At 69.9% G+C, this 447,680-nt stretch carries 442 protein-coding genes, 4 tRNA genes, 1 pseudogene and 1 riboswitch (2 of these 448 running past the window's edge); of the genes and pseudogenes, 270 read left to right on the forward strand and 177 right to left on the reverse strand.

Annotated features, from left to right (window positions below; all coding sequences use genetic code 11):
• On the forward strand, positions 1-759 hold the 3' portion of the coding sequence (locus tag BWI15_RS15105) for a hypothetical protein (protein WP_077015054.1). It extends 105 nt beyond the left edge of the window; only the last 759 of its 864 coding nucleotides appear in the window; its start codon lies off the left edge, out of view; its stop codon occupies positions 757-759.
• A gap of 69 nt (positions 760-828) precedes the next feature.
• On the opposite strand, the gene BWI15_RS15110 is transcribed toward BWI15_RS15105, so the two are convergent.
• The 4 genes from BWI15_RS15110 to BWI15_RS15125 form a co-directional block, all read right to left on the reverse strand.
• The gene (locus tag BWI15_RS15110; RefSeq protein ID WP_077015055.1) at positions 829-1,668 is read right to left on the reverse strand and encodes a carbohydrate ABC transporter permease; all 840 of its coding nucleotides are present in this window, start codon (positions 1,666-1,668) and stop codon (positions 829-831) included.
• On the reverse strand, positions 1,661-2,644 hold the full coding sequence (locus BWI15_RS15115) for a carbohydrate ABC transporter permease (RefSeq protein ID WP_077015056.1): 984 nt from the start codon (positions 2,642-2,644) through the stop codon (positions 1,661-1,663). Before BWI15_RS15115 ends, BWI15_RS15110 begins: the two co-directional genes overlap by 8 nt.
• Before the next feature lie 83 nt (positions 2,645-2,727).
• Positions 2,728-4,014, reverse strand: coding sequence for an ABC transporter substrate-binding protein (locus BWI15_RS15120; RefSeq protein ID WP_237771369.1), 1,287 nt, complete (start codon positions 4,012-4,014; stop codon positions 2,728-2,730).
• Between the two features lie 245 nt (positions 4,015-4,259).
• The gene (locus BWI15_RS15125; protein WP_083750783.1) at positions 4,260-5,345 is read right to left on the reverse strand and encodes a LacI family DNA-binding transcriptional regulator; all 1,086 of its coding nucleotides are present in this window, start codon (positions 5,343-5,345) and stop codon (positions 4,260-4,262) included.
• A 97-nt stretch (positions 5,346-5,442) separates the two neighbouring features.
• Here BWI15_RS15125 and BWI15_RS15130 point away from each other — a divergent pair, with 97 nt between their 5' ends.
• Positions 5,443-7,218 (forward strand): acyltransferase, encoded by a 1,776-nt coding sequence (locus BWI15_RS15130; protein WP_077015058.1) that lies wholly within the window; start codon positions 5,443-5,445, stop codon positions 7,216-7,218.
• A 110-nt stretch (positions 7,219-7,328) separates the two neighbouring features.
• On the forward strand, positions 7,329-8,441 hold the full coding sequence (locus BWI15_RS15135) for a hypothetical protein (RefSeq protein WP_077015059.1): 1,113 nt from the start codon (positions 7,329-7,331) through the stop codon (positions 8,439-8,441).
• On the opposite strand, the gene BWI15_RS15140 is transcribed toward BWI15_RS15135, so the two are convergent.
• Both BWI15_RS15140 and BWI15_RS15145 read right to left on the reverse strand, forming a co-directional pair.
• Positions 8,362-9,681, reverse strand: coding sequence for an MFS transporter (locus BWI15_RS15140; protein WP_077015060.1), 1,320 nt, complete (start codon positions 9,679-9,681; stop codon positions 8,362-8,364). The two genes, BWI15_RS15135 and BWI15_RS15140, sit on opposite strands and share 80 nt — an antisense overlap.
• Entirely contained in the window at positions 9,678-10,244 is a 567-nt protein-coding gene (locus BWI15_RS15145) for an ArsR/SmtB family transcription factor (protein WP_077015061.1), read from the reverse strand. Before BWI15_RS15145 ends, BWI15_RS15140 begins: the two co-directional genes overlap by 4 nt.
• Before the next feature lie 187 nt (positions 10,245-10,431).
• Between BWI15_RS15145 and BWI15_RS15150 the strand changes: the two genes are divergently transcribed.
• The 3 genes from BWI15_RS15150 (at position 10,432) to BWI15_RS15160 (ending at position 13,335) form a co-directional block, all read left to right on the forward strand.
• Positions 10,432-10,797, forward strand: coding sequence for a hypothetical protein (locus BWI15_RS15150; RefSeq protein WP_077015062.1), 366 nt, complete (start codon positions 10,432-10,434; stop codon positions 10,795-10,797).
• Between the two features lie 151 nt (positions 10,798-10,948).
• Positions 10,949-12,214: a class I SAM-dependent methyltransferase gene (locus BWI15_RS15155; protein ID WP_330359532.1), complete on the forward strand. Its 1,266-nt coding sequence runs from the start codon at positions 10,949-10,951 to the stop codon at positions 12,212-12,214.
• Positions 12,211-13,335 carry a hypothetical protein gene (locus tag BWI15_RS15160; RefSeq protein ID WP_077015063.1) on the forward strand — a complete coding sequence of 375 codons (1,125 nt, stop codon included), beginning with the start codon at positions 12,211-12,213 and terminating at the stop codon, positions 13,333-13,335. The genes BWI15_RS15155 and BWI15_RS15160 overlap by 4 nt, the downstream gene beginning before the upstream one ends.
• A 173-nt stretch (positions 13,336-13,508) precedes the next feature.
• Here BWI15_RS15160 and BWI15_RS15165 read toward each other — a convergent pair whose 3' ends face one another.
• The 3 genes from BWI15_RS15165 to serC form a co-directional block, all read right to left on the reverse strand.
• Entirely contained in the window at positions 13,509-13,889 is a 381-nt protein-coding gene (locus BWI15_RS15165) for a tautomerase family protein (RefSeq protein ID WP_077015064.1), read from the reverse strand.
• A gap of 124 nt (positions 13,890-14,013) precedes the next feature.
• The gene (locus BWI15_RS15170) at positions 14,014-14,517 is read right to left on the reverse strand and encodes a YybH family protein (RefSeq protein ID WP_077015065.1); all 504 of its coding nucleotides are present in this window, start codon (positions 14,515-14,517) and stop codon (positions 14,014-14,016) included.
• Positions 14,518-14,720: 203 nt separating this feature from the next.
• Positions 14,721-15,845, reverse strand: coding sequence for a phosphoserine transaminase (serC, locus tag BWI15_RS15175; RefSeq protein WP_077015066.1), 1,125 nt, complete (start codon positions 15,843-15,845; stop codon positions 14,721-14,723).
• 192 nt (positions 15,846-16,037) lie between these two features.
• Here serC and BWI15_RS15180 point away from each other — a divergent pair, with 192 nt between their 5' ends.
• Positions 16,038-16,508 (forward strand): YkvA family protein, encoded by a 471-nt coding sequence (locus BWI15_RS15180; RefSeq protein WP_077015067.1) that lies wholly within the window; start codon positions 16,038-16,040, stop codon positions 16,506-16,508.
• Between the two features lies 1 nt (position 16,509).
• Here the strand turns inward: BWI15_RS15180 and BWI15_RS15185 are convergent, their stop codons facing one another.
• Positions 16,510-17,343: a phytanoyl-CoA dioxygenase family protein gene (locus tag BWI15_RS15185; RefSeq protein WP_077015068.1), complete on the reverse strand. Its 834-nt coding sequence runs from the start codon at positions 17,341-17,343 to the stop codon at positions 16,510-16,512.
• Positions 17,344-17,506: 163 nt separating this feature from the next.
• Between BWI15_RS15185 and BWI15_RS15190 the strand changes: the two genes are divergently transcribed.
• A complete protein-coding gene (locus BWI15_RS15190) occupies positions 17,507-18,217 on the forward strand; it encodes a helix-turn-helix domain-containing protein (RefSeq protein ID WP_237771293.1) in 711 nt (236 codons plus the stop codon).
• Positions 18,218-18,227: 10 nt separating this feature from the next.
• Here BWI15_RS15190 and BWI15_RS15195 read toward each other — a convergent pair whose 3' ends face one another.
• Complete coding sequence (locus BWI15_RS15195) at positions 18,228-19,340, reverse strand: citrate synthase 2 (protein WP_077015070.1); 1,113 nt, start codon at positions 19,338-19,340, stop codon at positions 18,228-18,230.
• Between the two features lie 102 nt (positions 19,341-19,442).
• On the opposite strand from BWI15_RS15195, the gene BWI15_RS15200 reads away from it, so the two are divergent.
• Both BWI15_RS15200 and pdxH read left to right on the forward strand, forming a co-directional pair.
• Positions 19,443-20,036: a hypothetical protein gene (locus BWI15_RS15200; RefSeq protein WP_143465615.1), complete on the forward strand. Its 594-nt coding sequence runs from the start codon at positions 19,443-19,445 to the stop codon at positions 20,034-20,036.
• Positions 20,037-20,061: 25 nt separating this feature from the next.
• Entirely contained in the window at positions 20,062-20,685 is a 624-nt protein-coding gene (gene pdxH, locus BWI15_RS15205) for a pyridoxamine 5'-phosphate oxidase (protein ID WP_143465719.1), read from the forward strand.
• A 1-nt stretch (position 20,686) separates the two neighbouring features.
• Here the strand turns inward: pdxH and BWI15_RS15210 are convergent, their stop codons facing one another.
• Positions 20,687-22,858, reverse strand: coding sequence for an MMPL family transporter (locus BWI15_RS15210; RefSeq protein WP_077015073.1), 2,172 nt, complete (start codon positions 22,856-22,858; stop codon positions 20,687-20,689).
• Positions 22,859-22,970: 112 nt separating this feature from the next.
• Between BWI15_RS15210 and BWI15_RS15215 the strand changes: the two genes are divergently transcribed.
• The 4 genes from BWI15_RS15215 to BWI15_RS15230 all read left to right on the forward strand — a co-directional run bounded on the left by BWI15_RS15215 (position 22,971) and on the right by BWI15_RS15230 (position 25,874).
• Positions 22,971-23,678 carry a TetR/AcrR family transcriptional regulator gene (locus tag BWI15_RS15215; protein WP_083750785.1) on the forward strand — a complete coding sequence of 236 codons (708 nt, stop codon included), beginning with the start codon at positions 22,971-22,973 and terminating at the stop codon, positions 23,676-23,678.
• 300 nt (positions 23,679-23,978) lie between these two features.
• Positions 23,979-24,272: a hypothetical protein gene (locus BWI15_RS15220; RefSeq protein ID WP_237771294.1), complete on the forward strand. Its 294-nt coding sequence runs from the start codon at positions 23,979-23,981 to the stop codon at positions 24,270-24,272.
• Positions 24,272-25,246, forward strand: a complete 975-nt coding sequence (locus BWI15_RS15225; RefSeq protein WP_077015076.1) for an SPFH domain-containing protein — start codon at positions 24,272-24,274, stop codon at positions 25,244-25,246. The genes BWI15_RS15220 and BWI15_RS15225 overlap by 1 nt, the downstream gene beginning before the upstream one ends.
• Before the next feature lie 4 nt (positions 25,247-25,250).
• Positions 25,251-25,874, forward strand: coding sequence for a CGNR zinc finger domain-containing protein (locus BWI15_RS15230; protein WP_077015077.1), 624 nt, complete (start codon positions 25,251-25,253; stop codon positions 25,872-25,874).
• A gap of 16 nt (positions 25,875-25,890) precedes the next feature.
• Here the strand turns inward: BWI15_RS15230 and BWI15_RS15235 are convergent, their stop codons facing one another.
• Positions 25,891-27,309: a dihydrolipoyl dehydrogenase family protein gene (locus BWI15_RS15235; protein ID WP_077015078.1), complete on the reverse strand. Its 1,419-nt coding sequence runs from the start codon at positions 27,307-27,309 to the stop codon at positions 25,891-25,893.
• A 97-nt stretch (positions 27,310-27,406) separates the two neighbouring features.
• Here BWI15_RS15235 and BWI15_RS15240 point away from each other — a divergent pair, with 97 nt between their 5' ends.
• Complete coding sequence (locus BWI15_RS15240; protein WP_077015079.1) at positions 27,407-28,693, forward strand: hypothetical protein; 1,287 nt, start codon at positions 27,407-27,409, stop codon at positions 28,691-28,693.
• Here BWI15_RS15240 and BWI15_RS15245 read toward each other — a convergent pair.
• Positions 28,686-29,417, reverse strand: coding sequence for a hypothetical protein (locus BWI15_RS15245; RefSeq protein WP_077015080.1), 732 nt, complete (start codon positions 29,415-29,417; stop codon positions 28,686-28,688). The genes BWI15_RS15240 and BWI15_RS15245 overlap by 8 nt on opposite strands.
• A 275-nt stretch (positions 29,418-29,692) precedes the next feature.
• Here BWI15_RS15245 and BWI15_RS15250 point away from each other — a divergent pair, with 275 nt between their 5' ends.
• The 5 genes from BWI15_RS15250 to BWI15_RS15270 all read left to right on the forward strand — a co-directional run bounded on the left by BWI15_RS15250 (position 29,693) and on the right by BWI15_RS15270 (position 34,343).
• The gene (locus tag BWI15_RS15250) at positions 29,693-30,322 is read left to right on the forward strand and encodes a TetR family transcriptional regulator (protein ID WP_077015081.1); all 630 of its coding nucleotides are present in this window, start codon (positions 29,693-29,695) and stop codon (positions 30,320-30,322) included.
• Positions 30,323-30,455: 133 nt separating this feature from the next.
• Positions 30,456-31,424: an ROK family protein gene (locus BWI15_RS15255; RefSeq protein WP_237771295.1), complete on the forward strand. Its 969-nt coding sequence runs from the start codon at positions 30,456-30,458 to the stop codon at positions 31,422-31,424.
• Positions 31,421-32,593, forward strand: a complete 1,173-nt coding sequence (gene nagA, locus BWI15_RS15260; RefSeq protein ID WP_077015083.1) for an N-acetylglucosamine-6-phosphate deacetylase — start codon at positions 31,421-31,423, stop codon at positions 32,591-32,593. The genes BWI15_RS15255 and nagA overlap by 4 nt, the downstream gene beginning before the upstream one ends.
• Positions 32,590-33,498 carry a 1-phosphofructokinase family hexose kinase gene (locus BWI15_RS15265; RefSeq protein WP_077015084.1) on the forward strand — a complete coding sequence of 303 codons (909 nt, stop codon included), beginning with the start codon at positions 32,590-32,592 and terminating at the stop codon, positions 33,496-33,498. Before nagA ends, BWI15_RS15265 begins: the two co-directional genes overlap by 4 nt.
• A gap of 8 nt (positions 33,499-33,506) precedes the next feature.
• A complete protein-coding gene (locus tag BWI15_RS15270) occupies positions 33,507-34,343 on the forward strand; it encodes a class II fructose-bisphosphate aldolase (protein ID WP_077015085.1) in 837 nt (278 codons plus the stop codon).
• Here the strand turns inward: BWI15_RS15270 and BWI15_RS15275 are convergent.
• The 4 genes from BWI15_RS15275 to BWI15_RS15290 all read right to left on the reverse strand — a co-directional run bounded on the left by BWI15_RS15275 (position 34,340) and on the right by BWI15_RS15290 (position 38,061).
• On the reverse strand, positions 34,340-35,392 hold the full coding sequence (locus BWI15_RS15275) for an ABC transporter permease (protein WP_077015086.1): 1,053 nt from the start codon (positions 35,390-35,392) through the stop codon (positions 34,340-34,342). The two genes, BWI15_RS15270 and BWI15_RS15275, sit on opposite strands and share 4 nt — an antisense overlap.
• Entirely contained in the window at positions 35,389-36,279 is an 891-nt protein-coding gene (locus BWI15_RS15280; protein ID WP_077015087.1) for an ABC transporter ATP-binding protein, read from the reverse strand. The genes BWI15_RS15275 and BWI15_RS15280 overlap by 4 nt, the downstream gene beginning before the upstream one ends.
• Positions 36,276-36,668 (reverse strand): GntR family transcriptional regulator, encoded by a 393-nt coding sequence (locus tag BWI15_RS15285; RefSeq protein ID WP_077015088.1) that lies wholly within the window; start codon positions 36,666-36,668, stop codon positions 36,276-36,278. The genes BWI15_RS15280 and BWI15_RS15285 overlap by 4 nt, the downstream gene beginning before the upstream one ends.
• A 79-nt stretch (positions 36,669-36,747) precedes the next feature.
• Positions 36,748-38,061, reverse strand: coding sequence for a cryptochrome/photolyase family protein (locus BWI15_RS15290; RefSeq protein WP_083750786.1), 1,314 nt, complete (start codon positions 38,059-38,061; stop codon positions 36,748-36,750).
• Between the two features lie 98 nt (positions 38,062-38,159).
• Here BWI15_RS15290 and BWI15_RS15295 point away from each other — a divergent pair, with 98 nt between their 5' ends.
• Complete coding sequence (locus BWI15_RS15295) at positions 38,160-38,873, forward strand: metal-dependent transcriptional regulator (protein ID WP_143465617.1); 714 nt, start codon at positions 38,160-38,162, stop codon at positions 38,871-38,873.
• A gap of 93 nt (positions 38,874-38,966) precedes the next feature.
• Positions 38,967-39,740 carry a class I SAM-dependent methyltransferase gene (locus BWI15_RS15300; RefSeq protein WP_077015090.1) on the forward strand — a complete coding sequence of 258 codons (774 nt, stop codon included), beginning with the start codon at positions 38,967-38,969 and terminating at the stop codon, positions 39,738-39,740.
• Between the two features lie 21 nt (positions 39,741-39,761).
• Here BWI15_RS15300 and BWI15_RS15305 read toward each other — a convergent pair whose 3' ends face one another.
• Positions 39,762-40,139: a DUF4267 domain-containing protein gene (locus BWI15_RS15305; protein WP_077015091.1), complete on the reverse strand. Its 378-nt coding sequence runs from the start codon at positions 40,137-40,139 to the stop codon at positions 39,762-39,764.
• Positions 40,140-40,251: 112 nt separating this feature from the next.
• Here BWI15_RS15305 and BWI15_RS15310 point away from each other — a divergent pair, with 112 nt between their 5' ends.
• The 11 genes from BWI15_RS15310 to BWI15_RS15360 all read left to right on the forward strand — a co-directional run bounded on the left by BWI15_RS15310 (position 40,252) and on the right by BWI15_RS15360 (position 48,736).
• Positions 40,252-40,818: a TetR/AcrR family transcriptional regulator gene (locus BWI15_RS15310; protein ID WP_077015092.1), complete on the forward strand. Its 567-nt coding sequence runs from the start codon at positions 40,252-40,254 to the stop codon at positions 40,816-40,818.
• Positions 40,819-40,833: 15 nt separating this feature from the next.
• Positions 40,834-42,192, forward strand: coding sequence for an aminodeoxychorismate synthase component I (gene pabB / locus BWI15_RS15315; RefSeq protein ID WP_077015093.1), 1,359 nt, complete (start codon positions 40,834-40,836; stop codon positions 42,190-42,192).
• A complete protein-coding gene (locus BWI15_RS15320; RefSeq protein WP_077015094.1) occupies positions 42,189-42,890 on the forward strand; it encodes an aminotransferase class IV in 702 nt (233 codons plus the stop codon). Before pabB ends, BWI15_RS15320 begins: the two co-directional genes overlap by 4 nt.
• Before the next feature lie 95 nt (positions 42,891-42,985).
• On the forward strand, positions 42,986-43,900 hold the full coding sequence (locus tag BWI15_RS15325) for an SPFH domain-containing protein (protein ID WP_077015095.1): 915 nt from the start codon (positions 42,986-42,988) through the stop codon (positions 43,898-43,900).
• A gap of 13 nt (positions 43,901-43,913) precedes the next feature.
• Positions 43,914-44,117, forward strand: coding sequence for a hypothetical protein (locus BWI15_RS15330; RefSeq protein WP_077015096.1), 204 nt, complete (start codon positions 43,914-43,916; stop codon positions 44,115-44,117).
• Positions 44,114-44,866: a GOLPH3/VPS74 family protein gene (locus BWI15_RS15335; protein ID WP_083750787.1), complete on the forward strand. Its 753-nt coding sequence runs from the start codon at positions 44,114-44,116 to the stop codon at positions 44,864-44,866. The genes BWI15_RS15330 and BWI15_RS15335 overlap by 4 nt, the downstream gene beginning before the upstream one ends.
• Before the next feature lie 128 nt (positions 44,867-44,994).
• Positions 44,995-45,351, forward strand: coding sequence for a GntR family transcriptional regulator (locus tag BWI15_RS15340; RefSeq protein ID WP_077015097.1), 357 nt, complete (start codon positions 44,995-44,997; stop codon positions 45,349-45,351).
• Positions 45,348-46,259, forward strand: coding sequence for an ATP-binding cassette domain-containing protein (locus tag BWI15_RS15345; protein WP_077015098.1), 912 nt, complete (start codon positions 45,348-45,350; stop codon positions 46,257-46,259). Before BWI15_RS15340 ends, BWI15_RS15345 begins: the two co-directional genes overlap by 4 nt.
• Positions 46,256-47,020 carry a hypothetical protein gene (locus tag BWI15_RS15350; RefSeq protein WP_077015099.1) on the forward strand — a complete coding sequence of 255 codons (765 nt, stop codon included), beginning with the start codon at positions 46,256-46,258 and terminating at the stop codon, positions 47,018-47,020. The genes BWI15_RS15345 and BWI15_RS15350 overlap by 4 nt, the downstream gene beginning before the upstream one ends.
• A 52-nt stretch (positions 47,021-47,072) precedes the next feature.
• On the forward strand, positions 47,073-48,011 hold the full coding sequence (locus tag BWI15_RS15355; RefSeq protein WP_077015100.1) for an ABC transporter ATP-binding protein: 939 nt from the start codon (positions 47,073-47,075) through the stop codon (positions 48,009-48,011).
• On the forward strand, positions 48,011-48,736 hold the full coding sequence (locus BWI15_RS15360; RefSeq protein WP_077015101.1) for an ABC transporter permease: 726 nt from the start codon (positions 48,011-48,013) through the stop codon (positions 48,734-48,736). The genes BWI15_RS15355 and BWI15_RS15360 overlap by 1 nt, the downstream gene beginning before the upstream one ends.
• Positions 48,737-49,089: 353 nt before the next feature.
• On the opposite strand, the gene BWI15_RS15365 is transcribed toward BWI15_RS15360, so the two are convergent.
• The 3 genes from BWI15_RS15365 to BWI15_RS15375 form a co-directional block, all read right to left on the reverse strand.
• Positions 49,090-51,801 carry a glycogen debranching protein gene (locus BWI15_RS15365; RefSeq protein ID WP_077015102.1) on the reverse strand — a complete coding sequence of 904 codons (2,712 nt, stop codon included), beginning with the start codon at positions 51,799-51,801 and terminating at the stop codon, positions 49,090-49,092.
• 43 nt (positions 51,802-51,844) lie between these two features.
• Positions 51,845-52,852, reverse strand: coding sequence for a LacI family DNA-binding transcriptional regulator (locus BWI15_RS15370; RefSeq protein WP_077015995.1), 1,008 nt, complete (start codon positions 52,850-52,852; stop codon positions 51,845-51,847).
• A gap of 91 nt (positions 52,853-52,943) precedes the next feature.
• Entirely contained in the window at positions 52,944-53,321 is a 378-nt protein-coding gene (locus BWI15_RS15375) for a winged helix-turn-helix transcriptional regulator (protein ID WP_077015103.1), read from the reverse strand.
• Positions 53,322-53,398: 77 nt separating this feature from the next.
• Here BWI15_RS15375 and BWI15_RS15380 point away from each other — a divergent pair, with 77 nt between their 5' ends.
• The gene (locus BWI15_RS15380) at positions 53,399-54,103 is read left to right on the forward strand and encodes an SDR family oxidoreductase (protein ID WP_083750788.1); all 705 of its coding nucleotides are present in this window, start codon (positions 53,399-53,401) and stop codon (positions 54,101-54,103) included.
• Positions 54,104-54,117: 14 nt separating this feature from the next.
• Here the strand turns inward: BWI15_RS15380 and BWI15_RS15385 are convergent, their stop codons facing one another.
• Together BWI15_RS15385 and BWI15_RS15390 are read right to left on the reverse strand one after the other, a co-directional pair.
• Positions 54,118-54,903, reverse strand: a complete 786-nt coding sequence (locus BWI15_RS15385) for an LLM class flavin-dependent oxidoreductase (protein ID WP_077015105.1) — start codon at positions 54,901-54,903, stop codon at positions 54,118-54,120.
• 173 nt (positions 54,904-55,076) lie between these two features.
• The gene (locus BWI15_RS15390) at positions 55,077-55,817 is read right to left on the reverse strand and encodes an SDR family NAD(P)-dependent oxidoreductase (RefSeq protein ID WP_077015106.1); all 741 of its coding nucleotides are present in this window, start codon (positions 55,815-55,817) and stop codon (positions 55,077-55,079) included.
• 115 nt (positions 55,818-55,932) lie between these two features.
• Here BWI15_RS15390 and BWI15_RS15395 point away from each other — a divergent pair, with 115 nt between their 5' ends.
• From BWI15_RS15395 to BWI15_RS15405, 3 genes are read left to right on the forward strand one after another with little or no spacing between them, the layout of a single operon-like run.
• Positions 55,933-57,456: an AlkA N-terminal domain-containing protein gene (locus tag BWI15_RS15395; RefSeq protein ID WP_330359533.1), complete on the forward strand. Its 1,524-nt coding sequence runs from the start codon at positions 55,933-55,935 to the stop codon at positions 57,454-57,456.
• A 1-nt stretch (position 57,457) separates the two neighbouring features.
• A complete protein-coding gene (locus BWI15_RS15400) occupies positions 57,458-57,994 on the forward strand; it encodes a GNAT family N-acetyltransferase (protein ID WP_077015107.1) in 537 nt (178 codons plus the stop codon).
• Position 57,995: 1 nt separating this feature from the next.
• Positions 57,996-58,481 carry a methylated-DNA--[protein]-cysteine S-methyltransferase gene (locus tag BWI15_RS15405; RefSeq protein WP_077015108.1) on the forward strand — a complete coding sequence of 162 codons (486 nt, stop codon included), beginning with the start codon at positions 57,996-57,998 and terminating at the stop codon, positions 58,479-58,481.
• Here BWI15_RS15405 and BWI15_RS15410 read toward each other — a convergent pair.
• Positions 58,478-59,107, reverse strand: a complete 630-nt coding sequence (locus tag BWI15_RS15410) for a hypothetical protein (protein WP_077015109.1) — start codon at positions 59,105-59,107, stop codon at positions 58,478-58,480. The two genes, BWI15_RS15405 and BWI15_RS15410, sit on opposite strands and share 4 nt — an antisense overlap.
• Positions 59,108-59,205: 98 nt before the next feature.
• Between BWI15_RS15410 and BWI15_RS15415 the strand changes: the two genes are divergently transcribed.
• Positions 59,206-59,808: a YdeI/OmpD-associated family protein gene (locus tag BWI15_RS15415; RefSeq protein ID WP_083750789.1), complete on the forward strand. Its 603-nt coding sequence runs from the start codon at positions 59,206-59,208 to the stop codon at positions 59,806-59,808.
• A gap of 96 nt (positions 59,809-59,904) precedes the next feature.
• Here BWI15_RS15415 and BWI15_RS15420 read toward each other — a convergent pair whose 3' ends face one another.
• Together BWI15_RS15420 and BWI15_RS15425 are read right to left on the reverse strand one after the other, a co-directional pair.
• Positions 59,905-61,125 carry a cation:proton antiporter gene (locus BWI15_RS15420; protein WP_237771296.1) on the reverse strand — a complete coding sequence of 407 codons (1,221 nt, stop codon included), beginning with the start codon at positions 61,123-61,125 and terminating at the stop codon, positions 59,905-59,907.
• Between the two features lie 10 nt (positions 61,126-61,135).
• Positions 61,136-61,618 carry a cation:proton antiporter regulatory subunit gene (locus BWI15_RS15425; RefSeq protein WP_077015111.1) on the reverse strand — a complete coding sequence of 161 codons (483 nt, stop codon included), beginning with the start codon at positions 61,616-61,618 and terminating at the stop codon, positions 61,136-61,138.
• 141 nt (positions 61,619-61,759) lie between these two features.
• Here BWI15_RS15425 and BWI15_RS15430 point away from each other — a divergent pair, with 141 nt between their 5' ends.
• A complete protein-coding gene (locus BWI15_RS15430; RefSeq protein WP_077015112.1) occupies positions 61,760-62,305 on the forward strand; it encodes a PadR family transcriptional regulator in 546 nt (181 codons plus the stop codon).
• Positions 62,302-64,323, forward strand: a complete 2,022-nt coding sequence (locus tag BWI15_RS15435) for an NADPH-dependent 2,4-dienoyl-CoA reductase (protein WP_077015113.1) — start codon at positions 62,302-62,304, stop codon at positions 64,321-64,323. The genes BWI15_RS15430 and BWI15_RS15435 overlap by 4 nt, the downstream gene beginning before the upstream one ends.
• 460 nt (positions 64,324-64,783) lie before the next feature.
• Here the strand turns inward: BWI15_RS15435 and BWI15_RS15440 are convergent, their stop codons facing one another.
• Positions 64,784-65,326 carry a GNAT family N-acetyltransferase gene (locus tag BWI15_RS15440; RefSeq protein WP_083750898.1) on the reverse strand — a complete coding sequence of 181 codons (543 nt, stop codon included), beginning with the start codon at positions 65,324-65,326 and terminating at the stop codon, positions 64,784-64,786.
• An 83-nt stretch (positions 65,327-65,409) separates the two neighbouring features.
• Here BWI15_RS15440 and BWI15_RS15445 point away from each other — a divergent pair, with 83 nt between their 5' ends.
• The 3 genes from BWI15_RS15445 to BWI15_RS15455 are packed head-to-tail and all read left to right on the forward strand — an operon-like array spanning position 65,410 to position 69,302.
• Positions 65,410-66,231, forward strand: a complete 822-nt coding sequence (locus BWI15_RS15445; protein WP_077015114.1) for an ABC transporter ATP-binding protein — start codon at positions 65,410-65,412, stop codon at positions 66,229-66,231.
• A 9-nt stretch (positions 66,232-66,240) separates the two neighbouring features.
• Positions 66,241-67,215 carry an ABC transporter substrate-binding protein gene (locus BWI15_RS15450; protein WP_077015115.1) on the forward strand — a complete coding sequence of 325 codons (975 nt, stop codon included), beginning with the start codon at positions 66,241-66,243 and terminating at the stop codon, positions 67,213-67,215.
• Positions 67,212-69,302: an iron ABC transporter permease gene (locus BWI15_RS15455; protein ID WP_077015116.1), complete on the forward strand. Its 2,091-nt coding sequence runs from the start codon at positions 67,212-67,214 to the stop codon at positions 69,300-69,302. The genes BWI15_RS15450 and BWI15_RS15455 overlap by 4 nt, the downstream gene beginning before the upstream one ends.
• 264 nt (positions 69,303-69,566) lie before the next feature.
• Here the strand turns inward: BWI15_RS15455 and BWI15_RS15460 are convergent, their stop codons facing one another.
• On the reverse strand, positions 69,567-70,133 hold the full coding sequence (locus BWI15_RS15460) for an HhH-GPD-type base excision DNA repair protein (protein ID WP_077015117.1): 567 nt from the start codon (positions 70,131-70,133) through the stop codon (positions 69,567-69,569).
• Between the two features lie 80 nt (positions 70,134-70,213).
• On the opposite strand from BWI15_RS15460, the gene BWI15_RS39395 reads away from it, so the two are divergent.
• On the forward strand, positions 70,214-70,366 hold the full coding sequence (locus BWI15_RS39395) for a hypothetical protein (protein ID WP_168197317.1): 153 nt from the start codon (positions 70,214-70,216) through the stop codon (positions 70,364-70,366).
• Positions 70,367-70,504: 138 nt separating this feature from the next.
• The gene (locus BWI15_RS15465) at positions 70,505-71,095 is read left to right on the forward strand and encodes a TIGR03086 family metal-binding protein (protein WP_077015118.1); all 591 of its coding nucleotides are present in this window, start codon (positions 70,505-70,507) and stop codon (positions 71,093-71,095) included.
• A gap of 77 nt (positions 71,096-71,172) precedes the next feature.
• Here BWI15_RS15465 and BWI15_RS15470 read toward each other — a convergent pair whose 3' ends face one another.
• The gene (locus BWI15_RS15470) at positions 71,173-72,384 is read right to left on the reverse strand and encodes an FAD-dependent monooxygenase (RefSeq protein WP_077015119.1); all 1,212 of its coding nucleotides are present in this window, start codon (positions 72,382-72,384) and stop codon (positions 71,173-71,175) included.
• A 110-nt stretch (positions 72,385-72,494) separates the two neighbouring features.
• On the opposite strand from BWI15_RS15470, the gene BWI15_RS15475 reads away from it, so the two are divergent.
• Genes BWI15_RS15475 through BWI15_RS15485 form a run of 3 tightly spaced genes read left to right on the forward strand, consistent with a single transcriptional unit; the run spans position 72,495 to position 74,989 of the window.
• Positions 72,495-73,400 carry a GntR family transcriptional regulator gene (locus BWI15_RS15475; protein WP_077015120.1) on the forward strand — a complete coding sequence of 302 codons (906 nt, stop codon included), beginning with the start codon at positions 72,495-72,497 and terminating at the stop codon, positions 73,398-73,400.
• A 29-nt stretch (positions 73,401-73,429) separates the two neighbouring features.
• Positions 73,430-74,305, forward strand: a complete 876-nt coding sequence (locus BWI15_RS15480; protein ID WP_077015121.1) for a hypothetical protein — start codon at positions 73,430-73,432, stop codon at positions 74,303-74,305.
• 9 nt (positions 74,306-74,314) lie between these two features.
• Positions 74,315-74,989, forward strand: coding sequence for an SDR family NAD(P)-dependent oxidoreductase (locus BWI15_RS15485; RefSeq protein WP_077015122.1), 675 nt, complete (start codon positions 74,315-74,317; stop codon positions 74,987-74,989).
• Here BWI15_RS15485 and BWI15_RS15490 read toward each other — a convergent pair.
• Positions 74,986-75,753 carry a TetR/AcrR family transcriptional regulator gene (locus BWI15_RS15490; RefSeq protein ID WP_077015999.1) on the reverse strand — a complete coding sequence of 256 codons (768 nt, stop codon included), beginning with the start codon at positions 75,751-75,753 and terminating at the stop codon, positions 74,986-74,988. The two genes, BWI15_RS15485 and BWI15_RS15490, sit on opposite strands and share 4 nt — an antisense overlap.
• 101 nt (positions 75,754-75,854) lie before the next feature.
• Between BWI15_RS15490 and BWI15_RS15495 the strand changes: the two genes are divergently transcribed.
• The 3 genes from BWI15_RS15495 (at position 75,855) to BWI15_RS15505 (ending at position 79,273) form a co-directional block, all read left to right on the forward strand.
• Complete coding sequence (locus BWI15_RS15495; RefSeq protein WP_143465619.1) at positions 75,855-76,808, forward strand: ATP-binding cassette domain-containing protein; 954 nt, start codon at positions 75,855-75,857, stop codon at positions 76,806-76,808.
• Positions 76,805-77,587: an ABC transporter permease gene (locus BWI15_RS15500; protein ID WP_077015123.1), complete on the forward strand. Its 783-nt coding sequence runs from the start codon at positions 76,805-76,807 to the stop codon at positions 77,585-77,587. The genes BWI15_RS15495 and BWI15_RS15500 overlap by 4 nt, the downstream gene beginning before the upstream one ends.
• A gap of 129 nt (positions 77,588-77,716) precedes the next feature.
• A complete protein-coding gene (locus BWI15_RS15505; protein WP_083750790.1) occupies positions 77,717-79,273 on the forward strand; it encodes an LCP family protein in 1,557 nt (518 codons plus the stop codon).
• A 126-nt stretch (positions 79,274-79,399) separates the two neighbouring features.
• On the opposite strand, the gene BWI15_RS15510 is transcribed toward BWI15_RS15505, so the two are convergent.
• Entirely contained in the window at positions 79,400-79,774 is a 375-nt protein-coding gene (locus tag BWI15_RS15510) for a YciI family protein (protein WP_077015125.1), read from the reverse strand.
• 136 nt (positions 79,775-79,910) lie between these two features.
• Here BWI15_RS15510 and BWI15_RS15515 point away from each other — a divergent pair, with 136 nt between their 5' ends.
• From BWI15_RS15515 to BWI15_RS15525, 3 genes are all read left to right on the forward strand, one after another.
• A complete protein-coding gene (locus tag BWI15_RS15515; RefSeq protein ID WP_077015126.1) occupies positions 79,911-81,167 on the forward strand; it encodes an RNA polymerase sigma factor in 1,257 nt (418 codons plus the stop codon).
• A gap of 91 nt (positions 81,168-81,258) precedes the next feature.
• A complete protein-coding gene (locus BWI15_RS15520) occupies positions 81,259-82,044 on the forward strand; it encodes an alpha/beta fold hydrolase (RefSeq protein ID WP_077015127.1) in 786 nt (261 codons plus the stop codon).
• Positions 82,041-82,487, forward strand: coding sequence for a YdeI/OmpD-associated family protein (locus BWI15_RS15525; RefSeq protein ID WP_077015128.1), 447 nt, complete (start codon positions 82,041-82,043; stop codon positions 82,485-82,487). Before BWI15_RS15520 ends, BWI15_RS15525 begins: the two co-directional genes overlap by 4 nt.
• Before the next feature lie 129 nt (positions 82,488-82,616).
• Here BWI15_RS15525 and BWI15_RS15530 read toward each other — a convergent pair whose 3' ends face one another.
• The 3 genes from BWI15_RS15530 to BWI15_RS15540 all read right to left on the reverse strand — a co-directional run bounded on the left by BWI15_RS15530 (position 82,617) and on the right by BWI15_RS15540 (position 85,742).
• Positions 82,617-83,243: a superoxide dismutase gene (locus tag BWI15_RS15530; RefSeq protein ID WP_077015129.1), complete on the reverse strand. Its 627-nt coding sequence runs from the start codon at positions 83,241-83,243 to the stop codon at positions 82,617-82,619.
• Between the two features lie 289 nt (positions 83,244-83,532).
• On the reverse strand, positions 83,533-84,480 hold the full coding sequence (locus BWI15_RS15535) for an NADP-dependent oxidoreductase (protein ID WP_077015130.1): 948 nt from the start codon (positions 84,478-84,480) through the stop codon (positions 83,533-83,535).
• A gap of 242 nt (positions 84,481-84,722) precedes the next feature.
• On the reverse strand, positions 84,723-85,742 hold the full coding sequence (locus BWI15_RS15540; RefSeq protein ID WP_083750791.1) for a methyltransferase: 1,020 nt from the start codon (positions 85,740-85,742) through the stop codon (positions 84,723-84,725).
• A gap of 314 nt (positions 85,743-86,056) precedes the next feature.
• Here BWI15_RS15540 and BWI15_RS15545 point away from each other — a divergent pair, with 314 nt between their 5' ends.
• The 3 genes from BWI15_RS15545 to BWI15_RS15550 are packed head-to-tail and all read left to right on the forward strand — an operon-like array spanning position 86,057 to position 90,399.
• On the forward strand, positions 86,057-89,035 hold the full coding sequence (locus BWI15_RS15545) for a glycine--tRNA ligase (RefSeq protein WP_237771370.1): 2,979 nt from the start codon (positions 86,057-86,059) through the stop codon (positions 89,033-89,035).
• A gap of 55 nt (positions 89,036-89,090) precedes the next feature.
• Positions 89,091-89,528 carry a hypothetical protein gene (locus BWI15_RS39400; RefSeq protein ID WP_168197318.1) on the forward strand — a complete coding sequence of 146 codons (438 nt, stop codon included), beginning with the start codon at positions 89,091-89,093 and terminating at the stop codon, positions 89,526-89,528.
• Positions 89,529-89,541: 13 nt separating this feature from the next.
• Positions 89,542-90,399 (forward strand): alpha/beta fold hydrolase, encoded by an 858-nt coding sequence (locus tag BWI15_RS15550; RefSeq protein ID WP_202817664.1) that lies wholly within the window; start codon positions 89,542-89,544, stop codon positions 90,397-90,399.
• Here BWI15_RS15550 and BWI15_RS15555 read toward each other — a convergent pair.
• Positions 90,383-91,381: a GDSL-type esterase/lipase family protein gene (locus BWI15_RS15555; RefSeq protein WP_077015134.1), complete on the reverse strand. Its 999-nt coding sequence runs from the start codon at positions 91,379-91,381 to the stop codon at positions 90,383-90,385. The two genes, BWI15_RS15550 and BWI15_RS15555, sit on opposite strands and share 17 nt — an antisense overlap.
• 80 nt (positions 91,382-91,461) lie before the next feature.
• Positions 91,462-92,160, reverse strand: a complete 699-nt coding sequence (locus BWI15_RS15560) for a GntR family transcriptional regulator (RefSeq protein ID WP_077015135.1) — start codon at positions 92,158-92,160, stop codon at positions 91,462-91,464.
• A 177-nt stretch (positions 92,161-92,337) separates the two neighbouring features.
• Between BWI15_RS15560 and BWI15_RS15565 the strand changes: the two genes are divergently transcribed.
• From BWI15_RS15565 to BWI15_RS15595, 6 genes are all read left to right on the forward strand, one after another.
• Complete coding sequence (locus tag BWI15_RS15565; RefSeq protein WP_077015136.1) at positions 92,338-93,450, forward strand: isocitrate/isopropylmalate dehydrogenase family protein; 1,113 nt, start codon at positions 92,338-92,340, stop codon at positions 93,448-93,450.
• On the forward strand, positions 93,450-95,894 hold the full coding sequence (acnA, locus tag BWI15_RS15570; protein ID WP_077015137.1) for an aconitate hydratase AcnA: 2,445 nt from the start codon (positions 93,450-93,452) through the stop codon (positions 95,892-95,894). The genes BWI15_RS15565 and acnA overlap by 1 nt, the downstream gene beginning before the upstream one ends.
• Before the next feature lies 1 nt (position 95,895).
• Positions 95,896-97,695 carry an aldehyde dehydrogenase family protein gene (locus BWI15_RS15575; RefSeq protein WP_193432166.1) on the forward strand — a complete coding sequence of 600 codons (1,800 nt, stop codon included), beginning with the start codon at positions 95,896-95,898 and terminating at the stop codon, positions 97,693-97,695.
• A gap of 78 nt (positions 97,696-97,773) precedes the next feature.
• Positions 97,774-98,493, forward strand: coding sequence for a VIT1/CCC1 transporter family protein (locus tag BWI15_RS15585; RefSeq protein WP_077015138.1), 720 nt, complete (start codon positions 97,774-97,776; stop codon positions 98,491-98,493).
• On the forward strand, positions 98,490-100,262 hold the full coding sequence (locus BWI15_RS15590) for an FAD-binding protein (protein WP_077015139.1): 1,773 nt from the start codon (positions 98,490-98,492) through the stop codon (positions 100,260-100,262). Before BWI15_RS15585 ends, BWI15_RS15590 begins: the two co-directional genes overlap by 4 nt.
• 55 nt (positions 100,263-100,317) lie before the next feature.
• Positions 100,318-100,899, forward strand: coding sequence for a Chromate resistance protein ChrB (locus BWI15_RS15595; RefSeq protein ID WP_077015140.1), 582 nt, complete (start codon positions 100,318-100,320; stop codon positions 100,897-100,899).
• A 28-nt stretch (positions 100,900-100,927) separates the two neighbouring features.
• Here the strand turns inward: BWI15_RS15595 and BWI15_RS15600 are convergent, their stop codons facing one another.
• Positions 100,928-101,845: a MurR/RpiR family transcriptional regulator gene (locus BWI15_RS15600; protein WP_077015141.1), complete on the reverse strand. Its 918-nt coding sequence runs from the start codon at positions 101,843-101,845 to the stop codon at positions 100,928-100,930.
• Positions 101,846-102,036: 191 nt separating this feature from the next.
• Between BWI15_RS15600 and BWI15_RS15605 the strand changes: the two genes are divergently transcribed.
• From BWI15_RS15605 to BWI15_RS15670, 14 genes are all read left to right on the forward strand, one after another.
• Positions 102,037-103,230: a C45 family autoproteolytic acyltransferase/hydolase gene (locus tag BWI15_RS15605; RefSeq protein WP_202817665.1), complete on the forward strand. Its 1,194-nt coding sequence runs from the start codon at positions 102,037-102,039 to the stop codon at positions 103,228-103,230.
• A gap of 43 nt (positions 103,231-103,273) precedes the next feature.
• Entirely contained in the window at positions 103,274-104,296 is a 1,023-nt protein-coding gene (locus tag BWI15_RS15610) for an ABC transporter substrate-binding protein (RefSeq protein WP_168197319.1), read from the forward strand.
• Between the two features lies 1 nt (position 104,297).
• Entirely contained in the window at positions 104,298-105,359 is a 1,062-nt protein-coding gene (locus BWI15_RS15615) for a FecCD family ABC transporter permease (RefSeq protein WP_083750796.1), read from the forward strand.
• Positions 105,356-106,381, forward strand: coding sequence for a FecCD family ABC transporter permease (locus BWI15_RS15620; protein WP_077015142.1), 1,026 nt, complete (start codon positions 105,356-105,358; stop codon positions 106,379-106,381). The genes BWI15_RS15615 and BWI15_RS15620 overlap by 4 nt, the downstream gene beginning before the upstream one ends.
• Positions 106,382-106,390: 9 nt before the next feature.
• Positions 106,391-107,200 carry an ABC transporter ATP-binding protein gene (locus tag BWI15_RS15625; RefSeq protein WP_077015143.1) on the forward strand — a complete coding sequence of 270 codons (810 nt, stop codon included), beginning with the start codon at positions 106,391-106,393 and terminating at the stop codon, positions 107,198-107,200.
• Positions 107,201-107,209: 9 nt separating this feature from the next.
• Positions 107,210-108,205, forward strand: coding sequence for a threonine/serine dehydratase (locus BWI15_RS15630; RefSeq protein WP_083750797.1), 996 nt, complete (start codon positions 107,210-107,212; stop codon positions 108,203-108,205).
• 176 nt (positions 108,206-108,381) lie between these two features.
• Positions 108,382-109,176 carry a COG4280 domain-containing protein gene (locus BWI15_RS15635; protein WP_077015144.1) on the forward strand — a complete coding sequence of 265 codons (795 nt, stop codon included), beginning with the start codon at positions 108,382-108,384 and terminating at the stop codon, positions 109,174-109,176.
• The gene (locus BWI15_RS15640) at positions 109,173-109,391 is read left to right on the forward strand and encodes a hypothetical protein (RefSeq protein ID WP_077015145.1); all 219 of its coding nucleotides are present in this window, start codon (positions 109,173-109,175) and stop codon (positions 109,389-109,391) included. Before BWI15_RS15635 ends, BWI15_RS15640 begins: the two co-directional genes overlap by 4 nt.
• A 96-nt stretch (positions 109,392-109,487) precedes the next feature.
• Complete coding sequence (locus BWI15_RS15645; protein WP_077015146.1) at positions 109,488-110,939, forward strand: TldD/PmbA family protein; 1,452 nt, start codon at positions 109,488-109,490, stop codon at positions 110,937-110,939.
• Positions 110,936-112,267 (forward strand): metallopeptidase TldD-related protein, encoded by a 1,332-nt coding sequence (locus BWI15_RS15650; protein ID WP_077015147.1) that lies wholly within the window; start codon positions 110,936-110,938, stop codon positions 112,265-112,267. Before BWI15_RS15645 ends, BWI15_RS15650 begins: the two co-directional genes overlap by 4 nt.
• Positions 112,268-112,352: 85 nt before the next feature.
• Entirely contained in the window at positions 112,353-113,042 is a 690-nt protein-coding gene (locus tag BWI15_RS15655) for an MBL fold metallo-hydrolase (RefSeq protein WP_077015148.1), read from the forward strand.
• Positions 113,043-113,056: 14 nt separating this feature from the next.
• Positions 113,057-115,357: an aminotransferase class III-fold pyridoxal phosphate-dependent enzyme gene (locus BWI15_RS15660; RefSeq protein ID WP_143465621.1), complete on the forward strand. Its 2,301-nt coding sequence runs from the start codon at positions 113,057-113,059 to the stop codon at positions 115,355-115,357.
• A 4-nt stretch (positions 115,358-115,361) separates the two neighbouring features.
• Complete coding sequence (locus tag BWI15_RS15665; protein WP_077015150.1) at positions 115,362-116,270, forward strand: ribonuclease Z; 909 nt, start codon at positions 115,362-115,364, stop codon at positions 116,268-116,270.
• Positions 116,271-116,337: 67 nt separating this feature from the next.
• Positions 116,338-116,754, forward strand: a complete 417-nt coding sequence (locus tag BWI15_RS15670; RefSeq protein ID WP_077015151.1) for a nitroreductase family deazaflavin-dependent oxidoreductase — start codon at positions 116,338-116,340, stop codon at positions 116,752-116,754.
• 43 nt (positions 116,755-116,797) lie between these two features.
• On the opposite strand, the gene BWI15_RS15675 is transcribed toward BWI15_RS15670, so the two are convergent.
• Positions 116,798-117,943 (reverse strand): epoxide hydrolase family protein, encoded by a 1,146-nt coding sequence (locus tag BWI15_RS15675; RefSeq protein WP_077015152.1) that lies wholly within the window; start codon positions 117,941-117,943, stop codon positions 116,798-116,800.
• A 63-nt stretch (positions 117,944-118,006) separates the two neighbouring features.
• On the opposite strand from BWI15_RS15675, the gene BWI15_RS15680 reads away from it, so the two are divergent.
• Genes BWI15_RS15680 through BWI15_RS15690 form a run of 3 tightly spaced genes read left to right on the forward strand, consistent with a single transcriptional unit; the run spans position 118,007 to position 120,740 of the window.
• The gene (locus tag BWI15_RS15680; RefSeq protein WP_077015153.1) at positions 118,007-118,939 is read left to right on the forward strand and encodes a helix-turn-helix transcriptional regulator; all 933 of its coding nucleotides are present in this window, start codon (positions 118,007-118,009) and stop codon (positions 118,937-118,939) included.
• Positions 118,940-118,997: 58 nt separating this feature from the next.
• On the forward strand, positions 118,998-119,885 hold the full coding sequence (locus BWI15_RS15685; RefSeq protein ID WP_077015154.1) for an aminoglycoside phosphotransferase family protein: 888 nt from the start codon (positions 118,998-119,000) through the stop codon (positions 119,883-119,885).
• Positions 119,886-119,933: 48 nt separating this feature from the next.
• Positions 119,934-120,740 (forward strand): alpha/beta fold hydrolase, encoded by an 807-nt coding sequence (locus BWI15_RS15690; RefSeq protein ID WP_077015155.1) that lies wholly within the window; start codon positions 119,934-119,936, stop codon positions 120,738-120,740.
• Here BWI15_RS15690 and BWI15_RS15695 read toward each other — a convergent pair.
• On the reverse strand, positions 120,734-121,636 hold the full coding sequence (locus tag BWI15_RS15695) for an oxidoreductase (RefSeq protein ID WP_202817666.1): 903 nt from the start codon (positions 121,634-121,636) through the stop codon (positions 120,734-120,736). The two genes, BWI15_RS15690 and BWI15_RS15695, sit on opposite strands and share 7 nt — an antisense overlap.
• 107 nt (positions 121,637-121,743) lie before the next feature.
• On the opposite strand from BWI15_RS15695, the gene BWI15_RS15700 reads away from it, so the two are divergent.
• Both BWI15_RS15700 and BWI15_RS15705 read left to right on the forward strand, forming a co-directional pair.
• Entirely contained in the window at positions 121,744-122,634 is an 891-nt protein-coding gene (locus BWI15_RS15700; RefSeq protein ID WP_237771297.1) for a TetR family transcriptional regulator, read from the forward strand.
• A gap of 141 nt (positions 122,635-122,775) precedes the next feature.
• Positions 122,776-124,212, forward strand: a complete 1,437-nt coding sequence (locus BWI15_RS15705) for a S1C family serine protease (protein ID WP_077015157.1) — start codon at positions 122,776-122,778, stop codon at positions 124,210-124,212.
• 54 nt (positions 124,213-124,266) lie between these two features.
• Here the strand turns inward: BWI15_RS15705 and BWI15_RS15710 are convergent, their stop codons facing one another.
• The gene (locus BWI15_RS15710; protein ID WP_077015158.1) at positions 124,267-125,145 is read right to left on the reverse strand and encodes an NAD-dependent epimerase/dehydratase family protein; all 879 of its coding nucleotides are present in this window, start codon (positions 125,143-125,145) and stop codon (positions 124,267-124,269) included.
• A 250-nt stretch (positions 125,146-125,395) separates the two neighbouring features.
• On the opposite strand from BWI15_RS15710, the gene BWI15_RS15715 reads away from it, so the two are divergent.
• From BWI15_RS15715 to BWI15_RS15730, 4 genes are all read left to right on the forward strand, one after another.
• Entirely contained in the window at positions 125,396-125,929 is a 534-nt protein-coding gene (locus tag BWI15_RS15715) for a TetR/AcrR family transcriptional regulator (RefSeq protein WP_077015159.1), read from the forward strand.
• Between the two features lie 89 nt (positions 125,930-126,018).
• A riboswitch (S-adenosyl-L-homocysteine riboswitch) is annotated at positions 126,019-126,099 on the forward strand.
• 18 nt (positions 126,100-126,117) lie between these two features.
• Positions 126,118-129,720: a methionine synthase gene (metH, locus tag BWI15_RS15720; protein WP_077015160.1), complete on the forward strand. Its 3,603-nt coding sequence runs from the start codon at positions 126,118-126,120 to the stop codon at positions 129,718-129,720.
• Positions 129,721-129,737: 17 nt separating this feature from the next.
• Positions 129,738-130,208 (forward strand): GNAT family N-acetyltransferase, encoded by a 471-nt coding sequence (locus BWI15_RS15725; RefSeq protein WP_077015161.1) that lies wholly within the window; start codon positions 129,738-129,740, stop codon positions 130,206-130,208.
• Positions 130,209-130,213: 5 nt separating this feature from the next.
• Positions 130,214-132,763: a helix-turn-helix transcriptional regulator gene (locus tag BWI15_RS15730; RefSeq protein WP_143465623.1), complete on the forward strand. Its 2,550-nt coding sequence runs from the start codon at positions 130,214-130,216 to the stop codon at positions 132,761-132,763.
• Here BWI15_RS15730 and BWI15_RS15735 read toward each other — a convergent pair.
• The gene (locus tag BWI15_RS15735; RefSeq protein WP_077015163.1) at positions 132,753-133,970 is read right to left on the reverse strand and encodes an MFS transporter; all 1,218 of its coding nucleotides are present in this window, start codon (positions 133,968-133,970) and stop codon (positions 132,753-132,755) included. The two genes, BWI15_RS15730 and BWI15_RS15735, sit on opposite strands and share 11 nt — an antisense overlap.
• A 198-nt stretch (positions 133,971-134,168) precedes the next feature.
• Here BWI15_RS15735 and BWI15_RS15740 point away from each other — a divergent pair, with 198 nt between their 5' ends.
• Entirely contained in the window at positions 134,169-134,441 is a 273-nt protein-coding gene (locus BWI15_RS15740) for a DUF4242 domain-containing protein (RefSeq protein WP_077015164.1), read from the forward strand.
• A gap of 55 nt (positions 134,442-134,496) precedes the next feature.
• Positions 134,497-134,625 (forward strand): HAD family acid phosphatase, encoded by a 129-nt coding sequence (locus BWI15_RS40595; RefSeq protein ID WP_202817686.1) that lies wholly within the window; start codon positions 134,497-134,499, stop codon positions 134,623-134,625.
• Here the strand turns inward: BWI15_RS40595 and BWI15_RS15750 are convergent.
• Positions 134,622-135,284 (reverse strand): TetR/AcrR family transcriptional regulator, encoded by a 663-nt coding sequence (locus tag BWI15_RS15750; protein ID WP_077015165.1) that lies wholly within the window; start codon positions 135,282-135,284, stop codon positions 134,622-134,624. The two genes, BWI15_RS40595 and BWI15_RS15750, sit on opposite strands and share 4 nt — an antisense overlap.
• A gap of 94 nt (positions 135,285-135,378) precedes the next feature.
• Between BWI15_RS15750 and BWI15_RS15755 the strand changes: the two genes are divergently transcribed.
• Positions 135,379-136,308 carry an SDR family oxidoreductase gene (locus BWI15_RS15755; protein WP_077015166.1) on the forward strand — a complete coding sequence of 310 codons (930 nt, stop codon included), beginning with the start codon at positions 135,379-135,381 and terminating at the stop codon, positions 136,306-136,308.
• Positions 136,309-136,324: 16 nt separating this feature from the next.
• Positions 136,325-137,089, forward strand: coding sequence for a class I SAM-dependent methyltransferase (locus BWI15_RS15760; RefSeq protein WP_077015167.1), 765 nt, complete (start codon positions 136,325-136,327; stop codon positions 137,087-137,089).
• Here the strand turns inward: BWI15_RS15760 and BWI15_RS15765 are convergent.
• Positions 137,079-137,609, reverse strand: coding sequence for a GNAT family N-acetyltransferase (locus BWI15_RS15765; protein ID WP_077015168.1), 531 nt, complete (start codon positions 137,607-137,609; stop codon positions 137,079-137,081). The genes BWI15_RS15760 and BWI15_RS15765 overlap by 11 nt on opposite strands.
• Before the next feature lie 73 nt (positions 137,610-137,682).
• Between BWI15_RS15765 and BWI15_RS15770 the strand changes: the two genes are divergently transcribed.
• From BWI15_RS15770 to BWI15_RS15780, 3 genes are all read left to right on the forward strand, one after another.
• Complete coding sequence (locus BWI15_RS15770; protein ID WP_077015169.1) at positions 137,683-137,976, forward strand: YciI family protein; 294 nt, start codon at positions 137,683-137,685, stop codon at positions 137,974-137,976.
• Between the two features lie 75 nt (positions 137,977-138,051).
• Positions 138,052-138,642, forward strand: a complete 591-nt coding sequence (locus BWI15_RS15775) for an AMIN-like domain-containing (lipo)protein (protein ID WP_077015170.1) — start codon at positions 138,052-138,054, stop codon at positions 138,640-138,642.
• A gap of 168 nt (positions 138,643-138,810) precedes the next feature.
• Complete coding sequence (locus tag BWI15_RS15780) at positions 138,811-139,671, forward strand: GNAT family N-acetyltransferase (RefSeq protein ID WP_168197320.1); 861 nt, start codon at positions 138,811-138,813, stop codon at positions 139,669-139,671.
• Here the strand turns inward: BWI15_RS15780 and BWI15_RS15785 are convergent.
• Positions 139,664-140,203, reverse strand: a complete 540-nt coding sequence (locus BWI15_RS15785) for a dihydrofolate reductase family protein (RefSeq protein ID WP_077015172.1) — start codon at positions 140,201-140,203, stop codon at positions 139,664-139,666. The genes BWI15_RS15780 and BWI15_RS15785 overlap by 8 nt on opposite strands.
• Before the next feature lie 237 nt (positions 140,204-140,440).
• Between BWI15_RS15785 and BWI15_RS15790 the strand changes: the two genes are divergently transcribed.
• A complete protein-coding gene (locus tag BWI15_RS15790; RefSeq protein ID WP_077015173.1) occupies positions 140,441-144,094 on the forward strand; it encodes a CARDB domain-containing protein in 3,654 nt (1,217 codons plus the stop codon).
• A 51-nt stretch (positions 144,095-144,145) separates the two neighbouring features.
• Here BWI15_RS15790 and BWI15_RS15795 read toward each other — a convergent pair whose 3' ends face one another.
• Together BWI15_RS15795 and BWI15_RS15800 are read right to left on the reverse strand one after the other, a co-directional pair.
• Complete coding sequence (locus BWI15_RS15795; protein ID WP_077015174.1) at positions 144,146-144,826, reverse strand: GAF and ANTAR domain-containing protein; 681 nt, start codon at positions 144,824-144,826, stop codon at positions 144,146-144,148.
• Positions 144,819-145,826 (reverse strand): GlxA family transcriptional regulator, encoded by a 1,008-nt coding sequence (locus tag BWI15_RS15800; RefSeq protein WP_083750799.1) that lies wholly within the window; start codon positions 145,824-145,826, stop codon positions 144,819-144,821. Before BWI15_RS15800 ends, BWI15_RS15795 begins: the two co-directional genes overlap by 8 nt.
• Positions 145,827-145,967: 141 nt before the next feature.
• Between BWI15_RS15800 and BWI15_RS15805 the strand changes: the two genes are divergently transcribed.
• Both BWI15_RS15805 and BWI15_RS15810 read left to right on the forward strand, forming a co-directional pair.
• Entirely contained in the window at positions 145,968-146,492 is a 525-nt protein-coding gene (locus BWI15_RS15805) for a hypothetical protein (RefSeq protein ID WP_077015175.1), read from the forward strand.
• 2 nt (positions 146,493-146,494) lie between these two features.
• Positions 146,495-146,767 carry a DUF3817 domain-containing protein gene (locus BWI15_RS15810; protein ID WP_077015176.1) on the forward strand — a complete coding sequence of 91 codons (273 nt, stop codon included), beginning with the start codon at positions 146,495-146,497 and terminating at the stop codon, positions 146,765-146,767.
• Between the two features lie 9 nt (positions 146,768-146,776).
• On the opposite strand, the gene BWI15_RS15815 is transcribed toward BWI15_RS15810, so the two are convergent.
• Positions 146,777-147,496: an LmeA family phospholipid-binding protein gene (locus tag BWI15_RS15815; RefSeq protein WP_077015177.1), complete on the reverse strand. Its 720-nt coding sequence runs from the start codon at positions 147,494-147,496 to the stop codon at positions 146,777-146,779.
• Between the two features lie 77 nt (positions 147,497-147,573).
• Here BWI15_RS15815 and BWI15_RS15820 point away from each other — a divergent pair, with 77 nt between their 5' ends.
• Complete coding sequence (locus BWI15_RS15820) at positions 147,574-147,963, forward strand: VOC family protein (RefSeq protein WP_077015178.1); 390 nt, start codon at positions 147,574-147,576, stop codon at positions 147,961-147,963.
• A gap of 9 nt (positions 147,964-147,972) precedes the next feature.
• On the opposite strand, the gene BWI15_RS15825 is transcribed toward BWI15_RS15820, so the two are convergent.
• Both BWI15_RS15825 and BWI15_RS15830 read right to left on the reverse strand, forming a co-directional pair.
• On the reverse strand, positions 147,973-148,374 hold the full coding sequence (locus BWI15_RS15825) for a DUF1707 SHOCT-like domain-containing protein (protein ID WP_077015179.1): 402 nt from the start codon (positions 148,372-148,374) through the stop codon (positions 147,973-147,975).
• Positions 148,371-149,048: a PadR family transcriptional regulator gene (locus tag BWI15_RS15830; protein ID WP_077015180.1), complete on the reverse strand. Its 678-nt coding sequence runs from the start codon at positions 149,046-149,048 to the stop codon at positions 148,371-148,373. Before BWI15_RS15830 ends, BWI15_RS15825 begins: the two co-directional genes overlap by 4 nt.
• Positions 149,049-149,188: 140 nt before the next feature.
• Between BWI15_RS15830 and BWI15_RS15835 the strand changes: the two genes are divergently transcribed.
• The 3 genes from BWI15_RS15835 (at position 149,189) to BWI15_RS15845 (ending at position 150,335) form a co-directional block, all read left to right on the forward strand.
• A complete protein-coding gene (locus tag BWI15_RS15835; protein WP_077015181.1) occupies positions 149,189-149,404 on the forward strand; it encodes a hypothetical protein in 216 nt (71 codons plus the stop codon).
• Positions 149,405-149,494: 90 nt separating this feature from the next.
• Positions 149,495-149,905 carry a hypothetical protein gene (locus tag BWI15_RS15840; protein WP_077015182.1) on the forward strand — a complete coding sequence of 137 codons (411 nt, stop codon included), beginning with the start codon at positions 149,495-149,497 and terminating at the stop codon, positions 149,903-149,905.
• Between the two features lie 13 nt (positions 149,906-149,918).
• On the forward strand, positions 149,919-150,335 hold the full coding sequence (locus BWI15_RS15845; protein ID WP_077015183.1) for a YchJ family protein: 417 nt from the start codon (positions 149,919-149,921) through the stop codon (positions 150,333-150,335).
• Here BWI15_RS15845 and BWI15_RS15850 read toward each other — a convergent pair.
• Positions 150,301-151,125: an alpha/beta fold hydrolase gene (locus BWI15_RS15850; protein WP_077015184.1), complete on the reverse strand. Its 825-nt coding sequence runs from the start codon at positions 151,123-151,125 to the stop codon at positions 150,301-150,303. The genes BWI15_RS15845 and BWI15_RS15850 overlap by 35 nt on opposite strands.
• A gap of 208 nt (positions 151,126-151,333) precedes the next feature.
• Entirely contained in the window at positions 151,334-152,245 is a 912-nt protein-coding gene (locus tag BWI15_RS15855) for an NADP-dependent oxidoreductase (protein WP_077015185.1), read from the reverse strand.
• A 278-nt stretch (positions 152,246-152,523) separates the two neighbouring features.
• On the opposite strand from BWI15_RS15855, the gene BWI15_RS15860 reads away from it, so the two are divergent.
• On the forward strand, positions 152,524-153,327 hold the full coding sequence (locus BWI15_RS15860; RefSeq protein WP_077016006.1) for a DUF2382 domain-containing protein: 804 nt from the start codon (positions 152,524-152,526) through the stop codon (positions 153,325-153,327).
• A 71-nt stretch (positions 153,328-153,398) separates the two neighbouring features.
• Here BWI15_RS15860 and BWI15_RS15865 read toward each other — a convergent pair whose 3' ends face one another.
• Both BWI15_RS15865 and BWI15_RS15870 read right to left on the reverse strand, forming a co-directional pair.
• Positions 153,399-153,743 (reverse strand): hypothetical protein, encoded by a 345-nt coding sequence (locus BWI15_RS15865; RefSeq protein WP_077015186.1) that lies wholly within the window; start codon positions 153,741-153,743, stop codon positions 153,399-153,401.
• 80 nt (positions 153,744-153,823) lie between these two features.
• Positions 153,824-156,832, reverse strand: coding sequence for an ATP-binding protein (locus BWI15_RS15870; protein ID WP_083750800.1), 3,009 nt, complete (start codon positions 156,830-156,832; stop codon positions 153,824-153,826).
• A gap of 81 nt (positions 156,833-156,913) precedes the next feature.
• Between BWI15_RS15870 and BWI15_RS15875 the strand changes: the two genes are divergently transcribed.
• Positions 156,914-158,782 (forward strand): LamG-like jellyroll fold domain-containing protein, encoded by a 1,869-nt coding sequence (locus tag BWI15_RS15875; RefSeq protein ID WP_077015188.1) that lies wholly within the window; start codon positions 156,914-156,916, stop codon positions 158,780-158,782.
• A gap of 97 nt (positions 158,783-158,879) precedes the next feature.
• Here BWI15_RS15875 and BWI15_RS15880 read toward each other — a convergent pair.
• Positions 158,880-158,955, reverse strand: a tRNA-Arg gene (locus BWI15_RS15880).
• Positions 158,956-159,025: 70 nt separating this feature from the next.
• Between BWI15_RS15880 and BWI15_RS15885 the strand changes: the two genes are divergently transcribed.
• Positions 159,026-159,532 carry a DUF1990 family protein gene (locus BWI15_RS15885; RefSeq protein ID WP_202817667.1) on the forward strand — a complete coding sequence of 169 codons (507 nt, stop codon included), beginning with the start codon at positions 159,026-159,028 and terminating at the stop codon, positions 159,530-159,532.
• Between the two features lie 8 nt (positions 159,533-159,540).
• Here the strand turns inward: BWI15_RS15885 and BWI15_RS15890 are convergent, their stop codons facing one another.
• The 5 genes from BWI15_RS15890 to BWI15_RS15910 all read right to left on the reverse strand — a co-directional run bounded on the left by BWI15_RS15890 (position 159,541) and on the right by BWI15_RS15910 (position 164,318).
• Positions 159,541-160,848, reverse strand: a complete 1,308-nt coding sequence (locus BWI15_RS15890) for a S1 family peptidase (protein ID WP_237771298.1) — start codon at positions 160,846-160,848, stop codon at positions 159,541-159,543.
• 94 nt (positions 160,849-160,942) lie between these two features.
• A complete protein-coding gene (locus BWI15_RS15895) occupies positions 160,943-161,542 on the reverse strand; it encodes an META domain-containing protein (protein WP_077015189.1) in 600 nt (199 codons plus the stop codon).
• 84 nt (positions 161,543-161,626) lie between these two features.
• A complete protein-coding gene (locus BWI15_RS15900) occupies positions 161,627-162,121 on the reverse strand; it encodes a SigE family RNA polymerase sigma factor (RefSeq protein WP_077015190.1) in 495 nt (164 codons plus the stop codon).
• Between the two features lie 92 nt (positions 162,122-162,213).
• Entirely contained in the window at positions 162,214-163,584 is a 1,371-nt protein-coding gene (locus BWI15_RS15905; RefSeq protein ID WP_077015191.1) for an alpha/beta hydrolase, read from the reverse strand.
• 155 nt (positions 163,585-163,739) lie between these two features.
• Entirely contained in the window at positions 163,740-164,318 is a 579-nt protein-coding gene (locus BWI15_RS15910; RefSeq protein ID WP_077015192.1) for a hypothetical protein, read from the reverse strand.
• 241 nt (positions 164,319-164,559) lie between these two features.
• Between BWI15_RS15910 and BWI15_RS15915 the strand changes: the two genes are divergently transcribed.
• The 4 genes from BWI15_RS15915 (at position 164,560) to BWI15_RS15925 (ending at position 166,687) form a co-directional block, all read left to right on the forward strand.
• Positions 164,560-165,252: a hypothetical protein gene (locus BWI15_RS15915; RefSeq protein ID WP_077015193.1), complete on the forward strand. Its 693-nt coding sequence runs from the start codon at positions 164,560-164,562 to the stop codon at positions 165,250-165,252.
• 39 nt (positions 165,253-165,291) lie between these two features.
• Positions 165,292-165,432: a hypothetical protein gene (locus BWI15_RS39405; RefSeq protein WP_168197322.1), complete on the forward strand. Its 141-nt coding sequence runs from the start codon at positions 165,292-165,294 to the stop codon at positions 165,430-165,432.
• A gap of 57 nt (positions 165,433-165,489) precedes the next feature.
• The gene (locus BWI15_RS15920; protein WP_077015194.1) at positions 165,490-166,131 is read left to right on the forward strand and encodes an alpha/beta fold hydrolase; all 642 of its coding nucleotides are present in this window, start codon (positions 165,490-165,492) and stop codon (positions 166,129-166,131) included.
• Between the two features lie 70 nt (positions 166,132-166,201).
• Positions 166,202-166,687, forward strand: a complete 486-nt coding sequence (locus BWI15_RS15925; protein ID WP_077015195.1) for a GNAT family N-acetyltransferase — start codon at positions 166,202-166,204, stop codon at positions 166,685-166,687.
• Positions 166,688-166,801: 114 nt separating this feature from the next.
• Here the strand turns inward: BWI15_RS15925 and mscL are convergent, their stop codons facing one another.
• From mscL to BWI15_RS40600, 3 genes are all read right to left on the reverse strand, one after another.
• Positions 166,802-167,215: a large conductance mechanosensitive channel protein MscL gene (mscL, locus tag BWI15_RS15930; protein ID WP_077015196.1), complete on the reverse strand. Its 414-nt coding sequence runs from the start codon at positions 167,213-167,215 to the stop codon at positions 166,802-166,804.
• A 184-nt stretch (positions 167,216-167,399) separates the two neighbouring features.
• On the reverse strand, positions 167,400-168,011 hold the full coding sequence (gene cpaB / locus BWI15_RS15935; protein ID WP_077015197.1) for a Flp pilus assembly protein CpaB: 612 nt from the start codon (positions 168,009-168,011) through the stop codon (positions 167,400-167,402).
• 68 nt (positions 168,012-168,079) lie between these two features.
• On the reverse strand, positions 168,080-168,424 hold the full coding sequence (locus BWI15_RS40600) for an FmdB family zinc ribbon protein (protein ID WP_077015198.1): 345 nt from the start codon (positions 168,422-168,424) through the stop codon (positions 168,080-168,082).
• Positions 168,425-168,587: 163 nt separating this feature from the next.
• Here BWI15_RS40600 and BWI15_RS15945 point away from each other — a divergent pair, with 163 nt between their 5' ends.
• A complete protein-coding gene (locus BWI15_RS15945; RefSeq protein WP_143465625.1) occupies positions 168,588-170,915 on the forward strand; it encodes a hypothetical protein in 2,328 nt (775 codons plus the stop codon).
• A gap of 52 nt (positions 170,916-170,967) precedes the next feature.
• Positions 170,968-173,499 carry a penicillin acylase family protein gene (locus BWI15_RS15950; RefSeq protein WP_077015200.1) on the forward strand — a complete coding sequence of 844 codons (2,532 nt, stop codon included), beginning with the start codon at positions 170,968-170,970 and terminating at the stop codon, positions 173,497-173,499.
• A 3-nt stretch (positions 173,500-173,502) separates the two neighbouring features.
• Here BWI15_RS15950 and BWI15_RS15955 read toward each other — a convergent pair whose 3' ends face one another.
• Together BWI15_RS15955 and BWI15_RS15960 are read right to left on the reverse strand one after the other, a co-directional pair.
• Entirely contained in the window at positions 173,503-174,429 is a 927-nt protein-coding gene (locus BWI15_RS15955) for a phosphotransferase (protein ID WP_077015201.1), read from the reverse strand.
• A gap of 26 nt (positions 174,430-174,455) precedes the next feature.
• The gene (locus BWI15_RS15960) at positions 174,456-175,007 is read right to left on the reverse strand and encodes a 5-formyltetrahydrofolate cyclo-ligase (RefSeq protein WP_077015202.1); all 552 of its coding nucleotides are present in this window, start codon (positions 175,005-175,007) and stop codon (positions 174,456-174,458) included.
• A gap of 171 nt (positions 175,008-175,178) precedes the next feature.
• Between BWI15_RS15960 and BWI15_RS15965 the strand changes: the two genes are divergently transcribed.
• The 8 genes from BWI15_RS15965 to BWI15_RS16000 all read left to right on the forward strand — a co-directional run bounded on the left by BWI15_RS15965 (position 175,179) and on the right by BWI15_RS16000 (position 181,062).
• A complete protein-coding gene (locus BWI15_RS15965) occupies positions 175,179-176,567 on the forward strand; it encodes a UTP--glucose-1-phosphate uridylyltransferase (RefSeq protein ID WP_077015203.1) in 1,389 nt (462 codons plus the stop codon).
• 7 nt (positions 176,568-176,574) lie between these two features.
• Positions 176,575-177,054, forward strand: coding sequence for a GNAT family N-acetyltransferase (locus BWI15_RS15970; RefSeq protein ID WP_077015204.1), 480 nt, complete (start codon positions 176,575-176,577; stop codon positions 177,052-177,054).
• Positions 177,051-178,277 carry a molybdotransferase-like divisome protein Glp gene (gene glp, locus BWI15_RS15975; protein ID WP_077015205.1) on the forward strand — a complete coding sequence of 409 codons (1,227 nt, stop codon included), beginning with the start codon at positions 177,051-177,053 and terminating at the stop codon, positions 178,275-178,277. Before BWI15_RS15970 ends, glp begins: the two co-directional genes overlap by 4 nt.
• Positions 178,274-178,762 (forward strand): cyclic pyranopterin monophosphate synthase MoaC, encoded by a 489-nt coding sequence (gene moaC / locus BWI15_RS15980; RefSeq protein ID WP_077015206.1) that lies wholly within the window; start codon positions 178,274-178,276, stop codon positions 178,760-178,762. Before glp ends, moaC begins: the two co-directional genes overlap by 4 nt.
• Complete coding sequence (locus BWI15_RS15985; protein ID WP_077015207.1) at positions 178,759-179,247, forward strand: MogA/MoaB family molybdenum cofactor biosynthesis protein; 489 nt, start codon at positions 178,759-178,761, stop codon at positions 179,245-179,247. The genes moaC and BWI15_RS15985 overlap by 4 nt, the downstream gene beginning before the upstream one ends.
• Positions 179,247-179,864 carry a GNAT family N-acetyltransferase gene (locus BWI15_RS15990; protein WP_077015208.1) on the forward strand — a complete coding sequence of 206 codons (618 nt, stop codon included), beginning with the start codon at positions 179,247-179,249 and terminating at the stop codon, positions 179,862-179,864. The genes BWI15_RS15985 and BWI15_RS15990 overlap by 1 nt, the downstream gene beginning before the upstream one ends.
• A gap of 98 nt (positions 179,865-179,962) precedes the next feature.
• Positions 179,963-180,835 (forward strand): divisome protein SepX/GlpR, encoded by an 873-nt coding sequence (gene sepX / locus BWI15_RS15995; protein ID WP_077015209.1) that lies wholly within the window; start codon positions 179,963-179,965, stop codon positions 180,833-180,835.
• Positions 180,836-180,986: 151 nt separating this feature from the next.
• Positions 180,987-181,062: transfer RNA gene (locus BWI15_RS16000), tRNA-Ala, on the forward strand.
• A 218-nt stretch (positions 181,063-181,280) separates the two neighbouring features.
• Here BWI15_RS16000 and BWI15_RS16005 read toward each other — a convergent pair.
• The 4 genes from BWI15_RS16005 to BWI15_RS16020 form a co-directional block, all read right to left on the reverse strand.
• Positions 181,281-181,922 carry a response regulator gene (locus tag BWI15_RS16005; RefSeq protein ID WP_077015210.1) on the reverse strand — a complete coding sequence of 214 codons (642 nt, stop codon included), beginning with the start codon at positions 181,920-181,922 and terminating at the stop codon, positions 181,281-181,283.
• Entirely contained in the window at positions 181,919-183,094 is a 1,176-nt protein-coding gene (locus BWI15_RS16010) for a sensor histidine kinase (protein WP_237771299.1), read from the reverse strand. Before BWI15_RS16010 ends, BWI15_RS16005 begins: the two co-directional genes overlap by 4 nt.
• A 3-nt stretch (positions 183,095-183,097) precedes the next feature.
• Complete coding sequence (locus BWI15_RS16015) at positions 183,098-185,212, reverse strand: MMPL family transporter (protein WP_077015211.1); 2,115 nt, start codon at positions 185,210-185,212, stop codon at positions 183,098-183,100.
• 183 nt (positions 185,213-185,395) lie between these two features.
• On the reverse strand, positions 185,396-186,040 hold the full coding sequence (locus tag BWI15_RS16020) for a TetR/AcrR family transcriptional regulator (protein ID WP_077015212.1): 645 nt from the start codon (positions 186,038-186,040) through the stop codon (positions 185,396-185,398).
• A 104-nt stretch (positions 186,041-186,144) separates the two neighbouring features.
• Between BWI15_RS16020 and BWI15_RS16025 the strand changes: the two genes are divergently transcribed.
• Both BWI15_RS16025 and BWI15_RS16030 read left to right on the forward strand, forming a co-directional pair.
• Complete coding sequence (locus BWI15_RS16025) at positions 186,145-186,924, forward strand: SDR family NAD(P)-dependent oxidoreductase (RefSeq protein ID WP_077015213.1); 780 nt, start codon at positions 186,145-186,147, stop codon at positions 186,922-186,924.
• Entirely contained in the window at positions 186,921-187,397 is a 477-nt protein-coding gene (locus tag BWI15_RS16030; protein ID WP_077015214.1) for a nitroreductase/quinone reductase family protein, read from the forward strand. The genes BWI15_RS16025 and BWI15_RS16030 overlap by 4 nt, the downstream gene beginning before the upstream one ends.
• Before the next feature lie 216 nt (positions 187,398-187,613).
• Here the strand turns inward: BWI15_RS16030 and BWI15_RS38835 are convergent, their stop codons facing one another.
• Positions 187,614-187,979 (reverse strand): AAA family ATPase, encoded by a 366-nt coding sequence (locus BWI15_RS38835; protein WP_143465627.1) that lies wholly within the window; start codon positions 187,977-187,979, stop codon positions 187,614-187,616.
• 41 nt (positions 187,980-188,020) lie between these two features.
• Entirely contained in the window at positions 188,021-188,872 is an 852-nt protein-coding gene (locus BWI15_RS16035; protein ID WP_077015215.1) for a hypothetical protein, read from the reverse strand.
• 183 nt (positions 188,873-189,055) lie between these two features.
• Between BWI15_RS16035 and BWI15_RS16040 the strand changes: the two genes are divergently transcribed.
• Complete coding sequence (locus BWI15_RS16040) at positions 189,056-189,784, forward strand: hypothetical protein (protein WP_143465629.1); 729 nt, start codon at positions 189,056-189,058, stop codon at positions 189,782-189,784.
• A gap of 15 nt (positions 189,785-189,799) precedes the next feature.
• Here the strand turns inward: BWI15_RS16040 and BWI15_RS16045 are convergent, their stop codons facing one another.
• Positions 189,800-190,483, reverse strand: coding sequence for a pentapeptide repeat-containing protein (locus BWI15_RS16045; RefSeq protein WP_077015217.1), 684 nt, complete (start codon positions 190,481-190,483; stop codon positions 189,800-189,802).
• 54 nt (positions 190,484-190,537) lie between these two features.
• Complete coding sequence (locus BWI15_RS16050) at positions 190,538-191,365, reverse strand: ROK family protein (protein WP_077015218.1); 828 nt, start codon at positions 191,363-191,365, stop codon at positions 190,538-190,540.
• Between the two features lie 146 nt (positions 191,366-191,511).
• On the opposite strand from BWI15_RS16050, the gene BWI15_RS16055 reads away from it, so the two are divergent.
• The 15 genes from BWI15_RS16055 to BWI15_RS16125 all read left to right on the forward strand — a co-directional run bounded on the left by BWI15_RS16055 (position 191,512) and on the right by BWI15_RS16125 (position 205,715).
• Positions 191,512-192,096 (forward strand): hypothetical protein, encoded by a 585-nt coding sequence (locus BWI15_RS16055; RefSeq protein WP_077015219.1) that lies wholly within the window; start codon positions 191,512-191,514, stop codon positions 192,094-192,096.
• 52 nt (positions 192,097-192,148) lie between these two features.
• Positions 192,149-192,898: a YcnI family copper-binding membrane protein gene (locus tag BWI15_RS16060; protein WP_077015220.1), complete on the forward strand. Its 750-nt coding sequence runs from the start codon at positions 192,149-192,151 to the stop codon at positions 192,896-192,898.
• 2 nt (positions 192,899-192,900) lie between these two features.
• Positions 192,901-193,443 (forward strand): copper resistance CopC family protein, encoded by a 543-nt coding sequence (locus BWI15_RS16065; RefSeq protein ID WP_237771300.1) that lies wholly within the window; start codon positions 192,901-192,903, stop codon positions 193,441-193,443.
• Entirely contained in the window at positions 193,440-194,489 is a 1,050-nt protein-coding gene (locus BWI15_RS16070; RefSeq protein ID WP_237771301.1) for a copper resistance D family protein, read from the forward strand. Before BWI15_RS16065 ends, BWI15_RS16070 begins: the two co-directional genes overlap by 4 nt.
• A gap of 49 nt (positions 194,490-194,538) precedes the next feature.
• Positions 194,539-195,036, forward strand: a complete 498-nt coding sequence (locus BWI15_RS16075; RefSeq protein WP_077015221.1) for a MarR family winged helix-turn-helix transcriptional regulator — start codon at positions 194,539-194,541, stop codon at positions 195,034-195,036.
• Positions 195,037-195,210: 174 nt separating this feature from the next.
• The gene (locus tag BWI15_RS16080; protein WP_077015222.1) at positions 195,211-195,780 is read left to right on the forward strand and encodes an NADPH-dependent FMN reductase; all 570 of its coding nucleotides are present in this window, start codon (positions 195,211-195,213) and stop codon (positions 195,778-195,780) included.
• Between the two features lie 291 nt (positions 195,781-196,071).
• Positions 196,072-197,610 (forward strand): ABC transporter substrate-binding protein, encoded by a 1,539-nt coding sequence (locus tag BWI15_RS16085; protein ID WP_077015223.1) that lies wholly within the window; start codon positions 196,072-196,074, stop codon positions 197,608-197,610.
• Entirely contained in the window at positions 197,611-198,549 is a 939-nt protein-coding gene (locus BWI15_RS16090) for an ABC transporter permease (protein ID WP_077015224.1), read from the forward strand.
• Positions 198,546-199,349 carry an ABC transporter permease gene (locus BWI15_RS16095; RefSeq protein ID WP_077015225.1) on the forward strand — a complete coding sequence of 268 codons (804 nt, stop codon included), beginning with the start codon at positions 198,546-198,548 and terminating at the stop codon, positions 199,347-199,349. The genes BWI15_RS16090 and BWI15_RS16095 overlap by 4 nt, the downstream gene beginning before the upstream one ends.
• Entirely contained in the window at positions 199,346-200,908 is a 1,563-nt protein-coding gene (locus BWI15_RS16100) for an ABC transporter ATP-binding protein (protein WP_077015226.1), read from the forward strand. The genes BWI15_RS16095 and BWI15_RS16100 overlap by 4 nt, the downstream gene beginning before the upstream one ends.
• On the forward strand, positions 200,908-201,981 hold the full coding sequence (locus tag BWI15_RS16105) for a pyridoxal-phosphate dependent enzyme (RefSeq protein ID WP_202817668.1): 1,074 nt from the start codon (positions 200,908-200,910) through the stop codon (positions 201,979-201,981). The genes BWI15_RS16100 and BWI15_RS16105 overlap by 1 nt, the downstream gene beginning before the upstream one ends.
• A 10-nt stretch (positions 201,982-201,991) precedes the next feature.
• Entirely contained in the window at positions 201,992-202,783 is a 792-nt protein-coding gene (locus BWI15_RS16110) for a phytanoyl-CoA dioxygenase family protein (protein ID WP_237771302.1), read from the forward strand.
• Positions 202,780-203,601, forward strand: a complete 822-nt coding sequence (locus tag BWI15_RS16115) for a Rossmann-like domain-containing protein (protein WP_077015228.1) — start codon at positions 202,780-202,782, stop codon at positions 203,599-203,601. The genes BWI15_RS16110 and BWI15_RS16115 overlap by 4 nt, the downstream gene beginning before the upstream one ends.
• The gene (locus tag BWI15_RS16120) at positions 203,598-204,890 is read left to right on the forward strand and encodes an MFS transporter (RefSeq protein WP_237771303.1); all 1,293 of its coding nucleotides are present in this window, start codon (positions 203,598-203,600) and stop codon (positions 204,888-204,890) included. Before BWI15_RS16115 ends, BWI15_RS16120 begins: the two co-directional genes overlap by 4 nt.
• Before the next feature lie 147 nt (positions 204,891-205,037).
• Positions 205,038-205,715, forward strand: coding sequence for a DUF1707 SHOCT-like domain-containing protein (locus tag BWI15_RS16125; RefSeq protein WP_077015230.1), 678 nt, complete (start codon positions 205,038-205,040; stop codon positions 205,713-205,715).
• Positions 205,716-205,727: 12 nt separating this feature from the next.
• Here BWI15_RS16125 and BWI15_RS16130 read toward each other — a convergent pair whose 3' ends face one another.
• Positions 205,728-207,401: a dolichyl-phosphate-mannose--protein mannosyltransferase gene (locus BWI15_RS16130; RefSeq protein ID WP_083750801.1), complete on the reverse strand. Its 1,674-nt coding sequence runs from the start codon at positions 207,399-207,401 to the stop codon at positions 205,728-205,730.
• 55 nt (positions 207,402-207,456) lie between these two features.
• Here BWI15_RS16130 and rsmI point away from each other — a divergent pair, with 55 nt between their 5' ends.
• Together rsmI and metG (BWI15_RS16140) are read left to right on the forward strand one after the other, a co-directional pair.
• Positions 207,457-208,308, forward strand: coding sequence for a 16S rRNA (cytidine(1402)-2'-O)-methyltransferase (gene rsmI / locus BWI15_RS16135; protein ID WP_077016014.1), 852 nt, complete (start codon positions 207,457-207,459; stop codon positions 208,306-208,308).
• 32 nt (positions 208,309-208,340) lie between these two features.
• On the forward strand, positions 208,341-209,912 hold the full coding sequence (metG, locus tag BWI15_RS16140; protein WP_077015231.1) for a methionine--tRNA ligase: 1,572 nt from the start codon (positions 208,341-208,343) through the stop codon (positions 209,910-209,912).
• A 4-nt stretch (positions 209,913-209,916) separates the two neighbouring features.
• Here the strand turns inward: metG (BWI15_RS16140) and BWI15_RS40605 are convergent, their stop codons facing one another.
• Positions 209,917-211,230 (reverse strand): LuxR C-terminal-related transcriptional regulator, encoded by a 1,314-nt coding sequence (locus BWI15_RS40605; RefSeq protein ID WP_077015232.1) that lies wholly within the window; start codon positions 211,228-211,230, stop codon positions 209,917-209,919.
• A gap of 151 nt (positions 211,231-211,381) precedes the next feature.
• On the opposite strand from BWI15_RS40605, the gene BWI15_RS16150 reads away from it, so the two are divergent.
• On the forward strand, positions 211,382-212,287 hold the full coding sequence (locus tag BWI15_RS16150; protein WP_077015233.1) for an NADP-dependent oxidoreductase: 906 nt from the start codon (positions 211,382-211,384) through the stop codon (positions 212,285-212,287).
• A gap of 113 nt (positions 212,288-212,400) precedes the next feature.
• Here the strand turns inward: BWI15_RS16150 and BWI15_RS16155 are convergent, their stop codons facing one another.
• A complete protein-coding gene (locus BWI15_RS16155) occupies positions 212,401-213,576 on the reverse strand; it encodes an NAD(P)/FAD-dependent oxidoreductase (RefSeq protein ID WP_077015234.1) in 1,176 nt (391 codons plus the stop codon).
• Between the two features lie 97 nt (positions 213,577-213,673).
• Positions 213,674-214,618, reverse strand: a complete 945-nt coding sequence (locus BWI15_RS16160; protein ID WP_077015235.1) for an RNA polymerase sigma-70 factor — start codon at positions 214,616-214,618, stop codon at positions 213,674-213,676.
• A gap of 62 nt (positions 214,619-214,680) precedes the next feature.
• On the opposite strand from BWI15_RS16160, the gene metG (BWI15_RS16165) reads away from it, so the two are divergent.
• The 9 genes from metG (BWI15_RS16165) to BWI15_RS16205 all read left to right on the forward strand — a co-directional run bounded on the left by metG (BWI15_RS16165) (position 214,681) and on the right by BWI15_RS16205 (position 226,349).
• Positions 214,681-216,453: a methionine--tRNA ligase gene (metG, locus tag BWI15_RS16165; protein WP_077015236.1), complete on the forward strand. Its 1,773-nt coding sequence runs from the start codon at positions 214,681-214,683 to the stop codon at positions 216,451-216,453.
• 63 nt (positions 216,454-216,516) lie between these two features.
• Entirely contained in the window at positions 216,517-216,945 is a 429-nt protein-coding gene (locus tag BWI15_RS16170) for an SRPBCC domain-containing protein (protein WP_077015237.1), read from the forward strand.
• 70 nt (positions 216,946-217,015) lie between these two features.
• Positions 217,016-219,259, forward strand: a complete 2,244-nt coding sequence (locus BWI15_RS16175; protein WP_077015238.1) for a hypothetical protein — start codon at positions 217,016-217,018, stop codon at positions 219,257-219,259.
• Between the two features lie 84 nt (positions 219,260-219,343).
• Positions 219,344-221,602, forward strand: coding sequence for a hypothetical protein (locus BWI15_RS16180; RefSeq protein WP_077015239.1), 2,259 nt, complete (start codon positions 219,344-219,346; stop codon positions 221,600-221,602).
• 13 nt (positions 221,603-221,615) lie between these two features.
• On the forward strand, positions 221,616-222,530 hold the full coding sequence (locus tag BWI15_RS16185; protein ID WP_077015240.1) for a TatD family hydrolase: 915 nt from the start codon (positions 221,616-221,618) through the stop codon (positions 222,528-222,530).
• Entirely contained in the window at positions 222,530-223,144 is a 615-nt protein-coding gene (locus tag BWI15_RS16190) for a nitroreductase family protein (protein WP_077015241.1), read from the forward strand. Before BWI15_RS16185 ends, BWI15_RS16190 begins: the two co-directional genes overlap by 1 nt.
• A gap of 219 nt (positions 223,145-223,363) precedes the next feature.
• Positions 223,364-224,488, forward strand: coding sequence for a resuscitation-promoting factor (locus BWI15_RS40095; RefSeq protein ID WP_077015242.1), 1,125 nt, complete (start codon positions 223,364-223,366; stop codon positions 224,486-224,488).
• A gap of 34 nt (positions 224,489-224,522) precedes the next feature.
• Positions 224,523-225,410 (forward strand): 16S rRNA (adenine(1518)-N(6)/adenine(1519)-N(6))-dimethyltransferase RsmA, encoded by an 888-nt coding sequence (gene rsmA / locus BWI15_RS16200; protein WP_077015243.1) that lies wholly within the window; start codon positions 224,523-224,525, stop codon positions 225,408-225,410.
• Between the two features lie 3 nt (positions 225,411-225,413).
• Entirely contained in the window at positions 225,414-226,349 is a 936-nt protein-coding gene (locus BWI15_RS16205; protein ID WP_077015244.1) for a 4-(cytidine 5'-diphospho)-2-C-methyl-D-erythritol kinase, read from the forward strand.
• A gap of 613 nt (positions 226,350-226,962) precedes the next feature.
• Here BWI15_RS16205 and BWI15_RS16210 read toward each other — a convergent pair.
• The gene (locus tag BWI15_RS16210) at positions 226,963-228,285 is read right to left on the reverse strand and encodes a hypothetical protein (RefSeq protein ID WP_077015245.1); all 1,323 of its coding nucleotides are present in this window, start codon (positions 228,283-228,285) and stop codon (positions 226,963-226,965) included.
• Positions 228,286-228,544: 259 nt separating this feature from the next.
• Here BWI15_RS16210 and BWI15_RS16215 point away from each other — a divergent pair, with 259 nt between their 5' ends.
• Positions 228,545-230,524, forward strand: coding sequence for a GTP-binding protein (locus BWI15_RS16215; protein ID WP_143465631.1), 1,980 nt, complete (start codon positions 228,545-228,547; stop codon positions 230,522-230,524).
• 84 nt (positions 230,525-230,608) lie between these two features.
• Complete coding sequence (locus BWI15_RS16220) at positions 230,609-232,444, forward strand: ABC-F family ATP-binding cassette domain-containing protein (protein WP_077015247.1); 1,836 nt, start codon at positions 230,609-230,611, stop codon at positions 232,442-232,444.
• An 876-nt stretch (positions 232,445-233,320) separates the two neighbouring features.
• Here the strand turns inward: BWI15_RS16220 and BWI15_RS16225 are convergent.
• Positions 233,321-233,818 carry a MarR family winged helix-turn-helix transcriptional regulator gene (locus BWI15_RS16225; RefSeq protein ID WP_077015248.1) on the reverse strand — a complete coding sequence of 166 codons (498 nt, stop codon included), beginning with the start codon at positions 233,816-233,818 and terminating at the stop codon, positions 233,321-233,323.
• A gap of 106 nt (positions 233,819-233,924) precedes the next feature.
• Between BWI15_RS16225 and BWI15_RS16230 the strand changes: the two genes are divergently transcribed.
• Both BWI15_RS16230 and BWI15_RS16235 read left to right on the forward strand, forming a co-directional pair.
• Entirely contained in the window at positions 233,925-234,845 is a 921-nt protein-coding gene (locus BWI15_RS16230) for a methyltransferase domain-containing protein (protein ID WP_077015249.1), read from the forward strand.
• Positions 234,845-235,192, forward strand: a complete 348-nt coding sequence (locus BWI15_RS16235; protein ID WP_077015250.1) for a VOC family protein — start codon at positions 234,845-234,847, stop codon at positions 235,190-235,192. Before BWI15_RS16230 ends, BWI15_RS16235 begins: the two co-directional genes overlap by 1 nt.
• 63 nt (positions 235,193-235,255) lie before the next feature.
• Here BWI15_RS16235 and BWI15_RS16240 read toward each other — a convergent pair whose 3' ends face one another.
• On the reverse strand, positions 235,256-237,712 hold the full coding sequence (locus BWI15_RS16240) for an ABC transporter permease (protein WP_077015251.1): 2,457 nt from the start codon (positions 237,710-237,712) through the stop codon (positions 235,256-235,258).
• A 2-nt stretch (positions 237,713-237,714) separates the two neighbouring features.
• A complete protein-coding gene (locus BWI15_RS16245; RefSeq protein ID WP_077015252.1) occupies positions 237,715-238,494 on the reverse strand; it encodes an ABC transporter ATP-binding protein in 780 nt (259 codons plus the stop codon).
• Positions 238,495-238,775: 281 nt separating this feature from the next.
• On the opposite strand from BWI15_RS16245, the gene BWI15_RS16250 reads away from it, so the two are divergent.
• From BWI15_RS16250 to BWI15_RS16265, 4 genes are all read left to right on the forward strand, one after another.
• Positions 238,776-239,906 (forward strand): carboxylate-amine ligase, encoded by a 1,131-nt coding sequence (locus BWI15_RS16250; protein ID WP_237771304.1) that lies wholly within the window; start codon positions 238,776-238,778, stop codon positions 239,904-239,906.
• The gene (locus BWI15_RS16255) at positions 239,903-240,544 is read left to right on the forward strand and encodes a HemK2/MTQ2 family protein methyltransferase (protein ID WP_077015254.1); all 642 of its coding nucleotides are present in this window, start codon (positions 239,903-239,905) and stop codon (positions 240,542-240,544) included. Before BWI15_RS16250 ends, BWI15_RS16255 begins: the two co-directional genes overlap by 4 nt.
• A 66-nt stretch (positions 240,545-240,610) precedes the next feature.
• The gene (locus BWI15_RS16260; protein WP_143465634.1) at positions 240,611-240,967 is read left to right on the forward strand and encodes a hypothetical protein; all 357 of its coding nucleotides are present in this window, start codon (positions 240,611-240,613) and stop codon (positions 240,965-240,967) included.
• Entirely contained in the window at positions 240,958-241,287 is a 330-nt protein-coding gene (locus BWI15_RS16265) for a nucleoside triphosphate pyrophosphohydrolase family protein (protein ID WP_077015256.1), read from the forward strand. The genes BWI15_RS16260 and BWI15_RS16265 overlap by 10 nt, the downstream gene beginning before the upstream one ends.
• Before the next feature lie 18 nt (positions 241,288-241,305).
• Here the strand turns inward: BWI15_RS16265 and BWI15_RS16270 are convergent, their stop codons facing one another.
• Entirely contained in the window at positions 241,306-241,800 is a 495-nt protein-coding gene (locus tag BWI15_RS16270; protein ID WP_143465636.1) for a hypothetical protein, read from the reverse strand.
• A 149-nt stretch (positions 241,801-241,949) separates the two neighbouring features.
• On the opposite strand from BWI15_RS16270, the gene BWI15_RS16275 reads away from it, so the two are divergent.
• From BWI15_RS16275 to BWI15_RS16295, 5 genes are all read left to right on the forward strand, one after another.
• Complete coding sequence (locus BWI15_RS16275; protein ID WP_077015258.1) at positions 241,950-242,279, forward strand: hypothetical protein; 330 nt, start codon at positions 241,950-241,952, stop codon at positions 242,277-242,279.
• Positions 242,280-242,294: 15 nt separating this feature from the next.
• On the forward strand, positions 242,295-242,552 hold the full coding sequence (locus BWI15_RS40725; RefSeq protein ID WP_077015259.1) for a VOC family protein: 258 nt from the start codon (positions 242,295-242,297) through the stop codon (positions 242,550-242,552).
• A 60-nt stretch (positions 242,553-242,612) separates the two neighbouring features.
• Positions 242,613-242,948 carry a hypothetical protein gene (locus tag BWI15_RS16285; RefSeq protein ID WP_143465638.1) on the forward strand — a complete coding sequence of 112 codons (336 nt, stop codon included), beginning with the start codon at positions 242,613-242,615 and terminating at the stop codon, positions 242,946-242,948.
• Between the two features lie 1,009 nt (positions 242,949-243,957).
• A complete protein-coding gene (locus tag BWI15_RS16290) occupies positions 243,958-244,179 on the forward strand; it encodes a hypothetical protein (RefSeq protein WP_077015261.1) in 222 nt (73 codons plus the stop codon).
• Between the two features lie 120 nt (positions 244,180-244,299).
• A complete protein-coding gene (locus BWI15_RS16295) occupies positions 244,300-244,632 on the forward strand; it encodes a hypothetical protein (protein WP_077015262.1) in 333 nt (110 codons plus the stop codon).
• 124 nt (positions 244,633-244,756) lie between these two features.
• Here the strand turns inward: BWI15_RS16295 and BWI15_RS16300 are convergent, their stop codons facing one another.
• Positions 244,757-245,359 (reverse strand): T6SS immunity protein Tdi1 domain-containing protein, encoded by a 603-nt coding sequence (locus tag BWI15_RS16300; protein ID WP_083750804.1) that lies wholly within the window; start codon positions 245,357-245,359, stop codon positions 244,757-244,759.
• A 455-nt stretch (positions 245,360-245,814) separates the two neighbouring features.
• Positions 245,815-245,886: transfer RNA gene (locus BWI15_RS39410), tRNA-Gln, on the reverse strand.
• A 122-nt stretch (positions 245,887-246,008) separates the two neighbouring features.
• On the opposite strand from BWI15_RS39410, the gene BWI15_RS16305 reads away from it, so the two are divergent.
• From BWI15_RS16305 to BWI15_RS16340, 8 genes are all read left to right on the forward strand, one after another.
• Positions 246,009-247,052 carry an acyl-CoA desaturase gene (locus BWI15_RS16305; protein WP_077015264.1) on the forward strand — a complete coding sequence of 348 codons (1,044 nt, stop codon included), beginning with the start codon at positions 246,009-246,011 and terminating at the stop codon, positions 247,050-247,052.
• Positions 247,053-247,160: 108 nt separating this feature from the next.
• A complete protein-coding gene (locus tag BWI15_RS16310) occupies positions 247,161-247,802 on the forward strand; it encodes a TetR/AcrR family transcriptional regulator (protein WP_077015265.1) in 642 nt (213 codons plus the stop codon).
• An 82-nt stretch (positions 247,803-247,884) separates the two neighbouring features.
• On the forward strand, positions 247,885-249,063 hold the full coding sequence (locus BWI15_RS16315; RefSeq protein ID WP_077015266.1) for a sensor histidine kinase: 1,179 nt from the start codon (positions 247,885-247,887) through the stop codon (positions 249,061-249,063).
• A gap of 27 nt (positions 249,064-249,090) precedes the next feature.
• Complete coding sequence (locus BWI15_RS16320) at positions 249,091-249,768, forward strand: response regulator transcription factor (protein ID WP_083750806.1); 678 nt, start codon at positions 249,091-249,093, stop codon at positions 249,766-249,768.
• Positions 249,769-249,838: 70 nt separating this feature from the next.
• Entirely contained in the window at positions 249,839-251,146 is a 1,308-nt protein-coding gene (locus tag BWI15_RS16325; protein ID WP_077015267.1) for a hypothetical protein, read from the forward strand.
• 84 nt (positions 251,147-251,230) lie between these two features.
• Positions 251,231-252,688, forward strand: coding sequence for a bifunctional UDP-N-acetylglucosamine diphosphorylase/glucosamine-1-phosphate N-acetyltransferase GlmU (gene glmU / locus BWI15_RS16330; protein WP_077015268.1), 1,458 nt, complete (start codon positions 251,231-251,233; stop codon positions 252,686-252,688).
• 15 nt (positions 252,689-252,703) lie between these two features.
• The gene (locus tag BWI15_RS16335) at positions 252,704-253,684 is read left to right on the forward strand and encodes a ribose-phosphate diphosphokinase (protein ID WP_077015269.1); all 981 of its coding nucleotides are present in this window, start codon (positions 252,704-252,706) and stop codon (positions 253,682-253,684) included.
• Between the two features lie 23 nt (positions 253,685-253,707).
• A complete protein-coding gene (locus tag BWI15_RS16340; RefSeq protein ID WP_077015270.1) occupies positions 253,708-254,469 on the forward strand; it encodes a DUF1932 domain-containing protein in 762 nt (253 codons plus the stop codon).
• Here BWI15_RS16340 and BWI15_RS16345 read toward each other — a convergent pair.
• From BWI15_RS16345 to BWI15_RS16380, 8 genes and pseudogenes are all read right to left on the reverse strand, one after another.
• Positions 254,462-255,109: a hypothetical protein gene (locus tag BWI15_RS16345; RefSeq protein ID WP_143465640.1), complete on the reverse strand. Its 648-nt coding sequence runs from the start codon at positions 255,107-255,109 to the stop codon at positions 254,462-254,464. The genes BWI15_RS16340 and BWI15_RS16345 overlap by 8 nt on opposite strands.
• 98 nt (positions 255,110-255,207) lie before the next feature.
• Entirely contained in the window at positions 255,208-255,846 is a 639-nt protein-coding gene (locus tag BWI15_RS16350; RefSeq protein WP_083750807.1) for a choice-of-anchor M domain-containing protein, read from the reverse strand.
• Positions 255,843-256,487, reverse strand: coding sequence for a choice-of-anchor M domain-containing protein (locus BWI15_RS16355; RefSeq protein ID WP_077015272.1), 645 nt, complete (start codon positions 256,485-256,487; stop codon positions 255,843-255,845). The genes BWI15_RS16350 and BWI15_RS16355 overlap by 4 nt, the downstream gene beginning before the upstream one ends.
• An 11-nt stretch (positions 256,488-256,498) precedes the next feature.
• A complete protein-coding gene (locus tag BWI15_RS16360; protein ID WP_077016017.1) occupies positions 256,499-257,329 on the reverse strand; it encodes an anchored repeat-type ABC transporter permease subunit in 831 nt (276 codons plus the stop codon).
• A 35-nt stretch (positions 257,330-257,364) separates the two neighbouring features.
• Complete coding sequence (locus tag BWI15_RS16365) at positions 257,365-258,111, reverse strand: anchored repeat-type ABC transporter ATP-binding subunit (protein ID WP_077015273.1); 747 nt, start codon at positions 258,109-258,111, stop codon at positions 257,365-257,367.
• Positions 258,108-258,926: a choice-of-anchor M domain-containing protein gene (locus tag BWI15_RS16370; RefSeq protein WP_077015274.1), complete on the reverse strand. Its 819-nt coding sequence runs from the start codon at positions 258,924-258,926 to the stop codon at positions 258,108-258,110. Before BWI15_RS16370 ends, BWI15_RS16365 begins: the two co-directional genes overlap by 4 nt.
• Positions 258,923-260,477 (reverse strand): annotated as a pseudogene (locus tag BWI15_RS16375) (anchored repeat ABC transporter, substrate-binding protein). Before BWI15_RS16375 ends, BWI15_RS16370 begins: the two are co-directional and overlap by 4 nt.
• Positions 260,478-260,480: 3 nt before the next feature.
• Positions 260,481-262,967 (reverse strand): TIGR03773 family transporter-associated surface protein, encoded by a 2,487-nt coding sequence (locus tag BWI15_RS16380; RefSeq protein ID WP_077015275.1) that lies wholly within the window; start codon positions 262,965-262,967, stop codon positions 260,481-260,483.
• A gap of 358 nt (positions 262,968-263,325) precedes the next feature.
• On the opposite strand from BWI15_RS16380, the gene BWI15_RS16385 reads away from it, so the two are divergent.
• The 7 genes from BWI15_RS16385 (at position 263,326) to BWI15_RS16415 (ending at position 270,686) form a co-directional block, all read left to right on the forward strand.
• Positions 263,326-263,970 carry a 50S ribosomal protein L25/general stress protein Ctc gene (locus tag BWI15_RS16385; protein WP_077015276.1) on the forward strand — a complete coding sequence of 215 codons (645 nt, stop codon included), beginning with the start codon at positions 263,326-263,328 and terminating at the stop codon, positions 263,968-263,970.
• Positions 263,971-264,017: 47 nt separating this feature from the next.
• Positions 264,018-264,593, forward strand: coding sequence for an aminoacyl-tRNA hydrolase (gene pth / locus BWI15_RS16390; protein WP_077015277.1), 576 nt, complete (start codon positions 264,018-264,020; stop codon positions 264,591-264,593).
• Positions 264,590-268,231, forward strand: coding sequence for a transcription-repair coupling factor (gene mfd, locus BWI15_RS16395; protein WP_077015278.1), 3,642 nt, complete (start codon positions 264,590-264,592; stop codon positions 268,229-268,231). Before pth ends, mfd begins: the two co-directional genes overlap by 4 nt.
• A gap of 37 nt (positions 268,232-268,268) precedes the next feature.
• Positions 268,269-268,904, forward strand: coding sequence for a SurA N-terminal domain-containing protein (locus BWI15_RS16400; RefSeq protein ID WP_077015279.1), 636 nt, complete (start codon positions 268,269-268,271; stop codon positions 268,902-268,904).
• Between the two features lie 11 nt (positions 268,905-268,915).
• Positions 268,916-269,890 carry a MazG family protein gene (locus BWI15_RS16405; RefSeq protein ID WP_083750809.1) on the forward strand — a complete coding sequence of 325 codons (975 nt, stop codon included), beginning with the start codon at positions 268,916-268,918 and terminating at the stop codon, positions 269,888-269,890.
• A 63-nt stretch (positions 269,891-269,953) separates the two neighbouring features.
• Positions 269,954-270,367, forward strand: coding sequence for an SRPBCC domain-containing protein (locus tag BWI15_RS16410; protein WP_077015280.1), 414 nt, complete (start codon positions 269,954-269,956; stop codon positions 270,365-270,367).
• The gene (locus BWI15_RS16415) at positions 270,357-270,686 is read left to right on the forward strand and encodes an ArsR/SmtB family transcription factor (protein ID WP_077015281.1); all 330 of its coding nucleotides are present in this window, start codon (positions 270,357-270,359) and stop codon (positions 270,684-270,686) included. Before BWI15_RS16410 ends, BWI15_RS16415 begins: the two co-directional genes overlap by 11 nt.
• 37 nt (positions 270,687-270,723) lie before the next feature.
• Here BWI15_RS16415 and BWI15_RS39415 read toward each other — a convergent pair whose 3' ends face one another.
• Positions 270,724-270,882 (reverse strand): hypothetical protein, encoded by a 159-nt coding sequence (locus BWI15_RS39415; protein WP_168197325.1) that lies wholly within the window; start codon positions 270,880-270,882, stop codon positions 270,724-270,726.
• A 54-nt stretch (positions 270,883-270,936) separates the two neighbouring features.
• Here BWI15_RS39415 and BWI15_RS16420 point away from each other — a divergent pair, with 54 nt between their 5' ends.
• Entirely contained in the window at positions 270,937-271,461 is a 525-nt protein-coding gene (locus BWI15_RS16420) for an RNA 2'-phosphotransferase (RefSeq protein ID WP_077016019.1), read from the forward strand.
• A 219-nt stretch (positions 271,462-271,680) separates the two neighbouring features.
• Here the strand turns inward: BWI15_RS16420 and BWI15_RS16425 are convergent, their stop codons facing one another.
• Positions 271,681-272,103, reverse strand: a complete 423-nt coding sequence (locus BWI15_RS16425) for a MarR family winged helix-turn-helix transcriptional regulator (RefSeq protein WP_077015282.1) — start codon at positions 272,101-272,103, stop codon at positions 271,681-271,683.
• A gap of 55 nt (positions 272,104-272,158) precedes the next feature.
• Here BWI15_RS16425 and BWI15_RS16430 point away from each other — a divergent pair, with 55 nt between their 5' ends.
• From BWI15_RS16430 to BWI15_RS16455, 6 genes are all read left to right on the forward strand, one after another.
• Entirely contained in the window at positions 272,159-273,175 is a 1,017-nt protein-coding gene (locus BWI15_RS16430) for an NAD-dependent epimerase/dehydratase family protein (protein ID WP_077015283.1), read from the forward strand.
• Between the two features lie 74 nt (positions 273,176-273,249).
• Complete coding sequence (locus tag BWI15_RS16435; RefSeq protein WP_077015284.1) at positions 273,250-273,657, forward strand: NUDIX domain-containing protein; 408 nt, start codon at positions 273,250-273,252, stop codon at positions 273,655-273,657.
• A 279-nt stretch (positions 273,658-273,936) separates the two neighbouring features.
• Positions 273,937-275,217, forward strand: a complete 1,281-nt coding sequence (gene eno / locus BWI15_RS16440; RefSeq protein ID WP_077015285.1) for a phosphopyruvate hydratase — start codon at positions 273,937-273,939, stop codon at positions 275,215-275,217.
• 4 nt (positions 275,218-275,221) lie between these two features.
• The gene (locus tag BWI15_RS16445) at positions 275,222-275,830 is read left to right on the forward strand and encodes an FtsB family cell division protein (RefSeq protein WP_077015286.1); all 609 of its coding nucleotides are present in this window, start codon (positions 275,222-275,224) and stop codon (positions 275,828-275,830) included.
• Complete coding sequence (locus tag BWI15_RS16450) at positions 275,827-276,309, forward strand: DUF501 domain-containing protein (RefSeq protein ID WP_077015287.1); 483 nt, start codon at positions 275,827-275,829, stop codon at positions 276,307-276,309. The genes BWI15_RS16445 and BWI15_RS16450 overlap by 4 nt, the downstream gene beginning before the upstream one ends.
• A gap of 22 nt (positions 276,310-276,331) precedes the next feature.
• Complete coding sequence (locus BWI15_RS16455; RefSeq protein WP_237771306.1) at positions 276,332-277,522, forward strand: Ppx/GppA phosphatase family protein; 1,191 nt, start codon at positions 276,332-276,334, stop codon at positions 277,520-277,522.
• Here BWI15_RS16455 and BWI15_RS16460 read toward each other — a convergent pair.
• Positions 277,496-278,254, reverse strand: coding sequence for a class I SAM-dependent methyltransferase (locus BWI15_RS16460; RefSeq protein ID WP_083750810.1), 759 nt, complete (start codon positions 278,252-278,254; stop codon positions 277,496-277,498). The genes BWI15_RS16455 and BWI15_RS16460 overlap by 27 nt on opposite strands.
• A gap of 44 nt (positions 278,255-278,298) precedes the next feature.
• On the reverse strand, positions 278,299-278,868 hold the full coding sequence (locus BWI15_RS16465; protein WP_193432167.1) for a TetR/AcrR family transcriptional regulator: 570 nt from the start codon (positions 278,866-278,868) through the stop codon (positions 278,299-278,301).
• A gap of 55 nt (positions 278,869-278,923) precedes the next feature.
• On the opposite strand from BWI15_RS16465, the gene BWI15_RS16470 reads away from it, so the two are divergent.
• From BWI15_RS16470 to BWI15_RS16485, 4 genes are all read left to right on the forward strand, one after another.
• The gene (locus BWI15_RS16470) at positions 278,924-280,357 is read left to right on the forward strand and encodes an MFS transporter (RefSeq protein ID WP_077015289.1); all 1,434 of its coding nucleotides are present in this window, start codon (positions 278,924-278,926) and stop codon (positions 280,355-280,357) included.
• A gap of 4 nt (positions 280,358-280,361) precedes the next feature.
• Positions 280,362-280,910 (forward strand): hypothetical protein, encoded by a 549-nt coding sequence (locus BWI15_RS16475; RefSeq protein WP_077015290.1) that lies wholly within the window; start codon positions 280,362-280,364, stop codon positions 280,908-280,910.
• Between the two features lie 18 nt (positions 280,911-280,928).
• A complete protein-coding gene (locus BWI15_RS16480; RefSeq protein WP_077015291.1) occupies positions 280,929-281,771 on the forward strand; it encodes a uracil-DNA glycosylase in 843 nt (280 codons plus the stop codon).
• A gap of 133 nt (positions 281,772-281,904) precedes the next feature.
• Positions 281,905-283,212 (forward strand): NAD(P)/FAD-dependent oxidoreductase, encoded by a 1,308-nt coding sequence (locus BWI15_RS16485; protein WP_077015292.1) that lies wholly within the window; start codon positions 281,905-281,907, stop codon positions 283,210-283,212.
• Between the two features lie 70 nt (positions 283,213-283,282).
• Here BWI15_RS16485 and BWI15_RS16490 read toward each other — a convergent pair whose 3' ends face one another.
• From BWI15_RS16490 to BWI15_RS16500, 3 genes are all read right to left on the reverse strand, one after another.
• Positions 283,283-285,676 (reverse strand): GH92 family glycosyl hydrolase, encoded by a 2,394-nt coding sequence (locus BWI15_RS16490; RefSeq protein WP_077015293.1) that lies wholly within the window; start codon positions 285,674-285,676, stop codon positions 283,283-283,285.
• Positions 285,677-285,740: 64 nt separating this feature from the next.
• Positions 285,741-286,406, reverse strand: a complete 666-nt coding sequence (locus BWI15_RS16495; RefSeq protein WP_077015294.1) for a response regulator — start codon at positions 286,404-286,406, stop codon at positions 285,741-285,743.
• 43 nt (positions 286,407-286,449) lie between these two features.
• Complete coding sequence (locus tag BWI15_RS16500; RefSeq protein WP_077016022.1) at positions 286,450-287,577, reverse strand: sensor histidine kinase; 1,128 nt, start codon at positions 287,575-287,577, stop codon at positions 286,450-286,452.
• Positions 287,578-287,680: 103 nt separating this feature from the next.
• Between BWI15_RS16500 and BWI15_RS16505 the strand changes: the two genes are divergently transcribed.
• Genes BWI15_RS16505 through BWI15_RS16515 form a run of 3 tightly spaced genes read left to right on the forward strand, consistent with a single transcriptional unit; the run spans position 287,681 to position 289,556 of the window.
• Positions 287,681-288,187, forward strand: coding sequence for a glycine cleavage system protein R (locus BWI15_RS16505; RefSeq protein WP_077015295.1), 507 nt, complete (start codon positions 287,681-287,683; stop codon positions 288,185-288,187).
• Complete coding sequence (locus BWI15_RS16510) at positions 288,184-288,753, forward strand: peptide deformylase (RefSeq protein ID WP_237771307.1); 570 nt, start codon at positions 288,184-288,186, stop codon at positions 288,751-288,753. The genes BWI15_RS16505 and BWI15_RS16510 overlap by 4 nt, the downstream gene beginning before the upstream one ends.
• 26 nt (positions 288,754-288,779) lie before the next feature.
• Entirely contained in the window at positions 288,780-289,556 is a 777-nt protein-coding gene (locus BWI15_RS16515; protein WP_077015296.1) for a DinB family protein, read from the forward strand.
• 54 nt (positions 289,557-289,610) lie between these two features.
• Here BWI15_RS16515 and BWI15_RS38845 read toward each other — a convergent pair whose 3' ends face one another.
• A complete protein-coding gene (locus tag BWI15_RS38845) occupies positions 289,611-289,940 on the reverse strand; it encodes a hypothetical protein (RefSeq protein ID WP_143465642.1) in 330 nt (109 codons plus the stop codon).
• 62 nt (positions 289,941-290,002) lie between these two features.
• Positions 290,003-290,476, reverse strand: a complete 474-nt coding sequence (locus BWI15_RS16525; RefSeq protein WP_077015298.1) for a hypothetical protein — start codon at positions 290,474-290,476, stop codon at positions 290,003-290,005.
• A 904-nt stretch (positions 290,477-291,380) separates the two neighbouring features.
• Here BWI15_RS16525 and BWI15_RS16530 point away from each other — a divergent pair.
• Positions 291,381-291,683 (forward strand): hypothetical protein, encoded by a 303-nt coding sequence (locus tag BWI15_RS16530; RefSeq protein ID WP_077015299.1) that lies wholly within the window; start codon positions 291,381-291,383, stop codon positions 291,681-291,683.
• Positions 291,684-292,147: 464 nt separating this feature from the next.
• On the opposite strand, the gene BWI15_RS16535 is transcribed toward BWI15_RS16530, so the two are convergent.
• Positions 292,148-292,228: transfer RNA gene (locus tag BWI15_RS16535), tRNA-Leu, on the reverse strand.
• Positions 292,229-292,313: 85 nt separating this feature from the next.
• On the opposite strand from BWI15_RS16535, the gene BWI15_RS16540 reads away from it, so the two are divergent.
• The 8 genes from BWI15_RS16540 (at position 292,314) to BWI15_RS16570 (ending at position 296,600) form a co-directional block, all read left to right on the forward strand.
• Positions 292,314-292,586: a hypothetical protein gene (locus tag BWI15_RS16540; protein WP_077015300.1), complete on the forward strand. Its 273-nt coding sequence runs from the start codon at positions 292,314-292,316 to the stop codon at positions 292,584-292,586.
• A gap of 94 nt (positions 292,587-292,680) precedes the next feature.
• Positions 292,681-293,151: an AAA family ATPase gene (locus BWI15_RS16545; RefSeq protein WP_077016024.1), complete on the forward strand. Its 471-nt coding sequence runs from the start codon at positions 292,681-292,683 to the stop codon at positions 293,149-293,151.
• Positions 293,152-293,207: 56 nt separating this feature from the next.
• Complete coding sequence (locus BWI15_RS16550; RefSeq protein ID WP_077015301.1) at positions 293,208-293,780, forward strand: dienelactone hydrolase family protein; 573 nt, start codon at positions 293,208-293,210, stop codon at positions 293,778-293,780.
• Positions 293,781-293,855: 75 nt separating this feature from the next.
• Complete coding sequence (locus tag BWI15_RS16555; protein WP_237771308.1) at positions 293,856-294,479, forward strand: SDR family oxidoreductase; 624 nt, start codon at positions 293,856-293,858, stop codon at positions 294,477-294,479.
• Positions 294,476-294,640, forward strand: a complete 165-nt coding sequence (locus BWI15_RS40110; protein ID WP_237771309.1) for a hypothetical protein — start codon at positions 294,476-294,478, stop codon at positions 294,638-294,640. Before BWI15_RS16555 ends, BWI15_RS40110 begins: the two co-directional genes overlap by 4 nt.
• Before the next feature lie 43 nt (positions 294,641-294,683).
• Complete coding sequence (locus BWI15_RS16560) at positions 294,684-295,040, forward strand: cupin domain-containing protein (RefSeq protein WP_083750812.1); 357 nt, start codon at positions 294,684-294,686, stop codon at positions 295,038-295,040.
• A gap of 190 nt (positions 295,041-295,230) precedes the next feature.
• Positions 295,231-296,070, forward strand: coding sequence for a Bax inhibitor-1/YccA family protein (locus BWI15_RS16565; RefSeq protein ID WP_077015302.1), 840 nt, complete (start codon positions 295,231-295,233; stop codon positions 296,068-296,070).
• Positions 296,071-296,216: 146 nt separating this feature from the next.
• A complete protein-coding gene (locus tag BWI15_RS16570) occupies positions 296,217-296,600 on the forward strand; it encodes an ester cyclase (protein ID WP_077015303.1) in 384 nt (127 codons plus the stop codon).
• Positions 296,601-296,680: 80 nt separating this feature from the next.
• Here the strand turns inward: BWI15_RS16570 and BWI15_RS16575 are convergent, their stop codons facing one another.
• On the reverse strand, positions 296,681-296,911 hold the full coding sequence (locus tag BWI15_RS16575; protein ID WP_077015304.1) for a DUF4287 domain-containing protein: 231 nt from the start codon (positions 296,909-296,911) through the stop codon (positions 296,681-296,683).
• 164 nt (positions 296,912-297,075) lie between these two features.
• Positions 297,076-298,146 carry an SGNH/GDSL hydrolase family protein gene (locus BWI15_RS16580; RefSeq protein ID WP_077015305.1) on the reverse strand — a complete coding sequence of 357 codons (1,071 nt, stop codon included), beginning with the start codon at positions 298,144-298,146 and terminating at the stop codon, positions 297,076-297,078.
• 78 nt (positions 298,147-298,224) lie between these two features.
• Between BWI15_RS16580 and BWI15_RS16585 the strand changes: the two genes are divergently transcribed.
• Positions 298,225-299,595 carry a cystathionine beta-synthase gene (locus BWI15_RS16585; RefSeq protein ID WP_077015306.1) on the forward strand — a complete coding sequence of 457 codons (1,371 nt, stop codon included), beginning with the start codon at positions 298,225-298,227 and terminating at the stop codon, positions 299,593-299,595.
• A gap of 304 nt (positions 299,596-299,899) precedes the next feature.
• Here the strand turns inward: BWI15_RS16585 and BWI15_RS40460 are convergent, their stop codons facing one another.
• A complete protein-coding gene (locus BWI15_RS40460; protein WP_269087178.1) occupies positions 299,900-300,031 on the reverse strand; it encodes a hypothetical protein in 132 nt (43 codons plus the stop codon).
• Positions 300,032-300,102: 71 nt separating this feature from the next.
• Positions 300,103-301,554, reverse strand: a complete 1,452-nt coding sequence (locus BWI15_RS16590; protein WP_077015307.1) for a flavin-containing monooxygenase — start codon at positions 301,552-301,554, stop codon at positions 300,103-300,105.
• A gap of 233 nt (positions 301,555-301,787) precedes the next feature.
• On the opposite strand from BWI15_RS16590, the gene BWI15_RS16595 reads away from it, so the two are divergent.
• Positions 301,788-302,735 (forward strand): GTP-binding protein LepA, encoded by a 948-nt coding sequence (locus BWI15_RS16595; protein WP_237771310.1) that lies wholly within the window; start codon positions 301,788-301,790, stop codon positions 302,733-302,735.
• A 56-nt stretch (positions 302,736-302,791) separates the two neighbouring features.
• On the opposite strand, the gene BWI15_RS16600 is transcribed toward BWI15_RS16595, so the two are convergent.
• On the reverse strand, positions 302,792-304,024 hold the full coding sequence (locus BWI15_RS16600; RefSeq protein ID WP_077015308.1) for a lactate racemase domain-containing protein: 1,233 nt from the start codon (positions 304,022-304,024) through the stop codon (positions 302,792-302,794).
• A gap of 274 nt (positions 304,025-304,298) precedes the next feature.
• On the opposite strand from BWI15_RS16600, the gene BWI15_RS16605 reads away from it, so the two are divergent.
• Positions 304,299-305,666 carry an FAD-binding oxidoreductase gene (locus BWI15_RS16605; protein WP_077015309.1) on the forward strand — a complete coding sequence of 456 codons (1,368 nt, stop codon included), beginning with the start codon at positions 304,299-304,301 and terminating at the stop codon, positions 305,664-305,666.
• A 66-nt stretch (positions 305,667-305,732) separates the two neighbouring features.
• Positions 305,733-306,767: a LacI family DNA-binding transcriptional regulator gene (locus BWI15_RS16610; protein WP_077015310.1), complete on the forward strand. Its 1,035-nt coding sequence runs from the start codon at positions 305,733-305,735 to the stop codon at positions 306,765-306,767.
• Here the strand turns inward: BWI15_RS16610 and BWI15_RS38850 are convergent.
• Complete coding sequence (locus BWI15_RS38850; protein ID WP_143465644.1) at positions 306,670-307,440, reverse strand: hypothetical protein; 771 nt, start codon at positions 307,438-307,440, stop codon at positions 306,670-306,672. The two genes, BWI15_RS16610 and BWI15_RS38850, sit on opposite strands and share 98 nt — an antisense overlap.
• A gap of 47 nt (positions 307,441-307,487) precedes the next feature.
• On the opposite strand from BWI15_RS38850, the gene BWI15_RS16620 reads away from it, so the two are divergent.
• Positions 307,488-308,999, forward strand: coding sequence for a phospholipase D-like domain-containing protein (locus tag BWI15_RS16620; RefSeq protein ID WP_077015312.1), 1,512 nt, complete (start codon positions 307,488-307,490; stop codon positions 308,997-308,999).
• A 149-nt stretch (positions 309,000-309,148) separates the two neighbouring features.
• A complete protein-coding gene (locus BWI15_RS16625) occupies positions 309,149-309,523 on the forward strand; it encodes a PH domain-containing protein (protein WP_077015313.1) in 375 nt (124 codons plus the stop codon).
• Between the two features lie 17 nt (positions 309,524-309,540).
• Here BWI15_RS16625 and BWI15_RS16630 read toward each other — a convergent pair whose 3' ends face one another.
• On the reverse strand, positions 309,541-309,999 hold the full coding sequence (locus tag BWI15_RS16630; protein ID WP_077015314.1) for an HIT family protein: 459 nt from the start codon (positions 309,997-309,999) through the stop codon (positions 309,541-309,543).
• 52 nt (positions 310,000-310,051) lie between these two features.
• On the opposite strand from BWI15_RS16630, the gene BWI15_RS16635 reads away from it, so the two are divergent.
• On the forward strand, positions 310,052-311,074 hold the full coding sequence (locus BWI15_RS16635; RefSeq protein WP_077015315.1) for a GNAT family N-acetyltransferase: 1,023 nt from the start codon (positions 310,052-310,054) through the stop codon (positions 311,072-311,074).
• Positions 311,075-311,105: 31 nt separating this feature from the next.
• Here BWI15_RS16635 and BWI15_RS16640 read toward each other — a convergent pair whose 3' ends face one another.
• Both BWI15_RS16640 and BWI15_RS39420 read right to left on the reverse strand, forming a co-directional pair.
• Entirely contained in the window at positions 311,106-311,507 is a 402-nt protein-coding gene (locus BWI15_RS16640; protein ID WP_077015316.1) for a VOC family protein, read from the reverse strand.
• Positions 311,508-311,543: 36 nt separating this feature from the next.
• Positions 311,544-312,347 (reverse strand): mycothiol transferase, encoded by an 804-nt coding sequence (locus BWI15_RS39420; protein WP_168197327.1) that lies wholly within the window; start codon positions 312,345-312,347, stop codon positions 311,544-311,546.
• 69 nt (positions 312,348-312,416) lie between these two features.
• On the opposite strand from BWI15_RS39420, the gene BWI15_RS39425 reads away from it, so the two are divergent.
• Together BWI15_RS39425 and BWI15_RS39430 are read left to right on the forward strand one after the other, a co-directional pair.
• Complete coding sequence (locus BWI15_RS39425; protein ID WP_077015317.1) at positions 312,417-312,878, forward strand: hypothetical protein; 462 nt, start codon at positions 312,417-312,419, stop codon at positions 312,876-312,878.
• A 100-nt stretch (positions 312,879-312,978) separates the two neighbouring features.
• Positions 312,979-313,140 carry a hypothetical protein gene (locus tag BWI15_RS39430; RefSeq protein WP_168197328.1) on the forward strand — a complete coding sequence of 54 codons (162 nt, stop codon included), beginning with the start codon at positions 312,979-312,981 and terminating at the stop codon, positions 313,138-313,140.
• 3 nt (positions 313,141-313,143) lie between these two features.
• On the opposite strand, the gene BWI15_RS16660 is transcribed toward BWI15_RS39430, so the two are convergent.
• On the reverse strand, positions 313,144-313,449 hold the full coding sequence (locus BWI15_RS16660) for a nucleoside triphosphate pyrophosphohydrolase (RefSeq protein ID WP_077015318.1): 306 nt from the start codon (positions 313,447-313,449) through the stop codon (positions 313,144-313,146).
• A 5-nt stretch (positions 313,450-313,454) separates the two neighbouring features.
• On the reverse strand, positions 313,455-314,249 hold the full coding sequence (locus tag BWI15_RS16665; protein WP_077015319.1) for a hypothetical protein: 795 nt from the start codon (positions 314,247-314,249) through the stop codon (positions 313,455-313,457).
• Between the two features lie 73 nt (positions 314,250-314,322).
• Here BWI15_RS16665 and BWI15_RS16670 point away from each other — a divergent pair, with 73 nt between their 5' ends.
• A complete protein-coding gene (locus tag BWI15_RS16670) occupies positions 314,323-314,853 on the forward strand; it encodes a DinB family protein (RefSeq protein ID WP_077015320.1) in 531 nt (176 codons plus the stop codon).
• Between the two features lie 12 nt (positions 314,854-314,865).
• Here the strand turns inward: BWI15_RS16670 and BWI15_RS16675 are convergent, their stop codons facing one another.
• The 6 genes from BWI15_RS16675 to yczR all read right to left on the reverse strand — a co-directional run bounded on the left by BWI15_RS16675 (position 314,866) and on the right by yczR (position 321,555).
• On the reverse strand, positions 314,866-315,696 hold the full coding sequence (locus BWI15_RS16675; RefSeq protein ID WP_077015321.1) for a DUF427 domain-containing protein: 831 nt from the start codon (positions 315,694-315,696) through the stop codon (positions 314,866-314,868).
• 1,086 nt (positions 315,697-316,782) lie between these two features.
• Positions 316,783-317,268 carry a hypothetical protein gene (locus BWI15_RS16680; RefSeq protein WP_077015322.1) on the reverse strand — a complete coding sequence of 162 codons (486 nt, stop codon included), beginning with the start codon at positions 317,266-317,268 and terminating at the stop codon, positions 316,783-316,785.
• On the reverse strand, positions 317,265-317,852 hold the full coding sequence (locus tag BWI15_RS16685; protein WP_202817670.1) for an RNA polymerase sigma factor: 588 nt from the start codon (positions 317,850-317,852) through the stop codon (positions 317,265-317,267). Before BWI15_RS16685 ends, BWI15_RS16680 begins: the two co-directional genes overlap by 4 nt.
• Before the next feature lie 518 nt (positions 317,853-318,370).
• The gene (locus BWI15_RS16690) at positions 318,371-319,198 is read right to left on the reverse strand and encodes an alpha/beta fold hydrolase (protein ID WP_077016028.1); all 828 of its coding nucleotides are present in this window, start codon (positions 319,196-319,198) and stop codon (positions 318,371-318,373) included.
• Between the two features lie 182 nt (positions 319,199-319,380).
• Positions 319,381-320,025, reverse strand: coding sequence for a peptide-methionine (S)-S-oxide reductase MsrA (msrA, locus tag BWI15_RS16695; protein ID WP_077015324.1), 645 nt, complete (start codon positions 320,023-320,025; stop codon positions 319,381-319,383).
• An 87-nt stretch (positions 320,026-320,112) separates the two neighbouring features.
• Positions 320,113-321,555 carry a MocR-like transcription factor YczR gene (yczR, locus tag BWI15_RS16700; RefSeq protein WP_077015325.1) on the reverse strand — a complete coding sequence of 481 codons (1,443 nt, stop codon included), beginning with the start codon at positions 321,553-321,555 and terminating at the stop codon, positions 320,113-320,115.
• Positions 321,556-321,617: 62 nt separating this feature from the next.
• Between yczR and yczE the strand changes: the two genes are divergently transcribed.
• The gene (gene yczE / locus BWI15_RS16705) at positions 321,618-322,295 is read left to right on the forward strand and encodes a membrane protein YczE (RefSeq protein WP_077015326.1); all 678 of its coding nucleotides are present in this window, start codon (positions 321,618-321,620) and stop codon (positions 322,293-322,295) included.
• 20 nt (positions 322,296-322,315) lie between these two features.
• Here the strand turns inward: yczE and BWI15_RS16710 are convergent, their stop codons facing one another.
• Both BWI15_RS16710 and BWI15_RS16715 read right to left on the reverse strand, forming a co-directional pair.
• A complete protein-coding gene (locus BWI15_RS16710; protein WP_077015327.1) occupies positions 322,316-323,341 on the reverse strand; it encodes an NAD(P)/FAD-dependent oxidoreductase in 1,026 nt (341 codons plus the stop codon).
• Between the two features lie 126 nt (positions 323,342-323,467).
• On the reverse strand, positions 323,468-325,627 hold the full coding sequence (locus BWI15_RS16715) for an MMPL family transporter (protein ID WP_077015328.1): 2,160 nt from the start codon (positions 325,625-325,627) through the stop codon (positions 323,468-323,470).
• Positions 325,628-325,718: 91 nt separating this feature from the next.
• Between BWI15_RS16715 and BWI15_RS16720 the strand changes: the two genes are divergently transcribed.
• Positions 325,719-326,336, forward strand: coding sequence for a TetR/AcrR family transcriptional regulator (locus BWI15_RS16720; protein WP_083750815.1), 618 nt, complete (start codon positions 325,719-325,721; stop codon positions 326,334-326,336).
• Positions 326,337-326,391: 55 nt separating this feature from the next.
• On the opposite strand, the gene BWI15_RS16725 is transcribed toward BWI15_RS16720, so the two are convergent.
• On the reverse strand, positions 326,392-327,474 hold the full coding sequence (locus tag BWI15_RS16725; protein WP_077015329.1) for a hypothetical protein: 1,083 nt from the start codon (positions 327,472-327,474) through the stop codon (positions 326,392-326,394).
• Positions 327,475-327,482: 8 nt separating this feature from the next.
• The gene (locus BWI15_RS16730; protein ID WP_077016030.1) at positions 327,483-328,064 is read right to left on the reverse strand and encodes a hypothetical protein; all 582 of its coding nucleotides are present in this window, start codon (positions 328,062-328,064) and stop codon (positions 327,483-327,485) included.
• A gap of 301 nt (positions 328,065-328,365) precedes the next feature.
• On the opposite strand from BWI15_RS16730, the gene BWI15_RS16735 reads away from it, so the two are divergent.
• The 3 genes from BWI15_RS16735 to BWI15_RS16745 all read left to right on the forward strand — a co-directional run bounded on the left by BWI15_RS16735 (position 328,366) and on the right by BWI15_RS16745 (position 332,659).
• Positions 328,366-329,514 carry a cystathionine gamma-synthase gene (locus BWI15_RS16735; RefSeq protein ID WP_077015330.1) on the forward strand — a complete coding sequence of 383 codons (1,149 nt, stop codon included), beginning with the start codon at positions 328,366-328,368 and terminating at the stop codon, positions 329,512-329,514.
• A 442-nt stretch (positions 329,515-329,956) separates the two neighbouring features.
• Positions 329,957-331,339 carry a glutamate mutase L gene (locus BWI15_RS16740; RefSeq protein ID WP_077015331.1) on the forward strand — a complete coding sequence of 461 codons (1,383 nt, stop codon included), beginning with the start codon at positions 329,957-329,959 and terminating at the stop codon, positions 331,337-331,339.
• A gap of 30 nt (positions 331,340-331,369) precedes the next feature.
• Positions 331,370-332,659, forward strand: coding sequence for an AI-2E family transporter (locus BWI15_RS16745; RefSeq protein WP_077015332.1), 1,290 nt, complete (start codon positions 331,370-331,372; stop codon positions 332,657-332,659).
• An 86-nt stretch (positions 332,660-332,745) separates the two neighbouring features.
• Here the strand turns inward: BWI15_RS16745 and BWI15_RS16750 are convergent, their stop codons facing one another.
• Both BWI15_RS16750 and BWI15_RS16755 read right to left on the reverse strand, forming a co-directional pair.
• Positions 332,746-334,356 (reverse strand): MDR family MFS transporter, encoded by a 1,611-nt coding sequence (locus tag BWI15_RS16750; protein WP_077015333.1) that lies wholly within the window; start codon positions 334,354-334,356, stop codon positions 332,746-332,748.
• Positions 334,353-334,883 carry a MarR family winged helix-turn-helix transcriptional regulator gene (locus tag BWI15_RS16755; RefSeq protein WP_077015334.1) on the reverse strand — a complete coding sequence of 177 codons (531 nt, stop codon included), beginning with the start codon at positions 334,881-334,883 and terminating at the stop codon, positions 334,353-334,355. The genes BWI15_RS16750 and BWI15_RS16755 overlap by 4 nt, the downstream gene beginning before the upstream one ends.
• A 123-nt stretch (positions 334,884-335,006) precedes the next feature.
• On the opposite strand from BWI15_RS16755, the gene BWI15_RS16760 reads away from it, so the two are divergent.
• Entirely contained in the window at positions 335,007-335,765 is a 759-nt protein-coding gene (locus tag BWI15_RS16760) for an SDR family oxidoreductase (RefSeq protein WP_077015335.1), read from the forward strand.
• Between the two features lie 42 nt (positions 335,766-335,807).
• On the opposite strand, the gene BWI15_RS16765 is transcribed toward BWI15_RS16760, so the two are convergent.
• Complete coding sequence (locus BWI15_RS16765) at positions 335,808-336,410, reverse strand: DUF642 domain-containing protein (RefSeq protein WP_077015336.1); 603 nt, start codon at positions 336,408-336,410, stop codon at positions 335,808-335,810.
• A 136-nt stretch (positions 336,411-336,546) separates the two neighbouring features.
• Between BWI15_RS16765 and BWI15_RS16770 the strand changes: the two genes are divergently transcribed.
• Genes BWI15_RS16770 through BWI15_RS16780 form a run of 3 tightly spaced genes read left to right on the forward strand, consistent with a single transcriptional unit; the run spans position 336,547 to position 339,073 of the window.
• A complete protein-coding gene (locus BWI15_RS16770) occupies positions 336,547-337,494 on the forward strand; it encodes an ABC transporter ATP-binding protein (protein WP_077015337.1) in 948 nt (315 codons plus the stop codon).
• Positions 337,494-338,276 carry an ABC transporter permease gene (locus tag BWI15_RS16775; RefSeq protein ID WP_077015338.1) on the forward strand — a complete coding sequence of 261 codons (783 nt, stop codon included), beginning with the start codon at positions 337,494-337,496 and terminating at the stop codon, positions 338,274-338,276. Before BWI15_RS16770 ends, BWI15_RS16775 begins: the two co-directional genes overlap by 1 nt.
• Positions 338,276-339,073 (forward strand): ABC transporter permease, encoded by a 798-nt coding sequence (locus tag BWI15_RS16780; RefSeq protein WP_077015339.1) that lies wholly within the window; start codon positions 338,276-338,278, stop codon positions 339,071-339,073. The genes BWI15_RS16775 and BWI15_RS16780 overlap by 1 nt, the downstream gene beginning before the upstream one ends.
• Before the next feature lie 3 nt (positions 339,074-339,076).
• Here the strand turns inward: BWI15_RS16780 and BWI15_RS16785 are convergent, their stop codons facing one another.
• Positions 339,077-340,021 (reverse strand): aldo/keto reductase, encoded by a 945-nt coding sequence (locus BWI15_RS16785; RefSeq protein WP_237771311.1) that lies wholly within the window; start codon positions 340,019-340,021, stop codon positions 339,077-339,079.
• Positions 340,022-340,093: 72 nt separating this feature from the next.
• Complete coding sequence (locus BWI15_RS16790; RefSeq protein WP_083750817.1) at positions 340,094-341,347, reverse strand: phosphotransferase; 1,254 nt, start codon at positions 341,345-341,347, stop codon at positions 340,094-340,096.
• A 112-nt stretch (positions 341,348-341,459) separates the two neighbouring features.
• On the opposite strand from BWI15_RS16790, the gene ilvA reads away from it, so the two are divergent.
• The 4 genes from ilvA to BWI15_RS16810 are packed head-to-tail and all read left to right on the forward strand — an operon-like array spanning position 341,460 to position 345,707.
• Positions 341,460-342,665 (forward strand): threonine ammonia-lyase, encoded by a 1,206-nt coding sequence (ilvA, locus tag BWI15_RS16795; RefSeq protein WP_077015341.1) that lies wholly within the window; start codon positions 341,460-341,462, stop codon positions 342,663-342,665.
• 26 nt (positions 342,666-342,691) lie between these two features.
• Positions 342,692-344,029 (forward strand): extracellular solute-binding protein, encoded by a 1,338-nt coding sequence (locus tag BWI15_RS16800; protein ID WP_077015342.1) that lies wholly within the window; start codon positions 342,692-342,694, stop codon positions 344,027-344,029.
• Positions 344,026-344,904: a carbohydrate ABC transporter permease gene (locus tag BWI15_RS16805; RefSeq protein ID WP_077015343.1), complete on the forward strand. Its 879-nt coding sequence runs from the start codon at positions 344,026-344,028 to the stop codon at positions 344,902-344,904. The genes BWI15_RS16800 and BWI15_RS16805 overlap by 4 nt, the downstream gene beginning before the upstream one ends.
• On the forward strand, positions 344,901-345,707 hold the full coding sequence (locus BWI15_RS16810; protein WP_077015344.1) for a carbohydrate ABC transporter permease: 807 nt from the start codon (positions 344,901-344,903) through the stop codon (positions 345,705-345,707). Before BWI15_RS16805 ends, BWI15_RS16810 begins: the two co-directional genes overlap by 4 nt.
• A gap of 4 nt (positions 345,708-345,711) precedes the next feature.
• Here BWI15_RS16810 and BWI15_RS16815 read toward each other — a convergent pair whose 3' ends face one another.
• Positions 345,712-346,134: a MarR family winged helix-turn-helix transcriptional regulator gene (locus BWI15_RS16815; protein WP_077015345.1), complete on the reverse strand. Its 423-nt coding sequence runs from the start codon at positions 346,132-346,134 to the stop codon at positions 345,712-345,714.
• A gap of 88 nt (positions 346,135-346,222) precedes the next feature.
• Between BWI15_RS16815 and BWI15_RS16820 the strand changes: the two genes are divergently transcribed.
• The 3 genes from BWI15_RS16820 (at position 346,223) to BWI15_RS16830 (ending at position 351,146) form a co-directional block, all read left to right on the forward strand.
• Positions 346,223-347,722 carry an MFS transporter gene (locus BWI15_RS16820; protein ID WP_143465646.1) on the forward strand — a complete coding sequence of 500 codons (1,500 nt, stop codon included), beginning with the start codon at positions 346,223-346,225 and terminating at the stop codon, positions 347,720-347,722.
• A gap of 218 nt (positions 347,723-347,940) precedes the next feature.
• The gene (locus BWI15_RS16825; protein WP_077015347.1) at positions 347,941-349,833 is read left to right on the forward strand and encodes a serine/threonine-protein kinase; all 1,893 of its coding nucleotides are present in this window, start codon (positions 347,941-347,943) and stop codon (positions 349,831-349,833) included.
• Positions 349,834-349,910: 77 nt separating this feature from the next.
• The gene (locus BWI15_RS16830) at positions 349,911-351,146 is read left to right on the forward strand and encodes a hypothetical protein (RefSeq protein ID WP_077015348.1); all 1,236 of its coding nucleotides are present in this window, start codon (positions 349,911-349,913) and stop codon (positions 351,144-351,146) included.
• Between the two features lie 184 nt (positions 351,147-351,330).
• On the opposite strand, the gene BWI15_RS16835 is transcribed toward BWI15_RS16830, so the two are convergent.
• Positions 351,331-352,572 carry an MFS transporter gene (locus tag BWI15_RS16835; RefSeq protein ID WP_077015349.1) on the reverse strand — a complete coding sequence of 414 codons (1,242 nt, stop codon included), beginning with the start codon at positions 352,570-352,572 and terminating at the stop codon, positions 351,331-351,333.
• Between the two features lie 204 nt (positions 352,573-352,776).
• On the opposite strand from BWI15_RS16835, the gene BWI15_RS16840 reads away from it, so the two are divergent.
• Together BWI15_RS16840 and BWI15_RS16845 are read left to right on the forward strand one after the other, a co-directional pair.
• On the forward strand, positions 352,777-353,793 hold the full coding sequence (locus tag BWI15_RS16840; protein WP_077015350.1) for an ATP-binding cassette domain-containing protein: 1,017 nt from the start codon (positions 352,777-352,779) through the stop codon (positions 353,791-353,793).
• A 40-nt stretch (positions 353,794-353,833) separates the two neighbouring features.
• A complete protein-coding gene (locus BWI15_RS16845; protein WP_077015351.1) occupies positions 353,834-354,691 on the forward strand; it encodes an ABC transporter permease in 858 nt (285 codons plus the stop codon).
• Positions 354,692-354,778: 87 nt separating this feature from the next.
• Here the strand turns inward: BWI15_RS16845 and greA are convergent, their stop codons facing one another.
• On the reverse strand, positions 354,779-355,288 hold the full coding sequence (greA, locus tag BWI15_RS16850; RefSeq protein ID WP_077015352.1) for a transcription elongation factor GreA: 510 nt from the start codon (positions 355,286-355,288) through the stop codon (positions 354,779-354,781).
• A gap of 231 nt (positions 355,289-355,519) precedes the next feature.
• A complete protein-coding gene (locus tag BWI15_RS16855) occupies positions 355,520-355,939 on the reverse strand; it encodes a DUF4307 domain-containing protein (protein WP_077015353.1) in 420 nt (139 codons plus the stop codon).
• 35 nt (positions 355,940-355,974) lie between these two features.
• Here BWI15_RS16855 and mca point away from each other — a divergent pair, with 35 nt between their 5' ends.
• The 3 genes from mca to BWI15_RS16870 all read left to right on the forward strand — a co-directional run bounded on the left by mca (position 355,975) and on the right by BWI15_RS16870 (position 358,408).
• On the forward strand, positions 355,975-356,838 hold the full coding sequence (gene mca, locus BWI15_RS16860; protein WP_077015354.1) for a mycothiol conjugate amidase Mca: 864 nt from the start codon (positions 355,975-355,977) through the stop codon (positions 356,836-356,838).
• Positions 356,839-356,869: 31 nt separating this feature from the next.
• A complete protein-coding gene (locus BWI15_RS16865) occupies positions 356,870-357,193 on the forward strand; it encodes a hypothetical protein (protein ID WP_077015355.1) in 324 nt (107 codons plus the stop codon).
• 186 nt (positions 357,194-357,379) lie between these two features.
• Entirely contained in the window at positions 357,380-358,408 is a 1,029-nt protein-coding gene (locus BWI15_RS16870) for a copper resistance D family protein (RefSeq protein ID WP_237771312.1), read from the forward strand.
• Positions 358,409-358,444: 36 nt separating this feature from the next.
• On the opposite strand, the gene BWI15_RS16875 is transcribed toward BWI15_RS16870, so the two are convergent.
• Complete coding sequence (locus tag BWI15_RS16875; protein ID WP_077015356.1) at positions 358,445-359,440, reverse strand: aldo/keto reductase; 996 nt, start codon at positions 359,438-359,440, stop codon at positions 358,445-358,447.
• Between the two features lie 127 nt (positions 359,441-359,567).
• Between BWI15_RS16875 and BWI15_RS16880 the strand changes: the two genes are divergently transcribed.
• The gene (locus BWI15_RS16880) at positions 359,568-360,416 is read left to right on the forward strand and encodes a helix-turn-helix transcriptional regulator (RefSeq protein ID WP_077015357.1); all 849 of its coding nucleotides are present in this window, start codon (positions 359,568-359,570) and stop codon (positions 360,414-360,416) included.
• Positions 360,417-360,479: 63 nt separating this feature from the next.
• Here the strand turns inward: BWI15_RS16880 and BWI15_RS16885 are convergent, their stop codons facing one another.
• Positions 360,480-364,277 (reverse strand): S8 family serine peptidase, encoded by a 3,798-nt coding sequence (locus BWI15_RS16885; protein ID WP_202817671.1) that lies wholly within the window; start codon positions 364,275-364,277, stop codon positions 360,480-360,482.
• A 143-nt stretch (positions 364,278-364,420) separates the two neighbouring features.
• Between BWI15_RS16885 and BWI15_RS16890 the strand changes: the two genes are divergently transcribed.
• The 3 genes from BWI15_RS16890 to BWI15_RS16900 all read left to right on the forward strand — a co-directional run bounded on the left by BWI15_RS16890 (position 364,421) and on the right by BWI15_RS16900 (position 370,304).
• Positions 364,421-366,454 (forward strand): thioredoxin domain-containing protein, encoded by a 2,034-nt coding sequence (locus tag BWI15_RS16890; RefSeq protein ID WP_077015358.1) that lies wholly within the window; start codon positions 364,421-364,423, stop codon positions 366,452-366,454.
• A gap of 226 nt (positions 366,455-366,680) precedes the next feature.
• Positions 366,681-368,753: a M4 family metallopeptidase gene (locus BWI15_RS16895; protein ID WP_237771313.1), complete on the forward strand. Its 2,073-nt coding sequence runs from the start codon at positions 366,681-366,683 to the stop codon at positions 368,751-368,753.
• Between the two features lie 96 nt (positions 368,754-368,849).
• On the forward strand, positions 368,850-370,304 hold the full coding sequence (locus BWI15_RS16900) for a M28 family metallopeptidase (protein ID WP_077015360.1): 1,455 nt from the start codon (positions 368,850-368,852) through the stop codon (positions 370,302-370,304).
• Here BWI15_RS16900 and BWI15_RS16905 read toward each other — a convergent pair.
• On the reverse strand, positions 370,301-370,789 hold the full coding sequence (locus tag BWI15_RS16905; RefSeq protein WP_083750821.1) for a hypothetical protein: 489 nt from the start codon (positions 370,787-370,789) through the stop codon (positions 370,301-370,303). The two genes, BWI15_RS16900 and BWI15_RS16905, sit on opposite strands and share 4 nt — an antisense overlap.
• A gap of 43 nt (positions 370,790-370,832) precedes the next feature.
• Here BWI15_RS16905 and BWI15_RS16910 point away from each other — a divergent pair, with 43 nt between their 5' ends.
• Entirely contained in the window at positions 370,833-371,303 is a 471-nt protein-coding gene (locus BWI15_RS16910) for a nitroreductase/quinone reductase family protein (protein WP_077015361.1), read from the forward strand.
• On the opposite strand, the gene BWI15_RS16915 is transcribed toward BWI15_RS16910, so the two are convergent.
• On the reverse strand, positions 371,296-372,471 hold the full coding sequence (locus BWI15_RS16915; protein ID WP_077015362.1) for a phosphotransferase: 1,176 nt from the start codon (positions 372,469-372,471) through the stop codon (positions 371,296-371,298). The two genes, BWI15_RS16910 and BWI15_RS16915, sit on opposite strands and share 8 nt — an antisense overlap.
• Before the next feature lie 55 nt (positions 372,472-372,526).
• Here BWI15_RS16915 and BWI15_RS16920 point away from each other — a divergent pair, with 55 nt between their 5' ends.
• Positions 372,527-372,982 (forward strand): MarR family winged helix-turn-helix transcriptional regulator, encoded by a 456-nt coding sequence (locus BWI15_RS16920; RefSeq protein ID WP_083750822.1) that lies wholly within the window; start codon positions 372,527-372,529, stop codon positions 372,980-372,982.
• Here the strand turns inward: BWI15_RS16920 and trhA are convergent.
• Positions 372,967-373,680: a PAQR family membrane homeostasis protein TrhA gene (gene trhA / locus BWI15_RS16925; RefSeq protein ID WP_077015363.1), complete on the reverse strand. Its 714-nt coding sequence runs from the start codon at positions 373,678-373,680 to the stop codon at positions 372,967-372,969. The two genes, BWI15_RS16920 and trhA, sit on opposite strands and share 16 nt — an antisense overlap.
• A 294-nt stretch (positions 373,681-373,974) precedes the next feature.
• On the opposite strand from trhA, the gene BWI15_RS16930 reads away from it, so the two are divergent.
• Positions 373,975-374,754: an isoprenyl transferase gene (locus BWI15_RS16930; protein ID WP_077015364.1), complete on the forward strand. Its 780-nt coding sequence runs from the start codon at positions 373,975-373,977 to the stop codon at positions 374,752-374,754.
• Between the two features lie 3 nt (positions 374,755-374,757).
• Here the strand turns inward: BWI15_RS16930 and BWI15_RS16935 are convergent, their stop codons facing one another.
• Positions 374,758-375,834, reverse strand: coding sequence for a hypothetical protein (locus tag BWI15_RS16935; protein WP_077015365.1), 1,077 nt, complete (start codon positions 375,832-375,834; stop codon positions 374,758-374,760).
• 407 nt (positions 375,835-376,241) lie between these two features.
• On the opposite strand from BWI15_RS16935, the gene BWI15_RS16940 reads away from it, so the two are divergent.
• From BWI15_RS16940 to BWI15_RS16950, 3 genes are all read left to right on the forward strand, one after another.
• Positions 376,242-377,576 carry a PhoH family protein gene (locus tag BWI15_RS16940; RefSeq protein ID WP_077015366.1) on the forward strand — a complete coding sequence of 445 codons (1,335 nt, stop codon included), beginning with the start codon at positions 376,242-376,244 and terminating at the stop codon, positions 377,574-377,576.
• Between the two features lie 162 nt (positions 377,577-377,738).
• Complete coding sequence (locus tag BWI15_RS16945) at positions 377,739-378,437, forward strand: hypothetical protein (RefSeq protein ID WP_077015367.1); 699 nt, start codon at positions 377,739-377,741, stop codon at positions 378,435-378,437.
• A 7-nt stretch (positions 378,438-378,444) separates the two neighbouring features.
• Positions 378,445-379,101, forward strand: coding sequence for a spermidine synthase (locus BWI15_RS16950; RefSeq protein WP_077015368.1), 657 nt, complete (start codon positions 378,445-378,447; stop codon positions 379,099-379,101).
• On the opposite strand, the gene BWI15_RS16955 is transcribed toward BWI15_RS16950, so the two are convergent.
• A complete protein-coding gene (locus tag BWI15_RS16955) occupies positions 379,086-379,463 on the reverse strand; it encodes a DUF3224 domain-containing protein (protein WP_077015369.1) in 378 nt (125 codons plus the stop codon). The two genes, BWI15_RS16950 and BWI15_RS16955, sit on opposite strands and share 16 nt — an antisense overlap.
• A 98-nt stretch (positions 379,464-379,561) precedes the next feature.
• On the opposite strand from BWI15_RS16955, the gene BWI15_RS16960 reads away from it, so the two are divergent.
• Together BWI15_RS16960 and BWI15_RS16965 are read left to right on the forward strand one after the other, a co-directional pair.
• A complete protein-coding gene (locus BWI15_RS16960) occupies positions 379,562-380,965 on the forward strand; it encodes a class II fumarate hydratase (RefSeq protein ID WP_077015370.1) in 1,404 nt (467 codons plus the stop codon).
• Entirely contained in the window at positions 380,962-381,651 is a 690-nt protein-coding gene (locus tag BWI15_RS16965) for a DUF402 domain-containing protein (protein WP_077015371.1), read from the forward strand. The genes BWI15_RS16960 and BWI15_RS16965 overlap by 4 nt, the downstream gene beginning before the upstream one ends.
• On the opposite strand, the gene BWI15_RS16970 is transcribed toward BWI15_RS16965, so the two are convergent.
• The 3 genes from BWI15_RS16970 to BWI15_RS16980 form a co-directional block, all read right to left on the reverse strand.
• Entirely contained in the window at positions 381,629-382,453 is an 825-nt protein-coding gene (locus BWI15_RS16970) for a dienelactone hydrolase family protein (protein WP_202817672.1), read from the reverse strand. The two genes, BWI15_RS16965 and BWI15_RS16970, sit on opposite strands and share 23 nt — an antisense overlap.
• Before the next feature lie 284 nt (positions 382,454-382,737).
• A complete protein-coding gene (locus BWI15_RS16975; RefSeq protein ID WP_077015372.1) occupies positions 382,738-383,187 on the reverse strand; it encodes a VOC family protein in 450 nt (149 codons plus the stop codon).
• A 31-nt stretch (positions 383,188-383,218) separates the two neighbouring features.
• Positions 383,219-384,883: a fumarate hydratase gene (locus tag BWI15_RS16980; protein WP_077015373.1), complete on the reverse strand. Its 1,665-nt coding sequence runs from the start codon at positions 384,881-384,883 to the stop codon at positions 383,219-383,221.
• Positions 384,884-385,189: 306 nt separating this feature from the next.
• Here BWI15_RS16980 and BWI15_RS16985 point away from each other — a divergent pair, with 306 nt between their 5' ends.
• Entirely contained in the window at positions 385,190-385,882 is a 693-nt protein-coding gene (locus tag BWI15_RS16985) for a DUF1707 SHOCT-like domain-containing protein (RefSeq protein WP_077015374.1), read from the forward strand.
• Here the strand turns inward: BWI15_RS16985 and BWI15_RS16990 are convergent.
• The 3 genes from BWI15_RS16990 to glpX are packed head-to-tail and all read right to left on the reverse strand — an operon-like array spanning position 385,857 to position 388,765.
• Positions 385,857-386,696 (reverse strand): ABC transporter ATP-binding protein, encoded by an 840-nt coding sequence (locus BWI15_RS16990; protein ID WP_168197329.1) that lies wholly within the window; start codon positions 386,694-386,696, stop codon positions 385,857-385,859. The two genes, BWI15_RS16985 and BWI15_RS16990, sit on opposite strands and share 26 nt — an antisense overlap.
• 58 nt (positions 386,697-386,754) lie before the next feature.
• Positions 386,755-387,696 carry a carbohydrate kinase family protein gene (locus BWI15_RS16995; protein ID WP_077015376.1) on the reverse strand — a complete coding sequence of 314 codons (942 nt, stop codon included), beginning with the start codon at positions 387,694-387,696 and terminating at the stop codon, positions 386,755-386,757.
• A gap of 34 nt (positions 387,697-387,730) precedes the next feature.
• Positions 387,731-388,765 (reverse strand): class II fructose-bisphosphatase, encoded by a 1,035-nt coding sequence (glpX, locus tag BWI15_RS17000; RefSeq protein WP_077015377.1) that lies wholly within the window; start codon positions 388,763-388,765, stop codon positions 387,731-387,733.
• A gap of 68 nt (positions 388,766-388,833) precedes the next feature.
• On the opposite strand from glpX, the gene BWI15_RS17005 reads away from it, so the two are divergent.
• Both BWI15_RS17005 and BWI15_RS17010 read left to right on the forward strand, forming a co-directional pair.
• Entirely contained in the window at positions 388,834-389,520 is a 687-nt protein-coding gene (locus BWI15_RS17005; protein WP_077015378.1) for a DUF4245 domain-containing protein, read from the forward strand.
• A gap of 152 nt (positions 389,521-389,672) precedes the next feature.
• A complete protein-coding gene (locus tag BWI15_RS17010) occupies positions 389,673-390,329 on the forward strand; it encodes a nucleotidyltransferase family protein (RefSeq protein ID WP_077015379.1) in 657 nt (218 codons plus the stop codon).
• Between the two features lie 15 nt (positions 390,330-390,344).
• Here the strand turns inward: BWI15_RS17010 and BWI15_RS17015 are convergent, their stop codons facing one another.
• Together BWI15_RS17015 and BWI15_RS17020 are read right to left on the reverse strand one after the other, a co-directional pair.
• On the reverse strand, positions 390,345-390,665 hold the full coding sequence (locus BWI15_RS17015; RefSeq protein ID WP_077015380.1) for a DMT family transporter: 321 nt from the start codon (positions 390,663-390,665) through the stop codon (positions 390,345-390,347).
• Positions 390,665-391,276, reverse strand: a complete 612-nt coding sequence (locus tag BWI15_RS17020; protein ID WP_077015381.1) for a flavodoxin family protein — start codon at positions 391,274-391,276, stop codon at positions 390,665-390,667. Before BWI15_RS17020 ends, BWI15_RS17015 begins: the two co-directional genes overlap by 1 nt.
• A gap of 41 nt (positions 391,277-391,317) precedes the next feature.
• On the opposite strand from BWI15_RS17020, the gene BWI15_RS17025 reads away from it, so the two are divergent.
• Positions 391,318-391,959, forward strand: coding sequence for a TetR/AcrR family transcriptional regulator (locus BWI15_RS17025; RefSeq protein ID WP_077015382.1), 642 nt, complete (start codon positions 391,318-391,320; stop codon positions 391,957-391,959).
• Here the strand turns inward: BWI15_RS17025 and BWI15_RS17030 are convergent.
• Positions 391,948-392,178: an exodeoxyribonuclease VII small subunit gene (locus BWI15_RS17030; RefSeq protein WP_077015383.1), complete on the reverse strand. Its 231-nt coding sequence runs from the start codon at positions 392,176-392,178 to the stop codon at positions 391,948-391,950. The two genes, BWI15_RS17025 and BWI15_RS17030, sit on opposite strands and share 12 nt — an antisense overlap.
• A complete protein-coding gene (gene xseA / locus BWI15_RS17035) occupies positions 392,175-393,410 on the reverse strand; it encodes an exodeoxyribonuclease VII large subunit (RefSeq protein WP_077015384.1) in 1,236 nt (411 codons plus the stop codon). Before xseA ends, BWI15_RS17030 begins: the two co-directional genes overlap by 4 nt.
• Positions 393,411-393,668: 258 nt before the next feature.
• Here xseA and BWI15_RS39825 point away from each other — a divergent pair, with 258 nt between their 5' ends.
• Together BWI15_RS39825 and BWI15_RS17040 are read left to right on the forward strand one after the other, a co-directional pair.
• Positions 393,669-393,872, forward strand: coding sequence for a hypothetical protein (locus BWI15_RS39825; protein ID WP_202817673.1), 204 nt, complete (start codon positions 393,669-393,671; stop codon positions 393,870-393,872).
• 214 nt (positions 393,873-394,086) lie between these two features.
• Positions 394,087-395,106, forward strand: coding sequence for a 4-hydroxy-3-methylbut-2-enyl diphosphate reductase (locus tag BWI15_RS17040; protein ID WP_077015385.1), 1,020 nt, complete (start codon positions 394,087-394,089; stop codon positions 395,104-395,106).
• Positions 395,107-395,112: 6 nt separating this feature from the next.
• Here BWI15_RS17040 and BWI15_RS17045 read toward each other — a convergent pair whose 3' ends face one another.
• From BWI15_RS17045 to BWI15_RS17075, 7 genes are all read right to left on the reverse strand, one after another.
• A complete protein-coding gene (locus BWI15_RS17045) occupies positions 395,113-395,973 on the reverse strand; it encodes a hypothetical protein (protein WP_077015386.1) in 861 nt (286 codons plus the stop codon).
• Positions 395,963-396,508 carry a SigE family RNA polymerase sigma factor gene (locus BWI15_RS17050; protein ID WP_077015387.1) on the reverse strand — a complete coding sequence of 182 codons (546 nt, stop codon included), beginning with the start codon at positions 396,506-396,508 and terminating at the stop codon, positions 395,963-395,965. The genes BWI15_RS17045 and BWI15_RS17050 overlap by 11 nt, the downstream gene beginning before the upstream one ends.
• An 89-nt stretch (positions 396,509-396,597) precedes the next feature.
• Entirely contained in the window at positions 396,598-397,044 is a 447-nt protein-coding gene (locus BWI15_RS17055) for an SRPBCC domain-containing protein (protein ID WP_077015388.1), read from the reverse strand.
• The gene (locus BWI15_RS17060; RefSeq protein WP_077015389.1) at positions 397,041-397,388 is read right to left on the reverse strand and encodes an ArsR/SmtB family transcription factor; all 348 of its coding nucleotides are present in this window, start codon (positions 397,386-397,388) and stop codon (positions 397,041-397,043) included. The genes BWI15_RS17055 and BWI15_RS17060 overlap by 4 nt, the downstream gene beginning before the upstream one ends.
• Positions 397,389-397,615: 227 nt before the next feature.
• A complete protein-coding gene (locus BWI15_RS17065) occupies positions 397,616-398,803 on the reverse strand; it encodes a glycoside hydrolase family 64 protein (RefSeq protein WP_077015390.1) in 1,188 nt (395 codons plus the stop codon).
• Between the two features lie 326 nt (positions 398,804-399,129).
• Positions 399,130-400,365, reverse strand: coding sequence for a DNA recombination protein RmuC (locus tag BWI15_RS17070; RefSeq protein WP_077015391.1), 1,236 nt, complete (start codon positions 400,363-400,365; stop codon positions 399,130-399,132).
• 36 nt (positions 400,366-400,401) lie between these two features.
• Complete coding sequence (locus BWI15_RS17075) at positions 400,402-401,172, reverse strand: polysaccharide deacetylase family protein (RefSeq protein WP_077015392.1); 771 nt, start codon at positions 401,170-401,172, stop codon at positions 400,402-400,404.
• A gap of 222 nt (positions 401,173-401,394) precedes the next feature.
• On the opposite strand from BWI15_RS17075, the gene BWI15_RS17080 reads away from it, so the two are divergent.
• The 3 genes from BWI15_RS17080 to BWI15_RS17095 all read left to right on the forward strand — a co-directional run bounded on the left by BWI15_RS17080 (position 401,395) and on the right by BWI15_RS17095 (position 404,004).
• Positions 401,395-401,925: a GNAT family N-acetyltransferase gene (locus tag BWI15_RS17080; protein WP_077015393.1), complete on the forward strand. Its 531-nt coding sequence runs from the start codon at positions 401,395-401,397 to the stop codon at positions 401,923-401,925.
• A 162-nt stretch (positions 401,926-402,087) separates the two neighbouring features.
• A complete protein-coding gene (gene ychF, locus BWI15_RS17085; RefSeq protein WP_077016036.1) occupies positions 402,088-403,164 on the forward strand; it encodes a redox-regulated ATPase YchF in 1,077 nt (358 codons plus the stop codon).
• Positions 403,165-403,656: 492 nt separating this feature from the next.
• Complete coding sequence (locus tag BWI15_RS17095) at positions 403,657-404,004, forward strand: hypothetical protein (protein WP_077015394.1); 348 nt, start codon at positions 403,657-403,659, stop codon at positions 404,002-404,004.
• 142 nt (positions 404,005-404,146) lie between these two features.
• On the opposite strand, the gene BWI15_RS17100 is transcribed toward BWI15_RS17095, so the two are convergent.
• Genes BWI15_RS17100 through BWI15_RS17115 form a run of 4 tightly spaced genes read right to left on the reverse strand, consistent with a single transcriptional unit; the run spans position 404,147 to position 406,038 of the window.
• Positions 404,147-404,539, reverse strand: a complete 393-nt coding sequence (locus BWI15_RS17100) for a type II toxin-antitoxin system VapC family toxin (protein ID WP_077015395.1) — start codon at positions 404,537-404,539, stop codon at positions 404,147-404,149.
• Positions 404,536-404,772: a hypothetical protein gene (locus BWI15_RS17105; protein WP_077015396.1), complete on the reverse strand. Its 237-nt coding sequence runs from the start codon at positions 404,770-404,772 to the stop codon at positions 404,536-404,538. Before BWI15_RS17105 ends, BWI15_RS17100 begins: the two co-directional genes overlap by 4 nt.
• Before the next feature lie 46 nt (positions 404,773-404,818).
• Positions 404,819-405,499: a DNA alkylation repair protein gene (locus BWI15_RS17110; RefSeq protein WP_202817674.1), complete on the reverse strand. Its 681-nt coding sequence runs from the start codon at positions 405,497-405,499 to the stop codon at positions 404,819-404,821.
• A gap of 47 nt (positions 405,500-405,546) precedes the next feature.
• Positions 405,547-406,038, reverse strand: a complete 492-nt coding sequence (locus BWI15_RS17115; protein WP_077015397.1) for an SMI1/KNR4 family protein — start codon at positions 406,036-406,038, stop codon at positions 405,547-405,549.
• A gap of 152 nt (positions 406,039-406,190) precedes the next feature.
• Between BWI15_RS17115 and BWI15_RS17120 the strand changes: the two genes are divergently transcribed.
• Positions 406,191-406,370, forward strand: coding sequence for a DUF5302 domain-containing protein (locus BWI15_RS17120; protein ID WP_077015398.1), 180 nt, complete (start codon positions 406,191-406,193; stop codon positions 406,368-406,370).
• A gap of 771 nt (positions 406,371-407,141) precedes the next feature.
• Here the strand turns inward: BWI15_RS17120 and BWI15_RS17125 are convergent.
• Both BWI15_RS17125 and BWI15_RS17130 read right to left on the reverse strand, forming a co-directional pair.
• Positions 407,142-409,187: an alpha/beta fold hydrolase gene (locus tag BWI15_RS17125; RefSeq protein WP_077015399.1), complete on the reverse strand. Its 2,046-nt coding sequence runs from the start codon at positions 409,185-409,187 to the stop codon at positions 407,142-407,144.
• Positions 409,188-409,200: 13 nt separating this feature from the next.
• A complete protein-coding gene (locus BWI15_RS17130) occupies positions 409,201-410,274 on the reverse strand; it encodes a class I SAM-dependent methyltransferase (RefSeq protein ID WP_077015400.1) in 1,074 nt (357 codons plus the stop codon).
• 102 nt (positions 410,275-410,376) lie between these two features.
• Between BWI15_RS17130 and BWI15_RS17135 the strand changes: the two genes are divergently transcribed.
• From BWI15_RS17135 to BWI15_RS17150, 4 genes are all read left to right on the forward strand, one after another.
• On the forward strand, positions 410,377-413,067 hold the full coding sequence (locus BWI15_RS17135; protein ID WP_077015401.1) for an ATP-binding protein: 2,691 nt from the start codon (positions 410,377-410,379) through the stop codon (positions 413,065-413,067).
• Between the two features lie 110 nt (positions 413,068-413,177).
• Positions 413,178-414,362: a cytochrome P450 family protein gene (locus BWI15_RS17140; RefSeq protein ID WP_077016038.1), complete on the forward strand. Its 1,185-nt coding sequence runs from the start codon at positions 413,178-413,180 to the stop codon at positions 414,360-414,362.
• An 85-nt stretch (positions 414,363-414,447) separates the two neighbouring features.
• On the forward strand, positions 414,448-415,077 hold the full coding sequence (locus BWI15_RS17145; protein ID WP_237771314.1) for a DedA family protein: 630 nt from the start codon (positions 414,448-414,450) through the stop codon (positions 415,075-415,077).
• 128 nt (positions 415,078-415,205) lie between these two features.
• Positions 415,206-416,342, forward strand: a complete 1,137-nt coding sequence (locus BWI15_RS17150; RefSeq protein ID WP_077015403.1) for a hypothetical protein — start codon at positions 415,206-415,208, stop codon at positions 416,340-416,342.
• Here BWI15_RS17150 and BWI15_RS17155 read toward each other — a convergent pair.
• From BWI15_RS17155 to BWI15_RS17195, 9 genes are all read right to left on the reverse strand, one after another.
• Complete coding sequence (locus BWI15_RS17155; protein ID WP_077015404.1) at positions 416,332-417,156, reverse strand: acyltransferase domain-containing protein; 825 nt, start codon at positions 417,154-417,156, stop codon at positions 416,332-416,334. The two genes, BWI15_RS17150 and BWI15_RS17155, sit on opposite strands and share 11 nt — an antisense overlap.
• A gap of 72 nt (positions 417,157-417,228) precedes the next feature.
• Positions 417,229-418,500 (reverse strand): phosphodiester glycosidase family protein, encoded by a 1,272-nt coding sequence (locus BWI15_RS17160; RefSeq protein ID WP_077015405.1) that lies wholly within the window; start codon positions 418,498-418,500, stop codon positions 417,229-417,231.
• An 83-nt stretch (positions 418,501-418,583) separates the two neighbouring features.
• Positions 418,584-418,871 (reverse strand): 4a-hydroxytetrahydrobiopterin dehydratase, encoded by a 288-nt coding sequence (locus BWI15_RS17165; protein ID WP_077015406.1) that lies wholly within the window; start codon positions 418,869-418,871, stop codon positions 418,584-418,586.
• 10 nt (positions 418,872-418,881) lie between these two features.
• Positions 418,882-420,309 (reverse strand): MFS transporter, encoded by a 1,428-nt coding sequence (locus tag BWI15_RS17170; RefSeq protein WP_077015407.1) that lies wholly within the window; start codon positions 420,307-420,309, stop codon positions 418,882-418,884.
• Positions 420,310-420,343: 34 nt separating this feature from the next.
• The gene (locus BWI15_RS17175) at positions 420,344-422,323 is read right to left on the reverse strand and encodes an ABC1 kinase family protein (RefSeq protein WP_077015408.1); all 1,980 of its coding nucleotides are present in this window, start codon (positions 422,321-422,323) and stop codon (positions 420,344-420,346) included.
• 244 nt (positions 422,324-422,567) lie between these two features.
• On the reverse strand, positions 422,568-423,317 hold the full coding sequence (locus BWI15_RS17180) for a succinate dehydrogenase/fumarate reductase iron-sulfur subunit (RefSeq protein ID WP_077015409.1): 750 nt from the start codon (positions 423,315-423,317) through the stop codon (positions 422,568-422,570).
• The gene (locus BWI15_RS17185) at positions 423,314-425,191 is read right to left on the reverse strand and encodes a fumarate reductase/succinate dehydrogenase flavoprotein subunit (protein ID WP_077015410.1); all 1,878 of its coding nucleotides are present in this window, start codon (positions 425,189-425,191) and stop codon (positions 423,314-423,316) included. The genes BWI15_RS17180 and BWI15_RS17185 overlap by 4 nt, the downstream gene beginning before the upstream one ends.
• Before the next feature lie 34 nt (positions 425,192-425,225).
• A complete protein-coding gene (locus BWI15_RS17190; RefSeq protein WP_237771315.1) occupies positions 425,226-426,014 on the reverse strand; it encodes a hypothetical protein in 789 nt (262 codons plus the stop codon).
• A gap of 11 nt (positions 426,015-426,025) precedes the next feature.
• Positions 426,026-426,319 carry a hypothetical protein gene (locus BWI15_RS17195; protein WP_077015412.1) on the reverse strand — a complete coding sequence of 98 codons (294 nt, stop codon included), beginning with the start codon at positions 426,317-426,319 and terminating at the stop codon, positions 426,026-426,028.
• Positions 426,320-426,558: 239 nt separating this feature from the next.
• Between BWI15_RS17195 and BWI15_RS17200 the strand changes: the two genes are divergently transcribed.
• From BWI15_RS17200 to BWI15_RS17225, 6 genes are all read left to right on the forward strand, one after another.
• Positions 426,559-426,951, forward strand: a complete 393-nt coding sequence (locus BWI15_RS17200) for a (deoxy)nucleoside triphosphate pyrophosphohydrolase (protein ID WP_077015413.1) — start codon at positions 426,559-426,561, stop codon at positions 426,949-426,951.
• A gap of 118 nt (positions 426,952-427,069) precedes the next feature.
• The gene (locus tag BWI15_RS17205; RefSeq protein WP_083750823.1) at positions 427,070-428,116 is read left to right on the forward strand and encodes an ABC transporter permease; all 1,047 of its coding nucleotides are present in this window, start codon (positions 427,070-427,072) and stop codon (positions 428,114-428,116) included.
• 8 nt (positions 428,117-428,124) lie between these two features.
• Complete coding sequence (locus BWI15_RS17210; RefSeq protein WP_193432168.1) at positions 428,125-429,126, forward strand: ABC transporter permease; 1,002 nt, start codon at positions 428,125-428,127, stop codon at positions 429,124-429,126.
• Positions 429,127-429,184: 58 nt separating this feature from the next.
• Entirely contained in the window at positions 429,185-430,258 is a 1,074-nt protein-coding gene (locus tag BWI15_RS17215; RefSeq protein WP_077015414.1) for an ABC transporter ATP-binding protein, read from the forward strand.
• Positions 430,259-430,281: 23 nt separating this feature from the next.
• On the forward strand, positions 430,282-431,346 hold the full coding sequence (locus BWI15_RS17220; protein WP_168197330.1) for a dipeptide ABC transporter ATP-binding protein: 1,065 nt from the start codon (positions 430,282-430,284) through the stop codon (positions 431,344-431,346).
• A 174-nt stretch (positions 431,347-431,520) separates the two neighbouring features.
• Positions 431,521-433,227 (forward strand): ABC transporter substrate-binding protein, encoded by a 1,707-nt coding sequence (locus tag BWI15_RS17225; RefSeq protein ID WP_077015415.1) that lies wholly within the window; start codon positions 431,521-431,523, stop codon positions 433,225-433,227.
• Between the two features lie 84 nt (positions 433,228-433,311).
• Here BWI15_RS17225 and BWI15_RS17230 read toward each other — a convergent pair whose 3' ends face one another.
• Positions 433,312-435,696 (reverse strand): XRE family transcriptional regulator, encoded by a 2,385-nt coding sequence (locus tag BWI15_RS17230; RefSeq protein ID WP_237771316.1) that lies wholly within the window; start codon positions 435,694-435,696, stop codon positions 433,312-433,314.
• A 103-nt stretch (positions 435,697-435,799) separates the two neighbouring features.
• Here BWI15_RS17230 and BWI15_RS17235 point away from each other — a divergent pair, with 103 nt between their 5' ends.
• From BWI15_RS17235 to BWI15_RS17250, 4 genes are all read left to right on the forward strand, one after another.
• Positions 435,800-436,096, forward strand: a complete 297-nt coding sequence (locus BWI15_RS17235; protein WP_083750826.1) for a response regulator transcription factor — start codon at positions 435,800-435,802, stop codon at positions 436,094-436,096.
• 101 nt (positions 436,097-436,197) lie between these two features.
• Positions 436,198-437,109: an N-acetyl-1-D-myo-inositol-2-amino-2-deoxy-alpha-D-glucopyranoside deacetylase gene (gene mshB, locus BWI15_RS17240; RefSeq protein WP_077015418.1), complete on the forward strand. Its 912-nt coding sequence runs from the start codon at positions 436,198-436,200 to the stop codon at positions 437,107-437,109.
• Positions 437,110-437,169: 60 nt separating this feature from the next.
• Entirely contained in the window at positions 437,170-437,679 is a 510-nt protein-coding gene (locus BWI15_RS17245) for a flavin reductase family protein (protein WP_077016042.1), read from the forward strand.
• A 95-nt stretch (positions 437,680-437,774) separates the two neighbouring features.
• The gene (locus BWI15_RS17250) at positions 437,775-439,553 is read left to right on the forward strand and encodes a VanW family protein (protein ID WP_077015419.1); all 1,779 of its coding nucleotides are present in this window, start codon (positions 437,775-437,777) and stop codon (positions 439,551-439,553) included.
• 64 nt (positions 439,554-439,617) lie between these two features.
• Here BWI15_RS17250 and BWI15_RS17255 read toward each other — a convergent pair whose 3' ends face one another.
• Complete coding sequence (locus BWI15_RS17255) at positions 439,618-440,055, reverse strand: type II toxin-antitoxin system PemK/MazF family toxin (RefSeq protein ID WP_077015420.1); 438 nt, start codon at positions 440,053-440,055, stop codon at positions 439,618-439,620.
• Between the two features lie 91 nt (positions 440,056-440,146).
• Between BWI15_RS17255 and BWI15_RS17260 the strand changes: the two genes are divergently transcribed.
• Positions 440,147-441,514: an MFS transporter gene (locus BWI15_RS17260; protein WP_237771317.1), complete on the forward strand. Its 1,368-nt coding sequence runs from the start codon at positions 440,147-440,149 to the stop codon at positions 441,512-441,514.
• On the opposite strand, the gene BWI15_RS17265 is transcribed toward BWI15_RS17260, so the two are convergent.
• Positions 441,496-442,425 carry a GNAT family N-acetyltransferase gene (locus BWI15_RS17265; protein WP_083750827.1) on the reverse strand — a complete coding sequence of 310 codons (930 nt, stop codon included), beginning with the start codon at positions 442,423-442,425 and terminating at the stop codon, positions 441,496-441,498. The two genes, BWI15_RS17260 and BWI15_RS17265, sit on opposite strands and share 19 nt — an antisense overlap.
• Positions 442,426-442,541: 116 nt before the next feature.
• On the opposite strand from BWI15_RS17265, the gene fdxA reads away from it, so the two are divergent.
• Entirely contained in the window at positions 442,542-442,868 is a 327-nt protein-coding gene (gene fdxA, locus BWI15_RS17270; protein WP_012923087.1) for a ferredoxin, read from the forward strand.
• A 117-nt stretch (positions 442,869-442,985) separates the two neighbouring features.
• On the opposite strand, the gene BWI15_RS17275 is transcribed toward fdxA, so the two are convergent.
• The 3 genes from BWI15_RS17275 to dapD all read right to left on the reverse strand — a co-directional run bounded on the left by BWI15_RS17275 (position 442,986) and on the right by dapD (position 445,415).
• The gene (locus BWI15_RS17275; RefSeq protein ID WP_143465652.1) at positions 442,986-443,297 is read right to left on the reverse strand and encodes a hypothetical protein; all 312 of its coding nucleotides are present in this window, start codon (positions 443,295-443,297) and stop codon (positions 442,986-442,988) included.
• Positions 443,298-443,359: 62 nt separating this feature from the next.
• Complete coding sequence (locus tag BWI15_RS17280) at positions 443,360-444,337, reverse strand: hypothetical protein (RefSeq protein WP_077015423.1); 978 nt, start codon at positions 444,335-444,337, stop codon at positions 443,360-443,362.
• Between the two features lie 139 nt (positions 444,338-444,476).
• Positions 444,477-445,415: a 2,3,4,5-tetrahydropyridine-2,6-dicarboxylate N-succinyltransferase gene (gene dapD, locus BWI15_RS17285; RefSeq protein WP_077015424.1), complete on the reverse strand. Its 939-nt coding sequence runs from the start codon at positions 445,413-445,415 to the stop codon at positions 444,477-444,479.
• 98 nt (positions 445,416-445,513) lie between these two features.
• Between dapD and BWI15_RS17290 the strand changes: the two genes are divergently transcribed.
• The 3 genes in view from BWI15_RS17290 to BWI15_RS17300 are tightly spaced (at most 52 nt apart) and all read left to right on the forward strand, a layout consistent with a single transcriptional unit that may run on beyond the window.
• Positions 445,514-446,380 (forward strand): phosphotransferase family protein, encoded by an 867-nt coding sequence (locus BWI15_RS17290; RefSeq protein WP_077016044.1) that lies wholly within the window; start codon positions 445,514-445,516, stop codon positions 446,378-446,380.
• Positions 446,377-447,270 carry an NAD-dependent dehydratase gene (locus BWI15_RS17295; protein ID WP_077015425.1) on the forward strand — a complete coding sequence of 298 codons (894 nt, stop codon included), beginning with the start codon at positions 446,377-446,379 and terminating at the stop codon, positions 447,268-447,270. The genes BWI15_RS17290 and BWI15_RS17295 overlap by 4 nt, the downstream gene beginning before the upstream one ends.
• Before the next feature lie 52 nt (positions 447,271-447,322).
• Positions 447,323-447,680 carry the beginning of an MFS transporter gene (locus BWI15_RS17300; RefSeq protein WP_077015426.1) on the forward strand. Its footprint extends 857 nt past the window's final position, so only the first 358 of its 1,215 coding nucleotides appear in the window; the start codon lies at positions 447,323-447,325; its stop codon lies off the right edge, out of view.

Consider the following 447,680-nt stretch of genomic DNA (forward strand, 5'->3'; position numbering starts at 1 on the left):
CCGCAGTACGGCGGCTACCCGCCGCCTCCGCGCCGCTCGAGCAAGGCCGGCGTGATCGTGCTCAGCATCGTCGGCGCCTTGGTCCTCGTTGCCGGTGGCCTCTTCGCGGTCATCAGCTTCACCGGCGGCTCCGACGACAGCGCCGGCGACTCGACCCGGCCGGCCGCGCCCCAGCCCTCGAACGACGCGCCGACGTTGCCCACCGACAGCCCCACGACCGGCACGAGCCCCGACGCGCCGCCCAGCTCGCCGGCCGTCCCTCCGGCACGGACCGTCTGCAACGGCTGCTTTCCCGGCATCACGGTCAGCGGCCTCGTCGGCACGCTGAAGTCCAAGGGGTACGTCTGCACGGAGGACCGGGTCCTCGGCATCGAGTGCACCAAGGGCAAGCTCGAGGTCGGCATCGATCGCGACTACACCCAGAAGAACTTCGTTGAGAGCGTCGACGTCGGCGGCCGCGCGGGCGGTGCCGGCGAGTTCCCCCAGGGCCCAGGCCTGGCGTTCGCCACGCTGAAAGCCGGCCTGCCCGGCGTCCTGCCGCTGGTCATCAAGGACGCGGCGGTGCGGCAGCAGATCACCTCCTTCACCGCGCAGCACGCCGGCCAGGCCGACGGCGGTCCGGCGACGGTGAAGGACGCCAGGTTCGGCGGCTACCGGGTCTCGATCCACGGCGTGAGCGGCGCGACGATCCGCAAGAACGGCCGGTCGGCGTCCAGCTTCTCGACGTCGGTGAACATCTACGGCCCGTCCGACTACTGAGCTCTTCTACGTCGAAGCGCCCGGCCCCGGGGAGATCCGGGACCAGGCGCTTCGTCGTACGGGGTACTGCTACTTCACGGCACCCGCGGTGACGCCGGCGACGAAGTGGCGCTGGGCCAGCAGGAAGCCGATCACGACCGGGATGCTGACCACGAGGGCCGCGGCCATGATCTGGTTCCAGTAGACGTTGGTCTGCGTCGAGTACTGGCGCAGACCGACCGACAACGTCCGGTTGGCCTCGGTCGTCATCACCGACGCGAACAGCACCTCACCCCACGCGGTCATGAAGGAGTAGATGGCGACCGCGATCACCCCCGGCCGGGCGGCGGGCAGGACGACGCGCCACAGCGCGCCCATCGGGCCGCAGCCGTCGACCAGCGCGGCCTCGTCGAGCTCGCGCGGGATGCTGTCGAAGTACCCGGCCAGCATCCAGATCGAGAACGGCAGGCTGAAGGTCAGGTAGGTGATGATCAGCCCGAGCCGGGTGCCGACCAGCTGGACCCCGGTGGAGTTGTTGATGTTCACGAAGATCAGGAACAGCGGCAGCAGGAACAGCACGCCGGGGAACATCTGCGTCGACAGCACGGTGGTGCTGAACACCGTCCGGCCGCGGAAACGGAACCGCGACACCGCGAACGCGGCCAGGATCGCGATCGCGACCGAGAACGCCGTCGCGGCCACCGACACGATCGTGGAGTTCACGAAGTACCGGGCCAGCGGCACCGTGCGCCACATGTCCACGAACGGGTCGAGGGTGAGGTTCGACGGCCACCAGGTGAAGGCGCCCTGGACGTCGCTCAGCGGCTTCATCGACGACGTCACCATCACGTACAGCGGGACCAGTACGAACAGGCCGAGCACGGCCAGCACGACCGCCCGGTAGATCTTGAATCCCTTGGTGTCACGCACGACGCGACCTCCTTCCGGTGACGAGCAGGTAGGCGCCGGTGACGATCATCAGGAAGATCAGCAGCAGTACCGACATCGCGGCACCGGAGCCGAAGTTCCAGGTCAGGAACGACGCGTTGTAGATGTGGAAGGTGATCAGGTCACCCGCGGGCGGCTGCGCCGTACCGAACAGCACGTACGGGGTGTTGAAGTCGCTGAACGTCCACAGGAACAGCACCAGGACCAGCACCAGGTTGACCGGTCGCAGCGACGGCAGCGTGATGTGGCGCCACTGCCGGACCAAGCCCGCGCCGTCCACCGAGGCGGCCTCGTAGACGTCGTTCGGGATGCTCTGCAGTCCGGCCATCAGGGTCAGGAACGCGAACGTCCACAGCTTCCAGACCGCGACCGTGATCAGCGAGATCAAGGCGTTGCCGCCGATCAGCCAGAACGGCCGGTCCGAGGTCAGCCCGAGGTTGTCGACCAGGACGTGGTTCACCGCGCCGGTGTCGCGCTGGAGCATGAAATTCCAGGTCAGGATGCCGGCGTACGCGGGCAGCGCGTACGGGACCAGGAACAGGGTCCGGACGATGCTGCGGCCCTTGAACGCCGGCTGCAACGCGACCGCCGCGGCCATGCCCAGCGCCCAGGACAGGGCCAGTGTGACCGCGGAGAAGATGATGGTGACGCCGAACGACTTGAGCAGGCCCTCACCGACGGCGTTGTTGATGTCGACAGCCACCTTGTAGTTGTCGAACCCGGCCCAGGGGGCCGCCGACCAGTTGGCGATGAAGAACTTGGTCAGCTTGACGAAACTCATCCAGATGCCGACCAGCATCGGGATGATGTGGATCAGCAGTTCGAGCAGGACCGCGGGGGCGAGCAGCAGGTACGGCAGGCTCCGGCTCAGCCCGGGCCGGCGGTCCGGTCCACGCTTCTTCTTCGGGCGTGGGGTCGCGCCCGCGGTGACGGGCGTTTCGTGTGTGGCGACGGACATCCGGCGCCTCCTGTCTGTGGATCGCGGGGTCGACGGCGACGAAAGGTGGCCCGGGCAACGTTGCCCGGGCCACCGTTCGCGGGTCAGCTACTCGCCGCGACCTGGTCCTCGGCGGTCTTCAGGGCCGCCTTGACCTCGTCGGCGGTGACCGTGCCACCGGTCGCGATCTTGGCGAACATCGAGTTCATCGCCTTGCCGACGGTGCTCTCGTACTGGTCCTCGGCCGGCACCAGCGGCAGCGGCTTGGACTTGGTGTTGTAGATGTCGGAGAAGGTCGCCGCCTCGGCCGCGTCGGAGGTGAAGGCCGGCTTGGCGTCCTTCAGCACCGGCAGCGACGCGAACGGCTTGCCCAGCGTGGTCTGGGTCGGCGCGTCGGTCATGTACTTGACGAACTTCAGCGCCGCGTCCTTGTTCTTGGTGGTCTTGAAGATCGACAGGTTGATGCCGGCCACGTGGCTGGCCACCTGCTCGCCGCCGGCCGGCGCCGGGAACGGCACGACGCCGTACTCGCCGGGCTTCATGCCGTTGGCAACGATCGAGGAGTTGGCGTTGTTCTGGTTGATCACCATCGCGACCTTCTTGGTCGCGAAGTCGTTCACCGCCTTGGTGCCGTTGTCGTACTGCGCGTTCGACGGGTTGGCGACCTTGTCCTTCTGCATCAGGTCGAGGTACCGCAGCACACCCTGCACGTTGCCGTCACTGGTGAAGGTCGGCTTGCCCTCGGCGTTGAACCACTCGGACTTGTTCTGCGCGGCGTTGATGAACGCGAAGTGCACGTTCTCGGTGTAGCTGCCGGCCGCCAGCGCCATGCCCCACTGGTTCTTGGCCGGGTTGGTCAGCTTCTTGGCCGCGGCGACCATCTCTTCCCAGGTCTTCGGCGGCTGCAGGCCGGCCTGCTGGAACATCGCCTTGTTGTAGTACAGGCCGTAGGCCAGACCGTAGAGCGGGACCGAGGTCGGGTCGGTGCCTTCCTTGCCGCCGGTCGCCAGAGCCGTCGGCACGAACTTGTCCTTGCCTCCGATCGCGGTCATCGCGTCGCCGTCGAACGGCAGGAACGCGTCGGTCGCCTGCAGCGAGGCGGCCCACGTGTTGCCGATGTTGACGACGTCGGGCGCCTGGCCGGAGGTGATCGCGGTCTGGATCCGGGTCTGCAGGTCGTTCCAGCCGATCACCTCCAGGTTGACCTTCACGCCGGTCTCCTGGGTGAACTTCTCCAGTACCGGGGTCAGGACCTGCTTGTCGTTGTCCAGGCTGGTGCCCTGGTTGCTGGCCCAGTAGGTCAGCGTGGCGTCTCCACCGCCACCACCGCCGGAGGAATCACCGGAGTCGCTGCCACCACAGGCGGCCAAGCTGATTCCCAAGGCGGACACCGCTACTGCGGCTACAAGCGAACGCAGTCTCACGTCGGACTCCCTCGTCCCATCGAGCCTCCGGCAGGGAAGCAGAGGCTGGTCCGGCCCATAGTGGCCTAACCGGTTAAGTTCGTAAACCCGAACCGGTTCAGTCAAGCCTGCTTCGTTACTGCTATGTGACCTGAGCGGAACCGTGTGCGGGTAATTGGCAGCTTCGCGCACGAGTGCGCACACCGCGGTTGCGGCGGTGTTGCGGTTTCGAACTAGTGCGGGGCTCGGGCGCTGGACTCCCGCGGCCGCAGTACCCCGGCCGGTGCCTGCACATGCAGCTCGGAGCCACCGGCCGCGATCCGGAAGAGCAGGTCGGCCGCGGCCCGGCCGCGTTCCATCGTCTGCTGGTCGACCGCGGTGATGCCCGGCCGGGCAAGCTCGCACAGCGGCGAGTCGTCCCACGCCACGATCGACAGCTCGTCCGGTACGACGGTGCCGAGCTCGGTGGCGACCCGGAGCGCCGCGACGGCCATCAGGTCGTTGCCGAGGACCAGTGCGGTCGGCCGGTCGCTGTCGGTGAGTATCTGGCGGGTGATGTCCGCGCCGTCCTCGTACCGGTAGCTGCCCTCGTAGTGCCGGACGCGGACGCCACGGCGTACGGCGTGCTCCTGGAACAGCTGGACCCGCAGCTGCTCGTGCACGAAGTGGAACGGGCCGCTGACGTGGGCGATGTCCCGATGGCCCAGCGCGACCAGGTGGTCCAGCAGCAGAGTCACGGTCTCGTCCGGCGAGCTGATCAGCCGGCCGACGCCGTCCGTCGGCGCGTTGGAACTGACCACGACGCTGGGAACGCCGAGCTCCTTCAGCAGCGCGATGCGCGGGTCCTGCTGGTGCTCGTCGAACAGGATGAACCCGTCCACCCGGCCCTGCCGGCTCCAGCGCCGCAGGACGTCCAGGTCCTCGCCGTGCTCGCCGGTGAGCCGCAGCAGCAGGGAGGAGTCGACCTCGTTCAGGTACTGCTCGATGCCGACCAGCGTGCGCATGTAGAACGCTTCGGTGGAGATCAGCGCGGGGTCGCGTGCGATCACGATGCCGATCGTCCGGGTCCGGCTCGCGGACAGCGCGACGGCGGCCGAGTTCGGGTGGAAGCCGAGCTCCTCGGCGAGCTCGAGCACGCGCCGGCGGGTCTCCTCGCTGACGCCGGACCGGCCGTTCAGCGCGTAGGAGACTGAGGCCTTCGAGATGTCCAGGCGGCGGGCAAGATCGGTGATCGTGACCCGGCGGCCCGGGCGCACGGCACCGCCGGCCGGGGTCTCGTCCGCGGTCTGCTCGCCGCCCAAGGACCCGGTCTCGGTCATCTGTGTCTCCCGCCCCGCATGTCCCGGAGAGTAGCAGCGCGTCTCAGCGACCGGCCGTCGTACAGCGCCGGTCCCGAGTTGCGGATAGCGTTATCCCATGGTCGATCGTCTGGATTTCCTGCCCTGGGAGTACGCCCGTCGTGCCACCGCCGAGCAGCGTGCTGAGCAGGCCGAACGGCACCAGGCGCTGGGTGGCGAGGTCGAGCTCGCCGACGACGTGTACGTCGCCTCGTCGGCAGCGGTCTTCTGTGACGAACTCCGCATGGGGGAGCGGTCCTACCTGGCCGCGCACAGCTACGTGACCGGCGAGATCAGCATCGGCTCGGACTCCACGGTCAACCCGTACGCCGTGGTCCGCGGCAAGGTCAGCATCGGCGACGGGGTCCGGATCGGCGCGCACACCTCGCTGCTGGCCTTCAACCATGGCTCGGACCGGACCGACCAGCCGATCTTCCGCCAGCCGCACACCGCCCGCGGCATCACCGTCGGCGACGACGTCTGGATCGGCTCGAACGCGATCGTCCTGGACGGCGTCACGATCGGCCCGCACAGCATCATCGGTGCCGGTGCGGTGGTCACCAAGGATGTGCCCGCGTGGTCGGTGGCCGCGGGGAACCCGGCGCGGGTCCTCCGCGACCGCCGGGCTGCGAACTCCGCGCCTGCCGCCGGCCCCACGCCTGCCGCCGGGCCCACGCCCGTCACCGCTCCCGCGCCCGTCACCGCTCCCGCGCCCGTCACCGGTCCCGCGCCCGCCACGAGTGTGGCGCCCGCCACTGCCCCGATCTCCGCGAGTCTTGATCTCTCGGAACGCCTGGCGGCCTTCGCCGCTCGGGCCCGCGACCAGGTCGGCGACCTGCTCAACCGGTGTTTCGACGGTGAACGCTTCGTCGACCGCCCCGGCATCGCCGCCGAACCCGCGATCCGCCCGTGGTGCGACGCGATCGAGATCTCCGACCTGCTCGTCCGCCGTACCCCCGACGGCCACACTGCCGACGACCTCGTCCGCCGGCTCCGCTCCCGCCAGGATCCGGCGACCGGCCTGGTCGCTCCCGGCGATCTGGCGGCGGACGACAAACCCGACTTCACCGGCCTGTCGGTGCTGCAGGGTCCGGCCAGCTACCACATCCTCTGCGTCGGCTACGCCCTCCAGGTCCTCGGCAGCAGCTTCGAACACCCCATCGCCCTGCCGCCGGACCTGCCCGCGAAGCTCGATGCATTGCCGTGGGCAAGGAACTCCTGGAGCGCCGGCAGCGGACTCGATGCCCTGGGCACCGCGATGGCCCGGAACATCCTTGATCACAACGAAGATCCGGGCGACACCTTCTTCACCACCTTCGGCTGGCTGACCGCCCGGGCCGACCCGAAGACCGGTGCCTGGGGCAGGCATCACCCCGACGACGGCTGGCTCCAGGTCGTCAACGGGTTCTACCGGCTGACCCGCGGCACCTACGCCCAGTTCGGCCTGCCGCTGCCGTACCCGGAGCAGGCGATCAAGACCGTGCTCACCCATGCCCAGGACCGCGCGGTCTTCACCGGCGACGGCTACAACGCCTGCAACGTACTCGACGTCATCCACCCGCTCTGGCTGGCCGGCAAGCAGACGTCGTACGGGCGCGCCGAAGGCGAGCGCTGGGCCGCGGACGTCCTGGACGGCCTCCTGAACCGGTGGGTGGACGGCCAGGGCTTCGCCTTCGCTCCGGACGGCAGCGACGACCGGTCGATCCCGGGCCTGCAGGGCACTGAGATGTGGCTGTCCGTCGTCTGGCTGCTCGCCGACTACCTCGGTACTGCGGAGTCCCTCGGCTACAAGCCCCGCGGCGTACACCGGCCCGACCCGCTCGTCACGCCGCCCGGAGGCCATCTACTAGCCTGAGCCGGTGGACCCCCGGACCCGACGGCTCGTCACCTCTGTCGTACTGCTGGCTCTTGTCGCCATCGTGGTGATCGCCGCCCTCGTCGGCTGACGCGCTACTCTGGCGCGCCATGAGCACCCCGACGCGGTCGCCGTACCTGCTGCGGGTGGGGCTGGTCCGTAACGTCCGCAGCGGCGAGCACCTGACGACGTTCGTGGTGTCCGGGGTGGCGACCGTGCTGATCACCCGGCTGATCCTCGGGCTCAGCGGCTACCCGCAGATCGGTGGCAAGGGCCTGCACATCGCGCACGTCCTGCCCGGTGGGCTGCTGATGCTGGTGGCCATCGTCCTGCTGCTCGCGTACGTCGGTCCGGTGGTCCGGCCCGCGGCGGCGCTGATCGGCGGGGTCGGGTTCGGCCTGTTCATCGACGAGGTCGGCAAGTTCGTCACCTCCGACAACAACTACTTCTACCAACCCACCGCCGCGATCGTGTACGTCGTGTTCGTGCTGATCGTGCTGGGCAGCCGGTTCGTCACCACCCGGCGGCCGATCGACCCGCGCGAGCAGTTGGCCAATGTGGTCGACCATGCCGTCGAGGGAGTCGCCGGTGGGCTGTCCCGACGCCGGTTGGCTCAGGCGTCGGAGCAACTGCGCGAGGTTTCGCCGCAGGTTGCTGGTCGCCGGGAGACCCGGGCCCTGCTCGCCGCGGTCGAGCCGGACGAGGTGGAGCTGGCCGCGCCGGTCGACGCGGCCTGGCGGGCGCTGAAGCGAGGCTTCGATCGGCTGTCGACGCATCCGCTCGCGCCTCGCGTTGCGGTCGGCGTACTGGCTCTGCAGGCGTTGCTGGCTCCGGCGATCGCGGCCGGGATCCGTTTCGACAGGGGGCAGTTGCTGACCGACTTTCCCGTGCTGGGGGTTGTCGCGGGAAGCGTGCTGTCGGCCACCTTCACGGTGCGCGGCTGGCTGCGGCTGCGGGTCGGTGACCGGGCTCGTGCGGTGCGGCTGTTCGAGCTCGCCGTACTGGTGTCGCTGCTGGTGACTCAGGTGTTCCAGTTCGCCGGGACGCAGTTCGCCGCGGTCGGTGGGATGTTGCTCGACCTGGTGCTGCTCGGTCTGCTCGGGGCGGAGCGGGACCGGCTGCGGCGCGAGGCCGAGCCCAGTGTCACTGCGGCGGCGACGAAGCTGTTGCCGCCTCTTCCGGACGGTCCCCGGTTCCCGGAGGACCCGAACGACCCCGTCTAGGCTGCCGGCCGCCCCAGTTCTCGCCGTGCCCGAAGACCAGCGGGGACATGGTGGCGACGAAGTAGATGGCACCGGCTGTCACCAGTGCGGGCGCCAGACCGATCGCTGCGATCATCGCGCCGGCCACCACACCACCCAGCGGTACGCCGGTCCAGGCCAGGGCGTCGCCGAGCGAGTTCACCCGGCCCAGGAGCGGGCGCGGGATGCGCTCGATGAACAGTGCGCCGAGGACCGGGTTGATGAAGCCGGCGCCGACGCCGGCGACTGCCGCCACCGCGGTCACTGCCCACAGGGGTGAGTCGAACGCCATGACCAGGAACCGCGGTGCTCCGCAGATCAGAAAGGCGACGGTGAACACCAGTTTGCGGGGGAGCTTGTCGCCGATCGCCGAGGCGAGTGCGGCGAACAGGGTGGCCGTCACGCTGAAGGCGCCCAGGATCAGGCTGATCTCGGTTGGGCCGTACCCGTGGTCCCTGATCCAGACCGGCAGCATCACCGCGGCGTACGCCATGTCGAACAGGTTGGTGACCGCGATCATGATCACCAGCGGCAGGAGCAGCCGGTCGCCGCGGAGGAACCGCCAGCCCTCGTGCAGCCGCTGCCGGTAGCTGCCTTCGTCGTCCTGCTCGCCCTTGGTCCGCTGGTGGGCGGAGGGAATCCAGCGGCGGATCAGGAGTGCGCAGAGACCGAACGACGCCGCATCGATCCACAGGGCGTTGACCGCACCGACCAGTGCGATGAGCGCACCGGCGACACCGAAGGCGATCAGGCCGGCCAGGCGTTCGGTGGTGCTCTCCAGGCCGGTGACTCGTTCCAGCGGGACCTTGGCCGCCGTGGCGATGTCGGGGACGAGCGTGCCCTTCGCCGCATCACCGGGTCCGCGGAGTGCGCCCGCGACCGCGACAACCGCGAGCAGCAAGGGAAAGCTCAGCAGGTGCAAGGTGTGCAGCAGCGGGACCAGCGCAACCACGAACATGCTGGCGGTGTCGGCGAGCACACTGATCCGCTTCGGCCCGACCCGGTCGATCAGCGGACCGCCGACCGCCTTGCACACCACCAGCGGCAGCATCTCGGCCAGCGCGACCAGACCGGTCTTGACCGGCGAGCCGGTCGTCGTCAGCACGAACCAGGGAATGGCGATCGTGCTCAGCCGGGTCCCGCAGATCGACACCACGTTCGCGACGAGGAAGGCCACCAGCGGCGCCCGGTACGGCGTACTGGAGGGCGGTGCGGGGCTCATTCGTGCTCCCAGGTGAAGGCCTGGATCTGGACGGTGACCTTCTGGGTGCCCTCAGGCGCCGGCTGGGTCAGGTCGGTCTTGTACTTGTCGAACACGGCCATCACTTCGCTGGTCAGCGCGGTCAGCTGCTCCGGGGTCAGGTGGAAGGCCCAGTCGGACAGCAGGGTCGCCTCCCGCCACTCCGGGTCGAGCGTCTGCCAGCCGTCGATCGCGCGGAACATGTTCTCGGCGTAGGTCTGGCCGATGCCGTGCAGGAAGCCGAGGGTGAGCTCGGGCTCGGTCTGCAGCAGCGCGGCGGCGTCGAACTCGGTGCCCTGGTGGGAGGCCTTCCACCAGCGGTCGCGGGCGTTGCCGCGGCTCTCGTCCTCCTCCACCAGACCGACCTCGGCCAGTTGGCGCAGGTGGTAGCTCGTGGCGCCGGTGTTGACGCCGAGCCGGCCGGCCAGGGTCGTGGCGGTCTGCGGGCCGTGGATCCGCAGCAGGCCGACGATCCGGTTGCGCATCGGGTGCGCGAGGGCGCGCAGGATCCGTCCGTCCAGGTGAACGATCTCGTCTCCGGTCATGCGAGTCACCCTAGGACTGCACAATCGGTTTGCAAAGGGGTTTTGCAAAAACTGTTTGCAGTCGGTTGTCCACAGCTTTGGAACTCGGCTCCGCGCGGGGCCGCGATCCCGGCACCTTGTCCGTGACAGGGGAAACCCGAGACGGTCCGACCGAGGCCGGCGGCTCCCCGGAACTGGAGGCTGGACCATGCTGCGGGTGATGCTCGAGGACGCCGACTACTGCGACGTCCCGGCCGATCTGATGACGTTCGACGACGGGGTGGTCGTCTTCTGGCGCGACGGCGAGGAGGTCGGCCGCCATCGCCAAGCCCGGATCCGCTCGCTGGAGCTGATCGCCTCGCGTTCGATGACCCGCCGGATCGAGGAGGCCCGCAAGGCCCACCCCAACGCGTTCCGCGTCTGGACCCAGGAGCAGGAGGACCTGCTCACCAAGATGTGGCACGAGAAGGCCACCCTCGACGAGCTCGTCACCGCGCTGGGCCGCCAGCCCGGCGGGATCGCCACCCGGCTCAGAGCCTTGGGCCTGCTCGGCGAGGACGAGAAGATTACCTGACCGGCCCTTCGACGGGTCCGTCGGTCACGCAGCTGCCCGGTGCTGACAGCAGCCCGTGACCGCCTGTCGGGAGCGACCCGGCGAAGGGCCCGCAGACACTCCGGACGAGACCCTTTTGTGATGCAAGGAGGTGGTCGGCGACAATGGCGCGATGCAAGCGGAGCTGGAGCCGGAATCGAGGCCGGACATGAACCCGGAGGGGACCGACGACGAGTCGGGTCCACTCGGGGCGGTCCGCGCTGCCCTGCTCTCCTCGCAGAGTCTGGTTCGCGCGATCGGATCGGGCCGTCGCCGGGGTGCCGAAGCGCCGACGTACCACCGGGTGGAGATCCGGTACGTCGACCTCAAGGCCGGGCGGCACCTGCAGATCGCGGAGTTCGACGAGCGGCAGTCGCACACCCGGAACGCCCCGGCCGACAGTGCCGAGGCAGAAGAGGTCGTCGACGAGCTGCTGCGCGCGCCGTACGGGAACTGGCATGTCGAGACGACCGGTGAGACGCTCCGGCTGCGGTACACCAAGAAGGGCAAGCTGCTGCTGCACCGCGAGCAGGAGACGCGCGAGCAGTGGACCGACCACGACCGGACCAAGCAGCGGGTGCTGGACCCGGCCGCGCCGTTCCTGGTCGAGCTCGGGATCAGCGACCACCACGGCCGGGTGAAGCCGTCGCGGCAGTCGAAGTACAAGCAGATCGAGGAGTTCTGCAAGCTGCTCGCGCCGGCGCTCGACGAGGCGATCGCGGCAGGCCGGATCGCGACCGGACGGCCGTTGCAGGTGGTCGACCTGGGCTGCGGCAATGCCTACCTGACGCTCGCGGCGTACCACCTGCTGACGGCGACCGGCCACGACGTGCGGATGACCGGCATCGATCACAACCCGGCAGCTCGTGCGCGGAACACCAAGCGGGTGGCCGCTCTGGGGTGGCAGGATCACCTGCGGTTCGTCGACGCGACCATTGCCGACGCGCAGCTGGACGTGCGGCCGGACGTCGTACTCGCGCTGCACGCCTGTGACACCGCGACCGACGACGCGCTGGCTCGTGCGGTCGGGTGGGAGGCGCCGCTGGTGCTCGCGGCACCTTGCTGCCACCACGACATCCAGAAGCAGCTGAAGAGCGTCGAACCACCGGCGCCGTACGGCGCGCTGACGAGATATGGCATCGTTCGGGAGCGGCTCGCCGACATGTTGACGGACTCGTTGCGTGCGGCGGTGTTGCGCCAGGTCGGCTACCGGGTGGAGGTCGTGCAGTTCGTGGACAGTGAGCACACGCCACGCAACCTGTTGCTCCGCGCCGCCCGGACCGGAGCGACCGCGGGACCCGAGGTCCGGGCGGAGTACGAGGAACTCGTCGGCGCGTGGCAGGTCACCCCGCGCCTGGCGACGCTGGTTCAGGAACTCGACCGCGAGGCGGTGTCGTGAGCTTGCTGCGCACAGTCCTGACCGTGACGGCGGCATCGCTGCTCAGCCTCACCGGCGCCGCCCTTCCCGCGGGTGCCATACCGACCTCCGCCACCACCGGCGCTGCCGGGCTGGTCGGCGCCGAGCGCGCGGCAGATCCGCCGCCGGCCCCAAAGAGGCGGTTCACGATCCGCGACGACCGGGTGGACGACTCCTCCGGTCTGGCCAGGAGCCAGAAGTACGAAGGCATCTGGTGGACGGTGAACGACGCCGGCGAGAACGCCGTGGTGCACGGCATCGACGCCACCGGCAAGGTCCGGGTGGAGCTCGGGCTGAAGGCGACGGTGAAGGACGTCGAGGCGATTTCGGTCGACCGCAACGGCACGATCTACGTCGCCGACATCGGCGACAACAAGAAGAACCGCGACATGATCGAGGTCTACACGATCCCCGAGCCGTCCGCGCTCGAGGACGAGTCGGCGGTGCGGCCCCGCCGCTACGACTTCGAGTATCCCGACGGCGCGCACGACGCCGAGACGATGCTGATCGATCCCGGCACCGGCCGGCTGTTCTTCGTCACCAAGGTCGCCTCGGGCAAGTCCGGCATCTACGCCGCCCCCGAGCAGGCCTCGCGGGAAGGCACCAACGAGCTGACCAAGATCGCCGACGGCCCCGCCGGGGTGACCGACGGCGTCTTCCTGCCCGACGGCAGCCAGGTCGTCCTGCGCAGCCTCACCGACCTCGCCACCATGGAGTGGGGCGACGAGCCCAACGTGATCGCCCGGACCGCCACCCCGAGCGCCCAGGGCGACGCGGTCGGCCTCAGCGACTCCGGCGACTCGGTACTCATCGGCAGCAAGACCTCCGCCGTCTACGACATCGCCGTCCCCAGCCGCAAACCGGCCGCCGCCCCCACCAGCCCCAAAGCAACCCCGGCCCCCGCCGCCGCCTCGGACTCCGGCGAGACCAAGAAGAACCACAACCTCCGCTGGATCATCGTCGGCGCCGCCCTGTTCGCCATCCTGATCACCTTCCTCACCTTCCCGCCCGGCCGCCGCGAACGCCTCGACCGCATGGCCGAAAACGCCCGCCTCACCGGCCAGCCCCCACCAGACCCCCACGGCCGCCGCCGCGCGGCCTGAGCACGCACCCGACCTGCCAGCGCGGCCAGCGGGCAGGGTTCCGTCCGTGCGGGTGAGCGTCCCGATCGACCAGGTCCACCCGACGCCCGCCGGCTGCTCTCCCGAACCAACCGGCAGGTGCCCTTCGACGCGGGGCCACGTGGAGTTGCGTCGTCCGCAATCCCCAGTCGGGTTCAGAGGTACTGCGCCTCGCCGTGGCCGAACGACCAGTCGGGGTCGCTGTTCTCCGTGGCGGTGATCAGGACGTTGCGTGGGTCTGTACCGGCGTACTCGTGGATCAGTTCCGCGATCCGCCGGTACATCGCCTGCTTCACCTCGGCCGATCGTCCGGCGCGCAGGGTGACGGCGACGAAGACGATGTCGTCGTCCCGTTCGATGCCGAGGAAGTTCCCGTACCGCAGCGTGCTGGTGGTGCCGTCGTGGCTGGTCAGCACTTGGAACAGGTCGTCGGGCGGGATGTCGATCGTCTCGACCAGAGCGTCGTGCACCGCCCGACCCAGCGCGGCGAGACGATCGGGATCAGCCCGGAGAGCGTCGATGCGGACCAGAGGCATGCCGACATACTAGTAGGTACAGCGGTTCGGCGACGTGATTATCAACGTGCTGCCGGCGACGCGATCGCGAGGACAGCACACCGATCGCCGGGTCGGCCTCGGAGTCGCTCTCGTCCGCGTTGTTTCAGGCCGTCGTGGGTTCGCCGCGGACCGCGGCCTGGTACGCGGCGAGAGCTTCGGGGTCGTCGACGCTGCCGTGGTGGTGGAACTGCAGCCAGCGGCCCTCGTGGTAGCGCAGGTACCGCGTGGTGCGGAAGGTGATCGGTACCGCGGGACCGTCGTCGACGGCGTACTCGGCGGTCTCGCGGCCGGCGAAGACAGCGTGGTCGGCGCCGAGGTACTCGACGATGTCGCCGAAGGTAACGGTCAGCCGAACGCGGCCGTGGAAGACCTTGTCGTAGAGGTCGGCGATCGCTTCGGTGCCGCGCAGGATGCCGCCGACCGGGTTGTTGAGCTGCGCGAGTGGATCGGCGGGCCAGACGCGGACCAGGGTGTCGAGGTCGCGCTGGTTGAGGGCGGCGTAGAACGTCTCCAGCGCGGCGAGGGCGCCGGTTCGCCCGGCGTCGGTGGTCTCGTCGAAGCGGACGCGGGCGTCAGGGCCGAAGGTGTCGATCAGCAGGTCGGGCATCTGGTTCTCCTCGGTCGGAGTGTTCGAAGTTGGAGTGTTCACAGGGGCCTCCAACTGTCGTACGTCCAGAAGCGGCGAATTCTTCCCGAACTAGTCGCCCTCGGCGCACATCCGTCGGCCTGCTCGACTTGTCCGCCAAGGCCGACGGCGCGACCGGACAGCACGAAGCCCCCGCCCAGAAGAGGCGGGGGCTTCGGGAGGAGTCAGCGCAGGGCGTCGACGGTGAAGTCGATGGCCTGGGTCAGCTTCTCGACGTCGTCGGGGTCGACGGCCGGGAACATCGCGACCCGGAGCTGGTTGCGGCCGAGCTTGCGGTAGGGCTCGGTGTCGACGATGCCGTTGGCGCGCAGGGTCTTGGCGACCGCGGCGGCGTCGATGGAGTCGTCGAGGTCGATGGTGCCGATCACCAGCGAGCGGGCGTCCGGGTCCTCGACGTACGGCGTCGCGTAGTCGGACTTCTCGGCCCAGGTGTAGAGCCGGTTGCTGGAGTCGGTGGTGCGGGCGACGCTCCACTCCAGGCCGCCCTGGCTGTTGATCCAGTCGGTCTGCTCGGCCATCAGGAACAGCGTGGCCAGCGACGGCGTGTTGTACGTCTGGTTCTTGCTGGAGTTGTCGATCGCGGTGGCCAGGTCCAGGAACGCCGGGATCCAGCGGCCGCTCGCGGTGATCTCCTCGACTCGGGCCAGCGCGGCCGGGGACAGGATCGCGATCCACAGACCACCGTCGGAGGCGAAGCACTTCTGCGGCGCGAAGTAGTAGGCGTCGACCTCGTTCAGGTCGACCGGGAGGCCGCCGGCGCCGGAGGTGGCGTCGATCGCGACCAGCGCGCCCTCGTCGGCGCCCTCGACCCGCTTGACCGGCGCCATCACGCCGGTGGAGGTCTCGTTGTGCGGCCAGGCGTACAGGTCCACGCCGGCTTCGGCGACCGCGACCGGCCGGGTGCCCGGGTCGACCTTGATCACCGACGGCTCACCCAGGTGCGGCGCCTGCTGGGAGGCCTTGGCGAACTTCGAGGAGAACTCACCGAAGCTCAGGTGCTGGCTCTTCTCCCGGATCAGCGCGAAGGTCGCGATGTCCCAGAACGCGGTCGAACCGCCGTTGCCGAGCACGACCTGGTACCCGTCGGGCAGCTGGAACAGGTCGGCGACGCCGTCCTGGACGCGCTTGACCAGGTTCTTCACCGGGGCCTGGCGGTGCGAGGTGCCGAGCAGCTTGGCGCCTTCGGTCGCGAGCGCGGCGACGGCTTCCGGACGGACCTTCGACGGCCCGGCGCCGAACCGGCCGTCGGCGGGCTTGAGCTCTGCGGGGATGACAATGTCGCTGGTCACCAGCGGTGTCCCTTCGTCGTCTGGCTGGTTCCTCGCCGACGACGCTGTCAGCACTCTCCAGTGTTCCACACCCGCGACACGCCCCTCCACCCACCCCGGATCGCGGACACCGTCGGCGAAGACATCGCGGACACCGGCGCGAAGACACGGAAGAACACCGTGGCTGCGAGCCGCCGGACCTAGAGTTGCTGGATGGTGTTCTTCGGTGGGCTGCTGGGTTTGCTCGGGCTGGTGACGTTGCTGGTCCGGGACGCCGACGTGGTCGGGATTCCGGCGGTCGGGTTCGGCGTGGGGCTGCTGCTCGTGGGTGCGGCGGTGGCCGGGCTCGGGATGTGGCGCAAGGCGGCGGTCCGTCGCCGGCGTCGGGAGCGGGGCGAACCGGAGCCGGTCGGTGACGTCTTCGAGCGGGCCCGCGCGTTGCCCCGGCTGATCCGGGCAGCGCGCCGCGGAGACTACCCGGGGCTCCCGACGAGCCGGATGGCGCTGTGGGGCTTCGCGGTGCTCTACCTGGTCTCGCCGATCGACGTACTGCCCGAGCTGCTGCCGATCATCGGGATCGCCGACGACGCCGGGGTCGCGGCCTGGCTGTTCACCAGTGTGTCGACGGCGGCCGGCCTCTACCTGCGCCACGAGCGCGACCAGCAGAGGCCGATCCGGCCCTGACCTACTCGTGCTTGCGGGTGACCGAGTGCGTCCCCGTCAGTACGGCGACCGGCCCGTCCGCCGTCTCGACCCATTCGCCGCACGCGCCGCCACCCTCGGCGACGCCCAGCTCCAGCGGCGTACCGTCCATCCGCAGCGCTGGGTGGTAGTACTCCGCGACCTGCTCGGCCTCGCCCTGGATGTAGTGGCCGATCAGCGCCCGCCGGAAGCGATCGGTGGTCACGTTCGGCGCGCTCCCGTGCACCAGGGCGCCGTGGAAGAACAGCACGTCCCCAGGCTCCATCTCCACCGGTACGGCGGCGTCCGGCCTCGGCAGCGGCACAGTGATGTCGGTGAAGCTGACCTTCGTGTCCGCCTTCTCCGTGCACAGGATCGGCCACCGGTGACTGCCCGGGACGACCTCCAGACACCCGTTCGCCTGGTCGACCGGATCGAGCGCCATCCAGGCCGCGATGCACGTGCCCGGCTCGGCCTTCAGGTAGAAGTTGTCCTGGTGCAGCGCCTGTCCGCGGGATCCGGCGGGCTTGAAATAGAGCATCGTCTGGACGGCGTACGGCGACCGTCCGAGGATCGTGGTCATCACCTCGTCGAGCCGCGCGTCGATCAGCCAGCGCAGCGACACCTCGTCCCAGCGATGCATCTGAGCCATCCGCGGGTACCGCTTCAGCGGGTCCCGGCTGCCGGCCTGCACGCCGACCAGGTCCTCGGCGTACCGGTCGCGCTTGCGCAGCACCATGTAGTGCTCGCGCAGCCGCTCGGCTTCGGAGGTGCTGAACAGTCCGCGCACCAGCGTGTAGCCGTCGCGCTCGAACTCGTCCTTGAACGAAACGCTCATCCCAACTCCCTTCGGTGCCTCTAGTCTGTAAGTCGACAAGACGACCGGCGACGGACGATCGACGCAAGGGGTTGAACTTTTGACGCACCCCATCGGATTGACCGGCAGGGTCCGCCTGTTGTCCCCGCCCACGTTCTGGCGGTGCGAGCCGAGCTGGACGTGGGTGTCGCGACCGCTCGCGGACCACCTGCTGTGGTGCGTGCTGGACGGAATCGGCCGGCTGGAGCTCAACGGTCAGGTCAAGGAGTTGACGCCAGGGACGTGCGCGGTCTTCGCACCCGGCGACGCACCGACCGCGGGCCACGACCCGAAGCGGCGGCTGCTGGTCTTCGGCATGCACTTCGAGCCGGTCCGCAGGGCCTGGCGTACGGCGGACGTCGTCCCCGGGTCGCGCTGGGGCGAAGTGCAGGACCGGGTGTTGCTGGGAGCGCTCGCGAAGGCGGCGGACGCGGCGTACCGGCGGCAGGACGCACTGGGGGACAGGCAAACAGAACTTTGCCTGGAGCAACTACTCGCCACGGTGTGGGAAGCCGCGCACGACAAGGGCAGGACAGCGGGCGACCAGGTGATCGACGAGGTGGCGCAGGCGATTCGGCAGGACCCGGGCCGGGACTGGTCGGTCGGCGGGCTGGCCCGGGACGCGGCCCTGTCCCGGGCGCAGTTCACCCGCCGGTTCGTGGCGCGGCACGGCAGTACGCCGGCGCAGTACGTGATCCAGGCGCGGATCGACCGGGCGCATCAGCTGCTCACGGAGTCCGGCATGACCGTGACTCAAACCGCGGCCGCGCTCGGCTACACCGACGTGCCGTATTTCAGCCGGCAGTACAAACAACGCACCGGCCGGTCGCCGAGCGACGACCGGCCGGTGCGGTGACGAGCAGGCCTCAGGCCCAGGCGTCGTTCCAGCCCTCGATCGAGGTGGCCGGGCGGGTCGCCGGTCCGGAGTAGACCGCGGACGGACGGATCAGCCGGCCGGTGCGCTTCTGCTCCAGCACGTGAGCGCTCCAGCCCGCCGTCCGGGCGCAGGTGAACATCGAGGTGAACATGTGCGGCGGCACCTCGGCGAAGTCGAGCACGATCGCGGCCCAGAACTCCACGTTGGTCTCCAGCACCCGGTCCGGGCGGCGTTCGCGCAGCTCGGTGAGCGCGGCCTGCTCGAGCGCCTCGGCGACCTCGTAGCGCGGAGCGTCCAGCTCACGCGCGGTCCGGCGCAGCACGCGGGCGCGCGGGTCCTCGGCCCGGTAGACCCGGTGGCCGAAGCCCATCAGCCGCTCGCCGGCGTCCAGCAGCCCCTTCACGTACGACCGGGCGTCGCCGCTCTTCTCGACGCCCTCGATCATCGTCAGTACCCGGGCCGGCGCACCGCCGTGCAGCGGGCCGGACATCGCGCCGACCGCACCGGACAGCGCCGCGGCGACGTCGGCGCCGGTGGACGCGATCACCCGGGCGGTGAAGGTCGAGGCGTTCATGCCGTGCTCGGCCGCGGAGGTCCAGTACGCGTCGACGGCCTTGACGTGCTTGGGGTCGGGCTCGCCGCGCCAGCGGATCATGAACCGCTCGGTGATCGTCGTCGCCTTGTCCACCTCGCGCTGCGGGACCATCGGCTGACCGATACCGCGGGCGGCCTGCGCGACGTACGACAGCGCCATCACCGCGGCGCGGGACAGGTCGTCGCGGGTCTGGACGTCGTCGATGTCGTACAGCGGCCGCAGTCCCCAGGCCGGGGCGAGCATCGCCAGCGCGGACTGGACGTCGACCCGGACGTCGCCGGTGTGCACCGGCAGCGGGAACGGCTCGGCCGGCGGCAGGCCCGGCGTGAACGCGCCGTCGACCAGCAGGCCCCAGACGTTCTCGAACGGCACCCGGCCGACCAGATCCTCGATGTCGACGCCGCGGTAGCGCAGGGCCGACCCCTCCTTGTCCGGCTCGGCGATCTGAGTGTCGAACGCGACGACTCCCTCGAGACCGTGCTGAACTTCGGTTTTCGGATCTGACATCAGCCTGTGACTCCCTTGTCCTCGTTAGGCGCTCCGGCAGCATAGTTCGCCGCCTCGCCCAGCGGACAGACCTGTGACACGTTCGGCCTCTACGCTCGGGCAATGGGGAACCCGAAGGCATTGGCCGGTCTCGTCGTCGGTGTCGTGGTGGGCTGGCTGGCGGTGGCGCTCACCGCGTACGCCGGGACGCAGCTCTACACCCGGCGGCTCCAGCGGTTCGACACCGATCAGTCCGCGACACTGCCCTACTTGGTGGCGCTGATCGCGATCGGGCTGGTGCTGGGTTTGCTGATGTCGGTCAGCTCCATCGGTTCGGGCGTGATGACCGGCGTGGGCCTGCTGATGACGGTCGTCGGCGTGGCGCTGCAGGTGCTGCCGATCAGGACGACGATCGACGCGGTCAAGCTGTTCGAGCTGCCGGGGCAGAACACCCGTGGGCTCATCCTGCTGATGGACGGCGCCTTGGTGGTCGTCGGTGTTCTGCTGCTGGTGGCGGGCGCACGGCGAATGGTTGCCGAGTCGCGGCGGTCGATGCCCCCGTACTACCTCGACAGCCGGGCGCAGCCGGGGTTGTACCCGCATCAGCCGAGCCAGCACTCCCAGCAGCCGGCGCACTACCCCCAGCAGCCCGGCCAGATCTGGCCGGGCCCGCCGCAGCCGCCGGGGCGTCCCGGCCCGCAGGACCGCCCGCACTAGTCTCAGCAGTGTGGAACTAGCAGAGATGCGGCAGACCTACGGGCTCGGTGAGCTGCTCGAGTCGCAGGTGGACGCCGACCCGATCAAGCAGTTCGGGCTCTGGCTCGCGCAGGCGACCGAAGCCGGGCTGACCGAGCCCAACGCGATGGTGATCGCCACCGTCAACGCCGACGGCCGCCCGTCCGCCCGGACCGTGCTGCTGAAGGGGCTCGACGAGCGGGGCTTCGTCTTCTACACCAACCAGCAGTCCCGCAAGGCCGACGACCTCGCGGCCAATCCGGCCTGCGCGCTGGTCTTCCCGTGGCACGCGATGGAACGCCAGGTCCGCGTCGAGGGCACCGCGACCAAGCTGCCCTCCGAGGAAGTCGACGCGTACTTCGCCGGCCGCCCCCGCGGCTCGCAGCTCGGCGCCTGGGCCTCCCAGCAGTCGCAGCCGATCGAGTCCCGCGAGGAGTTGGACCTGCAGTACGCGTCGTACGATCGGCAGTGGCCGGAAGGTACCGAGATCGCCACGCCGTACTTTTGGGGCGGCTACCGGATCGAGCCGACCGCCTTCGAGTTCTGGCAGGGCCGAGTCGGCCGCCTGCACGACCGACTGGCCTATCGGCGCAACGAGCACGGCTGGAAGCTGGTCCGGCTCCAGCCCTGACTCAATGCGCTGACTCCACCAGCTCCTTCTTCCGCTCGGCCGGCTCCTCGCGGAAGCCGTGCCGCTGCCACCAGCGGGCCATCGGCGCGGGAGCCCACCAGTTGGCTCGGCCGAGCAGGCGCATGGTGGCCGGGACGAGCAGGGCGCGGACGACGGTGGCGTCCAGGAAGATCGCGATCACCAGACCGACGCCGATCATCTTGACGAACACGATGCCCGAGGTGGCGAACGCGGCGACCACGATGATCAGCAGCAGTGCGGCGCTGGTGATGATGCCGCCGGTGCGTTGCAGGCCGAGCGCGACCGCCTGCGTGTTGTCACCGGTGCGGTCGTACTCCTCGCGGATCCGGCTCAGCAGGAAGACTTCGTAGTCCATCGACAGCCCGAACAGTACGGCGAACAGCAGCACCGGGTTGGTGGCGTCCAGGAAGCCCGCGGGGGTGAAGTCGAGCAGCCCTGACAGGTTGCCGTCCTGGAAGATCCAGACCATCGCGCCGAACGACGCCGACAGCGACAGCACGTTCATCAGCAGCGCCTTGGCCGGTAGCACCAGGGAGCCGAAGGCAACGAACAGCAGGACGAACGTGACCAGCACGATGAACCCGGCCATCCACGGCGCCCGCTCCGCCAGCACGTGCAGCAGATCGAGCAGCGCGGCCGTCTCGCCGCCGACCTCGACCGACGTCCCCGGCGGTGCGGCCACCGCCCGGACTCCCTCCACCACGTCGCGCGCCGGCAGCTCCTGCGCGGTGTAGTGCGTGTGCACGATCACCGACGCGACCCCGTCCGCATACCCTCCGACGCGAACAGCTTCCACATCCTTCACCTGCTGCAGCTCACCGACGTAGCCAGCCAGCGCCGCAGCCGCATCAGCAGGCGGTGAAGCGAACCGCACAGCCACCAGTACGTCGGACCCGCCCGCCCCCGCGAAGTCGCGCTGCAACGTCTCGGTCACCTCGCGGCTGGCCGCGCCGTCCGGCAACGCCCGGTGATCCACGCCGCCCAACTGCGCCTGCAGGAAGGGAATCCCGAGCAGCAGCATCAGCGGTACCAGCACCACGACGTACCGGATCGGCCGGCGCATCACGTTCTGCGCCAGCCGGTACCAAGCGCCGTGCCCGGAGCCACCACCGACGTGACGGCGAAAGCCCGGCAGCCGCAGCTTGTCGACCCGATGCCCGAGCACACCGAGCAGCGCGGGCAGTGCGGTGAGCGCGGCAACCATTGCCACCGCCACGGCCGCCGCGCCGCCGTACGCCATCGAGCGCAGGAACATCACCGGGAACAGCACCAGGCTCGAGATCGCCACCCCCACGGTGATTCCGGAGAACGCGACCGTGCGGCCCGCCGTGCTCATCGTCCGGACCAGCGCCGCCTCGACGTCGTCGCCGGCCGCCAGCTGCTCGCGGAACCGGGTCACCACGAACAACGCGTAGTCGGTGGCCAGCCCGAAGCCGATCATCGTCACGATGTTGATCGAGAAGACCGACACGTCGGTGACCAGGCTCAGCCCGCGCAGCACCACGAAGGCGCCGAGGATCGCCAGCCCGCCGACGAACAACGGCAGGCTCGCCGCGACCAGCCCACCGAACACCACGACCAGCAGTACCAGCACGATCGGCAGCGAGATGGTCTCGGCCTGCACGATGTCGTGCTCGGTCTGCGTGTTCACCTCGTCGAAGACCGCGATCTCACCGCCGACCTGCACGTCCAGTCCGGCCGGTGCCGCGCGGACCGCGTCCGCGATCCGGTGGTACGACGCGAGCCGCTGCTCGGGATCGGCCCCGGCCAGCGTCAGTACGGCGTACGTCGTGCGCTGGTCGTCGGCCACGAAGGCGGGGGAGCGGGTCGTCCAGTACGTCGCGCCGGCCACGACGTCCTCGCGCGGCAACCCGTTCAGGTGGTTCTCCACGCTGCGCCGGTACGCCGGATCGGCGACCGTCCGGTCGTCGCTGCGGTACAGCACGATCACGTCGCTCCCGGTCCGGCCGACGCTCTGCTCGATCGTGCGCACCGCCCGGGCCGCCTCGGTGTCGGGGGCCTCGAACCCGCCGTTGGCCAGCGATCCGAACACCCCCGTGCCCCAGACCAGGGCGGCCAGCACGAACACACCGGTGACGGCGAGGACCAGGCGGCGGCGCCGATACGTGAACCGGCCGAGCGTCTCGAACACGAACCCCTCCCAAGGGCGTAACCTGAACAGTGGTCGCTGGAGTGAACACCGTTAACAGTTAACGGTGTTCACCATAAAGGACCGGGTGACCTTGTTGTCAAGGAAGGTGAGTGTGGAGACGAGCACCAGGCGGGAGCGGCAGCGCGCCGAGACCGCCGCCGAGATCAAGGCGGCCGCCCGCAAACTGCTGGTCGAAGGCGGCGCGAGCGCGGTCGGCCTGCGCGCGGTCGCCCGCGAGCTCGGCCTCAGCGCCCCGGCGCTCTACCGGTACTTCGCGAGCCACGAGGACCTGATGGCCGCCCTCGTCACCGAGCTGTACGACGAACTGACGGCGTACCTGGTCGCGCGACGCGACACCAGCGAGGACCTGGGCGAGCAGCTGTTCCTGGTCGCCGGCGGCCTGCGCGACTGGGCGCTGGCCCACCCGGCCGAGTTCGGGCTGCTCTTCGGCGCGCCGGTGCCGAATCCGCTGGCCGAGGACCACGACCTGACGCCCAGCCACCAGGCGGCGATGCGGTTCGGGGCCGTGTTCGAGCAGCTGGTCGTGCAGGTCTACCGGCAGCGGCCGTTCCCCGGACCACCCGAGGAACTGCTCGGCCCGGAGCTGGTCGGCCAGCTGGGACGGAAGCCGGAGATCTTCGGCGAGATGCCGCCCGGCGCGGTCTACCTGGCGCTGACCTACTGGACCCGGCTCTACGGCCTGATCTGCATGGAGGTCTTCGGGCAGCTGCACTGGGCGCTGGACGACGCCGGCGCGTACTTCGAGGCGCAGCTGCGGGAGATCGGCGAGGCGCTCGGCCTCGACTGCCCACCGGCCTGATCAGGGCCGAGGGTAAAAAAGAGACCCGCAGACACTTCCGCAGACCCGACCGGGTGGCCGGACTGCGGGCCAGGCGGACTTTCCTGGCTGCCTGCGGGCCCGGTGGCGGCGTTGGATTGGCCGACCACATGCCCACTAACTAGTGGTTGGCGGTCAGCCCGCCGCCACCTCACGAGTCCGATAGCAATTCATGCGTTGGACCACCTCCCTTCGCGTGTACTGAAAACCTACGTCGCGACGGCGCGGCGTTCAACCAGTTTTCGCCGACAGATGAACGCCGCCCGTGGTCCCATGGGAGACATGGTGCTGAGGCTCGGATTACCCGTCCTGATCCTGCTGATCGGAACCGCCTGGTTCGCTTGGTCGTCGTACCGCCGGGCCACCCTCGCGGAGCGGTCCGTGATCGAGCTGACCGGCGAGACCAAGGCGCTGGTGCAGGAGGTCCGGGCGCTCGAGAAGGCGGTCGCGGCTGCCGAGCAGGGCCTGCGTACGCTCAGCTCGCATCCGTCGGTGCCGCGCGACGTCGCGGTCACCGCAGACCTGACCCTCGCCGACATCCGGCGGCTGACCGAACGCAAGGAGCTCGACACCTGATGGCCAAGCTGGGGACCACCACCGTCAAGAAGGGCGGCGTCGCGGGCAAGCTGATCGGCGGCGGCGTGCTCGTCGTACTGCTGATCATCGTGCTGGCCAACCTGTTCAACTTCGCCGACACCGACGCGAACAAGATCGGCCTGCACTACGGCGGCGGCGTGGTCGAGGACAAGAAGTTCAAGTCGGTCGTCCCGCCGGGCGCGACGAACAAGCTGATCGGTCCCGGCGACACGGTCTACAGCTACCCGATCGACCAGCGCTCCTACATCATCGGCGGCGCGGGCGCCGACACCGACAACGCCGACGAGGTCACTGTCGTCAGCAAGGACAACGTCCGGCTCGGCGTGCGCGTCCAGGTCTACTTCACGCTGAACCGCGAGCAGGCGGTGCTGCAGTCGTTCCACGAGCGGATCGGGCTGAAGACCGAGGCCTACGAGGACAGCGGCTGGAACGCCATGCTGCAGTCGTACTTCCGGCCGCAGATCGACCGCGCGCTGGCCGCCGTCGGCACGAACTACAACTGGGCCGAGCTCTACAACAACGAGGCGAAGAAGTCGGCCTTCCAGACCGCCGCGGCCAAGGAGTTCACCCGGCTGCTGCCGGCCGCGGTCGGCGGCGACTACTTCTGCGGCCCGTCGTACACCGGTAACAACGCGTGCGGCGAGCTGTCGTTCACGATCCAGAAGCCGAACCCGCTGGACAAGGGCATCATCGACGGGCTGGAGGCCAAGCAGCGCGCCGAGCTGGCCAAGCAGGCCCAGGAGCAGAAGAACCAGCAGGTCAACGTCGAGCTGCAGTCGGTCCGGCAGCAGGTCGCGATGCTCGGGTCGAACGGCTACCTGCTGAAAACCGCGATCGAGTCGGGCAAGATCCAGTTCATGGTGATCCCGCAGAACGGCAACGTCAGCATCCCGGTGCCGACCCAGACCCAGACACCCAACGCCCAGCCGCCGAACGCCCAGCCCTCGCGCTGACCCGATGTCCGCGCTGCCGTCCCACCTCGAGCTCGTCCAGGGCGTCGTGCTGCCGAAACCGGTCGGCGCGGATCCCGTCCTGGACTTCCTCAACACCCGGTCGGAGTGGACCGAGCGCGGGCCGGCGCGCAGTGAGTGGCTGACCAGCTTCGAGACGCTGGTGATCTGGACGGGCTACGTCGGCCTGCTCTCCGACGCCGGGGTGTTCCGGCTGATCGAGCTGGCCGCCGGCCGCCCGACCGACGCGGCGCGGCGGTTCGAGGCCGCGCTGGAGTTCCGCGCCGACCTGTACGACGTACTGACCGACTCCACCGCGACGTCGTCGTTCGCCGCGGTGGAGCGGGTGATCGCCCGGGCCACCGCGCACCGGCGGTTGGTCCCGATGCCGACGCTGCACGGGCTGAGCGCCAGCTGGGACCTGCCGGAGGACCTCAACCTGCCGCTGGACCACCTGGCGCTGCTGGCCGCCGACCTGCTCACCGGCGAGTCCCGCGCGCACGTCCGCCGTTGTCCGGGCGACGCCTGCGGCTGGCTCTTTCTCGACCCGCGCGGTCGCCGCCGCTGGTGCTCGATGGCCACCTGCGGAAACCGCGCCAAGGTCCGCGCCCACGCCGCCCGCACCCGCTGAACGGTGAGGCAGCCCGTCAGGGCCGCCCGTACGTCTCCAGCAGCCGCAGCCAGATCTCGTTCACCGTCGGGTACGCCGGTACGGCGTGCCAGAGCCGGTCCAGCGGGATCTCGCCGACCACCGCGACGGTCGCCGCCTGGAGCAGATCGCTGACCTCCGGCCCGACGAACGTCACGCCGAGGATCACCTTGCGGTCCTCGTCGACGATCATTCGCGCCTTGCCCTGATAGCCGTCCTGGCGCACGCTCGCGCCCGCCACGTTGCCGATGTCGTAGTCGACCGTGCGGATGGTGTAGCCCGCTTCCCGCGCGGCCTTCTCGGTCAGCCCGACCGAGGCGACCTCGGGATCGGTGAACGTCACCTGCGGCACCGCTTCGTGGTCGGCGGTCGCGACGTGCGTGCCCCACGGCTTGTCCGACACCCGCTTGCCGGTCGCCCGCGCCGCGATCACGTCACCGGCGGCCCGCGCCTGGTACTTGCCCTGATGGGTGAGCAGCGCCCGGTTGGTCACGTCGCCGACGGCGTACAGCCAGTCGAAGCCCTCGACCCGCATCGTGTCGTCGGTCGGCAGCCAGTCGCCGGGCTTCAGCCCGATCGTGTCCAGGCCGAGGTCGTCGGTGCGCGGCTTGCGTCCGGTCGCGACCACGATCTCGTCGGCCTCGATCGTCTGTCCGTCGGAGGTCTCCACCGACACCGTCTTACCGTCGCGTCGGACCTTGGTGGTGGTCGTGTCGAGCAGCACGGTCGCGCCGAGCTCCCGCAGCGACTCGGCGACCAGCTCGCCCGCGAACGGCTCCAGCTGGGACAGCAGCTTGCCGCGCGAGATCACGGTCACCTCGGAGCCGAACCCGGCGTACGCCGTGGCCATCTCGACCGCGACGGTGCCGCCACCGATGATCGCCAGCCGGCCGGGCACCGACTTGGCGCTGGTGATCTCGCGGCTGGCCCACGGCTCGGCCTCGCGCAGCCCGTCGATGTCCGGTACGACGGGGTCGGAGCCGGTCGCCACCGTGACCGCGTGCCGGGCCGTCAGCACCGTCGTACCGCCGTCCGGTGTGGTCACCGTGACTTCCTTGGGCCCGCTGAACCGGGCGTGGCCGCGGACCAGCGTGATGCCGGCGCCCTCGACCCATTTCACCTGGCCGGCGTCGTCCCAGTTGCTGGCGAACGAGTTCCGCCGGTCCAGCACCGCCTGGACGTCGAGCTTGCCGGTCACCGCCTGGGCCGCACCGGCGACGTGCTGCGCCGCTCGCAGCGCCTGGCCCGGTCGCAGCAGCGCCTTCGACGGCATGCAGGCCCAGTACGAGCACTCTCCGCCGACGAGCTCGTGCTCGACCAGCGCGACGGTCAGTCCACCCTGCACCGCCCGGTCGGCCACGTTCTCGCCGACAGCTCCGGCGCCCAGCACGATCAGGTCGTAGTCGGCCGTCTCCATGTCCCCTGCATATCACCCGCGGACGATGCCCGTTCGCAACTTCCGGCGCACCGGCCGCATCTAGTTCGTGACCGGTAATCCGCGGGAGGTGGGTCCTGTGCGCAGAATCGCGCTGGTGACGGCTGCTGGACTGGTACCGACGCTCGGGCTGGTGAGCCCGGCCCAGGCGGCCGATCCGGCGCCGACGAACGTCAAGGTCGCGTGGTCCAGCGCCGCGCACACGCACGTCCGGGTGACCTGGGACGAGGCGGTCGCCGCGCCGAACCGGATCTACCCGCAGTACCCGTCGGGCGTCGGGGGCGAGACCACGACGACCGCCGCCGCACCGAACCAGGTGGACCTGCCGGTGGCCGCGTTCCGCAACGAGCCGTCGGTCCGGATCGCCGTGTACGCCGGCCCGGTGGGCACCGGCCCGGCCGGTCTCTCGGTGCCCTTCGACACCCTCACCCCGGGCGAGCCCGTGATCGACCAGATGATCGCCAAGGGCGACAACACCTACACGATGACCTGGCGCTCCGGCCCGCCGAAGCCGGATCCCAACGCGGGCGACCCGCTCGACCTGACCAACGGGCCGCACCACTTCCAGCTCTACGCCAGCCGGGCCACCGTGACGATCTGGGACGTCGTGGTGCCGTGGACCACGGCGACGACGGCCACCTTCCTGACCACCGACAAACCGCCGATCCACCTCGGCCTGTACGACCGCAACGAGTGGACCGCGAACTCGGCCGGGAAGTCGCTGGCGCTCGACTACGAGCGGTTCGGTCCGGTCACCATCCCGGCCTCGACGACCTACGGGCAGCCGACGGTGATCACCGGTGTGATCGAGCGGCTGAGCCGGTTCTGCGACCCCGGACCGTGCTGGGAGATGCGGACCGGCGAGGCGCCGCGGCCGGTGGTCCTGCAGGCGCGCAACACCACGGGCGCGCCCTGGTACGTCGTGGGGTCGGTCCAGAGCCAGGCCGACGGGCGGTTCCGGTTCGCTCCGGTCGCTCGCGGCACGAGGGAGTACCGGATCGCCGTACCGGACCAGCTGACCAGCGACAGCTTCGGTCTCGGCGTCATCGGTCCGGCCTCGACCACGCTGACCCGCCCGCGGGTGCTCGCGTCGTTCGCCGACCCGACGGTGAAACTGGGGCAGCCGGCCCGGGCCAGGATCTCCGTCTCGCCGGCGGTGAACGTCCGCACCACGCTGCAGCGCTGGGACGGCACGGCCTGGCGGGACCTGAAGTGGGTCTACCTGAGCAGCGGCTGGGGCGACTACACGTTTGCCGCGACGCAGCGCGGCTCGTACGCCTACCGGTTCCTGGTCCCGTCCTTCACCTACGGCGGCCTGCCGCTGGCCTGGCAGGTCTCCCCGACGTTCGTCCTGACCGCTAGTTGAACAGCGCCGGGTCGACCGCGATCCAGGTGTGCCGGGCGCGGGCCAGGATCCGGCCGTCGGAGTCGTACAGCGTGGTGGCGGTGAACGTCTTGCGGCCGGACTCGCCGAGATTGCGGCCCATGATCACGCAGGGCTCGCCGATCTGCGGCCGCGCGTCGATGCAGGCCGTCATCTGACCGAGCACCGACGGGCGGCCCTCCAGGTCGATGCTCCATCCACCCGGACAGTCGAGCGCCGCCCAGAGATGGACCGGCGAAACCAGATCGTCGGAGTCGGCCAACGTGGTCGCCGGTGTCCAGGTGCACGCGGTCCGGCCGTCGCCGAGCAGACCGGGCCGCAGCCGCAGTCCGTACTCGTTGTCCGGTCCGCACGTGTAGCAGCCGGGGAACGGATGGTTCGTCAGTCCCCGGTACGACGCCTCGGCCGCGCGCGCCTCGTCGTACTGGACCGGGTCGATCGCGGCCTCGTCGAGCACACCGTCCGGCACGGGCTCGGCCTCCGCGACGACCGTGTCGTCGGAGGTCCGGAGGAACGCGCTGTGCGCGGAGGTGCTCAGGCCGAGGTCGGTCTCGAGCGGCGGCGGCATCCGCAGGGTGACCCGGGGAACGCTGCCGTCGGCCCCTTGCAGGCTGGTCCCCACCAGACCGGCCGTGTAGCCGCCGTTCGCGGAGCGGTCCGGGCCCCGGAAGCGGCGCTCGATCCGCAGCACCTCGTGCGTCGTCATGCCCACCGACCTTAACCGGCGGTCCGCAGCGTGGTTCGCGTGGTCCTTGCCGGCCGACCCCTCGTCGCGGGCGTGCGGGTGTGGTCATGGTGGCTCCGAAGACCCGAGATCGTGCCGATGGCCTGCACGGTCAAGGGTTTTCCCGCGTCTTGAGCAGATTTACTGCCCTGAGCACTCTCATTCAAACGTCCGTTTGAACTATGCTGACTGCAGGCTACGGCGCGTGAGCAGGTGGGGTGCCTGAGCGAGCGGTGGCCGGGGGGAAGGAGAGCTCTGTGGACACACCACCCGTGGAATCGACCCGGGAACGGTTGCTCAACATCGCCGAGCAGCGGTTCGGCGAGGGCGGCTACGAAGGAACCTCACTGCGCGCGATCACGGTCGCGGCGGCCGCGAACATCGCGGCGGTCAACTACCACTTCGGGTCCAAGGAAGCCCTCTTGCGGGCGGCGGTCGCCCGCGCGATGGCGCCGGTCAACACCGAACGGCGACGCCGGCTGGACCAGTTGGAGGCGGCCGGGCAGCCGACCGCCGAGCAACTGATCCGGGCCTTCATCGAGCCGGGGCTGGAACTCGTGCTGCGCCGGGGAGAGCGCGGCGCGATCGTGGCGCGGTTCATCGGCCGGGTCGCGTTCGACCCCAGTCGCCGGATCCGGGAGCTGTACGCCGCGGAAACGGATCCGGTCGAGGCCCGGTACCTGGCCGCGCTGCAGCAGGCGTTGCCCCGGGCGGCGCCGGAGTCGGTCGCCTTCGGCTACGCCAACATGCTCGGCCTGCTCGCGTTGCACCAGTCGCAAGCGCTGTCGCGAGCCCCGGACGCCGACGATCTCGAGGATCCCGGTAAGTTGGCGGAGAACCTGATCGCCTTCCTGGTGGCCGCCTTCGACCGTGGCCTGCGCGCCTGAGGGCACGGACCGGACGAACGGCCCGTCGCCGGCGCGAAGTGGCGGGCCACTCGGTCCAGTGGTCTGGTCGGAACTGTCCATCAATTGCTCACGGATGTTCGAACCCCTGGGTAACGCTGCATAATGGCGCTCCGTGGAGCCCTGTGAAGTCGTGGTCGCCGTCGATCTCGGTGGAACCCGGATGAAGTGCGGCCTGGTCGCCGCCGACGGTGCCGTGCTGCACCGCGAGACCAGGCCCACCCCGCGGACTGTCCCCGATCGCAACGACGGCGGCCGCGCGGTGCTCGACGCGCTGCTGGAAACCGTGGTCGAGCTCGGCCAGAAGGCCGCCGCCGACGGGCACACCGTGCGCGCGGTCGGCGTCGTCGTGCCGGGCATCATCGACGCCGAGCACGGCACGGTCAGCGCGGAGAACCTGCTCTGGGTCGGTACGCCGGTCCTCGCCGAACTGCAAGCCGCCGTCGGCCCCGGCCGGCAGGTCGTCCTGGCCCACGACGTCCGCGGTGGCGGTTACGCCGAGCTGCGCCAGGGCGCCTTGAAGGGCACCACGAACTCACTGTTCCTTCCGCTCGGCACGGGCATCGCCGCCGCGATGGTCGTCGACGGTTCCCTGGTCAGCGGCGACGGGTATGCCGGCGAGCTCGGCCACACCCGCTTCGTGCACGGACAAGCCGCCGAACTCTGCGCCTGCGGCCAGTACGGCTGCCTCGAGACGGTCGCGTCCGCCGCCGCCCTGGCCCGCCGGTACGGCGTACGGACCGGTCGCGTGGTCGACGGTGCGCGCGAGGTGCTGGAACTGCTGGCCGAGGGCGACGCCGACGCCGCGATCGTGTGGGAGGAGGCGCTGGCCGCGCTGGTCGACGCGCTCGTGCTCTACACGACGCTGGTCGCGCCGACCCGGATCGCGATCGGCGGTGGACTGGTCGGCGCCGGCGAGACGCTGCTCGCGCCGTTGCGGGCCGGGCTGCACGAGCGGCTGACGTTCCAGCGCGAGCCGGAGATCGTCGCCGCGGTGCTCGGCGAGGACGCGGGCTGCCTCGGCGCGGCCCTGATGGCGTGGGACCGGGTGACGCTGGACGAGAGCGGAGAGCAGGGCGGATGACGACGTACAAGGTGGGCCGGCTGGTGACGCCGGACGACGTGCTGGAAAGCGCGTGGATCCAGGTCGAGGACGGCGACATCATCGCCTTCGGCCGCCGGTCCGAGGGCATGCCGGCCGACGGCAAGCGGCCGGAGGACCTGGGCGACGCGACCGTCGTGCCGGGGTTCGTGGACATCCACACCCACGGTGGCGGCGGGGCGACGTACACGACGACCGATCCGGACCAGGCGCGCAAGGTCGCCGCGTTCCACGCCCGGCACGGCACCACGACGACGATGGCCAGCCTGGTCACCGCGCCGCTGGACGACATCGTCTCGCAGATCGCCTGCCTGGCCGACCTGGTCACCGACGGCGTGATCGCGGGCGTCCACCTGGAAGGCCCGTTCCTGTCCGAGGCGCGGTGCGGAGCCCACGAGCCGACGTTGCTGCGCGACCCGGTCGAGGGTGACGTCGCCAAGGTGCTGAGCGACGCGGTGAAGATGGTGACGATCGCTCCCGAGCTCGAGCACGGGCTGGACGCGATCCGCCAGGTCGTCGACGCCGGAGCGGTCGCCGCGCTCGGGCACACCGACGCGACGTACGAGCAGATGATCGCCGGGGCGGACGCCGGGGCGACCGTCGCGACCCACCTGTTCAACGGGATGCGGCCCTTCCACCACCGCGACCCCGGGCCGGTCGGTGCCGCGCTCAACGATCCGCGGTTGCTGCTCGAGGTGATCAACGACGGCCTGCACCTGGACCCGCAGGTGGTCCGGGTCGCGCTGGCCGCGGCCGGGGTGAACCGGATCGCGCTGATCACCGACGCGATCGTCGCGGCCGGAATGCCCAACGGGCGTTACCGATTGGGCGATCTCGAGGTCGACGTGAACGACGGACTGGCCACGCTCGCGCACGGCTCGCACTCGATCGCCGGCAGCACCCTGACGATGGATGTTGCCTACCGCAACGCTGTGAACGCCGGGGTCTCGCTGGTGGACGCGTCCCGGATGGCCTCGACCACGCCGGCCGAGGCGTTCGGCTGGTACAACGTCGGCGGCATCGAGACCGGCAAGCGGGCCGACCTGGTCGTGCTCGACGACGACTACACGGTGCGGAAGGTGATGCGCGGCGGCGCGTGGATCGACCGCGAGGCCGAGGCCCCGGCGACCGACGCCGACGCCGGCCGATGATCGGCACCGTCACGCTCAACCTGGCGCTCGACGTCACCTACGCCGTCGACGAACTGGTTGTCGGCGGGAGTCACCGGGTCCGGGAGGTCCGGCAACGGGCCGGCGGCAAGGGAATCAACGTCGCCCGGGTCGCCGCGACCCTCGGCCATCAGGTCCTCGCCCTCGGCTTCGTCGGCGGGGTGACCGGTGAGATCGTCGCGGCCGAGCTGTTCGACGCCGGCCTGACCGCGCTGCTCACCCCGATCCACGCCGAGACCCGCCGAACCGTTGCCATCGTCAACAATATCGACGGTGACGCCACGATCTTCAACGAGACCGGGCCGGCCGTCACCGCCGACGAGTGGCGCGCCTTCCACGACCGGATGCCGTGGGGCCGGCTGGACGTCCTGGCGTGCTCGGGCAGTCTGCCGCCCGGTCTGCCCACCAACGCGTACGCCGAGCTCGCGGTCCGCGCCTGGCAGCACGACGTACCGACCGTGATCGACACCGGTGGTCCGGCGCTGCTCGCCGCGGCCGAGGCCGGTGCGGTGGTCCGGTCGAACGCGGCCGAGCTGCACGAAGCCCTCGGCGACGAGCTGACCGTCGAGGACGGCGCCCGCAGGCTGGTCGACTTCGGCGCCACCGCCGCGGTGATCACCGACGGTCCCCGCGGCATGGTCGCCGCGAACCGCGACGGTGTCTGGCGTGCGGACCCGGTCGAGCGAGTGGCCGGAAACCCCACCGGCGCAGGCGATGCGTGCACCGCCGTGGTGGCCGCCGCGATCGCGGAGTCGCCGCGGCCGGACTGGTCGCTGGTCCTCAAGTCCGCGGTGGCCGCCTCGGCCGCCGCCGTCCTCACACCGGTTGCCGGTGACATCGATCTGGCCGCGTACCGGCGGTGGCAGCCGCAGGTCGTCGTTCGTTAGGAGAGCTCATGCCGTTGGTGTCCGGAGCCGAGGTCGTACTGGCCGCTGCCCAGGCGGGCCGTGGAGTCGGCGCGTTCAACGTGATCCAGCTGGAGCACGCGGCCGCGCTGATCGCCGGCGCCGAGCAGGTCGGTGCGCCGGTGATCCTGCAGATCAGCGAGAACGCCGTGAAGTACCACGGCGCGCTCAAGCCGATCGGCGTCGCCACCCTGGCCGCCGCGGCCGCGGCGAGCGTGCCGGTCGTCGTACACCTCGACCACGCGATGGATCGCGACCTGGTCACCGAGGCGGTGTCGCTCGGCTTCACCTCGGTGATGTTCGACGCCTCCAAGCTGGAGTACGCCGACAACGTCGCGGCGACCACCGAGGTGACCGCGTACTGCCACGATCACGGGGTTTTCGTCGAGGCCGAAATCGGTGAGGTCGGCGGCAAGGACGGCGTGCACGCACCCGGTGCACGCACCCGCCCGGACGAGGCGCTGGCCTTCGCCGAGGCGACCGGCGTCGACGCGCTCGCGGTGGCGGTCGGGTCGTCGCACGCGATGACCGAGCGGACCGCCGAACTGGACTTCACGCTGATCGGCGAGCTGCGGTCCGCCGTACCGGTTCCGCTGGTGCTGCACGGGTCGTCCGGTGTCGCCGACGCCGACCTGACCCGCGCGGTCGAGGCCGGGATGACGAAGGTGAACATCGCGACCCACCTGAACAACGTCTTCACCGGCGTCGTCCGCGAGATCCTGGCCGATCAGCCGAAGCTGGTCGACACCCGCAAGTACCTCGGCCCCGCCCGTACGGCGGTCGCGGCCGAGGTAGCTCGCTTGCTGACGGTGCTGAAGGCCGTCTAGGTCAGGTCGCGGCGGATCCGCCAGAAGCAGAAGCCGGTCAGCCCGAACGCGAGCAGCAGGAACAGACCGGCCTCGCGCCACTGCAGTCCCCAGAAGTGGCTGGCGGGGTGGTACGTGATCTGCTGGCGGTAGCCGTCGTCGGCGAGGCGCTGGAAGCAGACGCTCAGCGGCTGCCGGCTCCGGGCCTCTTCCGCTGTCGCGTTCGGCGGGGGAGGACCGCACTCCGCGAGATAGCTCGGCAGCGTCTTCTGGGCCTCACCGGCCGAGTTCACCGTTTGCTCGGACAGCTTCCAGTTGCCCTCGCCGTCGGCCTTCGCCTCGACCCGCATCACCACCGGATTCTGCCCCGGTCCGGACAGCTGCAGTCCGCGCATGTTCTCCACAGTGACGATCACCGTCGTCTCCACCGGCGTCATCAGGTACGGCCGGATCAGGATCGGTGACAGGATCTGGATCGCGATCACGCCGGCCAGGGTGATCGCGATCGCCACCACACTGCGCCGGACCAGCAGACCGACGGCGACTCCGAGCGCGAACGCGAACGCCGCGTAACCGATCGGCACGACGCCTCGCGCGCCGAACACCGGCGGCAGCAGCCGGGGGATCTCGAAGAACCCGGCCGTCTGGCCGGCGTCGATCGCGTCGTCGATCGGGTCGGCCCACCAGGTCACCGCGAGGCTGAGGGCTCCGGTGACGACCATCGCGCCGATGCCGGTGAACGCCAGCTTCGTGACCAGCCAGCGGGTCCGGGTGATGCTCTGGTTCCAGACCAGCCGGTGGGTGCCGGCCTCCAGTTCGCGCGCGATCAGCGGCGCTCCCCAGAACGCACCGATCACCGGCGGAGCGGCGTACACGAGTGACTGGCCGGCGATGTAGAGATACTGGTTGATCCGGTCGAACTGGATCTGGTTGAGGAAGTCGCCGGCGTAGCGCTGGTAGTCGTCGGCCAGGCCGGGCCCGGTCACCACCAGCACGACTGCGAGCGCGGCGACCGCGCCGACGACCACCAGGGCCTGCAGGCGGAACTGCCGCCAGGTGAGCCAGATCATCGGTGCACCTCCAGAACGGGCCGGTCGTTGCGCTGCATCGACGCGGACCGGCCCATGTAGGCCAGCACGATGTCCTCGAGGGTGAGCTGCGAGATCGACCAGGCCGGGTCAAGGATCGGCTCGTCGGTCCGGACCAGGAACGTGGACTGGCGATCGGTGTGGCTGGCCGAGATCACGTAGTGGTTCTGCGGCATCGACTTCTCGTCGCGCCGCGGTCCGGCCAGCCGGTAGTGGGTGGCCAGCAGCGTCTCGATGTCACCGCTGATCTGGACCCGCGAGTCGACCAGCACGACCAGGTAGTCGCAGGACCGTTCGACGTCGGAGACCAGGTGCGAGGACAGGACGACGCTCAGCTCCTGCTCGGTGACGGCCTCCATCAGGTCCTGCAGGAACTCGCGCCGGGCGAGCGGGTCGAGTGCCGCGACGGGTTCGTCGAGGATCAGCAGCTCGGGCCGTTTCGCGATGCCGAGAGTGAGGGCGAGCTGGGCGCGCTGCCCGCCGGAGAGCTTGCCGGCGCGCTGTTTCGGATCGAGACCGAGCTGCTGGATCCTCGCCTGGGCAAGGGAATCGTCCCAGCCCGGGTTGAGATGCGCCCCGAGCTTGAGGTGTTCGGCGACCGACAACCGGCCGTACGTCGGGGTGTCCTGCGCGACGAACCCGATCTTGGCGAGCTGCGGTCCGCCGGTCGGCGCGTCCAGCACCTCGATGCTGCCGGTCGTCGGTGTCAGCATGCCGACGGCCAGGTTCAGCAGGGTGCTCTTGCCGGCGCCGTTCGGGCCGACCAGACCGACGACGCGACCGGCCGGGACGTCGAGCGTGCACTCGGTCAGCGCCCAGCGGCGGCCGTACTTCTTGCCCAGACCCCGGGCCCTCAACGCACTGGTCATGCTATGTCCTCCTGAGCGGCGGCCCGAAAGGTCGTCCGGAACAGCGCCTCGATGCTGTCGTCGTCCAGACCGGCCTTCCGCGCTTTGGTCAGCCAGCGCTGAAGGTCCTGCCGCAACGGCCCGTGCGCCGCGAGACTGTGGTCGGTCAGCGTCCGGGTCACGAACGTCCCGCGCCCCGGCCGCGCCGCCACCAGCCCTTCGTGCTCCAGCTCGCGGTAGGCCTTGAGCACGGTGTTCGGGTTGATCGCCAGCTGCCCGACCACGTCCTTCACCGTCGGCAGCTGATCCCCCTCCCGCAACAACCCCAGCCGCAAGGCGTTCCGCACCTGCTGCACCACCTGCTGGTACGGCGACACCCCGGACCGCCCGTCCAGATGAAACTCGATCATCCTGTCATCCCATTTATCTAGTTAACTAGCACTATATGACCAGGGGTGATCGCCAGGTCAAGGCTTCGGGGGCGACGGACTACTTGATCGCGTCGTAGCGGCGCAGGGACTCGCGGCGGGCTTCGGCGTGGTCGACGATCGGCGCCGGATAGCCGGCCGGGGGTTCGGGCAAGGTCCAGGGTTCGTGCACGGCCTTGCCCGGTACGGCGGCGAGTTCGGGGACCCAGCGGCGCACGTAGACGCCGTCGGGGTCGAACTTCTTGGCCTGGGTGATCGGGTTGAAGATCCGGAAGTACGGCGACGGATCGGCGCCGCAGCCGGCTACCCACTGCCAGTTCAGGCTGTTCGAGGCCAGGTCGCCGTCGCGCAGGTTCCGCATGAACCAGCGGGCGCCGTGCTTCCAGTGGATGTGCAGATCCTTGATCAGGAACGACGCGACGACCATCCGGATCCGGTTGTGCATGAAGCCGGACTCCGCGAGCTGGCGCATCCCGGCGTCGACGATCGGGTAGCCGGTCCGCCCTTCGCACCACGCGGTGAAGGCGGCGCCGGGCTCGTCGTAAACCATCTTCTCGAACTCGGGCCGCAGCGGCTTCCACGCGGCTTCGGGATGACGCGCCAGCAGGTCGGCGCAGAAGTCCCGCCACGCGAGCTCCCGCCGGTACGCGTCGGCGCCCGCGCTGCGGTGGCGGGCCAAGTCGGCGAGCATCGTGCGCGGGTGGATCTCGCCGTACTTCAACGGCACCGACATCCGTGACGTGCTGTCCAGGTCCGGCCGGTCGCGCTCGTCGTCGTACGCCGCGACGGTTTCCACCCAGTCCTGCCAGTGCTCTCGCGCCGCGTCTTCGCCGGCGTCCTCTACATCCGGGACCTGCGGGAGAGCGTCGCTGCGCGTGCCGATCCACTCCACCTTCGCCGGCGCCTCGGCGGGCTGTCGCCATCCGTGCTCGAGCCAGACCCGGAAGTACGGCGTGAAGACCTGGTACGACCGGCCCGACCCGTTCACCACCCGGCCCGGCGCCACGGCGTACGGCGAACCGGTCGCGACCAGGGGACAGCCCAGCGACTTCTCGACCGCCTCGTCCCGGCGCCCGCCGTACGGGCCGAAGTCGGCGGACACGTGCACGCTCGCCGCCCCGACCTCGGCCGCCACCGCCGGTACGACGTCCGCCGGATTCCCACGCCGTACGACGAGCTTGCCGTCCATCGCGTCGGACAGCCGCCGCAGCGAGTTCACCAGATGGTCGCGGCGCGGGTCGCCGGCCGCGTCCCACAACGCCGGGTCGAGCACGAACAGCCCGAGCACCCGGCCGTCACCGGCCGACACCGCGTCGAGCAGCGCCGGATTGTCGGCCAGCCGGAGATCACGCCTGAACCACATCACCGCCGTCACCCGTCAAGTCTTGCCGATGAACAACTTTGAAGGGCACTTGAACGGCAGGTGACCGGATCGGACCGCCGATTCGGTAAGGCTTGCCTGCATAGGCGAGAATGGTTGTCGTGAGCGAGCTGATCGATACCACCGAGATGTACTTGCGGACCATCTACGAACTGGAAGAAGAGGGCATCCTGCCCCTGCGCGCGCGGATCGCCGAGCGCCTGCACCAGTCGGGCCCGACGGTCAGCCAGACGGTGGCGCGGATGGAGCGCGACGGGCTCGTCACGGTCGAGGGCGACCGGCACCTCGAGCTCACCGAGGTCGGCCGGATGCAGGCCACCCGGGTGATGCGCAAGCACCGGCTGGCCGAGCGGCTGCTGGTCGACGTGATCGGCCTGGAGTGGGAGGACGTGCACGCGGAGGCCTGCCGCTGGGAGCACGTGATGAGCGACGCGGTCGAGCTGCGGCTGCTGAAGATCCTCGACAACCCGACCGAGTCGCCGTACGGCAACCCGATCCCCGGGCTGGAGGAGCTGCAGAAGGACGTCCAGGCGACAGCGATCGGCGAGTTCCGCAGTGGCGTCGAGCCGCTGGACAAGGTGCTCGACCAGTCCACCGGGAGCGCGGTCCGGGTGCTGGTGCGGCGGATCGCCGAGCCGGTGCAGACCGACGACTTCGCGATGTCGGTGCTCCGCCGGGCCGGCGCGTTGCCGGGCCGCGAGGTCGACTCGATGCTGGACGCCGAGGGTGTGCTGCTCGGCAGCCGCGACGCCGGCGGTGTGATCAGCGACGAGACCGCGGGCCACATCTTCGTCAGCCTGGTCTGATCCCGGCGGGTCGTCAGACCCGCGTCAAGAAATCGGCCACGGTGAGCGCTCGATGCGGTACCCGCTGTGGTCACGAGGTAACGTCTGTCCGCGATGTCACAGAACCAGATCGACTGGCCGGGATACCTGCGCGAGTTCCACACCGCCACCCCGGGCAGCACGGAAGCCCTGCTGTCCCGAGCGGTGGCGGGCGACCACACGCCCTACCGCTGGCTCGTCCGTGCCGTGTCCGGGGAGTCCAAGCGGGTGCTCGACCTTGCGTGCGGCAACGGACCGGTCGCCCGGGAGCTGTACGGGCGGTGGGTCGTGGGCGTCGACAGCAACGCGGTCCAGCTGGCCGGGGCTCCCGGTCCGAAGGTGCAGGCCGACGCGTTGCACCTCCCGTTCGCGAACGAGGCCTTCGACGTCGTCACCTGCTCGATGGGCCTGATGGTCCTGCAGCCGCTGCCCGACGTACTGGCTGAGGCGGCGCGGGTGCTGCGGCGCGGTGGGGTGCTCGCCGCGACCATCCCGGCGGTGCGCCCGCTGCGCCGCGGCGACCTGCGGACGCTGACCGGGCTGACGACCCGGCTGCGATCCCGGCCGCAGTTCCCGGCCGGTGGCGAGATCACCGGCCTGAAGGAGCAGTTGCGCGAGGCCGGCTTCATCGTCATGGAGAGCCAGCGCGAGCGGTACGCCTACACCGTGCACAGCCTGGACGACGCGCGCCGGCTGGTCGGTGCGCTCTACCTGCCCGCTACGTCGGACAAGCGGCGCGAGCAGGCCGCCGCCTGGCTGGCCCAGCGAGCCCGGGACCGCGACGGGCTGGAGGTCGCGATCCCGATCCGCCGGATCACCGCGATGCGCACCAAGCTGGCGCTGAGCTGATCGCCGGGCCCTGCCGCGTGGTCAGGCAACGAACAGCAGCACGCTGATCACCAACATCACCGCGGCAGTGGCAGCGTGGACGCCGTACGCGGTCGCCTTGGGGCCCTTGCTGCGCAGCACGATCAGCGCGTCACCGACCGGGATGAGGGCGGCGGCCAGCATGAACCAGGCCAGCACCTGAGGCGTCGCCACGGCGATCAGCACGAAGACGAACAGGCCCGAGGCGATGTCGCGGACCGCCTTGACGGACAGCCAGGCCTCGAAGGTCCGGTCGCTGGTCGGCGTACCGGGAATGCCGAAGCCCACCGCGGCCTGCGGAGTCCGGAGGGCGCGCGCGCCGATGACGATGATGCCTACGCCGATCAGTCCGGCGAGCGCGGTGGCGACGGTGGTGAGCATGGTGGGCGTTCCCCTCTTCGGTGGCGTCAGGCTTGATCGCTAGCGCCGCTAGATGTTGTAGCGACGATAGGCTTAGCCCCGACAGAATGTCTAGCGGTGCTAGGATCGGCTCATGTCCGCTACCGAGCGCCGCGCACGGGAACGTGCCGATCGTCATCAGCTGATCGTCAACGCCGCCCGCGAGCTCGCGGAGACCGAGGGCTGGGAGGCGGTCACGACCCGGCGACTGGCCGAACGCGTCGAGTACAGCCAGCCCGTGCTCTACAGCCACTTCAACGGCAAGGACGCCATCGTGACCGCCGTCGCCGTCGACGGCTTCGGCGAACTCGCCGAACAGCTGCGTCGCGCGCGGCATTCCGCGGCGAAGCCGAAACAGGCCCTTCGTGCCGTCTGCCGTGCCTATCTGCGGTTCGCGACCGAGCGGCCGGCCCTGTATCAGGCCATGTTCGTGCTGCCCACCGATCTGCAGTTCGCAAGTGAGCAGACGCTGCCGCAGCTGCGGGCCGGCTTCGACGAGTTCGTCAGTTGCTTCGACCCGGGCAACGAGCAACGCGAGCTGTCCGCTGAGGTCGTCTGGAGCGCGTTGCACGGGCTGGCCGTGCTGTCCGGCAGCGGGCGGATCCCGCCGGAGGACCAGGAGCAGCGGATCGATTTTCTCGTCACCCGGATGGCCGACTGACTGTACCGTTCTGCTGTGCCCGCACTGACCTGGTCCGTTCGCTCGGTCGACCACGCGCTGGGTGGCGAGTCGGTCTACCGCGAGCTGTTCGCCGCCGAACCGGTCGCTTTCTGGCTCGACGGCAGCCTCACCGACCGGTCGCCGCGCCGGATCTCCGTGCTCGGCACGAGCGCCGGTCCGGACGCCGAAGTGATCGTCCGCGACGCGGCCGACGGGGATGTGTTCGCCGAGCTCCAGGGGTTGCTCGCCGCCCGGCGTACCGACGTACCGGCTGAGCTGGGCGATCTGTTCAGCGGTGGGTACGTCGGCTATTTCGGGTACGAGCTCAAGGCGCAGACCGGTGGCGTGGCGGCGTACGAAGCGCGGACTCCGGACGCGTTGTGGATCTGGGCCAACCGGTTCGTCGTGATCGACCACGACCGCGACCGCACGTTCGTGGTCGCCGTGCACGCAGCCGACGACCGCGACGCGCCGGCCTGGCTCGACCGGGCGCAGAACGCGGCGGCGTCGTGGTTCATGGGCTGGGTCGATCCGCCGGCGATCGCGCTGCTGGACGTCGAGCAGCACCTCGAGCAGGACCGCGCGACGTACCTGGCCGGGATCGACGCCTGCCGGCTCGCGCTCGAGGCCGGCGACACTTACGAGGTCTGCCTGACCAACCGGGTCCGCCTGCCACCGGTCCCCGACCCGCTCGACTTCTACCTGTGGCAGCGCGCGACCAACCCGGCGCCGTACTCGGCCTTCCTCCGGTACGGCGAACTCGCGATCGCCAGCTCGTCGCCGGAGCGGTTCCTCGCGGTCGACGGCGACGGCTGGGCCGAGTGCCGCCCGATCAAGGGGACCGCGCCGCGCTCGGCGGACCCGGACCAGGACCAGCTGGTCGCGAAGGCGCTGGCCGAGGACGAGAAGACCCGGGCCGAGAACCTGATGATCGTCGACCTGATCCGCAACGACCTCGGCCGGGTCAGCGAACCCGGCACGGTCCAGGTCCCGCAGCTGATGGTTGTCGAGAGCTACCGAACCGTGCACCAGCTGGTCACCACGGTGCGCGGCAAACTGCGCGAGGGTGTCGACGCGGTCGCCGCGGTCCGGGCCTGCTTCCCGCCGGGATCGATGACCGGGGCACCGAAAATCCGCACGATGGAGATTCTCGACTCGTTGGAGTCGAGTGCGCGTGGGGTGTACTCCGGCGCGCTCGGCTACCTGACCGTCGATGGGCGCGCGGATCTGAGCGTGGTGATCCGGACCGCCGTGCTGACTCCGCACGAGACCGTGATCGGGGCGGGTGGAGCGATCGTGCTCGACTCGGATCCGGTCGCGGAGTACGACGAGATGGTGCTGAAAGCCGCTGCAACGCTGGGAAGGGCGGGGTGAACTCCGTGCTGGTCGCCGATTCGTTTCTCGTGCACAACGGGCAGGTCCGGGGGCTGGACCTGCACCGGCAGCGGTTCGCTTCGTCGTGCGCGGCGCTGGGGGAGCCGGGCGCGGGCAAGTACTTCGACGACCAGGTCCGCCGCCTGCCCGGTTTCGGCCGGTGGTTCCCCCGCTTCGAGTTCGGCGACGGCCTGTCGGTTCAGTTGCGTCCGGCACCGACCCAGGGTGGTCGGGTCCGGATCGCCGTGCACAGCGGCGACGATCCGCGGACCCAGCCACGCGTCAAAGGCCCGGACCTGGAAGCCCTCGGCGCGCTGAAAGCCGAGGCGGCCGCCGACTGCGGCGCCGACGAGGTCCTGCTGATGGATGCCGACGGCATCGCCGTCGAAGCGGCGTACTCGGCCCTGGCGTGGTGGGAGGGTGACGTCCTGCACTTCCCGCCGTCCGACCGGGCGTTCCTCCCGTCGGTCACCGCCGCCCTCGTCCGCGACCTGGCCGGCACCCGAGGCGTCCAGGTCGCCGAAGCCGCCCGCCGCCCCGAGGAACTCGCCGAGGTCGACGAGGTCTGGCTGCTCAACGCCCTGCACGGCATCCGCCCGGTCCACGCTTGGCACGACGGCCCGATCGACCCGCTGCCGGGGTCGGCTTCTGCCGACTGGCAGCGGGCACTGCAGGGCTTGGCCCGCCCGATCAGCTGAATGCCTCCCTCTCGGTCACCGGGGAAACCGTCTTCAAAAAGTGATATCACTATGCTACCTTCGAGCTATAAGAACTCTCGAAGGGGTGTGCAGCGATGAGCGCTGAGGTCGACGTGATGGTGGAAATGCCCAAGCCCAAGGTGACCGAGCGGCCGGCGCGGGATCTCAACGGGTGGCCGATGGCCGGACTGGCGCTGGTGCTGCTGGCGGCTGCCGTGGTCCTGTTCGGGCTGGCCATCTCGCGCGAGCGGCCGGCGATGGGGGCCGCCGCGGTGGCCGTCTTGCTGGTCGCCCTGATCGTGGCCGCCGGCCTCACTCCGGTCTCGCCGGGGCGGGCGCGCGTGCTGCAGATCCTCGGCCGGTACGCCGGGACGATCCGCACCGACGGGCTGCGCTGGGTGAATCCGATCTCGGTGCGCCAGCCGGTCTCCACCCGGATCCGCAACCACGAGACCACGGTCGCCAAGGTGAACGATGCCGACGGCAACCCGATCGAGATCGCCGCGGTGGTGGTCTGGCAGGTCGAGGACACCGCGCAGGCGTTGTTCGAGGTGGACGACTTCGTGGAGTTCGTCGCGATCCAGACCGAGACCGCGGTCCGGCACATCGCCAACTCCTACCCCTACGACGTGCACACCGACGAAGGTGGCCTGTCGCTGCGGGACAGCACCGACGAGATCACCGAGACGTTGTCGGCCGAGATCGGCGTCCGGGTACAGGCCGCCGGCGTGCACGTGATCGAGTCGCGGATCACCCATCTGGCCTACGCGCCGGAGATCGCTCAGGCGATGCTGCGCCGCCAGCAGGCCGGTGCCGTCGTCGCGGCCCGGCAGCGGATCGTCGAGGGCGCGGTCGGCATGGTCGAGCTGGCGCTGGACCGGCTGTCGGAGAACAACGTGGTCGACCTCGACGAGGAGCGCAAGGCGACCATGGTCAGCAATCTGCTGGTGGTGCTGTGCGGCGACCGCGACGCGCAGCCGGTCGTGAACACCGGCTCGCTCTACCAGTAAGGACACGGGGCCGATGCCCACCGAACGCAAGAAGATCCTGCTCCGGCTGGATCCCGTGGTGCACGACGCGCTGGCTCGTTGGGCCTCCGACGAGCTGCGCAGCACCAACGCACAGATCGAGTTCCTGCTCCGGCGCGCCCTCGCCGATGCCGGCCGGCTGCCTGGTGAGGTCGGCAAGATGCGCCGCCCCGGCCGCCCCCGCAAGGAGGAGACATGAACGCCCGCCTCGACCGCCGTCCCGGTACGCCGGGCCGCGGCGCCGCTCGCCCCGGCACTCCCGGCGCCGGCCCCGATCGCCCTCGCCAAGTTGTTGCTTCTAGCAAGGGAGTCGTACCGCCCGGTCTCCCGGAACGCCTTTATCTGCTGGCTTTCGACCCATCTACCGGCAAGGTCGCCAATCGTTCCCGTCTCGGTCTGTTGCTCAACGCGGCGGCACTGACCGACCTCCACCTGGCCGGTCTGCTGACCGACGAGGACGGCCGGGTCGTCGCCGTCGCCGTCGCCGGCCCCGCCGGCTCGCCGATCGCCGAGCACCTGCTCGCCGAGATCCAGGCCGGCGGCCGCAAGCGCTGGAAGCGCTGGATCGAACGCCGTGCCCGCCACGCCGTCCCGCGGGTCCGCGACGAACTCGAGCGCAATCACCTGATCAAGGTCGAGTCCTACCGAAGGTTCGGCATTCTCCCGGCCGAGCGGATCACCCTCCGCCAGCCGCTCGTACGCCGTCAACTGCTGCAGGCGGCCACCGACACCCTTCGCCCCGCCCGGCTCGTCACCCGGGTCGACCTGCGCGACGCCGCCCTCGTCGTCCTGGCGGCGACCGGGGAGCTCAAGCCGGTGCTGTCCAAGGAGCAGCGCAAGCAGCACAAGGAGCGGCTCGCCCAGCTGGCGGTCCGGATCGGGCCGGTCGTTCCGGCGCTGCGCAAGGCGATCCAGGCGCAGAACGCGGCGCACTCCGGCGGCGCTTGAGGCTCGGCAGTTGACGCCAGGGGGTTCGTTGGTGCTACGGTTCATTGGTCAAGTAACGAACCTAAGAACCTCAGAGGGTTCACCGGTACCCTGACGACCGGTCAGGCCGAGACGAGAGAGGGACCACGATGTTCGACGATCGCAGTCCCATCTATCTCCAGATCGCGGACCAGATCAAGAACGACATCGTCACGGGTGCCCTCGCCGAGGACGAGCAGGTCATGTCGACGAACCAGTACGCCGCGTTCTACCGGATCAATCCGGCGACCGCGGCCAAGGGCTTCGCCCAGCTGGTCGACGAGGGCGTGCTCTACAAAAAGCGCGGGATCGGGATGTTCGTCAGCCCGAACGCCCGCGAGTTGCTGCGCGGCGGCCGCCGGGACGCGTTTTTCGCCGACGTGGTCGACCCGATGATCGCCGAGGCGCGTGCGGTCGGCGTCCCGTTGTCCGAGGTGGTCCGGTACATCCAGAAGGAGGAACAGTGAACGCGCTGGAAGTGCGGGCCGAGAACCTCACCGTCCGGTTCGGCGGAGTCCCCGCCGTGGACGGGCTGGACCTGCGGCTCGCGCCGGGCAAGATCCACGGCCTGCTCGGCCGCAACGGATCCGGCAAGAGCACGCTGGCCGCGCTGCTGGCCGGGTTCCGCAAGCCCGACGAGGGTCAGGTGCTGCTCAGCGGCGGCGACCTGGGCGCGCCGCGTTCGCCGTACGAGGACGCGGTGGTGACCAGCCGGATCTGCCTGATCCGGGAGTCGGGCGACCTGTACGACCAGGTGCCGGTCAAGCACGTCCTCGGGTACGCCGCGAGCCTGCGGCCGTACTGGGACCACGACCTGGCCGGTGAGCTGCTGGACAAGTTCGAGGTGCCGATCGGCAAGAAGGTGCAGAAGCTGTCCCGCGGCAAGCGGTCCGCGCTGGGCGTCGTGCTCGGCCTGGCCAGCCGGGCGCCGCTGACCATCTTCGACGAAACCTACCTCGGCATGGACGTGCCGTCCCGGGAGCTGTTCTACGACGTTCTGCTGGCCGACTACGCCGAGGTCCCGCGGACGATCCTGCTGTCCACCCATCTGGTCAGCGAGGTCAGCGCGCTGCTCGAGGAGGTCGTGATCCTCGATCGCGGCCGGCTCGTCACCCAGGCGCCGGTCGACACGCTGCGCGGCCGTGGAGCATCGCTGGTCGGCCCGGCGGCGGTGGTCGACGAGCTGACCGCCGGCCTCGCCGTACTGGCTGAACAGCGGCTGGGTGGGACCAAGTCGGTCACTGTGCTCGGTGACCTCGACGAGGCCCTGCTGGCCAAGGCTCGCTCTGCCGGACTGGAAGTCGGCCAGGTCGGCCTGCAGGACCTGTTCGTCCACCTGACCGCACCGGTTCCGTCGAAGGAGGCAAGGCGATGACCACCACCAGCCCCGCCGCGACCCTGCCGAACGGGGTCACCTCCGGACAGCGCCTGCGCCGGGTACTGCGGGCGATGCGGATCGGGATGACGCCGATGCTCGGCGGCTACTGGGTGATCATGGTGCTGGGGTTCCTGGTGGCCGGCGTGGTCATCCAGTTCGCCAGCGACGGCGACAACCACTCGATCTGGGACTACGGCACACAGTCGCCGAAGTACTTCTCACTGGCGGTCGGCATCACGATCGGCCCGGCGTTCTTCACGTCGATGATCTCGCTCGGCATCACCCGGCGGATGTTCTCGGTGGCGGCGAGCGTCTTCCTGGTCGCCGCCGCGGCCGGTACGGCGCTGCTGTGGGTGCTGGTCTACCAGATCGAGCACGTCATCTACGCCTGGCAGGGCTGGACGCAGGCCTTCGCCAATCCGCATCTGTTCACCAGCACGTCGCAGGTCGGGCTGATCTTCGCCGAGTTCTTCCTGCTGGTCATGTCGCACGAGGTTGCCGGCTGGCTGACCGGCCTCGCCTTCATGCGGTTCGGTGTCTGGAAAGGGCTCCTGCTGCTGCCGGTGACGTTGCTGCCGGCCGCCGCCGCGGAGTTCCTGCTGGTCGCGCAGTGGCTCGCCGAGGCGATCGCGAACACCGGCTACCACCGCCCGGCACTGGCCGTCGCGGTCCCCGGAGTGCTGGCGGTCAGCGTTCTGGGCCTGTACTCCGGCTACCTGATGATCCGCTCGTTCGGCGTCCGGCCGACCAAGGGCTGATCCCTCCACCCCTTCGTTCTTCACCTTCACCTGCACCGAGGAAGGCTTCGCCATGCCCGAAAACACCGCCGCGGAGGACTTGGTCGTCGTCCGCAACCTCCGCAAGACCTACGGCGCGACGGTCGCCGTCGACGACGTGTCGCTGTCCGTCCGCTCCGGCGAGATCTTCGGCGTCCTCGGCCCGAACGGCGCCGGCAAGACCACCACGGTCGAGTCGATCGCCGGGTTGCGCACTCCCGACAGCGGCACGGTGCGCGTGGCCGGCCTGGACCCGCACACCCACCGCGGCGAGATCACCGCGCTGATCGGGGTGCAGCTGCAGGCCAGTGAACTGCCGGACAAGATCAAGGCCCGGGAAGCGCTCCAGCTGTACGCGTCGTTCTACCCGGAGCCGCGCGATCCGGCCGAGCTGCTGGAGCTGCTCGGCCTGACCAAGGTGCAGGACACGCCGTTCGCCAAGCTGTCCGGCGGGCAGAAGCAGCGGCTCTCGATCGCGCTGGCGCTGGTCGGCAACCCGAGGATCGCGATTCTCGACGAGCTCACCACCGGCCTGGACCCGCAGGCCCGGCGCGACACCTGGGAGCTGGTCCGCACGATCCGCGACACCGGCGTGACGATCATCCTGGTCACCCACTTCATGGAGGAGGCCGAGAACCTCTGCGACCGGATCGCGATCATCGACGGCGGTCGCGTGGTCGCGCTGGACACCCCGGCCGGCCTGGTCGATGCGGCCCGGTCCGAGCAGCGGATCACCTTCCGGCTGTCCGGGGCGCTGGCCGACGAGACCGTGCTGACCTCGCTGGCGGCGGTCAGCACGGTCAGCACCGACAACGGCCGATTCGTTGTCACCGGCAACGATGACGTCCTGGTCGCCGTCGTCACCACGCTGGCCGCGCACGGCCTGACGCCGATCGACCTGCACACCGAACAGACCACCCTGGACGACGCCTTCCTGCTGCTCGCGGGCCGGAACTTCGAAGGAGCGAACTGATGAGCCAGACGCTGAGCCTGACCCGGATCGAGAGCAAGCTGTTCGTCCGGGACTGGACCGGACTGTTCTTCGTCTTCGTGCTGCCGCTCGGGCTGCTGACCATCTTCTCGCTGATCGGTGGCGACAACCCGAATCCGGACGACGGCATCCCGCCGAGCTTCCTGCCCACGATGGCGATCGGCATCGGCATCGCGCTGCTCGGCATGGCGACGCTGCCGATGATCCTGGCCGGCTACCGGGAGAAGGGCGTGCTGCGGCGGCTGTCGACCACGCCGGTCAAGCCGGTCAAACTGCTGGTCGCCCAGCTCCTGCTGCACCTCGTTGCCGCCGCGCTGGTGATCGGTGTGATCCTCGGTGCCGGGGCGCTGTTCTTCGACGCCGCGCTGCCCAGCGCGCCGCTGCCCTTCGTCGTCGCAGCGGCGCTGTACTCGATCGCTCTGTTGAGCATCGGACTGTTGATCGCCGCACTGGTCTCCACCGCCAAGGCGGCCAGCGTGGTCGGCAACATCCTGCTCTTCCCGAGCATGTTCTTCGCCGGCGTCTGGACGCCGGGCGACGTGATGCCGGAGTCGATCCGCTGGCTGCGCGACGTCACCCCGATGGGCGCGGGCATGACCAGCATGCAGGACGCCTGGTCGGGTCAGTGGCCCGGCACCGTCAGCCTGATCGCGCTCGTCGTCGCGATCGCCGGCTGCCTCGCGGTGGCGGCCCGGTTCTTCCGCTGAGAGTGACGGTTATGCACAGGGGGTGTGCATAACCACGACGGTTCCTGTGGACGGGCGGGCACTCACTGTGGACGACACGCGGTCATTGGTGAAATGGCAGCAACCGCCCGCCGGAAAGGGTTGTGCGGCACGGGTCCGCGGCGGTAGAAAGGGCGGCACGCCGTTCCATTCGGTACGGCGGGTCGAACGGAAACCGAGGCCCCTTGCGGTGGGGATCCCCACCGAGGTAGACCGGTGACGGGGTCTGCCGGACTCCACGGATCCGCTTCGGGAAGCTGGAGACGTCACCTTCCTTCAGCTCTGCTGGGCCCCTCCGACTCATACTCTGAGGGGCCCAGCTTCACGTCCGCTTGCTACCGCAGGGTGATGATCACGCTGCTCGACGAACCACGGGCGGCCACCCGGACCTCGGTGCCACGACTTGTCGTCACCAGCTCGTACGCCGTACGGCGGCCGTCCAGCCAGACCCCGGCGACCTTGGCGCCGGTCGGCAGCACCGCGCCGACCGTGACGTCCGCGTGCAGGCCCCGGGTCTTCACGTCGGTCCGTAACTCCTTGCCTGCAAGGCGTGCGGACACGTCAACCGATCCCCGGCCGATCCGGATGTTGCTTCCGGCCACCTTCTGCTGTCCACCGGGAAGCTGCGGGACAACGGCGAGCCGGTCCCGGCCCAGGTCGGGGTCGACGCCGAGCTGCTGGTGCACGACCGGCCACAGCACGCCGTACGTGCCCCACGCCTGGAGCGACATCGAGCGGTCGGTGAACGGCCGGTCGATGTTCGCGGGGGAGTCCGGTGACGGGGCGATCTCCGGCATCGCGCCGGGGGTCTCCCAGACCTCGGGGTCGAGCTGGATCCGGGCGTTGCCGGTGGTGTAGACCTGCTGCTGGTTCCGGCCCAGTCGGCCGAAGTTGCCTTCAGCAACTGCCATGATCGAGGTGTTGAGCGAGAAGATCGCGCGCTCGCTCTTCACCGCCGACACGACGCTGTCGCAGGACGGTCCGGGGTTGCCGGCCGGGTCCGCGGTCGGGCCGGTGCCGGTGTGGAACAGGCCGAAATCGCCTGTGTAGCAAGCCTTTTCACGTTGGTCGAGGGCGATCTTCGCGTGCTCCGGCGAGGCCAGTGGGCGGTCCGGCCGGCCGGGCCTGGTGAGCATCGCCTCCATCGGCGTGACGCCGGTCCAGTGCCGCTGGAAGATCGGCTTGTTGTCGTTCGCCGGATCCGCCGGGTCGTCGATCGAGTCGGCGTACCCGAAGGCCTGCGGTACCCACCACTGGGCCTCGAACCGCTTCTCCAGGTCTTCGGCCTTCGCGGTCGCCCACTGCTGGGTCAGCCGGTCGCGTTTGGAGGCGGCCAGGTCGGCGAGGTCGCGCAGGCCACGCGCCAGGTAGACCGTGCTGTCCAGCTTCTCCGCGCCCATGCCGCTGCGTTCGACGTTGGCCAGTCCTTCGAGCCAGCCGTCGTTGTCCTGGTCCAGCTCGCGGTAGACGTAGCGCAGGTTGCGCACGCTGAAGTCGTACAGCTGGTCGCGGAACCGGTCGTCGCCGGTCCACCGCCACAGCAGTGCGACGATGCTCGGGAACTTGACCGTTTCGTCGGTGTTGCCCGCGCTCTGGTTGGAACCGAAGTAGACGTCGCCGGTCGGCATCACCTCGTGCGCGACCTTGCCGCTGCGGTGGTTGAGGATGTCGCTGATCTCCTGCAGGGACTTCAGGTGTTGCTTGGCCGTGTCGAACTGACCGGCCGCGACCGCGGCGTACGCGGTGTACTCGCCGTCGGTGGCGAACAGCCAGGGATAGTCGGGGAAGCCGGCGCCGAACCAGCGGGCGCGGTCGACGGTTCCTGCCGGGGCGGGGTAGGACTTGCCCTCGTTGACGTCCCGGATCTCCAGGTCGCGCGACTCCTGGACGGAGTCGGCGAGGTTCTGCTTGCTCCACTCGACACTCTGCTGGAGCAGGCGGTCGCCGGGCAGGTCGACGACGGACTGTCCGGCCAGGCCCGCCCTGGCCCTGATCTTTGCTTTGAGCAACCTTTCCGGATTGCTGATCGCACGACGGAATTCGCGGGTGGCGGCTGTGCTGCTGTCGTCGGAGCCGGCCACGGCGAACCACAGCGTCGTGGTCTTCCCGGCCTTCAGGTCGACGCGGTAGCTCAGTCGCCCACCGGTCCCCTTGCCGAACGCCGAGTCGTCACACCGCGCGGGCGGCGTACCGTCGGCGGGGCAGATCACGGCCGGGTCCTGCGGGCCGCGATGGTTGGCGCCAAGGGCGTGCCCGGTCGGGCGGAGCGCCGATCCGACCACGGCGGTGTAGTCGTGCGGCTCGGCGTTGGGGATGGGAGAGGTGCCGCGGTCGCGGAAGCGCAGCACTCCGCCGGCGTACGATCCGCTGTCCGGGAGGTTGGCCTGACCGGCGTTCGGGGTCGTGCCACCCCACGGGTAGGCCGGCATCAGCTCCGAGTGCGCATCGAGATCGAGCCGGACTGTTTTGTTCTGCTGGGGTTTGAAGGTCAGCCCGACGACCGTCGCCCTGAGGCCGTCCGGTACGAAGTCCGTCCGCTGCACGCCGTTGGCGTAGTCGATGCGCTGGTAGCCGTAGCCGCTGGTGTATTTCGTCGCCGCGACCTGCCTGCCCAGCCAGGCGCCGTCGACCCCGAACCACATCCCGTCCAGCAACTTGATCGGCTGGGACCAGATCCCACCCATCTCACCGCGAGTGTGCCAGCCGGTCGCGGGGTAGAGGCCGGTCTCATCGCCCATCGCGTAGGCCCGATCGCCGACCACCAGGGAGCGTCGATCGGAGAGCCGGGTGCTCTCGGAGAGTTCGCGCGTTGCGCCGGGCCGGGCACCAGGTCCGCCGGGATGCGCGCTCTGCGCGCTGCCTCGTCCGCCACTCGCGGCGTCTGTCGGGACGGCGTTGGCCTGCGCGGCTACACCCGCGAGCAGCGTCGCGGCCGCGAGCAGCCCGACGCCAGCGGTGCGGGACGTTCGATCGTGCAGCAGTCCGGCGCCCGCCGTGCGGGAGCGGCGGGGGCCGGGTGGTCCGGAGGTGGTCGGGCGGGGTGTCATGACAAGATTCCTCCTTCTCGCGGCACTCGCGCGTACCGCGTCATCAGCCGGGGGCCGAGCTGCCCCTGACGATCAGTTCGGGTTTCAGCAGGCGTTCGGTCGGCTCGTCGCCGGCCGGGCCGGTGAGGATGTTGATCAGCTCGTGGGCGATCAGGTCGATCGGCTGCCGCAGCGTGGTGAGCGCGGGGGAGACGACCGACGCGAGCGGCGAATCGTCGAAGCCGGTGAGCGCGACATCGGACCCGGCGGACAGCCCGCGCCGAGTGAGTTCGCGCAACGCCCCCAGCGCCAGTATGTCGCTCAAGGCAACGATCGCGTCGACCGGTTCGGTTGCGTCCAGCAACGACGCCGCGCCGCGCGCGCCCTCGTCGAAGGTGTCCTCGGCGCAGTGCACCGCGAGCCCGTCGGTCGGCAGCCCGAGCTCCTGGCAGGTGTCGCGCCACCCCGCCAGCCGGTCTTCGGCCAGTCCCGACGTCCGCGGCCAGCCGAGGAAGCCGATCCGCCGCCGACCGGCGTCGTACAGGTGCCGTGTCGCGGTCGCGCATCCGGCCGCACCGTCGACGTCGACGTACGGGCCGGGCTGGGTGGTTTCCTTCCAGACCCGCCCGAAGGAGACGAACGGGATCCGCTTGTCCTTCAGCCATCCGTGCCGCGGATCGTGCGTCTCGGTCTGCGACAGCACGAACCCGTCCACCAGCCGCCGCGCGTGCAGGTCGTCGTACACCGACATGCCGTCGGCGCCGGCCGGTGCCGTGAACAACAAGATGTGCCGCCCGGTCGACTCGGCCGCCGCGCACAACGCGTGCAGGAACTGGTCCATCACCAGATGGGCCTGCCCACCTTGCCAGCTCGGCACGCAGTACCCGATCAGTTCGACCGCGCTGGTACGAAGACTCCGGGCGTTACGATTGGGTCGGTAGTTGAGCAACTCGATCGACCGGGTCACCCGTTGCAAGGTGTCCGGCCGGAGTCGGTGCGGGGCGTTCAGGGCGTTCGAGACGGTCTGCACCGAGACGTCCGCGTGTGCCGCGACCTGCTTGAGCGTAGCCACCACGACCCCCTCACCGGGCACGGGTTGGAACGTTAAAAGCACCGGCAGTCTCGCCCCACGGAAGCTGCCCTGTCAACGGCTCAGGGCGCATTCACGCCGGCTCGGCGGACGTCCGATCCTCGTGCCGGGCCCGGGCGGCTTCGATGTCCGGAACGTGCTGTTCGGCCCAGGCCCGTACGGCGCGGAGCGGGACGAGCAGCGAACGTCCCAGGGGTGTCAGGGCGTATTCGACCCGCGGCGGGTTCTCGGCGTACTCGTGCCGGCTCACCAGGCCGTCGACTTCCAGGGAGCGAAGCGTCTCGGTCAAGACCTTCGGGGTGATGCCCTGGATGTGGGCCTTGAGATCGGTGAACCGGCGAGGACCGTCAGCGAGGGCGTTGACGACGAACACGGTCCACCGGGCGCCGATGCGGTGCAGCACCGTGCGGCTCGGACAGGTCGCCGCCATCACGTTGTACGCCTTGCCCATGGCTGCTCCCAGTTCCGTTGTAGATACCGGTATCAAATCCATACCGTGAGTCCGAGTCTACGAGAGGGAGTGACGCAGTGGAACGGATCCTGGTCATCGGCGGCGCGCGGGCGCTGGGAGCGGAGGTCGCGCGGCGCGCGGCGAAGGACGGGTACGAGGTGGTGATCGGCGCCCGTGATCTGGCGGCCGCCGAGGCGCTGGCGGCCGAGCTCGACGCGACGGCGGTACGGATCGATCTGCAGGACGAGACCACGATCGCCGCCGCGGCCGCAGGGCTCGCGGGCGGGATCGACCACCTCGTGACGACGGGTTCGGCGCCGCACGACGTACGGGCCGTCGCACTGGATCACGACAAGTTGATCGCAGCGTTCACGGCGAAGGTGATGGGACCGATGCTGGTCGCCAAGCATTTCGCGCCGGTGCTGCGGCCGAACGGGTCGATCGTGCTGTTCTCCGGAGTCGTCGGGTGGCGGCCCGGACCGGGCTCGCTGGTCAAGGGGGTGACCAACGGTGCGGTCGAGTACCTCGCTCGCCACCTCGCGGCGGACCTCGCCCCGGTGCGGGTCAACGCCATCTCGCCCGGGGTCGTCGACTCGGGTGCCTGGGACCGGCTGGGCGACGGCAAGGCCGGCCTGCTGAGCAAGAGTGCCGCTGGAACGCTGGTCGGACGGTACGGCGAACCGGACGACGTCGTCGACACGGTGATGTGGCTGCTGCGCGCGGGCTTCGTCTCCGGCGAGACGATCCACCTCGAGGGCGGCGCCCGCCACAAGACCGCGTGATGCGCGCCGGCCCGTCAGCTGAGGGTGGGTGGGCCGGCTCGCAGGATGCGTTCTGCTTCGGTGGTGGGGCCGGGTGCGATCCAGCGGCCCCACCACGTCGCGCCGGCTGCTGCGAAGGCGGCGGGGTCGCCGCCGCTGACCTTGATGGCGAAGTCGTCGCCGCGCTCGGACCGAAGGCTTCGGACGTCCTCGGGCAGGATCGGCAACGACGCCGTGGTCGGGCCCTTGTAGGCGCACGATCCGTCCCACCGCAGGATCCTTCGGCGTACGGCGGGGATCAGCAGGTTGCCGCCGATCCACACCGGGATGCGCGGGCGCTGCACGGGACGCGCGCTCAGCCGGACGCCGTCCAGCTGGTAGTGCTTGCCGTGATGGTGGACGGGTTCGCCGGACCACAGCGCGTCGATCACCTCGAGGCCCTCGTCGAGCATCTCGGCCAGGACGCGCGGGGAGGCCTGCGGCAGAAAGGGATCGGACGGATCCCCGATCCCCACCCCGAGCATCATCCGCCCACCCGACAGGTGATCCAGCGCGACCGCTTCGGCGGCCACCTTCCACGGATGCCGCCGGGGCAGCGGCGTCACCGTCGTACCGAGCCGGATCCGGCTGGTCGCACACGCCATCGCCGCCAGGCAAACCCACGGATCGTACGTCGGCACCGAGTCGTCGCCCTGATAGACGAGATAGTCCTCGAGAAAGACCGCGTCCCACCCGCTCGCCTCGGCGATCCGAGCGAATTCCGCCAGTCCGCGCGGATCCCGCCCTTCGCCGACCGCCCCGAACGTCACCGAGAACTTCATCCCGCGAACGTAGTCCCGTGGAGGGGCAGCACCCAGACCCCACAAGGTTCGGTACTGAAGTGGCCGGTCAAGGCCCGGATCACCCCGGAGTGGCAGACGGCGATGAATGGCTCCCGCCACGCAGTGATATCGCACGGGCCCGGGGGATGCGGTCTCCCCGGGCCCGTGACGAGTCAGGCGGCGTGGCCGCCGTCGATGGTCAGCTCGGTGCCGGTGACGTATCCCGCGGCCGGACCGGCGAGGTACACGACGGCCGCGGCCACCTCCTCGGGAGTTCCGAAGCGGTCCAGAGCCAACTGCGCGAGCTGCCCCGCGGCGTACGGACCGTCGGCGGGGTTCATCGCCGTGTCCGTCGGACCGGGCTGTACGACGTTCGACGTGATCCGGCGAGCCCCGAGGTCGCGAGCCAGGCCCTTGCTCATGCCGACCAGCGCGGACTTCGTCAACGCGTACAGGGTCATCCCGGGACCGGCGTTGCGGTTGGCAATGGTGCTGCCGAGGTGGATCAGCCGGCCGCCGTCGGACAGCCGCGTCGCCGCCGCCCGCGCCGCGACGTATGCGCCGCGCACGTTGATCGCGATCACCCGGTCGATCTCCGCCAGGTCGACGTCGGTGATCATCGCGCTGGTCCCCACGCCGGCGTTGTTGACGAAGACGTCCAGCCCACCCAGTACGCCGACCGCCTGCGCGACCGCGTCCTCGATCGCCGTCGCGTCCGAGGTATCCGCCTGGAACGCGAAACCGCGCCGCCCCTCCGCCTCGATCCGCTTCACCACGGACGCCGCGTCGTCGCCGGCCTCCCGGTAGGTGATCGCCACATCCGCCCCGGCCGTCGCCAGCGCCAGAGCTGTCGCGGCACCGATGCCGCGGCTGCCGCCGGTCACCAGCGCGAGCTTGCCTGCAAGGTCGTTCATCGTCGTCCAGCCTTCTTCCGTTGATCGGTTCGGCCTCCAGTCCACTCGTGATCACGGCCGCACGCTGGCGAGAAAGCGGCACCGGCTCCTGACGTCGTTTTTCCGCCGAACCTTGATGGCGCAAAACCGCTGGCAACTGTCCGCGCCGACGACGATGCTGGGGTTCATGTACGAATGTGTCGAGCGGTGTGTGCGGGCCGTCCAGTCCAAGGACGCGCGGTTCGACGGGTGGTTCTTCACTGCCGTGCTGACGACCAAGATCTACTGCCGGCCGAGCTGTCCGGTGGTGCCGCCGAAGGTCGAGAACATGCGGTTCTACCCGAGCGCGGCCGCGGCCCAGCAGGCCGGGTTCCGGGCCTGCAAGCGCTGCCGGCCGGACGCCAGCCCGGGCTCCCCGGAGTGGAACGACCGGGCCGACCTGGTCGCCCGCGCGATGCGCCTGATCAGCGACGGCGTGGTCGACCGCGACGGCGTACCGGGCCTCGCGACCCAGCTCGGCTACAGCGTTCGCCAGGTACAGCGGCAGCTCCAGGCCGAGCTCGGCGCCGGACCGCTCGCCCTGGCCCGGGCGCAGCGAGCCCAGACCGCGCGGATGCTGATCGAGACCAGCGACCTGCAGATGGCCGACGTCGCGTTCGCCTCCGGCTTCGCCAGCGTGCGCACGTTCAACGAGACCGTGCAGGAGGTCTTCGCCCTCTCACCAACCGAGCTTCGCAGCCGGGCGAAACGCGGCTCGCACCCCACCGCCCCCGGGACGATCTTCCTGAGACTCCCGTTCCGTGCACCGCTCACCCCCGACAATCTCTTCGGCCACCTGATCGCGACCGGCGTCCCCGGCGTCGAGGAGTGGCGTGACGGCGCCTACCGCCGCACCCTGCGTCTTCCGCACGGTCACGGCGTCGTCGCGCTCCGGCCGATGCCCGACCACATCGCCTGCCAGCTGTCGCTGACCGACCAGCGCGACCTCGCGATCGCAATCAGCCGCTGCCGCCGCATGCTCGACCTGGACGCCGACCCGATCGCCGTCGACGAGCTGCTCGCCGAGGATCCGATCCTCGCGCCGCTGATCGCCAAGGCGCCCGGCCGGCGCGTACCGCGGACGGTCGACGGCGCCGAGTTCGCCGTCCGGGCGGTGCTCGGTCAGCAGGTCTCGACGGCCGCCGCGCGGACCCACGCGAGCCGGCTCGTCCAGGCGTACGGCGAACCGATCGAGGACCCGGCCGGCGGCCTGACGCATCTGTTCCCGCGGATGGACGCGCTGGCCGAGCTCGACCCGGAGACGCTGGCCTTCCCGAAGTCCCGGCGGACGACGCTGACCACGTTGATCGCGACGCTCGCCGCCGGCGAGATCGACCTCGGCGCCGGCAGCGACTGGGACCGCGCCCGCGACCAGCTCGCCGCGCTGCCCGGTATCGGCCCGTGGACGGTGGAGTCGATCGCGATGCGCGCGCTCGGCGACCCGGACGCCTTCGTGGCCAGCGATCTGGGCATCCGGTACGCCGCCCGCGACCTCGGGTTGCCCGAGGCACCTAAACCGCTGCTCGAGCACGCCCGGGCCTGGCGGCCCTGGCGCGCCTACGCCGTGCAGTACCTGTGGGCCACCGGCGACCACGCGATCAACACGATCCCGACGGAGTGAGATGACCGAGCTGAGAACCGAGCGACTGCTGCTGCGCGAGTGGACCGAGGCCGACAAGGAGCCGTTCGCGGCGATGAACTCCGATCCGGCGGTGATGGAGCACTTCCCGGCGATGATGACCCGCGAGGAAAGCGACGCCTTCGTCGACCGTATCGGCGCCCAGCTGGCCGAGTGGGGTTTCGGCCTGTGGGCGCTGGAGGTCCGCGACACCGGCCGCTTCATCGGCTTCACCGGCCTGTCCCGGCCGAGCTTCGAGGCCCACTTCACGCCCGCGGTCGAGGTCGGCTGGCGCCTCTCGAAAGATGCTTGGGGCAACGGCTACGCCACCGAGGCGGCCCGCGCCGCGCTCGCGTACGGGTTCGGCCCGGCCGGCCTGGACGAGATCGTCTCGTTCACGGCGACCACGAACCTGCCGTCGCAGCGCGTCATGCAGCGCATCGGCATGACGCACGACGTATCCGACGACTTCGACCACCCGCGCGTGCCGGCCGGTCATCGGTTGCAGCGGCACGTCCTCTACCGCATCGCCCGCCCCTGACATGCCGTACGCAGTGATCAGCAGCCCGATCGGTGACCTCACGCTGGTCGGCTCGGACCGCGACGAACTCGTCGGCCTCTACATGGAACAGCACCGGCACCAGCCGGCCGTCGAGACCTTCGGCCCGCGCGACGACACGATCCTGCCGAAGGTGGTCCACCAGCTCACCGAGTACTTCGCCGGCGAACGCACCACCTTCGACGTCCCGCTCGCCCCGATCGGCACGCCGTTTCAGCAGGAGGTCTGGACCGCGCTCCAGGACATCCCGTACGGCACCACCACGACGTACGGCGAACTGGCGCTGGCGCTCGGCAAGCCCCTGTCCGCCTCCCGAGCCGTCGGCCTGGCCAACGGCAAGAACCCGATCAGCATCATCGTGCCCTGCCATCGCGTCGTCGGCTCCACCGGCAGCCTCACCGGCTACGGCGGCGGCTTGCCGCGCAAGCAGGCGCTGCTCGACCTCGAGCGCCGGGACGCTTTGTTCTAGGCCCAGGATTCGCTGAACAGCACTGTCCCCTCCGGCACGACGACCCGGCGGCTGAACGACTCGGGCGTACGGTCCTCCTCCGGAGCCGCGTACTCCTCGGGCGCGACGTACACCCGCGCAGCCGCCAGGAACTCCGTGCCCGGCAGTTCCAGCCAGGGCTCGCCCGCCTCGTGCAGGAGCGCGTAGACGGCCTGCTGAACGTCCTCGACCGCGACGGCGGCATCGGCGTCGGTCTCCGTCGGCCACAGCCGCCGGTGCGCCGCCCGGCCGGCCGCGAGCAACTCGCCGGGCTCGTTCACCCCGAGGTCGACCCGGGTCACCAGCGAGAGGACTTCGACCGGTACGTCGTCGGGCTCGTCCTGGTCGGCCAAGTCGTCGTCCTCGTCGTCGTCCAGCGGCATGGCCGTGGTTCCGGTGTGGTCGAAGACGGCGTCGTCCCAGTCGCGCAGGAGACCTTCGAGCGTCTCGTTCGCGGCGAACAGCCGGGCCTGCTCCGCACTGCCGCCCCGCAGTTCGAGCAGGGTCGCGACATGGTCGCGCAGCCCGGCGATCAACGCGTCGGTGCTGTGCCGGAGCACGGCGCGGCTCTCGTCGGAGAACTGGTCGATCTCTTCGATGTCGTCCATCTGCTCAGCATGCTCCCCCTCCGGCGAAGAAAGTGCTCATTGGGTGAGCACTTATCTGCGGCAGAGTGGGATCAGACGGCGACGAGAGGACGGTCGAGATGACCAGCAAGGCGGCGGTGGCGAAGGTGGACATGTCGGACGAGCTGGCGGTGCGGCTGGAGACCGTGCAGGAGTGGCGCGCGTGGCTCGAGGCCAACGGGCGGACCGAGCGGTCGGTCTGGCTGGTGGTCGGCCGGGGCGGCGGCGAGGGCGTGGACTACCTCGCTGCGGTCGAGCACGCGTTGTGCTTCGGGTGGGTGGACAGCAAGACGATCCGGCGCGACGACACCACGACGTACCAGTGCTTCACGCCGCGGAATCCGCGCAGCACCTGGAGCAAGGTGAACCGGGAGCGGGTGGCCCGGCTGACCGCCGAGGGACTGATGGCGCCGGCCGGCGTCGAGGTGGTCGAGCAGGCGAAGAAGTCGGGCACGTGGGACGTGCTTGCGGAGGCTCAGGACCTGATCGTCCCGGCCGATCTCCAGCAGGAGCTCGACCGGAACGCAGCGGCGGCCCAGCACTTCCAGGCGTTCCCCCCGTCGTCGAGGCGGCTGATCCTCGAGTGGATCGCGCTCGCCAAGCGGCCCGAGACCCGGGCCCGGCGGATCCAGCAGACGGTGGAGCTCGCTGCCGTCAACCAGCGCGCCAACCACCCGAGGTGAACGCCCACCACTCACCAACCTGCCCACAACCGCCGAACCTCACCAAGCCGCAGGCGTAACGGCAGCCGAGACCGCGGCTTGGTGAGTGGTGCACGTTCAGCTGCCGGTGTTGGCCGGGTCGTCCAGCCGCTCCTCGGCCGGGCCGCCGGCCGGTGCGGGCACCGGTGCGGCCTTCCGGCGACTCGTCAGCTTGCGCGCGACCGGCTCGGTGTAGCGGGCGGCGACCGGGCCGAGCATGACCAGGATCAGCACGTACGCCGTTGCCAACGGCCCCAATCTGGGTTCGACGCCGACCGCCAGACCGGCGATCACGATCGAGAACTCGCCGCGCGCCACCAGCGTCCCGCCGGCCCGCCAGCGACCGGCTGTCTTGATGCCCGCGCGGCGGGCGGCGTACCAGCCGGTGAGGATCTTCGTCAGGCCGGTGACGACCGCGAGTCCCAGCGCGACGCCGAGCACCGGCGGGATGTCCCGGGGGTCGGTGCTCAACCCGAAGAACACGAAGAACACCGCCGCGAACAGGTCCCGCAACGGGCTCAGCAGGTTTCGCGCACCGTGCGCGACTTCGCCCGAGAGTGCGATCCCGACCAGGAACGCTCCGACCGCGGCCGACACCTGCAGCTTCGCCGCGATGCCCGCGACCAGCAGCGTCAGCCCGAGGACGACGAGCAGCAGCATCTCCGGGTTGTCCGACGAGACCGCCCGGCTGATCAATCGTCCGTACCGCAAAGCGACGAACAGAACGATGCTGACCGTGCCCAGCGAGATCAGCAGCGTGATGCTTCCACCGGCCAGCCCGACGCCGGCCAGCAAAGCGGTCAGGATCGGCAGGTAGACCGCCATCGAGAGGTCCTCGAGCACCAGGATCCCGAGGATCACCGGTGTCTCCCGGTTGCCCAGCCGGCCCAGATCGCCGACCACCTTCGCGATCACGCCGGACGACGAGATCCAGGTGACTCCGGCCAGCGCGACGGCCGCGACCGGGCCCCAGCCGAGCATCAGCGCGACGGCCGCGCCCGGCAACGCGTTCAGAACGAAATCGACGACACCCGACAGGTACTGCGTCTTCAGCGTGGTCACCAGGTCGGAGGCGGTGTACTCCAGCCCGAGCAGTAACAGCAGCAGGATCACGCCGATCTCGGCGCCGGTGGCAACGAACTCCTCGCTCGCGTCCAGCGGCAGCAACCCGCCGTGCCCGAACGCGAGCCCGGCCAGCAGGTACAGCGGGATGGGTGAGAAGCCGAACCGGCCGGCGATCCGGCCGAGGATGCCGAGCGCCAGGATGACCGCGCCGAGCTCGATCAGCAGCATCGTCATGTCGTGCACATCAGCCTCCCGAGATCAGGTCGGCAACGGCGTCCACGCCCTCGCGGGTCCCGACCACGACGAGCGTGTCGCCGACGGTGAACCGGAAGTCCGGCGTCGGCGACGGCGTCGCGCCGGTTCGCCGCAGCACGGCCACGATCGACGCCCCGGTCCGGCTCCGGGCCTGGGTGTCGCCCAGCGTCCGGCCCGAGTACGGCGACCGGCCGGTGATCGGGATCTGCTCGGTGACCAGGTCGATCTCCAGGTCGTTGCGCAGCGGGTCGATCGGCGTCGGGATCAGCAGCTGGGCCAGTGCGGCCGCCTCGGACGGATCGAGCGGGACCGAGTTCGTGCAGTTGTCGTCGTCGTCGGGATCGTGAAAGCCCAGGAACCGCCGCCCGTCCTCGTGCACCACGATCGAGACGTGCTTGCCACCCTCGGTGGTCAGGTCGTAGCGCGTGCCGATCCCCGGCAGGGTGGTCCGGGTCGGGTGGGCGTGGTCCATCGTTTTCCTCCGGCAGGGAGATAGTCGGCTCCTGCAACCATTCTCCCGTACGGCGGAAGGCCGCGCTGTGATCTGGGCTGCACTCAGGTGCAGTGCAACCCGTTGCATAGCTAGGCTGGCGGCACCAGGAGGTGGTTCACGGTGGCGCTCGAGCACGCGTTGCTGGTCTCGCTCAGCGAGCGGGAGGGATCCGGGTACGAGCTGGCCCGGCGGTTCGACCGGTCGATCGGGTTCTTCTGGGCGGCGACGCACCAGCAGATCTACCGCGTGCTGCGGCGGATGGAAGAGGCCGGCTGGGTCACCCACACCGACATCGCCCAGGAAGGCCGGCCGGACAAGAAGGTCTACCAGGTCGCCGACACGGGCCGGGCCGAACTCACCCGCTGGCTGGCCGAGCCGATCGAACCGACCACCCTGCGCGACGAGCTGGGAGTGAAGCTGCGCGGCGCGTCGCTCGGCGACGAAGCCGCCGTCCTGCGGGAGATCGAGCGGCACCGTGACGAGCACGCGGCGCGACTGGCGGCGTACCAGGCGATCGAGCAGCGCGACTTCCCGAAGCCGGGCAAGCTGTCCGGCCGCGAACTGCACCAGTACCTCGTGCTCCGCGGCGGCATCCGCGCCGAGCAGTCGTTCACCGCGTGGTGCGACGAGGTCGTCCAGGCCCTGCGACCGGAAGGCGCCCGATGAACGACTACCCGACCCTGCTGTCCCCGCTCGACCTCGGCCACGTCACGCTGCCGAACCGGGTGATCATGGGCTCGATGCACACCGGCCTCGAGGATCGTGTGCGCGACCTTCCGAAGCTGGCGGCGTACTTCGCCGAGCGCGCCCGCGGTGGGGTCGGCCTGATCGTCACCGGCGGCTACGCCCCGAACCGGACCGGCTGGCTGACGCCGTTCGGCTCCCGGCTGTCGACCCGCCGGCAGGCCGCGCGGCACCGGATCGTGACCGATGCCGTGCACGCCGAGGGTGGCCGGATCGCGCTGCAGATCCTGCATGCGGGACGGTACTCGTACCATCCGTTCAGCGTCTCGGCGTCCGCGCTGAAGGCGCCGATCAACCCGTTTCGCCCGCGTGCCTTGTCGGATCGCGGTGTCCGGCGCCAGATCGACGCGTACGTCGAGTGCGCCGCGCTGGCCCAGGAAGCCGGCTACGACGGCGTCGAGATCATGGGGTCCGAGGGCTACTTCATCAACCAGTTCCTTGCCGAGCGCACCAATCGGCGGACCGACCGCTGGGGCGGTACGGCGGAGAACCGGCGGCGGCTGGCGGTCGAGATCGTCCGCCGGACCCGGGAGCGGGTCGGGCCGTCGTTCCTGATCATCTACCGGCTGTCGATGGTGGACCTGGTCGAGGGCGGGCAGACCTGGTCGGAGGTGGTTGCGCTGGGCCAGGAGATCGAGGCGGCCGGGGCGTCGATCATCAACACCGGGATCGGTTGGCACGAGGCGCGCGTGCCGACGATCGTGACGTCGGTGCCGCGGGCGGCGTTCACGTCGGTCACTGCTGCGTTCCGGCCGCACGTCGGAATTCCGGTGGTCACCTCCAACCGGATCAACCTGCCGCAGGTCGCCGAGGAGGTGCTGGCCCGCGGCGACGCCGACCTGGTCAGCCTGGCCCGGCCGTTCCTGGCCGATCCGGAATGGGTGCTCAAGGCAACCGATGCGCGCGCCGACGAGATCAACGTCTGCATCGCGTGCAACCAAGCCTGCCTGGATCACGTGTTCGCCAAGCGGCTGGCCAGCTGCCTGGTCAACCCGCGCGCCGCCCGCGAAACCGAACTGGTGCTGCTGCCGACCCGTCGTACGAAGAAAGTCGCGGTGGTCGGCGCCGGACCGGCCGGACTGTCGGCGGCGGTGACTGCCGCGGAACGCGGGCATTTCGTGGAACTCTTCGAAGCCGCCGACGAGATCGGCGGACAGTTCGGCATCGCGCGCCGGATCCCCGGCAAGGAGGAGTTCGCCGAGACGATCCGCTACTACCGCCGCCGGCTCGACCTGACCGGCGTCAAGCTCCACCTCGGCCGCCGCGCCACCGCCGACGACCTGACCGGCTTCGACGAGGTGATCGTCGCCACCGGCGTCGTACCGCGCATCCCGTCCATCCCCGGCATCGACCACCCCAAGGTCCTCACGTACGCCGAACTGGTCCGCGGCGAACGCCCGGCCGGCCGCTCCGTCGCGGTCATCGGCGCGGGCGGGATCGGGGTGGACGTGTCGGAGTACCTCACCACCGGCGCGTCGCCCACCCTCGACCTCCCCGCGTGGAAGGCCGAGTGGGGTGTAGGCGACCCGGTCGTCGACCGCGCCGGCCTCGTCGAACCCCACCCCGAACCCGCCGACCGCGAGGTCTACCTCCTGCAACGCAAACCCGGCAAGATCGGCGCCGGCCTCGGCAAGACCACCGGCTGGGTCCACCGCGCGGCGCTGAAGAACAAGCAGGTCACCCAACTCCGCGCGGTCAACTACGAACGCATCGACGACGAGGGCCTGCACATCACCTTCGGCCCCAAGCGCGAGAACCCGCGCACGCTGGCCGTCGACACGGTGGTCCTCTGCGCAGGCCAGGAGTCCGTCAACGACCTCGCGACCGACCTGCGCACCCGAGGCCAATCCGTCCACGTCATCGGCGGCGCCGACGTAGCCGCCGAACTGGACGCCAAACGAGCCATCGAACAAGGCACCCGGCTCGCGGCTGAACTGTAAAAGAGGAAAGACAAAGAGAGTGCTCTGGTTGCTGCGGTCTTCGAGGTCGCGGGCAGCGGTGGGCTGGGCGGAGCTTGGAGACGAGGGCAACCTCGATGACACGCCAGCATGAGTTCAACCGGCGAGGCCCAGTTCAAGAGTGAGGCAGGCATGAAGAGAACCCGCCCTGCCGAGGGCCGCCTGGCGCCGCAGCAAGGACTGTTGTCACAGCCCGCCTGACCCATGCCTGTTGTGAATGACGTGCATACAAGTGCCTATAGAAGGAATGCGCAGGGGCGCACAGAGCCGAATCTGGGCGCGGCTGGGAGTCCTCCTAGGTCGCGCGAGTGAAAGTGAGTTCAACAGGCGCCGCCTGGCGGTGGCGCCTGCGCGACTGGCGACACGGTCTAGGACACTCTGGGCGTGCAGGTCGAGTGTGCACCAATCATTTCGAGACATCGAGCGAGCCGTGGCGCCGCCATCACCGAGTGCTCGGCACGTACTGATCCGACGACAGCTCATACACCCGTACTCGCCGACCACTGGTGGGATTGACCGTCTCCCGGACCGGCTGCATCCCCAGCTTGATCATGATCCGTTCGGAGGCGTCGTTGCCCACCTGCGCGATGCTCACGATCCGCTCCAGGCCTCGCTGCTCGAACCCGAACCGTACGGCGGCCGCGGCGGCCTCGGTTGCCAGACCAGCGCCCCAGTGAGAACGTCCCAGCCGCCAACCGACCTCAACGGCCGGCAGTATCTCCGGCAAGAAGTGCGGCACCGAAAGACCCGTGAATCCGGCGAGCTCGCCAGTGGACCGGATCTCCACCGCGAACAGGCCGAAGCCCTCCGACTCCCACTCGCGCTCCCACGCCTGGATCCCCTCGCGCGTCTGCTCTTCGTCACGGACGCTGCCGTCCCGGATCCACCGCATGACCTCGGGATCGGCGTTCACGGCCGCCATCGGGGCGACGTCCTCCTCCCGCCAGCGACGCAGGATCAGACGGGGAGTCTCGAGCATGACCATCCGGTCATTCTGGAGCAACGGTGTCGGCTCGATCACCTTCCGCGAAGCTGACAAGTCAGGTTAGGTAAGGCTACCCTCCTCCCATGCGAGAGTCGGTGGGGCTGGCGGGCGCCGGGTTGCGGCTGGGGTATCACGGGCGGTTGGTGGTCGACGATGCCGCGCTGCGCATCGAGCCGGCCGCGGTGACTGCCCTGGTGGGCCCGAACGGGAGCGGGAAGTCGACGCTGCTGCGGGCGATGGCGCGGTTGCACAAGCCTGAGGCCGGGACGGTGACGCTGCCCGGCGGCGAGGACGCGCTGGCCTTGTCGCAGAAGGAGTTCGCGCAGAAGGTGACGCTGCTCTCGCAGTCGCGGCCGACTCCGAACGGCGTCAGCGTGCGGGACGTGGTCGGTTACGGCCGGCACCCGTACCGCGGGCGCTGGCGCACCGACGACCCGGACGGCAACGCCGCGATCGAGCACGCGATGGACGTCACCGGCGTGACCGCGATGGCCGAGCGGGCCGTCGACGAGCTGTCCGGCGGCGAGCTGCAGCGCGTCTGGCTCGCGACCTGTCTGGCGCAGGACACCGGCGTCCTGCTGCTCGACGAGCCGACCACCTTTCTCGACCTGCGCTACCAGATCGAGATCCTCGACCTGATGCGCGACCTGGCCGACGACCACGGCGTGGCGGTCGGCGTCGTACTGCACGACCTGAACCAGGCGGCCGACGTGGCCGACCGAATCGTCCTGCTCGACCACGGCCGGGTCCGCGCGACCGGTACGCCGGCCGAAGTCCTGCGGACCGAGGCGTTGTCGGAGACCTACGGGATCCGGATCGACGCCAGCACCGACCCGGCCACCGGGCGGATCAGCACCCAGCCGGTCGGCAGGCATCTGCACCGGCACATCCTTCAAAACATCTGAGGTTCCCCGATGAGAAGAGTCACCGCCCTGGCCGCCGGCTTGTTGCTGGCCCTGACCGCCTGCGGCAGCAGCGAGCCGGCCGCGACGGAGTCCGACGGATCTCCCGTCGCCGCCCAGCCGGTCTCGGTCACCGACGCGCGCAACAAGAAGATCGACCTGCCCAAGCCGGCGGCCAAGGTGGTCGGCCTGGAGTGGGGCGTGGTCGAGAACCTGATCACGCTCGGGGTGATGCCGGTCGGCGTCGCCGACGTGAAGGGCTACACCACCTGGGTCACCGCGGCCAAGCTGGACGCGAGCGTCAAGGACGTCGGCACCCGCGGTGAGTCCAGCGTCGACGCGATCGTTGCCCTCAACCCCGACCTGGTGATCACCACCACCGACGAGTCCGCCAGCACGATCGCGCAGCTGGAGAAGGCCGCGCCGGTGCTGGTCGTCCGCGGCGCCGACGCCAAGAACGCGATCCCGCAGATGAAGAAGAACCTCGAGCTGGTCGGTGCCTCGATCGGCAAGGCCAAGGAGGCGACCGAGGCGAACGCCGCGTTCGACCAGGCGGTTGCCGAGGGCAAGAAGAAGATCGCCGACGCGGGCAAGGCCGGCGAGGGCTTCACGATGGCCGACGGCTACAAGCAGGGCAGCACGATCTCGATCCGGATGTTCACCAAGGGATCGCTGCTCGGTGCGGTGGCCGGCGAGCTCGGCCTGAAGAACAACTGGACCGGCGAGGGCGACCCGGACTACGGCCTGGCCCAGACCGACGTCGAAGGTCTGACCAAGCTCGGCGACGGCAGCTTCCTCTACATCGCCTCGACCTCCGACGGCGGTGACGTGTTCGGCGGCGACCTGGCCAAGAACGCGATCTGGAAGAACCTGCCGTTCGTGAAGTCGGGCAGCGTGCACCGGCTGCCCGACGGCATCTGGATGTTCGGCGGTCCGAAGTCGACCGAGCAGTTCATCGACGCCACCGTGCAGGCAGTCACCTCTTGACCCAGCTGACCACCGAGCGGCCGCGGGTCGCCGAGGCCCTCCAGCCGGTACGGCGGATCCGCGTCGCCGGGGTGTTCGTGATCGCGCTGGCCGCGGTCGTCGTACTGGCCGGAGTGCATCTCACGCAGGGGACCTCGTCGGTCGGCGCGGGAGATCTGCTGCGGCTGGTGTTCGGGCAGGGCACCGACAACTCGGCGAACGTGCTGATCGCCTCGCGGCTGCCGCGGCTGCTCGCCGGCGTACTCGTCGGTCTCGCGCTCGGCGTCGCGGGCGCCGGGCTCCAGTCGCTGGCGCGTAACCCGCTCGCCTCGCCGGACACGTTGGGCGTCAACGCGGGCGCGTACCTGGCCGTCGTGACGGTCGCCGCGTTCGGAATCCCGCTGCCGGTTCTGCCCGCGGGTGGCGTCGCGTTCCTCGGCGGGCTCGCGGCCGCCGTACTGGTACTGGCGTTGTCGGCCGGTGGGACTTCTGGTCCGACCCGGTTGATCCTGGCGGGGTCCGCGGTGGCGATGGCGTTGTCGGGACTGACGACGTTGCTGTTGCTGCTGCGTCGCGAGGAAACGATCGGCAGCTTCGCCTGGGGGAGTGGGACGCTGGTCCAGACCGACCTCGACGCCGTCGGCCAGATGGCGCCGATCGTCATCGCCGGTCTGGTTGCGGCGTTGTGGCTGGCGTCGCGGCTCGACCTTCTCTCGCTGGGCGACGACACGGCATCGGTCCTGGGCGTCCGGGTACGGCGTACGCGGGTGCTCATCACGTTGGTCACAGTGATGCTCTCGGCGGCTGCGGTGACGGTGGCCGGGCCGGTCGGGTTCGTCGGGCTGGTCGCGCCGGTGCTCGTGCGGCTCGTCGCGCCGTTGGTGCCGGGGTTGATGCGGCACCGGGTGCTGCTGCCGTTGTCCGGGTTGTCGGGCATCCTCGTGGTGCTCGGGGCGGACGTGGTACTGCGGGCTGTGCTCGGTGGTCAGGCCGGAGTGGAGATTCCGACCGGCATCATGACGATGCTCGTCGGCGCGATCGTGCTGGTGTGGCTGGCGCGTCGCTACCGTGACTCCGGGCCGAGCCGTACGCCGGCCGGCGCGTCGTCCGGGCTGCGGAGTGTGCGCACGTTCTGGATCGTCACGGGTGTGCTGACCGTGCTGCTGGTCGGCGCGGCGGTCGTGGCGATGCTTGCCGGCGACGCCTTTCTGAAGACCGGCGACATCGCGAACTGGATCAACGGGCGGTCGGGGCGGGCGATCACCTACGTCCTGGACCAGCGGTTCCCGCGGGTGCTGTCGGCGATCCTGTGCGGTGCGGCGCTGGCGATCGCCGGGGCGACCGTGCAGGCCGTCTGCCGCAATCCGCTGGCGGAGCCGGGAATCCTCGGCATCACCGGTGGCGCCGGAGTCGGTGCCGTGGTCACCTTGATGGTGGTGCCTTCGGCAAGCATTTGGCTGCTGTCCGGCGTGGCGTCCGCAGCCGCGCTGGGCACCTTCGCGCTGGTCTATCTGGTCTCCTGGAGGGGTGGGCTCAGTTCGGACCGGCTGGTGCTGATCGGGGTCGGCGTCTCGTCGGCGACGACCGCGATCATCACCTTCGTCATCGTCTACACCAATCCGTGGAACATCGCGCTGGCGATGACCTGGCTCTCCGGCAGCACGTACGGCCGGACGCTGCCGCAGGTCATCCCGGTCGCGGCGGCCCTGGTCGTGCTCACGCCGGTCGTGGTTCTGGCTCGCCGGGAGCTCGACCTGCTCTCCCTGGACGACGACGTGCCGCGCATCCTCGGCGTACGGCTGGAACGCACCCGCCTGCTCGCGCTCGCCGCCGCCGCGTTGATGACGTCAGCCGCGGTTTCGGCGATCGGCGTGGTCGGCTTCGTCGGCCTGGTCGCCCCGCACGCTGCCCGGGCGCTCGTCGGCGGCCGCCACTCCCGCCTCCTGCCCGTCGCGGCGCTGCTCGGCGCGGTCCTGGTCTCGGTGGCCGACTCCATCGGCCGCACGGTCCTGGCGCCCGCCCAGATCCCGGCCGGCCTGCTCACCGCGATGATCGGCGCGCCGTACTTCGTCTACCTCCTGTGGCGGACGCGAACCACCAGACCTTGACGCAGCGGCGTACCTGTACCTGCACCACTCACCAAACCCCGGCCCGACGCCGATGGCACGCCTGACCGCGGTCGCTGACGGGGCTCGTAGGTCGCTTGGTGAGTGGTGCAGGTACGCACTTCGGAGTCGACGACCCGCTGACGGCGTGAACGGCAGGCGGTGACCCGTTCTACGCGTCGGTCTGGTTGCGCGGCGGGCCGAGCTGGGACTGGGTGTGCCCGAAGGCCGGGTACACCGTCGCGCGGATCGGGCAGCTCGGGTGAATCAGTCCGCGGCTTTGGCGGCGGCCTTTTTCGCCTGCTTGTACTCGCGGACCTTCAGCAAGGAGTCGGCGTCCACCACGTCGGCGACCGAGCGGTAGCCGTCCAGGGCGTAGTCGCCGGCGGCGGCTTCCCAGCCGTCGGGCTTGACGCCGAGTTGCTTGGCCAGCAGGGCGACGAAGATCTGCGCCTTCTGCTTGCCGAAACCGGGCAGTTCCTGGACTCGTTTGAGCAGTTCCTTGCCGGTGGTCGGCTCGGTCCACAGGCGCGTGACGTCACCGTCGTACTTGGACTCGATCAGGGCTGCCAGCTCCTGGAGGCGGGCGGCCATCGAGCCGGGGAAGCGGTGGATCGCCGGCGGCTGGCTACAGAGCGCCTTGAACTCCTCCGGGTCGGCCGCCGCGATCGCGGCGGGGTCGAGCGTGCCGAAGCGGCTCAAGACCTTCCATCCGCCGCGGAACGCGTGCTCCATGCCGTACTGCTGGTCGAGCATCATCCCGACCAGGACGGCGAACGGGTACTGGTCGAGGACCTGGTCGGCCTCTGGTTCGTTGGCGATCTGGAAGCCCATACCGGCATGATTCCACGCCGCGCGGACCTCGGGGTACTGCACACTGGAGGTCCACCGCCGCCCGAGTCCGGAGGTTCCCGATGAGCGAGGCCGTCAACGACTACCGCCGGCTGCCGGACCCGATCCGGATCGAGGACACCGTCGTGTCGGTGCCCGGGACGGCGCCGGGCGATCCCGATGCCGGGCGCAACATCGACCAGGACCGCGCGGTCGGCCTGCGCGAGCTGGGCTGACCCGAACCCCCGCCGTACGGCTGCGCAGGCGGCCGACGCCCGCGTGCGGGTTAACCCGTGGATCCACGCCGGACATCCGGCGCGACGCCGAGGGCGGGCCTATGCTCGGCAAGGGCAGGCCTACGGGAGGGGATGCGGATGGACGTCCGGGATCTGGATCGACGGGCCGGAGCGGTGCTCGGCGAGGTGGTCATGCAGGTGCGGGCCGAGCAGTTGTGGTTCCCGACGCCCTGTCCCGACTGGACCGTCCGCGGGTTGCTGCGGCACATCGTCAGCGACAACGAGGGCTTCGCGGCCGCGGCGGCGAACGGTTCGGCACCGGTGCAGACCTGGAACGGCGGCCGCCTGGGCGACAATCCGGCGGGTGCGTATCGGCGGTCCAACGTGAAGGTCGCCGAGGCGTTCGCCGACGGCGGCGCACTGGACCGGCCGATCGAGGTCCGCGAGTTCGGGACGTTCCCGCGCCGGGTCGCGCTGACGTTCCACCAACTCGACTGCATCGTGCACGCCTGGGATCTGGCCAAGGCGATCGACATCCCGTACGACCCGCCGCTCGACATGGTCGAGATGGCGCTCGGCCTGGCCCGCCGGATCCCCGACACCGACAGCAGCCGCGGTCCCGGCGCCGCCTTCGACCGCGCGGTCAAGATCCCCGGCGACGCCTCCGACTTCGACACCCTGCTCGCCCTGCTCGGCCGCAATCCCGACTGGGTCTCACCGCTCGACTGAGGCCTGTCGACACCTCACGAGAGCCACTTTGAGCACGGGGCAGCCGTCTCGACGGCGCGTTCGCGGCTGAGCGGTGCTCAGGGCGCGGTGTGACGTGCCGCCGTGAGCGCGGCGTAGTCCGGGAGCTCGATGGCGTCCGGCTCCGCCGCGGCGACCTTCGCCAGGACGCCGCGGAACGGCCGGGACGTCATCGTTCGGATCATCAGGTCCCGGCCGCGGATCCCGAGCGCGCTCATCGGCAGCGCCATCGCGATGCCGCCCGGAGGCAACGCGCTGCGCTGCACGACGTACTCCCGCATCACCTCCTGGTACGCCGGGAACGCGCGCCGGTGATCGCCGTCCACGGCGAGCTCCCCGGCCAGTACGTAGGCGCTGACCAGCGACAGCGCCGTACCGTGGCCGGCCAGCGGGGAACCGCAGTACCCGGCGTCACCGAGCAGCACGACCCGCCCGCGCGACCACTCCGGTACGACGACGCTGCTGGTGCTGTCGAGGTAGAAGTCCTCGGCCGTCCGCATCCCGTCGAGAACCTTCCGAGCGTGCCAGCCGACGTCCTGGAATCGCCGGGCCAGCAGGGCTTTCTGCTCCTCGACGTCGCGGCGGTTGTAGCTGATCTCGGGCGAGCGGAAGCTGAGCAGCGCGCGAGCGAACCGCGGGTCGTGGTCCGGGCGCAGTCCGACCCAGCGGCCGCCGGGTGCGTTGTGGATCTTCATCCAGCCGTCGAGGTCCTCCGGCGCCGGGATCGTGAAGTACGCGCCGTACCCGCCCAGGTGGTGCACGAACTCCGCCTCCGGCCCGAAGGCGAGAGCGCGGATCCGCGAGTGCACGCCGTCGGCGCCGACGACCAGATCGAAGTCGCGATCGGCCGCGGTCGCGAAGCTCACCCGGACGCCGTCGGCCGTCTGCGTCAGGCCGGTGACCGAGTCGCCGTACAGGTACTCGACGTCCGAAGTCGCGGCGAGCAGGAGCTCGGACAGATCGCCGCGCAGGATCTCGATCTCGGCGACCGGTCCGGCGCCGTCCAGCAGTTCGGCGGGCATGGCGGCGGCCTGCTTGCCGTTGGCGCGGATGTACGCGAGACCCTTCTCCGGCAGGCGCCGCGCCCTGATCGCCGGCATCAGGCCCATTCGGCGGACGACCTCCTGCGCGACGCCGCGAATGTCGACGGTCTGGCCGCCCGGCCGTGGCGCCGCGGCGAGCTCGACCACCGTCGGCTCGAAGCCGGCGCGCTGCAGCCAGTACGCCAGGGCCGGTCCGGCGATTCCGGCTCCGCTGATCAGTACCTTCATCGTGATGTCCCTTCGAGGTAGTGCGCTGTACGGTGTACGCAGCAACGGTGCCGGGTCGGCAGAGACGCCGTCCAGTCCAGGCGCCGGTGCACTAGGGCACTAGGAGGACGATGAGCGCGCCGTACCAGCAGATCGCCGCCGGGATCCGGCAACGGATCAGCACCGGCGAGCTCGCCCCGGGCGACCGGGTGCCGTCGACCCGCGAGCTGATGCGCGAGTACGGCGTCGCGATGGCGACGGCGACCAAGGCGCTGACGACCCTGCAGCAGGAAGGCCTGGTGCACTCGCGCCCGGGCGTCGGGACGGTGGTCGGACCGGCACGCCGTACGCCGGTCCGGGCGGCCGATCCGGCGTTGAGCCGCGAGGAGGTGGTCCGGGTCGCGATCGCGCTGGCCGACGCCGAGGGTCTGGCCGCGCTCTCGATGCGGCGGATCGCGAGCGAGCTGGGCGTGTCGACGATGGGCCTCTACCGGCACGTCGGCGGCAAGGACTCGCTGGTGCTGCAAATGGTCGACCGGGCGTTCGCGGACTTCCCGGTCCCGCCGGGTGAGCCGGCGAGCTGGCGCGAGGGGATCGAGACGGCCGCGCGGTTGCAGTGGGCGGCGTACCGGCGGCACCTGTGGTTGCCGGGCGCGATCACGCTGAGCCGGCCGCAGATGCTGCCGAGTCTGCTGTCGCACACCGACGCCGTCCTGCGGGCGGTCGGCGAGTTCTCGGTGGATGCGGACACGGCGATGTACACCGCGATCACGGTCTTCGGGTACGTGCGCAGCGTCGCGCTGAGCCTGGAAGCGGAGGCGCTGGCCGAGCAGGACACCGGGATGACCGCCGACGAGTGGGGCGAGCAGCAGGCCGAACAGCTCGCCGTCCTGGCGGCGGGCATGGCGGGATTCCGCGGGCTGGGGGAGGGATTCGACTTCGACTTCGACCTGGACCGGTGGTTCGAGTTCGGGTTGCAACTCGTGCTCGACGGGCTGGGTGTACAGCTCGAACGGGTGCGCGCACGGCTACGCTGAGTGTCGTTCGTCCAGAGCTGGAGGTCGCGATGGAGCCGGTGTTCGCGCCCGGGGTGCCGATCGAGGTACGCCGGTTGTTCGAGCGCAGACCTGAGCTGTTCGTGCCGGCAAGTCAGCCGCGGCCGAAACGGCGTACGTCGTGGTCGGAGGCGCCCGGGAACACCTTCGGCACGCTGCTGGTCTGGCTGGCGGTCTGCGTCGGCGGGTGGATCCTGGCCCTGATCGTCCTGGCGATGACGCTGCCGACCGAGATCGCGGCGTGGGCCTCGGTGGCGCTGGCCGCTGTGGCAGTGGTCGCGACCGGCGCGGTCGCGGTGCGGTCGGCGGTCGAGGATCGCGGGCGGAAGGCCGTCCGGCGCCAGCACGGGAACTACTTGCTCGCCGAGGACTTCGACGAACCGGCCATCCGGTTGCTGACCCGGGCGCAGCGCGCGGTCAAAACGGTGCTGGAGGCAACGGTCACGCAACGCGGCCTGCTCGACGAGATGCAGAACGAACTGGTCCTGCCCGAGCAGCTGTGGGACATCGGCCAGGTCCTGCACGAACAGTCGGTCCTGCGCGCCCGCCAGCAGGAGATCGCCCGCGGCATGGCGACCGCCGAGCTGGACGCCGTCCTGGGTCCGCAACGACGCGCGCTCGGCCGATCGGTCGACGCGATCGAACGCAAGGTCGAGCTGCTCGAGCAGTATGCCGACCGCGTCCGCTCCGCCGACGCCGCCCTGCGCGCCGAAGCCGCGCTCGAGGACGGCGACCGCTACATCGAACTCCTCGCCCGCACCGAACCAGCCGGCGACACCAGCGTCGTCCAGGGCTTCGCCGACGAGGCCGCTGCCCTCAAGGACACCTTCACCCGCTCGATCAACGCCGCGCGCGACGCCGGCCGCACCTTGGCCCTGCCGGAGTAGGCTGCCGGGATGAAGCGGAGCGTGATTGTTGCCGGGGGCACCGGTGGGTTGGGTGGGGCGGTGACGGCCGAGCTGCTCGCGGGTGGGTGGCGGGTGGTGGTGCCGGGGCGCAGTGAGGAGTCGTTGGCGGCGCTCGGGACGGATGCGGCGCTGGCTCCGGTCCTGGCGGATCTGTCGGATCCGGCGGGGGCCGCGGACGTGATCGCGCTGGCGACGTCGGAGGAGAGCGCGCCGTTGCACGCGCTGGTGAACCTGGTCGGCGGGTTCGCGTCGGGCCAGCGGGTGCACGAGACGCCGGTCGAGGACTTCGAGCGGCAGTTCGCGATCAACCTGCGGCCGCTCTACCTGATGACGCGGGCCGCCGTACCGCATCTGATCGCCAACGGCGGCGGATCGATCGTCTGTACGTCGAGCCAATCGGCGCTCAAGCCGTTCTCCGGGGCGGCCGGTTACATCACCGCGAAGGCCGGTGTGATCGCCTTCGCCGACGCGCTGGCGACCGAGTACGCCGGCGACCACATCCGGGTGAACACGATCCTGCCCGGCACCATCGACACTCCGGCGAACCGCGCGGCCAGGCCGGGCGCCGACACCACGAACTGGACACCACCCAGCCGGATCGCCATCGCGATCCGCTTCCTGATCGACTCCGACGCGATCACCGGAGCCCACATCCCGGTCTAACGCTGGTCGATCAACAACTGGATCCCGTCGAGGATCCGATCCAGGCCGAAGCGGAACGCGTGGTCGGAGTCGAGGGCGGCCTGGTGCTGCTCGCCCGACGCGGTGCCGACCCGCCCGGCGACGGGGAAGCGGTCGGCGAGGCCGGCCATGTAGCGGTCGAGCAGCGGGCCGGTGGTCAGCCACCACTCCTGATCCGTCAGCCCGCTCTCGCGCTGGGTCCGCTGATGCTCGGCGGCCGCCCGCGCCGTGCCCTGGACGTGGGTGAGGACGAGCGTCAGTGCCGAGTCCATCTCGACATCGGTCAGCCCGAGCCCGTCCAGCGGCCGGAGCTCGGCCTCGTACTTGAGCGTGATGTTCGGCCCGAGCGCGTTCCGGATCGCCGGCACCTCGTGGATCCAGGGATGCGCCATCAGCACCTCCCAGTTGCGCCGCGCGACGAACTCCATCCCGCCGCGCCACCCGTCCGGCTGCCGGGCCGGCTCGTCCACGTCGGCGTACAGGTCGGCGTACACGGTGTCGAACATCAGGTCGGTGAGCTCGCCCTTGCCCGGGACGTGCGTGTAGAGCGACATCGTCCCGGCCTTCAGCTGCTCGGCGACCTGCCGCATCGAGACCGCCTCCAGCCCCTGGGCGTCGGCCAGCTCGATCGCCGTCTCGACGATCGCCCGGACGGTCAGCCCGGAGCGCCCGGGTTTGCTGTGGCTGCCCCAGAGCAGGGCCAGACTGCGCGCCGGATCGGGCGCCGCGGACTTCTTCGGACTCACCGGGAACAAACTCCAACCGCTCGTCGTTGACCCGATCGTACCGGAGTCGTACGGTGTACGGTACGGCCTACGGAAGCAGCAACGGTGAAAACGAGGTGCAAGTGTCCACAGAACGCGTGATCGTCGCGGACGACGTGCGCAAGAACTACCCCGGCGGCACCGAGGGAGCGGGCCTGAACGGCTTCGACCTCGAGGTGAGCGCCGGGTCGGTGGTGGGACTGCTCGGCCCGAACGGCGCCGGCAAGACCACCGCGGTCCGGATCCTTTCCACCCTGCTCGACCTGGACTCCGGCCGGGCGACCGTCGCCGGGTACGACGTGCGCCGCCAGGGCCAGGAGGTCCGCAAGCGGATCGGCCTGGTCGGCCAGTACGCCGCGGTCGACGAGATCCTCACCGGCCGGCAGAACCTGGTGCTGTTCGGCCGGCTCAACCACCTGTCCCGCAAAACCGCCCTGGCGCGGGCCGACGAACTGCTCGAACGATTCGCCCTGCTGGAGGCCGCGGACCAGGCCGCGAGCAAGTACTCCGGCGGGATGCGCCGCCGCCTCGATCTGGCCGCCAGCCTGATCGTCGCCCCGGCGCTGCTGTTCGTCGACGAACCGACCACCGGGCTGGACCCGGCGGGCCGGCGCGAGGTCTGGTCGGCCGTCCGCGACCTGGTCCGGGCCGGTACCACGGTGCTGCTGACCACGCAGTACCTGGAAGAAGCCGACCAGCTCGCCGACCGGATCTCGATGCTCCGGGCCGGACGAGTAGTTGCCGAGGGCACCCCTGATGAGTTGAAGGCGCAGTTCGGCGGCGACTGGCTGGACCTGGTGCTGGCCGATCCGGCCGACGTACAGAAGGTCCTGGCGCTGGTCGAACGGCTGGCCGACGGCGAGGTCCGGGTCGAGGACCTGACAGTCAGCGTCCCGGTCCGGGACCGCACGAAAGCACTGGTGGACGTCGCGATCGCGCTGCGCGACGTACAGATCGAACCGGAGGACATCACGTTACGACGACCGACCCTCGACGAAGTGTTCTTGCACCTGACCGGATCGGAGGTGGCGGCATGAGATGGGCGCTGGCCGACGGGTGGACGATCGCGCTGCGCACGCTGACGCACTGGCGGATGCAGCCCGGCGTGGTGATCTTCGGGTGGTTCTTCCCGATCCTGATGCTGCTGATGTTCGGCGCGCTGCTCGGCGGAGCGATGGAGCGTCCGGAGGGCCGGTCGTACTACGAGCTGCTGGTGCCGGGCATCTTCGCGCTGTCGATGCTCTTCGGGCTGGAGGGCACGATGACCGCGATCACCACCGACGCGGCCAAGGGGGTGACGGACCGGTTCCGCTCGCTGCCGATGAGCTCGGCCGCGGTGGTGCTCGGCCGGTGCATCGCGGACATGCTCGACTCGGCGGTCACGCTCGTGATCCTGGCGGCGGCCGGGCTGGCGCTCGGCTGGCGATGGCACGAGTCGCCGGCGGAGGCGCTGGCGGCGTTCGGCCTGCTTCTGCTGCTGCGGTTCGCGCTGCTCTGGCTCGGCATCTTCATCGGGTTGTCGGTGCGCAACGCCCAGTCGGTGATGGCGATCCAGGTGGCGATCTGGCCGATCGGGTTCCTGTCCAGCGCGTTCGTCAACACCTCGACGATGCCGGACTGGCTGGGCACGATCGCGCAGTGGAACCCGATGTCGTCCACCGCGACCGCGGCCCGCGACCTGTTCGGCAATCCCGGGGCGACCGCCGAGTCCTGGATCGGTGAGCACGCCCTGGCCGGCGCGGTGATCTGGCCACTACTGCTCGTGGTCGTTTTCCTGCCGTTGTCGGCGCGCAAGTTCCGCAACCTGTCCCGGTGAGTTCCGCGCGGGTGGCGCGTGCGCGGCTAGACTGGACCCGACGTCAACCGATCGACCCCGCCCAACGTCTGAAGAAGTGTGCGGCCTGGGTACCTGGTGCCCAGGCCATGGGGCATCGACAGGGGAATCATGGGTCGTCGTGCACGCGCCACCAGCGCAGCGGGGAGCTCTACCGGCACGCCCGAACGGCGGCGGACCCCGGCGAAGACCGTGCCGCAGTCCCTCGGCCTGACGCTGCTCAGCGCGCTGCTGCCCGGAAGCGGGCTGATCCTCGGCGGCCGCCGCCGGCTCGGCGCGGCCGTGCTCACGCTGACTCTGGGACTGGTCGGCCTCGGCCTGTACGCCGCCTTCTGGCGCCGTGACGACGTCGCGCAGACGATCGTTGTCCCGAGCCGGCTGCTCGGCATCGCGATCGGGATCGGCGTCCTGGCGCTCGGCTGGGTCGTGGTGGTCGTCGCGTCCCACCGATTGTTGCGTCCGGCAACGGGTGGGCCCGGCGGCCGGGCCGCCGGGGCGATCCTGGTCGGGCTGCTCTGCTTCGCGATCACCGCGCCGGCCGCGCTCGGCGTCCAGAGTGTGCTGGCCCAGCGGGACCTGGTGGAGAACGTTTTCGTGTCCCAGGGCGAAAGCAAGAGCGCGACCCGGCCGGAGACGGTCAACGTCAAGGACCCGTGGGAGGACAAACCCCGGCTCAACCTGCTGCTGCTCGGTGGCGACGACGGCAAGGGCCGGACCGGCGTACGGACCGACACGGTGATCGTCGCCAGCATCGACACGAAAACCGGTGACACCGCGCTGATCTCGCTGCCGCGGCAGCTGATGTTCATGCCGTTCCCGAAGGACTCGCCGCTGCACAAGATCTACCCGAACGGCTTCGGCCGGGAGGGCCTCAGCCTGACCGGGCGGCTGGAGTGGATGCTGACCGCGATGTACCAGAACATCCCGGCCATGCATCCCGGCATTCTCGGCCCGTCCGACAACGAGGGCGCCGACGTGGTCAAGCAGTCGGTCGGCGAGGCGACCGGGCTCGACATCGACTACTACCTGCAGGTGAACCTGCAGGGCTTCGACCAGATCGTCGACGCGCTCGGCGGCATCACCGTCAACGTCAACGAGCGGGTCGCGATGGGCGGCGTCAGCAGCGCGCACATCCCGCCCGGCCAGTGGCTCGAGCCGGGCCCGAACCAGCACCTGGACGGCTTCAAGGCGCTGTGGTTCGCCCGCGGCCGGTACGGCGCCAGCGACGACGAGCGGCAGATCCGGCAACGCTGCGCGATCAAGGGCATCGTCGACGCGGCCGACCCGAAGACCTTGGCCACGAAGTACCAGGCGATCGCCCGGGCGGGCAAGAACCTGCTGCGGACCGACATCCCGCAGGAGCTGCTGCCGGCGATGGTCCAGCTCGGCCTGCGTGTGAAGTCGGCGACGGTCTCCAACGTCTCGCTGGACCAGTCCAAACTTCGGTTGAAGTACTTGCACCCCGACTACGCCGGCCTGCGCGAGACGATCGCGAAGGCCTTGGAGCACGATCCGGTCATCACCACACCGCCGCCGGTCACCCCGACTGCGGGCAAGCCGACCGCCCTCAATCGGCCCGGCGCACCTGCGGCCACGCCCCCCGGGCCGACCGAGGATCTGCGCGACGCGTGTGCGTACAACCCGACCGGCACCCAGAACGGGCGCTGAGCCGGGCGGCCGTGCTGTGGCCCCGACCATGAACCTTGGACCTCGGACAGGACCCAACCTGTCCGAGGTTGCCGGTTCAGGGCCGAAGCCTCAGCCGGTGGCGGCGGATCGGCGTACGCGCCGCGGTCAGTTGAACAGGTCCGAGTCCGGGCCGAAGTCGGCCTCGTCGACGACGCGGCGGACCTCGACCTCGTCGTCCAGGGCCTCGGCCAGGCGAGCGGCCCATTCGATCGCCTCGTCCTTGCTGCGGACGTCGACGATGATGATGCCGCCGATCAGCTCCTTGGTCTCGGCGAAGGGGCCGTCGGTCACCGTGCGCTTGCCGCCGGTCACCTTCACCCGGGCCCCGAGCGCGCTGCGGTGCACACCCTCGGCCACCAGCAACACGCCCGCCTTGGACAGGTCGTCGACCAGCGCGCCGACCTTGCCGGCGACCTCGTCGCTCACCATCCGGCCGGCCTCGCTGGCCTCGTCGGCCTTGTTGATGATCATGTAACGCATCTGCTGCCACTCCCTCGCTCGTCGGTCGAACACTTACTCTCACGTCGACCGGGTCACCCGAACATCGACACACCCGCCGAGAGCATTTCCGGTACGCCGCTTGCCGTGGCCCCGGTCGTGCTGTTCTATCGGTCGGGTGACGGTGACGGACACGCACGGGGCGATCGACGCGGTCTGGCGGATCGAGTCGGCCAGGATCGTCGCCGGGGTCGCACGGATCGTGCGCGACGTCGGCCTGGCCGAGGAGCTCGCGCAGGACGCGCTGGTCGCGGCGCTCGAGCAGTGGCCGGAGTCCGGCGTACCGAAAAATCCTGGCGCCTGGCTGATGACGATCGCCAAGCGCCGCGCGATCGACCTGATCCGCCGCAAGGACACCTACCAGCGCAAGCTCGCCGAGCTGGGCCACGAGCTGGAGATCGACGGCGACTCGGTCGAGGACGACGTCGAGGCGATTCTCGAGGACACCATCGAGGACGACCTGCTCCGGCTGGTTTTCACCGCCTGCCACCCCGTGCTCACCACCGACGCCCGGGTCAGCCTGACGCTGCGGTTGCTCGGTGGGCTCAAGACCGACGAGATCGCCCGCGCGTTCCTCGCACCCGAGGCGACCATCGCGCAGCGCATCGTCCGTGCGAAGCGGAACCTGGCCAAGGCCGAGGTCGGCTTCGAGGTACCGTCCGGCGAGGAACTGCTGGACCGGCTGTCGTCGGTGCTCGAGGTCGTCTACCTGATCTACAACGAGGGGTACTCCGCGACCGCGGGCGACGACTGGATGCGTCCGGCGCTCTGCGACGAGGCGATCCGTCTCGGCCGGCTGCTCGCCGAGCTGATGCCGAAGGAGCCCGAGGTTCACGGCCTGCTCGCACTGATGGAGCTGCAGTCGTCCCGCGCGAAGGCCCGTACCGGCCCGTCGGGGGAGCCGGTGCTGCTGCTCGACCAGGACCGCCGCCGCTGGGACCGGCTGCTGATCCGGCGCGGTCTGGAGAGCATCGACCGGGCCTGGGCGCTGGAAGGCGAGCCCGGTCCGTACCTGCTGCAGGCCGCGATCGCCGCCTGTCACGCGCGAGCGGCCGAGGCCGAGGACACCGACTGGGCGCGGATCGCCGGCCTGTACGCCGTACTGGCTGCTGTTGTGCCCTCGCCGGTCGTCGAGCTGAACCGCGCGGTCGCGATCTCGATGGCGTTCGGGCCGGAGAACGGGCTGATCGCGGTGGACGCGCTGCGCGACGAGCCGGCATTGAAGGACTACCACCTGCTGCCGAGTGTTCGGGGCGATCTGCTGTTCAAGCTCGGGCGGCTGGCGGAGGCGCGGGCAGAGTTCGAGCGCGCCGCGTCGTTGACCCGGAACGAGCGGGAGCGGGCGCTGCTGCTGGACCGGGCCGCTGCCTGCTGAAGATTTCCTGGAAGGGGTGTCGATCCGCGAGGGGAGTGTTCGACGCAGTGGTGTGAGGCCGGACGGACGGCCCCGAACCCTAGGAGCACTCATGGAGAAGGTCACCTCGGCGGACGGCACCACGATCGCGTTCGACCGGCTCGGCGCAGGACCCGCGGTGGTCCTGGTCTGCGGCGGCTCGGTCGACCGGATGTCGAACGCGCCGCTGGCCGCGCTGCTGGCCGAGCACTTCACCGTCTACAACTACGACCGCCGCGGCCGGGGCGACTCCGGCGACGCGGAGGTCTACGCGGTCGAGCGGGAGTTCGAGGACCTCGACGCGATCTTCGCCGCGGCCGGTGGATCGGCCTGCCTGTACGGAACGTCGTCCGGTGCCGCGCTGGCGTTGCTGGCGACGGCCTCCGGGCGCCCGGTCGAGCGGCTCGCGCTGTGGGAGCCGCCGTACATTCTGGAAGGTGGGCGGCCCCGGCCGCCGGCGAACACGGCCGACATCTTCCGGGACTTCGTCGCGGCCGGCCGGCGGGACGCGGCGGCGGAGTTCTTCATGGCGGAGGTGGTGGGGCTGCCGGCCGAGTTCGTCGCGATGGCGAAGCAGTCGCCGTGGTGGCCGGCGCAGGAGGCGATCGCGCACACGCTCGCGTACGACGCGACGGTGATGGGCGACTACTCGGTGCCGGTGGAGGCGGTGCGCCGGGTGACGGTGCCGACCCGGGTGCTCACCGGCGGCGCGTCCTGGCCGTGGATGGTCGAGAGCAACCAGGCGGTGGCCGCTGAGCTGCCGGACGGTAGCCACGGCACGCTCGACGGGCAGGAACACAACGTCGACCCCGCCGCGATGGCGCGGGCGCTCAAGGAGTTCTTCGGAGGTGCGCGATGAAGTTCCGGACCGTGCTGATCGGTACGACGAAGGTCGGGATCGAGGTGCCGCCGGAGATCGTCGAGTCGTTCGGCGCGGGCAAGAAGCCGGCCGTCCGGGTGACGATCGGTGAGCACACCTATCGCAGCACGATCGCGGTGATGGGCGGCAAGTACATGGTCGGCGTCAACGCCGACAACCGCGCAGCGGCCGGGGTCGCGGGCGGCGACGAGGTCGAGGTCGAGCTGGAACTCGACACCGCACCCCGCGAGGTGGACGTCCCCGCGGATTTCGCCGCGGCGCTGGACGCGCGACCGGAGGCGCGGAAGTTCTTCGACGGGCTGTCGTACAGCCAGCGTCGCTGGTTCGTGCTGGGTATCGAAGAGGCCAAGAAGCCGGAAACCCGAGCCAACCGCATCGAGAAGGCGGTGGAACGCCTGGCGTCAGGTCGCGGGCAGCGGTGACGCGTGCAGGCAGGCGCGAAGCGCCTAGCCGTCGGGGCGGCGGGCGCGCTCTCTCTCCTGCGCCGCGCGCAGCGCGGCGGGCCCTGCGGTGCGTCCGGAGCTCGTCGCTCCGGACGCTGCAGGTACGGATCAAACGACGGTGATCAGACCACCGGCGTTGCTGCGGGCGGCGTCGAAGCGGGCCTGGGCGTCGGCCCAGTTCACCACGTTCCACCACGCCTTGACGTAGTCGGGCTTCACGTTCTTGTACTGCAGGTAGAAGGCGTGCTCCCACATGTCCAGCATCACGATCGGGATCTGCCCGGCCGGCAGGTTGCCCTGCTGGTCGTACAGCTGGTGGATCAGCAGCTGACCCTGCAGCGCGTCCCAGCCGAGGATCGCCCAGCCGGAGCCCTGGATGGTCGTCGCCGCGGCGGTGAAGTGCGCCTGGAACGCGTCGAACGAGCCGAACGCCTCGTCGATCGCGGCCGCCAGCTCACCGGTCGGCTTGTCGCCACCCTCCGGGGACAGGTTCTTCCAGAAGATCGAGTGGTTGACGTGCCCGCCCAGGTTGAAGGCGAGGGTCTTCTCCAGCCCGACGATCGAGCCGAAGTCGCCGCTCTCGCGAGCCGCGGCCAGCTTCTCGAGGGTGTCGTTCAGACCCTTCACGTAGGTGGCGTGGTGCTTGGAGTGGTGCAGCTCCATGATCTCGCCGGCGATGTGCGGCGCGAGTGCGCCGTAGTCGTAGGTGAGGTCGGGAAGCGTGTACGTGGTCAACTCTGCTCCTTCGTCAGGGCCCGCGCGGGGCCGGTTCTCCGATGTCCTGTTGCAGCGGCACCAGCTTGAAACTTCAACCACGGTTGAGGTCAAGTCGCCACGCTGGGCGGCATGGTCCCAGACCAGGTGCCCGGCCCGTCGCCGCTCACGCGGAACGTGCCGGTCGCCTCCAGCTTCACATACTCCGGCCACGCACCCACGCCGGAGGTCTCCCAGTCTCATCACAGCACCCGGCCTCAGAGCCACCACCTCTGAAACCACCTCTCGGACCCTGGTCCGCGCCTACCGGTCAGACGGTCGTGTCGAGCACCAGCTTGCCCCGCGTCCGCCCCGACTCCATCCGCTCGTGCGCCTTCGCTGCCTCGGCCAGCGGGTACACCTGCTCGACCTCGACCCGCACCTTCCCGGCCTCGATCAGCCGAGCGATCTCACCCAACGCATGCCCGTCCGGCTCGACCAGGAACCCGGTCGCCTGCACCCCGGCCGCCTTCGCCTTGCTGACCAACTCCGCCGAAGTCCCCGACGGTACGGCGACCAGCCGGCCACCCGGCTTGAGGGCCTTGATCGCCTGGTCCAGCGTCGCCTCGCTGCCGATCAGGTCCACCACCACATCGATGTCCGCGACGACCTCGTCGACGGCCGTGCTGTGGTAATCGACCAACTCGTCCGCACCGAGCTCGCGCAGCCACGCGTGCTTGCCGGCGCTCGCCGTACCGGTCACGTGCGCCCCGAGTGCCTTGGCGAACTGCACGGCCAGATGCCCGACACCACCGGCCGCCGCGGTGATCAGCACCCGCTGACCCGCCTGCACGTCGGCCGCGGCGGTCAGGATCTGCCACGCCGTCAGCCCGGCCAGCGGCACGGCGGCGGCTTCGGCGTACGAGAGGTTCGCGGGCTTCTTCGCGAACTGCCGCGACGGCGCCGTCACGTACTCCGCGTACGCCGACGCCGCGCGCGGGAACCACGGCATGCCGAAGACCTCGTCGCCGACCTCCAGCGTGTGGACGCCGCCGCCGACCTGCTCGACCACGCCCGCGACGTCCCATCCGAGCACGAACGGCGGTGTGCCGAGAATGCCGGCGACGCCGCTGCCCTCCCGGGTCTTGTAGTCGACCGGGTTCACGCCGGCCGCGTGCACCCGGACCAGCACCTCGGTCGGCAACGGCTCCGGCCGCTCCACCTCGACGACACGCAGCACATCCGGCCCACCGAACTCGTCCTGGCTGATCGCTCTCATCGCATTCCTTCCCACGGTCTGTCTGACGCTCGGGAAGCTATCTGCAGGACGGTACTTTCCCGCAAGGACTGCTACTACCCATCGGGAAGTACTACCGCAAGGGAGGCCTGATGACCGACTTGCACGAGATCGGGTGAACGTGCACCACTGACCAAGCACCGGCCAAGAGCCCCGGCCACGCTCAGCTCCGGCCTCCGAACCCGCAGATTGGCGCGTTGGACAGTGGTGCACGTCCGCGTCGCTCAGCTACCCGGAGGCCGATCGACCTCGGCCAGCCGCCACAGCGAGGTGACTTCCTTGCCCCGGGCGGCGGCCAGAGCATCGCCCCGGTCCCAACTTCGCCGATGTCTGGTCGCGATGTCGGCCCGTCCCGCGACGATCAGCCCGGCCCGGTCGACCATTGCCAGTAGGTCAGCTCGCGAGCGGAGTCCGAGGTGCTCGGCCAGATCGGACAGGATCAGCCAGACCTCGCCACCCGGCTCCAGGTGATGGCGCGCGCCGTCGAGGAACCGGGTCAGCATGCGGCTGTCCTCGTCGTAGACCGCGCGATCGAGCGGTGTGATCGGCCGGGCGGGAATCCAGGGTGGGTTGCAGACGATCAGGTCGGCCCGTCCTGGCGGGAACAGGTCCGTCCGCAGCACGTCTGCCGGTAAGTTCAACCGCCGGAAGTTGTCCCGCGCACACTCCACCGCCCGTGGATCCAGATCCGTGGCCGTGACTCTCAATCCACGCCGAGCGAGCACCGCCGCCAGAACGCCTGTCCCGGTGCCGATGTCGAAGGCACGCTCGCTGCGGGACGGCGTGTTCGCCACCAGTTCGACGTACTCGGAGCGGGTGGGGGCGAAGACTCCATAGTGCGGATGGATTCGCGCTCCCAGCGCCGGAACTTCCACGCCTCGTCGACGTAGTTGGTGTGCGCCGATCACCCCGAGAAGTTCCTGCAGCGGCACCAGTCGATCGCCGGTAGGCGGGCCGTAGGCCTCCCGGCAAGCCTGTTGTACGTCAGGCGCGCGCCGCAGCTCCACGTCGTACTGGGAGGTGAGCGCGACCAGCACCGCGTTCACCGCCCTTACCTGGCGTCCCCGCTGCCGCCGGTAGTCGGCGAATCCGGTTGCCGACGGTCTGAGTCGCCGCTTGATCGCGGCGACCACCTGCCGTCCGTTGTGCCAGTCGCCCTGCCAGAGCAGGCGCGAGCCGCGTTCGATTGGTTGTAGTGCACGCGACGCCGACCAGGCGTCGTCGATCACGAGAAGTGAGTCCATCAGCCGTTCCTGCTGCGAAAGAAGTGACCAGAGGGCAGCGCGGCTCGCCCGGCGACCGAACGGCGGCCGGGGGAGCGGGAACGGGTCGGTCAGTGAACGACGGACGCGTGATCAGGGCTGGTCACCCGGGCGACGCTACGACAATCGACCGGGCCTGGCGACGCGGTTTCGAGGCGCTGAGTGGTCGGTCGGTGACGCGTGGCGCGAGTCACTGTTCGGTGCGAATAGACTTCGGGGGTCGATCCCGGTGGCGAGCCCGGCCGCCTGGGTCCCGGATCCCCCGAACACCGAACTCGAGGTTTGTCGTGCTCACCATGCAGGACGCGCTGCTCGCGCTGACGAAGTACTGGACCGACCGGGGCTGCATGGTGGTGCAGCCGTTCAACACCGAGGTGGGGGCCGGCACGCTGAACCCGGCGACCATCCTGCGGGTGCTGGGTCCCGAGCCGTGGCGGGTCGCCTACGTCGAGCCGAGTGTGCGCCCCGACGACAGCCGCTACGGCGAGAACCCGAACCGGCTGCAGACGCACACCCAGTTCCAGGTCGTGCTCAAGCCGGACCCGGGCAACCCGCAGGAGCTGTTCCTTGCCAGCCTGGAAGTGCTCGGCATCGACATCCACGCCCACGACGTCCGGTTCGTCGAGGACAACTGGGCCAACCCGGCGACGGGTTCGTGGGGTCTGGGCTGGGAGGTCTGGCTGGACGGACTGGAAATCACCCAGTTCACCTACTTCCAGCAGGCCGGCGGGATGACGCTGGACCCGGTGTCGGTGGAGATCACCTACGGCATCGAGCGGATCATGATGGCGCTGCAGGGCGTCTCGCACTTCAAGGACATCGCTTACGCGCCCGGCATCTCGTACGGCGAAGCGTTCGGCCAGGCCGAGTACGAGATGAGCCGGTACTACCTCGACGACGCCGACGTGGAGAGCCAGAAGCGGCTGTTCGAGGAGTATGCCGCGGAGGCGCGGCGGATGCTCGACGCCCGCCTGCCGGTGCCGGCGCACATCAACGTGCTGCGTTGCTCGCACACCTTCAACGTGCTGGACTCCCGCGGCGCGGTCAGCACGACCGAGCGCGCGAAGGCGTTCGGCCGGATGCGCACGCTGGCCCGTGAGGTCGCCCAGCTGTGGGCCGAGCGGCGGACCGAGCTGGAGTACCCGCTGGGCCAGTCCGAGCTGCCGGCCGCGGCGCCGGAGCCGACGGAGTTCCCGAAGGTCACCGGGACACGGCAGTTGCTGTTCGAGATCGGCACTGAGGAGATGCCGCCGTCGGAGGTCGCGAAGACCGCCGAGTCGGTGCGCAAGGCCCTCACCGAGAAGCTGGCCGCCACGCGGCTCGGCCACGGCAAGGTCAGCACGTACGCGACGCCGCGCCGGGTGGTTGCCTTCGTCACCGAGGTGCAGGCGATGGAGCCGGACGCCGAGCGGATCGCCCGCGGGCCGAAGAAGGCCGCCGCTTTCGATGCCGACGGCAACATCACGAAGGCGGCCGCCGGGTTCGCCCGCGGCCAGGGCGTCGACCCGTCCGAGCTGCACGACCTGGACGTCGACGGCGTCACGTACGTCGCGGTGACCAAGCCCGACCCGGGGCGCGGTGCCGCGGAGGTGCTCAGCGGCGTACTGAGTGAGATCGTCAGCGGTCTGCGCTCGGACAAGAACATGCGCTGGAACGACGCGAAGCTGTCGTTCACCCGGCCGGTGCGCTGGCTGGTCGCGCTGCTCGGCGACCAGATCGTCCCGGTCGCCGCGTCGACGCTGTCGGCCGGACGGACCACTCGCGTGCACCGGACCGCGGCCCAGCCGACGGTGGAGATCGCGGCCGCCGAGGGATACCTCGACCTGCTCCGGATCCACGGCATCGAGGCCGACCCGGCCCGCCGGCGCGAGCAGATCGTCGCCGCCGCCCAGGAGTTGGCCGCGTCGGTCGGCGGCAGTGTCGACGTCGAGGGCGAGTCGGCGCTGATCGACCAGATCGTCAACCTGGTCGAGGAACCGACCGCGATCCTCGGTGGCTTCGAGCCGGGCTACCTGGACCTTCCGGCCGAGATCCTCACCACGGTGATGCGCAAGCACCAGCGTTACCTCCCGGTCCGCGCCGCCGACGGCACGCTGCTGCCGCACTTCGTTGCCGTGGCCAACGGTTCGGTCGACCCGGACGTCGTCCGCGCCGGCAACGAAGGCGTGCTGCGAGCCCGGTACGAGGACGCCAGCTTCTTCTGGCGCGCCGACCTGCAGACCACGCCGGAGGCGATGAAGGGCGGGCTCGACAAGCTCGCCTTCGAGCAGAAGCTCGGGTCGATGGCTCAGCGGGCCGGGCGGATCGGCCAGATCGCGCTGTCGCTGGCCGGGACCGTCGAGCTGGCCGGCGACGACCTGACCACGCTGCGCCGGGCCGCCGAGCTGGCGAAGTTCGATCTCGGCTCGCAGATGGTGGTCGAGCTGACCAGCCTGGCCGGGACGATGGCGCGCGAGTACGCGCGCCGCTCGGGGGAGACCGAGGCCGTCGCGCAGGCGCTGTACGACATGGAGCTGCCGCGATCGGCCGGTGACCCCGTGCCGGCCACGACGCCGGGCGCGCTGCTGGCGCTGGCCGACCGGTTCGACCTGCTGGCCGGGCTGTTCGCGATCGGTGCGAAGCCGACCGGGAGCTCCGACCCGTTCGCGCTGCGCCGCGCCGCAGCCGGTGTGGTCGCGATCCTGCGCGAGCACCCGGAGCTGCGGGCCATCACGCTGCCCGTCGGCCTCGCGGCCGCCGCCGAGCAGATCGGTGCTCAAGGCATCGAGGTGCCGGCGGAGTCGCTGGCCGAGGTGGCGGAGTTCTCCGTCCGCCGGTACGAGCAGCAGCTGATCGACCGCGGCGAGGACCACGACCAGGTCGCCGCCGTACTCCCGCTGGCCGAAGCGCCGGCCACCGCGGACGAGACACTGGCCGAGCTGCGCCGTCAGGTCGAAACCGAAGGCTTCGCCGAGCTGGTCGCCGTACTCCAGCGGGTCCGGCGAATCGTGCCGCCGGAGACCGAGCCGTCGTACGACGCGGGCAAGCTCACCGAACCCGCCGAGGTCGTCTTGCACGAGGCCGTCCAGAAGGTCACGCCGGCCCCGACGACGCTGGCGGAGTTCGTGCCCGCGGCGACGGTGCTGGTGGAGCCGATCACCACGTTCTTCGAGGAGATCCTGGTGATGGCCGAGGACCCGCAGGTCAAGGCCGCTCGCCTTGGGTTGCTTGCGACCATCCGCGACCTCGCCGCTCCGGTCCTGGACTGGCAGGCCCTCGGCACCAGCCTGAACTGACAGCACCAACCACGCCAAAGGGCGCCCCGTCCACCCGGACCGGGCGCCCTTTGGCGTGAACAGAGAGAAGAACAGAGAGAAGAACAGAGAGAAGAACAGAGAGAAGAACAGAGAGAAGAACAGAGAGAAGAACAGAGAGAAGAACAGAGAGAAGAACAGAGAGAAGAACAGAGAGAAGAACAGTATAGAGTTTCCGTCGGCTGTGGGTTCTGTCGCAGTTGGCTTCGTCGCCGAGGCGTGGGTAGTCGAAGGTCGAGTTCAGATGGAGGGACGGCAGGAGGGAGTTCTGACCGCCGGGTTGCCTTGTTCGATAGCTCGTTGGTCGGTCGGTCCGTCCGTGAAGGCCAGCGCTCGGAGGCCCCACGCGAGTTCCTCCTCGGGGTGCTCCTGCATCAGCCAGTCGGTGGGCGAGGAAACCTTGGCATCGCATCGCAAGATCTGGTGGCGGGCTTCGACTGAGGGGTGTCCGGGTCACAATGGCCGGGCCGCTTGATCGGAGGATGTTGATGAAGACCGATGTGCTGGAAGTTGCCGGCGCCAGCCTGTACTACGAGGTTCGTGGCTCCGGGCCGGTTCTGCTGTTCGTCTGTGGTGGGGTGTACGACGCGGAGGCCTTCGCGCCGCTGGCCGAGCGGTTTGCGGATCGGTACACCGTGGTCACCTACGACCGGCGTGGCAACTCGCGGAGTCCGCTTGACGGGCCGCCGGAGGCGCAGCGGATCGAGACTCATGCCGAGGATGCTCGGCGGCTGCTGGAGGTGGTTTCGCCGGGGGAAGCTGCTGACGTCTTCGGGAACAGCTCCGGCGCGATCATTGCGCTCGAGCTTGCCGCTCGGCACCCCGAACTGGTTCGTACGGTCGTCGCCCATGAACCGCCGCTGTTCGATCTGCTTCCGAATCACGCTCGCTGGGGTGAGTTGATGGACGAGGTCGAGGCGACCTTCCGGGCGGAGGGGGCGTGGCCTGCGCTGGAGGTTTTCAATGCGGCCTTCGCCGGGGGTGAGGCTGCCGAAGATGCTGTCCCGGACGACTCGGCGGAGTCCGACGAGCTCGGGCCGGGGTCCATGGCCGAGCCGAGTGCCGACGTTCAGGCGCGGATGCAGCAGAACTTCGAGGTCTTCATCGGGTACGAGGTGCCGTCGTTCGCCAAGTACAGGGTGGAGCTGGGGGCGTTGTCCGAGGCCGACGTTGTTGTCGGGGTCGGGAGTGGGTCGAAGGAGGAACCGTGGGCTCGGGCGGCTCGGGTGTTGGCGGAGCGGCTGGGGCACCAGGCGGTTGTGTTCCCCGGGGATCACGGCGGATTCGGGAGTGAGTACGAAGCGTTCGCGGTGAAGCTGGCGGAAGTGCTCAGAGCGGAAGGGTGAGCAGCGGGGCGAGGCGGTCGGCGATCAGGCGGTAGCCGTCGGGGCCGGGGTGGAGCTCGTCGGCGTACAGGGCGCGGGCCTCGTCGGCGGTGAGCACGGTGCGGCCGTCGATGAGTTGCAGGTCGGGGTCGGCGAGGGAGCGGGCGCCGAGTTCGACGCAGGCGCGGATGTCGTCGAGGGTGAGGCCGACCTCGTTCGGGGTGCCTTCGATTTCCGGGGCGACGATCGGGGTGATCAGAACCATGGGGGTGTGCGGGTGGCCGTCGCGGACCGTGCGGAGGAACGACTCGACCTGCCCGGGTAGCGTGCGGCCGCTGAACGTCGCGCCGCCGTAGATGTTGATGCCCAGGCACAGGGAGATCAGCCGGGCGGGGGTGTCGCGGATCGTGCGGGCCGCGATGGGGTCGAGGTGGCACTCGCCAGCGAAGCCCATCGCGGTCAGGTCCCAGCCGTGCCGGCGGGCCACCAGCGCGGGCCAGGTCTCGGACGGGCCGTACGCGCCGGTGCACTGGGTGATCGAGCTGCCGTAGGTGATCCACCGCGGGCCGGTCGGCGGTGACGGGACCGCGTCGCCGGTGAAACCGACCTCCCGTACGCCGATCGCGCCGGCCTGGGGCAGCCAGATCGTCAGCTCCACCGAATCGCCGGGAAGGTCGACGGCGATGGTCTGTTCGCCGATCGACACCTCACAGCGCCGGTACAGCTCGCCGTCGACCAGGAAGTCGACCGGCGCGATCGTGCTGTAGATGTCCAGCGAGGCCCGGAGCTCCAGCCGCACCTCGGTCGCCGTCGTCCGCCACGACGCCCGGACCCCGGCGGGTGTCGCGGCGCGCGACCACAACCGGTGGCCTGGCCGATCGGCGCGGCCGTGCCAGTCGTGCAGTGCGCGCGGTTGTCCGCGCGGATCGAGCCGCCAGAACGTCGACCACCCGTCCGCGTCGACCTCGCGGAAGCGGTATCCCGTCCAGAGCGGCTCAGCCATCCGTGCACTCGCTCGCAGGCAAGGGCGGCGACCCGGCTCCACGCGAGGACGGCGACTCAGTTCCACGCGAGAACGGCGACTCAGACATGCGTCCCCTCCGCCTCGTACGCCGACGGCGTGGTCAGCCGGCTCGCCGCGCGGGCGCCGAGGCTGGCGTCGACGTGCGCGAGCATCACGGCCGCGGCGGTCTCGCTGTCGCGGGCGGCGATCGCGTCGACCAGCGCGAGGTGATCCGCGCGCGTGCGCTCGAGGTCCTCCTCGGACCGTCCGCTCTCCAGCGCCAATCGCCGGTACCGGTCGGCCTTGTCCCACAGCCCGTCCAGCGTCTGGATCAGCAACTGGTTGTGCGATGCGGTGTAGATCGCCGCATGGAACCGCCGGTGCGTCTCCAATTCGGCCGTCCCCGGGTCCGTCCGGAGCGGACGCAGTCCGGACGCCGACTGCCGGATCAGCTCCAGTTCCTCCCGCGTACGACGCTCGGCCGCGAGCCCTGCCGCCAGCGGATCGAGCGACCGCCGGATCTCCAGCAGGTCGCGCGCCTCCTCCGCGGTCAGCGGGGTGACGCGCGCGTCACGGTGCGCGTCCAGCTCGACCAGCCCGTCGCTCATCAACCGGCGCAGCGCCTCGCGCAGCGGCGTCGTACTGATGCCCAGGTCGCGGGCCAGCGGTCCTTGCTGGATCACCGCTCCGGCGACCAGTTCGCCGCTCAGGATGCGCGCGCGGACCAACCCGTACGCCGCCTCCGCCTTGGTCGGCCGGGTCCCGTTCTGCTCGTCCATCGCACCTCCCTCGACCGGGGCTCAAACTTATCGCACCGCTGCTGCTGCGGCTCGTTATAACGAGTTAGGCCAGGATAACCAACCAAACTAACGCAAACACTGCATCGCACCGAGCCCTTGACCAAACAGGTTATAACGAAGCACAGTGGGCGTCGATCCCGAGGAGAGGAACCCAGCGTGAACGCCACCCCCCGCCGCTATCGGCTCGGCATCCTGCTCGGCGACGGCATCGGCCCGGAGATCGTGCCGGCCGCGGTCGAGGTGATGGACGCGGCCGTCGCCCGGGCCGGCGCGGCCCCGATCGAGTGGGTCCCGCTGCCGCTCGGTGCCGCGGCGATCGAGACGCACGGCAGCGCGCTGCCGCCGGAGACGTTGGAGACGCTCGGCGAGCTGGACGGCTGGCTGCTCGGCCCGCACGACAGCGCGGCGTACCCGGAACCGCACCGCTCGCAGCTGAACCCGAGCGGTGCCATCCGCAAGCACTTCGACCTGTACGCCAACATCCGGCCGGCCCGGTCGTTCGACGATCGCGGGACCGACCTGGTGGTGGTCCGGGAGAACACCGAGGGCTTCTACGCCGACCGCAACACGTTCGCCGGCACCGGTGAGTACATGCCGACCAAGGACGTCGCGATCGCGATGGGCGTGTTCACCCGCCCGGCGATCGAGCGGATCGCGCGGGAGGCGTTCGAACTGGCCAGGCGCCGGCGCCGGCAGCTGACCGTGGTGCACAAGGCGAACGTGCTGCGCACCTCGACCGGCATGTTCCTGACGATCTGCCGCGAGATCGCCGCGGACTACCCGGAGGTCGTCGTGGACGACTTCCACATCGACGCGATGACGGTGCACCTGGTCCGTCGCGCCGCCGACTTCGACGTGATCGTCACCGAGAACATGTTCGGCGACATCCTGTCCGACCTGGCCGGCGAACTGGCCGGGTCGCTCGGCATCGCGCCGTCGGTGAACGCGTCGGCCGAGCGGGCGATGGCGCAGGCCGCGCACGGCTCCGCGCCCGACATCGCCGGCCGCGACCTGGCCAACCCGACCGCGATGATCGGCTCCGGCGGCATGCTGCTGGACTGGATCGGCCGGCGTTGCGACGACCCGGCGGCGACCGCGGCCGCCGAACTGATCGACGACGCGCTGTTCTCCACGATCCGGTCCGGGGTCTGTACGAGGGATCTCGGCGGCACCGCCGGTACGGCGGAGTTCGGCTCGGCTGTCGCCAAGGCGATCGCGACCAGCGCAAGCGCATCGGCCGCCGAAACTGCCGCGGCGGGTGCGGTCTGATGATCGCGCCCGACTACCAGCCGCTGCGATGGTCCGCCCCGGACCACCTGCCGCGCACGCTGCGGATCCTGCTGGAGAACGCGCTGCGGCACGGCACCGAGACCGGCGTACTGCGGAATTGGGTGCCGGGGGCAACCGGTGAGCTCGAGGTGTTCCCGTCGCGGGTGTTCCTGCACGACACCAACGGCGTACCGGTGCTGGCCGATCTGGCGGCGATGCGCGACGCGATGGTGGCGCTCGGCGGGGACCCGGCACGGGTCGATCCGCTGGTGCCGGCCGAGCTGGTGGTCGACCACTCCGTGATCGCCGACGTGTTCGGGCGGCCGGACGCGCTGGAGCGCAACGTTGAGCTGGAGTACCGGCGCAATGGTGAGCGGTATCGGTTCCTGCGCTGGGGACAGGAAGCGTTCGAGCGGTTGAAGGTGGTGCCGCCGGGATCGGGCATCATGCACCAGGTCAACCTGGAGAAGCTGGCCCGGGTGGTCGAGGTGCGCGACGGTCAGGCGTTCCCGGATCTGTGCTTGGGGACCGACTCGCACACCACGATGGTGAACGGGCTCGGAGTCCTCGGCTGGGGGATCGGCGGGATCGAGGCCGAGGCGGCGATGCTCGGGCAGTCGATCTCGATGCTGGTGCCGAAGGTGGTCGGTGTTCGGCTGGTCGGCGCGTTGCCGCCGGGGTCGACCGCGACCGATCTGGTGCTGACGATCACCGAACAGCTGCGGGCGCATGGTGTCGTCGGGAAGTTCGTGGAGTTCCACGGTCCGGCGCTGGCGGATCTCCCGGTGCCGGATCGCGCGACGATCGCGAACATGAGCCCGGAGTTCGGGTCGACCGTCGCGTGGTTCCCGATCGACGAGCAGACGCTGGACTACCTGCGCTTCACGGGTCGTTCTGTCGAGCATGTCGCTCTGGTTGAGAACTACGCGAAGGAACAGGGGCTTTGGCACGACACCACAGAGCTTCAGTACGACGAGGAGCTGACGGTCGATCTGTCGGAGGTGGTCGCCTCGATCGCCGGTCCGAACCGCCCGCACCAGCGGATCCCACTCTCCAAAGTGGCTTCCACCGTCGGGAAGTCAACAGATGAAGAGCTTTCGGACAACTCCGTAGTGATCGCGGCGATCACCTCCTGCACGAACACCTCCAACCCAAGCGTCATGGTCGCCGCCGGGCTGGTCGCCAAGAAAGCGGTCGAGCTCGGGCTGGAAACCAAGCCTTGGGTGAAGACGACACTCTCGCCCGGATCGCGGGTGGTAATGGACTACTACGCCGCGGCCGGGCTCACGCCGTACCTGGAGAAGCTCGGGTTCCATCTCGCCGGCTTCGGGTGCATGACGTGCATCGGGGCATCCGGCGGGCTGGTCGACGGGGTCGCCGAAGAGGTGCGCGCGAAGGGCCTCTCGGTCGCCGCCGTGCTGTCCGGTAACCGGAACTTCGAGAGCCGCATCCAGCCCGACGTGCGGCAGAACTACCTGGCTTCGCCACCGCTCGTGGTCGCCTACGCGCTGACCGGGCGGATGGGGGTCGACCTGCTGACCGAGCCGATCGCCGACGGTGTCTACCTGAAGGATCTCTGGCCGACGCGTGCCGAGATCGACGAGGTGATCCGGTGCGCGCTCAAGCCGGAGATGTTCACCACCGCGTACGCCGACGTGTTCGCCGGCGACGAACGGTGGCGAGGTCTCGACGTCGCGACCGGCCGGACCTATCAGTGGGAAGACGACTCGACCTACCTGCGGCGTCCGCCGTACCTGGAGCTGGAGGCGAAGCCGGGTGATCTGAAGAACGCCCGGGCGCTGGTCCGGCTCGGCGACTCGGTCACCACCGACCACCTCTCGCCGGCCGGCGCGATCCCGCCCGACAGCGTGGCCGGCCGCTACCTACGTGACCTCGGCGTCCAGGAGCTGAACACCTACGCCTCCCGCCGCGGCAACCACCTGGTGATGATGCGCGGCGCCTTCGCCAACCTCCGCCTGCGCAACGCGCTGGCCGGTGGAGTGGAAGGCGGCGTCACCACCAAGGACGGCGAACTGCTCCCGATCTACGACGCGGCCGAAGCGTACAAGGCCGAAGGCATCCCCGTAGTTGTTGTCGCAGGCAAGGACTACGGCACCGGCTCGTCCCGCGACTGGGCGGCCAAGGGGCCCGCACTGCTCGGCGTACGGGCCGTCCTGGCGCAGTCGTTCGAGCGGATCCACCGGTCCAACCTGGTCGGCATGGGCATCCTCCCGCTGGAGTTCGTTCCCGGCGAGGGCGACGACCTCACCGGCGAGCACCCGATCGACGTCGCCCTCGGCGACGACGGGTTCGCGACCGTCACGTCGGACGGCCGGACGTACCGGATGCGGATCCGGCTCGACACCCCGCGGGAGTCCGAGTACTACCGGCACGGCGGCGTCCTGCCCTACGTGCTGCAGCGTCTGAAGGCAGGAGAGCTCTGAGATGATCCGTTCCGTCAACCCGGCCACCGGCGAGCAGTTGGCCGCGTTCGATCCCGACTCGGCGCAGTCGATCGACGAACGCCTGACCACCGCGACGGCCGCCCAGGCCCGCTGGCGGCAGACTCCGGTCGGCGAACGCACCGAGCTGCTGCGCCGCCTGGCGAGCACGCTGCGCGAGCGGTCCGGCGAGCTGGCCCTGCTGATCACGCAGGAGATGGGCAAGCCGCTGACCGAGGCGCTGGCCGAGATCGAGAAGTGCGCGGTCACCTGCGAGTACTACGCGGCGAACGCGATCGGCTTCCTCGCCGACGAGCCGGTCCGCAGTACGGCGAGCCAGAGCCGGATCGTCTACGACCCGCTCGGCGTGGTGCTCGCGGTGATGCCGTGGAACTACCCGTTCTGGCAGTTCTTCCGGTTCGCCGCCCCTGCCCTTGCCGCGGGCAACGGCATCGTGCTCAAGCACGCGAATTCGGTCCCGCAGTGTGCGCTCGCCATCGCCGCCGTCCTGCACGCCGCCGGTACGCCGGAGGGCCTGGTCCAGGTGCTGCTGGTGGAGACCAGGCAGGTCGCGACGCTGATCGCCGACGACCGGATCGCCGCGGTCACCTTCACCGGCTCGACCGAGGTCGGCACGATCATCGCGGCCCAGGCCGGCGCGGCCCTGAAGAAGCAGGTGCTCGAGCTGGGCGGCTCCGACCCGTTCGTCGTGCTGGCGGACGCGGACGTGCAGGCCGCCGCGGAGACCGCGGTCAAGGCACGCTTCGTCAACGTCGGGCAGAGCTGCGTCAACGCGAAGCGCTTCATCGTCGAGCAAGCCGTCGCGGACGAGTTCGTCGACGCCTTCTGCGCGGCGACCGATCGGCTGGTCGTCGGCGACCCGCTGGACACCACGACGACGATCGGTCCGCTGGCGCGCGCGGACCTGCGCGACACGTTGCACGACCAGACCCGTCGTACGGTCGAGGCCGGGGCGAAGCTGCTGCGCGGTGGCGAACCGGTCGACCGGCCGGGCTACTACTACCAGCCGACGGTGTTCGATCACGTCGTACCGGGAACGGCCGCGTTCGACGAAGAAACGTTCGGGCCCCTCGCCGCGATCACGCGCGCGGCCGACGCGGACGACGCGATCCGGCTGGCCAACCTGACCGAGTTCGGGCTCGGAGCCGCGCTGTGGACCGGCGACCCGGACCGGGCCGAGCGGTACAGCCGGGAGCTCGCGGCGGGTGCCGTGTTCGTCAACGGCATGGTTGCCTCGGACGCGCGGCTGCCGTTCGGCGGGATCAAGCGATCCGGATACGGCCGGGAGCTCGGGCCGCACGGGATGCGCGAGTTCATGAACGTGAAAACCGTCTGGGTCGGTCCGGCGACCACGCCGGAGTCGGAGTGTCTGGTCGTGCGGCCGGACCAGGTCGGGCTCTTCGACCGCGGCAACGGCGTCGTCACCACGCCGTACGTCGGAAGCTGGAACAGCGCGCACAACGGCGTCACCACCGGTACGACGACGTTCGCGGTCGGTACGCAGATCCCGTTGCACTCGCACAACGTCGAGGAGTCGGTGCTGATCGTGCGCGGCAGCGCGGTCGCGGTGATCGGCGGCGACCGGGTCGAGCTGCGCGCCGGTGACGCGACCTGGGTGCCGGCCGGCGTACCGCATCACTTCCTCAACGTGGGCGACGACGAGCTGGTCATCTACTGGGTCTACGGCGGCCGGGCGGTGACCCGGACGCTGACCGCTTCCGGCGTCACGGTGGCCCATCTGTCGGATCGGGACCGCGGAGCCGTTGCCACAGCAGGAAAGTAACGTTTAGCATGATGTAACAGGTGATGCGTTAGAGCGAAGGTTACGCTCACCTAAATTCTTCCGGAAGGAACTGCAGAGATGACCGCGGACGTCGTCGGCCAGCCGGCCGAGATCCACCACTCGCACCGGGACGTCACCGGTGGCTGGCTGCGCCCGGCCACCTTCGGCGTCATGGACGGCCTGGTGTCGAACTTCGCGCTGGTCGCCGGTGTGGTCGGCGGCGGTGCGAGTCCCAAGGTGGTGATCATGACCGGACTGGCCGGTCTGGTCGCCGGAGCCTGCTCGATGGCCTCGGGGGAGTTCACCTCGGTGTCGTCGCAGACCGAGCTGATGCAGGCCGAGATCGAGACCGAGCGGCGCGAGCTCAAGGCCCACCCCGAGGACGAGCTGCGCGAGCTGGCGATGATGTACGAGGCCAAGGGCCTGCGGCCCGAGCTCGCCGAGCAGGTGGCCAAGGAGCTGACCGCCGACCCGGAGGTCGCGCTCGACGTGCACGTGCGCGAGGAGCTCGGCGTCGACCCCAACGACCTGCCGTCGCCCTGGGTCGCCGCCGGGTCGTCGTTCGCGGCCTTCGCGGTGGGTGCGGTGATTCCTCTGCTGCCGTTCCTGTTCGGGGTGATGAGTGTGTGGCCCGCGCTGGTGCTGAGCGCGATCGGGCTGGTGGTCACCGGCGGGATCGTCGCGAAGATCACCGCCCGCCCGTTCTGGTACGGCGGCGGCCGGCAGCTGCTGCTCGGCGGGCTGTCCGCCGGCGTGACCTTCCTGATCGGTCTAGCGGTGGGGACCGGATTGTCGTGAAGCCGCTGCGCGTGACCGTGCTGACCAAGCAGGTGCCGAAAGGCGACCATGACGGTCGCCTGGACGCCGACGGCCGTCTCGAACGAGGTGGCAACGTCACGGAGATGAACCCGTGGTGCCGGCGGGCCGTGGCCCAGGGCGTACGGCTCGCGCAGGAGTCCGGTGGACGCAGTACGGCGATCACGATGGGCCCGCCGTCGGCGGCCGACGTGCTGCGCGAGGCGATGGGGTGGGGGATCGACGACGCGGTGCACCTGAGCGATCCGGTGCTCGCCGGGTCGGACTGCCTGGTCACCGCCCGCGCGCTGGCCGGGGTGGTCGATCAGGCCGACGTGGTGCTGGTCGGCGCGAGCTCGGTCGACGGCAGCACCGGGGCGATCGGCGCGATGCTCGCCGAGTTGCTCGGGCTTCCGTTCGTCGGCCCGGTGCTGGACCTGGAGGTCGAGGACCACCGCGTGCGGGCCGTCGTCCAGTACGACAACGGCACCGAGTCGGTGGTGGTCGACCTGCCCGCCGTCGTCGCGGTCGCCGAACGCTCGTGCTCACCGTGCAAGGTCCCGGCCGAGCAGTGGCCGGCCGGCGACACCATCCGCCACGTCACCACCGCCGCCCTCCCCGCCGCCCGCTGGGGCCTCACCGCAAGCCCCACCCGAGTCACCGGCGTCCGCCCCCTCGGCCTCACCCGCGAACCTGTCATCTTCCGCGGCACCCCCAAACGCCAAGCCGACCGAGCCATCGCCGAACTCCTCGCCCGAGGCTGCTTCGACACCTTCACCCACCAGCCCGAATCCCTGCAGACAGTTCCTCTTCCGATGAACGGTCCACAGGCAGTGGTCGCGCTGACCGGACCCGCTCCCGACGAGTGCACGAGGGCTCTGCTGGGGTCGGCCGCCGCGCTGGCGGTCGAGGTGGGCGGCTCCGTCGTCGCCGTACGGACTGATGACGGTGCCGACGCGAGCGACCTCGTGCGCTGGGGTGCCGACTCCGTGGTGTCCTTGACCGGCGACGACCCTCGCCCGGTCGCTGGAGTGCTGGCGAAGTGCTTCGCCGATGTGGCTCCTTGGGCTGTCGTGGCAGGCGCTCTGCCGTGGGAGCGGGAAGTACTGGCTCGGCTCGCGGTGTCGCTGGGCGCGGGGCTGATGTCCGACCTGGTGAGCCTGAGCGTGAACACCGACGGACTGCTGGTGGGCCTGAAGCCGTCCGGCGGTGGCACCCTGGCCGAGATCGTCAGCTACGGCTCCCCGCAGATCGCGACCTTGCGCACCGGCATGCTGCCGTTGCTGCGCCCGCGCGAACCGCACGCCTTCGATCACCAGGTGCTGCCGGTCGAGCAGGACCCGGCGATCACCCGCATCGACCGCCGTAGCGGCCACGAGGGTGACGCGCTCGACCGCGCGGTCGTGGTGATCGGTGTCGGTCGCGGTGTCGACCCCACGCAGTACGGCGACCTGGAACCGCTGCGCGAGCTGCTGAACGCCGAGCTTGCCGCGACCCGCAAGGTCACCGACGAGGGCTGGCTGCCGCACGGCCGTCAGCTCGGCATCACCGGCCGGAGCGTGGCCCCGCGGATGTACTTCGCGGTCGGCCTGTCCGGCAACCACAATCACCTGGCCGGCGCCAGCCGGGCCGGGACCGTTCTGGCCATCAACACCGACCCGGCCGCGCCAGTGTTCGCGCACTGCGACGTCGGTCTGGTCGCGGACTGGCAGGAGGTGATGCCACACCTCGTCGACGGCCTGCGAACGCGAGCCGGACGTGCCGACAGCTGAACCGCGCGACCCACAGCGCCCCGCCGTACCCGATCGGCCGGATAACCTGTCCGGCATGGCGACGACCCGGCGGAGCAAAGCGGCAACCAGCGCGAGCAAGGAGAGCTGGCTGCTGCTGATCTACAAGGTGCCCAGCGACTCGTCGCGGGCCCGGGTGGCAGTGTGGCGGGAGCTGAAGCGGCTCGGCGGGTTCTACGTGCAGCAGGCGGTCTGCGTCCTGCCCGACCGTGAGGAACTGCGCGCCGGTATGGCGAAGGTCCGGGAGAAGGTGAGCGAGCTCGGCGGCTCGAGCGTCTTCCTCACCCTGACCGACGTCGACGACGACGCGCGGAACCAGTTCGTGGAGGGCTTCCGCAGCCAGTCGGCCAAGGAGTACGCCGAGATCGTCGAGGAGTGCGAGACCAAGTTCGTCAAGGAGATCGAGTTCGAGCGGTTCCGCGAGAACTACACGTTCGAGGAGGCCGAGGAGATCCGGCAGGACCTGGAGAAGCTGCGGCGCTGGCTGGCCAAGGTGGAGGACCGGGACTGGCTGGATGCCGACGGCAAGGAGCTCGCACGGGCCAAGGTGGCCGAGTGTGAACGCCTGCTGGAGGAGTTCGAGGCCGACGTCTACGAACGGACCGAGGGCAAGGTCTGACCGACCCCGCTCCCGGCCCGGTGACCGATCACTTCCGTCGCGGCCGGCGTTTCGGCCGGGGCAGCACCAGCGAGGTTTCGTCGGTCAGGCCGTAGCCGTTCAGTTCCTCGCGCAGCGTGTTCATCTTCTCGGTGGCGGCGAGTGCCCGGTCGCGATCCTGTGCGGCCACGGCGATCGTCAGTGCCTCCAGCAGGATGAGTACGGTGGCCTGGCTGGTGAACGTGCCGGGCCGGCTCATCGGTGCCGACAGGACGACGTCCACCTTGTCGCGCAGGGCTTCACCGAGGGTGTCGGTCAGCAGGATCACCGGGACGCCGACCTGGAGGCAGTGGTCGAGGATCACCCGCAGTTCGCGGTTGATCCGGTTGTGCGCCATCGTCACCACGACGTCCTCGGGGCCGAGCAGCAGTAGCCGGTCGGCCAGCCGGTAACCGGTGTCGGACGCCGTCCGGGCCCGGTGACCGATCCTGGTCAGGTGGGTGGCGATGTAGTCCGACATCCCGCCCAGGCCGGCGAAACCGCAGACCAGTGTCTCGCGGGCTGCCCCGACCAGCTCGACCGCCCGCCGGAACTCGGCGCCGTCCAGGGTGTGCTCGGCGGCCTGCAACCGCTCGACGTGGTCGCGCAGGGTCGCGGTGAGCATCGCCTCGGGTCCGTCGGTGATGCTCTGCAGGCTGTTGCTGAGCCGGTTCGCCGGGGTGAGCAGCTTCTGCAGGTGGCCCTGTAGTGAACGCTTCAGGCCGGGCAGACCGTCGAAGCCGAGCGCCTTGGCGGTCCGGACCACGCTGGCGTCACTGGTGCCGGTGGCCTTGCCGATCTCCTCGGCCGACGAGAACGCCGCCTCCTGGGGATGGGCGGCAAGGTACTCGGCGATCTTGCGCTCGGTGGTGGTCAGCGAGCTCCTCCGGCTCGCCACCCGCTCCTGCAAGGTCGGGGTCTTGGCCACGGACACAGCTCCTCGCCTCACAGTAGTTCGCCGGACACCTTCCGATCATGTCACCCGAAGGTTCCAGATCACCGCCAGGTAACCGGATTCGCCGACCCGTTGACAGCGATTGTAGCAATCACTACGGTCAACTCAATATTCGTAATGAACACAACGAAGCCACTTCCCGTCCATCTCCTGGAGCGACTCCCGTGACCCAGTTGCAGACCATCGAGATCTCCGCCGCCGAGGCGCGTGACCGCGGCGCGCAGTACGGCGAGGCGGCGCGGGCCCCGATCGAGCGCTCGCTGGACTTCTACTCCCAGTCGGTCGCCCGGGCGACCGGTCTGCCCTGGGCCGACGTGGTCGCCCGCGCCCCGCACTGGGTTCCGCTGATCGAGGGCTTCGCGCCCGACCTGGTCGAGGAGATCCGTGGCATCGCACTGGGCGCGAACCGGTCCTTCGAGGAGATCCTCGCGCTGAACGTCCGCGGTGAGCTGCTGCGCGGCGACCCGTTCGGCACCGCAGCACCGGCCGGCGACGGCAGCACCGACGACGGCTGTACGTCGTTCGCGCTGCTGCCGGCCGCGAACCCGATCGGCCACGTGTACGCCGGCCAGAACTGGGACCTGTACTCCGGCGTCGCCGACACCGTGGTCGTGCTGCGGATCGAGCAGCCCGGGAAGCCGACGATCATCGGCCACGTCGAGGCCGGGCAGGTCGCCCGGCACGGCGCGAACTCGGCCGGCATCGCCTTGAACGCCAACGGACTCGGGGCCGGCTTCGGCTCCGGGCTCGGCGTCCCCGGCACCGTCGTACGCCGCAAGGCGCTCGAGTGCTGGGACCTGCACGACGCGCTCCGGGCGATCTTCGACGCCCGCCAGAGCCTGTCCAGCAACATCCTGCTGACCCACCGCGACGGTTTCGCCATCGACGTCGAGACCACCCCGGGCCGGCACGGCTGGATGTACCCGACGGACGGGCTGCTCGTCCACGGCAACCACTTCCAGTCCTTCGTCCCGCCGCAGATCAACGACACCTACAAGCCGTTCTCGGTGGACTCGCTCTACCGGTTGCCCCGGGTCGAGCAGGGCCTGGCGCAGGTCCGCCTCGACGGAACCACCGAGGAAGCGGTCGCGCGCATCGTCCAGACCACGATGAGCGACCATTTCGGTCACCCGAACGCCGTCTGCCAGCACGCCGACCCGCGCCGGCACACGCTCGACCGCAACGAAACCATCGTGTCCAGCCTGGTCGACCTGACCACCGGCACCTATCGCCTGACCCCCGGTCTGCCCTGCACCCACAGCTATCAGCAGGCGCCCTGGAACTTGTACGACGGCCCCGGTCCGCAGGACCGGCCCGATGTTCCCGCTCCGGCGATGTCCCTCGCTCGTCGCGGATGAACCACGTCCCCGCTTTGCTCTGCCTAGACCAGGAGCACACGTCATGTCCCACACCGCTTCGAAGGGCCGGCGCCTTGCCGCCATCCTCACCCTGACCGCCGCCGCGGCCGCCCTGTCCGGCTGCGGCGGCTCCAGCTCCTCGCCGGCCACTGGCGCCGCCCCGAACGCCGACCGCGCCGCCGCCGCCCAGGGGGTCAGCTCGGACGTCAACACCGACCAGTGCGGCAAGGACTCGCGCACGATCAAGCACGACCTCGGCACCACCACGGTCACCGGCAACCCGACCAAGGTGGTGGCGCTGGAGTACTCCTTCGTCGACGCGCTGGTCGCGGTCGGCATGTCCCCGGTCGGTGTCGCCGACGACGACCAGCCCAAGCGCATCATTGCCGCATTGCGCGACAAGGTCGGTGCGTACAAGTCGGTCGGGCTGCGGGCGACGCCGAACATCCAGGTGATCACCGCGCTGAAGCCGGACCTGATCGTCGCCGACTCCGGCCGGCACAAGGCGATCTACGCCCAGCTGTCGAAGATCGCGCCGACCATCGCCTACCCCAGCCTGAACGGCAACTACCAGCAGGTGCTGGACAGCGAGATGTCGACCGCGATCGCGGTGAACAAGTGCGACGAGATGAAAACCCGGCTGGCCGAACACGCCAAGACGATGGCCGACCTGAAGGCCCAGGCGCCGGCCGGCGAGACCCGCAAGGCGCTGTTCGTCCGGGCCTCGGAGAAGGCCTTCACCGGGTTCCCGCCGAAGGCCTACACGCCCGGTGTGCTGTCGGTGATCGGGATCCCGTCGTCGCTGCCGGACGACTCCGGCGACGCGTCGGTCTCGCTCACCCTGGAGACGCTGGTCACCAACAAGCCGGACATCTTGTTCATCGCCGCGAACGAAGGCCCGACGCTGCGCGACCAGTGGACCAAGAGCCCGCTGTGGAAGCAGTTGCCGGCGGTGCAGAACAACGCGACCTTCGACGTGGACCCGAACGAGTGGTCCCGGTCGCGGGGCCTGATCGCCGCCGAGGTCGTCGCCAAGGAAGCCGTCAAGCTGCTCTACGGGAAGTGACATGACCACGTCCACGGGCACCTTGCCCAAGCCCGGCACGACCGGCGACCACAAGGCGCCGAAGATCGTCACCAACAAGCAGCGGGTCACCTGGGTGACGCTGGCGCTGGTGGTGGTGGTCGTCGTGGGCGTCGCCTGGGCCCTGTCGATCGGCAGCCAGCAGATCTCGCTGACCCGGTTGCCGGCCGCGATCTTCAAGGCCGACCAGCCGGACGAGATGATCATCCAGTCGATCCGGCTGCCGCGGGTGGTGCTGGCGTTGTGCGTCGGCGCCGCCCTGGCGGTCGCCGGTGCGCTGATGCAGGCGGTCGCGGCCAACCCGCTGGCCGCGCCCGAGATCATGGGCGTCAACGCCGGCGCCGTGCTCGTGGTCGTCCTGGCGATCACGATCGTGCCGTCGCTGTCCGGCGCTCCGACCATCCTGCTGGCCTTCGGCGGCGCCGCCGCGGCCGGTATCTCGGTGATGATGCTGGCCGGGTCGGGCCGGGGACGGATCAGTCCGATCCGGCTCGCGCTGGCCGGTGTCACGGCGAGCACTTTGCTGATCTCGCTGACCCAGGTGCTGATCATCTTCGACGAGAACTCCACCGACAGCGTGCTGTTCTGGCTGGTCGGCGGCGTCAACTTCGCCGCCTGGCACGACATCCGCAACCTGCTGCCGTGGCTGGTGCTCGGGCTGATCGGCTCGTTCGCGCTGGCCCGTCCGCTGAACCTGCTGGCCCTCGGCGACGACATGGCCCGCGGCCTGGGACAGAACATCGAGCGGACCCGGATGTTCGGGTCGGCGCTGGTGATCGTGCTGTGCGGTGCGGCGGTGTCGGTGGCCGGCCCGGTCGCCTTCATCGGCCTGATCGTCCCGCACATCATGCGCCGCCTGGTCGGGTCCAGCTACACCGTGCTGCTGCCGCTGTGCGCGATCGGCGGTGGGGTGCTGGTGCTGTACGCCGACATCCTGTCCCGCTTCGTCAAACCGCCGTTCGAGGTCCCGGCCGGAGTCGTGACGGCCCTGATCGGCGCACCGATCTTCGTGTACCTGGCCCGTCGGCAGAAGGTGACCTCATGACTACGACGATCGTCGCGCAGCACGTCCGGCGGACGTCGCTGGCGCAGCGGCATCCCGCGATCCTGATGGGGTCGCTCGGGGCGCTCGCCGTGCTGCTGAGCTTCTACAGTCTCAGCGTCGGCGCCACCGAAGTCTCGCTCGGCGACGTCTTCAGTGCCCTCGTCGGCGACACCTCGAACCAGGCCGCCCAGATCGTGGTGGACTTCCAGCTGCCGAGAGTCCTGCTCGCCTGGCTGGTCGGCATCGCGCTGGCCGTGTCCGGCGCCGTCATGCAGGGCGTCATTCGCAACCCGCTCGCCGCCCCCGACGTGATCGGGGTGACCAAGGGCGCCGGCTTCGCGGGCATGCTGCTCCTGCTGGCGATTCCGGGCCTGCCGGTGTTCGCCGTCGTGCCGGCCGCCTTCATCGGCGGTTTGGTGGCCGCTGGGCTGGTCTACGTGCTGGCCTACCGCAAGGGCGCGACGCCGGTCCGGATCGCGCTGGTCGGGATCGCGGTCAGCGCGGCGTTCGAGGCGGGCATCCGGTTCCTGCTGGTCCGCAACCCGCTCGACGTCAGCGCCGCGCTGATCTGGCTGACCGGCAGCTTGTTCGGCCGGTCGATGCGCTCGGTGCTGGAGATCCTGCCGTGGGTGCTGGTACTGGTGCCGCTGATCGTGATCTGGGCCCGCAAGCTCGACGTCCTGGGGCTCGGTGACGATCTGGCCGCGGGCCTGGGGGAGCCGGTCGAGCGGACCCGCCGGATCCTGCTGCTGTTCGCGGTCGCGCTGGCGTCCGCGGCGGTCGCGGTCTCCGGCACGATCGGCTTCGTCGGCTTGATCGCGCCGCACATGGCCCGCCGGGTCTTCGGTGGCCGGCACCTCGCCTCGATTCCGTCCGCGGCGGTCTTCGGTGTCCTGCTGATGCTGGTCGCCGACATGCTCGGCCGCGGACTCGCTCCACCGCTGGAGATCCCCGCCGGACTGGTCACCGCTGTCGTCGGCGGCCCGTACTTCCTCTACCTGCTCGTGAAGACCGGAAAGTAGGAGACCGCCATGCGACTGCAGGCACAAGGGGTCCAGCTGGCCTATGACCAGAAGGTCATCGCCAAGGACCTGACGCTGACCATTCCGGACGGCAAGGTCAGCGTGCTGATCGGACCGAACGGCTGCGGCAAGAGCACCGCACTGCGGGCCTTGGCCCGGCTGCTGCCGCCCTCCAAGGGCAGTGTGGTCCTGGACGGCAAATCGATCCAGGACACGCCGACCAAGGAGGTCGCCCGGCTGCTGGCGATCCTGCCGCAGGTACTGGCCGCGCCGGAGTCGATCTCGGTCGAGGACCTGGTCTGGTTCGGGCGCCACCCGCACCGCACGTCGCTCAAGGTGCCGAGCACAGCCGACAAGGAAGCGGTCGAGTGGGCGATGGAGGTCACCAGTACGGCGGACCTGCGCCACCAGCACGTCGACCAGCTGTCCGGTGGCCAGCGGCAGCGCGTCTGGATCGCGCTGTGCCTGGCTCAGGGCACCGACCTGATCCTGCTGGACGAGCCCACGACGTACCTGGACGTGGCCTACCAGCTCGAGGTGCTCGATCTGCTGGCCCAGCTCAACCACGAGCAGGGCAAGACGGTCGCGATGGTGCTGCACGACTTCAACATGGCGGCCGAGTACGCCGACCACGTGTTCGTGATGAAGTCCGGCACGTTGATCACCGAAGGGACGCCCGAGGACGTGTTCACCTGCGAGATCATCCGCGACGTGTTCGGGGTGGAGTCGAAGGTGGTACCGCATCCTGTCAGTGGCAAACCGATGTGCATCCCGCTGCGAGCCGGTCTGCGGACCCAGCTCGCGGTGGCCTCCGGATAAGGGGAACGTATGAGCGAGCAGTTCACCGAGGCAGCACCGACGCCGGCCGGGATCGCGGCGCGGTCCGAGCGCGTCGCACCGGCGTTGCGCAAACACCTGCCGATCACCCCGATGGTGCGGTTCGACGCGTTCAGCGAGGAGCTCGGGGCGGAGGTGCTGGTGAAATGTGAGCACCAGCAGCGCACCGGGTCGTTCAAGGCGCGTGGCGCGATGGCGAAGATCCTCACCCTGACGCCCGAGCAGCGCGATCGTGGGGTGGTCACCGCGTCGACCGGCAATCACGGGCTCGGGGTCGGCAACGCGCTGGCGACGCTCGGCGGTCGCGGCATCGTCTACCTGCCGGAGAACGCCGCGCCGGGCAAGGTCGCCGCACTGCGCCGCTTCGGGCTGGAGCTGCGGGCCGAAGGACTCGACTCCGGCGTCCTGGAACCGAAGGCCAGGGCGTACGCCGAAGAGCACGACCTCACCTACGTCTCGCCGTACAACGACCCGGACACCGTTGCCGGGCAGGGCACGGTCGGCGTGGAGATCCTCGAGCAGCTGGCCGGGCAGCAACTCGACGCGGTGGTCGTCGCCGTCGGTGGTGGCGGACTGGTCAGCGGGATCGCCTCGGTGCTGAAGAAGCATCGGCCGGGGATCCGGGTGATCGGTGCGTCACCGGTGCGTGAGGCACCGATGGCGGCCTCGGTCGAGGCCGGCCGGATCGTCCAGGTCGAAGGGCTGGAGAGCCTGTCCGACGGGACGGCCGGCAGCGTCGAGCCGGGCAGCATCACCTTCGCGCTGTGTCGGGACCTGGTCGACGACTGGGTGCTGGTCAGCGAGGACGCGATCGCGGCCGCGCTGCGGATGGTGATCGACACCGAGCACCAGTTGATCGAGGGGTCGGCGGCGATGGCCTTCGCGGCCGCACGGGCCCGGCGGACCGAGCTGGAAGGCAAGCGGGTCGCGGTCGTGTCGTGCGGCGGCAACATCTCGGCGAGCACCCTGGTGGCCGCGCTGGCCTGACCCCTCCCGGCGCGGCGAGCGCCCGGCCGGCCTCGCGGACTCGGGGCCGCCGGGCGCTTCAGCCTGCCCAAAAGTTGCCCTGAGCAACTTTTTGGGACGACGCGTTGACACCTTCAAAACCGTGTAACTATCGTTCAAGTGAAGCATCTGTTGCATCGAGCTGAAGGAAGTGAGTGATGGACGCGGCAACGTGGGGCCTGATCATCGCGACGTTCGTCGCGTGTTTCGTGGAGATGGTGGAAGCCACCACGATCGTGATGGCGATGGGCTACACCCGGAGCTGGAAGTCGGCGCTGCTCGGCACGCTGGCGGCGCTCGGCGCGCTCGCGGTGGTGACGGTGTTCGCCGGCTATGCGCTGGCCACCTTCCTGCCGGAGTCGGCCTTGCAACTGGCGATCGGCGGACTGTTGCTGATCTTCGGGTTGCAGTGGTTGCGCAAGGCAATCCTGAGATCGTCGGGACGAAAAGCCGTGCACGACGAGGCGGCGATCTACAAGGAAGAGGTCGCGGCCGCCAAGGCCGCCGGCAAGAGCACCGGCAGCGTCGACATGTTCTCGTTCATGGTCTCGTTCAAGGGCGTGTTCCTGGAGGGCATGGAGGTGGTCTTCATCGTGATCACCTTCGGCCTGAACGCCGACAACATCCCGGGCGCCAGCGCCGGTGCGCTCGCCGCCGTCGCGGTGGTGCTGGTGATCGCGATCGCGCTGCGCCGCCCGCTGTCGATGATCAACGAGAACCTGCTCAAGTACGGCGTGGGCCTGCTGCTGGCGACCTTCGGCACCTACTGGGCCGTCGAGGGCATCGGCATCTTCCGCGGTGACCACGAGAGCCTCGACTGGCCCGGCCACGACCTGGCGCTGATCGGCCTGCTGATCGCGTGGCTCGTGCTCAGCCGGGTGTTCGTCGCCGTGCTCAAGACCCCCGCGGCTCCGGCCGCGCCCGCAGACGTCGTGGTGGAGGCGAAGAAATGAAGTTCCTCAAGTCCTTCGGGCAGTTCTGGTACGACTTCATCATCGGTGACGACTGGAAGATCGCCGTCGCGGTCGTGCTCGCACTGGTCGCGCTGTATGTCGCGATGACGGTGGAGCTCTTCGGCGACACCGGCCTGACGCTGCTGGGTGGCGTGCTGCTGGTGGTCGCGTTCGCGATCAGCCTGGCGATCGACGTCCGGCCGAAGAAGAGATGACGTTGTAGCGTCTGCGACATCTTCACAGCGCCTCGTAGTGACTGTTACGGTGACTGCGAGGCGCTCAGCAGCAAGATCCGTCCCGAAGGAGGTCACATGCGCGACATCGCCGAAGCCCTGCTCGCGTTGCTCCCCGCCGATGTGGGCTACGCCGACGTCCGGGTGGTGCACCGCACGCACGAGCAGGTCCTGGTCGAGCTCGACGGGCCGGGCGAGGTCGGGTACGACGACTCGCTCGGCCTGGGGCTTCGGGTCGTGGTCGGTGGCCACTGGGGATTCGCCGCCACGCACCGGCTGGACCCGCGCGGTCTCGACGCCGTGATCACGCAGGCCGTCGGCCAGGCGCGGGCCGCCGGGGGAGCTGGCCGGGTCGCCCTCGGGTCGCCGGTCACCACCCGGGCGACCTGGTCGTCGCCGATGGCGGTGGACCCGTTCCAGGTCGCGCTGTCGACCAAGCTCGACCTGCTGTCGGCGACCGTGAAGGAGGCCTCGACCGCCGGACCGCTGGTCCGGCAGATCGAGGCCTCGGTCGACTTCTACCGCGACCACAAGGTGTTCGCGAACACCGAGGGCGCGCTGATCGAGCAGACCCTGACCGAGAGTGGCGGCGGGCTGCTGGTGAACGCCGGTGACGGCAACGACCTGCAGCGGCGCTCCTTCCCGCAGGGTGTACCGCGGCAGATCCGCGGCCAGCGCGGCGACTTCGCCACCGCGGGCTGGGAGCACGTCATGTCGCTCGGCCTGGTGGAGAACGCGTCCCGGATCGCCGCCGAGGCGGTCGCGCTGCTGACCGCGCCGCAGTGCCCGGACGAGGTCACCACGCTGATTGCCGGTAGCAACCAGTTGGCGATGGTGCTGCACGAGTGCGCCGGGCACCCGATGGAGGCCGACCGGGCGCTCGGAACCGAGGCGAGCCTGGCCGGCGGCACCTACGCGACCCCCGAACGCCGCGGCAACTTCCGCTGGGGCTCATCGATCGTCTCGGCGTACGCCGACGCGACGATTCCCGGCGGCCTGGGCTCGTTCGCGTACGACGACGAGGGCGTGCCGGCCCAGCGCACGCAGGTGATCAAGGACGGCATCTTCCTCGACTACATGTCCGGGCGGGAGTCGGCCGCGGCGCTCGGGCTGGAGTCGACCGGCGCGGCCCGCGCCGACGGCTGGCAGCGCCTGCCGCTGGTCCGGATGACGAACATCTGCCTGGAGCCGGGCGAGTCCTCGCTGGCCGAGATGATCGCCGGCACCAAGCGCGGGATCTTCGTGGAGACCAATCGCGGCTTCTCGATCGACGACCAGCGGATGTCGTTCCGGTTCACCACCGAGGTGGGCTGGGAGATCCGCGACGGCAAGCTCGGCCGGCTGCTGAAGAACTGCAGCTACGAGAGCGTCACGCCGAAGTTCTGGGCGAGCCTGGACGCGCTCGGTGGACCGGACGAGTGGAAACTGCACGGTGTCCCGTCGTGCAACAAGGGTGAGCCGCTGCAGGTCGCCCACGTCGGCCACGGCACGGTTCCCGGCCGTTTCCAGAAGGTGCAGGTGGGACGATGACGATCGAGCAGACCCAGGTCGAGCAGGCGCTGGAGATCCTCGGCGACGGGACCCGCCTGGACGTGCTCGGCGAGAACGCCGACCTGCTGCGCTACGCGGAGTCGGAGGTCACGGCGCAGCACAGCGAACGACGGCTGCGGGTGAGGGTGCGGATCAAGCGGGCCGGCCGGTCGGCCGCGGGAACGCTGGAGACGTTGGAGCCCGAAGCAGTCCGCACGCTGGCGGGGCGCTTGAACGCCGCGATGGCAGATCTCCCGGCTTCACCTGGTGCCGAGGAGACGCTGGAAGAGACCGTGGTTGCACAGTCTCCTGGTGAGGTCGAGAAGCCGGCAGCATCCGTGCTGGAGGCCGATCCGGCGGTTCGGCATCAGTGGTTCTCGACCGTACGGGACGGCTTGGGTGACTCCGCGAAGCTGGGCGGGGCGATTCGGTTCGACGTACTGGATCGGGTGGTGGCGAACTCGTCCGGGCTGTTCCGGGCCGAGACGTTGACCAAGGCGTCGATCCAGGCGATCGCCAAACAGGACGACCGGTCGGCGAGTGTGAAGCTCGTGCACCGCGACGCCGACCAGATCCGGGTCGAGGAGATTCCCGGGCGGTTGCGAGAAGCTCTGGCGCCACTGCCGGTGCGCGAGCAGCACCACGGCACCTGCCGGGTGCTGCTGAAGCCGCAGGCCGTGAACAGCCTGATCGCCACCTACGCCTTCTGGGCGCTCGGCGCGCACCACTACGCGACCGGCCGGTCGGCGGTCAGCGGCCGGATGGGTGAGCAGGTCGTCAGCGAGTTGCTCACCCTGGTCGACGACGCCACCGACCCGGCCGGACTGGTCAGCAGCTTTGATGCCGAAGGCAACATTCGCCGCCGGGCCCCGTTGATCGACCACGGCGTGCTGACCGGTGTCGTGTCCGACCGGCGCCGCGCGGGCCTGACCGGCGGCGTACCGACCGGGCACGCCGTACCGGACGGCTGGCGGTTCGGCGGTGACCCGGTTCCGTCGCACCTGCTGCTCGACGCGGGGGAGTCGACCGAGGACAAGCTGCTCGCCGAGACCGGCAGCGGCCTGGTGGTGAACCGGCTCGACTACCTGCGCGTGCAGCACCCGACCGAGACCCTCGTCACCGGCACCACGCGGGACGCGACGTACTGGGCCGAGGACGGGAAGCTGGTCGCCTGGCACCCGCAGCTGCGTTTCACCTTCCGGATGGACGAGGTGCTGAACGCCGTGATCGGGGTCGGCGCGACCCGCGAGATCTGCGACCAGACGTTCATGGACAGCATCGTCGTCCCGTCCCTGCTGATCGACGCCGGCCCTCTGGTCCTGTCCTGAGCGGCGTCACCTGTACCAGCAGCGCCCCGCGATGCGTGCTCATAACCCGCGGGGCGCTGCTGCTCCACCCCACCCAGGAGATCCGATGCCGACCGTGACGCCGCTGCTGAACGGCTACTCGCTGTCCTCGGACCAGGGCAACCCGGCGTTCTGCTCGGTCCTGCTGGTCGAGAGCGACGGTCGCCGGATCGTGTACGACTTCGGGCACGTCGGCCGCCGCCGGGCGCTACGCAACGCCCTGGCCGCCCGTGAGCTCGAGCCGGCCGACATCGACGCGGTCGTGCTGTCGCACGGTCACTGGGACCACATCCAGAACGTCGACCTGTTCGAGCAGAGCCCGGTGCTGGTGCACCCCGCCGAGCTGGAGTACCTGGCGAACCCGGCCGGGCCGCACACGCCTCGGTGGACCAGTTCGGTGCTGGCCGGCCTGAAGCTCTGCGAGACCGCCGAGGGCGAACAGATCCTGCCCGGCGTCCGCGTGATCGAGCTGCCCGGGCACACGCCCGGCTCGATCGGGCTCACCGTCGCGACCGATGACGGGACCGTCGTACTGACCGGCGACGCCGTACCGACGCTGGACGTACTGCGGTCCGGCAAGGCGTCCGGGCAGCCGGCCGATCGGGAGCAGGCGGACGCCTCGATCGCGCGGATCGCGGCGACGGCGGATTTCGTCCATCCTGGGCACGACCAGCTGCTGCGGCGCCGCGCCGACGGCGGGTTCGAGACAGCGGGGGCACGGGTGCCGTTGGCGTTCCGCGGTCCCGGAACGGTGTGAGTGGAGGAGTGACCGTGGAAACCGTCGCAGGCCGGACCCCGAGCATGATCGACGACCCGCCCGAGGTGGACATCGCCGCGGCCACCGAGTTGCTGCGCTCCCGGTACGGGATCGCGGCCGAACTGCGGATGTTGCGCAGCGAACGGGACCGCAACTTCCTCGCCGTCACCACCGAGGGCCGCGAGCTGGTGCTGAAGATCTCCAACACGGGCGACGACGCGGCCCAGATCGCGATGGAGAGCGCGGCGATGCGGCACGTTGCGGTGACCGATCCCGGGCTGCCGATCCCGCGGTTGCTGCCGGCCCTCGACGGCAGCTCGGTCGTGCTGACCGAAGCCGCTGACGGCCGCCGGCACCTGACCCGGTTGATGACGGTGATGCCCGGCCAGGTCGGCGATCTGGTCCGGCTGCCGAGCTGGTTCGCGGCGTCGTTCGGCACGATCTGCGCGCGGCTGGTCAAGGCGCTGCAGGGGTTCGGCGACCCGGCCGCCCATCGTCGTCTGGACTGGGACCCGCGGGTCGTCTCGTCGCTGCGCCCGTACGCCGACCGGCTGCCCGACCCCAGTCGCCGGGCCCCGATGCACCGGCTGCTGGACCGCTTCGAATCCTTGCCTGAAGCAACGAGACGACTGCCGGGCTTCGTCCTGCACGGGGACGTGACGCTGAGCAACGTGCTGCTCGGGGCCGACGGCATCGACGGCGTGATCGACTTCGGCGACATGCACCACACCGCGCGGGTCGCGGACCTGGCGATCAGCCTGACCTCGTTGCTGCGCGAGTCCGGCGACCCGTGGCCGGCGGCGCGCGACTTCCTCGACGCCTACCAGCGGGTGCTGCCGCTGGAACCGGATGAGGTCGAGCTGATCGGCGAGCTGGTGCTCGCGCGCTGTGCGGCGAGCACGCTCATCTCGGCCTGGCGGGCGCCGCTCTACCCGGGCAACGAGGAGTACCTGACCAGTCTGGTGGCGGGCAGCTGGCACGTGCTGGATCTGTGGGCGGATCTCGCGCCCGAGGAACTGGCGGCCCGCTTCCACCGGATCTGTGGCACCTCGCGGGTGATCGGCCCGGCGACCCCTGACCCGACGCTGCTCGATCGGCGCGACGCGGCCTTCGGCGGCCGCACTTTGTCGCCGCTGTTCTACCGCGAGCCCCTGCAGGTCGCCCGCGCCGAGGGCGCCTGGATCGAGGGTGCCGACGGCCGCCGCTATCTGGATGCCTACAACAACGTTCCGGTCGTCGGCCACGCGCATCCCGCGGTGGTCCAGGCGATCGCGCGCCAGGCCGGCGTACTGAACGTGAACTCGCGCTACCTGCACCCGCACGCGATCGAGCTGGCCGAGCGGCTGACCGCGTCGATGCCGGACGGGCTGGACACCTGCGTTTTCATGAACTCCGGCAGCGAGGCCAACGACCTGGCCTGGCGGATGGCGCGCATCGTCACCGGGCGGACCGGGGTGATGGCCGCCGATCTCGCGTACCACGGTGTGAGCGAGGCGACGGCCGCGTTCTCGACCAACACCTATCCGCCTGACGCGCGGCCGGCGCAGGTCGGCACGTTCGAGGCGCCGCGGGTGGATGCCGACGACCGGCAGCCGACCGGCGCGGACGCTCGGCAGCGGGTTCGGGCCGGTCGTGAACAGCTCCGAGGTCATGACGTCGCGCTGCTCGCCGTGGACTCGGTGTTCAGCAGTGCGGGCATCCTCACGCCGACCGGCGAGTTCATGCGCGGACTGCAGGACGAGGTCCGCGCGGCCGGTGGGTTGTTCCTGGCCGACGAGGTGCAGGCGGGCTTCGGCCGGGGTGGGCGCAACCTGTGGCGGTTCGCGGACTACGGCCTGACGCCGGACTTCGTCACGCTGGGCAAGCCGATGGGCAACGGTCATCCGGTCGCCGCGCTGATCACCCGGCGCGAGATCGCCGAGCAGTTCGCCGACGTGGACGAGTTCTTCAGCACCTTCGGCGGCAACCCGGTCTCCTGCGTCGCGGCGAACACCGTCCTGGACGTGATCGAGGAGTCGGACCTGGTCGCGCGCTCAGGGGTGATCGGTGCCGAGCTCGCCGCCGGACTGGCCGAGCTCGCGCCCTCACTGCACGACGGCGTCCGGGTCCGCGGCCAGGGTCTGATGGTCGGCGTGGACATTCCGTCCGAAGCGGGCATCACCGCGGTGGAACTCGCCGAGCGGTTGCGCGAGCACGGCGTACTGGTCGGGACGACGGGTCCTGGTGGTCGGGTTCTCAAGATCCGCCCACCGCTGATCTGGCAGGCGCAGCACGTGGAGATCTTCCTGGGAGCTTTCGCCGCCGCACTAGTCTGAGGCGGTGCGTGAACTAGTCGTGCTGGGCACCGGCAGCCAGGTGGCCTCGCGGGAGCGGAACCAGAACGGCTATTTCCTGCGCTGGGACTCCGAGGGGTTTCTGTTCGACCCGGGCGAGGGGACCCAGCGTCAGATGCTGTACGCCGGGGTCGCGGCCGGGGCGATCACGCGGTTGTGCGTCACGCACTTCCACGGCGACCACTGCCTCGGCGTACCGGGGGTGGTGCAGCGGTTGTCGCTCGACGGCGTGCCGCACCCGGTGCACGCGCACTACCCGGCGTCCGGGCAGGAGTACTTCACCCGGCTGCGGTACGCCGCGTCGTTCTTCGAGCGGGCCGAGCTCCGGGAGGAGCCGATCGAGGAGGACGGGCTGCTGTCGGTCGGCTCGTTCGGGCAGCTCTGGGTTCGGCGGCTCGAGCATCCGGTCGAGGCCTTCGGCTACCAGCTGGTCGAGCCCGACGGCCGGCGGATGCTGCCGGATCAGCTGGCGGCGTACGGCGTGCACGGTCCGGCGATCGGGCGGTTGCAGGCAGCCGGGTCGTTGGTGGTGGACGGGCGGACGGTGACCGTCGAGCAGGTCAGCGAGCCGCGCCGGGGACAGCGGTTCGCGTTCGTGATGGACACCCGGTTGTGCGAGGGCGTCTTCCGGCTGGCCGACGGTGCGGACCTGCTGGTGATCGAGTCGACGTACCTGTCCTCGGAGGCCACGCTCGCCCGGAACTTCGGCCACCTCACCGCGCGCCAGGCGGCCCGCGTCGCGCAGGAGTGCGGGGTGCGCACGCTGGTGCTGACCCACTTCTCCCAGCGCTACACCGAGATGAAGCTGTTCGAGGAGGAAGCGCGGGCCGAGTTCGACGGTGAGGTCGTGATCGCCGCCGATCTCACCCGGGTCGCGGTGCCGCCGCGCCGCTGAGCGGCGGGAATCTTCGCGCGGGCATTATGGTTGGACGCGTTATACCCGCGTAAGCAAGGAGATTTGCATGGCTGAGCAGTTGTACGGCGCCTCCCACGTCAAGGCCTACGAGGACAGCGACGGAGCGATCGGTGCGCAGTGGGGCGACCACGGTGCCGAGATCCTGATCCTGACCACGATCGGCCGCAAGTCCGGTGAGGAGCGCAAGAACGCGCTGATCTACCGCGAGGTCGACGGCGGCTACGCGGTCGTCTCCTCCAACGGCGGCGCGCCGGCCCACCCGGCGTGGCACTTCAACCTGCTCGCCGACCCGAACGTGAAGGTGCAGATCAAGGCCGACCGGTTCGCCGCCCGCGCCCGCGTGGCGACCCCGGAGGAGCGCGCGAAGATCTGGCCGAAGATGGTCGAGGTGTGGCCGGACTACGAGACCTACACCACGCGCACCGACCGCGAGATCCCGATCGTCGTTCTCGAACGCGCCTGACGTCGTTCGAAGGGCGGACCCGGTCGGGTCCGCCCTTCGGGGGCTAGCGCAGTCCGGCGAAGAACTCGCGCACGTCGGCGAGCAGCAGGTCCGGCTCCTCCAGGGCGGCGAAGTGTCCGCCCCGGTCGACGTCGGTCCACCGGACGATCGTGTTCTCCCGCTCGGCGTACCGGCGGATGCCGACGTCGTGGGCGAAGACGATCGCGGCGGTCGGCACGCCGGAGTTCTCCAGCGCCGCGCCCCACGCGCCGCCTTGCGCGTAGCCGACGTACGCCGCCGAGCCGGCCGAAGCGGTCAGCCAGTAGATCATCACGTTGGTGAGCAACGTGTCGCGGTTGATGAGCTGGTCCGGCAGCGTCGCCCGCGGGTGAGTCCACTCGCGGAACTTGTCCATGATCCAGGCCAGCTGCCCGACCGGTGAGTCGACCAATCCGTAGGCCAGCGCCTGCGGGCGCGTCGACTGGATCGCGATGTAGCCGAACTCCTCCTGCATGAACGCGCCGACCCGCGCGATCCGGTCCTGCTCCAGCGGCGTCAGCGTCGCGAGCTCGTCGTCCGGCAGCGGGAACGGCGGGAGCGCCGGTCCGCCGTTCACGTGAACGCCGACGACCCGCTCGCGATCGGCCCGGGCGACCTCCGGCGAGACCGCTCCGCCGATGTCACCGCCCTGTACGCCGTACCGCTGATAGCCCAGCCGGTTCATCAGCTCGGCCCACGCGCGTCCAATCCGGTCGGTGGTCCAGCCTTCGCTCGCGATCGGCGTCGAGAACCCGAACCCGGGCAGCGACGGGATCACCACGTGGAACGCGTCGGCCGCCGTACCGCCGTACGCGACCGGATTGGTCAACGGCCCGATCAGGTCGACGAACTCGACGAACGAGCCGGGCCAGCCGTGCGTCAGCAGCAGCGGCAACGCGTCCGGCTCGGCCGACCGGATGTGCAGAAAGTGGATCCGCTGCCCGTCGATCTCGGTCGTGTACTGCGGGAACTCGTTCAGCCGCTGCTCGGCCTTGCGCCAGTCGTAGTCGTCGCGCCAGTAGCCGACCAGTTCACTCAGCCAGCTCACCGGTACGCCGGTGTCCCAGCCGTCGCCCGGCAGGGGAGCGGGCAAACGGGCCTCGGTGAGCCGGCGCTGGAGGTCGTCGAGGGTGGCCTGCGGGACGTCGATGCGGAACGGGGTGATCGTCATGTCTTCGACTCTGTCAGCTGGTTAGGTCAGCTTCAGTCCTAGCTTGCTGAGAGACTTCTGGACATGTTGGAGACCTCGGCACGGCTGCTCAAACTGCTCTCGCTGCTGCAGACCCCGCGCGACTGGTCCGGCGAAACCTTGGCTCGCGAGCTCGGCGTCGGCGCGCGGACCGTGCGCCGGGACGTCGACAAGCTGCGCAACCTCGGCTACCCGGTCGAGGCGGTCGCCGGAGTCGCGGGCTACCGGCTCGGCGCTGGGGCGTCGTTGCCGCCGTTGCTGCTGGACGACGACGAGGCCGTCGCGGTGGCGATCGGTCTGCGCGCGTCGGCGGCCGGGGGAGTGGCCGGGCTGGAGGAGTCGTCGGTGCGGGCGCTGACCAAGCTGGAACAGGTTCTGCCGTCGCGGCTGCGGCATCGGGTCCGGCTACTGCAGTCGGTCGCCGTACCGGCTGCTCAGGGAGGGGTTGTCGATCCGGAGGTGTTGCTGGTCGTGGCCGCGGTGTGCCGGGACCATCAGCAGTTGCGGTTCGACTACCGGTCCCACGACGGTACGGCGAGCGTCCGGGCGACCGAGCCGCATCGGCTCGTCCACACCGGGCGGCGGTGGTACCTGACGGCGTGGGATCTCGATCGGGAGGACTGGCGGACCTATCGGTTGGACCGGATGACTCCCCGCATCCCGACCGGGCCGCGGTTCACTCCGCGCGAGGTTCCGGACCTGGCGGCGACCGGCGCCGGCATCGCGTCCGGGGCCTATCGCTACCAGGCGGTCTTTCGCCTGCGGGCCTCGGCGGCCAAGGTTGCCGACCGGTTGGCGTCGTCGGTCGCCACGGTCGAGGCCGTCGACGACACCACTTGCCTGGTCAGCACCGGCTCCAACTCACTGGACGAACTCGTGCTCTACATGGGCCTGCTGGGCTTCGCTTTCGAGGTCGTCTCACCACCGGAAGTCGCCGACCATGTCCGTGCCGTGGCGGCCCGGCTCGCGGGCGCTTAGTACTCGCGCGGCCTGGAATACCGACGCGGTGCTGTTGGGGTGCAACTAGGCTGCCGGCGTGAGCCTCGACATTCCTGACCAGGTCCGCAAGACGGTCGTGGCCGACGGGAACGAGGCCTGGTTGGACGAGCTGCCTGGCATGGTCGAATCGCTGGCCCAGGAGTGGTCTCTGCTGATCGGGTCCAGCTTCGCGGGCGGCCACGCCGCCCTGGTCGTCGAGGTGACGCTGGTCGACGGAACTCCGGCGGTCCTCAAGATCGGTGTGCCAGGTCGGGACGTCGGGCCGGAGGCCCTGGCGTTACGCCTGGCGGACGGAGAGGGATGCGCCAAGCTGTTGGGCGAAGACGTGGGTCGGCAGGCTCTTTTGCTGGAGCGCCTCGGGGCTCCGATGTACGACACCGTGGCCGACCCTGCACGCCGCCACAACTTGCTGTGCGACGTGGCAGTTCGCCTGTGGCGTCCGATCGGTCCCGACATCAACCTTCCGACCGGCGCGACGTTGGCTGAGCGGTACGCCGATCGGCTGCCAGAACTGTGGGAGCAGGCCGGGCGGCCGTGTTCACCGGCCACTGTGGCGGACGCGCTGAACTGCATGAATCGTCGTCGCCTCGCCCACGACGATCGGTCCGCGGTTCTGGTCCACGGTGATGTCCACGAGATGAACGCCCTGCGGGCGAGTGACGGCAGCTACAAGCTCATCGATCCTGCCGGGTTGCGCGCCGAACCGGCGTGCGATCTCGGCACCATCGTGCGGTGCAACCCGGACCTCGGCGACGACCTGTGGGTGCGGACTCAGCAGCTGGCGGCGCGCACGGGCGTGGATGCCACCGCCATTTGGGAATGGGGAACCATCCACCGAGTCGTCAGCGGCGTCTACGCCTGCAGCATCGGCTTTCAGCCCTTCGGCGATCTCCTGCTGGCGGAAGCGGATCGCCTCTCGGCGTAGTCACCGGACAGTGCGGCGGTCCGAGCTGGAGTACTAGGGTCGCACCTCATGGAAGACCAGTACGTCGAGACGGTGCTCGGGCGCATTCGCCTGCGGGTCGGGGGAGACGGGCCGGCGATCGTGTTCTGGCCCAGCCTGCTGATGGACGGGACGCTGTGGAACGCCCAGGCGGAGCACTTCGCCGGCCGGTTCCGCGTCGTACTGGTGGATCCGCCGGGGCACGGCGGCAGCAGCCCACTGCGACGGGGGTTCAGCTTCGCCGAATGCGCTCAGGTGGTGGTGCAGCTGCTCGATGCCCTCGGCATCGATCGGGCGCATCTGGTCGGCAACTCCTGGGGCGGCATGATCGGCGGCACCTTCGCCGCGCTGCACCCGGACCGGATCGATCGTGCGGTTCTGATGAACGCCACCGCTTCGCCGGCCGGCCTGCGGCACAAGGCCGAATACTCGGTGCTGGTCACGGCCGCCCGGCTTCTGGGTGGGATGCGTGGTCCGCTGGTCGACCCGGTCCGGGACGCCTTCCTGGGCCCGACCAGCCGGCGCGACCGTCCCGAGGTTGTTGCCTTCGTCAATGATCTGGCGCGACGTGCGGAGGTCGGGTCGGTCCGGCACGCGGTCACCAGTGTGGTGCCGCGCCGGCCCGACCAGCGGGAGCTGTTCGGCGCGATCAAGGCTCCAGTGCTGGTCGTCGCCGGTCGTGAGGACGCGACTTTCGCGGTCGCGGAGACGCGGGTGATGGCCGACGCGATTCCGGGCGCGACGTTCGCCGTACTGGAAGGCACCGCTCACCTGGCCGCGCTGGAGAACCCGGTCGAGGTCAACGCGCTGATCGATGCCTTCCTGGCGGGTCAGTAGTCCGTCGAGGTGCTGACGTGCGCCCACTGCTCGGCTTCCTCGGCGCGCGCGACCGACGACTTGCGGGCGGTCTCCAGCGCGTCCCTGCCGAGCAGTAGCCGCAGCGGCGGGTTGTCGAGGGCAACGATCTCGACGATCGCCCGGGCCGCCTTCGCCGGATCGCCCGGCTGCTTGCCGTCGTTCTCGCGGCGGTAGGTGTTGATCGCACCGACGGTGGATTCGTAGTCCGGGCCGACCGGCGGGATCGTCATCGACGAACCACCCCAGTCGGTGCGGAAGGCGCCCGGCTCGACGATCGTCACCTTCACGCCGAACGGCTTGACCTCGTTGTTCAGCACCTCGCTGAAGCCCTCGACGGCGTACTTCGCGGTCTGGTACGCACCCATGCCCGGCGTACCGCCGACCCGGCCGCCGATCGACGAGAACTGCAGGAAGTGGCCGCCGCGCTGCTCACGGAACACCGGCAGCGCCGCGCGGGTCACGTTGACGACCCCGAACAGGTTCGTCTCGACCTGGGCCCGGAAGTCGTCCTCGGCCATCTCCTCGATCGGCACACTGTTCGCGTAGCCGGCGTTGTTCGCCACCACGTCCAGGCCGCCGAACGCGTCCAGTGCGACCTGGACCGCCGCGCGGGCGGCCGCCGCGTCGGTCACGTCGAGCGCGACCGCGCGCACCTGGTCGCCGTACTTCGCGACCATGTCGTCGAGCTGCTCGGGGGTGCGGGCGGTCGCGACCACGCGGTCACCCGCCTCGAGAGCGGCCAGGGCGAGCTCGCGGCCGAGACCGCGGGAGCTGCCGGTGATCAGCCAGGTCTTGCCGTGGTCGGGCCTGCTGCCGGTTGCGTTGGGCCCACCGGTCATCGCACTGGGGCCATCACCGGTCTTTACAGAGGACATGTCGTCTTCCTCGCTTTCGCTAACTAACCGACTGGTTGGATACATCTCTAGGAAACACCCTTGCTGGCGATTAATCAACCGACCGGTTGGTTGCTACGCTGGACGGCATGGAGCGTGAGGTGCCGGGGAGTGGGGTCCGGGCTCGGCGGCGGCCGGAGCGGGTGCCGGGCGAGCCGGAGCGGGTTGCGGACGAGCCGGAAGGGGTGCCGGGCGAGCCGGAACGGGCACCGGGCGAGTCGGAAGAGGTGCCGGGTGAGTGGGAGCGGGTCCCGGGCGAGTCGGAAGAAGTGCCGGGTGAGTGGGAGCGGGTCCCGGGCGAGCCGGAACGGATGCCAGGCGAGCCGGGGTGGGTGCCGGGTGAGCCGGAACGGGTGCCGGGCGGGCCAGGGCGGGTGCCGGGCACGTCGGAACGGATGCCAGGCAAGCCGGAGCGGGTGCCAGGCAAGACTCGTGATGCCGAGCGGACGCGCCGGAAGATTCTGGCGGCGGCGACCGAGGAGTTCGCTCAGTTGGGCATCGCCGGGGCTCGGGTCAACCGGATTGCCGAGGTGGCCGGCTGCAACAAGGCGATGCTCTACGCGTACTACGGCAACAAGGACCAGCTGTTCGACGCGGTTTTCACGACGTACGTCGAGGCGTACCTGGCCGAGGTCGGGTTCAGCGCGGAGGATCTGCCGGCGTACGCGGGGCGGGTGTTCGACTACTTCGAGGAGCATCCCGAGCATCTGCGGCTGGCGGTCTGGTACCGGCTGGAGCGGCCGGGCAGTGCGCGGTTGGAGGTCGTGCTCGACGTCAACGCGGACCGGCTCGGTGAGCTGGAGCGGGTCCTGAGGTCCGGCGTCGTGTCGAGTGACTTCAGCCCGGTCGAGTTGCTGTCGCTGGTGCAGGCCATCGCGACCAGCTGGTCGTCGATGAACCCGGAGTTCGAGTCCGCGGTGCCCGGCCGGGCGGTCCGGCGGCGGGCGGTCGTCGAAGCGGTCCGGCGACTGCTGAAGTAGTTGCCTCCAGCACCTGTTTTCGGGTGTGGTCCGGAGCACACCGGATTCTCAGCTGTTTCCTCTGTTGGCCCGATGGAGTTCTCAGGTGGGCGAGGTCTACTCGGTCTCAGGAAGAACGAAGCCTGAGGAGGCGCAGGGACCATGGACGAGGGACAGCAGCAGGGGCCGGTACCGCAAGGGCCCCAGCAGCACTGGCAGCAGCAGGGATATCCGCCGCCCGGCTACGTGTCGTACGGGTACCCGCAGCCCGGTCCGTGGCAGGGACAGCCGTTTCAGCAGCCGCCGAAGCGCCGCCGCCGGATGCCGGCGATGATCGGCGCGCTGGGTCTGGCCGCTGTGCTCGTGACCGGGTCGGTGGCCTGGGGCATCGACCAGCACGCCGCGGCCCACTCCTCGCAGCTCGCCCAGGCCCTCAGCCCGGCGGACGTCGCGGCGAAGGTGTCGCCCGGGCTGGTGAACGTGAACACCGTGCTCGGCTTCGAAGGGGCCCGCGCCGCCGGGACCGGCATCGTGCTGACGCCCGACGGCGAGGTGCTCACCAATCACCACGTCGTCCAGGGTGCGACGCAGATCAGCGTGGTCGACGTCGGCAACGGCAAGACCTACCAGGCCAGCGTCGTCGGGTACGACGACAACCACGACGTCGCCGTCCTGAAGCTGAAGGACGCCTCCGGTCTGCAGACGGCCAAGATCGGCGACTCGTCCAGCGTGAAACTCGGCGACCAGGTGGTCGGGATCGGCAACGCCGGCGGCGTCGGCGGGCAGCCGAGCTACGCGGCCGGCAAGGTGACCGGGCTGAACCAGGCGATCACCGCGACCGACGAGTCCGGACAGGACCCGGAGAACCTGACCGGCCTGATCGCGACCGACGCGAACATCCAGGCCGGCGACTCCGGCGGCCCGCTGGCCAACACGTCCGGCGAGGTGGTCGGCGTCGACACCGCCGGCTCCGGCGGCTCCGGCAGCCAGAACCAGCCCGGGCAGACGGCGTTCGACCCCGGCAACCCCGGATTCGGCAACCCAGGATCTGGCGATCCCGGATTCGGCGACCCAGGATCTGGCAACCCAGGATCTGGCAACCCAGGATCTGGCAACCCAGGATTCGGCGACCCCGGATTCGGCAACGGCGGCTTCGGCGGCGGTCAGTCCCAGGGAGACGGTCAGGGCGACGGTCCGGGCAGCCAGGGCAACAGCCAGGGCAACACGACGACCCCGACCCAGGGCTTCGCGATCCCGATCAACCAGGCGATGGCGATCGCCGACCAGATCGAGTCCGGCCAAGCCTCGGCCGACGTCCACATCGGCGCCTCCCCGATCCTCGGCATCACGGTGCTCGCCAACGGCACCCAGGGCGCGGTCGTCAACGACGTGGTCGCCAACGGCAAAGCCGCCCAGGCGGGCCTGTCGGCCGGCGACGTCATCACCAGGGTCGGCGGTACGGCGGTCGACTCGGCCGACGCCCTGGCCACCGCGCTGAACGAGCACCACCCCGGCGACAAGGTCGCCGTCACCTGGATCGACCAGACCGGTCGGCAGCACACCGCCGACATCGAACTCACCACCGGACCGGTCCGCTGACGCCTCCCCCCACGCAGCGGACCGAACAAACCGGGCCCGGCCGGCGCCACCCCCTCAGGCGCAGCCGGGCCCGGCTGCTGCCTGCGTGAAGCCGTCCCGCCACGAGCCGTACACCGGTGTCCATCCCAAATCCTTGCGGGCGTGCGTGTTGTCCGCGCCCCGGGCCCAGCCCGACCTCGCCGTCTGCACCACCTCCGGCGCCGCCGCTCCGACCGCCCGCGCGAACACCGGCAGCCATTCACTCGCCGCCGCCGGTACGTCGTCCACCACGTTGACGACACCGGTCGGCCACCCGAGCGCCTCGACCGCACTCGCCGCCGCATCTTCGACGTGCAGGAAGCTGCTGACATCGGCGTTGCTGACGAGCGAGCCCTCGTGGAGCTGTGTAGTCCTCAAGCCGCCCGGAGCGAACCAAGTGCCTGGCCCGTACAGAGCGCCGTACCGGAGGACGACCCATTCAGGCAGTTCGCCGGCGATGCGTTCCATCGTCGCCACCGCGTCGACCATGCTGCGCCGGCTCTCGGACTCCGCCGCCAGATCGAGCGGAGTCTCCTCGCCGGCCGGCCCGTCACCCGGCTCGTAGACCCACGCGATGCTCTGCACCACGATCCGCCGTGTGCCCGCCGCCAGCGCCGCGTCCACCAGGTTCCGCGTGCCCACCCTGCGGATCCTCCCGTTGGCCGCGAAGTCGAGGTCGGCGAGATCGGTCAATTGGTGCATCACGATCTCCGGCGCCGCAGTCGTCACCGCGTCCCGCAAGCCGTCGGCGTCGAACACGTCACCCACGACCGCCCGTGCCCCCTGGCTTCTCAACACCTCCGCGTCCGCCGTACGGCGCGTCAGCGCGGTCACCTCATGCCCCGCCGCGACCAGGCGCGGCAGCAGCCGCCGACCGACGACCCCGGTCGCCCCGGCGAGGAAGATCCGGCTCACCGCAGCGCCTCCTCGCTCACCCAGGTCGGCATCCGTCCGTCCACCAGCTCGGTCATTCACCAAACCGTAGGTGCGAGGCGCCTCGGCAGGATGGGCCACTTCGATCGTGCTCCGGTGGGCCACCCGATCGGGCTCACCCAGCCGGTCGCGGGTGCGGTGTGGCCCGCCTGATCGGGCATGCTGTGCCGGTGAATGCAACGGCTGCCCGCGCGACCGCGCGTTCCGTGCTCGCCGACCGGGAGCTGACGTCGTGAGCGACGCAGGCCGGACAGCGATCCTCCGCGCCGCACGGCGCGCGTTCGCCCGCCAGCCGTACGCCGCGGTGACGCTGCGCGGAATCGCCGCCGACGCGGGAGTCAGCGCGTCGCTGATCGTCAAGCACTTCGGCGGGAAGGATCAGCTGTTCGACGTCGTCTCCGACTTCGGCGAAGCTGCCGAGTTGCTGCTGGCGGCGCCCAACGCGTCGCTCGGCAGGCACGCCGTACTGACACTGGTCCGGTGGCGCCATGAGAACGAGTCGGACCTTCTGGTCCGGGTGGTGTTCGCGGCCGGGAGTGGCGACGAGCGGGCGATGATGCGGGAGCGCTTTCGCAGTCAGGTCGTGCAGGCTTTCGCCGACCGGCTCGACGGCGACAACGTCGACGTCCGGGCCGATCTGATCGTCGCGCACCTGCTGGGCCTCGGCGCGCTGCTCGCCGTACGCAAGACCGGGCCGGCGGCGACAGCGGATCCGGAGCTGGTCGCGGACCTGTACGGCCCGTCCTTGCAGGCTCTGATCGGCTGACGCAAGAGGCTGACACATCGTGGACGGCCGTCTCATTTACCGGGCATCGATTCTTTGCCTCGCCGCCACGGCCGGTAGCATGGTCGATCCAGGTCGAGAGGCGCTGCAACGGGCCGGAGGCCCGCCACGCTCGTCCTGATGTCAGTAGACCGCAAGGGCGCCTCCGGAAAATCTTCTGGAGGCAAAGGGTGACCACAAGCTCGTTGCGAGACCTGCTCGACCAGCGCATCGCGGTGCTGGACGGTGCGTGGGGCACGATGCTGCAGGGCGCGAAGCTGACCCCCGAGGACTACAAGGGCGATCGCTTCGTCGACCACACCCATGACGTCACCGGCGACCCGGACCTGCTGAACCTGATGCGGCCGGACGTCATCCTCGACGTGCACCGGCAGTACCTGGCCGCCGGCGCCGACATCACCACCACGAACACCTTCACCGCGACCAGCATCGCCCAGGCCGACTACGGCCTGCAGTCGCTGGTGCGGGACATGAACATCGAGGGCGCCCGACTGGCCCGGCAGGCCGCGGATGAAGCCGGTGGCAAGTTCGTGGCTGGGTCGATCGGCCCGCTGAACGTGTCTTTGTCGTTCTCGCCGCGGGTCGAGGACCCGGCGTACCGGGCGGTGACCTTCGAGCAGGTCAAGGACGCGTACGCCGAGCAGATCGAGGCGCTGCGCGACGGTGGTGTCGACCTGCTGCTGATCGAGACGATCTTCGACACGCTGAACTGCAAGGCCGCGATCGCCGCCGCCCGCGAGGTCGCCCCCGAGCTGCCGCTGTGGATCTCGGTGACGATCGTCGACCTGAGCGGGCGGACGCTGTCCGGCCAGACCGTCGAGGCGTTCTGGAGCTCGATCGAGCACGCCCGGCCGCTGGTCGTCGGCGTCAACTGCTCGCTCGGCGCGAAGGAGATGCGCCCGCACGTCGCCGACCTGGCCCGGTTCGCCGACACCTACGTGGCCTCGCATCCCAACGCCGGTCTGCCCAACGCCTTCGGCGGTTACGACGAGACCCCCGAGCAGACCGCCGGGATGCTGTCGGAGTTCGCCGAGTCCGGCCTGGTCAACATTGTCGGCGGCTGCTGCGGTACGACGCCCGCGCACATCGCCAAGATCGCCGAGTCGGTCCGTGGGCAGCAGCCGCGCACGATCGCCCCGGCCGAGACCGACACCCGGTTCAGCGGCCTCGAGCCGTTCAAGATTGGCGCCGACACCGGCTTCGTGATGATCGGCGAGCGGACCAACGTGACCGGCTCGGCGAAGTTCCGCCGGCTGATCGAGTCCGACAACTACCAGGCCGCGGTCGACGTGGCGCTGGAGCAGGTCCGCGGTGGCGCGAACCTGCTGGACGTGAACATGGACGCCGACCTGCTCGACAGCGAGCAGGCGATGACGACGTTCCTGAACCTGATCGCGACCGAGCCCGAGGTGGCCCGGATCCCGATCATGATCGACAGCTCGAAGTGGACGGTGCTCGAGGCCGGCCTGAAGTGCGTGCAGGGCAAGGGCGTGGTCAACTCGATCAGCCTGAAGGAGGGCGAGGAGGAGTTCCTCGAGCGTGCCCGGCGGATTCGCGACTACGGCGCCGGCGCGGTGGTGATGGCCTTCGACGAGCAGGGCCAGGCCGACACCGTCGAGCGCAAGGTCGCGATCTGCGGGCGGGCCTACGACCTGCTCACCGGGATCGGCTTCCCGCCCGAGGACATCATCTTCGACCCGAACGTGCTGGCCGTCGCGACCGGCATGTCCGAGCACAACGGCTACGCCAAGAACTTCATCGACGCGCTGCCGCTGATCAAGCAGCGCTGTCCGGGCGTGCACATCAGCGGCGGCATCTCGAACCTGTCCTTCTCGTTCCGCGGCAACGACATCGTGCGCGAGGCGATGCACTCGGCGTTCCTGTACCACGCGGGCCAGGTCGGCCTGGACATGGGCATCGTGAACGCCGGGCAGCTGGCGGTCTACGAGGACATCCCGAAGGACCTGCTGGAGCTGGTCGAGGACGTCATCTTCAACCGGCGCGACGACGCCACCGACCGGCTGGTCGCGTTCGCCGAGAACGTCAAGGGCAAGGGCACCCAGCGCGAGGTCGACCTGAGCTGGCGCGAGGGCACGGTCCAGGAGCGGCTGTCGCACGCCCTGGTGCACGGCATCGTCGACTTCATCGAGGACGACACCGAGGAGGCCCGGCAGCTGTTCGCCCGGCCGCTGGAAGTGATCGAGGGTCCGCTGATGGACGGCATGAAGATCGTCGGCGACCTGTTCGGGGCCGGCAAGATGTTCCTGCCGCAGGTGGTCAAGAGCGCCCGGGTGATGAAGCGTTCGGTCGCCTACCTCGAGCCGTTCATGGAGGCCGAGAAGGAGCTGGCCCGCCAGGAGGGCCGCGCCGAGGACGTCCGCGGCCAGGGCAAGGTCGTGCTCGCGACGGTCAAGGGCGACGTGCACGACATCGGCAAGAACATCGTCGGCGTGGTGCTCGGCTGCAACAACTACGAGGTGATCGACCTCGGCGTGATGGTGCCGGCCGGCAAGATCCTCGACACCGCGATCGAGGTCGGCGCGGACGCGGTCGGCCTGTCCGGGCTGATCACGCCTTCGCTCGACGAGATGGTCACGGTCGCCCAGGAGATGCAGCGGCGCGGGATGAAGCTGCCGCTGCTGATCGGCGGCGCGACCACGTCCAAGCAGCACACCGCGGTCCGGATCGCCCCGGCGTACGACCAGACCACCGTGCACGTGCTGGACGCGTCGCGGGTGGTCGGCGTGGTTTCCGACCTGCTCGACGACGACCGGTCCGCGGCCCTTGCCATCAGCAACCGTGAGGACCAGGACCGGCTGCGCGAGCAGCACGCGAACAAGCAGCGCTCCCCGCTGCTGACGCTGGAGCAGGCCCGCGCCAACGCCGAACCGGTCGAGTACGGCGAACTGCCGGTGCCGGCCTTCACCGGCCTGCGCCGGGAGTCGCCGAGCATCGAGACGCTGCGGGCGATGATCGACTGGCAGTTCCTGTTCCTGGCCTGGGAGCTGAAGGGCAAGTACCCGGCGATCCTGGAGCAGCCGGTCGCGCGCGAGCTGTTCGACGACGCGAACACGCTGCTGGACCAGATCATCGCCGAGGGGTCGTTCCGGGCCGAGGGCGCGTACGGGTTCTGGCCCGCGCACAGCGAGGGCGACGACATCGTGCTGGACGGGCTCGGGGTGTCGTTCCCGATGCTGCGCCAGCAGACCGAGAAGCCGGCCGGCCGGTACAACCGCTGCCTGGCCGACTACGTCGCGCCCGCCGGCGACCACCTCGGTGGTTTCGGGGTCGCGATCCACGGTGCCGAGGAGCTGGCGGCGGCGTACGAGGCGAAGAACGACGACTACCGGGCGATCATGGTGAAGGCCCTGGCCGACCGGCTGGCCGAGGCGTTCGCGGAGTGGATCCACCTGGAGGCCCGCAAGGCCTGGTTCGAGCCGGACGCCGATCCGGTGCTGGAGGACCTGCACGCCGAGCGGTTCCGGGGCATCCGGCCCGCGCTGGGCTACCCGGCGAGCCCGGACCACAGCGAGAAGAAGGAACTGTTCGAGCTGATCGAGGCCGAGAAGCTGGGCCTCGGGCTGACCACGTCGTACGCGATGACGCCGGCCGCGGCGGTCTCCGGCCTGATCTTCGCCAGCCCGTCCGCGCGCTACTTCAGCGTCGGCCGGCTCGGCAAGGACCAGATCGAGGACTACGCCAAGCGCCGGGGCCTGGAAGTGGCCGAGATCGAGCGCTGGCTGCGGCCGAACCTGGCCTACGACCCCCAGTAAATGCGACGGTGGGGCGCATGAGAGTGCGCCCCGCCACCCCTGCCGACGCCGAGGCCGTCGCCGCCATCTGGCACACCGGCTGGCACGACGGGCACGACGGCAACGTCCCGGACGAGCTCGCGGCGGTCCGGACCAAGGACACGTTCTGGAGCCGGGCGGCCGAGCGCGTCCCGGAGACCACGGTTGCGGTGGTCGGTGACGAGGTCGCCGGTTTCGTAATCGTCGCGGACGACGAGGTCGAGCAGGTCTACGTCTCGCGGGACCACCGGGGCTCAGGTGTCGCCGGTGTCCTGCTCGCCGAAGCGGAACGGCAGGTCGAAGCCGCCGGACACCCCGCCGCCTGGCTCGCCGTTGCTACCGGCAACGACCGCGCCCGCCGCTTCTACGAACGCTCCGGCTGGACCGACGCCGGCGCCTTCGACTACCAGGCGGCCGTCGACGGCGGCACGATCGCCGTCCCGTGCCACCGCTACCTGAAGAAGCTTTGACGTCGATGCTTCTGGAACGCGACGAACTGCTGGCCGTACTGCGGGAGAGCGCGCCGGGGACGATGGTCCTGATCGGCGGCGAGGCCGGGATCGGCAAGACGACGCTGGTCCAAGCGCATTGCGACACGCTGCCCTCCGACGTACCGGTCCGCTTCGGGTTCTGTGACGCGCTCGGCACGCCCAGAGCACTCGGGCCGCTGCACGACATCGCTCGCACGATGCCGGAGGTGGCCGGTCGCCTGTCCGCCGGCGCGGACCGGCACGACGTCTTCACCACCTTCCTCGATCAGCTCCGCCCGGGCCCGTCGGTGACTGTGGTGGAGGACGCCCAGTGGGCCGACGAGGGCACCCTCGACCTGCTGCTGTATCTCGGACGACGAATCGGTGACCTGCCGGCGGTTGTCCTGGTCACGTACCGCTCCGAGGAGGTCGGCCGTGACCACCCGTTGCGCCGGGTGCTGGGCGATCTGGCCACCGCTCGTCCTGTACGCCGGATCCAGGTGCCGGCCTTGTCGCAGGCAGCGGTCACGAGCTTGGCGGAGCCCCTCGGCCTGGACACTGCCCGCTTGTACGCGTTGACCGGCGGGAATCCGTTTTTTGTCACCGAGGTGCTCAGTACGCCGGCGGATGACCTGCCCGTGACCGTGCGCGACGCGGTGCTGAGCCGTGCGGACCGCCTCGGCTCAGCGGCGCGGGCGGTTCTCGACATCGTGTCACTGGTCCCGGACCGGGCCGAGATGAGTCTGGTCGACCCGGAGGCGCTGGAGCCGTGCTTGGAGTCCGGCCTGCTTCTGCTGGAGGACGGCATGGTGCGGTTCCGGCACGAGCTCGCCCGGCGAGCAGTGGAGACCGATGTGTCGGCGGTACGGCGTTCGCTGCTGCACGGTCGCGTGCTCGATCACCTCGCCGGGCTCCAGGGTGTCGATCCAGCCCGCCTGTCGCACCACGCCGAGGCATCCGGCGATCGGACGGCGGTTCTGCGGTACGCGCCGATCGCCGCGCGGCTTGCCGCTCGCGCCGGGGCTCATCGGGAAGCCGCAGCCCAGTACGCCCGTGCGGTGAGGCACTGTGCGGCGGCCCAGGTGCAGGAGCAGGCTGAGCTCTGGGAGCACCTGGCCCACGAATGTGACAGCAGCGGGGCGCTGAGCGACGGTATCGCTGCTGCTCAGCGGGCGATCGAGTTGTGGCAGTCGATCGGCAACACCGAGCGGCAGGGGGCGGTGATGGCGCAGTGCTCGCTGATGCTGTGGAAGACCGCTCAGAACGCCGCGGCGCGAGCGATGGCGGCGGCGGCAGCCGAGCTGCTCGAAGCCGGCCCGCCAGGACGTGCTCTCGCTCAAGTTCACGCCGCCCAGGCCCGGCTGCTGATGCTGGCGCGCGAGATGCCGGCGGCGATCGAGGTCGGCAGCCGAGCCGTCGAGCTGGCCGAGCGGCTCGGCGACACGCAGACGTTGGGTCGTGCCCTCAACGCAGTCGGCACCGCTCACTTCCTGACCGACCCCGACCGTGCGGTCGAACTCCTGGAGGCAGGGCTGGACGCGTCCGCCCAAGTCGGTGACGATGCCGGCACCGCGGCCGCGATGGTGAACCTCGGGTCCGGGGCCGGGGAGATCCGCCGGTACGAGGTGGCCGACCGCTGGCTCGGGGAGGCGGTCGCCTGGTCCGGGCAACGGGACCTGGACTCGTCCCGGATCTACGCGCTGGCATGGCAGGCCCGGTCGGACTTCGAGCAAGGGCGATGGGCCGCGGCGTCGCAGCGCGTGGAGGAGGTGATCGCCGGTGCCCCCCAGCACGTGCCGGCGCAGATCATCGCGTACACGGTGCTCGGTCGGCTGCGAGCTCGGCGGGGCGATCCCGATGTCTCGGGGCCGCTGGCCACCGCATGGCGACTCGCCCAGCAGACCGGCGATCTCCAGCGCCTGTGGCCAGCCGTCGCGGCCCGAGCCGAAGCGGAGTGGATGAGTGGAGGTGGCGAACCACTCGACGCCGGCATCACCAGCCGGGTCGGTGAAGCGGCACAGCTCGGGGAAGATCTCGCGGCGGAGGTCCGGGCGACGTACGAGCTGGCACTGCGGTTGCGGCATCCGTGGGCGGTCGGCGAGCTCGGATGCTGGTTGGGCGTAGAGCTACCGGACTTCGCCGCGGCGCCGTACCGGACGGGGGAAGGCTGGCGAGAGCTCGGCTGTCCCTTCGAAGCGGCGCTGGTTCTGGCCGCCGGGGATGATCCGGAGCGGCAAGTCGCCGGACTGCAGGAGTTGCAGCAGCTCGGCGCGCGCGCCGCGGCCGACCTCGTCGCCCGGCAGCTCCGGCGCGAAGGCCTGGTCCGGTTGCCGCGCGGCCCGCGGCCGACCACTCGCGAGAACCCCGCCGGGCTCACCGACCGCGAGACCGAGGTACTGGCGCTGGTGGCGCAGCAGCTTCGCAACACCGAGATCGGCGCGCGGCTGCACATCTCGGCCAAGACGGTGGATCACCACGTCTCCGCCGTACTCGGCAAGCTCGGGGTGTCGACGCGCCAGGAAGCCGGGCGCTGGTTCCGCGCGTTCAGCGAGTGACCCGCAGCCGGCGGGTCGCCGGGACGATCAGCAGCGCAGCGGCGCACAGCAGGCCGAGACCCGATGCGAAGACCATCAGCGGGACCGCGCCGGTGACTCCGGCCAGCGGACCGGCCACCGTGCGGCCGAGTGCCATCGTGACCAGTGAACCCGCCACGTCGTACGCGTAGACGCGGTTGAGCAGCTCCGGCGGTACCTGGGTCTGGACGGTGGTGGACCACAGGACCGACCAGAACGCGATGCCCGCGCCCGCGACCGCCCAGCCCGCCATCAGGACCGGCAAGCTGGGCTGCAGGGCCGGAACGAGGGGATAGATCGCGAACAGTGCCCACCCGATCGAGCCGACGGCGAGGGGACGACCGGGCCGGAAGCGGATCGCGAGGGTGCCGCCGACCGCGCCGCCGGCCCCGAAGGCGGCCAGGCCGAGGCCGAGCGCCGCGGAGTCGAGCTGGTCGATCACCAGTTCGGCGCCGATCGGCAGCGAGGTCCCGACGACGAAGCAGCCGTACAGGCCGAAGATCGCGATCACAGCCCACAGCCAGGTGCGGGCGCGGAACGCCTGCCAGCCCTCGACCAGCTCGGTGAGGAACGACGCGCTGCGCGGGGCCGGTGCGGTGCCGAGCCGTAGGCCGAGCAGGCAGCAGCCGCTGACGGCGTACGTCGCCGCGTAGATCGCGAAGACGACCGCGGGCCCGGACAGGCCGACCAGGACCCCGGCCAGCGCGGGGCCGAGCACGCCTGCCATCGACTCGGCGATCCGCAGCGTCCCGTTGGCGCGCTGCACGTCATCCGCGACTTGCGGGACCATGCTGGCGACGCCCGGCTGGAACATCGCCGTCGCGGCGCCGCTGAGGAACTGCAGCAGCACGATCAGCACGAGCGACGGTGTACCGGCGGCGAACAGGATCGCGGTGGCCGCCTGCAGCGCGAACCGGGCGAAGTCGGCCAGCACCATCATCCGGCGAGCAGTGAACCGGTCGGCCAGTACCCCGCCGAAGAGCATGCAGAGAGCAACGGCCGCGAGCCAGGCGCCGAGGGCGTAGCCGACCCCGGTCGCGCCGTAGCCGGCGTCCAGCACGCCGACCGACAACGCCACCGGGATCATCGCGTCACCGAGCAGCGAGGTGGTCCGGGCGCCGAAGTACAGCCGGAAGTTGGCCGACCACAACGGCCGGACCACCGCCGGGGCGACGGCAATGCGAGTCATCAGCCATCCTCACGAAAGCTCCTGTCTGGAGCAGGAACCTATCGCGCCGGACCGGGATCGTTCCCGGCCTTTCATCAACCGAGACGGCCGGCCTGGGGAATCCGGCCGGCCAAGATGGGGAGCCGTTCCCGATGAGCCGGCCAGGTCCGGACCGGCAGGGTCGAGGGGTAGCAGGAACCCATCCACGAAAGGAACGACATGACTCGCTACCTGGTCGAACGCACCTTCCCCGAAGGGCTGGCGATCCCGATCGACGACCGCGGCGCCAAGGCCTGCCTCGACGTCGTCGAAGGCAACGCCGAGCACGGGGTGACCTGGGTGCACTCCTATGTTTCCCCGGACCACCGCACCACCTACTGCCTGTACGACGGTCCGTCGCCGGAGGCGATCCGGCACGCCGCCGAAACCAACGGCCTTCCGGTCGACCGGATCACCGAGGTCCGCGTTCTGGACCCGTACTTCTACCACTGATCCACGGCCCGGCAGACCTTCCAGGGCCGGTCAGTTTGCTTTCGCAAGCAATTCCCTGGGAGAAGGTCATGAGTCGCTCGGCTACGACATCGTCGCGAACTTCGGGGACCAGTACTCCGACCTGAAGGGCGGTTACGCCGGCCGCACGTTCAAGTTGCCGAACCCGAACTACTACCTGCCCTAGCGGGGCAGCAGACCGAAGAGCAGGCCGTGCAGAGCGATCCGCAGTGCGGGGGTGAACTCGACCCGCAGTGCGGAGAGCTCCGGTGCGGCCTCGTACGCCGCGAGCACCGCGGCCGGCGGCCGTGAGTGCGTCCAGATCGCCCCGGCCAGCAATGCCCCCGACGCGACGAAGTTGATCGCGCCCTGCTCGCCCAGCTCCGGTACGGCGGCCACGATCGCCGCCGTCATCCGCTGCGCGTGCCCGACGGCGGCCCGCTTGAAGTTCAGCGCGACGTCGGTCGAGATGTTGCGTTCCAGCACGGCGGCTTGCGCGCTGATCAGCTCGCACAGCATCGGTCGCGCGGTCAGGGTCTCCGTCATCGTGTTCGCCAGCGACTCGGCACGCTCGGCGGCGGTCCGTGACGGGTCGACGCCCTCCAGCGCGGCCTCGAAATCGGTCAACCAGGCGGCCGTCTCGGTGTTCATCAGCTCCAGCAGCACGGCCTCGCGCGACTCGAAGTAGTTCAGCACGTTCGACTTCGCCAGGCCGACCCGGCGGCTGAGCTCGTTCAGCGTGAGCTCGGCGACCGGCTGTTCGGCCAGCATCGCGGTCGCCGTCGCCAGGATCGCCCGCCGGCGTTCGGCCCGCTGCTCCTCACTGCGCGCTCGCTGGAACGTCATGCGCCAAGTCTACAGACCGCCGGTCTCTTGTGATCAGACCAACGGTCTGTTAGCGTCGAAGACAACAGACCGGCAGTCTTTTAAGGAGCGCGCCATGTACGAGGTCCCCGACCAGTCCGGCAAGTACGTCGTCGTCACCGGCGCCAACAGCGGCACCGGCAAGGAGGCCGCGCGGCGACTGGCCGCCGCCGGGGCGCGGGTGGTGATGGCGGTCCGCACCCCCGCCAAGGGCGAGGCGGCCCGCGCCGAGATCCTCGCTCGGCACCCCGGCGCGCTGCTCGACGTCCGCCGGGTCGACCTGGCCGATCTCAGCTCGGTGCAGGCGTTCGCCGACGAGCTGCTCGCGGACGGCGTACCGCTCGATGTGCTGGTCAACAACGCCGGGGTGATGATTCCGCCGGAGCGGATGCTCACCGCCGACGGCTTCGAGTTGCAGTTCGGGACGAACTTCCTCGGTCCGTTCGCGCTGACGGTGCGGCTGCTGCCGTTGCTGCTCGCGGCCCCGGCGCCGCGGGTCGCGACGATGAGCAGCGGGATGGCGAACTTCGGCCGGATCCAGTTCGACGATCTGCAGTGGGAGCGGCGCTACCGTCGCTTCCGGGCGTACTCGCAGTCGAAGCTGGCCGATCTGATCATGGGCCGGCGGCTTGCCGCGATCGCCGCCGAACGCGGCTGGCCGCTGCTGAGCACGATCGCGCATCCCGGCATCACCCGGACGAATCTGCAGACCGCCGGCCCGAGCCTCGGCCGGGACAGGCCGTCCGCAGTGGACCGGCTGATGGCGCGGCTTGATCTGACACCGACCCAGGACGTCGAGCAGGGGACCGAACCGCTGCTGGTCGCCGCGGTGAGCCCCGACGCGGTGCCCGGCGCGTACTACGGGCCCTCGCGCTGGCTCGAGTCGGTCGGGCCGACCAAGCTCGCCAGGATCCCGCGGCGTGCGCTCGACGACGACGTCGCCGCGCGGTTGTGGACGACGGCCGAGGAGCTGACCGGCGTAAGCCTTCCCGCAGTGCTCGCTTGACGCCTAACCTGCCGGGATGGAGCGATGGGCGAGCGGTGAGCAGTACGAGCCGTACGTCGGGCGCTGGAGCCGGCTGGTCGCGGCGGAGTTCGTGGCCTGGCTGAATCAACCGGCCGGGCGCCGGTGGCTCGACGTCGGCTGCGGGACGGGCGCGCTGACCAGCACGATCGTGCGGGACGCCGCACCGGCGTACGTGCTGGGGGTGGATCGGTCGGAGGGGTTTGTGGAGTACGCGCGGCGGACGGTGCCCGGCGCGACCTTCGAGGTCCGTGACGCGGAGGACCTGCCAGACGCGTCCTTCGACATCGCGGTGTCCGGGCTGGTGCTGAACTTCGTGCCGGACCGCGACCGGCTGCTGCGCCGGCTCGGTGAGTTCGGCGACGTCGTCGCGGCGTACGTGTGGGACTACGCCGACGGCATGCAGCTGATGAAGTACTTCTGGGAGGTGGCGGGCGAGGTCGATCCCGCGCGGCGCGACCTGGACGAGGGCACCCGGTTCCCGTTCTGCCGGCCGGACGCGTTGGAGGAGATGTTCACGGGCGCCGGGTTCGGCGAGGTGGCCGGCCGCGGGATCGTCGTACCGACGGTGTTCACGTCGTTCGAGGACTACTGGACGCCGTTCCTCGGCGGGCAGGGCGCGGCGCCGGCGTACCTGAGCACTGTCGACGAGACGACTCGGGACAAGATCCGGGACGCCTTGCGGGAAAGGCTTCCGGTCGAGTCGGACGGCACGATCTCCTTGACCGCCAGGGCTTGGGCGGTGCGCGGGACTACTCGGTAGGCCAGTCCGGGTGCAGGCGGCCGAAGAGCAGGTCGTCGGTCCACTCGCCCTTCCACCAGCTCGCCGCTCGTCGCAGTCCCTCGCGCTGGAAGCCGAGGCGTTCCAGCAGCCGTGCCGACGCGACGTTGCGGGCGTCGCACTCGGCTGACACCCGATGGAGGTTCCGCTCGGTGAACAGGTGATCGAGCAGCGCGCCGACCGCTTCGGACGCGTAGCCCTGACCTTGGTACGCCGGCGCCAGCGTGAAGCCGAGCTCGGCCTGGCGCAGGTTCTCGGCCAGGTTGAGCCCGATGTCGCCGATCAGGACGCCGTCCAGGTCGATCGCGTACTGGAACCAGCCCGGCTGCTCGGGATCGCCCGCGGCGTACGACCGGACGGCTTCGATCGCCTGCTCCAGCGAGTACGGCGCGTCCCACGACTGGTAGCGCGCTACCTCCGGCACCGACCGGTACGCCGCCAGCGCCGCGGCGTCGTCGTACCGGAACCTGCGCAGCACCAACCGCTCGGTGGACAAGATCATGGGCCGATGATGTCAAAATCCGCGGCTCGGTACCGACAGATGAGTGACAGCACCTGACGATCGGAGTCGCGCCATGAAGTACCTGGTGATCCTGCACGCCGCCGACCAGCTCGATCCGCCGGACCATACGGCGTTCCGCCGCGCGGCGCAGGACGCCGGCGAGCTGGTCGACGGCCAGACGCTGGCCGACCCGTCGCTCGGCACGGTGCTCGGGACGCCGGGCGCGCCGATCCACGCCTTCTACCTGCTCGACGTCGACTCCCCGGCCCGGGCGGTCGAACTGGCCGAGCTGCTGCCCGAAGCTCGCGCGGAAGGTGCCGGGGTCGACGTACGGCCGGTCATGTTTTCGGCGGCGAGTGACTACTGAAGGTCGTCGCCGGATTCGGTGAACTTCGTTTCTGGCGCAGGCATCTAACAGTTGTCTCTTAAGGGGGGACAGCTCATGAAATCGATCCGTACCAACCGTCAACCGATCCGCACGCTCGTCGCGATCCTGGCCGTCGCCGCCGTACCGGTGGGCGCGGTCGCTGTGCCGGCGATGGCCGGCGCGTCCACCACCACCACCACCGCCACCACCTGCCCGACGGGCTGGGGGTCATTGCCTGAGGCAAGCACCTACCGCGGCGCCGGCACGCTGACCGGCGTCCGGACCGGACGGCACGCCTGTTTCGACCGGGTCGTCTTCGACGTCAAGGGTGCGCCGTCGTGGTTCCGGGTGCACTACGTCGAGAACGTTTCGACTGTGGGACAAGGTGAAATCGTGCCGCTGCGGGGAGGCGCGAAGCTGGAGATCGTGCTGTCGGTGCCGTCGTACGACGACGCGGGCCGCAGCACCTACAGCCCGGCCAACCCGAACGAACTGTCGAACGTCACCGGCTACCGGACCTTCCGGCAGCTCGCGACCGCGGGCAGCTTCGAAGGCGAGACCACGATCGGCCTGGGTGTCCGCGCCCGTCTGCCGTTCCGCGTCTTCACCCTCGCCGGCACCGGCACCACCAGCCGCATCGTGGTCGACGTCGCCCACAGCTGGTAAACACCTGGCATCGGCAACTTCGGTGCCCCCCGGCGCATCTAGCAAGTGTCCTAAGGGGATGACCACATGCCAGCTGTCGCCGCACTACCGGACGGGTACACCGTACGGCCTCCGGAACCTTCCGATGCCGAGGCGTTGTTCGCGATGCTTGCGGATTACAACACCGCCTTGATCGGGTTTTCCGACGCCACGGTGACCGAGGTGGCCGAGCGGATCGTCGAGCCTGGGTTCGATCGGAGGACCGACGGGTTCCTGGTGTTCGGTGGGGAAGGGCGGCCGGTGGGGTACGGGACCGCCTTCGGCAAGGGGGATCGGCAGGTCGTCGGCATCCAGGTGTGGTCCCGCACACCGGCGGTCGCCGCCTGGCTGTACGAGCGAACGATGGACCGGGCCCGCGAGATGGGCCGGCAGAACGGTCATGCGGAGATCACCGTCGAGACCGACATCTACCGGGCCGACGAGCCGCAGCGTGGTCTGCTGGCCGGTCACGCCTTCACCAACGGTACGACGTACCACCGGATGCGGATCGACCACGGCGAACCGGTCGCGAGGCCGGCGCCGCCGGCCGGTGTCGTCGTCCGGCGAGGTGCGTGGGACGACGCGTCCCGCTGGACCGCGCACGAGCTCATCATCGAGTGCTTTCAAGGCCAGTACGGCTTTGTGGTCCGGCCGCACGAGGAGTGGGTGGAGTACCTCGAACTGTCGTCCACCTTCGACTGGTCCCAGATGACGATGCTCGAGGTCGACGGCCGTGCGGTCGCGCTGCGCATCTGCACCGACGAGCACCTCGAGAACGACGACTGCGGGTGCGTCGGAATGCTGTGTGTGCTGGAGGAGTTTCGCGGGCGCGGGCTGGCGAGGTTCCTGCTGCAGGACGCGTTCGCCCACGACTCGGCCGCGGGCCGCGCCGGCACGATGCTCGACGTCGACACCAACAACCCGACGCCCGCGCTCGGCCTCTACCTGGCGGTCGGCATGCGACCGATCCTCGTCTCCGACGGGTGGCGCCGCGTCCTGTCGGTCAACTGAGGATCTTGAACCACAGGTTCGTCGCCTGGGGAACGGCGCTGTGGTGCACCCGTTCGAGCTGCACCGTGCGCCCGCCGGGGTAGTGGAACAGCGGAGTCCCGTCCCCGAGAAGGACCGGTACGACGATGGTGAGAACCTCGTCGAGCCGGCCCGCCTCGAGACACTGGCGGGCGATGTCGGCGCCGAGCACGTTGACGTAGCCGTCGCCGGCCGCGGCTTCGGCCGCCGCCAGCCCGGTGAGTACGTCGGGCACGAAGAAGACGCCGGGGGAGTCGGCGGCTGGGTGATGGGTGACCACGTACTGCGGCCCGTCCCAGCCGCCGCCGAAGGCCTTGCCTGCGTTCTCGTCGTTTTTGTGCGGATCGTCGCCGCGGTACGTCGTGGCGCCGACCAGCAGCGCGCCGACGTCGCCGATCAGCTCACCGACCAGCGGGTTGGGGCCGAGGTGGTCGGTCAGCCAGGACATGTCGCCGCCGGGACCGGCGATGTAGCCGTCGAGCGACATGGAGACGGAGTACAGGATCTTGGCCATCGAGAACGTCCTTCCGGGGTTGCCTTTCCAATGTTCAGACGAGCAGCCCCGGAAGAACTCATCGGTCAAGGAGCCTGAACGCCTGCTCGGGGTGCCTCGCTGTGCGCCGATCGTGACGAACCGTTGACGAACGAGGTCGGCGACTGCAAGCTTTGGCTACTACGGCGCAAGAAGTTGGCATACAAGCGCAAGTTACGTAGCTCCGCCCGCAGTTCCCGCCCAGACCTGAGGACGTCCATGAAACGGAGCCAGCCCCGCAGGCGGCTGATCGGTGGCCTGCTCTGCGCAGCCCTGATCCTCGCCGGTGCCACACCGGCCATCGCCTCCGCGACCGTCACCACCGACACCGCCCAGACCGCAGCCGCCGCCCCCGCGGCTGCGCTTCCGCGGACCTTGTCCGCGAGCAGCCAACTGGGGGAGTACCCGGCCACGAACGCCGGCGACGGCAATCAGAACTCGTACTGGGAAAGCAACAACAGCCAGTTCCCGCAGTGGTTGCGGGCGGACCTCGGCGCCACGAAGAGTGTCGACCGGGTCGTGCTCAAGCTCCCGTCCTCCTGGGGTGCCCGCACTCAGACCCTGTCCGTGCAGGGCAGCACCGACGGAACGTCGTACCGGGATGTCGTGACCAGCACCGGCTACGGCTTCAGCCCGGCCAACGCGAACACCGTGACGATCACGTTCCCGGCCACCAGCCTGCGCTACGTGCGGCTGAACATCACCGCGAACACCGGCTGGCCCGCCGGTCAGTTGTCCGAGTTCGAGGTGCACGGCCCGGACACCGGCGACACCCAGAGCCCGACCGCGCCCGGAAACCTGACCCTGACCGAGCCCGCGACCGGCCAGATCCGGCTCGCCTGGACCGCCGCCACCGACAACGTCGGCGTCACCGGGTACGTCGTCTACCGCAACAACACCGTCGTCACCACGGTCGCCGGCACCGTGCTCAGCTACACCGACAACCAGCCGTCCTCGGCGACCGTCGAGTACTTCGTCCGCGCGAAGGATGCCGCCGGCAACGAGTCCGGCGACAGCAACCGGGTCCGCCGGGCCGGTCAGGGCGGCGGCACCAACCTCGCGACCGGCAAGCCGATCGAGGCGTCGTCCACCGTGCACAGCTTCGTCGCCGCCAACGCCAACGACAACAACATCGCGACGTACTGGGAGTCCAACGGCTTCCCGGCCACGCTGACCGTCAAGCTCGGTTCGAACGCGGACGTGAGCTCGGTCGTGGTCAAGCTGAACCCCGACCAGGCCTGGGGCCAGCGCACCCAGAACTTCGAGGTGCTCGGCCGCGAGCAGAACGCGACGACCTTCAGCTCGCTGTCCGGCCGGGCGAACCACGTCTTCAACCCGTCCGCGCAGAACACCGTCGAGATCCCGGTCAGCGGACGGGTCGCCGACCTGCGGCTGCAGTTCTTCAGCAACACCGGCGCGCCCGGCGGCCAGGTCGCCGAGCTCCAGGTCGTCGGAACCGCCGCACCGAACCCGGACCTGGTCGTCAGCGACCTGTCGTGGACGCCGGCCACCCCGAGCGAGACCAGCCCGGTCACGCTCTCCGCGACTGTTCGCAACATCGGCTCGGCCGCTGCTCCGGCGAGCACGGTCAACTTCACCCTCGGCGGCACGGTCGTCGGCAGCTCCCCGGTCGGTGCGCTCGCCGCCGGTGCCTCGGCCACGGTCACCCTCAACGCGGGGACCCGCGCGCAGGGCAGCTACGCCGTCGGCGCGGTGGTCGACCCGACCAACACAGTGGTCGAGCAGAACAACGACAACAACTCCTTCACGGCGCCCACGCAACTGGTGATTGCGCAGGCGCCCGGCCCAGACCTCCAGATCACCGGGATCACCACCAACCCGGCCAACCCGGCGGTCGGGCAGGCCGTCAGCATCACCGTCGCGGTGCACAACCGTGGCACGTCGGCGTCCGCCGCCGGCTCGGTGACCCGGGTCGTCGTCGGCGGTACGACGCTGAACGGCAGCACCCCGGCGATCGCGGCAGGCGCCACCAGCAACGTCGCGATCAGCGGCACCTGGACGGCGACCAACGGCGGCGCGACGATCACCGCGACGGCCGACGCGACCAACGTCGTGGCCGAGACCAGTGAGACCAACAACACCTTCGCCCGGGCGATCGTGGTCGGCCGCGGCGCCGCCGTACCGTACACGTCGTACGAGGCGGAGGCGGCGAACTACCAAGGTCAGCTGCTGGTCTCGGACCCGCTGCGCACGTTCGGCCACACGAACTTCGCGACCGAGTCGTCGGGGCGCAGTTCGGTCCGGCTGGACAGCCAGGGCCAGTTCGTCGAGTTCACCTCGACCAACCAGTCGAACTCGATCGTGGTCCGCAACTCCATTCCCGACTCCGCCAACGGACAGGGGCTCGAGGCAACGATCAGCCTGTACGTGAACGGCACTTTCAGCCGCAAACTGACGCTGTCGTCACGGCACAGCTGGCTGTACGGCAACACCGACCAGCCCGAGGGCCTGACCAACACCCCAGGTGGTGACGCGCGCCGGCTGTTCGACGAGTCGCACGCGTTGCTCGGCACGTCGTACCCGCCGGGCACGAAGTTCAAGCTGCAGCGCGACGCGGGTGACACCGCGGCGTTCTACATCATCGACACGATCGACCTCGAGCAGGTCGCCCCCGCTGCGAGCCAACCACCCGGTTGTACGTCGATCACCCAGTACGGCGCGGTGCCGAACGACGGGATCGACGACGCGGCCGCGATCCAGCGGGCCGTCACCGACGACCAGAACGGCGTGATCGGCTGCGTCTGGATCCCGGCCGGCCAGTGGCGGCAGGAGAAGAAGATCCTCACCGACGACCCGCTGAACCGCGGTCAGTTCAACCAGGTCGGGATCAGCAACGTCACGATCCGCGGCGCGGGAATGTGGCACTCGCAGCTGTACTCGACGATCGAGCCGCAGAACGCGGGCGGCATCAACCACCCGCACGAAGGGAACTTCGGATTCGACATCGACAAGAACACGCAGATCTCGGACATCGCGATCTTCGGGTCCGGCCGGATCCGCGGTGGTGACGGCAACGCCGAGGGTGGCGTCGGCCTGAACGGCCGGTTCGGCACCGGGACCAAGATCAGCAACGTGTGGATCGAGCACGCGAACGTCGGGGTCTGGGTCGGCCGCGACTACGACAACATCCCGGAGCTGTGGGGCCCGGCCGACGGCCTGGAGTTCAGCGGGATGCGGATCCGCAACACCTACGCCGACGGGATCAACTTCAGCAACGGCACCCGGAACTCGAAGGTGTTCAACTCGTCGTTCCGCACCACCGGCGACGACGCGCTGGCGGTCTGGGCGAACAAGTACGTCAAGGATCAGGCGGTCGACGTCGCGCACACCAACTCGTTCACCAACAACACGATCCAGCTGCCCTGGCGGGCCAACGGGATCGCGGTGTACGGCGGCTACGACAACAAGATCGAGAACAACCTGATCTACGACACGATGAACTACCCCGGCATCATGCTGGCCACCGACCACGACCCGCTGCCGTTCTCCGGCCAGACCCTGATCGCCAACAACGGTCTGTACCGGTGTGGCGGCGTGTTCTGGAACGAGGACCAGGAGTTCGGCGCGATCACGCTGTTCCCGCAGAACCTGCCGATTCCCGGCGTCACCATCCGTGACACCGACATCGTCGACTCCACCTACGACGGGATCCAGTTCAAGACCGGCGGCGGCCTGATGCCGAACGTCGCGATCACGAACGTCCGGATCGACAAGTCGAACAACGGCGCCGGCATTCTGGCCATGGGCGGCGCCCGCGGCAACGCGGTGCTGACCAACACCACGATCACCAACTCCGCCGACGGCAACGTGGTGATCGAGCCCGGCTCGCAGTTCACCATCACCGGCCAGTAGTCCCCTCCGAAACCCCGGGCCCGGCGCCACAGCGCCGGGCCCGGGTGGGGATCAGCGGCCGCGCTGGTCGAGCTCCTTGACGATCTCCTCGGCGACGCGGCGGAGCTTGACGTTGTTGTCCTGGGACAGCCGGGTGAGGAAGGCGAACGCGCGTTCGTCGTTCAGGTTGTAGCGCTCCATCACGATGCCGACCGCCTGGCCGATCGTGCCGCGGGTGTGGATGGCCTGCTCCAGGTTGTCGATCTCCTGGGCGTAGCTGATCGCCATCGCGGCCTGGTGGGCGAACAGCTCGCTGAGCGATTCGAAGTCCTCGAAGGCACCGACCTCCTGGGAGTACAGGTTCAGCGCGCCCTGCGACTTCGGGGCGTCGAAGATCCGCACTCCCGCCTGGGCCCGGATACCGGACGAGATCGCGACCTTCGCATACCGGGGGAACCGCGCGTCGTTGGCCAGATCGGGGGCGACGACGTGGGCGGTCTCGGTCGCCGCGTAGTAGCAGGGACCTTCGCGCAGCTCGTACTGCGCGGCGTCGACCGGCATCAGCAACAGGTCGGTCGGAGCCACTGTCGACAAGGTCCCGTCGCTGTGCAGAATGGTGATGCTCGCGTACGCCACCATCGGCAGAACCTCCACCGCGGCCGCCGTGATCCGCCCGAGCGTGTGGTCGAGGTCACCCGGGGTGAGGGCCTTCGACAGCAGTTGCGCGGTTTCGAGCAAGCGCGAGTCATTCATGGCTTCGCCGTACCCATTCTGTACCCGTCCCAACCAGTTCCGTACGCCGTACGGTGGGCTCGCTGCGGCGGAACGCCGCGCGGTAGGCGTGCGGGGTGGTGCCGACCACCCGTTTGAACCGTTCCCGGAAGGCGGTGGGGGAGCCGAAACCGACCCGGCCGGCGATCCGGTCGACCGGCTGGCTGGTTGCTTCCAGCAACGACTGGGCCCGCCGGATCCGGCTGCGCAGCAACCACTGCAGGGGAGTGGTGCCGGTCTGCTCACGGAACCTGCGGCTCAGGGTCCGGGGACTGGTGCCCGCCTGGGCGGCGAGCTGCTCCAGCGTCAGGTCGCGCGTGCAGTGCTCCTCCATCCAGCGCAGCAACGGCTCGAGTTCGGAGCCGCGCGGACTCGGCGGCTGGTCGTGCACGATGAACTGCGCCTGCCCTCCCTCGCGCTCCAGCGGCATCACCGCGGTCCGCGCCGCGTCCGCCGCGACCGCGGAGCCGTAGTCCCGCCGCACCAGGTGCAGGCACAGATCGAGCCCGGCGGCGGCGCCCGCCGAGGTGAGGAACTGGCCGTTGTCGACGTAGAGCACGTTCGGGTCGACCTCGATCTCCGGGTGGCGCTCGGCGAGCTGGTCGGCGGCGTACCAGTGGGTGGTGGCGCGGTGCCCGTCGAGCAGTCCGGTGGCGGCGAACACGAACGCGCCGACGCAGATCGAGGCGATCCGTGTCCCCTGGGCCGCGGCGGCGCGAATCGCGTCGAGCACCTGGTCAGGAACCGGTCGCAGGTCGCGGCAGCCGGGCAGCACGATCGTGTCGGCCTCCGCCAGCGCCTCCAGCCCGTACGGCGGTTGCAGCGCGAACGCGCCGGCCGAGACCGAGGGCGTGACGCCGCAGACCCGCACCTCGTACGCCGGGCGGCCGTCGGGCAGCCGCGCCCAGCTGAACACCTCGATCGGCGTCGCCAGATCGAACGGGATGACGTCGTCCAGCGCCAGGACCGCCACGGTGTGCATGGCTGGATAGTAGACAGTCAGTTGATTCCCGCCAAAGCGCTGAGTCGACAAATCGCCTGTTGACAGCGTTGGCGAGAATCCGATGGAACGTGGCTATCCAGCCAGTTCCGTCGGGCGCGGCACGGCCGCTACCTTCTCGGGGTGACCAAGCTGCTGCTCTCGATCCACGTGATCGCGGCGATCATCGCCATTGGGCCGGTGGCCGTCGCGGCCAGTCGATTCCCGGCGACCGTGCGACGCCTGCTGGCCGAGCCGAGTCAGGTGAGCGACCCGGACGGCGCGGTGCCCACTGCCGCGATGAACCGCGCCACCGAAGCGGCCCTCGCCGTGCGGGCGGAGCGCGACGTGAGCGAGCTGCGGACGCTGCACCGGATCTGCCGCGTCTACGCCGTCGTCGGGATCGCCGTACCGGCGTTCGGGCTGGCGACCGCGAGGAGCCTGGACGTGCTCGGTGACGTCTGGCTGATCATCTCGATCGTGCTGACCGCGTGCGCGGCCGCCGTACTGGTCCTGCTTGTGCTGCCCGGTCAGCAGCGTGTTCTGGCCGGCACGCCCGATCACACGGCCCCGGGCCGCCTGGCGATGCACGCCGGACTCTTCAACCTGCTCTGGGCCACCGTGACGGTCCTGATGATCGCCCGCCCGGGCTCGACGACAGGAGCCTGAGCATGGCCAAGTGGACCCCGCTCCGCGCCGCCGCGACCGCCGAGGTCGTCTCCCTGGTGATTTTGTTCGCCAACCTCTTCACCGTGCACTGGCCGGCTGTGTCCTCGCTGATCGGGCCGACCCACGGGTGCTGCTACCTGCTCGTGGTCATCCTCACCGCGCGGGAGGCGCGCGCGAGCAGGGCGACCAAGCTGATCGCCCTGATTCCCGCCGTCGGCGGGCTGCTCGTGCTGCGTCGGCTCGGCACCGAAGTTGCTCTCAGCAACGAGCGTTGAGCCGCAGATCTAGGCGCCGGACAGCCGCACGTCGTTGGCCGTGGCGGTGACGACCAGGGACTGGCCCTGGACGGCGGCCTGGGTGACGGTCGCGCCGAACGGCAGTTCCGGAATCCGGATGCCCCGGGCGAGCAGTGCGGTGAGCATCGTCCGCACCCGCGCCGGTACCCCGTCCGGCAGGTTGTCGACGATCAGCCCGATCCGTCCGTTGCGCACCTCGGGCCGGACGGTCGCGACCGCGTCGACCCCGCGGACCGTCGCCTGCAGCTTCTCGCCGGCCGCCGTCAGCTTCAGGCCGTCGATCCCGCTGGCGCCGGCGGTGAGCCGGGTCAGCGCGTCCGGCGACATCCGCAGCCGGATGTCGGCCTGGCCGATCACCACGGTGGCACTGGTGTCGCCGGTCAGCATCTCGCGCGGAACCTGGACGCCGGTCATCACCATCGTCAGGTCCTCGGCCGACACCTTCGAGACGCTCGGCCGGTCCATCGTCACGGTGATCTCGGAGAACTCGCCCCGGGCCAGCTGCGGCAGGAACCCGAAGCCGCCGATCTCCGCCGTCGTGCTCGCGGCGGTCACGTCGTACTGGGCCGCCTCGTTGACCGCCTCGGTCGCCAGCCGCTTCTCGGCCACCGATTCGGCGACCCGGTCGCCGACCACCGCGATCAGCAGCAGGATCACCAGGACGATCAGCAGCCCGCGGCCTCGCCGGCGTGGCTTCGCGGTGCTCATGGGCGGTTTCCAGGAGTTCTCACGGGCGCGAGCCTAGCGGCGCGACGGCCGACGCGGGTGCCGCTACCGTGATCCGGATGAACCGCATCGGTTACGTCATCGTCTACGTCGGCGACCTGGACGCCTCGATCGCCTTCTACCGCGACGTTCTCGGGCTGCCGCACCGGTTCACCGACGCCGGGTACGCCGAGTTCGGGACCGAGGCGCCTCGCTTCGCGCTGTACGAGCGGCGCCGCGCCGAGTGGCTCACCGGCGGCCCGGTCAGCCCGGGGCCGGCCGCCGAGGTGGTGCTGATCGTGCCCGACGTCGACGCGGAGGCCGCGCGGCTGGCGGCGCACGGCGTACCGATTCTCAGCGGTCCCGCCGATCGGCCGTGGGGTCACCGCACGGTGCACGTCGCCGACCCCGACGGCTTCGTCGTCGAACTCGCCCAGGAGATCCCGCGGACGCGGTCGCGCCGTCCCTGAGTGTGGCCGTCAGCGGCGGTGGCCGTAGCGGTGCCGGCGGTGGTGCATCGGACCGCCGAACAAGGCGATCCAGAAGAACACCCACAGCACCCACGGCGCCGCGAACGAGACGCTTGCGATGACGAGCCCGACCATCAGGAACGGCAGCAGGAACAGGAACGCCGGTGGGCGGCCCTGCACCTCCCAGCGCGGCTGCCGCCGTACGGCGACCTGCGCCGCCGGATCGGGCAGGTCGGCGAACAGCGGTGCGAGCTCGTCGTCGTACCGGGCCTTGGTCGCTCGTTCGCTGCGCTCCTCGAACTCGTCCTGGGTCAATCGCCCCGCGACGAAGTGGTCGCTCAGCAAGGCGACGGCCTGGTCCCGCTCGGCGTCCCCGATCCGCAGTGACGCGGTGCGCTCCGGGAAGCTCATGACCGGTCCTGCTCGTCGTCGCTGAGGATGCCGTACAGGGTGCGGCGCAGCTCGATCAGCGCCTTGCGCGCCTTGGCCTGCTGCTCCGGAGTCCCGGTCGCGAGCACCTGCCACAACGCCGTACCGACTTGGCCGAGCAGGGGCTTCAGCCCGTTCTCGTCGCCGTCGGAGCCGGCGCTCATCGCCTCCCAGGGCGCCGACACCTCGTCGGCGTGCTCGGCGACGTACGCGCGTCCTTCGTCGGTCAGCGTGAACGTCCGCCGTCCGACCGCGGCGTCGGCCGTCACCAGACCTTCGTCCTCCAACTGCTGAAGGGTCGGGTAGATCGAACCCGGGCTGGGCTTCCAGGCCCCGCCGCTGCGCTCGGCGACCACCTGGATGATCTGGTAGCCGTTCATCGGCTCCTCGGCCAGCACCGCCAGGATCGCCGCCCGGACGTCACCACGCCGGGCCTTCGCCTGCCGCCAGCCCCGCGGCCCCGGCCCGCCGGCCCACGGCGGCCCGAACATCGGCCCGGCACCCCACATTCCACCGAAGCCCTGATGGTGATGCCCGCCGTGCCGCTGCCGCCCGGTCATCGCGGCCAGCACCTCTTCCTTGATCTGTTCGAACGACGAACAGCCCTGCATGAACTGCCCGAACGGCCACCCCGCCGCGTATGCCGATCCACCCATCACCGTCTCCCTAACCCAGAGGTTGCGATAGTTCGACGATATATCGCGAACGGTCGTCACCCAAGAGTTTGCCGCGGCCGGTGTGAGGCGGTGCGCCGACGGGCACCGGAGGGCCACAGTTCTTCGTGAGGGAGTGTGCGATGACCAACCCCAGCAACCGGTACGAGAACCTGACGCCGACGCGGTTCGAGAAGACCCACGACATCAGCGACAGCGAGATCAACGAGGCGCTCGAGAACGGGCCGGTCGACGAGGCGGAGCTGACCGATCGCGACGTGCAGCACGACGACGGCGCGCCGCCGTACGCGGACCGCAACGACACGCCGCAGCCGCCGACCCGGGAGAGCGGAGACTGACAACGTTGAGCGTTCACTTGAACGCGGTGGGTAGGTTTGCCGGACAGCTCCAGGCTCGTCCCCAACCCTCCACGACCGAAGGATTTCGCGATGAGCATCTTCGACAAGTTCAAGGACAAGGCGTCCGAGATGTTGCAGGGCGCCGGTGACAAGGTCACCGAAGCGACCGGCATCGACGTCAGCGGCGTCACCGATCACCTCGGCGGCGCCGCCGACGGCGTGACCGACCAGGCGCAGGGTGCCGCCGACCAGGCCCAGGGCCACGCCGACGGTTTCGCCGACCAGGCGCAGGGTCACGTCGACAACGCCCAGCAGTACGCCGACGGCGCGGCCGGCCAGTTCACCGAGGCCACCGGTGTCGACGTACCGGTCGACGGCGTCGGCGACCAGGTCACCCAGGCGACCGACGGTCTCACCGAATCCGGCCAGGGCGTCGCCGACCAGGCGCAGGGTCACGTCGACAACGCCGCGGACCGGTTCAAGGACCTCGGCCCGCAGTAGGCACAATCACTGCATGGCCAACCGTTCCGACCGCCGTACGGGCGACTCTTCGTGCCCGTGCGGCTTGGGCACTTCCTACGCCGCCTGCTGCGGCGCGCTGCACGACGGCAGCAAGCAGGCGGCGACCGCCGAGCAGCTGATGCGCTCGCGCTACTCCGCCTTCGTGGTCGAGGACGCGCCGTACCTGCTGCGTACCTGGTCTGCGAAGACCCGCCCGCGGACCCTGCGGTTCGAGGCCGGTCTGCAGTGGACCGGCCTCGAGATCCTCGGCACGGAAGGCGGATCCGCCTTCCACACCGAGGGCACCGTCGAGTTCCGCGCGTCGTACGTCGGCGGCGACCAGCACGAGAACAGCTACTTCACCCGCGAGGACGGCCTGTGGGTGTACGTCGAACCTACGACCGCAGGAACTCCAGCAAATCGGCGTTGATCACGTCGGCGTGCGTCGTCGGCATGCCGTGCGGGAAGTCCTGGTAGGTCTTCAGCGTGCCGTTCTGCAACAGCTCCGCGGACCGCGGCCCGGAGGCGACGTACGGCACGATCTGGTCGTCCTCGCTGTGCATCACCAGCACCGGCAGGGTGATCTTGCGCAGGTCCTCGGTGAAATCGGTCTGCGAGAACGCCACGATCCCGTCGTAGTGGGCCTTCGCGCCGCCCATCATTCCTTGCCGCCACCAGTTCTCGATCACCGCTTCGGACGCCTCGGCGCCGGGCCGGTTGAATCCGTAGAACGGTCCGGACGGCAACGCCCGGTAGAACTCCGACCGGTTCGCCGCGAGCTGCGCCTGCAGGTCGTCGAACACGTCCTTGGGCAGGCCGTCGGGGTTCGCGTCGGTCTTCACCATCAACGGCGGGACGGCGCACAGGATCGCCGCCTTCGACGCGCGGTCCTCCCCGTGCCGGGCCAGGTAGTGCACGACCTCGCCACCGCCGGTCGAGTGCCCGACGTGGATCGCGTCGCGCAGATCGAGGTGCTCGACCACGGCCCTGAGGTCGTCGGCGTAGTGGTCCATGTCGTGGCCGTCGCCGGTCTGTGTCGAGCGCCCGTGCCCGCGCCGGTCGTGAGCGACGACCCGATAGCCCTGCTGCAGGAAGAACAGCATCTGGTTGTCCCAGTCGTCGCTCGACAGCGGCCAGCCGTGACTGAACACGATCGGCTGCCCGCTACCCCAGTCCTTGTAGAAGATCTCCGTACCGTCGCCCGTGGTGATCGTGCCCATGGTTTCCGCCCCTCTTCACGCCGTCGGACAGGTCAGCGTGCCCCCAGCACCAGCCAACGGTAAGCCTGTTCGTCGCGCGGAGCGAATCCGTCTCGCTCAGGCGTCGACCGTGAACGGGTCGTGTTCGGTGAGCAACTTGTCGAGCCGGGCTTGGTGCACCAGCCCGACCACCATTGCCGTCACCGAGATCCCACATGAGGGGAACCACTCAGCTGGTGACCTGGATGATGGTCCGGCCGCGGGTGTGCGAGGTGAACGCGGCGGGCGCTTCGTCGAGCGGGCGGACCGTCGTGACCAGGGGAGTGAGTCGGCCGTCGCGGAGCCTGGTCGCGAGCAGGGCCAGTTGTTCGCGGTTGGGCTCGACGACGAAAAAGATCGCGCGGCCGTCGTCGGGGTGAACGGTCGGCGGACCGGCGATCGTGACGAGAGTGCCGCCCGGCCGCACGAGTGCGGTGGAGCGGTCACGGATGTCGCCGCCGATGACGTCGAGGACGACGTCGACCTGGCCGGCGTCCTCCAGCTTCTCGCCGTCCAGGTCGAGAAACTCGTGAACGCCGAGTTCGCGGGCCAAGTCCTGGTCGGCTGCCCGGCCGGTGCCGATGATGTGGGCGCCGACCTCGCGGGCCAGTTGAGCGGCGACGGAGCCGACGGCGCCGGCGATCCCGTGGATCAGGACGCTCTGGCCGGTGGCGAGCTGGGCGTGGTCGAACAGCGCTTGCCACGCCGTCAGGCCGGAGATGGGGAGAGCGGCGGCGGTGACGTGGTCGACGTCGGCGGGCAGCGGGGCGAGGTTGCGCGCCTCCACGGCGACGTACTCGGCGAGTGAACCGTCGCGGGTCCAGTCGGCCAGTCCGAAGACCCGCTGGCCGACTGTGAGGCCGGTCGTACCGAAGCCGAGTCCGACGACGACACCCGACAACTCGTGGCCGGGAACACTCGGCGTTCGGTCTCGTCCGGCCCGGTCGGTCCACGTACCGGGCCAGTCCAGCTCGCCACGGGTGAAGCCGGCGGCGTGGACCTGCACGACGACGTCGTTCTCGGCCGCGTGGGGGTAGGGCAGCTCGGTCAGCGACATTCCGGCGACGCCGGCTTCGCGATCCTGGACGGTGATGGCACGCATGAGGGTCCTTCGGTGTCGTTTGTGTCAGTCGTTCGCTGTCGACGGTACTCACTCGGGGCGCGTCGTCGGTGGGCCATTTGCGGGCGGTCTCGATGGGCCGCTTTCGGGTGGGTCGCTCTCTTGGTTGCCTTCGGCCACAATCTCGCTCCGGTCGGTGCGATCAGCGCTACTGCGGGTGTGATCAGGGGAAATACCAGGCCCGAAGTTGTGCATTTCGCATGCGCGCGGATGGCCGGGGTACCGCCCAGCAACCCAGCGCAGACGTGAGGAGAATGCTGATGATCACCAAGGAGCAGGTCCAGGAACTGATCGGTCGAGAGGCCTACGGCAGTGACGGCGACAAGATCGGCAAGCTCGGCCAGGTGTACCTCGACGACCAGACCGGGCAGCCGGAATTCGCGACGGTCAACACGGGGCTCTTCGGGATGAGCGAGAGCTTCATTCCACTGGCCGACGCGAGCGTGACCGGCGACGGCCTGGCGGTGCCGTTCAGCAAGGACCGCGTCAAGGACGCGCCGAACGTCAGCCCGGACGGCGGGCACCTGTCGCCGGAGGACGAGCAGCGGCTGTACGAGTACTACGGCCTGGACTACGACCGGTCGGCCGGGCTGGGCTACGACGAGTCAGGCGACCTGGGGTACGACGGATCGGTCGGCGACCGCGACGACGTCGACGGCACGGTGGGCCGGGACACGTCCGGCCCGACGACCGACGACGCGATGACTCGCTCGGAGGAGCGGCTCGACGTCGGCACCAGGAGCGAGGAGGCCGGCCGGGTCCGGCTGCGCAAGTACGTCGAGACCGAGCACGTGCAGACTACCGTGCCGGTGCAGCGCGAGCGGGCGGTGATCGAGCGCGAGCCGATCACCGACGAGAACTTCGACGAGGCGACCTCCGGCCCGGAGATCTCCGAGGAGGAGCACGAGGTCGTGCTGCACGAGGAGAAGCCGGTCGTCAGCACGCACGCCGAGCCGGTCGAGCGTGTTCGTCTCGGCAAGGAGCAGCGCACCGACCAGGAAACCGTCAGCGGTGAGGTGCGCAAGGAGCGCATCGAGACCGACGGCGACGTGGACAACCGGTAGCTGTCCGGATCGGACCACCGCCCGACGGAGGGCCGGTCGGCACCCCGACCGGCCCTCCGGCACCGGCCGGGTCAGGAGGCACGGAAATCCATCACCTGCTCGGGAGGTGGGAAGCCGTCCTCCAAGTTGACGCCGTGCACCTCACGAACGTGGTCGCGGAACCACTCGTCGAACGGATCGTCGGAGGCCGCCATCCCTTTCAGGGCCGCGCCGACATCGTCGGCTTCCCAGTAGACGACCGCCACGTCACCGTTCGGGGTCGGCTGGATGAAGACGGCTTCCCTGGTGATGCCCAAGCGCCGGCGCGAACGTTCGTACGCCTCCTTGCGCTCGCCCCGCCAGCACGAGGTCATCGCGACGCGGTCGGTCTCGGTCTTGCCGGGGAGCAGTGGTGCGATGAACCCGATGGTATCCATGGTGGTCGTTCCCTTCGTCGATTCGGACTTTCGCCCAGTCTTCGCAGCCCCGGCGGCGAAGACATCACCCGAACGCGTGATCAGCGCAGGGTCGAGCTGCGGGCGACCAGACCGGCCAGCTCGGTCCGCGTGGACACCGACAGCTTCTGGAACACATGACGAAGGTGCGTGTTGACGGTATGGGGCGAGACGTAGAGGCGGCGCGCCACCTCGCGGTTGGTCAGCCCTTCGGCGACCAACCGGCAGACGGCGAGCTCGTTGGGAGTCAGGCTCTCCCACCCGGACGACGGCCGGTGTCGTTGCCCCCGGCTCCCTTGACGTACGCCGAGGCGCCGCAGCCCGGCGGCGGTCCGGGCAGCCCACGCGCCGGCATCGACCGCTTCGTACCTGGCTTGGGCTTCCGCGAGCAGTTCCTTGGCCTTCGCCGGCTGGCCGGTGGCGGTCAGTACGGCGGCCGCGTCCTCACAGGCGCCCGTGTGGTCGAGCAGACGAGGGCTGCGGCGAGCCAGCTCGACCGCTTCGACGAGCAGCTCCGGGTCGTTCCCGACGAGGCCACGGCATCGAAGGGCGGCACTTTGCACGGTGGGGACCTCGGGCGCTAGCGCCGCGCCCGCTTCGACGCCCGCGGTCACGCGGCACGCGACGTCGCGCCGGTCGAGGGCGAGGCCAAGCCGAACGAGGGAGGGGCCGAGGTAGCGGTGGTAGTACCTGATCTCGCGCTCGCTGTCGTACTCCCAGAATCGGAGCAGCAGCTGGAACGCCTTGCCGGGTTCTCCGCGGGCTTCGGCCAGTGTTGAACAGGCGACGGCCACGACCTCGGCGCCGTAGCAGGGAGCGTCGTTGGTAAGTTCGCTCTCCACGTCGGTCAAGGCCGCGGATGCCCCTTGGTCGTCGCCCTTCGCGGCTGCCATCAGTGCCTGGTAGGCCCGCGACTGAGCGACCGAGATCCGTTGTCCGTGCTCCTGGGCCAGATCCAGGCCGGACTCCAGTTCGGTCACCGCGTCGCCCCACTCTCCTGCGAGGAAGCGGAGTTCAGCAGACAGCAGCAGGATGTCGGGCAGCAGCCACGACGACCCGAGTTGCTCGCATTCGTCGACTGCGAGTTGGTAGGTCCGCCGCGCGTCGTCGATGAGATCCGAGTCGCTCAGCGCCATGGCCAGGAAGAAGTGTGGGTGGCGGAGCCTGGCCTCGCTGTCCAACGGATCGAAAGCGAGCGCGACGGCGCGCTGGGTGAGCTCGAGCGCTTCGCCGTACCGGCCCTGTGTCTTCACCGCGACCGACATGGCCCCCAGACTCCACACCGTCATCGCCCTGCCGTCCGCGCGGCCGGCGAGGTCGAGGGCCCGGCGCGCGGTGACCTCGCCTCCGGTGAAGTCTCCGGAGAAGGTTCGCCCGTAGCTTGCTTGGACGAGGACCAGGGCTTGTTCCGCCGCCGGTAGTCCGGGGGCCTGGACGAGGGCGGCCTCCGCATGCTGGATGAGTTCCGACGTGCGGTTCTGCAGCGACAGGGCCGACACCAGGGCCAGCCGCAGCGGTACGTCGATGTCGTCGCGGTGTGCGCGGCCGAGCACGGCCTCGGCCAGGTCGGATGCCTCCGCCACCATTCCCGCCCGCTGGAGCGCTTCCACCAGCTCGACGGCCAGTAGATCGGCGTCCTCGTGGCCTGCCGGTAGCAGCGCCATCGCCCGTCGAAGCAGCTCGACCGCGACCGACGGGGTGGCGGCGGTGGCTTCACGGGCAGCCTGCCGTAGCCAGCTGACGGCTTCGAGGTCACCCGGTGCGGCTCCGCGAACGAGGTGACCGGCGACCTGCAGCAGGTCAGCGCCGGTGCGCGCCAGGATGCCGGCGGCGTCCCGGTGAAGCGCACGGCGTACGGGTTGGGGGACGTCCTGGTAGATGGCGTCGTGGACAAGTTGGTGCCGGAACACCAGGGCGTCCGCGTGCTCGTCCAGCAGGCGCGCCCGGAACGCTTCGTCCAGCTGGCTCACGACTTCGACCGCGGACCGTCCGGCGACAGCTGCCAGATCGTGTACGGAGACGGCGTCGCCCAGTACGGCGGTGATCCGCAGCAGATCCAGCGCCGCGGCAGGGAGGTATCGCAGCCGGCGCACGACCAAGTCGTGGAGCGAGTCGGGAAGCTCGTCAGCGATCGCCTCGGCGAGGGCGGGTCCCCGACGCAACCACCCTTCCGTCGTCAGCGAGCGAACGATTTCCACCACCCACAGCGGGTTGCCGGCGGCCTTGGCCACGATCGAGCTGAGAAGGGCTCCAGGCGGCAGTCCGAGCTGTGCTTGGACCAGGGTGTCGACCTCGCCGGGAGCCAGCGATTCCAGCCGGATCAGCCGAGCCGCGGAGAGCAGCGATTCGTCGACCAGCTGATCGAGTTCGGTGCTCCGGGGTGAGGGCCGCAGCGAGCCCACCAGCAGAAGGGGCACATGGCTCAGCTCGTGCGCCATGGAACGAAACGTGACGAGCGTCGACTCGTCGGCCCAGTGCAGATCCTCGAGCACCATGAGAGCCGGTGCCCGAGCACAGGTCGTCTCGACGAGGTCGACGATCTCCTCGACCACGCGGTACCGAGCGCCCGCCGACGGCACGGCCTTGTCCTCCACCGCTGCGCCGTCACCAGCCAGCATCCGGCCGATCGAGGCCCGCCGCGGGTCGGACGACCGAACCCGCAGATCGAGGGCCCGAGCGATCGCACCGAACGGCCGCGTGCGCTCGAACGGCCGCGCGTCGCCGCGAAAGACAACAACACCGGCGTCACCGGCCAGCTCGATCGCGCGCCGCACGAGCACGGACTTCCCGATCCCGGCTTCCCCCTCGACGAGCAGAGTCGCCGCCTCGCCACGCACAACGCCGTCCACCAGGGCGCTCACACAGGCAAGCTCCCGTTGTCGCCCTACCAGCCGGTCCGGCGTCGCGGAGGCCATGTTCGAACTGTACAAGCGGCCGGTCTGGCTGTGCCTACCACGCCAAGGCCAACCCCTCCGGCGCCGGTTCAGTCGACGCATGGCCGCCGCGTCGGGCAACACGCTGAAGACCGACTCGCTCGGGCCGAACCGTTTCCGGGTTCTCGAGAAGCGCATCTGTCGTTCGGCCGGCGGTCATGGGGAGGTCACGTGGGTCGGTCAGCGTGTGCGCGGATTCCGCCGATCCCTGGAGACTTCATGAACGACGTTCCCCCGGCCCGCCCTGCGCGCCGGACCCTGCTCGGGGCCGCTCTGGCCACTCCCGCCGTCGCGGCGACGGCCGCGGCTCTCGACGCCTCGCCCGCCGCGGCCGGTACCGGCGGTGCGCACCGGTTCGACGCCCACGACCCACGGTTCACGATCGCCGTGCTGCCAGACACGCAGTACCTCTTCGACGAGGACCGTTCCGACCCCGCGCCGGTCCGAGCCACCTTCAAGTACCTGGTCGAGCAGCGGCGTGAGCGCAACCTCGCGTTCATGGCCCATCTCGGCGACGTCACCGAGCACGGCACCGAGCACGAGATCGGTCTGGCCGCCGAGACGTTCCGCGCGATCGACGGCAAGCTGAACTACAGCGTGCTGGCCGGCAACCACGACATCCCTGGGAGCACCGACGACCAGCGCGGCGCCACGCCGTACCTGCGGGCGTTCGGTCCGGCCCGCTACTCCCGGATGTCCACCTTCGGCGGCGCCTCGCCGGACGGGTACAACAGCTACCACCGGTTGCAGGCCGGTGGCCGGCAGTGGCTCGTCCTCGCACTGGACTGGCGGCTGTCCGACAAGGGCCTGCAGTGGGCGCAGCGCGTGATCAGCGCGCATCCCCGGCTGCCCGTCATCCTCACCTCGCACGACCTGGCCTACGGGGAGGACGACGGCCAGGCCAAGCTGTCGCAGTACGGGCAGCGGCTGTGGGACCAGCTGATCCGGCGCAACGACCAGATCTTCCTCACCCTCAACGGGCACTACTGGCCGCCGGGGCGCACGGTGCTGAAGAACGATGCGGGCAACGACGTGCACGTGCACGTGACCAACTACCAGGACCGGTACTACGGCGGGGCCGGCATGGCCCGGCTCTACGCCTTCGATCTGGTCCGCAACGTGATCGACGTGGAGACCATTGCGCCCTGGTTCCTCGAGCAGGACGCGGAGGACCGCAGCCTGCTCGCCGCGGAGAACCTGGAACTCTCCGGGCCGGTGGAGCGGTTCAGCGTGGAGATCGACTTCACCGAGCGGTTCCGCGGGTTCGCTCCGCCGGCGGCACCGGCACCGCGACCGGCGAGTGCGGTGCTGCCCCGCGGCACCGTCGCCTACTGGCGCTTCGACGCCTCGGGACTGCCGGTCGCCGGCACCGACGGCGCGGTGGTGTCGGCGGGCGTGGTGGCCAAGGACCTGAGCCGCAACGGCAACGACCTCACCGTCCAGCGGCTGCACGCCAGCCCGCCGGAGGTGCTGACCTGGTCGGACGAGCACCACGTGGGCCAGCCCGCGCACGCCAGCCTGCGCTTCGACGGTGGCAAGCAGCCGGACCGCGGCGCCGTACTGCGGACCGGCGCGAACGCGCCGATCAACAGCATGAAGTTCACCTCGGGCTACACGATCGAGTTGTTCGTCAAGCTGCCCGAGCCGTTCGAGGGTGACCACGCGTGGATGGGCCTGCTGAGCTGGGAGGGGCGCAGCGGTGACGCCGGCAAGTCCAGCGGCTGGTCGCCGGACGAGCCGACCTGCAGCCTCAACCTGTCCCCGGAACGCTTCCTGCAGTACGTCGTCTACCCGACCGACCGCGACGCCGACCCGACGTCCTGGAGCCACGCGGTCCCGGTCGGCCGGTGGATGCACGTTGCCGTGGTCAACAACTCCCGCCAGACCGTGATGTACGTCGACGGGTCGAAGATCGCCCGCAACCCGACCCAGCCCTCGAAGGGCATCTCCACCCTCGGCCTGCCGTTCGCGATCGGCGGCACCCAGTTCGCCAAGCGCTACGGCCAGGGTTTCTACGGCTGGGTCGGCGATGTCCGCATCGTCGCCCGGGCCCTCCACCCCCGCGACTTCCTCACCCCGTTCGCCTGACCTGAGCAGCGGCCAAGGGTGCCGGCGGGCGAGGATGCCCGCCGGCACTCACGCGACCCTCGTTGTGGAGGTTCTGCCTCTGACCTGCAGGTTCATGTGGTGCCCCCGGCAGGATTCGAACCTGCGACGCACGGTTTAGGAAACCGACGCTCTATCCCCTGAGCTACGGGGGCGCACGTTGGGACAGCGTAGCGGAATCGGGGTGGGGGTTGGGGTGCGGGGGACGGGGCGGAGGATGGGTGGGTGGCTACTGGGTTGAACTACTCCGCGGTGGGGGCGACGTGCGTGGGGGATGCCGTGTGGGTGGGGGCGCCGGGTGGGTTTCGGGGGTTTGAGCGGACGGTGCGGGTGGGGCAGGGGGACGCGGACTGGGCGCGGGCTGCTGGGGTGGTGATGGGGTGGGGTGTGAAGACCCGGAGTGGGTTCGCCGTTGAGGGGGAGGCGGTTGCTCGGGAGGGGTGTGACTACACGCTGGTGGTGGGGATCGGGCCGCTCCGGGTGAGGGAGCCGGTGCGGGTGGTGGCCGTGGTTGATGAGGCGGAGCGGTGTGGGTTCGCGTACGGGACCCGGCCGGGGCATCCGGTGGTGGGGGAGGAGGCGTTTGTCGTGCATCGGTCGGCGGATGGGGCGGTGTGGTTGACGTTGCGGTCGATCACACGGGCGGGCCACGGTGGGTGGCGGCTGGCGTTTCCCGGGGTGCTGGTTGCTCAGTGGTGGTTTCGGCGGCGGTATCTGCGGGCTCTTGCCTGAGGCAACGGTCAGCCGGTGAGGGCTCGGACGCCGAGGTGGCCGGTGATCGAGTTGTAGCGTTCGGCGTACAGGGTGGTGCAGCGGGAGGCTGTGCAGCCGGAGCCGGCGAAGGCCAGGCCTCGGATGGTGGCGGTGGTCGAGGTGGGGCGGGAGTAGACGGGGCCGCCGGAGTCGCCGCCGATGATGGCGGTCTGGCCGTTGCGGGTGGCTCGGATGACGTACGTCGTACAGCCGTCGGAGTCGCAGTACTTGGCGCTGAGGGAGCGGATGGTGATGCCGCACAGCGACGTGCTGAAGGAGCCGGACTGGCAGACCGAGGCGCCGACCGCGGGGTCGCCGCCGCCCTTGACGGTGCGGGTGTCGGCGGAGTCGCCGGGGCCGTCGGTCCAGATCTTGGCGCCGTACGCGCTGCCGGTGATCAGGGCCTGGTCGTATTCGGGGTAGTTGGTGCGGACCGACGTGGTGCCGTAGTAGTTCGAGCCGCTGCGCCAGGTCGTGCCGGGGCCGCCGCAGTGGCCGGCGGTCACCGAGGCGCGGGTGTTGTTCGACTTGCGGACCACGGAGAAGCCGGCCGTGCAGTTCTTCAGCGCCGACGTGATCCGCGCGCCGCCCCAGTGGCCGCCCTTGGGGGTGTCGTTGAAGCGGGACATCCGGGCGACGCCGGTCGGGACCGCCTCGACGCCGTCGAGGTCGGCGAGGGCCGCGGCGGCGGCCGGGGAGGTGGTCGCGGGGTCGTACTCGACGACGACGTTCTCGGTGGCCGGGTCGAGGTCGGCGGTGAACCTGGTCTTCGCGGCGTCGGCGGACCAGGCGCGGGCGCCGACGGCCTTCCAGGCGGCCGCGACCGATCGCGCCGAGCGGCAGCTGCGCTCGACGGTGAGCATCGGCCGGCCCTCCGCCGGGACGTTCTTCTGTACGGCGGCCTGGTACCGCTTCTCGTCGACCACCGAGTCGTCCAGGACGACCTTGTAGCCCGTCTCCTGCGTCCCCAGTACGCCGATGATGCCGGCGCTCAGCCCGTACGGCAGGCCGGACGTCGGCCGGCCGGTCGCGTCCAGCGGCTCGATCGAGCGGACCGCGGCCGCGACGCCTTCGCCGAGGGCCTGGCCGAGCGGGCGCGAGTCCTTGGCGCTGGTCGGCTGGGACAGTCGCTGCGAGTGTTCGGCGGTCGTGATCGGGTCCTCGTGATTGCAGACAGCAACAGACGCGGCCGCCGGCGCGGCGAGCGGGACGGGTGCGGATCCGGCGGGTCCGGCGACTGCGACGAGTGACAACGAGCCGAGAGCGAGCAGCGGGACGGTAGCTGAGAGTCGCACTGAGCTCCCCTTATCGGTGGACTGGCCTGCGTAGATCCTTCAATCAAGGACTCCGGATAGTCAAGAGCTGACTACGTTCCGCAAGCAAATCCCGCTACCGTGCGCGAGCGTAGATGGCAACTTCACGCCCGTCGGCGGCGTAGAACTTCAGCGTGGTCCGGTCGGCCGCGATCCGCCGGGCCGCCTGCAGGACGGCGGTGTGCGGCACGTTGGCGCACTCGATCAGCCGCTGGTTGCCGGCCGTACCGGTGAACTCGCCGCGCTGGCCGATGGTGAAGGTGCCACTGATCCCGTTGCAGCCGTCGGAGCCGGTCCAGGTGCCGTCGGAGTTGAAGGTCAGCGTCGGGTTGTCCGGCCGGGCCGTCTTCAGTCCGTTGACCCCGTCCATCTTCAGCGGTCGCCAAGTGCCCGCCAGTTGCTCCGAGACGGCAAGTGGCGTCGCGCTGGAGACCGCGGGGGCGGGCGCGGCGGGCTGGGGAACGGTCGATCCGCCCAGGCCGCCGCCGAGCGCGAAGCCGGCGGACGCGATCACGGCCACGGCGGCGACCGCCGCCCCGGTGGCGACGTACGTCCGGCGCTGGGCCTGGCGGGCGCCGTCGGTTGCCCGCGACATCAGGTTGGGGGCGGGTGGTACGGAAGCGGCGGCGCGGTCGAACGTCGCGCGCAGGTCTTCCTCGAGCTCGGTCTTGCTCACGGCAACCTCTCAACAGGGTGGGTGCTCACGGCAACCTCCGGTACGGCGGGATGCCCTCGGCAACCTCTGGCAACAATCGGGTGCTCACGGCAACCTCTCGTCGACGCGGTGGGATTCTCTGGCCTTCCGCAGCGTGCCGAGCGCTCTGCTCGCCAGGCTGCGGACCGAGGACGGTTTGATGCCGAGCAGTTCGGCGATCGTCCGGTCGTCCAGGTCCTGGTAGTAACGCAGCACCAGGACGACGCGCTCGCGCGCCGACAGCGTGGCCAGAGCCCGCCAGAGATCGTCGGAGGCCACGATGTCGTTCGCGGGGTCGGGCACCGTGTGGTCGGGGTCGAGGTCGGCCGCCGGGGCCTCGGTGAACGACCGCCGCCGGGTCATCGACAGGTAGGAGTTGACCAGGATGCGCCGCACGTAGGTGTGCGGGTCGTCGGCCCGCTGCACCTTGCGCCACGACCGGAACGCCTGCATCAGCGCGATCTGGGCCAGGTCCTCGGCGCGCTGGTAGTCGCCGCAGATCGTGAACCCGAGACGCACCAGCTCCTGCCCGCGCGCGGACGCGTACTCCTCGAACTCCACTCGCAACTCCCCGGCTGGGCGTACAACACCTCACGACTATTAGACGCATCGAGATCCTCAAGGTGCTGCGGACAATCCCGCACAGTTACGTCTCAGCCGAGCAGGAACTGCCTGACCCGGGCCTTTCCGGTCTGGTCCACCCGGCTGCCCTGGACGCCGTGGCCGCTGCCCGGTACGACGACGAGCTGTGCCTGGCGGGCGTGGTCCCGCTCCCACTCGGCCCACGACAGCGGGCAGAAGAGGTCGTTGGTGCCGTGCAGGATCAGCGTCCTCGGCAGCAGTTCCTGCCCGGCCGGGTACGTCGACGCTCGGGTCGCGGGCCAGCGCAGGCAGCCCTCGACGACCAGCTGGTTGCGCGCCGTGCGGACGTCGTACGGGTTGAGCTGGGCCGGGTTCAGCCGGCGTACGGCGGCGTCGAGCAAGGGTTGGCGCTGAGCTGCGGGGGTGCCTGGCTTCCAGGGGAAGCGCAGGTCCGAGCAGAGGGTCGCGAGGTGGAGCCCGGCGGACAGTTCGTCGTACGACGCGCCGCGGCTGGTCGCTCGCTGGAAGAGCTCCTTCAGTGCGGCGGTGTCACCCTGGCGTGCGTCGTTGAGGACCTTCGGGAGGCCTTCGAGGGACGGGTTGACCGAGTTGAGGCTGAGGATCGCCAGGGACTCGATCAGGCTGGTGCCGTTCACCGGCACGCCGTCCAGCTCGCCGCGCTGCACCAACCAGGCCAGGTCGGCCACCGGGTCCGTCGTACAGGCCGGGTCGCGTTTGCAGACCGCTCTGAGGACGTCGTCGGTGTGCGCCATCAGGTCGGTGCCGAAGGGATCGAAGCCGCGGTGCGGGACGACGGAGTCGAGCACGAGCGAGCGGACGCGCTCCGGGTACTTCAGCCCGTATTGCGCCGCTGTGAAGCTGCCGTACGACGTGCCGTTGAGCGTGAGCTGGTCGCGCCCGAGGGAGCGGCGTACGAGCTCGATGTCCTCGACGGTGTCAGGTGTTCCGTAGAAGTTGACGTCAGGACCGAGCTGCCGGGCGCACGCGTCGACGGCGTCGGGTGGCGGTGTCAGGAAGTCCGAGCCACCGACTGCGGCCTGGAGCTGCGGGCAATCGATGCCGCGCGAGCCGGTGCCGCGCTGGTCGAACATGACGAGCTGGTACTCGCGCAGCACGGCCGGGTCCAGGTACGAGCGGACGCGGTTGAGCAGCGGGACGCCGGGCTGGCCCGGGCCGCCGGTGAGCATGAGCAGTACGCCGCGAGGTGCGTCGGCGTTGTTCGCCGCGGCGACCTCGAGCTGCAGCTGCCGGCCGGTCGGCTTGGAGTGGTCGAGCGGCACGTCGAGCGTCGTACAGGTGAAGCCCGACAGCCCGAGGCACTGCCGGCCGTCGGGGACCGCGTCGTCATCGTCAGGTGGGTCGGAGCAGGCAGCGGCTGAACAGGTGAGCAGTAGCGCGGCTACCAGTCGAACCAGCCGCATCCGTCCTCCTTCGGGCCTTGCCGATCAGCGTGCAGCCAAGAGGAGGGCAGGGCAAGGCTCTGCCACCCACCTTGCGGGTCGACCCGAGGGGGACCCGCAAGGCGGGCGGGATGACCCCATCCCGGACGGCTTCGGGGGGCGCGTCCGGACCAGGGTCAGCGCAGGCCGAGCGACTTCAGCAGCTCGGGGGTGGTGGACCGCGGCGCGGCGAGGTCACCAGGCTTGCCCTGGCCCTCGAACGAGGTCGCCACCAGCCGGTGGCAGCCGAACGCCTCGGCGGTGTAGGACAGCACTCCGCGGTCGTTGTCGGTGAACCGCAGGACGTAGGTCGGGCCGAGCTCCTTGGTGCAGAAGTCGGGCTTCTTCGGCTCCGGCTTGGCCGCGTTGACCTGGGCGAACAGCTCGGTCGCCTGGGCGCCGGTGCGCTTGGTGGTCACCGTGGCGTAGTCCTGCCCGGACGACTGGGCGTCGTACTGGCAGATCGTCACGCCGACCGGCTGGAAGGCCGACTTCGCGGTGCCCTTGCCCCAGACGGCCTGGTCGACGGACTTGCGGACCGCGGTGATCGTCTCCGGGCAGTCCGTGCTCGGCGTTCCGCTGGGGGTGGGCGGAGTGGGCGGGGTGGCGCTGACGGTGGGGGTGGGGGTGGGGGTGGGCGTTGGGCTGGGTTGGGCGGCGGGTCCGGCGCCGGTCTCGTTACCGCAGGCGGCGGTGAACAGGAGAACAGCTGCCACTGACGACGCTCCGATCAGGCCCCGTGTCCTTGATGCACTCACGACTCGGTCCTTCCGGGTAGGCAAGGAGCACCATGATGGTCGACCGAGGTCTCGCAGACCGTGGCAGAAGTGTCACGAGGACGCGTCTATCCGGTCACGGGCCGGATCGAACGGCAAAAGCAGCACAGCTGTAACAGCTGCGCGCTGTTCACCCCTTGGAAATGCGATGATGCCGGGTGCAGCCGAGGAAGGGACGGACGTGGGCAAGAAGAGGGACTCGGCCGAACTCGCTCGCCGGGAGCAGGAGGAGTGGCAGCTCGGGCAGGACTGGGCACGCTTCTTGCGCGGTGGGGGTGTGCCGCAGGCGCTGCCGTTGTACGGGATCGTGCTCGAACCCGGTGAGGTCGCGTACCTGCAGACCTCGGTGCACTACGCGCGGCTGTACGGCGGCGACGGCCGCTACAACAGCAGTGGTGGCTTGTTCTTCGGCAGCACCGGTTTCGTGCTCGGCATGATGGCGGCCAACGCCGCGGTGAACTCCAGCCGCAAGGCGGCGGCGCGGCGCGACATGCAGCTGCTGTGGCGCGATCTGCAGGAGGTGCAGCTGATCGCGACCAACTACCGGCTGATGACCCATCTGGCCCAGCGTGGGTGGCTGAGCTTCTACTACAACTCGGTGCAGGAGTTCTACCCGGACCCGGCGAACTGGACGGTGACCTTCGGCTTCCAGCAGGCCGAACCGCTGCAGCTCGGTGGGCTGGCGACGCCGACGCTGTCGGTGCTCACCGCGTGGTCGGTGCTCGGCGCCGACCGCTGGCAGAACGAGCCGGGCATCGCGCCGCTGTTGCACGCGCCGCCGAACCCGCAGGTCGCTCCCGGAGCCGGGCAGGGCCAGGGGCAGCTGGAGGGTGGCGGGCAGCAGAACCTGCCGCGCATCCCGGGGCAGGACTGAGCTGGGACGTGGTGACGGACCTCCCGTAATCTGGTGGGTATGACCAGCCCGTACGAGGACGACGAGCCGCTGTTTCCCGAGCAGACCCGGGACGACGACGCCCGTACCTGGGGCGAGCGTGACAACGGCAGCGACGACGACGAGCGCATCCTGCGCGAGGTCCCGCCGCACCACGGCTGAGCGGCGCGCGCCTCGCTCTGACCACGCGTCTCCCGGAGGCGCGAGGAGGTGAGTGGTGTGAAGGATGCCCCGGTGCTGTTGATCCACGGCGGACTGTGGGACGCCGCCGACGCCGAGTTGTTCTGGTACCGGCCGGGGATCGTGGCGGAGCTCGAAGCGGCCGGGCTGACGGTGGAGGCACCCGATCGGCCGCGGCAGCCGGCGAGCTGGGCCCAGGAGGTTGCCGAGTTCGGCGCGCTCTTGGCGAGTGGACTGCTGGGGCCGAAGCCGGTGACGGTGATCGCCGCCTCCAACGCGTGCACCGTCGCGGCGCTGCTCGCGCTGGAGTGCCCGACGGCGATCGGGCGGCTGCTGCTCGCGTGGCCGGTGACGGGTGGTGATCCGGAGGTCGACGCCAGGGCGCGAGCGGGGTTGATCGAGCGCGGGGCGACGGCTGAGATCGCGGACGGATTGCTGGTCGGGGAGACGTTGCGCGGGGTGACCGACGCGCAGTTGGCCTCGCTGGAGTTGACTGGGTTACTGGTCGGAGTGCTGCCTTCGGTGCCGGAAAATCCTTCGCACCAACGGAAAACGGTCGACGGCTTGTTGCGGCTGCTGCCGTCGGCGATTGAGTTGCCGGGGTGTCCGGAGCCGCCGCGGGCGGACTTCGCGCCGTACCGGGGTCAGCTGGTGGCCACGCTGCACGAGTTCGCGTCCTGAGTCGGTCGGACAAATCGGCGGCGTTCGGGGTGGAATCGGGTGATGCTGGGTTCCTGGGGAGGGAGGCGACATGGAGTTGCGCGGGTTCGACGTGGGTCAGGCGGCGGTGGTCGCGGGATGGGCGACCTCGGCGCAGGAGGTCTCGTTGTTGTCGGGGCGGACGCAGTTTCCGTTTCCGGCCGAGCTCGTGGGGAGCTGGGCGAAGCCGGCTGACGACGTCCGGTGCTACCTGTACTACGTGAGTGGTGAGCCGGTCGGGTACGGCGAGCTGTGGCTGGACGACGAGGAGGACGAGGTCGAGCTGGCCCGGATCATCGTGCGGCCGGGGTCGCGGGGGCGGGGGATCGGGGCGGCGTTCGTGAAGGCGTTGCTGGGGTCGGCGCTGGAGGCTGGGTATGCCGACGTCTTCCTGCGGGTCCGGCCGGACAACGACGTGGCGATCCGGACCTATCGGCGGGTGGGCTTCGAGTACGTGGCGGCCGATCTGGCGGACGAGTGGAACAAGGAGCAACCGGTGGCCTACACCTGGATGCAGTACCCGACTGCCGCTGGATGAGATGACCGCCGAACCTGCTTGAGCTTCCCGGTCCTGCCCTGCCCGGAGCCGGCTTCCGGGCCGGGCTGCTCGGGCAAGGCGTGGTCGCGCGAGTGGCTCGGTGAGCCGGACGGACTACGGCTGACGGGCCTTGAGGGCGTCGCGGATCTCGACCAGCAGCTGCTGGTCCATGGTCAGCGGCTCCGGTTCGGCCTCGGGCTCGCCCTTCGCGGCGGCCGCGGCGGCGCGCCGGTCCTGGATCTTCTTCATCGGGACGACGAGCACGAAGTACACGACGGCCGCGGTGAGGAAGAACACGATGAAGGCGTTGATGATCGCGGCGAAGTCGATCGTGGACTTCTCGTTGCCCTCCACGATCGTCCAGGCCAACCCCTTCACGTTGCTGCCCCCGAGGGAGGCGACCAACGGGTTGACCAGACTGTCGACGACCGTCTTCACCACGGTCGCGAAGGCGGTCCCGATGACGACGGCGATCGCCAGGTCGAGCACGTTGCCCCGCATCAGGAATTCCTTGAAGCCCTTGAGCATTTCTTTCTGCCTCCACGAGAGGGTCCCGGTGGACCCGCGGCGATCTGTACCCGGACAAGGTAGGACGCTGTCCGGAGGCAGGCGAGGGACCGCGCCGGGAGTCCTGCGGATCGTGGTCGCGGATGTCCGCTGAGTGACATCCAGGCGTCGGCGGGCAACGCTCCTGATGCGCCGGCGGCCCGGCTCAGCTGGTGTCAGGGGTGAGGGCCACGCTGATCCTGGTGTTGGTCGTCGACTGCGCCAGTCGGGCAGCAGTGGCGGGCGACGTGGCGAGCACGACCAAGGCCCCGCCGGAGCTCCGGGTCGGCGTCGGCAGTGCGAGGACCGGGACCGCGGTCGCCAGCCGGGTGGCGGAGACGTCGGCGGTGGCCGAAGCGGCGTACAGATCGACACGGTCGCCGGGGCGGAGCAGGGCGGCGATGTCGGCGTCGTCGAGGCGGAGCGGATAGGCGAGCAGGCCGGACGGAACCGCTGTCGGGGTCAGGAAGCGGGCGTCGGTGAGTGGCTCGCCGGAGCGCACAGCGGTGGCGAGGATGCGTTGGGACAGGTCGGCCCCTGGCCGCAGGGTGCCGCTGGGGACCACCGCAGCCGGGAGCCGGAGCGTGCGGAGGTCGCTCGCCGACGGCGTGACGCCGCCGGGGAGATCACGGGCGGCGGCCAGCACCGGGGTCGAGGCCGCCGGTGGAGGGGAGAAGGTTACGAGGCCGAAGTAAACGGCGGCCGCCGCGAACAGGCCGGCCAGGAGACGGCGGTGCCAGCGGGCGGCGCGGAGAAGGTCGTGCCAGAAGTTCGTCATGCCAGGGAAAGTACGAGTTTCCCTGGCTGAGCCGATTCAGTTGTCCACAGGCCTGCCCGGAAGGAAGGTCAGGCGGCGCTGGTGGTGCTGGAGCCGGACGAGGACGAGCCCGAGGAGCTCGACGTCGACGAGGACGACTTCGACGAGTCGGAGGAGGAAGAGGAGTTGCCCGACGAGGACGAGGACGAGGCCGACGCGGACGAGTCGGACTTCGCGCTGACCGTGCTGGTGCTCGACGACCGGCTGTCGGTGCGGTAGAAACCGGAGCCCTTGAACACGACGCCCACCGCGTTGAACACCTTGCGCAGCGTGCCCTGGCAGTTCGGGCAGACCGTGAGGGCGTCGTCGGTGAAGCTCTGCCGGACCTCGAGCGCTTCGCCGCAGTCGGTGCACTGGTACTGGTACGTCGGCACGTTCTTCCCCTTCAGGACGTTGGCACTCCTACTACTCGACTGCTAATAATGCGTCAGAGCGCCGAAGTATTCCAACTCGGATCCACCTGAGCGGTCCGGAGCGAGCTTTGGCAGGTTCCTGCGAACTTGCAACCCAATCGGCTTCGGGGAGCGTCTCCTCAGCGTGGGGTCACTGGGGTGGGACCAGAACGAGGGTGGGCGCCGGCAGGCAGGTCGGGTGTTGCCGGGAGTGGCGGTGTGGGCCGGCGCCGCAGCGCTGCTGGCGGTCTACGACACGCCGTGGAGCGCAATCCTGGCGTACAGCACTTACCTGAGCTTCGGGATCATGCTGCCCGGAGTTCTGCTCTGGCGCCTACTGCGCGGCAACCAGGACGGGTTCGCCGCCGACCTGGCCTTCGGCACCGGCCTCGGGTTCGCTCTGTCGATCCTCACCTACCTGCCGGGTCGGGCGATCGGTTTCCCCTATCTCCCGGTCGCGGTCCCGCTGCTGACCATCGCCGCCTTCGCAGCGCTGAAGAACCTCCGCCCGTACTGGCGCAGCGACCGCCCACCGCTACCCCTGTGGTGGGCTTGGTCCGTCGCGGCCGCCGCCGGACTCGGCCTGTGGGTGATCACGCGCAACGGACTCCAGATCGAGCCGATGACCTTCCCGGACGCCGCCTTCCAGTACAGCGACATGCCGTACCAGCTGGCGCTGGCGGCCGAGCTGAAGCATCACGTGCCCGGTCAGATCCCGTTCGTGATCGGTGAGTCGCTGAACTACCACTGGTTCCTCCACGCGGAGGCCGCCGCGGCCAACTGGCTCACCGGGATCGAGCTGGACGTGCTGCTGCGCCGCCTGATCCCGATGACCGCCGCTCTGGTCCCGATCCTGTCCGTCGCCGCGCTCGCGACCCGACTGGCGCGCAAGTCGTGGGCCGGTCCGCTGGCGGCCTGGCTGCTGCTGACGGTGACCAGCCTCGACGTCTACGGCTGGGGCGGCCGCGACCAGATCAGCCAGGCGGCGTACTCGAGCGGCGTCCTGATGTACAGCCTCACCCACGCCTTCGCCGTCGTACTGGCGTTCCCGGTCGTCTGGGTGATCGTCTGCCTGCTCCGCAAAGACCCCGGTCGGGGCAACTGGGTCCTGCTCGTCGTCGGACTCGCGGCGCTCGCGGGCGCCAAGGCGTCGTTCGTCCCGATGCTCGCCGCGGCGGTGCTGCTGGCCGCCGTCGTGAAGCTCGCCACCGAGCGCCGCGTCGACCGCACGTCCCTGGGACTCGGTCTGGCGGTCCTCGCAGCGTTAAGTTTCGCGCAGTTCGTGCTGTTCAGCGCAGGCGCGTCCGGGGTCGCCTTCGAGCCGGGCCAGGCCTTCCGGATCGCGGCCGGTCGGCTGGGATTCGGGAGCCGCTACAGCGATCACGCGGCAGCCGTTGCCGTTCTCGGTACGACGGCCGCCACACTGCTCGCCTCCTGGTCGCTGGCGGGCCTCGGCATGCTCGGCTTCGTCCGCGAGCGCAAATGGAAGGACCCGGCCGCCGTGTTCCTGGTCGGCTTCGTGCTCACCGGCGTCGCGGCGGCCGCCCTCCTGCGCCACCCGGGCCTGAGTCAGCTCTACTTCCTCCGGGCGGCCTTCCCGATCGCCATCGCCGCCTCGGTGTGGGGCCTGAGCCTCCTGCTGAGCGGACTACGTCTCCGTCAGCTCGTGCCCCGCGTGCTCGGCGCTCTGGTAGCCGGTATGGCCGTGGCAGAGGTCATCGCCGCGATGACCTCCCGCCGTCCGCGCAATGAGCAGGGCATCTTCGCCGTCAGCGTCCAGGTGCTCTGGCCCTGGGTGGCTGTCTTCCTGGTGGCCGCACTTGTCACTGTCGTCCTCAGACGTACGAAGGAGCGCACGGCAGCGCTCGGCCTGGGCGTCCTGCTCGTCCTCGGAGCCGCCACCGTGAACGTTCCGCAGACGATGCTGACGACCTTCGCCGACCAGGTCTGTGTCGGCGGACCCGACCGTCCGGAGTGCCGCCAGACCAGACGACAGGTCCCGACCGGCGGTGCCGAGGCGGCCCGCTACATCCGCGACCACTCCGCGGTCCGCGACCGGCTCGCCACCAACTCGCACTGCATGCCGGTCTACACCGCCAGGAAGTGTGACGCGCGCAACTTCTGGCTCGCCGGGTACGCCGAACGCCGGGTCTTGGTCGAGGGCTGGGCCTACACCCCGACCGCACAGAGCCGGAAGGACAGCGACGCCGCGGTCAACGGCCCGTTCTGGGACCAGCCACTGCTGCAGCTGAACGACCGGGCCTTCAAGCGGCCGACCAAGCGCGTCCTGGACCAGCTCTGGACCCAGTACGGCGTCCGCTGGCTGGTGTTCGACACCAACCTGGACCGGCCGCCCGCCCAGCTCGGCAGCCTCGCCGAGCACCGGTTCACTGCCGGCGCGGTCGCGGTGTACGCGCTGACCGCCCCGACGGACGGTCCGGTCGGACCTGGCTCAGCCAGTACGCAGCGTTAAGGACCGGTATCAGCATTTGGGGTGCGCGGCGGCATTCTCTACGGTTGGGTCCGTGCGTCGCCTGCTTCGGTTCCTCGTCATCAGCGGAATAGCGCTGGCCACCCTGCTGCTCGTCGTGGCCGGGACCGGCATCTTCGTCGTCCGCCACTCCTTCCCCTCCTACGACGGCACGATCGAGCTGACCGGTCTGGAGGCCGACGTCGAGGTGGTCCGCGACGCCAACGGCATCCCGCAGATCTACGCCGACAAGCCGGCCGACCTGTTCGCCGCTCAGGGCTACGTGGCCGCCCAGGACCGGTTCTTCGAGATGGACTTCCGCCGGCACGTCACTTCCGGCCGGCTGGCCGAGCTGTTCGGCAGGGACGCCCTGGAGACCGACAAGTTCGTCCGCACGCTCGGCTGGCGCCGGGTCGCCGAGAAGGAGCTGGGCCTGCTCAGCCCGGCCACCCGGCAGTACCTGGACGACTACGCCCGCGGCGTCAACGCCTACCTGGACCAGCACTCCGGCTCCGGCCTCAGCCTCGAGTACGCCGTACTGTCGCTCGGGGGCACCGACTACCGGCCCGAGGCGTGGACGGCGGCCGACTCGCTGGCCTGGCTGAAGGCGATGGCCTGGGACCTCGGCGGCAACATGGACGAGGAGATCACCCGGACCAAGCTGGCCGCGACACTGCCGGCCAAGACCATCGACAGCCTCTACCCGGCCTACCCGTACGACCGCAACGAGCCGATCCTGTCCAGCGGTTCGGTCGACGACAAGGGCAAGTTCACCACCGCGCCGGTGAACAGCCAGGCGCCGGCCCGGGCGATGTTCAGCAAGAGCCTGCTCAAGTCGCTGGACAGCGTGGACAAGGTGGCCAAGGGCCTGCCGCTGCTGCTCGGCCGTGGTGACGGCATCGGCTCCAACTCGTGGGTGGTCTCCGGCGAGCACACCACCACCGGCAAGCCGATGCTGGCCAACGATCCGCACCTGGGCGCAACCATGCCGGGTATCTGGACGCAGGTCGGGCTGCACTGCAACAAGTTCAGCCCGCAGTGCCCGTTCGACGTGTCCGGCTTCAGCTTCTCCGGGCTGCCGGGCGTGGTGATCGGCCACAACAGCGCGATCTCGTGGGGCTTCACCAACATGGACCCCGACGTGATGGACCTCTACCTGGAGCGCCTCAGCGGCAACAGCGCGCTCTACAAGGGTCAGCTCGAGCCGCTGCAGCTGCGGACCGAGGAGTTCAAGATCGCCGGCCAGAAGGAGCCGGAGCGGATCGTGGTCCGGGAGAGCCGGCACGGCCCGCTGATCTCCGACATCGACGACGACGCCAAGGAGACCGGCGAGCTGGCCGCCAAGGGCAAGAGCGCCGAGGCGTACGGCATCGCCCTGCGCTGGACCGCGCTCACCCCCGGCCGGACCGCCGACGCGATCTTCGCGATGAACAAGGCGCAGAGCTGGTCGGCGTTCCGGACCGCCGCGACCTTGTTCGAGGTTCCGTCGCAGAACCTCGTGTACGCCGACCGCGAGGGCCACATCGGCTACCAGGCGCCGGGCAAGGTCCCGCTGCGCCGGGTCGGCACCGGCGACTGGCCGGTGCCCGGTTGGGACCCGCGCTACGACTGGGCCGGCTACATCCCGTTCGAGGCGATGCCGACCGAGTTCGACCCGGACGACGGCGTGATCGTCACCGCGAACCAGGCCGTCGTGCCGAAGTCGTACCGGTACCACCTGACCAACGACTGGGACTACGGCTACCGCTCCCAGCAGATCCTCGAGCGGATCCAGGCGGCCGGCAAGCTGGACGTGGCCGCGATGTCCTCGATCCAGCTCGACACCAAGAACCGCAACGCCGAGATGCTGGTCCCGTACCTGCTGCGGATCGGCATCCCCGACGACTTCGACAAGCAGGGCCAGGACACGCTGAAGGGCTGGGACTTCACCCAGCCGGCCGACTCCGCGCCCGCGGCGTACTTCAACATCGTCTGGCGCAACCTGCTCGCCGACACCTTCCACGACCAGCTGCCGGAGGCGGTCTGGCCGGACGGCGGCTCGCGCTGGTTCGAGGTGATGCGCAACCTGGTCCGCCAGCCGAACAACTCCTGGTGGGACGACCTGCGCACGCCGCAGCGGGAGAGCCGCGACGACATCATGCGCGAGGCACTGGTGCAGGCGCGGGCCGAGATCACCACCAAGATGGCCCGCGAGCCCAGCAACTGGCAGTGGGGCCGCCTGCACAGGCTGACGCTGACCAACCAGACGCTGGGCACCTCCGGCATCGGTGTGGTCGAGAAGCTGTTCAACCGGGGCCCGTACGAGCTGGGCGGCGGCTCCTCGGTGGTCAACGCGACCGGCTGGGACGCCTCCAAGGGGTACGGCGTGACCGCGACCCCGTCGATGCGGATGGTGGTCGACCTGTCGGACTTCGACAAGTCGCGCTGGATCAACCTGACCGGTGTCTCCGGCCACGCCTTCACCGACAACTACACCGACCAGACCGAGCTGTGGGTCAAGGGCGAGACGCTGCCCTGGGCATTCAGCAAGGGCGCGGTGGAGGCCAGGCGTGAGCACACGCTGACCTTCACCAAGCCGGAGCGTTAGCCGCTAGACCACGTCGTTGGCGAACGGCATCTCCCGCCAGTTCGCCACGAACGGCTCCAGCGTCTCGGCCATGCCGGCCGGCATCTGGGGGAGCAGCGGCAGGCAGATGATCAGCTGGAAGGCCCTCGCCAGGTCCATCGCGGCCACGGCCTTCTGGTCGAGCTGGGGCCGGCCCAGCTCGGCCGCGGCGTCGTTGTAGACCTTGCTGAACTCCGGCCCGACGCTGGCCAGGTCCCACTCCAGGGGGCCGAGGTTGACGTCCTCGAAGTCCGACCAGAGCACACCGTCGGCCGTCGGGATGATGTTGTAGTACGGCGCGTCGCCGTGCAGCGGCTGGACGTGCGAGCCCGGGAACGCGCGCTCCCAGCCCTCACGGGTCGTCAGCACCGGCGCCACGGCGTCCCACTCGCGGCGTACCCGGTCTACGTCGGCAGTGGTCAGCAGTGGGGTGTCCGGGCCCAGTTGCTCGAGCCCTTCCGGTACGACGGTCGTCACCGGCGCGAACCAGGGCAGCTCGCCGGGATAGCTCTCCAGCAGTTTGTGGAGCTCGGCTGCGCGGACGAGGCCCTGCACGTAGTCCGGCTCGGTCGACTTGTCGTGCTCCACGTACTCCCAGAACGACATCGACAGCCCGTCGCGCTGCACCGAGCGCAGGGGTACCAGCGGACTCGGCCGGACGACCAGCTCGCCCTGCTCGAACACCCACTGAGCCACCTCGAGCTCGCGTTGCTGGCGAGCGCCGGCCTTCGCCGCGTCGCGCAGAGCGCCCGGCAGGACCACGGGGACGCGAGCGACCACCGGAGACGGCTTGAGATGGACCACGACCGAGAACACGTCGTACAGCACGGTTGGTTCGGTCACCTCGAGGCCCAGCGCGCGTCCAGCGGCCGCAGCGGCCTCCACTGCCTGGGCGGTACGTTCCGAAGTCATCCGGACATCCAACCAGTCCGGCGTGGTCAGGTCAGTTGGATCAGCCCGCTCGGCGTGAGTGCCGCGTGGACCGGCCGGTCGTGCGGGTCGCTCGGCAGGTGGTCGAAAATCTCCGTGTCGTACACCGCCGCCCACACCGGTACGCCGGCCGGCACCCGCGCCAGCGCCCGGTCGTACGAGCCACCGCCGCGACCCAGCCGTACGCCGGTCCGGTCGACGGCCAGGGCGGGGCAGATCACCAGGTCCGCCGTCGCGATCGCCTCCGGGCCGAGGTCCACCCGCGGCTCGGAGAGCCCCAGCCGGCCCGGAACCAGGTCGGCCGCGCCGGGCGCCAGACCCCAGCCGAGGTCGTTGTCGGCGTACAGGATCGGCAGGAGTACCTCGTGGTCGGCGGCCAGCAGCCAGTCGATCAGCGAGCCGGTGTGCGGCTCCGGACCCATCGACACGTACAGCGCGACCCGCCGGGCGAGGAGGACGCACTCGGTCGCCCGGGCAGCCTCCAGCAGGGGCCGGCTGACCGGGAGCGAGCGTCGAGCGTCCAGAAGCGACTGCCGCACGGCAGCCTTGGTGGAGATCACCCCCGGATTGTATGAACCACGACACGCCCCCACTCCTCTGCACACCCCGTCGTGGTGCCTCGTGGTGGCGAGCCTTCGGCGCTAGCGGCGCCCAGGCCAGCACCGCGATGCACGCACCTGAACACCGCTATCGCTCGAACGCTCCCCACCACGAGGCACTAGGGTTGGCGCATGAGTGAGGCAGGGCTACAGCAGGCACAGGACAAGATGCGGGCGGCCGGCGCGGCCGAGGTGGCGATCAACGTCTTCTCGCACTACTACCGGCTGCTCGAGGCGGGTCAGCAGGGCACGATCCGCGAGGACGAGATCGAGCCGGTGGGTGACCTGCCGCACCTGGACCACCTGGACACCGACGCCGAGGCGATGCGCGCGGCGCTCGCCGAGACCGTGGTGATCAAGCTCAACGGCGGCCTGGGCACCTCGATGGGCGTCACCGGGCCGAAGTCGGCGCTGCCGGTCAAGGACGGCCTGAGCTTCCTCGACATCATCGCCCGCCAGATCCTCAGCACCCGCAAGCAGTACGACGTACCGCTGCCGCTGGTGCTGATGAACTCGTTCCGCACCAAGGACGAGTCCCTGGCCGTGCTCAGCCAGTACGCCGATCTGCCGGTCGACGGGCTCCCGCTGGACTTCCAGCAGAACATGGAGCCCAAGCTGCTCGCCGACGACCTCACGCCGGTCGAGTGGCCGGACGACCCCGAGCTGGCCTGGTGCCCGCCGGGTCACGGCGACCTGTTCACCGCGCTGGTCGCGTCCGGCACGCTGGACAAGCTGCGCGAGCAGGGGTTCCGGCACGCGTTCATCTCCAACGCCGACAACCTCGGCGCCACCCCGGACGGCCGGATCGCCGCCTGGATGGCCGAGCACGACGTCCCGTTCGGCATGGAGGTCTGCCGCCGGACCCGCTCGGACCGCAAGGGCGGGCACGTCGCGGTGCGCAAGTCCGACGGCCGGCTGATCCTGCGCGACAGCGCGCAGGTGCACGCCGACGACAACGCGTCGTTCCAGGACATCACCCGGCACAAGACCTTCAACACCAACAACCTGTGGATCGACCTGGACCGGCTGGCCGAGCTGATGGCCGGCCACGACGGCGTGCTCGGGCTGCCGATCATCGTGAACCGCAAGACCGTCGACCCGGCCGACCCGAACTCGCCGAAGGTGATCCAGCTGGAGACCGGCATGGGCACCGCGATCGAGACCTTCGAAGGGTCGCAGGCGGTGCTGGTGGACCGCAGCCGGTTCAAGCCGGTGAAGACCACCAACGACCTGCTGGTGCTGCGCTCGGACGTCTACGACCTCGACGACTCCGGCGACCTGACCACCACGCACGAGGGCGACGAGCCGTACGTCGACCTGGACCCGGAACATTTCAAGATCCTGGCCGACTTCGAGGCACGGTTCCCGGCCGGGCCGCCGTCGCTGGTCCGGGCCGACCGGCTGGAGGTCCGCGGCGACGTTGCCTTCGGCAAGGACGTCGTGGTGGTCGGCGAGGTCGAGGTGAGCGCGCCGGACGGCGAGCGGCTGGAGATCGCCGACGGGACCGAGCTGCGCGGCTGAGCCCTGAATGGACGACCTGCTGATCCGGCCGATGGAGCCGTGGGACACCAACGAGGCGGCGGCGGTGTGGTGGGCCGCCCGGCACGCCGAGGGCTCGCAGCTGCCGCCGGCGATCCACACCGAGACCGAGGTGCGGAAGTGGTTCAGCGACGTGCTGCTGCCGGACGGGCAGACCTGGGTGGCGCTGGACGACGGGCGGATCGTCGCCGTCCTGACGCTCGACGGCGACGACCTCGACCAGCTGTACGTCGACCCACCGTCCGCCGGCCAGGGGATCGGCTCGACGCTGGTCGACCTGGCCAAGGACCTGCGGCCCGGCGGTCTCGCTCTGTGGACGTTCCAGAGCAATCTGCGGGCCCAGGAGTTCTACCGCCGGCACGGCTTCACCGAAGTACGCCGTACCGACGGCAGCGCCAACGAGGAGCGGGCACCCGACGTGAGAATGGTCTGGGGCTCCCATCCCGAGCGACTAGAGTCAAGTGCGTGAGACGGAGCGTTGACGAGCACCTGGAAGTGGTCCTGGGCAGGGTGCGGGCCCTGCCGCCGTTCGAGCAGCCGCTGATGGAGGCGCTCGGGCTGGTGCTCTGCGAGGACGTGGTGTCGGGTGTGAACCTGCCGGGCTTCGACAACTCGGCCATGGACGGGTACGCCGTCCAGGTGGCCGACCTGGCCGGGGCGTCGCAGGAGCAGCCGGTCACGCTGCCGGTGGTCGGCGAGATCGCCGCGGGCCGGAGCGAGCCGATCGTGGTGACGCCGGGGACCTGCGTGCGGATCATGACCGGCGCACCGATGCCCCGCGGCGCCGACAGCGTCGTACCGGTCGAGTGGACCGACGGGGGAGCGGCGCAGGTCCGGATCGCCAAGCAGCCGGTCCTCGGTGCTTCGGTCCGGCGGTTCGGCGAGGACGTGAAGGCCGGCGACAAGGTGCTGGACGCCGACACCGTGCTGGGCCCGCGGCAGGTCGCCGTACTGGCTGCTGTCGGCCGGGCCCGGGTGAAGGTGCGTCCGCGGCCCCGAGTGGTCGTGGTGTCGACCGGTGCGGAGCTGCGCGAGCCCGGTACGCGGCTGGGCGAAGGGCAGATCTACGACTCGAACAGCTACACCCTGGCGGCCGCGGCCCGGCAGGCCGGCGCCGTGGTCTATCGGGTCGGCATCGTCGACGACGACCCGAAGAAGATCATGGACACGCTGTCCGACCAGCTGGTGCGGGCCGACCTGGTGGTCACCTCCGGCGGCGTCAGCAAGGGCGTGTACGACGTGGTCAAGGAGGTGCTGACCAAGCTCGGCACCATCGACTTTCCCGAGGTCGCGATGCAGCCGGGCAAGCCGCAGGGCTTCGGCGTGATGGGCGACGACGAGGTGCCGATCTTCACTCTGCCGGGCAACCCGGTGTCGGCGTACGTGTCGTTCGAGGTGTTCGTCAGGCCCGCGCTGCGCAAGCTGATGGGGCAGATGCCGTACCGGCGGCCGACGGTGCGGGGCGTCAGCCTGGACGGGTTCAGCTCACCGGCCGGGAGGCGGCAGTTCGTCCGCGCCGCGGCCACCTCCGGCGACGAGGGGTGGATGGCCAGTACAGTCGGCGGGCACGGCTCACACCTGCTCGGCGGGCTGAGCCGCTCCAACGCCCTGATCGTGGTGCCCGAGGACGTCACGTCCGTCCGGGCCGGCGAGCAGGTCGAGCTCTGGCTGCTGGACGAGGAGACCGGATGACGCAGGACGTGGGCCCCGGCGGGCTGACCCATGTGGACGCGAGCGGTGCGGCCCGGATGGTCGACGTGTCGGACAAGGCCGAGTCCGCCCGGCGAGCTGTTGCCTCCGGCAAGGTCTATGTCTCGGCCGAGGTGGTCGAGGCGCTGCGCGGCGACGGCGTACCGAAGGGTGACGCGCTCGCGGTCGCCCGGATCGCCGGGATCATGGGCGCCAAGCGCACGCCCGACCTGGTGCCGCTGTGCCACCCGATCGCGGTGACCGGGGTCAAGGTCGCGCTCGAGGTGGACGACGACGCCGTACGGATCGAGGCCGTGGTGAAGACCACCGACCGGACCGGCGTCGAGATGGAGGCGCTGACCGCCGTCTGCGTCGCCGGGCTCGCGCTGATCGACATGGTGAAGGCGCTCGACCCGGCCGCCGTACTGTCCGACGTCCGGGTGGAGACCAAGGACGGCGGCAAGACCGGTCACTGGGAGCGCGCGTGAGAGCCCTTGTCGTCAGCATCTCCAACCGCGCCGCCGCGGGGATCTACACCGACACCACCGGTCCGCTGATCGCGGAGCGGCTGGCTGCCTGGGGGTTCAGCGTCGACGGGCCGCAGGTGGTCCCGGACGGCGCACCGGTGGGCGAGGCGCTGCTGGCCGCGGTCGAGGCGTCGTACCAGGTGGTGGTGACGACGGGTGGCACCGGGATCTCGCCGACCGACGAGACGCCGGAGCGGACCGCCGGAGTGATCGAGAAGGAGATCCCCGGCATCGCTGAGGCCATCCGCGCCTACGGCATGGCGCAGGGAGTGCCGACGGCCGCGCTCTCGCGTGGTGTCGCCGGAGTGGCCGGCAAGACCGTCATCGTCAACCTGCCCGGCTCCCGTGGCGGAGTCAAGGACGGCCTGACCGTACTGGAGCCGCTGCTGCGGCACGCTGTCGAGCAGGTCGCCGGCGGTGACCATGTGCGCACGGACGACGACTGATGGCAGTCGTCCACTGGCCGGTGGAACTGCAGCACGGACAGGTCGGGCTGCGACCGCTGCGGGCTGGTGACGGCGCCGAGTGGAGTGCGGCCCGGCAGCGCAACCTGAGCTGGTTGCGGCCGTGGGACGCCACCCAACCGCCCGGAGCGGACGACGGAGCACGCACCTTCCGGGCGATGGCCCGGGACTGGAACCGGCAGGCCCGCTACGGGCGGATGCTGCCGTTCGTCATCACGTACGGCGGCGCGGCGGGCGCCGGAGCCCGGGCGAAGTGGCCGCTGGTCGGGCAACTGACCGTGTCCGGCATCACCTACGGCTCGGCCCGCTGGGCGAACCTCGGCTACTGGGTCGACGAACAGTACGCCGGTCGCGGGATCGTGCCGACGGCCGTCGCGCTGGCCGCCGACCACTGCTGGTTCACGCTCGGGCTGCACCGGCTCGAGGTCGCGATCCGCCCGGAGAACAAGGCGAGTCTGCGGGTGGTCGAGAAGCTCGGCTTCCGCTACGAAGGCGAGCGGCCGCGGTTCCTGCACATCGACGGCGACTGGCGCGACCACCGGATCTTCGCGCTCAACGCGGAGGAGGTCGGACCCGGTCTCGTGGCGCGGTTACCCTGATCACGCTGCGTGGTTGTTCACACCAGTCACACGAGTCTTCTTGCGACACACCGTCCCACCTGCCCCACCTGACCCGTTCGGGGTCTTAGCGTCGTCGCATGGGGACGACAGGGCTGATCTATGTGGCGATCGTCGCCGCGTGGGCTGCCTACCTCGTCCCGATGATGCTCAAGCGCAACGACGAGGCGAGCAGGCGCCGCTCGGCGGAGGCGTACTCGTCGTCGGCCGCGCGCGTGCTGTCGCGAGCCGACGGGACCCGCGCCCGGTACGTCGTACGGTCGCCGGGCACGGGAGTGACCACACCGGCCGGGACGACAGTGACCGGTACGTCGGCCCACGGCGCGATGGTCACCGCGACCGGGACACCAGTGGCCGAGCCGCCACCGCCTCGCTACATCCCCAACCGAGCCCGCCGGGTGGCCGCCATGCGCCGCCGGCGGGTCCTGTCGATCCTGACCCTGTCGCTGCTGTCGATGACGGCACTGGCCGGGCTCGGGATCCTGCTGTGGTGGAGCGTGTCGATCCCGGCGGTACTCATCGTCGCGTTCATCGTCCTGACCCGGGTGCAGCTGCGTCGTCAGGCTCGTGAGCGGGCCGCGCTGGTGGCCGCGCGACGTGCTCGGGCTGCCGCGCGTCACGACCGGGGGCCGGCGGTGGCTCCGCCGTCGTCGCCGGACAACGAACTGACCGTCGAGGTCCAGTTGCCGGTCGCCGAGCCGCCGGTGGTGAAGCCCGAGACCAAACCGATCTCCTCCGAAGGCCTGTGGGACCCGGTGCCGGTGACGCTGCCGACGTACGTGCTGAAGGAGAAGGCCCCCGACCGCACGGTCCGCACGATCAACCTGTCCGGCCCCGACGTCTTCTCCTCGGCCCGCATCGTCGAGCCCGAACCGACGGCCCCGCCGATCGTGCCCGACGAGGTCGCCGAACCCGAGGTCGAACCGGAGATCAAGCGCGCCGTCGGCGACTGACACCGCCCACGGCACCCCCCTGCCCGTCGCTCCCAGCGGCGGGCAGTCGTGTGTCCGCCGCCACCTCGCCACACCCCGAATCCGATTTCAGCTCCACCCCACCACCGTGTTAGAGTTTCGCGGTCGCAAGGCACCACCGCGACGAAGATCTGGGGCTGTGGCGCAGTTGGTAGCGCGTCTCGTTCGCAATGAGAAGGTCAGGGGTTCGAATCCCCTCAGCTCCACCAGGCAACAAAGAACCCGCAGGTCGTCCTGACCTGCGGGTTCTCGTATTTTCAACCGGTGCGAGCGGGGGACTGGCACAGCGTTGACTCCGACACTCGAATCCACTTGGCTACTTCACTGCTGGTGAGGATCTCCTCCACCGTTTCCAGCTGGTCACCACCGACCACCAGGGTCGGCGGCAGGCGGACTCGCCCGGGCGGGTCGATGCTTGGCGAAGCGCCTAGGGGAGCCCGGCTTCGTACGCGGCGATCACGAGATGGACCCGGTCGCGAGCGCCCAACTTCGCCAGGATGCGGGCCACGTGTGTCTTGGCGGTCAGCGGGCTGACGACCAGTTCGTCCGCGATCTCCTGGTTGCTTCGGCCGGCGGCGACCAGCCGAAGCACCTCGCGTTCGCGCGCCGTCAGGCTGGCCAGCCGCTCCGGCGTAGGAGCGTCCGGGCGACTCAGTGCACGGGTGATGACCGCCCTGGTCGCGCCGGGCGACAGCAGCGACTCCCCCGCCGCGACAGTGCGGATGGCGTCCAGCAGCGCGTCCGGACGGGTGTCCTTGGGCAGGAATCCACACGCCCCCGCGCGAAGGCCCCGCAGTACGTTGGTGTCTGTCTCGAACGTGGTCAGGATCAGCACCTTGCTGCTCGATCCATCGGCAGCGAAGATCTGCCGGGTCGCCTCGATGCCGTCGGTGCTCGGCATCCTGATGTCCATCAAAACGACATCGGGGCGCAGGTCCCGGGTCAGCCTCACCGCCTCGTCGCCGGTGCCGGCCTCGCCGACGACCTCCATGTCGTCAGCGGAGTTGACCAGCAGCGCGAACGCGCCGCGTACCAGGGCCTGGTCGTCGGCGAGCAGGACCCGGATCACGACGGCACCCGCCAGATCTCCGGCAGCGGCAGGCTGGCCCGTACCTCGAATCCTCCGGACTCGCCCGGGCCGGCGGACAGTTCGCCGCCGACGGCCTGTGCTCGCCCTCTCATCCCGGCGATCCCGAAGCCGGCCGGCGTCACGGTTGAGCTCGGGCGCGCGGGCCCGTGATCGATGACCGCGATCTGCAGCCGGCGGCCGTGCTGGCCGAGTCGGACGGTCGCGTGCTTGGCCGTCGAGTGTCGAATGACATTGGTGAGCGACTCCTGGATGATCCGATAGGCCACGACGGACACCGTCGACGGTAACTCGTCCGGGAGCCCGTCAGCTTCCACGTCGACCCGGACATCAGCCGCCTCGGCCATCTCCACCAGACGCTGCAGCTCGCCGAGGTGAGGCGCCGGCTCGGTTGGCTCCGCCTCGCCACCATGCAGCACGTCCAGAACGGCACGCAGCTCATGGAGTGTGGCTCGGCTCGTGTCCGACAGGTTGTGCAGCGTGCTGGACAGCTCCTGCAGCGACGCATCCCCGCGCGTCGGTAGCTGGTCGATCAGGTGCGCAGCGACGGACGCTTGGACGTTCGCGACCGCGAGGCCGTGCGCCAGGACGTCGTGCAGCTCGGCAGCGATCAGGACCCGCTCCTCGGCGACCCGCCGCTCGACCTCGTCGGCGCGCTCCTGCTCGACCCGCGCGGTGACGGCGGCCTTCCAGTTTTCATGGAAGCGGACCGCCAGCCCAGCGAAGAAGGCCATCAGCAGCCAACCGACGCCGAGCAGAGCATCGCCAGGTGCCCCCGACGCCTCGTCGGCGAGGACCGGCACGGTCACCGCGGCCACCGCCAGCAGGACGGCGGCGGCCCGCCGCGGTGGCGCGCTGTAGCGCGCCGCCGCGAACGCCGCCACAAGCGAGGCAGGCATCGTGGCCTCATGGGGATAGTCGAGGATGTGGTAAGGCGTCGACACGGCGAGGACCGCGAGGACGACGAGGATCGGCCGGCGACGGCGAGCCAGCAACGGCGCCGACATCGCGCCCAGGAGCGCGATCGCCCACAGATCCACGCTGCGCTCGCCGTCGAAGTCGACCGCCTGGAGCGTGATCGCGACGACGACGCCGAGCACGAACGCCGCCGCCGCCAGCAGCCGATCGGCTACTGACGGACGGAGCGCCATCATCGTTCACACAGTGTCATCGACACGTTCCTGTCCCGTGCGCCAGAGCTTGCTGGGCCACCAGATCCGCGAACCCAGCGACATCGTCAATGCGGGAACCACGATGGACCGCACCAGCAAGGTGTCGATGAGCACGCCGACGGCGACCAGTATCCCAATCTCGACGAGCATGACGAGCGGTAGCGTGGCGAGCACCGCGAACGTCGCCGCGAGCACCACGCCGGCCGAGGTGATCACGCCACCGGTCACCGCGAGGCCACGCTTCGTGCCCTCGACAGTCCCGTGCCGGGCGGCTTCCTCACGGACCCGGGTCATCAAGAAGATGTTGTAGTCGACCCCGAGTGCGACCAGGAAGAGGAACCCGATCAGCGGCACCGACGACTCCAACCCGGCGAAACCGAGCACCTGGTCGAACAACAGGTTGCACAGTCCGAGGGCTCCGAAGAACGACACCACGACGGTGGCGACCAGGACCAGCGGAGCCACGATCGCCCGCAGCAGCAGCCCGAGGATGGCGAGCACCACCAGCAGGATCAGCGGCATCACCAGATTGCGGTCGCTCTTGTTGGTCTCGGCCTCGTCAAGCCTTTCGGCACTCGGCCCACCGACCAGTACGGCGTCGCCGGCGACCTTGTGCACGCGCTCCCGCAGCCGCTTGATCGTCGCCGTCTCACCCGCGCTGTCCGGCGAGTCGACCGGGATCACGGAGATCTCCACCCAGTCGGCACTGGCCCGGTCGACCTCGGCTTCGGCAACCCCCGGGGTACTTTCGACGGCGGCCAGGACCTCGCGGCTCTGGGCCGGCCGACTCATCACGGTGAGCGGCTGACCGCTCTGATCGGGGTAGCGCGCCTCGATCAGCTTCGCCCCGGCCACCGACTCCGGGGTCGAGCGGGCGAACTGGTCCAGCTGCGGAAGCGAGCCGCTGGCACCTACTGTGCCCAGCGCGAGAGCGCCCAGGATGACCAGCGGCACCGCCCAGCCGGCGACGCGGCGGCGAGCAACCAGCTCGCCAAGCCGAGCCCACCGAGAACCGGATGCGTGTGCCTCAACCCCGACTCGCGGCACGAACGGCCAGAAGACCCGGCGCCCGAGCACCACCAGCAGGGCCGGGAAAAGCGTCAGCATGACGAGCAGCGCGGACGCGATGCCCGCCGCACCCACCGGGCCAAGACCGCTGATGCTGTTGAGATCCGCGGCCAACAGGCACAGCAGGCCGGCTGCCACGGTCGCCGCCGAAGCCAGGATCGCCGGGCCGGCCCCACGTAGCGCCGCCAGCATCGCGTCGACCGGCCGCTCGTAGGTGTGTAGCTCCTCGCGGTAGCGAGACACGAGAAGCAAGGCGTAGTCGGTGCCCGCGCCGAAGACCAGGACGATCAGCAGCGCCGAGCTCATGCTCGTCACGGTGATGTCGAAGATCTGGGTGAGTGCGTAAACGACACCCATCGCCGTGATCGCCGCAACCCCGACCGACGCGAGCGGGACCAGCCACAGCAGCGGACTGCGGTACGTCAGGATCAGCAGGACCGCCACCACTACGGCGGTAGCGAGCATCAACGTAGCGTCGACGGCATCGAAGACCTCGTCCATATCGGCACCCAGCGCGCTCGGACCGGTGACATAGGCCTTCAGGCCGTTCGGCCGGTCGGCGAGAAGGGCACGCGCCTCGGCGGTGGCGCGGGCCTCCTCGGCGACCGCCTCTCGGCCGAGCGGCAGCGCGTACATCAGGGCTGTGCCGTCGGCGGAGTCGACGATCTCGGGCGGTGCGGCGGTGTCGTTGCCGAATCGCTTCGCCAGCTCGGTGTGGCCGCGTACGACCGCCTCCCGATCGCCCGGTCGGAGGCCGTCGGGTCGCTCGTACACGACCACGAGCAGGCCGCTCTCGCCGCCGGGCAGCTCGGCCTCGGCCAGGAGCACCTTGGTCGACTGGGCGCTGGCCGGCAGGTAGTCGGCCTGGCCATCGCGGGTCACCGAGTCGAGTTTGCCGGCGAGTGAGAGCCCGGCCACCGCCAGCCCGACCCACACAGCCACCATCAGCCACGGCAGCACGGTCTTGGTCCGTGATCTCTTCGGTCTGGTATCGGCACCGGACTGGTCGGGCGCCAGTAGTTCAGAAGTCATGGAGATCACGCTGTCAAGCCGGCGGCGTTGACGCGTCTGGCCACGGCAGACACTTCGCCGTACTCCGCACGGAGTACGACGGACGGCTGGGCAGGCGGCTAGCGCGGGCTGGGTTGCGGATCCGCTGACACGTGAGAGAGCAGCTCCTGGTGCCGACAAGGCTCATCCCGCGGTCGGCGGGACTCAGTCATCGGTCGACTGCACTCGTCGGGTCGTGGCGTACCGCGCGGCGATGGTGCGGACGGCTTCGTTGACGACCTCCGCGATGCGCTGGGCGTCCACGTCCCAGCCCGGCACGAGCAGTGTCGGCCAGAAGACGTAATTGGAGATCATGCCGAGGAACTGCGTGGCGGTCAGGTCCGGGTCGTCGACGTGTACGGTGCCCGCGTCGTGTTCGGCCGCCAGGTAGCGGCGTACCGACTCGAAGTACGGCAGCTTCCCGTGGGCGAACTGCGCGTTCGCGAGCTCAGGAAACCGTGGCAGCTCGGCGATGACGATGCGGAACAGGTCGGTCATCTGGGGTCGGCTCAGCAGGTCGGCGTACCGGCGCCCGAGGGTCGTGAGGCCCTCGACGACGTCGCCGGTCGGCGGTGGCTCCTGCTCGTCGGCCGCTGACCAGGCCTCGGTGACGATGGCGTCGAACAGGGCGGCCTTGGTGGGGAACTGCTTGAACAGGGTGGCGCGCGAGACTCCGGAACGCTCCGCGATCCGCGCGAGCGAGGTCCGGTCGTACCCGAGCTCGAGGAAGAGTGCGGTCGCTGCCGTCATGATCTGCCCGCGCTTCTCCTGGGCCACGCGCTGGTGGTAGGTCGGGCGGACGTCGGTCATGGCCGAAGTGTACGAGGTGAGTGGCTTGACTCACCACTCTTGCGCACTTAGGGTCGAATCAGAGGTGAGTGACTCGACTCACCACCGGCAGCGAAGGAAGACTGATGACCCGTTTCGACAACCAGACCGTGCTCGTGACCGGCGGGTCCGGCGGCCAGGGTGCGAGCCACGTCCGCGCGTTCCACGCCGAGGGCGCGAATGTCGTGGTCGGCGACATCGACGTCGAGCGCGGAGCGGCGCTCGCCACGGAGCTCGGCACCCGCGCCTGCTTCACGAGGCTCGACGTCACCGACGAGACGTCGTGGTCCGCCGCGGTCGAGGCTGCGGAGGAGACCTTCGGCGGCCTGCACGTGCTCGTCAACAACGCCGGCGTCCAGAACCCGCCGGCGCCGATCGAGCACACGGAACAGGCGACGTGGACGCGCATCCTGGACATCAACCTGACCGGCACCTTCCTCGGCATGAAGGTCGCCGCACCGGCCCTGCGCCGCGCGGCCGGAGGAGCGATCGTCAACATCGCGTCGACGATGGGCGTCGGGGGCACGGCGTACTACGCGCCCTACGTGGCGAGCAAGTGGGCCGTGCGAGGGCTCACCCGCACCGCCGCGCTCGAGCTCGGCCGCGACGGCATTCGTGTGAACACGATCCATCCCGGCGTGATCGCGACCTCGTTCATCACCGAGCCGGCGGCCGGCGCCACGGCCGCGATTGCCGACTACTTCTCGCCGGAGCCGTTCGCGATCCCCCGGCTCGGGCAGCCCACCGACGTCACCCAACTCCTCCTGTTCCTCGCCTCCGCGGAGGCCTCGTTCATCACGGGGTCGGAGTACGTCGTCGACGGCGGACTCCTCCTGGGTCCCGCTCTGCAGGCCGAGCCCGCATGAGCAGCAAGCACCCGGCTGGACGGCGCGACTCGGCACCGGACGAGTCGTTGTCGCACCTGCCCGCACACGTTCGACGGGCCATCGAGATCACGCCCGCGGCAGGCACGCGCGAACGGATCATCGACATCACGACCCGGGGACGCCGCACGGGCCGCCCGCGCCGTCTCGAGATCTTCTTCTACCGAGCCGCCGGGAGGACCTACCTGTGCAGCGGTGCTGGGGGAGGCGCCACCGACTGGCACGCGAACCTGCTCGCCCACCCCGACTTCACCTTCCACCTGAAGAACGGCGTCCGTGCGGACCTCGCCGCACGGGCCACACCGGTCACCGACCCGGACGAGCGGCAGGCGGTGCTGGCCGAGATCGTCGCGGACCTCAACCAGCCTCACGACCCTGGCACGATCCGGCCGACCCGGCTCGAGGACTGGGCGGACAGCAGGCTGATGCGTGTCAGCTTCCGCTATCGGCCCTGATTGCGGAGCCCCTCGACCGGCGGACCACTCCCAGGGAGCGTGGCGTGAACGACGGGTCGGTGGACGAAGGCTTCAGCCGGTGCGGCGGTCCTGGATGGATGTCGAACCTTCCCGAGGGGACGGCGGACCGCTGAACCACTCATCCTGAAAGGAACTTCCTCGTCTCGCGGCGGGACCTCAGTCTGACGAACCTCACCTGCGCGTACCGCGGATCGTTCATCGCTTCGGCGTACTCGCGTTTGGTGGGTGTATAGGTCCGCCAGGACCAGAGCAGGATCGATTTGGCGGGGTCTCGGCTGAGTTGGTCTCGGAGGCTGCCTTCGCGGTTGCCGTTCCAGAGTTCGACGCCGGAGATGATGCGGTGAATGGTTCGGCGGAGTAGTTGCCGTCGGCAATCCACGGGCCGGTGGCGGTGGCCGCGGCGACGCGGGCGGCGAACTCGTCTTCGTCGAGCTTGGTCCAGTTCGGTTGCCAGAAGATCGCGTCCAATTCGATGTGCGGGGCATCGAGGCGTTCGCTCAAGGCGCGGGCCACGGTGGACTTGCCGGAGCCGGCGACACCGATGACGACGACACGACGCATCGGCTGACGCTCTCACAGCGTTGGGTTGAAGCGGAAGGCGATCAGGACTGCAGGCTGATGACGACCTGGCCGGCGGGGACGGTGACGGTGGTGGTGCCGACGCGGAAGATCGTGGTGCCGTTGGCGCTGCCCAGGCATCGGAGGTCGGGGGAGCGGAGGGCGGCCGGCTGGGTCGTGGCCGTGCCGAGCCAGTTGGCGGTGCAGGGGCGGGACTCGATGTCGAGGACGCGGAGGCCGAGGAAGGTGAAGGGGCGGACGACCTGGCCGGAGGCGGCGGCCCTGGCGGCGTCGTTCACGGTGGACCAGGTGGTGAACAGGACGAGGCCCAGGAACGGTACTGCGAAGAGGCCGGCGAGCAGGGCGGATCGTTTGCGGCCGACGCTCATCGACGGGCGCTCGATCAAGGTGGCCGCGACTAGGGTGCCGAGCAGGGGGCTGCGTCGGCGGATGAGCTCGATGTCGGCTTCGGCGTTCGGCGTGGTCCGGCGCAGGAGGTGCTGCCCGAGGCGTTGCATGAAGTAGCTGTAGACGAGCAGCAGTTGCGAGTAGATGACGCCGACCGCGATCAGCGTGGCGGCCAGCGCGATCACGCCGCCGACCGCGCGCGAGATGATCGCCGTACGGTCGAGGCCGACGTCGCCTGGTTCGATGCCGAGGCGGGAGTAGAACCTGTCGTAGTAGACCGACAGGATCACGTAGAGCACGGCCGCCGCGGCGCCGCCGGCTTCGAGCAATGCCCGCAGGCTGATGCGGGTACCGGACGCGGGTGGTGTGGTGCGAAGGTCTCGGCGGCCCGCGATCGGGGTCAGCCCTCGGCGAGCTGCGGTCGGCGTACGGCGGCCCGCGGTGATGGCTGGGCCGGAGCCGTTCACGCCGGGAGTCAGGACGTTCATGGTGATCCCCCTTGTCGCCGGCGACGTCCCACCCCAGGACGTCACCAACAGGCACAGCCGCAGCGTGGCACGCCGGGGCCACCGCCGGAAAGAGCCAGGTGAAGAAACGGGGTTTCTGTAGAAGGTCTGGGGGTGGGGTGTGCCAGGGTAGGACGCGGTTGGGTGGGCGTGGAGGTGAGTGGTGTGAGGCAGCGCGTGGCCGCGGGGTTGTTCGTGCTGGCGTTTGCCATGGCTGGGGTGGCGGCTGGGCACGGGAATGCGGCGGAGGATCAGGTCGCCGGGCCGGCGCGGTGTGAGCTGCTGATGGAAGGGGCCTCGCCGGAGGCCGGGCGGGGCGACGGCGAGGAGCCGCCGTTGATGGTGACCAAGGAAGCGTCGGGGCTGGTGAAGGGGCATGTGCTCACGCCGGCGGCGTTCCTGATGGCTCGGTCGACGTGTCCCGAGGCGGGGATGTGGGAGAGCTGGCAGGGGAGTCAGCATCTCGACGGCGTGCAGTTCACCGGGTCGAATCTCGCGAAGGTCCACGTGTACGACGGGGACCCGCTCGGCCTGCGGACCTGGCGGGGGCCGAAGGGCGTGGAGTCGAAGCCGTTGGAGATGGACATCCGGCTCGGCACCGACATCCAGTCGATCGCGACCCTGCCGCAGGACGACGGCGGGGTCGAGGCGACGTACGTCGTACTGCGTTATTCGCCGGAGGCCAAAGGCCTCGTCCCGTACGGCGGAGTCGGCGTGAAGGTGGAGAAGCGCTGTGGCGGTGACTGGTCCGAGCTGGCGAAGACCACCACGGACGCCGAGCGCGGCGAGTTCACGGTCGCCGTACCGGCTGACGAGTGCGCCGAGCTCGAGCTTCGCGCGACCGCCGACGACGCCGAGGACACCTGGGGCCGGCCGGTTCCGCTCACGCTCTGATCGGAGGGCTGACCGTCACGCGAAGTCGTCGGGGTCGCCGAGGGTGATGCCGAGGGCCGCGGCCATCGCGAGCGTGACGGCCAGGGCGTCGATCGGCGACGAGTTGGCGATCGTGGCGCCGCCGAGGCTGGCGATTCCGCGGGTGCCGTCCCAGGTGCAGTCGACGAACACCGCGCCGTTCGCCTTCACCTGGGAGAACTCGGCGCCGGTCAGGTCGCAGTGGCGGAAGACGGTGCCGGACAGGTCGGCGGAGACGAAGTCGGCGCTCTGCAGCCGGCAGTCGGTGAACTCCGCCTTGACGAACTTGGCGAACCGGAACGAGCTGAAGTCGAGCACGCTGTCGCGCACTGTGGTGTGCTGGAGACTGAGTCCGGGGCCGGCGAAACCGGTCAGGCGGGATGAGGTGACCTGGACGCGGGTGGCCGAGGCGTCGGACCAGCGGGCGTTGGCGAGATCGCAGTGGTCGAGCACGAGGTCGACCAGGATCGCTTTCTCCAGCTCGGATCCGCCGAGATCACATCTGGTCAGGCGGCAGCCGCTCAGTTCCAGGTGCTCGGCTTCGAGGTCGCGGAGGTCGACGTCGTCCAGAGCGAGGTCGAGCAGGCGGTCCTCGTCGTCGATCTCGTCCACCGTGGGAGTTGCGCGCTCCAGGTCGGTTCGCAGGCGAGGTCCGGCGATCTTCTGTCCGCTCTTGGTCATCCGAGCACGGTATCCGGCGGCGCGGACAACCCGTGCGGACAGCGGGGGACCGGATCAGTCGATCGCCCGCGCCGCAGTCCCGATGATCGCCGCGTGCTCAGTGTCCTGCGTGACAGTGACGTCGAACTCGAACAGCTGCCGGACCAGATCGAAGGCACCCGAGATTGACCCGCCCAGCACGACGCGGGTGGCGCCGAAGCGGTCGAGCCATGGCGTGAGGGTTTCGGCGAGCACGGTGAACGCGTCCAGCAAGACCTGGTGCGCGCGAGTGTCGCCCGCGCGGGCAGCGTCAGCGACTTCTTTCACACCCGGAGCTTCGCCGTACGCCGCGAGGATGGCTCGGGCGGAGATCCAGTCCTCGAGGGGCTTGCCGCGATACGTCGTGCGGTAAAGCTCGCCGCCGGGTGGGACGGTGTCGCCGGTGCGGACAACACGGCCGTTCAGCAGGAACGCCGTGCCGATGCCGGTGCCGATGGTGACGCCGGCGCAGCGGTCGAAGCCCCGTAACGTCCCGGCGGTCCACTCGCCGACCGCGAACGCCTCGGCGTCGTTGACGAACACGACCCGGTCCAGATCCAGCAGGTCACGCAGGCTCTTGCCCAGGTCGTGCCCGTACAAGGAGTCGAACTTCTCGACGCCGCGGTACCACGCGATCCCGGTCTCGTAGTCGAACGGACCAGGCAATGCGAGCGCCAACCCGTGATCCAAGGGCAGCTGCGCAGCGGCCCGCCCGAGCTGGGCGACGATCTCCTCCGCCGAGGTCCGCGAGTCCAGCGGCGTCCGGCGCAGCGCCTCCACCTGCCAGCTCCCCGGCACCACGACCGCCGCCGTCACATGGCTGCCGCCGACCTCCAGCACGGCCACGCCCGCATCGTTGCTCATGACCCCCATCATTCCCGATCAGCACCCACGGCTCGGGACTCGCCACCGGGAGGATCGGCCGGCGCCCCGACGTCGAGCCTGTGGAACCATGGTTCGAAGGGCTCGCCCGGGGTACCTCTGGGCGGCCCGCCGCCCGAGGGACGAAGGTGATCCGGTTGCACGCCGAGAGCACGGCCACGTCCGGGGTCCTGGCGCTGAGCGTCGGGGTCGCGGTGGTGGGGCATGCGCTCGCCGGGGGAGCCGTCGCGACGGGGGTCCTGCCGCAGCTGCTAGCGCTCGCCGCGGCCTGCTGGTTGCTGGGTCCGCACCTGGCGGGCCGGCGTGACTGGGCCGTTGTCGTGCTGGCCGTCATCCAGCTCTTCGCGCACTTCGCCCTGGACGCCGCGCACCGCCCCGCTCCGATGGGATCCGGCCACGACCTGGCCGTCCACGGTACGGCGCCGATGGCGCACGGCGGAATCGCCGGTTCGCTGACCATGGCGACCGCCCACCTGGTCGTCCTGCTCGTCGGTGTCGGGCTGATCGAGCGGACCCATCAGTGGGTGCTCCGGGTACGGCGAATCGTCGCGCGCCTCGTTCCCGCGCTGCCCGCGCCGGTCGTCGCGTTGCCGGTTGCCGGTCGCGCGCTGGGCGTCACCAGGGCGGCACCCCGGCCAAGGCAGCGGTGGTCGACCTCGAACGTTTCGCGGCGCGGGCCTCCCGGCGTACGGGATCTGTCCGTGTTGTCCTGAACCGGTCGCGCTCACGCGGGACCGGGTCCCGTGCGTCCGCGAAAGGCTCACCATGTTCCCAAGAATCGCCCTGCGCGCCGCCGCGATCTCCGCGGCGTCCGCGCTGGTGCTGGTCGGAGCGGCGAACTCCGCCTCCGCCCACGTCACTGTCTCCTCACCCGACGCCAAACCCGGCGGCTACGCGAAGCTGGTCTTCCGGGTGCCGACCGAGTCCGACACCGCCAGTACGACGAAGCTGGTCGTCTCGTTGCCGAAGGATCATCCGTTCGCGTCGGTCGGGGCGCAGGTGAAGGACGGGTGGAAGGTGGTCAAGACGACCGAGACCCTGCCTTCGCCGGTGAAGGTCGGCGACGTCACGCTGACCAAGGCGATCACCACCGTCACCTGGACGGCGGCCGGCCCGGGCATCCCGGCCAACGACTTCGACGAGTTCGCGCTGTCGGTCGGGCGGCTGCCGGAGGGCGTCGACTCGTTGAGCTTTCCGGCGGAGCAGACCTACAGCGACGGTGAGGTGGTGAAGTGGGCGGAGGTCGCCGCGAACGATTCCGACAAGCCCGAGCACCCGGCGCCGTCGCTGAAGCTGGCCGCCGCGATCACTCCGGTGGCCGCGACGACTGGCGACGACGATGACGACGAGGCGGGCTCGGACGTGCTGGCCCGGTCGCTCGGCGGAGCCGGTCTGCTGCTGGGGCTGATCGCCCTCGGACTGGCGCTGCGCCGCCCTCGTAGCGGGGCAACAGACGCCCCGGCTGCTGCCTCCGGCGCGGGATCGTCCGCGGGCTCCGGAACCGAGGCCAAGTAGCCGTGCGACCGCGAGCCCGATCCCACGCGCCGCGCCTGCGCAGAGCGGTCGCTGTCCTGGCCGCGTCGCTGCTCGTCCTGGTGGGTTCCACCGGGACGGCGGCGGCGCACGCCAAGCTCGACTCGATGACGCCCGGCGACGGTACGACGATGGCCGTGCCGCCGACGCAGGTGGTGCTGACCTTCAACGAGCCGGTCGGCAGCACCGGCGCCGAGCTGCAGGTGAAGTCGCCGAGCGGCGTGAACGTTGCCTCCGGCGCGATCCAGGTGGTCGACAACACCGTCACGCAGCCGGTCGGTGCGATGGTCGAGACCGGCCGGTACCAGGTCGACGCCCGGATCGTGTCGGCCGACGGCCACCCGATCACCGTCACCGCGTCCTTCACCGTCACCCACGCCGGTCACGACCCGAACCAGCCGGTCACCCCCACCGCGAACACCGACGGCGGCAACTCCAACGTCGTCACGATCATCGCGATGTCCCTGGTGATGCTGGTCGTGGTCGCGCTGGCCGTCGTCATCGTCCGCCGCCGCCCGGCCGCATGAACAACGCGCCGCTCGGCCCGCCACGCGAGGGCGACGCCGTCGACTCGTCCGCGCCGGCGGGCCTCGCGGGCCGGCTGGTGCTCGGGGTAGTTGCCTCGGGCATCGTCGTGTTGGTGGTGGCGCTGCTCGCCGCCGGAGGTGCGCCGAAACCGTTGCCCGGTGGACTGACCGGCGCGAGCATGCCCGTGTCCTGGGCGGTGCCCGTACTGCGGCTGATCGCCGACGCCGCGGCGGTCGTCTGTGGTGGCGCGGTGCTGGCCGCCGTACTGTTGCTGAAGGCGGACGACGGCGGAAAGCTCGGACAACAAGGGCTTCGAGCGGCTCAGGACGCGGCAGTGGCAGCCGGGGTCTGGGCAGTGGCGAGCATCGGCGGCTTGATCACCACCGCGTCGGTCATCCTCGGCGTTCCGCTCGCGCACCTGTCGTCGCACGCGGAGCTGGCCGGATCGCTCGACCAGGTACGTGCCTTGGCCGTCGTGGTCGCGCTGACCGCCGTACTGGCTGTTGTGCTCAGCGGCTGCCACACCGTCGCGACCGCACGAGTCGCCCTGGTGTTGACGGCCGCGGCACTGATCGGCCCGTTGCTCACCGGGCACGGCGCGATCGAGCGGACCAACCCCTGGTCGGTGCTCGCGACCGGCTCGCTGGTCGTCCACGTCTTCGCGGCGGTCGCGTGGATCGGTGGGCTCGGTGCGTTGGTCCGCTACACCCGCGACCGCCCCGCGATCGAGACTTTCAGCCGCCTCGCGCTGGTCTGCGCCGTCACGATCGGCGCGACCGGCCTGCTCACCGCCGAGATCCACCTCGGCGGCCGCGAGGAGGGCTGGGGACTCATCACCCAGTGGGTGACCACCGGGTACGGCGCGCTGGTGTTCGCGAAGGCCGTCGCGTTCGCCGTACTGGTCGCGATCGGGTGGTGGCACCGCCGCGCCACGTTGCCTGCGCTCGCGGACCGGCCCGCGCTGTTCTACCGGCTCGCCGCGGTCGAGCTGCTGGTGATGGCCGGCACGGTCGGCCTGGCCGTCGCGCTGTCCCGGACGCCCTGATCGGCGTACGACAATCGGTGATTCGTCAACAGTCTCGTATGCTGGCTGGATGGCAGAGGTGCGGTGGCTGGACGCGCGCGAGGCGCGGGTGTGGCAGACCTACCGTGACGCGCACCGGGAGTTGCTGGCGGCACTCGAGGCCCGGATGACGGCGAACGGCGGTCTGTCCGCGGCCGACTACGCCCTGCTGCACCCGCTGTCGACCTCCGAGGACGGCATCCTGCGGACCCGCGAGCTCGGCCGCTCGGTCGGCTGGGAGCGCAGCCGGTTGTCCCACCAGGTCAGCCGGATGGAGAAGCGCGGCCTGGTGGTCCGGGAGGAGTGCCCGTCCGACGCTCGCGGCTCGATGGTCCGGATCACCCCGGCCGGGCGCGCGGCGATCGAGGCCGCGGCGCCGGACCACGTCGACGCCGTCCGGAGCTACTTCTTCGACCACCTCTCCCGCGCGGAGCAGGACCAGCTGGCGGGTCTGCTCGACCGGGTGCTGCAGGCTCTGCCGCAGCGTGATCTGTGCCGCACCGACGGCGCGGCCGACGTCGACGACTGACGCGACGCTGGCGTTTCCGCAGGTCAGAGCACCTTTCGGGCGCCTTCTGGCGCGCCGGCCCCATCCGCTCGACCTCATGCGGAACGGGCAGGGAAGACTGTGGGTTGACATGTCATCCAAGAGTGCTATTTTTGGTGATGTATCACCAACACCCCTCTCTTCGAAGGACCTGACATGCCCAAGATCGCGATCATCCTCGGCAGCACCCGCCCGGGCCGCAACGGCGAGGCCGTGGCCCGCTGGGTGCTCGACATCGCCAAGCAGCGCGGTGACGCCGAGTACGAACTGGTCGACATCGCGGAGTACAAGCTGCCGCACCTCGACGAGGCGATTCCGCCGTCGATGGGGCAGTACACCCAGCCGCACACGCTGGCCTGGGCGGAGAAGATCGCCTCGTTCGACGGCTTCGTGTTCGTCACCCCGGAGTACAACCACTCCACCTCGGGCGCGCTGAAGAACGCGATCGACTTCCTGTTCGCCGAGTGGAACAACAAGGCCGCCGGCTTCGTCAGCTACGGCTCCGTCGGTGGCGCCCGTGCGGTCGAGCACCTGCGCCTGGTGATGGGCGAGCTGAAGGTCGCGGACGTCCGCGCCCAGGTCGCGCTGTCGCTGGCCACCGACTTCAAGAACTACAGCGAGTTCGCCCCGGCCGACTACCACGTCGCCGAGGTCGGCGCGATGCTCGACCAGGTCGTCGAGTGGAGCGGCGCCCTCGCCCACCTGCGCCAGCCGGCCGCCGTCTGATCTTTCTCTCGGTTTTTCGGCCCCGCGCCGAGATACTCCCCCGTTCGCTGTCGCCGTGGCAGCGAACGGGGGAGTTCTGCGTTTCCGGCGGGACGCAAAGGTGGTGGTGACTGCCAGTATGCGGAGGTAGTTACGCGGTGACACGCCGTCACGGACCGCAAGGGTTCGCCGGGGCGGAAAGAATGAGTGCGGTTCAGATGCGCGCTGAATTTGACAACGATTTTCATTAACGGCAGGATCGACGCCGGCGGGGGGAGCTCGCCGGGACCATCGCACCGTGAGGGAAAACTGATGTCCGAAGCGCTGAACAGACGTGGATTCCTGGGGCTGGCCGGGGGACTGGGGCTCGCCGCGATCGCCGGGTGTGGCAGCGGTGGTGGGGAGCAGGCGGTGGCCCAGCCGCAGCAAGGGGGCCGGCTGCGGGCGGTGTTCGCGGGTGGTGGCGCCAAGGAGGTGCTCGACCCGCACGTGCAGAGCTTGTTCGTGGACATCGCGCGGCACAAGGCGATCTACGAGAAGCTGGTCGAGCTCGGGCCGGATCTCAAGCCGGTGCCGCGGCTGGCGGAGAAGTGGGAGCCGGACGCGCAGGCCGCGACCTGGCGGTTCACGCTCCGGGACGTCACCTGGCACAACGGCAAGCAGTTGACCACCGACGACGTGCTCTACAGCCTGGCCCGGATGGCGGATCCGGCCGCGCCCGAGCGGGTCGCGCAGTCGTCGTTGGCGGCGCTTGACCTGAAGCGGTGCCGCGCCGTCGACAAGCGCACGGTCGAGCTGACGCTGACCGCGCCCAACGCCGAGTTCCCCGCGCTGCTGGCCGGGATCGGCACGCAGATCGTGCCGGACGGCTTCAAGGACCCGACCAAGCCGATCGGCACCGGCGCGTTCACCTTCGTCTCCTTCGAGGCCGGACGCTCCATGGTCGCCAAGCGGTACGCCGACTACTGGGACGGCGCCGCCCGGATCGACGAGCTGCACCTGCTGTCCGCCGATGCGGAGGCGCGGGCCAACGCGCTGCAGGGCGGCCAGGCGGAGTACGCGAACGACATGACCGCCACCTTCGCGCGCACCGCGGAGGCCGGCCGGACGGTGAAGATCGTGGCCGCCAAGGGCAGCACGATGCAGGCGTTCGTGATGAAAACCGACCAGGCGCCGTTCGACAACCCCGACGTCCGGATGGCCTTCAAGCTGCTGGTCGACCGGCAGCGGCTGGTGGACGTCGTACTGGCCGGGCGGGGCGTGGTCGGCAACGACCTGTTCGGCAAGGGATACCAGTACTACCCGGCCGACCTGCCGCAGCGCGAGCGGAACCTGGACGAGGCGAAGGCGCTGCTCAAGAAGGCCGGTCTGCTGAACAAGGAGATCGAGATCTTCACCGCCGACGCGTCGGCCGGTTTCGTCGAGGCGGCGACGCTGCTGGCCGAGCAGGCCGGTGAGGCCGGAGTGAAGCTGAAGGTGACCACCGGCAGCTCGCAGACCTACCAGAAGGACCTCCTGACCAAGGGTGCGATCGGCAGTCACCGGTCCGGCGCGATGCCGATCCCGCAGTACGTCACCGACCGGCTGCTGTCGAAGTCGCCGTTCAACGTGACGCACTGGCGCCGGCCGGCCTTCGACGCGGCGTTCGCGGCGGCCCAAGTGCTGACCGACGAGACCGCACGGGCGGCGAAGTACGGCGAACTGCAGAAGACGCTGCACGACGAGGGCGGGATCCTCGCCTGGGGTCACCCGGACTTCCTGGTCGCGGTGTCGGCGAAGGTGCAGGGCGTGCAGGCAGTACCGCCGAACACGGTGGACTCGGGCCGGTTCGACAAGGTGTGGCTGGCCTGAATGCGGGCCTACGCGGCCCAACGGGCTGCTCTCGCGGTGCTCCAGCTCGCCGTCCTGTCGGTGCTGGTGTTCGTGCTGACCTCGCTGCTACCGGGTGATGCGGCGGACATGCGGTTCACCGAGACGCTGACGCCGGAGCAGGTCGCGTCGCTGCGGGCGCAGCTCGGGCTGGAGCAGCCCGCGATCGAGCGGTTCGTCACCTGGGCCGGAAACGTGCTCAGCGGTGATCTCGGGACGTCGCTGATCAGCGGCGGTCCGGTGCTGGACATCGTGAAGGCCTCGGTCGGGGCGACGCTGGTGCTCACGCTGGCCACGCTCGCCGTCGTCGTACCCCTGGCCGTTGCCCTGGGCATCTTGATGGGGACGCGGGAGAACGGGCGGCTGGACCGGACGATCACCTCGATCACGCTGGCGCTCAGCGCGATCCCGGACTTCGTGATCGCGGTCGTGCTGGTGGCGGTGTTCTCGCTGAAGCTCGGGTGGTTGCCGGCGACGTGGGTCGGTGGCGATCTGCTGGCGAACCCCGTGTTGCTGGTGCTGCCGGTCGGCGTACTGCTCGGGCGGACGGTGTGTCTGCTGTCGCGCCAGGTGCGGGCGGGCACGATCAACGCGCTGCACGCGGACTACGTCGTCCAGGCTCGGCGGCTCGGGGTGCCGAGGCGGCGCGTGCTGATGCGGCACGTGCTGCCGAACGCCGCAGTGCCCGGCGTACAGGAGCTGGCGCGGACCGGCGACACGTTGCTCGGTGGAGTGCTGGTCGTGGAGGCGATCTTCGCGATCCCGGGCTTCGCGACCGCGCTGGTGGACGGGGTGGAGACGCGTGACCTGCCGGTGGTGCAGGGGCTGACGCTGGTGCTCGCGGTCGCGGCGCTGGTGATCAACCTCGGCGCGGACCTGGTCTGCAACCGGCTCGTCCCGCGGACGGAGCTGCTGCGATGAGAGCCCGTACGCCGATCGCCGTGTCGCTCGTCCTCGTGCTCGTCCCGTTGCTGGTGGCGGTGTTCGGGCCGTTCGTGCCGTTGGACGCGGAGCCGGGGTTGCCGTACGAACGGGGTCCGGGGCATCCGTTGGGGACCGACGGCCTGGGCCGTGACGTCCTGCAGTTGCTGCTTGCCGGTGGTCGGACCGCGCTCGGGATGGCGCTCGGCGCGGTCGCGATCGCCTATCTGGTCGGCGGTCTGATCGGACTGGTCGCGGCGTCGACCCGTCATCGCTGGCTCGACGAGTTGCTGATCCGTCCCCTGGACGTGTTGCTTCCGCTGCCGTCGCTGCTGGTGATCAGCGTCGTCGCCGTCGGCTGGCGGGCGTCGGCGCTCGCCATCACGCTCGCGGTCGCCGCCGTCAACGTTCCGACGGTCGCGCGACTCGTGCGTGCTGCCGCGCTCGATGCGGCCAGCAGTCCGGTGGTCGAGGCGCTGCGCATGCAACGCGAGAGCTGGTTCGGCATCCATCTCGGGTACGTCGGTCGAGCGGTGCTCGGGCCGGTCGCGGCCGACATCGGGACCCGGATCACGCTGGCGGTCTTCCTGGTCGCGTCGGTCAACTTCCTCGGCCTCGGGCTGAGTCCGACCGCTGCCGACTGGGCCGTCAGTGTTTCGCGCAACCGGGAGGGTCTGCTGCTGCAGCCCTGGGCGGTGCTCGCTCCCGCGCTGCTGCTGGTCGCGTTCACCCTCGGGTTCAACCTGCTGGCGGACCGCTTGGTTCATCGGACCCGCCGGATGGCCGAGGTGTCGCGATGAGTCCGGCAGCTGATGAGCCGCTCGTCCGGGTCCGGGGGCTTGGTGCCACCGCGGCGTCCTCCATCCTCGTCGACCAGGTGGACTTCGACGTCTGGCCCGGACAGGTCACCGCGCTCGTCGGGGCCTCGGGGTCGGGCAAGACCACGTCCGCTCTGGCGCTGCTCGGGGAGCACGGGGACCGGGTCGCGCTCTCCGGGCTGGTAGAGGTCGCGGGGGAGGTGATTGTCGACGGCAACGGTGTCACCGGAGCGGCCGACCACGTCAAGGGACGGGTCGTCGCGTACATGCCGCAGCATCCGGGCAGCGCGCTGAATCCGGCGCGGCGGATCGGCGCCGGGTTCCGTGAGCTGGAGAAGCTGCATCACCCGGGGGAGAGCGTGGTCGCCGAGGCGCTGCGGGCGGCGCAGGTGCCGGGCGACCGGAAGACACTGCGGCGGTTCCCCCACCAGTTCTCCGGTGGACAGCGGCAGCGGATCGCGTTGGCTCAGGCGCTGACCTGCCGACCGCGGGTCCTGGTCCTCGACGAACCGAGCACAGGCCTCGACTCGATCACCCGGCTGCAGCTGGTCGGCGAGTTGCACCAGTTGGCGGGCGAAGGGCTCGGGATCCTGCTGCTCAGCCACGATCTCGACCTGGTCCGGGCCCTGGCCCATCACGTCGTGGTGCTGGATGCCGGACAGGTGATCGCCGCGGGCGGCCACGAGGTGCTGCCGACCGCGCCCGACCTGCCGGCGGGGCGAAGGCTCGCCGGTCACGAGACGCCGTTGCTCCAGGCAACGAAACTCTCGGCGCGCCTCCGCGGACGGGAGCCGATTCTGCGCGAGGTCGATCTCGGCGTGCCACCGGGCGCCTGTGTCGGCGTGGTCGGGCGATCCGGGAGTGGAAAGACGACACTCGCGCGCTGCCTGGCCGGCCTGCACGAGCGGTACTCCGGCGAGATCACGCTCGACGACCGGACCCTTCCGGTCCTGCGTAAACGCTCCCGCGAGCAGAACCGGCGCGTCCAGTACGTCTGGCAGGAGGTCCGTGGATCGTTCGACGAACGGCGTCCGGTCGTCGAGCAGGTCGCGCGGACGGCGCGGCGGCTCCGAGGGCTGCAGCCGCAGGAGGCGAAGGCCGCGGCGGTCGCGACCCTGGCGCGGCTCGGTGTGTCCGCGGCGATCGCCGACCGGCCGCCGAGCCGGTTGTCCGGCGGCGAGCTGCAGCGCGCCGCCCTGGCTCGCGCGCTGCTGGCCGAGCCCGACGTCCTGATCTGCGACGAGATCACCACCGCGCTGGACGAGCGCGGCACCGGGCTGGTCGTCGAGCTGTTGCTCGAGCTGAAGGAGCAGGGCACCGCGCTGGTCTGGATCAGCCACGACCTCGGGCTGGTCTCGGCCGTCGCCGACGACGTGCTGGTGATCGACGCCGGCCGGATCGTCGAACAGGGACCACCGGTGACCGTGATGACCAACCCGTCCACCGAGGTGGCCCGGCGGCTGGTGAGGGCCGCCCGGGTCGGACACCAACCGCCTCCGCCCGTGCTGACAACCAGTGCCGACACGAGGAGCAACCCGTAGTGACGATCCCTGGCACGCCCCGGCTGCACGACCATCTGGCGGAGGCGATCAAGGACCCCGATCCGATCCGCGTCTCCACCGGGTCGGGCCACGACCTGATCTGCCTGCGGTTCGAGACGATGAAGGTCTACTCCGCGCTCGGCGCCGTCCGGCACCTGCTGGAGACCGGCGCCGTCCGTCCCGGCGACACGCTGATCGACAGCTCCAGCGGGATCTACGCGCACGCGCTCGCGCTGGCCTGCCACCGGTACGGGATGAAGTGCCACATCGTCGGCTCGACCACCGTCGACCGGACACTGAAGATCCAGCTGGAGATCCTCGGCGCCACCGTCGAGCAGGTCCCGTCGTCGAACAACCTGCAGCTCGACCAGAACCTGCGGGTCCGCCGGATCGCCGAGATCCTGCGCGACAACCCGTCGTACCACTGGATGCGGCAGTACCACGACGACATCCACTACCTCGGGTACGGCGCGGTGGCCGAACTGGTCGACCAGGTCGCGCCGGCCGGGCCGATCTGCCTGGTCGGCGGGGTCGGGACCGGTGCGTCGACCGGCGCGATCGCGGCGTACTTGCGCGATCGTGGGCGGGAGGTGAACCTGGTCGGCGTCCAGCCGTTCGGCAGCATCACCTTCGGCGCCGGGCACACCCAGGACCCGGAGATGATCATCGCCGGGATCGGCAGCTCGATCGAGTTCCGCAACGTCCGGCACGAGCTGTACGACCGGCTGCACTGGGTCTCGTTCGACTACGCGATGTCGGCGGCGGTGGATCTGCTGCGGACCTCCGGGGTGTTCGCCGGGTTGTCCGCGGGCGCGGCGTACCTGTCCGCATTGTGGGAACACCACTGCGACAGCAGCCGGCAGCACGTGTTCCTGGCCGCCGACACCGGCAACCGGTACGTCGACTCCGCTTTTTCCCGGCATGCCGAGGCACGGCCGATGGACAGCATGCGGCCGCGGGAGATCGACTCGCTCGACCAGCTCGCCGTGCCGTGGTCGGCGATGTCCTGGGATCGCCGCGAATCGGCGCTGATGCAGCGCGAACAGTTTCCATCTGCGACTCCGTCGCACTAACCTGATGACCATGTCGGGGTATGTGCTGCTGCCGCGGTTGTTCACGGCAACGGAGGTCGAGCGGCTGCGGGACGCGGTCGAGCAGGTGCACGCGACCGTCGTGTCCGCCGCGGAGGCGGGCGAGACGACGGTGACCGTCTGGCCCGACGGCCACCGGCTGGAGACGATCGACGGCACGACGATCCACTGGGAGCCGGACGCGCCGGGCAAGGCGGTCCGCTCGCTGTCGCCGATCTCCGGGATGTCGCCGGTGATCGACGCGCTGTGGACCGACGGGCGGCTCACGACGCCGATGGCGTCGGTGCTGAACTCGTTGCCCACCGCACCGTCGCGTCCGCTGGAGGCCGCGGAGCTCGGTCCGTTCGTGGCCAAGCTCAACTTCAAGCGGGCCGGGGTCGGGTCGGAGTTCGCCTGGCACCAGGACTTCCCGTACTGGTACTGCTGCGCCGGCGACGCGGCGTACCAGGTTGCCACCGCGATCGTGATGCTCGACGACAACACCGTCGAGAACGGCGCGATGACGCTGATTCCGGGTAGCCATCTGGCCGGCCCGGCACCGCGTGACCCGCGGGAGCCGACCGGGCTGCTGGTCGATCCGCGATCCGTCGACGAGTCGGCGGCGGTGACGATCGAGGCGCCGGCCGGGTCGGTGCTGATGTTCCCCGGCCTGATGGTGCACCGCTCCGCGCCGAACCGGACGGCGACCGACCGCCGGTCGCTGCTCTTCTGCTTCCAGCCCGCTGGTCGTCCCGAGTTGTCCGCCCTGACCTACAACGCCGAAAGGCTGGCCGATCTAGCATGATCGATTCCGTCACCGCCCTGACCGAATCCGTTCTCGCCGGGGAGCGGGGGCCCGCGCCGTCGACGGTGCCGGTGATCAGCGCGTTCTGGTTGCACAACACGACCCGGCTGCCCGGCGCCGACGTGACGTACAAGAACTACTACGTCCTGCTGCGGGTCGGCGAGGTCTTCGGCGCCTGCGCGTTCGAGGAGGGCGAGCTCGACCCGTCGTACTGCGCGGACGTGTCCGGGCAGTCGTTGGAGGCGCTGCTGGTGGACGCGCCGCTGCCCGTGCGGATCGCCGCGCTGGATGCCTACCTGGCCTCGGTCGAGCCGCATCACGAGGCCGCCGGTGCCGAGGAGATCGTCCTGCCCGCCGGTACGCCGGACGTCCGCGCCCGGGCGCGTGACGCGGCCGTGGCCGGGCTGCTGGATGTCGCCGAGGGCTCGAAGGTGGCGCTGATCGGCGTGGTGAACCCGCTCGTGGACGCGATCACGTCACGAGGCGGTATCTGTTTGCCGTGCGACTTCAACCTGCGTGAGACCGCCTCCGGACTGCCGGTTTCCCGCGACATGACGGAGGTTCTGGACGCCGCCGACGCGGTCGTGGCGACCGGAATGACGTTGAGCAACGGAAGTTTCGACGTTCTCCTCGACCGTTGCCGTGAGCAAGCGAAGCCGCTGGCCGTCTATGCTCAGACCGGAAGCGCGGTGGTGCGCGCCTTCCTCGGCTCCGGGGTCACCGCGGTGTCCGCCGAGCCGTTTCCCTTTTCCCAGTTCAGCTCCCGCCCGACGAGCTTGTACCGCTATCACTTCCAGGACGGAGCGTTCCGCACGTGAGCACCGACAGCCGCAACCCAGCTGTGTCATCGTCCACCATCACCCCCTCGGCCCCGGCCGCTGCTGTTGCCTCGGGCACCGGGTCGGCAAGTGCCGGAGCCGTCCCGGGTGATCTGGCGATGACCCGCCGGCTCTGGCCGTTCCTGCTGGCCTCGACGGTGAGCCTGATCCCGTTCACCGTGTTCGGCATGTACCTGGTGCCGATCGCGGACGCGGCCGACGGCAGTGTGGCGGAGATCGGCGGGCTGCGGGGGCTCGGCGGTCTGGCGGCGCTGGTGGTCGGGTTCGCGCTCGCGCCGCTGATCGACCGGCTGGCGCGTGAGCTGGTCGCGGCCGGTGGGCTGGCGCTGCTCGGGCTGTCCGCGCTGCTCGGTGCGGTCGGCAACGTGTTCGCGCTGGCCACGTTCTGCCTGCTGATCGGCGCGTCCACCTCGATCCTCGGGCCGTCGATCGGCGCCGCGGCGGCGGACCGGTTCAACTCGCCGGCGGCTGCCGGCCGGGCCGCCACGCTGGTCTCGGCGACCACGTCGATGATGGCGATGCTCGCTGCGCCGGTGCTCGCCGTACCGGGTCTCGTCTGGGGCTGGCGGGGCAACCTGATCGCCGCCGCGGTGATTTCGCTCGCGCTCTCCGCCGCGTTCTTCTGGCGGGGCCGCGGCCGCAAGGCGCCGATCCGGGCCGAGGGGGCCGCCCGGATGAGCTACCTGGCGACGTACCGGGAACTGGCGCGGATCCCCGGCGCCGTGCCACTGCTGGCGGTCGCGATGCTGCGGACCGCCGCCTTCATGGGGTATCTGGCCTACCTGGCGGCGTTCTACGACGAGAAGTTCGCGCTCGAGCCCGGGTGGTTCGCGCTGGTGTGGTCGCTGAGCGGGGCGTCGTTCTTCCTGGGCAATCTCTTCGCGGGCCGGTTCCTGGCGCTCGACCGGCCGTGGCTGGGTGCCGACAAGCTGCTGGTCGCGGGCGTCGTCGCCGCGCTGGTCAGTGTGACGGCCTTCTACTTCTCCCCGACGCTGCCGACCACGCTAATCCTCACCGCGTTGATGGGCGCCAGCCACGCCACCGTCGCCGCCTGCGTCACCACCCTGCTCGTACGGCGTAGTGGCGACCTGCGCGGCTCGGCGCTCAGCGTCAACGCCGCGGGGATGTCGCTGGGCGTCTTCCTCGGCGCCGCGATCGGAGGTCTCGGGCTCGGGCTGGCCGGCTACCCGGGTACCGCGGCCGCGTTCGCCGCGATCACGCTGCTGGCCCTCGTGTTCGCTCTGCGGGTCCGCGCCACCGACAGCTGACCCGCACCTCCTCCCCGCCCGCGCGCCGGATGGCCGTGCGCTGGGTGGGGGGAATCCCCGAGTGGGTCCCTGGGGTCTGGGCTGGCGACCCTGGAACGGGAGATTTCGCGTTCCCGGTGGACGAAGTGCGGTCTATCGTTCGGAGTTATGGAGAATCTGCCCGAGCGTCAGAATCCGCAGGCGCACCTGCGGGCGTCCGACAGCGACCGCGACCAGGTGGTCGAGGTGCTGCGGGACGCGTTGATGACCGGGCGGCTGACCCAGGACGAGCACGCCGAGCGGCTGGAGCAGACGCTGAAGGCGCGCACCCTCGGCGAGCTGGAGCCGATCACGGTCGACCTCGCCGTCCCGGGGCAGCCGTTCCGGCCGGTGACCGCGGCGCCGGCGGCGGCGCGGGTGCCGATCGAGGAACCGGCGAATCCACAGGACAGCTTCGAGCTGGTGGTCGGCATCTTCGGCGGCGGCGAGCGCAAGGGCCGCTGGCGGGTGAAGCGCCGGACCAACGCGCTGGCGCTGTTCGGTGGCTGTGACCTCGACATGGCCGACGCGGTCTTCGAGGGTCGTGAGGTGACCGTCTACGCGTTCGCCGTCTTCGGCGGCATCGACATCACCGTGCCGCCCGGCGTCGAGATCCGCAACCAGGGCATCGGCATCATGGGCGGCTTCGGAGTCTCCGGCGGCCAGGGCGAGATCGACCCGGCGGCGCCGGTCGTCGTACTGAAGGGGCTGGCGCTGTTCGGCGGGGTCGGCGCGAAGGTGTTCAAGCCGAAGAAGAACAAGAAGCGGAACAACCCCCACGGGCACCACGGCCACCTGGGCCACTGATCGGGCGCCGGCTCAGATCCAGGACTTGAACCACATGCGGTTGAGCCAGTCCGGGTGCGGCAGCACCTTGTCGGTCAGGATCGGCCAGATGTAGGCGAAGTTGAGCACGACCAGGACGACGTAGGCGCCGACGACCGCGCTGCCGATCAGGCGGCGCGGGGTGGCGGCCTGGAAGGCGGTTCGGGCCGGACCGAGGATCTTGCCGAGCACGAGCGAGACCGCCATCACCGTGAACGGGATCATCGTCACGGCGTAGAAGAAGAAGATCGGCCGGCTGTCGAAGAAGAACCAGGGCACCCAGCAGGTCAGGTAGCCCACGATCGGGACGCCGAAGCGCCAGTCGCGCTGGGCGATCCACAGCACCAGCGAGGCCAGCAGCGCGAGCGCGCCGCCCCACCACAGCAACGGCGTACCGACCGCGGAGATCACCGACAGGCAGTTGGTGCCCTGCGGCGCCTCGCAGCCGTTGGTGCCGGGCTTGATGTCGTTGACCGCGTCGAAGCCGATCGGGCGGGCGATGATCGGCCAGCCGGCCGGGTGCGACGAGTACGGGTGGGTGGCGTTCTTGATGTAGTCGCCGGTGTGGAAGGCGAGCACTTCCTGGTGGTAGTGGATCAGCGAGCGGAAGTCGTCGGGCACGACCTTCATCACGCCGTGTGCCGGGTTCTTCGAGGCGTAGTCGTGGTCGTAGGCGTTGTCGTGCAGCAGCCAGCCGGTCCAGGTCGCGGTGTAGGTGACCAGGGCGACCAGCACGATGCTGAGGAACGCCGGGATCCCGTCGACCACCACCGAACGCCAGAACGGACGCCGTACGCCGATCGCCCGGCGAGCGCCCAGATCCCAGGCGAAGGCCAGCAGGCCGAAGCCGGCGATCACCCAGACCGCCGACCACTTGGTGCCGAGCGCGAGACCGAAGCAGACGCCGGCCGCGATCCGCCACGGCCGGACCAGCAGCAGCCGGCCGACTGCGCGCCGGGTGCCCGGGCCGGTGCCGTCCTCGAGGGACTCGGCGTGCCGGCGGCGCGTCCAGTCCCGGTCGGCGACCAGGCAGGACACAGCCGCGACCAGCCAGAACGCCAGGAAGATGTCGAGCAGGGCGACCCGCGACATCACGAAGTGCAGGCCGTCGACGGCGAGCAGCAGTCCGGCGATGCCGCCGATCAGCGTCGAGCGGGTCATCCGGCGGACCGTGCGGATCACCAGCAGCACGGTCAGCGTGCCGAACAGGGCCGGCATGAACCGCCAGCCGAACGAGTTCATCCCGAACAGCTGCTCACCGGCCGCGATCATCCACTTGCCGACCTCGGGGTGCACGGTCAGGCTCGGGGTGTCCTTGAAGACGTCCAGGTTGCCCGCCAGGATCTGCTTGTCGGCGATGCCCTCGGGCTTGTCGATGAACTGCCGCGCGTAGCCGAACTTGAGCAGCGAGAACGCGTCCTTGGCGTAGTACGTCTCGTCGAAGACGAACTTCACCGGGTTGCCCAGGTTCCAGAACCGCAGGATCGCCGCGAACGCCGTGATCGCCAGCGTCGCGATCCAGCCACCGTCGAAGTCCCGCGGCATCGGCGGGTACAGCCGCTCCTTGACCGGCGGCAGCCGCCGCCCGAACGCGTCCCGTCCGAGCGTCTCCAGCGCCGGTGCGGAACCCGCGCCCTGGTCATCGATCACGGCAGTCACGCCCGCCATCGTACGGAGCCCCCGGTCACACCGTCTCCCGACACCGCCGGGGCGGGCTGCGATGATGGCCCGCGTGACTGGGCGACTGATCTTGGCGGGGACTCCGATCGGGGATCTGGGGGACGCCACGCCGCGGTTGGCGCGGGTGCTCACCGAGGCCGACGTGGTGGCGGCGGAGGACACCCGGCGGTTGCGGCGGCTGACGTCGGAGCTGGGGATCGTCGTCGGTGGGCGGGTGACGAGTTTTTTCGAGGGCAACGAGCGGGAGCGGACGCCTGAGCTGGTGGCGGCGATGGCGGAGGGGCAGACCGTCGTGGTGGTGACCGACGCGGGGATGCCGAGCGTGTCGGATCCCGGGTACCGGCTGGTGGCGGCGGCGATCGAGGCGGGGGTCGTGGTGACGGCCGTGCCGGGGCCGTCGGCGGTGCTGACGGCGCTGGCGCTGAGCGGGTTGCCGGTGGACCGGTTCACGTTCGAGGGGTTTCTGCCCCGGAAGCCGGGGGAGCGGCTGAAGCAGTTGCAGGAGCTGGCCGGCGAGCGGCGGACGATGGTGTTCTTCGAGGCGCCGCACCGGCTGGCCGCGTCGCTCGGCGCAATGGCCGAGGCGTTCGGGGCGGATCGGCGGACGGCGGTGTGCCGGGAGCTGACCAAGACCTACGAAGAGGTGAAGCGGGGACCGGTCGGAGAGCTGGCCGAGTGGGCTGCCGACGGGGTTCGCGGAGAGATCACGGTGGTGGTCTCGGGAGTCGACCCGTCCGCCCGGCAGCTGGGGCCGGCGGAGCTCGCCGCCGAGGTGGCGGCCGACGAGGAGGCGGGGACCCCGCGCAAGCAGGCGATCTCCGACGTGGCCAAGCGGTACGGCGTACCGAAGCGGACGGTGTACGACGCCGTACTGGCTGCTCGCGAACCCCGGTAAAAGCACCTGGTCAGGCCCACTACGCTTGAGGTATGTCCGGCGAGAAGGCTTACTACGTCACCACTCCGATCTACTACGTCACGGCCGCGCCGCACATCGGCAGCGCCTACACGACCGTGGCCGGGGACGTCCTGACCCGCTGGCACGCCCAGCGCGGCGAGCGCAAGTGGTACCTGACCGGTACCGACGAGCACGGCGAGAAGGTGCTGCGCAGCGCCCAGGCGCAGGGCATGTCGCCGCAGGAGTGGACCGACAAGCTGGTCGAGGAGGCGTGGAAGCCGGCCTGGGTGGACGTCGACGTCGACTACGACGACTTCATCCGGACCACCGAGCCGCGGCACACCGAGCGGGTCCAGGAGTTCGTCCAGGCGCTGTACGACCAGGGCGACGTCTACAAGGGCGAGTACGAGGGCCTGTACTGCGTCGGCTGCGAGGAGTTCAAGCTGCCGGCGGACATCCGCACCGACGAGGACGGCACGCAGCGGTGCATGATCCACGGCACCGAGCTGGAGTCGGTCTCGGAGACCAACTACTTCTTCCGGCTCTCGGCGTACGCCGACAAGCTGCTGGCCCTCTACGAGTCGCAGCCGGACTTCGTCGCGCCGGCCAGCGCGCGCAACGAGGTCGTCTCGTTCGTCAAGCAGGGGCTGCAGGACCTGTCGATCACCCGCTCGACCTTCGACTGGGGCATCCCGGTGCCCTGGGACTCCGACCATGTCCTCTACGTCTGGGTCGACGCACTGCTCAATTACGCGACCGCCGCGGGCTACGGCGCGGACCCGGAGCGGTTCGCCAGCCTCTGGCCGGCGGACGTGCACCTGGTGGGCAAGGACATCCTCCGCTTCCACGCGGTGATCTGGCCGGCGATGCTGATCGCCGCCGGGGTCCCGGTCCCGAAGCAGGTCTTCGCGCACGGCTGGCTGCTGGTCGGCGGCGAGAAGATGAGCAAGTCGAAGCTGACCGCGATCGCGCCGAAGGAGATCACCGACCACTTCGGCTCCGACGCGTTCCGGTACTACTTCCTGCGCACGATCCAGTTCGGCTCGGACGGCTCGTTCTCCTGGGAGCACCTGAGCGCGGTCTACACCTCGGAGCTGGCCAACGGCCTGGGCAACCTGGCGTCCCGGATCGCGGCGATGGTCGGCAAGTACTTCGACGGCGTACTGCCGGAGCCGACCGACCACGGACCGGCCGAGCAGGCGCTGGCCGACAAGCTCGCCGAGGCGGTCGCCACGGCTGACAAGGCGATGGACGCGCTCGCGTTCCACGACGCGCTGGCCGCGATCAACGACCTGGTCGGCGCCGTGAACGGCTACGTCTCCGAGCAGGAGCCGTGGAAGGTCGCGAAGGACGAGGCTCAGCGCGAGCGGCTGGCGACCATTCTCTACACCGCCGCCGAGGTCCTGCGCGGCGTCGCCGTCCTGCACAACCCGACGATGCCGAAGACCGCCGCGAAGCTGTGGACGTTGCTCGGCGCCGAGGCCAAGCTCGGCCCGCTCGCCGACCAGCGGATCCAGTCGGCCGGCGCCTGGGGCCAGCTCCCGGCCGGCTCGACGCTGACCAAGGGCGACGCGCTCTTCCCGCGCCTGACCGAAGAGGCCTGAGCCGCTACGCCGAAGCCGTCGCCAGATACAGGGCGGCGGCTTCGGTGCGGCTGGTGACGGCCAGCTTGGTCAGGATGTTGGCGACGTGGTACTTCACCGTCGACTCGGTGATGTGCAGGGTGTCGGCGATGACCCGGTTGCGCTGGCCCTGGGCGAGCAGCGCGAGGACTTCCAGTTCGCGATGGCCGAGGGTGGCCAGGGGTTCGGCGGTGAGGACCTTGCCGGCGGCGGACAGCGTGGTGGTCAGGGCACGGGCGGTCTTGGCGACGTCGGACAGGGCGACCGGGAGCATGATGCGCAGCGTCAGGCCCCAGCCGGGTACGGCGTCGACGTCGAGGCGGCCGCCCTGGGCGCGGAGGCGTTCGGCGATCCGGCCGAGGTCCAGGCGGTCGTCGAGCACGCCGGGGCCGTCGTCGCGCACGGTCGCCTGCAGGCCGGTCGGGTTGAGCCGCCAGCCGACGCGGATCCGCCGTACGCCGTCCTGACCGAGGATCGCCAGCACCGCGGCGCGGACCGCCACCCGGGCAGCGTGGGCGACGTCCGACGGGATCAGGCGGTCGTTGCTGGGGGCATCCAGTTCGAGGTCGACGGGAAGGTGCCGCAGCAGGGTCTGCAGCGAGTCGGCCAGTCGCTGGAACGCCCGTCCGGCCGGTTCCTCGCCGGCGTCGGCGCGGTCGCGCTGGGAGTCGGTGCGCAAATCGGCCAAGGCGTTGAGGGCGAGCTCGACGGCCGTCGTACGGGCCGCGGCGTCGTCGATCCGGTTGTTGCGCAGTACGCCGAGCAGCGCGGCCAGGGTCGCCGTGTGGGCGTCGGTCAGCTCCGCGGCGACCACGTCACGCGCCATCGCGACCGCGCGGGACTGCGCCAGCACGCTCGGCTCGATCTCGAGGGTGAGCCGGTTGAGGTGCGCGGTGACCACGTCCCACAGGGTCTGGACGAGCGGGAGGGTCTGCTCGGGGATCCGGGTGCCGGGGTCGAGTACGAACGCCAGTACGGAGCCGCGGGGCGCGTGGTCGCTCGCGATGGCGAGCACAGTCTCCTCGACGCCGCCGATCTCGGCCTCGCCCTGCCACGGCCGTCCCGCGGAGACCGAGCCGAGGAACGGCGCGAGCTCGGCGCCGGTGATCACGGCGGTGAGCTTCGGATCGCCGGTCGCGCTCAGCGGTGAACCGGCGCACTGCGGTGACAGGTGGGCGGCCGCGCGGTGCGGGACGACGGTGGCCAGGGTCTCCGACAGCGCTTCGATCACCTGGGGCGGCTCGACCTGGACCAGGCGGGCCGCGGCGGTCAGAACGGTCACGGCCTCGGAGGACTCCATGTCACCAGGCTACGTGGGTTGATCCATCCACCCACCCGTTCTTCCGGACGGCGGACAGCTGGCCGAAAGGCCAGTCGGAAACCACGGCGGCGGCTCCACGCTGGAGGTCGAAGAGGATTGATTGAGAACTCAACCACTAAGGACGGTTCTGATGGAAGCGATCGTGTTCGAGCAGTTCGGTGGCCCCGAGGTGCTGCGCAGCCGCGAGATCGACGCGCCGCACGCGGGTCCGGGCCAGGTCCGGATCAAGGTCCTGGCGGCGGGGGTGAACCCGATGGACTACAAGATCCGCCGCGGGTGGTTCGAGGCGATGATGCCGACCACGTTCCCGGCGGTTCCCGGTCTGGAGGTCGCGGGTGTGGTGGACGAGGCCGGCGCGGGTGCGGAGTTCGCCATCGGTGACGAGGTCGTCGGGTGGGCGGCCACGGGCGGCTACGCGCAGCACGCGCTGCTCGGCAACGCCGTACGGAAGCCGGCGGGGGTGTCGTGGGAGCAGGCGGTCGCCGTACCGGTGGCCGGCGAGACCTCGCAGCGGGTGCTGGACGCGCTCGGCGTGAAGTCCGGCGAGACGCTGCTGCTGCACGGTGCGGCGGGTGCGGTCGGAGCGGTCGCGGTGCAGCTGGCGGTTGCGGCGGGCGTCACGGTGATCGGTACGGCGTCCGAGGCGAACCACGAGTACCTGCGGTCGCTGGGTGCCACGCCGATCGCGTACGGCGAGGGCCTGGTCGAGCGGGTGCGCGCGGTGGCGCCGGTCATCGACGCGGTCTTCGACGCCGCGGGCCAGGGCGGGCTGAAGGAGTCGATCGAGCTGCGGGGTGGGACCGAACGGATCATCACGATCGCCGACATGGGCGCGGGGGAGCTGGGCGTCGAGGTGTCGGTCGGTGGGACCGAGCCTGAGGTGGTGAAGCGCTGGCTTGGCAAGCAGCTGCAGCTCGCTGCCGACGGCAAGCTGACCGTCCGGGTCGCCGAGACGTTCCCGCTGGCGGAGGCCGCCAAGGCGCAGGAGATCTCGGAGTCGGGCCACGCCAAGGGCAAGCTCGTCCTTGTTCCGTAAGCGCACCCACCGCCCGGGCCGCGTTCTTCGATCGCGGCCCGGGGGGGATCCGGAGCGGAGTCGCTGCTGCGGTCACCGTGCGCGCGGCGCAGGATCTCCGACGCCCTCGCCGATCAGGCCGGCACCTTCGCAGCGCGGCGGCTCACGACCCGCCGGCGGCGGGTCGGCATCCCGAACGTCGGGTTGGCGACGCCCCAGGCCGCGCTCTTGCAGATGAGCTCCTTGTAGACCGCGGCCTTGCGGCCCCGCAGCGAGTAGTTCACCGTCTGGTCGTCCGCGGTCACGTACTGGATCAGCCCGTGCTTGCGGCCCAGGCTGATGCACTGGTTGAAGTACCGCAGCGGCATGTGCGGGGCCTTCGCCCCGGTCAGCCGCGCGACGACCGCATCGGCGGCCTGACAGGCGGTCGGTATACCGGAGGCGCAGGACATCCGCAGGGGCTTCCCGGTGTTGCCCATCGCGTACGCCGCGTCGCCGATCGCGTAGACGTCCGGGTGCGAGACCGACGCCATCAGGTCGTCCACGACGATCTGGCCGGTCGCGGTGGTTTCCAGCGACGTCGCGGCCGCGATCGGGTGGACCGCGAACCCGGCCGTCCAGACCGTCGTCGCCGCCGGGATCGCCTTGCCCGTTGTGGTGACGACCGTGCCGGGCTCGACCCGAGCGATCTCGGCGTGCTCGTGGACGGTGATGCCGAGCCTCCCGAAGACCTCGCGCAGGTGGGCCTGGGCCTTCGGCGACACCCAGTCGCCCAGACCGCCGGTGCTCACCAGCGCCACGTCGAGCTCCGGCCGGGCCTCGGCGATCTCGGTCACCGCCTCGATTCCGGTCAGCCCGCCGCCCACGACCGTGACCGTCTGCCCGGCCTCCATCCGGGCCAGGCGCTCCCGCAGTTTCAGCGCCCCCGGCCGGCTCGCGATCTCGTAGGCGTGCTCGGCGACACCCGGTACGCCGTGGTCGTTCCAGCGGCTGCCGAGCGCGTAGACCAACGTGTCGTAGGTCAGCTCCTCGGAGCCGTCGGCGAGGGCGACGGTCTTGCGATCGACGTCGACACCGGCCACCCGCGCGATGCGCAGCTCGACGCCGGTGCCCGCGAACATCTCGTCCAGCGGGCGCGGCGTGAGGTCCTGGCCGACGGCCAGCTGGTGCATCCGGACCCGCTCGACGAAGTCGGGTTCGGCGTTCACGAGGGTGATCTGGACGTCGTCACGGTGCAGCTGCCGAGCGAGGCGGCCGGCAGCGGTGGCGCCGGTGTAGCCGGCGCCGAGGACGACGATGTGGTGCTTCATGTCCGGCTCCTGTCTGTGAGGTTGTGCCCCTTGAACCGGGCAGCCTCCGGATTCCTGACAGGTTCCGGACGTGAAGCAGGTCACACCATGGCCGTGCTCACCAGCCCGCCACCAGCGGTTCGCCGTGATCGGCCGCGTTCCACCGGGCGGTCGCCCGCTCGAGCTTGTCGGGGTTGACCGCGCTGCGGACCGCCGTGACGCCCTCGGCGGTGACCTCGAGCACCATCACTCCGACGACCCGGCCGTCGACCACGGCCACGACCGCCGGCTCGCCGTTGGCGACGTCGGCGTACACGTCGGGGCGGCCGCCGACCATCGCACGCTTGTGGTCGGCGGGCTTGAACAGGCCGCGCAGGAACTTGGCGACCGCCAGAGCACCGGTGAACGGGCTGGCCTTGGCCGGGATCTTGCCGCCGCCGTCGCCGACCGCGATCGCGTCACCGGTCAGCAGCTTCACCAGCGGCTCGGTCCGCCCGCTGGTGGCGGCGGCGAGGAACTCCTCGACGATGCGGCGGGCGGCCGCCTCGTCGACCGCCGCCCGCGTCCTGCCGTCGGCGACGTGCTGCTTGGCCCGGTGGAAGATCTGCTGGCTGGCCGCCTCGGTGATGTCGAGGATCTCGGCGATCTCGCGGTGCGGGTAGTCGAACGCCTGGCGCAGGACGTAGACCGCCCGCTCGTTCGGCGACAGCCGCTCCATCAGCGTGAGCACGGCCATCGAGACCGACTCGCGCTGTTCGACGGTCTCGACCGGTCCGAGCAGCGGGTCGCCGGACAGCAGCGGCTCGGGCAGCCACTGGCCGACGTAGGTCTCGCGGCGGGCACGAGCGGAGGTCAGCTGGTTCAGGCACAGGTTGGTGAGCACCTTGGTCAGCCAGGCCTCGGGGACCTCGATTCCGTCGCGGTCGGCGGACTGCCAGCGCAGGAACGTCTCCTGGACGGCGTCCTCCGCCTCGCCGGCCGAGCCGAGCAGGCGGTAGGCGATCGCCCCGAGCCGTGGCCGGGCGGCTTCGAACAGGTCGACGTCGCTGACAGTCAAGGACATGGACCAACGGTAGCCCGCGTAATCCGGCTGCATGCCGAGAACTGCTCTTCTACAGTCACGGCATGACTCACATCCTGGCCGCGGTGGCCTGGCCCTATGCCAACGGGCCTCGGCACATCGGGCACGTCTCCGGTTTCGGTGTTCCTTCGGACGTGTTCAGCCGGTACCAGCGGATGATGGGTCACGACGTGCTGATGGTCTCGGGCACCGACGAGCACGGTACGCCGATCCTGGTGCAGGCCGAGCGCGAAGGCGTCAGCCCCCGCGAGCTCGCCGACCGGTACAACCGGGTGATTGTCGAGGACCTGCAGGGCCTCGGCCTGTCGTACGACCTGTTCACCCGGACCACCACCCGCAACCACTACGCCGTCGCCCAGGAACTGTTCAGAACCGTTCATCGCAACGGTTATCTCGTGCCGCGCACCGCGATGGGCGCGATCTCCCCGACCACCGGTCGCGCCCTGCCCGACCGCTACATCGAGGGCACCTGCCCGATCTGCGGGTACGACGCCGCGCGCGGAGACCAGTGCGACAACTGCGGCAACCAGCTCGATCCGGTCGACCTGCGTAACCCGCGCAGCCGGATCAACGGCGAGACCCCGAAGTTCGTCGAGACCGAGCACTTCTTCCTCGACCTGCCGGCGCTGGCCGACGCGCTCGGCTCCTGGTTGCAAACCCGCGCCGAGTGGCGCCCGAACGTGCTGAAGTTCGCCACCAACCTGCTCGACGACGTCCGCCCGCGGGCGATGACCCGCGACATCGACTGGGGCATCCCGGTCCCGCTGCCGGGCTGGGAGGACAACCCGGCCAAGCGGCTCTACGTCTGGTTCGACGCCGTCATCGGCTACCTGTCGGCCAGCGTCGAGTGGGCCCGCCGCTCCGGCGACGACGACGCCTGGCGCGCCTGGTGGTGCGACCCCGACGCCCGGTCGTACTACTTCATGGGCAAGGACAACATCACCTTCCACGCGCAGATCTGGCCCGCCGAGCTGCTCGCGTACAACGGCCGCGGCGCGCGTGGCGGCAGCCCCGGCCGGTACGGCGTACTGAATCTGCCGACCGAGGTGGTCAGCAGCGAGTTCCTCACCATGGAGGGCCGCAAGTTCTCCTCGTCGCGGTCGGTGGTGATCTACGTCCGCGACGTGCTCGAGCGGTACGGCGCCGACGCGCTGCGCTACTTCATCGCGGCGGCCGGCCCGGAGGCGCACGACACCGACTTCACCTGGGCCGAGTTCGTCCGTCGCAACAACGACGAGCTGGTCGGCACCTGGGGCAACCTGGTGAACCGGACGGCCTCGATGATCGCGAAGAACTTCGGCGCGATCCCGGAAGCCGGCGAGCTGACCACCGCCGACCACGACCTGCTCGCTCGCAGCCGGGCGGCGTACGGCGTCGTCGGGGAGCATCTCGAGCACCAGCGGCTCCGGCAGGGCATCGGTGCCGCGATGCGGCTCGCCACGGACGCGAACCAGTACCTGTCGCAGCAGGCGCCGTGGAAGGAGTCCGACCTCGAGCGCAAGGGCACGATCCTGCACGTCGCCGCGCAGGTGGTCACGGACACCAACCGGCTGCTGGCGCCGTTCCTGCCGCACGCGGCCCAGCAGGTGCACGAGACGCTCGGCGGGACCGGCGCGATCACCGATCGCCCGGAGATCCGTGAGGTTGCCGATCTGGACGGCGGCCCGGGCTACCCGGTGATCACCGGCGATTACGGCCGGGCGGCGTCGTGGGCGCCGCAGGCCGTCGTACCGGGGACTGTGGTGGCGGCGCCGCGGCCGGTGTTCGCGAAGCTGGCTCCGTCGGTGGTCGACGAGGAGCTGGCCCGGCTGGAATGACGCCTTTGTCCAAGACCGTGACGGGCGACCGGCTTATGGTCGAGGAGAAGGGAGTTGAGGACCATGGCCGGATACGTGGCCACCGCACGAGTCGAGATCGAGGCGTCGCCCGAACGGGTCTGGCAGGTGCTGCTGGACCCGGTCGCGACCAAGGAGTTCATGTTCGGGTCCGAGGTGGAGACCGACTGGCAGGCCGGGAGCCCGATCACCTGGACCGGCGAGTACGAGGGCAAGGCCTACCAGGACAAGGGCAAGGTGCTGGCGGTCGAGCCGGGCCGGCGGCTGCAGGTGACGCACTACAGCCCGATGAGCGGGCAACCCGACGTACCGGAGAACTACCACACGCTGACCTACGAGCTGAGCGGCGGGAACGGGAAGACCCAGCTGTCGCTGAGCCAGGACAACAACGCGTCCGAGGAGGAGGCCGAGCACTCGCGCGGGATGTGGGAGATGCTCGTGCAGGGCGTGAAGAAGGTTGCCGAGTCAGGCTGAGTCAGTGCAGGACCCAGGGTTCGTTAAGCTGCGACGACTTGTTGTCTGGTGGGAGTAGCAGAGACCTCTGATGTCCGTGCGTGTGCTTCGGCCCGCCTTGTGGATCGCCCTGCCCGTCGTGACGGTCCTGACGATGGCGGCGGTCGGGGACCCGGTCACGGAGACCATCAGGTACCTGATCACCTGGCTGCTGACGGTGCTGCTGCCCGGCGTACTGATCTGGCGGGTGCTGGCCGGTGGGCGGTCGGTGCCGCAGGACCTCGGGTTCGGCGCCGTGATCGGCATCTGCTGGCAGCTGAGCGTCTGGGCGGTGTGCACCGGCCTGGGAGTGCCGGGTCTGCAGTGGGTCCTGGCGCTCGGGTTCTACGTGGTCTTCTTCGCAGTTCCTGGTCTGCGGCGGCGAGTGACCTGGCAGCCCGGGCCGAGCTGGTGGCAGCCGGCGATGGCAGTGCTGCTGCTGATCGCCGTGGTGCGGACAGTGGCCGGGCTGCTCCGGGTCTGGCCGCTGCCGCCGATCGCCTTCGACCGGCACCAGGACTTCTGGTACCAGCTCGGCCTGATCCAGGCCCTCAAGCACGACATCACTCCGCCCGACCTGTCGGTGCTGGGCGAGCCGTTGATCTACCACTGGTTCGCCAACGCCTCGATGGCCGGGCAGTCCGCGATGGCCAGTGTCGAGCCGTCGCACGTGCTCATGCACCAGTGGCAGATCACCTTCGTGATCAGTCTGGTCCTGGCCGGCTGGGCCGCGGGCGAGGCGCTGACCGGCAAGACGTGGGTCGGTGCCGTGGCCGGCCTGCTGACCGGGGCACTGCCGGGCACGCTGCAGCTCGCTGCCAAACCCATCGTCGAGGCGTCGCCGGCCCAGGTCGTGCAAGGCCCGACCGGTGCGCTCGCTGTACTGGTAATGCTCGGTCTGGTCGGCCCGACCGTGCTGATCCTGCGCAAGCAGGCCACAGGCGGCACCTGGCTGGCGATGGCCCTGATGATCGCGCTGGCGACCGGCACCAAGCCGACCGTGCTGCCGATCATGCTGGCGGGCTCGGCGATCGTCGGCCTGTACGCCTGGATCAGCGAGCGGGTCCTGCCCTGGCGGATCGTCGCACTCGGTGCGATGGCCGGTGCGTTCTTCCTGGCGGCGACCTTCGCCCTGACCGGCAGCACGGGTGGCAGCCGGATCCAGATCCTGGCCGCGCTCCGGGTGCAGCCCTTCTACGCGTCCGTCTCGGGTGACCGTTCCTACCCGGCGACCGGCGGCTGGGTGCTCCCGTCGATCGCCACCGGTGAGCCCCGGCTGCTGCTGTTCGCCGCGAGCCTGCTCGCCTACTACCTGCTGATCAACTCGGCCCGCCTGCTCTCCCTGCTCGGTACGACGACCAGCCCGGCGCGCCGCGATCCGGCGTACTGGTGGGTGGCGGGCTGTGTCGCAGCGGGGACCGGCATCACGCTGGTGTTCTCGCACACGGGCTACTCGGAGTACCACTTCCTGCGCACCGTCACAGCGATCGGTGTGGTCGGCACGGTCGCGGTGGCGGCCACACTGGTCGACGAAACGACGCGGTGGCGACCGGTCCTGGTCGCCGGGGCCGCGGGCTTGGTGACAGCTCTGCTGATCCGGCTGCTCTGGTTCCACGTTCCCGACGTACCGACGACGGTCGGGCGGGCGATCGTGGCGCTGGTCGTGCCGTTCCAGGTGCTCGCCGTGGTCGGGCTGATCGTGGTGGTGCTGACCAGACGACGTAGCCGGTCCCTGATTCTCCTGCAGGTCATCGCACTGGTCGTCGCGGCCGGCCTGCCGAACCAGCTGTCGGTCATGTCCGGCAACGTCTACCGCTTGGCCACCGGGCAGCCGGTGGTCGCTGATCAGAACGACCGGGTCTACCTGACCGAGAACGAGCAGCAGGCGATGATCTGGCTCGGCGAGAACGCCGCACCCGGCGACGTGGCGGTCAGCAACGTGTTCTGCATGCCGCCGCGCTTCCGCCCGGGCTGTCCGGACGACGCCTTCTGGACCTCCGGGCTGAGCGGTGTCCAGCAGTACCTGAGCGGCTGGGCCTACGCCCCGAAGAACCTCCAGGCGACCCAGAACAAGACCAGCTTCCTCACCCAGCCGTCACCGTGGCCGGACCGCCTCCAGCAGAGCCTGGACGCCGTACAACGGCCGACGCCGGCCCTGCTGACCAAGCTGAAGCGAGAGATCGGCGTCGACTGGATCATCGCCGACCTCCGGGCCGGCCCGGTCTCGCCCGCTCTCGACCGCCTGGCCGAGCCGTCCTACGCGAACGCGGACGTCCGGATCTACCGCTTGCGCTGACGTCGCCAGCGGCAACCAAAGCGGACTTTCATCACGTCTTGGCTACGTGAGCAAGATTTTCGCGCTGTCAGGCATCTACTCAGTATGACGATCTCCGCAGTGGTGGGCCGTGGGGCCCAGCTCGCGCTGTGGGCCGTCGTTCCGCTCACCGTGCTCGTGCTGCTGGACGACTTGGGGCATCCGGCGGCTGCGACCGCCAGGTACCTGGCCGCGTGGGCAGTGCTCGTGCTGCTGCCGGGCACTCTGCTCTGGCGGACGCTGACCGGCGGCCGCTCGTGGGCCCAGGACCTCGGCTTCGGCTCGGTGCTCGGCCTGGCGTGGGCGCTCGGCGTCTGGGCGGTCTTCACCGGAGTCGGCTACCCACGCCAGCAGTGGATGGCCACGGTCGGCCTGGTGCTCGCGCTCCTTCCACTGGTACGCCGGAGGTCCCCTGAGCGGATCAGGTGGCTGCCGGTGATGGTGCTCGGCCTGGTGCTGGCTGCCGTCCGGGTGTTCGTCGAGCTGCTCCGGTTGGTGCCGCTGCCGCCGGCTCAGTTAGGCAGGCACCAGGACGTGTGGTTCCAGCTCGGACTCGTCCAGGTGCTCGAGAAGCACGTCGTACCACCTGATCCGTCGGCTGCCGGTGAGCCGCTGATCTACCACTGGTTCACCAATGCGCTGATGGCCGCGCACGGGCAGGTGTCCGGCGTCGGCGCACCGGAGGTCCTGCTGCACCAGTGGCCGATGACGATGGCGCTGACCTTCGTCCTGGCCGGCTGGGCCGCGGGGGAGTTGCTCAGCGGCATCCGCTGGGCGGGCCCGGTCGCCGGTCTGGTGTCGGGTGTGTTCGCCGGCGGGCTGCGGCTGACCGACGAGCCCGGCGTCGACATGGCCGGTGCCTTGAGCATCCAAGGGCCGACCGGGACGCTCGCGGCGGTGATCATGCTCGGGCTGGTCGGTCCGACGGTGCTGATCCTTCGTAGGCAGGCGGGAAAAGGCACCTGGATCGCACTGGTGATGCTGCTCGTGCTGGCGTGCGGAACGAAGCCGACACTGCTGCCGATCATGGCGGCGGGCTGTGCCGTCGCAGGGGTTGCCTGCTGGCTGCTGGAGCGGCGATTCCCCTTGCGGGTGGTCGTTCTGGGGCTGCTCTGCGGTGGGCTCTTCCTGGCCGCGACGTCCACGCTGACCGGTAGCACGGGCGGCAGCCGGATCCAGTTCCTCGCCGCGCTGCGAGTGCTCCCGTACTACGCAGTCGTGACCGGCGACAGGTCCTTCCCGACGTACGGCGGCGTCGTGGTGCCCGGCATCGCGAACGACGGGCTCTGGTACTTCGCGGCTGTCCTGGTCGCCTGGTACTGCGTGCTGAGCCTGCCGAGGCTGCTCGCGGTGGTCGGGATCACGCTCCACCCGACGCGGCGCGATCCGGCGTACTGGTGGGCGGCGGCCTGTGTCGCCGCGGGTGCGGCGATCACGCTGGTGTTCTCGCACACGGGTTACTCGGAGTACCACTTCCTGCGGACCGTCATCCACCTCGGACCGGTTGTGATGGTCGCCGTCGTCGCCCGGGTGCTCGGCGACGAGATCCGGCACCGCAAGGTCTGGATCCCGCTGGCGGTCAGCCTTTCCGGCGGCGTCGGTACGGCGGTGGTGCTCAACCAGGTGTGGCCTGCCGTGGTGGTGACCAACCAGAGGGAAGCAGCGCTCGATCTGCTCGGGCCGGCCGCGGCGCTGGTCGTCGCTGCCGGTGTCGGCGTACTGCTGATCCGCCGCGTCGTCTCACCGCGGCACTGGCCTCGGGCACTGGTCGTCTACGCGACCTGCTTCCTTGCAGCGTCCAGTCTGCCGGCGCAGACGACGTACCTGGCAGTGGCGTCGTACGGGGCTGTGATCGACCGGCCGGTCACCACTGGGCAGGGCACTCGGATCTACCTGACCCGGGCAGAACAGGAGGCGATGCTGTGGTTGCACGGACACGCCGGGCCGGAGGACGTCGCCGTGAGCAACGTCTTCTGCATGCCGACGCGTTACCGGCCTGGCTGCCCCAATGACGCGTACTGGGTGTCCGGACTGAGTGGTGTCCAGCAGTACCTCGGCGGCTGGGCCTACGCGCCGCAGAACCTGGCTGCGACCAACCACACCAGGAGCTACCTGTCGCTGCCGCCGCCCTGGCCGGACCGGTTGGCGGACAGCCTGGCCGCCGTCGAGCGTCCGGCACCTGAGCTGCTGGCCAGGCTGCGGGACCAGCACAGCGTCGACTGGATCATCGCCGACCTGCGCGCCGGCCCGGTTTCACCCGCCCTCGACACGCTGGCCCAGCGGGCCTACGCGAACTCCGACGTCCGGATCTACCGCCTGCGGTAAGTAGGCTGGGCGCATGTCTACCGAGCGTGTGGAGGTCGATCGTCCGACGCGGGAACGCGCTGCCATCGGGGAGGACGGGCGGTCGCGGGACCGCAGCCGGCCGGCGGTGCCGGACCAGTTGCCGATGAGTGTCGTCGACGCGCACTGCCACCTGGACATCGCCGACGGCGAGGACGGCCACTGGCTGAGTCCGGCCGAGGCGATCAAGCTGGCCAGGTCGGTCGGCGTGACCCGGATCGTCCAGGTCGGCTGCGATCTGCCCGGCGCGGTCTGGGCGGTCGAGGCCGCCGAGCAGTACCCGAACCTGATCGCCGGTGTCGCCCTGCACCCGAACGAGGCGCCGAAACTCAAGCAGGCGGGCGAGTTGGACAGTGCGCTGGCCGAGATCGAGCGACTGGCGCGCAGCTCGGCCAAGGTGCGCGTGATCGGCGAGACCGGGCTGGACTACTTCCGCACCGGCGAGGACGGCCGGGCCGCGCAGCACGAGTCGTTCGCCGCGCACATCGCGCTGGCCAAGCGGCTGGACAAGACGCTGATGATCCACGACCGCGACGCGCACGACGACATCCTCGCGATCCTCGACAGCGAAGGCGTTCCGGACCGGGTGGTGATGCACTGCTTCTCCGGCGACACCGAGTTCGCCCGCAAGTGCGTCGAGCGCGGCGCGTTCCTGAGCTTCGCCGGGGTGGTCACGTTCAAGAACGCCCAGTCGCTGCGCGACGCGCTGGCCGTCACGCCGCTGGACCGGGTGCTGGTGGAGACCGACGCGCCGTACCTGACGCCGTCGCCGCACCGCGGGCAGCCGAACGCGTCGTACCTGATCCCGCACACGGTCCGCAAAATGGCCGGCGTCCTGAACATCTCGGTCGCCGAGCTGTGCGCGGCGCTGTCGAACAACGCCGACCGGGCGTTCGGCGGTCGCTGGTAGTGGAGTTCTCCGAGGTCGTCCGGCGGCGCCGGATGGTGCGCGACTACGACCCCGACCGGCCGGTGCCGGCCGACGTCCGGGAGCGGATCCTGGCGAACGGCCTGCGCGGGCCTTCGGCGGGGTTCAGCCAGGGGTGGGCGTTCCTGGTGCTGGAAGGCGCCGATCGGGAGCGGTACTGGCGGATCACGGCCGCCGACGTCGACGAGAAGTATGTGCGATGGGTCACAGGACTGCGGCGCGCGCCGCTGCTGATCCTGGCCTTCGCCGACAAGACGGCATACCTCGACCGGTACGCCGAAGCCGACAAGGGCCGGACCGATCGCGACGAGTCGCGCTGGGCGGCGCCGTACTGGTTCGTGGACACCGGGATGGCCTCGTTGCTGATGCTGCAGACAGTGGTCGACGAGGGGCTGGGAGCCTGCTTTTTCGGCGTACCGAGCGGGTTGGTGGGGGCGGTGAAGGCGGAGTTCGGGGTGCCCGAGGACCTCGCGTTCGTGGGGGTGATCTCGATCGGTTACCCGGCCCCGGACCGGCGGTCGCCGTCACTGCGCCGAGGCCGCCGCGGCGTCGCCGAAGTGGTGCATCGCGGGCAGTGGGGCCGGCACACCGCGTAGTCGGCCCATTACACCTTTTTCCGCCGCGCCGACGAGTCGATTGGCACTCTCCGCACTTCTTCGTTACTGTCTCGTGATGTTGGCCGGGATCGGGGAAGGTTCCGGATGGCATGCCCCTCGGCACAGACCAAGGTCGCCGGGCCGTTCGCGGCTCGGAGAACCCGGTGTGCGCCAGTGCCGTCGGACCCCGTGCCCGGGTAGCCCTACCTGGGAGCATGAGTGCGTAAGTCCATCATTGCGGCCGTCGGTGCGACGGCTGCGATCGCCGTCGCGGGCGGCAGCATGGCCTATGCGAGCAAGAGCAAAACGGTGAGTCTGTCGATCGACGGTCAGGTGCAGAAGGTCCACACCTTCGGCTCGACCGTGGCCGACGCCCTGCAGGCGAAGGACATCCAGGTCGGTGAGCGTGACCTGGTCGCGCCCGCGCTGGACGCGAAGCTGCAGGACGGTCAGGAGATCGCGGTGCAGTACGCCCGCCAGCTGACCGTCAACCAAGACGGCACCAAGAAGAACTTCTGGACCACGGCCGACAGCGTGAACGAGGCGCTGACCGACCTCGGACTGCGCTACGACGGCGCGTTCCTGTCCACCAGCCGGAGCGCCCCGATCGGGCGCGAGGGGCTGTCGCTGGAGGTCCGCACTCCCAAGACCGTGCAGTTCGTCCGCCAGGGCAAGGTCGTCGCGGTCAAGTCGATGGCACTGACCGTCGGCGAGGCGCTGAGCGGCGCCAAGGTCGGCTACGACAAGGACGACCGGATCACCCCGGCCGTGACGACGGCGCTGAAGCCGGGCGTCAACCGGATCATCGTGGTCAAGGTCGACGTCAAGAAGGTCACGAAGACCGAGTCGATCGCCTTCGACAAGAAGGAGACCAAGTCGGCCGAGCTGACCGAGGGCGAGAAGAAGACGACCACGGCCGGCAAGGCCGGGCGCAAGACGGTCGACTACCTGCTCACCTACGTCGACGGCAAGCTGGTCACCACCAAGACCCTGGCCAGCAAGATCGTCGCGAAGCCGGTCGACGAGCTGGTCACGATCGGCACCAAGCCCAAGCCGGCGATCGCGGACGGCGGCACGTCGGACGACGAGCCGGCGATCGGCAACACCGGCGTCTGGGACCGGATCGCCGAGTGCGAGTCCGGTGGCAACTGGCAGACCAACACCGGCAACGGGTACTACGGCGGTCTGCAGTTCAGCCACGGCACCTGGGTCGCCTACGGCGGCGACAAGTACGCCGAGAACGCGCACCTGGCCAGCAAGGCGCAGCAGATCGCGATCGCCGAGAAGGTCCGCGCGGCCCGCGGCAACTACGGCGACTGGCCGGTTTGCGGCAAGCGCGCGTGATCATCACCCCGAACGGCCTGCCACACTGACCGGTGTGACCAGCGCTGATTCCTCCACTTCCGCCGGGCCGAGGCTTCTCGGTCCGGCGGAAGTGCGTTCGCTGGCCGCGTCGCTCGGGATCCGCCCGACCAAGCAGCGCGGCCAGAACTTCGTCATCGACCCGAACACTGTGCGCCGGATCGTGCGCGCCGCCGAGCTGGACGAGGCCGGCGAGACGGTCCTCGAGATCGGACCGGGCCTGGGCTCGCTGACCCTGGCGCTGCTGGCCGCCGGGCACCGGGTCACCGCGGTCGAGATCGACTCGGTGCTCGCCGCCGCTCTGCCGTCGACGATCGGCACCTACGCGCCCGGGCAGGCCGATCGCTTCTCCGTCGTCGAGGCCGACGCAATGGAGGTCGGACCGGACGCCATCGGTACGCCGTCCGCCTGCGTCGCGAACCTGCCGTACAACGTCGCCGTACCGGTCCTGCTGCACCTGCTGGCGATCGCGCCGTCGCTGCGGCACGGGCTGGTCATGGTCCAGTCCGAGGTCGCCGACCGGCTGGCCGCGCCGCCCGGGTCGCGCACGTACGGCGTACCGTCCGCCAAGGCCGCCTGGTACGCCGAGGTGCGCCGCGCCGGCCCGATCGGGCGCAACGTCTTCTGGCCCGCCCCGAACGTCGACTCCGGCCTGGTCGCCTTCGCCCGACGGGAGCCCCCGGCAACGACCGCCTCCCGCGAAGAGGTCTTCGCGGTGATCGAGGCCGCCTTCTCCCAGCGCCGCAAAACCGTCCGCTCGGCCTTGGCCCGCTGGGTCCCGGACCGGGCGCTGCTGGACGAGGTCTTCGCCACGGCAGGCATCGACTCGTCGCTGCGCGGGGAAATGCTGGGCATCACGGAGTTCGCCGCGCTCGCAGACGCGAAACGGCAACTCATGTCCTAGGGTGTGGCCGTGCCACCATCAGCCCAGGTCACGGTGCGGTCCCCGGCCAAGATCAATCTTGGCCTGTCCGTCGGGCCGCCGCGCCCGGACGGGTTCCACCCGCTCGCGACCGTCTACCAGGCCGTCGCCCTGTACGACGACGTGACCGCGACGCTGCGCGACGACGCCGAGATCACCGTCGAGGTGGTCGGCGACTTCGCCGTCGACGTACCGACCGACGACTCGAACCTCGCCGTCCGCGCCGCCCGGCTGCTGCAGGCCGAGTACGACGTCGAGGTCGGCGTCGACCTGAGCATCCGCAAGACCATCCCGGTCGCCGGGGGCATGGCCGGTGGTTCTACTGACGCCGCAGCGACCCTGGTCGCCTGCAACCGCCTCTGGGGCCTGCAACTCACCCAGCCCGAACTCCAGCACCTGGCCGCCGACCTGGGCAGCGACGTACCGTTCTGCCTGGTCGGCCACACCGCGCTCGGCCAGGGCCGGGGCGAACAGGTCACCGAGGTGATGTCCCGCGGGACCTTCCACTGGGTCTTCGCCATCGCCGATGGGGGACTGTCGACTCCGCAGGTGTACGCCGAGCTGGATCGCCTCCGCCCACTCCGGCGGGTCGAGGCTCCGGAGGTGCGTCCAGAGCTTCTCTCGGCGTTGCTCTCGGGCCGCCCCGCTGCGTTGGCGGTTGCTCTCAGCAACGACCTACAGGCCGCGGCGCTGTCGCTGCGGCCGGAACTGGGCACGACCCTTCAATTCGGCCTGGACCAAGGCGCACTGGCCGCGATGATCTCCGGCTCCGGTCCGACCTGCCTGTTCCTCGCCGCCGACAGCCGGCGCGCGGTCGACCTGGCCGTCGAACTGGCCGAGTCCGGCCTGTGCCGCATGGTCCGCCAGGCGGAGGGCCCGGTCCCGGGGGCACGCATCCTCCCGGCCATCGTCAACCGGTAGAAGAACAGAGAGAAGAACAGAGTAGTTGCGGTTTGCGCTCAAGTTGTCGTGGCTTGTGGTGCTGTTGAAGACGGGTGCCCGGCACTAATCGAATCAACCATCGTCGATGGCCTGCTCGTAGCGCAGTCGTGCAGATGAGCGCCTTGGTCAGATCGCCGCCTGGATCCGGCGTTGATCGTCGATGTAGATGAGCCTGAGTTGCCGGAGAACCGGAACGTCTCCAGAGAGGTCCGAGGTCTCCAGTTCGACAGTTGAAGGTCGTCGTGCTGGCAGACGGTCGACGTACAACCGATGACGGTAAGCTCGCCTCGATTGAGTCTGCCGGTGCTCGGCCCAAGATTTCGTGCGCTAGGCGAGCCGAGTGCCAAGTGCGATTCCTGCCAAGTGGTCGACCATAAAGCTCTACCGGTGATCCGTCCCGGATGAGCAGGCGCTGCCGGTGGCGAACGGTGGCCGTGAGTCGTGCCGGTTGGGCGGAGTGGAATTCGCTGGGGTTTTAGAAGAGCCGACCTGCGAGGGAATTCACTGGATGGCGCAAAGGGTGTGGGTTGCTGCCAGGCGTGGCCGGTGATCCGCGCCGGCCCGGTGACAGGTGCCACCGGGCCGGACATCGTCAGCGTTGGTGGAAGCAGCAGGTCGCGGTCGCGCCGGTGGCCATGTTGACCACGCCGCCGTCCAGTTCCTGCGAGCCGCGGATGAGGAAGCCGCCTAGGCCGTCGGAGACCAGGAAAGCTCCCCAGGTCAGCAGCCATTGCTCACTGCCCTCGTCGGTGAGGAACACCTCGGGCACCGGTCGGATCCGGCGCTGGAGGACCCACGGGTTGTCCATCGCCTCGGCGATTCGTGCCGCCCAGGTCGACTCGTCGGTCAGCCAGCCGAGCAGTACGCCGTCGCCGCCGTGCAGCGCCGTCGGCTTGAGGACCAGCTCCTCGCGGTTGGCGAGGGCGTACTGCTCCAGGTCGACGCGCTCGCCGTCGACGGTGACCGGTCCGCTGCGGACCATTCGGGTCCACGGCAGGATGCGGTCGAGCGCGGCCAGTTCGTCGGCCGGGTAGCGGTCGCGGTAGGCCTCGTCGGACAGCAGCGCGAGCGCGCCCTTGCTGCCGTACAGCTCGGCGTCCAGCGGGGTGAAGATCGCGACGTGGCCCTGCTCGGCCGCCTGCAGCACGGGCTCCAGCAGCTCGACCGCGCCCGGCTTGAGTACGTCCTCGATCATGAACAGCCGGAACACCACGTCGATCGCGCGGTCGCCCAGCCAGATCCGGTCGTCGCGGTACTCCAGCGCGTCGACCGGGCACGGGATTGCGTCGATGCCCAGCGGTTCGAGCATCTGGGCGCTCTTGTGCAGCTGGCGTTCCAGGTCGGGATAGCTGTCGGGGAAGTCGGCGATCGCCATCACCGGGCGGACGCCGGTCGGCACCTTCGCCTCGGTGACGATGGTGCGGACCACCTCGGTCATCGTCTCGGCGTACGTCAGGTCGTTCGCGGCGACGAACTCGGCGATGAACGGGTGCTCCAGCATCGCCGCGTTCAGTACCGGGTTGTCGACGCCGCCGACGGTGCTGCCCATGTTGATCTCGAGCAGGTGGAAGCCGTCGGCGTCGCGGTACAGGTCCGCGCGGCCCATCCGGCTCGGCGCCGGACCGCGGCCGCGGCAGATCGCCCGTACCTGGGTCTCGGTCATGCCGACCGTCCGGGCGAACTCGGCGAGGTCGCCGCCGAAAACGCGCTCGGGCAGTCTGGTCAGGGCCGAGTGCAGCAGGTCGAGATCCGCGACCAGTTGCCGGTACGGCGCGGCTTCCAGGAAGGTGGGCCGGCTCAGGCACCGGCCGAGGTAGGTGGTGGCGTCGAGCTCGGGGGCGGCAGCGGCGAGAACGGCGCTGGCCTTGGGGCCACGATCGGCGGCCGCTCGGAGGTAGTCGTCCGTCAAAGACATCGGGAACTCCTTGTGTCCACGACGCCCGAGAACCCTTGTTCCGCGAAGTGTTTCAAACAAGACCTGGGCGGCCGTGTGGGCCGCAGGCTACTTGTCACGGCAGGCACTTTGAAAGGGGTTGGAAAACCACCTGCGGCCGGCGTTGTCCCGGCGTTACGCTCGTCAAACGTTTGTCTTGCCTCGTGAAGGAGCCTCCTAATGCGCCGACTTTCGATCCGCCCCGTCTCCACCCAACGGATCGAGACCCGCATGAGGACCTTTGAGCACACTGACGATGGGAATTCTGGCGCATGTTGACGCCGGCAAGACCAGCCTGACCGAGCGGCTGCTGCACGCGGCCGGCGTGATCGACCGGGTCGGCAGCGTCGACGCCGGCAGTACCCGGACCGACACGATGGACCTCGAACGCCGCCGCGGTATCACGATCCGCTCCGCGGTGGTGTCGTTCGAGCTGTCCGGCCTGACCGTCAACCTGATCGACACCCCCGGCCACTCCGACTTCATCGCCGAGGTCGAGCGCGCGCTCTCGGTGCTCGACGGCGCCGTACTGGTGCTGTCGGCGGTGGAAGGTGTCCAGGTGCAGACGCGCCTGCTGATGCGCACGCTGCAGCGCCTGCGCATCCCGACGCTGCTGTTCGTGAACAAGATCGACCGGATGGGCGCCCGGTACGACGAACTGCTGGCCGATGTCCGCCGCTTGCTGACCCCGGCGGCGATTCCGCTCGGCACGGTGCGGGATCTCGGCGCCCGGAGTGCCCGGTTCGTGCCGTATACGCCGGGGACGGGGGCAGTGGACGAGTTGCTTGCTGAGCGCAACGATATGTATCTGGAGAGGTATCTGGCGGACGATCTGACTGCCGCTGATCAGCAGACGGAACTCGCCGACCAGGTCCGGCGGGCGTTGGTCCAGCCGGTGTACTTCGGCTCGGCGATCACCGGCAACGGCGTACCGGAGCTGATCGAGGGGATTCGTACGTTGTTGCCCTGGGCAAGCGGATCGGCCAAGGATCCGTTGCAGGCATCGGTTTTCAAGGTGGAGCGTGGGGCGGCGGGAGAGAAGATCGCGTCGGCGCGCGTCTTTGCCGGCACCCTGCGGGCGCGCGAGCAGATCGAGGTCCATCGAGGCGAGCAGGCTGTGCTGCGCTCGTCCGCGCCGGCCTCGCCGGGCGCCGGAGGCGGTTCGGCCCGGGGAGCGTCGTACTTCGCGAAACCCACGTCTGTCCAGGTCTTCGCCCGCGGTGAGACCGAGCGGGTGGAGGCAGTGGAAGCCGGACGGATCGTCGCGTTGCGAGGCCTCAAGGAGATCCGCATCGGGGACCAGCTCGGCGGTCCCGGGGACCGGGGTGGGCAGCTGTTCGCGCCACCGACGCTGGAGACGGTGGTACGGGCGGGGGATCGGATCAAGCTCTTCCAAGCGCTGCAGCAGCTCGCCGAGCAGGATCCGCTGATCCGCGTCCGCAAGGACGACGAGATCTCGGTCAGCCTGTACGGCGAAGTGCAGAAGGAGGTGATCGCCAGCCTGCTCGCCGACGAGTACGGCCTGGCGGTGACCTTCGACGAGACCCGGCCGATCCACCAGGAACGCCCGATCGGCAGCGGTACCGCCGTGCGGGAGATGGGGGCGCCCGACAACCCATGGGTGGCGACCGTCGGCTTCCGCGTCTCGCCCGCGCCGGCCGGTACCGGGATCGACTACCGGCTGGAGGTCGAGCTCGGCGGCCTGCCGCGCGCGTTCCACACCGCGATCGAGGAGACCGTGCGGCAGACGTTGTTGCAAGGGTTGTCCGGCTGGGAGGTGGACTACGTCCGGGTCGACCTGATCCGGACCGGCTACTCGTCGCCGGTCACGGTCGCCATGGACTTCCGCCGGCTCGTCCCACTGGTCTTGCTGGAAGCTCTCGCCCAGGCCGGCACCACCGTCGTCGAACCGGTGAACCATTTCGAACTCGACCTGCCGCCCGACTCGGTCTCACCAGTTCTCGGGCGCCTGGCCGAAGCCCACGCGACCGTCGAAACCAGCCGGATCGACGCCAACCACGCGCAACTCACCGGCCTGATCCCAGCCGGGCGCGTGCATGCCTTCGAGACCCAACTTCCCGGCCTCACCCACGGCGAAGGCATCCTGCTCAGCACCTTCGCGGCGTACCACCCCGTGCCCGGTACGCCGCCCACCCGGCCCCGCACGGACGGCAACCCGCTGAACCTCAAGGAGTACCTGCTGCACCTCAACCACCAGTAGCCGTACGCCGCGGCGGTGGGCACCCCGTCCACCGCCACGGCGCCGTCCGGGCACATCTGCGTGATCACGTACCCTGGGGCGGTTATGGCTGCCACCCCCGCACCCAATCTGGTCAATCTCGAAGCCGTCTCCAAGGGCTTCGGCACCCGGCTTCTGCTCGACAAGGTGAGTCTCGGCGTCGGCCGGGGCGACCGGGTCGGAGTGGTCGGGCGGAACGGGGACGGCAAGTCGACGCTGCTGCAGCTCCTCGCCCGCCGGGAAGAGCCGGACGACGGCCGCGTCACGCAGAACCGCGACCTCCGGCTCGGCTACCTCGGCCAGAGCGACGACCTGGACCCGAACCTCACCGTCAGCCAGGCGGTGCTCGGCGACGCCGAGACCTACACCTGGGCGGCCGATCCGCGAGCGCGCTCCGTGATGGAGCACCTGCTCGGTGAGATCGACCACGAGGCGCTGATCGGCACGCTGAGCGGTGGCGAGCGCCGCCGGACCTCCCTGGCGAGGCTGCTGCTGACCGACGTCGACCTGCTGGTGCTGGACGAGCCGACCAACCACCTGGACATCGAGGCGGTCAACTGGCTCGCCGCGCATGTGGTCGACCGGGCCGGTGCGCTGATCGTCGTCACCCACGACCGGTGGTTCCTCGACGCGGTCTGCACGCAGACCTGGGAGGTGCAGGGCGGCCGCGTTTCGTCGTACGACGGCGGTTATGCGGCGTACGTGCTGGCCAAGGCCGAGCGTTCGCGTTCCGAGCAGGTGAGCGAAGCCAAACGGCAGAACCTGCTGAAGAAGGAGCTGGCCTGGTTGCGCCGCGGCGCACCGGCCCGGACGTCGAAGCCGAAGTTCCGGATCGACGCGGCGAACGCCCTGATCGAGAACGAGCCGGCGCCGCGCGACAAGCTCGCGCTTTCGAAGCTGGCGACGTCCCGGCTGGGCAAGGACGTGTACGACGCCGAGAACGTCACCTTGAAGTTCGGCGACCGGGTGATGCTCGACCACGTCACATTCCGGCTCGGCCCGGCCGACCGGATCGGGCTGCTCGGCCCGAACGGCGCCGGCAAGACGACGTTCCTCAAGGTGCTGACCGGTCAGCTCGCGCCGGACTCCGGCCTGGTCAAGCAGGGCAAGACGGTCCGGATCGCGAACCTGTCGCAGACCCTCGACGAGGTCGACGGCATGAAAACCGTGCTCGCGCACATCACCGACATCAAGCGCACGGCGGCACTGGCCGGGCACAGCGGTGAGCTGACCTCGTCGCAGCTGCTCGAGCGGTTCGGCTTCACCGGCGACAAGCTGACCACGCGGATCAGCGACCTGTCCGGTGGCGAACGACGCCGGCTGCAGCTGCTTCGGATCCTGCTGGACGAGCCGAACGTGCTGATCCTCGACGAGCCCACCAACGACCTGGACGTCGAGACGCTGACCGTGCTGGAGGACTTCCTCGACAGCTGGCCCGGGGTCGTCGTGGTGGTCACGCACGACCGGTACTTCCTCGAGCGGGTCAGCGACATGGTCTACGCGATCATGGGCGACGGCAACGTGCGGCACCTGCCGCGCGGGGTCGAGCAGTACCTGGACGAACTCGAGACCGGTACGCCGGGGCGTCGGGTCGTCGTCTCGGGGGTTTCCGCGTCTGGTTCGGTCGCGGCCCCTGAGGTGAGCGCCGGTACGCCGAGCGCGCCCGCTGCCGCGCCGATCGACGCTGCCGCGGCGCGGGCGGCGAAGAAGGAGCTGAACCGGATCGAGCGACAGCTGTCCAAGCTGGCCGACACCGAGAAGAAGCTGCACGACCAGCTCGCTGCTCACGCGAGCGACTACGGCCGGCTCGCGGAGCTGGACACGGAACTGCGCAAGCTCAATGAGGAACGCGAAGAGCTGGAAAGCGCGTGGCTGGAAGCGGCGGAGCGCGCGGAGAGTTAGTACGGCGGGGAGAGACCTCCCCACGCGCCGCTCCGCGCGCTCCTTCGTCGCGTGCTTCGCGGTGCTCCCGCCCGCCCGATCAGGGGCACGCGCTGCCGCGCTGAGGTACGCGCTTCGCGCTGTGCGCGCTGCCGCGCTGAGGTACGCGCTTCGCGCTGTACGTGCTGCCGCGCTGTACGCGCTGTCGCGCTGAGCACGCGCTGCCGCCGGAGTATTCGCTCGTGCGCAAGAACGCCCATCGGCGCGCGGACGGTTGTGGCGGATCGAGGCGCGGCGGCGATGTGCCTGACCACTGAGCGCGGGTGTCGCATCGGTCAAACTGCTACCGGGTTGCCTGTCGCCCGGCATGCACGGTCGTGCGCTTCAGCATGGAGTCCCAGCTTCAGCGCGACGCCACATCGGGGTCGCTGGCCGGTGGAACTCACTAAACCGCCGAGTAACACCGCCGGAACCCCCTGAAGCCCCGATGCGCCGAATCCCCAGCATTTCGGCTTGTGTATACATGATCAAATTCCCGACGCCGTGAATCGCGGCGTGCGCTCCCATCCCCTGTGATTGGGAGCGACGCCGCGATCACCTGGGTGAGCGGGCCCCGTGCCGGTCCACGTTGTCCGGGCCCCGAGCCCCGGACACCATCGACCTCTCTCGGCGAACCACCTCTTGCCGCCGAAAGAACCTTGTTCGCGACGATGCGTAGCCATAAACGCACCGACAGTGAGGACATTAGTGCGCGTGATGACTCAGTGTCGACAGCCGTTCGCTACAGCACCTTCACGATCCGGTTGCAACTAGCAACGATCGGGCCGGGTATTAAGTGACGCGCCGTCTTTTCGGATTATTCGAACGTTATTCGGCCGGTTTCCGGAGGTTGAATCTTCAATGCGTTTCCTGGTCGAACGGGCCGACCAGATCGCGCAGCAGACGGGCGAGTTTGGCCTGGTCCCGGTCGGTGACGGCGGCCAGGAGGGTGCGCTCGTGGGCGAGCAGGTCGGCCAGTGCCGCGTCGACCGCGTCGCGGCCCGCGGTGGTCAGCTGGACCAGTACGCCACGCCGGTCGGCGGGATCCGGGAGTCGCTCGACCAGGCCGCGGGCGGCCAGGCGGTCGACGCGGTTTGTCATCGTGCCCGAGGTCACCAGCGTCTCCTTGAGGAGCCGGCCGGGGGAGAGTTGGTACGGCGCACCCGCGCGGCGCAGCGCGGCCAGGACGTCGAACTCCCAGGACTCCAGTCCGTGGGTCGCGAACGCCTGACTGCGGGCGCGGTCCAGATGCCGGGCGAGCCTGCTCACCCGGGACAGCACCTCCATCGGTGCCACGTCGAGATCGGGGCGCTCCCGGCGCCAGGCCTCGATCAGCCGGTCGACCTCGTCTTTCATGGGATCGAGAGTATCCGTCAAGACTCTTGACATCAAGACACCTCGCGGGCGTAGGGTGAGGTCGTAGGTATCTTGACGTCAAGAGATCTCGTATGAGGAGCCCACGATGCGCACGTCCCCGGTGTGGAACCCGCAGCAGTACGGCAAGTACGCCGACGAGCGGGGCCGCCCGTTCGCCGACCTGGTCGGCCGCATCGGGCCGATCCGTGGGAACGGGCAGGTGGGTGCTCCCAACACACCCGATGCGCCCGCGGTCGGCGCCACCAGGGCAGCCGACGCGGCTGACGCGCCCGCAGTCGGCGCCCCCAGCGCCGCCGACGCCGCCAATCCCGTCGTGATCGACCTCGGCTGTGGCCCGGGCAACCTCACCGTCGGCCTGCTAGACCGGTGGCCCTCGGCAACCATCCTCGGCGTCGACAGCTCCGCCGAGATGATCGCCGAAGCCGAGAAACTCCGCTCGGACCCCGCGATCGCCGCCCGCCTCACCTTCGAGGTCGGTGACCTCCGCGACTGGTCCGCCCCGGCGGAGTCGATCGACGTCATCGTCACGAACGCGACCCTGCAATGGATCCCGGAACAACTCGACCTGCTGCCCGGCTTCGTCGACGCGCTCCGGCCCGGCGGCTGGCTCGCCATCCAGATCCCCGGCAACGGCGACGCGCCCTCGCACGCGATCCTGCGTGAGCTGGCCGAGCGACCGCCGTACGCCGAGTACGCGGCGGGCAAGTCGTTGCGGCCGGACGTCCCGGGTCCGGCGGAGTACGTCGAGGCGCTCAGCGCGCTCGGATGCACCGTCGACGCCTGGGAGACGACGTACAGCCACCTGCTGCCCGGCGACAACGCCGTACTGGAATGGGTGAAGGGGACCGGCGCGCGGCCGGTGCTGCAGTCGTTGCCCGACGGGCTGCGGGAGCAGTTCGAGGCGGAGTACGGCGCTCGGCTCGCGGAGGCCTATCCGCGGCGGGAGTTCGGCACGTTGCTGCCGTTCCGGCGGATCTTCGCGGTGGCGCGGAAGGCGGAGCGGTGATGCGGCTCGACCACGTGCAGGTGTCCTGCCCACCGGGCGGTGAGGACGTGGCGCGGGCGTTCTACCGCGACGCCCTCGGGATGACCGAGATCGCGAAACCAGCGTTGCTCGCGGCAAGGGGTGGATGCTGGTTCGAGCAAGACGACGCCGAGATCCACGTCGGGGTGGAGACCGACTTCCGGCCGGCGCGGAAGGCCCATCCGGCGTTGGCAGTCGACGACCTGGACGCACTGGCCGCCAAGCTGGAAACACTCGGCTACCCGGTGACCTGGGACAACGACACCATCCCCGGCCGCCGCCGCTTCCACACCGCCGACGGCCACGGCAACCGCATAGAGATCGTCTAGCAAAACCGCAGCGTCCGAAGAACCGTGCGCTACAGGCCACGGTTCTTCGGACGCTGGCAGGAACTACTCCGAGGCGAGGGCTCCAGCGGGAGCGACCTTCGCCGCGCGACGAGCCGGCAGCACCGACGCGAGCAGACCGGCGATCGCCGCGACCAGCGCGATCGTGACCAGCAGAGCGACCGGTACGGCGTACTGGACCTTGCCGTCGGTCTGCGAGCTCATCAAGGCCGCGGTGCCGGTCCAGCCGTACACCAGGCCGAGCACGATGCCCAGACCGGCCGCGACCAGGGCCATCAGCAACGATTCGACAGCGAGCATTCCGCGCAGCTGGCGGCGGGTCAGACCCATTGCCCTGAGCAACGCGTTCTCCCGGGTGCGTTCGAGCACCGACAGGCTGAGCGTGTTGCCGACGCCGACCAGTGCGATCAGCACCGACACCCCGAGCAGGCCGACTGCGACGATCAGCAGTACGTCGAAGATCTGGGTGTAGCTGCTGCGTTCGGCCAGACCGCCTTCGACGTTCAGTACCTTCACCGACGGCAGCGACTGCTGGACCGCGTCGATCACGTCGGGCCCGTCCGCCTTCGGGTCGGAGGCCAGCCAGAAGCCTGAGACCTTCGCCTGCGGAGCCAGTCTTTGCAGGTCGGTGTCGGTGATCGTGATCGGGTCCAGACCGACGGCCTGGTGGGCCTTCAGGGTGATCTTGTTCCCGCCCGCGACCAGCGTGAGGTCGGAACCCTCCTGCAGAGACAGCATCCGCAGGGTGGGTTTGTCGAGCAGCGCAACCCCCGGCTGCAACTGGCTGACCAGTTGGGGGTTGTGGACGACCGGACCGGTCTTGGCCTGGTCGACACCAGTGATGCTCAGTGTCTCCTGCCCGGCCTTCACATCGACGCTCCGCACCGGAACGACCTGGGTGATGCCCTTGATGTCGCGCAGTTGCTGCTCCGCACTGGCCGGGAGCTTCGCGTCGTACGTGCGGACCATCAGGTCGACCGGGTACTGGTCGTCCATCGTCACGTCGAAGGTCTTGCGAACCGACGCGATGCCCACGCAGGTCAGGCTGATCAACGTGACACCGATCAGCAGCGCGGACGTGGTGGCCGCCGTACGGCGGGGGTTGCGGACGGCGTTCGCCACCGCGATCCGAGCCGGTACGCCGCCCTTGCGGGCCGGCAGCGCGCCGAGCAGCCGGACCAACGCCGGGACGAGCAGCGAGCCGATCGCCAGGACGCCGATGAACGACAGCACGCCGCCGGCGACGCCGATCACGACCTGACCACCCGCAGCGCTTGCCGCGAGCAACAGTCCACCGCCGGCCAGGAGCAGGAAGCCGAGCACGATCCGGACGATGCCGCGCTTCGACGCGGCCGCCGGGGCCGCCTCCGGGCGCAGGGCCGCCAGCGGCGCGACCTTGGTGGCGCGGCGGGCCGGGACGATCGCGGCCAGGACGGTCGCGACGGTGCCGAGCAGCAGCGGCGCGAGGATCGACACCACGTCGAGGTGCAGACTGATCGGCGGCAGTTCCAGGTCGAACTCCCGCGACAGTGCCAGGCCGAGGGCCGACAGCGCGATTCCGACCACCACGCCGACCGCGGAGGCGACCAGGCCGACCACGGCCGCCTCGGCGAGCACCGAAGAGAACACCTGCCGGCGGGACGCGCCGACGCAGCGCAGCAGCGCCATCTCGCGGGTGCGCTGGGCGATCACGATCGTGAAGGTGTTCGCGATCACCAGGCAGGCGACGAACAGGGCGATCACGGCGAACATGCCGAACACCCCGCCGAGCACGTCGATGCCGTTGGTCAGCCCCTTCACCTCGTGATCGATCCAGCCGGCGCCGGTGTAGACCTGCAGGCCGGAGGCCATCGGCGTGATCGCGGCGACCAGGGCTTCCTGGTCGATGCCCGGCTGGGCGGCGATCTTGATCTGGTTGATGTAGCTCTGCGGTTCGAAGATCTTCACCGACTGCGGCGTCGCCACGGCCGAACCGGAACCGAAGCTGGTGCTGTCGTCGAGGATGCCGACGACGGTCACGGTCCAGCGCTTGTTGTCGTACGAGCTGAGCTGGAGCTTGCTGCCGAGGGCGACCTTGTTCTTCTCGGCCGTCCGGGCCGGCAGCGCGATCTCAAGCGTGCTGGCGGGCAGCCGGCCCTGCGACGCTTTCGGGCCGGCGATCTTCGACGTGTCGTAGAGCGCGTTCACGCCGAGGTACGTCGGGCGGACCTGACCGGCCCACTGGACCTGCAGGTACGCGCCGGTGTCGACGACGACCGACGCGGCCTGCGGCAGCTTGCGGAGCGCGGCCGCGTCCTTGGCGTCGACCGAGCGCTGGTCGCTGACCACCACCGCGTCGACGCCGGCGTTGGCCTTGCCGATGGTCTGGTCGATCCCGTGCGACGCCGAGGCGTGCACGGACAACGCCAGGGTGCCGAAGCCGACCCCCAGCACGATCGCCAGGCAGGCGGCGATCAGGCGGCCCATGTGGGCGCGCAGCGAGGAGAGGATGGAGCGTCGCACGGTCAGGCCCCCAGCTGCCGCAGGGCGCCGAGCACGGTCTCGGGCGTCGGCTCGAGCAGCTCTCCGGCCAGCTTGCCGTCGGCCAGCAGGACCACGCGGTCGGCGTACGAGGCGGCGAGCGGGTCGTGGGTGACCATCACGACGGTCTGGCCGAACTCGCGCACGCTGCGGCGCAGGAAACCGAGCACCTCGGCGCCGGAGCGGGAGTCCAGGTTGCCGGTCGGCTCGTCGGCGAAGACGACCTCGGGCCGGCCGACCAGTGCGCGGGCGACGGCCACGCGCTGCTGCTGGCCGCCGGACAGTTCCGATGGGCGATGGGTGAGGCGGTCCTGCAGGCCGAGTACGTCGATCAGGGTGTCGAGCCACTCCTGGTCGGGCTTGCGGTTGCCGAGCTCCAGCGGCAGCAGGATGTTGTCCTTGGCCGAGAGCATCGGGAGCAGGTTGAACGACTGGAAGACGAAGCCGATCCGGTCGCGGCGGATCCGGGTCAGCTCGGCGTCCGGCAGGGTGGTCAGCTCGGTCTCGCCCAGCAGCACCTGGCCCGAGGTGGGCGTGTCGAGGCCTGCCAGACAGTGCATCAGCGTCGACTTGCCGGAGCCCGACGGGCCCATGATCGCGGTGAACCGGCCGACCCCGAAGTCGACGGACACCCCGTCGAGGGCCGCCACCGCGGTGTCGCCCTGCCCGTACACCTTGCGGAGCTCGTGAGCGCGGATCGCGGTCCCGGGGGCGCTGTCCTGCGGCAAACGGCCGAGCGGGAGCTCGCCGGTCTGGATGGTCATCGGTCTCCTTGGTGTACCTCGTGAACGAGCCTGTCCCGCCCACGTCATCGAAGGTATTGATTCGCGGCGCCGGTCTCGTCGGACCAGGGAATGGACTCGGCGTACGACCTGGGTCGTAGCCGAGCGCAACCTGTGTGAGCCGACAGCTTTCCGGTCAGCGAGATCGGAGGATCGGGGCCGATTGCGGGGGAGAAGGGAGGGGTATCGGAAGGGCGGGTTCGGCAGTGAGCCCGAAGGATGCCGTGGCGCGGTCCGCGTCCGGTACGAACGAGGGGCTTCGGGTGCTGCGTGTGAAGGACCGTGACGGGGTGCCGGAGGCGGCTGCGAACGCCGTACCGGATGCCGCGTCGTTGCGGGCGTTGTTCGCGAGCACCGTGCCGGGGACGGTCGGGTTCGAGGAAGAGCTGCTGGTGGTGCATCGGGGCAGCTGGATGCCTGCCGACGCTTCCGCGCTGGTCGCCGGTGCTGGTGACACTCGGGTGAAGACCGAGTTGCCCGCTTGCCAGCTCGAGATCGCGACGTCCGTGCACGAAAAGGTGACGGAAGCCGTCGAGGAGTTGCGTTCGTGCCGGGCGTTGGTCGCCGATGCCTGCGGGCCGGATCTGGCTGTGATCGCCGCGCCGGTTCATCCTTTGCTCGACGGACCGACCGCGCTGGCATCCACGCAACGGGCCGCTGAGCTGGGAGATCGCTACCGAGAAGTGATCGGACGGCAACTGGTCTCGTCGCTGCAGGTCCACCTGGCGTTCGGTGACGCCGACTGCACCTTGGGTGTCTACCACGCGTTGCGCGACGTCCTGCCTGAGTTGGCCGCGTTGGCTGGTGCCGCGCCGTTCTTCGCGGGACGTGACACCGGGTTGTGTTCGGTACGTCCGGTGATCGCGTCCGAGCTGCCACGGCAGGGCGTGCCGCCGATCATCAACTCCTGGGAGGAGTTCGCCGACGACCTCGCCTGGATGGTCCGGGGGAGCACCATGGCCGACGGGTCGGAGTGGTGGTGGGAGCTTCGGCCGCATCTACGGTACGGAACGCTCGAACTGCGGGTGCTCGACGTCCAGGCGACGGTCGAGCGGACCAGCGCGATCGCTCGCTTCGTCCACGCGCTCGGCGCCCACCTCGCCTACCAGCACCACGTCCGCGAACTGCCGCCTCCCGCACCGAGCTGGCGAATCGCCGAGAACCGGTGGTCCGCGCTCCGCGACGGCGTCCGCGGCGAACTGCTCGACCTGCGGACCGGATCGGTCCTCCCGACCCGCCGTCGTCTGCACGACCTGATCGACGCCGCCGAGCCGTACGCGCCGGGCGGGCTGGACGACGTACGGGCGCTGGTGGAGGACCCACCGGTCGATCAGCTGCGCGCACTCGGACCCGAGCGCGTCGTCCCCTGGCTCGCGGAGGTGTTCACCGCATGAAACTGCTGACCCTGCCCGGCGTCTTCGCCCCCATCTCCGACTCGTGGATGCTTGCCGACGCCATTCGCGCGGAGACGCGCGGGCCCGGCTCGCGAGCCCTCGACATCTGCACCGGCAGCGGCGTGCTCGCGCTGACCGCCGCGCAGTGCGGGGCCGAGGCCACCGCGATCGACGTTTCCCGGCGCGCCCTGCTCACCGTGCGCCTGAACGCTCGCCGGGTTGGTGTGTCCGTGCGGACTCGGCGAGGGCGAACGTTCGGGCCGGTCGCAGGGGAACGCTTCGACCTGATCGCCAGCAACCCGCCGTACGTGCCGTCGCCGCGTCCCGACGTGCCGCGCCGGGGCGCCAGCCGGGCCTGGGAGGCCGGGCACGACGGGCGCATCGTCCTGGACGCCATCTGCGACGGGGCTCCGGATCATCTGACGCCCGGCGGGGCCCTGCTTTTGGTCCACTCGTCGCTGATCGGCACGGAGAAGACCCTGGACCGCCTGCGCCAGGCCGGCCTGGTGGATGTCGAGGTCCGCTCCTCCGTCCGCGGCCCTCTGGGTCCTTTGATGAAGGCTCAACAGGCCGCCGGGACAATCCCCGCCGACGTCGACGAGGAGGACGTGGTCATCATCCGGGCCGTCGCTCCCTGACCGTCGGGTGCTTGAATCATCCGCATGTCCCGTCCGCTTCTGATCGGCCTGTACGTCGCTTGGCCGGTGGTCATCGCCGTCGTACGTGCTCGGGTTCGCCGCCGATTCGTCGCCGTCTCGGTGTTGGGTTGGCTGGGCGGCGTGGTGATCGCGACCACTGCGGAACCGGTCGGCACGGGGCTTGTTGTCGGACTGCCCGTCGGAGTGGGCCTGTTCCTCTCCGCATGGCTGATCACCTTCCAGGGGATCACCTTCGAATGGGACTACAGCAAGACGTACGGGGAGGACCCTCGGCCGGCCCCGACCGCTGAGAAGGTGGCCGCCCTGCTGGTGACCTTGCTCGGTTTGTCCGGGATCGCGGTGTGTGCTTGCGGCCTGAGTCGTGGTCGGCGGTTCGGCCTACAGTCCTCCGCATGGATCTGAATGACTACCAGCAGGCAGCCCTTCGCACCGCGGCACCGAAGGACAAACACAACGAGCTCTTCCATCTCTTGCTCGGGCTGGTCGGCGAAACTGGTGAGATCGCCGAGAAAGCCAAGAAGATCGTCCGCGACAAGGACAGCGACTTCTCCCAGTGGGACATCGAAGACCTCACGAAAGAGTTGGGTGACACGCTGTGGTACGTCGCTGTCATCGCGGACCATTTCGGTGTCCCACTCGAAGATGTTGCCCAGCGCAACATCACGAAACTTGCCGACCGGCAGAAGCGAGCGGTGCTCGGGGGGAGTGGAGACAATCGTTGAGTCGGCAATGTGGACGTTTCAGTCCCACCACATGATGGTTCCGAAACCTCGCTCCGCAGCGCCACGGTAGAAGTCACAGAGCGCACGGAAGTGCTCGCAAAGGTACGCAGCCGGCCGATCCATGCGCTCGAACTGGGGGAGTCGACCAAATGCGTCGTGAGCGGACGGAAAGTCGAGCCCGGCAAGCACCTGCAGCGACTTGTCGATCTCAGCGACCTGGGTCGATGAAAGAGACGAGACAGGATGCTCCCAGATGGTCTCCGGCATGTCGCGGTACGCCGGGTTGAGCTCGCCCTCGCCACGTGTTGCTCGGGTGAGCGCCGCCAGGAGCTTCGCGTCCACACGGGCGATCATTGCCGCTTGCATCAATAGCGTCGGAGCCCAATCGAGATCCAGGTAGTCACTCGACTTCAGGCCACGGAACGAGCAAACGTCATCCAGTACCGCGATGGATGTGCTGCACTCCGAGATCATCGCGTCGCTCAAGCGAGCAAGGTTCTGTGTGACAGCCACTGGATCAGTATCTCGCGGGCATCCGCATCCAGCGGATCCTCTCGTCGGCATCGGCGTGGGTTGGCCGTTGTTGCTGCACATCTCGAGTACGCCGCCCGATCCTCCGCATCGTCCCCTCGCGCTCGCGGGATGTGCGCCACGATAGGTCCATGCGAGTCGACCTGTCGGGGACACAGTGGGATGCAATGGAGCAGGGCCGGCTCACCAGCCCCGACGGAGTCCTCTTCCAGCGGCGCGGCACCAAGGCCAAGCGGCGAATCTGCGACGAGGCGATCTCGCGCGGGGCGCCCCTCGTGTTGTTCTACTGGGCCGGCGGTCAGTTGGACTGGCTCGACGGTCCCGACGCACAGGCTGTGTGGCAGAGCGTTCGCGCCGCTGTGACCGTCGAGCCGCGGGCACGTGGGGAACTGGAATGGACGGCCGGCCTCTGGCAGTCCGAAGCAGACCAGACTGTCGTGGTGCTGACCGGACACTGCTGAGGCAAGCCGCTCATCTTGCGTCTTCCCGCTTCTGTTGTCCACATCAACCCGATCCTGAACGTTTCCGATCTACAGGCCAGCACCAGGTTCTACACAGAAGTCCTTGACTTCGAACTCCTTGGCACCTTCGGAGATTCCAGCCGATCTCGGCGTCGTCCGCTGGGACGAGCACGAGATCATCCTGATGCCGTACGCCGGCGACGATGGCGAATTCCGCGCCGCCGACCCGGACGGACATGTGCTCAGGGTGTTCCCGGGTTCTCCGAGGAATAGTCGATCGGGCACAATGCCGCGGTGAGCCGCCCTACATTGACCTCGCTGACGTTTGCTGGCATGGACGACGTGACAAGTGTTGCTGACTTGCTGGCCCGCACCCTCGGGCTCGAGTTCGAGCCACGCAGCAGCGACTATCGCGGGGGCGACTACTTCCTCGCAGGCGACTGGCGGCGCGATGACTTCCCTGAATTGGTCTATGTCCAGCCCAACGAGGACCTCGAAGAGCCTGCGGAACCGGAGTACGCGGCTTATCCGACGCTGGTGTACGTCGAGAGCACACTCCGCGCGGATCAACTGATGCAGGCCCTCGCCAGCACTGATCTTGTCCTCGTACGACGGGAGGATTGGGACGGTCTGCGGGACTCCGCGGCCACACCTGCTCCGTCCTACTGAGCCGGGCGGCAGCACGCAAATGCGCGCGGGAGCACCACGCGACACGCGACGAGGAGTGGGCGTAACCGGCGCGGTCTCTCGAGCTCCCTGCCATGCTCGGCGCTCAGCGAGGAGGCGGGCCGAAGCACGCTGAATCGTCTACAGCCGACCATTGGGGTCGGAGCCGTTGGGGTATGGGTCGGGGTCTTCCCTGATTGACGACCGACGTCGCTCGACAGAAGGTGGAGAACCGGCAGCCGTATCCGTGCGGCTCTGTCCAGAGTGGGGGACCTTGTGACGGATCCAGAACTGGTACGAGAGCTGACGCAGCTTCGTGAGGCCGTCGACCGGCTACGGGAAACGTTCGAGTCGGCAGCCAGTTCGGCCGGCCCAGCCGGGCAGGGGAGTCCAGGGGATCCAGAAGCGCGTCTGCGGAGGTTGTCCGCGCTCTTCGAAGATGGCGTCATCACTGATGAGGATTTCGAGGACGGCAAGCCGGCGCTACTAGCCGAGCTCATGCAAGCCTGATCCCACACTTCTGAAGCCACTGACGCGCGCTCGGTTGCTCGACCTTGGGCATGTCTCACGCCACGCTGCTGCTGACGGCCGGAGTTCCTGTTCACGTGGTCGACCTCGGCCCGCATCGGGCCGTTCAGACACTGCGGTTCTGGGCAATCCGCCTGCTCGTCGCCGGTGCCAGGATCGAGACCGTTCGCTCACACCCCACCGTGAATGACCTCGCTAGGCTCCTCGCCGACGGCGGGGTCACCGCCGGTCCCTCACCGTTGCCCCAGATCGAGGGCAGCGACGCGATTGAGGTCGAGCGGATCGTGTGCCGCGCAGGCACCGTATCGCTTGCCGGACACGTCCTGGTCGCCGCAGAGATCCTCGGCGGTCGCCGAGTCGGGATCCGCATCGAACCAGGCGTGTTGATGTTACGACCTCGACACCCGCGAACTGCTCCGCGTCCGGCCCAACCCGCTGGCCATGGACCAGGCCCACCGCCACGACCATCGTCGAGCCCGTTCGAGTGCAGCGCCGTGCCAGCAACTCCGGCGTGATCATGGTCTGCGGCCAAAAGGTCGCCCTCGATCGCGCCCAGAAACACGAAACCGTCACCGTGCTCACGTCCGAAACCACCCTGGCCATCGAGCTCCCCGACACCGACACCCAGATCGTCCGCCGCACCACCACCCAGCCAGTGCGCAGCATCAAAGGCCGGCGACCCCGCACCGCGACGCCCAACTCGTAAGCCCACCTGTCACGCGGACAGGGCAAACTATTGGGCATGTTGAGCCCAGCGGCCTTCGCCGAGCAAAAACGAGAGATCTGCCGATCCGGACCGCCTAGCGAGGGTGACAACCTGCTCGGCATGGAGATCGACTTTCTCACCTGGTTAGGAGACCCGATTTACGCCGACCAGCCACACGAGTTGCTGGACGACGCCGTCGTCCAGCGAAACGAACGAGGCGAGTGGCTGATAGACGCCTCGGCGACCGCAAAGCCCGGTGTGACCGCCGGACAAGTCGAGGTAGCTCTGTCCACGGCCTGGACACAGGACCTCCGATACGAGTACCGCGAGGCGCACACACTCCTCACCGAACCGACGTCGGTCACACTGCAGGCCGTGACACAGGGCGGCCCAGACGACCTATGGGTCACCGCACAAGTACGAGTGGCGCTGTCCACTCCCTCTCCGGCCTAGCATCAGAGCCCAGCGACCGCGGATCGCAACCTCAATTTCCTGGCTCACAGGTCGCACATCAGTTGGCGGACATGTGTCGCGGATCTATTGGCGGGTGAGCTGAGGCAAGCATGGAGCTTTCGGGTCAGGCGAACCGGTTGGCCGATGGCTCCGGAGGCGTCGGGAGGAAGCCACGCAACTGCGGCATACCCGCCATCTGGACGATCAACGCGAGGTGCTCGTACAGTCCGACCAACTGGACGTTCTCCGCACTGGGTCGCCCGCCGAGGGCGAGCAGCGGCACGAAGCCGTAGCACTGCTCGAACGCGGGTGTGCCCTCCCGATGCGTCGCCACCACCGCGGGATAGGGGTCCCACTCGAACACCGGCCCGCGGTTCTCCGGCCGCTCCATCATCGCGACCAGTTCGCCGAACGGCGTTCCCGTGGGCACCAGGTCGATCACGCCGAAGCGGAACTTGATGACGAAGAACACATCGTTCGCGTGGAAGATGACGTCACCGAGGCCGGTGGTGAACAGCACGGTCGAGTTGTCCGGGAATCCGACCACCCCGTCGAGCATCTGCGCGGCCCGCGCCGGATCGACGACCCGGAAGAAGAAGTCGCCCAGGTAGCCGGCGCCGTGCGTCCGCCACATGTCGACGACCTCGGCAGGTACCTGGCCGGAGAACCGTTCGATCGTCGATTCTTCGATCGTCGACACCCGACTGAATTCCCGAAACGTGGTCAACGGATCTCCTCCCCAGCGTGGCCCCAGGCCCCACCCACCAGCTCAACACGCTTGTCCACCCAGACGATACTTTGTAGCCGGGCAACACTCAGGCAGAAGGTGCGGCCGTACCCCCGAACGATGGTGTTCACGCCGAACCGAAATGATCCCGGGCTGGTAGCTGGAACGTCAGCTGGTGGCGCTCGACGAGCTGGCTCCACCACCGAGAACAAACCGCCGGAGTCCGCTGTGGCGATCAAGAACCGGTCGGTCCGGCCTTCCGGCATACCCGGCGTGAGCGCGCCCTGAGGTCGCCAGCACGATGCTCGCGCGTAGCGGTTCGCGCGATAAGCGCAAAGCATCGCGCGCCGGCGCGCACCCCTGACCGGGCGGGCGCGAGCACCGCGCGGCACGCGACGAAGGAGCGCGCGTAGCCGGCGCGTGGGAAAACCACCCCACCGCACAACAGAGAGTTGCTCCCCCGCCAGGTTTCGATCCTGGTCTTCGAGATTCAAAGTCTCGCGGGCTGCCGATTACCCCACGGGGGACCGCTGGTGCGTTCGGACAGTTTGCCATGGGTACCGGGGCGACACGCGAGGGGTTCCATACCTACGGTCCCGTAGGTTACGGTAGCGTAGGTAAGCAGTCCTCCAGTCAGAGGGAACACGACATGACTCCACCCGCCGTGGCAGCACCGGAGGCGCCGAGCCGCGCCCAGGACGTCGACGAGCTCGACATCGACACCGGAACGCTCGGGGGCGAACGCAAACAGATCTGGGAACAGGTCGCGCTGGCGTTGTTCATCGGGATCCCGTTCCTGGCTGTTCTCGCGGCGGTGCCGATCGCCTGGGGCGGGTTCCTGGGGTGGCGCGACATCGTGATCGCGGTGGTCTTCTACACGATCGCGGGTCACGGCATCTCGATCGGTTTCCACCGGCTGTTCACCCACAAGTCGTTCAAGCCGAACCGGGCGATGAAGTACGCCCTGGCGATCGCCGGCTCGCTGGCGATCGAGGGGCCCGTGGTGCGCTGGGTGGCCGACCACCGCAAGCACCACAAGTTCTCCGACCGTGACGGCGACCCGCACAGCCCGTGGAAGTACGGCGACACGCTGGGTGCGCTGACCAAGGGTTTCCTGCACGCGCACATCGGGTGGTTGTTCGACACCGAGCAGACTCCGCAGCGGCAGTACGCGCCGGACCTGCTGAAGGACAAAGACATCGTCCGGGTCTCCCGGATGTTCCCGCTGCTGGTGCTGATCTCGCTGCTGCTGCCGGCCGTGATCGGCGGTCTGTGGTCCTGGTCGTTCGAGGGCGCGCTGACCGCGTTCTTCTGGGCCAGCCTGGTCCGGATCGCGCTGCTGCACCACGTCACCTGGTCGATCAACTCGATCTGCCACACGATCGGCGACCGGCCGTTCAAGAGCCGGGACAAGTCGGGCAACGTCTGGTGGCTGGCGATCCTCAGCCAGGGCGAGTCGTGGCACAACCTGCACCACTCCGACCCGACCTGCGCGCGGCACGGCGTGCTGAAGGGGCAGCTCGACACGTCGGCGCGCTGCATCTGGTTCTTCGAGAAGATGGGTTGGGTCAGCGACGTGCGCTGGCCGGTGCCGGAGCGGCTCGAGGCACGCCGGGTGAGCGCGGCGGAGCAGGCGGCCGAGAAGGCCGCGGAGAAGGCGGCGCGCAGCCGCCGGACCAAGGTCGCGGCCTGAGCGGGTCCGTGTCGCGATCCCGGCCGGCGCCCTCTTCGCGGGGCGTCCGGCCGGAAATCTCCCAGCACGGGACACCGCCGTACGGCATGATGCTGACGTGATCTCGACGTGACGGAACCCAAACCGCGGCGGTCCACCCGGATCCGGATGACGAGTGCGGAGCGTCGCGAGCAGCTCATCACCATCGCCCGCGGCCTGTTCGCCCAGAAGGGCTTCGAGGCGACCTCGGTGGAGGAGATCGCGGCCAAGGCCGAGGTCTCCAAGCCAGTCGTGTACGAGCACTTCGGTGGCAAGGAGGGCCTGTACGCCGTGGTCGTGGACCGCGAGGTCCGCAGCCTGCTCGACACCGTGACCGCGTCGCTGACCGCGGGCCGGGCGCACGAGCTGGTCGAGCAGGCGGCGCTCGCGCTGCTGGACTACATCGAGAACTCCTCCGACGGGTTCCGGATCCTGGTCCGGGATTCGCCGGTCGGATCGTCGAGCGGGTCGTTCGTCTCGATCCTCAGCGACGTCGCCACCCGGGTCGAGCACATCCTGGCCGAGGAGTTCAAGCGCCGCGAGCTGGACCCGAAAAACGCGCCGATGTACGCGCAGATGCTGGTCGGCATGGTCGCGCTGACCGGCCAGTGGTGGCTCGACGCACGCCGTCCGAAGAAGCCGGACGTCGCCGCGCACCTGGTTAACCTGGCTTGGAACGGCCTGTCCGGCCTGGAAGCCAAGCCGACGCTGTCCACCCGCCCGCACAAGTAGGCCTCGGTCGGTCCCCGGTCGTAGCCCGACATCCGCCCGTGGACTGACCTTTCCGGCGGAAAGTCGCCGTACGCTGACCGGCATGACGGGGTTCTTCACGGCTCGGCGCGTGTCGCCGCAGTCCAGGGCGTTCGACCTGCTGCTGGCGGGTGCATTGACGCTCTTTTTCGGCTTCCTCTCGCTGGCCCAGGCCGGGGTGGCCGGTGTGGTCGGCGTCGCCCTGCTGGTCCCGCTGATCTGGCGGCGCACCCATCCCGAGCTGGTCTTCTTCGGCGTCTCGGCGATTGCTGTCCTGCAGTGGCTGGCGGCGGTCGAGCTGCAGGCCGGCAACGTGGGGCTGCTCGTCGCGCTCTACACGATCTCCGTGTACGGCGAAGTCCGCTACAGCCGTTTCGCCCTCGGCATCGGCGGCCTCGGCGTCCTGATGGCCACCGCGCGGTACTACGCGAACTCCGACTGGCGGCAGCAGATCACGATGATGGTCGCGTTCGGCGCGGTCGTGTTCGGGGTCTGGGCCTTCGGCGAACGCCGCCGCACCCGCGGCCTGTACGTCGCCCAGCTGGAGGAGCGCGCCGCCCAGGCCGAACGCGACCGGGACCGGGAGGCCGCGCTGGCGGTCTCCAACGAGCGGACCCGGATCGCCCGGGAGATCCACGACGTGGTCGCGCACGGCCTGTCGATCATGATCGTCCAGGCCGACGGTGGCCTGTACGCCGCGGACGCGTCGCCGGAGCAGGCGAAGAAGGCGCTGGCCACGATCGGCGACACCGGGCGCGCGTCGCTGACCGAGATGCGCAAGATGCTCGGTCTGCTCAAGCAGGACGAGGCCAACGAGCTCGACCCCAACCAGCCGCGCCCGCAACCCGGCGTCTCCTCGCTGCCCGAGCTGATCGAGAACGTTCGCGAGGCAGGCCTCACCGTCGACTACCAGGTCACCGGTACGCCGCGCGACCTGCCCGCGCTGCTCGGCCTGACGGCGTACCGGATCGTGCAGGAGGGGCTGACCAACACGCTCAAACACGCCGGCCCGGGAGCGCGCACGTCCGTGACGCTGGACTTCGGGCACGAGATGCTGACCGTGGTGGTCACCGACGACGGCCGCGGCGGCGGGGTCGCCCCGAGCAACGATCCGGGCCACGGACTGGTCGGGATGCGGCAACGCGCCTCGATCTCCGGCGGTACGGTGAACGCCGGGCCCAAGGCGGGCGGTGGTTACGAGGTGGTCGCCAAGCTCCCGTACGCCGGACCCGTTGACCAGTAAGCGAAATCGAGCCGGAGGAACAACAGCGTGAGCGAGACCGACGACGGCGTGATCCGGGTCTTCCTGGTGGACGACCAGGAGCTGGTCCGGGCCGGCTTCACCATGCTGGTCGACTCCCAGCCCGACATGCGGGTGGTCGGCCAGGCCGGCGACGGTGGTGAGGCGGTGGAGAAGCTGCGGGTGACCGCGAGCGACGTCGTGCTGATGGACGTCCGGATGCCGCGGCTGGACGGCGTCGAGGCGACCCGCCAGGTGCAGTCGTTGCCTCAGGCACCGAGGGTGATCGTGCTGACGACGTTCGACCTGGACGAGTACGCGTTCGCGGCGATCAAGGCCGGCGCGTCCGGCTTCCTGCTCAAGAACACGCCGCCGGCGGACCTGCTGTCGGCGATCCGTCAGGTGCATTCGGGCGACGCGGTGGTGTCGCCGAGTACGACGCGGCGGCTGCTCGAGCACTTCGCCGGTGCGCTGCCGGACGAGGACCGCGAGGTGCCGAACCTGGCCGACCTGACCGCGCGCGAGCGGGAGGTGCTGGTGGAGGTGGCCCGCGGGCTGTCGAACACCGAGATCGCCCAGCTGTTCACGCTGTCGGAGGCGACGGTGAAGACCCACATCGGCCGGATCCTGGCCAAGACCGGGCTGCGCGACCGGGTCGCCCTGGTCGTGCTCGGCTACGAAACGGGTTTGGTCAAGGCCCACGGCTGAGTTGGTGCCTGGCCTCTGATTGGGCGACCATGGGCACGCTTGGTCGAGGGGTGGGAGAGGGTCGGGTGTGATGCCGGGGTTGTGGGCGGCGGTACGGCGGTGGGTGCTGTCCGAGGGGCCCGCGCTCTGGCCGGCGCTGGTCGCGATGCTGGTGGTCGGCGGCGGCCTGTGGGTCGGCGTCCCGCCACCCGGGCGGGACATCTCGCTGACCGCCGACGCGATGGCCGGTACGACGCTGCAGCAGGTCCGGCCGAGTCCGACCGGTGAGGTCGACCCGCGGCTCGGCGCTGCGGTGGACGCGATTTTGGCCCGGCGTGGCATCGCCGTGCGGCAGAACAACCTCCAGCAGTTCCTCAGCGATGTCGCCCCCGAGTTGCGCGACGAGCAGCGCCAGGTGTTCGAGAACATGCGCAAGCTCGGCATGACCGTGACCTACCGCCGCGCCGAGGTCTGGACCAACTACCAGGCGGTACGCCGGTACGGCCTGGCCACCGGCACGTTCCGGGTCAGCCTGCGCTACCAGATCGCCGGCAGCCGCCTCGCCCAGGCGGCGACCGACGTCGGCTACACCTACACCGTGCGCGACGGCCGGCTCTTCCTGGTCGACGACAACGACCTGGACCGGGCGATCGGCTCCGGCCGCCAGCCGTGGGACTACGGACCGATCGACGTCGTCAAGCGGCGCAACGTGCTGGTCGTGGTCGACCGCGGCCGGCTGGCGTACGCCGAGCGCCAGGCCGACGAGACGGTCGCGATGGCCCGCAAGATCCGCGCGCTGTGGAAGGGCCACCTGCAGATCGTCCCGATGGTCGTCGCGCTGCGCGAGCCGGGCGTGCTGACCGAGCTGCCGCCGACTCTCCGCGGCACCGAGCCGGCCCGGGTGCAGCCGATCCCGAGTCCGGCCGCGGACGGCCGCCCGGTCGGCGGCTGGATCGTCGTACGCCCGGAGGCTCAGGCGACCTTCGACTCGGCCCAGCTGAGCCACGCGCTGATGCACCTGCTGCCGGTCCGGCTCGGCGAGGAGGCGCCGCGCTGGCTCGTCGAGGGCATGGCCCAGTACGCCGAGAGCCGGCAGCTGGTCGCGACCGGCCGGGCCAAGCAGGTCGCGGCCGCCCGCGAGGACATCACCCGCCGATCGCTCGGCGACCTGGTCCGGCTGCCGACCGACGACGAGTACCTGGCTACGGACAGTGACGGAATCAGCTGGCTCGCGGTCGAGCAGCTGATCAAGCAGGTCGGGCTCAGGACGGTCACCGACTTCTACCTGCAGGTGGCCCGGCGGGGGTACAACCGGCCGGCCCAGGAGCGGCTGCTGCTGGAGTACACCGGGTTCACCGAGCAGAAGCTTGTGGATGCGCTGCGAACCCTCGCACAGTGAGCAAGTAGGCTGACGCGGGCGCCTGTTCCGGCGCCCACGCCCCACACTCGCCTGAACGCGTAGGGAACCCGAGGAGAAGACCGCGTGACTTCCCACCGTCCTTCGGCGGTCATCGTGATGGCCGCCGGTCAGGGGACCCGGATGAAATCCGCGACCCCCAAGGTCCTGCACGAGATCGGCGGGCGCAGCCTCGTCGGGCACGCGGTCGTCACCGCGCGTGCTCTCGCGCCCGAGCATCTGGTCGTCGTGGTCGGCACCGGCCGGGAGCAGGTCGAAGCGCACCTGGCCGCCGTCGACCCGGACGTGCGGACCGCCGTCCAGGAGCAGCAGCTCGGCACCGGCGACGCCGTCCGGGCCGGACTCACCGCCGTACCGGAAGGCTTCGACGGCACGGTCGTCGTCACCTCCGGCGACGTCCCGCTACTGACCGCCGAGACGCTGCTGGAGCTGACCGCCGAGCACGACAAGCAGGGCAACGCTGTGACGGTGCTCACCGCGCGCGTGCCCGACCCGACCGGCTACGGCCGGATCCTGCCGGGTCCGGACGGCACGGTCGCGGGCATCGTCGAGCACAAGGACGCCACTGCCGAGCAGCGCCAGATCGACGAGATCAACGCCGGGATCTACGCCTTCGACGCGGCCACGCTGCGCGACGGGCTGAGCCGCCTCACCACGGACAACGCGCAGGGCGAGCTGTACCTGACCGACGTCCTGGCGATCGCCCGAGGCGACGGCAAGCGGGTCGGCGCGTTCGTCACCGAGGACGCGATGCAGACCGAGGGCGTGAACGACCGCGTCCAGCTGGCCACGCTGCGCGCCGAGCTGAACCGGCGCACCCTCGACGCGCTGATGCGCTCCGGAGTCACCGTCGTCGACCCGAGCACGACGTGGGTCGACCAGACCGTCCAGCTCGAGCCGGACGTCACCCTGCTGCCGAACACCCAGCTCCACGGCGCCACCACGGTCGCCACCGGCGCCGTGATCGGCCCGGACACCACGCTGACCGACGTCCAGGTCGGCGAGGGCGCCACGATCATCCGCACCCACGGCTCCGGCGCGCAGATCGGCGCGCGGGCCTCGGTCGGGCCGTTCGCCTACCTGCGGCCCGGGACGTCGCTGGGCGTCAAGGGCAAGATCGGCACGTTCGTGGAGACCAAGAACGCGGCGATCGCCGACGGCGCGAAGGTCCCGCACCTGACCTACGCCGGGGACGCCACGATCGCCGAGGGCGCCAACATCGGCGCCGGCACGATCTTCGCCAACTACGACGGGGTGAACAAGCACCACACGACCGTCGGCCGGCACTCCTTCGTCGGCAGCAACTCGGTGCTGGTCGCGCCGGTCGACATCGCCGACGGCGCGTACATCGCGGCCGGCTCGGCGATCGACCAGCCGGTGGCCCCCGGCGAGATCGCCGTCGCCCGTGGGCGGCAGCGCAACATCAAGGGCTGGGTCGCGCGCAGGCGGGCCGGAACGACAACGGCGAAGGCCGCGGAAGAGGCACTCGCCGACGCATCGGGCGACACTGGCGAGAAGGCGTAACGGGAGGCAGTGGCGATGAGCGGGATGAAGCGAACCACCGAGAAGAACCTGATGGTTTTCTCCGGCCGGGCCCATCCCGGTCTGGCCGAGGAGGTGGCCGAGCAGCTCGGTGCCGGCCTGGTCCCCACCTCGGCGTACGACTTCGCCAACGGTGAGATCTACGTCCGGTTCGAGGAGTCGGTGCGCGGTAGCGACGCGTTCGTGATCCAGAGCCACACCTCGCCGATCAACGAGTGGATCATGGAGCAGCTGATCATGGTCGACGCGCTGAAGCGGGCGTCGGCCAAGCGGATCACCGTGGTACTGCCGTTCTACGGCTACGCCCGGCAGGACAAGAAGCACCGCGGCCGGGAGCCGATCTCGGCCCGGCTGATGGCCGACCTGTTCAAGACCGCCGGCGCGAACCGGCTGATCTGCGTCGACCTGCACACCTCGCAGATCCAGGGCTTCTTCGACGGGCCGGTCGACCATTTGATGGCGCTGCCGATCCTGTCTGACTACGTCCGCGACAAGTACGGCGACCAGCAGCTGGCCGTGGTCTCGCCGGACGCCGGCCGGATCAAGGTGGCCGAGCAGTGGTCGGCCCGGCTGAACAACGCGCCGCTGGCCTTCATCCACAAGACCCGCGACATCGAGCGGCCGAACGAGACCGTCGCCAACCGGGTCGTCGGTGAGGTGTCCGGCCGGGTCTGCATCCTGGTCGACGACATGATCGACACCGCGGGCACGATCACCAAGGCCGCCGACGCCCTGTACGCCGACGGCGCCGCGGGCGTGGTGATCGCGGCGACGCACGCGATCCTGTCCGGCCCGGCGGTGGACCGGCTGAAGAACTGCCAGGCCAGCGAGGTGATCGTCACCAACACGCTGCCGATCTCGGCCGAGCGCAAGTTCGACAAGCTGACCGAGCTGTCGATCGCCCCGCTGATCAGCCGCGCGATTCGCGAGGTGTTCGAGGACGGATCGGTCACCAGCCTGTTCGAGGGCCGGGCCTGATCGGTCGGGAGAGGACGCCGCCGATGCGGGTCGCCGTTTTCCATCCAGGAGCGATGGGGTCGCAGCTGGCCGCCCAGTTGGTGGCCGCGGGCCACGAGGTGCACTGGGTGCCCGAAGGCCGCAGTACGGCGTCCGTCGAGCGGGCCGAGGCGGCCGGGTTGGTCGGCGGCTCGTTCGAGGAGGTGCTCGGGGCGGCCGAGGTGGTGCTCTGCTCGTGTGCGCCGCAGGGAGCCGTCGGGATCGCGGAGCAGGTCGGGCGCAGTGGGTTCGCCGGGATCTACATCGAGGCGAACCCGTTGTCGCCGCGGTCGCTCGAGCGGGCGCAGGCGGCGTTGCCTGAGGCAACTTTCGTGGACGCCGGGGTGGTCGGTCCGCCGCCGAAGGGTGGGCCGAGCCCGACGCATCTGATGCTGTCCGGAGCGGCGGCCCGGCAGGCGGCCGATCTGTGGGCCGGGACGGCGGTCACCCCGATGGTGGTGGGCGCGGAGCCGGGTGCGGCGAGTGCGGCGAAGTCGGCGTACGCGCTGTACAACAAGGGCAAGGCCGCGCTGGCGGTACTGGCGTTCGAGCTGGCAGCCGAGCACGGGGTGACCGATGCGCTGACCGCGCAGCACACGCGGCCCGACGGCGGCTCGCTGAAGGACCCGGGACTGCCCGAGCAGCTGCGGTCGGTGGCGTGGCGGTGGGGCCCGGAGTTCGACGAGCTGGCCGAGACGCTGGACGCGGCCGGCCTGGAAGGCGACGCCGCGCGGGCGTTGCGTCAGGTGTGGACGAAGCTCACCTGAGCCGGTAGTCGGTGAGCACGAACGGCGCCAGCCGCTCCACGACGCCGGTGAGACCTTCGAGCTTCGCGGTGACCTGCGGGATCGTGTAGTCGCCCGGCCCCCACGTCACCAGCGCGTCGCCCTCGATGCGCCACTCCAGGTCGGGGTGGGCGAGCATCCACTCCATCAGCCGCGGGTGCAGCACGGCCGAGGCGTAGCGGCCGTCGGCGCAGTCGACCCAGAACGTGTCGTTGAAGGCGCCGCTTTCCAGTTCCAGGTCCGCAACGCCGAAGGCTCGGGCGATCGGGTTGTCCTTCACCAGCACCAGGCCCGGCAGCGGCACCGGCAAGATCACGGCGATCAGGTGGCACGAGTGGAAGTGGACCGAGCGCCTTCTGACTCTGACGTAACTGAAGTCGAAGGCGTGGAAAACATGCCCCCGGAAGTGCCCGGCGATCGCCCGTCGGGCTCGGCCGCGCTGGTAGATGCGCTGCGCGACCCCGACCAGGAACGGGTTCGGATCGGTCGGCTGCCAGCCGAGGGCGGCGGCCTCGGCCGCCCGGGCCGCGAACATCCGCCGCCGCTGCGCCACGACGTACGGCACCAGCAGCAGGCCGACCACCAGGAGGAGTAGCAGGACGACCACCGCAGTCGTTCCCATCAGCAGACCCCGCGCAGTACGGACACCCGCAGCAAACTACTGGATCGCCGGGCCACCCGTGGTTGGGAACGCCCCCCGCGTTCCCAACCACGGATGAGTTACGGCTGGACGGTGAAGGTGTAGGCCTTCTGCCCAGTGGTGACCGCGGCGCCGGCTGCCGTGGTGGCGGTCGCTTCGAAGACGAGGGTGTAGGTGCCGGCGGCTTCGAAGGCCCAGTTGGCATGGGCGTGGGTGTTGACGGGGAAGGAACGGTTGTCGGGCAGGCCGTTGCCACTGTCGTACCAGACCGTCGGCGTACCGAGGGAGCTGGTCGTGTAGAGGCTCACGCCGGCCGGACCGGTGGCCGACACCAGCCGGACGTTCACCGTGTTGCCCTGGAGCGCGCCGGACGGCACGCCCTCGGTGCTGAGGCCGGGCCAGACGATGGCGCTGGCCTGGGACTGCGGCAGGATCCAGACCGGCGACCCCGGCGTACCGAGGAACGCGTACGCCGAACCCGACGGCACGGTCGTCTTGCTGGCCGCGACCGCGTTGAGCACGACGTCGGCCGGGTTGCGGTCCACCGCCGGGGTGACGGTGCCGTCGCGCAGGTCGAGCGTCAGCGCCGTACCGGTCCAGTCGACGTCGAGGGCGTCCACGTGTCCCTGCGAGATCGTCGTCGCGGCGTGCGCCGGGGCGACGGACAGCAGGGTCATCAGCGTGGCCGCGGCGGCGCCGATCAGCACCCGGCCCTTCACGACACGACCTTGAAGCAGTAGGTGGCGACGGCCGAGCTGACCCGCTGGCCGGTGGCGGCCAGCGTGCCGGTGACCCGGACCTTGATCTGGTAGGTGCCGGGCGCCTCAAACGCCCAGTTGGCGTGCAGGTGACCGCCGGCCGTCGTACTGACGCGGTCGGGCAGACCGTTGCCGCTGTCAACCAGTACGGTCGGCGTACCGAAGGCGTCGGTGGTGAAGATGCTGACGTCGCCCGGGCCGTTGACCCCGACCACGTCGACCTTCAGCGCGTCACCGGTGAACACCCCGGCGGCGACTTCCTCCGCACCGATCCCCGGCCAGAGCAGCTCGGGGTCCTGCACCTGCGGCAGTACCCAGGCCCGGCCACCGGCCGCGCCCAGGAACCGGTACGCCGGGTCGGCCGGCACCGCGATCTCGGCGCCGGGCTTGGCCACCAGCTGCACCTGCGACGGCGTGTACTCGGTGCCGCTGGTGTCGTCGTGCACGTGCAGGTCGAGAGCGCCGTCCTCGAAGGCGATCCCGACGACATCGACATGGCCCTGGTCGAGCACGACCCGGGGTGCGGCCTGGGCGGGAACCGCCAGGCCGGCGGACGCGAGCACTGCCACCACGGGCAGTACGACGCGAGAGGGTTTGCGCATGGATTTTCCTTTCACGGGCGGACGGGAACCACGGCCGTCGCGGACCTGCCGCGACGGTGGCTGAGCAGGCCGTGCCGGGGCGCGAACACCCAGCAGGCGACGAACACGGCGGTGGCCGTGAGCACGATCAACCCGCCGGCGGCGAGGTTGAACGCGTAGGACAGGTAGAGCCCGGTCAGACCGGAGCCGGCGCCGATCACCGGCGCGATCAGCATCATCAGGCCGATCCGGTCGGTCAGCAGCCGGGCGCACGCGGCGGGGGTGATCAGCAGCGCGAGCACCAGGATGTTGCCGACGGCCTGCAACGAGATCACGATCGCGACCGTCACCATCGCGTAGAGCGCCATGTCCAGCCAGAAGATCGGCAGGCCGGCGGCGCGCGCGGTCTCCCGGTCCAGGCCGACCGTGACGAGCTCCTTGTGCAGGCCGCCGGTGATCAGCAGCAGCACCGCGCCGGCGACGCCGACCGTGACCACGTCCGCGCTGCCGATGCCGAGCACCGAGCCGAACAGGAACGACTCCAGCGAGCCGCCGTACCCGGGGGCGGTGCTCATCACCACGATGCCGAGGCCGAACGCGGCGGCGAAGAACACGCCGATCACCGTGTCCTCCTTGAGCCGGCGGTTCTGTGAGACGACCGCGATCGCCAGCGCGGTGGCCAGTCCGGCGACGATGCCGCCGACCACCAGGCTGGTGTGCAGCACGAACGCGATCGCGATCCCGGGAAAGACCGCGTGCGCGACGGCGTCGCCGATGAACGCCATCCCGCGCAGGGCGACGTGGCTGCCGATCACGCCGCAGACGACGCCGGACATCAGGACGACGAGGAACGCGCGCTGCATGAACACGTGCTGCCAGGGCTCGGTGAAGAACTCGATCACCGGGTCACCCCCAGGCTGTGCAGGAGCTGCTCGGACCGGGCGACGCCGAACGCCCGGAGCCAGACGGCGGGGTCGCGCAGCTCCTCCGGCGTACCGTCGGCGACCACGGTTTCGTTCAGCAGGCAGAGCCGGCTGCAGGTGTCGGCCGCCGCCGGCAGGTCGTGCGTCGTCATCAGAATCGCGATGCCTTCTCCGGTCAGCTCACCGAACAAGCGGGTGAGGATCTCCTGCGTCGGTACGTCGAGTCCGGTGAACGGCTCGTCGAGCAGGAGCAGGCGTGGCTGCAATGCGAGCGCGCGGGCGACCAGGACGCGCTGCCGCTGCCCGCCGGACAGTTCGCCGATCGGCCGCCGGCGCAGATCGGTGAGGTCGACGCGTTCCAGGGCTTCGGTGACCGCGGCGCGATCGGCCGCGCCGGGGCGACGCAACCAGCCGATCCGGTGGGTCCGGCCGGTCATCACGGCGGTGGCCACGTCGACCGGGTAGTCCCAGACGAACTCGTGCCGCTGCGGGACGTACCCGATGCTGCCGCGGGCTTCGGCGGGCGTTCGGCCGTTGACCGTGATCGTCCCGGTTCGAACGGCGAGCAGCCCGAGCAGGCAGCGCAGCAGCGTCGTTTTGCCGGCACCGTTCGGACCGATCAGGCCGACCTGTTCCGCTGAGGCGATCTGGAGGTTCACGTCGTGCAGGACCTGCCGGCCGCCGAGGTCGACCGCGACACCGGAGACGTCGAGCACGCTCATCCGCGGGCCTTCCTCGTGCGCCGCAGGACGACCAGTACGGCGCCGACGAGCAGCACTGCCGCGCCACCGGCGATCGCCCAGCGCGGTACGCCGGTCGGCTGCGAGCTGGTCGCGGGGGTGCTCGCAGGGGTCTCGCTCGTCGCCGGCTCGACCGCGAAGGCCGTCCGGGCGTCGCCGGCGCCGGCGTACAGGCGCAGGGTGCCGTGGTCGGAGACGGTGGTGCCGTCGGTCAGCCGGGCCGACATCGCGACGTCCAGCAGATAGGTGCCTTCGGCATCGAACGTCCAGTTGCCGTGCACGTGCGTGCCGACGTCCACGCCGGTCTGCTGGGGGAACGGCTTGCGGCTGTCGAACACCGGCGCCGGCTTGCCGAAGTCGGAGTTCAGGAACAGGGTGAAGGTGCCGGGACCTTCGACGCCCTGCAACGACCAGGTCACCTCACGATCGACCCGCTGGGCGACCTCGGTGTCCTGCGTGTTCCAGCCCGGCCACGGAATGCCCGCCTGCTGGACCTGCGGGATCACCCAGACCTTCTTCCCGGCCGTCCCGAGGAACGAGTACGCCGGATCGGCCGGAACCGTGACCTGCGCCTTGGCCGACGCCTGCAGCACGACGGTGTCGAGCGGCCGCCAGACCGCGGGGTCGACGGTGTCGTCGCGCAGCTGGACGGTCCACCGGCCGTCGACGAACCGCGGGCCGAGATCGACGTGCCCGTCGGCGATCACCTTCTGCTCGGTCGGTGCGGGCTCGGCGTGGGCCGCGAGCGGAACGAACGCCGTGGACAGCAGCAGCGCGGACAGCGCGAGCGCCTTCATCGCTTCCCTCCCAGGCAGCGCGTGAGCTCGTCGGCGTTGTGCCGCATCATCGCCGCGTAGGTCCGGGTCTGCGCGTCGAACGTGTCGCCGTACAGGGAGCAGACCTGGACGCCCTGGTCGTGTGCGACCTGGGTGAGCACCGAGGCGCGCTGGGTCAGGTTCGGTTCGGCGAACACGGCCGGCACCTTCAGGTTCCGGATCGTTTCGGTCAAGGTGCGGACCTGGTCCACGCTGGGCTCCTGAGCGGGGTTGGGCACCACGAATCCCGCCACGTGCAGCCCGTACGCCGCCGCGAGGTAGCCGAAGGCGTCGTGGGTGGTGACGAGCTGGCGCCGGGTGGGCGGAATGGTGGCGAGCTCGGTCCGGACGTACTGGTCCAGGTCGTCGAGCTCGCGCAGGTACGTGGCGGCGTTGTCCTGGTAGACCTGCCGGCCGTCGGGATCGGCGCTCACGAGCGTGTCGCGCATCAGTTGCACGTACGCCTTGGCGTTGGCCACGTCCTGCCACAGGTGCGGGTCGATCTCGCCGTGCACGTGCTTGCCGAGCACGGCTTGCGGCAGTTGGTGGACCTGCGTCCCGGCCGCGCCGAGGAACGCGAACCGCGCGTCGTCCGGCACGGTCTCCAACGCCTTGTTCGGTACGTCGATCACCACCTGCCCGGCCGGTACAGCGGTCTGGGTCGCGCCCGGCTTCTTCGAGTCGGAGTACGCGTAGACCTGGCCGTTGTCCAGATCGACGGTGAGATCGGTGTGGCCGCTGTCGAGCACCGTCGCGCGACCACCGGCGGCCGGGGCGACGGAGTGCGGCTCCACGCCGACGGCGAACGTGAACGTGCCCGCGCCGAGCCGTTGCGGAGTGCTCCCGTCGCCGAGGTCGAGTGCGCCCTGGAGGGTGAGCCGGTAGACACCGGGCTTGGTGAAAGCCCAGTTCAGATGGGTGTGCGCGGCGGGTGGCAGGGTCGTCCGGTCCGCCGGGCCGAGGCCGTCGGTGGAGTCGAAGTACCGATCCGGCTCGCCGAGCGACTCGGTCAGGTAGGCGACCAGCGCGCCGGGGCCGGTGAGCTGGGTGGCCGAGAGCTGCACCGACGAGGTTCTCGTCGCGCCGCGGGCTTTGCCGGTGCCGCGGACGCGCAGGCCGAGCCAGAGCACATCGAGGCCGATGTTCTCGACCAGCGGGATCACGTTGGCGCCGTACGACTCGGCGGCCTCGGCGAGGGAGACGTTCGGGCTGTCCTTTGGGGGCGTTGGCGTCGACCGCCTTGATCAGTGCCTGGGGCTCCAGCAGCAGGTGGTTGGTGAAGGTCACGTCCGCCTTGGCGACGCGCTTGGCGTCGGCGGGCGTCGGTTCGTACGAGTGCGGGTCGCCGCCGGCGGGGACGAGCGACGAGGCTTCCACCCGATCACCGCCGACGTGCTGGACGAGGTCGGCGAGGATCTCGGTCGTGGTCACCACGGTGACCTTCCCGTCGTCCTCGGACGCGCCGGCCGAGCAGCCGGTCAGCGTGACGGTGAACGCGAGCACGGCGGCGGTCAGTCGTGCGCGGCCGTTCATGCGTCACCTCGCCGGCGAGCAGCGACGACTCCGGCGGCACCGAGCAGCACGAGGACGATGCCGAGACCGATCCACGCGAGTCCGACCGGTGCACCCGCCGAAGCCAGCCGGCAGTCGGCAGCTTTCCCTGAAGGTGTTTCCGAACCAGCTGTCGGCACAGGACCAACCTGCAGGCGCACCGCCACCAGGAGCAGCGCTCGATCCGACGACGAAGGTGACCGTTTTGGTGTCGGTCGACTTCGAACCCGACGTCAGCGCCGCGGTGTGGGTGAAGCGGACCCGGTAGGTGCCCTCCTTCGTGAACGCCCAGTTGCCGTGCGCGTGAGTGCCCAGCGGCACGCGGTAGGTGTCCGGCAACCCGTCACCACTGTCGAAGATCACCTTCGGCTGCCCGAACGAGTCGAACTCGAACAACGCCAGCTTGCCCGGCCCGGACACCTGGTCCAGCCGCCAGTCCACCCCGCCCGTCACCTGCGCGGCGGAGAGCGCCTCGGTGTTCCAGCCGAGCCAGACCACACCGTCCTTCTGCGTCTGCGAGATCTGCCACAGCGGAGCGCCGGCCGTTCCGAGGAAGCCGAAGGCGCCACCGGGCGCTGTCGTCTTCGCCGCAGAGGTCAGCTGCACGGTCACCTGACCGGGATCGCGCCAGACCGGCTCCCCGGGCTTGGTGCCGTCCTTGATCCGCGACGACAGCGCCCCACCTTCGATGCGTACGGCGTAGTCCGCGTGGCCGTTGCTCAACGTCACTGTGCTCGCGGTGGACGTGGTCGGGGACGTCGTGGTCGAGGACGTCGCGGTGGGGGTGGCGCTGGTGGTGGCTGCCGGGGTCGTCGTCACGCAGGGCAGGAGCTTGCTCGGCGCGTCGCCGCCGCTACCGCCCGGCGCGGCGGTCCGGGTGGGGTTCGCAGCCGGCGGTGTGCTCGACGGGTCGGTGCTCGGCGCCTGCGTCGGCTGCGTTGTCGGCTGGGTCGGCGGTGGGGTCGTCGGAGGCCCGGTGGTTGGCGGCTGAGTGGTCGGTGGCTGGGTGGTCGGGGGAGGGCCGCCCGGGCAGAGGCCGGCGGGATCGGTCGCGCCGACCACGACCGGCAGAGTGGCCGTGTCGCTCAGCTTCTGACCGGCCTTCGTCGTCGCGGAGTAGGTGAAGGTCAACCGGTAGATGCCCTGCCGGGTGAACGCCCAGTTGCCATGAGCATGGGTCGGTCCGGCGAGCTGGATCCGCTGCGGGAGCGCCTTGCCGCTGTCGAGCGACACCAGCGGCCCACCGAACTGGTCGAACTGGTACAGCGCGACCTTGCCCGGCCCCTGCACCTTGTCCAGCGACCAGCTGACCGGGCCGCTCAGCGCGCTGTAGTCGACGGCCTCGGTGTTCCAGCCGGCCCACAGCAGTTCGTCGTTCTGCGTCTGCGGCAGCTGCCAGACCGTCGCGCCCGCCGCGCCCAGGAACCGGTACGCCGGTGCTGCGGGGACGGTCTCGTCCGCCGACGGGCGTACCTGGAAGGCGACCGAGCCCGGGTCACGCCAGACGACGGTGCCGCGAGTGCCGTCCTTCACCTGGAAGCGCAGTCGGCCGGCGACGGTCCGCGCGGCCAGATCGACGTGCCCGGCGCTCAGCACGGTCACCGCACAGCCCGACGGCGGTGGGCTGCTCGGCGGGGTCGTGGGTGGAGTGCTCGGTGGCGTCACCGGAGGAGTGGTCGGTGGCGTCGTCGGAGGAGTGGTGGTGGGTGGTGTGGTCGGAGGCGTCGTGGGCGGAGTGGTGGGCGGGGTCGTCGGCGGCGTGGTGGGAGGCGTCGTGGTCGGCGGCTCGTACGGGCCCACCACGAACGTGTACTCCACCGGCCCGCTCGTCACCGCCGTACCGGCCGCCGTGGTCGCCGACGCCTGGAACCGCAGCTTGTACGTGCCCAGCGCGCTGAACGCCCAGTTGGCGTGCACATGCGCCCCGGTCCGCTGCCGCAGCGTCCTGTACGCCGGATCGGTCGAGCTGAAGACGCGCGTGACGGCAGAGCTGACCCCGTCGTAGTTGAAGAACACCTCCACCCGGCCGGGCCCTTCGGCGCTCACCAGGCTGAGCTCGACCACGTCGTCCTGCAATGCGCCGGCCGGAATCGTCTCGGTGTCCCAGCCCGGCCACAGCAGTTCGGGATCCTGCGTCTCCGGCGCGATCCACACCGCGGACCCCGGCGCGCCGAGGAACGCGAAGAGCGGGACGTCGGGCACCTCCAGCTTGGCGGTCCCCTTGTCCTCCAGGTTGAAGACCAGCCCGGCGGGATCGGCCTCCCGGCCGTCCACCAGTCCGATCCGGGTCTTCAGGCCGAGCGCCGACCCGTCGTACGTGGTGTGCAGGACGTCGGCGTGCACGGCCTGCAGCACCTCGGGAGCAGGCGCGGCCGGTACGGCGTGGGCCGGCCGGGGGACGAGGGCGGGAACGAGCAGGAGCAGAACGGCCAAGGGCAGCAGCAGCCGTCGGCACAGGTGAGTGGCGGTCACGAAGCGGGACTCTAACTGACTTGACAATCATTTTCAGTAAGGCCGATCGATTCCCGCCCGGGTGACGGTGAAAAATCGTCGTCCGCGCGCCGGCCGCCGGAAGGTCTCGAACGGATTTCCGGTCTGGGGCAGGTGGTGGGTAGACTGTTTTGGTTGCCTCGGCGAGGGACGCCCCCCGGACTGCGCTTGTCAAAGTGCTCTACTCCGAGAAGTGCTAGGCGGGCGCGGCTCCGTGATCGACGCGGTGGTTCGTTGCCTGACGCCTTCTCCGGAGTCAAGACGTGCCCGCTGAGGCCGCGGCAACCGGTTTCACCACCAGTCAACAGATCACCGCAACAAGCTTGAGGGAGTTCATCTCGTGGCCGAGGTCAAGATCCAAGCCGAGTCGCGCACGGAGTTCGGCAAGGGTGCTGCCCGCCGAATCCGCCGGGACAACAAGGTTCCCGCCGTCCTCTACGGCCATGGCACGGACCCGGTGCACATCTCGCTGCCCGGTCACGACACCATGCTGGCCCTGAAGACCGCCAACGCCCTGATGCTGATCGAGGTGGAGGGCAGCGAGAGCCTGCTGGCGCTGCCGAAGCAGGTTCAGCGCGACCCGATCAAGGGCTTCATCGAGCACGTCGACCTGGTGATCGTGAAGCGTGGCGAGAAGGTCCAGGTGGACATCGCCGTGCACGTCGAGGGTGACGCCGCCAGCGAGACCCTGGTCGTGCTGGAGAACGCCAGCGTCCTGGTCGAGGCCGAGGCGACCCACATCCCCGACGGCGTCGTCGTGTCCGTCGAGGGCCTCGAGGCCGGCGCCCAGATCCACGCCTCCGACCTGCAGCTGCCGGCCGGCACCACGCTGGCCGTCGAGCCGGACACGCTGATCGTCAACGTGACCGCCGCCGCGACCGCCGAGCAGCTGGACGCCGAGCTGGCCGAGGCCGAGGCCGAGGCCGGCATCGAGCGGGCCGAGCCGGAGAGCACCGACGAGCCGGTCGCCGCCTCGGCGGAGTAAGGCATTTCGCCGACACAGGCAACGAACAGGAGAGGGCCGGGAGATCCGTGGCGGACGACGTGTGGTTGGTCGTCGGGCTGGGGAATCCCGGCCCTTCCTATGCCAAGACCAGGCACAACGTCGGCCAGATGGTGGTCGACGAGCTGGCCGGCCGGGTCGGCGGTGGCTGGAAGCAGCACAAGCAGGCCAAGGCCGAGGTGATCGAGACCCGCCTGAGCGGCTACCGGACGATCCTGGCCAAGCCGCGCTCGTTCATGAACGAGTCGGGTGGTCCGGTGGCCGGCCTGCTGCGCTTCTACAAGGTCGAGCCGGCCAACCTGGTCGCCGTGCACGACGAGCTGGACATCGACTTCGCCGCCCTGCGGCTCAAGTTCGGCGGCGGCGACAACGGGCACAACGGCCTGCGGTCGATCCGCAAGTCGGTGGGCACCGGTGACTACCATCGAGTGCGGTTCGGAGTCGGGCGTCCGCCCGGCCGGCAGAACCCGGCGGACTTCGTGCTGAACGAGTTCTCCAGCACCGAGCGCAAGGACCTGCCGTTCGAGCTCGACCGGACCGCCGACGCCATCGAGTCGCTGCTGGCGGACGGACTCGAAGTGACCCAAGGGAAGTACAACTCGTGAAGCTGGCCGGCCTGGTCGACACCCTCGTCACCGATCCGGTGGTCGCCGAGACGCTCCAGGACGCCCGCGGCGATCTGCGCACCGACGGCGTCGCCACCCTCGACCTCAGCGCGCCCGGCCCGATCCGCCCGGTGCTGCTGGCCGCGCTGGCCTCGCAGCGGCTCGGCGCCGACCGCCCGGTGCTCGCGGTCACCGCGACGTTCCGCGAGGCCGAGGAGCTGACCGAGGCCCTGCAGTGCCTGGTCGAGCCCGGCACGGTCGCCTACTACCCGGCCTGGGAGACGCTGCCGCACGAGCGCCTGTCGCCGCGCTCCGACACGGTCGGCCGCCGCCTCGCCGTACTGCGGCGTCTGGTCCACCCGGACCCGACGGACGAGACGACCGGGCCGATCAAGATCCTGGTCGCGCCGGTGCGGTCCGTGCTGCAGCCGCAGGTGGCCGGCCTGGCCGACCTGCGACCGGTCCAGCTGCACGTCGGCGACACCGTCGAGCTGGACGACGTGATCAACCGGCTCGCCGGCGCGGCGTACCACCGGGTCGACCTGGTCGAGCGACGCGGCGAGTTCGCGGTCCGCGGCGGCATCATCGACGTGTTCCCGCCGACCGAGGAGCACCCGCTGCGGGTCGACTTCTTCGGCGACGACGTGGAGGAGATCCGGTACTTCGCGGTCGCCGACCAGCGCTCGCTGGAGATCGCCGAGCACGGGCTGTGGGCGCCGCCGTGCCGCGAGTTGCTGCTCACCGACGAGGTGCGCGCGCGGGCCGCCGTACTGGCCAAGGAGCACCCGGAGCTGGCCGAGCTGTTCGAGAAGCTCGCCGAAGGACACGCGGTCGAGGGCATGGAGTCGCTCGCGCCCGTCCTGGTCGACCACATGGAGCTGTTGGTCGACCTGATGCCGGAAGGCACCCACGTCGTGGTCAGCGACCCCGAGCGGGTGCGCGCCCGCGCGCACGACCTGGTCGCGACCAGTCAGGAGTTCCTGGAGGCGTCCTGGGCGGCGGCCGCCGGGGGTGGCGAGGCGCCGATCGACCTGGGTGCCGCGGCGTACATGTCGCTGGCCGACGTCCGGACCCACGCGCTGGACCGCGGGCTGGCCTGGTGGAGCCTGTCGCCGTTCGTCTCCGCGCCGACCGACAGCCCCGAGCTGCGCGACTCGATGGGCGCGCGGGTCTCGTTCGACATCGACACCGACGCCGGCGCGGTCCGCAGCCGGCAGATCGCCGCGCACGAGGTCGAGGCTTACCGGGGCGAGACCGCCGCCGCCGTCGAGGACGTCCGCGGCTGGTTGCGCGACGGCTGGCGGGTCGTCTGCGTCACCGAGGGCCACGGTCCGGCCCAGCGGCTGGCCGAGGTGTTCTCCGAGGCGGAACTGCCGGCCCGGACGGTCGACTCGATCGACGGTGTCCCGGAGCCGGGCGTCGTACTGATCTCCCAGGGCGCGCTCGACCACGGGTTCGTTGCTAAAGGCATCAAGTTCGCGGTGCTCACCGAGAACGACCTGGCCGGTCAGCGCTCGGCGGCCGAACGCCGTTCGCAGCAACGGATGCCGAGCCGCCGGAAGAAGACGATCGACCCGCTGGAGCTCGGCCCCGGCGACTTCGTCGTGCACGAGCAGCACGGCGTCGGCCGGTACGTCGAGATGATGCAGCGCACCGTCGGCACCGGCCAGCAGAAGGCCACCCGCGAGTACGTCGTGATCGAGTTCGCGCCGAGCAAGCGCGGCCAGCCCGGCGACCGGCTGTACGTGCCGACCGACCAGCTCGACCAGGTCACCCGGTACGTCGGCGGTGAGCAGCCCACGCTGGACAAGATGGGCGGCGGCGACTGGGCCAAGCGCAAGGGCCGCGCCCGCAAGGCGGTCCGCCAGATCGCCGGCGAGCTGATCAAGCTGTACGCCGCGCGCCAGGCGACCAAGGGCCACGCGTTCGCCAAGGACACCCCGTGGCAGGCCGAGCTGGAAGACGCGTTCCCGTTCGTCGAGACGCCGGACCAGCTGGCCACCATCGACGACGTGAAGCGCGACATGGAACGCGTCACCCCGATGGACCGGATCGTCTGCGGCGACGTCGGCTACGGCAAGACCGAGATCGCGGTCCGGGCGGCGTTCAAGGCGGTCCAGGACGGCAAGCAGGTCGCCGTACTGGTGCCGACCACGTTGCTGGTCCAGCAGCACTACGCGACCTTCGCGGAGCGCTACGCCGCGTTCCCGGTGAACGTCGCGCCACTGTCGCGGTTCCAGACCGACAAGGAGGCCAAGGCCACGCTGGACGGGCTGGCCGACGGCTCGGTCGACGTGGTGATCGGTACGCACCGGCTGCTGTCGGGCGAGGTGCAGTTCAAGGACCTCGGGCTGGTCATCGTCGACGAGGAGCAGCGGTTCGGTGTCGAGGCCAAGGAGCAGCTGAAGCGGCTGCGGACGGCGGTCGACGTGCTGACGATGTCGGCGACGCCGATCCCGCGCACGCTGGAGATGTCGATCACCGGCATCCGGGAGATGTCCACCATCGCCACCCCGCCGGAGGAACGGCACCCGGTGCTGACCTTCGTCGGCGCGTACGAGGAAGGCCAGGTGACCGCCGCGATCCGGCGCGAGCTGCTGCGCGAGGGCCAGGTCTTCGTCGTGCACAACCGGGTGAACACGATCGAGAAGGCGGCCGCCCGGATCCGTCAGCTGGTCCCCGAGGCGCGGGTCGCGGTCGCGCACGGGCAGATGCCCGAGCACCACCTCGAGCAGGTCATCCAGGGTTTTTGGGAGAAGCAGTCCGACGTCATCGTCTGTACGACGATCGTCGAGTCCGGCATCGACATCTCCAACGCGAACACGATGATCGTCGAGCGCGCCGACCTGCTCGGCCTGTCCCAGCTGCACCAGCTGCGCGGCCGGGTCGGCCGCGGCCGGGAACGCGCCTACGCCTACTTCTTCTACCCGCCGGAGAAGCCGCTCACCGAGACCGCGCACGACCGGCTGGCCACGATCGCGCAGCACGCGGACCTGGGCGGCGGCATGGCGGTGGCGATGAAGGACCTGGAGATCCGCGGCGCCGGCAACCTGCTCGGCGGCGAGCAGTCCGGGCACATCGCCGACGTCGGTTTCGACCTGTACGTACGGCTGGTCGGCGAGGCGGTCGCGGAGTACCGCGGCGACACCCAGGCCGAGGAGCCCGAGGTCAAGATCGAGCTGCCGATCGACGCGCACCTGCCGCACGACTACGTGCCCTCGCAGCGGCTGCGGCTGGAGATGTACCAGCGGATCGCGGCGGTCCGCGACGAGGCCGGCGTGGCCGAGCTGGTCGAGGAACTGCACGACCGGTACGGCGACATCCCGCAGCCGGTGCTGAACCTGATCGAGGTGGCCACGTTCCGCAACCACGCCCGGGCGGCGGGGCTGCACGACGTCACCCTGCAGGGCAATCTGATCCGGTTCGGCCCGGTCGACCTGCCCGACTCGAAGGTGCTGCGGCTGAACAGGCTGTACCCGAAGAGTCTGGTGAAGCCGCAACTGCGTACGATCCTGGTGCCGAGACCTGCCACCCGGCCGGTCGCCGGTCAGCCGCTGCGCGACCAGGAGCTGCTGCAGTGGTGCACCAGACTGATCGACGATGTGATCGCCGAGCCCGTGGGGGCCACGGCCCAATGAGTTCAACACCGAAAAGTTTCAGCTGGAGGAGAGTCCGTTGAGCAGAAAACTCGCACACGTGGCGGGTGCCGCGCTGGCGTCGGTCCTGCTGCTGGGTGGGTGTGCCGCGGGGACCCACCCGGGCGCGGCCGCCGTCGTCGGCGGCACCGAGATCAGCGTGGGCGACGTGGACCAGACCTCGGAAGCGGTCGGCAAGGCGCTCGGCCAGCCGTTCACGGCCGCGACGACGCTCAGCGAGCTGGTCAACAGCGCGCTCGTCGCGCAGGTCGCCGACCAGCGCTCGATCACCGTCTCCGACGCCGAGATCACCCCCGCGATGAAGGCCGTCGTCGGTGACCAGGCGGTCTACGAGAAGTTCGTCGCCGACCCGGTCGCGAACGTGTTCCTGCGCGACGTGGCCAAGGCGGCGATCGGCACCATCAAGCTCGGTGGCGGCACCGGCATCACCGACCCGAACGTGCAGCAGGCCCAGCAGGCCGGTCTGGTCGCGCTGCGGGACGCCTCGAAGAACATCGAGGTGGACATCGCGCCGCGGTTCGGCAAGTGGAGCGACGGCCGGATCGACGGCAAGGTGTCCGGCTCGCTGTCGGAGGAGTCCGCGCAGGCCAAGGCCAAGCGCGAGGCGGCCGAGCAGCAGCAACAGCAGCAGCAGCCCCAGCAGCCGCAGGGCTGAGCGCTCGCCTGATGATCAAGGTCGTCCTGACCAGCCCGCGGGTCGCGCCGGGTCTGCTGACCCGCGCGGCCTGGCAGGCGCTCGAGCGGGCCGAGGTGATCGGTGCCGCGGCCGGCGTCGAGAGCCCGACCGTCCAGGCCGTTGTCGGCTCGGGACTGGTCGTCACATCGGTCGAGGGTGGCGCCGACGAGCAGTGGAGCTGGCTGGTCTCGGCCGCTTCCGAAGGCCGGGCGGTGGCCTGGCTGGTGGGCGAGGACGGCGAGCCGGCGCTGCTGCGGCTGGTCGCCGACCACCTCGCGCGCGAGCCGCGTCCGGCGTACGAGGTGGAGATCCTGCACGGCTCGTACGACGTACCGGGGGCGCGGCTGATCGACCTGGTCCAGGTGATGGACCGGCTGCGGCGCAACTGCCCGTGGGACCAGGAGCAGACCCACGAGTCGCTGGCCAAGTACCTGCTCGAGGAGACCTACGAGACCCTCGAGGCGATCGGCACCGGCGACTCCGAGCACCTGCGCGAGGAGCTCGGCGACCTGCTGCTCCAGGTCGTCTTCCACGCGCGGATCGCCGAGGAGACCGTCGAGGACCCCGACGGTGACGACGGCCCGTGGTCGATCGACGACGTCGCCGGCGGCATCGTCGAGAAGCTGATCCGCCGCCATCCGCACGTGTTCGGCTCGGTGGACGCCACCGACGTCGCCACGGTCGAGGCGAACTGGGAGACCATCAAGGCCGCCGAGAAGCAGCGCTCGTCGGTGCTCGAGGGAATTCCGCTCGCGCTGCCCGCGCTGGCGCTGGCCGACAAGGTCCTGTCACGCGCCGCGAAGGTCCTGCCGCCGGCGGACACGGCGGGGGAGCTCGCCGAGGAGCAGGTCGGCGCCGCTCTGCTCCATCTCGTCCGTCAGGCCCGGTCCGCCGGCGTCGACCCCGAACAGGCCCTGCGCAACGCCGTCCGGCAGTTGGCCGAGCAGGTACGCGCCGCCGAGTAGCCGCGCGCTTGACGCAACCGGTTGGTTGCCATACTTTGGATAGCAACTGAAAGGTTGCTATCCATGGTTCCTGATCGCATCGAACGTGTTCTCGACCTCGCCCACCCGCCCGCGAAGGTCTGGGCGGCCATCACCACCGCCGAAGGACTCGGCACCTGGTTCGGCCAGCAGGCCTCGATCGACCTGCGGCCGGGCGGTGCCGGCCGGCTGACCTGGCCCGACAACAGCGTCGAGCTGCGCGTGGAGCGCGTCGACGAGCCGCGGGTCTTCGCCTTCACCTGGCCGGTCGACGGCCGCCCGGGCGACCAGCGCCGGACGTACGTCGAGTTCACCCTCGAGCCGGCCGGCGACGGAACCCGGCTCACCGTGGTGGAGACCGGCTTCGCCCAGTTCGCCGACGACACGGCGTACCGGGGAAACAGCGACGGCTGGGGGCGTGAGCTCGCCGAGCTGGTCGAGTACCTCGATGCCGCCTGACGCCGAGGCGGTCGCCGAACAGGTTTTTGTCGCGCTCGCCGACCCCAGCCGCCGCGGCATCCTCGCCGAGCTCGCCGCGAACGGCCCCGCCACCGCGACCGAGCTCGCCGAGCGCCTGCCGATCACCCGGCAGGCGATCGCCAAGCACCTCGCCCTGCTCACCGAAGCCGGCCTGCTGACCGCGGAGCCGGGCGAGCGCCGCCGCATCCGCTACCGGCTCGACTCCGCTCCGATCCAGGTCGCCCAGCAGTTCCTCGCCGCGCTGGCCCGCGACTGGGACGGCCGCCTGGATGCCCTGCGCACCTATCTCGACAACTGACTTTCCCGAGGATGTGATCTCGATGTTCATGCCGATCTCACCCGCCGTCGACGCCGCCCGCAGGCAGTCCCGGTCCGCGCTCCCGGATGCCCCGATCGTCCCGCACACCCCACGCGAACCCCGCCGCCCTCACGCCGTACGCCGATCCGTCGCCCGCGTACTCGCCGCGGCCGCCGTACGCCTCGACCCCACCCAACGGCCCGCCGTGCTGAGGTGCTGAGCGGCCTCGGGGGAAGCGACAATGGACGCCGTGAACGACGTCGTCCGGACCAGTAAGCGCGTGTCCTGGCTGCTGCGCCATGGCGCGGGGCAGCGAGGACTCGCGATGACCGCCGACGGGTGGGCCTCGATCGACGACGTGCTCACCGAGCTCGGGATCGACCGGGGCACGCTGGATCGCGCCGTCGAGCGCAACGACAAGAACCGGCTACAGGTGGACGGCGAGCGGATCCGTGCCTGCCAAGGGCATTCGCTCGAGGGGATGCCGGTCACCCGTGAAGCTCTGGAGAACAGTTGGGTACGGGTGCACCCCGAGCATCCGCTCTGGCACGGTACGACGCCGGCGGCGGTCGCCGCGATCCGGCGGGAAGGGCTGCGACCGGGCCGTCGTACGCACGTCCACCTGGCCCCGAGCGCGGACAGCCGCGTCGGCAAACGCTTCACCGCGGCCGTGCTGCTGCGGATCGACCCGACCGGCTTGGTCGTGTTCGAAGCGCCCAATGGCGTGATCCTGACGCGGCACGTGCCGCCGGACGCCATCGTGTGGGGCGGCTGACCGCGACGAGGCGGCCGGTCTCGCCGTTCGACGAGTCCGGAGTGGCGTTGTCGGATCTGCCCAAGGTCGTTCGATGTGCTGGTAGAGAGCGGGCACCGGGCCCGATGTGCTCGAGTTGGCGCACCACGTGGCAGTAGTCGGCGACACCGTCTCGCCGTTCATGGCGCCTCCGCGCACGGACCCAGCCGCGTTGCGCGCGGCGGACTCGCTGCTGAGGGCCTACCCACGCATCCGGGTGAGAAGGTCGAGCAGCTGACGTTGTTCAGGTCGCGTGAGCCGCTCGAACACCGCGGACTCGTGCAGCCGGTCGCGCATGTCGCTCCAGAGTTGCCGGCCGCGATCGGTCAGCACGAGGACGCGCTTGCGGCCGTCGTCCGGATGCGGCCGCCGGGCGATGAGGCCGGCGGCTTCGAGCTTGTCGGCGGTGAGGCTGGCGGTGGACGGGTCGCGGCCGAGGCGACGCGCCAGCTCCCGGGGGGTGACGGGCTCCTCGCTCAACGCGAGTATCCGCAGCGGCAGCGCGACCGACGCCGGGGCGTCGAACTCGCGCAGGGTCGTGGCGATGGTCGCCTGCGCGCTGTCGGCGAGGCCGACGATCAGCTCGAGGATCGCTGCCTTGTCTTCGCTCGCACTGGTGCCCACGCGTTCATGCTAGCCTGAAAACTCAGTGAGTTAACTCAATGAGTTTGGAGAATCAATGCCCCACGATGCCAAGCGGGGAACCGTCGTCGTTACCGGCGCGACCGGCTACCTCGCGGGCTGGGTGATCGTCGAGCTCCTGCAGCGCGGCTACCGCGTGCGGGCGACCGTGCGCGACCTCGAGCGCGCCGAACCCGCCCGTGCCGCGATCGTGGCCCGCAGTGCAACGGGAACGTTGGAGCTCGTGCGCGCCGACCTCCTCGCCGACGCGGGCTGGGACGACGCCGTCGCCGGCGCCGACGCGGTGCTCCACACCGCCTCGCCCATGCCGTTCGACACAAGGACCGACCTGATCACTTCAGCTCGCGAGGGCACCCGGCGCGTGCTCACCGCCGCCGCGCGGAACGGCGTGCAGCGCGTCGTGTTCACCTCGTCGGGTGCGACCGCGCGGCCCGACGACCCGGCCGGCGTCGCCATCGAAACGATGTGGTCCGAACCGGTGGGCACGGCGGCGCACATGTATCCGGACTCGAAGATCTACGCCGAGCGGCTCGCCTGGGAGCTGGCCGGCGAGCTCGGACTGCGCCTGACGACCGTGCTGCCGTCGTTCATGCAGGGACCACCGGTGGGCGCGCCCGAGCGAGCCGGCACGATCGACGTGATCCGCCGCTTGCTCGACAGGGCGCTCCCGGCCCTGCCCCACCTGGGCTGGAACATCGTCGACGTGCGCGACGTGGCGCGCCTGCACGTGCTGGCGCTCGAGAACCCGGCCTCGATCGGCGAGCGCTACCACGGATCCGGCACGTTCCACTGGTACCGCGACGTCGCCCGCGTCCTCCGCGCAGGACTGCCGGAGCAGACGCGCAAAGTGCCGACCCGCGAGTTGCCCGACGTCGTGGTGCGGCTGATGGCGCTGCGCAACCGCCAGCTGGCGATGATCGTCGGCGAGCTGGGCATCACCCGCACCGTCGACAACAGCAAGGCGCGTACCCAGCTCGCCTGGACCCCACGCGACGCGGAGACCACGATCCTCGACACCGCACGGGCGTTGATCGCCGACGGCGCTGGACGTTGAGGCTCCAGGCGCGAAGAGCCCGTACGCCGCGCGCTCGCGCGGCGGGAGAGCACCTGCGCGCCTAAGGTGCGGTCATGGTCGACCGGATTGCAATCGCAGTCGCTGTACTGGTGCGCGACGGTCTCGTGCTCCTGGTGCATCGTCATCCAGCGCGTCGGTGGTATCCCGACTCCTGGAGCTTCTCCGCCGGCGGGCATGTCGAGGCGGACGAGTTGCCTCACCAGGCCGTCGGCCGGGAATGCCTCGAAGAACTCGGGGTCCACGTGCACGATCCGGTTCCCATCCCGATGACAGTCAGCGACCCGACCCTCGACGTGCACGCGTTCCTCGTCACGTGCTGGGATGGGGAACCTGTCAACGCCGCACCGGAGGAGCACGACGACCTTCGCTGGTTCCGGCCCGGTGAGCTCGCGGAGTTGAAGATGGCCCACCCGGAGAGCCTGCCGAACCTCCTGAGCGCGGTCCAGGTTGCAACCGGTTAGTCGGTAGGCCCCTACAACCAGGCGAAGCCGCCTGCGCCGTGGCGCCGACCCCAACCACAGCGCGGTCACCGCGCGACAGCGCGCACTCGTGGGCGCCGAGCCCGCCACCCGCCGGCGCCAGCGGCTGCGGAGCGCGCGTGGGGGGAGGAGTCGAAGGTGTGTTGCTGACAGGGCAGCGGTTGGCCGGATGGGATCGTTGGAGGTGACGCGGTCCACCCTGTCGGCTGGTCTGACCGTTAGGCTCGGCGGTGATCCGTCATCCGAAACTTGGGAGTAGATGTGGCCACCATCGAGGCCGTCGGCGCCCGCGAGATCCTCGACTCGCGCGGGAACCCCACTGTCGAGGTCGAGGTACTGCTCGACGACGACACCGTCGCCCGGGCCGCAGTGCCGTCCGGCGCGTCCACCGGGCAGTTCGAGGCCGTCGAGCTGCGCGACGGCGACAAGTCCCGGTACGGCGGCAAGGGCGTGCTCAAGGCCGTCACCGCCATCCTGGAGGACATCGACAAGGAGATCGTCGGGTACGACGTCCACGAGCAGCGGCTGATCGACCAGGCCCTGCTCGACCTGGACGGCACCCCGAACAAGTCCAAGCTCGGCGCCAACGCGATCCTCGGCGTCAGCCTGGCCGTCGCCAAGGCCGCCGCCGAGTCGGCCGGCCTGCCGCTGTTCCGCTACGTCGGCGGCCCGAACGCGTACCTGCTGCCGGTCCCGATGATGAACATCCTGAACGGCGGCGCGCACGCGGACAGCAACGTCGACGTGCAGGAGTTCATGATCGCCCCGATCGGCGCGGCGACCTACGCCGAGGCCGTGATGCAGGGCGCCGGCGTCTACCACGCGCTGAAGGCGGTGCTGAAGGAGCGCGGCCTGTCCACCGGGCTGGGCGACGAGGGCGGCTTCGCGCCGAACCTGGCCAGCAACCGTGAGGCGCTCGACCTGATCGCGGTCGCGGTCGAGAAGGCCGGCCTGAAGCTCGGCACCGACATCGCGCTGGCGATGGACGTGGCCGCGAGCGAGTTCCACACCGACGGCGTGTACGCCTTCGAGGGCGGGAAGAAGTCGGCCGACGAGATGATCGCCTACTACGCCGACCTGGTCGCGTCGTACCCGATCGTGTCGATCGAGGACCCGCTGAACGAGGACGACTGGGAGGGCTGGAAGAGCCTCAGCGCCCAGCTCGGCGACAAGATCCAGATCGTCGGCGACGACCTGTTCGTCACCAACGTCGAGCGGTTGCAACGCGGCATCACCGAGAAGTCGGCGAACTCGCTGCTGGTCAAGGTCAACCAGATCGGCTCGCTCAGCGAGACCCTGGACGCCGTCGACCTGGCGCACCGCAACGGCTTCACCTGCATGATGTCGCACCGCTCCGGCGAGACCGAGGACACCACGATCGCCGACCTCGCCGTCGCGACCAACTGCGGCCAGATCAAGTCCGGCGCCCCGGCGCGCTCGGACCGGACCGCGAAGTACAACCAGCTGCTCCGGATCGAGGAGGAGCTGGACGACGCGGCCCGGTACGCCGGCCGCTCGGCCTTCCCGCGGTTCCAGGGCTGACCTGATGTCGCCCCGCCGGGATGCCGGTGCCCGCCCCGGCTCGCGTCCGTCGAGCCGGACCCAGGCGCGGCCACCGGTCCGGCGGGGCGCCCCCCAGCCCAAACGCCGGACCAGCGGCTCGACGCCCCCGCCGCCACGGACGCGGGGCTCGCGCAACCTGACCGGCCGGGCCGCCGTCGTACTGCTGGTGCTCGGCGCGCTGATCGTGTCGTACGCGCAGAGCCTGCGGGTGTGGTTCGACCAGCACCAGCAGATCACCGCGCTGCAGCAGGAGATCCACGATCGGGAGAAGCGCGTCGATCAGCTGAACGACGAGATCGCCCGGTGGGACGACGACGCCTACGTCCGGGCCCAGGCCCGGCAGCGACTCGGCTGGGTGATGCCCGGTGAGGTCGGGTACCGGGTGATCGGCGCGGACGGCAAACCGATCGGCGCCCCGCCGGAGCCGGTCGGTCCGGCGGACGCGCAGGCCGACGAGCAGAAGCCGACCTGGTACACCAAGCTGTGGGGCAGCGTCGAAGGCGCCGGCAAACCGGCCGAACCGGCGAAGCCACCGGCCGCCAAGCCGACCCCGAAGCCCATCCTGACCCCCTCGCCGAAGGCCACCCGTTGAGCGTCACCCCCGAAGACACCGCCGCCGTCAGTGCCCAGCTCGGCCGGACCGCGCGCGGCATCCGCTCGATCGCACACCGCTGCTCGTGCGGCCTGCCCGACGTGGTCGAGACCGAGCCGCGACTGCCGGACGGTACGCCGTTCCCGACGACGTACTACGTGACCTGCCCGCGGCTGGCCTCGGCGATCGGCACGCTCGAGGCCGGCGGCATGATGAAGGAGATGACCGAGCGGCTGGGCACGGACGAGGAGCTGGCGGCGTCGTACCGGGCGGCGCACGAGTCCTACCTGGCGCATCGGGAGTCGATCGAGCACGTCGAGGAGATCGACGGCATCACAGCGGGCGGTATGCCCACGCGCGTGAAGTGCCTCCATGTCCTGGTCGGCCACTCGCTGGCCGCCGGACCGGGGGTGAACCCGCTGGGTGACGAAGCGCTGAAGTCCCTGGAGGACTGGGGCCGCCGGGGTCCTTGTGTCTGAGCGAGCAGAGGAGAGCGCCGAAGTGCCGGAGAGCGACGAAGCGCTGGAGTCCGCGCAGACGGACGAGGTTCTGGAGTCAGCGGAGACCGACGAGGTGCCGGAGTCCGCGGAGATGGCCGGGGGAGCGGCTGTCACGTCGTCCTCGACTGCTCCGAGCGCCTCCGGTGCTCCGACCTCGCCGGTCGACCCCGGGGAGCTCTCCGGCCAGCCCGACGTCATCGGCTCGGCCGAGGCGATGGGGCGCGCCCCGGAGGTGGACTTCCCCGACCTGGCCGCCGGCGCCGTTCGGGTGGCGGCGGTCGACTGCGGCACGAACTCCCTGCGCCTGCTGATCGCCGACGTGGCCGACGGCAAGTTGACCGAGCTGGACCGCCGCATGGTGATCGTGCGGCTCGGTCAGGGCGTCGACAAGACCGGTGCGTTCGCCCCGGAGGCGCTGGAGCGCGTGTTCACGGCGTCCGACGAGTTCGCCGCGCTGGTCCAGGCCGCGGGGGTCGAGCGCCTCCGGTTCGTGGCCACCTCGGCGGCGCGCGACGTCAGCAACCGCGACGAGTTCTTCAGCGGCATCCAGGACCGTTTCGGCGTCGTACCCGACATCATCTCCGGCGACGAGGAGGCCGCGCTCAGCTTCCAGGGCGCGACCGCGGGCCTGGCCGACCTCGACGTTCCCGGGCCGTACCTGGTCGCCGACATCGGCGGAGGCTCCACCGAGCTGGTCCTCGGCGACACCTCCGGCGTGATCGCCGCCCAGTCGCTCGACATGGGCTCGGTCCGGATGACCGAGCGCCACCTGGCGTCCGATCCCGCGACCATCGCCGAGATGGCCGCGGCGACCAGAGACGTCGACGCGCTGCTCGACTCCACCACCGTCCCGCTCGATCAGGCCCGCACGCTGATCGGCGTGGCCGGCACGGTCACCACCGTCGCCGCCGTGGCGCTGAACCTCACCGAGTACGACCCGGAGGCCATCCACCACGCCCGTATCCCGGGTGCCCTGCTGCTGGACACGACGTCCTGGCTGATGGGCTCGACCAAGGTCCAGCGCATGGTGCAACCGGCGATCCACCCCGGCCGGGTCGACGTCATCGGCGCCGGCGCGCTCATCCTGCAGCGCGTCTACGACCGCCTGAACCTCACGCGGGACGAGGTCGTCGTCTCCGAGCACGACATCCTCGACGGCGTGGCGCTAGCGCTCGGGCTTGCGCGCGAGTAGCGCGAACGAGTTCGGCAGCCGCCCGGCCCAGGCGGCTGCTTCGTACCCGTCCTGCGGTTTCCAGAACGGCTCCGCGTACTCCTCGACGACGCGGATCTCCAGCCCGGCCGCGACCACCGCGGTGACGATCTGGCCCAGCGTCCACTGCCACTCCCGCGCGCCGTTGCCGGGGAAGGTGTCGTTGACGTGCGACTCGGCGAAGTAGCCGCGGTCCGGGCGGATCCTTGGCTCGTCCTCGTCCCAGCTCCACAGCGGAACGGCCGGATGCGCTTCGTGCACGAAGACGTACCCGCCGGGCTTCAGCAGCTCGGCGACTCCCCGCGCCCAGGCGTCGAGGTCGCGCATCCAGATCAGCGCGCCCTTGCCGGTGTAGACGAGATCAGCCGATTCCCGCCGTACCGGTACGCCGGGCACCTCGGCCACCAGGTAGTGCGCCGGTACGTCGAGCTCGCGCGCCCGCCGCTGTGCTGCTGACGCCGCGGTGAAGCTGTAGTCGACGCCGACCACCACCCGCGCGCCGGCCGCGAGCAGCGACACGTCGTCCAGCCCGTGCCCGCTCTGCAGATGTACGACGACCGGTCGGTCGCGCAGCACCAGCTCCAGCAGCCGCAGTTCGCTCGCCGTCAGGGAGTCCCGTCGCTTCGCCTCGGCCAGCAACTCGTCATACTCGTTCACGTGCTTCTGGGACGCCTGCTCCCAGACCACCCGGTTCTGTGCCACCTGTCCGTCCACCCGCCGATCATCCATCGCGAGCCGGTGACGGGCTATCGGATTGTTCAGGTGTGGACGCCGTCGAGCGCGATCTTCAGCACGCGCTCGCGCTGGGCGTCGTCGACGAAGCCGGCGGCGGTGAGGCCGCTGATCATCCGGAGCAGGTCGTCGAAGGCGATGTCGGACCGGGCTTCCCCGGCGGCCTGGGCGCGTTCGAACAGCGGGGTGCCGGCGGCGTACATGGCTTCGCGGGCGGTGGCGAACATCGCGGAGTCCCGGTTCAGGGCCTCGATGATGGCGCGCTTGGTCGCGGCGTACCGGACGAAGGCCTCGAGCCAGGTGGTGAGGGCCTGCCACGGCGGGAGAGCGGCGGCTTCGTCGGCGGCCGCGCACAGCTCCTCGACCTCGCCGAAGTAGACCGCGTGGAAGAGGTCCTGGCGGGTGGGGAAGTTGCGGTACAGCGTGCCGATGCCGACGCCGGCCCGGCGGGCGATCTCCTCCAGGGACGCGTCGGTGCCGTGTTCGCCGAAGGCTTGGCGGGCGGCGACCAGCAGGGCGTCGAAGTTGCGGCGCGCGTCGGCGCGCTGGGGGCGCTTCACCGCGGCGGCCAGCCCACTGCGGGCAGAGTCGGTCACCTCGATCACCCTATTCCACTAGATACCGGAGGGGTGCCTCCGTTATAGTTGAGGCATGCCTCAACTTTACCATCGGAAGACGACGTCCCCACGGCTGACGCTGGCGGTGCTGGCGAGCGTCGTGGCCGCGTTCTCGATGCTGCAGTCGCTGGTGACCCCGGCGCTGCCCGTCATGCAGCGTGATCTGCACACCACCGCGAGCACGGTCACCTGGGTGTTCACGGCCCTGTTGCTCTCGGTCTCGGTCGCGACTCCGCTGCTCGGCCGGATCGGCGACATGGTCGGCAAGGAGCGGACCTTGCTGATCGGCCTGGTCGCGCTGGCGGCCGGGTGTCTGCTCGCCGCCCTCGCGCCGAACATCGGCGTACTGATCGCTGCTCGGGTGCTGCAGGGGGTCGGCGGCGCGGTGTTCCCGCTGTCGTTCGGCATCATCCGCGACGAGTTCCCTGCTGAGCGGGTGCCGTCGGTGGTCGGTGTCGTCTCGGCCGTCATCGCCGCGGGCGGTGGGCTGGGGATCGTACTGGCCGGGCCGATCGTCGAGGCGCTGGGCTGGCGCTGGCTGTTCTGGATCCCGCTGATCATCGTGTCGATCGCCGCGGTGATGGTCTGGCGTTTCGTGCCGGAGTCGCCGAACAAGGTCCCCGGCCGGATCGACTGGCTCGCCGCCGCGCTGCTGTCCGGCTGGCTGATCGCGTTGCTGCTGCCGCTGAGCATGGGCCGGTCCTGGGGCTGGGCCTCGCCGCGGACCATCGGCCTCTTCGCCGCGGCCGTCGTCCTCGCCGGTTCATGGATCGTCGTCGAGCTCCGCTCGCGCAACCCACTGATCGACATGCGCATGATGCGCATCCCTGCGGTCTGGACCACGAACCTGGTCGCCCTGCTCTTCGGCGCCGCGATGTTCGCGGTCTACGCGTTCGTCCCGCAGTTCATGCAGATCCCTGAAGCAGCAGGCTTCGGGTTCGGCTCGACCGTCACCCAGGCGGGTCTCCTGATGCTCCCGATGCTCGTCACAATGGCCGTCGCCGGCTCTCTCAGCGGCCCGATGGCTCCCCGCTTCAGCGTCAAATCCCAGGTCATCTGGGGCTCAGCCATGAGCCTGGTCGCTTCAGTGCTCTTCGCTTCGTTCCATGACGCCCCGTGGCAGGTCGGCCTGTCCACCGCCATCTTCGGCCTCGGCCTGGGCCTCGCCTACGCCTCCATGACCAGCCTCATCGTCCAGAACGTCCCCCGCGAACAAACCGGCGCCGCCACCGGCATGAACGCCAACATCCGCACCATCGGCGGCTCGATCGGCACGGCGGTCGCCAGCTCGATCATCACCGGCCACCTGCAGCCCTCGGGCCTGCCCGCCGAAGCCGGCTTCACCGACACCTTCATCCTCCTGTCCGCCTTCTCCGCCGTCGCCGTCCTGCTGGCGCTGGCCATCCCCACCGCCCGTCGCATCCGGCCCGTAGCTCCGGATCCCCTGCTGGGGGACCTGGTTAAGTAGGCGAATGACCCTCAGACTCATGGGCGCGAACCCCTGCGTCACCCTGTACGACGACGGCCGGGCCACGGCGTACGCCTCGGTCTGGCGGGTGGACTGGTCGCTGCGGGGCAGCGGGCGCGCGCTGGTGCTCGGGACGCCCGACCGAATCCGCATCATCGGCCCGGACGCCACCCTCAGCACCTGGCTCGGCGCGGAGTTCAACCGCCATCTGAAGTCCGTCAGCGCCGGCATCGGCTGGTCCGAGCCGGAGCTGGCGGTCGCCCCGGTCGAGTTCGACCTCGACCTGTCCGAAGGACTCCGAGCCTCCGCCGCCGACGTCACCGTGGAAATCACCGCCCCGATCGACCGCTTCCTCACCCGCAACGACGAGTACGACCTCGGCGGCACCCCGAACATCCTGTCCACCGTCTGGATCCCGTGCCGGCACGGAGCCATCTCGGTCGGCGGCACTCGCCTCGCGGGTGAGGTAACGGTGGACGCCACCGCGCCGATGTCCAGCGCGTTCATCGCCGACGCGGAGGTCTGGTGCACGACCGACCACCCACGAAAGTGACTTCACTAGTCTGAGGAGATGAAGCTTCCGCATCCGCTGACCGGGGAACTGTTCGACAGTCCGGTGCCGCCGGGGACCGGTTGGCCCGAGGATCCGGCAGTACGGCGTACGCCGGTGGCGCATGATCCCGCGGAGGTTCTGCAGCTCGCGCAGACGGACAGCCTGGCTGAACTCGGGGCCAGGGTGTCCGTCTGTAGTGCGTGTCCTCGGCTGGTGGAGTGGCGCGAGGACGTTGCGCGGATCAAGCGGAAATCCTTCGCGGACCAGCCGTACTGGGGCCGCCCGATCGCCGGTTGGGGATCATCCGAGCCGCGGATCGTGATCGCGGGACTCGCGCCGGCGGCGAACGGCGGGAACAGGACCGGCCGGGTGTTCACCGGCGACCGGTCGGGGGACTGGTTGTTCGCCTCGCTGTACCGGGTCGGCCTGGCCAATCAGCCGACCAGCGTGCACGCCGGTGACGGCCTGCAGCTGTACGGCACCCGGATGATCGCCGCCGTCCGGTGCGCCCCGCCGGCGAACAAGCCGACCCCGATCGAGCGCGACACCTGCAACCCCTGGTTCCGCCGTGAGCTCGAACTGGTCCTGCCGACCACCCGCGCGATCGTCTGCCTGGGCAAGTTCGGCTTCGACGTGCTGATGAACGCGTTGCAGGGTCTCGGCGGGACCGTGCCGAAGCCGCGCGCGAAGTTCGGCCACGGCCTCGAGTACGTCGTACCGGTGCCCGGTGGTGAGGTCACCGTGATCGGCAGCTTCCACCCCAGTCAGCAGAACACGTTCACCGGCCGGATGACCGAGCAGATGCAGGACGAGCTCCTGGCGCGGGCGAAGGTGCTGGGTGGACTGCAGGCCGCACAATAAGCCCATGAGCTCCCTCTCAGGAGTGAGATCCCGGTGGGCGAGATCACCCGTCCGGGGGTTTGTGAAAGTTTTCACGAGCCCGTAACCTGAAGGGGACATGAAGTCGGATTCGCACTCAGGGAGAGTGAGCCGCATGACAGCCCAGGTACCGCACATCCTTGTCGTCGGAGGCGGTTACGTCGGGATGTACACCGCGTACGGCCTGCGTAAGGCCGCCCGCCGGGGCAAGATCCGGGTCACCGTGGTCGACCCCCGCTCGGTGATGACGTACCAGCCGTTCCTGCCCGAAGCGGCGGCCGGCTCGGTCGAGCCGCGGCACGTCGTGGTGCCGCTGCGCAAGACGCTCAAGGGTTGCCGGGTGGTGACCGGGCGGGTGACGAGCATCGACCACGCGCACAAGGTCGCCAAGGTGATGCCCGAGGAGGGCCCGGACTACGAGCTGGCCTACGACCAGATCGTGGTCGCGCTCGGCTCGATCGCGCGCACGCTGCCGATCCCCGGCCTGGCCGAGGAGGCCACCGGGTTCAAGAACGTCGAAGAGGCGATCGCGCTGCGCAACAAGGTGCTGGACCGGCTCGACGTGGCCGCCTCCCAGCCCGACCCGGCGCTGCGCAAGGCCGCGCTGACCTTCGTCTTCGTCGGCGGTGGGTACGCCGGGGTCGAGGCGTTCGCGGAGCTGGAGGACATGGCCCGCTACGCCACCCGCTACTACGACAACATCCAGCCCGAGGACATGCGCTGGGTGCTGGTCGAGGCGACCAACCGGATCCTGCCCGAGGTCGGCCCGGAGCTCGGGCAGTACACAGTCGAGCAGCTGCGCAAGCGCAACATGGACGTCAAGCTGGAGACCCGGCTGGAGTCCTGCGAGAAGGGCCGCGTGGTGCTCAGTGACGGCGAGGAGTTCGACGCCGACACGATCGTGTGGACGGCGGGCGTGAAGGCCAACCCGGCGCTGGCCCGGACCGACTTCCCGCTGGACGAGCGGGGCCGGATCAAGTGCCTGCCGAACCTGCGGATCGAGGGCTTGGACGACGCCTGGTCGGCCGGCGACAACGCCGCCGTACCGGACCTGACGTCGGACACCGGCGCGTACTGCGCGCCGAACGCGCAGCACGCCGTCCGGCAGGCGCGCCGGCTGGCCGCGAACATCCTGCGCGTGGTGGACGGCAAGGAGCCGCAGGACTACGAGCACAAGTACGTCGGGTCGGTGGCCAGCCTCGGCCTGCACAAGGGTGTCGCCCAGCTGTACGGCGTGAAGGTGAAGGGCTGGCCGGCCTGGTTCCTGCACCGGACCTACCACGTGTCCCGGGTCCCCACCTTCAACCGCAAGGCCCGGGTCATCCTGGACTGGACGCTGGCGCTGTTCTTCCGCCGTGAGGTCACCAGCCTCGGCAGTCTGCAAATGCCGAACGAGGAGTTCCGCCGGGCGACCAAGTCCTGACCCACCTCGCCGACGGTCAGCGTCCGAAGAAAGGTGCGCTATACCGCACCTTTCTTCGGACGCAAGCAAGCTAGTGGTCGACGGGAGCGGTTCCCCAGCTGGTCGGGGCCGCTCCCATCCGGACCGTGATCCGGCCGCCGTGGGTGACGAAGGACTCCGGCAGCCACGACTCGGTCCGGTTCTTGCCGTTCAGGGCCAGCGACTCGACGTACTGGTTGGTGTCGGACGTCCGCGGTGCCTCGATCGTCAGCCGTACGCCGTTGCTGCGCCGGAGCTCCACCTTCGGGAACAGCGGGCTGCCTACCAGCAGCTCGGCCCGGCCCGGCGTCTGCGGGAACAGGCCGATCGAGGCGAACACGTACCAGGCCGACAGCGTGCCGAGGTCGTCGTTGCCAGGCAGTCCGGCCGGGCCCACGCCGTACACGGTGTCGACGATCTCGCGCGTCGTCGCCTGCGTCTTCCACGCCTGGCCGAGCCCGTTGTAGAGCCACGGGGTGTGCAGGCCGGGCTCGTTCGTCGGGTCGTAGCGCAGCGGGCTGCCGCCCTTGACCGCCCAGTTGCCCTGCTCGTCGTGGAAGAACGCGTCGAGCCGCGGGATCGCCTGGCCGTTCATCGCGGCGGCCAGCCCGGACACGTCCTGCGGGACCATCCACGTGTACGTCGCGCTGGAGCCCTGCGCGAAGCCGACATCCGTCGACGGGGTGAAGCCGGGCTGCCACGTCCCGTCGGCCAGCCGCGCTCGCTGGTAGCCGACCGCCGGGTCGAAGGTGTTCTTCCACCACGTGCCGCGGTCGTTCAGCGCGGTCGCGTCCCGGCCGAGGCGCTGCGCCCACTGGCCGAGGGAGAAGTCGGCGAGCGAGTTCTCCAGCGTCTCGGCGGCGCCGCCCCAGCAGTGGCAGGCGTCCTGCGGCGCGTAGTGCTTGGCCAGGTACGTGTTCAGCGCGGGTCGTTGCCCGGTGCATTGCCCGGGGCAACCGCCGTCGTTCTCGGCCTCAAGGTTCTGAACGGTTGCCTGGCGCAACAGCGACTCGTAGGCGCCGCGGACGTCGAAGTTGCGCACGCCCATCGCGGCGAAGGTGGCCAGCGTCGGTGCGGCCGGGTCGCCGGTCATCACATGGGTCGGGCCGTTGTTGTGCAGCCAGCGGTCCCAGATCCCGTTGTTCTGCTGGGCGAACTGGTACAGCGACTGCGCGAAGTCGCCGGCGATCTCGGGCTTCAGCAGCGCGAGCAGCTGGATGTGCGCGCGGTACTGATCCCAGCCGGAAAAGGTCCCGTACTGCGCGCGCTGGCCGCGGCCGAGCCGATGGATCTTCTGGTCGCTGCCCAGGTACCGGCCGTCGACGTCGTTGAAGATGTTCGGCTGCAGGTACGCGTGGTAGAGCGCGGTGTAGAAGGTGGTCCGCTGGTCGTCGGTGCCACCGGTGATCTTGATGTCCTGGAGTTCCTTGCTCCATTGCCGGTAGCCGTCGGCGGCGACCCGGTCGACCGTCGCCCGCGGTTGGAGCTCAGTCGCGAGGTTGCGCTCGGCACCGGCCAGACTGACGTACGAGATGCCGATCCGCATCCGGACCTTGGCGCCGGGCGCGAAGGTGACGTAGCCGCCGGAGCCCTTGCCGGCCCGGTCGGCACCGGTCGCGTAGCCCTCGCCGCCGGTGGTGTGGGTGCTGCCCGGGGTGAGGGTGGCGTCCTTCCAGGTGCCGTTGGCAACGATCGGCTGGTCGAAGGAGGCGGTGAAGTAGAGCCGGTAGTAGGTCTTGCGGTTGTTGATCCCGCCGTTCGCGCGGCGGCCGCAGAACGCGCCGGTGAGCACCGAACCGGTGACCTTGCGGCGCTTCGCGTCGATGGTGATCTCGGCGTCTTCACTGCCGTTCAGCGAGTTCGAGGTGCGGAACAGCAGATTCGCCTGCTCCTGCGGGAAGGCGAACTCGCCGACACCGGCGCGGGTCGTCACGGCGAGATCGGTTCGTACGCCGTTGTCCAGCGTGACCGTGTAGCGGCCGGGCTTGGCCGTCTCGTTGGCGTGGCTGAAGTTGCTCGCGTACTTGGCGTCCTTGGTGTCGGCCGTCGGCGAGGAGTCCACCGGACCGGCGTACGGGAGGATCGGGATGTCGCCGGCCGCGCCCGGGTTGCAGCCGGCGCCGTTGACGTGGGTGAGGCTGAAGCCGCGGACGCGCGTCACGTCGTACTGGTAGCCGTTGGCGGCACCGGTGCTGGTCTGGTCGCCGCGGGTGCTGGTCGGGCTCCAGGAGATCATCCCGAACGGGCGGACGGCGCCGGGCCAGGTGTTGCCGTCGCGGGCGGATCCGATCAGTGGGTCGACGGAAGCGGCGGGGTCGAGCCGAGGGCCGGTGGGCTGCGACGACCCAGTGGGTGGTGGCGGCGCCTCGGCGGGCGGCCGGGCCTGGGCCGGAAGAGCGGGTAGGAGCAGGGCCAGACCGGTGACGGCGGCAACGACTCGGCGCATGGGGCAACCTTCCGAGGGCGGACGGACTCCCTCAGACTAAGCCGAACGGGTGACCGGCGGGTGATCAGCGGCTGTCGTCCAGGAGTCCGGCGTCGTGCACCAGCAGGGCGATCTGCACCCGGTTGTTCAGGTCGAGCTTGGTCAGGATGCGCGACACGTGCGTCTTCACGGTCGGGATGCTGAGGTAGAGCGTCGCGCTGATCTCGGCGTTCGACTTGCCCTCGCCGACCGCGACGGCGATGTCCCGTTCGCGGTCGTTCAGTTCCGCCAGCCGGGTGGCCGCGCGGTTCTTGCGCAGGTCCTGGCCGGACGACGCGACCCGGCTGATCAGGCGCTTGGTCACCGCGGGCGACAGCACCGGCTGGCCGTTCGCGACCCGGCGGACCGACTCGACGATCTCGGCCGGGGGAGTGTCCTTGAGCACGAACCCGGCCGCCCCTGCCCGCAACGCGCGCAGTACGTGGTCGTCGGCGTCGAAAGTGGTCAGGATGACGATCTCCGGCGCTCCCGGCCGGGACCGTACCGACTCGGTCGCGGTCAGACCGTCGATCCCGGGCATCCGGATGTCCATCAGCACGACGTCGGGCGACTCACGGTCGATCAGCGCCTGGACGCCGGCTCCGTCGTCGGCCTCGGCGACGACGCGGATGTCGGGCGCGCCACCCAGCATCAGCTTCAGCCCGGCCCGCAGCAACGGGTCGTCGTCGACGATCACTACCCGGATGGTCATACACGTCCTCGTTTCGCTGCTGCCCTGTCGTCGACGGCCTGTCTCATGCGGGCCACGGTAGCCAGGCGGAGAGCCGGAAGTCGCCCTCCGGAGTCTTCCCGTGCTCGAGCCGTCCCTCGACCAGCGCCGCGCGCTCGGCCAATCCTTTCAGGCCCTGCCCGCGATCGCCCGGCTTGCCCTTCGGCGCCGGGTTGCTCACGTCAACGATCAGACCGTTGCCCGGGGCACCGACCACCCGAATGCTGACCGGCTCACCCGGCGCGTGCTTCATCGCGTTGGTCAGCCCCTCCTGCACGATCCGGTACGCCGTACGCCCGACGTGCTCCGGCAACGCCCCCGGCGCATCCAGCTCCAGCTCCACCGGTACGCCGGCCCGCTGGGCCCCCTCGACGAGGACCGGGAGGTCGCCGAAGGCCGGTTGGGGCAGCTCGCCGACCGGCGCCCGCAGTACGCCGATCACTTCGCGCAGGTCCTGCAGCGCCTGGTGCGCGCTCGACCGGATGATCTCCGCGGCGCCCGCGATCTCCTCGGTCGACGCGTCCGGGCGGTAGGCCAGCGCGCCGGCGTGCACGCTGAGCAGGGACAACCGGTGCCCGAGCACGTCGTGCATCTCGCGGGCGATCTCCTCGCGAGCCCGCAGCTGGCCCTGCTCGGCTTCGAGCCGGGCGACCAGCTCGGCGCGTTCGGCGCGCTCGCGCAGGGTTTGCAGCAAAGTCCGGCGCGACCGGACGTAGAGGCCCCAGCCGACGGTGCCGACGTACAGGGGCACGGCGGCGATCAGCACCGCGACGGCCGGGTCCTCGGTCTCGCGGACGATCGAGTACGCCGCGACGCTGAGCACGTTGAGGCCGGCGATCATCATCGTGACCCGGAACGGGAAGTGCACGGCCACGGTCATTGTGAGAATCAGCGCGGCGACGCCGCCGGTCTCGGAGTACACCGTGGCGAACGCCGCGATCACCGCGAGCTGGACCGGCCACCGGCGGCGGAACCACAACGACAGACACAGCGCGATGCCGGTCACGAAGTCCGCTGCGAAGAGCCACTGCGGGATCGCGTCCTGGTCGTTCTGGTCGTACAGGATCAGGCCGACCAGCGCCGCGAGCAGGAACGCGACCGAGTCGACGACCCAGTCGCGGGCGCTGCGCTTGCGACTGAGCGACTGGTCCACGGGGCCGACGATAGCGAGCCGGCCGGCGCCGTACGGGGTGTTCGGGCGGTCCGGATACCGAAGTCGGCGCAGGTCGAGACTTTCGGTTGGGTACGGTGCCCGCATGAGCCAGCTCGCCGTCACCGTCATCGGTCCCGACCGCCCCGGCATCATCGCCGACGTCACCGAGGCCCTCGCCCAGGTCGGAGTCAACCTCGAGGACTCCACGATGACGCTGCTGCGCGGCCACTTCGCGATGATGATCGTCTGCACCGGGCCGTTCGGTCCCGTCAAGGAGGCGCTCGAGCCGTTGCGGGGCGAGCTGGTCATCACAGTGCGCGAGATGGGCCCGGAGACCGCGCACGCGCCACTCGGTGCGCCGTACATCCTGAGCGTGCACGGCGCCGACCGGCCGGGCATCGTCTCGGCCGTCACACGGATGATCGCCACCGCCGGCGGGACCGTCACCGATCTGACCACCCGGTTGAGCGGTGAGCTGTACGTGATGACCGCCGAGGTCGAGCTCCCGCCGTCCGCCGAGCTCCCGATGCTGATGCGCGCGCTGGAGATCACCGCCGAGGAACTGGGCGTGGGGGTCAGCCTGCGCCCCACCGAGAGCGACGATCTGTGACCGACATCGGTCATCTCAACCAGGCACTGGCCGCCTGGAGCCCGGCCCAGCTCGGCCTGGCCGGCGACGTACTGGAGGTCGTCCGAGCGCCGCATCCGGTCCTGGCCACCGAGGGCGCCACCGTCGATCCCCTCGACCCGGTCATGCTCGCCCTCGCCGCCGACCTCGTCGCCACCATGCGAGTCTCACCCGGCTGCGTCGGCCTCGCCGCTCCCCAGGTCGGCGTCGCGGCTCAGATGTTCGCTCTCGACGTCACCGGTCACCCCAAGACCCGCACCTGCCACGGCGTCTTCGTCCTCTGCAACGCGGTCGTCGTCGAATCCAGCCGCCAGGAGAAGTCCCGCGAGGGCTGCATGTCCGTGCCCGACCTGACCGGCGACGTCAAACGCCCGACGCGCCTCTCGGTCACCGGCGTACTCCCTGGCACCACGGACGAGATCACGTTGAGCACGGACGCCTTCGAGGCTCGTGCGGTCCAGCACGAGATCGACCACTGCAACGGGTTGCTGTTCCTGGACCGAGTCGCCGGCGCCCATGCGGTGTATCCGCGCAAGGTCTACCTCTGAGCCGCCCGTCCGGGACAGGATGCGGCATGGCGACTTTCTCTCGGTCCGACGACCTGCAGGGCGCGCAGTTCGCCCGGACGAATCTTCGGGACGCCCGGTTCGTCAGCGTCGACCTGCGAGGCGCCCGGTTCGTCGAAGCCGACCTGTCCGGCGCGGTGATGCGCGGGGTCGAGGCACGCGGCCTCGACATCGACACGCCCTGGCTGTCCTCCCTCAGCGTCAACGGCGTCGACGTCACCCCGTACGTCGAAGCCGAGCTCGACCGCCGCTTCCCCGGCCGCGAACTCCGCCGTGCGCAGTCTCCCGAGGGTCTGCGCGACGCCTGGGCCGCCCTCGAGCGCACCTGGTCCGCCACTCTCGCCCGCGCGGCCGCACTGCCGCCCGGCACCGTCGACGCCTCGGTCGACGGCGAGTGGTCGTTCGCCCAAACCCTGCGCCACCTCGTCATGGCCACCGACACTTGGCTCGGCCGAGCCGTCCTCGGCCTCGACCAGCCCTACCACCCCCTCGGCCTGGCCAACCCGAGCGCCGAGGAAGACGGCCTCGACCTCTCGCTCTTCGTTGCAGGCACTCCGCCGTACGCCGAAATCCTGGCAGCCCGGGAGGGTCGGGTCGCGATGGTCCGAGACTTCCTGTCCACGGTCACCCCGGAGGCCCTCGCCGTCCCACGCAAGAACCCGTGGTCCCCGCAGTACCCGGAGACCACGCTGTCCTGCCTGCACGTCATCCTCGAGGAGGAATGGGAGCACCACCGCTACGCCGTACGGGACCTCGACAGCCTCGAAACCAGACCTGTTACCTGAAGCGGCCCGGGCGGTTCGCCGAACACCGCGCGAGGTACCTCTGACCTCGACACGTCACTCGTTCACAGCAGCCCGACGCCGTGCTCGTCTTTCCTGGAGCGCGTACGAGGCGGTGACGACGACGCAAGCCCAGATGTAGACGTTGGTGACCAAGCGCTCCAGGAACGAGCGGTCACCGGTCGGATCGACGATCCGCCACAGAAGCGAGCCGAGCTCGCTGCCCACCACGAACAGAACCAGCCGAGCGACCACCCAGCGCCAACCGGCCCTGCTCCACGGGGATACGTACGTGTCGATGTCGAAAAGGCGACGCACAACCCCCGGGCTCCCCGCCCGGTGGCCGGCAGTTGATACCCCGGAATCGTCCGGCCGCTGGTCGTCCATGGCGTGAGTCTGACAGCCCGAAGAGGCCACCGAAGCAGGCGATCGCGGGCGAATCTGATCCGTCAGTCGGATGGACCGACTTCGAAGCCCGGCGGCACCTCCAGGTGCAGACGTCGGTAAGCCCGTACGACATCGGCGCGAGCGGACTCGGCCACACCCGTCGCCTCGATGACCGCGGTGAGAGCTGCTTCCCGACGGCTGCCGGCCCGATCCGCATCCTCAGACTCCGCCAGAGCGAGCTCTTTGATCCGGCCGGTCAGGTGAGCGTTCCTGTCGGCCCAGGCGAGAAGAGCATCTCCAAGGCTCTGCTCACTGCCAGGCCGGATCGCCTTCACAAGTCCAGCCTCCAGGAGCTGCGCCACGTCCACCGGGTTCACGTTGGGCGGCAGCGGCATCCCTCTGGTCAGATGAATCTCCCTGACCAGCCACTCGGTCTCAGGAGGAACACGGACCCCCGGGATCTCCTCCGGGGCGAGCAGTTGGCGCGGATGAAGCACGATGGACGCCGCCGCGACCAGGTATCGGGTGTCAGCCATCGTTCCTCGACTCCTCGGGGCGCAGCTTGGACGCCGGTGCACCGGCGATGTCGGGTGCAACCGCGTGCGGCTCTGCGGAGCGGCCGCATAGCGATCAGATCTGACCTTTCCATGCTATGGGCGTTGCCAGGGTCCGATCGCCTATCTCGTCACCGCCAGTTTGCTGGACCCGACATCGAAAATCGCATCTTTCCCTCGTCAGGCGGCATACCGACATCGCGTGCAACGCCAAGCGGCGCGCGGCGTCCTGACAATGGGGGTGAATCTCATGCACCGACGTGGACCGAGGCTTTCTGCCGTGGCCGTTGGCGTTGTGATCGCTGCGGTCGTTTCCGGATGCGGCGACGGGTCAACCGTTCCTCCGATCGGGGAGCGTTGGGCTCCGCAGTCTCCGGTCAGCGATCTGATCGTCCGCGATGGCGATGCCGTCGAGGTGACAGGTCAGGTGATCGCCGCGCCTGGCGACCCAGTCGTGTTCTGTCCGCCCTTTGCCAGCCTGGACGATCCTGAGGTACCGGTACTCCGGCCTCGCCGGACCCCCTCACCAGTAAAGCCTCCAGCACCGACGTGCCCAGCGGCGCTCGCGGTCACGTTGACGGGCGTCGACCTTGACCGGCTCAGCTCCCCAGTGACTGTTGACGGAACGCGGGCGGGCTGGGCAACTCTGCGAGGCGCCTGGCATGGCCGATCGATCGATGTGACCGAGCAAGCGGCGCCCAAACAGGCAACACCGAGCCCAGACGGCGTACCGTGCCCCGCCCCCGCAGGCGGATGGAAGGCCGACGACGGAAACACAGTTCGGGCGCGCAACGCTCTCGCGAGCTACGTCAGAGCGCGACCGGAGCGATTCGCCGACATCCGTGCCGGTTACCCGGTCACGAGATCGAGTGGAAACGTCTCGGTCATGGTGGTTCCGGTGGTGTCCGGTGAAGTGGATTCCACGCAGCGGGAACTCGAGGCGGTCTACGAAGGCAACCTGTGCGTCACACGAGGTGTGCTCAGTATCGCCGAGGGCCAGCGACTGGCTGAGCGGGTGGGCGCCCTGCAGAACGACAGGGCGAACTCCATCTCGGGTGTGGCACTTGACACCCCAAACGGCCGAGTTGTGGTCGCCCTGTTCATGGTGACCGAGCAACTGTATGAACAGGTCGTGGACCTCGACCTCGAGAAGTTGGAATTCGACCCAGTGGTGCGGCCGGTGCGATGAGCGGTGCAGCCGTGCAGCAAACCTTGGCCGCAAGGCCTCCGACGGCAGTCCTTCCGCGATACGGGAGCCTACGGTCAGAACGGCCGCGGATAGGGGTGACCGGCAGCCGAAGCCGTCGATGTGGTCGCGACGTGGCTGGAGCCGGACCGAGTCCCGGGCGTGAGGTCCGGCGCCCCGACGTTGGCTGGATCGAGCGAGGAATCGTGCAGCGGTCCGGGCTCCACCCGCGCCGCCCTCGGTTCAGTTTCGAGCCGCTGAGGGGCTGGAGCGGTCGATCGCGCGGCAGCGCGCACCCGGGCGGTAGCCCGGAACCGCGGGCGGCAGCCCGCAGATTGCCGGCGACAGCCGGCAACTAGAAGGTACGGCGCCAAGCCGGGGGTGGGTGGGAGCGGGCGTAGTGCGCGCGCTGAGGAGCGGAGCGACGAAGGAAGCGCGCACGGAGCACGCGTGGGTCGGCCGGCGAGTGCCCGGGACGGGATTCGAACCCGTACACCTTTCGGTCGCGAGGTTTAAGCTCGCTGCGTCTGCCGTTCCGCCACCCGGGCTGGGGTGTTCGCGCAGGGACTGACGATACAAGCTGGTACGCCGCTGTGGGGGTCGCCGGAGCGTTGAGAGAGGACAATCGGCGGCATGACCGAGAGCGAGCGGGAGACGTTGCGGGTGTTGGCCGACGAGGGGAACGAGAAAGCGTTGGACCGGCTCGCGGAGTTGGCGGACGGGCGGGGAGATGTCGGCGAGTTGAGTGAGTTGCTGGACGAGGGGTCCGAGCGGGCGGGGGAGTTGCTGACTCGGCGGGCGGCTGCGGCTGGGGATCTGCTGGAGCTGCAGCGGATTTCGGATGCTGGGTACGCCGAGGCTGGTGACGTGCTGGATCAGTTGCTGGAGGGGCCGGCGGAGAGCTAGGCGGCCGCGCGCGGGGTGGGCTGGAACGGGCTTCCGCCGCGTGGGCTTCAAATGGGCGTCCGCCGCCTGGGCTTGGGGGGTTAGCCTCGCGAAGGTGGCGAGGATCTTGGTGACGGGGATGTCGGGAACCGGGAAGTCGACCGTGCTGCGCGCCTTGGGGGAGCAGGGGCGTCGGGTGGTGGACACCGATACCGACCAGTGGAGCGAATGGGTGACGCTGGGGGACGGCAGCCGGGACTGGGTGTGGCGGGAGGACGCCATGGCCGAGTTGCTCGACAGCGCGCCGGACGTGTTTGTTGCCGGGTGCAAGAGCAATCAGGGCAAGTTCTATCCGCGGTTCGACCAGGTGGTGCTGTTGAGTGCGCCGGTCGAGGTGATCCTCGGGCGGATCGAAGCGCGGACCGACAACCCGTACGGCAAGTCCGCGGAGGAGCGGGCCGAGATCATCGGCTATCTGGCGGAGGTCGAGCCGTTGCTGCGGGCGTCGGCCGATGTGGAGATCGATACCTCAGGTCCGCTGGCGGATGTGGTCGAGCAGGTCCGGAAGTTGGCGGACGGCTATTGATCCAGATCCATGGATCGTTCTATGGTTGCGGATCATTGGACCGGGAAGGGACGCTCATGGCCGAGGTGTTGCTGTTTCACCACTCGTGCGGGCTGACGGACGGCGTCCGCGCGTTCGCGGACGAACTCCGCGCCGCGGGGCACGTGGTGCACACGCCGGATCTGTTCGAGGGACGCACCTTCGGCTCGATCCCGGACGGGATGGCCTACGTGAAGCAGGTCGGGTTCGGCGAGATCGCCGAGCGCGGCGTGCGGGCGGCGGAGGAGTTGCCGGCCGAGCTGGTGTACGCCGGGTTCTCGCTCGGCGTCGTACCGGCGCAGCGGCTCGCGCAGACTCGGCCCGGGGCTCGTGCGGCGGTGTTCCTCGACTCGGCGTTGCCGGCGGAGGAGTTCGGCGCCTGGCCGGCCGGCGTTCCGGTGCAGATCCACGCGATGGACAAGGACCCGTTCTTCGTCGACGAAGGTGACATCGAGTCCGCGAAGGCGCTCGTTGCGGCGGCCGACGACGGTGAGCTGTTCCTGTACGCCGGCGACCAGCACCTGTTCGCCGACAGCTCCCTGCCCTCGTACAACGCCAAGGCAGCCGCGCTCGTGATCGAGCGCGTCCTGAAGTTCCTCGAGGGCCGCTAGTCACATTCGCCGATCGGCATCCGTCGCACTGACGAGACCCCGAACAACTCGGGGATCAAGCGATGAGGAGCCGAGATGACTGCGCCGATTCTGGTCACTGGTGGAACGGGAACGCTCGGACGGAAGGTGGTCCGCGGCCTGCTGGACGCCGGCCGCGAGGTGCGAGTGCTCAGCCGCAGCGACCAGGCGCCGTACGACGGTGTCGAGGTCGTCGTCGGGGACTTGGCCACCGGCGATGGCGTCGACAAGGCCGTGCACGGCGTCGAGACGGTGGTGCACTGCGCCGGATCCGCGACCGGGGACGACGAGAAGGCCCGCCACCTGATCGCGGCGGCGGTTCCGGCCGGCGTACGGCACGTCGTGAACATCTCCGTTGTCGGCGCGAACACGCTGCCCGTGGTCAGCGGGCTCGACCGGAAGATGTTCGGGTACTTCGCCGGCAAGCGCGGCGCCGAGCTGATCATCGAGCGGTCGGGCATCCCGTGGACCAACCTGCGGGCGACGCAGTTCCACGAGCTGACCTTCACCGTCGCCGAGCAGCTGGCGAAGCTGCCGGTCGTGCCCGCGCCGAGCGGGTTCCGGATCCAGTCGGTCGACGCCGCCGCGGTGGCTGAGCGGTTGGTCGAGCTCGCGCTGGCGCGCCGCAGGGCCAGGTCGAGGACATCGCCGGACCGCGGACGTACACGTTCAAGGAGATGACGAGCGTCTATTTACAGGCGATCGGCAAGCGTCGGCTGATGCTGCCGATGCCCCTGCCGGGCAAGGCGGCCGCGGCGTACCGGGCCGGCGCCAACCTGTCGCCGGGGCACGGGACCGGTCGCACCTGGGAGGACTTCGTCGCCGCGAAGGTGGCCCGCTGACGACGTAGCCTCGACCGATCCACCGATCGGGAGGGGCAGACGGATGACCGAAGCAGTGAACGAACTCGTCGTGAACCGGACGGACGGTCGCGAGGACGGCGAGGACTGGGCCGAGAACTACGAGGAACTGCCCGGCGGCGCCGGGATCTCGCTCATCTTCGAGTCCACCACCAAGGAGGGCGTCGGGCCGCGGCTGCACAAGCACCCGTACGCCGAGACGTTCGTCATCCGGCGCGGGTCGGCCACGTTCACCATCGACACCACGGTGGTGGTCGGCCGGGCCGGGCAGATCCTGGTGGTCCCGGCCGGCACCCCGCACAAGTTCAAGACCAATCCGGGCGGCTACGAGGCCGTGCACATCCACGAGAACTCGTCGTTCGAGACCGAGTGGCTGGAGTAGACGGCTCGACTGCCGACGACCGGCGAACGCCGCGTCCGGGAATGCATTGGTGACCGATGTGTTGTGTTCTGCAACCGTTTGAAACGCGGCGATTTCGGTTGGGGAACAGTAGGTTCTTCCTCAGCAGTTGTTAAGGGTGGGACCGTACTATTTCGGTACGACCCACAGTGGGTCCCATCAGGAGGATGACATGCAGAGCAGTAACCCGGTTCTGAACCGGTCGAGTGCGTTCGCGCCTGGCCAGGGCCAGGCCTACCCCGGGGCCGCTCCGTACGGTCAGCCGGGTCCCTACGGCCAGCCTGGCCAGGGGTACGGCGGGCCGGGTATGCCGCCGCAGCAGCAGTACCAGAGTGCCGACAGCCGGCCGATGACGCTGGACGACGTGATCGTGAAGACCACGGTCACGCTGGCCGTGGTCGTCGCCGCCGCCGCGATCGCGTGGTGGATGATCCCGACGAGCCTGGTCACCCCGGCGTTCCTGGCCGGTGCGCTGGTCGGGTTCGCGCTGGCGATGGTGCTTTCGTTCTCGCGCAAGATCAACCCCGCGCTGCTGATGGCGTACGCCATCGCCGAGGGCGTGTTCCTCGGGATCGGCAGCAAGTTCATCGCCAACTGGGTCGGTGACTCGACCATCGTCGTGCAGGCCGTGCTGGCCACGATGGTGACCGCGGGTCTGACCCTGGCGACGTACAAGTACTTCAACATCAAGGTGACGGCGCGCTTCACCCGGATGGTCATGGTCGCGACCATGGGCTTCGCGGGCGTGCTGCTGATCAACTTCGTGCTGAGCTTGTTCGGCATCGGCACCGGGATCTCCGGCATGGGCCCGCTGGGTCTGCTGTTCGCCGCGATCGGCGCCGGCCTGGCGGTGTTCAACCTGATCCTCGACTTCGACATGATCGAGCAGGGCATCAAGCACGGCGCCCCGCAGAACGAGGCCTGGCGGGCCGCGTTCGGCCTGACCGTCACGCTGGTCTGGCTGTACTGGAACCTGCTGCGCATCCTCGCGATCCTGCGCGGAGACAGCTGACCCCAGTAGCCCGGCCGTGAGGCCGCGCATCAACTGACACGCGGGCCGACCCTCAGGTGGGGGTCGGCCCGTTTGTTGTCGGGCAGAGGCGGGGTCGAAGAGGAAAGGCAACGACCTTCGCGGGGCGCAGGCCGCACAATGGTGAGATGGCGAGCCGCGAAGAGATCCTGCTCCGATACCGCGCCTACCTCGACGCGTGCAATCGCCGGGACTGGAACGACATCGGCTCGTTCGTCGGCGACGAGGTGCTGGTCAACGGGGTGAAACGGACCCGCGCCGAGTACGTCGAGGACGTGCGGCGGACGACGCGGATCTTCCCCGACTACCAGTGGGAGCTGCGCCGGGCGGTGTACGACGGTGAGTGGCTGGCCGTGCACCTGTACGACACCGGGACCCGCTACTGGGAGTTCCTCGGCGCGGACGGGGACGGGTCGTCGGTCGCGACCGACGAGTTCGACATGTACCGCATCGTCGACGGGCTGATCGTCGAGGTCGAGGGCACCGCCGACAACGCCCGCCTGCGCGAGTGACCGGGCCGAACACACAGCGAGCCCGCCCCTCCACCTGAAAGGGCAGGCTCACCGCGAAAAGTCGGCTCCTGTTCGGCTCGTCAGCCCATTCGCCGCTGCGCTTTGACCAGGTCGTATTCGTGCACGATGGCTGTGGCGTGCCCGTGAGCGAGGGCGTACTCGCTGGAAAGCCATCGCACCCTGTCGTCGAAGCGTGAGAACGACGGTCCGTCGTTCATCAGGCCGAACCACTCGGTCATCTCGCGTCCGGTGCACTCGGGCACCTTCTCCACCAGACGTTTGTGGGTTTCCTCGGAGTGGTTCAGGCCCATCGTCGCCTCCCGTCGTCGGGGTCGTGCGGTTGTTATCGACTGTGCATCAACGAACCCGTACAGGCAAGAGCTACCTGATGAAAGTCGCCGCTCAGCGGACGCGCGATTGTGCGACAGCCCTTTGTCCACAGGGGATTCGGGCCGGCGCACGAGACGGAACCAGGTCAGGACGGGCTGCCGGCCATCGACTTGCCGGCGTCGGGACCGCGGTCGCCGGTGCCGTCGGCGCCGGCCTGCGCGGAGACGGCTTCGTCGATGCGCTCGACCTCGGGCTTGGGGTGCCGCCGGCGGTGCCGGAGCTGGGCCCAGCGGCCGCGCGGACCGCGCTCACGCCCGGCGACCTCGGCCGCGGCGACCTCCGTACCGGCGGTGCGCACGGCCTGGACCGCCGCCTCGGCGATCGGCAGCACGGCCTCGCCGCGGAACGGCTCGGGATGCACGAACGACTCCGGGCCGACACCCACCGCGGCGGCCACCGACGGGAGCAGCGCGGCGGCGGCCGCGGCGTACCCGGTGACGGAGGGGTGGAAGCGGTCGGGGCCGAACATCCGGGGGTCGGTGCGGAACGCCTCGTTGAGCAGCGACCCCATCGAAACCGACCGCCCGCCGGCCTCGACCACGGCGATCGTCTGCGCGGCCGCGAGCCGCCGGCTCCAGGACCGGGCGACCTGCCGCAGCGGCGGCATGATCGGCCGGACCACGCCGAGATCCGGACAGGTGCCGACGACCACCTCGCAGTTGGCCGCGCGCAACCGCCGGACGGCGGCGTCGAGCAGCCGGACCGAGGTCGACGGCGGCATCTGCGACTTCACGTCGTTGACGCCGATCAGGATCGCGGCGACGTGCGGGCCGGACAGCAGCGCGGTGTCGATCTGCGGCGCGAGATCGGTCGACTTCGCCCCCACCTTCGACACGTCGACGAGCCGGACCGGGCGCTTGGCCAGCTCGGCGAGACCGCAGGCCAGCAGAACGCCGGGGGTCTCGTCGGGCGAGGCCGTCCCGTATCCGGCCGCGCTGGAGTCGCCGATCATCGCGAGCGTGATCGGATGTCCTGGATACCGGCCGTACAGGCCGTCGCCCTTGGCCGGGTGCGCCTTCATCGGTCCGATCACGCGCTTGGCGTACCGCGCTTCCGCGGTCAGTACGCCGTACAGCGTCGCTCCGATCAGTCCGAGTCCCCCGCCACCGAAGGCTGCGGCCTGGGCCAGCCGCTTCGCGGCCCGGGCTGTGCTCATACCCCCAAGGATCACACGCAGTAGCGTTGAAGCAAGCGAAATAGGGGGAAACACGCAGCGTCCCATACAGTGAGATCTGTGCGCTACGCGAACTCACTCCTGGACCTGGTCGGCAACACCCCGCTGGTACGCCTGACGAACACGACCGACGGCGCCAAGCCGCTCGTGCTCGCCAAGGTCGAGTACTTCAACCCCGGCGGGTCGGTGAAGGACCGGATCGCGGTCCGGATGGTCGAGGCCGCCGAGGCCTCCGGCGAGCTCAAGCCCGGCGGCACGATCGTCGAGCCCACCTCCGGCAACACCGGGGTCGGGCTGGCGATGGTCGCGCAGCAGAAGGGCTACAAGTGCGTTTTCGTCTGCCCGGACAAGGTCAGCGAGGACAAGCGCAACGTGCTCAAGGCGTACGGCGCCGAGGTGGTCGTCTGCCCGACCGCGGTCGCGCCGGAGCACCCGGACTCCTACTACAACGTCTCCGACCGGCTGGTCCGCGAGATCGAGGGCGCCTGGAAGCCCAACCAGTACGCCAACGTGAACAACCCGATCTCGCACTACGAGTCGACCGGCCCGGAGATCTGGGAGCAGACCGAGGGCAAGATCACCCACTTCGTCGCGGGCGTCGGCACCGGCGGCACGATCAGCGGCACCGGCAAGTACCTCAAGGAGGTCTCCGGCGGCAAGGTGCAGATCATCGGCGCGGACCCGGAGGGCTCGGTCTACTCCGGCGGCACCGGCCGGCCGTACCTGGTCGAGGGCGTCGGTGAGGACTTCTGGCCCGAGACCTACGACAAGACGATCGCCGACCGGATCATCGAGGTGTCGGACGCGGACTCCTTCGCGGTGACGCGGCGGTTGGCCCGCGAGGAGGCGATGCTGGTCGGCGGCTCGGCCGGGATGGCGGCGGCCGCGGCGATCCGGCTGGCCAAGGAGATCGACGACCCCGACGCGGTGATCGTCGTGCTGCTGCCCGACGGCGGCCGGGGCTACCTGACCAAGGTCTTCAACGACGACTGGCTGGCGCAGTACGGCTTCCTCGGGCACGCCCGGCAGGGCACCACGCTCGGTGAGGTGCTGGCCGGCAAGGACGGCAGCATGCCGCCGCTGGTGCACACCCACCCGCACGAGACGATCGCCGAGGCGATCGAGATCCTGCGCGAGTACAGCGTCTCGCAGATGCCGGTCGTCCGGGCCGAGCCGCCGGTGATGGCGGCGGAGGTGGCCGGGTCGGTGTCGGCCAAGACGCTGATGGACGCGCTGTACACCGGCAAGGCCCGGCTGGCCGACATCGTCGAGCTGCACATGGACCCGGCGCTGCCCTCGCTGGGCGCCGGCGAGGAGGTCGCGAAGGCGGTCGCCCTGCTGGAGGACCGGGACGCGCTGATGGTGCTGGACGACGGCAAGCCGGTCGGCGTGCTGACCCGGCAGGACCTGCTGGCGCACCTGACCGTCTGAGCGCCGGACGCCGGCCGCTGGGGCCGTTCGAAGGTCCTAGCGGTCGACGACAGTGGGAACGATGGCGATCAGGACCGTGACCAGGATGCCGAGCACGATCGCTGCTGTACCGAGGATCTGAAGGATTTCCATACCTTCAGCGTGCGCTCGCCGGCGGCGTTTTCCATCGGTCTCCGGGGTGGTCCTGAGGTCCTCCCGGGGTCGCATCCGGTTGCCTGCGGCTACACCTTTTGTTGCCTGGGGCAACACGCAGGACGACGCCCGGCGAGCCCCGAAGGCTCTCCGGACGTCGTGGGGCCGGGGTTCAGCGGTCGACGACCGACGGAACGATGGCGATCAGGGCGGTGATCACGACACCGCCGACGATGACGACTGCGCTCACGATCTGGAAGAGGTCCATGTCATCCATGGTGCTCCGCCACAGCGCCGCGGACATCGGTCCAAGGTCTCGTCTTCGGCTCATCCCTTGGTCGTACGCCGGCCCTCGACCGCTACGACCAACGGTCTCTAGTGGACCAGCACGAAGTCGGCCGGATCCAGCCGGCGCGTCCGGCGCCAGTAGCCGACGGTGAACTCCGGCCAGATCGTCGAGTTGCGGCCCTGGTCGTCCAGGTACCAGCTGTTGCAGCCCGCCTCCCAGACCGTGTCGTCCAGTTGCTGCTGGATCTCGTCGACGAACCGCTCCTGGACCTCCTCGCGGACCTCGATCGACGCGGCCCGGCCGAGCAGGCGCAGCGCCTGCACGACGTACCGGACCTGGGCCTCGATCATGAAGACCATCGAGCTGTGGCCGAGGGCGGTGTTCGGGCCGACCAGGAGGAACAGGTTCGGGTAGCCGGCCACGGTGATCCCGAGATGCGCGCCGATGCCGTGCTGCTTCCAGTGGTCGGCCAGATCGATGCCGTCCCGGCCGAGGATCCGCATCCGGGTCAGGTTGCCGGAGACCTCGAAGCCGGTACCCAGCACCAGGACGTCGGCCGGGCGCTCGGTGCCGTCGGCGGTGACCACGCCGGCCGGGGTGATCCGGCTGATCGGTGTGGTGACGAGGTCGACGGTGTCGCGGGTGAGCGCCGGGTAGTAGTCGTTGGACAGCAGGATCCGCTTGCAGCCGATCTGGTAGTCCGGCGTCAGCTTGGCGCGCAGGACCGGGTCCTTCACCTGCTTGCGGAGATGGCGGCGGGCCTGCAGTTCCAGGCCTTTCATCAGCTTGGGGTTGCCCGCGAAGCCGAGACCGCGAGCCTCCAGACCCCAGAAGATGACGTCGCGGATCGCGCGCTGACCGGCCGGGAAACGCTCGTGCAGGGCTCGTTCGCGCGGTCCGATCGCCCGGTCGGGCTTCGGGGTGATCCAGGGTGCGGTGCGCTGGTAGACGTCCAGGTGCGCGGCCTGCTCCGCGATCCGGGGCACGAACTGGATCGCGCTCGCGCCGGTCCCGACGACGGCGACCCGGCGGCCGGTCAGGTCCTGGCCGTGGTCCCAGCGGGCCGAGTGGAAGGCCGGTCCGGCGAAGCTGTCGAGGCCGGGCAGGTCGGGGATCTTCGGCTGGTGCAGGTTGCCGACGCCGGAGACCAGGACGCGGGCCTGCAGGGCCTCGCCGTCGTTGATCGTCACGGCCCAGCGGCCGCTCGCCTCGTCGAAGACGGCCTCGGTCACCTCGGCGCCGTACCGGATCCGGTCGGCGACGCCGTACTTGGTCGCGCAGTGCTCCAGGTAGGCGAGGATCTCGTCCCAGGGCGCGAACATCCGCCGCCAGTGCGGGTTCTGCTCGAACGAGAACGAGTAGAGGTACGACGGGATGTCGCAGGCGCAGCCGGGATAGGTGTTGTCCCGCCAGGTGCCGCCGAGGTGCTCGGCCTGCTCGAGTACGACGAAGTCCTCGATCCCGGCCGCGCGCAGCTTGATCGCCATGCACAAACCGGCGAACCCGGACCCGATGATCGCCACCTCGGTCTGCTCCATGGGCGGAAGGTTACCGGCGGGTTGGGTGGGCTGACAGGGGCGCGCGGGGTTGTCTTCGGGGATGTGCCCCATCCGGTGCCTGATCGGCTCCGAATCTCCCCTGGTTCCCAGGAGTATGGCTTCCATGCGTAGGTGTGAACGGTTTCACTTCTGGTGCCCCCTGAAATCGTTAGAATAAAGAACAACCGTTCTTTATTCTGGTGACCTGCCCACTGTCTCGTGAGGAGGCGGACGTGACCGGTGCGACGACCCCACGACGGGACGGTGCGATGCGCAAGGCCGGCAAGCTGGACGACCGGCTGAGCGAGCACGTCGAGCGACTGGCCGACGAACACCCGCCGATCGATCTCGGCAGCGTGGACTACTCGATGAACCGGCCGGGCCTGATCGCGCGCCGGTTCGGGCCCGTGCTCAGCTACATGGCCCGGGTCGAGCTCGAGGTCGAGCGCAACGTGCTGGAGCTGGCCACCCTGCTGCCGGACCCGCCCGAGGTCGACCGGCACTTCTACGCCGATGTCTGGATGCCCCAGGAGACCCGGCACGGCGAGATCCTCGACCGGCTGCAGGCGATGCTCGGCATCGATCCGATGAAGGCCGATCTGACGTCGGTGTCGATCCGGCTGCGGCTGCTCGGGGCGCTCGGCCGGTTCGGTCCGGTCCAGGACGTCAGCCGGATGCTCTACTACCTGACCGGGATGGCCACCGAGCGGTCCGCGGTGATCGCCTACGGCCAACTGCACAACGGGTTGCTCGAGCTGGACGAACGGGCCATCGCGGAGACCGTGGTCGCGCCGATCCGCCGACAGGAGCCGGGGCACTTCGCGTTCTACCAGTTGTCGTCGCGCGGGCTCTGGGGACAGCTGGGCGGCTGGCAGAAGTGGCTGGTGCGGACGTTGCGGCGGCTGACGTTCACGCCGGTCGGCGTCGAGCACAAGCGGCAGCGGGCCGACTTCGGGCGCGTGATGGACGCGCTCGGAATCTCCACGAAGGACTCCGACGTCGTACGCCACGCGCAGCAGATCGCGCGGGTCGAGCACGAGCTGTTGTGGGCGAGCCGCAAGGGGCTGCGCGTGCCGACGTACGTCGTGGACGCGCTGCGGCAGGCGGTCGAGGCGGCGAAGGCCGAGGCGGACATCGTCGCGATCGGCCTGCCGGGACGGCAGCTCAGCCCGGAAGCCTAGCGTCCGAAGAACCGTGCGCTATTGCCTCGGGTTCTTCGGACGCTACTGGTCGAGCGTCAGCGCAAGCGGTGCAGGATCTCGCCGGCGTTCGGGATGACCAGGGTCTCCGGGTCGTTCTCGTACTCGGCCAGGTCGAACGCGGCCGGGTCGAGGTAGCTCAGGTTCGCGCCGCGGACGACGTCCTCGGGGATGCCGGTGCACAGCGTGACCTCGACGCGCAGGTGCTCGCCGGTCGTCGGGTCCCAGGTGCCGGCGCCACGCAGGTGGGTCGAGTGTGCGAGCACACCCCAGTGCAGGTCGCGGAACTTCTCCCACTGGCCGACGAAGTAGTCGCGGCAGTGGTAGCCGATCTGTTCGATCTCCGGGTGCATCGCGGCCAGTTCGGTGACGTGCGGCGCGTACAGGATCACCTCGCCGCCGTCGGCGACGACCGGCTCGACCTTGTAGAAACCCTTGGCGGCGGTCCAGATGTCCTGGTAGCGCGAGGGCATCAGCGACACGATCCGGCGGACCGGGTGGTCGAGGTAGCGGACGTGGGTCTGGGCGGAGATCTCGGCCGCGGCGCGCCAGGACGACACCGTGTCGCCGAACGCGACGGCGTGCAGGTTGTTCGTGCCGGACTCGACGACCAGTGACAGAGCGAGCTTCTCGGCCGGGATCAGCGCGGCCGCCTCGTCGATCAGCGCGCGCACCGGCGTGGTGCCCGTCGTACCGATGATGCTCGCGCTGGTGATCAGGGCGCCCAGCCAGTGCGACAGGTCGATCACTTCCTGGCCGGCGACGCCGGGAAAGAAGTACTTGTTGCCGCCGGAGAAGCCGACCACCTCGTGCGGGAAGACCGGGCCGACGACCAGCGCGACGTCGTGCTCGACGACCGCCCGGTTGAGCTTGACCTCGACGTCCTGGTGCAGCCGGCCGGCGGAGATCTCGTTGATCCGGTCCGCGCTGATCCGGCCGAGGTCGACGAAGGTCTCCGGCGTCCACCACTCGTGGTTCAGTACGTCGTACTCGGCGCCGAGATGGACGCGCAACGCCTCCGGCGGCATCGCGGCATGGGTGCCCAAGGCAACGAGCACGGTGAGCTTGCCGACCCGTCCGGCGAGCGCCTGGTGAACGGCCTTCAGCAGCAGCGGAAGGGGACAGCTGCGGGTCGCGTCCGGAACGATCACGCAGACGCTGCGACCCTCCAGCCCGGCCGAGGCGAGCGAGTCCTGGACGAAGGTGGTGACCTCGTCGTCGGTGAGCGTCCGGGTGGCGTCGCCGAGCACGGCGGCTGGGAGTGCGACCATGCCCTCACTCTAGTCGGCAAGCGGTTACCGCTGCTCCGGTGTCGCATCCGAAGCCGACTGTGAGCACCGGCCGACCACGAGAACACCCTGACGACGGCTGGTGGGTGCTCAAAGCCGGTTCGGGACGAAGGTTGGTGGCGACCAGCGGTGGCCGCCCAGGGTGATCGGCCGGAAGCCTTTGGTACCCGAGGGTTTCGAGCCGTTGACCGGAGGGGGTGACGGGAGCAGCATCGGCCATGTCAGCTGGGGACCGGGGTGCGAGGGGGGAGTTCCCATGTCCGGCACGATGATCACGCGTCCGGTGGGGTTCGGGGGCCGGCTGCTGCGGGCGGCGGATCCGGGCTACGAGCAGGCGCGCACGGTGTTCAACGCGATGGTCGACAAGCGGCCGGCGTTGATCGCCCAGTGCGAGTCGGCGGCCGACGTCTCGGCGGCGGTCCGGTACGGCGTCGAGCAGGGGCTGGAGATCGCGGTTCGTGGTGGCGGGCACGGCGTGGCGGGAACGGGGGTCAGCGACGGTGGGCTCGTCGTCGACCTGCGCCGGCTGAACACGGTCCAGGTCGACGCCGACGCGCGGATCGCGCGCGTCGGAGGCGGGGCGACCTGGGGCGACTTCGACCGGATGTGCCAGCCGTACTGGCTCGGCACGACGGGCGGTCGGGTCTCGACCACCGGCGTGGCCGGGCTGACGCTCGGGGGCGGATCGGGCTGGCTGGAACGCAAGTGGGGTCTGGCCTGTGACAACCTGGTCTCGGTGGAGCTGGTCACCGCCGACGGGGAGTTGGTGATCGCCGACGAGACGCGCAACACCGAGTTGTTCTGGGCGCTTCACGGCGGTGGCGGCAACTTCGGCGCGGCGACCGCGCTGACGTTCCGGTTGCAGGTCTTGCCGGTCGTGACACTGGCGATGCTGATGTGGCCGGCGGACGCGGGGCCGGACGTCATCCAGGCATGGCGAAACCTGTACGAGGGTGGTGCGCCCGACGAGCTCGGGGGAGGGGCGCTGTTCCTCACCGGCCCGCCGGAGGACTTCGTGCCGCTGCACCTGCAGGGCGAGCCGCTGGTCGCCACCGTGGCGGTCTACATGGGCGACGAGGCAGAGACGCGCGAGGTCTTCGGGCCGATGTTCGAACTCGCGCCGGAGGGCGTGATGGTGGCCGAGCTGCCGTACGCCGCGCTGCAGTCGGTGATGGACGACCCGCCGGGTTTCCGCAACTACTGGTCGGGCGAACACCTGACCGAGCTGCCCGACGCGGCGATCGCGGCGTTCTGCGCCAGGGCGGCGGACATGGTGCATCCGTCGGGGTCGCAGCAGTTGATCGCGCCCTGGGGTGGCGCCGTGGCGCGCGACGCGGACAAATGGCCGTTGCCGCACCGGTCGGCGGACTGGGTGGTGCATCCGTTCGGGGTGTGGGCCGATCCGGCGGACGACGCGCGCGGGATCGCGTGGGCCCGGAACGTCTGTGCCGCTGTCCGGGAGTGGTCGACCGGAGCGGTGTACCTGAACTTCATCGGAGACGAGGGGCACGACCGGGTGGTCGCCGGGTACGGCGCGGAGAACTACCGCCGGCTGGCCCAGGTGAAGGCGCAGTACGATCCGGACAACGTCTTCCACCTGAACCAGAACATCCGGCCCGCCTAGGGGGCCGATCGCGCCGTTGGGACGGTAGGTTCGTCCTCCGGCAGAGGTCGACCCGAAGGCGGTGACATGGCCAGAGCGCCACGGCAGGCGGACATCGCCGCGGCGGCAGGGGTTTCGCAGACCACCGTCTCGCTCGTGCTGTCCGGCAACACCGACGGTCTGCGGCTGGCCGAGGCGACCCGGCAGCGCGTGCTCGAGGCCGCCGAGCAGCTCGGCTACGTGCCCGATCCGGTCGCTACCCGGCTCGCGTCGGCCAGCAACCGGATGCTCGGCGTCTACACCTTCGCCTCCGCGTTCCCGACCGCGGTCGACGGGTTCTACTACCCGATCCTGGCCGGCATCGAGGCCGAGGCGGCCGCGCTCGGTCAGGACCTGGTGCTGTTCACCGGCACCGGCGGACGCGGCGAGCCGCCCGACCACCGGGCCGCGATCCGCCGGACCCGGATCGCCGACGGCTGCCTGTTCTTCGGCCGGCACGTCCCCGAAGAGCCGATCGACTGGCTGCTCGGCGTCGGCTTCCCGCTCGTGTACGTCGGACGCCGCGACGAGCTCGGCGGCCGGATCCCGTACGTCGGCGCTGACTACGTCGCCGCCTCGGCGGCCGTGATCGAGCGACTGGTGGGGCTCGGGCATCGGCAGATCCGCTATCTGCGGTCCCCGGTGGACGCGCTGTCGTCGACCGACCGCGAGCAGGGCGTGCTCGCCGGGCTGAGCAAGGCCCGACTGCCCGTACGGCGGGCCGTCGTACGGGCTGAGGGGGTGGATGCGGCGCTGATCCGGTCGTGGATGGACGACGGCGTGACGGCTGTGGTGGTTGAGGAAACCGACACGGGAGACCTGTCGGCGGCTGCTCTGGCGGCGATCTCGGAGGCCGGGGTTTCGCTGCCGGAAGACCTGTCGATCGCCGTACTGGGGCAGCCGCGGGATCGGCCGGACGTGACCGGGTTCGAGGTGCCGCGGTGGGAGCTGGGACGGCGGGCGGTTCGGCTGCTGGTGGACCAGATCAGCGGCGCTCGGCGGTCGGATCAGCAGTTGCTGGAGTGTCGTCCGATTCCGGGATCGACGGTCGGCCCGCCAGGGACCACTGCACGACGACGGTGAGCACGTAGACGCCCGCGGAGAAGGCGACGGACAACAGTTGCGGCTCGGGGAACTTCGGCGCGATCGCGGCGCTGAGCACGACGAGCAGCGCGGCTGACGCGCCCCGGCGCCCGGGCTGACCGGCGGTGCTCGGCAGCGGTCCGACCGACCGGTCCACCGCCGACGCGATCGCGGCGAGACCGACGAAGCCGATCAACGAGGCGCTGATCATGCCGGGTGGGCCGCCGACCAGCAGGCTGAGCAGGACCAGGAACGTCAGCGCGCCGCTGCCCAGAGCGCCGATGGCGAGGGCACTGGTCAGGTGCGCGAACTTGCGCTGCCGGAGGTTGATCGCCTCGGGGGAGCGGATCGCCCCGCCGGTCCGGAACAGGCTTCGCACCCAGAGGACCATCCCGGCGGCCACGACCAGCGCGACGAGGACGCCGATCACGGTGAAGACCGTCGTACGGGTCTGCGACATGTAGTCGTACACCCGCCCGTCGCCGAAGTCGCAGGTGGCGCTCGGCGGGAACCAGGAGGTGTGCACTCTCGCGCCGCCTTCGGCCGCGTCGCCGGCTGTGCCCGCGCAGTCCTCGCTCGGGTCGAACCAGTGCGGCAGTGAATCCGCGACCACGAGCGACCACGCCATCGAGGCGGGCAGACCGAGGATCAACAGCCAGTTCCGGGTGCGCATCGCGGCCAGCCTCTCATGGTCTCGGGCCGTCTGGGCACTGGAGCGAGATGAAGCACGACTGGTTCCTCAGCACCACCGAGCGTGGCAATCCGGCCACGGAGATCGACCGGGACGGTGCCTGGACCGACGGCAACCTGATCCGGCCGCTGGTGCACGGAGCGACGTACTTCCAGCGGCTGTACGAGGAGCTGTGCGCGCTGAAGAAGGGTGATCGGGTCTACTTCACCGACTGGCGGGGCGATCCCGACGAGGCACTGATCGAGGACGGGACGTCGGTCGTCGAGGTGCTGTGCGACCTCGCCCGCAGCGGTGTGGAGGTGCGCGGACTGCTCTGGCGCTCGCACTCGGACCATGTCAGCTTCAACGCGCAGGAGAACCAGCGGCTCGGCACCGAACTCAACGAGGCCGGCGCCGAGGTGCTGCTGGACCAGCGGGTCCGGCGGCTCGCGTCGCACCACCAGAAGCTTTTTGTGATCCGGCACCGCGAAGACCCGGCGGCCGACGTGGCGTTCGTCGGCGGGATCGACCTGTCGCACCAGCGGCGCGACGACGCCGAGCACCACGGCGATCCGCAGCAGGCGCCGATGGACCCTCGATACGGGCCGCGGACGCCGTGGCACGACGTCGCGGTCGAGATCCGCGGGCCGGTCGTCGGGGACCTGCTGCGGTGCTTCATCGAACGCTGGGATGATCCGCACCCGCTCGACCGGCGTACGCCGTACCGGTTGATGGTGCAGCGGATGGCGCGGATGCCTCGGCACCCCTCGCAGTTGCCGGAGTCGTTTCCCGATCCGCCGCCGGCCGGGCAGGCCACCGTGCAGGTGTTGCGGACCTACGCGCACAAGCACCCGGGCTTTCCCTTCGCGCCGAAGGGGGAGTACAGCGTCGCGCGCGGGTATCTCAAGGCGTTCACCCGAGCGCGGTCGCTGATCTACATCGAGGACCAGTACTTCTGGTCGCGCGACGTGGCCCGGGCGTTGCAGGAGGCGCTCGACCGGTCGCCGTCGTTGCGGGTGATCGTGGTGGTGCCGCGCTTTCCCGACGCGGACGGGCGGTTCAGCGGGCCGCCGGCGCTGGACGGTCAGCAGCGCGCGCTGGCGTTGCTGCGGTCGGACCGGGTTGCCGTCTACGACCTGGAGAACACGGCCGGGGTGCCGATCTACGTGCACGCGAAGGTGTGCATCATCGACGACGAGTGGTTCACGTGTGGCTCGGACAACTTCAACCGGCGGTCGTGGACGAACGACAGCGAGCTGACCTGTGCGGTGGTCGACCCGGAGGTCGCCCGATCGATGCGGGCGGAGTTGTGGACGGAGCATCTGGGCGGGTCGCCTTCCCTGGATCCCGTCGAGGGCTTCGAGCAGTGGCGTCGTACGGCGGCCGCGCTGGACGCGTGGCATGCGGCCGGGCAGGTGGGGGAGCGGCCTCCGGGGCAGATTCGTTGCCATCGGCCCGAATCCGTGAGCCGGTGGCAACGGCTCTGGGCCCGGCCGGTCTTCGATCTCGTCTACGACCCGGACGGTCGGCCGCGCGCGATGCGGCGGCGGGGGCGGTACTGATTCCGCGTTCCGGTGCGGGTGCTGCCGACGTTGGCGCCGCTGCTTCCGTACCACCGCCACACCAGTCCGACCCTCGCGGCCAACGCCCAGCACGTGATCGACGAGGTCCTCACCGACTTCGCGGCCCGAGATCTGTGGTCCCATGGGGGATGATCGACTTCTCGAACGGCTCGGTGTTCAAGCTCAACCCCGCCGCTCTCCCGGACCTCGGCCCACTGGTCGCACCCCTGCTCATCCCCGGCGAACAACTCGTCTCCTGCTTCAAAGCCGTTCGGGACTTCGTGGTGTTCACCGACAAGCGGCTGATCGCGGTGAACGTCCAGGGCATGACCGGCAAGAAGCGGGACTTCACGTCATTGCCGTACAGCAAGATCCAGGCGTTCTCGGTCGAGACCGCCGGCACGTTCGATCTCGACGCCGAACTCGACCTGTGGTTCAGCGGACTGGGCAAGGTCCGCCTGGAGTTCAAGGGCGGCTCCGACATCCGGCAGCTCGGCCAGTTGATCGCCACCTACGTGCTCTGATCCTCCGCTTGGCGACATCACTCGAAGAAGGTTTTCAGCTTCTCCGCGTACGGCGCGCGCTGCTCGGCGGTTGGGGGAGTGGGGAGCGGTCGGCTGGCGTAGAGATTGTCGTCGGGGTATCTCGGGAAGACGTGCACGTGGTAGTGCCAGGCGTCCTGGTAGCCGGCGGGTTCATTGTGCTGGCGGGTGGAGACTCCTTCGCAGCCGTAGGTGCTGCGGATGGCGATCGCGACCTCCCGGACCAGGTCCTGGACGGCGTGCCCGGCGGGTGACGGGAGGTCGTAGAGGTTCTCGTGGTGCTCGGTCGGGACGACCAGGACGTGGCCCTGGTTGTTCGGCCACCAGCGGGAGGCGACGAAGGCCAGGGCGCCGTCGGTACGGCGTACGACGTCTTGCTGGTGGTTGAAATCGTTCTCGCCGCCGGCGACGAGGGTGCAGAACGGACAGCGGTAGCCGGGTGGTTCGTGGTTGAACATCGGGCTCCAGAACTGGGTTGCTTCGGGTGGTCGGGTCGGGTTGGGTGGTCGGGTGGACGAGCTGCGGACGGTTGTGGTGGACGCCGGGGACGACCGGCTGGTCGAGGACTGGCGGGAGGTGCACAACACGATCATCCCGACCGCGCCGCTGTCCGGCGACGACGTGCGGGAACGGGCCGGGCGCAACCACCTCGAGGTCCTGTACGCCGGCGACGTCGCGGCCGGCTGCTCGACCGTGCGACCGCCGAACGAGGAGACGACTGCCGTCACGGTGATCGCGCGCGTGCTTCCGGCGTACCGGCGGCGGGGGTACGGCGAGCGGCTGTACCGGCGCGGGCTGGCCAAGGCCGAGGAGCTCGGCGCGGAGCAGGTCGAGACGATCGTGCTCGCCAGCAACGGCGAGGGGCTGGAGTTCGCGCAGCGGCGCGGGTTCGTCGAGTTCGAGCGGTACGTGCTGCCGGGGGACACGATCGCGTTCGTCACGCTGCGGCTCACCTCACACAGCTGGCTGTCGGTCGCCGACCTGCAGCACGTCGAGGACGTCCGCGCGAACGCTTCGGCGTACGGCGACGTGCTGCACCAGGCGCTCGAGGTGATCGCCTACGCAGTCGACGAGGGCGTCGGCGGTACGACGACGCGGGCGCGGGTGGTGCTGCACGCGGACGGGTCGATCGAGGTGTCGGACGACGGGCGCGGGACCGCGACGCGTTTCGACGAGCACGGCGAACCGATGGTGAAGCCGATCATGGCGACCCGCGACCTGCGCTTCTTCGGCAATCCGTCCGCGCCGATCCTGCCCGACGGGCGTCGGCGGCACGGGATGTCGGTGGTCGTCGCGCTGAGCGAGTGGGCGATCCACACCAATCACCGCACCGAAGGCAGCTGGACGCGGCGCTACGAGTACGGCGTACCGCGCGGGCCGCTGGTGTCGCTTCCGGCGGCATCGTCCACTGGTACGACGATTCACTTCCGGCCTGATCGTGATCTGGTCGGCGGAGAGCTCACGGTCGAAGCTCTCCGCGAGGCGTGCGCGGGCTTCGGGTCGGTGGTCCCGATCGAGATCACCAGCGCCTGACGGTCGTTGCCCGGGTGCGGATCGGCCGGGCTCACGTGTCCCGGGAGCTGAGCACGCAGAACTCGTTGCCCTCAGGGTCGGCCAGGACGGTCCAGCCGGGGCCTTCGGGCTGGCCGACATCGACGCGGTGTGCGCCGAGGTCGAGCAACCTGTTGATCTCGGCGTCGCGGTCCTGGCTGGTGTGTGGTGCCAAGTCGAGGTGCAGGCGGTTCTTCACCGTCTTGCCCTCAGGGACCGGGACGAACACCATGCCCGGGCCGATCCGCTCCCACGGCGTCTCGCGCATCACCGTTTCGTCCACCCACGACGGGATGATGATGCACTCGTCGTCGGTCTCGTGGATCAGTCGCCAGTCCAGCGCCGTCGCCCACCACCTGGCCTGGGCCTTCACGTCGGCGCAATCGACGACCACGGAGTACCACCGCAATGCCATACGTCCTCCTCGGTTTCTGCGATCATGCCAGCGGTCTCAGACCAGGTCGAGCAGCTTCCGGGTCGGCGCCGAGCTGATCCTCCAGTCGGCGTACAGGCCGAGGACGCCGTCCGCCGTACAGCGCAAGGCGACGTAGACCCACCCGAGCTCCCCGTCGACCCGCTCGGTGAACCCGACGGCGAGTTCGAACTCCTCGCCACCACACGGGCAGACCGCCTCGCCGGCGTCCGCGGACTGGGCGGAAGCCGCGCTGGCCGATGTCGAAGCCGTCGCTCCCGACACCACCGCGTCGTACCCGCCGCTGTCGAGCATCACGTGCCGGCGCCCGCATCCGGCACAGCGTCGCTCAACCGACCTGTCGCCCACTGCGATGGCGAAGACCGCCGAACCACACTGCGCGCACAACGGCTGGACGACCACGCCGACCTGCCCTTGCGTCGCCGCTGCCAGATACTCCTCGAGATCGTTGGCCGACGATCCCTTCCACCACGGGCTGTCCCGCTCGATCACCATCCGCAGAGAATGCCAGCCCGGCGCCGCTCGATCGTCTCGCCGGGCCGTGACTGGCTCACAGGTCGTCCGGTCCCGTGCCGGCCGGTCGGTGCCTTGGACGAAGTCGAGGCCAGTACGGCGTTCGCCCGCGCGATCTGGTCGCGGTAGAAGGCGAACACCGCGTCCGGCGTCTGCGAGGTCGAGGTGCTCGACCATCCCCAACGGTGCCCAGGCCGATGGCAGCACCGCCTTCAGCAGTTGCCCGTCGTCGAGCCCTGCGAGGACCTCGAACACCCGCTTCCGCTGGGCATCCAGGGACTCGACCAACAGGCCATCCACCGCATCCATGCCGTCAACTGTTCCACCCGGCACCGACAAAATTCGTAGCCGGACCCGCTGGGCACCGGTGATCGACTCGTGCAGATCCTGAGGTGGTCGGATGTCGCCGACATCTTCGAGGGCGACGGCGAGCTGCTGGACGTCCACGTCTTCGGCACGACCTGGCAGGACTGGGACCAAGCGGTCGCAGCAGTCAGAACGCAGGGCTGGCCGATCGGCTTCAGCTCGGTCGGCCGACCGTTTCCGCGGGACGTCCGCGAGATCTTCGCCTCGGCCGACGAGCTTTCCGTCTCCCTGTCGATCGAGCCGGTCGCGGGGCCGTTGATCAACACGCACTTCCTCGCCGAGAACGAGATCGTGTTCGACCTGTCGCCGGCGGAAGTGCGGGGTCAGGTGGAACTCGACGCCGTGTGCAGGTTCCTCCGAGTGGTCGCGCGAGCGGTGGACAAGCCGATCGTCCTCACGCCGGAGAGCCTCCCGTCGCGGCACCTTCTGGCCTACGACCCGGCCACGGACGCTTTCGCCGTACAGCCTTCGTGAACGTTCCGACGACCCGCGGATCCGATCGGGCGCACTCGACATCGCGATTGCTCAGCAGGCGCTGGAGCCTCGCGGGCGTTCGCGGGTCTTCCTGCTGGTGATGGCGCCGGTGATCGCGGCTTCGGCCGTCTACGGCGCGATCACCGCGTCACCGTGGAACCTGATCCTCGTCCCGGCGCCCGTGTTCATGATCTACGGCGCCTGGATCGCGCCGCGGCGTACTCAGCGCCGGATCGACCTGCTGTCGCAGTCCGACGGCTGACGCTCAACCGGTCCAGACGACGCGTTCCGCGAACGCGCCGCGGGCCTCGGCCTTCGCCGAGCGGACCCGTTCCAGGTCCTCCACGGCGTACCCGAGATCCCTGGCCAGCGCGTGCACGACCTCCACCACGTCGGCCAACTCCTCGAGGGCGTCGGCGTCGTCAGGCGCGTTCAGGAACTCGTCGACCTCCTCGGTCAGCTTGTCCCGCAACCGCTGCCGGTACTCGTCCGGGTCGGCGCGGTAGACGACCGCCTCGTCGCCGTTCGCGCGGATGATCTCCGCCATCCGGTCGCGCACCAGTTTCCGCATGGCGCCTATTCCACCAGGTCGCCACCTCGACGGCCGCTCGCCGCCGGCAGGTCCGGTGGGTCAGGCCACGAACAGCGTCCCGGCGGACGTCCACCACCCACCAACCGCCCGCACCGGACCCATCCCACGCTTGATCCCGCCTCCGCGGGGCCTGTTCGGCGGCCTTGGTCAGTGGTGGACGTCCGGCCGCGAAGTGCAACGCCGTCTGGCCAAAGGTGATCAGCCCGGATACGGGTTCCAGACGATGTCCCCGGCGTACTGGTCGGCCAGTTCGTCGAGACGCGCCGCGACATCGGGCCACGGAGCCAGGTCGAACTCCTCGACCAAGGCAGCGAGGAGGTAAGCGCGGTCCGGGTCGTCGGGCGTTCGCATGTCTGCAGTTCGTGCAGCATCCGGTCGCGGGTGTCGTACGCGAGGTCGTCGAGGTGGTAGCCGGTCACGCAACCGAGCGCGAGGAACTCCGGCAGGCTCGCGCCGACGACGCGGTTCGGCTCGTCGGCGAGCGGGACGCTGAGGATCACCGGCGTCGTCGCGGCATCGGCGGGGCCGAAGAGGGCGCAGAAGTGCGTGCCGTCGCCCCCGGTCGACGCGAACGTGATCGCGTTGCGCGGGCTGTTGACGTACTCGTACCAGTCGCCGGGGTTGCTCGGCGGCTCCAGGAACAGGCCGGCGAAGCCGAAGATCGTGGCGGCGTCACAGTCGGCGAACATCTCCGGTCTGCCTGGCGTCGCCGAGAGCTTCTCGGCGAGCTCCCACAGACGATTCCAGTCCCGGCGGAAACTCGTGGCCACGTCCGACATGCCCGCATGGTCTCAGCCGCAGGGGTCCGAGAAGAGGTCAGAATCTGACCGCTATCGTCTCTACGCTGGTCGTATGACGACGAACGAGCAGACCCTGACCGGTGAGCGGGCCGACATCCTCGACTTCCTCGCGAAGCACCGCTACTTCCTGCGGCACACCGCCGAGGGCCTCACCGACGAGCAGGCGAACACGCGGAGCACGGTCAGCGCGCTGACGATCGGCGGGCTGGTCAAGCACGTCGCCGCGATCGAGAAGCACTGGGCGGACTTCGCCCGCGACGGCGGCGCCGAGGGAGTGCCCGAGGCGGTCGAGTTCACCCCCGAGGTGATCGCCTCCTGGGAGAACCAGTTCCGCCTCACCGAGACCGAGACGCTGGCCGGCGTACTGGCGGAGTACGAGAAGGTCGCCGCGGAGACCGACGAGCTGGTCCGGACCCTCGACCTCAACGCAAGCTACGAGCTCCCGAGCGCTCCCTGGCAGCCGCCGGGTGTCTTCTGGACCGTGCGCCGGGTCTTTCTGCACATCGTCGCCGAAACCGCCCAGCACGCCGGCCACGCCGACATCATCCGCGAGTCGATCGACGGCCAGAAGACGATGGGCTGAACACCGGCCTCGTCAGCCGTCGTCCTTCAGACCGAACCGGTCGCGGAACAGGGCGGCGGCCGGCGAGGCCGCCTGCTCCCGGCGCTGCCCGTCGACGAACACGTCCAGCTTGTCGTCGAGAAACGCGATCAGCCCGGCGAGCTGCGTGGCGCCGTCGAGGGGTTCGGGGTAGCTCCAGGCCAGATCGGTGTAGCCGGCCGCGGAGAAGTACGAGGCCCGGCCCTTGTAGGCGCATTCGGTCGTGCGCTCGCTCGGCGTCAGCTCGACGAGCACGTCCTGCGGCGGCAGGTAGTAGCGCATCGGCAGATGCGTCTCGAACACCAGCACCGGATGCTTGCTCTCGGCAATCACCACCCCGTCCGCCTCGAGCCGAACCGTCCGCGAACTCGGCCGCGCGTCGACCCGGTGATAGGGATCGCGCGGATGCGCCACCAGCCGCTCGTCCTCCCCGAACCACCCGTCGAACGCCCAGAAGTCGAGCACGACGTACTCGCCGAGCTCCTCGTCCTGCGGCCGGAACCCGACCCCGGCAAACCGCTTGCCGTCGACAACCAGATCGACGGCCTCACCCGCACACGAGTGCGCCGCGAACGGCGTCCCAGGATCAAGAATCCGCTCCGGCGCCGGCACCGACTCCACCGTCGACGGCGCCAGCTCTCCGCGCAGGTCGCCCACCGGTACGGCGTACGAAGGCACGATCCGCCGCGGCTCCCACACCAGCATCGCCCGAGTCGTGTCCGCGATCTCCACGTCCCCGTCGGTGACCCTGATCCGCATCTCGGTCGGCTCGTGCCGCAGCAACGGCATACTCCCGAAGAACAGGTCCTGCAGCTTCGTGCTCATCTTTGCAGCGTAGGTTCGGGTTCCCCGGAGCGATAGCCCGCAGCTGCGGCCTCCCAGAATCCGCTGGTAACGCTTGCCGTGCTCGGTGGGCCTCCAGAGATGTGAAGGAGAACAACGTGCGGATGAGCGGCGCCCGGCCGGTGATGCGCAGGAAACTGAAGGAGACGGGACCTCGGATCAGCGGCCGCCGATGTCGTCGCAGACTACTCACCTGACGAGCGAAGGGATCGGGTGCTGTGAGCACGCAACGGGCGTACTACGACGCCTCGCCGGGCAGTGTCCGTCCGTTGGTGGACACGTTCTGGTCGTCGGCAGGATGGCGCGAACCTCGCAACTGGCCAGGTGAAGCGGAGTTGGCCGCGGCTGTGGAGCGCGGGGTGATGTTCGCCGCTCCGGCGGTCCTCGATCATGACGGCTGGGTCGAGGCTGCTCGCGCTGCGGTCGCCCGGGTGTCCGCGAAGGAAATCGAAGCCGCGTTCCTGACGAGTCTGACGAGCCGGCGACTCGATCTCCGCTCGGCGTTGGCGTCCTACGTGGTCGCGCGCGGCTTGCCCGAGCACTCGTTCACAGCGAGGTCCGGCAGTCAGCAGTGCGCCATCTGCGGCCTCTACGCCGAGGCCGCGGCGGAGGACTTGAACGTGCTCAACTTCGAGCGCTTCAAGTGGGCCGGAGTTCGCCGCGACAGCATCGTCTACGTCGCGTTCGACCTCCAGCAGTTTCTCCGCGCGCCCCGCCCCGAGGTGCGTACCGAGGATGCTGACCTCGGACGCACGATCCTTGACGTCCTGAACAACTTTTCCGCCCGAGACGACGGCAGCTCAAGCCGCAGCTCAGCTCCGGTGCCTGAAAGGCAACGCGGCAGAGCGAGGTGTTCTGCTGGACATCCTGGGAGTCTGCGGAATCCTCGCTTCAGCCGCGCACCCCGGCCACGACCAAGAGTTCGTGCCGGCGATCGAGCGGCACTTACCGCCCCGACGCTTCGTGGACAGGGCCTATCCCGTCTGTTGGTGGACAGCGTCCGACGGCGTCAACTGGGGAGCTGTCAGCGAGCTGCTTCCCACAGTGGCACTCCGCTGAACCGGGCGTTCACTCCTGCTTCTTGCCAGTCAGCTCGCGCTGGAGGCGGAGCAGAAGGGCCCGGCGAGCGTGCGCCCGGACGACCAGCACAAGTGACACCGCGACGAACACGCCCCCTACTCCGATCGCGGCGCCCACGCCGGTACCACGCTGCAGCGCGATGGCCGTGACGCCTACGGTCGAGACGAGCGACGCAACCAGGGCGATCCAACCGGCAATCACCCTGTCGGTCGCGAACAACGGCACCCTGCGCGTCAGCAGCCAGCAGCCGTAGCCCGCCCAAGCCAGGCAGAACACGGTGAGCACCGCGAACGCCAACTGGGTACGGGCGGGCAGCGGACCCGGCTCGGTCCACCACAGCGCGGCGACAAATGCGCCGCCGGCCAGTCCGGCCAACAGCGCCAGCACTGCACGCAGACGCCGCCACGGTGACAGCGACGGCGCAAGCCGGTCGAGCATCTCCTGCGTCGACAGACGCGGCTCCTCACCGTTCATGACCGGTATCCCCTTTCCTCCCATTGCTCCCGCAGCATCCGGCGAGCCCGATTGAGTCTGGACTTGACTGTGCCGACCGGGACGTCGCAGATCTGTGCGCAGTCGTCCACCGACAGGTCCTCCAGGTAGAACAGGACGAGAACCTCCCGTTCGAGGACCGGTAGTCGCGTCAGTGCGGCGATCAGCTCCGCGCGATCCGCGATGGCCTCGACCGGGTCGTCGACGGCTGACTCGCCGGGTGCCACCTGCTCGTGTGCTCGGGCGTACTCAGCGCGCAGGCGGTCGGTCACCGAGTGGCGCGCGATCGTGAACAGCCAGGGGACGAACCGGTCGGGTGCCCGAAGCCGAGGCAGGCCACGGACCACGGCCAGCCAGACCTCCTGAGTCACGTCATCGGCCCGCTGCGCATCCAGCATTCGCCGCACATAGCTCCACACCGGCACCCGCCATCGGTCCACCAGCTCCGCCAAAGCAGCCTGTTCGCCCAACTGAGCGCGGACCACCAGCAGCTCATCGGTCATCCTCATCCCTTCCGTCACCAAGCACAGTCGGACGAGGAGCCGCTCAGGTTCACGCCGCACCACCTCGTCCCCGTTCGAGCCCAGCCGGCGGGTGCGGCGGTCGCGGGGAGTGGCGACTACAGCCCTTGGCCGGTGGCCAGCTCGAATCGGAGGCGGCCGGTGATGCCCACCGTCGTTGTCTCGTCGATGTACTGCCGGGTCGACCGGGTGAGGAATCGGAGCTCGGAATCGTAACCTCCCGGTACGCCGCCCGCAGGTTACCGGCGCCGTCGGGCGTGGATCCCGCGCGGATCCAGGCGGCCACGATCGCTGCCTCGTTTCGCACGGCGTTCCACCGGGCGCGGGTCAGAGGGCCCATGGATGCCTCGATCCTCGTGACCACCTGGGGCGGCGTCTCCGGCCAGAAGCACCAGTTGCTCACGGCCTCGATCAGGGTCAGCGTCAGCCCCCGGTCGAGATTGGCGTGCAGATCCGCACCTGCCAGGGCCTCCTCGGTGATCGCGAAGGCAGTCAGCACCGGGGTCGCGTCGCCGTACCGCGCTCTGCGATGCCGGCCCGGACCGCGCCCCCGGACGGCCTGTTCACCCTGGCTCACTGTCTCCTGGATGAACCGCCTTTGCCAGGAAAGTAACGAGGTCTTCGATCACGCGGTCGGGGTGTGCCAGGTGAACGGCATGGCCGACGCCGCTGTACAAGACGTGGCGGGCGTCGGGGATGCCATGCAGGAGCACACTCTGATCACTGCTGACAAAGGCGTCCTGGTCCCCGGATATCAGGAGAGTCGGCGCCGTGATCCGACCGCGGATCGCCGTCGGGTCGGCGTCGATCAGCCCGCGCAGTGTCGCCTTCCAGATCTGAGCAGGGACCTTGAGGCTTTCGCCGACCAAGACGTCGACAAACTCCTCGGGCACCCCTTCGGGGCACGTGCCGCGTACGAACTCCCGGACAAAGGCACGGTCCAGCGGGTCTTCGAGGGCCGAGATTTCCTTCCAAGCCTCGGCTAGCGCCGGCTTGTCGGAAAGGGTGGCGGGAGTGCTGATGAGGACCAGGGCCGAGACGCGCTCGGGCGCGCTGCCTGCGATGAACTGCGAGACCAGGCCGCCGCTGGAGGATCCGACGAAGACTGCACGTTCGACGCCGACCGCGTCCAAGAACCCCACCATGTCGGTGGCGAGTTCTTCGGGGCTGTAGCCCTCCGGGGGGCGATCGGCGTCGCCGTGGCCACGCTGAGTCGGCGCATAGCCGTGCAGAGGCGCCGGGAGACTCCGAAGAACACGATCGAAGTACCGCCAGGACTCGACGTAGGCGTGCACGAACACGACCGGGGTGCCTGCGGGGTCACCTGTCTCGGCGTAAGGGAGCGTGAGCCCGCTTCCCAGGGTTGCGGTCCTGATCCTGACGGCGTCCATGGCCATTCCTCCTGCCGCGCGTCGCGGTTTGCCGGGACCAGTGACCTGGCGGTCACTGGTCCCGACGGATTCACCGCAGCGGCGCCCTTGGATCCTGACCGTACGACCACGCGTCAGTCGTTGGGAATGGCATCGATCAGGAACGGCGCGTCCGTGCCGTGCGCAGCGGTAGCCGCTCGGAGTCAGGCGTCTGCTGGGAACGGAACGCCGGTGTTGGAGTGGCACCTGTAGCCGTTGGGGTTCTTGGCCAGGTACTGCTGGTGGTACCCCTCGGCGTAGTAGAACGTCGACGCCGGCGCGATCTCCGTGGTGATGTCGCCGTAGCCGCGGGGCTTGATGACCGGGGCGTAGAGGTCGCGCGTGCGCTCGGCCTCCGCGCGCTGCTCGTCGGTGGTGTAGTAGATCGCCGAGCGGTACTGGGAGCCCAGGTCGTTGCCCTGGCGCATGCCCTGGGTCGGGTCGTGGGTTTCCCAGAAGACCTTCAGCAGGTCGGTGAAGGTGGTCTTGGTGGGGTCGTAGACGACGCGGACCGCCTCGGTGTGGCCGGTGCCGCCGGTGCAGACCTCCTCGTACGACGGGTTGGGGGTGTACCCGCCCGCGTAGCCGACCGCCGTGGTGTAGACGCCGGGCTGCTGCCAGAAGATCTCCTCGGTGCCCCAGAAACAGCCGGTGCCGAACCAGACCTCGGCGTAGCCCTCGGGCGCCGGCGCCGTCTGCGGCGTACCGAGCACGATGTTGTCGGCCGGGACCGCGTAGCCGGGCTCCGGGCGGCCGGGCAGGGCTGCCGACGGCTCGACCAGAGCGGTGTTGCGCTTGAAGAACGACATCTCACGCCTCTCGCAGAATGACTTTCATAGTCTCCCAACACGGAGCCGGAGGCGAACCTTCCCCGGCGTGCTTACGGCGCGATGACGTCACGCGATCAGCGCGGACGCCGTCCGCCGGGCCGCCGGGCCCCGCTCGGTCAGTTGCCCGTACGACGCCGCCAGCAGCTCGACGGCGTGACGCAGCGTGTCCGGGTCCTGCGTGTACGGCAACCGCATGAACGTCTCCAGCCCGCCCTCGGGCGAGAACCGCGTCCCCGCCACCAGCAGTACGCCGTTACGCTGCGCTACCCCCACCAGCGAAGACCCGACCGGCGCGGGCAGCTCGCACCACATCGACAGCCCGCCGCCGGGCAGTGTGAACTTCCACTCCGGCAGCACAGACCGCAACGCCGAGGCCAGCGCGTCCCGCCGCTCGCGTAGCCCTGCTCGCCGTTCCGGCAGAATCGAGGCACGGTCCCGCAGTAGCCGGGCGACGACCAATTGCTCGAGCACAGGCGCGCCGAGGTCCATCGAGGCCCGCGCGTCCAGGATCCGCGCGACCAGCGGTTCCGGCACTCGCAGCCAGCCGATCCGCAGCCCGCCCCAGAACGACTTGCTCACCGAGCCGATCGTGATCACGCCGGGGTCGTACGCCGCGAACGGCGGCGGCATCTGCTGCCCGTCCAGAGCCAGCTCGTACAGGGTTTCGTCGATGATCGCCGTCGTCCGGCTGCGCGCGAACGCGATCGCCAGCCGCTGCCGGTCCGCCGCGGACATCAGCCGGCCGGTCGGGTTCTGGAAGTCGACCACCAGCCAGGCGGCCCGCGGCGCGGTCTGCCGAATCGTTGCCTCCAGCAAGGGCAGGTCCCAGCCGCCGGGGCTCATCGGCGCGGCGACGACCCGCGCGCCGCTGCGCCGGATCGCGTCGACGGAGTTCGGATGGGTCGGGCTCTCGGTCAGCACGCGATCCCCGATCTGGGTCATCGCCCGGATCGCGATCGACGTCGCCGCCAGCGCTCCGGCCGTGACGATGATCTGGTCCGCGGACGTCGGCAGCCCCCGCGCCTGGTACGACGCGGCGATCTCCTCGCGCAGCGCCGGCAAGCCCTGCGGGTGGTACCCGGGCGTCGCCAGGTGGTACGGCAGATCCTCCAGCGCCTCGGCGACCGCCGTACTGATGCCCGGTACGGCGGGGGAGGCGGCGCAGGTGAAGTCGTACAGCCCGCCGGTGTCGATGCCCGGCGCGTGGTGCCGGCCGAGCTCCGGCTCGATCCGTGACGGCAGCGCGGTCACGCTGCCCGAGCCGCGCCGACTGGTCAGGTACCCACGATCGCGCAGCTCCCGGTACGCCGAGGCGACCGTCGTCCGGCTGACCCCCAGGGCGTCGGTCAGCTCCCGCTCACTCGGCAGCCGTGAGCCGGGCATGATCCGGCCGTCCGCGATCAGCAGCCGGAGCCGTTCCGCGAGCGCCCGGTACGCCGGTCCGCCGGTGTCCGACCATGCTCCGAGCAGGCCGGTCAGGCTGCTCGCGGGAAGCTGTTGCCCAGTCATGCAGTCCACTATTGCGCAATTGGCTATCGATCACCAGGCCACTGGCACCCAAACTGGAGTGTGTGACCGCCACCGCAGAACCAACCACGCCGCCCCGCACGCTCGCCGCGCTCAACCCGATCGAGCAGCTCCGGGCCGGCCGCCTGCCGCGCCGGCTGGTCCAGCTCTACGTCGGGCTGATCCTGTACGGCGCCTCGATGGGCCTGATGATCGAGAGCCACCTCGGCCTCGACCCGTGGGACGTGCTGCACTCCGGCATCACCGCGCACCTGCCGCTGACCTTCGGCACGGTGGTGATCGCGATGAGTTTCGTCGTCCTGCTGCTCTGGATCCCGCTGCGGCAGTGGCCCGGGCTCGGCACGATCAGCAACGCGATCGTGATCGGCCTGGTCACCGACCTGTCGCTGGCGCTGCTGCCGACGCCGGACGCACTGTGGGTGCGGATCCTGTTCCTCACCATCGGCGGCATCGCGCTGAACGCGCTGGCCGGCGCGCTCTACATCGGCGCCCAGTTCGGCCCGGGACCGCGCGACGGGATGATGACCGGTCTCGTACGCCGTACCGGTCTGAGCGTGCGGCTGGTCCGCACCAGCATCGAGGTGACGGTGCTCGCCGTCGGCTGGCTGCTCGGTGGCGTGGTCGGTCTGGGCACCGTCGCCTACGCCCTGGCGATCGGTCCGCTGGTCCACATCCTGCTGCCGATCTTCACCGTCCAGCTGCCGGCGCGCGCGAAGTCCTAGGCGGACGGCGAAACTGCAGATCAGTCGAACCGGGCCGGTCGGCATCCCTCCAGCTCAGGCTCGGGCCGACCGGTGAGGATCTCGGACGCGGCGAGCCTCCCGACCGCGGCGGCCAGGGTGATCGCGGAGTGCATCACGGCGACGTACAGGCCCTGGGTGCCGGCCGGTGCGCCGATGATCGGCTCGCCGTCGACGGGCATCGGTCGCCAGCCGATCTCGACCGAGACGACCTCCGCGTCGCCGGCACCACCGAAGGCGGCGGCGAACCGGTCACGAACACGCTCGGCGGTCGCGAGCAGCGCGGCCTGATCGGTCTCACCGCTGTACGCCGCCGGCGCGAGGACCGTGCCGTCGTCGAGTTGCCGGGCCTCCAGCGCCGGCGTCGCGACGATCGACCGGACCAGGCCGGGCTTCGCGCGCAGCCGGACGAGGATTGCCGGCGACGGCTCGACGGGCAGGGTGGCGCCCATCCCGGCGCAGAGGGCGACGCTGCCGGTTCCGGCCGCCAGGACGACGGTCGTTGCGGGAAGGTGGCCGGCGGTCGTCCGTACGCCGGTGACCGTCCCTGTCTCGTGGTCGAGGGCGATCGCCGGCGTCCCTGTCAGCAGCCGCGCGCCCCGCTCACGGGCGGCTGCGGTGAGGAGCTCGACCGCCGCGACCGGGTCGAATGCCCCGTCCTCGGGGCTGTGCGTGGCCTCGGCCGGGGGATCGAGCAGGTGCGGCTCGAGTGCCGGGAGGTCGTCTGTGCTCGGCCCCGGCGTGGCGTCGAACCCGTCCCAGCTCAGTGAACCCGTCCAGCGGATCGACAGCGCGGGAAGCTCCGCCTCCAGGCGGCGGTAGTCGTCGAGCGCGAGATACCGCAGCGGTGCCGAGGGCAGGTCGCTGGTGACCGGACGTCCGATCCACGCGAACGAAGCCCGGGTGGCGCCCGAACCGGGCAGGCCGGCGTCGATCAGCGTGACCGGTCGGCCCTGCCCGCTGAGGTGGTAGGCCAGCGACGCACCGACGATGCCGGCGCCGACCACGACAATGCTGGGATCCGCCATCCCGTTGTTCTAGCAAAGCGGGCATCGTCACGACACCGAATATCGACGCCCAGGACACAGCACGGCCCGGACCACGCTCGGTCCGGGCCGTGCTGTGCAGGACCCCTCAGCCTGCAGACCGTGGGACTAGCCGACCGGCTCCAGTGCGCGCTGCTCTTCGGCGGGCCGCTGGTTCTTCAGCTTGCGCGGCCACCACGCTCTGGTCCCCAGCAGCGCGGTCACGCTCGGCACCAGGAAGATCGACATCACGAACGCCGAGATCGCGATCCCGACGGCGACCGAGAAGCCCATCTCGGTCAGCAGCGCCATACCGGCCAGCATCAGCGAGGAGAACGTGCCGGCCAGGATCAGCCCGGCCGCCGCGACCGACGGACCGCCGTGCTCGATCGCCAGGTCGGCCGAGGTGCGCGGATCGGTGCCCTGCTCGGCCTCCTCGCGCAGCCGGGCGATCATCAGGATGTTGTAGTCGGTGCCGATGGCAACAACGAACAGATAGAGCATGATCGGCAGCGAGAACGACACCCCGGCCTGCCCGGCGGCGCCCTGGAACACCAGCACCGTCGCACCCGTCGTGCTGAAGAAGCTGAGCACCACCGCGATCATCAGCACCAATGGCGCCAGCAGACTGCGCAGCAGCAGCGCCAGGATGACGGCGATCAGGCCGCCGGCGACCGGGAAGATCACCGCCAGGTCGCGGCTGTTGGCGTCCCGGATGTCGGTGTAGCTCGCGGTCACGCCGCCGAGCAGCGTCGTCGTACCGGCCGGAGCCTCGGCGTGGGCCGCGTCCTTCAGAGCACCGTCGACCAGGTCGAGGGACTCCGCCGCGTACGGCGCGCCGTCCAGTACGACGTTGATCTGGGCAACGGTCTTGTCCTGGTTCAGCAGCGCGGGGGAGCCGTCGGCCGAGGCGGGCAGGACCGCTCCGACGCCGTCGACGGCCGCGAGCTTGCCGGCGTACTGCTTGAGCTCGGCCGGGTCGAGCGGGCTGCCGTCGGTGCTCTTCACGTAGACGGAGGTCGGGTTCAGCGCGCCGGCCGGGAAGCCGGTCTGCAGGTCCTTGATCGCGCGGGACGACTCGGTGTCGTCGGGCAGCTGGGCGAACGCGTCGTAGTCGATCTTCATCCCGAGCGTGCCGAGCGCCAGCGCGACCATCAGGCCGCCGGAGATCGCCGCGACCACGGCCGGGCGACGGGCGGTGAACTGGCCGAAGCGCTTGAACATCGCGCCCTTCGGCGTCTTCTGCCACGACTTCGACGGCCAGAACACCTTCGGGCCGAGCAGCGCGACCACGGCCGGGATCAGGGTGATCGCGGCGAACGCCATCACCGCGACCGCGATCGCCAGGCCCGGTCCGAGGCTCTTGAAGCCGCCGAAGACCGCCAGCAGCAACGCGCTGAACGACACCACGATCGCGCCGGCCGCGGAGACGATCACCTCGGCGACCCGGCCGGCCGCGGTGATCAGCGCCTGCTTCGGCTCCTCGCCGGCGCGCAGGCGTTCGCGGTACCGGAAGAGCAGGAACAGGATGTAGTCGGTGCCGACGCCGTACAGCACGACGGTCAGGATCGTCTGCAGGTCCTGGGTGACCTGCAGGTCGAACGCCTTGGCCGCGAGCGCGATCAGGCCGGGCGCGATCGCGCTGACCAGACCGACGGTGAGGATCGGCAGCAGGGCCGCGACCGGGCTGCGGTAGATGAACAGCAGCAGGCCGATGATCAGCACGACGGTGGCGATGCCGACCACGACGAACGCGTTCTCGAAGGCGTCCTGGTTGTCCAGGAACAAGGCGGCGTCGCCGGTCACGCCGTACTCCAGACCGCTGTCGGCCAGCGCCGAGCCGGTCACGTCGCGGACCTTCTGGACGGCGTCGAGCACGGCCTGGTCGTCGGCCAGACCCTTCAGGCCGACGCTGACCAGCTGGACCTGCTTGTTCGGCGAGAGGGCCTGGGGGCCGGTGACCGCCGCGGTGACGCGCTCGATCTTCGCGTCGTTGATCGACTTGGCCAGACCGGTCACCTCGGCCTGGTCGGCCGCGGACAGCTCACCGCCGCCGGACCGTTTGACCACGATGCTCGCGGTCGCGTCGTTGGTCTGGCCGAACGCGTCGGCCGCCAGCTTCTGCGCCTGCACCGACTCGTAGGAGTCGGGCAGGAAGCTGGCCTGGTCCTTGCTGGTGACGTCGGCCAGCGTCGGCGCGAAGGCGAGCACGGCGACGGCCGCGATCACCCAGGCGGCGATCACCTTCCACGGGTGGTGGACGACGAACCGTCCGAGTCGGTTGAACACGGGACCCCTCCTGCCTTGCCGGTCTCTACCTGCCGGTCGGTTGGTAGACTACCTGCCGCACGGTAGGCTGGCCAAATGAGAAAGTAGGGGCATGCAGCAGGAGACCCCGATCGATGACCGCCGGACGACGGCGTCCAGGCAGCAGCCGCGTGACACCAAGGCGGAGATCCACCGGGCGGCGCTCGAGCTGTTCAGCGGGCAGGGGTACGAGAAGACCAGCCTGCGGGAGATCGCCGAGCAGGTCGGCATCACCAAGGCGTCGCTGTACTACCACTACTCGTCGAAGCAGGAGCTGCTGAAGGCGATCATCGGCACGTTCTTCGACGACATCAACGCGGTGTTCGAGCGGATCGAAACCACGCCGTGGTCGCTGGAGGTCGAGCAGGAGCTGCTCAGCGCCTACCTGGACGTGGTGATCAAGCACCGGGGCACGGGACCGACCCTCCTGCGCGACATCGCGGCGGTGCTGGCGGCGTTCGGGGACGACCTCGACGACCTGATCGCCCGCAGCCGCAACTTCCAGTCCTGGCTGGCCGGCCCTGATCCCGAGCCCCGCGACCGGGTGATCGCCTCCGCCGCGGTCGAGGTGGTCGGTGCCGTCCTGTCCTCAGGTCTGGAACCCGCCCAGCTCAGCGACGCCGAGCTCCGCCAGACGCTGCTGGAAGCGGCCACCGCCGTACTGTCGGGGCGGCGCAACATCCCGTCCTGACGCACAGAAGGCGAGCCCGAGCCTTTGCTCGGACTCGCCCGCTTGTGCGTGTAGGTCAGTCTCTGCTCGGACCGCTCTGGCCCGGCCCCTCCTGCTTGCGGTGCTGACCGGGCTTCTGCTCGCCCGTCGCCGCCGATTCCTGGCCGGCCGGGGCCGTGGGGGAGTGGATCCCCGACGGCGGTGCGACGCCGGTCAGCGCCGAAGCCATCGCCTGGGACGCCTCCAGGTTGCGATCGCCCGCGACGGCCTGCCGGCCCTCCGCGGTCTGCTGCGGGACGCCGGTCTGCTTGGTGTCGTAGTTGTTCTCGATGTACGCCGCGAGCGCCGCCGCCTTGGCCGGGCGCTGCTCCTCGGGCGAGGCGAAGTAGTCGGCCGCGAGTTGCGCCATCACCAGCTCGGGCTTCTGCAACTTCTGGTCGGGCGAGAGCGTCGGGTCCATCCGGGCCGCCGCGAGACCGGCCAGGGCAGCGCTGGCCTTGGCCGCGCCCTTGCTGATCTGGTGGTTGACGAAGGCCGCGGACCGGTCGTACTTGTCACCGACCCAGGCCGCCGACTTGTCGACCTTGTCGTCCACCCACTGCTCCACCGGGGCGAGCTTCTCGTCGACCCACTGCTGCACGGGCTCGGCCTTCTCGTTGACCCAGTTCTCGGCGCGGACCGCCTGGACCTGCGCCCACTGGTTGGCGGCGCTCAGGCCCTCGCGGCCCTTCGACCACGCCCAGCGGCCGCCCGCCGCGATTCCGCGCGCGGCACCCCGCGCCATCGACAGGCCGGCGTCGCGCGCGAGGCTGACCGCCGCGTCGCGCGCCTGGACGACGGACTCCCGCGTCGGCATGCTCAGCCCACGCGACTGCTCGGCCCGGTGCCGACCGCCCTGCGCCTGGTTGAGCGCACGGTCCGTACCGGCGAGGCGCTGCGCGAACTGGCTCAGCCGGGTCATCGTGTTGCGGATCGCGCGGATGCCCCGGGCGACGCCGTTGATGATCGGACCGACGGACGCCGCGACCCGGATCACCCGGCCCAGGGCCTGCTGCTCGCGAGGGCTGAGCGCGGACAGCGAGCGGGCGGCGCCGTCCACGTCACCGGGCGTCCACGGCGTCAGTCCGCGACGCTCGGGTCCTTCGTTCGGTGTGCTCATCGGTTCTCCTAGTCGATGTAGACCGCGTAGTTGACGCCCACCGCCGGAGTCAGCGGGTCCTTGGTCGGCTTGTTGCTGAACAGGTGGAACTGCGCGCCCGGCCGCACCCAGACGGCCAGATGCCGCCGGTCGGCGCCGGCGCCCGGTCCCCACGCGTCGAGAAAGTCGGGATCGGTCTCGTCGCCGACGTAGTCCGGTTCGCCCCAGTGCTTGCGAGCCAGCGCGAGATGCGCGGGCCAGTGCTCGTCGAGCCCGGCCTCCGCCTCGGCGATGTCGTCCGGCCCGATCTGGTACGCCGACCAGCCGGAGTTGCGGCAGTCGGAGAACACCAGCCCGTCGAACACCACCATCGTCGTCCCGCGCCGCGTCGTGAACCCCCACGACGCCGACCCGTCGTCGATCGTCTCGCCCGGCTCCAACGGCCACGGCGTCCAGCCCGTCGCCGCCATCACCCGGTTCACCAGCGCGGTCACCACGGCCGGCCCAGTCGCGTCGCTGTCCGGCCCCGCCACAGCGGTCCAGTCCCGAACCTCGGCGAAGTCGGCCATCGCCAGGTCGTCCTCGTCCAGCGGCCTGTCCTGCGTCTTCATCCGCATCCCTTCCGTCACACCCCGGCGCGGCCTGCCCGGCAAACCTAGGCGGAATCCGGGGTCAAAGCCCCCACCCGAACAACAGACCGACGAGGAGAGCGCAACAACAGACCGATGAGGAGCGCACCAGACAGACCGATCAGGAGCGCACAAAGGTCATGGGGCCTCCCGGTCTGGACCGACGAGGGAAGACCGGGAGACAAAGCCCCATGACCACGCCGAGCCGAAGGCGAGGCCAAAAGCACAGCCCACGGCTGGTTCACCCCCCAATAAGACCAACACGTACATTGGTTCGGTGGACATGAGCAACCAGTACGGCTTCGAGACACTCGCCATTCACGCCGGCAACGAGCCCGACCCGACCACCGGCGCGGTGGTCCCCCCGATCTACGCGACCAGCACCTACAAGCAGGACGGTGTCGGCGGGCTGCGCAACGGCTACGAGTACTCCCGGTCGGCGAACCCGACCCGGACCGCCCTGGAGGAGTGTCTGGCCGCGATCGAGGGCGGCAAGCGCGGGTTCGCGTTCGCCAGCGGTCTGGCCGCGGAGGACACGCTGATCCGGTCACTGTGCGTGCCGGGTGATCACGTGGTCTTCCCCGACGACGCGTACGGCGGCACGTTCCGGCTGTTCTCGAAGGTGCTGGGCAACTGGGGTGTCGAGATGACGCCGGCCGCGGTCACCCACCCGGAGGCGATTCGGGCCGCGATCCGCCCGGGCAAGACCAAGGTGGTCTGGCTGGAGACGCCGACGAACCCGCTGCTGAACGTTGCGGACATCGCGATCGTCGCGCAGGTCGCGCACGACGCGGGCGCGCTGCTGGTGGTCGACAACACGTTCGCTTCGCCGTACCTGCAGCAGCCGCTGGAGCTCGGTGCGGACGTGGTCGTGCACTCGACGACGAAGTACATGGGCGGGCACTCGGACGTGGTCGGCGGTGCGCTGATCGTCCGGGACGCGGAGCTGGCGGACAAGATCGCGTTCCACCAGAACGCGATCGGCGCGGTCGCCGGGCCGTTCGACTCCTGGCTGGTGCTGCGCGGGATCAAGACCCTCGGGGTCCGGATGGACCGGCACAGCGACAACGCCGAGAAGGTGGTCGAGTTCTTGCAGCGCCACCCGGCGGTGACCACGGTGCTCTACCCGGGTGTCGAGGGTCACCCCGGCCACGACACCGCGGCCAAGCAGATGAAGCGGTACGGCGGGATCGTGTCGTTCCGGGTCACCGGCGGCGAGCAGCACGCGCTGGACATCTGCAACAAGGCCGAGGTGTTCACGCTCGGGGAGTCGCTGGGCGGCGTCGAGTCGCTGATCGAGCACCCGGGCAAGATGACGCACGCTTCGGTGGCCGGTACTCCGCTGGAGGTTCCGGCCGATTTGATCCGGCTCAGTGTCGGGATCGAGACGATCGACGATCTGCTGCACGACCTCGACCGCGCGATGGGGTGACGGGCGGGCCGACGCTGCCACCCAGGCACCGGGCACCAGGCACCAGGCACCAGGCAGGCACCGGGCACCGGGCACCAGGCACCGGGCACCGGGCACCAGGCACCGGGCACCGGGCACCGGGCACCAGGCACCAGGCACTGTCCCCACTCCACGTCGTTCCCGGCCGCCGCGACCTCAGCCCCAGCGACCTTTCCGGCCGCATCGCCGCCGACCCCGACCGGCACCCGGAAACGACCCACGGTGCAACTCGCTGCCGTCAGCAACGAGTCGCACCACGGGCGGGCGGTGTGGCGCGTGCGGATCCCGTCCTGGTGCGTCCCGGAGGGGGGCTCGGCAGCGGACGGGTCGGCGCCGTGTCGGATGGATCGGCGTCGTGGCGGGCGGGTTGGTGGTACGGCAGTCTGGGTGAGTGCAGCGGCGGTTGCTGATTGGGCGGTGAGGGATGGCGCTGGTGGTGGCGGTCGACTTCGGGTCGACGTTCACGAAGGCGATCGTGGTCGACGCGGGCTCGGGGGACCTGGTGGCCCGGGCCGAGCACCGGACCACGATCGGGACCGACGTGCTCGACGGCTGGTTTGCTTGCCGGGAGCAACTGCTGGCGGTGGATCGGGGTGTCGAGCGGGCCGAGGTGCTGGCCTGTTCGTCGGCGGGCGGTGGGCTGCGGATCGCCGTGGTCGGCAACGAAGAGCTGGTGACGGCCGAGGCCGGCCGGCGCGTCGCGCTGTCGAGCGGCGGTCGGGTGGTCGCCGTGGTCAGCGGCGGGCTGACGGCGTCGTCGGTGAAGGCGTTGCGGGCGGAGAAGCCTGATGTGGTGCTGCTGCTGGGCGGGACCGACGGCGGGAACTCGGCGGTCCTGACCGGTGCGGCCGGCGTCCTGGCGAAGTACAAGTGGCGGAAGCCGGTTGTTGCAGCAGGCAACGTCGAGGCGCGGGACGAGGTGGCCGGTCTGCTCGCCGCGGGTGGAGTGCCGTCGGTGCTCGCGGACAACGTGGTGCCGGAGATCGGCGTGTTCGCGCCGGACTCGGCGCGGGCGGCGATCCGGGAGATGTTCCTGACCCACGTGATCGGCGGCAAGAACCTGTCGAAGGATCCGGCGTTCGCGCGGATGGTGCGGGCGGCGACACCGGACGTCGTGCTGCGGGGCGTCGAGGTGCTCGCGCGGTTGCACGGTGACGTCGCGGTGGTGGACATCGGCGGGGCGACCACCGACGTGCACTCGGTGATCGAGCTCGACCCCGAGGACGCGAACCTGGGACGCGAGGTGGTCGCGACGCACCCGGTGACCCGGACGGTCGAAGGCGACCTGGGGATGCGCTGGAGCGCGATGCCGGTGGTGGCGGCCGGCGTCGAGGCCGGGCTGATCGAGCCCGCGGCGGAACTGGCCCAGGCGGCTCGGCGCAGGCACGCCGACCCGTCGTACCTGCCGGACAGTCCGCAGGAGGCGGCGTACGACGAACTGCTCGCGCGAGTGGCGGCAACCGTCGCGTTGCGGCGGCACGCGGGGCGGCAGCGGGTGGTGTTCGGGCCGGGCGGGCGCGTGGTCGAGCGGTCCGGCAAGGATCTGCGGGAGGTGGACCTGCTGGTCGGGTCCGGGGGAGTGCTGCGGCACAACGGGCCCGAGGTGGCCGAGCGGATCCTGGGCGCCGTCGCGGTCGGCGCGCAGGAGGAAGGGTGGCTGGTCCCGACCGGCGCCCGGGTCTGTGTGGACCAGGACTACGTGCTGGCCGGGGTCGGTCTGCTGGCCGAGACGAACCCGACGGCGGCCGAGGGTCTCGCGCGCCGAGTCGGCGCCGACATTCATGGAACGGTCTCCACGGGGCACTAGGGTCGGGAACCGAGCCCCTGGGGAGGTGCCATGAGCGATCCGGACCAGCCGGAACGGAACGAACCGGTCGGCGTACCGGACGTCGGGCGGGACGCGCCGAGTCCGGTCGCCGACAACGAGGTGGTCGACCAGACGAGCCGGTCCGTCGTCGCGGACGACGACTCCGGCGAGCACCACCTCCTGGTGGCGTCCAGCCGCGGCCGGATCGACACCGGCGTCACCCCCGGCATGCAGATCGCCAGCGCCTGGGCCTGGCGGTTCCTGGTCGTCGTCGCGGCCGGTCTGGTGATCGCCTACGCGCTGCGGTACCTGTCCGAGGTCGTCGTCCCGGTGACAGTCGGCGTCCTGCTCACAGCCCTGCTCGTGCCGATCACCAATGCGCTGCACAAGGCGAAGATCGCCCGCGGGCCGGCGGCCGGCATCACCGTCGTCGCCACGCTCGTGGTGGTGGCCGGGCTGCTGACGCTGGTCGGCGCGCAGATCGCGACCCAGTTCGAGAACCTGTCCACCCAGGTCGGCGAGGGTGTGCGGGAGTTGCGCGACCTGGCCCGGATCAACCTGAACGTCAGCGATGCCGACATCACCGACGCCCTGAACCGGCTGCGCGACACGGTGATGTCCGGCGGCGCGATCGGTCAGCGGGCCGCCGAGGTCGGCACCACCGCCACGCACATCGTGGCCGGGTTGTTCATCTCGCTGTTCTGCCTGTTCTTCTTCCTCTACCAGGGCGAGCAGATCTGGGCCTGGCTGGTCCGGCTGTTCCCGCTGCAGGCGCGCGAGAAGGCCGACTCGTCGGGCCGCAAGGCGTGGGTCTCGCTGACCGCGTTCGTCCGGGCGACGATCATCGTCGCCGCTGTGGACGCGATCGGGATCGCCCTGGGCGCGGCCATTCTCGGGCTGCCGTTGGTCAGCGCGATCGGCATCCTGGTGTTCGTCGGCGCGTTCGTGCCGGTGGTCGGCGCGCTGGTCAGCGGGATCGTCGCCGTCCTGGTCGCACTGGTTGCCAAGGGCCCGCTCGTCGCGGTGATCATGCTCGCGGTGGTGATCGGCGTCCAGCAGTTGGAGGCCCACATCCTGCAGCCGTTCCTGCTCGGCCGGGCGGTCAGCGTGCATCCGCTCGCGGTGATCCTGGCGATCGCGACCGGCGTGATCATCGCCGGCATCGTCGGTGCCCTGGTCGCCGTACCGACCGCGGCGGTGCTGAACACGATCATCAACCACCTGGCGGGCAACGACGTCGACCCGGAACCACCACGCCCGTTGCCCCGCAGACCACCCAGACGCCGTCCCCCGGCCGACGCTCCGATCACCGAGGCCTGACCGTACGCCGTACTCGAGCAGGGCCACACCGACGAACGACAGCCGCCGCCGGGGAATCCCCGGGGGCGGCTGTCAGGTCGTGTGGATCAGTGCATCGCGGCGGCCGCGGAGGTCTCCAGGTTCGGCTCCTCGCCGTCCTTGGGGGCGTCGTCGCGTCCGGCCAGACGCTGCTCGGGCGTGATGATCGCCAGCACCAGGGCGATCACCAGGAACGGCAGGGAGACCAGGAACACGTCGCCCATCGCCTCGACCAGGCCGAGCAGCGCCCAGCCCTGCATCGGTTCCTTGAGGGCGTGCAGCGCGTCGACGCTGTTGGCCGCCTTGGCCAGCGTGCCGACCATGTTCTGCGCGGAACTCGGGACGATGTCGCCCAGGTGCTCGGTCAGCCGGCTGGTCAGCACCGCGCCGTACACGGCCGTGCCGATCGCGCCACCCATCGAGCGGAAGAACGTCATCGTCGAGGTCGCGGTGCCCATGTGCTTGCGGGGCACGCTGTTCTGCGCGGCGGTGACGGTGATCTGCATCGACAGACCCAGCCCGGAGCCCATCACGAACATGTAGATCGCCAGCTGCCAGTACGGCGTGCTCAAGCTCAGCGTGGACAGCATCACCATCGCGCCGCCGACCAGGACCGCGGAGATGATCGGGTAGATCTTGTAGCGGCCGGTCCGGCTCATCAGCTGGCCGCTCGGGATCGAGGCGCTGAAGATGCCGAAGATCATCGGCAGCAGGGCCAGTCCGGACCGGGTCGGCGACAGGTCCTTGACCGCCTGCAGGTACAGCGGCAGGAAGATCAGCGCGCCGAACATCGCGAAGCCGAGCAGGAACGTGTATCCGGCGTACCCGGCGAAGATCCGGCCCTTGAACAGGTCCATCGGGATGATCGGCTCGGAGACCCGCAGCTCGACGAGGACGAAGGCGACGGCGAGCACGACCGCGGCGACCAGCAGACCGATCGTGGTGGCCGAACCCCAGCCGTTGTCCGGGCCGCTCCAGGAGACGGCCAGCAGCAGCGAGGTGACGGCGGCGGTGACGATGGCGGCGCCGAGGTAGTCGATCTTGTGGCTGCGCCGGACGTGCGGCAGCTTGAGCACCGCCGCGACGACGCCGAGTGCGACCGCGCCGATCGGAAGGTTGATCCAGAAGATCCAGCGCCAGCCGGGACCGTCGGTGAGCAGACCGCCGAGCAGCGGGCCGGCCACCGAGGACAGGCCGAAGACGGCCCCGAACCAGCCCATGTACTTGCCGCGCTCGCGCGGCGGGATCACGTCACCGATGGTGGCGAAGGCCAGCGACAGCAAACCGCCGGCGCCGAGGCCCTGGACGGCGCGGAAGCCGATCAGCTCCTCGATGTTCTGCGCGAGGGCGGCCAGCACCGAGCCGGCCAGGAAGGTGAGGATCGCCGCGATGAACAGCGGGCGGCGGCCGTACAGGTCGGAGATCTTGCCCCACAGCGGGGTCGAGGCGGTCGAGGTCAGCAGGTAGGCGGTGACCACCCAGGACAGCTTGTCCAGGCTGTTGAACTCGCTGACGATCTGCGGCAGCGCCGTACCGACGATGCTCTGGTCGAGCGCGGCCAGGAACATGCCGGCCATCAGGCCGCCGAGCACAACCATGATCTGCTTGTGGGACAGGTAGCTCGGGGCGTTCGGATCGGGCGGGGCTCCGCCGGCGACGGCGGGCTCGGTGGTGCTCATCTGGTGCTCTCCACGTTCTGTTCGGTGTTCAGTCGCGCCGCGGCGGCCCAGCCCTTGTCGGCCCAGGCCTTGTCGTCGCGCGCGTCGGTGAGGTTGGCGACGCCGTCGGCGAACCGCGTCATCAGCCCCTCGAAGGTCTTGATGTCCTGCTCGGACCAGCCCTCCATCGCCTGGGTGAGCAGCGCCATCCGGCGCTTGGCGTTCTTCTCCCACTCGGCGGTGCCCTGCTCGGTCAGCTCGACCCGGAAGGCGCGGCCGTCGTCGGGGTCGACGGAGCGCTGGACCAGGCCCGCCTGCTCCAGGGACCGCACGTGCCGGCTGGCGGTGGAGGCGTCGATCTCCATCTTGTTCGCCAGGTCGGACAGCCGCAGGGCGCCGTTGCACCGCAGGACGAAGAGCACCAGGTGGGCGCTCTGGTCGAGGGTGTCACCGGGCTGCTTGGCCTTCAGCCGCCGCCCGATCCGGGTGAACGCGTGCAGAACCCCCTCGACAGGGGTCTGCGGAACGTACCGGTCATTTACATGCATGGTGCAAGCATATACATGCTTGCGTGATACATGCAAATGAGTTTCCTAGGATGTCTCTCAGGTTGCCAGTGATTTACCGCCCGTAGTGTGGCGGTCACACAGCGTCGGAGATGGGGGTTCTGGATGCAGAAGTTCGCGGTCGTGACGGGTGGCGGGACCGGGCTCGGGCGGGAGATGGCGCTCGCCCTCGCGGCCGCCGGGTTCCAGGTGACGGTGACCGGGCGGACCGAGGCGAAGCTGCGGGAGACCGCACAGGCCGCCGAACAGGTCGACGCCGTCGGGGACGCCGGGGTGGGCGGGGTGCGGGCCGCGGTGCTCGACGTCACCGACGGCGCGGCCGTGCGCGAGTTCTTCGCCGGGCTGCCCCGGATCGACGTCCTGGTCAACAACGCGGGCACCGGTATGACGGCCGCGCCGATCGAGCAGGTCGGCGAGCAGGACTGGCGCGCGGTCGTCGACACCAACCTGACCGGTTCGTTCCTGTGCGCGCAGGCGGCGTTCGCGCTGATGCTGAGCCAGGACCCGAAGGGCGGCCGGATCATCAACAACGGCTCGCTGTCGGCGCACGTGCCGCGGCCGCACGCGATCGCCTACACCGCGTCCAAGCATGCGATCACCGGGCTGACCAAGGGCCTGGAGCTCGAGGGCCGGCCGCACGGCATCACCGCCGGCCAGATCGACATCGGCAACGCGGCGACCGCGATGACCGAACGGATGGAGCAGGGCGTGCTGCAGCCGGACGGCTCGACCGCGATCGAGCCGACCTTCGACCCGAAGATCGTCGCCGACTTCGTCGCCCGGGTCGCGCTGCTGCCGACCTCGGTCGCCGTGCCGAGCTTGACCGTGATGGCGGCCGGGATGCCGTACGTCGGCCGCGGGTAGCAGCCCGTACGCCGGCCGGCCGGCGTACGGGCTCTGGGTGGGTCAGCCGATCCGGTTGACCGTGGACGCCGAGGCCGGGCAGATGATCAGCAGGCAGCTCTCCACCTTGACGTCGTCGATCACCGCGCCCCAGGCGGACCCGGTGGTCCCGGCGAACTCCAGCACCGAGGAATTGGACAGCAGATTGGTGAAGTAGAAGCTGCGGTACACCCAGCCCATGTTCCAGTTGTTCTTGCCGGCGACGCTGAAGGTGAACGTGTCCACCTGCTGGCCGTTGACCTTGACGTTGCCGCTCTTCACGACCGGCCCGCCTTCGGGGTTGCCCGCGACCGCGAACGTCACCTTGTACGTCGTGAGCAACGTCGCCGGCAGTGTCCGGGCGACGGACCCGTCGTTGGAGCCGTTGAGATCGAGTGACTGCCGTCCCTCGGCGTCCTGCCAGTCGGTGGTGAGGTCGACGCTGCCGGACGTCACCGTCCAGCCGCCGAACTGCTGCCCGGCGACGTAGTCGTGGAACTCGACGCCCAGCGCCGGGTCCTCGAAGCCGTTGGCGAAGACCGGCGCGGCCGAGGCCGGCGACGCGGTCAGTGCGACGAGCGCGGTGGACAGGGCGAGCAACAACGTCGTACGGCGGAACTTCGGCATGGCGGGGCCTCCCCAGGCAGACGGACGGACGGGTCCTGTCTGTCAGCCTAGAGTCACTCTCCGCAGTCGGCGCGATTCGACGGCGTGGGTCAAAACGACAAGAGGTCTGTCGGTGGATGCGTCTAGGGTCTGGAAGGTGAGTGAGCAGCGGGAGTCCCTCGTCCATGCGCGTGGACTGACCAAGGCGTACGGCGCCTTCGAGGCGGTGCGCGGGATCGACCTGGACGTCCGGCGCGGGGAGGCCTTCGGGTTCCTCGGGCCGAACGGCGCGGGCAAGTCCTCGACGATGCGGATGATCGGCGCGGTGTCGCCGGTGAGCGGCGGGACGCTGCGGATCCTCGGGATGGACCCGGCGACCGACGGGCCGGCGATCCGCGCGCGGCTCGGGGTCTGCCCGCAGGACGACACGCTCGACACCGAGCTCTCGGTCCAGGAGAACCTGACCGTCTACGGCCGGTACTTCGGGCTGTCGCGGGCCGAGTGCCGGGCCAGGGCCGCGGAGCTGCTGGAGTTCGTCGCGCTCACCGACAAGGCCAAGGTCAAGGTCGACGAACTGTCCGGCGGGATGAAGCGGCGGCTGACGATCGCGCGGTCGCTGGTCAGCAAGCCCGACCTGCTGCTGCTCGACGAGCCGACGACCGGGCTCGACCCGCAGGCGCGGCATCTGCTGTGGGACAAGCTGTTCCGGCTCAAGCAGGCCGGGGTCACGCTGATCATCACCACCCACTACATGGACGAGGCCGAGCAGCTGTGCGACCGGCTGGTGGTGATGGACGGCGGGCTGATCGCCGCCGAGGGTTCGCCGTACGAGCTGATCCGGGACTACTCGACCCGCGAGGTGACCGAGCTGCGGTTCGGGCCCGAGGTGATGTCGACCGACCACGACGCGCTGGCCGGCAAGGTCGAGGACCTGGCCCAGCGGATCGAGGTGCTGCCCGACCGGCTGCTGCTCTACACCGACGACGGTGAGCGCGCGGTCGCCGCGGTGCACGAGCGCGGGCTGCAGCCGGCCGCCGTACTGGTCCGGCGGTCGACGCTGGAGGATGTGTTCCTGCGGCTGACCGGACGGACGCTGGTCGACTGATGAGCGTCGTCCTGGAGAACGGCCGCCGCCAGTTCGACTACTGGGCGACGGTCTACAAACGCACCTGGAAGGGCAGCCTGGTCAGCAGTTTCCTGCTACCGCTGCTCTACTTGGCCGCGATGGGCATCGGTCTCGGCTCGTTCGTCGACGGCACCGGCACCGGCGCGCTCGGCGGGATCAGCTACCTGCAGTTCATCGCGCCCGGCCTGCTCGCCGCGACCGCGCTGCAGATCGCGGTCGGCGAGTCGACGTACCCGGTGCTGGGTGGGATCAAGTGGCAGAAGTTCTACTTCTCGATGATCGCGACGCCGCTGCGGCCGGCCGACGTGATGTACGGGCAGCTGGCCTTCGTCGCGTTCCGGGTGCTGACCACCTGCGCGGTGTTCCTGCTGGTGATCGCGCTGTTCGGTGGGCTGGCCACGCCGTGGGGACTGTTCGGTCTGCCGGTCGCGCTGCTGGTCGGGATGGCCGCGTCCGCACCGGTCTGCGCGGTCGCCACCCGGCTCGACAACGACTCCGGCTTCGCGATGATCTTCCGGTTCGGCGTGATCCCGGCGTTCCTGTTCTCCGGCGCGTTCTTCCCGGTCTCCCAGCTGCCCAACTGGATCGAGTGGCTGGCCTACCTGAGCCCGCTGTGGCACGGCGTCGAGCTGTCGCGGGACCTGAGCCTGGGCACGGTCGACCCGCTGGCCGCCCTCGGAAACCTGGCCTACCTGGCCGCCTGGTTCGTTGTCGGTACGTGGTTCGCGGTCCGCGGCCTGACCCGGAGGTTGATCAGCTGATGGCGACTCTCACCGCGCGCGTGCTGCCGCTCCCGCTCGGCAACGGCCGGCACCTGGTCGAGCGCAACTTCCTGGTCTACCGGCACGCCTGGATCGTGTTCGTCTCCGGCTTCTTCGAGCCGGTCTTCTACCTGCTGTCGATCGGCGTCGGCGTCGCCCAGTTGGTCGGCGACTTCCACCTGGCCGACGGGACGGCGATCGGTTACGCCGCGTTCGTCGCGCCGGCGATGCTGGCCAGCTCGGCGATGAACGGCGCGGTCTTCGACTCGACGTACAACATCTTCTTCCGGATGAAGTACGCCAAGCTGTACGACTCGATGCTGGCCACGCCGCTGCGGCCGTGGGACGTCGCGACCGGCGAGGTGACGTGGGCGTTGCTGCGCGGTGCCTGCTACTCGGCGGTGTTCCTCGTGGTGATGCTGGTGATGGGGCTGGTCGAGTCGTGGTGGGCGCTGCTCGCGCTGCCGGCCTCGGTGCTGATCGGGTTCGCGTTCGCCGGCGCGGGCATGGCGATGACGACGTTCATGCGCAGCTGGCAGGACTTCGAGTTCGTCCAGCTGGCGACGATGCCGATGTTCCTGTTCTCGGCGACGTTCTACCCGATCGAGACCTACCCCGGCGCGATCCGCTGGCTGGTCGAGATCACGCCGCTCTACCAGGGCGTCGCGCTCGAACGCGCGCTGACCACCGGCACCGTCAGCTGGACCCTGCTGATCAACGCGCTCTACCTCGCCGCGATGGGCACCGCCGGCATGTATGTCGCTTCGCGCCGGCTGGGCGCACTGCTGCTGAAGTAGGCCCTACCAGTCGAGGTGCTGGTCGCCCAGGCGGTCGGCGTACCAGCTGCGGATGGCCGCGATCGTTGCGGCCGGCAAGGGCTCGGCGGCCGCGGCGATGCTGGTCTGCAGGTGCTCGATCGACCGGGTGCCGGGGATAACCGTGGACACGCCGTCGTTCGCGAGCAGGAACTGGACGGCGGCGTCGACCAGGCTCACGCCCGGCGGGAGCAGAGCGCGCAACTCGTCGACCAGACCGGCGCGCAGCGCGACGTCCTCGGCGGACCAGCGGGACCGGACGTCGTCGAAGGTGCTGCTCGCGTCGTACCGGCCGGACAGCCAGCCCGATTCCAGCGGGACCTTGACGATGACGCCGGCGCCGTGCGCGGGAGCTTCGGAGACGCCCGGCCAGGTCTCCTGGAAGAGCGCCGACATCCGGACCTCGATCGCCTGGGACGCGGTGGTGGTCAGCACGGTACGAACGTCCTGGTCCCAGTCGACCGAGGCGCCGAAGGCACGGATCAGGCCCTTGTCCCGCAGGGCTTCCAGCGCCGCGTAGTGCTCGGCGCTGGTCAGCACCTCCGGCGGCGGACTGTGCAGTACGACGACGTCGATGTGGTCCACCGCCATCCGCCGGGCGCTGCCCTCGACGGACGAGGCGATCGCGTCGACCGACCAGTCGGTGCGGCCGTCGTGCGTCGGGCCGACCTTGGTGCAGAGCACCACCTGCTCGCGGGGCACGCTCTGCAGCGCGGTGCCCACGTTGAGTTCGCTCTGCCCGGCGGCGTACGCCGGGGCGGTGTCGATGAAGTTGACCCCGGCATCCACCGCGGCGTGCACGATCCGAACCGCCTCGTCCGGCTCCGGCCCGGTCGGCCAGCTGGCCGACCGCCCGAGCTGCCACGCCCCCAGGCCGATCGTGCTGACGTCGATACCGGAGTCGCCGAGCGGACGCTTCTGCAGAGTCATGACGACCACGCTAACCGGTCAGCGGTCTCGTCGGTGCGGCACGCGAGCCGAGCCGTCGAAGGAGCCGACGTGTCAGCCGACCAGGTTGCGCAGCCACCCGACGCCGCCGTTGGCCATCGAGTCCCGGCTCGGACCGGCGAGGTTGTCGACCAGATGGAGATAGGTGACGGCCTGGTAGAGCGAGCCGACCCGGGCCGCCAGGTCGAGACCGTGACGCAGCGCGGGAAGCGGCGCGAAGTCCTGCCAGACGCCGAGGTAGGCGTCTTTCAGTGCCTGGCTGCCGGACAACAGGTTGCCCTCCTCCACGAACGTGACCAGGTCGAGGAACGGATGGGACACCGCCGCATCCGTCCAGTCGAAAGCGAAGGTGCGCTCGTCCCGTACGCCGACGTTGCCGGGGTGCAGGTCTCCGTGCAGCAGCGTCTCCGGTACGCCGATCGACGCCAGCTCGGCAACGGCCTCCCGCAGTTCGGGTTCTCGGCTGGAGAGCCGGTCGCGTTCTTCGCCGGTGAGTTGGGTGGTGAGTTCGTTCGAGCCGAGCACTCGCTCGAGCTCGCCGGCGAGGCGCCCGAGCCCGCGGTCGAAGCAGCTCATCGCGAGCAGGTCGCCGGGGGAGTCGGTGAAGCTGCGTTGCAACCGGGCGTGCGACCTCAGCGTGTCGATCCACAACCCGGCGCCGGCCTGCTGGGCGAGCGGCATCCCGAGGTCGGGCAGCAGCATCCAGACCCGGTCCTGGTCGACGGCGATCGGCCGGACCACCTGGCCGGGCCGCTCGGTCGAGAGGCGGTCGAGCAACTGCGGTTCGTGCGCGAACAACAGCGGTGCCGCGTCCGCCCGATCCAGCACGACGGTGCTGCGATGGGCCAAGGCCTTGAAGTACACGTCGCCGGTGGTGGTCGGCACCCGCAGGACGTTGGACAACCCCCACGACCGGACCTGCGCCGGAACTCCGGTGCGCTCGACGTGCCGGTCGATCCAGGCCAGCGCCCCGGCGTACCAGTCCGGTCGCGTCCAGGCGGGGGTGAGCGGTGCGTCCGGCGGGAGAGCGAGGTGCTCACGCGCTGCGTCGACCAATGGATGGTCGAAGTCCTGGACCCACCGCGCCTCGGCCGGTACGTCGCCCACGCAGGTCATCAGGTAGTTCGGCTCGGCGCCGAGGCACTGCAGCACGTACGCCTCGATCCCGAGCTGCTCACGAAAGGCCCGCAGCACCACGCCGACCTGGTGGAACCACAGCTTCTGCGCCGCCTCCACCCGGGGCAGGCCCGAGGGCAGCACCAGCACCGCCTGGTCCTCCGGGCGGATCACCACAGCCGTCGCTGTCATCAGGCCCGCATCGTAGGTGCCCAGGGCACCGGAGGTGTATCGAATATCCGAAAGCGACCCTTCGAGCCGCCAATGGCGGCGCACAGCCGCCGAACGGCTTTAGTGTGGGCTGGTGAGCATCAGTGCGGCGGAGATCGCCCGGGCAGCCGACCTCCTGCACGACGTCGTGGCGCCGACGCCGTTGGAGTACTCGCGGTGGTTGAGCGACCTGGTCGGCGGGGACGTCTTCCTGAAGTGCGAGAACCTGCAGCGGACCGGGTCGTTCAAGTTGCGCGGCGCGTACGTGCGGATGGCGCGGCTGTCGAAGCGGGAGAAGGCGCGCGGCGTGGTCGCGGCCAGCGCCGGCAACCACGCGCAGGGGGTCGCGCTGGCCGCGCAGCTGCTCGGGATCAAGTCGACCGTGTTCATGCCGCACGGCGCGCCGATCCCGAAGGAGAAGGCGACCCGCGCGTACGGCGCGGACGTCCGGTTCGTCGGCACGTCGATCGACGACTGCCTGCGCGCGGCGCGGGAGTTCGAGGCCGAGACCGGGGCGATCCTGATCCACCCGTTCGACCACCCGGACATCGTCGCCGGACAGGCGACCGCCGGGCTGGAAATCGTCGAGCAGTGCCCGCAGGTCCGGACCGTCGTCGTACCGACCGGTGGTGGCGGACTGGTCGCCGGGATCGCGACCGCGATGCAGCGCGACGGGATCCCGATCAGCGTGGTCGGCGTCCAGGCCAAGGGCGCCGCGGCGTACCCGGCCTCGCTGGCGGCGGGGGCGCCGGTCGCGCTGGAGCGGATGAGCACGATGGCCGACGGGATCGCGGTCGGGCTGCCGGGCCAGGTGCCGTTCGCGGCGATCCAGGCCTACGTCGACGAGGTGCTCACGGTCGGCGAGGACTCGTTGTCGAAGGCCCTCTTGCTGGTGCTGGAACGCGCGAAGCTGGTGGTCGAGCCGGCTGGTGCGGCCGCGGTCGCCGCCGTACTGGACGATCCGTTGCGGTTCAAGCCGCCGGTGGTCGTGGTGCTGTCGGGTGGCAACATCGACCCGGTGCTGCTGATGCGCGTGCTGCGGCACGGCATGGCCGCGGCCAACCGGTACCTCTCGCTCCGGGTGCGCATCCCGGACACCCCGGGTGGTCTGGCTACGCTGCTGACCCGGCTCGCCGAGGTGGAGGCCAACATCATCGAGGTGCTGCACGAACGCATCTCCGAGACCCTCGACCTGGACGAGGTCGAGGTCGCGCTGCAGCTGGAGACCCGGGGTGAGGAACACCGGATGCGGGTATTGAACAGCCTGAGCAGCCACGGATACACCTACACGCTGAACTGATCGACACTGAACCGAGGAGCCCCCAAGTGAAGGTCGTCGCCCTAGCGGCAGCAGCTTTGTTGTTGACCACCGCCTGTACGCCGGGGTCGGACACCCCGGAGGGCGGCGCGAGCGCGCCGAGCTCGGTGAAGACCGACGCGGCCTCGCTGGGCGACGTCACCCTGACCGTGTGGGACCAGGAGGTCCGGGGCGGTCAGGCGGCGCAGATGGCCGAGCTGAACAAGCAGTTCGAGGCGAAGTACCCGAACATCAAGCTGAAGCGCGTGTCCCGGTCGTTCGACGACCTGAAGACCACGCTGCGGCTCGCGCTGTCCGGCAACGACGCCCCGGACGTCGTCCAGGCCAACAACGGTCGCTCCGACATGGGCGAGTTCGTCAAGGCCGGTCAGCTCGTCCCGCTGGACGAGTGGGCCAAGGCCTACGACTGGGGCAGCCGCTACCCGGCGTCGGTGTTGCAGTACTCGCGCTACTCCGCCGACGGCAAGACGTTCGGCGAGGGCAACCTCTACGGGCTGCCGCAGGTCGGTGAGGTGGTGGGCCTCTACTACAACAAGGAGAAGCTGACCAAGCTCGGTGTGCAGCCGCCGACCACCTGGGCGGAGTTCGAGGACGCGCTGGCCAAGGCGAAGGCCGCCGGTGAGGTCCCGATGCAGCTCGGCAACCTGGACAAGTGGCCGGCCATCCACGTCTTCGGCACCGTGCAGGACAAGGCGACGCCGGCCGACCAGATCACCACGCTCGCCTTCGGCCGCTCCGGCGCGTCCTGGAAGACGCCGGAGAACACCAAGGCCGCCGAGAACCTGGTCTCCTGGGTGGACAAGGGCTACTTCAACTCCGGCTTCAACGGTCAGGGCTACGACCCGGCCTGGCAGGCCTTCGGCAAGGGCAGCGGCGTCTTCCTGATCGCCGGCACCTGGTTGCAGGCCGACCTGCAGAAGGCGCTCGGCACCAAGGTCGGCTTCATGCTGCCGCCCGGCCCCGACGCGAACGCCAAGCCGGTCGTCACCGGTGGCACCGGTCTGCCGTTCGCGATGACGAACAAGGCGAAGAACAAGGACGCCGCCGCGGCGTACATCAACTTCATCACCAGCCCGGACGCGATGAAGGTGCTCACCGCCACCGGTAACCTGCCGATCGCCGACACCGGCAAGCAGCAGGCGCCGGCCGGGCTGGCCAAGGACGTCTTCGCCGCCTTCGGTACGGCGGTCGACCAGGAGGGCCTGGTGCCGTACCTGGACTACGCGACGCCGACGATGTACGACACGCTCGGCGCGGCGCTGCAGGACCTGATGGCCAAGAAGGCGACGCCGGAGCAGTTCCTGGACAAGCTGGAGGCCGACTACAGCAAATTCGCCGGCAAGTGAGTTCACCGCCCGGCGAGCCCCGCAAGATCGGGTACCTCTACCTCCTGCCGGCCCTGGTCGTCTACGGACTGTTCCTGCTCTACCCGCTGGGCCGGGCCGTGCACCTGTCGCTGTTCGAGTGGGACGGCATCTCGCTCGGCAAGTTCGTCGGCCTGAGCAACTACGCCGACGTGGTCGCCGACGCCGGCCTGCGGGCGGCGTTCGGGCACGCGCTGGTGCTGATCGTCTTCTACTCGGTGCTTCCGGTCGTGATCGGGCTCGCGCTCGCGTCGGTGCTGCAGCGCGCCCGGGTGCGCGGCCTGGCGTTCTTCCGGACCGTCGTCTTCCTGCCGCAGGTGGTCGCGATGGTCGTGGTGGCCGTTGCCTGGCGCCACATCTACGCGCCGGACGGACCGCTGAACGACGTACTGCGGGCGGTGGGCCTGGACGGTCTCGCCCGCGGTTGGCTCGGGGACTACACGTTCGCGCTGCCGGCCGTCGGGGTGATCGGGACGTGGTTCGAGACCGGCCTGGTCACCGTGCTGTTGCTGGCCGGCATGGCGCGGATTCCGCGTGAGCGGTACGAGGCCGCCCGGCTGGACGGTGCCGGGTCGGTGGCCGAGTTCTTCGCGGTCGTGCTGCCTGCCGTCCGGGGCGAGATCGCGGTCGCGGTGACCTTGACCGTGATCGCCGCGCTGCGCACCTTCGACCTGGTCTACGTGACCACCAGCGGCGGACCGGGCAACTCGACCAGCGTTCCGTCGTACGAGGTGTACCACCGGGCGTTCGAGCTCGGGCAGGTCGGCTCGGCGGCCGCGATCGGGGTCTGCCTGACCGTGCTGATCTTCGTGATCACGCTCGGCGTCAACCGGATCGCCGATCGGGGTACGGCGTGAGGGCGCCGGCGGCCGAGCGGTTCGGCAACTACCTGCTGCTGATCGTGTTCGGGTGCTTCGCGCTGGCGCCGATCGTGTCGATCGTCGTCGCGGCGCTCGGGCCGGACGACGGGGGCAGCGGGTCCAGCGGGCTGGGCAACTTCGGCAAGGCGTGGGAGATCGGGCACTTCGGCACGTACCTGCGGATGAGCCTGCTGGTCTCGGTGTCCGTGGTCGTCGCCAGCGTGCTGCTGTCGATCCTGAGCGGGTACGCGTTCGGCACGATGCGGTTCCGGGGCGCGGGCGTGCTGTTCTACCTGTTCCTGCTGGGCATCATGATGCCGACCGAGGCGATCGTCGTCCCGCTGTACTTCGACCTGCGCACGCTCGGCCTGACCGACACGTACTGGGCGGTGGCGTTGCCGCAGGTCGCCCAATCCGTTGCCTTCGGCACCTTCTGGATGCGGGCCTACTTCCGGTCGTCGAGCCGGTCACTGGTCGAGGCGGCGCGGCTCGACGGGGCCGGGCACTGGCGCACGCTGTGGCAGGTCCTGGTCCCGCCGGCCCGCCCGGCGCTGGTGACGCTGATCGTGCTGGTGTTCATGTGGACGTGGAACGAGTTCCTGATCCCGCTGGTGATGGTGACGAGCGAGTCGCTGCGCACGGCGCCGCTCGGGCTCGCGTTCTTCTCCGGCCAGTACACGTCGGGCTTCACGCTGCTGGCCGCGGGCGCGGTGATTGTCGGGCTGCCGGTCGTGCTGGTCTACGCGTTCCTGCAGCGGCACTTCATCGCCGGCATGCTGGAAGGCGCCGTACGGGAGTAGTTGGTTACTCGCAGGACTTGAGCAGCGGAGCGTGCAGCCGCTCGGCGAGGACCCGGCGCTGGGTCGGCTGCGCCTCCGTCTGGCGGCTGAGCCCTTCGGCGGTCAGCCGGACGTTGATCGCGCGCCGGTCCTCGGAGCACATCAGCCGCTCGACCAGCCCGGCGGTCTCCAGCCGGCCGATCACGCGGGACAGCGCGCTCTGGCTCAGGTGCACCGACTTGGCGATGGTCTGGACCTTGGCGGACTGCTCCGGCAGCTCGGCCAGGCGCTCCAGCACCTCGTACTCACTCATGCCCAGGGCATGGCCCGCCTGCAGCTCACGGTCGAGCGCGCAGCTCAGATCCGCGTGCCGGGCGAGCAGCTCGCGCCACTCTCGGACATCGGCGGTGGTCTCACCAGGACCAGCGCTGACCTTCGTCTCGGTCATGGCGGCGACGTTATCATGCACGCGCATTCAATGCAACTGCAATTAATGCCTAGACATTAGATGCACGTGCATGCAAAGCTCTGTGCTTGTGACACAGACAACGCACACACCAGCACCGGCCCGGATGACCTGGGACGCCCGCCTGTGGGGCGCCCTCCTGGTCGTCTGCGGCGTGATCTTCCTCGACGGCCTGGACGTGTCCATGGTCGGCATGTCCCTGCCCGCGATCGGCGCCGACCTCGGCGTTTCGCTCTCCTCGCTGCAGTGGGTCGTCACCGGCTACGTGCTCGGGTACGGCGGACTGCTGCTGCTCGGTGGCCGGACCGCCGACCTGCTCGGCCGCCGCCGGGTCTTCCTGGTCGCGCTGGCCGTCTTCGGCGTCGTCTCGATGCTGAGCTCCCTGGCCACCAACCCCGAACTGCTCATCGGCGCGCGGTTCGTGAAGGGCGTCGCCGCGGCGTTCACCGCGCCGGCCGCGCTCTCGATCATCACCACCACCTTCCACGAGGGCCCGGACCGCAACCGCGCCCTCAGCATCTTCACCACCTGCGCCGCCAGCGGCTTCTCGATGGGCCTGATCCTGGGCGGCGCGCTGACCGAGGTCGGCTGGCGCTGGACCTTCCTGATGCCCGGCCCGGTCGCGCTGATCGTGTTCCTGTTCGCGCTCAAGCTGATCCCGAACAGCCCGCGCGACGACACCGCCGGCGGCTACGACGTGCCCGGCGCGATCACCGTGACGGCCGGCATGCTGTCGCTGGTGTACGCCGTGGTCGGCGCGGAGCACGCCGGGTGGGCCTCGGTCCAGACAATCGGCCTGTTCGTGCTGTCGGCGGCGCTGCTGACGGCGTTCGTGCTGATCGAACAGCGGACCAAGCACCCCCTGGTCCGGCTCGGCATCCTGCGGTCGCCCTCGCTGCGGCGGGCCAACCTGGCCATCCTGACCGTGTTCGGCGCGTACGTCGCGTTCCAGCTGGTCGGCACGCTCTACCTGCAGAACCTGCTCGGCTGGTCGTCGTTCGAGACCGCGCTGGGCTTCCTCCCGGCCGGCCTGCTGGTCGCCACGCTGTCGCCGAACGCCGGCAAGCTGGCCGACCGGATCGGCACCGAGCGGATGATCGTCGCCGGGATGGCGCTGTTCGTCGTCGGCTACGCGCTCTCGCTGCGGATCGGGCCGGAGTCGGCGTACTGGGCGACGGTCTTCCCGACCATCATGCTGATCGGTCTGGGCTTCGCGATCGCGTTCCCGGCGCTGAACATCCAGGCGACGAACGGCGTACCGGACCACGAGCAGGGGCTGGCGTCCGGGCTGTTCAACACCTCCAACCAGGTCGGTGGCGCGATCGTGCTCGCCATCGTCACCGCGGTGATCAGCGGCCAGTCGGCAGGCGTGACCGCGCCGGCGGGCATGCTGTCGGCGTACAAGCCGGCACTCGCGGTGGTCACCGGGATCGCGGCACTCGGGCTGCTCATCGCGCTCACGGGACTGCGCGGTCTCAAGGCCCGGCGCGCGGCCGAGGCCGCCGAGGCGTCGGAGCTCGAGGCGGTCCAGCGCGAGCTGGCCAAGGAGGAGATGGAGCCGGTCGTCTGATACCGGCAGCAACCGGCTCCGCGCGGAGCCGCTGAAGGTATATGCCGCAGTGCGGGTCCCGGGCTACTCCGCCGGAACCCGCACTGCTGTGTTCCGTGGGTTGTGCTCGGGCCGGGTGGGCACTTGATAGGCATCCCGACACCCGCCCGATCGGAGTTCACCGTGGTCCGCTGCCTGCTCGACGCGTTGTCCCGACGCGCCGGAAAGGTGGGTTGACGATGGCCGGCCCGATCCGGAAAGGCAGCCTGCTGGCGAAGCGCTACCGGCTGCTCGATTCGCTCGGCCGTGGCGGCATGGGCGTCGTCTGGCACGCCCGCGACGAGGTGCTCGGCCGCGAGGTCGCGGTCAAGGAGGTGCTGCTGCCGCCGGAGCTTCCCGAGGAAGAGCAGGCGGTGATGCGCGAACGGACGCTGCGTGAGGCCCGCTCGGCGGCGCGACTGAGTCACCCGAACGTCGTCACCGTGTACGACGTGGTCGAGGAGGACGGGCGGCCGTGGATCGTGATGGAGCTGGTCAAGTCCCGCACGCTCGCCCAGGCGATCCGCGACGACGGCCCGCTGCCGTGGCGCGAGGTCGCGCTGATCGGCGTGCAGGTGCTGGAGGCGTTGCAGGCTGCGCATGCTGCCGGGGTTCTGCACCGCGACGTGAAGCCGAGCAACGTGCTGCTCGCCGAGGACGGTCGGGTGGTCCTGACCGACTTCGGGATCGCCAGCATGGAGGGCGAAACGACGCTGACCAGGACAGGGATGCTGGTGGGTTCGCCGGCGTTCATCGCGCCCGAGCGGGTGCGGGCGCGGGGTGCTGGTCCGGAGTCTGATCTGTGGTCGCTGGGTGCCACGCTGTACACGGCGGTGGAGGGGCGGCCTCCGCATGATCGCGGGGCGGCTCTTCCGACGCTGACGGCTGCGGTCACCGAGGCGCCTGACCCGGCGCCGTCGGCTGGTCCGCTGTGGCCGGCCATCGACGGTCTGCTGCGGAAAGAACCGGCTGAGAGGTTCACCGCTGACGAAGCGAGCCGGCTGCTGCAGCATGCGATCGGGTCGGCTGCGGTTCAGCCGGCCCCGCCGGCGGCCGCGGCTGCTGGTGGGATGGAGGACAGTGGCCAGCGGACGCGAGTGCTTCCGGTGCCGCCGATTTCCGCCGCGCCGGCCGCAGGTAGTACGCCGTCTGCGTCTGCTGCCGCCGAGCCTGCGGTTGGAGGTGGAGTTGCGGGTAACGTCCCTCCGTCGGCGGGGGCCGGTCCCGGTACATCCGGCGAGTTCAGCGTGGACAGCGCGACCGGTGCGGCCGCTGGTGGTGCAGCAGCTACCGCGGCCGGTGGCGGCGCTCCGCCGGCCGCGCCTGACTCCTGGACGCAACCCGCGCCTGCCTCTACGAAGACCGGTACGCCTGCTCGGCGGGTAGGGCTGGTGGTGCTGGCCTGTCTGGTGGTGGTCGGCGCCGTGGTCGGCTGGGTACTGCGGCCGACCGACGACGACCCCGGCAACCAAACGCCGCAGGCAGGTCAAAGCACGAGTACGACGCCCCGCGCCACCGGCTCGAGCAGTCCGGCTCCGTCGGCCAGTACGACGACGACCAAGTCCTCGGCGACCCCCGCGCCGACGACGAGCAAACCGGCCGCGACCACCAGCAGGCCCCCGACCACCACCACGTCGAGCGAGCCGCCGGCGACCGGCGTACCGGCTGGATTCCGGCGGCATACCGACTCGTCCGGGTTCTCGCTGCTGGTGCCGGCCGGGTGGTCCGTGGGGCGCGACGGGCAGCAGGTGTCGTTCCGCGAACCGGGCGGGTCGCGACTGCTGCTGATCGACCAGACCGACCAGCCGAAAGAGGACCCGGTCGCGGACTGGCGGCAGCAGGAACAGTCGCGCCGCGGCGGGTACACCGACTACCAGCGGATCCGGATCGAGGCGGTCGACTACTTCGACAAGGCGGCCGACTGGGAGTTCACCTATGCGGCCCGTTCCGGGCGGCAGCACGTGCTGATCCGTGGAGCGGTGACCAGCGACGACCAGGCGTACGGGATCTACTGGTCCACGCCCGAGTCGCAGTGGGACGCCAGCCGGGCGCTGTTGCGCACGATCACCGACTCGTTCCGGCCGGCGTCCTGACCCTCAGCGCCGGGTTCGGGACAGTTGGGGGCGATCCCTTATTGGTTTGAACCCTTTCGGGTGCTGGACTGGAGCACATGAGCAACCAGAGCGATTACGACCGCCGGGTCAAGGACATCCTCGACCGGGTCGCCCAGGGCCACCTTTCCAGTGACGAGGCCGCGACGCTGATCGCCGCCCTCGCCCCGACCGCTCCGGTTGCCGACCAGGCTGCCACCAACCAGCCTTCGACCGGTACGGCGAGCAGCCAGCCTTCGGCCGGGACGGCGACCAGCCGGCCTTCGGCCGGTGCGGCGACCGACCAGCCTTCCGCCGGAACGGCGAACCGGGAGCCTGCCGGGGACGACGTACCGTCCGCTTCGGTCTGGGCCGAGGTCGTCGACTCCCCGGACGCCGCCGACGCGGTCCCGGGACCGAAGCCTGCGGCCGGGGGTGAAACCCAGGAGCGTCCGGCTTCCGCGCCGAGCGGCTCGGTCCCGACTAGCTCGACCGCGGGCGGCTCGGTCCCGACCGGCTCCGCCGCGGGCGGTTCTGGCCCGACCGGTTCCGCCGCGGGCGTCTCCGGTGCGGCGACCGGCAACGACCAGACCGGCGGCGGCTCCGGCGTACAGGACAGCGTGGTCGACGAGGCCCCGGCCGGCGAGGCCGAGGAGGAAGAGGTCGAGCACAGCAACGTCCCGGTGCCGTCCGGCGTACGGCGGGTGACGATCCGGGCGGTCGGCCGGCGGGTGCGGCTGATCGGCGAGTCGGCGATCACCGGGGTCGCGGTGGACGGTCCGCACGTGATCAAGCGGGACGGCGACACGCTGTCGATCAACAGCGAGGGCGACATGGGGGTGTCGCTGGACGGGTTCAGCATGCTGCGCAACCCGACCGACCTCAAGGCGCACGTGAACGGCTTCGCCAGGGAGCTGTCGATCCGGGTCAACCCGATGCTCGAGGTCGAGGTCGAGGTGACCGGCGGCAGCGTCGCCGCCGAGCGCCTGCCGGGGCTCACCCGGGTCCGCGTGACGGCCGGTACGGCGAAGGTGACCGACGTCGACGGCCCGATCGACCTGCTCGTCCAGGCCGGCTCCGCGCACCTCGACGCCCAGATCACCAAGGGCCGCTCCCGCGTCCGCGTCGAGTCCGGCGCCGCCACGGTCAACCTGCGCCGCGGTTCCGACGTCCGCGTCCACACCGAGTCCCAGCTCGGCCGGGTCACCTGGGCCGGCGCGGTCAACGGCCACTCCAAGGACGTCGAGATCGGCCGCGGCCGAGCCGCCCTCGACGTCGAGGTCCTGGTCGGCACCGCCCAGATCACCTCCGACTGACCCCGTACGCCGAACGGCAGCGCCGACCCCTTCGCGCCGCCGTACGGTTCGCCGCCCCTCCACTCTCCGCCTTTGAGCACCCCTCAGCCGCGGGCTCACGCGAGCGGCGGCTGAACGGTGCTCAAAGTCGCCTTCGGGAGTGGGGACGAGCGGCGCCGGGGGGAGTGGAACGGGGGCGGGCGGCTCAGGCTTCGGTGGTTGTTGGCGCGGGAATGGTCCGCAGCGTGCGGAACGGGGAGAACACCAGCCAGCTCGTGCCCAGCAGCGTCGCGGCGCCGGCGATCCACAGGGTCGGGCGGAGGCCGAAGAGCGTGCCGAGGGTGCCGCCGAGCAGGCTGCCGACGGGCATCGCGCCCCAGCTGACGAACGACATCGTGGCGCTGACCCGGCCCTGGAGTTCGGGTGGGCAGACGCGTTGGCGGGTGCTGACCTGCAGGATGTAGCCGACGATGATGCAGATCGCGGCGAGCAGCGTCGAGGCGACGTACCAGGTCAGGGCCCAGCCGGGGTTGGTGAGTGGCTGCAGGAGGATGGCGATGCCGAGGCCGATCGCCGCGACGAGCTGCGCGCGGGCGTCGCCGAGCCGGCGGCTGAGGGGTTCGGTGAACGCGGAGGCGGCGATCGCGCCGAGCAGGCCGATCATGCTGAGCAGGCCGATGGTGGCGGGGGAGAGGTGGACCTCGCGGACCAGGAACACGACCATCACCGCCGAGCTGGCCGCCTGGAAGAGCATCGTGGTCGCCGTGTTGAGCACGAGCGGCCGCAGCAGCGGATGGCGGAAGACGTAACGCAGGCCCTCGCCGATCTCCCGCCGCAGGTTGCGGTGCTCGGGCGCGGGCGGCCGGGCTTCCGGCGTACGGATCGAGCGCAGCCACAGTGCTGACCAGAGGAATCCGACCGCGTTGAGCCCGATCGTCGCCGCCGCCGACAACCACTGCACGAGCACACCGCCGGCTCCCGCGCCGACGACCGCGGCCACGGAGTGGTTCGCCGCGAGCCGTGCGTTGCCCGGCAGCAGCTGGTCAGGCGACAGCAAACGCGGCGGATACGAGCTGTGCGCGACGTCGAACAGCACGGTCAGCATCCCCGCCAGCGCCAGTACGACGTACAGCTGCGGCAACCCCAGTACGCCGAACGCCGCCGCCACCGGAATCGACCCGAACAGCACCGCCCGCCCGAGATCCGCCGCCACCAGCACCGGCAGGCAGCGCACCCGATCGACCCACGCCCCGGCGAACAGTCCCAGCACCAGCCACGCGGCGGTCTCGCAGGTGCGCAGCAGCGACACCTGGAACGTCGACGCGTCGAGCGTGAGCACTGCCAGCAGCGGGATCGCCATCATGCCCAGCCGGGCGCCGAGCTGGCTCAGCAGATCGGCGATCCACAACCGGCGGAAGTCGGGATGACTCAGGATTCCTCGGCCCATGCGGGGACGGTAGACCGGGAAGTTGAGCCTTGTCGACTCAATGTAAACAAAGTTGAGCCTCTAGAACTCAACTTCACGCTCATGCAGAATAGTTGCACGGGCTTATATAGCTGCTAACGTATTTAGCCAGCGAGAAAAGGCTCGAAATCTGTCGGCGGTCTCCGCCAAGATGACCTGCATCACACCTAGGAGGGGGCGGCTCTGATGGCTGCTGTCGAGGCGACCGGCCTCGTGAAGACGTTCAGATCGCGCAAGAACACGGTCAAAGCGCTGGACGGGATCGATCTGGAAGTGCCCGAAGGCACCGTGCTCGGCCTGCTCGGGCCGAACGGCGCGGGCAAGACGACCACGGTCCGCGTGCTGACCACCCTGATGGCGCCCGACGCCGGCAGTGCGCGGGTGCTCGGGCACGACGTGGTGAAGGAGGCCGACACCGTCCGGCAGCTGGTCGGGCTGTCGGGGCAGTACGCCGCGGTCGACGAACTGCTCACCGGCCGGGAGAACCTGTGGATGTTCGGCCGGCTCTATCGGCTGAGCAGCCAGCAGGCCAAACAGCGGGCCGACGAGCTGCTGGAGATCTTCGACCTGACCGACGCCGCGGACCGGATCCTCAAGACCTACTCCGGCGGCATGCGGCGACGGCTCGACCTGGCCGGATCGCTGATCGCGCACCCGAAGGTGCTGTTCCTCGACGAGCCGACCACCGGGCTCGACCCGCGCAGCCGGCTCGACCTGTGGCAGATCATCCGCGACCGGGTTCGTGAGGGCGTCACGATCCTGCTCACCACGCAGTACCTGGAAGAGGCCGACGAGCTGGCCGACAGCATCGCCGTGGTCGACCACGGGTCGGTGATCGCCCGCGGCACCGCGGACGAGCTCAAGGCCAAGGTCGGCGGCGAGCGGATCGAGGTGGTCGTGCACGAGCCGGGCGACACCACCCGCGCGCTCGAGCTGCTGACGACCGCGCTGGCCGTGACCGATCCCGAGGCGACCTCGCTCGACGAGCACAGCAAGCGGGTCACGCTGCCGGCGCCGGGCGGATCGGCCGCGCTGGTCGAGGTGATCCGCACGCTGGACGCCAACGGGATCCGGATCGCCGACATCGGTCTGCGCCGGCCGACCCTGGACGACGTGTTCCTGTCGCTGACCGGGCACGCCACCGACAACCCCGACACCGGGGCCGACGAGTCCGCTTCGGCGGCCGCGAAGGGCCGCGCATGAGTACGACGTACGCCGCGACTCGCGGAGAGGGGATCGAGGAATGAGCACCGACGTGACGCCGACCAGGCCCGCCGAGGCCGGGCAGCAGAGCCCGTTCGCCCGGGCCGTGTCCGACGCGGGCATCCTGGCCTGGCGGACGCTGAAGCGGATCCCGCGGACGCCGGACATGCTGATCTACGCGACCATCCAGCCGATCATGTTCGTGCTGCTGTTCGCCTACGTGTTCGGCAACGCGATCCCGATCCCGGGCTTCCCGGGGGCGCGCGCCTACCGGGAGTTCCTGATGTCCGGGATCTTCGCCCAGACGATGGCCTTCGCGGTCGCCTCGGCCAGCGTCGGGCTGGCCGACGACATGTCGAAGGGGCTGATCGACCGGTTCCGGTCGCTGCCGATGGCACGGTCGGGCGTGATCGCCGGGCGGGTGATCGGCGACGTGGTGTTCAACGCGTTCGTGATGCTGGTGATGGTGATCTGCGGCTTCATCGTCGGCTGGCGCTGGCACAACGGCTTCGGCCAGGCGATGGCGGCGTTCGCGATCCTGCTGCTGTTCGCGTTCGCGATGCTCTGGGTGGGCGCGCTGATCGGGTTGTCGGTCGGCAGCCCGGAGGTGGCCGCGTCGGCGGGGCTGATCTGGCTGTTCCCGCTGACCTTCCTGTCCAACGCGTTCGTGCCGACGCCGAACCTGCCGAGCGCGCTGCAACCGGTCGCGGAGTGGAACCCGATCTCCTCGATCGTGGCCGCGTGCCGGCATCTGTTCGGCAACCCGTCGCCGTTCGCCAGCCCGGACGGGTTCCCGGCGCAGCACCCGGTCTGGCTCAGCCTGATCTGGTGCGCGGTGATCATCGGTGTCTTCGCGCCGCTGGCCGTGCGCAAGTACCGCCGGACGACCGGGCACTGACCGCACGACCAGGACAAAACAACACCAGCGAAAAACAACAGTGCCCCGGTGGTTTTCCACCGGGGCACTCTTGTGCGTTTTCGGCGGTCAGCCCTTGAAAGGCTCCGCGGCGACGATCTCGACCGTGACGTCCTTGCCGTTCGGGGCCTCGTAGGTGGCCTTCTCGCCCTTCTTCTTGCCCAGAATGGCGGAACCGAGCGGGGACTGCGGAGAGTACACGTCGATGTCGACCGAGGCGTCCAGCGCCAGCAGCTCCCGGGAGCCGAGCAGGAAGGTCTCCACCTCGTCGTCACCGGCGAACTTGATCGACACCTTCATGCCGGGCTCGACCTTGCCGCCGGGCTTGGGGGTCTCGCCGACCTGGGCGCGACGCAGCATGTCTTCCAGCTGGCGGATCCGGGCCTCGATCTTGCCCTGCTCGTCCTTGGCGGCGTGGTAGCCGCCGTTCTCCTTCAGGTCGCCCTCGTCGCGGGCGTCGCTGATCCGCTGGGTGATCTCGGCGCGGGCCGGGCCCTTCAGGTGCTCGAGCTCGGACTTCAGCTGGTCGTAGCCATCCTGTGTCAGCCAGACAACGCTGTCCTGAATGTTCTGCGTCACGGGCTGCTCCTTTGTCGATGGGATGGGTCGGAAATACTCAAGGCCGCCGTCGTCGACGGCGACCAATCCTCCGAGCGTAGCAAGAACAGGGCCGGAACCCCACAGTTCTTTGCCCCCACAAGCATTTGACGAGCGCTGACGTCACCCCACAGGCAATCGCTTGCCTACGCTCGCGATGGAATACCGGTCCGTACTCCGGACGCTCTGGTACCCGCCCGTAGTCCCGGCCGATCAGTGCGGGCGGGCCATGTCGGCGGTCGTGCAGCCGATCAGCACCACCGAGGTCGCCGCGCGCTGCGTGGTCAGCTTGGCCGGCAACGTCTGCTCCCGGGGGGAGTCGGCCGGCACCGTCAGCGTCAGCTCGCCGACGATCGAGAAGTCGGCCGCCTTGGCCTGCAGCCGGCACGACGCCTCGACCGACTTGCGCCGTTCCACCTGGATCGTCGCCGTGGCCGTGGTGTCCGAGGGGATGTCGAACGCCAGCAGCCGCGACGACACCGGCGGCGTGGACTGGACGAACGCGACCCGGACCAGCCAGACCAGCGCGGCCACCGCGAGTACGCCGATCACCGCCATCAGCAGCAGGGGGCGGCGGCCGCGCGGCGTACGGCCGTAGCGGGCGTCCAGGTCGGTCGCGGCTGGGTCGGTCAACGGTTCTCCTCGGGCTTGGAGGACCATTGTGTCTTGTGACCGAAGATCTTCGCCTGTTGCATGTCCATGCCCACCCCGACGACGAGTCCAGCAAAGGTGCCGCCTCCACCGCGAAGTACGTGGCCGAAGGCGTCGACGTGATGGTGGCCACCTGCACCGGCGGTGAACGTGGCTCGATCCTGAACCCGAAGATGGACCGGCCCGACGTGCTGGCGAACATGACCGAGATCCGCCGCAAGGAGATGGACGCGGCCCGGGAGATCCTCGGCATCCGGCAGGAGTGGCTGGGCTGGGTCGACTCGGGCTACCCCGAGGGCGATCCGCTGCCGCCGCTGCCGGAGGGCTGCTTCGGGCTGATGAAGGTGGAGGACGCCGCCGCACCGCTGGTGAAGCTGATCCGGGAGTTCCGCCCGCAGGTCGTCACGACGTACGACGAGAACGGCGGTTACCCGCACCCCGACCACGTGATGTGCCACCAGATCAGCGTCGCCGCGTTCGAGGCGGCCGGGGACCCCGACGCCTACCCGGAGCTGGGCGAGCCGTGGCAGCCGCTGAAGCTGTACTACCACCACACCTTCCACTTCGAGCGGATGAAAGCACTGCACGACGCGATGCTGGCTCGCGGCCTCGAATCGCCGTACGCCGAACGCCTGAAGGAGTGGAAGCCGGACCCGGAGAACGAGCGCCGGATCACCACCCGGGTCGAGTGCGCGGAGTACTTCGGGGTCCGGGACCGGGCGCTGCTGGCGCACGCGACCCAGATCGATCCGGACGGGTCCTGGTTCAGCGTGCCGCTGGAGGTGCACCAGGCGGCCTGGCCCACCGAGGACTACGAACTGGCCCGCAGTCTGGTCGAGTCCGAGCTCCCCGAGAACGACCTGTTCGCGGGGCTGCGCTGACGGCGGGTGGCGACGGTGAGACACTGGCCTGGTGACCGCGACGACCCTTCTTCAGACGACCGCACCCCTGGCGGGCGAGATCGACCCGAACACGGTGCGGCCGGGCTGGGTCGCCCTGCTGATCGTGCTGGCGCTCGGTGCCGCCACGGCGTTGCTGATGCGGAACATGGGCAAGCAGCTGAAGCGGATCGACTTCGATCCCACCGCTGGGCAGCCGACCCGCTCCGACGACGCTGCGGACGGCCCAGCACCGTCCGGCGACCAGCCGAGCAAGGACACTGGCTCGGCGGCCGCTGCCGAGCCGGCGACGACTGAGCCCAAGGCCGCCAAGTCACCGGACGACGTCAACCGCTGACCCCGGGTCGACCACCGGCCCGGGCCGGCGGTCGGTGCCCAAGGCAACGGGTCGGCGACGTTCGGTGACACCAGGGCAACGATTCGTCATGGGCTGAGTCACGAGATGGTGTCGCTGGCCCCGAGCGTGAGGTAGCTCACCCTATAGTGAGCGCGTGTTCAACTGCGCCCACGGCGGGAACGGTCGGTGACCGCGACCCGCGCCGCCCGGCACCGGATGCCCGGACGTCTGGTCGCGGGTGGCCTGGCGGCGCTGGTGGTGGCCGCGATCGCCTTGGTGATCGGGATTTTCGCGTCCGGCAGTGAACCGACCGAGGGCGTGCTCGGCATCGGTGGCCCGGGTGTGTTCGTCAAATGGCTGCTGCCGTTCCTCCGGCTGATCTCCACGCTGGCGACGGTCGGCTGTGCCGGCGCCCTGCTCGCCGCCGTCGTGCTGCTCCGCACCGACGGCGGCCCGCTCGGCACCCAGGGCCGGCGGGCGGTGCGGGACGCCAGCAACGCCGCGATCATCTGGGCGGTCGCGGCGTTCGCCGGGGCGGTCGTGTCGTCAGCGATCTTGCTCGACACCCCGGTCCGTCTGCTGCGCTACCGCGTCGACGAAGCGCTCGGCGTGCCCGAGATCAAGGCGCTGCTGATCACCGGCATCCTGGTTGTCGCACTGGCCGTCGGCATCCGCCAGGTCCAGACCGCGGCCGCAGCCGGACTCGGCGTACTGGTCGCCATCGCCGCGCTGCTTCCGCCGGTCCTGACCGCCTACCCGCGCAACGAGGCGTACGTCGACCTGGCGGGTGCGGCCCTGGTCCTGCATGTGGTGGCCGCGACGAGCTGGGTCGGTGGCCTGGCCGGCCTCGTCCGGTACGGCCGGGCCAGCCGCGACGGCCTGCCGTACGTGCTCGAACGCTTCAGCCAGGTCGCGCTGATCTCGTCGATCGTGGTCCTGCTCAGCGGTTTGCTCAGTGGCGCGGGCCGTCTCGCCGCCCAGGCCGGCGGCTTCGGCGAGGTCGTCGACGCGGCCACGACAGCGCCGTACGGGGGACTGCTGATCGCGAAGACGGTGGTCTTCGCGTTGCTGATCGTCGGTGGCTGGATTCATCGCCGCCAGATCGTCACCAACCTGATCGAGCCCGGTCCCAGCTTCTGGCGGCTGGTGGCCGTGGAGCTGTTGATCATGGCGGTTGCGCTCGGGCTGTCGGTCGCGTTGTCGCAGACCACTTGACGACCCGAACGGCTGCGCACGCTGGAGGGTGGTCGGTCAGTTCCCCACACCGAGGCGGGGCATGTGGGCCGTGGGATACCGATCCCCGCGGACCGCGCCGGGGGCAACGGCTCGGCCGATCGCGGCGAGGTCGTCCTCGGTGAGCAGCACCTCGGTCGCCCCGAGCGCTTCCGTCAGTCGCTCGCGCGATCGCGCGCCGACCAGCGGGACGATGTCGTCGCCCTGCGCCGCCACCCAGGCGATCGCCAGCTGCGCGACCGTACAGCCCTTGGCCTCGGCGAGGTCACGCAGGGGTTCGACGAGGGCAAGGTTGTGCTCGACGTTGCCGGGCGCGAACCGCGGGCTGAGGACGCGGTGATCGCCTGGGCCCGCGGAGTGCCCGGCCGACCAGTGTCCGGAGATCAGCCCGCGGCCCAGTACGCCGTACGCCGTCAGGCCGATCCCGAGCTCGCGCAGGAGCGGCAGGATCTCGGGCTCGACCGCCCGTGAGATCAGCGAGTACTCGATCTGCAGATCGCTGATCGGGTGCACGGCGTGGGCACGGCGGATCGTTTCCGCGTTCACCTCCGACAGTCCGACCGACCGCACGTACCCGGCCTCGACCAGCTCCTTGATCGCTCCGACCGTGTCCTCGATCGGCACCCGCGGATCGAGCCGGGCCGGCCGGTAGATGTCGACGTGGTCGGTGCCGAGCCGGTTCAGCGAGTACGTGAGGAAGTTCTTCACCGCCTCGGGGCGGCAGTCGAAGCCGCCGATCCCACCGCCTGGTGCGGTCAGCATGCCGAATTTCACGCTGAGCTGGTAGCTGTCCCGGTTCCGGCCCCGCAGGGCCTCGGCGAGCAGCAGCTCGTTGTGGCCGCCGGCGTAGAAGTCGCCGGTGTCGATCAGGGTGACGCCGGCCTCCAGCGCGGCGTGCACGGTGGCGATGCTCTCCGCGCGGTCGGTGACGCCGTAGGCGCCGGACATGCCCATCGCGCCCAGGCCCAGGTGGGAGACGACCGGTCCGCTCTTGCCGAGTTCTCGTGTCTGCACTGCAGGTCTCCTTTGTCGTTGCTCTTGGCATCAGCCTGGCTGGATGCGGCCGGCTGCGGGAGAGGAGAGTTCATCGTGGGAGCGGCGCTCCCTGGATCGGTGCGCGGCGGCAAGGGAGGATGGCGCCATGCAACGCGACGAGCTGGCGGACTTCCTGCGTCGTCGGCGGAAGGCGATCCGCCCCACCGACGTGGGAATCGCCGCGGGACCACGCCGCCGGACGGCGGGCCTGCGCCGCGAGGAGGTGGCCATGCTCGCCGGCATCTCCGTCGACTATGTGATCCGTCTGGAGCAGGGCCGAAGCAGCCAGCCGTCGACGCAACTGCTTGCTGCGCTGTCCCGGACGCTGCGGCTGTCCGACGATGAGCGCGACCACTTGTTCCACCTGGCCGGGCACCAGCCGCCGCCGGCCGAGGGAGCCGGGCGCCTCGCGCGGGCCGGCCTGATCCGCATGCTCGACCTGCTCGGTGACATCCCGGCCGCCGTGATGTCCGATCTGGGCGAGGTCCTGGCGCAGAACCGGACGTCCGTCCTGCTCACCGGAGACCAGACCCACTTCACCGGAGACCGTCGCTACCACGTGTACCGCTGGTTCACCGAGCCGGAAGTCTGGGCGACCCATCCGGCCGAGGAGCGCGAGCACCACGCGCGGGCCGTGGTCGCCGACCTCCGCGCCACGGCCGGCCGGCGCGCCGGCGACCCGGTCGTCCAGGGACTGGTCGACCGCCTGCTCGCGGCCAGCGAGGAGTTCGCCCGCCGCTGGTCCGAGCACCAGGTCGAGGTCCGCCGCGCCGACCGCAAGACCTTCGTCCATCCCCGGATCGGCAGCCTGCTGATGGACTGCGAAACCCTGGTCACGCCCGACCTCGGTCAGCAGCTGATCGTGCTCACCCCGGCCGACGCCGAGACCCGCGAACGTCTCGACCTGCTCCGCGTCGTCGGCGTCGAATCCTTCAGCACCGAGACGACGCGGTAACCGGATCCGTTGCCGAAAGCAACGGGGCGGCCAGTGCGTTCAGCACCGACCGCCCCCGCGCGGTCACCGCAGACCGAAGGCCCGGGTGATCGTCTGACTGATGCCACCGCCGTTGCGCTGCGTGGCAGTGACCCGAATCGAGACGTGCCCGGCTCGCGACGGGGCCTGCAGTCGTGCCTGCCAACTGCCCTTGTACTGCGTCAGTTCCTGCCGCCGCCAGGAGACGCCGTCGTCGTACGAGACCTCGAGCTCGACCTTGGCGACCGCATCCTCACGGGCGCTGCTGCCGAGCACAACGGGCTTCACGACGAAGACCGAGTTGCGCTTCGCCCGGCCCGCGGCATCGACGTCCGCGACGTAGTCGAGCTGCGCCAGCGGAAGAGGCTGGTTCTCGGCCTCGCCGGACGTGAACCGCCACTCGGTGCGCGTGGCCGTCGAGTACGGCGTCAGCTCGGGCTTGCCGACCGTGTCGACCACCAGCCGGTACGGACGCTTCTCCGGGGCCAGGCCGCCGACGCCGAAGTCCGGTCGCGGCCCGTTCTGCATCAGCAGCTCGTCGCCCTGGTAGAGCTTGAAGCTGCGCGTCATCAGCGAATCGCCGCTGTGTGCGGACCCGCCGTCACCGAAGCCGGCGATCATGCCGCCCATCGCGTTGCCGACCCGGTGCGGCACCTCGAACTCGACCATCCGCGGCCGGACGATCGGCCCGAACCACCGCTCGTTCTGCACACTGCGCGGTTGGTAACTCACGACGTCGGTGAAGGTCGACCAGCCGTCGATGCCCGCGTACTGCTGCCATTTGACGCCGGCCGACACCCAGTCGGTCCGATGCCCGGCGGCCGGCTTGCGCGGGAACTTCGGCGCGCGAACCATGCCGAACCCGGCGTACGGGTAGGCAGCCGGCCAGTGTTCGTACGCCGGGCTGTCCTCGCGGCTCTCCAGCACCTGCTGGCCGAGCGGCGGAGCGAAGTCGTTCTCGATCCGGGCGAGGCTGCCAGGATCCGTCTTCGCGGACGGGTCGTCCGGCACGATGCCCTGGTGGTAGTCGGCCAGGTCGTACAGGTACGCCGGTACGGGGTGCGCTTCGACCGTCAGCTCGGTCTTACCGGCGGCCTTGAGCTTGCTGATCAGGGCTTCGCCCTCGTCCACGGTGAGCGAGGCGGTCGGGATCGGCCCGGCCGTCCGGCCGTCCGGGTCGCCGTACCAGTCGCTCTTGCGGCCGTCGGTGTCGTTGACCACCAGGAGCATCGCCGCGCCCGCGGTGTGCGCCGCGGTCGCTTGTTCCAGCGCGGTCACGTCGGTGCTGCTCCGAACGACCACTGCCTTGCCGCGGGCGGACAGGCCGCTGTACTCGGCCGCCGTCCCGGTCCCGGCGAAGACGGCAGCGACGCGTGATCGGCCGGCCTGGAACGCGGGCGACCCGGGCTGCACCAGCAGCGTGTCGTCGAGGCTGCGGCCGCCGTACGTGATCTTCAGCGGCGTCTGCTCGGCGCGGAACCGGGTGGTGAAGAAGAAGCTGCCCTTCTGCACCTTGGTCCTGGTCGGGAGCGCCCACACGCTGTCGTACGCCGGGGGCGGCATCAGGATCTGGTGCAGGGCCTCCCGCTCGTTCGGATCCGGTGTAGTCAAGGCGAACGAGCGGAACAAGTCGATCCGGCCGGTGGTGACGGTGGTCGGCTGAGGAGTCTCGACCTTGACCTCACGCAGGCGCGAGCCGTCCAGGACGACGGTCCGGTCGGTGGTCAGGGTGACCTCGGGGGCCGTCAGGACGGCGAGACCGAGGGAGCGCGGGCCGTTGCGGCCCTGCACGTCGAGCGTCGAGACGACCGTGTAGGAACCAGGCGCCCACCGGCTGGTGATCTTGCCGTCCGGCGCCCACAAGATCGTGGTCCGGCCGTCCGCGCCGGTGATCTCGACCTCGCCACTGACCGGCTTGCCGGTCTTGTCCTTCAGGTGGACGGTCAGCGAGTGCTTCTCCGGCTCGACCGACAGTCCCACGGCCGTGTGCACGGTGCTGGTCGCGGAACGCGCGAGGACCTGGGCGGAGTACCGGCCGGGCGCCAGACCCTGCGGCTTCGCGACGAGACCGACCGTCGAGGTGCCGTTCGCCGGGACGGTGACCTGGTTGGCCGCGAGCGTGAAGACCCCGGCAGGCGAGGCGCCGCGGTCGGTCGACAGCTGCAGCGTGATGGCGCGGTCCGTGGTGTTGCGGTAGGTGATCTGCCGCTTGACCGGCGTACGGTCCGGGCGCGGTGACCAGGCGACGAGTCCGGCGTCCACCGATCCGGTGGCGACGATCTGACCACGCAGGTAGGCCGCGGCGACGTCCAACCGCCCGGTGCCTCCCTCGTACGGCGAGTAGGCGGGCGTCAGCGCGGTCGTGCTCATCAGCGCGTCCTTGATCTGCTGCCCGGTCCAGTTCGGGTGTTCACCGGCCAGCAGCGCGGCGGCCCCGGCGACATGCGGAGCGGCCATCGACGTACCGCTGTCGGTGCGGTAGAAGCCCTCACCGCCGTCGTCCACCTGCTGCGACCGCGCGGCCAGTACGTCGACGCCCGGCGCGGTCAGGTCGGGCTTGAGCCCGTCGTCGAGCATCCGCGGCCCGACGCTGGAGAAGCCGGCGAGCTGGTCGGACGTGTCCACCGCGCCGACGGTCAGGGCGGCGTCCGCGGTTCCCGGGGCGCTCACGGTGTACGGCGTGTTGCCGGAGTTGCCCGCGGCGATGACGAACAGCGCGGCGGTCTCGGCACTCAGCCGGTTGACCGCCTGGCTCAGCGGATCGTCCTGCGTGTGCCAGGCCGCCGTCCCCAGGCTCATGTTGATCACCTTGGCGCGCTCGGTCCGCACCGCCCACTCCATCCCGGCGATGATGCCGGAGATCGGCCCGGACCCGTTGTCGCCGAGCACCTTGCCCACCACCAGGTCCGCGCCCGGGGCGACACCGCGTTCCTTGCCGTCCGACGCGGCGCCGGTCCCGGCGACGGTCGACGCGGTGTGTGTGCCGTGGCCGTTGCGGTCGACCACTTCCTCACCGTCGACGAAGCTCCGGCTGGCCACGACGCGCTGCGCCAGGTCGGGATGCGTGGCGTCCACCCCCGAGTCCAGTACGGCGACGCGAACGCCGGCGCCGGTGGCTCCCGTCTTCCACACCTCCGGGGCGCCGATCTGCGCCGTCGTGTCGGCGAGCAGCGCCTTCGCCTTGCCGTCGAGCCAGATCCGGTCGATCCCGGCGGCGAAGGCCGGAGTCGTACTGGTTCCGGGCTGTACGCGGCGAGCGGCCGACGCGCTCGTCAGGGTCGTCCACAAGGAGGCGACCCGCGACCGCTCGGCGTGAACCGCCGCACCCCCGACGGAACGGAGTTGCCGCGCCACGCGCACCCCCGGCAGCGCGGGCCCCGCGGAGCGCGAGCGCCCGGCCGAGTCCGGCGCGAGGGTGGACCCGCCCGGCGCGCTGGTGACGATCAACGGAAGGTCCTTCATCCGGGCGTTGTCGTAGCCCTGGGTGACCAGTTCGCTGACGTTGAAGAGCTGCTTGTCGAGTCGTCCGGCCGCGACATAAGCCATGGCCTCGTCGGGATAGACGAAGGTGTCGCCGGCCTCGACGCTGACCTTCACCGCGCCGGTGGACCGCGGAGCGCGCTGCACGGCCTGCACCGACACCGCCCTGCCCGGCCCCTTGGCGACCGTCACCTTGTCGCCGGTGATCAGCGTCAGCTCGAGCGGTTCGTCAGGTGAGACAGCGGATGCGGCCGCTGTGGGCGGTGGAGGCTCAGCGCCGGCCTGCACGGGCGCGGCCACGCCGGCAACGAGCAGAAGTGCTGCGACCGGCAGGAGCTGCCGGCGAACAGAAGAACGACGCACGGTGTCCTCCGGGGATCAGGGGTGACCGCATCCGATCAGCCGGAAGGTGACGTGTAAACGAATTGGCCAATCTGGTCAGGAAACGGGGGTGCTCTGGCCGGACTGGTCACGGGGGCCGCCGGCGGACCACCTACCGTGGGGGTATGTCCTCCAACGAGCTGAACACCTCGACGTCGCCGTACCTTCGGCAGCACGCGGACAATCCGGTCGCGTGGAAGCAGTGGAGCGAGGCGGCGTTCGCCGAGGCGCGGGAGCGGGACGTGCCGGTGTTCTTGTCGGTCGGATACTCGGCCTGTCACTGGTGTCACGTGATGGCGCACGAGTCGTTCGAGGACGAGGCGACGGCGGCGTACCTGAACGAGCACTTCGTGAGCATCAAGGTGGATCGCGAGGAGCGGCCGGACGTCGACGCGATCTACATGGAAGCGACCGTGGCGATGACCGGTCACGGTGGCTGGCCGATGTCGGTGTTCATGACGCCGGCGGGGGAGCCGTTCTTCTGCGGGACGTACTTCCCGTCCGAGCCGCGGCACGGGATGGCGAGCTTCCGGCAGGTGCTGGAGTCGCTGGCCGACGCCTGGCGGACGAAGCGGGAGCAGATCGACGGGATCGGCGAGAACGTGGTGCAGCAGCTCGGCGCGCGACAGCAGCCCGCCGGGGGAGCGATCGACGCGGCGACGCTGGAGCGGGCCGCCGAGCTGCTGAAGACGGACTTCGACCCGGTCGACGCGGGCTTCGGTCCGGCGCCGAAGTTTCCGCCGTCGATGGCGCTCGACTTCCTGCTGCGGCACCACCGGCGGACCGGGTCGGTCGACGCGCTGGCGATGGTCGAGGCGACCTGCGAGCGGATGGCCCGCGGCGGGATGTACGACCAGCTGGCCGGTGGCTTCGCGCGGTACAGCGTGGACAAGCAGTGGATCGTGCCGCACTTCGAGAAGATGCTGTACGACAACGCGTTGCTGCTCGACGTCTACACGCACTGGTGGACGGTGACCGGGTCGCCGCTGGCGCAGCGGATCGCGGTCGAGACGGCCGACTTCCTGCTCGCCGAGCTGCGGACGCCGGAGGGCGGGTTCGCCTCCGCGCTCGACGCCGACACCGAGGGCGAGGAGGGCCGGTACTACGTCTGGTCGCCGGACGAGCTGCACGAGGTGCTCGGGGACGACGCCGACTGGGTGATCGAGCTGTGCGACGTGACCGGAACGTTCGAGCACGGTACGTCGGTGCTGCAGTTGCGGCGTGATCCCGACGACCTGGAGCGGTGGCAACGCGTCCGGACCCGGTTGCTCGAGGCGCGGGCCCGGAGGACCTACCCGGGGCGGGACGACAAGGTCGTTGCCGCGTGGAACGGGCTGGCGATCACCGCGCTGACCCGGGCCGGGCTGGCGCTGGACAAGCCCGAGTACGTCGAGGCGGCGGTGCGCGCGGCCGAGCTGGTCCGGGACGTGCACGTGGACGCCTCCGGGCGGTTGCACCGGACCTCGCGGGACGGCGCGGTGGGGTCGGCGCACGGCGTACTGGAGGATTACGCGGGGTTCGCGCAGGCCTGTTTGACGTTGCTGGCGGCAACTGACGACGCGGGATGGCTGGAGCTGGCGAAGGGTTTGCTGGACAGGGTTCTGGAACAGTTCGTTGCTGACGGCTCCTTCTTCGACACGGCCGCCGACGCCGAGGCGCTGGTCTGGCGGCCGCAGGACCCGACGGACAACGCGACCCCGGCGGGGGTGTCGCTGGCGGCGGAGGCGTTCACCACCTTGGCGTCGGTGACCGGCGAGGCCCGCTACGACGAGGCGGCCGAGCAGGCGCTCGCGGCGTCGGCGACCCTGGCGGGCCGGGCCCCGCGCTTCGCCGGGCGGGCGCTCGCGGTCGCGGAGACCCACGTCGCCGGTGCGCTGGAGATCGCGATCGTCGGTGAGACGGTGGCCTCGAGCCAGGCCGGGGCGGCCGATGCCCGAGCGAATGGTGGCGACGCCGGCGAGCTCGTGCGCACCGCGCTGCGGCACGCGCCGTGGGGCACCGCCGTCGTCCGTGGCCGGCCCGGCTCCGACGTACCCCTGCTGGCCGGGCGTGGCCTGGTCGACGGGCGCGCCGCGGCGTACGTGTGTCAGAAGTTCACCTGCAAGCTCCCGGTCGTGTTGCCGGAAGACCTTCGCGCGGAGCTGACCGCGCGCCGCTGACAACGCGGGCCAACGCGGGTTTTCCCTGTCGTTTCGCGACTTTCCCTTGACTCCCGCCCGGCCGAGGCGGAGAGTCCTGCCTCAGTCGGATGTAACAGGATGCGCATGTCCTGACACACAGTGTCACAACTGAGGCAGTGGCACTGGTGGGTCAGTTGCGTCCGGCGTCCCCAACTGAATTGGTCGCTGCGCCCAAACAGCGACCACACCGTGAGGAGATGTTGTCTTGAAACGACTGACATCAGCAGGGGCGGTGGCCATCGTCGCAGCAGCGGGCCTGGCCGCATCCGTCACCGGCACCACCGCCGGCGCCGCCGCCCGTACGGCGCCGCTCCCCGCGTCCGGCTTCAACGAGCCGGCCGCCGTCCAGGCCGAGAACGCGCTGACCGCGCGGACCGCCGCCGCGCTCGGACTGGCCGGCGGTGAGCAACTCGTCGCCCGCGGGATCGCCGCCGACCCGGACGGTACCGAGTTCGTGCACTACGACCGCACCTTCAACGGCCTGAAGGTGGTCGGCGGTGACCTGATCGTCAAGCGCAAGGGCGACACGATCCGTGGTGTCACCTACAACCGCGGTGCGAAAACCGTCGGCGTCGCGTCGACCAAGCCGGCCCTGTCCCAGGCCGCCGCGCTCGGCACGGCCGCCAGGTCCGCGAAGTTCAAGGCCACCAGCAACAAGGGGGCGCTGATCGTCTTCGCCGCCACCGGCAAGCCGGTCCTGGCCTACGAGGTCGTCACCACCGGCACCAAGGCCGACCAGACCCCGTCGGTGCTGCACACCTACGTCGACGCCAAGTCCGGCGCCGTCCTGGCCCAGGACGACGAGATCAAGACCGGCACCGGCAACTCGATGTACTCCGGCACGGTGAGCATCGGTACGTCGGGCAGCTTCACGATGAGCGATCCGAGCCGCGGCGGCAACCACACCACGGACCTGAACGGCGCGACCTCCGGCGCCGGCACCACGTTCACCGACGCCGACGACACCTGGGGCAACGGCACCACCTCGAGCCGGCAGACCGCCGGTGTCGACGCGCACTTCGGCGCCCAGCTGACCTGGGACTACTACAAGAACGTGCACGGCCGCAGCGGCATCTTCAACAACGGCCAGGGTGCGCGGTCCCGCGTGCACTACGGCAACGCCTACGTGAACGCGTTCTGGGACGGCACCCAGATGACGTACGGCGACGGCGCGGGCAACGCCCGTCCGCTGACCTCGATCGACGTGGCCGGCCACGAGATGAGCCACGGCGTCACCGAGGCGACCGCCAACCTGAACTACTTCGGCGACGCCGGCGGCCTGAACGAGTCCACCTCGGACATCTTCGGCACCGCGGTCGAGTTCTCGGCCAACAACAGCGCCGACCCGGGGGACTACCTGATCGGCGAGAAGATCAACATCAACGGCAACGGCACGCCGCTGCGCTACATGGACAAGCCGAACAAGGACGGCCGCAGCTACGACTGCTGGAGCAGCGCGGTCAGCGGCGCGGACCCGCACTACTCCTCCGGCCCGCTGAACCACTGGTTCTACCTGGCCTCCGAAGGCACCGGCAGCAAGATCATCGGCGGCGTCACCCACACCAGCACCGCCTGCAACGGCGCCACCGTCACCCCGGTCGGCCGCGATGTCGCCGCCAAGGTCTGGTACCGCACGCTGACCACGAAGCTCACCTCGGGCAGCACCTACCGCGACGCCCGCGAAGGCGCGATCAACTCGGCCAAGGAGCTGTACGGCGCGGATTCCGCGCAGTGCAAGGGCATCGAGGCCGCGTTCTCGGCCATCTCCGTCCCGGCCGGCGCAGCCGCCTGCGGCGGAACCACCGAGCCGCCGACCGGTGCCAATTTGATCAAGAACCCGGGCTTCGAGTCGGGAGCGGTGAACTGGACCGGCACGACCGGGGTGATCACCAACAGCGCGTCGAAGCCGGCGCGGACTGGTTCGTACAAGGCGTGGTTGCAGGGCAATGGTCGCTCCAGCACCGAGAACGTCGGACAGTCGGTCGCGGTCCCGGCGGCGGCGACCGCGGCGAGTCTGTCGTTCTGGATCCGGATCGACACTGCGGAGACCACCGGTTCGACGGTGTACGACACGGTGAAGGTGCAGGTGGTCGACGGTACGACCACGACGACGCTGGGCACGTTGTCGAACCTGAACAAGTCGACGTCGTACGTGCAGAAGACGTTCAGTGTGACGCAGTACAAAGGCAAGACCGTCACGGTGAGGTTCGTCGGCCAGGAGGACTCGTCGTTGCAGACGTCCTTCGTGATCGATGACGTGTCGCTGGTCGCCGGCTGACCGGTCCGGCCGTCTCGCTGTGATCCCGTCCGGGGCGCACACCTCCCGCCCGAGGCTGTGCGCCCCGGATCCCTGTGTGAGGCAAGGGAGTCCATCATGTCCAAACCCGTTCTGTCCGGCGTCCTCGGCGCCGCTCTCGTCGCCGCCGCCCTGGCGCCGAGCGCACCCGCCACCGCGAGCGCCACCGCACCCGCTCCCGCGAGCGCCCCGGCGGCCGTTGCCGCGTCGCCCGACATCTCCGTCACCAACGTCAAAGCCCATCTCGACCAGCTCCAGTCGATTGCCACCAGCAACGGTGGCAACCGCTACACCGGCCGGCCCGGCTACCGCGCGTCGGCCGACTGGGTGAAGTCCAAGCTCGACGCGGCCGGCTACACCACCTCGCTGCAGTCCTTCTCGACCTCGGCCGGTACGTCGTACAACGTGATCGCGGAGTGGCCGCACGGCGACGCGAACCACGTCGTGATGACCGGCGCCCACCTGGACAGTGTCAGTTCGGGTCCGGGCATCAACGACAACGGCACCGGCAGCGCCGGCGTGCTGGAGACCGCGCTGGCCTTCGCCGCCAGCGGCCAGACGCCACGCAACCGGGTGCGGTTCGGCTTCTGGGGCGCCGAGGAGCTCGGCCTGGTCGGATCGAAGTTCTACGTCAACAACCTGCCCGCCGCCGAGCGGGACAAGATCGAGCTGTACCTGAACTTCGACATGATCGGCTCGCCGAACCCGGGCTACTTCGTCTACAACGACAACCCGGCCGGCAACGGCGCGCGTGACGAGCTGACCAGCTTCTTCACCAGCAAGTCGGTGCAGACCGAGTACATCGACGTGCAGGGCCGGTCCGACCACGCGGCGTTCCGGGCCCTCGGGCTGCCGACCGCCGGGACCTTCTCCGGGGCCGAGGGCATCAAGTCGTCGACCCAGGCCGGCAAGTGGGGCGGTACGGCGGGTCAGGCGTTCGACCCTTGCTACCACCGATCCTGCGACACGATCAGCAACCTGAACCTGACCTCACTGGACCGGCACAGCGACGCGATCGGCCACATGGTCTGGACCTACGCGCAGAAGGACTTCGGCGGCACGACCCCGCCGACCGGCAACCTGCTGCTCAACCCGGGCTTCGAGTCGGGAGCGGTGAACTGGACCGGCACGACCGGGGTGATCACCAACAGCGCGTCGAAGCCGGCGCGGACCGGTTCGTACAAGGCGTGGTTGCAGGGCAATGGTCGCTCCAGCACCGAGAACATCGGCCAGTCGGTCGCGATCCCGGCGGCGGCGACCGCGGCGAGTTTGTCGTTCTGGATCCGGATCGACACTGCGGAGACCACCGGTTCGACGGTGTACGACACGGTGAAGGTGCAGGTGGTCGACGGTGCGACCACGACGACGCTCGGTACCTTGTCGAACCTGAACAAGTCGACGTCGTACGTGCAGAAGACGTTCAGTGTGACGCAGTACAAGGGCAAGACCGTCACGGTGAGGTTCGTCGGCCAGGAGGACTCGTCGCTGCAGACGTCCTTCGTGATCGACGATGTGTCGCTCGCGACGAGCTAGGCCGGCTTGCAGAGTTTGCCCGGTGCGGCGACTTCGGTCAGCAGTTGGGTGACCGGAGTCGCCAGCGGCTGGAGACGGGGGTCTTCGAGGCGGGCCATGCCGGTGCCCGTGGCGACGGCGACGATCATGTCGTCGGGGTGCCGGATGGTCGGCTTGGTCGAGCCGACACCGGCCCAGTCGACCTGCCGCACCGCAGCGGTGAGGGCGGCGAGAAAGCCGGCCTCCAGCTTGCACGTGGCGGTCTGCCGGCCGCGCCGGCTCACGGTGGTGAGACCCTCGGGGTCGATCACCACCTTGTCGTCGAAGCCGGCGAAACCACCGGTGCGGGTGACGGTGATCGGCAGGGCCTCACCGCCGCCGGGCGTCGGCGTACTGGTGGTGGGGGTGGTGGGACTCGGGTTGCTTCCGGCGTCGGAGTCGCCGCACCCCGCCAGGAGGAGCAGCACGGCGGTGGCGGAGACGGCGGTCAGACGAAGGTTCCTCACACCTCATGCATACCCAATTCGCACTGGGCGGCAGACTTCGTGCATGGGCTGGTACACGAATGTCATCCGGCGGTTGGGGCACCGGCCCTGGTTCGCCGCCGTCGGTCGCGCGGCCGTGCCCGTGGATCGCTGGCTGCAACGACGGACCGGCGGCCGGGTCAACATCCTCGGCAGGAGCGCGTTGCCCACGCTGTTGCTGACCACCACCGGCCGCAAGTCGGGGGAGCCGAGGACCGTGCCGCTGCTGTACGCGCCCGACGGCGACTCGTTCGTGGTGACCGCGTCCAATTGGGGGCAGCCGCATCACCCGGCCTGGTCGGGCAACCTGCTCGCCTGCGCCGATGCGGTCGTGGCGTTGCCGGGGAGTCGCGAGGTGCCGGTGCGCGCCGTACTGGCCGAAGGCGCGGAGCGCGAGCGGGTCTGGCCGCTGGTGACGAAGGTGTGGCCGGCGTACGACACGTACGTCGAACGCAGCGGCCGGCACATCCGGGTTTTCGTCCTGACGCCTAGGTGAGCTGCCTGGTCAGATCGACCAGCGCCCGGGTCAGCTGCACCCGGCTCTCGAACAGCGCGACGTCGGCGTCCGTCACGGGCTTGCCGAGGTTCTCCAGCGGAAGCGCGGTGAACGTCGCCCTGGCCAGCAGCGACCCCAGGTAGCCGTAGCGGACCTGCTCCGGCGACACCTGCATCCCCTCGGCGGCCACCCCCTCCGTGAAGGCCTCCAGGATCACCGCATCCACAGCGGGCAGCGCCGTCGGCGACAGCTCACCGGCGTGAGCGAGCCCGACGAGCAGTTGCCCCAGGTCGAAGCCGACCGCCTGCGGACAGTCGAACCCCCAGTCGATCACCACGAACTCGTCCGGACTGCCCAGCGGGACCAGCAGGTTCTGCGGACTGGCGTCCCCGTGCTGGTAGCACTGCGGCAGAGCGTCCAACGCGTCCAGTACGGCGGGCAGCTCCTCGCCCAGCTCGAGCAGGTCGTCACGCAGACGGTGGTCGCCGGTGTTGCAGACCGCGGCGGCGAGCAGAGGCTGGCGCCAGGTCTCCCGGTCGGCCAGCGCGGGCAAGGCGTTCATCATCACCCGGCCCTCGGTGTAGTACCGCAGTCCCATCCCAGGGCGAGCGGCCTCCGTCTGCGGCAGGAACGGCTGCACCAGGTGCGGCTGACGACGGGCCGACAACTGGCCGAGCAGGAACGCCGCCCGGCGGAACCGCTCGATCCCCCAGACCCCCGGCTCCTGGACCACGTCCTCCATCCACAACGTCGCCCGGTCGTCGTCGTACTCGTCGATCCGGTACACCGCCGGCAGGCGCAGTCCGTCAGGCAGCACGGAGGCGATGTCGCTGCGGAACACGGCGATCTCCAGCCGCCAGGGCAGGTTCTGGACGAAGTGCTCGCGGATCTGCTCCGGGACCAGGTGCAGCAACTCCCAGTGCCGCGGCGACTGGAGCTGTTTGACGAAGCAGGACCAGTTGCCGGTCGATCCGTCGGTGTGGCGGGCGGTGCCGAGCACGCGGACCAGCGCCGCGGTGCTCGGCGTACCGATCGCGTACGGGAACGGTTCGGCGCGGGCGGTCAGTGGCACCGCGTTCGGGTCGCCGGTGACCGCCCGGACCAGGTCGGTGAGCTGATCGTCGTCGAGTGCGTCGCGGCGCAGTGGTGCGAGTGCGGTGATCGACATGAGATTCCCCCCGGAAAGCAAAGCAGCTTTACCAATTTGATCGTAAAGTTGCCTCATGACGTCCGTCAACGGCCTTTCCCGGCTGGCTGCCCCGCCGCACGTCGCGAACCTGCTCGGCGTCGCACTGGAACGACTGCGGGAGCAGATCCTGGCCGGCGCCGAGCGGCCGTTCCCGGGACTACGGGTGTCGCACTACCGGCTGCTCGACATGATCCCGCCCGAAGGCGCGCGGATCACCGACCTGGCCGCGCACGCGGGGATGACCAAGCAGGGGCTCGGGCAGCACGTCGACTACCTGCAGGAGCGTGGGTACGCCGAGTCCGCCCGGCTGGAGGGCGATCGCCGGGTGCGGCTGGTCCGGCGTACGGAGAAGGGGGACGAGGCGACGGCGTTCGCGCGCGCGGCGATCGCCCGCGTCGAGCAGGAGTGGGCCGAGCGGCTGGGCGCCGAGCGGTACGCCGACTTCCGGCAGGCGCTGGTCGAGCTGGGAGTCGGTCAGCCGACGCGGTAGGTGGCGATGCTGACCGCGATGTAGTGGCAGATGAACGCGGCCACGGTGCACGCGTGGAAGATCTCGTGGAAGCCGAACCACAGCGGTGACGGGTTCGGCCGCTTGGTGCCGTAGACGACCGCGCCGATCGAGTACAGCCCGCCGCCGACCGCGAGCAGCGCGACCACCGAGGCGCCGCCGAGGTGGTAGAAGTCGCTCATCCAGAAGATCGCCACCCAGCCCAGGGCCAGGTAGATCGGGGTGTAGAGCCAGCGCGGGGCGCCGACCCAGAAGATCCGGAACAGGATGCCGATCAGCGCGCCGCCCCAGGCCGTGCTGAGCAGCAGCACCCGGTCACTGCCTTCCAGCAGGACCATGCCCAGCGGCGTGTAGGTGCCGGCGATCAGCAGGAAGATGTTGCTGTGGTCGAGCCGGCGCAGGATCGCCTCGCCGGTCGGGCCCCAGTAGAACCGGTGGTAGAGCGCCGAGATGCCGAACAGCAGCATCGAGGCCACCGTGTAGACGGCCGCGGCCCAGCGGGCGCTCGCGCTCGGGGCCAGGCAGACCAGCACGATGCCGGCGGCGGTGGCCAGCGGGAAGGTGCCGGCGTGCAGCCAGCCCCGCAGTTTCGGCTTCAGTGCGCGGGTCAGCCGATGCGGGTGATCGTGTTCCGACGGATCGGTGGGGGTGCTGTCGCCGGTCACGGTCTTGGCTGCCATGCGCCAACCTCCTCGAAGCGTCAGGGGATCTCTTACCTACGCAACCGTAACCTACGGTTGCGTAGGTTCAATGGTCCTCAAGGATGAAATCTAAGCCACCCGCCGCCCTGCGCCGAGCCGTACCGGAGTGTTCCGTACCACTGCCTGAAGTGTCTGATGCGATCGAGAGTCGATAAGTTCGATGTTCGCCTCGCCCTCCGCGAGAGCGCCGATCTGGGCTAGCCTCGTTGGGGCACGCCTGCACCGTCGACCCCGCAGACGGCCCGGTCGAGGACTCGAGGAGAACACCTGCCCATGCGGACACCCGGCAAGCAGCGCCTGCGCAACGCGGTGTACGGACTGTACGAGCGCCGGCTGGCGCGATCCCTGTCGCCGGACCGGATGCCGCGCCACATCGGCGTCATCATCGACGGCAACCGGCGCTGGGCCCGCGCCTCGGGCGATCCGGTGTCCCGCGGTCACGAGGCCGGCGCGAGCAAGATCTCGGAGTTCCTCGGCTGGTGCGACGAGGTGGGCGTCAAGGTCGTCACCGTCTGGATGTTGTCCACCGACAACCTGAGCCGCCCGGCCGACGAGCTGGAGCCGCTGCTGCGGATCATCGAGCAGACCGTCGAGGAGATGGCCGCGGTCGGCGGCCGCCGGATCCACCCGGTCGGCGCGCTGGACCTGCTGCCCGCCGCGACCGCCGAGGTGCTGAAGAGCGCCGAGACCGCGACCCAGCACGCCGACGGCCTGCTGGTGAACGTCGCCGTCGGGTACGGCGGCCGTCGCGAGCTGGCCGACGCCGTCCGCTCGCTGCTGCTGGAGGAGGCCGCCAAGGGCATCTCGATCGAGGAGCTGGCCGAGCGCGTCGACGTCGAGCACATCGCCGAGCACCTGTACACCAAGGGCCAGCCGGACCCCGACCTGGTCATCCGCACCTCCGGCGAGCAGCGCCTCGGTGGCTTCCTGCTCTGGCAGAGCGCGCTGTCGGAGTTCTACTTCTGCGAGGCGCTGTGGCCGGACTTCCGCCACGTCGACTTCCTCCGGGCCATCCGCTCCTACGCCCAGCGTGAGCGCCGCTTCGGCACCTGAGCCTCACCGGACCGGCTCCGGCGTGAGCAGATCCGTCGCGGGCTCTCCGCGGTGGCAGCGGGTGCAGGTCGTGCGGCGGCGCAGGTAGTACGCGTACGTCGCCGCGCCCAGCGCCGTACCCCAGACGATCCATAGCATGCCCGGGAAGGCCAGACCCCACAGCGAGCCGGCGTTGTCACCGGGCAGCCGCAGGTTCATCAGGCCGGCCGGGATCAGCACGAGCGCCACGATCGTGGCCGGGACGATCGCCCGGGACGGCGGGACCCGCCGGCCTGCTCGCCACCAGATCCAGCGCGGGTAGACCTCGCCCCACCGCTGCACCAGCCCGTGCGTCAGGATGCTGCCGCCGACGCCGAGCAGCGCCATGCCGAGCCCGATCTCCAGCATGCCCGGCGTGTCCACCATCATCTGGTGGAACTCGTCGGTGATGCCGAGCGGCCAGCCGAAGTACCAGGCGACGCGGGTGAACTCGTACGGAACGTTCGACACCACTGCGATCAGCACCGCCCGCCGTCCCCACCGCAACGCCGCCTCCGGGGTCGTCCAGGCCGCTGGTGCGCCGTGCCGGCGTCCGCACGACACGCAGGCCTGCCGAGCCCTGCGGTGGTACGCGATCGTCGTGGCGGCCCACAGGAGACCGCCCAGGAACATCAGCAGCACGTTGACGCGATGCCAGTACAGGATGTCCTCGAGACCACCCTGCGCGCCGGGGATCCCGGTGAACGCGAACACGAGCAGTGCGGGGGACAGGGCAAGGATCGCCAGCGGGGTGTAGTCGGGCACCACCAGTGCGAGCCCGACCGCCATCACGGCTCCGAATGCCTGCAGCAACCATCCGCGGGGCCGGCGCACGGTCATCAGCACCGCGACGAGCGCGCCGGCGAACCCGAGCACCGCCATCACCGGTGCCACGACGTCCACCGGAGCCCCTTCCAGCAGGGACGCCGTCGCTCGGTCGTCCTCGACTTTCGCGAACGGGTACCCGCGTCCGCCGTTCGCCCAGAACACACCCAGTACGCCGTACGCGAAGGACCACAGGGCTGTCGCGCACCCGGTCCAGATCGGCCAATTCTTCCGCATGGATCCAGGCTCGCCTCCACGCTGCGTGAGCGGATCCCTCCTCCGGGCGATCGGCATCCCCCGCGTGGGTGAACGGGCGGACGGCAACGTGTAACAAGCCGTTAACCCCGCGGGCTGGCGTGTCGGGCTGCGTGGTTTCCGGGACGGATCTACGCTCATGGTGACGGTCGGAGGGGAAGCCGGCTGTCCGGGAGGCCCGATCAGATGAGAGTTGTTCTCCAGCCGGTTGCCCCATGAGGGGCAGAACGGAGTACCCGAGACCCAGGGTCTCGATCCTGCTGATCCCCGGTCACGCCACGGCGTGCCGGAGGAGATCTGCACCAGATCTCCGGGCCCGAACCCGGTCCATCACCTAACCACTGGTGGGCCGGGCGTGGTGCACGCTGCGGCCCGAGAGGACGTGCGACATGGCTGCCACCCACGCCAAGGCGTCAAGCACCTCATCCACACCGGCCCAGCGCACTTACGTGCTGGACACCTCGGTCCTGCTCAGCGACCCGCACGCGATGGAGCGGTTCGACGAGCACGAGGTGATCATTCCGGTGGTCGTTGTCACCGAACTGGAGGGCAAACGGCATCACCCCGAACTCGGCTACTTCGCCCGCACCGCGCTGCGCCTGCTGGACGAGTTCAGGATTCTGTACGGACGTCTGGACGCACCCCTGCCAGTGGGGGAGAAGGGTGGAACCCTCCGGGTCGAGCTGAACCACACCGACCCCGAGAGCCTGCCGGCCGGTTTCCGGCTCGGCGACAACGACAGCCGCATCCTCGCGGTGGCGTGCAACTTCGCCGCCGAGGGCCGCGACGTCACCCTGGTCTCCAAGGACCTGCCGATGCGGGTCAAGGCGTCGGCCTGCGGCCTGGTGGCCGAGGAGTACCGCGCGGAGCTCGCGCTGGAGTCCGGCTGGACCGGGATGAGCGAGCTCGAGGTCGAGACCGCCGACGTGGACGCGCTGTACGAGGAGGGGGTGCTCGAGCTTCCGCAGGCCGGTGAGTTCCCGACGCACACCGGTCTGGTGCTGCTGTCCGACCGCGGCAGCGCGCTCGGCCGGGTGATGCCCGACAAGCGGATCCGGCTGGTCCGCGGTGACCGGGAGGCGTTCGGCATCCGTGGCCGGTCGGCCGAGCAGCGGGTCGCGCTCGACCTCCTGCTCGACCCCGACGTCGGCATCATCTCGCTCGGTGGCCGGGCCGGCACCGGCAAGTCGGCGCTGGCACTGTGCGCCGGCCTGGAGGCGGTGATGGAACGGCGGCAGCACAAGAAGGTGGTCGTCTTCCGCCCGCTGTTCGCGGTCGGCGGCCAGGAGCTGGGCTACCTGCCCGGTTCGGAGTCGGAGAAGATGCAGCCGTGGGCCCAGGCGGTCTTCGACACCCTCGGCGCGCTGGCCGGCGCCGACGTGATCGACGAGGTGCTGGACCGCGGCATGCTCGAGGTGTTGCCGCTGACCCACATCCGCGGCCGGTCGCTGCACGACGCGTTCGTGATCGTCGACGAGGCCCAGTCGCTGGAGCGCAACGTGCTGCTCACCGTGCTGTCCCGGGTCGGCGCGAACTCGCGGGTGGTGCTCACCCACGACGTCGCCCAGCGGGACAACCTGCGGGTCGGCCGGCACGACGGCGTCGTCGCGGTGGTCGAGAAGCTGAAGGGCCACCCGCTGTTCGCCCACGTCACGCTGACCCGGTCGGAGCGCTCGCCGATCGCGGCGCTGGTGACCGAGATGCTGGAGGACGTGCAGCTCTGACAGAGGTCTCTGTAAAGCCAATTTAAAACTTCCGCGGTACCCGGTGCGGCCACAGCCCATGTGGCCGCACCGTGTGTTGTGACCTGCTTGTGATCACGGTCTGTTTAGGTCAGAGTATGTTCCTGTTGCAGCCGACGGGGGTCGGGTATCTCGGAAGGACAGATGAAAGCGAAGCGCTCCGTCGCGGTCCTCGCGGTCAGTGGGATCGCCGTCGTCACGGTCGTCGCAGGTATCGATCTCTTCAGCTCCCCCGGCACCAGTGCCGCCTCCGACCCCGTCTCCGGGCGGGCGGAGCTCGCGGTTCTCAACAGTGAGAAGGGCCGGCAGGCCAAGACGCCGACCCCGAAGCCGCCGAGCGCCGAGGAGCAGGCCGCGGAGGTCACCCGGCTGCGCAACCAGATCGAAGCGGTGGAGAACGCCCGCAAGGCCCTGCAGGACCAGGCCGCGCTGCGCCGCAAGGCCAAGAACGCCGCCCTGGCCCGGTACCAGGCGCTGCAGAAGACCAACAACGACTCCCGCAAGGAGCGCGCCAGCCGCGACGCCGCCCGCAAGGAGCTCGAGGGCACGCCGAAGGAGATCGCCTTCAACCTGCTCGACAACCACGGCTGGAGCGAGAGCCAGTTCTCCTGCCTGGACAAGCTGTGGACCAAGGAGTCCCGCTGGAAGGTCAACGCCGACAACCCGACCTCCAGCGCGTACGGCATCCCGCAGGCCCTGCCCGGCCGGCGCATGGCGGCGTACGGCTCGGACTGGCGTACCAACCCGGTCACCCAGATCAAGTGGGGCCTGGACTACATCGAGGACGCCCACGGCTCGCCCTGCGAAGCCTGGGCCCACTCCAAGGCGAAGAACTGGTACTGACAGCGCTGTGACGTCCGAAGTCGCGCGCGCTGTGAGTGAGCGCGGGGAGATCCTGCTGCGCCGCCGCGCTGACGACGGCGCGCTGGAGTTGCGGGTCAACGGGGTGTTCGTGATGGACGACCGGGAGACCTCCAGCGAGGAACTCCTGGCTCAAGTTGCCTTGTCAGGTAGTCCTTCGCGGGTGCTGGTCGGCGGGTTGGGGCTGGGCTACACCGTGCGTGCGTTGCTGGCCGACGCGCGGCTGCGGGAAGTCGTCGTGGCCGAGATCGAGCCGGCGCTGGTCGAGTGGATGCGCGCAGGGCTGGTGCCGTCGGTGCTGGACGATCCGCGGGTGGTGGTTGCCGTCGGCGACGTTCGCGCGGTCGTCGCCGAGCAGGCGGACGCGTCGTACGACGGGATTCTGCTCGACGTCGACAACGGCCCGGACTTCCTCGTGTACGACGGGAACGCGGTGATCTACCAGGACGGGTTCCTGGCGGTCTGCCGGTCCAAGCTGCGCGCCGGTGGCGTGCTGACGGTGTGGTCGTCGTCCGCGTCGGCCGCCCTGGAAGGGGCTATCGGCAACGTGTTCGGGGCGTGCGTGGTCTCGCCCGTCCCGGTGCGGTTGCAGGGACGGGACGAGACGTACTACGTCTACCAGGGCTCGGTTCAGGCCAGTTCGTAGTCGAGGGTGAGGCGCGGGCCCTGGTCGTCGTGCTCGTAGACGACCGTGCCGGTCAGGCCGGTGAGGTCGCCGGCCGCGGCGACGATCCTGCCGTGGGACGCGGACTCGTCGGCGGTCGCGCCGTGCACCATCACGAACGAGCCGTCGCGGCCGTCCAGCGTGCCGGTGAACCGCTCGACCGCCGTGTACGCCGCGGGGCCGGCCGGCGTACCGACCATCAGCAGCTCGGCCGAGCTGGTGCCGACCAGCTGGCCGTCGGCGAACGACTTCGTGACCGTCGCGCGCCCGAGCTCGACGTCGTCGCTCTCGTCGTACGTCGACTGGTCCCACTTGGTGATCTCGAACGACTGGGTGAACGGCATCGGGACTCCTCGGGAACTGGGCTCGCGTCATGTGTGGCGTTGTCCACAGACGTTCTACCAGTCCCGGCCGACAGCGCGGATCGACGTACTCTGCAGGTATGGGTGACAACGTGGAATTCAGGATCGAGCACGACACGATGGGCGAGGTCAAGGTGCCTCGCGACGCGTTGTGGCGGGCGCAGACCCAGCGTGCGGTGGAGAACTTCCCGATCTCCGGCCGGCCGCTGGCGCCGGCGCTCGTGCACGCGCTGGCACAGATCAAGGCGTCGGCCGCGGTGGTCAACGCCGAGCTCGGCGTGATCGACGCGAAGCTGGCCGAGGGCATCGTCGCGGCCGCCGACCGGGTCAGCGCCGGGGAGTTCGACGCCGAGTTCCCGATCGACGTGTTCCAGACCGGTTCCGGCACGTCGACGAACATGAACGTCAACGAGGTGCTCGCCACGCTGGCGACTCGCGCCCTGGACGCCGACGTCCACCCGAACGACCACGTGAACGCGAGCCAGTCCAGCAACGACACCTTCCCGTCGGCGATCCACGTCGCCGCCACCGCGGGCGTCGTCCAGCAGCTGCTGCCCGCGCTGGACCACCTGGCCGAGTCGCTGGCCCGCAAGGGCACGGAGTTCGCCGAGGTGGTGAAGTCGGGGCGGACCCACCTGATGGATGCCACGCCGGTCACTCTTGGCCAGGAGTTCGACGGGTACGCCGCGCAGATCCGCCGCGGCGCCGACCGGGTACGGGCCACCCTGCCCCGGGTCACCGAGCTGCCGCTCGGCGGGACGGCGGTCGGGACCGGGATCAACACCCCGCCCGGCTTCGCCGCGAAGGTGATCACCGAGCTGAACCGGCGGACCGGCCTGGAGCTGAGCGAGGCCGCCGACCACTTCGAGGCCCAGGGCGCTCGGGACGCGCTGGTCGAGCTGTCCGGCCAGCTGAAGACGATCGCGGTCAGCCTGACCAAGATCTGCAACGACCTGCGCTGGATGGGTTCCGGTCCGCGGGCGGGCCTCGGCGAGATCGCTCTGCCGGATCTGCAGCCCGGCTCGAGCATCATGCCCGGCAAGGTGAACCCGGTGATCTGCGAGGCGACGCTGATGGTCGCCGCCCAGGTGATCGGCAACGACACCACGATCACCGTGGCCGGTGCCGGCGGCAACTTCGAGCTGAACGTGATGCTGCCGGTGATCGCCCGCAACCTGCTGGAGTCGATCGAGCTGCTGACCAACTCCTCGCGGCTGCTCGCCGATCGCTGCGTCGACGGCATCACCGCGAATGTCGAGCACGCACGCGCCCTGGCCGAGTCGTCGCCGTCGATCGTCACCCCGCTGAACCGCTACATTGGCTACGAGAACGCCGCCGCGGTCGCGAAGAGCGCGTTGAAGCAGGGCAAGACCATTCGCGAGGTCGTGATCGAGAACGGCCACGTCGAGAACGGCGACCTCACCGAGGCCCAGCTCGACGCCGCGCTCGACGTGCTGTCGATGACCAGACCAGGTAAGCCGTGACGGCGGCCGCCGTACCGGAGCCGGACGTCCACTGGGCGCCGGGGACAACGATCGAGTGGGTGTACCTGGGTGCGGGCCGGCATCCCGACCTGCCCAACGTCCGGCCGATGACCGTGGTCCAGGACGACGCCGACGGGCTGGTCGCGTGGCTGGCGCCGGGGACTCCGCTGATCAAGCCGGTGCTGGCCGACGGCCGCGAGGTGCGGCACGCCGGGCCGACCGGCATGTTCACCGAGCCGCGGGTGCTCAAGCTCGACATCTGGCACGGCACCGGCATCCTGAAGGTCGCCCCGGCCGGCAAGCCCTGGTCGGTCTGGCACTTCTGGAACGAGGACGGCAGCTTCCGCGGCTGGTACGTGAACCTCGAGGCCGAGCACCGTCGCGACCTGGCCGCGCGCCGGACCAGCACGACCGACTTCGTGCTCGACCTGTGGATCACGCCGGATCGCACGATCGAGTGGAAGGACGAGGACGAGCTGGAGGGTGCCGTCGAGGCGGGCCGGTTCACGCCGGCCGAAGCCGAGCGGATCACCGCCGACGGCCACGCCGCCGTACGGGAGATCGAGGCCTGGACCAGCCCGTTCGCCGACGGCTGGGACACCTGGACCGCCCCGCCGACGTGGCGCGTGCCCGAAGCTCCGACGGGATACGAGGTCACCCACATCACCGAGGAGCTCTTGAGCTGACACAACGCGGCGGGTGAACGCGGCCGGTGTCGCCCGCCCCGACGGTCGGCGTGCTGCGCCGGCGCGACAGATGACGGACGAAGAAGCGGACCGCGCTGTCGAACTCGAACCGCGGCACGTCCTTGTGCGCCCCCGCGTTCGCGTGCAACGTCTTCTCCGCTGAGGCGAACGCGTCGAACAGGGCGAGGCTCGACGCGCGGGGGATGTGTTCGTCGTTCCACTGGATCAGGAACTCCACCGGCACGGTGATCCGCGCGGCCGCCTTCGCCAGCGCGTCGTCGTACCAGAAAACGCCGAGGACGGCGGCGCGGATTCTCGGCTCGGCCGCGATCAGGGGTACGCCGATCGCGGTGCCCAAGTTCAGCCCGAAGTAGCCGACCGGCTCGTCGGCGAGGTCCGGCAGTTGCTGCAGGGCATCGAGCGTGGCTTGCCATTCCGGGACGGCGCGCTCGGCCAGGTCGAGGTTGTAGCGGACCACGATCGGTCCGACCGGTTCGCCGGTCGCCATCGCCTGCTGCATCGCGGCGATCTCCCGCTCGTCGGTCGTGCTCCGCGGCCTGCCGCCATGTCCCGGTGCGTCGATGCAGGCCACGCTGAACCCGGCGTCGGAGACGAGCCGGTGAGCGCGACCGACCATCGGCGGCGCCTTGCTGTCCCGGCCGCCGCCGTGTCCCAGCAGGACCAGGGGAGTGGGGCCTGACGAGGTCGCCGGCGACCAGAGCACGCCGGTGATCTCACCCAGGGCGAACGAGCGGGTGAGCACACCGTCCGCCGAGGTCTGTGCCGTGAACTGGAAACTCACAGGTGGTGCCTTTCGGGAGTGCCTTCAGAGTCCTGGCGCTCCCGGCGAGACCTACGTCAATCGCCCGACCGTGACGAAGCGAGGAGCACCCACGCGGTGACAGCGTTCACGGGGCTCACCTCCTTCGGCCAGACGGTCACCGGGCAGGCTAGCAGCGCCGTCGGAGTCGGCCAACCGATTAGTTTCTCGCCTGACTGAGCCGCCGTCTCGATAGACCACGACGTATTGCGCTCCGGCACAGCGTTTGCCCGCTCCGCCGCCACCGATGAGCAGCAGGGCTCGGCTCACTGGACGCAGAACTCGTTGCCCTCGGGATCGGACAGTACGACGTGATCGGTGCCCGGCTCCTGGACGCGTTGCAGGACGGTCGCACCGAGCCCCCGGAGGCGGTCGACCTCCGCGTCGCGCCGTTCGGGCCCGGCGTGCAGGTCGAGGTGCAGGCGGTTCTTGACGGCCTTCGGCTCCGGCACCTGCTGGAACAGGATCCGCCGGCCCTGGCCGATACCGGTGAAGTCCTGCACCGGGTCGTCAGGATGACGAACGGCTTGCATCGTGCGGAATCCGGGACGCCCGTCGACCGTGACCACCGCCTCCGGCGGGATCGCGCCGGAGGTCAGCAGTTGGTCGATCAGGGCCCGGTTGTCCTCCACGACGTACCCGAGGGCGTCGGCCCAGAAGGCGGCCTGGGCCTGCGCGTCGGCGCAGTCCACCACGAGCTTCCAGTCCAGAGTCATCTGCCCAGAATGCCCGTCCGGGCCGCAGAAGTCAGCTGCGCGGGCGCACCGTCAGCGGGACCGGCTTGGCGGTCTCGGTGAAGAAGTCGTTGCCCTTGTCGTCGACGACCACGAACGCGGGGAAGTCCTCGACCTCGATCTTCCAGACCGCTTCCATCCCGAGTTCGGCGTATTCGATCACCTCGACGGACTTGATGCAGTCCTGCGCCAGCCGGGCCGCGGGACCGCCGATCGAGCCGAGGTAGAAGCCACCGTGCTGCCGGCACGCCTGCGTCACCTTCGCCGATCGGTTGCCCTTGGCAAGCATCACGAACGATCCGCCGGCCGCCTGGAACTGGTCGACGTACGCGTCCATCCGCCCGGCCGTCGTCGGCCCGAACGAACCCGACGCGTAGCCCTCCGGCGTCTTGGCCGGCCCGGCGTAGTAGACCGCGTGGTCCCGCAGGTACTGCGGCATCGGCTCGCCCGCGTCCAGCCGCTCCTTGATCTTCGCGTGCGCGATGTCGCGCGCGACCACCAGCGGCCCGTTCAGCGACAGCCGGGTCTTCACCGGCAGCTTCGACAGCTCGGCGCGGATCTCGCTCATCGGCCGGTTCAGGTCGATCCGTACGACGTCCGCCGCGTCGTCGAGATGCTCCTCGGTGGTGTCCGGCAGGAACCGCGCCGGGTCCCGCTCGAGCTGCTCCAGGAACACACCCTCCGGCGTGATCTTGGCCAGCGCCTGCCGGTCGGCCGAGCAGGAGACCGCGATCGCGACCGGGCAGGAGGCGCCGTGCCGCGGCAGCCGGACGACGCGCACGTCGTGGCAGAAGTACTTGCCGCCGAACTGCGCGCCGATCCCGAACTGCTGGGTGAGCTTGAAGACCTCTTCCTCCAGCTCGAGGTCGCGGAACCCGTGGCCCAGCGGCGATCCGGAGGTCGGCAGCGCGTCGAGGTAGTGCGCGGAGGCGTACTTCGCGGTCTTCAGCGCGTACTCCGCCGAGGTCCCGCCGACGACGATCGCCAAGTGGTACGGCGGGCAGGCGGCCGTACCGAGCGAGCGGATCTTCTCGTCCAGGAACTTCATCATCCCGGCCGGGTTGAGCACCGCCTTGGTCTCCTGGAACAGGAACGACTTGTTCGCCGAGCCGCCGCCCTTGGCCATGAAGAGGAACTTGTACGCCGGGTCCGCCGTGCCAGGGGTCGAGTACAGCTCGATCTGGGCCGGCAGGTTGGACCCGGTGTTCTTCTCGTCCCACATGGTCAGCGGCGCCATCTGCGAGTAGCGCAGGTTGAGCTTGGTGTACGCGTCGTACACGCCCCGGCTGATCCACTGCTCGTCGACCGCGCCGGTCAGCACGCCCTCCGACTTCTTGCCCATCACGATCGCCGTACCGGTGTCCTGGCACATCGGCAGCACGCCGCCGGCCGAGATGTTCGCGTTCTTCAGCAGGTCGAGCGCGACGAACCGGTCGTTGCCGGATGCCTCGGGGTCGTCGATGATCCGGCGCAGCTGAGCCAGGTGAGCGGAGCGCAGGTAGTGCGAGATGTCGTGCATCGCCTCGGCGGTGAGCTGCTGCAGCACCGCCGGATCCACCTGCAGGAAGGTCCGGCCACCCGCGGTGAACGTGCTGACTCCCTCGGTGGTGAGAAGCCGGTACTCCGTGTCGTCCTGGCCGAGCGGGAGCAGGTCGGAGTAACTGAAATCGGCGGACACGCGGGCGTACCTCCAGGGCAGGTGGTCTGAGATCCACCAAGCCTAGAGCCGCCCCGCGCGCCTTGCATCGCGGGGCCAGGACAGAAATTCGAGCCCCCGTCTGGAAAAGGTCATGGGGCCTCCCGGTCTGGACTGAGGAGGGAGGGAGCGCAGCGACCGACCGACGAGGGAAGACCGGGAACCAAGGCCCCATGACCACGCCGAGCCGAAGGCGAGGCCAACAAGCACAGTTCAGGGGTCGGGTCAGGGTTTGATCCGGGAGGTAACTCCTGTCCCCGCGCACCGCTGCGCGCGTAAGGTTTTCCTGTGGCTCAGGAAGAGGGACCTCAGGACCGCCCGCAGGACACACAGCCGACCGGGGACGAGCTCGCTCTGCGCCGCCGGGTGTCCGACCTGGAGCGCGAGGACGTCGCCGAGCTGCTGCGCGAGGCCGCCGGTGAGGGCCGCCTCAGCTATGCCGAGCTCGAGGACCGGCTGGGTGAGGTGTACGCCGCGAAGACGTACGGCGAGCTGGTCCAGCTGACCAACGACCTGCCGAACGGTCTCGCGATTCCCAACCAGCAGCCCGCCGCCGCGGCGTACAACACTCAGCCGCAGTACGGCACGGACGCGGTCGCGGTGGCGCCGACGCTCAACGCGTTCCTGTCCGAGTCCAAGCGGACCGGCAACTGGCTCGTCCCGCAGCGCCAGGAGGTCAACGCCGTGCTCGGCGACGTGACCCTGGACTACACCGAGGCGAACATGCCGCACCCGGTGATCTACATCGACGTGAAGTCGATCCTCGCCGACGTCAAGATCCGCGTCCCGCAGAACGCGATCGTGCACCTGGACAGCAACCCGATCCTCGGCGCGGTCACCGAGCAGGAGGCGGGCCTCGGCGGCGTCGTCGAGCCGAGCACCGCGCCGCCGAAAACCTTCTACATCCGCGGTACGGCAATCCTCGGCGAGATCAAGATCAAGCGCGGTCCGCGCCTCAGCAAGCGCCTGCGCCTGCACTGACCCGTCCGGCGCCGCGCACCGACCGGGCGGCCCAGCGGTCCCCGGTGTGCTCGATTTCGATCGGATGACCGAAGCACTCCGACACCAGCTCCGACGTCAGTACGCCGGTCGCCTGGCCCGCGGCGTGCACGCGTCCATCGCGCAGGAGAGCCGCGTGCGTGGTCGAGGACGGCAGTTCCTCCAGGTGGTGCGTCACCAGGATCGAGGAGAGCGTCGGCCGCGACGCGTGCACGAGGTCGATCGTGTCCAGCAGTTGCTCGCGGGCGGCGACGTCCAGGCCGGTGGACGGTTCGTCGAGCAGCAGCAGTTGCGGGTCGGCGACCATCGCGCGGGCGATCAGCGCGCGTCCTCGCTCGCCCTGCGACAGCGTCGTCCACGCGCTGCGGGCCCGGTTCGCGATGCCGAGCAGGTCGATGAGCTCACTGACCCGAGTTCGCTGCGCGGCCGTGGGTTGCCAGCGCGGCATCAGCTCGATCGTGCCGGTGATCCCGGTGGAGACGACCTGCTCGATCGTCAACGCCGAACGCAGCGGGTGCCGCGGGTCGACGTGCCCGATGGACTCGCGCAGCTCCCGGATGTCGACCCGCCCGAGCCGCTTGCCGAGCACCTCGACGGTGCCACGGGTGGGATGCTCGATCGCGCCGCACAGCTTGAGCATCGTGCTCTTGCCGGCGCCGTTCGGGCCGAGCAGCGCCCAGCGCTCGCCCTCGCGCACGGTCAGGCAGACGTCCTGAAGCAGCGACTTGCCGTCGCGGACAAGCGTGACGTCACGCAGATCGAGCACGGGCAGCGGCAGGTCGTCGATGGTCGGCACGTTGCGACGGTAGCAACCCAACTCCTCAGACAAGCTGAGGGGTCGCTCCTTCAGCTGGTCAGCCCCAGAGCGACGCGTGCTCGGCCGCCGTGGGCGGATCCGCGCCGTGCCGGGTGCAGGTGATCGCCGCGGCCTTCACCGCGTAGTCGACGACGTCGCGGAGTGCCTTCTCGTCGAGCCCTTCCAGCCGGGTCTCGCCCAGCAGGCCGCGTGCCTGCAGCCCGGCGATCAGCGCGGACATGAACGAGTCGCCCGCCCCGACCGTGTCGACCACGTCGATCGCCGGCGCGGCCACCTCGACGCGCCCGCTCCGGGTGACGCCGATCGCGCCGTCGCCGCCGCGGGTGATCACCACGCACTTCGTGCGATCTTCCGACAGCAGCTCGGCCGCGACCTCGTCCGGCGACGACCCGGGCCGCAGGAACTCGCAGTCCTCGTCACTCAGCTTCACCAGATCCGACAACGCGGCCAGCCCCCGTACGGCGGACCACGTGCGGTCGGCGTCGGGCGTGATCGTCGGTCGCGCGTTCGGGTCGAGGGTGACCGTGACCGGCTTGGCGGCCAGACCGGTCAGGAACTCGCGGATCGCGTCGGCGCCCGGCTCCAGCACGGTCGCGATCGAGCCGGTGTGCACGGCCGGGCATCCCCGGTTGAGGGTGAGCGCGGGCGGCTCCCAGCTGATGTCGAACTGGTACGTCGCGACCCCGGCGGCGTCCAGCGTCGCGGTCGCCGTACTGGTCCGGAAGCCCGGGTCGACCGACCCCGGAGCGAGCTGAACCCCGTTGCCGAACAGGTGCGCACCGAGCTGGTCGCCGTACGGGTCGGTGCCGAACCGGGTCACCAGCTCGGTCGGTACGCCGAGCCGCGCCAGGCCGACCGCGACGTTCGCGGGCGAGCCGCCCGGGGTGGCCTTGGTCCCGTTCTTGGAGCTGTTGCGCGACTTGCCGTTGCCGACGATGTCCACGAGCGCCTCGCCGATGACGAGGACGGGGGCAGTCATTTGGCCTCCCGGCCCAGCTCGACCGACAACACCTTCACCGCGCGTGCTCGAAGTCGATGGCGGAGTACGCGCGCAGCTTCTCCAGCTGGTGCACGCTTTCGATGCTGCGGATCGTGCCGCTGCGCGAGCGCATCACCAGCGAGTGCGTGCGGGCGGTCGAGTTGCCGTACCGGACGCCGCGCAGCAGTTCGCCGTCGGTGATACCGGTGGCGACGAAGAAGCAGTCGTCACCGCCGACCAGGTCGTCGGTGCTGAGCACGCGGTCGAGGTCGTGCCCGGCGTCGAGCGCGCGCTGCCGCTCGTCGTCGTCGCGCGGCCAGAGCCGGCCCTGGATCAACCCGCCGAGGCACTTCATCGCGCAGGCGGCGATGATGCCCTCCGGCGTACCGCCGATGCCGACCAGCATGTCCAGGCCGGTGTCCGGGCGGGCCGCCTCGACCGCGCCGGCCACGTCGCCGTCGCTGATGAACTTGATCCGGGCGCCGGTGGCGCGGATCTCGGTGGCCAGTTGCTCGTGCCGCGGGCGGTCGAGCAGGACGACGGTGACGTCGTCGACGCTGGAGCCCTTCGCCTTGGCGACGCGGCGGATGTTCTCCGCGACCGGGAGCCGGATGTCGACGTGCTCGGCGGCCTCGGGCCCGACGACCAGCTTCTCCATGTAGAACACCGCGGACGGGTCGTACATCGTGTTGCGCGGCGAGACCGCCATCACGGCGATGCCGTTGGCCATACCCTTCGCGACCAGTGTGGTGCCGTCGACCGGGTCCACCGCCACGTCGCACTCGGGCCCGTCGCCCGCGCCGACCCGCTCGCCGTTGTAGAGCATCGGGGCGTTGTCCTTCTCGCCCTCGCCGATCACCACCACGCCGTTCATCCCGACGGTGCCGATCAGCGTGCGCATCGCGTTCACCGCGGCACCGTCGGCGCCGTTCTTGTCGCCCCGGCCGACCCAGCGACCGGCCGCCATCGCGGCGGCCTCGGTGACCCGGACCAGTTCCAGAGCCAGGTTCCGGTCGGGTGCGTGCTCGTCGACCTCGAGATGGGCGGGTGGTGTGGTGGGGTCGCTCATGGCACGGATCGTAGCCAACGCCCGATGGGGGTGATCGGGCGAGATCGGACCCGCGAGACACTGGTGCCATGAGTCCGACAGGTCACGAGCCGACCCACCCCGAGGCAGGCGCCGAGGAGAACGCTTCCCAGCAGCCCGCGGTCGACGCCGCCGGCGGACCCGGCGCGCGGATCGATCCGGTGGCGCGGGAGCGGGCCCGGGCACGCGCGGAGGCGATGGCCTACCGGGAGCAGGACCGGGCGAACCGGACCAAGGCGCGCACGCTGACCAACATGTTCTGGGCGTTGCTGGCGACGTTCGTCGTGGTCGCGTTCCTGATGATCGTCACCTGGCGGCCGAAGGAGGAGAAGGTCCGCGCGGTCGAGTACACGGCGCAACTGGCGGACGCGCGCAAGGCCGCTCCCTGGATCCGCGGTCCGGAACCGATGCCCGAAGGGTGGACGGCGACCAACGTCGAGTTCCGCGCGCCACAGCAGCGCCCGATCACCTGGCACCTCGGCACGGTCACCAACGAAAAGAAGTACGTCGGCCTCGAGCAGTCCAACCAGACCAGCCGCGCCTACCAGAACGAGGAGCTCGGCAAGACCGAGGACGACGGCACCTCGACCGTCCGCGGAGTGGTCTGGCAGCGCAAGACGCTGCTCGAACGCAAGAACGAGAACGCGCTCGTGCTGGTCGGTTCCGGCGTCACCACGATCGTGGTCGGCAACGCCGGATACCCTGCCCTTGAAACGTTTGCTGCAACTTTGCGCTGAGTCGCCGTGCTCACCTGAGCGGCGAATCCCTTGCAGGGTTGGAAGTCGTGCACCTGTTGACAGGGCGGTCGACTTCGCGGTTCGATCGGGAATCGACGTCGGCGAAGGAGCCTGGTGTGACTGTCACGATCCAGGTCGAGGGCTGACGCGGCATGTTCGTCACCGGGTTGCTGCTGGCTGCCGAAGGCTCACCGCGACTCGGCGTCCCCCGCCAGCTGCTGGCCTACCGCGGTGAGACCCTGCTCGGCGCGACGCTCGACGCCGCGCGGGACTGCGGTTTCGACCAGCTCGTCGTCACGCTCGGCACGGCCGCCGGTCAGATCCGCGAACGCATCGACCTGGACGGCGTGCGCGTGGTGGACACCCCGCACGCCGACACCGGCAGCTCGTCGATCGTCCCGGCCCTGGACGCGATCGACCGTCGGACGGACGGGCTGGTGATCCTGCGCGGCGACCAGCCCGGCGTCACCTCGGCCGCGGTCTGGTCCTTGGTCGCCGAAGCGGCCACCCCGATCGGCGTCACCCGGTACGACGACGGCCGCGGCTGTCCGTGCTGGTTCGGCCGGGAGACGTTCGGGTCGCTGCGTTCCCTGCGCAGCGACCACGACCTGTGGTCCTTGATCGAGACCGGCCCGCACCCCGTCACCGATGTGGATGCCATAGGCAACGTTCCGCTCACCGTCGACACGTGGGACGACTACCAGGCCCTGGTCGGCCACTACACCGCCGCCCCGGCCCACCCGCTCGTCCCGCCGGCCGCCGTACCGATCCGGACCCGCCGCCCCAGCCACACCCGCAACACCAGCTGAACCGCCGGCTCGCGGTCAGTGCGAGCTGGACAGGTGAAGGCCGATGACGCCGGTCAGGATGAGCGCGATACACGCCAGGCGTGTCGGCGTGACCGGCTCGTGCCAGACGATGATGCCGAGCGTCACCACGCCGACCGAGCCGATGCCGGTCCACACCGCGTACGCCGTACCGACCGGGAGGCGGTCGAGGGTTTTGGCGAGCAGCACGACCGACGTGATGCCGAAGACCAGGACGGCGAGCGTCGGCCACAGGCGGCTGAAACCCTCACTGGGTTTGAGGCTGAGGGCGAACGCGATCTCGAAGGCGGCGGCGGTCAGCAGGACGATCCATGCCATCACGCGGCCAGGGAGCCGCGCAGGTGGCGCAGGGTGACGGTGGCGACCCGGCTGCCCAGCGCGGCGGCGGTGCGCAGATCGGTTTCCGGCGGAGCCTTCTCCGCGGACAGGTCGGCGTCGGACTGAGCCATCGCGCCCAGCCAGCTGCCGAGCCGGTTGAGGTCTTCGATGCTGGCGGTCGACTCGGCCCAGCCGGGATAAAGGTCCAGGCCGACCCAGATCATGCCGTGCTGGGCCGCGAGCACGGCGAAGTCGACCAGGCTGTTGAGCTTGTCGCCGGACATCGCCTTGGAGTTGGTGAACCCGGCGGCGATCTTGTCGCGCCAGCCGAGGTTGTCGGCCCAGACGGCGGCACTGGCCTCGGCGAACGCCTTGAAGACCGCGCTCGGGCTGCCCATGTAGGTGGGCGCGCCGAAAACGATCGCGTCGGCGGCCGCGAGCCGTCGCCAGACGTCGTCGGTCAGCTCGTCGAGCGGCACGAGATCGGCGACCGCGCCCGGTACGGCGGAGGCGCCGGTCGCGACGGCTTCGGCCTGACGGGCGGTGTGGCCGTAGCCGGAGTGGTACGCGATGGCGATCTGCGCAGGGCGAATCGGTGGAACAGCGGGCATGGGTGCTACCTCCAAGCGGTAATCGGACTACAGTCCGTCTTATGAACGACAGTACCGGACTGCAGTCCGCTTCACAACGGGATCTTCCCGTCCTGGGTGAACCACGCCCGGAACGGGCCGACGCGCGGCGGAACCGGCTGAAGGTGCTGGAGGCGGCCGACCGGCTGTTCGCCGAACACGGCGTGAAGAACGTGTCGCTGGACGCGATCGCGGCCGAGGCCGGCGTCGGGAAGGGCACGGTGTTCCGGCGCTTCGGGGACCGGGCCGGGCTGGCGGTCGCACTGCTGGACGAGCGCGAGCGGGAGCTGCAGGGGCGGCTCCTGTCCGGACCTCCGCCGCTAGGACCCGGGGCTTCGCCGGTCGAGCGGGTGGTCGCGTTCGTCGACGCCTATCTGGAGTTACTGGATCGGCACGTCGAGCTGTTCATGGACAGCGAGAACGCGTCGGACGGCGCGCGCTACCGGATCGGTTCGTACTGGTTATGGCACCAGCACGTGGCGTTGCTCGTGCGGGAAGCGAGACCGGAGCTCGACGCGGAGTACGTCGCACACGTCGTACTGGCGCCGCTGGCGGCGGACCTGCACCACGCGTTGCGGACCGGGGGCTTCGAGCTGTCGCGGATGCGCGAGGGGGCGGCGTCGGTGCTGACGGCGCTGCTCGGGCCTGGCGAGTCAGCCGGCTGACTTCTTCTGGTCGCCGGTGGTGTGGGCGGCCTGGGCTTCGGCCAGACGCGCACGGGCGCCGTCCAGCCACTGCTGGCAGGTGGCGGCCAGTTCTTCGCCGCGTTCCCACAGGGCCAGGGACTCCTCGAGGGTGGTGCCGCCGGCTTCGAGCTTGCGGACCACTTCGACCAGTTCCTCACGGGCCTGCTCGTAGGAGATGTCCGGTCGGGGGTCACTCACTTGCTGGTCTCCTTGCCGGTGTCACGGGAAGTCACTTCGACGTCGAATCGGCCGTCGGTCACCCGGGCGTGCAGCGTGTCGCCCGGTGAGACCTGGTCGAGTTGGCGGACGGCGGTGCCGTCGGGGAGCTGGAGCACGGAGTAGCCGCGCTCGAGCGTCGCCTTGGGGGACAGGGCGCGGACGCTGGCCAGCCGGTGCGCCAAATCGTCGCCGGCTCGGTCGAGACGGTGGAGCAGGGTGCGGCGGTTGCGCTCGACCAGCGCGGCGATCTCCTCCGAGCGCCGTTGCAGGTCGGTCGCGGGGGAGGCCAGCGCGGGCCGGCTGCGGATCGCGGCGAGCGCGTGCGCCTCGCGGTCCAGCCAGCTGGTGATCGCGCGCAGTCCGCGGTCGCGCAGCAGGCGTACGCCGTCCAGCTCCTCCCGTACGTCGGGAACGATGCGCTTGGCCGCGTCGGTCGGGGTCGACGCGCGCAGGTCGGCGACCAGGTCGAGCAGCGGGGTGTCCGGTTCGTGGCCGATCGCGCTGACCACCGGCGTACGGGCCTGGGAGACCGCGCGGATCAAACCCTCGTCGGAGAACGGCAGCAGGTCTTCCAGCGAACCGCCGCCGCGAGCGATCACGATCACCTCGACGGACTCGTCGCCGTCCAGCTTGCGCAGCGCGGTCATCACGTCGCCGGCCGCGGACGGGCCCTGGACCGACGCGTACTCGACGCGGAACGCGACAGCCGGCCAGCGGCGCTTGGCGTTCTCGAGGACGTCGCGCTCGGCGGCCGAGTCGCGACCGCAGATCAGGCCGATGGTGTGCGGCAGGAACGGCAACCGCTTCTTGCGGTGCGCGGCGAACAGCCCTTCGGCGCCGAGCAGCTGCTTGAGCCGCTCGATCCGCGCCAGCAGCTCACCGATGCCGACGTGCCGGATCTCGCTGACCGCCAGCGCGAGCGTGCCGCGCTTGGGAAAGAAGTTCGGCTTGGCGTTCACGACGACCCGGGAGCCGTCGGTGACCGGCGGATCGACCGCGTCGAAGATCCGGCGGTTGCAGGTGAACCGCAGCGAGATGTCGGCGTCGGTGTCGCGCAGTGTGCCGAAAACCGTCGACATGCCGCGCCCGGCGGACACGTCGGTCAGCTGCCCCTCGACCCAGACCGCACCGAGCTGGTTGATCCAGCCGGCGATCCCGTTCGCGATCGTCCGGACAGCGGCCGGCGCGTCCGGCGAGGTCTCCAATGCCACCCCCAGACCCTACGGCCCCGCGCCGACAATCCCACGCACCCCCGCTCCCCTCGCGGACGCCCGCCGGTACGTCATACCGTGGGCAGGTGCCGGATCGCCCGTACCTGCTGCTCGACGTCGACGGTCCGCTCAATCCGCACCGCGCGAAGACGATCCCGCCCGGCTACTGATCGCGCCCCGGCTCGGCCTGCCGACCGACCTCCCGGTGATCGTCTGGCCGGCAGGCGCCCGCTCGACGCCGAGGCGCCGAGCGAGCTCGTGGAAGAGCCGGTACGTCGCCGACTGGGTGGGGGGCGACGCTTCGCCTGGGTCGACGACGAAGTGAACCGCTTCGACCGGGCCTATCTGAAATCTCTTGGACTGGCGGCGCATTTCGTTCGTCGGGTGGATGCGAGCCGGGGATTGACCGCCGAGGACTTCGGCGTCCTCCGTGCCTGGCTGGAGGAGCGCGCCGACGAGTAGCTGATCGGCTGCTCGGGCAGGACGTGCTGACCTACCGGAAGGCCTGAAAAACCTTTGCGCAAACGGTTTTCCGGCTCGCATCCTGGAGGCAGTTGAATCACCTCCTAGGGGAGCCGCCCGGACAGGGCGGGCGGCTCCTCGACTTCTTCGCCCGCGAGCGTGAGCTGCGCCACGGGCGTCCGGGTCGCTCCGGTCGGCCCCGTACGATGGGGGCGTGACTGCCCAGCCTGAGATCAGTGGTTCGACCGCCGTGAAGACCAAGCGGGTGCTGCTCGCCGCGCCGCGGGGGTACTGCGCCGGCGTGGACCGGGCGGTGGTCGCGGTGGAGAAGGCCCTCGACCTGTACGGCCCGCCGGTCTACGTGCGCAAGGAGATCGTGCACAACAAGCACGTCGTCCAGACGCTGCAGGCGCGCGGCGCGATCTTCGTCGACGAGACCGACGAGGTGCCCGAGGGCGAGACGGTGATCTTCTCCGCGCACGGCGTCGCCCCGGTCGTGCACCAGGAGGCGGCCGCGCGGCAGCTCAAGACGATCGACGCGACCTGCCCGCTGGTGACGAAGGTGCACCACGAGGCGAAGCGGTTCGCCGCCACCGACTACGACATCCTGCTGATCGGCCACGAGGGTCACGAAGAGGTCATCGGCACCAGCGGCGAGGCGCCGGATCACATCCACCTGGTCGACGGGCCGAGCGACGTACCGAACGTCGAGGTCCGTGACCCCGACAAGGTCGTCTGGCTGTCGCAGACCACGCTGTCGGTGGACGAGACGATGGAGACCGTACGCCGGCTGCGCGAGCGGTTCCCGAACCTGCAGGACCCGCCGAGCGACGACATCTGCTACGCCACCCAGAACCGCCAGGCCGCGGTGAAGAAGCTGGCGCCCGAGGCCGACCTGATGATCGTCGTCGGCTCCCGCAACTCGTCGAACTCGGTCCGCCTGGTCGAGGTCGCCGTCGAGCACGGCGCCAAGGCCGGCTACCTGGTCGACTACGCCGACGAGATCGACGAGGCCTGGCTGGAGGGCGTCGACTCGGTCGGCGTGACCAGCGGCGCGAGCGTCCCGGAGATCCTGGTCCGCGACGTGATCGACTGGCTGGCCGCCCGTGGCTACGGCGAAGTACAGGAGATCAGCACCGCGGAGGAGAGCCTGGTTTTCGCCCTCCCCCGCGAGCTGCGGACCGACCTCAAGGCCGCCGGCATGGCGACCACGGGCACGTCCGACCACGCCTGAGCGGCACTACGGCTTCGGTGAGGCCGGCGGTGCGGTGACGGTGATGTCCGTCGAGCGGGTCAGCTTCTTCGGGCCCGTCGGCGTGCAGTAGGTGGCGCTGTAGGTGAGCTTGTAGGTCCCCGCCTTGGCGTACCGGTGGCCCAACGGCCGGTTACCGCCGCCGCTGACCTTCTTCATGGTGGCGGGTTGGTCCGGTTGCGGGCAGAACACTCCGCCGAACCAGTCGTCCTCCACATGGGTGCCGTCACCCCACCAGAACTCGGAGTACAGCAGGTTGTCCTGGAACTTGCTGCTGCTGAGCACGCCACCTTCTTCGAACGTCGGCGCCAGCACACTGCCCGACGCGACGAGGATGAGCGAGACGTTCAAGCTGTTCGCGGGATCCGGGTCGGGCTCCGTCAAGGTCTCGAAGCGGAACGCCAGCCGGTACGGACCAGGCGGCGCGGCGATGCCCGTGGTGACCGGTGACGTCGGTTTGTCCGTGTTCGGCGGCGGGGACGACGACGTGGTGGTGCTCGTCGGTGGGGTGTCGGACTCCTGCCCGCCCGGCGCCAGTGTGCTCGCCGACGCTCCGATCGACGTCTTCGTCGGCGTGTGGGTCGGCGTTGCCGTCGGTGGTCCGGTGATGACCGGGGTCGGGCCGTTCGGGGTGTGCGTGACCGGCGGTGCGGAGTCGATGCCGGTCAGGTTGCCGGCGGCCAGCGCGATCGTGGCGACGGCGGTGGTGGCCAGACCGGCGACCAGGCCGGTCGTCCGGCGGCGGCGTACGGTCTTGATCCGGGCGAAGACGGCGTCGCTGGGCAGGCCGTCGGGTTCGGGGGCGTCCTGGACGAGGGCCTGGAACTTGGCCTTCAGTTCATCGGTCATAGGTCAGCCCTCCAGTCGGGCGGGGGGCGGGTGTCAGGGGATCGGACTCGGAAAGCAGTTGGTGTTCGCGGAGCTTGGCCAGCCCGCGCGACACGGTGCTCTTCACCGTGCCGACCGAGCAGCCCATGATCTTCGCGACCTCGGCGTCGGGCAGATCCTCGAAGAACCGCAGGGCCAGCGCCGCCCGGGTCCGGCGGGGCAGGGTGGCCAGCGCGCGGAGCAGCCGGTCGCGTTCGTCGATGGTGCCGAACTCCGACGGGGCGGTCGGTTCGGGCAGTGTCTCGGTCGGGGTCTCACCCTTCCATTTGCGCCGCCACCACTGCGTGCTGGTGTTCACCATCACCGTGCGGGTGTAGCTCTCCAGGGCGTTGCCGCTGCGCAGCGACTTGCGGTGGAACCACACCTTGGTCAGCGAGGTCTGGACCAGGTCCTCGGCCAGGTGCCACTCGCCGGTGAGCAGGTAGCCGAACCGCTGGAGCGCGGTGAACCGCCCGTTCACGAACTCGGCGAACTCCTCGTCAAGCCCTGGATCCATCCCGTTGTCCCCTGCCCCCAGCCGTCGGCGCCGGCGGTGGCCGACCTTTCAGCAGTGTGATGGCCGGGCGGGTGCGAAAGGTTGAGTGATCACAGGAATTGCTCGAACTGACGCAGAACGACGACCCAGCCGGTGTCGTAGTTCTCGCGCGCCGCGGCGCCGTCCGGGCGGCGTTCCCAGCCGGTGTGGGTGAGTTCGACCTCGGTCCCGTCGCCGAGCGCGGTGAACCGGACCGTGACGTGACCGGCCTGCGCCGGGTCGGTGCCGGGGTGCCAGCTGAAGCTGACCGTGTGTGGCGGGTCCCAGTCGGACACCGTGCCCCAGGAGCCGACCGGCCCGTCGGCGTCGTACTCGATGATCTGGCCGCCAACCGCGCCGTCGAGCCGTACGTCGGTCGCCTGCTCGCGGGCCACCGAGTGGGTGGCGAGCGGCCACCACCGGCCGAGCTCCGCCGTGAACAGCGTGAACGCCCGGTCCGGTGTCGTCGGCACGACCACCGTCTTCTCCAGCGGCGCGAGTCCTTGCTCGATGCTCATGACCGTCCCCTGTCGTCTGCCTCGGTACGCCGTACGTGGTCGGCGAACGCGTCGAGGGCCTCGGTCCAGAACTGGTCGATCCACTGCCGTACGGCGTCCAGCCCGGCCGGGTCGACCCGGTAGATGTTGCTGGTGCCGCGCGGCTCGTGCTCGACGAGTCCGGCCCGGCCGAGCACCTTGAGGTGCTGGGAGATCGCCGGGCGGCTGACCGGAACCTGCCCGGCCAACTTGGTCACCGAACTCGGCCCGGACCGCCGGAGCGTTTCCAGGATCGCCCGCCGGGTCGGGTCGCCGAGCGCGTCCAGCACTGGAGCGGCTGCCTCGAGTGTTCCGTAAGTCCCCACGAACGGTAAGTTGCCACTAACCAATGGTGGAGTCAAGAGGATGCGAACGTCCACCACTCACCAAGGACCTCGCTGGGGGTGACGCGAGGCGTATTCACGCTCGCGGGTGTGGGGAAGTTCGGGGTTGATGAGTAGTGGGTGTCCGCCGTCGCCTCCGCGTCCTCTCACGAAAGGACCCCGGGTCCCGCCGCGGCAGCTGCGGTGGGACCCGGGGGATCGAGGGTGGATCAGTTGAACGGATCGAGCGTGATGCCGGCCTGCTGCGGGTTGCCGTCGTGCACCAGCGACTCGTGCGCGCCGACGTCGTCGAACGCGAACCCGTACGCCTTGCCGTCGGCCATCTGCTCGTGCACCAGGCGCGAGTAGTGGTTGGTGACGTTGTCGCGGTAGAAGTTCGCGTTGTTCGCGTCCGGCTGGTTGGGGTTGATCAGCAGCGTGGACCGGTTGAATCCGGCGCACAGCGTGCGCGAGATCGGTCCGCGGACCAGGTCGTTCGGCGCGTCGAGCAGACCGGCGCAGCCGAAGATGCTGGCCGAGTTCGGCTTCTGGAACGACGTCACCACCTGGCCGGAGGTGTTGGTGAAGTTCATCGTGTTGCCCGAGACCCGGCCGAAGTACTTGATGTTCGGCTGGTCGGTGAACGGCGTCACGGTGAGCGTCTCGGTGCTGTACTTCGACCAGACCCGGTTGACGTAGTCGTCCATCACCGAGCCCGGCAGCGCACCGGTCTCGACGCCGTACGACGGAGCGAGCGCCCGCAGTACCGAGCCGTCGGGAGCCGTCTTGATCAGGTTCGACCAGCCGCCGCCCTGGTTGCGCAGCGCGTTGAAAAAGGCGTTGTACCCGCCGGGCTTCAGGTGCCCGGTCGTTTTCGTGCCGGCCGCGGACTGCACGCTGACGGCGTACGGCGCGGAGAACATGTCGACCTGCGTGCTGTTGATCCACAGGCCGGAGTCGTTCAGCGTGTACTCGGTCCAGTTGAACAGGATGTTGGCGTTGGGGTCGCTCGGGTTCTGGACCGCGGGCTGTACCAGGCCGCCGGTGGTCAGCTTGAAGACCAGTTTCTGGCCGTAGGAGAAGTAGACCCGGCCGGAGAACTTCGGCATCTGGATCGTGATCGATTGCCCGTTGGCAGGTCCGGCGATCGAGGCGTCCGGCGCGGGGGTCGGCGGGTTGCCGCCGGCCGGCCAGGCGTGGAACGTGCCGTTCGCGTCGGCCCAGCCCTGCTGGCCGGTCGCGAGGTTCGTGCCGAGGTTGTAGATGTAGATCGCGTCGCCGCGACCCGAGTTGTTGGTGATCTTCAGCGGAATGGTCGCCGGGACCGCTTCGGCGGGCGCCGAGACGGTGGCGGTGAGTCCGGCCGCGATGGTGGCCGCGGCGGCGAGCACCGCGAGCAGTTTCGGTTTGATGCGCACAACTCCTCCTCAGGTCTGTCCCAGTGCGAGAGAAGGTGGAGCACCGGCCGGTCGATGGACGGCTGCGTTACCAGGGCACAGCCGCGCCGGACCACGCGCAGAAACACCGGTGCTCGCAGGCCCGTGCGGTGAGGGACGGTGGACCACCGAACGGGTGAGAGCGCTCTCATCGTTGGACAGCGGTGCATCGATGTCAATGCCGAACCGCAGACAGTTTTCGTTAAGTCGGCACTGACCGCTGATCGGTCGTCACTGTGCGTGCGGGGGATCTGGCCTCCGCCGGCACAGCTTGCTGGACCTGTCAGCGGATTGCGCGCACCACGGAATCAGCCGGTCTGGGAGTCCATACCCGGCAGCGGCGGCGGCGCGTCCCGGCGGGTGCGGTCGACGGGTTGGGTGGGGACCCAGCGGCGGGTCGGGTCGTCGGGGGTGGTCTCGTCGAGCGCGAGCAGTTCGGGCGCCGCCAACGGACGCACGGAGGCTTCGATGGTTTCCATCGCTTCCAGCTCGGCCTCGGTGACGTGCAGGTCGCGGAGCTTGCGGGCGGTGATGAAGACCCGGCTCTCGAACGAGCCGACGGTCCGGTTGTACGCGTCGACCGCCGAGGTGAGCGACCGGCCGACCCGGCCGAGATGGTCGCCCATCGTGCTGAGCCGCTCGTACAGCTCGCGGCCGAGCTCGAAGACCTGCTGGGCCGACTCGGTCAGGGCCGACTGGTTCCACGCGTACGCCGCGGCGCGCAGGGTCGCGATCAGGGTCGTCGGCGTCGCCAGGATCACCCGGCGTTCGGCGGCGTACTCGAGCAGGCTGGGCTCGACGTCGAGCGCGGCGGACAGGAAGGACTCGCCGGGCACGAACAGGATGACGAACTCCGGCGTGGACGGCAGGCGCGACCAGTACGCCTTGGCGGAGAGCTGGTCGACATGGGTGCGCAGATGGCGGGCGTGGGCCCGCAGCCGCTCCTCACGGAAGTCCGCGTCGTCGCTCTCGGCCGCCTCCAGGAACGCGGCCAGCGGCACCTTCGAATCGACGACCAGATTCTTGCCCTCGGCAAGTCTCACCACGAGGTCGGGCCGGAGCAGTCCGTCGTCGGTGACCGTCGAGGTCTGCTCGGTGAAGTCGCAGTGCGCCACCATGCCGGCCAGCTCGACGGTACGCCGCAGATGCAGCTCGCCCCACCGGCCGCGGACCTGCGGCTTGCGTAGCGCGGTGGACAGCGACGCGGTCTCCCGCCGCAGCGCCTCACCGCTCATGCGGACTTCGTTGACCTGCTGGTGCAACTGGGACTGCCAGGCCGCGCGGCCCTTCTCCAGCTGGCTCAGCTCGGCGTGCAACCGGTCCAGCGCCTCCTTGACGACGGCCTGGCCGGACATCTGCTGACCGACCGAGTGCCGCTCCTGGGTCAGCTCGACCACCCGGTCCTCGGCCGCGTCGCGCTCGGCGGTGATCCGCGCCAGCTCGGCGCCGTCCCGGCCGCGTGACCAGAGCACGCCGAAACCTGCCCCGAGCAACAACCCGATGACGAGGAACAGCAGCACCAAGAGCAACGTCGTACCGGTCATGCCACAGACAGTGACACACGCCGCCGACAATTTCTGTCAGCAGTCCATCGCGGGGAAGGTGTAGCCCTGGGCCTTGAGCAACGGGAGGACCTTGTCCAGAGCCGCGACGGTCTGGGCGCGATCGCCGCCGCCGTCGTGCAGCAGGACGATGTTGTGGCGGTGCGCGTGGGTCAAGATGTTGTTCGCGATCGCGTTGACGCCCGGCTTGGCCCAGTCCCGCGGATCGACGTCCCAGAGCACCTGGGCCATCCCGGCGGCCTTGATCTCCGCGCGCACCTTCGCGTTCGTCGCGCCGTACGGCGGCCGGAAGCACTTGGACCGCGGACCGTCGAAGATCTCGTGGTGCCGCTTGGCCGCGGACAGCGCGGTGAGTTGCGGGTGGGTGATCGAGTGACTGCCGATGGTGTTGCCGTCGGCAAGGATCTGCGCGCGCAGTCCGGGGTGCTCGGCCTGGTTGCCGCCGAGCTGGAAGAAGGTCGCGTGGGCGCCGTGTTTCTTCAGCACCTGCAGGACTTTCGGCGTCCAGACCGGGTCCGGGCCGTCGTCGAAGCTGAAGAAGAGCACCTTCTTGTTGCCGGCGACAAGCGCTGCGGTCGGGTCGGCGACCGGCGTACCGGGCGTGTGGTCGGCAGTCTTCGGCGGCGTCGTGGTCGGCGTGACGAGCGGCGGCGCCGAGCCCGTCGTACTGCTGGAGGCGGCGGTCGGTTTGGGTGCAGCGGAATGTCCCAGTGCGACGGCGAACAGGCCGCCGAGTACCAGTACTGCGGCAGCGGCGGTGCCGAAAACGGCAGCAAGCTTTCGGGACATGATGCTCCCTCACGAATCAGGCGGATGGTCCCCAGTCGCTCCCCCTCAGGAGCTTCACCAGGGAGACGCGTCGATCGCCGCGGTGGTTGGCCTGCGCCGTGTTGCAAGGAGGTCTCGGTCGCTTCCGCGTCAAGCAACAACGGTGTGGTCACGCTTGGGCCGGATCGCTTGCCGCCTCGCCGGTGGGCCGGGTAGATCAACGGACAAGCGAGGGGAGACGCGATGAACGTCAAGGTGGTCTTCGAGACCGAGCGGCTGGTGGTCCGTGACTGGGTCGACTCCGACGGTGACCGGGTCTTCGACATCTACCGGCGCTGGGAGGTCTCGCGGTGGCTCGGCGCGACCCCGCGCGCGATGACGGACCGGGACGCGGCGACCCGGACGATCGAACGGTGGAACGCGCGCAACACCGATCCCGTGCACGGCGTGTGGGCGGTGGAGGAGAAGGCGACGGGAACGGTCGCGGGGACGGTGCTGCTGGTGCCGCTGCCGGAGCCGTCGGACGGCGGGCCGGCGCGGGGTGAGGTCGAGGTCGGGTGGCATTTTCATCCGGACGCGTGGGGGCGTGGGCTGGCGACGGAGTCGGCGCGGGGTGCGATCGCGCATGGGTTCAAGACGGGGGTGGGGGAGATCTACGCGGTCGTCCGGCCGGGCAACCAGGCGTCGCTCGCGGTCTGCCGGCGGCTGGGGATGCGGCCGCTCGGGCTGACGAAGCGGTGGTACGACGCGGAGCTGGAGTCGTTCGTGATCTGAGCCACGGCGTGGGTACGGCGTACGGGTGGGGCGGGGGTGCGGCGTGCGAGGCTGCGGGTACGGCGTACGGAACGGCGCGGCACGGCGTACGGGCTCGGCCGGCGGGCGGCGTACCGGCTGTGGATTGGGGTCCGGCGCGGCGGGCGCGTACCCTTGGCGTCCGTGGCACTCACCATCGGAATCGTCGGGCTCCCCAACGCGGGCAAGTCCACGCTCTTCAACGCGCTGACCAAGAACAACGTGCTCGCCGCGAACTACCCGTTCGCGACGATCGAGCCCAACGTCGGCGTGGTGGGGGTGCCGGACGCGCGGCTGGGCAAGCTGGCCGAGATCTTCGGGTCGGCCAAGCAGCTGCCGGCGACCGTGCAGTTCGTGGACATCGCCGGCATCGTGCGCGGCGCATCGGAGGGTGAAGGGCTGGGCAACAAGTTCCTCAGCCACATCCGCGAGTCGGACGCGATCTGCCAGGTCACCCGGGTGTTCCGCGACGACGACGTCACCCACGTCGACGGCAAGGTCTCGCCGGCCGACGACATCTCCACGATCCAGACCGAGCTGATCCTGGCCGACCTGCAGACCGTCGAGAAGGCGATCCCGCGGCTGGAGAAGGAGTCCCGGCTGAAGAAGGAGAGCGTCGCTGTCCTGGAGGCGGTCCGCGAGGCGCAGAAGCACCTCGAGGCCGGTACGCCGATCATCGCCACTGACGTGGACCGCGACGCGATCCGCGAGCTGATGCTGATGACCGCCAAGCCGTACCTGTTCGTCTTCAACTGCGACGCCGACGAACTGGCCGACGAGTCGCTCAAGCAGCAGATGCGCGACCTGGTCGCGCCGGCCGAGGCGATCTTCCTGGACGCCAAGTTCGAGGCCGAACTGGTCGAACTCGGCGACGAGGACGAGGCCCGCGAGATGCTCGCCGAGATGGGCGTCGAGGAGCCGGGTCTGGACGTGCTGGCCCGGGTCGGTTTCGAGACCCTGGGCCTGCAGACGTACCTGACCGCGGGCCCCAAGGAGTCCCGCGCCTGGACGATCAAGAAGGGCGCCACCGCCCCCGAGGCCGCCGGCGTCATCCACACCGACTTCCAGCGCGGCTTCATCAAGGCCGAGATCGTCTCCTACGACGACCTCGTCGAGGCCGGCTCGATGGCCGCCGCCAAGTCCGCCGGCAAGGTCCGGATGGAAGGCAAGGACTACATCATGGCCGACGGCGACGTGGTCGAGTTCCGCTTCAACGTCTGAGCGGGTCGAACCACATGGCCCGGCGGTTGATGTTCGTCCAGCTGAAATCGGGCTACGACATCGACCGCGGACCGTCCTGGATCGCTTGGCTGGACTTCAACAAGACGTGAAGACGGCGCGGGTCCACGGTCCGGAGCTGAGGCGGTTCCAGGGGTTCGACGCCAACTGGGTGCGGGTCCGCCGGGCGGGCTCCTCCGCGGGTGCTTCTACGACGTCGTGACGGGCGAGTGGTTCTGGTTGTCAGGACCGAAGCGCGACCGCACGGACCTCCGGTATGCGCCTGGGCCGCCGCACGTCGACGAAGATGCTCGTGAGGTCTATGAGGCGTTCCTGGATGGAGCACCGCTCCCGGGCCGGGAGGATGGATAACGCCATGGTGGAGTTCCGGTTCAACGCCTGACTCAGCGGTAGGCGGCGATGTAGTGGAGCTCCGCTCAACTGGGAGTCGTGCCGGTTCACCTGACAACCGGTGGCTGACTCTAGGCTGGCCGAATGATCCAGGCGATTGCCAACGACTCCGTGCGCTGGACGGACCTGCGGTCGGTCGACATGCCGGTCCTGCGGAGCTTCGTGGTCCGCAACGCGGACTCCGGGCAGACCGTGAGCATGACCACCGAGTCCGTGGATGGCCGGTCACGACTGGAGATGACCTACGTGGGGGTGGTCGAACTCCAGGTGTCCTGGCCCGAATTCCCCGTTCCCGCGCAGTTGGACGTCGTCGACATCGCCGAGGTCGCTGCGCACCAGTTGGAGAACATCAACTATCGCGTCGCGGAGGGGTCAGGTTTCTTCGCCTTCTGGTGCAGCGATTTCATAGCTGTCGCGATCCGGGACAACTAGCTTCCCGTCGGCATCGGTGAATCTGGATGCCGTGATGAGCCGGAGTTGCGGTGACGGCACCCATCACCTGGTCGGACAGTCGCCGAACTCGGCTTCAATGTCTGACGCCTGGCCCTCTGGGATGCTGTGGTGGCGAGGTCGCTCAGGCAGGCATGTCGACAGTCAGTCCGGCAGCCTGGGCGGCGTCGGCCAGGCGTTTGTCGTACGTGATGAACGACGTGAGCTGTGAGCGGACGCGAAGAGCCGTTGCCAAGTGAATGGCGTCCAGGCTCCGAACCGTCGCCGGCCTCACCGTCTGCGCCAGAATGCGAATCCCGGCGTCCAATTCCACCAACTCGATCAGGTCGAGGACCAGGTGAAGACGCGTGACGGCCGCCGGGGCATGGCGTGCCAGTGCCCGCGACGACTCGATTTCCGCCAGGACAGAACTCGTCCACCCGGTCTCCGCTCGTTCGTCGAGCCAGTGACGTAACGCCTCTGTCTCCGACTCCGCGTGGACGAGCTTCACGATCGCGGCCGAGTCGAGATAGATCACCGGCGGTCGTCCTCGCGGTCGCGGGCGATCTCAGCGGCGATGTCGATGCCGTCCGGTTCGTCGAGCGGCATCCGCAGGACAGCGCGACGCATCGCCGCTGCCCGCTCCTTGCGCAGCGCGGCTTCGAGCACGGCTTGGCGAATCGCGGCTGAGCGGGAGCTGCCGTCATGGGTCAGCACCTCCAAGGCGTGCTCGGTTTCCGAATCGCTGCGGATCGTGATGGTGTCGGCCATACAGTCAGCGTAAGACGCTATGTCTTACGCAACAAGTCCTGAGCCGTCACGTCGAGGCGGTGTTGCTCTGGCGGCGAACGATTTCTGTGATCCACGCGGGCGCGTACGGCGACGTGCAGCCTGGGGGAGTCGGGTAGTCCTTGAGGACCTCGAGGCGTTCGCCGATGGCGAGGGCTCGGGCTCGGTGGTCGGGGTGGTCGATGCCGATCTGGGCGAGGGTGTGGTTCATCGCCCATTGCAGGCGGTCGGGGGCGGTCTTCATCTCCGCCTCGATGACGTCGAGGAGGCCGGGGAGGTCGAGGCCGTCGGGGTTCTTGGTGACGCGTTCGGTGGTGAGGGCCCAGCCGGCGCTGGCGACGACGGGGTCGGGGTCGGCGAGCCAGGTCACGCGGAGGTCTTCGGCGTACGGGGTCTTCTTGACGACGTAGTTCACGAGCCAGTCGTGGACTTTGGGGACGCGCGCCTCGCGGAGCATGGTGTCGAGTTCGTCGAGCTTGAAGTTCTTCGGGCGGCAGACGAGGAGTGCGAGGAGGCGCGCGGCGGTGTCGCCGGTTTTCCAGAGGTCGCGCGAGAGGTCGTGCTGGGTCTTCAGGCGCTTGGCGATCGCGCGCAGCTTGCTGAGGTTCACGCCGTGGTCGTCGCCGTGGCGCTCGTTCACCGCACGCGCTTTCGGGTCTTCGAGCGCGGCGAGTTCGGCCATCAGCTCGGCCACCGTCGTCTCTGCCACCGCAGCCTCCTTTCTCGGGTACGACGGTCAGCCTACGAGTTGCGCGGTCAGTCCAGGTCAAACGTGTCATCGTCGATCAGGCCGGCGATGAAACTGGGGAAGTCAGCGGCGAGCGGGGTGATCTGGTAGTCCCGCTCCTGGTCGACGTGAACAACCGATGGTTCGTCGCCGTGGCGGTAGTCGAGGGCGATCAGGTCGTGGCCGGCTGAGGGGCAGTCGGCGAAGTACAGGCCGATGTCCGGGTAGCCCCACACGGTGATCCAGAAGGTGTTGCCGGCCGGGCCGCAGAGGCTGAACGGGGCCGTCCGGCCGATGGCGGCGATCGAGGTGATGCCGACATGGTCCTCGGCCCAGGTGGTGGGAGTCGGGGCCGGGTGGGCGTTGCGGGCGACGTGGCCGCCGTTGTGCAGACGGGACAAGGCGATGTACGCCGGGGGAAGGCGGAGGCCGAGCTCGGCCTCGATCGAGGCGATCAACGCATCGGTGGGTGGGGGCTCGAAGGCGGGAGCGTCGGTGAACGGGGACGGAAGCCTCGGCATGCGGCGAGGGTAGCGGTCAAGCGGTCGCTCGATTGGGGTGGGGATTGATTGCCGGGGGGTGGGTGTTGGGCCCCGCTGATATTGGTTGGCGCGGGGACCGTCACACTTGGTTAGCTAGAGGCGTACGCCTGACGGTTTGTTAAGGAGACGGTATGAGCGACAAGCCCAGCAAGCCGGCGCAGGACGATCTGCAGAAGAAGTTCCGCGAGGCGCTCGCGAAGAAGAACGCCACCCACGAGTCGCACCCGGGCAGTGGCCCGCGGCACGAGGGTGTCGGCGAGGCGCACAACGACAAGCAGAAGCGCCAGTTCCGGCGCAAGTCCGGCAGCTGATTCCGCCGCCCATCCATCCATCTGAGCCCCGGGTTGCCGCCCGGGGCTCGAGTTTTTTGGGGGCTGGGACTGCCGAGCATCGAGTCCCGGGCGCCGGTGTGCCGGACCTCCTCCACCGACCAACCTGCTGAAACCACCCCGGCACGAGCACGTCGGAGCGTGGGTTGCATCGGCCGCGACACGTTGGTCGGTGGTGCACGTCGGCCGATGAGTAGAAGGCCACGCGTCGACCTACGAACATGGAGATCGAGCGCCCGGGGGGCGCCGACCGCCGGCCGCCGGGACCGCCGAGGACGGGCTGCCGAGCGCTGAGCGACGACGGCCGATACCGCCGAGGACGAGCAGCCGATCACCGACCGCCCAGAACCTCGAGCGCGAAGCGCCAAGACAAGGCGGGAGCCGCGACCCCGCCGTCCAAGGGGGTCGCGGCTCCGCGGATCCAGGGGACGACTGATGCCCCCATCGTCGTACCCCGGATCGGTTAGGGAGCCCGGCGGACCAGCGGCCGGGGGTGGGCGAGGTTGGCCTCGATCTCGCCGGACGGGGAGCAGAAGTACGCAGTCACGAGTTCTCCTGGGGAACCACCTGCGCCCGAGGTGGTCCGACGTGGGCGGGTCGGCGGGGCGCTCTTCCATTGACGCCGACTTTTTTCACGTCGTAAACCGTTGTGGTCGAGCTGTGATGAGACCTGGAAATTATGACAATCGGGATTGACTGTCACTTTTGACGGCTCTTGGATCACATTCTGAAAGAAGCTCAGTTTCCGAGAAGTCACAGTAGGTCGGCGAGGAAATGGCCGGCCCTCACAGCGCCGTCGGTCGGGACCGGGAGGTAGTCGACCGGATCGGTGAGCGCCTTCGCGACGGCTTCGGCGAGGCGGTCGGGGTCGGCTGCCTCGGAGTAGTCGAGGCGGTGGCCGGCGCGGTGGCGGTCGAGGCGGGCGGTGACGTGGAAGTTCTGCTCGAAGTGGTGCTGGAGTGGGATGTAGACGAACGGGACGCGCTGGGCGGTCAGTTCCATACAGGTGGTCAGGCCGCCCTGGGTGATCGCGACGTCGGCCTTGCCGAGTTCGAGGTGGAGGTCGGGGAGGTAGCCGTGCAGCCGTACGCCGGGCGGGTGCGGTAGCGACGACGGGTCGATGCGCGGGCCGGTGACGACGTCGAACTCGATGCCTGGGATCAGGCGCCGGATCGCCGGTACGGCGTCGAGGACCCGGTGCAACAAGCTGACGCCGACGCCCGAACCGCCGACCGTCACCAGGCAGCGCGGTGGTGACGCAGCCGACCGCGAGCCGATCGGCGCGAACCCCGTGATGTACCCCGTGAACATATAGTTCTGCCGAGTCCACTCGCGAATCCCCGGCAGCCCCGGCCCGAAAGACTCCTCGACCACATCCTCGGGATCACCCACGAACAACGAGCAATCCCGCAACCGCCGATAACGCGACCGTTGCGTCAGCATCTCCGCGTTGTAGTCCGCCGTCAGTGCAGCCTCATCAGGCCCGCCGTCCGGCATCGGCAACCAGCCGACGAAGTCGGTCAGCCAGGCGTAAGCAAAGCGTTTCAGCTCAGGGTTCTCGTGCAGGAAGTAGTCGACCTCCCACGCCTCGTCGCCGATCACCAGGTCGTAGTGCCGGTCCTCGACCACGTCGCTGAAGGTGAGGAAGTTCGCGACCAGGATCTCGTCCATCCGCCGGAGCGCCTGAAAGGCGTGCAAGTCGTGCTCGCCCGCCTCGTGTTCCACATGCGCCGACTCACTGAGCAACCAGTCCGACGCCGGGTGCACGGCCTCACCCGCGTCCGCCAGCACGCGCGTCACAGGATGCTGCGCGAGCCACTCGATCTCCACCTCCGGATATAGCGAGCGCAACTCCCGCGCGATCGCGAGATCTCGCCGAGCATGGCCGAGCCCGATCGGCGACGAGAGATAGAGCACCCGCCGAGTCCGACGAGCGGCCCGCACCCACGTACGACGTACCGGTTGCGGCATCACCTGCGAGGCGAACTGACGCAGCAGGTGATTGACGACCACCGGATCGCGCGCCTGCGGCGCGTGCCCGCCGCCCACGACCGTGACAAGCGATCCACCTGTCAGCTCAGCAAGCCGGGCCCCCTCCGCCGGCGGGCGGATCTGATCGTCCGATCCGTGCACGACCAGCACCGGACACGACACCTCGGCGAAGCGTGCCGGGTCCAGGTGCTGCGAGCGCGCGGCCTCGGTGTCGGCCAGCAGCGACGGGCTGATCTCGTGCCCCCACCCGATCGCGTCCTCGACCTGCTTGCTGGAGTGCGGTTCCGGGAACATCCGCCCGAAAAAGAACGCCAGGAAGTCGTCGTACCCGCCCTCGAGCCAGTAGTACCTGTTGTACTTCGCCCATCCCTCGCTCGTCGCATGCCGCTCGTCCCAGGTCCACCGGGTGCGTTCCTCGAGCATCGGCGTCAGCCTGGTCGCCGAGCCGATACAGACCACGCCCAGCACCCGCGACGGCTGCCGCAGCGCGACCTCCAGCGCCCACGGACAGCCGCGGGAGAACCCGACCAGCACGCAGTACGGCGTACTGGTCGCGTCCAGCACCGCGATCGTGTCGGCGACGTACTCCGCGTCCGTGTACGCCGCCGCGCCGGCCGGGCGGTCCGACGTGCCCGAGCCGCGGCCGTCGAAGCTGATCACCCGGAAATGCCTGGCCAGATAGGGGATCTGGGCCTTCCAGACCCGCGAGGGCACGATCGACCAGGTCGGCAGCAGGACCAGCGTCGGGCCCTCGCCGTCCACGCGGTAGTGGATCGTCACGCCGTTGCGGGTGACCGTGCCCTCCATGCTGATCACTGTCTCAGGGGCGAACTTCGTAGACCAGGTTGAACGGCGTCTGCGCCGCGACCCGGAACCGGGTGAAACCGGCCGCGGTCGTCACGTCCCGGATCCGCGCCGGACCGGCCTGGGTGCCGAGCCCGAGCCCGACCTCCTGCGACAGCGACGCCGGCGTGCACAGCAGCGTGGAGAAGCCGTAGTACGCGCGCCCGACCGGGTTCAGGTTGTCCTCGACGTGGTCGCCGGCCATCGGCTCGACCACCATCCAGGTGCCGTCGGGGGCGAGCGACTCGCGCACCCGGCGGGCGGCGCCGACCGGGTCGCCCATGTCGTGCAGGGCGTCGAAGGTCGTCACCAGGTCGTAGTTCTCACCGCCGTACGACGTGGCGCCGGCCACCTCGAACTCGGCCTCGACGCCCGCGTCGGCGGCCCGCTGCCGGGCAGTCGCGATCGACTCGGGATGGTAGTCGGAGCCGCGGAAGGTGGACCGCGGGAACGCCTGGGCCATCAGGATCGTGGAGGCGCCGTGGCCGCAGCCGATGTCGGCGACCTTCGCTCCACGCTGCAGCTTGGCCACGACGCCGTCGAGCGCGGGCAGCCAGCTGTCGACGAGGTTCGCGTGGTAGCTGGGGCGGAAGAAGCGCTCGCAGCCGAGGTGGACGTCCGCGTCGTGCTCGTGCCAGCCGATGCCGGCGCCGCTGCGGGCCGCGTCGACCATCCGGTCGGTGTCCTGGACGGTGCCGAGCGCGATCTGGAAGAAGCCGGGCAGGAACGCCGGGCTGTTCTCGTCGGTGAGCGCGACGGTCTGCTCGGGCGGCAGCGTGTACCGCCCGGTAGCCGGGTCGTAGGTGACGAAACCGCCGGCTGCTTGGGCGTTGAGCCACTCGCGGACGTAGCGCTCGTGGGTGCCGGTGCGGTCGGCCAGCTCGGCCGGGGTGAGCCCGCCGGCGCCGGCCAGCGTGCGGTAGTAGCCGAGCTTGTCGCCCATCACGACGAGCGCCGCGTTGAGTGTCGCGCCGACCTCGCCGACGGCCTGGAACACGAACTGCATGAGCTTGTCGCCGTCGACGGTGACGGGCTGGTCGATGGTGGTCATGGTTTCCCCTCCCTGGGATTGCTGTCCTCGCTGACGCTAGGAGCGGGCGATCGGGCATCGCATCAGGTGGGCCCCCTGGTCCCGGGGTTCTAGACTCCGAAGATGCTGATCGGGCGGGAGGCCGAGCGGCGGGCGATCGGGCAGTTGGTCGCGGGGGCGCGGGTGGGCACCAGTGGAGTGCTGCTGATCACCGGGGAGCCGGGGATCGGCAAGACCGCCCTCCTGGACCAGGCCGCGGCCGAGTCCGCCGGCCTCCGCCTGCTTCGGGCGAGCGGAACCGAGACCGAACACGAGGTTCCGTTCGGTGGTTTGCTGCAGTTGCTCCGTCCGGCGCTGGGTGAGCTGGACCGGATCCCTTCACCACAACGGGATGCGCTGGCCGCGGCATTGGCCCTCACCACCACCACTGATCCCGCCGGACGGTTCGCCGTCGGCGCGGCGACGCTCAGCCTGTTGTGCCGGTACGCCGAACAAGCACCCGTGGCGGTCCTGGTCGACGACGCGCAGTGGATCGACCGGCCGTCGGCGGAGGCGTTGGTGTTCGCGGCCCGGCGGTTGGTGGCGGATCCGATCGTGCTGCTGGTGGCGGCGCGCGCCGGGGAGTCGCATCCGTTGGCCGAGGCGGACCTGCCGCTGCTGCGGCTCGACGGACTCGGGCTCGACGACGCGCGCGAGCTGGTCGGCCGGCGTGCGACGGATGTGGCGCAGGTGCATCGGATGGTGGCCGGGAACCCACTGGCTCTGCTGGAACTGACCCGCGATCCGAACAGGCTGCAGCGCGTCCCGCCCGGCGCCCCGATTCCCGTGCCGCGCCTGCTGGCCGAGGCCTTCGCCGCGCAGGCGCACCGCTTGAGCGAGTCGGCCCGCATCGCCTTGCTGGTGGCGGCTTCCGACGACGGCGAGCTCGGTGTGGTCGCCCGCGTGTGCGAGCAGTTCGGCGTGGACGTCAACGCGTTGGGTGAGGCGGAGGAGGCCGGGCTCGTCCGGATCGTCGACGGGCGGGTGGAGTTCCGGCATCCGTTGGTTCGCTCGTCCGTGTACGCCGACGCGGCACCGGCCGTACGCCGTACTGTCCACCAGGCGATCGCCGGTGTGCTGGCCGACCACGACCGGCGGATCTGGCATCTGTCCGAAGCCGTGCTCGGGTCGGACGGCGATGTCGCGGCAGGACTGGAGGCTGTCGCCGGGCACGCGGTCGAGCGGGGTGCGCACGCGGTCGCGGCGACGGCGTTGGAGCGAGCGGCACGGCTGACCGACGATACGTCCGAGCAAGGTCGCCGATTGGTCGCGGCGGGGGAGGCGGCCTGGTTCGCCGGCTTGCCCGACCGGGCAGAGGAACTGCTCGTGGACGCGCTGCGCCGGGACCTGTCGCCCGCGGTCGGCCTGCGCGCCCAGGAGCTGCGCGGGGACATCGCCGTCAGGTGCGGCTCACCCGGTCAGGCGCGCGACATCCTCCTGGCGGCAGCCGCGAGCGCCGATGACCTGCCGACCCGGATCAGGCTGCTGAGCGACGTTGTGAACGCCTGCTTCCACGTCGGCGACACTGCCACGGCCGTGCAGGTCGCCGAGGATCTCGACGCGATACTGCCGGACGTCGACGTGCCGGAGAGCCGCTTGCTCGGCCTGCTCGCGAGTGGGGTCGCCCGCGTGCTGGCGGGCCGTGGTGGCAGCGACCAGATCCGTACGGCGGTCGCGTTGTCCCGGGCCGCTGGTGCTCTGAAGCTCGAACGACGCCACCAGGTGTGGGTGGTGGTGGCGCCGCTGTTCCTGCGCGAACGCGACGCCGGCCGCGAGGTGATCGAGCAGGTCCTGCGCGACAGCCGGGACGGCGTCGCGCTCGGGTTGCTGCCGGCAGTCCTGTTCCACCTGGCCCGCGACCAGGCGACCACCGATCGCTGGGCCGACGCGGCCACGTCGTACGACGAGGGCATCCGGTTGTCCCGGGAGACCGGTCAGACCACCGAGCTGGCGATCAATCTCGCCGGCCAGGCCTGGTTGTCCGCGCGCCGGGGCCGGGTCGCCGATTGCCACGCCCAGGCCGCCGAGGCGATCACGATCTGCACCGAGCGGGAGATTCGGCTCGGGCTGGCCTGGTCGTCGTTCGCGCTGGGCGATCTGGCGCTGGGGTGTGGTGATCCGGCCGCGGCGGTTGCGCCGTACGAGCGGTTGGTCGAGTTGCTGACGAGCGGCGGCACGCTCGATCCGGATCTGTCGCCCGCGCCGGAGCTCGTCGAGGTCTACCTCCGTCTCGGCCGGACGGATGACGCCGTCAGCACGGCCGACATCTTCGCCGGCCAGGCGGCCAGCAAGGGTCTGCCCTGGTCGCTTGCGCGGGCGGCGCGGGTGCGCGGGCTGGTCGACGCCGACGAGGATGCCTTCACCGAGGCGCTGCGGTTGCACGAGCGGACGCCCGACCTGTTCGAAACCGCCCGGACGCAACTGGTCTACGGCTCCTGGCTTCGGCGGGTACGGCGACGCGTCGACGCGCGGGTCCAGCTGCGCAAGGCCGTGGAGGTGTTCGACCATCTCGGCGCTCCCACCTGGGCCGACCAGGCTGCCGCGGAACTGAACGCCACCGGCGAAACCGCCCGTCGCCGCGAACCCAGTAGCGCCGACGACCTCACGCCGCAGGAACGCCAAGTCGCGCAGCTGCTGGCCGCCGGTCACAGCACTCGCGAAGCCGCCGCCAAACTTTTCCTCAGCCCGAAGACGGTCGAGTACCACCTCCGCAAGGTCTACACGAAGCTCGGCGTCCACAGCCGCGCCGAGCTCGCTGACCAGCTCACGGAGTGAGCAGCTCCAGCCGATCGACCGTCGGCTGCCACGCCGGCAAGTGGTTGGCGGCCTTCCAGTCGAAGACCAGTCGCCGGAGCGGTCGACCCCGCGGAACGTACGGTGGTGAGGTGACTTCGCCATTCACCGAGACCAGCGGTCAGGCTCGCCACAAGGGGTTCGCGGAGCTGGCCGCTCAGGGACCGTTGCAGTACCTGACTTTGTTCACCGGAGTGCCGGTCTGGCTCGTCACCGGGTACGCCGAAGCGCGGGAGTTGCTGGCTCATCCGGACGTCGTCAGGTCGCCGCTGGACGGACCGCACCGCGACCACGTGTTCGACAGCCTGGTCAATTCGATGGACCGGCACATGCTCAGCGCCAATCCGCCCGACCACACCCGGCTGCGCAAGCTCGTGTCGGGAGCGTTCACGCGCCGGCGGATCGAGCTGCTCGAGCCGCGAATCCGCGAGATCGCATCCGGGCTGCTCGACGAGATGGCCGCGGCGGACGGGCCGGTCGACCTGGTCAACGCCTACAGCTATCCACTGCCGATCACCGTCATCTCCGAACTGCTCGGCATCCCGGCCATCCGCCGCGACGACTTCCGCCGCTGGTCCTCGGTGGTGGTGAACGCGTCCGTGCACCCGCCCGAGGTGTACGTCGAGAGCGCGCTCGCGATGGTCGAGTTCATCCATGAGCTGATCGAGGACCGCCGGGTGGTCGCGCCGTCCGACGACCTGCTCTCCGCGCTGATCGCGGCCCGCGACGGCGGCGACCGGCTGAGCACCGACGAGCTCACCTCGATGGTCTTCCTGCTGCTCGCCGCCGGCCACGAGACCACGGTCAGCCTGATCACCAACGGCGTACACGCGCTGCTCACCCACCCCGACCAACTCGCGCTGCTCAAGGCCGAGCCCGAGCGGCTCCCGGCGGCCGTCGAGGAACTGATCCGGTACGACGGCCCGCTGCAGGCCGCGATCCCGTACGTCGCGGCGGCGCCGATCGAGGTCGCCGGGCGGACGATCCGTACCGGCGAGGTGATCGTGTTCGCGCTGACCGCGGCCAACCGTGACGACGCGCGGTTCGGGAACGGAGCCGAGCTCGACATCACCCGGACCGAGAACCAGCACCTCGGCTTCGGACACGGCATCCACCACTGCCTGGGCGCGCCGCTGGCCCGGCTCGAGGGCCGGATCGCGCTCGGCCTGCTGTTCGACCGGTTCCCCGGCCTGCGCCTGGCCGAACCGGGCGCCGATCCGCACCGTCATCCGGGCCTGTTGATGAACGGTATTTCCGAGCTCCCGGTGCTGCTGTGAACAGCGGGTGAATTCCTCGCCGGACGGGCCGAATCACAGCGTTGGGATTGGGATCACCTTGACACCGGATGGCATGCTCGGGGGCGTGACAGAGTTGATGGAGGCCGCCCGAGAGCTGCTCAGCATGGCGATGGCCTCGCATTGGCTGCTGCTCGTCCTGTTCCTCGCGGCGTTGATCGACGCCGTGTTCCCGGTGATCCCGAGCGAGGGACTGATCGTCACCGCCGGGATGGCGGCCGCGGCCGGCCATCAGAACCTGCTGCTCGTGATCGTGCTGGCGATGGTCGGCTCGGTGATCGGCGAGTGCGTCTGCTACTTCCTGGGCCGCGGCTCCGGGCCCGCCCTGCGCCGCTGGATGCGCCGCCGCGACGCGCGGCAGGCGATGTACGAGAAGGTCAGCACGGCGCTGCACACCCGCGGCGGGCTGATCCTGATGACGGTCCGCTACATCCCCGGCGCCCGGATGGTCGCCACGCTGACCGCCGGCGCCACGGCGTACTCGTTCCGCAAGTTCGTGCTGTTCACCGCGGCCGGGGTCACCGTCGCGTACACCTACGTCGCGCTGCTCGGTTACCTCGGCGGTGACGCGTTCGCGCACGACTCGCTGAAGGCGCTCGCGTTCAGCCTGAGCCTGGCCTTCACGATCGGTCTGGTGCTGGAAACGACGCGGCGGATCGTCGCGCGCCGCAAGGCCGTCCGGGTCGCGGCCGAGTAACGAAGTACCGGACGCTTCCGACCCGGCCGCGTGTCTTCGGCCAACCGGATCGCCGGTTCGTGCGTCAGTAGCGGTATGACGGGGGCACACAACTGGGGGACTGTCCGGGGCGACGTCGTGGCCGAGGCATGCTGAGGCGCCGGCGACTGATCGCATCGACGATGGTGGTGGCGGCAGTGGCCGCCGGGTGCGCGGACACCGCGCCACAGGCCTCGTCCGGCCCGCCCGCGAAATCCCCGTCCGGTACGCCGACGGCGAAGCCGAGCGAGCCGGACCCCACCACCATGCTGTCGCCGAGGGTCAAACCGCCGTCCGCCGCGCCGGTGACCAGGTCCTTTCCGGCGAAGCTGCCGAACGGCGAACCGCCGCTGTTCGTGGTCGTCTCGTTCGACGGCGCCGGCGACCTCGCGCTCTGGTCGCACTGGCGCAAGATCGCCCAGCAGGTCGACGCGCGGATGACGTTCTTCCTGTCCGGCCCGTACCTGTATCCCGAGTCCCGCAAGACCGACTACAAACCGGCGTACCACAACCCCGGCGCCTCCGACATCGGCTGGGCCGTGCCGGACAACGCGGTCGAGCGGGCCACCGTGCTGCGCCGGGCGATTGCCGAGGGCCACGAGATCGGCACCCACGCGAACGGGCACTTCTGCGGCAAGAACGGGATCGAGCGCTGGTCGGTCGCCCAGTGGAAGGCCGAGTTCGTTGCCTTCGACAAGATGGTCGAGACCGGGCCGTCACTGGCCGCGGGCAAGCCGCTCGCCGCGCCGTTCGATCCGTCCACGGTGAAGGGCATGCGCACGCCGTGCCTGGAGGGCAGGCGGCCGGCGTACCGGCAGGTGATGCGGCAGCGCGGCATGCTGTACGACGCGTCCGAGCCCGGGTACATCGCCTGGCCGAAGAAGAAGGACGGCGTCTGGGACTTCCCGCTGCAGTCGGTCGAGCTGGCCGGCACGGGCAAGAGCACGCTGACGATGGACTACAACCTCTGGTACAGCCAGACCAAGGCCCGCAAGGCGCCGCTCGCGCACGCGCCGAAGCTGAAGGCCCAGGTGCTCGCGACGTACCGGCAGGCGCTGGCGCGGTCGCGGGCGGGCAACAACCCGCCGCTGTTCCTCGGCAACCATTTCAACCGGTGGAACAACAGCGTCTACTCCGACTCGCTCACGACCTTCGTCCAGGAGACCTGCAAGCAGCCCGACGTCCGCTGCGTGAGCAACGTCGAGCTGATCGCCTGGCTGACCAAGTACGGCGTCCCTAAAGGCTGAGGTAGCCGAACCCGGTCTGCCACGTCCCGCCGGCCTTGATCCGCTCGACGATCAGCCGCTGCAGCGCGGTGTCCTGCGGGAACTCGTCCAGCTTGCCGAGGTCGTGGCTGCGGAAGGTGAAGAAGATCGCGCTGTCCTGGGAGTCGTACGGTTCGCCGTACGGCGTGAAGCGGCGGCCGAAGCGGACCATGTTCGAGTCCTGCGGCAGGTGGTCGAGCAGGTAGGGGTCGATCAGCCAGGAGCCGAGCGTCGCGGTCTTCACCGGGTGCTCGGGGAAGTGCTCGGCGAAAAACGCGCGGGCCTGGTCGAAGCTGTCGTCGACGGACTCCGGCGTCAGCGGACCGGTCTCCGGGATGTGCACGCCGAGCACCCACTCACCGGGCTCGACACCGGGCACCGGGTGGGCGTCGGGCACCGGGTGGATCAGGAACTGCAGCCGGCCGAGCGCGTACAGGGCGCCGGTCCAGTACGTCGTCACCCACCAGTGCGTCTCGAGCCCGAACGATCCGTGCGTGCGCCGGTGGACCTTCAGTTGCTGACCGAGATCGGCGAGCGTGGCCCAGCTGATCTCGTCGCTGATCCCGCGCTCCTGGTGGTAGCGGCGGATGTCCGGCAGCGTCTCCAGGTAGGCCGCCAGTGAGACCATCGGGTCGTCCGGCGCCTCCAGCTCACCCTCGACCGGTACGCCGCCGATCGCCTTGCGCAGCTCCTCGGCGAAGCCGGCGACCAGCGCCGGGTCGACGTCCAGTTTCTCGGTGTCGGCCTGGTCCTCGGCACTGAACCCCAGCAGTCGGTACTCGTCAGCAGTCGTCACGCGTCCAGCATGTCAGATTGTCACGGCGTGCCGTCTCCGGCCGGTGCCGACTGCCACCGGCCGGAGGACGGGTCAGCGCCGGTACTTCGCGTCGACGTAGACCAGGGCGTCGCCGACGGCGCGTTCGGCGCCGGACGGGCGGTTGACCAGGGCACCGTTGACGGCCATCGCGGTGGAGCCGCCGCCGTCGAGGTTCATCGCGTTGTGCAGGCCGAGTGCCTTGGCCAGGGCGGCGGACTCGCCCATCGTCGTTCCGACACTGGTGGTCTGCCGGCCGTCGACGGTGACGAACACGAGCTTGCCGTCCTTGGTGGTGCCGGCGATGGTCCGCGGGTTGCGGTCGTTGAAGCTGCCGCCGGTCGGCTGCTCGACGACCTCGCCGTCGCGGACCAGCAGGCCGCGGCCGGTCACGCCGTACAGGCTGTTGCGGAGGGCAACCTTCTTGCCCTGCTCGTCGCGCACGGCCAGCGAGGTGCTGACACAGCCACCGGCGAGGGTCTGGAAGACGGCGACGGTGTCGTGGCCGGTGGCCTGCACCGAGGTCTGGCCGGCGGTCAGCGCCGTACCGCGGGTGGTGGCGGTGCGCACGACGCAGCCGCGCTGGTCGAGCACGACCTCGATCCCGGCACCGGCCGGCGTCGAGGCGGCGAACTCGGGCGTGAACAGGACGACGTCACCGGCGGCGGTGCAGTCGGTCTGGTCGGCCAGTGCCGTACAGGCGGCGGGCACGACCGGCGGGTGGTTGACGAACTCCAGCGGCAGCACCGCCTCGGTCTTCTTGTTCTTGAGGCTGCCGGTCCAGCTCAGGTGCCCGATCAGCGCCTTGCTGGTCTTCGCGTCGACCACGAAGTTGGTCTCGGCCGGGTCGGTCAGCGGCTCGCTCAGCAGCTTGCCGTCGAAGATGCCCAGGCCGACCGGGTCACCGGGGTACTGCTGGCTGGCGGTGAAGGTGAAGAACGACGCGTTCACGCCGGCCAGCGCGCCGGCGCCGCGGACCAGGTCGGTGGTCTTCTCGGTCCGGGCCAGGTCCGGGCCGTACGTCGCCTTGACGTGGCCCTTGGCCTCGTCGGGATCGACGGTGAGCACGTTGATCGACCACGGACCACGCGTGGTGGTGTTGATCTGGTCCGCCGGCGCCGGCTCGGTGCCGCGCACGATGCGGGTCAGACTGACGCCGTCGGTCAGGGTCTGGGAACTGCGGGTCTCGGTGAGGTTCTGGTCGCCCAGCGGCAGCGTCAGGCTGCCGGCGGCGCTGGCGCCGGCCGGGGCGATGCTGAGACCGGCGATCGCGGCCAGCAGGACAGCACCGGCCGCGGCGACGCGCGGTCGTACGGAAGAAGTCATGCCGTGCACTCAACTCGACCGGAGAAAACTTTCGGCCGATTTGGTTGACCGGTAAGCAACTTCCGCATGACGCTTCGGGGGCGTCAGGCCGCCGCGGTGTCGATGTGCCGGGCGAGCACCAGGTCGTCGTCGGTGATGCCGCCGGCTTCGTGGCTGGAGACGCGGAAGGTGATCGTGGTGTAGCGGATGTCGATGTCGGGGTGGTGGTTCATCGACTCGGCCAGCTGGGCGACCGTGGCCACCAGCCGGATCCCGTCCAGGAAACTCTCCTTCTGCACGCTGCGGACCAGCGCGTTGTCCGCCACCTTCCACTCCGGAAGCAGGTCGCGGATTGCCGCGTCGATCTGGTCGTCGGTCAGCAGCTCAGCCATGCGGCACACTCTAGCGGTGAACGCGCGGCACTCTGGCCGAGGTGAGCAGGGCGGCCAGCGCCAGGGCGGCGGACGTGGTGATGATGGCGCCGAAGACCCAGCCGGTCGGGTGGTCGGCGTTGACGGCGAGCAGCGTGCCGAAGAGTGCGAAGACCGCCGCGATGCTCATCGTGCCGGCCATCTGGGCGGCGCTGCTGTTGCGGCCGGAGTTCGTCGCGTCGGACAGGTCGAGGGTGAGGACGGAGACGCTGGAGGAGTTGAGGCCCATGCCGATTCCGGCGATCGCCCAGCAGATCAGACCGGGCCAGGTGGTGGAGGTCCACGCCAAGAGCGACGTACCGGTGATGCCGAGGGTCATCAGGGCGAGGCCGGTGCGCAGGACGGTCAGACGGTCGAGCCCGTGGTCGCGTCCCTGTAGCCAGGAACCGACGGCCCAGCTGACGCCGGTGATCGACAAGGTGACGCCCGCGCGGGACGGGCTGAAGTCGTGTAGCAGCGTGAGGAGCAGTGGGAGATAGGCACCGGCGCCGGCGAACGCCGCACCGCCGAGGCCGCGGACCGCGACGACCGCCGGGAAGCCGCGCCGTGCGACGAACGTGCCGGCCGGCATCACCCGTACGGCGGCGACGGCGAGCACGAGCAGACTGACCGGGATCGCGACCCAGGCGGCGATCGCGTGCGCCTCGAGCTGGTCGCCGGCCCAGGACAGCGCGAACAACGCGACCGAAGCGGCGAATGCCCAGGGCAACAAAGCACGCGCGGCGGCGAGCGCGTCCGCGTCGCGACCGGCGGTGGGTTCGTCGGCCCCGCGATCCGCGGCGCCGCCGGCGTCGGTCGTCGGGTTCGCGATCAGGCGCAGCGCGGGACGAAGGCACAACCAGCTCGGCACCAGCAGGAGCAGCGCGCCGAGAAACACCCAGCGCCACCCGACCTGCTCGGTCACCAGTCCGGTCAGCACCGGACCGACCACCGACGGCAGGATCCACATCGCGGCGAACAACGAGAACATCCGCGGCCGCAGGGCGGCGGGCAGCGCACGCGCGACCAGGACCATCAGCGCGACGTCGAGCAGTCCCTCGGCGAAGCCGCTCAGCAGCCGGCCCCCGATCACCATCGGCATCGACTGCGCCGTACCGACCAGGAGCTGCGCGAGCGCGAACGTGATAGCGCCCGCCCGCAACGCGGCGACCGGGCCCCGTCGGTCCGCCCACAACCCGGCGATCGCGAGCGACACCAGGTACGACGCGTTCGGGGCCGCGTTCGCGAGCCCGAAGCTGCTCAGCGCGTCGAACTCACGGACCATCGTCGGCAGCGCCGTACCGACAGCGCGGTTCTCGAAAGCGGCCAGGGTGACCAGGCCGACCACGCCCAGCACGAGCGCGAGGTGCTCGCGACCGAACAGCCGGGCAGGGGCTTGCACTGCGTGCTCCGAAGACATGCGCCCGATCCTCAATGCTCAAGCCTGCTTGAAGTCAAGGGCGTTGTGCCTCCGGCAGCCGGAAGATCAGCACCAGCACCCGGAGGACGAGCACCGCGCAGATCACCAGCAGGTTGTAGCCGAAGAGCTGGAACAGCGTCATCGACTCGGTCACCTGCGGGCCGCCCGGCGTACCGAGCAGGAGGACGGCCATCACGCCGGCGGTGGCGCCGAGAATCGCCAGCAGGGCTTGGTGCAGCATGGCGGTGACGTGCCGCCGGTCGCGTTCGTCGGCGAACAGGCGGACGTTCAGGCCGAGCCGGCCGGATTCGGCGGCCGCGGCGATCCGGTCGATGCGGCGGGGCAGCCGGCGCAGCATCGGGAGCAGAGTGGCGAGCTCCTCGGTCGCCGTACGGCGGAGGGCGTCCGGAGCGAGCCGGTCCGTCACGTGCGCGGTGGCGAACTGCCGGGAGGCGGCGATCAGGTCGAAGCCGGGGGACAGCCGCGAGATCGTGCCCTCGATCGTGGCCAGGGCGCGGAAGACCGCCGCGACCTCGGGCGGGACGCCGAGTCCGTGCACGGTGATGATGCGGAACAGGTCGTTGAACAGCGCCGGACCGAGCGCGGCGCCCGCACCGAGATGCCGGGCCATGAACTGGCCGACCGCGCGTTCGAGCGCGTGCTCGTCGACCACGTCCGGCCGGTCGACGATCTCCAGCAGTGCGTCCGTGGCGGCGACCGGGTCACCGTGGTCGACGCCGAGCAGGAACCGCTGCAGGGCTTCCCGCGTGGACGGATCGAGGCGGCCGACCGAGCCGAGGTCGAGCATGCCGAGCCGGCCGTCGGCGAGCAGCAGGAAGTTGCCCGGATGCGGATCCGCGTGGAAGACGCCGTCGATCGCGACCTGGCTCAGCAGGCAGTCGAACAGCACCCGCGCCAGCCGCGCGCCGTCCTGTCCCCGCTCGGCCAGGACGGCGGCAGCGCTGCCCAGCCCGACCCCGTCCAGCCGTTGCATGGTGAGCACCCGATGGGTCGACAGCCGCGGATGCAGCTCCGGTACGACGACGTCGGCGTTCGTGGCAACCGCCCGGCCGGCCGCGACGGTGGCCATGTTGCTGGCCTCGACGGTGAAGTCGAGCTCCTCCATCATCGCGTCGGCGAATCCCTCGGCCAGCGCGCGCACGCCCATCGACCGGCCCCAGTCGGTGTTGCGCTCCAGCATCCGGGCCAGCCGGCGCACGATGTCGAGGTCGCGCTGGACCAGCGCGGTGATGCCCGGGCGCTGGACCTTCACGACGACGTCCGCGCCGGTGTCGGCCAGCCGCGCGGTGTAGACCTGTGCGACCGACGCGGCGGCCAGCGGCTCGGTGTCGAAATCGGCGAAGATCTGGTGCGGGTGGGCGCCGAGCTCCTCGGTGAGCGCCTGCTCGACCTCCGGCCAGGGCGCGGGGGAGACCTGGTCCTGCAGGCGGCTGAGCTCGGCCGCGACCGACGCGGGGATCACGTCGCTGCGGGTGGACAGCACCTGGCCGAGCTTCACGAAGGTGACGCCGGCTTCGTCCAGTGCCAGGCGCAGGGAGCGAGCGAGGTCGGCCTGCCCGGCGGCGTCCTCGCGGCCGGGGCGACGGCGGCCGCGCAGGTACGGGCCGAGACCACGGCGTACGGCGATGCGCAGGATCTGCAGGTACCGGCGGGTGCGGGAGATCCGGCCGCCGACGTCGCGGCGCAGATCGCGCACCCGCGGCAACGAGCCGGTCGGGACGAGCGCCTCGGACAGCACCAGAAAGATCAGCCCGGTGAGCATCGAGCAGATCGCGGTCAGCCCGAGGTACGCCGCGGCAGCGCCGGTCGAACCGGTCCAGGGCAACGGGCCGACCAGGGCGTTCATCACGGGGCTGAAGATCACCAGCGTGAGGAACGCGCCGATCGCCAGCCGGCCCAGCCCGAACCGCACACCGAGCAGGCGCTGGGACACCGGCACGAAGATCACCATGAAGATGACGAGGTTGACCAGGCCGATCAGCAGGACGTCCATGCCGAGCACCCTAGAAGACAGAACGTGGCGAATGTCTCACCCGCACAGGTGAAGCAGATCCCCCACAAGAGTGAACCGCCCCCGAGCCGGCGGGCTCGGGGAGGGGAAGGCGGGAGGGGTCAGCGCAGCGGCGGGATCGTGAGCGAGCGCGGCGAAGCGTCCGGGGCGGCCGCCGCCTCCCCACCCCCAACGCAGCAACCCCCGGGCCGCGGAGCGGGCCGGGGGTTGCTGCGTCACGATCAGCTCAGGCGCGGCGGCGGATCTTGTTGCCGAGCCAGACGATCGGGTCGTACTTGCGGTCGGCGACGCGCTCCTTCATCGGGATCAGCGCGTTGTCGGTGATCTTGATGTGCTCGGGGCAGACCTCGGTGCAGCACTTGGTGATGTTGCAGAAGCCGAGCCCGTGCTCCTCCTGGGCCGCCTTCTGCCGGTCGGCCGCGTCCAGCGGGTGCATGTCCAGCTCGGCGATCCGCATCAGGAACCGCGGCCCCGAGAAGGACTCCTTGTTCTCCTCGTGGTCACGGATCACGTGGCAGGTGTCCTGGCACAGGAAGCACTCGATGCACTTGCGGAACTCCTGCGAGCGCTCGACGTCGACCTGCTGCATCCGGTACTCACCGGGCTTGAGGTCGGCCGGCGGCGTGAAGGCCGGCACCTCGCGGGCCTTGGTGTAGTTGAACGACACGTCGGTGACCAGGTCGCGCAGCACCGGGAAGGTGCGCATCGGCGTGACCGTGACGACCTCGTCCTCGGCGAACGTGTTCATCCGGCACATGCACATCAGCTTCGGCTTGCCGTTGATCTCCGCGCTGCACGAACCGCACTTGCCGGCCTTGCAGTTCCACCGGACCGCGAGATCCGGCGTCTGCGTGGCCTGCAGGCGATGGATGACGTCGAGCACGACCTCGCCCTCGTTGACCTCGACCTCGTAGTCCTGCAGGTCGCCGCCCTCGGCATCCCCGCGCCAGACGCGGAACTTGCCCTTGTACGTCATGCCGGCAGTTCCTCCTCGGTGAGGTACTTCTTCAGCTCGTCGAGCTCGAACAGTTCGAGCAGGTCGTCCCGCATCGGGATCTGGTCCTTCTTCGTCACGTCCACGCTGCCGTCGGCGTTCAGCCGGCAGACCAGCAGCAGCTTGCGCCACTCCGCGTCCATGCCCGGGAAGTCGTCGCGGGTGTGACCGCCGCGGGACTCCTCGCGCTCCAGCGCCGCCTTGGCCACGCACTCCGACACGGTCAGCATGTTGCGCAGGTCCAGCGCCAGGTGCCAGCCCGGGTTGAACTGCCGGTGTCCCTCGACCGTCATCTTCGCGATCCGGCCCCGGAACTCGGCCAGCCGCGACAGCGCCTGCTCCATCTCCTCGGCCTTGCGGATGATGCCGACCAGGTCGTTCATCGACTGCTGCAGTTCCTGGTGGATGGTGTACGGGTTCTCGCCACCCTCCAGCTCGAACGGCGCCAGCGCCTCGGCGGCCGCCGCATCGACGTCGGCCTCGGAGATCTTCGGCCGGTTCGCGCCGAGCGAGTCCAGGTACATCGCGGCGCCCATGCCGGCCCGCCGCCCGAACACCAGCAGGTCGGACAGCGAGTTGCCGCCCAGCCGGTTCGAGCCGTGCATGCCACCGGCAACTTCCCCGGCCGCGAACAGACCCGGTACGACGGACGACGCGGTGTCCGGGTCGACCTCGACGCCACCCATCACGTAGTGACAGGTCGGACCGACCTCCATCGGCTCGGCGGTGATGTCGACGTCGGCCAGTTCCTTGAACTGGTGGTGCATCGACGGCAGCCGGCGCTTGATCTCCTCGGCGGGCAACCGGGTCGACACGTCCAGGAAGACCCCGCCGTGCGGCGTACCGCGACCGGCCTTCACCTCGGAGTTGATCGCGCGGGCGACCTCGTCGCGCGGCAGCAGTTCCGGTGGGCGCCGGTTGTTGTCGGCGTCCTTGTACCAGCGGTCGGCCTCTTCCTCGGTGTCCGCGTACTGCGCCCGGAACACGTCCGGCACGTAGTCGAACATGAACCGCTTGCCCTCGGAGTTGCGCAGCACGCCGCCGTCACCGCGGACCGACTCGGTGACCAGGATGCCCTTCACCGACGGCGGCCAGACCATGCCGGTCGGGTGGAACTGGATGAACTCCATGTTGATCAGCGTCGCGCCGGCCCGCATCGCCAGCGCGTGCCCGTCACCGGTGTACTCCCAGGAGTTCGAGGTGACCTTGAACGACTTGCCGACGCCGCCGGTGGCCAAGATGACCGCCGGTGCGTCGAACAGGATGAAGCGGCCCGACTCACGCCAGTAGCCGAAGGCGCCGGAGATCGCGTCCCCGTCCTTCAGCAGTTCGGTGATCGTGCACTCGGCGTACACCTTGAGGTTGGCCTCGTAGTCGCCGGTGGCCTGGAAGTCCTCCTGCTGCAGGGAAACGATCTTCTGCTGCAGGGTGCGGATCAGCTCCAGCCCGGTCCGGTCGCCGACGTGCGCGAGCCGCGGGTAGGAGTGACCGCCGAAGTTGCGCTGGCTGATCCGGCCGTCCGGCGTACGGTCGAACAGGGCGCCGTAGGTCTCCAGCTCCCAGACCCGGTCGGGGGCTTCCTGCGCGTGCAGTTCGGCCATCCGCCAGTTGTTCAGGAACTTGCCGCCGCGCATCGTGTCGCGGTAGTGAACCTGCCAGTTGTCGTTGGAGTTCGCGTTGCCCATCGCCGCCGCGCAGCCGCCCTCGGCCATCACGGTGTGCGCCTTGCCGAACAGCGACTTGCACACGATCGCGGTGCGCTTGCCCTGCTCGCGGGCCTCGATCGCCGCCCGCAGGCCGGCGCCGCCGGCGCCGATCACGACGACGTCGTATTGGTGTCGTTCCAGCTCAGTCATAAGTCTGCAGAGTCCCGAATCAGTTGGTACCGCGTCAGTTGAACAAGCGCAGGTCGGACAACCAGCCGGCCGACAACGCCATGATGTAGAAGTCGGTGAGGATCACGGTGAACAACGAGATCATCGCGAACGTGCCGTGCTTGGGGTTCAGCTTCGACACGAAGGTCCAGTACCGGTAGCGCAGCGGGTGCTTGGAGAAGTTCTTCAGCCGGCCGCCGACGATGTGCCGGCAGGCGTGGCAGGACAGCGTGTACAGCCACAGGAAGACCAGGTTGATCCAGATGATCACCGTGCCCAGGCCGATGCCGAAGCCGCCGTCCTCGCCGTGGAAGGCGAGCACCCCGTCGTACACGTTGAGCACACCGAAGATCAGCGCGCCGTAGAAGAAGTAGCGGTGCAGGTTCAGCGCGACCAGCGGGAACTTGCGCTCACCGGTGTAGCTCTTGTGCGGCTCCGGGACGGCGCAGGCCGACGGCGCGAAGAACAGCGAGCGGTAGCCGGCCTTGCGGTAGTAGTAACAAGTGCCGCGGAAGCCGGCCAGCACCGCGAAGGTGATGATGCTGAACGGGATCACCCGCGGGAACTCGCCGAACCAGGTGCCCAGGTGACTCGACCCGGGCACGCACGACGCGGTGACACACGGCGAGTACAGGGGAGTGAGGTAGTGGTGCGCGTCGACCCAGTACCACTTGTTCATGAAGATCCGGACCGTCGCGTAGACGACGAAGAAGGCCAGGATCACGCCGATCCGCAGCGGCGCCAGCCACCAGCGGTCGGTCCGCAGTGTCTTCTGCCCGATCTGTGCGCGACCGGGACTGTTCACACCAATAGCCATCAGGGCGCGCGCCGGTCCGGTGCTCCGAAGCCTTCGTGCTCCGCGTCTGTCCACATGGACGCGTCATACTCCACGTCGGGGATCTCCTCGAGTTCCTCCGGAACTGGTCCGGGTCTGTGCCGTGGGTCGGGCGGGCCGAGCTCTGCGAGGTCGTCGCTCAACCGGGCCACGTCGGACACCAGCCGGCGGATGCCGAGGGTGTCGCCGTACTCCTGGCTGAGCTTGCCGACACACCCGTGCAACGCTTCGAGTGCGCGCTGCACAGCGGCCACGCTGCTGCTGCCGTCGCCCATTCCGACTCCAGTAATGGTTTTGTCGCTGTCAGTATGGGCACACTTTGCCCCCGCTCGGCGCACAACGGAAGACCCGTCGGTACGGCGTGTTTCTAGTTAGGTTGCCCTTTCTTGCCGACCGCGCCGAGGTGGAGTAAAGGGACGTGTCCCGCCTTCAGTACAACGCGATCGAGGCCGCCGTGTCCTGTTTGTGCGCGCCCTGCCCCCAGATCCCGAACCCGCCTGGCACAGTCACCCCCATGGACAGACAGGTGGTCGTCGGCGTGGCGATCGTTGACGACGGGCGGGTGCTGGCCGCGTTGCGGCCGGGCGCCGAGGGCGGGTGGGAGTTTCCGGGCGGCAAGGTCGAGCCGGGCGAGTCCGACCAGGCCGCCGCCGTCCGCGAGATCGAGGAGGAACTCGGCGTGCGGATCACCGTCGGTCAACCCCTGGAGGGTGAACAACCCATTGGGGACAAATATGTTTTGCGGGTCTACCTGGCCGAACTGGCCGGTCACGACTGGTCACCAACACTGCGCGAGCACGCCGAGATCCGCTGGGTGCACGCCGCTGACCTGCGAACTCTCAACTGGCTGCCGGCCGACCAGCCGTTTCTGGCCACGCTGCGTGACCGGCTGGTGGCTGCTGAGTGATCAGTCACGATTCAGCGACAGGGTGGCCCGTCCCGTGGCGTCCACACTGCGAGATTTGTAGGGTTCCGGCCAGGCCGCGAACAACATTTCGCTCGACCGGGAAGGCTTGGCGAAACACATGACTCTGGGAGCAACCGAAGCTTCCCCGCCCGACGGCGGACTCCCCTCTGAACACATCGCCGAGACGGCCGAGGCGAAGCAGATCGAAGGCCGTTCGCTCGGGCAGATCGCCTGGGCCCGGCTGAAGAAGGACAAGGTCGCGCTGATCAGCGCGACCTTGATCCTGCTGATCATCGCGATCGCGGTGCTGGCGCCGCTGATCGTGAAGATCTCCGGCTTCCCGCCCGACCAGCCGAACTTCAAGGACAGCAACGGCAACGACCTGCTGGACACCCAGCTGGGCGGTATTCCCGCCGGTGGTCTGTTCGGCAGCGGGATGAGCTCCGAGCACTGGCTCGGCGTCGAGCCGCAGAACGGCCGCGACGTGTTCGCCCGTCTTGTGTACGGCGCCCGCGCCTCGCTGCTGGTCGCCCTCGGCGGAACCGTCGTCGCCGTCGTACTCGGTACCGTCGTCGGCATGGTGGCCGGCTACTTCCGCGGCTGGGTCGACGCGCTGCTCAGCCGGGTGATGGACATCCTGCTCAGCTTCCCGACCCTGCTGTTCATCCTCGCGCTGACGCCGGTGATCGCCGACCGGGCCCAGTCCACCTTCGGCATCCCGGACAACAACACGCTGCGGATGGGCGTGCTGATCTTCGTGCTCGGCTTCTTCGGCTGGGCCTACCTGGCCCGGATCGTGCGCGGCCAGACGCTGTCGATCCGCGAGCGCGAGTTCATCGACGCGGCCCGTTCCCTCGGCGCCGGCCCGGGCTACGTGATCTTCCGGCAGATCCTGCCGAACCTGATCCCGACCCTGCTGGTCTACGCGACGCTGATCATCCCGACCTACATCACCGCCGAGGCCGCGCTGTCGTTCCTCGGGGTCGGCGTCAAGGAGCCGACCGCGTCGTGGGGCCGGATGATCTCCGACGCGTCCAACTGGTACGAGGGCAACCCGCTCTACCTCTTCTTCCCTGGCGCGATGCTGTTCATCACAGTGCTCGCCTTCAACCTGTTGGGTGACTCGGTGCGCGACGCGCTCGACCCGCGAGCCGGACGGAGCTGACCGAAGCCGTGTTCAACTACATCGTCCGCCGTCTGCTGCAGATGGTGCTGATCCTGTTCGCGATCAGCGCGATCACCTTCTTCCTCTTCTGGGCGACGCCCGCCAACCCGGCCCTGCTGATCTGTGGCAAGGACTGCAACACCGAGCGAATCGCCGAAGTCAACGCGTCGTACGGGTTCGACGACCCGCTGATCGTCCAGTACGGCCGGTACATGAGCGGGCTGGTCAACCCGGGCGGCCGCGAGCTCGGCAGCGAGGGTTCGCAGGAGCACTGCTCCTGGCCGTGCCTGGACCGTTCGCTGCAGAACGGCCTGCAGGTCACCGACTCGATCGCCGACGCGATCGGCCCGACGTTCTGGCTGGCCACCGGGGCCGCCGTCCTCTGGCTGGTCTCCGGCGTGCTGCTGGGATTGCTGGCGGCGCTGCGCAAGGGCAAATGGCTGGACAAACTCAGTGTCGGATTGGCGTTGTTCGGTGTTTCGTTCCCAACGCTGGTCCTCGGCTATCTGCTGGTGTTCGTCTTCATCGTGAAGGGCGGGTTACTGCCCTATCCGGACCAGGCGAACTCCAGTCCGTCGGCCGGACTGGTGCCGTTCTTCCAGTTCTACATCCTGCCCTGGGTGACGCTGGCGCTGGTGAACGCTGCCCTGTACACCCGGCTCACCCGGGCCAACATGATCGACACGATGAACGAGGACTTCATCCGGACCGCCCGGGCCAAGGGCCTGGGCGAGCGTCAGGTGGTCTTCAAGCACGGCCTGCGCGCCGCGCTGACCCCGATCGTCACGATCTTCGGTCTCGACCTGGGCGCCCTGCTCGGCGGTGCCGTGATCACCGAACGGATCTTCAGCATCCAGGGCCTGGGCAAGCTGTCGATCGACTCGGTGCTCGGCAACGACCTGCCGGTGGTGATGGGCGTCGTCCTGGTCGCCGCGTTCTTCGTGGTCTTCGCCAACATCGTGGTCGACGTGCTGTACGCCTTCATCGACCCCCGGGTCCGGCTCTCATGAGCAAGATGGTGCTTTTGGCAGTCAGCATTGATACGAGCATCCGGATGGAGCCGACACTGTGAGCACGACCGCATCCACCGAGCCGGTGCAGCCGTCCGGCGCGCGGGACGCCAGCGCGTTCCTCGAGGTCCGCGACCTGCACGTGCGATTCCCCACCGACGACGGCCTGGTCCGTGCGGTCAACGGGCTGAGCTTCTCGCTCCAGCCCGGTGAGACGCTCGGCATCGTCGGTGAGTCCGGCTCCGGCAAGAGCGTCACCAGCCTGGCGATCATGGGCCTGCACAAGGGCAGCCGGGCCCAGGTCGAGGGTGAGATCTGGCTGGACGGCGACGAGCTGGTCTCGATGCGCGTCGAGGAGATGCGCCGGCTGCGCGGCAACAAGGTCTCGATGATCTTCCAGGACCCGCTGTCGGCGATGCACCCGTTCTACAAGATCGGCGACCAGCTGGTCGAGGCGTACCTGGTGCACAACGACGTGTCCAAGGCGGTCGCCAAGAAGCGGGCGGTCGACATGCTGGACCGGGTCGGCATCCCGTCGCCGGCCAGCCGGTACCACGACTACCCGCACCAGTTCTCCGGCGGGATGCGGCAGCGCGCGATGATCGCGATGGCGCTGATGTGCGACCCGCGGCTGCTGATCGCCGACGAGCCGACCACCGCGCTGGACGTCACCGTGCAGGCCCAGATCCTGGACCTGATGAACGACCTGCAGAAGGAGTTCAACTCCGCGATCATCATCATCACCCACGACCTGGGCGTGGTCGCGCAGATGGCCCAGAAGCTGGTGGTGATGTACGGCGGCCGGGTGGTCGAGGCCGGCGACGTCCGCGACATCTTCTACCGGCCCGAGCACCCCTACGCCTGGGGCCTGCTGGGTTCGATCCCGCGGATCACCGGCGGCGGTGACCGGCTGAAGTCGATCAAGGGCTCACCGCCCTCGCTGATCAACCTGCCGACCGGCTGCCCGTTCCACCCGCGCTGCGACTTCCGCGACAAGGTGCCCGGCGACGCCTGCGTCACCGACGTACCGGAGCTGCTGCAGATCGGCGGCACCCCGCACGCGGCCCGCTGCCACATCCCCAGCCCGGAGCGGCAGCGGTTGTTCACCGAGCAGATCAAGCCGGCCCTGTGAGCCCGGCCAGTCGAGGAGACGACGTGACCACCACCTCCACCCCGAAGTCGACCGGGCGGGCGACGGCGTTCTCCGAGCGCACCAACCCGGTGCGCGGCGAGGTGCTGCTCGAGGTCGAGGGCCTGCAGCGGCACTTCCCGGTCACCCAGGGCATCGTCTTCCAGCGCCAGACCGGCGCGGTCAAGGCGGTCGACGGGATCGACTTCCAGTTGATCGCCGGAGAGACGCTCGGCCTGGTCGGCGAGTCCGGCTGCGGCAAGTCGACCACCGGGCGGCTCGTCACCCGCCTGGACGAGCCGACCGGCGGCAAGATCACCTTCCAGGGCGCGGACATCACGCACCTGAACCGGCGCCAGATGCGGCCGTTCCGGCGCGACGTGCAGATCATCTTCCAGGACCCGTTCTCGTCGCTGAACCCGCGGCAGACGGTCGGCACGATCATCGCCGCGCCGTTCGACATCCAGGGCATCAAGTCCGAGGGCGGCACCAGGAAGGCGGTCCAGGACCTGATGGCCCGGGTGGGCCTGAATCCTGAGCACTACAACCGCTACCCGCACGAGTTCTCCGGGGGTCAGCGGCAGCGGATCGGCATCGCCCGGGCGCTGGCGCTGCGGCCGAAGCTGATCGTCTGCGACGAGCCGGTGTCGGCGCTGGACGTGTCGATCCAGGCCCAGGTGGTGAACCTGCTCGACGACCTGCAGGACGAGTTCGACCTGACGTACCTGTTCGTCGCGCACGACCTGTCGGTGGTGCGGCACATCTCCGACCGGGTGGCGGTGATGTACCTGGGCAAGATCGTCGAGATCGCGGCCCGCGACGAGCTGTACAACCACTCCCGTCATCCCTACACCCACGCCCTGCTGTCGGCCGTTCCCGAGCCCGATCCCGACGCGGTCAAGCGCCGCGAGCGGATCCGGTTGACCGGTGACGTGCCCAGCCCTCTGAATCCGCCGACCGGGTGCCGGTTCCGCACTCGCTGCTGGAAAGCGCAGGACGTCTGCGCCGAGCAGGAACCGCCGCTGGTCCAGATCGGAGCTCCCGGCCACTTGGCCGCCTGTCACTTCCCGGAGGAACGCGACGTCGTCTGACAGACACAGACGGTTACAAACGGTCTCTGTATCGCGTGGAAGTCGTCACGATCCGGTGACGGCCCCGAAGAACCGTTGAAGAGATGTCGAGGTCATGAGTAGATGACCGGCATTCCAGTCACCAGGGCAGCCGTGACCCGGCGTCCCGATGGAGGAAACAGAAAGAAGGATGGCATGACACACGCCAAGCGCGCCGGATCCGTGATCGCCACGGGTCTGGCCCTGACCCTCACGCTGGCGGCATGCGGCGGGGGAAACAACGACGACGGCGCCGGCGGCGAGAGCTCGGAGCAGGGGGCGAAGGGTGGCATCGTCACGGTCTACCACGCTTCGGACTTCGAGCACCTGGACCCGGCCCGTGCGTTCGTCACTGACACCGGCATGGCCGGTCAGCTCCTCTACCGCACACTGACCGCGTTCGATTGGGACGCCGAGACCAAGAAGGTCGAGCTGGTCGGTGACCTCGCCGACAAGTGGGAGAAGTCGGCCGACTTCAAGACCTGGACCTTCACGCTGAAGGACAATCTGAAGTACGAGGACGGCTCGCCGATCACCACCAAGGACATCAAGTACAACGTCGAGCGGTCGTTCTCCGCCGACCTGTCCGAAGGTGCGCCGTACGGCAAGGACTACCTGGACTGCAAGGGCTACAAGGGTCCGTACTCGCCGGCCGGCAACAACGGTGGCAAGGGCTGCACCGCGATCGAGGTCCCGGACGACAAGACGATCGTCTTCAAGCTGAACCAGGCCGTGTCGGAGTTCGACATGACCGCGTCGATGAAGATCTTCGCGCCGACGCCGCAGGCCAAGGACACCAAGACCCAGTACGACAACCGGGTGTGGTCCTCCGGCCCGTACAAGGTCAAGAGCTACACCCGCAACAAGACGCTGGTGCTGGAGCGCAACACCAACTGGGACCAGGCCACCGACCCGCTCCGGACCGCGATGCCGGACGGTTTCGAGTTCAAGTTCGGTGACGACGAGGCGATCGTCGACCAGCGCCTGATCGCCGGCACCGGTGCCGACGCCAACTCGCTGAGCTTCTCGCCGGTCCAGCCGCAGAACCTGTCCAAGTTGACCCAGGCCAACGTCAAGGACCGGATCATCGAGGGTACCGACACCTGCCGCCGCTACATCGCGTTCAACCAGCAGAAGCCGCTGCTGAAGGACCAGAAGCTGCGCGAGGCGCTGTACTACGGGTTCGACAAGACCGCCTACCTCACCGCGCGTGGTGGCGAGCGGCTGAACAAGCCGGTCGACTCGATCGTGCCCGAGAGCCTCGAGGGTTACCGCAAGAACCCGCTCGAGGTCCCGCCGACCGGTGACATCGAGAAGGCGAAGGCCGCGCTGGCCGCGTCGAGCTACAAGGGCGAGAAGCTGCAGCTGGGCGCCTCCGACGCGACCGACATCTCGATCAAGGCCGCGGAAGCCGCTCAGGCCGCGTGGAAGAAGATCGGTGTCAACGTCGACATCAAGAAGATCCCAGGTGACAACTACTACTCGACGCAGCAGAACGACGCGTCGGCGACCGACCTGGTCACCGCCGGCTGGTGCCCGGACTGGCCGTCGCTGTCGACGATCGTTCCGAAGGTGCTCGGTCCGGACAACACCGCTCCGGGCAAGGCAGCGCAGAACAACTACGGCCGCTCGACGATCGGCTGGGACAAGATGAACGAGATCCCGAAGATCGCCGACCAGAAGGAGGCCACCAACGCGTGGGCCGACGTTCTGGACGAGGCCATGGCGGCGTACCCGCTGGTCCCGGCCTCCGCGGACAACAGCATCTACGTCATCGGCGGCAACCTCACCAACACGTCGGCCAACTCCGACATCGGTGGTCTGCCGGACCTGACCAAGATCGCCCTGAAGAAGGTCGGCTGATCTCGAGCAGGTAGCAACTAGCTGAACCCAGGGGCGGCACCGGACCACCGGTGCCGCCCCTGGCACGTTCCCGGGACGGACGAGCTAGGCGATGCCGAGCAGGTCGCGCAGCTCGGCGGTGCCGTGCGCGTTGTGCTGCTCGCGGATGGACAGGGCGATCCGCCACTCGCGCCGGGCCTCGGGCAGCCGGCCCTGGAGATGGCGGACCTCGCCGAGCGACTTGCGGATATCGGCCTCGCAGAGCCAGTCGCCGTACTGGCCGGCGATCGCCAGGCCTTCGCTCTGGTGGGCGACGGCGGCGTCGAGATCGCCCTGGGCCAAGCGAAGCTTGCCCAGCTCGTTGAGGACCTGGGCCTGCTGCACGGTGGCTCCGGCCCGGCGGTAGAGCTCCAGGCTCTGCTGGAGGTTCTCGGTGGCCAGGTCGTACCGGCCGGCCTCGCGGTAGGAGACGCCGATGTTCTGGGCGATCATGCCGCGGTAGCGCTCCTGACCGGGCTCGACCAGGAGGTCGAGGGCTTCGGCGAAGTGGCGCTGGGCGGTCTCGGTGGCGCCGGTCTTCAGGTAGAGCATGCCGAGCGCCAGGCAGGCCCATGCCGCGCGCGGCGGGATGCCCAGGCGCAGGCCGATCTCACGCGCGCGTTCGGCGTACGGGATGCCGTCGGCGGTGCGGCCGATGCGTTCGAGCACGTGGCTGAGGCTGCTCAGGCAGAGCGCCTGCAGATTGCCGTCGCCGGACGCGTCCGCTGCCTCGATCGCCCGGCGCAGCGGGGTCAACGCCTGCTGGTACTGGTCCAGCTCGGCGTGGGCTGCCCCCAGGTCGTGCAGGACGAGGCCCTCGGCGATGCGGTCGGGTCCGCCGCTGACCAGCCGGAGTACGGCCTCGTTGACCTGCAGCCAGTCGAGCCACGCACGGCGAAGGGCGTAGTACGTGTTGAGCCCGATGGCCACCTGTACGGCGAGCTCCGGCTGCTCGGTCGTCGCATGCTGGATGGTGGTCACCAGACCGGAGCGCTCGGCGTCCAGCCAGCTGAGCACGTCCTCCTGGGTCAGCAGGTCGTCAGCGCCCTTCAGCCACTCCTGGTCGAGCCAACGCTCCCTGGTGACCCCGTGGCCGGCGTACTCACTGGCTCTCCAGACGACGGCCGAGATCCGCTTGAGCCACCGCGTCGTCGCGGCCAGCCGGTCCTCGCGGGAGAGCGTGTGCTCGGCGAACTCCCGGGCGGCGACCCGTACGAGGTCGTGCAGCCGGTACACCCGCGGTGCGGGAGTGGTCAGCAGGTGGACGTCCACCAGCCGCTCCAGCACGATCTCGGCCTCCGGCTCGGGGCTGTCCGACAGCGATGCGGCCAGTGCGGACGTCAGGTTCGGGCACTCGGCCAGACCGAGCAGCGCGAACATGGAGACCGCCTGGACGTCGATCGGGTCGTCGCTGCCGGCCAGCTGCTCGATGGAGAGCACCAGCGTCGCCCGTACGCCGGAGTCGTCGAGCTGGAGCTCGTCCAGCCGGCGCCTGCCGTCGGCGAGCCGGTCAGCCAGGTGCGCGACCGGCCAGGACGGCCTGGAGGCCAGCCGGGCGCCGGCCATCCGGATCGCGAGGGGCAGACCGCCGCACTGGCGGACGACCTCGGCGCATTCGTCCTCCGGGGCGTCGGGACGGCCGGAGATCCGGCGCAGCATCTCGATCGCCTCGTGCAGGGGCGGTTCGCCCAGCTGGTAGTGGCGACCGCCCAGCCCTGCCATGCTGCGGCGACTTGTCACGACGGCGGCACAGCCACCCGCTCCGGGAAGCAGGTGCCGTACCTGCTCGTGGTCGGCGGCGTTGTCGAGCAGGAGGACCAGCCGACGCTCCGCGAGCGCCGTACGGAACCGGGCCGAGGCAGTCGGGAGATCGGCGGCTGGAGTCTCGCCCAGGTCCTCCAGCAGATAGGTGAGAGCTTCCAGTGGGTCCAGCGGCGGACCCAGCCCGAACCCACGCAGGTCCAGGTACAGCTGGCCGTCCGGGAAGTGAGCGGCCACCTCGTGGGCCACGTGAATGGCCAGAGTGGTCTTCCCGATCCCGCCCATGCCGGTGATCGCAGTGACGCTCACACCCGGGCTGTCGATCAGGTACCGGCTCAGCTCGGCCAGCTCCTGGACTCGGCCGGTGAAGTCACCACTGGCGAACGGCAGCTGCCGCGGCGAGACCGCCGGGGGAGCAGGCTCTGCCGGCGCCGGGCGGTCCGTCTGCCCGCGTCGGGAGGCCGCGGCGACCAGTGCGGCCTGCTGGTCAGGGTCCAGGCGCAGGGCGTTCGCCAGGGCGCGGACAGTGGCCGGCTGGGGGTATTTGCGGGTCCCGCGCTCCAGGGTGCTGATGGCCTGCACGCTGATCCCGGACACCGTCGACAACTCGTCCTGCGTGAGGCCGGCCGCCGTACGGTGCCGGCGCAGCAGGGCCGCGAACTGCGACTCCACGCTCGCCTCACCCCTCACGATCGGCACTTTGTATGGGTGAACTGTATGGGTTGTACCTGGTGAGCGGTCTGGACCGGCACAAGAATGGACTGCGCTGGACCGATCTGGGGAGGAGATACGGATGTCGGTTTACCAGGCTGTCCCTGTGGTGCGAATGGAGGATTTCGCACCGGAGGTCGTCTGCGAGGTGTACGAGCTCGGATCGCGGCGGCAGGCACCGTCGGCGGCCAAGGAGCTGACCACCCGGCAGGTGACGATCGGCCGGTTGATGGCGACCGGCGCCAAGGACGCCGCGATCGCGCGGCAGCTCGGCCTGTCACTGCGTACCGTCCGGTCGGAGATCAGCGCGCTGATCGCCGGGCTGGGGGCGCGGTCGCGGTTCCAGGCCGGGTGTCTGCTGGTCCGCCGCTTCGGCTGAGACCGGCCGGTGACGGGTCGCGATCTGGTGGTGGCGGCCCGGCCCCGGCGGTCGGCCTACGTCGCCCGGAAACTGTCCGGCCCCCGACGTAGGCTGACCGCATGAGCGACCTTGCTGACCGCCGGCTGTTGCTGGTGCACGCCCATCCCGACGACGAGACGATCAACAACGGCGCCACGATGGCGAAGTACGTGGCCGAGGGGGCCCACGTCACGCTGGTCACCTGCACGCTCGGTGAGGAGGGCGAGGTGCTGGTGCCGGAGCTGGCGCACCTGGCCGCCGACCAGACCGACGGGCTCGGTCAGCACCGGATCGGTGAGCTGGCCGCCGCGATGCAGGAGCTCGGCGTCACCGACCACCGCTTCCTCGGCGGCCCCGGGCGGTACCGGGACACCGGGATGATCTACGACGAGTCCGGCAACGCCGCCGTCCCGCCGGACACCCGGCCGGACAGCTTCTGGCAGGCCGACCTGGTCACCGCGGCCAACGACCTGGTCCAGATCATCCGCGAGATCCGCCCGCAGGTCCTGGTCACCTACGACGAGTGGGGCAACTACGGCCACCCCGACCACATCCAGGCCCACCGCGTCGCGACGTACGCCGCCTCGCTGGCCGCGGCTCGCTCGTACCGCGAGGACCTCGGCCCGGCCTGGGACGTCGCCAAGATCTACTGGACGGCGATCGCCGAGACCTCGATGCGCGAGAGCCTGCGCCACCTGCGCGAGTCCGGCGACACCACCACCTTCGAGGGCATGGACCCCGACGGCCCGATGCCCCCGATGATCACGCCGGACCGCCTGATCGACTGCGTCGTGTCGGCCGAGGGCTACCTGGACCGCAAGATGAACGCGATGAAGGCGCACGCCACCCAGATCACCGTCGACGGACCGTTCTTCGCGCTCTCCAACAACAACGGCCTGGAGATCTGGGGCGACGAGGCCTACCGCCTGGTCAAGGGCACCGCGGCCCCAGGCCCCGACGGCGTGGAAACGGACCTGTTCGCCGGCTTGTGAGTGACCGGAGCCACACAGTGGGTTGAGACGTCAGCTTCCGGTGGGTCTTAGGCTGCTGTGGTGACCCCGGACTCCAGTCGCAGTGTGGTGCCGGAGGAGTTCCGTGCGGTGCTGGGGCGGTTCGCCTCCGGTATCACGATCATGAGCACGCTGCAGGGCGGTGTCGCGCACGCGATGACCGCGAACGCGTTCACCTCGGTGTCGCTGGAGCCGCCGCTCGTGCTGGTCTGCGTGGACAAGGGCGTGCGGATGCACGAGGCGGTGCTGTCGCGGGGTGACTGGGCCGTGTCCGTGCTGGCGGCCGGTGATCGCGCGGTGGCGGAGCGTTTCGCTCGGTCGGGACGGGATCTCTACAGCCAGTTCGACGGGATCGACACGGTGCCCGGGCCGAAAACCGGCTGCCCGGTGATCGCCGGGGCGCTGTCGTGGCTGGAGTGCCGGACCTGGGCGACCTACGACGGCGGCGACCACACGATCGTGGTGGGTGAGGTGCTCAGCCTCGGGACCGGCGATGACCCCGGAGCTTTGATCTACTACGCGGGGCAGTACCGGGACCTCCGGGGCAGCTAAGGGCTTCCCGGGGCAGATCCGACGGCGGAACCGGCGTGCCCGGTCGCGTACGATAGGCCGTCTGTCGTCTGGTTCGAGCAGGAGGACTCTGTCCGGTGGGGAGAAAACAGCTCGCGGGGATCATCGCCGCGGCCGGGTTCGGAGTGCTCGTCGTCGGGTACGGCGTGGCGTTCGCGCTGACCGGTGACAAGGTGCCGAGCAACACAACGGTGCTCGGGATCGACCTCGGCGGTCTGTCCGAGGACGACGCCAAGGCGAAGTTGCAGGCGGGGGTCGAGGACCGGCTCTCGGTGCCGATCAAGCTCAAGGCCGGCGGTTCGACGTACCAGGTGAAGCCGGGCGACGCCGGGCTCAGCCTCGACGTGGACGCGACCGTCGCCGAGGCCGGTGCGGGCCGCAGCCTGAACCCGGCCCGGATGTGGCAGGTGATGACCGGCGGTGACGCGGTCGCGCCGGTGGTCACCCGGGACGAGGGCAAGCTGAAGGCGGCCGTCGAGCGGCTCGCCGAGCAGGTCAACCGCCCGGCCACCGAGGGCACGATCACGTTCCCGGACGCGAAGGCCGTTCAGCACGCGCCGGCCGACGGGCTGCAGCTCGACAACGCGAAGGCCACCGAGACCGTGGTCTCCGGTTTCCCCTCCGACGGCAACCCCAAGGACCTGCCGGTCAGCGTGACCAAGCCGCAGGCCGGGACCGAGGCGATCAGCAAGGCGATGAAGGAGTACGCCGAACCGGCGATGTCCGGGCCGATCCGGCTGACCGTCGGGGACAAGGGCGTGAACCTGACCCCGGCCGAGCTGGCGCCGGCGCTGAAGCTGGTCGCCAAGGACGGCAAGTTCACCCCGAGCCTGGACGCGAAGAAGCTCGAGCCGCTGTTCAAGAAGCGGTTCAAGAACCTGGAGACGCTGCCGAAGGACGCCGGCATCCAGATCGTCGGCGGCCGGCCGCAGGTGGTGCCCGCGGTCGACGGCGAGATCGTCGCCCGGGACAAGGTCGTGCCGGCCATCCTGTCGGTGCTGCCCAAGCCCGAAGGCGAGCGCAAGGCGGCGGTCGGCCTGGCCAAGACCAAGGCCGAGCTGACCACCGAGGCGGCGCAGGCGCTCGGGATCAAGGAGGTGATGGGGCAGTTCACCACCAAGTTCCCGCACGCGGAGTACCGCAACGTCAACATCGGCACGGCGGCCCGCAAGATCAACGGCACCCTGCTCAAGCCGGACGAGACGTTCAGCCTGAACAAGATCGTCGGTGAGCGGACCAAGGCGAACGGCTTCACCGAGGGCAACATCATCAACGGTGGCAAGTTCGTGCTGGACCTCGGTGGCGGTGTCTCGCAGTCGGCGACCACCACGTTCAACGCGGCGTTCTTCGCCGGCCTGAAGGACGTCGAGCACAAGGCGCACAGCGTCTACATCAACCGGTACCCGGTCGGCCGCGAGGCGACCGTGGCCTGGCCGTCGGTGGACCTGAAGTTCAAGAACGACTCCGGGCACGGGGTGTTCGTGCAGACGCTGTTCACGGCCTCGACGCCGGGCAACCAGGGCAGCATCACGGTGAAGATCTGGGGCACCAAGGTCTGGGACATCACCGCGGGCCAGTCCGCGCGTTACAACTTCCGCGCCCCGGGCCTGGTCTACAGCCAGGAGCCCGGCTGCCGCCCGCAGGCGCCGACCGGTGGGTTCGACATCAAGATCTACCGCTACTTCTCGAAGAACGGCCAGCGGGTCAAGACCGAGTCGTTCACCACGAACTACAACGCCGCCGACGACATCCGCTGCGGCCCGAAGCCGGGCACCACGCCTCCGCCGAGCACGCCGGACGCCCCGCCCACCCCGGGCCAGACCAAGCCGTCCACCACCACTCGCCCGCCGAGCTGAACTCGGCTGTCACCCGAAGGCCGCCTGGATCACTCCAGGCGGCCTTCGCCGTCCAGGGACAGAGTCAGGCTTGGTGCAACTCATGCAGTTCTTCAGCGATCTGGTGGAAGAGGACCTCGCCGATGACGGCCCCCTCGCGCCGCACCGCTGACGGCGTCACCCGCAGGACCCGGTCCAGCCGCACCTCGCTGTTGCGGCCGTCCTTGTCCCACGGTCCGCTGCCGATGTCCAGCCACACGCGCCCCCAGCGGGCCTCGTCGGCGGCGTCGCGGTCGTGGTCCTTGCTGGTCAGGATCAGCGCCAGCAGGTACGGCCCGTCCGCGCCGACGACCAGCACCGGCCGGTCCTTGCCCCGGTGGTGGTCCTCCTCGAACGGCACCCAGGTCCACACCACCTCGCCCGGGTCCGCCACCCCGTCGTCCGGGTGCGGCGTGTACTCGACCCGCACGGGTCCCTCGTAGTCCCCGGGATACTCCGGCCGCTCGGCCACGTGGTCCGCCATGCGCCCGACGATAGGCGATGCCCGCCGACCGCCGCTGCCCTCACACGCCAGCCGCCGGGCCCGTTCCACCCCAGACAGCGAAGGGGTGACCGTGCGAACCACCACACAGCACAGCCGCGGCACGATGCTCGCGGTCCTGCTCACCGGCCAGTTCATGGCGAACGTCGACACGGCGGTCGCCAACATCGCCGCGCCCGCCCTCCAGGCCGACCTGCACGCGACCGAGGGCGAGGCCGCCCTGGTCGTCTCCTCGTACGTCGTCGCCTTCGCCGTCCTCCTGGTCACCGGCGCGCGCCTGGGCTCGTCGATCGGCTGTCGCCGTGTTTTCCTGACCGGATTGCAGCTCTTCACGCTCGCCTCGCTGGCGTGCGGCCTCGCTCCCGACGTCCGCACGCTGACCGTGGCCCGATTCCTCCAAGGCGCCGGAGCCGCGCTGATGGTCCCGCAAGTCCTCAGCGGCATCCAGCTCTCGTACGCCGGCCGAGACCGGGTGAAGGCCCTCGGCTGGTTTTCGATCGCCCTGTCCGGCGGTGCCGTCGCCGGACAGGTCCTCGGCGGCGTCCTGATCTCCGCCGACCTCTTCGGCACCAGCTGGCGGCCGATCTTCCTGGTCAACGTGCCGATCGGCATCGCCCTCACCATCGCCGGCCTGCGCCACCTCGACCCCGCCCGCGGCGTCAAACAGCCGCTGGACGCCAGGGGAGCCGTCACCCTGTCCGCCACGGTCCTGCTGGTGATCGTCCCTCTCCTGCTCGGCTCCGAGCGCGGCTGGCCGGCCTGGTCGTGGATCTGCCTGGCCCTCAGCATCCCCATGCTCGCCCTCTTCGAGTACGGCGAACGCCGCGCCGCCGCATCGGGTGGCCGCCCCCTGATCGCCCGCCAGGTCCTGCGCAACCCGAGAGTCCGAGCCGGCCTGCTCGCTCACGGCGCCACCACCGGCTCGTACTTCGCGCTGCTCTTCGTCCTGGCCCTCTACCTCCAGCAGGGCCTCGGCAAGAGCGCGGCGTACTCGGGCCTGGCCATGGTCGTCTGGGTCGCCGCGTTCGGCATCGCCGGCCCGCTGCTGCCGCGACTGCCCGAGGGCATCCGCTGGCTCCCGGTACTCGGCTGTGCGGTCCTGGGAACGGGCTACCTGGCTGTCCTGCTCTACCTGCTCGGCGGTGGAACGTCGGGCCCGCTCCTGTTCGCCCTGCTGGGGATCGGCGGCTTCGGCCTCGGCGTCAGCGCCAACACCCTCATCAGCGGGATCACCTCGAGTGCGCCCACGCAGTACGCCGCTGACGTGTCCGGGGTGGTCACGACCAACGCCCAGCTGTCAGGAGCCTTCGGCGTCGCGTTGGCAGGCGCCGTCTACTCCGGCCTGAGCACCGACCCGCAGGACGCGCTCAGCGTCGTACTGGCGGGCTTCGTGGCGCTGAGCCTGGTCGGAGTGGGTGCGTCCTACCGCTTGGTCAGGTAGCGGTAGCGGTAGGCCTCGACGTAGCCGAGACCGGTGTAGGTGGCCAGGGCGCCGGCGTTCTCCTCCTCGACCTCCAGATAGGTCCTCCGGCCGCCCAGGGGCCCGGCCCAGCGCGCCAGACCTTGCAGCACCGCCGTCGCCAGCCCCCGACGCCGGTACGCCGGCGCAACCCGCACAGCGTCGACACCCAGCCAGTGACCGGTCATCGAGCCACGCCCGACCGCCACCACGCGCCCGTCGAGCTCTATTGAAGCGAACGCGGCTCGCGGCGCGCCCTCCATCACGGTGGGCGCCGCAGCAGGCACCGGGCCCTCGAAGGCCGCCTCGTACCACTCCGCGTCCGGCTGGTCCGAGACCAGCACCTCGTACGCCGGTACGCCGTTCACGTGGTCCAGGGTCGTGTGCAGCACCAGGGTGTCCGCCTCCTGCGGTCGCGCATCGGTCCAGCCATGGCCCCGGAACTCGTCGACCTCCGGACTGCCCAGCCGCGTCAGCGCCAGCGGCGGCAGCCCGCGCTCCTGGTAGAACGCCTCCACCTGCTTCTCGGCGTCGCTGAACGGCAGCCCCGGATCACCTGCGGGCAGCACCGAATTGGCCCGGCCGGTCCAGCCGCCGGAGGCCCGGAGCAGCCATTCGCCGACGTACCGGGTCTCCACGGCCGGGCGGCCGAGTGCCGTGGTCAGGAAGAGCTGCTCGACGTCCACCTGGCGCAACGGCATCGGGGGGATCGGTTTGGCGGCGACGACCGCTGTCTGGCGGATCAGGTACGGCGTACTGTCGGCATGACGGACCACGAGGGACTCCGCGTCGTACGACTGCAGCACTCCGATGACGTCGGTCGCCTGGCCGCCGTCCAGCCGGTGGCGGACCACGACACGGTGGCCGATATCACGGGGACTGACGCCTGACACGATGCGGACTCCTGGCAGAGTGGGCGGGGTACTACCGTGATACTAGAGAACCCGAGCACTACCGCACCGCAGCATTTCCCAGACCGCTGCGCTTGCTGGCCATAGGAGGAGTACCAGTGACTTACGTCATCGCGCAGCCGTGTGTTGACCTCAAGGACCTCGCGTGCGTCGAGGAGTGCCCGGTCGACTGCATCTACGAGGGCAACCGGATGCTCTACATCCACCCTGACGAGTGCGTCGACTGCGGAGCGTGCGAGCCGGTCTGCCCGGTCGAGGCGATCTACTACGAGGACGACACGCCGGAGCAGTGGAAGGACTACTACACGGCGAACGTCGACTTCTTCAACGACCTCGGCTCGCCCGGCGGCGCGTCGAAGCTCGGCAAGATCGACAAGGACCACCCGTTCATCGCGGCCCTGCCCCCGCAGGAGCACGACGAGTAATCGGTCCCTCACGAACCACCGTCACCCGTTTCGGGGACGGTGGTTCGTCGCGTCCACGGGCTGCTCGTACGGCGCTCAGCGGTACGGCGCTCGGCCCGGACGTCGTCCCGGGGCGGCTCAGCGGGTCGCTTGCTCTTCCGCGAGCGGAGGCGGCGCGTACTCGACCAGCGCGATCCCCGGCCAGCGCTGCTCCGCGGCGACCAGCCGGCTGAGCCGCTCGGCACCGATCGGCGCCGGACGCAGAATCGAGCACAGCGAGACCCGATCCGGATTCGGCGGCACAGAGGTCGAGTAGGCGACAACGGAAGGCCCGAGCGCCTCGGTCGCGGGATGCCCGGGCAGCAGTTCCTCGACGTGCAACCGCTGCAGCAGCTCGTCAGGCAACGCGTCGAGCCAGGGATGCGCGCGCAACACCTCCGCGAGGCTCACCGGCACCACCCGCTCGGCGCCGCCGAGACCTCGTCGCCCGCCGCCGAGCTCACCTCGACCGGCTATTCGTCGACCACGTCGACGTGCACGTGGTCCAGATGCCGCAAGGTGTCGCGATTCCCCGGCCGGTCCGGTGCCTGGTAGTCGCGCCATCCGCTGTCCGAGCGTCCGCCCGCGGTCCAGATCTTGTCGCTGAAGATCACGGTCTTGATCTTCAGCCGATCGGCCTGCGCGACCAGGTACTGCGCGACCGCCCACCCGCGGGTCGTGTTCGCCGGCGAGATCGGCTTGACGAAGATGTCGACCGCCCGCCCGTCGTAGTGCGCCGAGCCCTCCATGTGGCCCGTGCGAACCCCACCGGCGGCGTACCCACCGGTGGACAGCCTGCCGAACGTCTTGGCCAGGTCCCTGCGCACCGCCTCGGCCCGCGGGGTCAGACCGTTCCCACCGATCGTCTCCAGCGCGCCGCTCGGATTGTCGAGCGTGCAGCTGAACGCCGCCTTCGACTGGCCGGTCAGCGCCGAGGCCAGGATCCGCGCGTCGGCCTCGTGGTCGGCGTACGCGTTCGGGAAGGCGCTGCGCTGGACCCGGTCGGCGGCGACCGTCACCGCGAGCTGCTGGTAGTTCTTGATCTTCACCAGCGCGTCGTAGAACTTCGAGGCCGCGTAGTGCGGGTCCTGGACCTGCGCGGGCGTGCCCCAGCCCATCGAGGGCCGCTGCTGGAACAAGCCCAGCGAGTCCCGGTCGCCGTGGGCCACGTTGCGCAGCCCGGACTCCTGGTACGCCGTGGCCAGCGCGATCGTGGCCGCGCGCGGCGGCAGACCACGCCGTACGGCGACGCCGGTGATCACCGCGGCCCACTGCGCCTGTTCGAGGTCGAGCGTGACCGTGGTCCCGTTCACCGTCGCCTCGCACTGCTCCCGCGGCGGGATCAGCGGCCCGATGCCCTGCCCGCCGACCCAGGAGATCGCCGCGCCGACGGCCAGCGCGAGCGCACCGATCGCCCCGACAGCGACGATCACTCCACGATTCACCGGCATAACGGTCCCAACGTGCGGGGGACCGGTGCAGGTTCCAGATGGTGGGTCACGAACTGGTTGACGTGCGACGGCCCCGGTTGGTTGGCGGCCGACCGGGGCAGTCCGACGTTCGACGGAGGAGAATCGTCAGAAAGGAGGATCACGCGTTGGCGTGCAGGGCCTCGTTGAGCGTGATGCCCTCACCCTGCCGCGGCCGCGCCTCGACGGCACCGGTGACGGAGTTGCGCAGGTAGAGCAGTCCCGGCTGGCCGGACAGCTCACGCGCCTTGACCACGCTGCCGTCCGGCAGCGTCACCTTGGTGCCGGCCGTCACGTACAGTCCGGCCTCGACCACGCAGTCGTCGCCGAGCGAGATGCCGATGCCGCCGTTGGCGCCGAGCAGGCAGCGCTTGCCGATCGAGACGACCTGCTTGCCGCCGCCGGACAGCGTGCCCATGATCGACGCGCCGGCCCCGATGTCGCTGCCGTCGTCGACCACGACCCCGGCCACGATCCGGCCCTCCACCATCGAGGTGCCGAGCGTGCCGGCGTTGAAGTTGACGAAGCCCTCGTGCATCACGGTCGTGCCCTCGGCCAGGTGCGCGCCCAGGCGGACCCGGTCCGCGTCACCGATCCGGACCCCGGACGGTACGACGTAGTCGGTCATCCGCGGGAACTTGTCGACACTGGTCACCGACAGGTGCAGCCCGGCGGCCCGCGCGCGCAGCCGGACCTGCTCGACCTGGTCGACCGGGACCGGGCCGTGCGACGTCCAGGCGTTGTTCGGCAGGGCGGCGAAGATGCCGTCCAGGTTCACGCCGTGCGGGCGGACCAGCCGGTGCGAGAGCAGGTGCAGCCGCAGGTAGGCGTCCGCCGTACCGGCCGGGGCGGTGTCCAGCGCGATCTCGGCCTTGACCACCTCCCGGCGGACCTTGCGCAGATCGTCGTTGCCCTCGGCAGCGATCAGCTCAGCCGGCGCCTTCACGTCTTCCGGCGCGGCGCCCAGTGCGGGGGCCGGGTACCAGACGTCGAGCACCGATCCGGACTCGGTGACGGTGGCGAGGCCGAAGCCCCAGGCGTGCGCGGCAGTCTCAGTCATGCCGCAAAGCCTGCCAGACGGCGCGGACGGGTTCTAATTGGTGCGCGAGATGCGGACACCAGGTGGTCTACTGGCTGGCTGAGTGGAAGGGAGTTGGCGTGCTGCCGGTGTGGATCGAGGCCGTCGAACCGGCCGTGCTGAAGGCGACCGGGGCCCCGGCGCGGGACGAGCTCGGCGCGGAGGTGCTGCGACGCTGGGGATCGTCGGAGGTCTGGCGCCTGTCGTACGGGCTGCGCAGCGTGATCGTCAAGCGGGGGAGCGACGCGCAGAGCACCGAGGGCACGGCGTACGAGCGGATCGTGCGGCCGTTGCGGCTGCCGGCGCCGGAGCTGTTCGAGCTGGTCCGGCTGGACGGCGCGGTGCTGCTGGTGCTGGCCGACGTCGGCCGGGTGACGCTGGAGCAGGAGCCGAGCCTGGACGGTTACCTGGCGGCGACCGAACTGCTGGCGCGGATCCGCGCGGTCGAGGTCGAGGGGGACAGCGAGTTCGGCGCGGACCGGTTGTCGGAACTGGCGGCCCGGGTCGCGTCACGAGCTGCGGAGGGATTCGGGCAGAAGGTGGAGCGGCGGTTGCGGCCGGCGCTGGCCGAGCTGCATCGCACGGTCCGGCCACGCGTGGTGCACGGCGACTACGTCGGCAAGAACCTGGTCACCGACGGCACCCGCTGGACCGCGATCGACTGGCCGCTGACCTACCTGGCCCCGCAGCTGCCCGACCTCTACACGCTGATCCGCGAAGCCGTTGCCTTCGGCCACGATCGTGACCTGCTCGTCACCCGGTACTGCGACGCGGCCGGCGCGGACCGCGACCTGGTCGAGCGCCAGGTGCTGATCGGCGGCTGTGGTTTCAGCCTGCGCGCCCTGGCCTGGGTGATCGAGGAAGGCGTGCACACCGTGCCCTCGTCGAAGGACTGGATCGATCCGCTGCTCGAGGAACTCGGCGGCCTGCTGGACCAGCTCCCGTGAAGCTGCTCGTGCTCGGCGGAACCAAGAATCTCGGCCGCCACGTCGTCGAAGCGGCCTTGCGCGACGGTCATCAGGTCACGCTGTTCAACCGCGGCCTGACCGCGCCGGAGCTCTTCCCCGAGGTCGAGCGGATCGTCGGCGAGCGAGCCGATCCCGCCGCCCTGGCGCGCGGGGAGTGGGACGGCGTGATCGACATGTCCGGCTTCCTGGTCCGCGACGTCCGCCGCAGCGCCGAGATCCTGCGCGACCGGGTCGGCCATTACACGTTCATGTCCTCGATCGCCGTCTACGCCGACCGGCGTACGCCCGGGCAGACCGAGGACGCCGAATTGTTGCCCTGGCCGTCGAACGCGCCCGAGGACGAGTTCACGATGGACCTCTACGGCCCGTCGAAGGTTCGCTGCGAACAACTCCTGACCGACCTGTACGGCGAACGCACCGCCGCGATCCGCTCCGGCTTCGTCGTCGGCCCGTACAACCCCGACTTCGGCAACTGGGGCCAGGCGCTCGCGACGGGCGGGACCCTGGAATGCGCGGCGCGACCCGGACAGCCGATCCAGTGGCTCGACGCGCGCGACCTGGCCGACTTCCTGCTCCTGGTCACGGCGAAGCGGCTGGCCGGGCCGTTCACCGCGGTCAGCGAGACGTGGACGATGCGGGACCTGCTGGAGGCGTGGCGGTCCGTCGTACCGGGTGAGTTGGCGGTGGACTGGGAGCCGGAGGTGGATCGCTTCCACCTGTCCCACGACGGCTCGAACGACGGGACCTTCCAGCTCGCCAACGGCCGGGCCCTCGCCGCCGGGTTGCAGGTCCGGCCGGCGGCGGTGAGCGCTCTCGACTGCGTCCGGTGGATCCGCGCCGGCCACACGCCACCGCCGCCTCCGCACTGACGAACTCTCTCGGCCTCGTGTATCTTGATGTCGAGATACTTCGAGGAGGGTCATGCCGGGCTTCAGCCTCTGGCGGATCGCGGTCCCGGCGTTCGGGCCGACCGTGCTCAACGCCGTCGGCCAGGGCGCGGTGCTGCCCGTCGTCGCGTTGTCGGCGCTGCAGCTGGGGGCGTCGGTCGGCTTCGCGGCGTTCCTGGTCGGTGTGCTCGGCATCGGGCAGTTCGCCGGCTCGCTGCCGGCCGGCGCGCTCGTCGTACGGATCGGTGAACGCCGTGCCCTCCTGGTCGCCGCCGTCGTCAGCGCGCTCGCCTGGTGCGCCGCCATGGTCGTCCGTACGCCGTGGTTGCTCGGCTTCGCCCTGCTCGTCGCGGGTCTGGCCGGCGCCGTCTTCAGCCTGGCCCGTCAGTCGT

The sequence above is a fragment of the Kribbella sp. ALI-6-A genome (assembly GCF_001984195.1).
GTDB lineage: Bacteria > Actinomycetota > Actinomycetes > Propionibacteriales > Kribbellaceae > Kribbella.

What these genes read in the sequence shown, in the direction of transcription:
- BWI15_RS15115 (WP_077015056.1), bottom strand. Translation starts at nt 2,644, where the DNA reads ATGTCCGTCGCCACACACGAAACGCCCGTCACCGCGGGCGCGACCCCA.
- BWI15_RS15125 (WP_083750783.1), bottom strand. Translation starts at nt 5,345, where the DNA reads ATGACCGAGACCGGGTCCTTGGGCGGCGAGCAGACCGCGGACGAGACC.
- BWI15_RS15130 (WP_077015058.1), top strand. Translation starts at nt 5,443, where the DNA reads ATGGTCGATCGTCTGGATTTCCTGCCCTGGGAGTACGCCCGTCGTGCC.
- BWI15_RS15135 (WP_077015059.1), top strand. Translation starts at nt 7,329, where the DNA reads ATGAGCACCCCGACGCGGTCGCCGTACCTGCTGCGGGTGGGGCTGGTC.
- BWI15_RS15140 (WP_077015060.1), bottom strand. Translation starts at nt 9,681, where the DNA reads ATGAGCCCCGCACCGCCCTCCAGTACGCCGTACCGGGCGCCGCTGGTG.
- BWI15_RS15145 (WP_077015061.1), bottom strand. Translation starts at nt 10,244, where the DNA reads ATGACCGGAGACGAGATCGTTCACCTGGACGGACGGATCCTGCGCGCC.
- BWI15_RS15150 (WP_077015062.1), top strand. Translation starts at nt 10,432, where the DNA reads ATGCTGCGGGTGATGCTCGAGGACGCCGACTACTGCGACGTCCCGGCC.
- BWI15_RS15155 (WP_330359532.1), top strand. Translation starts at nt 10,949, where the DNA reads ATGCAAGCGGAGCTGGAGCCGGAATCGAGGCCGGACATGAACCCGGAG.
- BWI15_RS15165 (WP_077015064.1), bottom strand. Translation starts at nt 13,889, where the DNA reads ATGCCTCTGGTCCGCATCGACGCTCTCCGGGCTGATCCCGATCGTCTC.
- BWI15_RS15170 (WP_077015065.1), bottom strand. Translation starts at nt 14,517, where the DNA reads ATGCCCGACCTGCTGATCGACACCTTCGGCCCTGACGCCCGCGTCCGC.
- BWI15_RS15180 (WP_077015067.1), top strand. Translation starts at nt 16,038, where the DNA reads ATGGTGTTCTTCGGTGGGCTGCTGGGTTTGCTCGGGCTGGTGACGTTG.
- BWI15_RS15185 (WP_077015068.1), bottom strand. Translation starts at nt 17,343, where the DNA reads ATGAGCGTTTCGTTCAAGGACGAGTTCGAGCGCGACGGCTACACGCTG.
- BWI15_RS15195 (WP_077015070.1), bottom strand. Translation starts at nt 19,340, where the DNA reads ATGTCAGATCCGAAAACCGAAGTTCAGCACGGTCTCGAGGGAGTCGTC.
- BWI15_RS15200 (WP_143465615.1), top strand. Translation starts at nt 19,443, where the DNA reads ATGGGGAACCCGAAGGCATTGGCCGGTCTCGTCGTCGGTGTCGTGGTG.
- pdxH (WP_143465719.1), top strand. Translation starts at nt 20,062, where the DNA reads ATGCGGCAGACCTACGGGCTCGGTGAGCTGCTCGAGTCGCAGGTGGAC.
- BWI15_RS15220 (WP_237771294.1), top strand. Translation starts at nt 23,979, where the DNA reads ATGGTGCTGAGGCTCGGATTACCCGTCCTGATCCTGCTGATCGGAACC.
- BWI15_RS15225 (WP_077015076.1), top strand. Translation starts at nt 24,272, where the DNA reads ATGGCCAAGCTGGGGACCACCACCGTCAAGAAGGGCGGCGTCGCGGGC.
- BWI15_RS15230 (WP_077015077.1), top strand. Translation starts at nt 25,251, where the DNA reads ATGTCCGCGCTGCCGTCCCACCTCGAGCTCGTCCAGGGCGTCGTGCTG.
- BWI15_RS15235 (WP_077015078.1), bottom strand. Translation starts at nt 27,309, where the DNA reads ATGGAGACGGCCGACTACGACCTGATCGTGCTGGGCGCCGGAGCTGTC.
- BWI15_RS15245 (WP_077015080.1), bottom strand. Translation starts at nt 29,417, where the DNA reads ATGACGACGCACGAGGTGCTGCGGATCGAGCGCCGCTTCCGGGGCCCG.
- nagA (WP_077015083.1), top strand. Translation starts at nt 31,421, where the DNA reads ATGACGACGTACAAGGTGGGCCGGCTGGTGACGCCGGACGACGTGCTG.
- BWI15_RS15265 (WP_077015084.1), top strand. Translation starts at nt 32,590, where the DNA reads ATGATCGGCACCGTCACGCTCAACCTGGCGCTCGACGTCACCTACGCC.
- BWI15_RS15270 (WP_077015085.1), top strand. Translation starts at nt 33,507, where the DNA reads ATGCCGTTGGTGTCCGGAGCCGAGGTCGTACTGGCCGCTGCCCAGGCG.
- BWI15_RS15275 (WP_077015086.1), bottom strand. Translation starts at nt 35,392, where the DNA reads ATGATCTGGCTCACCTGGCGGCAGTTCCGCCTGCAGGCCCTGGTGGTC.
- BWI15_RS15280 (WP_077015087.1), bottom strand. Translation starts at nt 36,279, where the DNA reads ATGACCAGTGCGTTGAGGGCCCGGGGTCTGGGCAAGAAGTACGGCCGC.
- BWI15_RS15285 (WP_077015088.1), bottom strand. Translation starts at nt 36,668, where the DNA reads ATGATCGAGTTTCATCTGGACGGGCGGTCCGGGGTGTCGCCGTACCAG.
- BWI15_RS15295 (WP_143465617.1), top strand. Translation starts at nt 38,160, where the DNA reads ATGGTTGTCGTGAGCGAGCTGATCGATACCACCGAGATGTACTTGCGG.
- BWI15_RS15300 (WP_077015090.1), top strand. Translation starts at nt 38,967, where the DNA reads ATGTCACAGAACCAGATCGACTGGCCGGGATACCTGCGCGAGTTCCAC.
- BWI15_RS15305 (WP_077015091.1), bottom strand. Translation starts at nt 40,139, where the DNA reads ATGCTCACCACCGTCGCCACCGCGCTCGCCGGACTGATCGGCGTAGGC.
- BWI15_RS15310 (WP_077015092.1), top strand. Translation starts at nt 40,252, where the DNA reads ATGTCCGCTACCGAGCGCCGCGCACGGGAACGTGCCGATCGTCATCAG.
- BWI15_RS15325 (WP_077015095.1), top strand. Translation starts at nt 42,986, where the DNA reads ATGAGCGCTGAGGTCGACGTGATGGTGGAAATGCCCAAGCCCAAGGTG.
- BWI15_RS15330 (WP_077015096.1), top strand. Translation starts at nt 43,914, where the DNA reads ATGCCCACCGAACGCAAGAAGATCCTGCTCCGGCTGGATCCCGTGGTG.
- BWI15_RS15335 (WP_083750787.1), top strand. Translation starts at nt 44,114, where the DNA reads ATGAACGCCCGCCTCGACCGCCGTCCCGGTACGCCGGGCCGCGGCGCC.
- BWI15_RS15340 (WP_077015097.1), top strand. Translation starts at nt 44,995, where the DNA reads ATGTTCGACGATCGCAGTCCCATCTATCTCCAGATCGCGGACCAGATC.
- BWI15_RS15350 (WP_077015099.1), top strand. Translation starts at nt 46,256, where the DNA reads ATGACCACCACCAGCCCCGCCGCGACCCTGCCGAACGGGGTCACCTCC.
- BWI15_RS15355 (WP_077015100.1), top strand. Translation starts at nt 47,073, where the DNA reads ATGCCCGAAAACACCGCCGCGGAGGACTTGGTCGTCGTCCGCAACCTC.
- BWI15_RS15360 (WP_077015101.1), top strand. Translation starts at nt 48,011, where the DNA reads ATGAGCCAGACGCTGAGCCTGACCCGGATCGAGAGCAAGCTGTTCGTC.
- BWI15_RS15365 (WP_077015102.1), bottom strand. Translation starts at nt 51,801, where the DNA reads ATGACACCCCGCCCGACCACCTCCGGACCACCCGGCCCCCGCCGCTCC.
- BWI15_RS15375 (WP_077015103.1), bottom strand. Translation starts at nt 53,321, where the DNA reads ATGGGCAAGGCGTACAACGTGATGGCGGCGACCTGTCCGAGCCGCACG.
- BWI15_RS15385 (WP_077015105.1), bottom strand. Translation starts at nt 54,903, where the DNA reads ATGAAGTTCTCGGTGACGTTCGGGGCGGTCGGCGAAGGGCGGGATCCG.
- BWI15_RS15390 (WP_077015106.1), bottom strand. Translation starts at nt 55,817, where the DNA reads ATGAACGACCTTGCAGGCAAGCTCGCGCTGGTGACCGGCGGCAGCCGC.
- BWI15_RS15395 (WP_330359533.1), top strand. Translation starts at nt 55,933, where the DNA reads ATGGCGCAAAACCGCTGGCAACTGTCCGCGCCGACGACGATGCTGGGG.
- BWI15_RS15400 (WP_077015107.1), top strand. Translation starts at nt 57,458, where the DNA reads ATGACCGAGCTGAGAACCGAGCGACTGCTGCTGCGCGAGTGGACCGAG.
- BWI15_RS15405 (WP_077015108.1), top strand. Translation starts at nt 57,996, where the DNA reads ATGCCGTACGCAGTGATCAGCAGCCCGATCGGTGACCTCACGCTGGTC.
- BWI15_RS15410 (WP_077015109.1), bottom strand. Translation starts at nt 59,107, where the DNA reads ATGGACGACATCGAAGAGATCGACCAGTTCTCCGACGAGAGCCGCGCC.
- BWI15_RS15415 (WP_083750789.1), top strand. Translation starts at nt 59,206, where the DNA reads ATGACCAGCAAGGCGGCGGTGGCGAAGGTGGACATGTCGGACGAGCTG.
- BWI15_RS15420 (WP_237771296.1), bottom strand. Translation starts at nt 61,125, where the DNA reads ATGACGATGCTGCTGATCGAGCTCGGCGCGGTCATCCTGGCGCTCGGC.
- BWI15_RS15425 (WP_077015111.1), bottom strand. Translation starts at nt 61,618, where the DNA reads ATGGACCACGCCCACCCGACCCGGACCACCCTGCCGGGGATCGGCACG.
- BWI15_RS15435 (WP_077015113.1), top strand. Translation starts at nt 62,302, where the DNA reads ATGAACGACTACCCGACCCTGCTGTCCCCGCTCGACCTCGGCCACGTC.
- BWI15_RS15440 (WP_083750898.1), bottom strand. Translation starts at nt 65,326, where the DNA reads ATGGTCATGCTCGAGACTCCCCGTCTGATCCTGCGTCGCTGGCGGGAG.
- BWI15_RS15445 (WP_077015114.1), top strand. Translation starts at nt 65,410, where the DNA reads ATGCGAGAGTCGGTGGGGCTGGCGGGCGCCGGGTTGCGGCTGGGGTAT.
- BWI15_RS15450 (WP_077015115.1), top strand. Translation starts at nt 66,241, where the DNA reads ATGAGAAGAGTCACCGCCCTGGCCGCCGGCTTGTTGCTGGCCCTGACC.
- BWI15_RS15460 (WP_077015117.1), bottom strand. Translation starts at nt 70,133, where the DNA reads ATGGGCTTCCAGATCGCCAACGAACCAGAGGCCGACCAGGTCCTCGAC.
- BWI15_RS39395 (WP_168197317.1), top strand. Translation starts at nt 70,214, where the DNA reads ATGAGCGAGGCCGTCAACGACTACCGCCGGCTGCCGGACCCGATCCGG.
- BWI15_RS15465 (WP_077015118.1), top strand. Translation starts at nt 70,505, where the DNA reads ATGGACGTCCGGGATCTGGATCGACGGGCCGGAGCGGTGCTCGGCGAG.
- BWI15_RS15470 (WP_077015119.1), bottom strand. Translation starts at nt 72,384, where the DNA reads ATGAAGGTACTGATCAGCGGAGCCGGAATCGCCGGACCGGCCCTGGCG.
- BWI15_RS15475 (WP_077015120.1), top strand. Translation starts at nt 72,495, where the DNA reads ATGAGCGCGCCGTACCAGCAGATCGCCGCCGGGATCCGGCAACGGATC.
- BWI15_RS15480 (WP_077015121.1), top strand. Translation starts at nt 73,430, where the DNA reads ATGGAGCCGGTGTTCGCGCCCGGGGTGCCGATCGAGGTACGCCGGTTG.
- BWI15_RS15485 (WP_077015122.1), top strand. Translation starts at nt 74,315, where the DNA reads ATGAAGCGGAGCGTGATTGTTGCCGGGGGCACCGGTGGGTTGGGTGGG.
- BWI15_RS15500 (WP_077015123.1), top strand. Translation starts at nt 76,805, where the DNA reads ATGAGATGGGCGCTGGCCGACGGGTGGACGATCGCGCTGCGCACGCTG.
- BWI15_RS15505 (WP_083750790.1), top strand. Translation starts at nt 77,717, where the DNA reads ATGGGTCGTCGTGCACGCGCCACCAGCGCAGCGGGGAGCTCTACCGGC.
- BWI15_RS15510 (WP_077015125.1), bottom strand. Translation starts at nt 79,774, where the DNA reads ATGCGTTACATGATCATCAACAAGGCCGACGAGGCCAGCGAGGCCGGC.
- BWI15_RS15520 (WP_077015127.1), top strand. Translation starts at nt 81,259, where the DNA reads ATGGAGAAGGTCACCTCGGCGGACGGCACCACGATCGCGTTCGACCGG.
- BWI15_RS15525 (WP_077015128.1), top strand. Translation starts at nt 82,041, where the DNA reads ATGAAGTTCCGGACCGTGCTGATCGGTACGACGAAGGTCGGGATCGAG.
- BWI15_RS15535 (WP_077015130.1), bottom strand. Translation starts at nt 84,480, where the DNA reads ATGAGAGCGATCAGCCAGGACGAGTTCGGTGGGCCGGATGTGCTGCGT.
- BWI15_RS15540 (WP_083750791.1), bottom strand. Translation starts at nt 85,742, where the DNA reads ATGGACTCACTTCTCGTGATCGACGACGCCTGGTCGGCGTCGCGTGCA.
- BWI15_RS15545 (WP_237771370.1), top strand. Translation starts at nt 86,057, where the DNA reads ATGCAGGACGCGCTGCTCGCGCTGACGAAGTACTGGACCGACCGGGGC.
- BWI15_RS15550 (WP_202817664.1), top strand. Translation starts at nt 89,542, where the DNA reads ATGAAGACCGATGTGCTGGAAGTTGCCGGCGCCAGCCTGTACTACGAG.
- BWI15_RS15555 (WP_077015134.1), bottom strand. Translation starts at nt 91,381, where the DNA reads ATGGCTGAGCCGCTCTGGACGGGATACCGCTTCCGCGAGGTCGACGCG.
- BWI15_RS15560 (WP_077015135.1), bottom strand. Translation starts at nt 92,160, where the DNA reads ATGGACGAGCAGAACGGGACCCGGCCGACCAAGGCGGAGGCGGCGTAC.
- acnA (WP_077015137.1), top strand. Translation starts at nt 93,450, where the DNA reads ATGATCGCGCCCGACTACCAGCCGCTGCGATGGTCCGCCCCGGACCAC.
- BWI15_RS15575 (WP_193432166.1), top strand. Translation starts at nt 95,896, where the DNA reads ATGATCCGTTCCGTCAACCCGGCCACCGGCGAGCAGTTGGCCGCGTTC.
- BWI15_RS15585 (WP_077015138.1), top strand. Translation starts at nt 97,774, where the DNA reads ATGACCGCGGACGTCGTCGGCCAGCCGGCCGAGATCCACCACTCGCAC.
- BWI15_RS15595 (WP_077015140.1), top strand. Translation starts at nt 100,318, where the DNA reads ATGGCGACGACCCGGCGGAGCAAAGCGGCAACCAGCGCGAGCAAGGAG.
- BWI15_RS15610 (WP_168197319.1), top strand. Translation starts at nt 103,274, where the DNA reads ATGTCCCACACCGCTTCGAAGGGCCGGCGCCTTGCCGCCATCCTCACC.
- BWI15_RS15615 (WP_083750796.1), top strand. Translation starts at nt 104,298, where the DNA reads ATGACCACGTCCACGGGCACCTTGCCCAAGCCCGGCACGACCGGCGAC.
- BWI15_RS15620 (WP_077015142.1), top strand. Translation starts at nt 105,356, where the DNA reads ATGACTACGACGATCGTCGCGCAGCACGTCCGGCGGACGTCGCTGGCG.
- BWI15_RS15625 (WP_077015143.1), top strand. Translation starts at nt 106,391, where the DNA reads ATGCGACTGCAGGCACAAGGGGTCCAGCTGGCCTATGACCAGAAGGTC.
- BWI15_RS15630 (WP_083750797.1), top strand. Translation starts at nt 107,210, where the DNA reads ATGAGCGAGCAGTTCACCGAGGCAGCACCGACGCCGGCCGGGATCGCG.
- BWI15_RS15635 (WP_077015144.1), top strand. Translation starts at nt 108,382, where the DNA reads ATGGACGCGGCAACGTGGGGCCTGATCATCGCGACGTTCGTCGCGTGT.
- BWI15_RS15640 (WP_077015145.1), top strand. Translation starts at nt 109,173, where the DNA reads ATGAAGTTCCTCAAGTCCTTCGGGCAGTTCTGGTACGACTTCATCATC.
- BWI15_RS15645 (WP_077015146.1), top strand. Translation starts at nt 109,488, where the DNA reads ATGCGCGACATCGCCGAAGCCCTGCTCGCGTTGCTCCCCGCCGATGTG.
- BWI15_RS15650 (WP_077015147.1), top strand. Translation starts at nt 110,936, where the DNA reads ATGACGATCGAGCAGACCCAGGTCGAGCAGGCGCTGGAGATCCTCGGC.
- BWI15_RS15655 (WP_077015148.1), top strand. Translation starts at nt 112,353, where the DNA reads ATGCCGACCGTGACGCCGCTGCTGAACGGCTACTCGCTGTCCTCGGAC.
- BWI15_RS15670 (WP_077015151.1), top strand. Translation starts at nt 116,338, where the DNA reads ATGGCTGAGCAGTTGTACGGCGCCTCCCACGTCAAGGCCTACGAGGAC.
- BWI15_RS15675 (WP_077015152.1), bottom strand. Translation starts at nt 117,943, where the DNA reads ATGACGATCACCCCGTTCCGCATCGACGTCCCGCAGGCCACCCTCGAC.
- BWI15_RS15680 (WP_077015153.1), top strand. Translation starts at nt 118,007, where the DNA reads ATGTTGGAGACCTCGGCACGGCTGCTCAAACTGCTCTCGCTGCTGCAG.
- BWI15_RS15690 (WP_077015155.1), top strand. Translation starts at nt 119,934, where the DNA reads ATGGAAGACCAGTACGTCGAGACGGTGCTCGGGCGCATTCGCCTGCGG.
- BWI15_RS15695 (WP_202817666.1), bottom strand. Translation starts at nt 121,636, where the DNA reads ATGTCCTCTGTAAAGACCGGTGATGGCCCCAGTGCGATGACCGGTGGG.
- BWI15_RS15700 (WP_237771297.1), top strand. Translation starts at nt 121,744, where the DNA reads ATGGAGCGTGAGGTGCCGGGGAGTGGGGTCCGGGCTCGGCGGCGGCCG.
- BWI15_RS15705 (WP_077015157.1), top strand. Translation starts at nt 122,776, where the DNA reads ATGGACGAGGGACAGCAGCAGGGGCCGGTACCGCAAGGGCCCCAGCAG.
- BWI15_RS15725 (WP_077015161.1), top strand. Translation starts at nt 129,738, where the DNA reads ATGAGAGTGCGCCCCGCCACCCCTGCCGACGCCGAGGCCGTCGCCGCC.
- BWI15_RS15730 (WP_143465623.1), top strand. Translation starts at nt 130,214, where the DNA reads ATGCTTCTGGAACGCGACGAACTGCTGGCCGTACTGCGGGAGAGCGCG.
- BWI15_RS15735 (WP_077015163.1), bottom strand. Translation starts at nt 133,970, where the DNA reads ATGACTCGCATTGCCGTCGCCCCGGCGGTGGTCCGGCCGTTGTGGTCG.
- BWI15_RS15740 (WP_077015164.1), top strand. Translation starts at nt 134,169, where the DNA reads ATGACTCGCTACCTGGTCGAACGCACCTTCCCCGAAGGGCTGGCGATC.
- BWI15_RS15750 (WP_077015165.1), bottom strand. Translation starts at nt 135,284, where the DNA reads ATGACGTTCCAGCGAGCGCGCAGTGAGGAGCAGCGGGCCGAACGCCGG.
- BWI15_RS15755 (WP_077015166.1), top strand. Translation starts at nt 135,379, where the DNA reads ATGTACGAGGTCCCCGACCAGTCCGGCAAGTACGTCGTCGTCACCGGC.
- BWI15_RS15760 (WP_077015167.1), top strand. Translation starts at nt 136,325, where the DNA reads ATGGAGCGATGGGCGAGCGGTGAGCAGTACGAGCCGTACGTCGGGCGC.
- BWI15_RS15765 (WP_077015168.1), bottom strand. Translation starts at nt 137,609, where the DNA reads ATGATCTTGTCCACCGAGCGGTTGGTGCTGCGCAGGTTCCGGTACGAC.
- BWI15_RS15770 (WP_077015169.1), top strand. Translation starts at nt 137,683, where the DNA reads ATGAAGTACCTGGTGATCCTGCACGCCGCCGACCAGCTCGATCCGCCG.
- BWI15_RS15775 (WP_077015170.1), top strand. Translation starts at nt 138,052, where the DNA reads ATGAAATCGATCCGTACCAACCGTCAACCGATCCGCACGCTCGTCGCG.
- BWI15_RS15785 (WP_077015172.1), bottom strand. Translation starts at nt 140,203, where the DNA reads ATGGCCAAGATCCTGTACTCCGTCTCCATGTCGCTCGACGGCTACATC.
- BWI15_RS15790 (WP_077015173.1), top strand. Translation starts at nt 140,441, where the DNA reads ATGAAACGGAGCCAGCCCCGCAGGCGGCTGATCGGTGGCCTGCTCTGC.
- BWI15_RS15795 (WP_077015174.1), bottom strand. Translation starts at nt 144,826, where the DNA reads ATGAATGACTCGCGCTTGCTCGAAACCGCGCAACTGCTGTCGAAGGCC.
- BWI15_RS15800 (WP_083750799.1), bottom strand. Translation starts at nt 145,826, where the DNA reads ATGCACACCGTGGCGGTCCTGGCGCTGGACGACGTCATCCCGTTCGAT.
- BWI15_RS15810 (WP_077015176.1), top strand. Translation starts at nt 146,495, where the DNA reads ATGGCCAAGTGGACCCCGCTCCGCGCCGCCGCGACCGCCGAGGTCGTC.
- BWI15_RS15815 (WP_077015177.1), bottom strand. Translation starts at nt 147,496, where the DNA reads ATGAGCACCGCGAAGCCACGCCGGCGAGGCCGCGGGCTGCTGATCGTC.
- BWI15_RS15820 (WP_077015178.1), top strand. Translation starts at nt 147,574, where the DNA reads ATGAACCGCATCGGTTACGTCATCGTCTACGTCGGCGACCTGGACGCC.
- BWI15_RS15825 (WP_077015179.1), bottom strand. Translation starts at nt 148,374, where the DNA reads ATGAGCTTCCCGGAGCGCACCGCGTCACTGCGGATCGGGGACGCCGAG.
- BWI15_RS15830 (WP_077015180.1), bottom strand. Translation starts at nt 149,048, where the DNA reads ATGGGTGGATCGGCATACGCGGCGGGGTGGCCGTTCGGGCAGTTCATG.
- BWI15_RS15835 (WP_077015181.1), top strand. Translation starts at nt 149,189, where the DNA reads ATGACCAACCCCAGCAACCGGTACGAGAACCTGACGCCGACGCGGTTC.
- BWI15_RS15840 (WP_077015182.1), top strand. Translation starts at nt 149,495, where the DNA reads ATGAGCATCTTCGACAAGTTCAAGGACAAGGCGTCCGAGATGTTGCAG.
- BWI15_RS15845 (WP_077015183.1), top strand. Translation starts at nt 149,919, where the DNA reads ATGGCCAACCGTTCCGACCGCCGTACGGGCGACTCTTCGTGCCCGTGC.
- BWI15_RS15850 (WP_077015184.1), bottom strand. Translation starts at nt 151,125, where the DNA reads ATGGGCACGATCACCACGGGCGACGGTACGGAGATCTTCTACAAGGAC.
- BWI15_RS15855 (WP_077015185.1), bottom strand. Translation starts at nt 152,245, where the DNA reads ATGCGTGCCATCACCGTCCAGGATCGCGAAGCCGGCGTCGCCGGAATG.
- BWI15_RS15860 (WP_077016006.1), top strand. Translation starts at nt 152,524, where the DNA reads ATGATCACCAAGGAGCAGGTCCAGGAACTGATCGGTCGAGAGGCCTAC.
- BWI15_RS15865 (WP_077015186.1), bottom strand. Translation starts at nt 153,743, where the DNA reads ATGGATACCATCGGGTTCATCGCACCACTGCTCCCCGGCAAGACCGAG.
- BWI15_RS15870 (WP_083750800.1), bottom strand. Translation starts at nt 156,832, where the DNA reads ATGCGCTTCTCGAGAACCCGGAAACGGTTCGGCCCGAGCGAGTCGGTC.
- BWI15_RS15875 (WP_077015188.1), top strand. Translation starts at nt 156,914, where the DNA reads ATGAACGACGTTCCCCCGGCCCGCCCTGCGCGCCGGACCCTGCTCGGG.
- BWI15_RS15905 (WP_077015191.1), bottom strand. Translation starts at nt 163,584, where the DNA reads ATGCGGCTGGTTCGACTGGTAGCCGCGCTACTGCTCACCTGTTCAGCC.
- BWI15_RS39405 (WP_168197322.1), top strand. Translation starts at nt 165,292, where the DNA reads ATGACCAGCCCGTACGAGGACGACGAGCCGCTGTTTCCCGAGCAGACC.
- BWI15_RS15925 (WP_077015195.1), top strand. Translation starts at nt 166,202, where the DNA reads ATGGAGTTGCGCGGGTTCGACGTGGGTCAGGCGGCGGTGGTCGCGGGA.
- mscL (WP_077015196.1), bottom strand. Translation starts at nt 167,215, where the DNA reads ATGCTCAAGGGCTTCAAGGAATTCCTGATGCGGGGCAACGTGCTCGAC.
- cpaB (WP_077015197.1), bottom strand. Translation starts at nt 168,011, where the DNA reads ATGACGAACTTCTGGCACGACCTTCTCCGCGCCGCCCGCTGGCACCGC.
- BWI15_RS15955 (WP_077015201.1), bottom strand. Translation starts at nt 174,429, where the DNA reads ATGACTTCGGAACGTACCGCCCAGGCAGTGGAGGCCGCTGCGGCCGCT.
- BWI15_RS15965 (WP_077015203.1), top strand. Translation starts at nt 175,179, where the DNA reads ATGAGTGAGGCAGGGCTACAGCAGGCACAGGACAAGATGCGGGCGGCC.
- BWI15_RS15970 (WP_077015204.1), top strand. Translation starts at nt 176,575, where the DNA reads ATGGACGACCTGCTGATCCGGCCGATGGAGCCGTGGGACACCAACGAG.
- moaC (WP_077015206.1), top strand. Translation starts at nt 178,274, where the DNA reads ATGACGCAGGACGTGGGCCCCGGCGGGCTGACCCATGTGGACGCGAGC.
- BWI15_RS15990 (WP_077015208.1), top strand. Translation starts at nt 179,247, where the DNA reads ATGGCAGTCGTCCACTGGCCGGTGGAACTGCAGCACGGACAGGTCGGG.
- sepX (WP_077015209.1), top strand. Translation starts at nt 179,963, where the DNA reads ATGGGGACGACAGGGCTGATCTATGTGGCGATCGTCGCCGCGTGGGCT.
- BWI15_RS16010 (WP_237771299.1), bottom strand. Translation starts at nt 183,094, where the DNA reads ATGATGGCGCTCCGTCCGTCAGTAGCCGATCGGCTGCTGGCGGCGGCG.
- BWI15_RS16015 (WP_077015211.1), bottom strand. Translation starts at nt 185,212, where the DNA reads ATGACTTCTGAACTACTGGCGCCCGACCAGTCCGGTGCCGATACCAGA.
- BWI15_RS16020 (WP_077015212.1), bottom strand. Translation starts at nt 186,040, where the DNA reads ATGACCGACGTCCGCCCGACCTACCACCAGCGCGTGGCCCAGGAGAAG.
- BWI15_RS16025 (WP_077015213.1), top strand. Translation starts at nt 186,145, where the DNA reads ATGACCCGTTTCGACAACCAGACCGTGCTCGTGACCGGCGGGTCCGGC.
- BWI15_RS16030 (WP_077015214.1), top strand. Translation starts at nt 186,921, where the DNA reads ATGAGCAGCAAGCACCCGGCTGGACGGCGCGACTCGGCACCGGACGAG.
- BWI15_RS38835 (WP_143465627.1), bottom strand. Translation starts at nt 187,979, where the DNA reads ATGCGTCGTGTCGTCGTCATCGGTGTCGCCGGCTCCGGCAAGTCCACC.
- BWI15_RS16035 (WP_077015215.1), bottom strand. Translation starts at nt 188,872, where the DNA reads ATGAACGTCCTGACTCCCGGCGTGAACGGCTCCGGCCCAGCCATCACC.
- BWI15_RS16045 (WP_077015217.1), bottom strand. Translation starts at nt 190,483, where the DNA reads ATGACCAAGAGCGGACAGAAGATCGCCGGACCTCGCCTGCGAACCGAC.
- BWI15_RS16050 (WP_077015218.1), bottom strand. Translation starts at nt 191,365, where the DNA reads ATGAGCAACGATGCGGGCGTGGCCGTGCTGGAGGTCGGCGGCAGCCAT.
- BWI15_RS16060 (WP_077015220.1), top strand. Translation starts at nt 192,149, where the DNA reads ATGTTCCCAAGAATCGCCCTGCGCGCCGCCGCGATCTCCGCGGCGTCC.
- BWI15_RS16070 (WP_237771301.1), top strand. Translation starts at nt 193,440, where the DNA reads ATGAACAACGCGCCGCTCGGCCCGCCACGCGAGGGCGACGCCGTCGAC.
- BWI15_RS16075 (WP_077015221.1), top strand. Translation starts at nt 194,539, where the DNA reads ATGGCAGAGGTGCGGTGGCTGGACGCGCGCGAGGCGCGGGTGTGGCAG.
- BWI15_RS16080 (WP_077015222.1), top strand. Translation starts at nt 195,211, where the DNA reads ATGCCCAAGATCGCGATCATCCTCGGCAGCACCCGCCCGGGCCGCAAC.
- BWI15_RS16085 (WP_077015223.1), top strand. Translation starts at nt 196,072, where the DNA reads ATGTCCGAAGCGCTGAACAGACGTGGATTCCTGGGGCTGGCCGGGGGA.
- BWI15_RS16090 (WP_077015224.1), top strand. Translation starts at nt 197,611, where the DNA reads ATGCGGGCCTACGCGGCCCAACGGGCTGCTCTCGCGGTGCTCCAGCTC.
- BWI15_RS16095 (WP_077015225.1), top strand. Translation starts at nt 198,546, where the DNA reads ATGAGAGCCCGTACGCCGATCGCCGTGTCGCTCGTCCTCGTGCTCGTC.
- BWI15_RS16100 (WP_077015226.1), top strand. Translation starts at nt 199,346, where the DNA reads ATGAGTCCGGCAGCTGATGAGCCGCTCGTCCGGGTCCGGGGGCTTGGT.
- BWI15_RS16110 (WP_237771302.1), top strand. Translation starts at nt 201,992, where the DNA reads ATGTCGGGGTATGTGCTGCTGCCGCGGTTGTTCACGGCAACGGAGGTC.
- BWI15_RS16115 (WP_077015228.1), top strand. Translation starts at nt 202,780, where the DNA reads ATGATCGATTCCGTCACCGCCCTGACCGAATCCGTTCTCGCCGGGGAG.
- BWI15_RS16125 (WP_077015230.1), top strand. Translation starts at nt 205,038, where the DNA reads ATGGAGAATCTGCCCGAGCGTCAGAATCCGCAGGCGCACCTGCGGGCG.
- BWI15_RS16130 (WP_083750801.1), bottom strand. Translation starts at nt 207,401, where the DNA reads ATGGCGGGCGTGACTGCCGTGATCGATGACCAGGGCGCGGGTTCCGCA.
- rsmI (WP_077016014.1), top strand. Translation starts at nt 207,457, where the DNA reads ATGGCCCGCGTGACTGGGCGACTGATCTTGGCGGGGACTCCGATCGGG.
- metG (WP_077015231.1), top strand. Translation starts at nt 208,341, where the DNA reads ATGTCCGGCGAGAAGGCTTACTACGTCACCACTCCGATCTACTACGTC.
- BWI15_RS40605 (WP_077015232.1), bottom strand. Translation starts at nt 211,230, where the DNA reads ATGGAGTCCTCCGAGGCCGTGACCGTTCTGACCGCCGCGGCCCGCCTG.
- BWI15_RS16150 (WP_077015233.1), top strand. Translation starts at nt 211,382, where the DNA reads ATGGAAGCGATCGTGTTCGAGCAGTTCGGTGGCCCCGAGGTGCTGCGC.
- BWI15_RS16155 (WP_077015234.1), bottom strand. Translation starts at nt 213,576, where the DNA reads ATGAAGCACCACATCGTCGTCCTCGGCGCCGGCTACACCGGCGCCACC.
- BWI15_RS16160 (WP_077015235.1), bottom strand. Translation starts at nt 214,618, where the DNA reads ATGTCCTTGACTGTCAGCGACGTCGACCTGTTCGAAGCCGCCCGGCCA.
- metG (WP_077015236.1), top strand. Translation starts at nt 214,681, where the DNA reads ATGACTCACATCCTGGCCGCGGTGGCCTGGCCCTATGCCAACGGGCCT.
- BWI15_RS16170 (WP_077015237.1), top strand. Translation starts at nt 216,517, where the DNA reads ATGGCCGGATACGTGGCCACCGCACGAGTCGAGATCGAGGCGTCGCCC.
- BWI15_RS16175 (WP_077015238.1), top strand. Translation starts at nt 217,016, where the DNA reads ATGTCCGTGCGTGTGCTTCGGCCCGCCTTGTGGATCGCCCTGCCCGTC.
- BWI15_RS16180 (WP_077015239.1), top strand. Translation starts at nt 219,344, where the DNA reads ATGACGATCTCCGCAGTGGTGGGCCGTGGGGCCCAGCTCGCGCTGTGG.
- BWI15_RS16185 (WP_077015240.1), top strand. Translation starts at nt 221,616, where the DNA reads ATGTCTACCGAGCGTGTGGAGGTCGATCGTCCGACGCGGGAACGCGCT.
- BWI15_RS16210 (WP_077015245.1), bottom strand. Translation starts at nt 228,285, where the DNA reads ATGTCTTTGACGGACGACTACCTCCGAGCGGCCGCCGATCGTGGCCCC.
- BWI15_RS16220 (WP_077015247.1), top strand. Translation starts at nt 230,609, where the DNA reads ATGGCTGCCACCCCCGCACCCAATCTGGTCAATCTCGAAGCCGTCTCC.
- BWI15_RS16225 (WP_077015248.1), bottom strand. Translation starts at nt 233,818, where the DNA reads ATGAAAGACGAGGTCGACCGGCTGATCGAGGCCTGGCGCCGGGAGCGC.
- BWI15_RS16230 (WP_077015249.1), top strand. Translation starts at nt 233,925, where the DNA reads ATGCGCACGTCCCCGGTGTGGAACCCGCAGCAGTACGGCAAGTACGCC.
- BWI15_RS16235 (WP_077015250.1), top strand. Translation starts at nt 234,845, where the DNA reads ATGCGGCTCGACCACGTGCAGGTGTCCTGCCCACCGGGCGGTGAGGAC.
- BWI15_RS16245 (WP_077015252.1), bottom strand. Translation starts at nt 238,494, where the DNA reads ATGACCATCCAGACCGGCGAGCTCCCGCTCGGCCGTTTGCCGCAGGAC.
- BWI15_RS16255 (WP_077015254.1), top strand. Translation starts at nt 239,903, where the DNA reads ATGAAACTGCTGACCCTGCCCGGCGTCTTCGCCCCCATCTCCGACTCG.
- BWI15_RS16265 (WP_077015256.1), top strand. Translation starts at nt 240,958, where the DNA reads ATGGATCTGAATGACTACCAGCAGGCAGCCCTTCGCACCGCGGCACCG.
- BWI15_RS16275 (WP_077015258.1), top strand. Translation starts at nt 241,950, where the DNA reads ATGCGAGTCGACCTGTCGGGGACACAGTGGGATGCAATGGAGCAGGGC.
- BWI15_RS16285 (WP_143465638.1), top strand. Translation starts at nt 242,613, where the DNA reads ATGGACGACGTGACAAGTGTTGCTGACTTGCTGGCCCGCACCCTCGGG.
- BWI15_RS16295 (WP_077015262.1), top strand. Translation starts at nt 244,300, where the DNA reads ATGGAGATCGACTTTCTCACCTGGTTAGGAGACCCGATTTACGCCGAC.
- BWI15_RS16305 (WP_077015264.1), top strand. Translation starts at nt 246,009, where the DNA reads ATGACTCCACCCGCCGTGGCAGCACCGGAGGCGCCGAGCCGCGCCCAG.
- BWI15_RS16315 (WP_077015266.1), top strand. Translation starts at nt 247,885, where the DNA reads ATGACGGGGTTCTTCACGGCTCGGCGCGTGTCGCCGCAGTCCAGGGCG.
- BWI15_RS16325 (WP_077015267.1), top strand. Translation starts at nt 249,839, where the DNA reads ATGCCGGGGTTGTGGGCGGCGGTACGGCGGTGGGTGCTGTCCGAGGGG.
- BWI15_RS16335 (WP_077015269.1), top strand. Translation starts at nt 252,704, where the DNA reads ATGAGCGGGATGAAGCGAACCACCGAGAAGAACCTGATGGTTTTCTCC.
- BWI15_RS16340 (WP_077015270.1), top strand. Translation starts at nt 253,708, where the DNA reads ATGCGGGTCGCCGTTTTCCATCCAGGAGCGATGGGGTCGCAGCTGGCC.
- BWI15_RS16345 (WP_143465640.1), bottom strand. Translation starts at nt 255,109, where the DNA reads ATGGGAACGACTGCGGTGGTCGTCCTGCTACTCCTCCTGGTGGTCGGC.
- BWI15_RS16355 (WP_077015272.1), bottom strand. Translation starts at nt 256,487, where the DNA reads ATGCGCAAACCCTCTCGCGTCGTACTGCCCGTGGTGGCAGTGCTCGCG.
- BWI15_RS16360 (WP_077016017.1), bottom strand. Translation starts at nt 257,329, where the DNA reads ATGCAGCGCGCGTTCCTCGTCGTCCTGATGTCCGGCGTCGTCTGCGGC.
- BWI15_RS16365 (WP_077015273.1), bottom strand. Translation starts at nt 258,111, where the DNA reads ATGAGCGTGCTCGACGTCTCCGGTGTCGCGGTCGACCTCGGCGGCCGG.
- BWI15_RS16370 (WP_077015274.1), bottom strand. Translation starts at nt 258,926, where the DNA reads ATGAAGGCGCTCGCGCTGTCCGCGCTGCTGCTGTCCACGGCGTTCGTT.
- BWI15_RS16405 (WP_083750809.1), top strand. Translation starts at nt 268,916, where the DNA reads ATGATCAAGGTCGTCCTGACCAGCCCGCGGGTCGCGCCGGGTCTGCTG.
- BWI15_RS16410 (WP_077015280.1), top strand. Translation starts at nt 269,954, where the DNA reads ATGGTTCCTGATCGCATCGAACGTGTTCTCGACCTCGCCCACCCGCCC.
- BWI15_RS16415 (WP_077015281.1), top strand. Translation starts at nt 270,357, where the DNA reads ATGCCGCCTGACGCCGAGGCGGTCGCCGAACAGGTTTTTGTCGCGCTC.
- BWI15_RS16430 (WP_077015283.1), top strand. Translation starts at nt 272,159, where the DNA reads ATGCCCCACGATGCCAAGCGGGGAACCGTCGTCGTTACCGGCGCGACC.
- BWI15_RS16435 (WP_077015284.1), top strand. Translation starts at nt 273,250, where the DNA reads ATGGTCGACCGGATTGCAATCGCAGTCGCTGTACTGGTGCGCGACGGT.
- BWI15_RS16445 (WP_077015286.1), top strand. Translation starts at nt 275,222, where the DNA reads ATGTCGCCCCGCCGGGATGCCGGTGCCCGCCCCGGCTCGCGTCCGTCG.
- BWI15_RS16470 (WP_077015289.1), top strand. Translation starts at nt 278,924, where the DNA reads ATGCCTCAACTTTACCATCGGAAGACGACGTCCCCACGGCTGACGCTG.
- BWI15_RS16475 (WP_077015290.1), top strand. Translation starts at nt 280,362, where the DNA reads ATGACCCTCAGACTCATGGGCGCGAACCCCTGCGTCACCCTGTACGAC.
- BWI15_RS16480 (WP_077015291.1), top strand. Translation starts at nt 280,929, where the DNA reads ATGAAGCTTCCGCATCCGCTGACCGGGGAACTGTTCGACAGTCCGGTG.
- BWI15_RS16485 (WP_077015292.1), top strand. Translation starts at nt 281,905, where the DNA reads ATGACAGCCCAGGTACCGCACATCCTTGTCGTCGGAGGCGGTTACGTC.
- BWI15_RS16490 (WP_077015293.1), bottom strand. Translation starts at nt 285,676, where the DNA reads ATGCGCCGAGTCGTTGCCGCCGTCACCGGTCTGGCCCTGCTCCTACCC.
- BWI15_RS16495 (WP_077015294.1), bottom strand. Translation starts at nt 286,406, where the DNA reads ATGACCATCCGGGTAGTGATCGTCGACGACGACCCGTTGCTGCGGGCC.
- BWI15_RS16505 (WP_077015295.1), top strand. Translation starts at nt 287,681, where the DNA reads ATGAGCCAGCTCGCCGTCACCGTCATCGGTCCCGACCGCCCCGGCATC.
- BWI15_RS16515 (WP_077015296.1), top strand. Translation starts at nt 288,780, where the DNA reads ATGGCGACTTTCTCTCGGTCCGACGACCTGCAGGGCGCGCAGTTCGCC.
- BWI15_RS38845 (WP_143465642.1), bottom strand. Translation starts at nt 289,940, where the DNA reads ATGGACGACCAGCGGCCGGACGATTCCGGGGTATCAACTGCCGGCCAC.
- BWI15_RS16525 (WP_077015298.1), bottom strand. Translation starts at nt 290,476, where the DNA reads ATGGCTGACACCCGATACCTGGTCGCGGCGGCGTCCATCGTGCTTCAT.
- BWI15_RS16530 (WP_077015299.1), top strand. Translation starts at nt 291,381, where the DNA reads ATGGTGGTTCCGGTGGTGTCCGGTGAAGTGGATTCCACGCAGCGGGAA.
- BWI15_RS16540 (WP_077015300.1), top strand. Translation starts at nt 292,314, where the DNA reads ATGACCGAGAGCGAGCGGGAGACGTTGCGGGTGTTGGCCGACGAGGGG.
- BWI15_RS16550 (WP_077015301.1), top strand. Translation starts at nt 293,208, where the DNA reads ATGGCCGAGGTGTTGCTGTTTCACCACTCGTGCGGGCTGACGGACGGC.
- BWI15_RS16555 (WP_237771308.1), top strand. Translation starts at nt 293,856, where the DNA reads ATGACTGCGCCGATTCTGGTCACTGGTGGAACGGGAACGCTCGGACGG.
- BWI15_RS40110 (WP_237771309.1), top strand. Translation starts at nt 294,476, where the DNA reads ATGACGAGCGTCTATTTACAGGCGATCGGCAAGCGTCGGCTGATGCTG.
- BWI15_RS16560 (WP_083750812.1), top strand. Translation starts at nt 294,684, where the DNA reads ATGACCGAAGCAGTGAACGAACTCGTCGTGAACCGGACGGACGGTCGC.
- BWI15_RS16565 (WP_077015302.1), top strand. Translation starts at nt 295,231, where the DNA reads ATGCAGAGCAGTAACCCGGTTCTGAACCGGTCGAGTGCGTTCGCGCCT.
- BWI15_RS16570 (WP_077015303.1), top strand. Translation starts at nt 296,217, where the DNA reads ATGGCGAGCCGCGAAGAGATCCTGCTCCGATACCGCGCCTACCTCGAC.
- BWI15_RS16575 (WP_077015304.1), bottom strand. Translation starts at nt 296,911, where the DNA reads ATGGGCCTGAACCACTCCGAGGAAACCCACAAACGTCTGGTGGAGAAG.
- BWI15_RS16580 (WP_077015305.1), bottom strand. Translation starts at nt 298,146, where the DNA reads ATGAGCACAGCCCGGGCCGCGAAGCGGCTGGCCCAGGCCGCAGCCTTC.
- BWI15_RS40460 (WP_269087178.1), bottom strand. Translation starts at nt 300,031, where the DNA reads ATGTCCGCGGCGCTGTGGCGGAGCACCATGGATGACATGGACCTCTTC.
- BWI15_RS16590 (WP_077015307.1), bottom strand. Translation starts at nt 301,554, where the DNA reads ATGGAGCAGACCGAGGTGGCGATCATCGGGTCCGGGTTCGCCGGTTTG.
- BWI15_RS16600 (WP_077015308.1), bottom strand. Translation starts at nt 304,024, where the DNA reads ATGGTCGCACTCCCAGCCGCCGTGCTCGGCGACGCCACCCGGACGCTC.
- BWI15_RS16605 (WP_077015309.1), top strand. Translation starts at nt 304,299, where the DNA reads ATGTCCGGCACGATGATCACGCGTCCGGTGGGGTTCGGGGGCCGGCTG.
- BWI15_RS16610 (WP_077015310.1), top strand. Translation starts at nt 305,733, where the DNA reads ATGGCCAGAGCGCCACGGCAGGCGGACATCGCCGCGGCGGCAGGGGTT.
- BWI15_RS38850 (WP_143465644.1), bottom strand. Translation starts at nt 307,440, where the DNA reads ATGCGCACCCGGAACTGGCTGTTGATCCTCGGTCTGCCCGCCTCGATG.
- BWI15_RS16620 (WP_077015312.1), top strand. Translation starts at nt 307,488, where the DNA reads ATGAAGCACGACTGGTTCCTCAGCACCACCGAGCGTGGCAATCCGGCC.
- BWI15_RS16625 (WP_077015313.1), top strand. Translation starts at nt 309,149, where the DNA reads ATGATCGACTTCTCGAACGGCTCGGTGTTCAAGCTCAACCCCGCCGCT.
- BWI15_RS16630 (WP_077015314.1), bottom strand. Translation starts at nt 309,999, where the DNA reads ATGTTCAACCACGAACCACCCGGCTACCGCTGTCCGTTCTGCACCCTC.
- BWI15_RS16640 (WP_077015316.1), bottom strand. Translation starts at nt 311,507, where the DNA reads ATGGCATTGCGGTGGTACTCCGTGGTCGTCGATTGCGCCGACGTGAAG.
- BWI15_RS39420 (WP_168197327.1), bottom strand. Translation starts at nt 312,347, where the DNA reads ATGGATGCGGTGGATGGCCTGTTGGTCGAGTCCCTGGATGCCCAGCGG.
- BWI15_RS39430 (WP_168197328.1), top strand. Translation starts at nt 312,979, where the DNA reads ATGGCGCCGGTGATCGCGGCTTCGGCCGTCTACGGCGCGATCACCGCG.
- BWI15_RS16660 (WP_077015318.1), bottom strand. Translation starts at nt 313,449, where the DNA reads ATGCGGAAACTGGTGCGCGACCGGATGGCGGAGATCATCCGCGCGAAC.
- BWI15_RS16665 (WP_077015319.1), bottom strand. Translation starts at nt 314,249, where the DNA reads ATGTCGGACGTGGCCACGAGTTTCCGCCGGGACTGGAATCGTCTGTGG.
- BWI15_RS16670 (WP_077015320.1), top strand. Translation starts at nt 314,323, where the DNA reads ATGACGACGAACGAGCAGACCCTGACCGGTGAGCGGGCCGACATCCTC.
- BWI15_RS16675 (WP_077015321.1), bottom strand. Translation starts at nt 315,696, where the DNA reads ATGAGCACGAAGCTGCAGGACCTGTTCTTCGGGAGTATGCCGTTGCTG.
- BWI15_RS16680 (WP_077015322.1), bottom strand. Translation starts at nt 317,268, where the DNA reads ATGAACGGTGAGGAGCCGCGTCTGTCGACGCAGGAGATGCTCGACCGG.
- BWI15_RS16690 (WP_077016028.1), bottom strand. Translation starts at nt 319,198, where the DNA reads ATGGACGCCGTCAGGATCAGGACCGCAACCCTGGGAAGCGGGCTCACG.
- msrA (WP_077015324.1), bottom strand. Translation starts at nt 320,025, where the DNA reads ATGTCGTTCTTCAAGCGCAACACCGCTCTGGTCGAGCCGTCGGCAGCC.
- yczR (WP_077015325.1), bottom strand. Translation starts at nt 321,555, where the DNA reads ATGACTGGGCAACAGCTTCCCGCGAGCAGCCTGACCGGCCTGCTCGGA.
- BWI15_RS16710 (WP_077015327.1), bottom strand. Translation starts at nt 323,341, where the DNA reads ATGGCGGATCCCAGCATTGTCGTGGTCGGCGCCGGCATCGTCGGTGCG.
- BWI15_RS16720 (WP_083750815.1), top strand. Translation starts at nt 325,719, where the DNA reads ATGCAGCAGGAGACCCCGATCGATGACCGCCGGACGACGGCGTCCAGG.
- BWI15_RS16725 (WP_077015329.1), bottom strand. Translation starts at nt 327,474, where the DNA reads ATGAGCACACCGAACGAAGGACCCGAGCGTCGCGGACTGACGCCGTGG.
- BWI15_RS16730 (WP_077016030.1), bottom strand. Translation starts at nt 328,064, where the DNA reads ATGAAGACGCAGGACAGGCCGCTGGACGAGGACGACCTGGCGATGGCC.
- BWI15_RS16735 (WP_077015330.1), top strand. Translation starts at nt 328,366, where the DNA reads ATGAGCAACCAGTACGGCTTCGAGACACTCGCCATTCACGCCGGCAAC.
- BWI15_RS16740 (WP_077015331.1), top strand. Translation starts at nt 329,957, where the DNA reads ATGGCGCTGGTGGTGGCGGTCGACTTCGGGTCGACGTTCACGAAGGCG.
- BWI15_RS16745 (WP_077015332.1), top strand. Translation starts at nt 331,370, where the DNA reads ATGAGCGATCCGGACCAGCCGGAACGGAACGAACCGGTCGGCGTACCG.
- BWI15_RS16750 (WP_077015333.1), bottom strand. Translation starts at nt 334,356, where the DNA reads ATGAGCACCACCGAGCCCGCCGTCGCCGGCGGAGCCCCGCCCGATCCG.
- BWI15_RS16755 (WP_077015334.1), bottom strand. Translation starts at nt 334,883, where the DNA reads ATGCATGTAAATGACCGGTACGTTCCGCAGACCCCTGTCGAGGGGGTT.
- BWI15_RS16760 (WP_077015335.1), top strand. Translation starts at nt 335,007, where the DNA reads ATGCAGAAGTTCGCGGTCGTGACGGGTGGCGGGACCGGGCTCGGGCGG.
- BWI15_RS16765 (WP_077015336.1), bottom strand. Translation starts at nt 336,410, where the DNA reads ATGCCGAAGTTCCGCCGTACGACGTTGTTGCTCGCCCTGTCCACCGCG.
- BWI15_RS16775 (WP_077015338.1), top strand. Translation starts at nt 337,494, where the DNA reads ATGAGCGTCGTCCTGGAGAACGGCCGCCGCCAGTTCGACTACTGGGCG.
- BWI15_RS16780 (WP_077015339.1), top strand. Translation starts at nt 338,276, where the DNA reads ATGGCGACTCTCACCGCGCGCGTGCTGCCGCTCCCGCTCGGCAACGGC.
- BWI15_RS16785 (WP_237771311.1), bottom strand. Translation starts at nt 340,021, where the DNA reads ATGACTCTGCAGAAGCGTCCGCTCGGCGACTCCGGTATCGACGTCAGC.
- BWI15_RS16790 (WP_083750817.1), bottom strand. Translation starts at nt 341,347, where the DNA reads ATGACAGCGACGGCTGTGGTGATCCGCCCGGAGGACCAGGCGGTGCTG.
- BWI15_RS16815 (WP_077015345.1), bottom strand. Translation starts at nt 346,134, where the DNA reads ATGACCGAGACGAAGGTCAGCGCTGGTCCTGGTGAGACCACCGCCGAT.
- BWI15_RS16825 (WP_077015347.1), top strand. Translation starts at nt 347,941, where the DNA reads ATGGCCGGCCCGATCCGGAAAGGCAGCCTGCTGGCGAAGCGCTACCGG.
- BWI15_RS16830 (WP_077015348.1), top strand. Translation starts at nt 349,911, where the DNA reads ATGAGCAACCAGAGCGATTACGACCGCCGGGTCAAGGACATCCTCGAC.
- BWI15_RS16835 (WP_077015349.1), bottom strand. Translation starts at nt 352,572, where the DNA reads ATGGGCCGAGGAATCCTGAGTCATCCCGACTTCCGCCGGTTGTGGATC.
- BWI15_RS16840 (WP_077015350.1), top strand. Translation starts at nt 352,777, where the DNA reads ATGGCTGCTGTCGAGGCGACCGGCCTCGTGAAGACGTTCAGATCGCGC.
- BWI15_RS16845 (WP_077015351.1), top strand. Translation starts at nt 353,834, where the DNA reads ATGAGCACCGACGTGACGCCGACCAGGCCCGCCGAGGCCGGGCAGCAG.
- BWI15_RS16880 (WP_077015357.1), top strand. Translation starts at nt 359,568, where the DNA reads ATGCAACGCGACGAGCTGGCGGACTTCCTGCGTCGTCGGCGGAAGGCG.
- BWI15_RS16890 (WP_077015358.1), top strand. Translation starts at nt 364,421, where the DNA reads ATGTCCTCCAACGAGCTGAACACCTCGACGTCGCCGTACCTTCGGCAG.
- BWI15_RS16900 (WP_077015360.1), top strand. Translation starts at nt 368,850, where the DNA reads ATGTCCAAACCCGTTCTGTCCGGCGTCCTCGGCGCCGCTCTCGTCGCC.
- BWI15_RS16910 (WP_077015361.1), top strand. Translation starts at nt 370,833, where the DNA reads ATGGGCTGGTACACGAATGTCATCCGGCGGTTGGGGCACCGGCCCTGG.
- BWI15_RS16915 (WP_077015362.1), bottom strand. Translation starts at nt 372,471, where the DNA reads ATGTCGATCACCGCACTCGCACCACTGCGCCGCGACGCACTCGACGAC.
- BWI15_RS16920 (WP_083750822.1), top strand. Translation starts at nt 372,527, where the DNA reads ATGACGTCCGTCAACGGCCTTTCCCGGCTGGCTGCCCCGCCGCACGTC.
- trhA (WP_077015363.1), bottom strand. Translation starts at nt 373,680, where the DNA reads ATGGCAGCCAAGACCGTGACCGGCGACAGCACCCCCACCGATCCGTCG.
- BWI15_RS16930 (WP_077015364.1), top strand. Translation starts at nt 373,975, where the DNA reads ATGCGGACACCCGGCAAGCAGCGCCTGCGCAACGCGGTGTACGGACTG.
- BWI15_RS16935 (WP_077015365.1), bottom strand. Translation starts at nt 375,834, where the DNA reads ATGCGGAAGAATTGGCCGATCTGGACCGGGTGCGCGACAGCCCTGTGG.
- BWI15_RS16940 (WP_077015366.1), top strand. Translation starts at nt 376,242, where the DNA reads ATGGCTGCCACCCACGCCAAGGCGTCAAGCACCTCATCCACACCGGCC.
- BWI15_RS16945 (WP_077015367.1), top strand. Translation starts at nt 377,739, where the DNA reads ATGAAAGCGAAGCGCTCCGTCGCGGTCCTCGCGGTCAGTGGGATCGCC.
- BWI15_RS16955 (WP_077015369.1), bottom strand. Translation starts at nt 379,463, where the DNA reads ATGCCGTTCACCCAGTCGTTCGAGATCACCAAGTGGGACCAGTCGACG.
- BWI15_RS16960 (WP_077015370.1), top strand. Translation starts at nt 379,562, where the DNA reads ATGGGTGACAACGTGGAATTCAGGATCGAGCACGACACGATGGGCGAG.
- BWI15_RS16975 (WP_077015372.1), bottom strand. Translation starts at nt 383,187, where the DNA reads ATGACTCTGGACTGGAAGCTCGTGGTGGACTGCGCCGACGCGCAGGCC.
- BWI15_RS16995 (WP_077015376.1), bottom strand. Translation starts at nt 387,696, where the DNA reads ATGACTGCCCCCGTCCTCGTCATCGGCGAGGCGCTCGTGGACATCGTC.
- glpX (WP_077015377.1), bottom strand. Translation starts at nt 388,765, where the DNA reads ATGAGCGACCCCACCACACCACCCGCCCATCTCGAGGTCGACGAGCAC.
- BWI15_RS17005 (WP_077015378.1), top strand. Translation starts at nt 388,834, where the DNA reads ATGAGTCCGACAGGTCACGAGCCGACCCACCCCGAGGCAGGCGCCGAG.
- BWI15_RS17010 (WP_077015379.1), top strand. Translation starts at nt 389,673, where the DNA reads ATGTTCGTCACCGGGTTGCTGCTGGCTGCCGAAGGCTCACCGCGACTC.
- BWI15_RS17015 (WP_077015380.1), bottom strand. Translation starts at nt 390,665, where the DNA reads ATGGCATGGATCGTCCTGCTGACCGCCGCCGCCTTCGAGATCGCGTTC.
- BWI15_RS17020 (WP_077015381.1), bottom strand. Translation starts at nt 391,276, where the DNA reads ATGCCCGCTGTTCCACCGATTCGCCCTGCGCAGATCGCCATCGCGTAC.
- BWI15_RS17025 (WP_077015382.1), top strand. Translation starts at nt 391,318, where the DNA reads ATGAACGACAGTACCGGACTGCAGTCCGCTTCACAACGGGATCTTCCC.
- BWI15_RS17045 (WP_077015386.1), bottom strand. Translation starts at nt 395,973, where the DNA reads ATGACCGATGAACTGAAGGCCAAGTTCCAGGCCCTCGTCCAGGACGCC.
- BWI15_RS17050 (WP_077015387.1), bottom strand. Translation starts at nt 396,508, where the DNA reads ATGGATCCAGGGCTTGACGAGGAGTTCGCCGAGTTCGTGAACGGGCGG.
- BWI15_RS17055 (WP_077015388.1), bottom strand. Translation starts at nt 397,044, where the DNA reads ATGAGCATCGAGCAAGGACTCGCGCCGCTGGAGAAGACGGTGGTCGTG.
- BWI15_RS17070 (WP_077015391.1), bottom strand. Translation starts at nt 400,365, where the DNA reads ATGACCGGTACGACGTTGCTCTTGGTGCTGCTGTTCCTCGTCATCGGG.
- BWI15_RS17075 (WP_077015392.1), bottom strand. Translation starts at nt 401,172, where the DNA reads ATGTCCCGAAAGCTTGCTGCCGTTTTCGGCACCGCCGCTGCCGCAGTA.
- BWI15_RS17080 (WP_077015393.1), top strand. Translation starts at nt 401,395, where the DNA reads ATGAACGTCAAGGTGGTCTTCGAGACCGAGCGGCTGGTGGTCCGTGAC.
- BWI15_RS17095 (WP_077015394.1), top strand. Translation starts at nt 403,657, where the DNA reads ATGATCCAGGCGATTGCCAACGACTCCGTGCGCTGGACGGACCTGCGG.
- BWI15_RS17105 (WP_077015396.1), bottom strand. Translation starts at nt 404,772, where the DNA reads ATGGCCGACACCATCACGATCCGCAGCGATTCGGAAACCGAGCACGCC.
- BWI15_RS17115 (WP_077015397.1), bottom strand. Translation starts at nt 406,038, where the DNA reads ATGCCGAGGCTTCCGTCCCCGTTCACCGACGCTCCCGCCTTCGAGCCC.
- BWI15_RS17120 (WP_077015398.1), top strand. Translation starts at nt 406,191, where the DNA reads ATGAGCGACAAGCCCAGCAAGCCGGCGCAGGACGATCTGCAGAAGAAG.
- BWI15_RS17125 (WP_077015399.1), bottom strand. Translation starts at nt 409,187, where the DNA reads ATGGAGGGCACGGTCACCCGCAACGGCGTGACGATCCACTACCGCGTG.
- BWI15_RS17130 (WP_077015400.1), bottom strand. Translation starts at nt 410,274, where the DNA reads ATGACCACCATCGACCAGCCCGTCACCGTCGACGGCGACAAGCTCATG.
- BWI15_RS17135 (WP_077015401.1), top strand. Translation starts at nt 410,377, where the DNA reads ATGCTGATCGGGCGGGAGGCCGAGCGGCGGGCGATCGGGCAGTTGGTC.
- BWI15_RS17150 (WP_077015403.1), top strand. Translation starts at nt 415,206, where the DNA reads ATGCTGAGGCGCCGGCGACTGATCGCATCGACGATGGTGGTGGCGGCA.
- BWI15_RS17160 (WP_077015405.1), bottom strand. Translation starts at nt 418,500, where the DNA reads ATGACTTCTTCCGTACGACCGCGCGTCGCCGCGGCCGGTGCTGTCCTG.
- BWI15_RS17165 (WP_077015406.1), bottom strand. Translation starts at nt 418,871, where the DNA reads ATGGCTGAGCTGCTGACCGACGACCAGATCGACGCGGCAATCCGCGAC.
- BWI15_RS17170 (WP_077015407.1), bottom strand. Translation starts at nt 420,309, where the DNA reads ATGTCTTCGGAGCACGCAGTGCAAGCCCCTGCCCGGCTGTTCGGTCGC.
- BWI15_RS17175 (WP_077015408.1), bottom strand. Translation starts at nt 422,323, where the DNA reads ATGGACGTCCTGCTGATCGGCCTGGTCAACCTCGTCATCTTCATGGTG.
- BWI15_RS17180 (WP_077015409.1), bottom strand. Translation starts at nt 423,317, where the DNA reads ATGACGTACAAGGGCAAGTTCCGCGTCTGGCGCGGGGATGCCGAGGGC.
- BWI15_RS17185 (WP_077015410.1), bottom strand. Translation starts at nt 425,191, where the DNA reads ATGACTGAGCTGGAACGACACCAATACGACGTCGTCGTGATCGGCGCC.
- BWI15_RS17195 (WP_077015412.1), bottom strand. Translation starts at nt 426,319, where the DNA reads ATGGGCGACGGCAGCAGCAGCGTGGCCGCTGTGCAGCGCGCACTCGAA.
- BWI15_RS17200 (WP_077015413.1), top strand. Translation starts at nt 426,559, where the DNA reads ATGGACAGACAGGTGGTCGTCGGCGTGGCGATCGTTGACGACGGGCGG.
- BWI15_RS17205 (WP_083750823.1), top strand. Translation starts at nt 427,070, where the DNA reads ATGACTCTGGGAGCAACCGAAGCTTCCCCGCCCGACGGCGGACTCCCC.
- BWI15_RS17225 (WP_077015415.1), top strand. Translation starts at nt 431,521, where the DNA reads ATGACACACGCCAAGCGCGCCGGATCCGTGATCGCCACGGGTCTGGCC.
- BWI15_RS17235 (WP_083750826.1), top strand. Translation starts at nt 435,800, where the DNA reads ATGTCGGTTTACCAGGCTGTCCCTGTGGTGCGAATGGAGGATTTCGCA.
- mshB (WP_077015418.1), top strand. Translation starts at nt 436,198, where the DNA reads ATGAGCGACCTTGCTGACCGCCGGCTGTTGCTGGTGCACGCCCATCCC.
- BWI15_RS17255 (WP_077015420.1), bottom strand. Translation starts at nt 440,055, where the DNA reads ATGGCGGACCACGTGGCCGAGCGGCCGGAGTATCCCGGGGACTACGAG.
- BWI15_RS17280 (WP_077015423.1), bottom strand. Translation starts at nt 444,337, where the DNA reads ATGCCGGTGAATCGTGGAGTGATCGTCGCTGTCGGGGCGATCGGTGCG.
- dapD (WP_077015424.1), bottom strand. Translation starts at nt 445,415, where the DNA reads ATGACTGAGACTGCCGCGCACGCCTGGGGCTTCGGCCTCGCCACCGTC.